We start from the raw sequence: 405,675 nt of genomic DNA, 5'->3' as shown, positions 1-405,675 counted from the left end.
TTGAGTACATCGAAGTGTTCTATAACCGAGTACGTAGGCACTCCGCTATTGGGCATCTCAGCCCAGCGGAATTTGAGCGCAAATGCGCGTAGTTAGGGTGTCTACTTATCGTGGGTAAGACCACCTAAAGAATAGGAGGTTGGACCCGGTCTTTGCAAGGCTTCAGGAGCTACATCATGCATAACAATGTCGGGCAATATGCTGGGAACCTAACCCGCCTTTGCACGCAGCTTCACCTAGTGGAAGCTGCGTATACTCTGTAATTCATCCCACTTTATACAGTGGATCCAGCGCCCTTCGAGGTGTATTACGGGGTAACTGTTTTCTCTTCCTTCTTTTGATACCTGTACTGGGCCACTGACGACGAGAATGTTTCCTCCAGTAATCTCAGGGCGATAACGATTTTGTATCTGTTCCCATAGGACCACGTTGATGACTCCGGTTTCGTCTTCAAGGGTGAGAAACATAACGCCGGAGTTACTGCCGGGGCGTTGGCGACATGTTGTCAGGCCTAGTACTTTTACGATCTGACCGTTCTGGCAGTGGCTTAGGTCTGCGGCTTTTAGCAGGTCACGGAATTTTGGTTGTTTACGTATCAGGGCTATTGGATGCTCCCTCAGACTCAGGCCAGTGCTTAGGTAGTCGCTATAGGTCTGATCTTCTTGGCTGACTTCGGGTTGGTGGGTAGCCAGTGACAGGGTTTCCAGTTGGAGGCTGAGTGCCTGCCAGGTCGTTTTATAGCGGCTTTCAGTGAGCGAGTGAAAGCTATCAGCCTGTGCCAGGGATGCCCGTTCTTCTGGCGAGATGGAAACCCGTTGGTGGAAGTCTTGCAGGTCGATGAATGGTTTTTGTTCCTGTTGTGTACCGATTGCTTCGGCGGTTTCTTCTTTTAGCCCTTTGATGAGCCGCATCCCTAATCTCAACGCAGGCGAATTTGGCTGTGAGAGATCCAGGCGGTGCTGCCAGTGGCTGTGCTGCACGTTAATAGGGAGTATGTTCACATTATGACGCTGAGCGTCATAGACAAGCTGCGCTGGTGCGTAAAAGCCCATGGGTTGGCTGTTGAGCAGGCCACAATAGAAGGCGGCGGGGTGGTGGTGTTTGATCCATGCGGAGAAATATGCAAGTAGGGCAAAGCTGGCGGAGTGGGACTCAGGGAATCCGTAGGAGCCGAAGCCTTTCATCTGCTCGAACAGGCGCTCGGCAAGGTTATATTCATAGCCATTGGCGAGCATGCCTTGAATAAGTTTTTCCCGAAACTGAATCAGGTCGCCATTTTTCCCCCAGCTGGCCATGGCGCGACGCAGGCTGTCGGCTTCGCCACCACTGAATCCTGCGGCGACCATCGAGAGTTTGATGACCTGTTCCTGAAAAATCGGTACTCCCAGGGTGCGCTCGAGTACCGGGCGCAGGTTTTCATGCGGATAGGTGACCGCTTCCAGTTTCTGTTTGCGGCGAAGGTAGGGGTGCACCATGCCACCTTGGATGGGGCCGGGACGGACGATGGCGATTTCGATCACCAGCTCGTAAAACTTCCGTGGTTGTAGTCTCGGCAGCATACTCATCTGTGCGCGGGACTCGATCTGGAAGACTCCGACGGTGTCCGCACGGCACATCATCTCGTATACCGCTTGGTCATCGGCGGGTATGTCCTGCAGGCGCATGCGGGGTCCATAGAGCCCCATGTAGGTCAGGGACTTGCGCAGGGCGGTGAGCATTCCCAGTGCGAGTATGTCGACCTTCATCAGCTTCAGGTCTTCAATGTCCTCCTTGTCCCACTGTACGATAGTGCGATCGTCCATCGCGGCGTTTTCAATCGGTACAAGCTGACTGAGCGGCTGCTCGGTAATGACAAAGCCACCTACGTGCTGCGACAGGTGACGTGGAAAACCGTAAATCTGTGTCAGTAACAGGGGCAGCATTTTGCCGGTAGTGCTATCTGGAGCTATACCAGCTTTTTGCATTTGACGGGGGAAGTCTTCCAGTTTATCCCACCAGGTGCGTTCGGCCTGCAAGCGCTCGATGGTCGCGGCGCCCAGCCCCAGGGCTTTGCCGATATCCCGCAGCGCGCTTTTGAAGCGGTAGGTAATCTTGGTGGCGGCGAGGCCCGCGCGCTCACGGCCGTACTTCCGGTAGATGTACTGGATGACTTCTTCCCGCCGTTCATGCTCGAAGTCCACATCGATATCCGGTGGCTCGTTGCGCTCACGAGAGATAAAGCGTTCGAACAGCAGCCCGATTTGATGTGGGTCAATCTCGGTAATGAACAGGCAATAGCACACCACCGAATTGGCAGCAGAGCCGCGCCCCTGGTAAAGAATATGCTGGCTGCGAGCGAACTGAACAATATCGTGAATGGTGAGGAAGTAGTGCTCGTATCGCAGTTCAGCAATCAGTGTCAGTTCCACTTCAATCTGCTGCTGAATATGCGCTTCAGGGCCATTTTCCCAGCGTTTCTTGATGCCCTCTTCGACCAGTTCCCGCAGGTGAGCGCTTGCGTTTTTTCCTGCAGGTAGAACCTCCGAAGGATACTGGTAGCGCAGTTCTGCGAGACTGAACTGGCATTGATTGGCAACTTTTACACTGTTTTCAATGGCCTGTTGGGGAAATAGGGATTTGACTTCCCGCAGCGAGCGCAGATAGCGCTCGGCATTCTGCTCCAGCCGATAACCCAGCTGATCCAGAGTGCAGTTGTGATAATTGGCATTGAGTACATCCTGAAGGGGCTTGCGGGTGCGGCTGTGCATGAGTGCGGCATTGGTCGCAAGCAGTGGTATCTGTTCCGCGTGCGCGAGTTCTTTTATCTGTTGCAGGTACAGGTTTTGTTCTGGCTGTAGACGGTTGTTGAGTGCTATGTACAGTCTGTCCCGGAAGTGCTCTTTCAATATGGGGGGGAATGTCAGTGGTACAGCTCCGGGTAGCCACAGGCAGATGCTATGTTGGCAATGGTCAAAAATGTCCTGGAGGTAGGTTTGATATTGCCCTTTTTCCGTTCGCAGGCGGGAAGTGGAAATGATCTGGCAGATCTCACTGTAAGCGAGTTTATTGGGGGCCAGTAATACCAGCTGTTGGGCGTCTTCCTGCAGGCGGAAGAAGCTGCCGCAGATCAGCTTCAGTCGACTGCCTTCAGCTTTGAGTTTTTCCAGCGCAGCGTATGCGCGCACCACGCCGGCCATGGAGCACTCGTCGGTAATGGCGAGGGCGCAGTAACCAAGTTGGTGGGCGCTGGTGATCAGTTCCTGCGGATGTGAAGCGCCCTGCAGAAAGGAAAAATTGCTTTGGCAAAAGAGTTCGGCGTACTGCATGCAATGGATATGGGTACTTCTGAGGTGCAGAGGGGGTGTCAGGAATAGACCCCGTGGAGAAACCAGTCTTCGGATGTCAGGTCCTGAAACACCCAGTAGAGGCTCCCCAACTCGCTGCGGGCGATGTAGTAATCGCGGGCATGGCGATGGTGCTGCCACCAGTAACCGTCGATACGCTCCGGCCCCTGAAGCAATTGCAGCTCGCCATCGTAAAAGAGTTTGTGATCGCGCTGCTGGATTCTGTCTGGTCGTGGCAGCAGCCAGCTTGGACGGGGGGCGTTGACCGGATGCAGGTTGTGGCCGCGGGGGCGGCTGTGGAGACTGAGGCTGTCGGCACTCTGCCAGGCCTGCTCAGGGAGATAACTCTCCTTGAGGGTGACACCGGACAGCGCCTGATGGCCCAGGCGAGCCTTGAGTTTGTCGATCAGCTGATAGCTCTCGTGAACCTTGCTGCCTTCATCAAAGAAATCTTCACGTAGCGTCTGGCTCTCCAGTGGCCGCAGCTGCTGACATTTGAGGGACAGGGCCTGTACCGGCTCTTGCAGTGTCACGCGCTCCAGCTGCAGCTTGGTAAGTGCGATCAGGCGCTGGGGATCAAATAGCGGTCGGGAAATCTCGACATTGACCTGCTGGCTGCCGCGGCTACCGTAGTCCAGTATCCAGCACAATTGCTGGCTGTAGAGTTGGCGCCGCTGCAGTTGCCGGCAGAGTTCACGCACCAGGCGTCCGGCGGGAAACAGAAGTTGTTCGCTGTTATCCAGCGGGCTGGGGAAAAAGAGTTCGCTGTGAAACTCTGCGGGTGGCTCGTAGCTGGGTACCGGGTCCGGGCGGGTGCCGTTCAGGCGTGCCTGGTAGTCGATAAAACTGCGCCCGAAGCGATTGCCCACTTCCGACAGGGGGATGGCCAGGAGCTGGCTGACCCGTTTGATACCGCAGGCGTAGAGCTTGGCGATGGCTTTGTTGTTACAGTCCAGCAGTTTGCTGGGGGCGAAGCTGATCCACTGGCGCCACTGCTGTGGGCTGGGGGGGCTCTGGGTTTCTTCGAGCCACAGGCGGTGCTCAGGTAACTGGCTCAGCAGGTGTGCGGCGCTGGGGCTGTGGCCCAGGCCCATGACATGGCTAATACGCATCTTGCGCAGCTCTTTGCGCAGTTGTTGTAACAGCGGGGCCAGGCCGCCATTGGCCTTGAGGCTGCCACTCAGCTCCAGAAACAGGCAGGCGGGGCCGTCATCCCCCTGGTCTTTCTTTTTGCCTTTTTTCTCGCCGGGGTGCGCACTGCCGCGCGGGGATACCACCGGGGTAAAGCTGTAGCCCCATTGGGCAAGCTGTTGCAGCAGCTGGGACTCCCGCTCCGGGTCGCGTTCCAGCAGTTCCAGTTCGGGGCAATAGGCGCAGGCGGTGGCAATCGTCAGTCCCGAGGCTACGTTGCGTGCATGCCCTGTGGCGTTGGCCTCCAGGATCAGGTTGCCATCGGTAACGGCCAGAGGGGTGCTCTCACTATCTTTGCGCCCGGCGCGGGTGAGGGCTTCCAATGGCAGTCGGGGAAACTGAATACAGAGCCAGAGCATGTGCTGTCCTCCCGTTGCGCCTGAAATTAGTGCAGCGGCTGGTCGCGGCGAACCAGCCTCGGATTGCGGGCCAGGTGTATGCGCTGGCCGGATTTACCGTTCAATTGCTTGAGCAGATGCAGCGCCAGCTGCTCGCCATCACTCTTCAGTTGCAGGCGCAGGGTGGCGGGGGAGGGACTCAAGGCGCTGGAACCGGGGCGGAAGTGGAAGTGCAGGCAGTCGCCCTCACGTGCGGCAATTTGCAGGCGACGCAGGTCCTTGTCTGCCGGAGTCTCGCTGTTCTGCCAGTTCACCAGGGCACCACAGGCCCCGGATTGCAGGGACTGCTCTGCGGCCCACAACTGGTCCCGCTGGCCACGGGGGTGCAGTATCAGCAGCTTTTCCAGTTGTACCCCGGCCTGTACCAATGCCGGTGCGTAGGGGATATGAGGAGGGTTGACCAGTATCACCATACGTCCCTGGCGAGTCATTTCTGCCAGGGTGGGCAGGATGAGGGACATTTCACCAATTCCTGCTTTATCGACCAGAAACTCGGTGGTGGCGCCGCGGGGCCAGCCATGATTGGCGAGCAGTGCATCGAGACCGCGATAGCCGCTGCTGATTCCGGTGCGGCGCTGTTGCTGGCGGTTGGCCAGTTGCCAGATATCCGGCCGGGTCAGTAGCCGCTGCAGGGACTGATTTTCGGTCTGATTACTTAACTGTTTGTTTTGCATGAAGTTTTCGGCGCTGTTCACGATCTGTTGGCTCCACACTGGCGGTCTGCAAGGGGTTGACTGGTTGCATATACAGTATCTACTGGCAATTTATACAGTAGTCATCCAGTGTCGGCAAGCCCGTACCAGGTAGACTGGCACTTTTTTGCACAGGGTAAACCGGCTATGATTCGGCCTCTTTAACGACCGCCAGAATTGAACAAGCGAGGGGACAGGGTGAGCATCAAATCCGATAAGTGGATTCGTCGTATGGCCGAGAATGAGGGGATGATCGAGCCCTTCGAGCCGGGCCAGGTACGCCATGGTGAATCAGGCGACCGCTTGATCTCCTACGGCACCTCCAGTTACGGCTACGATGTACGCTGTGCCAGTGAGTTCAAGATCTTCACCAACGTGCACTCGGCGACTGTGGACCCCAAAGCCTTTGATGAAGACAGCTTTGTGGACGTTACTGGCGATTACTGCGTCATTCCGCCCAATTCCTTCGCGCTTGCCCGCACCGTAGAGTACTTCCGTATTCCGCGCTCGGTACTGACTATCTGTCTGGGCAAGTCCACCTATGCCCGCTGCGGCATCATTGTGAATGTGACGCCACTGGAGCCGGAGTGGGAAGGGCACGTGACCCTGGAATTCTCCAACACCACCAATCTGCCCGCGAAGATCTACGCTAATGAAGGTGTGGCGCAGATGCTGTTCTTCGAATCCGACGAAATCTGTGATGTGTCCTACAAGGATCGCGGTGGCAAATATCAGGGCCAGCGTGGCGTCACTCTGCCGAAGACCTGATTGTTATCTGACGACCTTTTGCCATGACAGATTTTCCTGCCCAGGCCGATGTGTTGATCATCGGCGCCGGTGCCGCCGGCCTGATGTGCGCGGCGGTGGCGGGCAAGCGCGGGCGCAGTGTGCTGGTGCTGGACCACGCCAACAAAGTCGGCAAAAAAATCCTGATGTCCGGCGGCGGCCGCTGCAACTTCACCAACCTGTACACGGCGCCGGATAATTTCTACAGCGAAAATCCCCACTTCTGTAAATCCGCCCTGGCCCGCTATACCCAGTGGGACTTTATTGCGCTGGTGGAAAAGCACGGGATTCCCTACCACGAGAAAACCCTCGGCCAGCTGTTCTGCGATAACAAGTCCCGGGATATTGTCGATCTCCTGTTAACCGAATGTCGGGAAGCCAAAGCCCAGATCCGGACCCGCTGCGATATTCAGCGCATCGAGCCGCTGGGAGGCGGGTTAAAAGGTTTTGAAGTGCACACCTCGCTGGGCAAGGTGGTGTGCGAATCCCTGGTAATCGCCACCGGCGGGCTGTCGATTCCCACCATGGGAGCGACGGGGTTTGGCTATGAAATTGCCAAACAATTTGGCCACAACATAATCCCCACTCGTGCAGCGTTGGTACCCTTTACCCTGAACAAGCGTGCACTGGCGCGACAGCAGGAGTTACCGGGAACGTCGCTGCCGGTGAACGCCAGTTGCGAGCAGGGCAGTTTTCACGAGCAGATGCTGTTTACCCACAAAGGACTGAGCGGCCCGGCGATATTGCAGATATCCAGTCACTGGCGCGAGGGTAAGAAGGTAGCGCTGGATCTGGCTCCGGGGCTGAATCTTCCCGAGTGGTTGAGCGAACAGCGGGGGAGTAAGACCGAGAGCTACCTTCACACAGTATTGGCGGAACTCTGGAGCAAAAAACTGGTGCAGTTCTTCCTGCAGAGGAACGGCCTGGAGAGTAAACCCCTGAAGCAGTACAGCGAACATGCACTGCGAGAAGCGGGAGAAAAGCTGCAGACCTGGGAGCTGGTGCCCGAGGGAACCGAGGGCTACCGCACCGCAGAAGTGACTCTGGGCGGAGTAGACACCAATGAGGTTTCATCTCGCAGCATGGAGAGCCAGAAGCAGCCGGGATTATATTTCGTTGGCGAAGTGCTGGACGTGACCGGTTGGCTGGGTGGCTACAATTTTCAGTGGGCTTGGGCGTCGGCCCATGCGGCTGGCGCTGAAGTCTGAGAGAGAAAATTATGGGTGACGTTCTACCATTCAAGAGAAAGACTGCCTGGGAAAAACACAAGGGTAGCAGCCTGTGTCGCGATGGCTTTCACAAATGGATTGTGGTGACCGAGCGCAAATTTGATGTGAAACAAGGGAAGCTGGTAACCGAATACCGCTGTCAGCGGTGCGGGAAAACCAAGACCAAATTACTGTAAATAAAAAAGCCGGCATATGCCGGCTTTTTTATTTCTTGCTTTTGCTATCAGTCTTTAGGTGCGGCAACACCCATTTCTTCCAGCAGGTTGTCGGCGTGGTCGATCTTCTCCATGACCCACAGCATGTATTCCACATCCACGTGAATCGCACGGGTATTGTCGTTGAAGTCCCAGTCCGCATTGATGCTGTCGTAGGTACCGTCGAATACCAGGCCGATAAACTCGCCCTTGCCATTCATGGTAGCGGAACCTGAGTTACCGCCGGTAATGTCTACGGTGGTCAGGAAGTTCACCGGAACCGAGTCCAGTTGCTCATCATAGAAACGACCGTAGTCCTTGTTCTTGATCGCATCCAGCTGTGCCTGGGGCGCGTCAAAAGGATCTTCACCGGTGTATTTGGCTTCGATACCGCGCAGGGTGGTGAAGGGTACAAAGCCGTCTTTACCATCGTTGCCATCGGCTGCGCCTTTGATGGTGCCGGCGGGCGGGGTGTAGCCTTTTACCAGACCGTAGGTCAGGCGCAGGGAGCTGTTGGCATCCGGGTAAACGGGTTTACCCTGCTCGTTGTAGTAGGCAATCAGCAGGTCCATGTACTGCGGGCGAAGCTCGGCGAAACGACCGGCCATGGCCTTGTCGCGCTGCTCGATAGCGAAGCGATCGTCGTAGGTGGCAACGGCCAGCTGGATGAAAGGATCGTCGCTGTTGCGGAAGTCTTCCGGCGATTTTTCCATCCACGCGAGGCGGGCTTCGGTGTCAGTGAGGCCGGTTTTTTCATACATGGCAGCGAGTTTCTGCTGCAGGGCATCGCCACTCAGCTCGCCGGCAAAGAAGCCGTCGAAGCTTTTCAGGTGCTGGTCCTGGGGCAGGGCGTTGTAGCGCTCGAGGAAGTAGGTCCAGATGGCCTGGTCCACGGTCGGCTCGAAGTTGCGCTCGATGCGCTTCATGCTCTCGCTAAAGCGGGTCATATCGCGCTCCTGGTAGCCGGGCTCGCGCTCCATATTCGGCTTCTGCTTCTCCAGGCTGAGGCGGTAGAGGCGCTGTGCACTGCTCAGCATGGCAGAGCGGTTCATGTAGCCCAGCAGCAGGTCGCGTTCCTGGGTGGACTGCTCTTCTGCAATCAGCTGCTGCAGGTCAGAAATTACCGAGGAGTATTTCTTCTTGGACTCCGGGTTGGCTTCGATCCAGGCTTGCAGGTCTTTTTCCAGCTGCTGTTTGCGCTGGAGCAGGTCGCTGCGGTTGTAGCCTTCCATCATGCCGGTGAAGTTTTTCGAGTAGTTGTTGAGGCCGGCAACCAGGCTTGCGTACTTGAGTGCGGCGTCCTTGTTGTTCTCGGTGGCATTGCCGATCACTTCAGACCATTCCGCCAGTACTTTCTGCATGGTGGGGTAGTACCAGCTGAAGTTGTTGCTGACTTCTTCCGCGGTGCGGTAGCGGTTGGTGCGGCCTGGGTAGCCGGCAACCATCACGTAATCGCCTTCCTTCGGACCTTCGGTGGCGACTTTCAGGTGGTGCTTGGGCTTGTAGGGTACATTGTCTTTGGCGAAGTCGGCGGGCTTGCCGTCCGGGCCCACATAGGCGCGCAGGAAGGAGTAGTCGCCGGTATGGCGCGGCCACATCCAGTTGTCGATGTCGCCACCGAATTTACCGATAGACGCGGCCGGTGCGTGCACCAGGCGTACATCGCGAATGGCCAGCTGTTTGATCAGGTAGTAGCTGGCACCGCCGTAATAGCTGTAAACCTCACAGCGGTGACCGGGATCGGCTTCACAATCGGCCACCAGGGCTTTCTCGGCGTCTTCGATGGCCTTGAAGCGGGTGGCTCCATCCATGTCATCGCTGAGCTTGCTCTTCACTTTGTCGGTGACTTCCTGCATATCCACGGTAACGTAGATACGGGAGCCGGGAGCTGCGGGCAGTTCTTCTTCCAGGGTTTTGGCGAGGAAGCCGTTGGCCAGGAGGTCGTTGTCTTCGGTGGAGTTGTAGGAAATGGAGCCATAGGCGCAGTGGTGATTGGTGGCAACCAGGCCCTGCGGAGAGACGAAGGATGCGGAGCAGCCGCCAAGACTCACTACGGCATTCATCGGGAATTTGGTCAGATCCGTCATGGTTTTCGGATCCAGCTCCAGGCCGAGTTCTTTCAGTTTGTCACCCAGTTCCGGCAGCTGGCGCGGCATCCACATGCCTTCGGTGGAAACGGTGGCCGTATCGGTCGCAGGAGCTTCCGCTGTGGTATCGGTTTTCGCTGTGACTTGGGTGTTTTCTGCCGGTTTACCACAGGCGGTCAGCAGGGCAATGCTGAGAGAAAGACCGAACACCTTTCCGAGAGATGGCGGTAGATATTTGTCGTTATGTTTCACTGTGAATCCTTCAACGTTACGCGGAAGTTACCGCGCCATGTTCAAAAAATGTACGGGTTTCGAGGCTGGACATCAATCGTCCTGAAACCCAGTGGTTTAGATACTCTCATAAGTATTGCGATAGAGAAAATGCCTGGGGTACAGGGCGGCGTAGAGAGGAGCTATGGGCCGTCCGGTGTAGAATGGCTGCCAATGAAATTTGTTACAGGGTATTGGATTGGAAAAGCAGGATTTGGTGGATATTGCTCGTATGCCCATGCCATTTGGCAAATACGCGGGACGCCCGTTGATTGATTTGCCAGAAGAGTATTTGCTGTGGTTTGCGAAGAAGGGTTTTCCCAATGGCAGGCTGGGGCACCTGATGGCGATAACCCTGGAGATAAAAATCGAAGGGCTGGAGGGACTGGTCAAACCCCTGAAAAAACAATGAGCCTCGAAAGGAGGCTCATGTAGTTGTGTTTATCGGGCATGCTTAGCGATAGACACGGCGACCGTAACGGTCATAGCGGTAGTGTCTTTTCTTGCTGCGATCGTAGAGCCAGCCACTGGCGCCGCCGATAGCGGCGCCAACCGCGGCACCACCTACATCACCGGTAACCAAAGCGCCGGTTACCGCACCAATACCGATACCGGTACCAACACGGCGATCGCTGTCACTCATATTGGCACAGCCAACCGTTGCCAGGGTGAAAGCCAGTGTTGAAATCAGACCTGTTCGTTTAATTGTTCGGAACTGCATAAAAACTCCGCTTGCATTGCTCGGACATTGCTCGTGGAGTGTATGGTGCGCCCGAGGGGCTCCCAACAGGTGTGTAACCTCAATGCCCCAGGTGATTAAAAAATGAGAAGAAAGTGTGGTAGTAGAGGGACCCACACTACACTGGTAACTGTCCCGGGAAGACTCCCCCATCGCGAGACGAGGTGGAGTGCCAACAAGAAGCGGTCCGTAACCGAGACTGAACATGACCGTAAATAGGCCCACAGCGGGTAGCCACTGGTCTGAAAAATGATTTCAGCGAGGCGAACAGCGGGAAGTTTCAGTCAGCTTGATTGGGTAAATGGGGCAGAGGCGGCCGATGTGATGTCGGCCGCTTTCGTTTTTGGTTAGCTTTCGTACTCTTTTCGGTGCTCTCTTTTCGGTGATTGGGGCCTGGAACAGCGGTACGGCTTAGTGCAATAAGATATTTTTCCCGCCATAAACTGATTTCTTCATGTGACTCACCTCTCAAGACTGCCTCAGGGGGCTGGTCAAAAACCTTGCTATCGGAGTATCGTGAAAAAGTAATGACACCGCTGTCAATTTATTATTAAAAATGACAGCGGTGTCATTGGCCCGGGCCACAAGCGGGCGATCCAGAGGTACCTGTTCAAGAGGTTGTTGAACACTGAAGTAACAGATGTACCGGCATAAGCAGTTGAATGCCGTTCAATCGGGGGCAGCGAAGCCCGTCGAGGTATGGCGGAACACAAAACGCTGCTCTCATTGATAGACCCTTACCCATAAAAGATAACGACAAGGTGAACATCAATGAAAGGGCTCACTCCAAGCCACTGGCGCCGCGCACTCCTGGCGCTCGGCCTCGCCAGTTCCTCAGCTATTGCAGCGCCCGGCGCACCCACCATCGACTGGATGGAAACCAGCTTCGGTATTATCGAGGTGGACGATGCGGCCACTGCTTACGAGCAGCTGCTGACCGTCAATGACTATGCGGAAGTTCCCGTTTCCTGGTCTAAGTGGTCCGGTGATCCGGCGACCAGTGCCCAGTACCTGCTGAATGGTCAGGTAGTACTCGAGCAGAGCCTCAGTGGCGGCGAAACCCAGACTGGCACCGCGACGCTGCAGGTCAGCCAGGGTGGTCAGTACGAACTCCAGGTTGCCCTGTGTAATGACGATGGCTGCGCAACTTCTGCAGCAACCAACATCGTGGTTGCAGATACCGACGGCAGTCATTTGGACCCGATTACTCTGACCGCTGGTGAGAACAACCAGCCTTATACCAACAGCAGCAACTCGGTTGTTGGTACTTACTTTGTGGAGTGGGGCGTTTACGGGCGCAAGTTCTCCGTAGACATGATTCCTGCCTATAACCTGACCCACATCATTTACGGTTTCGTACCCATCTGTGGTGGCGACGGCATTAACGACAGCCTGAAAGAAATTGAAGGCAGCTTTGCCGCGCTGCAGCGCTCCTGCTCCGGCCGTGAAGACTTCAAGGTCTCCCTGCACGACCCGTTTGCCGCAGTGCAAAAATCCCAGGCAGGCCAGACTTATTCCGACCCCTACAAAGGGAACTTCGGTCAGCTGATGGCCCTGAAACAGGCCTATCCAGACCTGAAAATCCTGCCGTCCATCGGCGGCTGGACCTTGTCCGACCCCTTCTATTTCTTCAGCGATGCCGCCAAGCGTAAAACCTTCGTGGACTCCGTCGAAGAATTTGTTCGCACCTGGAAATTCTTCGACGGTGTGGATATCGACTGGGAATACCCGGGTGGCCAGGGAGCCAACCCCAACCTGGGTGATGCGGCTATCGATGGCGAAACTTACCGCCTGCTGATGCGCGACCTGCGTGCAATGCTGGATAACCTTGAGCAGGAAACCGGCCGCGAATACGAGCTGACTTCTGCGATTGGTGCCGGTTCCGACAAAATCGAAGACGTGGATTACGCGAATGTACAGCAGTACATGGATTACTTCTTCGTAATGACTTACGACTTCTACGGCGGTTGGAGCAACGATGTTCTGGGCCACCAGACTGCGCTCTATGCACCGGCCTGGAGACCGGATACCGATTACACCTCGGACAATGGCATCCAGAACCTGCTGGGCCTGGGGGTGGATCCGGGTAAATTGGTTGTCGGTGCCGCCATGTACGGCCGCGGCTGGACCGGTGTTTCCGGCTGGAGCGGTAACGACCACATGACCGGTACTGCCACCGGCAAAGTGGCAGGTACCTGGGAAGCCGGTGTTGTGGACTACCGCGACATCGTTGGCCGCCTTGCGACCGGTGAGTGGGAAGAGTACTACGACGCAACTGCCGAAGCGCCTTACATGTTCAAGCCGAGTACCGGTGATCTGATCACTTACGATAACCATCGTTCGGTACTGGCCAAGGGCGCCTATGTGCAGTCCAAAAGCCTGGCTGGTCTTTTCTCTTGGGAAATCGACGCGGACAACGGCGATATCCTGAATGCCATGCACGAGAGCCTCGGCCACGGTGACGGTCAGAACAACCGCACCCCGACCGCGCGCGCCGGTGGTGATCAGACCGTGGATGGTGGCGTCACTGTAACGCTCGACGGCAGCACGTCCAGCGACCTGGATAATGATCCCCTGACCTACAGCTGGGTTCAGGTTTCCGGTAGCAGCGTAACCCTGCAGAACCCGAGCAGTGTTAGCGCCAGCTTCACCGCGCCGAGCGTTACCACTGATGAAGAGCTGGTATTCGAGCTGACGGTTACTGACGACAGCAATGCCAGCAGCAGCGACCAGGTTTCCGTCACCGTACTGGCGGATCAGCCCAACCGTGCGCCCAGCGCTCATGCGGGTGACGATCAAATGGTTGTGACCCCGGCCACCGTAACCCTGAACGGCACTGGTTCCAGTGACCCGGACGGCGATGCGCTGACGTACAGCTGGACTCAGGTACAGGGCACTACCGTCACTTTGAGCGACAGCACTTCTGCCAGCCCGAGCTTCTCCGCTGCTGCGGTGAGTGCTGAGGAAGTCCTGGTGTTCGCACTGACCGTCAGCGACGGCAGCCTGAGTGACGATACCCCGGATCAGGTCAGCATCTTCCTGCTGCCTGAAGACGCCAATACGCCCCCGGAAGTATCTGTAGCGCCGAGCGTCACCATTGCGGAAGGTGCCAGCAGCACCATCACTGCAACTGGTACTGATGCCGACGGCGATACACTCACCTACACCTGGAGCGGTATGGAAACAGGCTCCGGTGAAAGTATTACCGTAACCGCGCCGCAGGTTGACCAGGATACGACCTTTACTCTGACCGTTACCGTCAGCGACGGTCTCGATTCTGTCAGCGCCGATGTTTCTGTACTGGTGACCAACAGCACCGGCGGTGGTTGTGAGCTTATCGATCCGAGCGCGGGTACTTACCCGGCGTGGCAGTCCGGCGTTTACCTGAGCGGTGACCAGGTGAGCTACGACCAGCTGGTATGGGAAGCCAAGTACTGGACCCAGCAAGAGCCTGGTTTCAGCTCGGCGGACTGGAAACTCATCAGCGACGTAGAAGTGCCCTGGAATGCCAGCACTGCCTACAGTGGCGGTGATGAAGTGAACCACAACGGCAAGCGCTACCGTGCCAAGTGGTGGACCCAAAGCGAGCCGGGCGTCTCTTCCGATTGGGAAGAGATCGGCGACGCGACTTGTAACTAAGTACTAAAGCAGTAAACAGAGGGCGCCAAGGCGCCCTCTGTTCTTTTCGACGTTGTTTCCGACCATTCCCTAAAAAAATAACTTAGGAAAACCCTATGAAAAGGCAATTACTGAGCCTGTTTGCTATCGGGCTATTTTCGTTCGAGGCGGCGGCAGTCGACTGTAGTGCGCGCCCGGATTGGGAAGCTAGCGCCATTTATGTGGGCGGTAATCCGGTCCAACATCTGGGCAACGCTTACACCGCGAATTACTGGACGCAAAACAATGATCCGGTAACACACTCCGGAACCTGGGCACACTGGAAATACGATGGCGCTTGCGATGGCAGTTCTTCGTCGAGCTCTTCCTCCAGTTCCTCCTCCAGTTCTTCTTCGAGCTCCTCCAGCTCTTCGTCCAGTTCGTCATCCAGCTCCTCAAGCTCGAGTGGCGGTTCCGGCGGCGGCTCCTGTATTTCCGTGCAATATGTTGCTGGCACCAGCTACGCTGCTGGGCAGCTGGTACAAAACGTTGGCCAGGAATTCCAGTGCAATATCGCCGGCTGGTGCTCGTCCAATGCCGCCTGGGCTTATGCGCCGGGTGAGGGGGCTCACTGGGAAGACGCCTGGAGTCAGGCTGGTGACTGTGGCAGCTCTTCGTCCAGTAGCTCCTCCAGTGGTGGCTCCAGCTCGTCCTCGAGTGGCTCCGGCTCTTCCAGCTCTTCGGGTGGTAGTTCTTCCGGTGGCAATAGTGGATTACTGCCGAAACATGCGCTGGTAGGTTACTGGCACAACTTCGACAATGGTTCCGGCCTGTATCGCATCAGCGAAGTTTCCGATGTGTGGGACGTGATCGTAGTGGCTTTTGTGGACGACGCGGGCAACGGCAATATTGCATTCAACCTGGATCCGGGGCTCGACAAGCAGCAGTTTATCGCTGATATCGCGGCCAAGCGCGCGGCGGGTAAAATCGTGATTGCCTCTTACGGAGGTGAGAAGGGTACCGTGACTCTGAACACGGCAGAGAATGTGGCTAATTTTGTTGCCAGTACTGCGGCGATGATCGACGAGTATGGTTTCGACGGTATTGATATTGACCTGGAATCCGGCGCGGGCGTTATGCACGGTGCACCGGTCATCCAGAACATGGTGGATGCGGTCAAGCAGCTGAAGCAGCAATACCCGAACATGTACCTGTCCATGGCACCGGAGCATCCCTATGTGCAGGGTGGCTATGTGTCCTATACCGGTATCTGGGGGGCCTATCTGCCGATGATTGACCAGTTGCGCAACGAGCTGGATCTGCTGCATGTGCAGCTGTACAACAATGGCGGTCTGGCTACGCCTTATCAAGGATCAGCCTACGCGGCGGGCTCGGTGGATATGATGGTGTCTTCGGCACTGATGCTGATCGAAGGCTTCCCACTCGGTTACGGCAATGCCGGCTTCTTTGAAGGTTTGCGCCCGGATCAGGTCGGTCTGGCACTGCCCTCAGGTCCGCGCGCTGCGGGGAGTGGCTTTGCCACGACGGCGGATATCAACCGTGCTCTGGACTGTCTGACGCAACAACTGAACTGTGGCACTCTGACGCCCAGTCAGGCATACCCGAGCTTTAATGGCGTGATGACCTGGTCCATCAACTGGGATATGAACGACGGTGGTATCTTCTCGGGTCCTGTGGGCAGCCATGTCCACAATCTGCCCTGAGAATTACACTGCGGAAAAACAAAAAAGGGGACGCTGAAAAGCGTCCCCTTTTTTTTAAGGTCAGTCCGCCTTATTCACGGTTGACCAGCTCTTCGTTTCTGTCGCGTCACTTACATCGGGAAACGAATCACCACGCCACCCATGGTCTGACCCAGCTCGAAGTCTTTACGCGGGCTGTCGACGTGATCGTTGTGGCAGCTAACACAGGCGGGAGAGACCGCGACATCCGGATAAATCGCCGTGAAGTACTCGGTGTCGCCCAGGGTTTCGGTGCCGTAAAAATTCTGCCCCGGATTATCGACAATAAACGACAGGCCCTGGCGCTCGAGGTCTGTACGAGGCTTGTTCTGCTTGTTGATGGCCCACTGGGAGAGCAGGGCATAATTGAATCCGGCCTCTTGTTCCGCGACCCGTTCTGCACCCATGCGCATCATTTGGGCGGGGAGGGGGAGTGCCTGATTGTCTTTCCAGTGCTCATCCGCTTTGATTACCTTCTCTTCGTTCTGCAGACGGTTGACGACAAAATTGGTGTAACTGGCACGGTCTGCTTCGATTACTGCAAAAATGGCGTCAGCCATTCGCTGAGGTTCGATACCGGTTTTTTCTCCACAGCCTGAAAGCGCTGCGGCGGTAGCTAAAACAAAGGCACGAGTACGCATGATTTCCCCTCCTGATGGGATTACTTGCTGGATTTTATTTCGGCAATTCGCTCACGTATCAGCTTGAATGTTTCATGTCCTTTTGATGGCGGCACGCTGAAATTACTTTCTATTTGTTGCCTATCCGCCAGTGCTGCAATTGCAAATTCAGCGCCGTGGCAGTTCAGGCAAACAGGCAGCATTTTTTCATTGGGACGAAGATTGTGATTCTGGTTATGGTTTACCAGTAACTCCCCATTGTGTAACTCCCGCGGCAGGTGACAACTGGCGCAGCTTACCCCGCCAGAGGCGTCTTTCTGCCAGGTATCGAAGTGTGCCGATGCGCGGTAGGCCAGGCTGTGTTCGTCATTGTGGCACCCAAGGCATGCCTCAACAGCGGCGTAGCGTGTATTTATCTCATGTGCTTGATGACAGCTGGTGCAGTTGAGTTCGGCATTTGCGGATTCTTTCATCGCAACATGGGCTTCTACCGGTGTCATGGCTCCGGTGTTCTCCCTGAATGACGCTGGTAGCTTGGCAGACAGACGAAGTCCGTGTTTGCCCTGGGTGAACTTTTCACGTTGCGCTTCATGGCAGTTACCGCACACATTCACAATTTCTGCACTGGTGAATTGCAAACGCCCATCGACATGGCATTGACGACAGTTGGTTTCAGTTTGTGCATGAATACTGGAAGACCAGTCGCGGTGAATATTCGCCAGTGTTTCCGGTGTGATTTCCAGGGAAAATTCCTGTGGATTGAGGTCGGCGTCGTCAATGTTGAGGGGTACGCTCTGGGGGTGCGCACTTTGCCAGTGGGCAAGAGCGGACCGCTCCGGAAGCTTGCCTCCGGGCAGCAAGTCCTGCGAGCCCATCTGTGCAACCAGAAAGTCCTCATAGAGGTAGCGGTTGTCGTGATAGTTGTGGCAACCGGCACTGGCGCAGGTCTCAAAGCCGAAGCCGGCATGATTGGGTCGATTCTCTGCAATATCGCTATGGCAGTGAACACAAAAGTCTCCGGCCAGGGTTACGCCCATGTCATGGGTGATTTCTGGTTTGTGCTCTGTATGGCAACTAACACAAAGCCGGGCATCCAGGTGGTTAAGTAACCCCGCATTGCGTGGGTCGAGGAACTTTTTTCTGGGGTGGCTATCATCCGCTTCCAGCAGTTCCTCTTGATGACAATTGAGGCAGGCTTGCTGGATAAAGTCCTGGCCTGCGAAGCCGTCTCCATGACAGCTGCTACAGGCCATTTCGACCTGGTGGTGACCGTGGCTTGTTTCGCCACTCAGAAAATAGGACTTGTCCGAGGCCTCAAGGTTGTATGTGATGAGCGCAACCGCCAGCAGGGTCAGCAAAAGGCCGTAATGCCAGAACTTGAATTTATAGTTTTTCATCTAAAAGTAATACACGGCGAGAATATGGTAGAAGAGCAGAACCGGTAGCGCCCACAGGAGTGCGTAATGTACCCGCGACCACCATTTTCGATGTTCGCGGAGCTTGAGATCTGTCCAGTGATGGTTGCGTGCCATGAATACGCCTACCAGGGAGCCGGTACAGGTAGCCGCGAGAAAAACCAGCATCAATACAAAGTTGAGATTTTCCCCCAGCCGAAAGCCGGTGTGGACGATAAGTGCTACGAGCGCGACACAGCCGATAATGCTGTGGAAGTAGCGCCAGTGATCGAGGTGGCCAAGATTGTGCTTTATCCAGCGCTTTCGCAGGCTGAGGCTTGCCGTGAGCAGGCAAAGTGCCAGCAGGGTGTAGCCGCTTACCTGTTTCCAGAAGTTGTCGTACCAGAGATTTTTCAGATACCAGTTTACCTGCACGCTGTCACTGACATTCGGGGCTGGCACCAGTGCGGCCAGAGCAATCAATACCAGTGACAAGAGTGAAATCAGCAGGATGCCATTTGCATGGCGCATAACCAGATTGGGTGCCGGCGTATCGAGTAACTCCGCCATAATCGGGCGACAACTGCCGCAGACCGAGCCCGCTCTGGTTTCTATCTCGAGGTCCTGTATTGTGCGCTTGCCGTTGGCGATGGCTGTGCACAGTTCGCCTTTACTGACACCATTACACTGGCATACCAGATAGCTGTCCGGTTGTTGTTTGATACTCTGGTTGACCTGTGACTGCCAGAGATAGCCTTCCTGCTCAAACTTGTTCAGTGCTTTGGTGGAGAGTTGTTCGCCACCAGTGATGGCCTCACTGACTCGCAGTCTCTCATCCCAGGGGCCAATAATAATGGCGCCCACAAGTGCCCCGTTATTTAGATACAGCTCCCGGCAAAGCCCCCGAAACCGGTTTTCAAACCGGTATACGGTAATCTGATCATAGGCGTCAGGTGCGGTCTGTCCGAGCAGGGTGCAGGGGATATGCGCAACCTTGAGTTCAATGTCGGCACGGCTGCCCTCGTAGGGGCCGGGGGAGGCGCTGCAAATGTGCTGGCTGCAGATTTCCGCCTGCTCGAAGCCGGGGCGCACCAACTGATAGATGCGGCTGTCATATTCCGCGCACTCGCCGATGGCATAAATATCCGGATCGTTGGTTTCCATATAGGGGGAAACCTGGATGCCGCGACCGGTTTTTAGCCCGCAGTTCTGTGCCAGTGTCACTTCTGGCGTGATACCCGTACACAATACGACTGCATCGGTGCTCAGGCTTTCTCCATTGGAAAGCAGAACGCGCTCTACCGCGCTATCTCCTTCAAAAGCGCGGATCTGCACTTCCGTCATCAGTTCGATTTGGAGCGTAGTCAGTGCGGATTTCAGGTAGTTTTCTGAAGTATTACTGAGTTGCCCCCCCAGCAGACCCGCGCGCGCCAGCAATACCACTTTGTTCTTGGGTGTTTTGAGTGCGGCAGCGGCTTCCAGCCCGAGGGCGCCGGCACCGACCACGATAATTGTCTGGCTGCGGTCGCGGAGTGCAGCCAAGTCTCGAGCGTCGCGTAAGTTGCGGAAGGGGATGATGCTATTTAGGTGCGCCCCGGGAATCTCTGGAACCAGAGGCCGTGAACCGGTGGCCAGTATCAGCTTGGTGTAGGGCTGGGCGTTGCCGTCTTCGTCAATGACCAGTCGAGCACTCCGGTCAATACGAGCCGCCGGGCGATTGTGATATTCGGTCAGGCGCCCACTGGACTCCCGTTGGACGGGGTTGCCGATTTCTTCCAGCGAGAGTTCACAGGATAAATATTGAGAAAGACGAACCCGATTATATGGCGCTTCATTTTCAGCACCGAACAGTACTACCTGGGCGTCACTGCTGTATTCCAGTAATCGCTGCGCGCAGCGGACACCGACCGGGCCAGCACCGACGATGACATATACCGGGTATTCCGGCTGCTGTTCCGTATGGGACTTTAGTGACGCTTGCCGTGTTAAATCAGCGGTTTCAGCCACAAATACCCCCCGAGTACATCCATACACCCGAAATCCGGGTCTTCCCTCGAGTCATCATCAAGCCTGCTTTTGTTATTTTTCTTGGTATCAATCCGAATCCCACGGGTATCACTGAGGGGAGTCGGGGGCCGCTAAGCGGTCAACAGTTGGATATTGCTGGATCAGGACGCGTGGTAAAGCGTGTAGAGCTCCCGCTCCTCCAGTGAAACCCTGCGGGTCAGCGCTTCCCCGATTTTTTCGTAATCCCGCTTGAAGTCCATCAGCATATCGCCGGTAAAAACGTCTCTCGAATAGCGCTTACAGAACTGCACTACGGCATTCGCGATGTCATTCATATCGCTGCGAAAATCCTTAACAATTTGCAGCGTGTGCGAATCGTTGTCGAGCGATTGCTCCAGGTACACATAGAAGCTGACATTCTCTTTGATCAGGTGCGCCTGAAATGTGGATTTAAAGGCTTTGAGCAGTTCGGCAACTTTGCGAAAGTCCTGTCTTTCATACCCCTCTGACCAGATCCGTTGGAAAATCCCGATAAGCTCATGGTGATCACTTTTCAGTGCGTTAATTAGGGATGGGTCATAGCTGATGGTACGCCCTTGTCCGCTGCCTGAGGCGTTGCGGGCAGTAGCAGGCGTGTTGCTACGGGATTTGCCGGAAAAAATGCGGAACATAGTCGAGAGCCTTTTATCGGGTTTATCTGAATGTTGTTGTGGCTTTATCACAGATAAAGGGGAGTAGGAATTTTGCCGCGCCCGGGCGTGATTTAAACTGTTTTTTTGGGAATAATTTCCTATTTATTAGTTGTTGTGAGAATTTTGTCACAATTTTCTTTGGGCGAGAATAGCGCCAGTAAAGAAAGCGGAAAGGTTTTTCCACAATAGTGGGCTAATTGATAACAACCGTTCTAACTAGAGACTGGAAAGAAGGGCATATCGAGGCGTGTAAAGGTGACTAGGCGCAAAGGCAGATTGAGTAGATAGAAAGGAACAAAGACAGAGGCAGGGCAAATATAAAGGGAGGGGGCGTCTATTGGTACGAAGGTACCTTTCGAGGTGGTGTGAGCTTTTATTTAGCTTTCAAACAAGCCTTTCTATTCGCGCATAAAAAAACCCGGCGGTAGCCGGGCTTTTTTACTCTGGAGTAATCGCTTAGCGATTGTCCAGGGATACGTAATCGCGCGGGGTGTAGCCGGTGTACAGCTGACGCGGGCGACCGATTTTGTACGGGTTGGAGATCATTTCGTTCCAGTGCGCAATCCAGCCCGCGGTGCGGCCGGTCGCGAAGATCACGGTGAACATATCGGTGGGAATACCGATGGCTTTCATAATGATGCCGGAGTAGAAGTCCACGTTCGGGTAGAGTTTCTTCTCGACGAAGTATTCGTCTTCCAGTGCGATCTTTTCGAGGCGCTTGGCGATTTTCAGCAGCGGATCGTTTTCTGCACCCATGGCACCCAAGACTTCGTCACAGATACCTTGCATGACGCGGGAGCGCGGGTCGAAGTTTTTGTAGACGCGGTGACCGAAGCCCATCAGGCGGAACGGATCGTTTTTGTCTTTGGCCTTGGCTACGTACTCGTCGATACGGCTCTCGTCGCCGATCTCCTGCAGCATGTTCAGAACCGCTTCGTTGGCGCCGCCGTGTGCCGGGCCCCACAGGGTGGCAATACCGGAAGAGATACAAGCGAAGGGGTTGGCGCCGGAGGAGCCGGCCAGACGCACGGTAGAAGTAGAGGCATTCTGCTCGTGGTCCGCGTGTAACAGGAAGATCACGTCCATGGCCTTGGCCACAACCGGGTCGATCTTGCTCGGCTCACAGGGGTTGCCGAACATCATGTGCAGGAAGTTCTCAGAGTAGCTGAGGCTGTTGTCCGGATACATGAACGGCTGGCCTTTGCTGTGCTTGTAGCACATGGCAGCCAGGGTCGGCATTTTGGCAATCAGGCGATCCGCGGAGATCTTGCGGTGTTCGGGATCGGTGATATCCAGGGAGTCGTGGTAGAAGGAGGCGAGGGCGCCAACTACGCCACACATCATGGCCATCGGGTGGGCGTCGTAGCGGAAGCCCTTGAAGAAGTTGACCAGAGATTCGTGCACCATGGTGTGGTTCATGATGCTGTTGACGTATTCCTTCTTTTGCTGGGCATTTGGCAGCTCGCCGTTCATCAGCAGGTAGCAGGTTTCCAGGTAGTCAGATTTTTCCGCCAGTTGCTCGATGGGGTAGCCGCGGTGCAGCAGTACGCCTTTGGCGCCATCAATATAGGTGATCTTGGATTCGCAGGAGGCGGTGGACATAAAGCCCGGGTCGTAGGTGAACAGGCCCTGGCTGGCCAGGCTGCTGACATCGACAACGTCAGGACCGGCAGTGCCGGAGTAGACCGGCAGGTCGAATGGGGCGTCGATACCGTCGACCGTTAGTTGAGCTTTCTTGTCGGACATTGTGGACTCCTAAAAACTATTCTTTTGCCAGCTTTCTTATTTCCACACAAATCACTGAATGTTTTCTGTGATCCTACGGCCCGAGAAGGGCGCGTTCCGCGCTCACCTGTGATCACCTTTTTATGGGAAGGGCTATCACAGGTGTTAATTCAGCAGGTGCAAAACCCGGAAAGGGCCGGATTCTGCGGGCTCGGAGGGCCTTCGTTGGCTGCATCCGGACGCGGATATGGGGCTAGCGGGCTTTTGAGCGCGGCCAAACTTAAGTGCCACGCCCCAAATTGTCAAACCAAATTGAACTGGCTGACCGGTTCTGTTGCCGCAGGATCTTCCGCAACTGGAGAGGGTGGCAGGGATATTGCCTGTCTCGGAGGGCGAATCCGCCATGGAAATTCGGGGGGCGGGAAATGCCCGACTCATACTATGGTCTATGGCGTGGCGTCGTTTGCTTCTGGTACAAAGCCGTCGCCGAGGTCCAGGGTTCGTTGTGTTTTGAAATTTGAATGCCTATAATCCGCGCGGCTTGCGCCGTGGTAAGGCCACTTTGTTCAAGACCTCTACAGGTTGCGCATAAAGTGATCGGCAAGCTCGCCCAGACCATAGAAAATTAACGGGCGCCCCGTCTTTCAGGGCAACAAGGTGTTTTTCCTGTGAACAAAAACAGACCTGTCAATTTAGACATATCTACTATTAAGCTCCCCGCGCCAGCGTTGGTCTCCATTCTTCACCGTATTTCCGGTGTGGTGCTCTTCGCTGTGGTTGCACTGCTATTGTGCATGTTGGATTCCAGTCTGGAGTCCGAGCAGGGTTTCAATAAAGTAGCTGAGTTTTTTACCAGCGTTCCAGCCAAGCTCATTTTGTGGGCTTCCCTCGCTGCGCTCATCTACCACCTGATCGCGGGTGTGCGTCACCTGATTATGGATCTGGGTGTTGGTGAGAGCCTGGAAGGTGGTCGCCGCGGCGCCGTCATCGTGCTGGTGCTTTCCGTTGTACTTATTCTGCTGGCGGGGGTCCTGATATGGTAAAGGCAGTTACAGGTTTTGGTCGTAGCGGACTTTACGACTGGTTCATTCAGCGCGTCAGTGCCGTAGTGCTGGTGGCTTACACCCTCTTTATAGTGGGTTTTATTTTCCTGTCCAAAGATTTCGGTTACGCAAGTTGGTCTGCACTGTTTGAGCAGCGCTGGGTGCGCGTGTTCAGTCTGGTTGCCCTGATCTCCACAATTGCCCACGCCTGGATCGGTCTCTGGTCCGTGATTACTGACTACCTCACCAACCGTATGATGGGCGGCAAAGCGACCGTTCTGCGCATTCTGGTTGAAGTACTGCTAGGCGCGGTTGCCGTGTTCTACGCCGTGTGGGGCATTGAAATTCTGTGGGGTGTGTAAGTCATGTCGAATATGCGAACAATAACCTTTGACGGTATCGTAATTGGCGGCGGCGGCGCGGGTATGCGCGCGGCCCTGCAGATGGCCCAGTCTGGTTTCAAGACTGCGGTAATCACCAAAGTATTCCCGACCCGTTCGCACACGGTATCCGCCCAGGGCGGTATTACCTGTGCGATCGCCAGCGATGACCCCAACGACGATTGGCGCTGGCACATGTACGACACCGTCAAGGGTTCCGACTATATCGGTGACCAGGACGCGATCGAGTACATGTGTTCCGTAGGCCCGGAAGCCGTGTTCGAGCTGGAGCACATGGGCCTGCCGTTCTCCCGTACTAAAGAAGGACGCATCTATCAGCGTCCGTTCGGCGGCCAGTCCAAGGACTATGGTCGCGGCGGCCAGGCGGCACGTACCTGTGCGGCAGCTGACCGTACTGGCCACGCACTGCTGCACACCCTGTATCAGAACAACGTCAAGCACAACACCGTATTCCTGAACGAATGGTTCGCGGTGGATCTGGTGAAGAACCAGGACGGTGCCGTTGTTGGTGTGATCGCCATCTGCATCGAAGATGGTGAAGTGGTGTTCATCAAGTCCAAAGCCACCGTATTTGCTACTGGCGGTGCTGGCCGTATCTTCGCTTCTACTACCAACGCACACATCAACACCGGTGACGGTGTGGGTATGGCCCTGCGTGCCGGTATGCCGGTGCAGGACATTGAAATGTGGCAGTTCCACCCCACCGGTATCGCCGGCGCTGGTGTACTGGTCACCGAAGGTTGTCGCGGTGAGGGTGGCTACCTGATCAATAAGGACGGCGAGCGTTTCATGGAGCGCTACGCGCCCAACGCCAAAGACCTGGCTTCCCGCGACGTTGTTGCCCGCTCCATGGTTCTCGAGATCCTGGACGGCCGCGGCGCTGGCGCCAACGGCGACCACGTTTTCCTGAAGCTGGATCACCTGGGTGAAGAGCTGCTGCACAGCCGCCTGCCGGGCATCTGTGAGCTGGCCAAGACCTTTGCCCACGTGGATCCGGTGAAAGAGCCGATCCCGGTAGTTCCGACCTGTCACTACATGATGGGTGGTATTCCCACCAACGTACACGGCCAGGCCCTGACCCAGGACGCTTCCGGCAATGACCAGATCATCGATGGCTTCTACGCCTGTGGTGAGGTTGCCTGTGTGTCTGTTCACGGTGCCAACCGTCTGGGCGGAAACTCCCTGCTGGACCTGGTGGTCTTCGGTCGCGCTTCCGGCCTGTTCATCGAGAAGGCCCTGCGCGAAGGTATCGAAAACCGCGAAGCGTCCGAGTCCGATATCGAAGCGGCCATGGCGCGCCTGAATCGTTTGGAAACCACCAACGACGGTGAGAAGGCGGCTGACCTGCGCACCGAGCTGCAGGGTGTGATGCAGAACCACTTCGGTGTATTCCGTCGCGGCGATTACATGGCCGAAGGCGTGAAGAAACTGGAAGGCCTGCGTGAGCGTATCGCCAACGTGCGTCTCGAAGACAAGTCCCGCGCCTTCAACACTGCCCGTATCGAAGCGCTGGAACTGCAAAACCTGCTGGAAGTGGCCGAAGCGACGGCGATCGCCGCCGAAGTCCGCACCGAAAGCCGCGGCGCCCACGCCCGCGAAGACTTCCAGGAGCGCGACGACGAGAACTGGCTGTGCCACTCCATGTACTTCCCGGCTGAAAAGCGTGTCGGCAAGCGTGCGGTTAACTTCGCACCGAAAACCGTCGATACGTTCGAGCCGAAAGCACGTACTTACTAATTCGGGAGCGGAAGCAATATGTTGAAAGTAAGCATCTACCGTTACAACCCGGAAACCGATTCTGCCCCTTACATGCAGGATTACGAGCTGGACACCCAGGGCAAGGACCTGATGGTTCTGGACGTGCTGGAACTGCTGAAAGCGGAAGACCCGAGTCTCTCTTTCCGTCGTTCCTGCCGTGAAGGCGTGTGCGGTTCCGACGGTATGAACATCTCTGGCAAGAACGGATTGGCATGCATTATGCCGATCTCCGAAGCAGCGCCTAAGGGCAAGCTGATTCTGCGCCCGTTGCCGGGCCTGCCGGTTATCCGCGACCTGGTTGTGGATATGGAGCAGTTCTACACCCAGTACAAGAAGATCGAGCCGTTCCTGCAGAACAGCACACCGGCGCCCGCGATCGAGCGTCTGCAGTCCCCGGAAGAGCGCGAAAAGCTGGACGGCCTTTACGAGTGTATTCTCTGTGCCTGCTGTTCCACGGCGTGTCCGTCTTTCTGGTGGAACCCCGACAAGTTCATTGGCCCGGCCGGCCTGCTGCAGGCTTACCGCTTCCTGGCGGACAGCCGCGATACCGCCACCGATGAGCGCCTCGGCAAACTGGATGACCCCTTCAGCGTATTCCGCTGTCACGGCATTCAGAACTGTGTGAACGTATGCCCCAAGGGACTGAATCCCACCCGGGCCATCGGCCATATCCGCAATATGCTGATAACCCGCGCTGTATAGACAGTTTGAGGGCCTGATAAAATCGGGCCTGGGGTTACCCACCAAAATAATCACAATTAAGCCGACAGCAGCGCAGGTGTCAGGCTTATACGAAAAAGGGGAGGTGTCTTTTCAGCACCTCCCCTTTTGTGAGTGAAAAGACAGGAAAGAGCGGCGCAGTATTTCAAGGGTGCGCGCCGACAATTGAGGTAGGCATTAATGCACGAAAGCACTATGGAGGAGCTCTGGCGCACTTCGCATATCTCCGGTGGCAACGCCGGCTATGTGGAGGAGCTGTACGAGACCTATCTGCACGACCCGAATGGTGTACCGGAAGAATGGCGCAGTTATTTTGACAGTCTGCCGCGGGTTAATGGCGGTGACGTCTCACATGCCGCCATTCGTCAGCATTTTGAATTGCTGGCGAAAAACCGTACCCGCCCACTGTCCGCTCCCGGCGCCGGTTCAGCCAATGTCGAACACGAGCGCAAGCAGATTAAAGTTCTGCAACTGATCAACTCCTACCGTCACCGTGGCCACAAAAAGGCCAAGCTGGATCCGCTGGGTATCATGGCCCGCGAGCAGGTGCCGGATCTGCAGCTGAATTACCACGGCCTGACCGAAGGCGACTTCGACACCACTTTCCAGACCGGCGACCTGTTTTTCTGCAACGGTGAAGCCACCCTGCGCGAAATTGTTCAGGGCCTGGAAAATACCTACTGCGGTAACCTGGGTGCGGAAATCATGCACCTGTCCAACCTGGACGAGCAGCAGTGGTTCCAGCAGCGCCTTGAGCGCAGCCAATCAAAACCCAATTTCGGCAATGAGATCCGCACCGAGATTCTGCAGCGCCTATCTGCCGCGGAAGGTCTTGAGCGCCACCTGGATTCCAAGTACCCGGGTACCAAGCGTTTCGGTGTAGAGGGTGGTGAGAGCCTGATCCCGCTGATGGACGCGCTGATTCGCCGTTCTGGCACCTACGCGGTAAAAGAAATCGTGATCGGCATGGCCCACCGCGGTCGCCTGAACACACTGGTCAATATTCTGGGTAAAAACCCGTCGGACCTGTTTGAAGAGTTCGAAGGTAAGAAAACCCTCGATACTTCCGGCGACGTGAAATACCACCAGGGTTTCTCTTCCAACGTGATGACGCCCGGTGGCGAAGTGCACCTGGCGCTGGCCTTTAACCCCTCGCACCTGGAAATCTGTGCGCCGGTGGTTGTCGGTTCCGTACGTGCCCGTCAGGACCGCCGCGGTGACAGCACCGGTGAGAAGGTGATGCCGATCAATATCCACGGCGATGCGGCCTTTGCCGGTCAGGGCGTGGTGCAAGAAACCCTGCAGATGTCCCAGACCCGTGGTTACTACACCGGCGGCTCTATTCACCTGGTACTGAACAACCAGGTGGGCTTCACCACCAGCAAGCGCGAAGACGCGCGCTCCACTGAGTACTGTACCGACGTTGCGAAAATGATCGACGCTCCGGTACTGCACGTGAACGGCGACGACCCCGAAGCGGTGGTGCTGGCCGGCCTGCTGGCGGTGGATTACCGCTACGAGTTCAAAAAAGACATCGTCATCGACCTGGTGTGCTACCGCCGTCGCGGCCACAACGAGACCGATGACCCCTCCGGCACTCAGCCGCTGATGTACCAGACCATCCGTAAGCACAAGACTACCCGTACTCTGTACGCGGAAAAGCTGGTTGCTGAAGGTGTGCTGGACAAAGCTGCCGCGGACAAGCTGGCGAACGACTATCGCGACAAGTTGGATCGCGGCGAAGACGTGGCTACCGGCCTGGTAAAAGAGCCGGACGAGTCCATGTTTGTCGACTGGCGTCCGTACCTGAACCACGAGTGGACGGTTGAAGGTGACACCAGCTTCCCGATGAAGAAGCTGAAAGATGTGGCCAACCGCATGACCACGGTGCCCGATGGCATTGTTATGCAGCGCCAGGTTGCCAAAATTTACGAAGACCGTCGCAAAATGGCCGGTGGCGCGCTGCCCCTGAACTGGGGTATGGCAGAAACCCTGGCCTATGGCACCTTGCTGGAAGAGGGCTATATGGTCCGCTTCACCGGTGAGGACGTCGGTCGCGGTACCTTCTCTCACCGCCACGCCGTAGTACACAGCCAGAAAGATGGGCAGAGCTACGTGCCGCTGCAGCATATGTACGAAGGCCAGCCGGCGTTCGATATCTATGACTCCCTGCTGTCAGAAGAAGCCGTGCTGGCGTTTGAATACGGCTACGCCACTACCACCCCGAAATCCCTGGTGGTTTGGGAAGCGCAGTTCGGTGACTTCGCCAACGGTGCCCAGGTCGTGATCGACCAGTTCATCACTTCCGGTGAGCACAAGTGGGGCCGTATGTGTGGCCTGGTGATGCTGCTGCCGCATGGCTACGAAGGTCAGGGTCCGGAGCACTCCTCCGCGCGCCTGGAGCGCTTCATGCAGCTGTGTGCCGAGCACAACATTCAGGTATGTAACGCGACCACTCCGGCTCAGATCTTCCATCTGCTGCGTCGTCAGGCGGTGCGCCCGATGCGTCGCCCGCTGGTGATCATGAGCCCGAAGTGGATCCTGCGTCACAAGCTGGCTACCTCCAGCCTGGACGAGCTGGCCAAGGGCCAGTTCCACAATGTGATCCAGGACGAGGGTGTAGATCCTGCCAAGGTCAAGCGTCTGATCATCTGCTCCGGCAAGGTCTACTACCATCTGCTGGAAGCGCGCATGGAGCGCGAACAGGAAGATGTGGCATTTGTGCGTCTGGAGCAGCTTTACCCCTTCCCGGACGACGAGTTCCTGGCTGCGGTTTCCGCATTCAAGAACATCGAAAGCGTCGCCTGGTGTCAGGAAGAGCCGATGAACCAGGGTGCCTGGTACTCCAGCCAGCACCACCTGCGTCGTCTGCTGAATGAAGCACATCCAAAGCTGGAGCTGGAATATGTCGGCCGCGCAGCCTCCGCTGCACCGGCGGCGGGCTATATGTCCACGCACCTGGAAGAACAGAATACGTTCATCAATGAGGCGCTGACTGTCAAATAAGGCAGCAGTACAACGAAGAGCAATCTCAGGAAACAGGAACAATGACCATCGAGATTAAAGCGCCAACTTTCCCGGAATCCGTTCAGGACGGCACTGTAGCCACCTGGCACAAACAACCGGGTGAAGCCGTGTCCCGCGATGAACTGATCGTGGATATTGAAACCGACAAAGTGGTGCTGGAAGTTGTCGCACCGGCAGACGGCGCCATCAGCGAAATTATCAAGGGCGAGGGTGAAACCATCCTGTCCAATGAAGTAATTGCTTTGTTTGAAGAGGGTGCAGGCGGCAGCGCTGGCGCTTCCTCCGAAGCGGCCCCGGCGGCAGCAGCGCAAGCGGAAGCACCGGCTGCCAGCGGCGAGAAAATCGCTATGCCCTCTGCCAAGAAAATGGCGGCAGAAAAGGGCGTGGATCTGGGCGCTGTTGAAGGCACCGGTAAAGGCGGTCGCGTACTGAAAGAAGACGTGATGAAAGCGGGCTCTGCGCCGGCTGCCGCGGCGGCTCCGGCTGAAGCAGCGGCTCAGGTTGCGGTTGCACCGGGTGAGCGCGTAGAGAAGCGCGTGCCCATGACCCGTATGCGCAAGCGCATCGCAGAGCGTCTGCTGGACGCGTCCCAGTCCACCGCCATGCTCACTACGTTCAACGAAGTGAACATGAAGCCGATCATGGACCTGCGCGCCAACTACAAAGACCTGTTCGAGAAGACCCACAACGGTACTCGCCTGGGCTTCATGGGCTTCTTTGTGAAGGCCGCGGTAGAAGCGCTGAAGCGTTACTCCGCCGTGAACGCGTCCATCGATGGCAACGACATCGTTTATCACGGTTACCAGGACATCGGTGTTGCGGTTTCCTCCCCGAAAGGTCTTGTAGTACCGATCCTGCGTGGTGCCGAGAACATGGGCCTGGCGGACATCGAAAACAACATCCGCGATATGGGTCTGCGCGCCCGTGACGGCAAGCTGTCCATCGAAGAGATGACCGGCGGCACCTTCACCATCACCAACGGTGGTGTATTCGGATCCCTGCTGTCCACCCCGATCCTGAATCCGCCGCAAACGGCAATTCTGGGTATGCACAAAATTCAGGAGCGTCCGATGGCGGTCAACGGCAAGGTAGAAATCCTGCCGATGATGTACCTGGCGCTGTCTTACGATCACCGCCTGATCGACGGCAAGGAAGCGGTTGGCTTCCTGGTTGCAATCAAGGAAATGATCGAAGACCCTGCACGCATCCTGCTGGAAGTGTAAGCAGTTCGAGTATTGGAGATAGGGCGGCTGGACTTTCCTGTACTGCGCAGTCGCCCGGAAAAATGAGCCAGCGTTTACGCTGGCATCAACGGCAGCAAGACCGTCTCAGGGAAAGCCGGGCAGACCCCCGGTTATGCGGCAATGAACGTCGCATACGTTGAATCCACACAAATTTGGAACGGACCATGTCAGAAAAATTTGACGTAATCGTAATCGGCTCTGGCCCCGGTGGTTATGTAGCCGCAATCCGCGCAGCTCAGCTGGGCCTGAAAACTGCCTGCGTCGAGAAATGGACCAACAAAGACGGCAAGGTCGTTAACGGCGGAACCTGTCTGAACGTAGGTTGTATTCCTTCCAAGGCGCTGCTGGACAGCTCCTGGAAATACCACGAAGCCAAAGACTCCCTCGACGTACACGGCATCGACACCGGCAAGGTGAAGATCGACGTCAAGAAAATGATCGAGCGCAAAGAAGGCGTTGTGAAGCAGATGTCTGGCGGCATCTCCGGCCTGTTCATGGCCAACAAGGTGACCTCCATTGAAGGCACCGGCAAACTGCTTTCCGGCAAAAAAGTGGAAGTCACCGACCACGATGGCAAAACCACTACGTACGAAGCAGAAAACGTGATCCTGGCTTCCGGTTCCGTGCCGGTAAACATTCCGCCGGCACCGGTAGACAACAAGATCATTGTTGACTCCACTGGCGCACTGGAATTCACCGAAGTACCCAAGCGTCTGGGTGTGATTGGTGCGGGTGTGATCGGTCTGGAACTTGGCTCCGTGTGGAACCGTCTGGGTTCCGACGTTGTGGTACTGGAAGCCCTGGACAGCTTCCTGGCCATCATGGACCAGCAAATCGCCAAAGAATCCCAGAAGATCTTCAAAAAGCAGGGCCTGGATATCCGCCTGTCTTGCCGTGTAACCGGCAGTGAAGTGAAAGGTAAGGAAGTTGTCGTTACCTATCAGGACAAAGACGGTAAAGACCACCAGGAAACCTTCGACAAGCTGATCGTGTGTGTGGGCCGTCGCCCCTACACCGAAGGTCTGCTGTCTGAAGACGCTGGCGTTAAGCTGGACGAGCGTGGCTTCATCTACGTCAACGACCTGTGCATGACTTCTGCACCGGGCGTATGGGCGATCGGTGACGTGGTGCGCGGCCCGATGCTGGCGCACAAGGCGTCTGAAGAAGGCGTGGTGGTTGCCGAGCGCATCGCTGGCCAGAAGCCGATGATGAACTACGACGTGATCCCGAACGTCATCTATACCCACCCGGAAATCGCTGCGGTTGGCCGCACCGAAGAACAGGTGAAAGCCGACGGCGAACCCTACAACGTAGGTGTATTCCCGTTCCTGGCGGTAGGTCGTGCAGTAGCGGCGAACGAATCTGGCGGTATGGTGAAAATTATCGCTCACGCAGAAACCGATCGTGTACTGGGTGCCCACATTGTGGGTCCAAGCGCATCCGATCTGGTTCAGCAGGTGGCGATTGCCATGGAATTCGGTTCCAGCGCGGAAGATATCGGTATGACCGTATTCGGCCACCCGACTTTCTCCGAAGCAGTCAAGGAAGCAGCGCTTGCTGTTAACGGTCACGCCATCCACATGGCCAACCGCAAGAAGCGCAAGTAAGCGAGCTGTTTTACCGGGGCGGAAATCAGTTTCCGCCCCGGATTCATTTCAGGGTTCTGGTTTTGTAACGAAGCAGCCTCAGAACCTTGTCTAAAGGTGCAGAGCAATCTGCAATTGGTAAACACATTTCAAATGTGAATTGGTATTGACTATGAACTTGCATGAGTATCAGGGCAAACAACTGTTTGCAGCATACGGATTGCCGGTTTCCAAAGGCATCGCAGCGGAAACCCCGGCAGCAGCAGCAGCGGCAGCAGACGAAATCGGCGGAGACAAGTGGGTTGTTAAAGCCCAGGTACACGCTGGTGGCCGCGGTAAAGCGGGCGGCGTTAAGCTGGTAGACTCCAAAGCGGAAATTGAAGAATTCGCCAAGAAGTGGCTGGGTAACAACCTGGTAACTTATCAAACAGACGAAAATGGTCAGCCGGTTTCCCGTATCCTGGTTGAAAGCTGCACTGACATCGATCAGGAACTGTACCTGGGTGCAGTACTTGACCGCGCTACCCGTCGCATCGTTTTCATGGCCTCCACCGAAGGCGGTGTTGAGATCGAGAAAGTTGCGGAAGAGACCCCGGAAAAAATCCTGAAAGCCATCATCGATCCGCTGGTAGGCGCTCAGCCTTACCAGGGGCGTGAGCTGGCGTTCAAACTGGGCCTCGAAGGCGACCAGATCAAGCAGTTCACCAAGATCTTCCTGGGCCTGGCCCAGATGTTCAAAGAGAAAGATCTGGCCCTGCTGGAAATCAACCCGCTGGTAATCACTCCAGAGAAAAACCTGCACTGCCTCGATGCGAAAATCGTTATCGACAGCAACGCACTGTACCGCCACCCGGACCTGCGTGAAATGCACGACCCGTCTCAGGAAGACGAGCGCGAAGCACACGCAGCCAAGTGGGACCTGAACTATGTAGCACTGGATGGCAACATTGGCTGCATGGTAAACGGTGCTGGCCTGGCCATGGGTACCATGGACATCGTCAACCTGCACGGCGGCAAGCCGGCCAACTTCCTGGACGTTGGTGGCGGCGCGACCAAAGAGCGCGTAATCGAAGCGTTCAAAATCATCCTGTCTGACGAGAACGTTAAAGCCGTTCTGATCAACATCTTCGGCGGCATCGTTCGCTGCGACATGATCGCAGAAGGCGTAATCGGCGCTGTGAAAGAAGTTGGTGTAAAAGTACCGGTTGTTGTACGTCTGGAAGGTAACAACGCAGACCTGGGCGCTAAAGTTCTGAGCGAAAGCGGCCTGAACATTATCGCGGCCACCAGCCTGACCGACGCGGCAGAGCAAGTGGTTAAAGCTGCGGAGGGTAAATAATCATGTCAGTACTGATTAACAAAGACACTAAAGTAATCTGCCAGGGCTTCACGGGCTCCCAGGGTACTTTCCACTCCGAGCAAGCGATTGCTTACGGCACCAAAATGGTTGGTGGTGTAACTCCGGGTAAAGGCGGCCAGACTCACCTGGGCCTGCCGGTATTCGACACCGTAAAAGAAGCGGTAGAAGCGACCGGTGCAGAAGCGTCCGTAATCTACGTACCGGCGCCTTTCTGTAAGGATTCCATCCTGGAAGCAGCCAACGGCGGCATCAAGCTGATCGTGTGCATCACCGAAGGCATTCCTACCATGGACATGCTGGACGCCAAGGTTAAGTGCGACGAGCTGGGCGTACGCCTGATCGGCCCGAACTGCCCGGGCGTGATCACTCCGGGTGAGTGCAAAATCGGCATCATGCCGGGCCACATCCACAAGCCAGGTAAAGTGGGCATCGTTTCCCGCTCTGGTACTCTGACTTACGAAGCCGTAAAGCAGACTACCGACCACGGCTTCGGCCAGTCCACTTGTGTGGGTATCGGTGGTGACCCCATCCCGGGCTCCAACTTCATCGACATTCTGGAAATGTTCCAGAACGACCCGCAGACCGAAGCCATCGTTATGATCGGTGAGATCGGCGGTTCCGCTGAAGAAGAAGCGGCTGCTTACATCAAAGCAAACGTCACCAAGCCGGTTGTTTCCTACATTGCTGGTGTAACCGCTCCTCCCGGCAAGCGTATGGGCCACGCCGGTGCGATCATCTCCGGTGGTAAAGGCACTGCCGACGAGAAATTTGCTGCTCTGGAAGACGCCGGTGTTAAAACCGTTCGCTCCCTGGCGCAAATCGGCGACGCACTGAAGGAAATCACTGGCTGGTAATCACCAGTTATTGCTTTCGAAGAAGCCGCCCTTTGGGCGGCTTTTTTTATGTCTATTGATTTTCCGTTTTCCGTTTTCCGTTTTCTGAGGTTTTTTGCGCCATTGCCCGCGAGCTTGATAAATAAACGCCCGGGGTGCATGATCAGATCCGTTATATTTCATGTTAACCTTAAGGAATGAGGATAAAAATACTATGAAAAAATCTTCGATAGTGGTTACGGTGGTGCTTCTCGGGCTAATCCCCACCATTTACGCTCCCATACTTTCGCGCATAAATAGCAGCAGTTTTCTTTTCGGTCTTAGCTCGGATTTTTGGGCCGGCTTTTCCATGAGTGCAACACTGGGAATAATGCTTTTGCTTATAGGTATGCTTTTTACTAAACCGAGAAAGTCCCCATAGTGTCCTGAAATATGGCGAGAGCCGGCAGTTTTTGTTGGCCTCCCACTGGGCGCTCAAAGCTTCGCACTGGTCACCCCGATGTGATACAGACATCATTAGCCAATGATTTCCAAATTAATTCCTGCGGCTTTGCTCTAAGTCTCTCTTTTGGTTCGCGTTAAAAGTGCTTGGTTGACCTGAGTTTGGGTTGCCATAACGCGAATTTTACAGGCCGTTTCTTTTGACTCTCATTGCTGATGTTTCTTGATAATTAGCATTTTGCGTATCAGCTGGAGTCATATCAAACTCGATAGGGAAATCAAAATTATGAAAGGAAGCTGCTCATGCGGTCAGGTTCAGTACCAGGTGAAGTGTCTGGATAGTGCAATTCAGCATTGTTCTTGTAAAACGTGCAGAAAATCGCATGCGGCCGCATTCAATTCGGCGGCAGCGGTTTTAAAGGAAAATTTTAAGTGGGAAAAGGGTGAAGATAATCTGTCGGGTTATGAGTCATCGCCGGGGAAAATACGTTACTTCTGCTCCACTTGTGGGTCCCATCTGATTGCTGAAAAAGAAGGTCGTCCACATTACATTCTTCGGGTCGCAACATTAGATGAGGACCCTGGCGTCAAACCAGATTCTGTAATCTGGAGGTCTCATGAGGTTTCATGGCTGGAGTACGGTGATCATATTGCCGCGCACCAGGAGTGGCAGCCGGGCCGATAGCTTGCATTTTTGGCTGGATGGTGAAAATTATACTGAGGGCTTTTATGACTGGGCCAGCAAGAAATGGTGCGCTCGTCTATTCAGACAATTTTCAAGAACTGTCTATGTTCTACAGGGAGTTTTTTGGAATGAAAGTGCTCAGAGAGGCGGAGGAGTTCGTAAGTCTGGATAACGATGGATTTAATGTCGTCGTTCATGCGGCACCATTCAAACTACCGGAAGATGGGTTTAATGCGGTTAAGTTATTTTTGACGGTGAATAGTCTTGACGTCGCCAAAAGAAAAGCTGCCGAACTTGGTGGGCAGGTATTCGAAGGGGAGTGGGAAAACTCGATGTTTAAAGTATGTAACATTGCGGATCCAGATGGAAATCAAATTCAGATCCGTGAGTTCTTATGAGTTCTTTGTCTTTTGCCAGTTTATTTTCGGGATGAGGCGGGAGTTGCAAAATGGCAAGAGTTTTTGGGATATTTAAGATTATCGCACTGTCTACATTAATGATTGCCGGCATTTGTATTTTGGGTGTGGAAGCTGGTCGCTTAATTGATGCGCCGACCTCGGCCTTCCCAAATATTCTATTGCTAGTTGGTATTTTCTGTAGCGTTTTTGGTTCGACTGTGTGGCTAGTGATGGAAGTTCGGCAGATTAAAAGACATTGTTGACGCGTTAAGGGAGTTTTAGCCGTGAGAAAGTTAAAAATTACATTGGCGAGTATTCTGGTTGCAACAGCGGTCTCTGCATTTGCTGATGGGGCCTTCCGGCTTCCCAATGGAAAGCTTATCCAGGAGGGAAAGAGTAAACAGGAGGTCATCTATATGGCTGGTCCTCCCATGTATCAGGAGGTGGAGACTATCGCGGTAGATGAGGGGATGGGTGGAAATCCAGTGAAGAGGGAGGTCTTAACCTATCGGCTACCCAGCTCTGTGGGTGGGATGTCACTGGTGACCGTAACTATAGAGAACAACAAGGTTGTTTCTGTGGCGTCTAAGCAGGAAAGCAGGATGTAGGCTTTTTGCGGGCAGGGCGGCTATTGGCTGGAATGGCCCCGTCACGCATCGATATGTCGTTTATTTTTTGAGGGTGCGAAATAAAAAAGCCCCGAGATCTTTCAATCTCGGGGCTTTCTGTATGGCGCACTCGGGAGGATTCGAACCTCCGACCGCTCGGTTCGTAGCCGAGTACTCTATCCAGCTGAGCTACGAGTGCGTCGTTGTGGTTGCGAACTATAGTGACTTGCCTCGGCTTCGTCAACTCTTTTTTAACGAGTTTTCTGAAAAACTCTTTAAAAATCCGCAAGTTACCGAGCTTCAGTGGCAACCTGAGGTGGTTGCTTCAGCTCGATAGGGCGCGCATTCTGCCGTGGAGGAGAGGGCTTTGCAAGACCTTTTTTCAGTTTTTTATCCGCTCGATGCCTTTGGGCTCGGCGCCTCTCAAGCGGCTTCTATTCCGACGCTAGAGGGGGGCGCGCCGGTGGAGTTTTCGGTTGGGATCATTTGCTCTGCAAAGGCCATTTCCAGTAGTTCGGGGTCTCGGTGGCGCTTGATCTGTTCGAAGAAGCGCTTTGCCTGCGGGTAGCTCAGTTTCAGGTAAGCCAGCCACTGTTTGATCCGGTTGCCCAGGTATTTTGCCGGGTAGATGTCTTTGGTGGTGGTGTAGTAGTCGTAGAGCAGGGCGGCGACCTGGTGCCAGGCTAACGGTGTGTAGTCCCGGTTCTCGCACAGGGCGCGTATTTGCAGGCCGATATCCGGACGGGCGAGCAAACTGCGGCCGAACATGAAGGCATCGCAGCCGGTGACGGCTCGGCACCGCTGGAAGTCCTCCAGCGTCCAAAGGTCGCCGTTGGCGATGACGCGGATGCCCACCTGCTCGCGAATTTCACCGATGTATTCCCAGTAAGCGGGAGGGCGATAGCCATCGACCTTGGAGCGGGCGTGGACCGCAAGTTCTGAGGCACCGCCGGCTTCTGCGGCGCGGGCATTGTCCAGGTAGCTGCTGCGGTCTTCGAAACCCAGGCGAATTTTTGCCGAGACAGGGATTTCCGCGGGCACTGCGTTGCGTACCGCAGCGACTATACCTTCAACGCGGGAGGGTGACTGCAGCAGGCAGGCGCCGCCATCGCTGTTATTCACGGTTTTGGCCGGGCAGCCGAAGTTGAGGTCGATGGCTTTTGCGCCGGCCTCGACGGCTTTGGCTGCATTGTAGGCCATGGCCTGCGGGTTGCCCCCCAGTAATTGCAGTTTGACCGGGATGCCATTTGGCGTCTCGGCGCCCTGATCCAGCTCTGGGCAGAGGCGGGTAAATACCCTGCGGGGCAGGCGGGTATGGGTCACCCGGACAAACTCGGTCACGCAGACATCCAGACCGCCGATACTGGAGAGCAGCGCGCGTACGTGGTGGTCGATGACCCCCTCCATGGGGGCCTGATAGATTCTGGGTGCTAACGATGTGTCGCGACATCCATCCTTCTGTTGTGGGCGCGTCGGTGCCGATACTTCTGGCTGTTGATTTGGCATAGATAGAATTGCGTGAGAGGTTGTGCTCGGGTTGCGAAAATCGCAGACAGTTATTGTACGGAATTCTATATTGCCTCCTAGCGATTTGTGCAATTAACCGGCAGGTTGATTTCAAACAGGACAAGTGAGCGAATCTGGTAACGAAAATGGTCGAAAAAGGCGGTTTCGTCGGGGTTCTTGGTTGCTTCTGTAACTAATAAGTGTTTGATTTTGAAGGGATCTTGTATTGATAATGTTGCCCGCTCAATCGGATCAGATGAATAAATTGCAAATAATGAGGGGAATAAAGTGCAAGAGTCACTGATGCAGCAAGGCCTGGACATCACCGTCTTCGGCATGGGAATCGTATTTACATTTCTGCTGGTACTGGTGATCTGCACCTCCATCATGTCCCGCCTGATAACACGTTTTTTTCCTGAGCCTGAACCGGCTGCAGCGCCGTCCTCTGCCGGGGGAGCCCAGGCTCCATCCGGTAATGAGCGCCTGAAAAAAGTGATCAAAGCGGCAATCGAGCAACATCGCAACCGGCGCAAATAGATAACAAGCGCGGCGGACTTTTTGCACTCCCATGATGAGGTTGAACGCAGCACCCAAACGCTGCAATGACCTTGAGAGTGCTTCGAGCCAGCGATTCATTTTTCCAAATTTCCAAGACCCAACTTTCGAGAGAGACGACCCATGACTGAGGTTAAAAAGCCACTGGGGATTACCGATGTAGTCCTGCGCGACGCCCACCAGTCGCTATTCGCTACCCGCCTGCGGCTGGACGACATGCTGCCCATCGCGGAGAAACTGGATAAAGTGGGCTTCTGGTCTCTGGAGTCTTGGGGCGGCGCTACCTTTGATGCGTGCATCCGCTACCTGGGTGAAGACCCCTGGGAACGTATTCGCGAACTGAAAAAAGCGATGCCGAATACCCCGCAGCAAATGTTGTTCCGCGGCCAGAATATTCTCGGTTATCGGCACTACGCCGATGATGTGGTCGAAAAATTTGTCGAGCGCGCCGCGACCAATGGGGTCGATGTCTTCCGCGTGTTCGATGCAATGAACGATATGCGCAATCTGCAAACCGCACTGGCGGCGGTTAAGAAGCAGGGCAAGCACGCACAGGGCACTATCTCTTATACCGTGAGCCCGGTGCACAATATGGACATGTGGGTCGACCTGGGGCGCCAGATCGAAGACATGGGGGCAGACTCCATTGCCATCAAGGACATGGCTGGCCTGTTGCGCCCTTACGAAGGCTTTGAGCTGGTTTCCAAACTCAAGGCGGCGGTGGATATCCCCATCCACATGCAGTGTCACGCGACCACTGGACTGTCCACTGCTACCGCACTGAAGTGTGTGGAGGCGGGCATCGACAATATCGATACTGCGATTTCTTCCATGTCCATGACCTACGGTCACAGTCCTACCGAGGCGGTTGTTGCCATTCTTGAGGGCACCGACCGGGATACCGGCCTGGATATTAATCTGCTGGAAGAAATTGCAGCCTATTTCCGTGAGGTTCGCAAAAAGTACGCGAAATTCGAAGGCTCCTTGCGCGGTGTTGACTCCCGTATTCTGGTAGCCCAGGTACCGGGCGGCATGCTGACCAATATGGAAAACCAGTTGCGCGAGCAGGGCGCCGGTGATCGCCTGGATGAAGTGTTGGAAGAAATTCCCCGTGTGCGCAAGGATCTGGGCTTTATCCCACTGGTTACACCGACTTCGCAGATCGTTGGTACCCAGTCGGTACTGAACGTATTGACCGGTGAGCGCTACAAATCGATCTCCAAAGAAACCGCTGCGGTCCTGAAAGGCGAATACGGTGCGACACCGGCGGAGGTTAATAAAGAACTACAGGATAGGATCCTGGACGGAGCCGAGCCGGTGACCTGCCGCCCGGCAGATCTGCTAACGCCTGAGCTGGGTGTACTGGCTGATGAGCTAAAGCAGAAAGCGGCGGAAGACGATGTTGCACTGACCACCGGTGGCGGTGAGATTGACGATGTGCTGACCTATGCGCTGTTCCCGCAGATTGGCCTCAAATTCCTGAAAAACCGCGGTAACCCGGAGGCGTTCGAGCCAGTGCCTACTGGCAACGAGTCTTCCGAGGTGAAAAATGCGGAGGGTGACAGTGTTTACACGGTCACCGTAGAGGGGCAGAAGTACACAGTGACTGTCGCCGACGGCGGTGATGTAACCGGGATGGTACCGGTGGGGCAGGGTGCTTCCTCTCCTGCTGCAGGCGCAGCTGCGCCAGTCACTTCCGGCGGTGAGCCGGTGAAGGCGCCACTGGCCGGTAACATTTTCAAAGTATTGGTGAAGCCCGGTGACCAGGTGGCTGAGGGCCAGAATATCGTGATTCTCGAAGCCATGAAGATGGAAACTGCGGTGAGTGCGCCGCGTGCCGGTACCGTGACGGGAATCAGTACCAAAGAAGGTGATTCCGTGGCGGTGGGCGATGCCCTGCTGACCATCGCATAACGGGGGCCACAGTGGAAAATATAACGAACCTCTGGCTCTCGTCGGGCGCCAACCAGATGACCATCGGCCAGTTCTCCATGATTCTGGTGTGCCTCGGTCTCCTGTTTCTGGCGATTCGCAAAAACTTTGAACCTCTGTTGCTGGTGCCAATCGGCTTCGGTGGTGTGCTTGCCAATATTCCGGGCGCCAACCTTGCGTTGCCGGCGGTGGAGGCGGCCATCTATTCCGGCGATACCGGTGTGCTGACACAGCTGGCGCAAGCGCTGGGGCTGGGTGCATTTGAATCCATTGACGGCCTGAAGGCGGCGCTGGAAAGTGCGCCGGCCGCGGCGGCGGAGCGGGCGGCCCAGGTCGCTGCGGATGCGGGCTTCAACAATGGCATGCTGTATAACTTTTACTCCGTTGCCATTGCCTCCGGGATTGCCCCGCTGGTGATCTTTATGGGCGTGGGTGCGATGACGGATTTCGGTCCGCTGCTGGCTAACCCCCGCACCCTGTTCCTCGGCGCTGCGGCGCAGTTCGGTATTTTTGCCACGGTGCTGGGCGCGGTGGGTATGTCTGCGGCCGGGATTATGGATTTTTCCATCGCCGACGCTGCGGCCATCGGTATCATCGGCGGTGCCGACGGTCCCACGGCAATTTACGTTTCCAGCCTGCTGGCGCCGGATCTGCTGGGTGCCATTGCGGTGGCGGCTTATTCCTATATGGCACTGGTGCCACTGATTCAGCCGCCGATCATGCGCGCCCTGACGACCGAGCAAGAGCGCCGTATCGAGATGGTGCAGCTGCGGCCGGTGAGCAAGCGTGAAAAGATTGTGTTTCCGCTGGTGTTGCTGATTCTGGTTGCACTTTTCCTGCCGGATGCGGCGCCGCTGCTGGGTATGTTCTGTTTCGGTAACCTGATGCGCGAGTGCGGTGTGGTTTCCCGCCTGTCGGATACGGCGCAGAATGCCCTGATCAATATCACCACCATCTTCCTGGGTCTTTCCGTTGGCTCCAAATTGGCGGCGGATAAATTCCTCGACCCCAAAACCCTGGGTATCCTGGCGTTGGGTATTGTGGCCTTTGCGATCGGAACCGCGGCCGGTGTATTGATGGCGAAGTTGCTGAACGTTTTCAGCAAGAACAAAATCAATCCGCTGATCGGTTCCGCGGGTGTTTCTGCGGTTCCCATGGCTGCGCGGGTGTCCAACAAGCTGGGGCTGGAATCCAACCCGCACAACTTCCTGCTGATGCATGCGATGGGGCCCAATGTGGCCGGTGTGATTGGCTCTGCGGTCGCCGCAGGTGTCATGATCACGATGGTCAGGGCCATGACCGGCTGATCACCCGTTTACACTTCGCTCTCTTGAAACCCCGCACTTGCGGGGTTTTTTGTTGTTGATCGCATGTCCTGACTTGTTGGTCGTATGTTTGCGGCGGCGAGGGGGCCGGGAGCGGCTGGGCATGCTAAGATGGCGGCCATTTTTTCAGCTAAATGGCACCGTTTATCGGTGTCTGTAGGAGTGGTTATGTCCTGGTTGGGAGCCGGTATCGGTGCCGGCATCGGTATGATGTTCGGTGGTCCTATTGGCGCTGCCCTTGGCGCCTGGGTGGGCAGTTCCTTTGGGTCCGGTCTTAAACGGCTTAGCGAAGCCGGGGTGACCCTGAACCGGGATGGGGTGCAGACGGTGTTTATTGTCGCGCTGTTCTCCATGCTGGCCAAAATGGCCAAGGCGGATGGGCAGGTTTCCAAGGCAGAAATCCAGCTGATCGAAGATTTCATCAACAACAATCTACGCCTCAAAGGTGAGGATCGCCAGCAGGCGATCAAAATCTTCCAGAACGCCAAAAACGACGATTTCAGCATTTACGATTACGCCAATCAGTATCGCCAGCTGATTCGCAATCAGGCGATGCGGGAAATGGTCTACCGCCTGCTGTTTGCAGTGGCGTTTGCCGACGGTGAACTGCACCCGGCAGAAGAGGAGATTCTGCGCAAGATCCCGGCATCCCTGGGACTGCACGAATCTATCTTTAGCGCCATGTTCAATGAATTCACCCATCGCAGCCCGGGCAGTGGCAATAACTTGCAGGCACACTACGACATCCTGGAATGCAGCCCGGATGTGAGTGACAAAGAACTCAAGCTGGCCTATCGCCGCAAAGCGGCGGAGTTCCACCCGGATAAAATGGCCTCCAAGGGGTTACCGGAAGAGTTTATGCGCCACGCGGAAGACCAGATGAAAAGTGTTACCGTGGCCTATGACACGATTGTCGCGGCACGTAAGCGCGAGGCCGCGGTTAGTCAGGCCTGACGCCCCCCGGTGTGTCCGGATGTCACTAATTTTCGAGCCGACTATTTCTGAATTAACTATTTCTGGATTAGCTATTTTTTGGATCAACTATGTCACTTGCCGATCAGATTCAACAGAAGTTGCAGGATGCCTTTGCACCTAGCCATCTCGAAGTGGATTGCGAAAGTCACCTGCACAATGTGCCCGCAGGATCGGAAATGCATTTCCGTGTGGTACTGGTGAGTGAAGCGTTTGCGGCTGTGCGCAAAGTACAGCGTCACCAGAAGGTGTACGGCGTCTTGGCCGATGAAATGGCGGGGCCGATTCATGCTTTGGCATTACACCTGTATACCGCCGAAGAGTGGGCGGGGCAGGCACCGGCAAGCCCGCAGTGCCTCGGAGGTAGCAAGAGTTGAGTTCCTGGGCCCGTTTCTCCTGCGGGCCTCTCTAGATTTCCCTCTTCACATTTTTCTTTCCAGATTTTTCTCACCAGATTTTTCTCCCCAGATTTCTCTTTCAAAAATAAAGAAGCCTGAAGTGGGGCGCCGGTGCTGGCGACACTACTCCTAATAGTTCATTCCTGATTTCTGCTGCTGTTGCCCTCGCAAAGAAATTTACGCGCCAATTTTTTTATCCCAACACTTCTTTACGCTTTGTAATTTCCGCGCTCTTGGGACCTGAATGTCGCCTGAATAGCTGACGGAAATTTTCCTATTTTTGGTGGTGGCACCTTGTTGTGGAATCTTTTCTGGCGGATAGATCTTTTTTAACTCTGGTGGTTGTCATCGTATTCATCAATTTTGGCGTAAAAAAAACCCTCTTTGCGAGATTCAACTGGACCGTCGTTTTTTGCGACTGACGTTTAGTTTTCCCTAAATAAAAAATGTGGCGACAGAACCGTACAAAAGTTCCACAGATGAAGATTTTTTTTGGTTGTTTTTTCTACAACCGCTCTGGGGCGTGTCTAGACTGACAAGTGATTGGGTTAATTGCTGTTTAATTTGCCGAATACGATGGAGTTCTCAATGAAAATGACACGCGTTCTGACACCGCTTGCTATCGCTGTTGCTGCAATGGTTAGTGCCCAGCAGGCAGCTGCTGATATGTGGAGTGATGGAGATTTTGTTGTCCGTGTTGGTGCCAGTTGGGTAGATCCGGACGATGGTAATGATCAGTTCCGTCTGAGTGATGACCTGCTCGGTCTTAACTTCGATGTCGATTCCGATACCACCTGGAATATTTCTGGTGCCTGGTTGCCGGTCGAGCATTGGGGTGTAGAGCTGATGTATATCGGTGCTACGGATCACGACCTGGACATTACCGGAATTCGTGATGGCAATGTCACTTACTCGACCGATCGTTACCGCGTGGGTGGCTTCGAAGCCAGCTATAGCAACGCTTACCTTAACTGGTATCCGCTGAGCCGCGACTGCATGGGTCAGCCCTATGTAGGTATCGGTGTGAACTATACCGACTTCAGTGATGAAAGCCTGCGCGGTGAACTGCGCGATTTCATTAACGACCCTGACGTCGGCCTGGATGTTCGTGATGTGGACTACGGTCTGGGGCACTCCTGGGGCTTCACCGGACAAATCGGTGTCGACTTCCGCTTTGGTCGCGACAGTGCTTTCCTGGTGAACGCTGCGGTACTGTACATTGATGCGGATACTGACCTGACCACCTACTACACCAATGTGGCGCTTGAAGGACGTCCGCGCCTCAGTGTTACCGATGATGTGGACTACAGCCCATGGGTATTTAACCTGGGCGTTGGCTACTCTTTCTGATCTCCTTATGTGAGTGACGAGTAGCGTTCATGGAAGAACCGAAAAAGGCACCTGTGGGTGCCTTTTTTGTTGGCTCAGTAACTTAAGGACCCGGTGATTCATTCATGGAGTACCGCGACTATTACCAGATATTGGGTGTCGAGCGTTCGGCCGCTCAGGCTGACATCAAACGGGCCTACCGCAAGCTGGCGCGAAAGTATCACCCTGACGTGAGTAACGAGGGGGATGCAGAAGAGCGCTTTAAAGAAGTCAGCGAAGCCTATGAAGTGCTGAAAGATCCAGAAAAACGCGCAGCTTTCGACCAGTTGGGCACCAACTGGAATAGTGGGCAGGACTTCCAGCCGCCGCCGAACTGGGACCAGGGCTTTGAGTTTCATGGAGGTGGTTATACCGAGGCAGACCCGGAAGCTTTCAGTGATTTTTTTGAAAGCCTGTTTGGCCGTGGTGGCTTTCAGCCAGGGGCAGGGCATCACCGAGGCTTTCATCAGGGCGGGCGCCAGTTTCACGCGCGGGGAGAGAATACCCATGCACGCATTGCCATCGATATTGAAGATAGTTACCGCGGCAGCAAGCGCCAGATCACCCTCAAGCATTCCGAGCTGGGGGCGGATGGGCGGCCGGTGATTCGTGAGCGCAAGCTGAATGTGACCATTCCCAAAGGCGTAACCGAGGGCCAGCAGATTCGCTTGGCGGGCCAGGGACAGCCGGGAATTGGTGAAGGCAAAGCGGGAGATCTGTTTCTGGAAATCGCATTCAACCCGCATGCGCGATATAGCGTGGAAGGTAAAACCGTATACCTGGATCTGCCGGTAGCGCCCTGGGAGGCAGCACTGGGGGGCAAGGTACCGGTGGAAACACCCAGTGGTTCTGTCAACCTGACCTTGCCGGCGAATAGTAAAAACGGCGGTAAATTACGCTTGAAAGGACGCGGGCTGCCGGCCAAGGAGCCCGGCGACTTGTATGTGGTACTCGACATCGTGACGCCGCCGGCGAACACGGAAGCAGAGCAGGCGGCCTATCGTCAATTTCGCGATGCATTTCAATTTGAACCGCGGGGTGGCGACGCTGGGGGCAACAGAGGGAGTGTCTAAATAGAGTGTCTAAAGGGAGTATATAAAGGGAGTATATAAAGGGAGTATCTGATGATGGAAGCGAAAAGCGAGCCGGCGGACAGTTTGTCGGAACTACTCGATGAGCAGAGCCGAATTACCCTCAGGGAGTTGTGCGCAGCGTGTGAGCTGTCTGCAGAGCAGGTTATTTCACTGGTGGATGAAGGGGTGATCGAAGCCTATCCCAAGGGAAATACGCTGCACTTCAGTGGCATCTGTGTGCGAAGGGTCCGCCGGGTTTACCGGTTGGAACGGGATCTTGGCGTGAATCACGCAGGAGCGGCGCTGGCCCTGGAACTGCTCGAGGAAATCGATCAGCTCCGGGCGAAGATCCGACGCCTGGAGCGCCGGTAAAGGGCAGTTGTCTGAGCGTGCGTTAAACAGCGGCCTTGCTGGTGATTTCGTACACGAGATAAGACGTATAGGCCACATAGGCCAGCAACAGCGCTGCGCCTTCGAATCGGTTGATGCGCCCCTGATGCCCGCGGAAACCAAAGCCAAATATAAACAGGGCAATGGTCAGGCCCATGACCATCGGCCAGTCACGGTAGATCAGTTCTGCGGGCACTTCTGGCATGGGAGCGATGGCGCCGGCGATTCCCACCACGGCCAGCAGATTAAACATGTTCGAGCCGACCACGTTACCAATGGCGATATCGTGCTGTCCTTTTCTTGCCGCGACCACGGTAGCCGCAAGTTCTGGCAGGGAGGTACCCAGCGCGACAATGGTGAGGCCGATAATCAGGTCGCTGACACCCAGCTGATGGGCAATGGTCACTGCGCCCCACACCAGTAGCCGCGAGCTCACAATCAATAGCACCAGACCGGCAACTACCCAGAACAGCGCTTTACCCAGGGGCATAGCGTGCTCTTCCAGGCTGTCTTCCAGTTCACCTTCGAATTCATCACCCTGGCCTTTGCTTTTAATAGCAGAGTAAATCGACCAGCCAATTACGCCGAAGAATCCCGCCAGCAGTATCAGTGACTCGGTTCTGCTCAACCCTCCATTCCAGAAAAACGCGGCAGTGACACAGGTGATTACCAGCAGCAGCGGTAATTCCTTGTGGATGATTTTACTGTGCACTGTGAGGGGGATCATGATCGCGGTGGCACCCAGGATCAGGCCGGTGTTAGCGATATTGGAGCCGTAGGCGTTACCCAGGGCCAATCCCGGGCTGCCGTCCAGCGCTGCCATGGCGGAAACCACCATTTCTGGTGCAGAGGTACCAAACCCGACGATGACCATTCCGATCAGTAGCGGCGGCATGCCGGCATGTTTGGCAGTAGCGGCGGCACCATCGACAAATCGATCGGCACTCCACATCAGCAGGATAAATCCAGCGACGATGGCGAGCAGGGCAAGAATCATGGGGTTCCTTAGGTTATCTGGGCGTCAAAGTATTGGAACGTCGGTTCACCGCAAGCGCAGGTGATGACTGGAAGCCAAAGTGGGGGCGATTGTACCGACAACGGCGGCGACTTGCAGTGCTCATCCTCGGTCCTGCTCCTCACCTTCTCCTCACCTTCTCCTCTACATGGGTAATCAACAGGATAGCGTCCCGCTGGTGGCTGAATTTGGGGGACCTTACAGTTTGGGCTGATTTGTGCCAGGCCCGAACCTGTAGCAATGAGCCTGTGGAATGAGAATTGTGGCGAGAGGCGTTTGTTTAGAAGTTCGAGAATTAAGAGGTCGGTGAATTATGAACAAGAAGTTGCTTCTGGGTGCTCTGATCGGTGCCGGTATGTCGATGCTGAACAAAAAAATCCGTCAGCAATCCGCGCCGTCAGCGGGGGTGCCACCGAAAGATTTCAACAGGCCCGACTTCAGCAAGGTGCCGCCGCCCCAGCAGCCGGGTGGCCCGAATCTGGACGATATCCTCGCCCGTGCCGGGCAGCCTGGTGGCCTCAACCCCGGAGGTACACCGGGTGGCCAGGGGGGTGGGCAAGCAGGAGGCGCTCCCGGCGGCGATATCTTTGGGGGTGCCATTCCCGCGGGTGCCGGCGCAGGGGGCGCCGCGGTCTTGATGGAACTGGCACGGCGGATCTTTGCTCAGATGCAGCAGTCTGGGGGCGCGATTCCGGGTGGTGCGATTCCAGGCGGGACAGTGCCCGGAGGATCGGGACAGTCACCCGGTGGTGGCATGGGTAGTGGCATGGGCGGTGCAGGGGGAGGTGGATTGGGAGAAATCCTGGGGCAGATCTTTGGGCGCGCCAACGGCAAATTTGGGCAGCAGGGGCCGGAAGGACCCAAGAAAAATCCGGGAAGCTGGCAGGGCTCTTCGTCCTCGTCGCAGGGGCCGGGAGGCTTGTTCGGCTTTGTGAATACCGCCGAGGGCAGCGGAGCGAAGGATTTGAACGGCGGCGAGGGACAGGCGGATGCCATGCTCAAAGCCATGGTTGCCGCTGCCCAGGCCGATGGGCGTATTGACGAGACTGAACAGCGCAACATTCTGCAGGCGCTGGACGGTCAGCTGGAGGCTTCGGCGCTGGATGAGTTCCGCCAGTTTCTCACTCAGCCAATCAGTATCGATGACGTGGTTTCTGAAGCCCGGGATCCGGCAACCGCATTCAACCTCTACCTGGTGTCAGCGATGACGATCAATCCGGACAACGCGCAGGAGCGCCAGTATATGGAAGCGCTGGCGGAGAAACTGGGGATCTCCGAGCAGGCGGCGCAGGTCATCGAACAGCAAATACCCCGATAACGCCGGTTCATTGCCCGACATTGCGGCGGCTTCTACAGCCCTGCAGACTGCGTCGCTGAATTTTTGCCTGGTATCAGCCGGGCAAAATTTTCTCCAGTAGGGTAATCGCCGGCGCTCCAGCCCAGGCGGACGACCACCGTAGCGGTGGAGGGTGAAATCATGACCGCCTGCTTGCGATTGCCCAGCATGAAGTAGCTGTCCTGCGGTAGTTCCGGGAAGCGCAGCTCGCCGGCCTCACCGTCGTCGTTGGGGCTGGTTCCGCTGTTCAACCAGAACTGGTAACCGTAGGCGGATTCATTTTGGCTCTGGTTGGGGCTGCTGGCCGCGGCCACCCAGGACTCCGCTATCAGTTGTTCTTCCCTCCAACGACCTTGATTCAGCATCAGCAAGCCGAGCCGTGCCCAGTCTCTGGCGGATGCGTATATGTAGGAGCTGCCCACGTAGACGCCGCTGGGGTCCACTTCAAAGGTGGTGTGGCGCATGCCAAGTGGAGTGAGCAGCTGCTGCTGCAGAAAATCCGCACTCGCCTGCGGCGAAGCGCCCAGCTGTTCGAACACCCAGCGGGCAAGCAGGTTGGTGGTGCCGGACGAATAGGAGAAATGATCGCCTGGCTGGTGTGCCAGTGGGCTTGTCATGGCCACGTCCGAGGCACTGTGTGCACTGAACAGCATTTGAGTGGCGTCACTGCCGGGTGCGTAAGTTTCGTCAAAATCCAGGCCGGAAGACATCTGCAGCAGGTTTTCCAGCGTTACCGCTGAGCGCTCTCCGGTCCATTGCGGAAACAATGGCTGTACCGGCTCAAGGTCGTGGATCGCCTGCAATCTTCCCACCATCATCGCGGTCAGGCTTTTGCCCATAGACCAGCCCAGCAGTGGCGTTTGCGCGTTGATGCCATCGGCATAGGACTCTGCAACCAGTTTCCCGTCCTGGACGACCAGCAGGGCGCGGGTCTGCAAGCCTGCACTATTGTCCTGCTGCAGAATTTCATCGAGTTGCTGTTGCAGCGAGGAATCGATATTTCCGGTGCTGTTGCCTTCTGGCCACTCAGCGCTCGATTCCGCCAATGGTTGAATGACTACCTGATCCAGCGCCTTGGTATTGCCGATGTCCAGGGTGCAGCCGAGTCCGGGGCGGAAAGTGGCCCTGGTTTTACCCATGCCAAGCAGGGTGGCGGTGACCTGCTTGCGCGTTTCATCGTACTGCAGATCCAGCAGCCGATTGGCGGGTGAGTAAGAGGCCAGGTCTTCCAGGTTTGTGGCTGCGTCGAAGCCGGAAACAAAATGTCCGGAGCACGCCAGCTTGGCACCCATACCGGTGGCGACGCGCACGGCATTTCCCAGTTGGGTGATCGAGAAACCCAGTATGGTCGGGGCAAGAAGGGCCAGAATCAGCAGCAGGCCGGCGAGGCCTGCGGACAGCGTCAGTATTATTTTTTTCATCGGTGGCGCATCGGAAGCGATTGGTGTGTCGATTCTAGCAATGGCCTCTCCGGTCCCGGGAGGTTATCGGCGGCCATTCTTTTGGCGAGAGACAAGAGATCGAGGCTGGGGGCAGAAACAGGTGGTATGGCCAGCGCGCAGCAGGGTCGGCTCAGTCGAGTTCACTGTACTCTGCTGCTGCAGCTGAAGCGTCCTCGCTGGCGGAAAACTCCTGAAGTAATGCCAGGAAGGGCTCGCCGAAGCGCGCCAGCTTGCTGTCGCCAATACCGGAGATGGCCAGCATCTCTTCCGGGTTGCGCGGGCGGGCACTGAGCATTTCCCGCAGAGTGGCGTCGTGAAAGACCACATAGGGTGGTACTCCGCGCTCTTCCGCGAGAGTCTTTCGCAGGCCGCGCAGGGCTTCCCACAGGGGCTGATCTTCTGGGGTTATCTCGTGGTTGGCGCGCGTGCTGCGTTCGTTCGAACCTGAGGAGCGGGTCGGTGTTTTTGGCAGGGTGCGCAGCTGTACCCCGTCTTCCCCGCGCAACACCGGTCGGCAGAGTTCTGTCAGTTGCAGGGCGTTAAAGGCTTCAGCATTTACCCGCAGGTAACCACGCACGACCAGCTGTCGGGTAACAGCGCGCCATTCATTGGCACTGAAATCGCTACCGATACCGTAGGTGGAAACCTGCTGGTGGTTGAACTGGCGCACTTTTTCCGTATCGGCACCCCGCAACACATCGATTACATGGGCCGCACCGAAGCGCTGGCCAGTGCGATAGATACAGGACATCAGCTTGCGGGCTGCTTCGCTGGCATCCCAGGTCACGGGAGGCTCCAGGCAGGTGTCGCAATTGCCACAGTCGGCGGTCAGTTCTTCATTGAAGTAGCGCAGCAGTGCACGGCGTCGGCAGCTGGTTATTTCGCACAGACCCAGCATGGCGTCGAGCCGTTGCCGCTCCTGCCGTTTGTGCTCTTCGCTGCCTTCCGAGGTGGCCGCCATTTGGCTGAGTTTGACCACGTCTTCCAGCCCGTACAGCAACAGCGCAGTCGCCGCTTCGCCATCGCGGCCAGCGCGTCCGGTCTCCTGGTAATAGGCCTCGACGCTTTTGGGCAGGTCCAGGTGCGCAACAAAGCGCACATCGGGTTTGTCGATACCCATGCCGAAGGCAATGGTAGCGACCATGACGACGCCGTCTTCCCGCAGGAATCGGCGCTGGTGATCGGCGCGCACGGTTGCGGAAAGGCCTGCATGGTAAGGGAGGGCGTTAAAACCTTGTTGCTGCAGCCAGGTGGCAGTGGACTCTACCTTGCTGCGGGACAGGCAGTAGATGACGCCCGCATTACCCGTCTGTTCCGTATTCAGAAACTGCAACAGCTGGCGCTTGGGGTTGTTCTTGGGCGCTATGCGGTACTGGATATTGGGGCGATCGAAGCTGCTGACAAAGTGGCGTGCACTCTCCAGATCCAGGCGTTGGGCAATTTCCTGGCGGGTGCGCTGATCCGCAGTCGCAGTGAGGGCCACCCGTGGCACCCGGGGGAAGCGCTGGTGCAGGCAGGAGAGCTGCAGGTAGTCTGCGCGAAAATCGTGCCCCCACTGGCTGACACAGTGGGCTTCGTCGATGGCAAACAGGGCGATATCCGCCTGGGCCAGCAAATCCAGGGTGCGCGGCTGTAACAGTCGTTCCGGCGCCAGATACAGCAGCTCCAGATCCCCCTGCAACAGGCGCCGTTCTATATCCTGGGCCTCGGCGTAGTCCAGAGAGGAATTCAGGAAGGCCGCGGATACGCCAGCGGCCCTCAGGGCTTCCACCTGGTCCTGCATCAGGGCAATCAGTGGCGAGATGACAATGCCGCATCCCGGTCGGGCCAGCGCCGGGATCTGGTAACACAGGGACTTGCCGCCGCCCGTGGGCATCAGCACCAGCGCATCTTGGCCACTGACCAGTGTCTCAATAATGTCTTGCTGGTCACCGCGAAATTCGGTGTAGCCAAAGGTGTGTTCGAGAATGTAGTGGGGGCTGCCGGCAGCGGCCGGACTGGAGGTTGGCTGTGTCATGGGCGGCAGTATACCCCCGGGGTGGGGGTTGCGGCGAACTGGTACCAGCGGTCGCGTGGCGTAAAAGGGCAGTAATTGTTGGCGGTTATAATCACTCGATTGGCGCCGGTTGCCTCGCTATGTCGTGAGGTTGTTCTATAATCCCTCCACCGCAGACATAGACAGGGATAAAGCTATGCGCGCAATGACAACGAAGTCACCTCAGGCCGCCGCTACTCGGGTATCTGGCGTCCTGCTTATCGCTATGAGTCTGGTCCTGGGGATGCTCTCGGGTTGTTCGACCCAGGCTCCCAGTGCCGTGAATCCTCGAAATCTCGCCCAGTCCGCGGTTGCGGATACTCATCTGGGCTGGAAGCCCGCGCCGGCCAATCAGCTCAATTATTCCCTCGCTACCTCTACCGGCATTGCCCGTATGGAAGTGCGGGAGTTACCGCTGGATCTGGAGGCGGTGACCATTGAGTTGCCGGGGATGCGGAATGTCGAGGGTGTGCAGTGGCGCGCCGCCAGCGGCGAACACGCGATGCTGTTTGATGGTGCCGAGGGGATGGACGGTGTGACCGTCGAGCGCCAGCAGCGGGGCTACCGGCTGCAGGTACAGGGTCCCGCCCTGGAGTCCATGCGCAGCGGCGGCCTGCTGACGGTGATTGACTATTACCGAAATTAGCTATCGAAATTAGATACCGAAATTAGCGATCGAAATTAGCGATCGAAATTAGCGGTTGTCACTCCCGGCCTGCCTTGAAACTGACCCCTGATCAGAACCCCAGCCCCGCAGGGCGGATCAGGTAAAGGTTGGGCCAGTACTTACCCGTTACCCAGAGCCCGTTGCGGGCCTGATCCCAGGCGATGCCGTTGGCCACGGCATCCACATTCCACTGCTGTTCTTTCAGGCTGTCCCGCTGCAGCTCCTGCAGATTCAATACGCCTTTCACCACCCCCGTTTGCGGGTCGATGGCGATCACGCGCGGATCCTGCCAGATATTGGCCCAGACCAGTCCGTGTACATATTCCAGTTCATTCAACCTCGACCAGCGCTCCCCGCCACCGGTGACCGCCAGGGTGCGGGTTACGGCAAATGTTTCCGGGTCCCGAAATGTCAGCTGGTCGCTGCCATTGCTCATGATCAGTTGTTCGCCATCGCTGGTCAGTCCCCAGCCTTCGCCGCGGTAGCCCAGGACTTTTTCCTGGCTCAGGCTCTTGCGGTCGTACACCTGCACCTCTCCTGCACGGTAGGTAAGCAGATACAGCTTATCCCCGAAAACTGCGAGCCCCTCCGCAAAGCGGTTGCCCGCCAGCCACTTGCGTCTTACGGGATTGGCACTGGGGTCGGTATACTCCGCCAGCCAGGAGCGGCCGTAGAGCCCGCTGCTTTCCAGCCAGCGCTTGCCGTCGTAGTAGAGCCCCTGGGTAAAGTGATCTGCCGGCCGGGGTTTGCGCTCCAGCAGCTCGTACTTCAGCGTTTCTGTGGCCAGGGCACTCTGGGAGATGGCGATCAGAATCAAATGGTTCAGTAAAACGGTGATGGCAGATTTCATTGTCTGTCCAGGTTTGCCCAATTCAGTTTTTCAGTTCAGTACCGATAGTTTATGACCAGAATAAAAACATTTGTCACCCTGACCCTGCTCGGTGGACTGGCGGTGGTGTTGCCCATTGCCATTTTCATCATGCTGTTCCAGTGGCTGTTTGGCCAGATCAGCGAACTGGTGGCACCTGCCACCGAGTGGATGCAGACACATACGGAGTTCAAGGATAACTTTGCGCGCCAGATCGTCATAGCGCTGATCCTGGGGCTCTGCTTCCTGATCGGTCTGCTGGTCAAAACCAGTGTGGGGCGCTGGGCGCACCGGCACCTGGATTTCTGGCTGGGCAAGCTGGCGCCGGGCTATAACACCATCAAGGATCTGGTGCTGCAATTTATTGGCGGTGGCGGCGGAGAAGGGGTGCTGTCGGGGCCGGTTGCGCGGGCGCGTATCCACGGTGCGGATAACCCCCTGGCGGTCACCGCGATTGTCACCTCACAGCATGCCAATGGCGATTACACGGTGTATGTGCCTACGGCACCGGTACCGACTTCCGGGTTTGTCTATCACCTGCCGCCGGAGTGCGTGGAAATTTTGCCCCACGTCACTGTGGAGGCGGCAATGAAATCGATTGTTGCCTGCGGTTCCGGTAGCGGTACTCTGCTCAATCCGCCCGAGCCGGCGCTGGACAAATAACCTGGAGCCGGCACTGCGACGTTTCGCGGTGCTGGCCTAGATGTCCCGGTTTTTTCCCAGTGCCCGGATTGCAAAGCGCGTCGGGTGCAGGGCTTTCACCAGATCTTCCGACACTGGCATCACTTCGCCGCCGATCCAGGCGGCCACCAGTTCCGCCGCCAGCGGCGCATAGGTAAATCCTCTTGATCCCAGTCCCGCCAGTACAAACAGCCCGTTCTGGTAGGGGGTACGGCGGTCGATCAGCTGCTTGCGGTTTTTGCGCAGGGCACCGTAGGAATTTTCCAGCTGTGCCCAGTCTGCGACCGGACCGGCCATGGGCAGGTAGTCGGGGGTGGCGGCCCGCAGGGCGGCGCGGCCGGCAAGCTCCTGCTCGGCAAACGATCGGGCCACTTCAGGCAGCAGTGTGGCCAGGGTGTCGAGGTTTTCCTGGTGCTCTTCTCGACGAATTTCGGTACTGGTCTGCTTCAATTTGAAGCTGGCACCGAAACTGTGTTGTGTGTTTTCGGCAGTCGATGTAGAGCGGGCGGGTGCAATATAACCTTCGCCACACAGGGCAATCTTCAGCGGTGAAGATTCCTCTGTGGCATGTGCAAAAGACACCTGGCCGCGGATTGGCTGCAGGGGCAGGGGTTTTGTTTGCGTAAATTCGCGGTTGAAGTTGGCCGTGCAGAGAACCAGGGCATCAAAAGTCTGGCGCTGTGTCGCACCGCCTGCATCCAGGGTATCCAGCTGCCAGCCTCCTGCCGTTTCTGTCGGGTTGGCTACACGGGTCGCAAAGTGCAGCTGAATGTTCCGATGGGCTAGCAGGCTGCTGCAAACCTGTTTTGGCTCCAGCCACCCGGCTTGGGGGAAATAGAGTCCCGGACTGGTAAGAGAGACGCCCGCCAGCTCCGATGCCTGCTGGCAACTGACTGGCCGGGCTAGCTCAGCGTCGGAGCCCAACCTGAGCTGGTCTACGATCTGCTGCTGCAGTTGCTGCTCTTTTTCCGTCTGCGCGAGCTGTAATAGTCCATCGAAATGTACTGCCTGCGGGCAGAACATGGGGTAAAAGCGCTGGGCAAACTGCAGTGCCAGCAGGTTGAAATCGCCATTGGGGCCGGGCTTGGGGGAGAGCTTCGCGTAGAGAATCCCCTGGTCATTGCCAGAGGCACCGCTGCCGGGTTCCGCTCCCTGTTCAAATACGGTGACCTTGAAGTTGCGTTCCGCCAGTACTCGCGCCACGCAGGCACCGGCGATACCGGCACCCACCACGGCGATGGTTTCCGGTTTTGTGTGGCCGCTTTCCGGCAAGTGCCAGGGGGTTGCCGAATACACCGACTTTCTTTCTGTGGCCTGCTGCTCCTGTAACTCTGGTCGCTCTGGTAAATCCGGTAGCTCTGATAACTCCGCTAACTCTGGTAAGTCCGTTAAATAGTCCCCCCGCAACATTTCCCGCTTGCGACCAAAGCCGGGTACTTTTTGCAGGGCAAAGCCTACACGCTTGAGTCCACGTTTGACGATGCCCGCGCAAGTGAAGGTTGCGAAAGTGGCTCCGGGTGCGCTAAGGAGCGCGATGGAGCGGAACAGGTCGTCACTCCACATCTCCGGATTTTTCGAGGGCGCGAAGCCATCCAGAAACCAGGCGTTGACCAGGCCATCTCTTTGCGGGTCGTCCAGTAACAGGCTTTGGAAGCCTGCGCTGGCCTCATCGATGACCAGGGTCAGATGCACCCGGCCATTGAACGTCAGCCGGTGAACCCCCTTCGCCAGGTAGTGCGGGTATTGCTCGATCAGCTGCTCGCTGAGTGCTGCGAGCTCTGGCCAGAGAGCCAGGGCCCGAACGAGGTCCGATCGGCGCAATGGGTACTTTTCCACCGTGACAAAATGCAGTTGCGCAGAAGGGGGAGCCACGGCCGCCCAGAGCTGCCAGGCGGCGAGAAAATTCAGCCCGGTACCGAAGCCGGTTTCACCGATGGTAAATGTCGCATTGCGGTCGAGCCCCGACCAGCGCTCACGCAATTGGTTCTGGGCCAGGAATACGTGGCGTGTTTCCTCGAGGCCGGAAGCGGTGGAAAAGTAGATGTCATCGAAGGCGGTGGAGACCGGTTGCCCGTCTTCCCGCCATTCGATGCTGGCGTGCTGGTTTATTGGGTTGCCGGGTTGATCGGCGTTGCCGCTTTTTTCAGACATGGCTCAACGCTGCCGGCGGTTACTGAAAGCCGAACTCGCGCATGATCTGGGTGCACCATTGATCAATGCGTTCGTCACTGCGGTCAAATTCATTCTCTTCGTCCAGCGCGAGGCCGACGAATTGAGTATTGTCCGGGGTCAGCCCCTTGGACTCCTCGAACTGGTAGCCTTCGACTGGCCAGTAGCCCACGGCCCTGGCGCCGATGGCGACGACCTGGGCGTGCAGGTACCCAAGGGCATCCTGGTACCACTGGGGGTAGCCTTCCTGATCGCCCAGACCATACAGGGCGACGGTCTTTCCGCTCAGGTCCAGGGTAGCGAGCTGGTCCCAGCAGTTTTCCCAATCTTCCTGCAGCTCGCCATAGTCCCAGGTGGGAATACCGAGAATCAGAAAATCGTATTCCTGCATCAGGGCAACGTCATCGTCCGCTACGTTGTGCAGGTCAATCCACTCCTCACCGATGCGATCGCGGATTTTTTCCGCTGCCATTTCGGTGTAACAGGTGCTGGAGCCGTAAAAAAGTCCGATGGGTGCGCGCATAAATTCTTGAGAGTCGGTTCAGTGTTGAGCTGGAAAGCAGAATTTGAAAATTGAGCCTGGAATCTGCCCCAAGCCGTCAATTCGAGCCCAGAGCATTGACGTAGCCGAGCTGGCGCCAGGCCTCGTAAATAACAATGGCCGCCGCGTTAGAGAGATTGATGCTGCGGCTGTTGGCGCACATGGGGATGCGCAGTGTGTTTTCCGGGCCGGTTGCTGCCAGGAAGTCTGCCGGAAGGCCGCGGGTCTCGGGGCCGAAGACGATGGCGTCGCCCGATTGGAATTCGATATCGGAGTGGGCGCGCCTGCCTTTGGTGGACAGGGCCAGCACCCGCTCGGGTTGCTCTGCCTCGACAAATGCATCCCAATCCCGGTGGCGCACCACGCGGCTGTACTCGGCGTAGTCGAGTCCCGCTCGGCGCAACCGCTTATCCTCCATGGTAAACCCCAGGGGTTCGATCAGATGCAGCTCAGCGCCGGTATTGGCACACAGGCGAATGATATTGCCGGTATTGGGGGCAATTTCCGGTTGGTAGAGCACAATCTTGAACATGATCAGGTTTGTTTGCGTGTCGAATGAGTGATCCGGGTTTATCGCCCGGGAGTGGGCTGGGCCGGAAAGGCGGCCCGGATCAGAAATTGACCAGCTGGGCCGCAAATGGCGGGGGATTATAGCGCGGAGGAGGTTTCTTCGCAGTCGATCTCGACCCCCAGTTCGTCGGCGATTTCATCCAGCTCATCGTAGAGGCCGTCGATGCTGACATCTTCCGCCACACTGATGGTGCACTCGGCGGTAAACAGCGGTTCGCCGCTCCAGGGGGTGCTGCCGTAGCGGGTATCCAGGGACTCCATGTTGATCCGGCGCGCGGCGAGGGCGCGGGAGATTTCCTTGACGATACCCGGGCGATCATTCCCCACCAGTTTCAGCTGCAGGGTCTGGCGACTGTCGGAGGCCACGGCGAGGGCGTCTTCGATTTGCAGTTTGAAGTCATCGCCCGCGAGATTCTTCAGTGCGCCCTTGAGTCGCTCACAGTCGTCTGCGGATACGCTGACCCGCAGTATGCCGGCAAACTTGCCCGCGAAGTGGGCCATGCGGCTGTCTTCCCAGTTGCCGCCGTTTTCTGCCACGGCGGCGGAGAGCATTTCCACCACGCCGGGTTTGTCGTCGCTGATGATGGAGATGACGAGGTGTTGCTGCATGAGGGCTTCCTTGTTGGCTCTGCTGGTTCAATCTGCTGAATTGTAGCCAGTGAGGCCCCGGGTGAGCAAAATTCTGCGGTCGGCTGATAGAAGGTCAAGGGCCTGCGGGCGCTGTGGCCTGATGGCGATATGACACAAGGTTCAAATTCCGGGATGAGTGACCTTTACAGGGTGATTTTGGCAGTGTTGAATCGGTGGTCGAAGGAAAATAAATCCAACAGGAGAAAGCTTCATGAAATTTGTTCACTGGCTGGCCGGTATGGCCTGTGCGGTATCGCTGGCGGGAGCGGCGCATGCCGATTCGCTCAAGGACGCTATCAAAGGGGATCATCGCACTCCCGCATACGCGGCGCGGGATCAGTACCGCCACCCGGAGGAGACCCTGAACTTTTTCCAGGTGAAACCGACGATGACGGTTGTGGAAATCTGGCCGGGTGGTGGCTGGTACAGTGAAATTCTGGCGCCGATGTTGAAAGGCAAGGGCACTTTGTATGCTGCCCACTTCCCTGCGGCAACAGAGGTGGGCTACTTCAAGCGCTCGCGCGAGTCTTTTGAGAAGCTGCTGGCGGAAGAGAAAGACGTTTACGGGGCAGTGAAACTGACCGAATTTGCACCGGGTGGCGACAGTGAGATTGCGCCTGCCGGTTCTGCGGATGCGGTGCTGACGTTCCGCAATGTGCACAATTGGATGGGCGGCAATAACGAGCAGGCTGCATTCAATACGTTTTTCAAGGCGTTGAAGCCGGGTGGTGTTTTGGGTGTGGTGGAGCACCGCGCGAAACCAGGAACCAGCCGCGAGGAGATGGGTAAGAGCGGTTATGTTACTCAGGATTATGTGATCGAGCTGGCGAAGAATGCGGGCTTTGTGCTGGAGGAGTCCAGTGAGATCAATGCGAACCCGAAGGATACTGCCAAGCACCCGAAAGGGGTGTGGACGTTGCCGCCTTCGCTGCGCCTGGGAGATGAAGACAAGGAAAAGTATCAGGCCATTGGTGAGAGCGACCGTATGACCTTGCGGTTCCGTAAGCCCAAGTCCTGATATCCCTGGTCTTGTGAAGAAAGGAAATGCCCCGGAAGCCCCGGGGCATTTTTATTTTGGGGCTCAGGTTACAATGCGCTGGCAAAGTTCAGGGGCGACCGGGCACCGGGTATCCGTTTTCGAAACCGCTGTGAATACGTCCATGTACGCTGCGTCGGCGACATCCCTGTCGCCGACGCTTTCGAAAACGGATCCCCGCCACCCGATCTTCGATTTTCCACCTGTACTTCGTTAGCCTTACTAATTCTGCTGTTTAAGTGAGATAGCCAGTGATCATTCCCCATAGCCAGTTAGCGCCGGAAACCCTGCAAAGTCTTCTCGAAGAATATGCCACCCGCGACGGCACCGATTACGGTGAACGGGAAGTGAGCCTTACGGACAAGGTGGCCAGTCTGCGGCGCCAGCTGGAGAACAAGACCGTTGTTATTTGGTTTGAGCCGGGGGAGGAGTCGGTGAACCTGGTATTGGCCGAGGATATTTCCAAAGATCTTTCCGGCGAGGGAGGGGACTGATGTCCATTCCGGACGGTTGGTTGCTGGATAAACCGGATCTGGAGCCAAGTAGCTGGTTTCTGTTCGCCCATGGTGCCGGGGCGCCTATGGATAGTGATTTTATGCAGTCACTTACAGGGATGCTGGTGGCGCAGGGGGTGGGGGTGCTGCGGTTTGAGTTTCCGTATATGGCGGAGCGGCGCTTGACTGGTGGGCGCAGGCCGCCGAACAAGATGGATGTCTTGTTGGCGTCCTTTCAGGGGCAGATTGATCTGGCCTGTGATGTGTTGCAGCCGCGCGCGCTGTTTATTGGCGGCAAGTCCATGGGTGGGCGTGTGGCGAGTATGCTGGCACAGGCGAATTTTGAATCCGGGAAGGTGGCGGGGGCCGTTTGTTTGGGGTATCCGTTCCACCCTCCGGGCAAACCGGAAAAGCTGCGTACCGAGCACTTGGCCGGACTTAGCTGTCCGACCCTGGTCGTACAGGGTACCCGAGACAAGCTGGGGGATCGCGAGGAGGTTGCCGGATATGCGCTTTCTCCGGCAATTGACTGCCATTGGCTGCAAGATGGCGACCACGATTTCAAGCCGCGCAAGGCCAGCGGTTTCTCTCAGCAGCAACATTGGCAATCGGCGGCTGACCGGACAGTTGCATTTATGCTTGCTCGAGAATCGTGATGCGCTCCTCGTGAGCGAGCATAGGGGCCAGTTGGGTCATCTGCTCCCTGCGTTCTTCGCTGTCGTACCACTGCTGCCAGTGCAGGACGGATTTCCATTTGGAGAGGGTGAAGCGGCGCAGGGGGTTGTCCAGTTCGGTGTAGGTATGGCCGTCGACAAAACCGGTGGTGTGGTAGGCATTGGTTAGCAGCTTGCGGGCTGCTTCTTCGTAGGTGGATTCCAGGTCTTCGGCGATTTCCCGCTCAATCAATACGTAAATCATTACAGCATGCGCACTCTATGGCTGGTGGTTTCAATGTTTGCAGTTTAGCCTTTTCCGGTAGCGGCCGGTTGCCCCGCTGGCATTTAACCGGGCTGGGCATAGGTCGGGCTAAGATCGGGGCTGATCGCCGCGGCGGGCCTGGTCAGCCTTTTCTGGTGACGTATCCGGTTAAATCCCCGACAATAGTGCCATGAATTCACAACATACCCTTGATGCCCGCGGCCTGCTGTGCCCGGAACCCGTTATGATGCTTCACGCTGCGGTGCGCAAAGTCGCCGCGGGGGAAGTGTTGCAGATGTTTGCCACTGACCCGTCCACTCAGCGGGATGTGCCCAAATTCTGCCAGTTTCTCGGTTACGAGCTGGTGAAGCATGCGGAAGAGAATGACGAGTTTATTTACTGGATCAGGAAAGCCGATTCCTGAGGTCAGGAACGTTGACCATCAAATCAACTTTCACTAGAGACCGCTTTGATTCAATACAGCTTTGATTCAATACAACAAGGGCGACCACTGGTCGCCCTTGTTCTGTTTGGAGTGAAGGAGTAGGTCAGGGCGAAGTGACAAGCGCCGCGATCGCTGCGAGGGCCTCGGGATCCTCGGATTTGATCTTGTTGGCGATGTGGTGTTGGAAGAAATAACGGAAACACTCGGATTCCTGCGCCGGGTAAAGACAGTCATCCCCGGGAAGCACCGGCGTGGTCTCCACACTGTCGTGATCAATCAGCATGCCGTGGATCTCTCCGCTGGCAAATAGACGCCAGCTCACGACTTCGGTAAGAGTCAGGTTCTCCTTGTCCGCGTCCATAAATACCGCGTGGGTACCGATGGTGTCGGGGATCTCCTGGACAACCTCATCCGCCTGATTGCTTTCAAACTCGAAGTATTCTGCCGCAGTCTCCAGCTCGACGATTTTATGGATGGGAGGCTCGTGGAAAATTTCCTCGATGCCCGGGTCGTAGTAGCCTTCAAACCTTCCGTCCAGGGGGTCCTGGATGTCTGGGCAGGCCGTGATGGAGTTTAACCAGGGAACCAGTCCGACAATCTCACCGTTGGCGCGAAGCCCCCAGCAAAGGATTTTCAGGCTGTAGAGATCTGTTCCGCTGGAATTGTTGGAGTAGAGCATTTCCAAGCCATCTAGCTCCGGAGACAGGCGGATAAACCGCAGGTTCTCAGAAGTTTCGATCGGCTTGCCGGTGAAGAGGTCAACCACGTTGTTGGTTCTGTGGTCGGTCATAGCGCACCTCCTTGCAGGGCCGGTAGTAGGGCGGGAAGGTCTTGTACTACTTATGAGATGCAACCGGCGTAGAGATACCGTGCGAAGGCCGGGCGGCCAATCGCCGAAATCCAGACTCCGGGAGCAACTTTTTTGCCCCCCTGGGAAGCCGGTACCGCAACCGAAAACAACCACTCAAAGCTCTCGGGATGATGGCGCTGAGCGGCAGCAGGTTTCCGGTATCCCTATGATCAAAGGTATATTCTGATTCACGGAAATACAACCAGTGAACGGGTGTTCTTTGCCTTGATTTTCCTCCTTTTTTAGTCTGAATGAGGGGACACCGGGTGCGGTGGGGTGAAAACGGAGTAAATGGTGCGACCCCGGCTGCCCTTGATCGAGCTGGCCCCGCTGTTATAGTCCGCGCCAACCGAATCCCGGCAAGATCCCGGTGCTCAGCAACCGCGGTTCTCGCGCATGCCAAACCGCCCCTGGAGCCACTATTGTCGAACATCGCCTCGGCTGGCGCTTGTAAAGAAGCGCAGCAAGATTCATACCAGTTGTCGGGTGGCGCTGTGCTTAATGTTGCGCCTAACAGCCCTGCTGCGCGCCTGATTCACGCACATTCTGTGACTGAACGAATAGTCACCGTGTTTGACCAGTGCTTTGCGGCACCGGATGGTCTGAACACGCGCCTCAGGGGCGGGTTCGAGGAGCCCTATTACCGACCCGCGGACCAGGGCCTGGGGTTTCACCAGATTGAATTCACCCGCGATTATCCCGCCAGCGCCCTGCACGAGGCCGCCCACTGGTGCGTGGCAGGGGCCGAGCGGCGCCTGCTTGCTGACTACGGCTACTGGTACGCCCCGGACGGCCGCAGTGTCGCCCAGCAACAGGAGTTTGAGCGGGTGGAGGTTAAGCCCCAGGCGCTGGAGTGGATCTTCGCCCGGGCCTGCGGGATGCGCTTCCGGGTCAGTGCAGATAATCTCGATGCGGGCTTGGGTCCCAGTGAACGCTTCAAAGGCGCCATTTGGCAGCAGGTGCAACAATACTGCACCCAGGGGATAAACCCGCGCGCAACACTGTTTGCCCGCTCGCTGGCCGTTGTCTTCGAATGTGCCGATCCGTTGCAGCCCTCGGCTTATCGGCTGGAGGATTTGGTATGAGCGGGGGGATTGCGGATACTCGCGTCGGTATGGGCCAGGCCTATCTGGTGGATGCCTCGGTCTACATCTTTCGCTATTACTTTGCGTTGCCCCCCAACTGGGTGAGCCGATCGGGGTATACCACCGAGGCGGTGTACGGCTTCAGCAACTTCCTGCTCGATCTTCTGAGCCGCAAGCCGGCGCTTATCGCCTGCGCTTTCGACGAGTCCCTCGGCAACTGTTTCCGCAACGACATCTACCCCGATTACAAATGCAGCCGCGCATTGCCGGATGAAACACTGGCCTATCAGCTGGCCGCCTGCCGGGAAATGGCCGAGGCATTCGGTATTGCGAGCTTTTCCAGTGAGCGCTTTGAAGCGGACGATATCCTTGCGACCCTGACGGAAACCTGCGCGGACAGCGGCTTAACCCCAACCGTGATTACGCGGGACAAAGACCTGGGGCAACTCCTGGCGCGGGGCGCGGAAAGCCTGTGGGATTTTGCAGCGGATCAGCATCTGGACCAGGCCGCAATCCAGGAAAAGTTTGGTGTGCAGCCGGGGCAGATTGCCGACTATCTCGCTTTGGTTGGCGACAGCATTGACGATATCCCCGGAGTGCCCGGTGTTGGTGCCAAGACGGCCGCACGCCTGCTGGCCGAATTCGAGTCAGTGGAGGAGCTGATTGCCAATGTTGAGCAGATTGCCACCCTGAAAATTCGCGGTGCCACGGGCATTGCCGCGAAAATTGCCAGTCATGCGGATCAGATTCGCATGGCCCTGCGATTGGCCCAACTGGAATACCGGGTGCCACTCAATGCCGGTGTCCAAGATCTCGCCTGGCAGCCGCCGGAAGCGGCATTTGCACAGGCGTTGGCAGAAGAATTTGGCATTGGCGGGCTCTCACAAAAAATTCAGCGCACTTTGGCCGGTATTGGCCAGCCAAGCGCCGGAACCCGGACAAAAACGGAAATCGCATGATGGATACCTCTCCGCAGAAAGCGTCGCTGAATATTGTGGCGGATGAAAACATTCCGGGCCTTGAGGCGTGGTTTGCTGATCTGGGCGTCATCACCCGGGCGCCAGGGCGAACGCTGACCAAATCCCAGTTGGCAGAGGCCGATGTGCTGCTGGTGCGGTCGGTCACCCAGGTGGACGCTGCGCTGCTGGAAGGAACGCCTGTCCGCTTCGTCGGCAGTTGCACCATTGGCACCGATCACCTTGATACCGGGTGGTTGGAATCCCGGGGGATTCACTGGAGTGCGGCGCCGGGCTGCAATGCCAACTCCGTAGTGGAATATGTGTTCTGCGCACTGGCCGCCTTGGATGTTGATTGGCGGGAGCGCAGTTTCGGCATCGTCGGTTGTGGCAATGTGGGGGGGCTGTTACAGCAACGCCTCAAGGCACTGGGAATTCCCTGCAAGATCTACGACCCATGGCTGCCGGATAATCCCGATGCGGCCGAATTGGACGCGGTGCTGCAGCAGGATGTGATCTGCCTGCACGCGCCCCTGGTAAAAGACGGTCCGCACCCGAGCCTGCATATGATTGATGCAGACGCCTTGCGACGGATCAAACCGGGTGCAGTGCTGATCAGCGCGGGACGGGGCGCTGTAATCGAGAATCAGGCGCTGTTTGATCGGTTTTCTGAGGCCCAGAGCGGCGCGCATCTCGTGGATGAGAGGCCATTCACCGCCGTGCTGGACGTGTGGGAAAACGAGCCGGATATCCGCCTGGACCTGCTGCAAAAAGTAAACCTGGGCAGCCCGCACATTGCAGGCTACAGCCACGACGGCAAGCTGGCGGGCACTTCGATGATTCGTCAGGCCCTTAACAAGGCTCTGGAGCTTCCTCCGCTGTCAGAGGTGAAAGCCGAAGATCTCGCTCGGCAGCCGCTCGCAACCGGTGAGTCCGGGTTTGCCGCAATACGCGCGTTGCTGCTACAGATGTACGACCCGCGAGAAGATGACCGCCGATTGCGCGAGGCTGGCAGCGCTGCGCTCGCGGGTGGAACGCCCATGGCAGAGGCTTTCGATCGGCTGCGTAAGCAGTACCCGAAGCGCCTGGAGTTTTCCCACTATCGGCTTGAGGCGCCAAACCTGGACGCGGAAACACGGCAACAACTGGAAATACTGGGGCTCACGTGAAGCTGAAGAAACTCGGACTGATCATCAACCCCTGGGCCGGTGTTGGTGGCCCTGCAGGCCTCAAAGGCAGCGATGGTGCCGACACCGTCGATCGCGCGCTGGCCGCGGGTATACAGCCGCAATCGCACAAGCGTGCGGCCATCGCGCTCTCACAAATAGTGCCTTTTGCTGCAGAACTGGAAATTGTTGCCTTCGCGGGCGATATGGGTGAAGACCTGGCGCGGAAACTGGGCTTCCAGTGCACCCTGGTGGGTGGGGCCGCGGGTGAGCGCTCAACGCCAGAGGACAGTGAAGCAGCCGCGCTGGCTATTCGCGCGTCAGGGGCAGACCTGATTGTTTTTGTGGGCGGCGATGGTACCGCGCGAAATATGGTCAATGCGCTCGGAGATGGCTTCCCGGTGCTGGGCATTCCCGCGGGAGTAAAAATGCACTCTGCCTGCTTCGCCATTTCTCCCAAGGCCGGCGGTGAAGTGCTGCGGCGCCTGATGGCCGGGGAGCTGGTGGACCTGCACCAGCGGGAAGTGCGGGACATCGATGAAAACTCTTTCCGCGAAGGCCGGGTGAGTACACGCTATTACGGTGAGCTGCTGGTCCCGGAAGAGGGGCATTTTCTGCAGGCGGTCAAAAATGCAGGCCGCGAAGTCGAGGAGCTGGCAGTGGCCGACATTGCCGCCGGCATTGTCGAGGAAATCGCGGAGCTGGATCCGGATACGCTGTATGTCTTCGGCCCCGGTTCCACCACCCTGGCCGTGCTCGCGGAGCTGGGCGCGGAGGGAACCCTGCTGGGGGTGGATTTATGGCGAGACGGCAAATTGCTGGCGGCGGATGTGAATGCGCTACAGATACTGGCCGCAATTGAAGAGCATCGCCGGGCCTTCCAGGCGCCGGTGAAGATCATTCTCACCGCAATCGGCGGTCAGGGGCATCTGATCGGCCGCGGCAACCAGCAGCTGAGCCCATCGGTATTGAAAGCGGTCGGGCGTGAAAACCTGATGGTGGTGGCGACCAAAACCAAAATCACCGAACTGGGCGGGCGCCCGCTGCTGATTGATAGCGGGGAGCCGGAGCTGGATGAGGCCTGGAGTGGTTTTATCTGCGTGGTTACCGGCTATCGCGATGAGATTCTCTACCCGCTTTCCAGTGATGGCAGTGGGGAGTACCGCCCCGGGTCCGCCGGGTCTGAATCGCTCTGAGTCACTGTAAACAGAATTTAATGAGTGCACATGGCACCGAATACAGGCGAATAATTTTGGATTGGGAACCTCTGCTGCACCTGGTGCGCAGCAAACTGGAGCAGGACTCTGCGGAGTCCCGTACAGACAGCCACCGGCTGTTTCACGGTCGCGGCCACTGTTACCCGGGTTTCGACCGCGTCTGCGTGGACAGCTATCAACCGGCGCTACTGGTCACGCTGTTCGATCGATACGAGGATGAGGGCGGGCTGGTTACGCAGCTGTGGACACTCGCAGAGCCCTTCGGCTATCGGGGGCTGGCGGTGCAGCGGCGCTATGAGCAGCGTGCCCCGATCGTGTGGGAGGCGGGCGCGCCTGTTGAAGAGCTGTTTGCTCGTCGTGGCAACCTGCGTTTTCCGCTGACGTTTGATCGCCAGAACGTGGGCTTTTTCCTGGATATCGAACCCGGTCGCCGCTGGCTGGAGCAGCAGGTGCAGGCGAAAGCAGGGCAGGTGGAAAATCTGAAATTGCTGAACCTGTTTGCGTTCACCTGTGCGTTTTCCGTGGTGGCGCGAGCGGCCGGTGAGCTGGAAGTGTTGAATATTGACCTCAATAAAGGCGTGTTGAAGCGCGGGCAAATCAATCACCAGCTCAATCAGCTATCGACCAAGGGGATACGGTATCTGGCGAGGGATGCGCTTCGGGAGTTCAAGCGGTATGACCGCAGTGGGCCTTTTCAGCTGGCAGTGGTAGATCCGCCGACGCGGCAAAAAGGCGCGTTTGATGTGGAAACGAATTACGCCAAGCTGTTGGAAAAACTGCCGGCCTGTCTCGCCAACGAGGCCGATTTGCTGCTGGTACTAAATTCCCCGGCGCACACGGAGGCAGATTTCCGGGAAATGATCGCTGCCGCGAACTCGGGATATAAGGTGATTGAGCGGTTGCCACAGAATCCGGACTTCCCGGACAGTGATCCGAATGCGGCATTGAAGATGCTGCATGTGAGGTTCGAGCGCGCTTAATAGGGCTACGAAATAGGGCTACGAAGAGCTGGGCGTGAAGTGAAGGGCGAGTGCTGGGTATCGGTTTTCAAAAGCGTCAGCGACAGGGACGTCGCTGACGCAGCGTACAGGGATGTATTCACAGCGGTTTTGAAAACCGATACCCAGTGCTCGCCCGCCCCCGGGCCAGCTTTCGAAGTGTGCCAGAGTGCTTGGCTCAAGCATTGAGCTGCGCCATCAAATGAACCATCAATTCCTCAAGTTGCGGCGAAGACCCTCCTCGCACGACACGGTCCAACTTTTCTGCATTACTGACACCGTCCGCCCCCCGGCTCACCAGCAGCATAAAGCTGCGGTGGGAGAGGGTGGCTTCCTCCACCGCTTCCTGCCGCACCAGCTGGGAAAAATTGATATAGCCGCACTCCTTTAGCCAGGTCATGGCGCCCAGGCAGGCGAGGTGGCGGGGGGAGTGTAGGCCGAACTCATCGGGCGTATCCGGGCCGGCAATGTCTTCTACATAGATGGTCGCGGGGGCGGGAAATTGCTGGAAAAGTGCCAGCAGTATCCGCCCCGCGTCGCGGTAGAAATCGTGGATGTGCAAGTCGTCGAGCATTGAATTCCTGATCGTTAGCGAGTGTAGCGCTCGAGGAAGTTGCCCAGGCGCTCGATTGCGTGGGAAAGGTCGTCGGCTCTGGGCAGGAAGACAATGCGCAGGTGGTCTGGCGCATCCCAGTGGAAGGCGCTGCCCTGTACCAGCAGGATTTTTTCCTGGCGCAAAAACTCCAGAACAAATTTCTCGTCACTATCGATCTTGTGACGATCGAGATCAATGCGCGGGAACAGGTAAATGGCGCCTTCGGGCTTGGTGCAGCTGACACCGGGAATGTCGTTCAGCATCCGGTAGGCCAGGTCGCGCTGCTGACGCAGGCGGCCGCCGGGTAGCACCAGATCCTTGATGCTCTGGTAACCGCCGAGAGCCGTCTGTACCGCGAACATCGCCGGCACATTGCCGCACAGGCGCATGGACGAGAGGATATCCATTCCCTCGATAAAGCCCCGTGCCCGATGCTTGGCACCGCTTACGATCATCCAGCCGGAGCGGAAGCCCGCCAGGCGGTAGGACTTGGAGAGGCCGTTGAAGCTCAGGCACAGCACGTCTTCGGCCAGGGTGGCCATAGGGGTGAAGACGGCATCGTCGTAGAGGATTTTGCTGTAGATCTCGTCGGCAAAAATGACCAGGTTGTGCTGGCGCGCAACTTCGACGATCTGCTCCAGCAGTGCTTTCGGGTAAACCGCCCCGGTGGGATTGTTTGGGTTGATGACAACAATGCCGCGGGTGCGTGGGGTGATCTTGGATTTGATGTCGTCGATATCCGGCAACCAGCCCGCCTGTTCATCGCAGCGGTAGAGCACTGGCTTGGCGCCGGTGAGATTGGTGGCTGCCATCCACAGCGGGTAGTTGGGCATCGGCAACAGCATTTCGTCGCCGTTGTTCAGCAGTGCCTGGGTGGACATGGAAATCAGCTCGGAGACGCCGTTACCCAGGTAGATATCGTCGATATCCACGCCCGGCACGCCGAGGTTCTGGCACTCGTGCACAATCGCTTTGCGGGCGGCAAACAGGCCCTTGGATTCCACATAGCCCTGCGCTTGGGACAGGTTGTAAATCACGTCCTGCAGGATTTCATCTGGTGCGTCAAAGCCGAAGGGGGCCGGATTGCCGATATTCAGCTTCATGATCCGGTGGCCTTCTTCCTCCATTCGGGTTGCCTGCTCCATTACCGGGCCGCGGATTTCGTAGCAGACACCGTGGAGTTTCTCTGACTTGTGAATATCCTTCATCGTTGCGTACTTCTACTGGCGTCTTCAGGGGGTAAAGGTGGCGTCATGCTTTGGACGCCTTGCTGAAGACAAACTTATGGGCAAATTCTTCTAACTGGCGCATTGCAATGAGTAAGCTTTGCTATCAGTTGTGGAATCGGGTTAGCTTCCGGGCTCGCGGTTGCCTGAACCGGGCGCGGTCGTTTCTGGCACCGGGGATACTCAAAGGTGCTGCCGCTAAGTGTTGGGCCGGGCAGGGTAATGCCGCTGGATACTGACTTAATCTGGCGAAAAAGGAGTCACAGTATGTCAAAAGAAAAAGACGATAACTACTGGCGCGAGCGCCTGACGGAAGAAGAATTTCATGTCTGCCGGGAGGGCGGAACCGAGCGCCCCTTCACCGGTGAATACTGGGCCACTTTCGAGGATGGCAAATACCTCTGCCGCTGCTGCGGTGAAGTGTTGTTCGCGTCGGAGTCCAAGTTTGAGTCCAGCTGTGGCTGGCCGAGTTTTGATGCCGCTGCCGGGGCGGGCGCCGTGGAAGAGCGCCCGGATCACAGTCTTGGCATGGTGCGAACAGAAATCCTGTGTGCCAGCTGTGGCAGTCACCTGGGGCACGTATTCCCCGATGGCCCAACGGATACGGGGCTGCGCTATTGTGTTAATTCACTGTCGGTAAAACACGACCCGGACTGACTGTTCGGTTTAACAGGCCGAAGACTGCCTGGATGACTGCTCGAACGACTGCCCGTGCCACTGGAGGAAGCAAATGATTCGATCAGGCCGCAAGCGCCATTCGAGCCGCTGGCTCTATCGCATTCAGTGGCTGCTGCTCGCGGTCATTGCCCTGGCGGTTGCCGCCGTCAGGCTCGGGTTGCTGCACTATTTGACGGCCTTTGAGGTGTTCAAGTACGCCGGGCTGGCGGCGGTAGCGGTGGCACTGGGGTCCATCCTGGTGTTTATCTGGGGCCTGGTAACGCGGCACCCGGAGGCCCGCCGTGCGGCGCTCTGGGCGACGATCCTGGGGGCTATACCCGTGGCCATCCCGCTCTTGCTGGTGGGAGAGCACAATTTTCGTGCGCCTGCCATTCACGATATCTCCACGGATATGAAGGAACCTCCGGCATTTGAGGCCATCCTGTCCCTGCGTGGACCGGGCGACAACAGTGCGGAGTACGCCGGCGAAGCGGTCGCCAGCCAGCAGCGCAATTCGCCGCTTTACGAGGATATCCAGCCGTTGCAGCTTAATTTGAGCGTGCCTGAGGCAACCGAGCTGGCGGCGGAGGTAGCGCAGAAGCTCGGCTGGCGGGTGGTGGCAAAAAGCCCCAACAAAGGGCGCCTGGAAGCGGTGGCGCGCACGCCGGTACTCGGGTTTACCGAAGATGTGGTCGTCAGGGTCCAGAAAGAGGGGCAGGGGGTTAAGGTGGACGTCCGTTCAGCTTCTCGTGCCCGGGCCGCGGATCTCGGCAGCAATGGCCAGCGAATCCGTGTTTTTCTGAAGAAGATGAAGAAGCGCGCGGAGCGCCAGTGATCACCCGGTTATATACTGGCACGCCGATCTTCATCCGGCACCTGCCTGTGGATTGACCAGTTTGTCGCGCTCTGTTGCGGGGTTTCGGTAAGTGTCTGTATGCAAAGGAAAAATTCTTAAATTTTTTTACATCGAAGTGTTGACAGCCCCCGGGGGTCTCCATAGAATGCGCCCCACTTCGACGCACTACGCACTTGCCGAAACGCAGTGAGGAACGCCAAGAAGGATTCTGGGTCCCCATCGTCTAGAGGCCTAGGACACCGCCCTTTCACGGCGGTAACAGGGGTTCGACTCCCCTTGGGGATGCCACGCGGGAATAGCTCAGTTGGTAGAGCGCAACCTTGCCAAGGTTGAGGTCGCCGGTTCGAACCCGGTTTCCCGCTCCAATTTCTTGTTCGCCGGCAATAGCGGGTGAGCAGGCAAGGCGGAAATATCGCAAGATTGACTCCGGATTGCCAAACCCAATCTCACAGAGGTTGGGAATGTTCTATGTCCCCATCGTCTAGAGGCCTAGGACACCGCCCTTTCACGGCGGTAACAGGGGTTCGACTCCCCTTGGGGATGCCATTTCGCTGGGGTCGCGACTGCGACCCCGGGACAGAAAAGGCGGGAATAGCTCAGTTGGTAGAGCGCAACCTTGCCAAGGTTGAGGTCGCCGGTTCGAACCCGGTTTCCCGCTCCAATTTTTAAAGCCGCTCAATGAGCGGCTTTTTTTTGCCTGTTTTTTGGCGCAGATGATTCCCTCCGTCCCGCATTGGCGGAAAGTCGCCGGATTGCCGGTTGAATTGTCGGGCTCCGGGGCGTTGAATAACGCTCCCGCAATGACTTTACCCGGAGTGATGACTCCCGGAATGACACAGTTGGTAAATATGACGACTGCCGCACTCTCCATACGTGACCTCCAGAAAACCTACGACAACGGCTTTGAGGCGCTCAAGGGCATCAGCTTTGATGTGCAGCCTGGTGACTTCTTTGCACTGCTCGGGCCTAACGGCGCGGGCAAATCCACTACCATCGGTATTCTGTGTTCGCTGGTCCGCAAAACCGGCGGCAGCGTGTCGATTTTCGGCATTGATATCGATCAGAACTTCCCCGCGGCCAAACAGATGTTGGGTGTAGTGCCTCAGGAGTTCAATTTCAGCCAGTTTGAGAAGGTGTTCGATATCGTCTGCACCCAGGGCGGCTTTTACGGTATGCCGCGCAAACTGGCAGAAGAGCGCACCGAGAAATACCTGCGCAAACTGGGGCTCTGGGACAAGCGCACTACCCAGGCGCGTATGCTGTCTGGCGGTATGAAACGCCGCCTGATGATTGCCCGGGCGTTACTGCACGAGCCCAAACTGTTGATTCTCGATGAGCCCACCGCCGGGGTGGATATCGAGCTGCGCCGCTCTATGTGGGAGTTTTTGCAGGAGATCAACGCGCAGGGCACCACCATTATTCTCACCACCCATTACCTGGAAGAGGCGGAAAGCCTGTGCCGCAATATCGCCATTATCGATAAGGGCGATATTGTCGAAAACACCTCCATCAAGTCCCTGCTCAAAACCCTGAGCCGAGAGGTGTTTATTCTGGATACCCGTGACGTTTTGGCCTCAGCCCCCGATTTCGGTGACTTTGACGGGCGCCTGCTGGACGAGCACAGCCTGGAGGTAACCATTGAAAAGGGGCAGTCCTTGAGTGACCTGTTTACGCAGCTGAGTGCGCAGAATATTGCCGTGACCAGTATGCGCAACCGCGCCAATCGCCTGGAAGAATTGTTTGTATCACTGTTGGCTGACAACAAGCCGCAAGCCGAGGACGGGGAGGCCAAGCCATGAGCCCGCAATTAATCTGGACAGCCTTCTCGACCATTTTCCGGCGCGAGGTGCGGCGCTTCACCCGGATCTGGCCGCAGACCCTGGTGCCGCCGGTGATCACCATGTCTCTCTACTTTGTGATTTTCGGTTCGCTGATTGGCAAGCGTATCGGCGAGATGGGCGGCTATTCCTATATGGAGTTTGTGGTGCCCGGCCTGATCATGATGGCAGTCATCACCAACTCCTACGGCAACGTGGTCTCCTCATTTTACAGTGCCAAGTTTCAGCGCAGTGTTGAGGAGTTACTGGTATCACCCACACCTAACTGGGTGATCATGGCCGGCTATGTGCTGGGCGGTGTGGCACGGGGGCTGATTGTGGGGTTGATTGTCACCCTGATCGCAATGGTATTTACCTCGCTGCAGGTTCAGCATATTGGTATCACCATCCTGATCGTGTTCCTGACGTCGGTACTGTTTGCCCTGGCCGGTTTTATCAACGCGATTTTTGCCAACAGTTTTGATGATATTTCGATTATCCCGACCTTTGTGCTAACGCCGCTGACGTATCTCGGTGGGGTCTTTTATTCCATTGAGCTGCTGTCACCTTTCTGGCAGGCGTTGTCAAAGCTGAACCCTATTCTTTATATGGTGAATGCCTTCCGTTATGGCGTGCTCGGCGTGTCTGATATCAGTGTGGGCTGGGCCTTTGCCGGTGTACTGGTGTTTATTGCACTGCTGTCCGGGTGGGCACTGCACTTGATGCGCCACGGCAAACGGCTGCGTCATTGATCGATCGAATTGGATGCTTATCTACGCTGGATGAAGGTATGAACAGAGAAGACTGGCAGAACCTGCCGCTGGGGCAGGAGACCCGCTACGAGTCCAAATACAATCCTGCATTGCTGCACCCCATCCCGCGCGCTGTTTCCCGCGCGCAACTTGGGTTGGATGGGGAGGCCTTGCCGTTTAGTGGCGCCGATGAGTGGTGGGGGTTTGAGCTTTCCTGGTTAAACCTGAAAGGGGTTCCCCAGGTTGCTGTGGCCCGTTTCCGCTTTGCGGCATCCAGCCCCTTCATGATCGAATCCAAGTCTTTCAAGCTGTACCTGAATTCCCTCAACCAGAGCGAGTTTGAATCCCGGGAGGCGGTGTGCCGATTATTGGAGCAGGATCTGAGTACCGCAGCGGGCAGTGATGTGGCGGTAACTCTATTTGATGTGGAGAGCCCGGAGCTTGCGGTGCACGCGCCGGCGGGCACCTGTGTTGACCACCAGGATATTGAGGCCCGGCAATATCAGCCGGATGCCGGTCTCTTGAAGCTGGTGAATGACGGTGAAACCGTTGCAGAAACCCTCTATAGCCACCTGCTGAGAAGCAATTGCCCGGTTACAGGGCAGCCGGATTGGGCGACAGTAAGCATCGAGTATGCGGGGCCGGCCCTGGATCAGCAGGCGCTGCTTGCCTATATCATTTCATTCCGGGAGCATCAGGACTTTCACGAGCACTGCGTGGAGCGCATCTACTGCGATCTGCAGCAGCTGGCGGATTTTGAATACCTGACCGTTTGTGCCCGCTATACCCGTCGGGGAGGGTTGGATATCAACCCGTTGCGGACCTCTACCGGCGAGATTGTTTTCCCCGGGCGCTTTGCTCGCCAGTAATCGGCTGATTATTTTTTTGGCGCCGTCACATTCTTGGCGGCATATTGTTAGCGGCACATTCCTACCTCTCACCAGAGGGGGCGCGTTTCAGCAGCCGCTCAACCTTCCCACTTGTACCCCATTGCATAGATAGAATGTATTAAATCCAGTTCAGGCATAACGTTGGCGATTTTTTTGCGTATCGACTTTATGTGCGTGTCGATCGAGCGCTCGGTCACGTCCCGGTCATCACTGTAGGCAAGGTCCAGCAGTTGCGCGCGGGTGTAGATACGGCCTTTATTTTTGTAGAGCGGGCGCAGAATCCGGTACTCGGTTGCCGTCAGCTCCACTGGCTGTCCACGTAACAACAGGCGATTGTCATTTTCAGGGAGTTCCGCTTCCAGTGCCTGTTCTTCTTTGTCGGATTCGAACTGGATACGTCGCAATAGCGCCGACACCCGGGCCGCTACATTCTTCATGTTGAACGGCTTGCAGATATAGTCGTCTGCACCCAGCTCCAGCCCCAGCAGCTGATCCACTTCCTCGACGCGCGCGGTGAGCATGATGATCGGGACGGTGGAGTATTCGCGTATCGCGCGGCATACCGCCATTCCGTCCAGGCCGGGCAACATCACGTCCAGCAAAATCACATCGGCGCGATTGCTTTTCAGCCAGTCCATCACCAGGTCACCACGTTCCACCACAGAGCATTTGTGTCCCTGTGCCTGCAGAAAATTTTTCAGCAGGCGAGCCACTTTTGTTTCGTCTTCGACGATCAGTAAATTTGCCGATTCAGTCATGGTCCGTGGATCCCCGATTACTTTCCCTGTTGTTCATATGTTTTCTCTCTGCCTTTCTTGCTCTGTGTGCGAATACCTTCAGGTCGCCAGAGGCAGTCGGCAGGTGATCGCCAGGCCTCCAAGTTCACTGTGGTCCGCTTCGATAGTGCCGTCTTGCGCTTCGACAATATTTTTGCAGATGGATAAGCCGAGACCGGACCCTCCGGTTGCGCGGTTTCTGGATTCTTCTACTCGATAGAGGCGATCGAACAGTTTCGGCAGGCTCTCGGGGGGTACGCCGGGTGCGCTGTCTTGCCAGCGCACGACTAGCTGTCGCTCATTCTGCTGAAGGGATAGCGTTACTTTGCCACCAGGGTCGGTATAGCGTTGGCTATTTTGCAGGAGGTTATCCAGCAGCTGCCTCAGGCGACCTCTGTCGGCGAAGAGGTTGAGCTTGTGGTCAATCTCGAAGCTTGTGTCCAGTTGGAGAGCGTGGGGTTGCAGCTTGCCTGCGGCTTTTTGCGCATAGTCGCCAAAGAACTGCTTTGCGGATATCTGGGTGCGCTGGAAAGAGAGGCCGCCCATATCGGACTGGGCCAGGGTGCGCAGATCATTGATGAGGGTGTTGAGCTGATCAATCTCCTCGCCCATGGATTCGAGCATATCTTCCGATGAGCCCTGGATGCCGTATTGGGCCGACTCTACCTCGGCGCTCAGTACAGTAAGAGGTGTGCGCAGCTCGTGGGCCATATCGTTGATCCAGCACTGGCGTGCCTGCTGGTTCTTTTCCAGGGCATTGGCCAGAAAGTTGACATCTTCGGCGAGAACCGCGAGCTCATCATCACCGTAAATGCGGGCGCGCTGGCTGAAGTCACCACCGGCGAGCTTGTGCACCTTGTCGGACACTTCAGTTACCGGCCGCAATAGCCGTCGAGCGAGCAACAAAGCAACGCTCATGGCTACCAGTGCTGCCATGACGGCGCCAGCGAGCATGGTCCACAGGGCCGCCTTGGTAAATCCGGTGGTGACGGCTTTTCGCAGCTCTCTGCCAGCGGGGAAGCCCAGGTAGCCAACCAGTTCCCCCCGCGAGTAAATGGGAACCATGGGAAAGGATACGTCGGCAGGAAATGGTCCGCCTTCGTTGAGTACACGCCCGTTGGCGTCCAGTAGTCGGATATTTGGGAAGGGAGGAGGGCGGCGCGGCCCAGCTCTCATACCTGCTGGGCGGCCCGGTGACTCTTCTCTATTACCCTGAAAGCGAGTCGGAGGCCGGCTGGGCCCCTCACCCTGTACGGGAAACAGGCTGCGCAACCAGAGGTCGTTTGCCAGCAGTGTATGCCAACCGCCTCGTTGTTCATGGAGCCTGCCGACCCGGCTGGCGATACCCTGGAGGTGATTGTTATGCAGTTGTTCGCTGATGCCACCGAGGCCTGAGCGCACCGCGAAGTATCCGCTGGTGTAGATAACGGTTGCAGTAACAAGCCCCACAAGCAGAAAGGTAGCCACAAGTTTGTGGGAGATTTTTTTAAACATGGTCGTCCCTGCCATGGTCCCTGTCAAAGTAGTGCGCTATTTCACCCGTTCCCTGCCGGCAGCTCAAGTTTGATTGTTTCAGTTGCCTGAAAAACGCTTCAAAAACCAAAGAATCGTTTAAAAAATGCTCTTTCTCTGGCGGTTTCAGGTGTTGCTCACCGAAAACATTTGGTTCTGGTTTGGTGTGAGTCTGTGATTCCTCAATTTTTTCTCACATTTGTTCGTTAGTTTTTGAGGGGATTGAACCTCAACTTACGTATGTATCTATTGTGCCCGGAGAGTAATGAGCAATATCAGGCTCTCCTGTTTATCTGCTACGCGTAAAAACTAGATAGAAGCAACACCAAAACAATGAGCTATTGGCCAATGTCGTTGAAACATGTGATTACCGGAAAGTTTGTTCTCAAGGGAATGCTCGCGGCTGCTTTTTTACTGTCGCTGGGGCAGGCCCAGGCTGAAAGTGGCCGCTCGGACTATGACCTGGATAACGATGGTCTGATCGAGATCAACGACCTGGCGGATCTCTACGAAATCCGCGATCACCTCGATGGAACTAAGCTCTACAACAGTAGTAGTGGCTGTCCCGCTTCTGGCTGTAATGGCTTTGAGTTGACGACGGATCTGGATTTCGACACCAGTGGTGATGGCAGCATTACCAATAAAGACAGTTACTGGAACAGCGGCAGCGGCTGGGAGCCGATCGGCAGTCAGGCCAGCCCCTTCACCGCAACCTTTGATGGCAACGGTTACACCATAAAAAACCTTTTTATCAACCGCGGCAGCACCAATGCTGTGGGCCTGTTTGCGTCGATCAATGGCGCTACTCTGCGCAATATCCATGTTACCGGCAGTGTGACCGGTAACTATTTTACCGGTGCTCTCTTTGGATTTTCCCAGGTTGATTCGACACTGAGCGACTGTAGTTTCAGTGGCAGTGTCAGCGGTAGTAGCCTTGTCGGTGGTTTGGCCGGGGTGGCCTGGTTAAGCAGTGCAGACAGTTGCTCGGTGGATGCGACCGTAACCTCCTCTGGTAGTGCCGGTGGCCTCTTCGGCCAGTGGAACTATGCGGGAGGTACGCTGGATAGCGGTGTATTTACCGGTAGTGTTTCCGGCGGCAGCAGCAATCTCGGCGGCCTTGTGGGCTGGTCGACCTCAGTTACATTGAGCGATAGCTATGTCGATGCCACGATTACCACAACTGGTGATAACGCCGGGGCACTGATCGGCTATTTGGCATCCTCCTCCGGTAGCCAGATCGATCGAACTTTTGCGCGCGGCAGTGTGTCCGGTGGCAATCACTCGGGCGGTCTGATCGGCTACGTTGCCGACGCCCTGACACTGCGGGACAGCTATGCCGGTAACAGTGTGTCCGGGGGCCAGTATGTAGGTGGCCTGATGGGCGGTCTCTACGCCGATGCCACCATGCAGCGTCTTTACGCCCGCGGCAGCGTATCCGGTAGCAGTGATTCGGGCGGTTTGGTGGGCTACACCGATTCCTTAATCAGCGTGACCCGAATCTACTGGGACACGGAAACAACGGGGCAAAGTAGCAGCGCTGGTGATTACGGTTCTGGCCTCACGTCGTCGGAACTGAAGTGCCCGACGTCACCGGGGGATGGCACCTGTGGGACATCGGTCTACTCCGGCTGGTCCACCGGCCGCTGGGATTTCGGCAGCAGCAGCCAGTATCCGGTATCGATCATTGGCGGCCTGACCTTTCGCGACACCGATGGTGATGGCGAATACGATCCATACGATAGCGACATCGATGGCGATGATGTGGAAAACGACAGTGATGCGTTTCCCTATGACGATACCGAGTCCGCAGACAACGATGGTGACGGCATCGGTGACAACGCCGATACCGATGATGACAACGACGGTGTAGAGGATGCGTCTGATGCTTTCCCGTTCGATGAGACGGAATCTAGCGACCATGATGGCGATGGCACCGGTGACAATGCCGATACCGATGACGACAACGACGGCGTTGAAGATGCGCTGGATGCTTTCCCGTTTGATGAGACAGAAAGCGCCGACAATGACGGCGATGGTACCGGTGACAACGCGGATACCGACGACGACAACGATGGCGTAGAAGATGCGCTGGATGCCTTTCCCTTCGACGAAACAGAAAACGCCGACAATGACAGCGACGGTACCGGCGACAATGCGGATACCGACGATGACAACGACGGTGTCGATGACACGTCCGACGCTTTCCCCTTTGATGAAACCGAATCGGCGGATGCCGATGGCGATGGCACTGGTGATAATGCGGATACCGACGACGATAACGACGGCGTAGAAGATGCGCTGGATGCCTTCCCGTACAACCCCACTGAATCTGTCGACAGTGATGGCGATGGCATTGGCGACAACGCCGATAGCGATGATGATAACGATGGAGTCGAGGATACCTCCGACGCCTTCCCCTATGACGATTCCGAAACGTCAGATAACGACGGTGATGGCATAGGTGACAATGCCGACACCGACGACGACAACGACGGCGTTGAAGATGCGCTGGATGCCTTTCCCTTCGATGAAACCGAAAGCGCCGATAACGACAGCGACGGTACCGGTGACAACGCCGATACCGATGACGATAACGACGGCGTAGAAGATACCAGTGATGTCTTCCCCTACGACGCGACGGAATCTAGCGACCATGATGGCGATGGCACCGGTGACAATGCCGACACCGACGACGACAACGACGGCGTTGAAGATGCGCTGGATGCTTTCCCTTTCGATGAAACTGAAAGCGCCGACAATGACAGCGACGGTACCGGTGACAATGCCGATACCGATGACGATAACGACGGCGTGGAAGATGCCAGTGATGCCTTCCCCTACGATGCATCCGAGACTGCCGACAATGATGGCGATGGCACCGGTGACAATGCCGATAGCGATGACGATAACGACGGGGTAGAGGACGCGTCCGATGCGTTCCCCTACGACGAAACCGAAACCAGCGACAGCGATAGCGATGGTACCGGCGATAACACGGATGTGGACGTCGACGGTGATGGCCTGATCGAAATCGGCTCGCTCGAAGAGCTGGACAATATCCGTAACAACCTCACCGGTAGCGCCTACAACGACGGTAGCAGCGATAACCTCCTCGGCTGTGGCGATGGTGACACCGTCACTGCCTGTCGAGGCTATGAGCTGACCAGCAGCCTGGACTTCGATACCAACACCGATGGCGTCATCGATGCTGGTGATAGCTACTGGAATGATGGTGCAGGATGGGAGCCTATCGGTACCGCCGACGACCGCTATTCCGCAGACTTCGACGGAAACGGCCACACCATTGCCAATCTCTACATTGATCGTGCGGAAACGAATGGTGTCGGTCTGTTTGGTGCGGCGGAAAACGCCGACATCCGCAATATCGGTTTGACCGGCGAACGGATGTCGATCACCGGAGGACAGGGTGTCGGTGGGTTGATTGGATCCGGTAGTCAGGTAGCGGTCACCGCCAGCTATGCCACAGGCTCCGTCAGTGGTGAACAGTATGTGGGCGGTATCTTCGGCTCCAGTGAATCTGGCGGTATTACCGCGAGCTTCTTTACCGGCGATGTATTTTCCACAGACAGTGCCGGCGGCCTGGCCGGTCGTGCCTACGACTACGCAACCATTACGGGCAGCTTCGTCACTGGTTCCGTGACCTCCGATGGTAATGCCGGTGGTCTTGTTGGTGACAGTGCAAATCTGACCATCACCGCCAACTATGTCATCGCTCTTGTTTCTGGCGGTACCAGCGGCGCTTTGGTGGCCGACGACAACAGCGGTTCGGCTAACTCGTACATCGCTAATTACTGGGCAGACGTTACCGATACCGAGAGTGGATTCAGCCGCGCGATTTTGAAGTGCCCGGTTCTGGCTGACGACACTGCCTGTTCCGAGGATGCCAGTACCCTCTACAGTGGCTGGGCCGACCTTGAAGACGGCAGTGGTAACGATTACTGGGATTTCGGTGGTGACACACAGCTTCCGGGTTTGCTGCTGAATGGCGTCGTGTACCGGGATACCGATGGCGACGGATCACTGGATGGCGACGATGCCTACCCGGCGGATTTTGACAACGACGGTGTCGACGATTCGGTCGATGCCTTTCCGGAAGATGCATCGGAAACCGCCGATGCGGACGAAGATGGTGTGGGCGATAACACGGATGAATTCCCCAACGATCCTGAAGAAACCACAGATTCCGATAACGATGGTGTTGGTGACAACAGTGACGCCTTCCCGCAAGACCCCAATGAGTCTGTGGATACGGACAATGACGGTACCGGAGACAACAGCGATACCACACCTAGTGGTGACGATGCGGATAGTGACAACGATGGCATGAGCGACAGCTTTGAAGTGGAGTACGGCCTGGATATCAATGACCCGAGTGATGCCGAGGGTGACCTGGACGGAGATGGTGTCAGCAATCTCGATGAATATCTGGCAGACACTCGCGTCGACCAGGACGATGTCCCGCCGGTATTGAGCGTGCCTGGCGATATTGAAGTGGTGTCTAGCGGCGCAACGACATCAGTCGATATCGGTAGTGCGACGGCAGAAGATGCCAAAGACGGCAGTCTGGTCGCGACAGCGGATGACTACGGTCCCTTTGTTCCTGGCCGTCACACCATTACCTGGCGTGCGAGCGACGCCGCCGGTAACAGCGTAACGGCCGAGCAGATTGTCGACGTGATTCCGTTGGTAAGTATTGCCGCTGCGCAAACGTTGGAGGAGGGATCCACTGGAGTCATCGAGTTCAGCTTGAACGGCGCACCCGTTGAGTATCCGGTAACGGTAGCTTTTGTCATCAGTGGCAGTGCGGATAGCAGTGATCATGATCTGGTGTCCGGCGCCCTGGAAATTGACGCTGGCCTGACGGGTACTATGGCGTTCAGTACGGTGGCCGACACCAGCTTTGAGGGTGAAGAAAATATTGTTGTAACACTCGGTCACGCATCCAATGCGGCACTGGGTAGCAGCATTGAGCAAACGATTACCCTGACAGAAGATAATGTGGCACCTGCGGTTTCCATTGAGCTGGTGCAGGGCAATTATTCCGTGGCAACCGTTTTTGCCGATGGCGGAATGGCAACGGTTATTGCGGGTGTTGAGGATCCCAATCCGTCTGATAGCCACCGCTATACCTGGAGCAGCGATAACCTGGCGCCGACCAACGGTTACAACAGTGAAAGCTTCACTTTCGATCCCTCTGGGCTTTCTGGCCTGTTTACGGTGGCGCTTTCCGTGACGGATACCGCCGGTGCATCAGCCAGCACAACCCTGCTGTTCAGCATTCAGGAGGCGATGCCGCAATTGAGTGACAGCGCGGATTCTGACGGGGATGGTCTGAGCGATGCCGAAGAAGGATTTGGGGATGGTGACGGTGACCGGGTGCCGGACTATCTCGATGCAAATTCCACGGCAAATCTTCTACCCACAGATGGCCTCGGTTCCCTGATGGAGGGTGACAGCGGTACAACCCTGGTACTGGGTAATAGCGCCTATGTGGCTGGCTATGGCATCGCGCTGATCAGTCTGGATGACATTGACGGGCTGTATGCGGAAGGCCTGGCTGACACCAGTAATTATCAGTTCCTGCATGGTATTTTCGACTTCGAAATACGCGGGGTTGCAGCGGGAGCTAGTACCCGAGTAGTGCTGCCGCAAACCTCGGCGCTACTCGCCGATGCGCAGTACCTGAAGTACCAGCAGGGCATTGGGTGGGTAGCCTTTACTGAAGATACCGAAAACGCCATCGCCTCCGCACCGGGAGCGCTGGGTGTCTGCCCGGCACCGGGAAGCGAGGAATACGAGCCGGGGCTCAGTGAAGGTCACTATTGCGTACAGCTCACTATTGAAGATGGTGGCCCCAATGATGCCGATGGTACGGCCAATGGCATCGTTGTCGATCCGGGTGCGGTGGGTACCTTGAATACAGTTGCCCCTACGGTGACTGTCAGCGCGCTTCCCTTAAGCACTGCCAGCTTTACAGCGGGTGATGGGGAAAAAGTGGTACTCGCCTTTACGCTGGAGAGTGATTCCTCCGATGCCGAGGTGTCTGTGCTTTCATTCCAGACCAGTGGCGACCTGGAGGAGGGCGCTGATGTCAGCTCGGTGAAACTGTATCTGGACAGCAATAGCAATGGTCAAGCGGAAGCGGATGAGCTGCTGGTCAGCGGAAGTTATACCCGGGACGACGAGGCTTTGACATTCAACTTGCCGGAAGCCATCCAACTGCAGAGTGGTGAACGTCGATTCCTGTTGACCTATCAATTTTAGTGGGATTTCCAACCCCTTTGGGAAGTCAGTCCCCCAACTGGCTTCCTCTTTTTATTCAGCCAATGGTGTGGGCCCGGATAGGCCAGAATGGATCCACATTCCCGAATTCATAAGAGGCAAGAAATGCGTTCAAGCTACAAGCGCACAGCAGTCGCACTGTTTACCTTTTTCGCTCTGGCAGTACTTGCCGGTTGCGGTGGCGGTGGTGGTAACAATTCCGTCGATGACGGCACCGGAGATAATGGCACCGAGGAGCCGACGCCAACACCAGAGCCGGTAGTCAAGACTTTTACAGTAGGGCTAAGTAGTGTCCAGGTTGTGCAAATAAGTACGGGTGATGAACTAACGATAGACACCGAATCGATAAACGGTGGTGATCTGGAATACACCGTACCTTAGTGCAGCACATGGCGATACCACAGCTCGTCCGGACGAGCTGTGGAAATTCAGTTTGAGGCGATGAATCGCCGGTAGTTCAGATTCTAGAAATCCTCAAATTTCTTCCACATTCCTTAATTAAATTACTCGAGTAGTGAAATACACAGTCGAGGGGGTTTCTATGTCCTGAATAAAGGTGATTGGGTTGTGCGCTGTTGGAAGCAGGTCACCTTTTTATCAGTATTTCAATATTTCACACGAACAGTCACGACATCATTCATCGAAAGTAGCTGAGTGGTGTGAATAAAATAATTTTTTAGAAGTCGTTTGCATAAGGAGAAAAAACTATGCATGAAAAATGGAAGGCGATTGGCTTTGCCGTCCTGGTGTTCGCCCATGTCGGGTTGGTCGCACAGGAGGATCTGGAATCCTCGGCATCGGTTGTGCAAAAAACACAGGTGACGCTTGACGGTAGCGTGATTTATATCAATTCCGCCGGCGACGTGTTTGAAATCCATGGGCCGGGAGGGTTTTCCTACACATCGGACAATCCGTACTTTGATTTTGAAGGTGATATTCCAGATGGAGTCTACAGCTTCCAAGTCTACAGTAAGGCCGGTGTACAAAGTGTCGTGGTGCCAGAGGCGCGGAATACAGAGAACGGCCGCCAGCCAGACTCAGTGCCTGGCCAGGTATTACAAAAAGTGGTTAGTGGCACTTTTCAAGTCACTGACAACCATATTTCTACTGTTAATCAATAATCAAAAAAATTTTATTCAATAGCTAACTATCATCAGCTAACTATCAAGAGTACTGTAATGAAAATTAAAACGAATGTAAGTCGTCTCTGCCTGGCGATTGCACTGGCTTCAACCGCTTCTGCTGCAAATGCGACCAAGGTTTTTTCTGAAGATGTACATGTTCAGGGAAGTGAATGTGTGGGTGGGGATTGTGCTGCTGCCGACGCTTTTGGCTTCGATACTTTTCGCCTGAAAGAAAATAACCTTCGTATTCATTTCGATGATACCAGCGGATCCGCTAATTTCCCCAAAAATGACTGGCGCATCGTTGTCAATGACACCAATACCGGCGGTGACAGTCATTTTACGATTGAAGACTCGACGGCAGGCAAGACACCGTTCAGGATCGAGGCCGGGGCGAAATCTAATACGCTCGTGGTCGACAGTGCCGGCATGGTGGGTTTCGGTACCGACTCTCCAGAAGTGAGCATGCACGCGGTGTCTGGTGATAGCCCTTCGATTCGCCTGGAGCAGGATGGGTCCTCTGGATGGTCTGCCCAGCGCTGGGATATTGTCGGCAATGAGGCCAACTTCTTTCTCCGCGATGCAACTACCGGTAGCAAGCTGCCATTCCGGGTAAAGCCGTACTCGCCTACCGATTCCCTCTACATCCAGCCGAACTATGTCTATTTCGGCAACAAGGTGTATATCAAGGAAAACACCGATCAGTACGAGCCGCGCATGGAAGTTGAAAATACCAATGCGGTAAATTACACCGCAATGCGTCTTACCACACCGCTGGACAGTATTGACCTTGCCAGTAGCGCCAATGAATTTCAGGTGAATTTTGCCAATACCGGTATCAGTGATGTGTCGGAAATGTCGCTGGACAAAACCGGAACACTAACGATTCAGGGAAACCTGGTAGCGAATGGTATAACCTACACCTCCAGCCGTGCGGCGAAAGCGAATTTTGCCAATGTGAATGCCGATGAAATCCTCGCGAAAGTGGACCAGTTGGATGTACTGTCCTGGAACTACAACCGCGATCCTGAATCCATCCGTCACATCGGCCCCATGGCGGAAGACTTCCACAAGCAGTTTGGCCTGAACGGCGACAAGGATGGGGTGATTTCTGCCTCTGATGTCAACGGTGTTGCACTGGCCGCGATCAAGGCGCTGAAGAGCCGCAGTGATTCACTGGAGCAGGAGCTGGACCAGAAAGACCAGGAAATTGAAGGGCTGCGTCGTGCGGTAGATGAGCTACGCGCTGCGATCGCTCGTTGATATTCTCTGCTGATGAATGTTGAAGCGACCGACCCGCTGGGTCGGATCGCTTTCCGGTTTATTGAATCTAACCGGGCAGGGCAGGCAGTCTTAAATGATGACTTTACTCTTCAAGCGCGCTTCCGCCTTGCGCAGCGCCTGCAGTACCTTGTCTTTGTCGTAATTACGGATCTTGTCCAAATCCAGGTGCATGGCAAAGCCCGGGGCATGCTCTTCCAGGTAACTCTGCTGGCCGCCGAGGTTTTTGCGCAGGTCAGTGACCGAGTAAACCTTCACCGGTGTACTGAAACCTTTCACGCTGACGTGGCCTTTGTCTCGGCACATGACTGTCTGTTTGATCATGGCCCAGGTTTCATGGCTGATCAGAACCTCGCCCGGTTCTGCGGCACTTTCCAGGCGCGCGGCCAGGTTTACATGGGTGCCCATCACGGTGTAGGTCTGGTGATCCGCAGTGCCGAAAACCCCGACGGTGCAGTATCCGGTATTGATGCCCATGCGGATCTGCAGCGGGTGAGAGATCCCCTGGTCGTACCATTCCTGCATCATTTCCCGCACCCGTTTGCGCATGGCCAGGGCCATGGCCACACAGCGCAGGGCATCGGATTTGGGGCCTTTGCTCACATCATCCCCGAACACCACCATCACCGCATCACCAATAAATTTGTCAATGGTGCCGCCGTAGTGGGCAACGATACGTGACATTTCGGTGAGGTAGTTGTTCAGCAGGCGGGTAAGGGTTTCCGCCTCCATCTCTTCGGTCAGCTGACTGAAGTCTTTGATATCGGAAAAGAACACCGTGAGCAGTTTGCGCTCGGTAACGATCTCTTTTTCCCGGCCGGTAGTGACCGCGCGCCACAGGCGCTTGGGCAGGTAACGTGAGAGCTTGTAACTGGCCAGGTTGGCAATGCGCTGTTCCTGCTGCAACTGTGCGTTGTCGGACTTGAGTTTTGCCAGCTGGTTGTGGGTGTAAACCGCGTAGGCACAGAAGTAGGTGAAAACGCCGATCAGGCTGGCAGCGCTGATATTGAGGTCGGCATTTACCACCAGTGCCGGGCGGTGGAGCAGGTAGCCGATGCCAACCCCTAGCAGCATCGCGGTGTTGTGTTCGAACCAGCAGCGACCGCCCCCCTGGGTGAGGGCATTGAACTGCACCATGGTCAGGAACAGCAGGCTGGGCAAAATACTGAAGTTGGCCATGGCCATGGACATGCCGATCAGCAGGGCGTCGGTAAACGAAAGCCAGCGGCGTATCTGCCCGGCATTGTCTGAGTCACCGCGGCGGGAGATCTGGTAGGCAATCGGGATGTAGGCCAGTAGCAGAATCGCCATGCCCAACTGGAGCAGGGTGTCCTGAGTAAACAGGGCGGACCACTGAATACTGTTCAGCAGCGTGCCAGAGGCTGCAAAACAGATCAGGGCGCGAAAATAGAGCGGATAGCGAGAGTCTGTCTGGCGGCCGCTGGATTCTTCAGGCTGATTCTGCATGAACGCTGGATCTTATCGGTATCGGTTCGTGTATGCCCACTAACTAGGGGCACATTGGTCAGCTTGGGCGCTTGTTGTTTAATTCTTGCCCCAATCTGTGCCGATTGACCCAAGCCTGCGAACTGTTTCTGCATAAACGAGGCTTGTGTCACGGACAGGCGCAAAGTTTACCCTCAAGAACTGTTTAAAGCGACGACTAAAGAGGACGAAGTTCTAAAATTGAACAATCGTCCATCTGAGGATCTCGCGATTTAGAGGTGTTGATTAGGGTAGAATCGCCGGCTTCCTTCCCACCGGTCGAGAATCATCGGCTCAGTGGTGGCGAATAACAGAATCAGGAGTCAAAAATGGACGCGCTGGACGCATTGCATAACCGGGTATCAACAGGTGTTCTGACCGAGCCGGCCCCCAACTCCCTGCAGCGCCAGAATATTTTCCGCGCCGCCCTGCGCGCCGCCGACCACGGCAATCTGCGTCCCTGGCGTTTTCTAGTGATAGAAGGGGAAGCGCGGAACCGTCTGGGGGAAATCTATCTCAAGGCCAGCGAGGCCGAGGCCCCTCTGGCGGATGCTCAGCGCGAGCGAACCCTGGCCATGCCACTGCGCGCACCGCTGTTACTGGTTGCCATCACCCGGCTGCAAGAGCACCCCAAAGTCCCGTTTGAAGAGCAGCGGATGTCCACCGCTGGTGCCGTCCAGGCCATGCTGACCGCCGCCTTTGCCCAGGGCGTTGGTGCCTACTGGCGCACCGGGGTTCTGGCGGAAAACCGCACGGTCGCCCAGTCACTGGGCCTGGCAGACAACGAAGAAATCAGCGGTTTCATCTATATGGGTACTCCGCAAAAGGCGCCGCGACCGGCACCTGACCTGAAGGTGGAAGATTTTTTCGCGAACTGGCGCGGCGAATAAAACACCAGCACAGGCCTGTGGCGGGAAAATTTTCGAAATAGACTTGCACCCGCCGCCGGCATTCTGTAAAGTTCGCGCTCGCTGATCGGGGCGCTATGTTACTGATTAGCAAGACAATTTGGTGAGGTGTCCGAGTGGCCGAAGGAGCACGCCTGGAAAGTGTGTATGTCGAAAGGCATCGAGGGTTCGAATCCCTCCCTCACCGCCATCTTCTCTGAAGCCCTTTATCTATAAGGGTTTCGACTCTGGCGGGTAACCCGCAACAATCAAATTGCTTCACATTGAGCCTGAAAATTGCTTCACATACGAGGCAATGGCCGTGTCGCGCTATATTATTCTCAGCATGTTTCAGAAGAGCAACGGTTACTGGTATATCCGTGAGCGTGTTCCTGTCGATGTACAAGACGTCATCGGCAAGAAGTACTTCGAGCGATCTCTAAAGACTAAGAATAAGGCTGAGGCTGCGGCTCGTGCGGCTGCTGTTCGTGCCGAGTTAGATAAATTGGTCACTGAGGCCAAGCTGAAACTCGCGCCCAAGCGCAACGACTCTCTCAAGCTCAAGCCTGTCGATCACTTCACGTTGGCCGAGATGTGTATTCGGTATCAGGTGGAGCTGATGGAAGAGGCTGACAACATTGTCGACTACATCAATTACCTTCATCGACTAACACCAGACTTCAAGGCTAGTAAGAAGGCGGCTGATGGCCTGTTGTTGGACTTCTTCCACGCTCGAAGCATTGCGATATCCCCTAAGAGCAAAGCATTCGACGGCGTCAGCAAGGCGTTGTTAAATAAATGGGGCATGCTCACAGATGCGCTGATCTTTCGTGGTGGCGACCAATGGGGCCGTGCCGTTGGCACAACGCTAACTGAGTCAAACCTGACAGAAGCTGGCCGCGCTCTCGTCGATAACTCCATATCGATCAGCGCACTGTACCAAGAGTACAAGGCCACAGAGCTTGTCCAGGCGACTCCTAGTCAGAAGCCAGCGCTGTTGAAGCGATTTAGAGACATCGATCAGGTAATTCGCTGGTTCGTCGGTCATGTCGGCGGTGACATACCTGTTCAGCAGGTCACTAAGCAGCAAGCCTCTACATTTGTTAACAGGCTCATTCTCCGGCCCGTTACCAAGCGCAGAGACATTAAGGCGCTCTCCCTCGAAGATCAGATTGCATGGGCGGAAAAGAACGACGAAAAGCGAGTGGCATCGAACACGGTCAAGAAGGATGTTCGGTTGTTCCAGTCATTGTTCTCCGTGGCCGTCGACCATCACTACATCGAAGAGAACCCATTCACGGGTTCATTGAAGCGGGTAGCTCGTAAGGCTGCGAAGTCGTCACCCAAGAAGACTGGCTACTCTGATGCTGACCTTAAGAGAGTCTTTAGTTCTAATCTTTTCCTGTATAGGTTCGAGCCAGTACGCAAGATCGACACCGATTATGGGTTATCGCTGTTCTGGGTTCCTCTTATCTGCTACTACACCGGGGCACGGCTGAATGAAGTCGCGCAGCTTCACTTGTCCGATGTAAAGCAGGAGGAAGGTATTTGGTGTATCGACATTAACCCGAATGCTGACGACAAGCGCACTAAGAACGGTGAGCCTCGCCTTGTGCCTATCCATCAGCACCTGATTGACCTCGGCTTCCTTGACTATGTGGAAGAGGGGAGGCGGCAGCACAAGAAGCGCAAGACTGACACCAACCATCGAGTATTCCCGATGCTGCGGCCAAATACTGACGGCACCTTGTCAGCAGGTCTCAGCAGAATGCTTGGCGCTCAGTTCAAGGCGCTTGGGATAGCTGAAGGCATTCAACCCGTTCATGCATTCCGTCATACCTTCAAGACAGCGTGTCGCCGCCTCAATGTGGCTGAAGATATTCATGATTCGATCACAGGCCATCAGGGGTCCTCTGTTGGGCGTGGTTATGGTGGAATCGGTATCGACACGGCCAATAATGTCATTCAGCAGATTGACCGCGTACAAATTCCTGTAAGCCACTACAGCGAGCTGAAAATCAAACAGTGAGCTGGGTGCTCTACTTGTAAATACACGACAAACTATCTGAGGGGCGTTGAGTTTTCCCAGATTGGAGCGTGTTCTATGATCAGCTTCGCGAGTGTGACACTACGGTTCGCAGCTTTTACAGCCATCAACAGCGGCGTTTGGGTACCTTGATTACAGAGCTGACAAAGAGTTGCCCAGAGGGACTATCAAGGGTGAGCGTTTCGCATCGACCAAGATATGCAGCGACAGTTGCCGGATTGCTAATGGCGCTCTAAAAGATAGTCTGTTCCGTGATCAGGAAGTGGTAGACCGGGAATGCCGATTGGAGGGCTTCTGCCTAGATTAGTAACCTGAAGTAGTGTGGGGTGTCTGGAGCGATGACAAGGGGCGGAAGGTCATTCACGGCTTCAGGAAGTTCCTAGCCACGGCATTGTAAGAGAGGGGCGTTCCCATCTCCACGGCCAAGCAGATAGTTGGATGTGAAGACGGATTGCTGACTTGCGGGTCTGTATTCGGATGGCCTGAAGATCGAACAGTTAGCCGCTGAGATGTAGGGGATTGAGGAAACGCCGACAATGACCGGGTTACTGCTGTAGTTCAGTTCGTAGGCTAGTGCTTAGATTCGCCATTGTTTCAGAGTATTCCGTGGTTAGGTTCGTCGGTATTTCTGAGCCGCTCTGAACCAGGTTGAAAATCTTTGAGTAAACCTTGGCGAAGGCCGAGGCTCTTTCTTTCGTAGTCGGGTTCCCGATGAGTGTAATAATGGCAATGCCGTGTCCCACTTTATCAAAGGCTGCGAAGTCTATCGTGCCCTGATGCATTGCCATGCTCGACTTTATCGCTGAGTGCATGAAGTCCGAATATTTCTCCAGACGATGCACATGAAAGCGTGTTGTGTCTTCTCTATTTCGTTTTTGCCTCTGAATGAGATAAGTAGTCACTGAGCCAATAATGAGAGTGAATACCGGCAGTAAGTTCTTAAGAATCTCCGCCCAATCTAAAGTGACGATGTACATAGTTTTTTCTAGTTATTGCGTAGAGCCGACATGGTAATACTCGAAGCTCGCACCGAGAACCCCAAGTCAACAACTTGCACAAGTGACTTAGTCTCGCTGGTGAATTTTTAATCACATTAAACTTCGTGTAGATTTGCGCGCCACTCGACGCAGAGTGACCTACAACACTACAAGGGGTTTAACTATGACTATTTCCATTCCTTCCCAGTTCCTGTCCGACACTGACTTGATGCTTCTCCATGAAGCGCTGTCTCTGCCTGAAGACCTACATTCAGAAGACCACAGAAGGGCCATACAGAAGGACGCAAACGAACCCGATGCCCTCGGGCTGCTGGCGGCGGCGAAGAGCCTCAGTGAAGGGCTTGCTGTCCCTGAGTGGCTGAGTATAAGCACTGAGCGACTGCTTGAAGATTACCACTCGATCACATCCGCCAACTAAACCCATAGACCAACACTGCCTGACCAGTGGCCGCCTTTGTGTGGCTGCGATGTTTGCCTGTATCCGCAATTTGATTGAGAACTACCAATGACCAACGAAGCTAGCCTAACAAACACCTGCACCGCTTACGACGCTGAAGCTGAAGCTGAGTGGTACAAGGAACACTGTCCGCTGACTAAGTTCTGTGATCTACGTGACTCCCTGAAAGCCACAGTTGTGTACCGAGATGCCCTAAAGAAAGGCGCTGAGGCTGCGCTAGACAACTATTGTGAGTGCTGGGATACGCCAGAGCGGCCAGAAACGTTTCTGCCATTTGTTAAAAGCCTCCCTTGTGAAGCATTGAATGTTGTCACTGAGTTCGCTGAGTCTCTTGGCGAGAGTCTTGATGACTTCCTGACGGACTACGCCCGTGGCGCACATGAATCGTGGATGGAGTACCTTGCCTCTGAAGAGGCCGCATAGAGCAGCTAACTTTTTTCCAGCCCTGCGCCGCTATCACAACTAACCGCACATCAAAGTCGAAGAGTTCGACCGTGCATTGTTTGTGTTGAGTTGTTCCGCTTAACCGGCGGCGCGGGGTTTGAGCTTGGAGCTTTTTCTGTTGCAGTCCTTGCCATACGACGAGTAGGCATAGAGACCGGCGCAAGGAGGCGCTGTTGAGAGTCAGTAACTTCCCAACGAGTAATCACCATGAAGCAATGCACTAAATGCAGAGAGCGCAAACCGCTGACTGAATTTCACAGTAATGGCGGTGGTCGTTATAGATGCACATGTAAAGCCTGTGAAAAAGCCCGAGGCAAGGCAAGACGCAAGCCACGCCTAAAGTACAAGGAGCTACCGGAAGAGCCGTGGCGGCTGCCTAAACAGTGCCGCAATGCTCGGAATGACGCCACCAAACATTCACTGTACTTGACCTGGAGATCAATAATAAGTCGATGTACGAATGCGGGAGATGCCAGTTACCACAACTACGGTGGTCGCGGTATTACAGTCTGTAAAGAATGGCATCATGACTTTTGGGTGTTTCGCCGTGACATGGGCGATAAGCCAAGCCCTGAGTATTCCATAGATCGGGTCGACAACGATAAGGGCTATAGTCCCGACAACTGCCGGTGGGCTACTGCTAAAGAACAAGCCAACAACACGAGAGCCAATCGCCTGCTATCACTGTTCGATGAAACCAAGACCGCTACTCAATGGGCTGATTCTGCTGGACTTTCGTTGTCAGTGCTCTCCTCACGGCTAGAGCGTATGCCACTGGATTGCGCTCTTTGTCTGCCTTTAGGTGCTCATTACAGCGAACCGCTAAATGGAACACATGAGGTCGATGGTATTTTGTATGACTCGGAGACCGGCGAGACCTTATCTTATGATGGAGAATGGCTGGTATGTACCGTATGCGGCGTAGAGAAAACTTGCTTTGAGTTCAGGAGCAGCAAATTCTGGGAGGGCGGGAAGTTGCCTTGGTGTAAGTCTTGCTCCCGGAAAGAGGTAGCGTAACCCGGCTCAAAATCGTTACGTATTTCTGTGGCCAAATTGACCGACTAACTTTTACCCATTTCCCCCGTACCCCCATCGACTGACCGTGGCAACTACCTGACCGTTTGGAGACTTTGGGTTGTGGCGATGCTGTAGGGGGCGTACAGGTGATCGTTGGGTGAGTTCTTTTTCTGTCTATTCATTGTCCAGCCAACAGTTGCAACGCCCACTACCAACGTAGTCTATTGTTGCGGTCGTTGATTTGTTGTGATTTGATGCCTCCATTGACCACGACAGAGCAGGGTAGCAACAGTGATTAAGTACGTCGTTTATCTCCGAGTCTCTACCAGCCGCCAGGGCGCCTCTGGTCTCGGCCTAGAAGCTCAACAGCGAGATATTCAAATCTTCCTAGACCAGTACAGCGGTCAGCCTTATGAAGTCCTAGAAACCTTCACTGAGGTAATCACTGGTAAAGACTCCGGCGCTGTGAAGGTGGAGAGAGAGAAGGCGATAGCATTGGCGAAGAAGCATAAGGCTGTCTTGTTGGTCGCTAAGCTAGACAGGCTAAGCCGGGACGTTGAAGACATTGCTGGCATCATTAAACGCTGCAATCTCAAAGTGGCCTGTATGCCTCACGCGGATAACTTCCAGCTCCATCTATATGCGGCACTAGCTGAGCAAGAGCGTCAGTTCATTAGTCAACGTACCAAGCAAGCGCTAGCCGCTGCCAAGGCCCGAGGCGTTAAGCTAGGTGGGATTAGACCAAACACGATTAAGAACAATGACGCAGCTAAAGAGCAGGCTGACAGCCGCGCTGAGAAGCTACGAGGGATCGTTAAGCCGCTAGTAGCTGCCGGTATGACTACCCGAGAGATTGCCGGTGAGCTGAATAAGTGTGGTCTCACTACTACCCGTGGTGGTGAGTTCCAGTCGATGACGGTTAGCAGGTTGATTAAACGATTGGGGCTGTGACTAGATGCTCTACTCGCTAACACCTATGCCTCTACTGGCTGAGGAACTGAACTGTAATTCATAGATGATTATCACAGATAACAATACTCAATTGATGGCTAGGAAGCTCCCAGCTGCTGGCTCAGGGAGTCTCAGAGTTGTCTGTATGTTCATATAGTGCCCGTATAGGATGTCAAGCTTTATTTACCTATGATTTACCTCCCCTTCATGCCACCGAGAATCGACCCTAACCAGAGTTGGGCAAAGGAGCTGCGCCGTGAGTTCGGTCGGTCACTCGGCCCTAACGCTGAGCCAAACTTATTCACGTTCCGACCGAGAACGGATGTAGGGCTATCAAGTGAGATTGTCGAATACCTTTACTCGGAGCTTTACGCGGAGATAGGCAACAAAGGGAAGACGCCGCGCAGGAAAGCGATTCAATGTGCCGTGTTCGCGATGGTCTGTTGCGGCCCGTATGAAAACGTCGGGTTTCTTCAGGCAACATCGGGAGCAACCAAAGCAAAGTACAGGCACCACTGGACAGGAGAGTTCCAAGCCCGTGTATTTGGTGAGGTGCTGAAAAATATTGCTGAGTGTGGCTTTCTAAGGCAGTACAGGGGCACTATTAAAAATGGCCTTACAACTCTATGGATGCTCACAGAAAGCGGTAGAGAGTGGATACAACAAGCTCAGAGCGGTGCTATCGGTGTGCCGTTCTCAGAGGGGAAAAACTTGTTGCTCCTGAAGTCTGACAGAAAGAAACCAATCGAGTTTGAAGATGACGACAACACAGCAATGCTGAAAGCCCAAGTACAGCGAACCAACGAATCAAGAGCCGGTCACTCATGGGTTTATTTACCCGTTGATTTGGAGCAGAGCGGCAAAGAAGGCAACGCTGAGTGGGTCTATGCCGATGTGCAGGTTACATTGCCGTCAGTTGACCTGGAGTGTCATAGAGACTTCAGGGAGAACTTCAATGCTGGCGGTAGGTATTTCTGCAAGACTCAGCAGCTCAGGAAAGTCGAGCGAAGCACTATCACCGTCGATGGTGTCCCCACCGTTGAGCTGGACTACAGCAGCCATCAAACACGTATCCTCTACCACCTTTGCGGGCTTGACGCGCCCAATGACTGCTACGACATACCGGGGCACCCCCGCTCGACGTGGAAGAAAGTCGCCGTGATTGCACTGTACTGCAAGAGCCAGAGGCAGGCGCTGACGACGTTAGTGCATCATTTGGAGGTCGAGAGAACAGAAGCGAAACAGTTAATCAGCGAGTACAGCGGTCACCATAGCGCCATTGCTGACAAGTTCTTCAAAGCCCGGTGGGGTGAGCTGTTCTACGCAGAGAGCCAGTTGACCATGGACATACTGGACGCAGCTTACGAGGCTGATATTCCCCTGCTGCCGGTTCACGACAGCTTTATCACCACGACAAAGCACGCTCACACACTGCGAGAAATCATGGAGAGCTGCTATATGAAGCGCTTTGGCTTCTCGGCAGCCATCGGTGAGAACAACCGCGATGACATAGGTGACTTCTTCGCAGAACTAGAGGGTCAGTAATGGAACCGATAAAGCGCTGTGAGGCCCCAGGCTGTCAGAAGGCACGACTATCAGACTCTAAAGGTGTCCAGCGAAGCCGCTACTGTGAGCGTCACAATACCCACAACAAACGACACGGGCACCCGACAAGGAAGCAGCCCAGCCTGAAGAGCAACGCGAATATCCGTGTGTCTTTCCTTGCTGGCCAACGCTGGGCCAAGCGTAATGATATCTCAAAGCTCGTCGAGTGGTTTACCCATGAGATGCACGGAGCTGGTAGGTACAAGTTCAGCGAGCACCGCCACAAGCGCGATTACAAACCACAGGAGCTCTGGGCTTTCCACCTACAGCATCTCGTCAAATGCTCTGAAACTGCTGCGGGCCTCGCTATCAGACTGGTTGGCTTGAGCTGGGCGTATACCTCCAATCCTAGGAGCTTCTACGGTGAGGACTTCACACGCATCTTCTTTGTGAAGCGATTGCTGGGGCTGAAACCCCTTCCCAGACACAACAAGGACGCGTACAGCGGCGAGACACAGTCGTATGGTCAACTATCACTGTCGTTTGTGCGGTGGCTTGGCCCGCGCCTGGAAGCGGTTGGAGCGCAGGCTATCAGTGGGCACTTCGAGGAGCTTGGCGCTACGGAGCGGCAGAGCTTAAAACAGTCGGTTAGCAACAAGGTGGCCCAGCGATTACTGGCGGTTGATGCAAGTACACGTGCTCGAGCAAGGCATGCGAAAACGGAAGAATCAACGCGAAGGCTGATGTGGGATATGAATACGGGTCAGTATTTCTGGGTATACGACAACGGCAAAGTGGTGCCGAAATAATCAAGCTGAGGATGAAATGATACGCAAGTTTAGGATGGCAGGGAGTGTTACGAGTTGCTTCATGATCAAGTATCCATGGGTAGCAATTCTCTTTTCATTTGTTTGACAGTGGCCGCAGTTGATGAACATGAATGCCGTTTGGAGTGTATAGCGTACCCCCTCGGGGTGAGTCGGAATAAGTAGAGTAGAGGATTGGTCTCAGGGTTTTCTTAGAAAAAATCCCGACGGGGGTGATTTAGCAGGCTCTTTTGCCTCGGATAAAAATTTACTTTTGGGTTAACCAATCACGTATTTTGCATTGCGGGGAAAATTGGATATGATCGGTCACGCTAATGGTGTGATCCAGTTCTCATTGAGGGTGGTTTCAAGTGGGTTGGTTCGCTGAACAGTCAATAATAAAAGGCATTTGTGAAAATGGCGCTGAAAAAATGTACTGAATGTGGCGGCAGTGTAAGCACGAAAGCTAAGATTTGCCCAAACTGTGGAGCTAAGGCCCCAAAGAAGACTTCACTATTTACTTGGTTTGCTCTTTTGGTTGTGGTGGGGTTTGTGTATTCGTCTTTTGATGGGTATACCGATTACAGCGCGGCAAGTGCGGCGAGCTCAGGGAAGCCGAACGTTAATGGGATGGCAGTACCGTCATCTGGTGGCACTAAGGTTGCTGAGCCAAAAAAAGACAAAGTGAGAATATCCCCGCCACTGCCATCTTGGGCCTCCAGCACTTCAAAAGATGAAATGACTGGTGAGCTACAGGCTTATGCGAGTTCTCCAACTATTGGCCCCAAAAAGCAGATGACCTTTCCCTATCAAGGGGTGAATGCATGGCTTGGTGTCGGTTGCGACATTGATAGTGAGTGGGCTTATATTGGATTTAGCGGTGCTCCGAATCTATCCGACACACAAACTGAAGACGGTTATAACTTGATTCGCACTAGGTTGAAGTGGGATGACGAGGTCGAGGAAGCTGTGTTTACGCAGAAGTGGGGGGCGAAATTTCTGCATTTTCGAAATGATACCGATGTGTTGAAAAAAATGGCTGCTGCAAATAAAGCACTCCTAGAGTTGCAGTGGCATGGGCAGCAGCCCGTATATTTTGAATTTACACTGCGTGGGGCGGGTAAAGCTATTGGCGAAATACGTAGCCAGTGTAAAGTATCGGTTTAGTAGCAAATTGTAGGAATTGTGAGCTGGAAGAGGGATGAAGGACGAAAAAATTTTTGAATTATATGAAAAATTATATTTTCATGAAGTTGAGGCTAGGGAAAAGATAGCAGCTAGATTGCAAATACCTTTGGCAATTATTCTTTCAATTACAAGTGTCTATGCTTTTCTTGCTAAGGGTATTTCTTTCGATAATGATAGTTTGTGGAACTATTTTTTCGGTGGGGTGTTAATTGTCAGTGTGATTCTTTTCTTTAAAAGTGTGTCCTATTTCTCAAGGGCATTTTACGGTCATACTTATGAGTTTATCCCGTCTGCGGTGACGACAGAGGATTATCGGAAAAAGCTGTATGAGACCTATGGTTCCCGTGAGGATTGTGATCAGTTGGTTGAAAAGTATTTCAATAAATATTTATTTGACTACTACTGTGAATGCTCATCTGCTAATACGTCGGTGAATGATCAAAGGTCGTATTTTCTGCACAAGTGCAACACATATTTAATAGTTAATGCTATTCCACTTTCGGTAGCGTTTTTAGTTTTTACCTTGTCAGGTATTGATAAGAATACTGTGGACAAAGAGTATAAGGTAAAAGTTACTGCTCCTATAAACTTCAAGAATGGAAGTGAGCCGCTAAAAATTGATGGTAGGCTTGAAAGTAGGACTTTAGAAATTGATTTTTCAGATGATTTGAAAGGGATTATTAATGAGCGAAAAGCCAAAAGCACCTACACCAACACCTCCGCCCCGGCCTCCGAAGAGGCTCATTAGAGAGGACGTTAAACCGAGTAAACCAAGGCCACCGAAAGGGTAAGGAGGGCAAAGTGTCTACAGGAAAACCTAGTTCACCACCACCACCGCCACCGCCCCCTCCAGTTAGGTGGGTTAAAGATAGTGCAGGCGGCAAGGGCAAAGACAAAGACAAAGACAAGGGGTAGCGACGAAAAGTATGTGGCGTATGAGACTGGGCGTCATTAGCTCAAGTTGGCGAGCTGGATTGCTTCACATTTTGGCGCTAAAATGCTTCACGTTCACCAATTACAGCAATTTTTCATCACTGTAAGTTGTTGATTTTTAAGGGGTTGATGGGTGTGGCGTAAAAATCATTTCCATCGAGGGTTCGAATCCCTCCCTCACCGCCATATAACGAAAAAGCCCGGCTTCCAGCCGGGCTTTTTCGTTATACGACGCCGAGATCGGGTGAGAACTCTCCGGTTCGATCAACTCGCGGCAGCGAATTGAGACCGAGGCGCAGCCGAGCCCGCAGGGTCAAAGCACGCCTTAGCGTGTTTTGAGTCCATCCCTCCCTCTGAGTTGCAGCTCATTTCGGATCACAACGATCCAAGGTATTGCCTAGCCATCTCAAACCCAAAACAAACTCACTCACTCGACACCAATCCTTCCCCACCCTCGACAAAATACCCACTCAACTTCTGCGGAAAATACTTCTCCAGCAGCGCCAGTAAAATCGCCCGCGTCTGATTGTCCACCTCACCATCCGCTTTCCACGGCCGGAAATGGTATTGGAAGGCCCGCGTATAAAGACTGATTTCCTCGTCGCTGGCCGTTTCCGGGTCTATCCCGTAACCGTAATCCGCAAGCCATAGCGCAAAGCGCCGGCGGATACTTTCCGGATCGCTGCTGGTATTCCCGTTCAGAAGTGCCAGGTGGCGCTGCACTGCTTCTTCTTCATACCAGGCGCCAACGCCGGCCTCGGCCAATTTCTGCCAGGGAAATTTCGGGCCGGGGTCAATTTTGAAGTGGGGAATGATATCGCCGTGCCCGACGATGCGCGTTGGCGTGATATCGGGGTAGCGGGTGAGGATGTCCCTTGCCAGCGCAATCACAAGATCGATCTGCTTTGGGTCGAATTCCGGGAAAAAACAAATTGCGTCTGGCTCGGCACCGGGGGAGGACTCCGGTGGCGGCTGGCAATTGCTCTTGTTCACTATCTCAATGCCGATGGAGTGGTCGTTCAATTGACTGCGGTCTTCCCACTGGCTTCTGCCGGCGTGCCATGCCCGACGATGTTCATCGACTAATTGAAATACGCGCAACTCGTCGTAGGGGTAGCTGGAGTCGTTCGTTTCCGGCACCAGATAGTGGGCGCTGACCGGGGAGCTGCTGGGTTGGGTCAGCACCTGTAGGGAGGTTTCGAAATCGATAGCCGTGAAGTGCAGCACCAGGAAGCGCACGCGTTCGCTCGCATTTTGCGATGGCACGACTTCGAGCTGGTAGGGCCGTTCTTTGTAATTTTTGTGGTAATTGGCGCCATCGTTCATGGCGCAGCCGGTAATGCCAGCTAGCGCTAGCGCCAGGATTGTGGTGCAGGTTGCCAGGCGGAGAGGGTGTGACATTGCCGGCCTCATGGTCGATGGGTTCCAGGGTGTGACGGTTACCTCCCGAATTTTACAAATAATTTATTCCAGATCTATAGGTGTGCTTGAATTTTTTGGTGGGGCGAAAAGAGTGGTGAAGGGAGGCTAGCGGTACCAACGCACCTGTCATTAATCCCTTTAATGTCTATTGAATTTATTTTCCCTGAATTTTTTATTGATTACGTATCGCATAGATCGAATTTTTCTTGCAGAATCGAGTTGGAATATCTTATTCGTTGTCGGGTGTTGATTGGGTATATTTTATTGGTCTGCCCGGCAGGCCGAGTATCTTGCAGAAAAATAACAGTACCAAGTAGCGCTGATAGAGGAACGGCAGTTTTATCTGAAGTTACCCATCCGGAGAAAACTAAAAATAATTGCCTTGGAGGCCTTAAATGTTCGAGAAGACAAAGCTGAGTGAGTTGATTGAAGGAAGCGTCAAGAAGTCTTTGGCAAAATCTTCGGTATTTTTGGCCGGAACCCTGTTTGCCGCGTCGGTAATGGCGCAGCAATCGGGGAGCATTGAAGGTAGGGTTTACCTGGACGAGAAGGTCGCGGCGGCAGGTGTCACCATTACCGCCAGCAGTCCGGTAATGCCGAAAAGCCGCACGATCGAAACGGATTCAGAAGGTGAATTTCGACTGCCGGCATTGATCCCGGGTACCTATACCCTGACGCTGACAACGGAAGACGGCCTAACCCGCACGGTGAATACCCGGGTACTGCTCGATCAGCGCTCCAATATTTCTATCGTAATGGTGCCGGAGTCGGATGCGGGCGCGATGGAAGAGGTGGCCGTAGTTGGTGAGCGCGTTGAGCTGGTCGGCGGTGGTGCATCACTTTCCAATGCGCTGGGGGCGGATGTAATCAATGCATTGCCCGTTGGGCAAGACTATCGGGAATTGCTGAAACTATTGCCCGGTGTGCAGGTAACGGCAGATTCCGTTCGCGGCCCCAATGCCGGCGGTAGTGGTCAGGACAATACCTATGCCTTTGACGGTGTGAATATTACCTTACCCATGTTCGGTACTCTTGCGGCGGAACCTTCCAGCCACGATATCGAGCAGGTGTCGATTGAGCGTGGTGGTGCCAGGGCGGTCGGGTTTAACCGTGCGGGCGGTGTCAGCGTCGATACCAAGTCCAAGTCCGGTACCAATGAACTCAAAGGCAGTCTGGAATACCGCTTTCAGGATCCCAACCTCCGCGCAAAAGATGCCGACGGTATTAAGTCAGATGTGGAAGAGACCTGGCTTACCGCGAGTGTGAGTGGCCCACTGATTGAGGATACCCTGTTCTTTTATGGCTCTTACTACGGGCCAACGGTTACCGGGGAAAACAAAGAAACCGCTTACGGGTCTACCAAGGATTATCACAGTGAGCGCGATGAGTACTTTGGCAAGCTGACCTACGCCGTTACCGAAAATATCCTGTTGAATGCCAGTTACCGGACCTCTGACCGGGTAGGGGAGGGGCTTTCCATTGGTGAGGAAGAGGAAAATAGTGTTTCCAGTGGTGAGAGTGCGAGCCAGGATATCATCACATTTGATGGGTCCTGGATCATCAGCGACAACACGACCTTTACCTTCCAGTACGGAAGCTACGCGCTGGAATCGGGAACTGTTCCAGACAATAACCTGAATGTACTGCCACAATATGAGGCAGCCCTAGATGTTTCTAGCTTGAACCAGCTGGGATATTTCACTGTTCCCAATCTCGATCCCGATAATGCTGATTTTGACAACGTGTTGGCACAGGAGCTGATCGATCAATACGGATACGTCAGTAACGGGCAGCGCTTTGGTGGCGGCGGTGTTGGTGGTTATTTCCAGGAAAGCCAGGAAAACTACTATCGCGACAGCTTCGAGATGGCGTTAGAGCACAACTTCGAGGTGGGTGATACCAGCCACGAGCTGCATATTGGCTATCAGTGGTCCGAGGGCAAGGAAGACTTTGCGCGACGTTCCAACGGCTGGGGATCCATTCTCTATATCGGCGGTGAGGAATCCACGGAAGATGGCGATCCCGTTTACTTCCGCTCGCGCACCGAGCAGATGAGTTTTGTGGATGAAGATGGTAACTCCGTGCCGTCGATCGTGTCCTATACCGTTGCGCATAACTTTGAAATCAACGACTCCATCGAGTGGAATGATTTCACCTTCAATGTCGGCTTCCTGATCAGTGAGGACACCTATTACGGTCAGGGGCTCAAGGAAAACAGTGCGAATTACTCTGGCTTTGAAGTGGCGCCGGGGAACAAGTACGAAATGTACAAGATCGACTGGAAGGATATGATCCAGCCGCGCCTGGGTGTGACCTGGGCCTACAACGGTCAGGACACCGTATTTGCCAACTTCGCCCAGTACAATCCCCAGGCCAGCTCGCTCGCGCGCGCGGCCTCCTGGGACCGAAACTCGGCGCGCACCCTGGAAGTGAACTGGGGTGCCGATGGCAGCTACCTGGGGTACGAGCCTGCCAGTGGTTCGTCCGGTAAGATGTTCCAAGACGGGATGAGTCCCCGCCGCCTGGATGAATTAACCATCGGTACCACCAAGGGTTGGGGTGAGCGTATCAGCACCCGTGCACACCTGCGCTACCGCGAGGGTTCGCACTTCTGGGAAGATGCCTGGAACTGGGCGCGCTCTGATGAGGGTTGCTATGGTGACTTTGACGGCGACGGCATCAATGAGCATTGTGTGCCTGCGGATATCGAAGCCCTCGGTCCCTATATTCCAGACCTGGATCAGTACCGCTATGGTGTGAACGAAGATGGTGTTGGCGGTATCGGTGGTTCCTCCTATGTGATTGCCGAGATGGATGACGCCTACACCCGCTATTGGGAGTTCGCCCTGGAAGGGGAGTGGTACGGTGATCGTACTTACCTGAACGCTTCTTACGTCTACAGCGAGTACACTGGTAACTTTGACCAGGACAACACGTCCCTGACCAACGATGCCAGCCTGTTTATCGGTTCGTCGAGCTATGCGGATGATTACGGGCAGTACACCTGGGACTTGAAAGACGGCACGCTACGCGGAGATAAACCGCACCAGCTGAAAGTATTTGGCTATTACACCCTCGACTGGAAAGCCAATCTTGGGGCCTTCTTTACCTATCAGTCCGGCCAGCCCTGGGAGGCGTGGGATGGCTCCATCTATGGACGCAGTTCCGATACCATGCGGTATGCAGAGCCAGCGGGTAGCCGTCGCAGTGGTTCTCATTGGCAGATGGACCTGAACTACACCCAGAACTTCGATGTGTTCAGTGACTATACCTTGAAGTTCCGCGCTGACATTTTCAACCTGTTCGACCGCCAGACGGGCTACAACATCGAGCCGCGGGTGGACGACGAAGATTTCGGAAAGGCGCGAAGCTTCTTCAATCCCCGTCGCGTGCAGTTGTCTTTTGGTGTTGATTTCTGAGTTCAGACTCAGAATTTAGAGATCCTTGCGTGATCTTCCTCTGTGGAATGACAGCTTGCCCCGGCTAGGCCGGGGCTTTTTTGTCATCGTGGAGCTGGATTGAGTTTAGGTGACGTAAGCCGATCTTCGTTTAGGTTCTTTAGGTACTTTCCAGGTAGAGAAATGGTTTTGAACAATTTATTCTTTTTTGATCGTGCGCCGTGTTGAAATGTTTCATGCAGCGGGTAATTTCCCGAGAAATGCGCTGGTGAGGTAGACCCTGATGAAATTGCACCAACCTTTTGTTCGTCTGATTGGATCCGCAGCGGTTTTGGTTCTGGTTGCTTGTGGTGATTCAGGCAAGCCCAATGTTGCCCCGGACGATATCTCTGCCTCCACGCCGGGAGCCCCGGAGTTTGTCAGTGATGTTCCGCAGGTTACGGAAGCGATGTTGCAGCCAGATTTCTGGGAGCAGCGATTAAGTGACGATCGTGTGCGAATGTCTGCTCAGGAAATTCACGCGTTCAATGCGGTAAATCTTGCCGGCGATCCTTACCTGCACCGGCTGGATGAATTTCCTCAGGTAATGCCCAAAGCCGCTGTTCTTGCGCTGATCGATACCGTCAGTATGCCGGCTTCCTCACCGCGGGTATTTGTCGATGGCTCTGCAGTGGAAGAAGCGGATTACTCGCAGCTGGAAGCGACCGTGCAGCGTGTTGAGATACCCGAAGAGGTGACAGTGCGCTGGGGGCTGGTGGTCGAGCGGGCGAGTATGCGCAGCTATCCTACCCGTACCCGGGTGCTCAAGAATACTGGTGATTCCGATCTGGATCGCTTCCAGGAGACCGGCGTATTTCCCGGGCAGCAACTGGCAATTTTGCATGAAAGCGCCGATGGTGAATGGTGGTTTGCGGTGAATTATCACTACGCGGCCTGGGTGCCCAAAAGTGCTGTTGCTCTCGGTGATAGAGCGGCCATTCATGATTGGGCTCAGCAGTCGCTGCGGCTGACGGTTTCCGGTGCACAGGTACGCACCAACTTTAACCCCGAAGATGCGCGTACCTCGGAAGTGGTGCTGGATATGGGCGTTTCACTGCCGCTGCTGAGCGCGGCGCAAGTGGGGCATAATGTGCACGGACAAAATCCTTTCGCCAGCTATATCGTGTCACTGCCAGTACGGGATGCGAATGGCAAGCTCGCCTTTGAGCCCACACTGATTGGTCGCGGTAAGGACGTTCGTGTTGGACATCTGCCTTATAAGCCTTCGGTGGTCTTGCGCCAGGCCTTCAAATTCCTGGGGGAACGCTATGGTTGGGGGCACGACTACAACGGTCGGGACTGCACCGGGTTTGTCGGTGAGGTTTACAAGTCGTTTGGTATCCTGATGCCGCGCAATTCCGGTCAGCAGGGTAAGAGCGCGTTTGCGCCGACACAGACATTTGCGCCCGATGACCACGAGGCGCGAGTCAAGGCGTTGAGCTCCCTCTCTGTAGGTGATCTTATCTATATCCCGGGGCATGTCATGATGTATATCGGTGAGGTAGATGGCGAGCCGTTTGTTATCCACGATGTGACCGGGCTCAGCTACTACACGCAGGACGAAAGTTACTACCGCGGCACTCTGTCTGGTGTTTCGGTTACACCGTTGATGCCGTTGCAGCTCAATGGTGAAAAGCGCTATATCGATGGTATCTATGCCATCAAATCCATTATCTGACGGGTACAGCCATGAAAATTGTTGACGTAAAGCTGGGCATGTTACAGGTGCCCCTGGTTACTCCGTTCAAGACTGCACTGCGTACCGTAGAGTGTGTGGAGGATGTCGTCGTGATGCTGGAGACAGATACCGGGCATATCGGCTATGGCAATGCGCCGGCAACGGCGGTGATTACCGGGGATACCCACGGCTCGGTGATCGAGGCGGTTCGCAAAATTTATACCCCGCTGTTGTTGGGGCGGGATGTGGCCGAACTCAATTGTCTGACACGCCAGATCGAGAGCGCGATGATCAATAACACCAGCGCCAAGGCAGCCGTGGAAATCGCGCTTTACGACCTGTTCGCCCAGAGTTACAAAACGCCACTGTATAAAATCCTGGGTGGTGGCGAGAGCAGCTTGACCACGGATATCACCATCAGTGTCGATTACATCGACAAAATGGTCGCGGATGCCGAAAGGGCAGTAGAGCGCGGTTTCGAAATCCTGAAGCTGAAGGTCGGCAAGGATATCGGCCTGGATATCGAGCGCATCAAAGCGGTCTATGCCGCGGTCAAGGGCCGCGCATTACTGCGGCTGGACGCCAATCAGGGCTGGAGCCCCAAGCAGGCAGTCGCGGCAATCCGCGGTCTGGAGGAGGCGGGTGTGCTGCTGGAGCTGGTAGAGCAGCCGGTCAAGGCGGGCAATCTTGAGGGAATGCGGTATATCTCCGAGCGAGTGAACACGCCGATTATGGCAGACGAGAGTATTTTCGGCCCCCACGAAGTGCTTGATGTGATCCAGCGCCAGGCGGCGGAAATCATCAATATCAAGCTGATGAAAACCGGCGGTATTTCCAATGCGCTGAAGATCGCTGACCTGGCCGGGCTTTACGATATCGAATGTATGGTTGGCTGTATGTTGGAAACCAGCATCGGCGTATCCGCTGCGGCGCATGTCGCAGCTGCCAAAGCACCGATTGTTTCCAAACTGGACCTGGATGTGCCATCCCTGTGCCAATACGACCCGGTTGTTGGTGGCGCGACCTATAAAGATGCGGATATCATTCTCAATGAAACGCCTGGACTGGGTATTGAACGAATCGAGGGACTGCAGCCGCTGGCATGATGCCGGCGAAAACGCAGAGGGAGACGGCAGCCAGTGACCTGTCTATTGAAAATGCGCGCTATGCGCGACCAGTTGTCGGTGAACGAGCGCAAGCTCGCCGACTTCATTTTGGAAAATACCCAGCTACTCCGGGATTACTCTTCTTCGCAGTTGGCGGATGCTGTGGGTGTCAGCCAGTCCAGTGTGGTGAAGTTTTCACAGAAGCTGGGTTATCGGGGTTACCCCAGCCTTAAACTGGCCGTTTATGAATCCTATGCGGGCGAAGTGCAGGGAAGGGGGGATGAGCCCCAGAGGCCTTTCGCACGAGCCGACAGCCCGTTGAGTGTACTCGGGCAGAAAAAACTCGAAGTGCTGGAAAATACCGTCAGTATTAATGAGGCCGAGCAATTTTCGGCAGCAGTGGATGCCATTCGCACGGCGCGCTGTATCCAGGTGTCGGCCTGTCCAGGCTCAGTTGCAGTGGCGCGCTACCTGACGCACCAGCTATTGGAGTTGGGCTGTTGGGCGGTGTATGACGAGGGCGGCGCCCTGCAGGAACGTATTTCCGGGTCGCTGCAGGAAGACGATCTGTTGTGCATCCTGTGCGATTTTGGTGGTGAAGAGTCTCTGGTCAATATTGCCAATCGCGCGCGGGAGTACGGGGTGAAGGTATTGAGCCTAACCCGCTATAACTACAATGCCGCAAGCATCCACTCTGATATTCGTTTGTATGTTGTGCCATCGGAAGACGATGAGGCGTGGCAGCGCCTGTTGTTCCGCTCTGCGCAGATGCATGTCATCGAGGGCCTGATCAGCGGTCTCTTGACCAAGGGTTGATCGCTCAGGCTTGGTTCTCAAACAGCGCCGGGGCCTGATAGTGTCCCGGCGCAATTTCCTCAGGAGCGGGGACTTTGCGGCGTATCGTTTGACTCCACAAGCTTCCAGCGCATTTTGTAATCCCACTGGTCGAAATAGAGGTTGCCACCGCGCCACTCCACTTCCCCACGCTGGGAGTCCACGGTCTCCGAGCGGAAGTGTTGTTTGCCGGGGCTGAATTCGCGACTGTAATCGCTGTTGAAGATCAAGCGGTAGCTGTCGATGCCTCCCAGATAGAACCAGCGCTCCTGCTCGGTTTTCCCATCCAGCAGACCGTGGGTCACGTCCATTGGCATCCAGCCGTAGGGCGCCAGGTAAAATTCGCCCCAGTCGTGCATGGTGTCGAAGTCTCCCGCAGAAAACTCCCAACCAGATTGCCAGCGTGCGGGGATGTCATTCATGCGCATCAGAGTCATCAGCAGCAGTGTTTGTTGTCCGCAATCCGCATGGCCGGCTTCGGCCGCGTACTGGCTGATATTGCGGATGGTGGAATATTCGCGGGCACCGGCCCAGGGAATTTCATCCACGTAGGCAAAGAGCTTCTGCGCGATGCGGTAGGGGTTGGTTTCATCGCCCACAATACGCTCCGAGAGCTTGCGCATTTGGTGGGTAAACTGGATGTGCGGGGGGCGTTCAGCCAGGTAAGGCTCAACTGCGCTGGTATTTAGTGTGCTTACCTTATTGGCGTCAATGGCGGTGTAACTACTCAGGCTGTCGAAGCGGTAGCGAACGCTGAACTCGGTGGCCTTGCCTTTTTCGGCGGTTTTTTCCAGATAAATGGTGCGTTGCGGGTGAGTGGCTGGTGCTAGTTCGTAGCGGTGTGGCTCACTGTAGGTCAGCAGGATATTTTCCTGGCGTGCCGGTACTTCCTTGGGGAAGGGCAGCCAGGCGCGGATGGTCTCTCCTGCGGGCACTGCGTCGGCATCGACCGTCAGGGTGTAATCAATGGCGATGGCCTGGCGCAGGGGTGAAGCACTTGCGATGACGGCCTGGTGATGCGGGTGCAGCTGGTACAGCGGCGCCTTATCCGTAAACCGACGGTAGTCGTTGCTGCGCGCCGCCGCGGCTTCCGAAATATGCACCAGGTTGTAGGCTGCCTTGCGAAAGTAACGTCGTTCATCATTGATGATTTTGTATTCCAGCAGGCCCGCATTGTCCCACTGTGCAATATCGCTCTCTGTCGCATCGGGGATATAGCGCTGAACGGAGGCCAGCAGGTCTTGTGGCTTGAGGTTGAACTCCATTTCGATGCGGCGCATGCGTTCGACCTCGAAAGCCAGTGCAGACGCCAGGCTTTGCTGTTCAGGGGTGTCTTGCATCGGCACAGGCTCCCTATTGGATACTTTTTTATTCCCAAGCAGCGCGCGAATCCGCGCCTCGGCAGCAAGATATTCGCCGCGATCGACCTGTGCCTGGATATTTTGGAGGGCTTCGGCCTGTTTCGCGGTGGTGTCTGTATTCGATGTCAGGGGCACGGCCGACGAAAGGGGCACGGCGGCTGCGGTATGTGAGGCGACGACCAGGGTCAGGGCGGCAATTGCCATAGGAAGAGCGGATCGTTGAAGGTACGCGCTTTGCATAGAAGCTCCATCTAGATAGATGCGATGACCTTAATCGGGTACCGAAAGGCGATCGGAATATTTTATTATTTACATAAAAAACCGCGGTTGATAAATTATTCTGATGTGCCGACCCCGTCAACCCCGCTAAAGGTCCGGTTGAGAATTTTAATAACGATTGCGGAGTCCCTATTTATGCGTGCAATGATCGCCGCTCTCTGTTCCATGGCTGCTCTGGCCCTGGCCGGTTGTGATTCCCCGGTACCGGGTGCCGAGTCTGCCAATGCCCAGTCTGCGGAAGCCTATATCGAACGTGTGCTGAAAGAGGAACAGGTGCCCGGTGCTGCAGTGGGCATCTGGCACCGCGGGCAGCTGGTTCTGCTGCGTGGCTTCGGTGTTACCAATGTGGAGCGGCCTCGGCCGGTCGACCAGGACACGCTGTTCAAGCTTGCATCCACCTCCAAGGCATTCACCACCGCTGCACTGGGGTTGCTGGTGGAAGAGGGCAAGCTGGAGTGGGATGGGCAGGTGGTCGATTATTTACCGCAGTTCCGGCTGGCAGATCCCTGGGTTACCCGGGAATTTCGCGTGGTGGATTTGCTCACCCATCGCTCTGGGTTGGGGCCCGGCGCGGGAGACCTGATGTTGTGGCCGCAACCCAACCAATATACCCGCGCGGATGTCATTGCCGGGTTGGCGCACCTTCCGGTTACCGGTAGTTTTCGTGCCGATTACGCCTACGACAATCTGCTTTATATCGTTGCTGGCGAGCTGATTGCTGCGGTATCCGGCCAGACTTACGAAGATTTTGTACAGGCTCGGCTGCTCGAACATATGGGGTTGCAGCACTGCTACGCCGGGCCGGTACCGGAGCCTGCGCGCGAAAACCTTGCGGACCCGCATCGACTTGAGGATGCAGGTCTGGTGGTGGATACCCCAAATCTGGCGGGGCCGGATCCTATTGTGCTCGCCGCTGCCGGTGGTATGCACTGCAGCGCCGGCGATATGTTGACCTGGCTGCGCACGCTGATGGGGGGCGGAAAAACACCAGAAGGTGTGTCGCTACTGAGCGAAGAAACCCGGGACCGATTGTGGAAGCCGGAAACCCTGATGCCCTTTTCGCCCCAGCGCGCGGAACGGGACGCAGGGCATTTTTATGCCTATGCCCTGGGTTGGCGTGTTCAGGATATGCATGGCAAACGGGTAATCCATCACACCGGCTCCCTGTCTGGAATGTATGCCTGGGCGGCGGTAGTGCCGGAAGATGACCTGGCGTTGGTGGTGCTGATGAATCGCAGCGCCGGCGCTGCGCGGCAAGCATTGATCTATGGATTATTGAAACCCTACCTTGGCGCCCCCGAGCGGGATTGGCTGGCTTACTTCCAGGCACTTTACGGCACGCCGGAAGAGGCGGTCGAGGCCGAGCAGTTGGAACCGCCAACAGGTTTTGCCGCGGTAGCGCAGGCTGAGCTTGTGGGGCGCTACCGGGACCCCTGGTTTGGCGATATCCAGATTCATGGCGACGAACAGAACTTGCGCTGGCACGCGCTCAAGTCACCACGGCTTGCAGGTACGCTGATGCCTGCGGGGGAGGGCGTCTGGGCCCTGCACTGGGATGATCGCAGTTTGAATGCAGATGCCTGGATGACCGCTGATCGCGATGCGTCCGGCAATATTCTTCTCAGCATGCAGCCCAAATCTCGTGGTACCGACTTCAGTTACGACTTCCAGGACCTGCGATTTATAAAACTGGGTGAAAACAATCTGGTGGCTGGCGACAACTTAGCGGCTGGCGGAACAAAAACCTCTATTACGGATCAGGAGTAAACTATGCACCGGCGCAAGTTAATCAAATCCATGCTGGCGGCTCCGCTGCTGGGTGCCGCGAGTGCTTCGGCGCAGGTCGGTTCCGGCCTTACTCCTTCTGCTGAGGGGTACAGTGCGATTGGCGAGCAAGCACCATTGCTTCCGAGGCGTTTAAAGCGGGGAATGACCGTAGGCCTGATAACCCCCGCGAGCAATGCCTGGGAAGATGAAGATATCCGGTTTGCGATTGACGTGGTGAAGTCTCTCGGTTTCCGCGTAAAAGAAGGAAAGCACCTGTACCAGCGGACCCAGTACCTTGCCGGGCCGGATGATGCGCGCGCGCAGGATCTCAATGCGATGTTCGCCGATCCTGAAGTGGATGCGGTGTTTTGTCTGCGCGGTGGCTACGGGACGCCGCGGATATTGCCGCTACTGGATTACGAAAATATCCGTCGCAACCCCAAGGTTTTACTGGGGTACAGTGATATCACGGCGCTGTTGAATGCCATTTACCACCGCAGTGGCCTTGTAACCTTCCATGGTCCCATTGCCGCGCAGAACTTCACCGATTACACCTACGGGGAATATTCCAAAGTGTTGATGCACGGTGAGTCCCCGGTGCCACTGGGGGCGCCGCCCGCGTTCGAAGGCGCTCCCGGGCGTGTGGAGCGGGAAAACCGGATTACCCGTTTTGCCGGTGGACGTGCGCAGGGGAGGTTGATTGGTGGCAACCTGACATTGATGTCGAGTTTGATCGGCACTCCCTACGAACCGGACTACCGGGAAAAAATCCTGTTTCTTGAAGACGTCGGCGAGGCGCCTTACCGGGTGGATCGTATGCTTACCCAGATGTGGCTGGCCGGAAAGCTCCAGCAAGTGGCAGGCATCGCCTTTGGCAAGTTCACCGAAGCGGACATTAATGAGAATACCTTTTCGATGGAACATGTCCTGCGTGAGCGGTGTGCCGGGTTGGGCGTGCCGGTGGTGCGCGGATTGATGATCGGGCATGTGGAAGATCAGTCCGTTGTCCCGGTGGGTGCCATGGCCGAACTGGATGGCGATGCGGGCACACTGGTTTTGAGGGATCCTGTGGTAGCCTGATGGTTATCCGAGGTTGGATAAGAAAACCGAATAACAAATTAAAAATAACAATAACCAACTGCCGGCAATACCGGCGGGAATCAAGAGTCTCGTAGTATGACAGAACTCTCCTGGCTGACCCTGCTGCCACCTTTTATCGCCATCGGCTTGGCGCTTCTCACCCGGCAGGTGTACCTCGCCCTTTTTGCCGGCATCTGGCTGGGTTTTTTCCTGCTTAACGGCTCGGGATTTTTCCCCTCACTGGCCGAGGCGCTGGATGGTGTACTGGCGGTACTTGCCAATCCTGGCGATGCGCGGGTGGTCATGTTCACGCTGGTGATCGGTGCCTTCATCATTACGCTCGAGCGCTGCGGAGCGGTCAGTGGCTTTGTGCGTTTTCTGGAGCGCAGCCGCTGGGTGACGAACGGAAAGCGTGCCCAGTGGATGGCGTGGTTGGTGGGGATCGTTATCTTTATCGAGTCGAATATCACGGTACTGGTTGCCGGTACCGTGTCGCGGCCGCTGTTTGACCGCTTCCGGGTCGCGCGGGAAAAGCTGGCCTACATCATCGACTCCACATCGGCCCCCGTGTGTATGTTGATTCCACTCAATGCCTGGGGTGCGTTCAATCTTGGGCTGCTGGATGGACTCGGGGTCAACGACCCGCTTGAGGTGTTGCTGGCGACCATTCCACTCAACCTGTATGCGATTTGCGCCGTTGCGCTCACCGCCTTCACTATCGCCCGGGATTACAACCCGGGACCAATGGCGCAGGCTCAGGCGCGCACCGGCGGCGGAGAACTGGATGGGATCGACATCAGCGAAAGCATCAGCGAAAGTACCGGGGAAAAAAGCCATATCAAGCCGCGTGTCATCAATATGCTGCTGCCGATCCTGGTGCTGGTGCTGGCAATGCCCATCAGCCTCTGGATTACCGGTGACGGCAAAATTTTTGAGGGCTCCGGTTCAACCTCGGTGCTCTGGGCATCTCTCGCGGCCTTGGCGACGGTTTCCATTCTGGTATTGCTGCAACGCAGTATGTCGCTGGACGAACTCAGCCACACCTGGATGGAAGGGGCTGGGCGCATGTTGCCGCTGGCCATCATTCTGGTTCTGGCGCTGGCCTTGGGAACTGTCTCCAAGACCTTGGGGACCGGGCAGTATGTGGCTGGTCTGGTGGGTGATTCGATTCCGCTGGGATTATTACCGGTGGTGATTTTTCTGGTTTCCGGGGTGATCGCCTTCTCTGTTGGGTCCAGCTGGGGAACATTCTCCATCATGCTGCCCATTGCGATTCCGGTGGCAAGCGCGCTGGGTGCCGACCCGACCTTGTTTGTTGCGGCGGTGCTGTCCGGTGGCATTTTCGGGGACCATAGCTCGCCGATCTCCGACACGACTATTGTGTCGTCACTGGCAGCGGGGACCGAGCATATCGAGCACGTGCGCACGCAGTTACCCTACGCAATGCGAGCCGGTGTGATCAGTGCCTTTGGGTTTATCGCCTTGGGTTATCTGATGCTTTGACGGAATAGGTTCACGTATAAAGCTTGACCTTCCCCTTGCTGGAACCCTGACTCTCCTCCATGCTGTAACCACCATGGAGGAGATTTTATGAACATCTCTCAAGCGGCCCGTCAGTCCGGACTCAGTGCCAAGGCTCTGCGCTACTACGAATCCATACACCTGCTGATGCCCTCCCGTAGCCCCAATGGTTACCGGGAGTACTCCCGTGCCGATGTGGAAACGCTGCAATTTATCCAGAGGGCGAGAAGCTGTGGCTTCTCCGTGGATGAGGTGCGTGCGTTGCTAGAGCTGCACAATAACCCGGCACGGCACAGTCACGATGCCAAGGTGCTGGTGGAGGAGAAGCTGCAGCAAGTCGAGCGACAGCTTGAAGTTTTGAAAAGCATGCGCAAGACATTGCGCGGACTTGCGGACAGTTGTGCTGGGGATGATTCGCCCGAGTGCGCGATCCTGAATCAGCTCGCCAGCGGCGATTAAACCGCTGGCAGCTATCTAAGCGATTAAAACTCCGGGTTCCATCCGGCCAGTATGCGCTCTGCGGTATAAGCCTTGGCCTCCTCATCGCTCAGGTGGCGCCGCTTGGGATTCGTCACGGCGCCCGGGCCATGGCTCTTGTACTCAAAAAAGCGGGAATCTTCTGGCCTGAACACACTGCTCTTGGTGCCATCGCGACTGGTACCGCGCATAGAGTCCCAGCCTTCCGTCGTAATATGGTCGTCCATGTAACTGTTGATGAACACACTGGCGCCGATGGCGTTGGGGTCGGCATAACGACCGTCCGCGAAAGTGGTGGTCGGGTGCCAGGGGCGGCCCAGGGGCGTGGAGTTGGCGGGTACCCCGGGCGCTTTCAGCAGGCGGCAGTTCAGAAAGACCAGTCCGAAGTCGTTGCTGATATCGGTGCTTGGTGCGGTGAGGTAGCCGACCGTATCCCGCGGGGTTCCGCGGGGGCGGGTCACGATATCGCTGTTTTCAAACAGTGCCTGACCGGCACCAAAAATAAAGTCCACGTTGCCTTCGATCACACTGTCCCGAAAGTAACTGCGTCCGCCCTGCACGAACAGGGTGTCCTGATATCCGAGCAGGCGTACGTTGCGGAAGGCCGAGCGGTCACTGTTGAGCCCGGTTTCCAACGCCACTGCCTGGGTGCCATTGACCTTGTCGGTATGATTCTTTGGCAGGGCATCGGTAGCGAGGAAATCAAAGCTGTTCTCGATGGTCAGGTTTTCCGCGCGGAAGTCCTCGGCCTCAATGGTCAGCGTTGCGGTGGCAAAAGTACCCATTTTTTCACCGGAGTCTGCGGCAGCGCCGGGGGCTGGCATCCCGGCATAGTCTCCCCAACTGATAACCGTCCGGTCTCTCCCCGCGCCGATCAGGCGTACATTGGGCTTATCGACCAGTAGCTTTTCCCGGTACTTGCCCTCGGGCAGGTAGATCACATAGGGCGTCTCACCCGCTGCGGGAGCGGCTGCCAGGGCCGCGGCAATTGTGGGGTAAGCCTGCTCTGCGGAGACGCTTGAAGCGTCTGAATCTGCGCTGACTTCCGCACTGACGATCGCGTCATAGCGGTTTACTGCTGCGCAGGCTGGGAGGGATATTGTTGCCAGTAGTGGCAGGATAAGGGAGCAAGATGCTAAGGAGCGGAAGAGTGCTGGGATCGCCATGGCTGTAAATCCGTATTGCTGATTGGCCTGATCTTTGGTTTTTATTGGTCAGGCCATTCTAGCGCCGGCCCCCGCATTTGCTCAAGCCACCGGGATGCGGTTACCCCTTAATTCCGCCGACTGACTGAGGTAGAATGCGCGGCCGCTTTAACTGACAGAAGCCCACAGCATCTTATGGAAATCAATCCGCTGCTCAATCAACTCAAAGACCTCGCAGAGCGCACTGACGTTCTCAGGGGGTATCTTTGACTACGCTACCAAGAAAGAACGCCTGACCGAGGTCGAGCTGGAGCTGGCTGAACCCAGCGTCTGGGACGACCCCGACCGCGCCCAGGAACTGGGCCGCGAACGCGCCGCCCTGGAAGCCGTAGTAAAAACCATCGAAGACCTCGACAGCGGCGTCAGCGACAGCCGCGAACTGCTGGATATGGCAGTGGAAGAGGACGATGAAGACTCCGTAGCCGAAGTGGCCAGCGAACTCGAAAACCTCCAGCAACAACTGGAAACCCTCGAATTCCGCCGCATGTTCTCCGGCGAAACCGACCCCAACAACGCATACCTGGACATCCAGGCCGGCTCCGGCGGCACCGAAGCCCAGGACTGGGCCGAAATGCTGCTGCGCATGTACCTGCGCTGGGGCGAAGCCCACGGTTTCAAAACCACCCTGGAAGAAGCCTCCGCCGGTGAAGTCGCGGGCATCAAAAGTGCCACCATCCACTTCCAGGGCGAATACGCTTTCGGTTGGCTGCGCACCGAAACCGGTGTACACCGCCTGGTGCGCAAAAGCCCGTTCGACTCCGGCAACCGCCGTCACACCTCGTTCACCTCCGTCTTCGTCTCCCCGGAGATTGACGACAACATCGAGATCGAAGTGGACAAGTCGCAAGTGCGTGAAGACACCTACCGTGCCTCCGGTGCCGGTGGTCAGCACGTCAACAAAACAGACTCCGCGGTGCGCTTGACCCACATTGCGTCCGGCATCGTGGTTGCCTGCCAGAGCGAACGCTCCCAGCACCAGAACCGCGACAAAGCCTGGAAAATGCTGCGCGCCAAGCTCTACGAGCAGGAAATGCAGAAGCGCAATGCCGAAAAACAGGCGATGGAAGAAAGCAAATCCGACATCGGCTGGGGCAGCCAGATCCGCTCCTACGTACTCGATGACCAGCGCATCAAAGACCTGCGCACCAGCGTCCAGACCAGTAACTGCCAGGCAGTGCTCGACGGCGACCTGGACCAGTTTATTGAGGCGAGCTTAAAAGCAGGGTTGTAAACCTAAGTTTCTAAGCACTTTTTGCTTACGAAGTTAAATACTTCGAATCGAAGGTGGAGTGCTGGGGATTCGGTTTCGAAAGCGTCGGCAACAGGGATGTTGCCGACGCAGCGTACAGGGATGTATTCACAGCGGTTTCGAAACCGAATACCCAGTGCTCCACCGCCACGGACTTCAATAAAAAGCTCTACATAGGTAGAAGCGAAGCCCGCAACACACCCCAAAAGACATGTGATAGATCATGAGCAACACACCAACTCCGCAAGACGAAAACAAACTGATCGCCGAACGCCGTGCCAAACTCAGCGCCATGCGCGAAAAGGGTAACGCCTTCCCGAACAGCTTCCGCCGCGAACAGCTCGCCGCCGACCTGCAAAAAGAGTTTGGTGAAAAGACCAAGGAAGAACTGGAAGCCGAAGGCAACAGCGCCTGCGTCGCTGGCCGAATCCTCGCCAAGCGTGGCCCCTTCCTCGTCATCCAGGACGTCTCCGGCCGTATCCAGCTGTACGCCGACAAAGTTGCGCAAAAAGATATCAAAGAGCGCTGGGGCACCTGGGATATAGGCGACATCGTCGGCGTCAAAGGTGCACTGCACAAGTCCGGCAAAGGCGACCTCTACGTAAACTGCGAAGAGTACAGCCTGCTCACCAAAGCCCTGCGTCCGCTGCCGGAAAAATTCCACGGCATCGCCGACCAGGAAATGCGCTACCGTCAACGCTACGTCGACCTGATTGCCACCCCGGAATCCCGCGACGTATTCCGCATCCGTTCCGAAGTGATCAGCTACATTCGCAGCTTCCTGAATAGCAACCACTTCATGGAAGTGGAAACCCCCATGCTGCAGGTGATTCCCGGTGGCGCCACTGCACGCCCGTTCGTGACCCATCACAACGCGCTGGATATCGACATGTACCTGCGCATCGCGCCGGAACTCTACCTCAAGCGTTTGGTCGTTGGCGGCTTCGAGCGCGTCTACGAAATCAACCGCAACTTCCGCAACGAAGGTCTGTCTACCCGCCACAACCCCGAGTTCACCATGCTCGAGTTCTACCAGGCGTACGCGGACTACAACGACCTGATGGACCTGACAGAAAACATGATCCGTGGCATCTGCACCGACGTACTGGGCAGCACCACCGTTCAGTACCAGGACAGCAGCTACGACTTCGCCCAGCCGTTCGATCGTATCAGTGTTTTCGACTCCATCCTGAAGTACAACCCGGAACTGAATGCCTCCGATATCGACAATATCGAAAGCGCGAAGAAGGTTGCGGAAGGCCTGGAAATTCCGCTCAAGGATATCTGGGGCCTGGGCAAAATCCAGATCGAAATCTTCGAGAAAACCGTCGAGCACCGTCTGGACCAGCCGACCTTTATCACCGAGTACCCGACCGAAGTATCACCGCTGGCGCGTCGCAATGACGACAACCCGTTTGTGACCGACCGCTTTGAATTCTTTGTGGGTGGCCGCGAAATTGCCAATGGCTTCTCCGAGCTGAACGATGCCGAAGACCAGGCCGAGCGCTTCCAGGCGCAGGTGGCTGAGAAGGATGCGGGCGATGACGAAGCCATGCACTACGACGCCGACTATATTCGTGCCCTGGAATACGGCCTGCCGCCTACCGCGGGTGAGGGCATCGGTATCGACCGACTGGTAATGCTGTTGACCAACTCGCCGTCGATTCGCGACGTACTGTTGTTCCCGCATATGCGCCCGGAAGTTTCCCCGGAATAAGCATTGCTTGGGGAAAGACCCGAAAATAAAAAGGGCGATGGCTTTGCGGCCATCGCCCTTTTTGTTTGCGACATTTTTCCAATGAAAATGCACTAACCGCGAATGCCCAGTGGGCCAGCGGGTAAATAGATGGTTTCCGATGCGGAACTGCCCCGGCGCTGTATCTCTACCGAGACCGATGAGCCTGGTGCGACCTGGTAAACCTGAGTGCGAAGGTCACCCATATGAAACACCCGCTGATTGTTGTAGCGGATGATTTTATCGCCCGGGCGCAGGCCGGCCTCATAGGCTGGCGCTGCTTCCAGCAGGTCGCCGATTTCCAGTTCCGTACGGCCACCAAAGGCTTTCAGATATTGATCGAATTCCGACCTGCTCAGTTCTTCCTCGAAGACCCGGCGCGGATTGCTGTAGGTGTGAATTTTTTCCTGTAGCTGTTTCGCCTCGGCCGAGCGCTTGTTTTGCAAATGGTGGTATTCGTAGGTGAATTGCATCTGCTCGTACTGGATGCGCTCCTGCTTATCGACAATAAACTGCGCGCGCTCCGGGCCAAAGCCCGCCTCCATCAACTGCCGGATCTGATTCTCGCGCATGCGTTCAAATCGATCCTGATGACTGGTGTCGTGCTCCTGGTGGCTATTGTGAAACTCTGCCTCGCTCTGGGCGCGGGTCATATCCAGCGACGCATTGCGGGTCTCACCGGAGTTTTTGTCAGGATCCAGTCGGGCGCTCAGTTCATTGACCAGTTCCAGTAACTGTCCCTGTATTTTCAGGGTTTGGTCGAGGGTGCGCTCCAGGTGTTGTACGCGAGTGGCTATATCAGATGCGTTGGGCGTGTCGTCGGGAAACAGACCTGAAGAGGAGCTGGTGCTGCTTGGTGAGGCCCAGTAGGCGATAGCGATGCTGACGACAAGGAAGGATGCGGCAGCGACATAGACTGTGCGCTTTTGAAATTGCATGGTTTCACCCATTGCCTGCAGTTTGCCCGTGGTAGCAAAAATTATAGAAGTACCAGGTGATTAGGCAGCTCGTTCTTGATCACCGTGGCAGGTGCGGCTTCCTGCAGTAGTTCGCCACATTTTTCTACGCAGTGAACAAACGCTTCGCTTGTTTTTCCCTTTTTTACTTCGTGGATGAAATTTTCAACTATTTCCTGCCAGGCCTCATTGGTAATGTGCTCCGCGAGACCACGGTCTGCGAGAATTTCAACGTAGTGTTCAGCCTGGGATACAAAAATCAGCAGCCCAAGCCGGTCTTTGGTGCTGTGCAGTTCCTGCTCCAGAAATTGCCGGCGTGCGAGATTGGATGCGCGCCAGTACTTCACCTTTTTGGGAATCAGCCGCATGGTGAGTGGGCGCCAGCGAAACAGCACCGCGAGGACGATGAAGAGTATCCATTGCAGCGTAAATGCCTGCTGGTACTCCAGCCACCAGGGCAGGAATTGCATCAGTGGCGCGAGCAGTAATGCCAGAAATGCCGCCCACAGGGTGGATATATACAGGTAGTGGTCAGACTGACCGGCGAGCACCGTGACTACTTCGGCGTCGGTGCGCGATTCCACTTCCTTGATGGTGTCGGCCAGTGTGCGCCGCTCCTGCGCATTCAGCATGTGGTTTTTTTCCATCGTTCGTTGCCGAGCCCCCGTATTCCTTTTCTGGCTGCCCCGTTTGGTTACCAGCCCCCGGAGGCGCCACCGCCCCCGAAGCCGCCACCGCCACCGCCGAAGCCACCACCAAAGCCTCCGCCACCACCAAAACCGCCACCGAAGCCTCCGCCACCGTAATAGCCGCCGTAGCGGCCGCGGCGGTAGTTGCCGCTGCCCGCGGGTGACCCCAGTACCGAGGAACCGAAGATTTGCAGCATGATAAAAAGCAGGAAGATGCCGACGAGCAGCGCCAGTTGGCGGTTGTCATCAGACTCTGTGGGTTCGGGCACGTATTCGTTTTTGATGGCTGCAATAATGGAATCAACGCCGGCGGTGACGCCACCGTCAAAGTTTCCGGCCTGGAATTGCGGGAGAATCTTGGTGTGAATGATGTTGGCGGAGAGTGCGTCAGTCAGTGCGCCTTCCAATCCATAGCCCACTTCAATACGCACTTTGCGCTCGCTGGGGGCCACGATCAATAGCACCCCGTTGTCTTTGCCTTTCTGGCCGATTTTCCAGTTTCTGCCCAGCTGGTAACCGTATTCTTCTATCGTCAGTCCCTGAAGATCTGGCAGGGTAACCACCACAATCTGGTTGCTGCTTTCCTTTTCCTGGCGCTGCAGGGTTTCCGTCAGTTGGTAGCGGGTGGTCTGGCTGAGCAAATTGGCATTGTCCACCACGCGTCCGGACAGGGTAGGGAAGGTGACATCCGCGGCTGCCTGGCCAGCCCAAAGAAGGACTGGCCACAGAAACAGTGTAAGGGCGACCCTGAGGATCGTCATGAACTGGCCCCGCTGACAGAGTGGCTGGAGTGGGTGACGGCGGATCAATGGTTATTGAAAGTCGACTTCAGGTGCCTTTTCCGCGTCTTCCGATGTGGCCTTGAAGGTATCCCGAAGGGGCATATCACTGTAGAGGACACTGTGCCAGATGCGACCGGGAAAGGTGCGAATCTCGCGGTTGTAGCGCTCCACCGCAGCGATATAATCCCGCCGGGCCACGCTGATGCGGTTTTCAGTGCCCTCCAGCTGGGATTGCAAGGCCAGGAAATTCTGGTTGGCCTTGAGGTCCGGGTAGCGTTCGACGACAACCATCAGGCGGGAGAGGGCACTGCTGAGCTGCGATTGGGCGGCCTCAAACTGTTTCAGCTTGGCGGGGTCATTGATGATCCCGGAATCCACCTGCATGGAGTTGACCTTGGCGCGGGCCTCGGTAACCGCCTCGAGGGTTTCCCGCTCGTGTGAGGCGTAGGCCTTGACGGTTTTGACCAGATTGGGAATCAGGTCTGCACGGCGCTGGTACTGGTTCTGCACCTGGGCCCAGGTGGCTTTGACATTCTCATCAAAGGTGGGAATGTTGTTGATGCCACAGCCGCTGAGGCCAAAGGCCGCCAGTGACAGGAGCAGGGTTTGCCAGAATCGGCGCTGGGTGAAAATTGGTTTGCCTGTGAGTGCAACGTTCATTCCATTCATCCATGTTGGTTCAGAACAAGACAATAATAGTCTCCAATCCGCCGTCTTTCGGGTAAGTCTGCCCGAACCCTTATTTCAGAGAGCAGTAATGGCATTAAAAGCGACGATATTCAAAGCCCGGTTACAGGTGGCCGATATGGACCGGGATTACTACGGGGAGCACCTGCTGACGCTGGCGCGTCACCCCTCAGAAACCGACGAGCGGATGATGATTCGCCTGCTGGCATTCGCGCTCAACGCCAGTGAGCAGCTGGAATTTACCCGCGGGCTGTCGACGGACGATGAGCCTGATCTCTGGGAGCACAGCCTGAGCGGTGAAGTGGAAACCTGGATCGAAGTGGGTGTACCGGCAGAGGATCGGGTGCGCAAGGCCTGCGGTCGTGCAGATCGTGTGCTGATTTACGCCTATGGCCAGCGCACCGCATCGGTGTGGTGGAAGAAGATGGAGGCCGCCACCACACGTTTTGACAACCTGCAGGTATTCTTTCTACCGGCGGAAAGCTGCGTTCAGCTGGCGACCATGGCAGAGCGCAATATGGACTTCAGCGTCACTATTCAGGATGGGCAGCTCTGGTTCTCCAGTGCTGAACAGAGCCTGGAAGTGACGCCCGAGCGCTGGAAGTAGCGCACGAAACAACGAAACCTATTCTGAAAATCTCAACAAACAATCAGTACTGAAAACTTAACGGAGCCAAATAATGCCGTCGTTCGATATCGTATCTGAAGTGGACAAGCACCAGCTGACCAATGCGGTGGATCAGGTGAATCGTACCATCACCAACCGTTTCGACTTCAAGGGCGTGGATGCGGAAGTGGAAATGTCTGGATTTGCCCTGACTCTGCGCGCCGAATCCGACATGCAGGTTACCCAAATGGAAGACATGCTGCGCGCTGCGCTGATCAAATGCAGTATTGACCCCTTGGCGATGGAAGTTGGTGAGCCAGAGCAATCGGGCAAGCAGGTAAAAGTGGATGTGACTCTGAAAAATGGTCTCGACAAAGATCTGTCAAAAAAGATCGTTAAAATCATCAAAGAGGAAAAGCTCAAGGTGCAGGCGGCCATTCAGGGGGACTCTGTGCGGGTTACCGGCAAGAAGCGCGATGATTTACAGCAGGTCATTGCCATGTTGCGGGGAAAGGAGCTGGAGCAGCCGCTGCAGTTCGATAATTTCCGTGATTAAGTCATTTATTCGGGGGAAAATTGCTTGTTCAGATTTGATGTGGCTCGCCACCTGGCTAAGGTCCTGGCCGTATTCTGGGTTCCGGCTTGTTTCGCGGTAACGCCGGTCACTGAGGCCCGGTTGCTCAATGCCTGGTGGATAGATGGCAGTGAGGGGCTGGATATCTCCGGATTGAGCTTTTGTGATGGCGAGCTACTGGCTGTTGCCGATAAATCTTCTGAACAATTTTTTGCGCTCTCCCCTGAAGGCGGCGCCGACACGGTCAAATTGCGGGTAAAAGCCGGGTTTTCACGACCGCCGCTACCGGATGATCAGCCGGTATCGGTAAAGGTTCGGGCACTGCATTACGCCAGTACGCCGCTCAGTATGGATTTTGAAGGCATCACCTGTGATGAACAGGGGATCTACCTGCTCAGTGAGCGCCACAACCGGATTGCCTGGCTGGGCGCATCCGCGTCCACGGCGAAATGGTTGCCGCAGCGCTGGTCGGAAACTGCGCGAAAGCAGGGCTACCTGCAGTTGTTTAACGCAGAGAGCGAAGGCCTGGTCAAGGCCGGCTCCGATTTCTGGGTGGCGCTGGAGCGCAACCCTAGAGGCCTGCTACGGATCAAACCGGACGACAGGGACGGTGGTGATTACTTCCAGGTGCCCGCGGTAGCGGGGCTCGATTTTCGCGGCCGCTCAGAGGATTTGACTGCCCTGGCGTATCACAATGGCGCGCTGTTTACGCTCGAGCGCAATGCGTTTGCGGTGTGTGAACGCGACATTGGCACCCTTGAGGCGCACTGGTGTATCCACTACCGAGAAGTCGAGGAGGGGGCCCAGTATGTCTATCAAGAAACCCGCTTCGGAAAGGGCGAGGGACTGGCGGTGAATGATGAGGGTATTTTTGTGGTGCTGGATAACAACGGTGTGGGGCGCGCCGCTGCGCCGGACGACCGTCGTGGCTTACTGCTGCAACTGGCCTTTCCCGCGCACACGGGCAGCAACAGGTAAGCGTTTTGGCCGCGGTTGAACTGGCGCTGTTGTTGAAAGATGTGCGCGCTTGCCGTTTGTGTGAGCCGCATTTGCCGCTTGGCCCGCACCCGGTATTGAGTGCAGGTCGCTCCGCGAAGCTGTTAATTATCGGCCAGGCACCGGGTACCCGGGTGCATGCAACGGGTATTCCCTGGAACGACCCTTCGGGCGACCGCCTGCGAGCATGGCTGCAGCTGGATCGGGAGCAGTTCTACGACGAATCCCTGATCGCAATTATGCCCATGGGGTTTTGCTACCCCGGGCGGGGCAAGGGTGGCGATTTACCGCCGCGACCGGAGTGCGCCCCGACCTGGCATCAGAAGCTGTTGGATCAGCTGCCCGATATTCAGTTGACCCTGCTGATCGGTCAGTACGCCCAGCGCTACTATCTTCCGCAGGCGCATTTTCCAAAACGCGACAGCATCACCGAAAATGTGCGCCGTTACGCCGATGCACTGCCACATGGCTTCTTCCCGCTACCACACCCAAGCCCCAGAAATACCCTGTGGCTGAATCGCCGTCCCTGGTTTGAAGAGGAAGTGGTGCCGGCTTTGCGCAGGCAGCTGAAGCGCATTATTTCCTGAGAAAATTTTTATTGAAAATCTTATGCCGACGTCTACTCCCATAAAAATTGATCCCTCCTGGCACCAGGTGCTGGAAGCCGAGTTCCGTAAACCCTATATGGAAGAGCTGCGTGTTTTCCTGCAACAGGAAAGGCAGGCGGGGAAAAATATTTTTCCCCCGGGAGGGCAAGTTTTTAATGCGTTCAACTCCACGCCCTTCGATCAAGTCAAGGTTGTCATTCTGGGGCAGGATCCATATCACGGCGCGGGTCAGGCCCACGGTCTCTGTTTTTCCGTGATGCCCGGGGTGCGGATTCCGCCTTCGCTGCAGAATATCTACAAGGAATTGCAATCAGATCTGGGGATTACCCCTCCGGGGCACGGTTGTTTGCAGCCGTGGGCAGAGCAGGGGGTGTTGCTGTTGAATGCGACCCTCACGGTGGAAGAAAGCAAGGCGGGATCTCACCAGAAGCGCGGATGGGAACGGTTTACCGATGCCGCGATACACGCGCTGGCGGAACAGCGCGAAGGGCTGGTCTTCGTGCTGTGGGGCAGTTATGCGCAGAAGAAGGGTGGTTTTATCGATAGCCGCAAGCACCTGGTGCTGAGCGGACCACACCCATCGCCCCTGTCTGCGCACCGCGGGTTTTTCGGTACCCGGCCATTTTCCCAGGCGAATGCCTATTTGCAGGGCAGCGGACAGGAGCCCATTGACTGGCGTTTGCCTGCGTTGGACGCGCTGCGCCGGGTGGCGGTGGAAATATGACCGCCATACCGGCTTAGCCGCTGTTCAATCAATCAATCGATCAATCACCGCGTCAATCGCTCGCCAGAGGATCGGCATCCGCGTCATAGGGCAGCTCCAACAGCTCCAGAACGCGTCCATCGGAAAGCTGTAGGCTTTCACCATCGGCTACCTTGCTTTTGGTCAGCACGGCCAGCAGTTCTATTTCGTCTCCGGTGGTGCAGGCCTCTACCAGATTGCCCACGCTGGAGCCGCCGGCGGGAGTGAATATTTCTTCACCCGCTTGCGGTATGTCGCCCTTATCGATTTTTGCCCGGTACATGCGGCGCTTGGCAGCACCCAGGTATTGCATGCGGGCCACCACTTCCTGACCGGTGTAACAGCCCTTTTTGAAGTTGACGCCGCCCAGCAGGTGCAGGTTCAGCATCTGCGGGATAAACATTTCGCTACTGCTCTGATGTACTTGCGGTATACCCGCTTCGATCAGCTGCTGTTGCCAGTGGCTGTAGTCTCCGGGCCGGGCGTTGTTGCCCTCCAGTTTTTGCCACAGATCTGCGGCCTGTACATTGGGTACCTGGATTGCCACGCAGCGCTCGTTGAGCATGGCCGCCAGGGCAGGGTGCCCGTTGTGGTCGAAGCTGCGCAGTTGACCCGGAATCAGGTCGGTGTCGCTGCTGTTCGACAGGCACAGCAGGTGTGAGGCGGCAGTGCCGATATCGCGGCCATTGAGGCCGAACCAGCGCTGTGTCTCGCTCACATCGGTGAGTTCTGTTTTGAAGAATACGGCGTATTTTTTCAGAGCGGCCAGGGCTGAGGCGACCAGGTCGCGGGGCATCAGCATTACGAACTGACTCTGGTCAATTTTCAGTGCGTGGAAAGCACTGATCATACGCCCCTTGGGGTTGCAGTGGCTGCCGAGGGTGAGGTGTTCATCGGGTAGCTTAACCAGGTCGCAGGTAAGCTGGCCCTGGAGGAACTTCTGGCTGTCAGGCCCGGTAACGGCGATGGCGCCGAGGGGACTCAGGTCGATGAGCTGTATATCGGTGCCGGAAGTGCTGTCGCTGTCTTGACTAAAGTGGGCTGCACCGTCGACCCAGTGGGCCCCACGACTGCTGAGAAAATCCTGCCACTGCTGTTGATCCATGCTCTGCTCGCTACCTGGGTCCGATGGGTGTTTTTAAGAGGGTATTGTAAGTTCTGTTATCTGGGGTTTTGCGGCGGGATTTCAACTACCGCTATACTGCGCGCAATTCGCAACTTGGTTTTGAGAAAGAAGTATGGATCGCAACCGCCTGTTTTGGGCCAGCCGCCGCGGTATGTTGGAGCTGGACCTGGTTTTGCTGCCGTTTCTGGATAATGTCTACGAAACGCTGAGCCCGGAAGATCAACAACGCTATATCCGATTGCTGGATGAGCAGGATCAGGATCTGTTTGCCTGGTTCCTGCGCCGCGAAGACCCGGAAGATCCGGAACTGAAACACATCGTGCAGATCATCCGTGACAACACCGGTCTCCAGGACTGAAATCGCGTCTTCGGGGCCGTCTTGCCCCGATCAATCTGGCTCTGACCCGCTTGGCGCGGAGCTGGAACCCATTCCCCGTGGGGGGATCCGCCCCCAGTCCCGTTCGCGCGTCGGTCCCGGTGCCCGCCCAGAGCGCAACGCCAGGCTGGTGTGCGACATTGCGCCCTCCCGCAGCCTGAAGATCGTCCTTTCATTGATTGCGGTGCAGTCGTTGCTGTTGCTGCTGCTCTCCCGTTTGCCCTGGGCTGCGGTATTGTTGATGGCGCTGGTCATCATCGGTTACAGCCTGTTTGAATGGCGCCGCCTGTCGGGTTCGGTGGGGCGTTTGTCCACCTCGGATAGACGCTGGTACTGGCAGGTGAAAGGGGGTGCCAGGCGAGAGTTCAATTTTTGCGGAGAGCTGACGCTCTGGCGGTGGCTGATTGTGATCAACGGCCGCGATCTGGAAGGGCGCAGGCTGCGCCTGGTGTTGGCGAGAGATGCCGCCAGCGTCGACGACTGGCGTCGGCTGCTGGTGGCACTGCGCTTTTCGCGTTCGGCCTTTTCCCGTTCGGTTTAGGTCCGCTGCTCGCCTGCATCGGCCTCGGTGGTGCTGACGCTGGTGCTGACAAAGTGTCGCTGATCGGCAAAATTCTCCGGTACCAGGATCGTATCCATGGCCAGCTCCCGCAAGCCCGGGTAATCCAGGGAGTAGTGCAGGCCGCGGCTTTCCCGCCGGTCCAGGGCCGAGCGGATGATCAGCTCGGAAACGACCGCCAGATTGCGCAGCTCGATCAAATCGCTGGTGATCTTGTAATTGGCGTAAAACTCCAGAATTTCCTGCTGTAACAGTCGCACCCGGTGCTCGGCACGCAGCAGGCGCTTGCGCGTGCGCACGATACCTACAAAGTCCCACATAAAACGTCGCAGTTCATCCCAGTTGTGGGAGATCACCACATCTTCGTCGGAATCGGTTACCCGCGAGGCGTCCCAGGCCAGGGCTGGCCGCGGCGGGGCAATGGTGTCGAGGGTGCTGTCGATATGCAGTGCCGCAGAGCGCGCGTAAACCACGCATTCCAGCAGCGAGTTACTGGCCAGGCGATTGGCGCCGTGCAGGCCGGTAAAGGTGGTCTCGCCAATGGCGTAAAGCTGATCCAGGTCGCTGCGGCCGTGCTGGTCCACCATCACGCCGCCACAGGTGTAGTGGGCCGCAGGGACCACAGGAATGGCCTCTTTGGTGATGTCGATACCGTATTCCAGGCACTTTTTGTACACCGTGGGGAAGTGCTCACGCACGAACGCCGGGTCTTTGTGCGAAATGTCGAGGTAGACGCAATCGGCGCCCAGGCGTTTCATTTCGTGGTCGATGGCGCGCGCGACGATGTCCCGGGGCGCCAGCTCTCCACGTTTATCGAACCGCTCCATAAACCGTTCGCCACTGGGCAACTTGAGGGTTGCGCCTTCGCCCCGTAGCGCCTCGGTGATCAGCATGGATTTGGCTTTGGGGTGGTACAGGCAGGTGGGGTGGAACTGGTTGAATTCCATATTCGCCACCCGGCAACCGGCGCGCCAGGCCATGGCAATACCGTCACCACTGGCCCCGTCCGGGTTGCTGGTATAGAGGTAGGCCTTGGCCGCACCGCCAGTCGCCAGCACCACCGCGCGGCCCTGGAAGACTTCGACTTCTTCCGTGTCTTTGTTGTAGACGTAGCAGCCGGCGCAGCGGAAGCGGCCGGTTTTTGCGTCGGGCTGGCGGATCAGGTCCAGGGCGATATGGTGCTCGAAGCAGTCGATGTTGGGGGTGTTGCGCACCCGCTCGATCAGGGTGCTGTGCACCGCGCGACCGGTGGCGTCCGCACTGTGGATGATGCGGCGGTGGCTGTGGCCCCCTTCTTTGGTGAGATGGTATTCGCCATCGTCCTCGCGAGTGAACTCCACGCCCTGGTGGATCAGCCATTGAATGGCGTCGCGGCTGTTCTCCACGGTAAATCGCACCGCGTCCGGGTGGCAGAGACCGGCCCCTGCATCTAATGTATCCGCTATATGGGCGTCTACCGAGTCAGTTTCATCCAGTACGCCGGCGATGCCACCCTGGGCGAACCAGGTGGAGCCGTCCTGCAGGCGCTGTTTCGACAGCAGGGCTACACGGTGGCGGGCTGCGAGGTGCAGTGCCAGTGTCAGGCCTGCGGCGCCACTGCCAATAACGAGGACGTCGTAGTTATTCATAGGCTTATTCATGGAGTTGCTCAAGGCTGCCAGTTGTGCCTTCGCCTCTTTGCTCATAGAGTTTTATTACTGTTGAGGGGCGCGTAGTATACGCCATCTTCAAAAATTACCGATTTGTCAGGAACTTATGACCAAATTTGGGTGTCTTGGACACAACAGAATAATCCTGAATTCCGGGCGCCATTGCCGCGGAATCGCGGTTGGGAGTAGGGGATGACAGGGCAACAGGCGTCACCAAGTGATCGCCAGCTGGTAGAGCGGGTTCAAAAAGGGGACAAGCGCGCGTTTGATCTTCTGGTGCTGAAGTACCAGCACAAGATCATGGCCGTGGTCAGCCGCTATATCAACGACCATGCAGAAGTGCACGATGTGGTGCAGGAGGCCTTTATCAAGGCCTACCGGGCGCTGGGCAATTTCCGTGGGGAGAGCGCCTTTTATACCTGGATGTACCGCATCGCCATCAATACCGCCAAGAATTATCTGGTGTCGCGCAGCCGGCGTCCGCCGTCGTCGGATGTGGACCTCGAGGATGCCGAGTACTACTCCGGCGCCGATTTACTGCGGGACAACGAAACTCCTGAAAACCAACTGTTCCGGGATCAGCTGGAGGCCACGGTGCACCGGGCTATCCGCGAGCTGCCGGAAGACTTGCGCTCGGCGGTGACCCTGCGGGAAATGGAAGGGCTCAGCTACGAAGAAATTGCGGAAGTGATGGGTTGCCCCGTGGGCACGGTACGCTCGCGCATCTTCCGCGCCCGGGAGTCGATTGACCGTGCGGTGCAGGCTGTGATGGCCGGTGAGCCAGAGCCTGTGGATGGGCGCGGCTGAGGCTCTGTCGGCCTAAGGGCAAAATTGTCTAATCTTTAGTCGGTTTTGTTTTAACGAAAGGACAGATAGAGGGTTGCTGGTCTAGCGCAGCCCCGTGACCGGGACGACAGGCGAAATATTCGATGAATTCACACAAAATTTGCCTGCTCGGTAAAACTTTTCCGGCGAACGCCGGTCATAACTAGCAACAAACAGGGGCCTCTTGGGCTCCAATCGATTGCACTGAAAGAGGGTTGACCCGTATGTCACACGGGAATCATCAGCAGCGTTTGAATGAGTCGCTATCTGCGTTGATGGATGGCGAGGCTCCCGAGCTCGAAATTCAGCGCCTGCTCAAAGAAAGTGATGCCTCTGGTGGCGCATCCGCGGGTGAATTGAGCCAGCGTTGGTCGCGTTATCAGCTGGCCGCCAGCGTGATGCGTGGTGAACAGGTGGCGCCGGTGGATCTGGGGCTGGCGGCGAGCATCTCCGCGGCTATCGCGGATGAACCGCCGTTGACGCAAACCGCTGATCCCGAAGCAGCCAATGACGGTCAATCCCGCAGTCGCTGGTGGAAACCCTTGTCCCGCGGAGCAGTGGCTGCGACCGTGGCTTTTGCGGCGGTACTGGGCGTACAGCAGATGCAGGCGCCGCAGCCGGGTGATGAACTAGTAGCCGAAGTGGAGCGCCCGGCACAGCAGCCAGTGCAGTCGGTGCCTCAGCCTAGCGGTTTTGCCGTGCCGACACTCAATACACGCGCGGTAAGTACCGCACCACAGTTTGTGCCTGAGCCCCGTGCCGGTGTTGGCCCTTCACCCCAAGTGCAGATGGTGCCGTCTCCGGAGTTGATGCGTCATCTCAATCGGGTCATGATCGAGCATTCCGAGCAGGCTGCCCGGGTGGGTAGCCAGGGTATGGTACCTTTCGCTCGTGCCACCTACGGTGATCGCCCGGAGGACTAACTTCGGCAAGTGAGCCGGGGTGAAGCCCGGCTCTGGCGCCAGCCCCCCAAATTTCCCGTGGTCGGGTGGATGGTACCGGTTACGGACCCTGGGACCACCTGAGTAACTAGAAACCAAGCCTAATAAAGAATGATCATGGCGAAATATTTTTGTTTTTCCGCCCCCAAAGCCAACAGCTCGCTGTTGGCTTTTTTGCTGTTGGCGGCACCGCTCGCTCCCCAGGTTTACGCGCAGGGAGAAGCAGCGGACAGTGCGAAAAGTACGCAAGGTGTTGATGAGGGTGGTGCAGGGTCGGCCCAGTCGGTGCCGGACACTGCCGCTGGCACTGGTAGCCTGCAACCCATACCCTCACCACGGCTGCAGGCCGATGTGCCGACCAGCGATGAGGCGCACGCCTGGCTGGCGAAGCTGGCCGATGCCGTGACCAACCGAGAGTACCGGGGCCTGGTTACCTTTGAGCACGTCGGAGTGATGGAGACTCTGGAGGTGGTGCACGCGATCCGCAATGGCGAACAGGTAGAGCGGGTGCGTTATTTGACCGGTGCGCCAAGAGAGTTGATCAGCCGCGGGCAAGATGCCCAGTGTCGCCGGGATGGTAGCCCGCTCTCTCGGGCCGGTTTGTGGAGTGCCATGGGGCAGCAGAATGTCCAGAATATTTACCATTTCCTGATGCGCGGCGAAGAGCGAGTGGCTGATCGCGACGCGGTGGTAATGGAAGTGCGCCCGCGGGATGTGCACCGGTTCGGCATGGTGATCAGTGTCGATAAAGAATCCGGATTGCCGTTGAAATCCATGCTGGTCACCCCCGGTGGCCGGGTATTGGAGCGTTTCCAGTTTGTCGAGCTGGATCTTGCTCCCATTCAGGACAGTGACCTGCAGCCCCAGTCCGCCGATGCTCGGGAGTCCGAGGGTGGCGGCCATTGTGGCACCTTGGTAAGTCGCTGGCGCCTTGAGTGGGTGCCAACGGGATTCAAAGCCGTTGCGACTCAGGAACTGGCCGACGGGGAAATGCTGGTGTTCAGTGATGGGCTCAGCGCGTTTACCGTATTTGTGCAGGCGTTGGGTCCAAATATGAATTACCGGGGGCGCGCGGTGCGCGGTGCGACCGTGGCCTATATGGACCATATTGAAGTGAACAATGAGCGCTATACCATTACTGTGGTAGGGGAAATTCCCGACAAGACTGCCCAGATGGTGGCCAATTCGGTTACCACGAAGAACTGATCGGGCCCCGTTTCTGGTGTAGGCAAGGCGACAAATGATTGAAGAGCGCGGCAGAATTGTAGCCCTCGAGGGTGAGGCCATCTGGGTTGAAACGGTTCAGCGCAGCGGTTGCCATGGCTGTGCCGCCAAGTCTGGCTGCGGCACGGGTCTGCTGGGCGACTTCTGGGCAAAAGCTTCGCAGGTACGCGTTGCCGTGGCTCCTGAACCCCTCAAGACGTTGGCGTTGCACGATACTGTAGTGATTGGCATTGCTGAAAATACCCTGGCAACAACTGCCCTGGTGGTTTACCTGTTGCCTTTGATTACTCTGGTGACTGGCGCGCTCGGTGGCCAGTGGCTGGGCAGTGAGTTGTGGGCGATTGCCGGTGCCCTCGGTGGGCTCGCCGCTGGTGCCCTGGCTATCCGTATATACAGTCACCTCAACCGCCGCAACCCCGCAATGGCGCCGCAATTTTTGCGCTGTGAGAGTGCGGCTCCCTGTGCCGTTGTCGTAACGCCAGCGTCCTAGCTTTTCCCCAACGCACTTTTTCATTTCCCTAGGCAGCGGCACCCGTCAATTGCCTGGCGTATCTTTTTTGTCCGGAACCTGTTCGCCCCGATCCTGAGTCGCTTTCTTTGCAGCGAATTTCCGGCGTATTGCCGCGATAAGTTTCTACACTAATTTTCTAGACAGGGTTTGCCTTGAAAGACGGGCGGGCTGTTCCCTGTGTCAAAGAATTTCAATAAGGAGAGCAGGGATGTTTGAAGGGCGCTGCTATACCGAGAGCTGGCCGCTCCGGACGGCTTTTGTGATCTCCCGGGGGACGAGAACAGAAGCGCAGGTGGTGGTAGTGGAAGTCGCCGCAGACGGGGTAACCGGTATCGGTGAATGCACCCCGTATCCCCGTTATGGTGAGAGTGTGGAATCGGTTCTTGCGGAGATCGGCACCGTGCTGCCTTCCCTGCGCCAGGGGATGACCCGGGAGCAATTGCAGGAGGTAATGCCGGCTGGCGCCGCGCGCAATGCGGTTGACTGTGCCCTGGCAAGCTGGGAGGAAAAAAAGCGGGGTGCCCAGGGCGGTGAGCCGGTATGGTTGCCGACGGTGCAGACTCTGGTGGTGGCCGAGCCGCGGGCGATGGCGGAGGCGGCGCGAAAGGCAGCGGAGTCTGGTGTCACCGTGCTCAAGTTGAAGCTGGATCAACATCGGGTGCTGGAGCGAGTGGCTGCGGTACGTGCGGCTGCGCCAGATTGCCAGCTGGTGATTGATGCCAATGAAGCCTGGTCGGCAGAGGGGCTGCCGGAATTGTGTCAGTCACTGGCGGATTCCGGGGTGGCGATGCTGGAACAGCCATTACCGGTGGGAGAGGACGCCTCGCTGGCAAATTTTTCCCACCCTTTACCCATCTGCGCCGACGAAAGCTGCCATACACGGGCGGATCTGCCGCGGCTGCAGGGCCTTTATGACATGGTGAATATCAAGCTGGATAAAACCGGCGGGATTCGCGAGGCCATGGCATTGGCTGAGGCGGCCAGAGAGCAGGGGTTTCAGCTGATGTTGGGGTGTATGTTGTGCACGTCCCGTGCTGTGCGGGCGGCCTGGCCACTGGGTAGCCAGGTGCGGTTTGTGGATCTCGATGGACCTACCTGGCTCGCGAAAGATGTAGACCCGCTGCGTTTTGCTGAGGGGCGTGTCTACTGGACTTGAGCGCATCAGCAGTTTCAAAGGGGTATATCAGGGGGTGTAGCAGAGTAATTCCGTCATCACCGCCAGATACTCCTCGGAGGCCACGTCAGCAGAGATGGGTGGGTATTCCAGGGTTATGCAGGGGTATTGCTGCTCTGCACACCAGGTGCCGAAAGAACCGGGGGTTTGATAACCCAGGTCTGTTACCAGAGGCAGCTCCATGCGCTCCGCCAGCCAGTGGCCAAGCGGGCTCTGTAATGGGTCTTCCACACAGGCCAGCGGCTCGTGGATAGAGACCATCCACTGGGGTTCCAGCTCTTTAATCAGGCGGCACAGGGCCTGAGTTTCCGGTTCTGACCCGGGGCGCTCACCGCTCGAGAGATAAACGTCGCGGCTTTCGGCGGCGCTGTTCCAGCGGTATTCGGTCCCGCCTGATTTCCAGTTGATGGTGGCAAAGTTGCGATTGAGGTCCACGCCGTGGGCATTGGAGCGAACCCCAAGTTGGCAGCCGTCCGGGTTGACCGCCAGTATCACATGGTGGCGCAGCTGGCCGGCCTCCAGGGAGCGCAGGGCGCAAGAGAGGGTGACCACTGCGGCTACTTCATCACCGTGGGTACCGGCCATGACAATGCCGGTATGCGCATCACGGACCTCAGCGGGAAAATAAAACAGCGGAGCGCCCAGTACGGACTGGCCGTACTGTAATCGCGGCGTGTGGAACAGGCCGCGTTGTGTGCGGGGTCGCAAAAGCGTTCCGCTACCATTTCTGGCGTCTGCTTGAGCTGACTGTTCGGGCCGGCGACTGGATTCTGTCATAGAGTCCTTAACACTGTTTTACACTGGGTTGTGAGAACTTTCTCGCGAAATCTTCAACTAACAATGTGTTACTGGTCGGCTGGACCTGCCCAGCCACTAGGCCAGATAAATAGGCCTGCTTGGATAACACTGAGTGATAACCGCACAGGCCGCATTTCAGAACGCACTTTTTGGCATATTAGTAGAAGACCTTATCAGGGGTAATGAATATGGTTGTACGCAGTACGCAGTTTTTCCTTGCGCTTTGCCTGCTGGTCTCAATGGCGGCCAGCGCCCGCGGTGGCTTGCCGGAACTGACCGATCTGATCGAACAGAACTCCCCCGCGGTGGTGAAAATCAACACGGTGGAGCGCAGCCGGGCTGCCAGTAGCGGGGTTCCGCCCCAGTATCAGCAGGAGATTCCGGATATCTTTCGTCACCTGCTGGAGCCGCGCCAGCGCCAGCAGCGCCCGGTAGCCAGTATGGGTTCCGGCTTTATCATTTCTACTGATGGCTATGTAGTCACCAACAACCATGTGGTGGATGGGGCCGATGAAGTGCGGGTTACCCTGACCGACCGCCGGGAGTACGAGGCCAAAGTGATCGGCACCGACCCCCGCTCAGATTTGGCACTGCTCAAAGTGGATGCCGATGATCTGCCTACGGTGCGTTGGGGGGATTCGGAGAGAATCAAAGTGGGTGAATGGGTGGTGGCTATCGGCTCCCCGTTCGGGCTCGATTACTCCGCCAGCGCCGGTATTGTCAGTGCCATGGGGCGCAGTATTCCCAATGAAAGCCGTGAAAATTATGTGCCGTTTATCCAGACGGATGTGGCGATCAACCCGGGTAACTCCGGCGGTCCACTGTTCAACCTGGATGGTGAGGTGGTGGGTATCAACTCCCAGATCTACACCCGAAGTGGCGGTTCCATTGGCCTGTCGTTCGCGATTCCCGCCAGCCTGGCGCAGGATGTGGTTGCCCAGCTGAAAGAAAAAGGCCGCGTGGACCGCGGTTGGTTGGGCGTCGGTATTCAGGATGTAGATCGCAAGCTCGCCACTGCAATGGGGCTGGGCAAGCCGGCGGGCGCTCTGGTAGGTCAGTTGGAAGGGGGCTCTCCGGCATCCCAGGCTGGTATCCAAGTGGGTGACATCATCATGCGCTTTGATGGGCAGAAGATTACGACTTCCGGCGACCTGCCGCACGTAGTTGGCCAGACCCGTCCGGGAACCGAAGTGCCGGTTCAGCTGATGCGTGAGGGCAAGGAGCGCAAACTGAAAGTGCGCGTAGGTGCACTGCCCGGGGATGATGTCGGCCAGCAGCAGGCCAGTGCGCCCGCATCCACGGATGTAGGTGGCCGCCTGGGACTAGTGGTGGATGATATCCCCGATGGCCTGAAGCAGCGCCTCGGCGTCGACAGCGGTGTGCTGGTCAAGCAGGTGGTGCCGGGTCAGGCCGGTGCCAATGCGGGCCTGCGCAGTGGCGATATCATTGCCCAGCTGGGTTTTGATGGGGTCGAGTCCGTCAGCGATTACGAGAAAATCGTCAAAAAACTGCCCAAGGGTGAACTGTTGCCGATTCGCTTCTTCCGCGGCGGCCAGCCCACCTTCCGCACGATTCAGATCGACGAGGATTAAACCCGTTGATGGGAGCGGGTCGGGCCCTTGAGGCCCGGCCCGCAACCGGCCGCAGCCCTTGATTGATCGGGGCTTGGCGCTGACTGGATGCACTTTTCCTGCAACCTGTTAGACTTGCGCCCACAGCGCGGCCCGGTCCGCCCATTAACTCACTGATTTTTAAAAGGTTTTACCCTCGCAGTGGCCACTGATCTCTCCCATATCCGCAACTTTTCCATCATCGCCCATATTGACCACGGGAAATCGACCCTCGCGGATCGCTTTATCCAGGTTTGTGGCGGCCTCTCCGACCGTGAAATGGCTGCCCAGGTGCTCGACAGTATGGACATCGAGCGCGAGCGGGGTATCACCATCAAAGCCCAGAGCGTGACGCTGGACTACACTGCCCGCGATGGCAAAACCTACCAGCTGAACTTTATTGACACGCCCGGGCACGTGGACTTTTCCTACGAGGTTTCCCGCTCACTGGCCGCCTGTGAGGGCGCGCTGCTGGTGGTGGACGCCGCCCAGGGTGTGGAAGCGCAGTCGGTTGCCAACTGTTACACCGCTATCGAGCAGGGGCTGGAAGTAATCCCGGTACTGAACAAAATGGACCTGCCCCAGGCAGAGCCTGAGAAGGTGGCGGAAGAGATCGAAGATATTATCGGCATCGACGCCACCGAAGCGACCCGCTGCAGTGCCAAATCCGGCCTCGGCGTGGAAGACGTGCTGGAAGACCTGGTGCGCCTGGTGCCGCCGCCCACCGGCGATGTCGAAGCGCCACTACAGGCCCTGATCATTGACTCCTGGTTCGACAGCTATCTGGGGGTGGTGTCGCTGGTGCGCGTGGTGCAGGGCACCCTGCGTAGCAAAGACAAGATCGTCACCAAGTCCATCGGTCGCGCCCATGTGGTGGACAGCGTGGGTGTGTTTACCCCCAAGCGCAAGGAAACCGGTGTACTCAAGGCTGGTGAAGTGGGCTTTGTGGTAGCCGGTATCAAAGACATTCACGGAGCACCGGTCGGTGATACCTTGACCCACGCCAAGGGTGCGGAAGAGGTGACGATGCTGCCGGGCTTCCAGAAAGTGAAGCCGCAGGTCTACGCCGGTCTTTTCCCGGTGAGTTCGGACGACTACGAAGCGTTTCGCGATGCGCTGGACAAGCTCTCGTTGAACGATGCCTCCCTGTTCTATGAGCCGGAAACCTCTGACGCCCTCGGCTTCGGTTTCCGCTGTGGTTTCCTCGGCATGCTGCATATGGAAATCATCCAGGAGCGCCTGGAACGGGAATACGATCTGGACCTGATTACCACGGCACCGACGGTGGTGTACGAGGTTCAGCTCAGCAACGGCGATGTCATGAATATGGACAACCCGTCGCGGATGCCCGACCTGGGCATGATCGAGGAAATGCGCGAGCCGATTGTTGAGGCCAATATCCTGGTACCCCAGGATTACCTGGGTAACGTCATCACCCTGTGTGTGGAAAAGCGCGGTATCCAGAAAGATATGCAGTATGTGGGTGGCCAGGTGTCCCTGCGCTACGAACTGCCCATGAGTGAAGTGGTGATGGACTTCTTCGACCGCCTCAAGTCCGTCAGTCGTGGCTTTGCCTCCCTGGATTACAACTTTGTGCGCTTCGACCCGGCAAAACTGGTGCGCCTTGATATTCTCATCAACGGCGAGCGGGTCGATGCCTTGGCGGTGATTCTGCATAGGGACAATGCCCAGCAGCGCGGTCGCGCGCTGGCAGAGAAAATGAAAGAGCTGATTCCACGGCAGATGTTTGATGTTGCCATTCAGGCGGCTATCGGCGGTCAGGTCGTTGCCCGTACCACCGTGAAAGCATTGCGCAAGAACGTAACCGCCAAATGTTATGGTGGTGACGTGACCCGGAAGAAAAAGCTGCTTGAAAAGCAGAAGGCCGGTAAGCGCCGTATGAAACAGCTCGGTCGGGTGGAAGTGCCTCAGGATGCTTTCCTGGCGGTGCTCAAGGTAGACAGCTGAGGCTGAATGGTTAGCCATTGCCCGGTCCTGCCGGCCGGGCATTTAGCAAGCGCCGATTAACAAGCGCAGATAAAAAGTCGGAAAAAGAGATTTTTGAATGGATATCAACTTCCCCCTAATTCTGCTGTTGCTGGTTGTGGCAACAGGGGTTATCTGGCTGTTTGATGTGCTGTTTCTGTCCCGCGGCCGCAAGGCCCAGGCGGCCAGCAGTGGGCAGCGCCCGCCGGAGCCGGTACTGGTTGAATACGCCAAGTCATTTTTTCCGGTTCTGGCGATCGTTTTCGTACTGCGCTCTTTCCTGGTGGAGCCCTTCCAGATTCCATCGGCCTCGATGGACCCAACCCTGCAAGTCGGCGACTTCATTCTGGTGAATAAATTTGCCTACGGCCTGCGCTTGCCGGTATCCCGCACCAAGGTTATGGATATCAGCGAGCCGAAGCGGGGGGATGTGATGGTGTTCTTCCCGCCGCATATGAATGAGACCTACTATATCAAGCGGGTCATCGGCCTGCCGGGGGATGAGATCCGCGTGGTCAATAACACCCTGTATATCAATGGTGAAATGGCGCCCCAGGAACTGATTCAGGCGCTGCCGCCGGGTAATCCGCAAAAAGAGTTTCTGTGGGAAGAGATTGATGACAAGCGCCATCTGATGGCCAAGCAGGTAGTGCCCAGCCGATACGGTAATATCCGCACGCTGACAGTACCGGAAGGTCACTACTTTATGATGGGCGACAACCGGGACAACAGCCTGGACAGCCGCGAGTGGGGCTTTGTGCCGGAGAAAGACATTGTGGGCAAAGCCTTTGCAATCTGGATGCATTGGGACAAACTACTGAGTCTGCCCAGTTTCGACCGGGTGGGTGGTATTGAATAAGCGCTCCTCACCGGGCGCAATTGAATCAGGTGCACCGATCAGGATGTGGTGCGCCGCTTTCGCAGCATAAATACATGGATGGCCGTCCTATTCTTACTTGAAAACAAGAACGATAAATCGGTACAACATCATGGCTTTAAAACAGGGTTTACAGGGGCAGTCACTAGCGGCTCAGCGCGGCATGAGTTACTGGGGTTGGCTGTTTGTGATTGCCGTCTTCGGCTTCGGTTTGACCATTGTTTCCAAACTGGGCCCGGCGTATATCGACGCACACTTTGTTGAAGAGGGGCTGCAGTCACTCTCTGAGAACGACGGTATCCGCGAGATGAGCAATACCGAAATCAAGCGCGAGCTCGATCGCTTCTTTACGATCAACAATGTGCGTGGGGAGCCGGCTCAGGCCGTAAAAATCATCCGCGGTGCAGACAGCACCCTGGTCAGTATCAACTACGAACTCCGCCAGCCACTGTTTCAGAATGTGGACGTGGTGATGAAGTTCGACAAACAGCTCAATACCGCCAAGCCAGAACTCTGCTGCGAACCGCTGGTAGACCTGGAGCAATTCCGCCGCGAAGATTGAGCGAACGCGACTGGATAGGCCAAAACCTAGCAGCCCAAAATCTAGCAGACCAAGACGACGCAGAACCGGTGACAGACCTTTTACTTCAGCGACTCAGTAACCGCCTGGGACACCAATTTACCCAGGCAGATCTACTCATCCTGGCGCTTACCCACCGCTCCCACGGCAGCCGCAATAACGAGCGGCTGGAATTCCTCGGCGACTCCATTCTCGGTTTTACCATCAGCGCCGCTCTGTTTGAAAAATTCCCCGATGGCCGCGAGGGACAGATGAGTCGTCTGCGTGCGCAACTGGTCAGTGGGGAAACCCTGGCAAAAGTGGCACGGGAGCTGGAGTTGGGAGAGTGCCTGCGCCTGGGTGAAGGGGAAATGAAAAGCGGCGGTCACCGCCGCGATTCCATCCTCGCCGATGCCGTGGAAGCCATTATCGGTGCTATCTACCTGGATGCGGGCCTGGAGGCTGCACGTGAGCGCGTATTGAGTTGGTTTGCACCGCGCCTGCAGAACCTGTCCCTGGAAACGGCCAAAGACCCGAAAACCCGCTTACAGGAGTGGTTGCAGGCGCGCCAGAAGCCCCTGCCAGAGTATACGGTGGTGGAAATTGGCGGCGAGGAGCACTCACAGCAGTTCGTCGTAGAGTGCCGCGTTGCGGGCCTCAAAGTGCCGGTACAGGGCACTGCCAGCAACCGGCGCGCGGCGGAAAAGGCCGCGGCCACCGAAGCCTACGCTCGACTGACCGGACAGGCCTGACCCTATAACAGGCCTGACCGTATAGCAGCCCTGACCCTATAACAGGCCTGCCCCGAATAGCAGGCTTGACCCTATAATCCGCATCAATATCAATTGCCCAAAGGGTGGCAATCCCCGCAGCTGCCTGATTCTGGCGCGCGGTGGAAGCCGCCTGACTCGGAGATCCCCTTGAGCGAAACATCCAACGTGCCGGCTGGTCCGTCATCCAACTCCGGTTCTGCCGGCTCCCGCTGTGGTTATGTGGCCATTGTCGGACGTCCCAACGTGGGCAAGTCCACACTGCTGAACCATATTCTGGGGCAGAAGATCTGCATCACGTCCCGCAAGCCACAAACCACCCGGCACAATATGCTCGGCATCAAAACCGAGGGCGAAAACCAGATTATTTTCGTGGACACCCCGGGACTGCACGCAGGTGAAGAAAAAGCGATCAATCGCTATATGAACCGGGCTGCCATCAGCTCCACCCGGGATGTGGATGTGGTGGTGTTTGTGGTCGAGCGCGCGCGCTGGACCGAGGGCGATGAGCTGGTAGCGCAAAAATTGCGCGGCCTTAAATGCCCGCTGATTGTCGCGGTCAACAAGGTGGACCAGCTGGAAAACAAAAGTGATCTTTTCCCGCAATTACAGGCCTTGTCCGAGCGTTTTCCCGATGCGGAAATTGTGCCGCTGTCCGCCCTGCGGGAAGCAAATCTGGATTCCCTGGAAAAGGTGATCGTCGAGCGTTTGCCGGAAGGTGAACACTTTTTTGCCGAAGACCAGATTACCGACCGCAGTTCGCGTTTTCTCGCCGCAGAAATCGTGCGTGAAAAAGTCATGCGCCAGCTGGGGGCGGAGTTGCCTTACTCGGTAACCGTCGAAGTCGAAGAGTTCAAACAGGAGGGCGCAGTACTGCACATCAGTGCCGCCATCCTGGTAGAGCGCAACGGTCAGAAACGTATCCTTATCGGCACCAAAGGTGAGCGCATCAAGCAGATTGGCCAGCAGGCGCGCGTCGATATGGAACGCCTGTTCGACAGCAAAGTCATGCTCAACCTCTGGGTGAAAGTGAAGTCTGGCTGGTCCGATGACGAGCGTGCGCTGCGCAGTCTCGGCTACGTCGACAAACAGTAAACACTCCATTTCACCGTGCAGCAGCTGCCCCCGCAACCGGCATATATTCTGCACTCGCGCCCGTTCCGGGATTCCAGCCTGATCCTGGAACTGCTGACACCGGATTACGGGCGTATCGCGTGTATCGCCAAGGGTGCCCGCCGCGACAAGCAGCGGCGCCAGCGCGCTCTGCAGCCTTTTGCCCCACTTCTGGTCACGCTGATGGGGCGCCATGACCTGAAAACACTGGGGCCGCTGGAGAATGCGGGGCAACCACTGTGGCTGAAAGGCCGCGCTGTTTACGCTGGGCTCTACGCCAATGAGCTGTTGGTACGGCTGTTGCCGGAGGGGGAGAGCCTGGTGTCGGTATTTGCGGCATACCAGCGCCTGCTGGTGGAGCTGGGCGAGTTGTCTGGTGAACACAGTAGTGCTCTGGAGTTACCCCTGCGCCGCTTCGAGCTGAACCTTTTACAGGCGCTAGGCAACTGTCCCGAGCTGGACTTTTGTTCGCTGGAAAATGCGACTATACAGCCCGGGCGCTGTTACCGTCTGACACCGGAAGATGGGTTTGTACCGGTATTTGCCAGCGCTGGGCATACGCTGCGTGTGGCGGAGTTTTACGGCGAAGACCTGTTGCAGCTGGCGAGACTGGTCACTGCGGAAGATTCCGCAGAAGCGCGGGCGCCCGCGGTGCTTTCTGTGGCCAAGCGCCTCAACCGCCAGTTGCTTGCGCCGCTACTGGGGAGTCGACCGCTGAAGAGCCGGGAGCTGTTTCGCCAGGTATACGCCCCGGAATAGTCTGCCGGAGCGTACATAGGTAATGCGTGTATTGGCAATGGATATGCCGAGTTTAAAAATCGGTATCCAGAGCGCTTTCTTTCGCTTCTCCATCCAGGTTTTCCTGGCCGAACAATGCGTCCAGATCCTGTTCGGTGGCCCAGTCCCGCAGGATGCGAATCTCTTTTTTAACGCGTTCAAAGGCGTTTTCATCGATATCGACCTCGGCTTGATCTTGCAGCGGGCGCAGCAACTCCTGCATGTGCTCCGTAGCGGATCGCAGACGTGGTACGCCGCAATAGCAACAGCCTCCATGTAATCGGTGAATGCGCTCAAACAGGCCTTTGTGGTCATTCTCACGGTAAAGCCGTGACAGTTCCTGTTCGTCTTCGTAGAGCCCCTGAAGCAGCATACGCAGCAGGTCCCGGGCGAGCCCCGGGTCCTGATTGGCCAGGTTCAGGCTCTCGCTAATGTCGACCAGCCGCGGCTCTATCACAGTGCTGAGTTGCTCCGGCTCGGCGCCAGCCTGCACTTCCATCCAGCGTTTTACCGTGTGTGCCAGCTGATCTTCACTGACCGGTTTGCTGAGGTAGTCATCGAGGCCTGCACTGAGCAAACGGGATTTTTCTTCGGTACCCACATGGGCGGTAAGGGCAATAATCGGGGTGCGTTTGCCACTTTCTTCTTCACGGATCTTTCCGGTTGTGGTGATGCCGTCCATTTCCGGCATCTGGATATCCATGAAAATCATGTCGAAGTGTTGTTCTCGCCACAGGCGCAGCGCTTCTTCACCGCTGCTGGCGACAACTGCCTCGATATTCTGTGTGCGCAGTAGCTCGCGCATGAGCAAGCGGTTGGGTTCGTAGTCGTCCACCGCCAGCACCCGCGGTTTTGCCGGCCAGGGGAGAGGGGGGAAAGAGCCGGTTTGTGGGCGCGACTGGGCCTGGTGCGGAACTGCCCGCTTGAGGGCGCGCAGCAAACCCTCGCGGCTGACGGGCTTGCCGAGGAACGCCAGCACGCGGGTGCGCAAGGCATCGTAGCAACGGCGCAGGTCAACCGGGGAACCCTGAATGATGATTCTGGACTGGTAGGTGTCCACCAATTGCTGAACAGTGGCAATGAAGGTATCAAAATTACCCTCGGCAATTGCGGTGTCGATGATGATGGCATCGGGCACCGCATCGTGACGCCACATCTGTTCGATCGCCGGCACCAGTGTCTTGCCGTCGCTGTGTTCAAGTGGTTCCGCCTGCCAGTGGGTGAGTTGCTGGTAAATCTGCTGGCGGGTCATGGGATTGGGGTCGACCAGCAGTAACCGGCAACCCGGGAACTGCTCCCGGGTAACGGCGATTCGATTGCGGTCAATGGTCAGCGGCAGCTGTACCCAGTAGCTGCTGCCGCCCTGCGGGTTATCTTCAACCCCCAATTCGCCGCCCATGGACTGCACCAGGCTGCGGGCGATGCTCAGGCCCATGCCGATACCGTTACTGCCCATCTGGTGTTGCTGTGCGCTGCCGCTGAGATATTGCCGGAGTTCCCGACGTCCCTGTTCATCACAGCGCGCGCCGTTGTCGACAATGCTGATGCGCACCATCAGCTCGGATTCCTTGCCGCTCTGCACCGTTATCCGCACCGGAATACTGCCGTTTTCCGAGCAGCGGATCGCGGTGCTCACCAGGTTGGTCAGAATCTGTTTGATGCGCAGCGGGTCACCGATCTGGGAGGGCGGCAGCTGTGGATCCACAAAAGGCACCAGCTCCAGGTCATTTTCATAGCCGTAGGGGGCGAGAATCTGCAGGGTTTCTTCGACCACCTGGCCCAGGTTCATGGGGCTGTGATCCAGTACCAGGTTGCCGGACTCGATACGGGAGAAATCCAGGATATCGTTAATCGTGGTCAGCAGGCTCTCGGAGGAGCGCAGGATGGTTTGCAGGTAATCCTGCTGCAACTGGTCGGTTTCGGTCTTCAGCAACAGGTTGGTAAAGCCGATGATACCGTTCAGGGGTGTGCGGATTTCGTGACTGGTATTGGCGAGGAAAGTGGATTTTACCCGGCTGTTTTCCAGCGCTTTTTTACGCGCAAGCTCCAGTTCGATGTTCTGTTCTTCCATGGCGTCCAAGGATTGGCGCAGGTCTTCCATGGATTGGTGCAGGCTCTCCTGGTAGTCCCGATGGTATTCGTTCAGGTTGCCCGCCATCAGGTTGATCTCTTCCGCCAGTTGCGACAGTTCGAGATTGCGGGAGCTGGCGGTGCGCGTGGAAAACTTGCCCTGGCCAATGGCGCGCAGCGATTCCTTGAAACGATCGATACTGCGCGACGCGCGTTCAGCCAGTATCGCCGCCCACACCAGGGCAATCAGGGTGCAGACGATCAGACCAAGCAGGCCTATGAGCGCTACCTGATAAGTGCCGACCAGGAAGTAGGGCCGGTGCAGCTCAATGGTCAGCCAGCAATTGGTGCCCTCGCCCCGCAGGGGGTGTAACACCTGCAGGCTGTTCAGGTCTTCGTAGATATGGGCTCGCTTGCCACGCAATTCGGCGGCGGCAAATTGCGTGCGCGGGCGCGGCCCCACACTGGAAATCAGCTTGAACTCTTCCTCTCCGGCATCATTGCGGTCGGCGCGGTACAACTGCACCGAGCGGATCATGTCGCGTTCCAGCATCAACGCCATCAGGCTCTTATCGAGCCACTGGATTCGGTCCTCAAAAGAGTAGTCGTCACTGAGGTGGATCAGCTCGACCAGTTGCTCGGCACTGGCGTGACCATGGCTGAGTAAAAGGTCACGCCGATCGCTCATCTGTTGCAGGGTAAACAGCAAAGACAGCAGTAGTGCGAGGACCAGGGCGGGCGCCATGGTATAGCGAAACAAAATTGCCCGTAACGAATAGCGTCGCGACGATGGGTGGCGTGCGCCAATGCGGTAATCCGCCCGCTGACGCCGTTGATTGTCGGCTGGCGATGCTTCGGTCGCCGCTGAGTCCGAGTCTGAATACGGGAATTGAGCCATGGCAGCAAAGTGGTTGTGTTATTTTTGTCCAATTCTACCCCTGCCAGCCACAGAAGCCACCCCAAATTAGCGGGGATTCATGGTATTTATGCTGGTGACCGCCAAGGCGAATTCGCAGCCGCGGCGGCAGGGGGGTAGAATGTGCGCCCGCATATCCGCATGGATCAGAAGTTGACTATGGAATACCCAACGATTGCCGATTGCGTTGGCAATACGCCGCTGGTGCGGTTGCAGCGTCTCCAGGGGGATAGCTCCAACACCATCCTGCTCAAGCTGGAAGGGAATAACCCTGCCGGTTCGGTGAAGGACCGTCCGGCACTTTCAATGATCAGCCGCGCCGAATCCCGCGGGGAGATAAAGCCGGGCGATACCCTGATCGAGGCAACCAGTGGCAATACCGGTATTGCCCTCGCCATGGCGGCGGCCATCAAGGGGTACCGACTGATTTTGATTATGCCGGCCAGCGCCACTGAAGAGCGCAAGGCGGCGATGGCGGCCTACGGCGCTGAGCTGATACTGGTCACCCCGGAGCAGGGCATGGAAGGGGCGCGGGATCTGGCACTACAAATGCAGGCGGATGGTGAGGGGCTGGTGCTGGATCAGTTTTCCAATCTCGACAATCCCAGTGCACATATTGAAACCACCGGCCCGGAAATATGGCGGCAGACCGGAGGTCAGATCACTCATTTCGTGTCTTCCATGGGGACGACCGGCACCATCATGGGGTGTGGCCGTTACCTGAAGCAGCAGAACCCGAATATTGAAATTATTGGCCTGCAGCCCACCGAGGGCTCGGCCATTCCTGGAATCCGTCGCTGGCCCCAGGCCTATCTGCCGAAAATATTTGTTCCGGAAGAAGTGGACCGGGTGATGGACATCAGTCAGCAAGAAGCGGAGTCAATGACCCGCCGGCTGGCACGGGAGGAAGGGATTTTCTGTGGCGTTTCCTCTGGCGGCGCTGTGGCAGGTGCGTTGAAAATTTCCGCGGAAGTGGAGAATGCCACCATTGTGGCGATTATCTGTGACCGGGGTGACCGTTACCTGTCATCCGGTCTGTTTGATGCAGAAGCAAAATAAACAGGTTGTTAAAAAGGTGTTCATCTGCGTTGGCGACACCCCTTTTCAATGATTCTGGTCGCGAGTTAAAACCGAGTTAAAGCATTGGTACAAGTCAGAAAAAATTATCCGCGATTGGCAGACGGCACCCTGGATAGGGAGGCCTGGCTGCGCCACATTCAGGCGATGGCCAAGCTGGACGGTGGCACCCTGGTAACGCTGCGCAAAGCCGTTGAAATGAGCGAAGAGGCGGAGCAGAAAGCCATTGAGGCGGAAAACATCTGGGCCGAAGGCACCAGTAGTTTCCTGACCGGCCTCGAAATGGTGGAAATTCTCGCGGACCTGCAGATTGATGGTGAGGCGCTGTGCGCGGCCATGCTGTATCGCGCCGTGCGTGAGAAGCGCCTGTCGTTGAGCGGTGTCGAATCGGAAATGGGCGAAACCATCGCCAAACTGATTCGCGGCGTGCTGCAGATGGCGGTAATTCGCAACCGCAGCGCAGATACCGGTGAGGAAAATCAAAGCGGCGCGGTCGAAGAGCACTCGGAGAATATTCGCCGTATGCTGGTCGCGCTGGTCGACGACGTACGCGTAGCGCTGATCAAGCTCGCCGAGCGCACCTGTGCCATCCGCGCGGCCAAGAAAGCGGATGATGCCAAGCGTCGCCGGGTAGCGCGCGAAGTGGCCGACGTATACGCACCCCTGGCGCATCGCTTGGGTATCGGGCACATCAAGTGGGAGCTCGAGGATCTGGCATTCCGCTATCTCGAGCCCGATGACTATATGCAGATCGCGCGCCTGCTGGACGAAAAGCGCCTGGCGCGGCAGGAGTATATTGATGATGTACTCAGCTTGCTGCGCAACGAGCTCGACAAGGCCGAAATCGAAGGGGAAGTGTTCGGTCGCGCTAAGCATATCTACAGTATCTGGCGGAAGATGCGCCGGAAGAATATTGGTTTCTCCCAGGTTTATGACATCCGTGCGGTGCGTATCCTGGTTCCCACGGTGCGCGATTGCTATGCGGTGCTCGGGATAGTCCACAACCTGTGGCGCAACATCCCCAACGAGTTTGACGATTACATCGCCTCGCCAAAAGACAATGGTTACCGTTCACTGCACACCGCGGTGATTGGCCCGGACCGGAAAGTACTGGAAGTCCAGATTCGTACCTTCACCATGCACGAAGAGGCCGAATACGGTGTCTGTGCCCACTGGCGTTATAAAGGTACGGATAAGAAATCCGGGCAGTTGGAAGGCCAGGACGGTTACGAGCAGAAAATTTCCTGGCTGCGCCAGGTACTCGACTGGCACGAAGAGGTGGGTGGTAACCCGCTGCAGGAAGACCTGCAGGCCAGCGACGTGGACACGCGAATTTATGTGTTTACCCCGGACGGGCACGTGGTTGACCTGCCGCGGGGAGCCACCCCACTGGATTTTGCCTACCGAATCCACACTGAAATCGGCCATCGTTGTCGCGGTGCCAAAGTGGACGGGCGCATAGTGCCCCTGAACCACGAACTCCAAACTGCAAATCAGGTGGAAATTCTTACCGGTAAGCGGGAGGCGCCCAGCCGTGACTGGATTTCCCGCAGTATGGGGTATATCACCACCTCCCGGGCCCGAGCCAAGGTCATTCACTGGTTCAAACAGCAGGCGCGGGACCAGAATGTGGCCGAAGGGCGCACCATTCTCGACGGTGAATTCAAACAGCTGGCGCTGGCGGACTTCGATTTCGAGAAGCTCGCGAGAAAGCTCAATATGCACTCCCTGGACGACCTGTATGCGGCAGTTGGCGCTGGCGATATTGGGGTCGGCCAGGTGTTGAACGCCGCCCAGCGCATGGTGAAAGTCGAGCAGGGAGAGCCGGTGCTTTCCCTGACTGCGCCGGTGGCCCGCGAGGGGCAGGCGGATGTGTATATCGATGGTGTCGGCAACCTGCTGACCCATATTGCGCGCTGCTGTAACCCGGTGCCCGGTGATGAAATCATGGGGTATATCACTCTCGGACGGGGAGTTTCCATCCACCGTAAAGACTGCGCCAATATGCTGCGAATGCAGTCGGATGAGCCGGAGCGAATTCTGCAGGTGGAGTGGGCGGAAAAGCCCAGCGAAGTCTACGCGGTGGAAATCATGGTCGAGGCGTACGACCGCCACGGGCTGTTGCGGGATATCACCGCCATGCTGGACAGTCAGCGGATCAACATCACGGCAATGGAAACGCGCTCCAACAAGCATAAGCACACGGTAGATATGGTGATTACCGCAGAAATCCACAACTTTGAAGAGCTCAGCCACGTGCTGCACCGCATAAACCAATTGCCCAATGTGGCCACGGCCAAACGGCGGATTCTGCATTGATCCCGAATCTACTGAGTTTTTTACCATCCGCATCGTTTGTGCACCGATGCTGGCAACGCGACTGAAACCGGAATTGAGCAGGGGCTATGAAACAGCGCTATACCGTTGAAGACCTGGAATACTTGATGTCGCGGCTGCGTGACCCTGAGAGCGGTTGTCCGTGGGATCTGAAGCAGAGTTTTGCCAGTATCGTGCCTTCCACGATTGAGGAGGCCTACGAGGTGGCGGAAGCCATCGAGCGGGAAGATTTTGAGCACCTGAATGAAGAGCTGGGTGACCTCCTGTTTCAGGTAATTTTTTACGCCCGCCTGGGCAGTGAAAACGGCTATTTCGATTTCGCCCGCATAGTTGACACCCTGGTGCGCAAGCTGGTGCGTCGCCATCCCCATGTCTTCCCTTCGGGCGACCTGCATGGCGATAACCAGACTGCGGATATCGATGAGCAGCAGATCAAGGAAAACTGGGAGGCCATCAAGGCCGCCGAGCGTGAGGCGAAAGGTGAAGACGGCACCCTGGGTGGCGTTGCGGTGGGCTTGCCCGGTTTGACACGAGCGCTAAAGCTGCAAAAACGCGCAGCGGGGGTGGGGTTTGACTGGCCGGATATTGGCGGTGTGCTCGACAAAATCTCAGAAGAGGTGGAGGAGTTGCGAGCGGCAATTCAGGCGGGCGATACGGAACACGCAAAAGAAGAGCTGGGCGATCTATTGTTCGCCTGTGTAAACGCGGCTCGACATCTGAAAGCCGATCCGGAATCGGCACTGCGGCAGTGTAATCGAAAATTTGAGCGCCGGTTTACGTTTGTGGAAACCCGGCTCAAGGCCTGTGATCGCCTGCCCACAGATGCCTCTCTGCAGGAGCTGGATCAGTTGTGGGAAGCCGCCAAGGTGGAGGAGAAAAGCTGAACCCCGGAGATGCTGGAGTCAGCTTATTCGGATGCGATTGTCACAATCCCCCCGGTTTTCGAATTGAGTCACGTTTTCCAGCGTCAATTTCGCGATGTTCGAAACGGCCTCCGATGTAAAAAAGCCCTGGTGTGCGGTAACCACTACGTTTTTGAAGGTCAGCAGTCGCGCGAACTGATCATCCAGCAGCATACGGTCGGAGTGATCGTCAAAGAACAGGGGCGCTTCGTCCTCGTAAACATCCAGGCCCAGCAAGCCTATTTTTCCTGATTTCAGTCCGGCAATGGCGGCCGCCGTATCGATGACCGGTCCGCGCGCGGTATTGATGAGTCCGGTACCGGGTCTCATTTTATCGATGGCATGCGCATCAATCAGGTGATGGGTTGCAGGCAGCAGCGGGCAGTGCAGGGAGATGATATCGGCCGTGGCGAGCAGCTCTTCCAGTGGGACATAGACCAGACCAAGGGCCTCGCACTGGGGGTTTTCTGCCGGATCCGAGCCCAGAAGTTTGCAGCCAAACCCGTGCATGATGCGCGCAAAGCAAAGCCCGATTTTCCCGGTGCCGACAATACCGATGGTTTTGCCGTGCAAATCAAACCCCATAAGTCCACTGAGCGCATAATTGCCTTCGCGGATCCGGTTCTGCGCAGAGTACAGGTGCCTGACCAAACTGAGTAGCAGTGCGGTAGCGTGTTCGGCGACCGCGAACGGAGAATAGTCGGGTACATTGGCGACCAGGATGCCAGCATGATGCGCCGCTTCAAGGTCAACGTGATTGAACCCCGCAGATCGCAGGGCCAGCATTTGGACACCCTGTTGCGACATCTGCTGTATTAGTTTGTCGTCTACCGGGTCATTTACGAATAGGCTCACCACCGGCGCGCCCCGGGCCTGGGGCAGGGAGTAACTGTCCAGGTGAGCGTCAATAAATACCAGTTGGTGACGGCATTGCTGGTTGTGCTGGGCCAGATATTGTTTGTCATAGGGTTTGGCGTTGAACACAGCGATTTTCATGGGGCACACCTGCGAAATAGTGTGAATGCAAAGTAGCCATGACCGGATGGTTTTACCAGTTTGGTATACCAGTTTTGCTGCAGGGTGTTAGGCGATGCCACAGGTGTCGCCGCTCGTGGCTTTGGAAAGTGGCCCTGGTAACTAGCACTGGTAACTAGTTCCGGTACAAAAGATGGATTGCGGGAGTGGCTGGTTTGCACTATGGGCCCGGCTGATTTGCACTAAAGGAAGCTTAATGCTGCAGGCCCCAGACTTGTCCTGCTAGTGGGCAAAGTGTAAGGTAGCGCTCTTTTTATCACGGGGGGCAGAGTCGCCTCTCGGCATGATCTGGAGATTATCTGTTTATGCGAATCATACTTCTGGGCGCACCCGGCGCCGGAAAGGGCACTCAGGCCCAGTTCATCACCGAGAAGTTTGGAATTCCTCAGATTTCTACTGGAGACATGCTTCGTGCAGCCGTGAAAGCGGGCACGCCTCTTGGCCTGCAGGCCAAAGACATTATGGCAGCGGGAAAACTGGTTTCTGACGACCTGATCATTGCCCTGGTGAAAGAGCGTATCGCGCAGGCGGATTGTGCCAATGGATTCCTGTTCGACGGTTTCCCCCGCACCATTCCCCAGGCCCAGGCATTGCTGGATGCAGACGTGGCCATTGACCATGTTCTGGAAATTGCGGTTGATGACGAAGAGATCGTCAAACGCCTCTCCGGTCGCCGTGTGCACGAAGATTCCGGCCGCGTTTACCATCTGGTTTACAACCCGCCGAAAGTCGAAGGCGTGGATGATGTTACCGGGGAAGCGCTGGTGCAGCGTGCCGACGATACGGAAGAGACCGTGCGCAATCGCCTGAATATTTACCACGAGCAGACCGAGCCACTGGTCGGCTTCTACCGTGAGCTGGAGCAGCGCGCTCCGGAGACGGCGCCCAAATACAGCAAAGTAGAGGGTGTTGGTTCAATGGACGATATCCGCGGGAAAGTGTTGTCAGCCTTGAGCTGATCCTGGCGCTTTCCATCCAAAGGCTCCTTCGGGAGCCTTTTTGCTATCTGGCATTTGTATCTGCGAAAAAGCCGCCGGGACCCCGCCTTGATTGTTTGCGTCAATGTGGCCGTATAGAAACTCTTGGGGATTCTGCTAAATACTTTTGCGCCGCTATCTGAAATACTCTCGCCCGTAGCAAACTGAGAAAAGCCCCCCTGAAATGTGAAACTGGAGTACGGACGAATATGGCTCACGCGATCATTCTGATGAACCTGGGAACGCCAGCCGAACCAACCCCGGGTGCGGTTCGACAGTTTCTCAAAGCGTTTCTGTCTGATCCCCGGGTGGTTGAAATTCCTAGGCCGCTTTGGCAACTGATTCTCAACCTTTTTGTCTTGCCCCATAGGCCGAAGCGAATTGCGCCGGCCTATGGGGAAATCTGGAATCACGGGCTGGATGGCGAGGCGGTGACCGGCTCACCCATTACCTATTACACCCAGCGGCAGGTTGCTCTGCTCCAGCAGCGGTTAAACGCAGTAACCGGATCGCCATCAGGAGAGCAGGGTGCTGATCGCCCATTGGTCGTTGCCCACGCAATGACTTACGGAGCCCCGGGCCTTGCCGATACCGTTTCCCGCCTGCAGGCGGAAGGGGTGACGGCTTTTACGGTTTTGCCCCTCTACCCACAGTATTCCGCCACTACTACCGGCGCCATTTACGATCAGGTGGCGGCGATCATCCGCCAATCGCGCAACGTGCCGGATATTTCGGTGGTGCATGACTACTGGGAGCACCCGCTCTACATTGAGGCATTGGCCAACTCGGTGCGGGAGCACTGGAAGCAGCATGGCGCGGCGGAAAAGTTGCTGATGTCTTTCCACGGTATTCCCAAAGCAAACACCCGCAAGGGAGATCCCTACTACCAGCAGTGCTGTGGCACGGCCGAGCGGCTTGCCTCGGCACTGGCGTTGCCAAGGGAGAAATGGGAAATAACCTTCCAGTCCCGCTTTGGCAAGGCGGAATGGTTGCAGCCCTATACCGATAAAACCCTGGTGGAGTGGGGGCAGAATGGGGTTTCCAGTGTGGACGTGATCTGCCCGGCATTTTCCGCAGATTGCCTGGAAACGCTGGAAGAAATTGCGGTAGAGAATCGCGCTAACTTTATCGATGCCGGTGGTGCTGAGTACCGTTACATTCCTGCGCTGAACGCACGGGCGGACCATATCGAGGCTATTGCAGCGATTGCTTTGGCTCGCGTACCGGCTGCCGCGGTCGAGTAATATTTCTCTTGCGATTTCCTTTGGCCCATCAGAATTTTCCTCGAATTCCGTAAAAAATCCGGTGGGCCTGTTAAAAAACCAAAATTTTTAAAAAATATTGGTTGTTTTTGTCTGTTTTTTCTTGCAAACCCTCTTTTTTTTATTAACTTTGATACAGCCGTGTCATTTTTAATGACTGGCAACTCTCGATTCCCCTGTTCCAGGTATGACTTGCTCTGATTTTGGTTGTTCGTTTTGGGCCGAAGGCTTCTTTATCAGGAGCGATTTTCTGGCACCGAATTGACCCGACAATGGGAAGCACTGGTTCTGGAAATTTCCGGCACATTGGAAAAAGGGTGATTTGAGAGATATCGCAATTCCCGGCCGCAGTTAAAGACCGGATCAATCGGGGTTGCTGGTCGGCACACACTTCTGTGTTCAGAGTGACTTCTTTTACTGAGAAAGAGGAGACAAGGGATGGCTCGAGTCGCAAAGAAAAAGGCCAAGGCAAAGCGCGTAGCAAAGTCTAAACCGGCAGCCAAAGCCGCTACCACTGCATCACCAGTGGTCACCAAAGCGCAGAAAGCGGTTGATTCTGCTGCAAAGGCGTTAGACGCACAGCTGGATCGCGTTGGTAAAGCCCGGGCAAGGGCGCAGAAAACCGGATCAGCGGCAGCGAAACAGTCACTGACCTCGGCCAATGCAAAATTGAGAGAGCAGCGGGCAAAGCTAGCGGAAGCCAAATTAGGGCTGGCCAAGGCCAGTGCCATGGATGCGGTGCGTCAGGCCGAGGCCGCAGCCAAGAAAAAAGTCGAGGATATGGCAGCCAAACTGTCTGCCAAGGCGGATAAAGAGCTTGCGAAGGCGCTGAAGGCATTTGAAAGCCGCTGGAAAAAGACCCGTGCCAAGGCCGATGCCAAGAAAGTTAAGTCGGCAGAGAAGAAAGCAACGGCAAAAGTGAAAGCTGCGGCGAAGAAAGCAGCCACCAAAGCCAAGGCCATGGAGAAAAAGGCCGTAGCCAAGGCCAAAGCCGCGGCGAAAAAGGCTGCCAAGCAAGCCAGTAAGAAAAAGGCGGTGAGGAAGTCCGCGGCCAAGAAGGCAGTCGCCAAGAAAACGGCTGCCAAGAAAACCGTCGCCAAGAAAGCCGTTGCTAAGAAGGCCGTTGCTAAGAAAGCCGTTGCTAAGAAGAGCACCGTGAAAAAGTCTCCGGGCCGCCCTAAAAAGGCAGCCACTAAAACCGCGGCAGCCAAAAAGACGCCGGGACGCCGCGGCCGACCGCCGAAGAAGGCGTGACGCGCTCCCCAGGTCGCCAGGCCTGATATGGCACCTGGGGCAGGGTGCGCACCTGTCCTGTCAGCCTGGTTCCAGAGTCTGCCAAGCCCCGGCTTTTCGCCGGGGCTTTTCTTTTGGTCGGCAGGGCCGGGTTGCCGGTTGCGTTTACCGCTGGGCGTGACACAATTCGCCACCAGTTCCTCGATCCGGGGTACCACGCCTTCTTCTGATCTCACCAATACGGGTCTTATTCGTTGAAATTTCTGGCTGTTGATACCACCTCCGGTGCCTGCTCAGTTGCTTTCTATAGTGACGGCCAGGTCTGGGAGCAGTTCGTGAAAGCGGAGCGGGATCATACTCGCCGTCTGCTGCCCATGGTTGAGGCGGTGCTGGCAGAGGGGCAGAGCAGCCTGTCGCAGCTGGATGCCTTTGCCGTAAGCCGGGGGCCCGGCTCATTTACCGGATTGCGTATAGCAATCAGTTGCGTGCAGGGCCTGGCATTTGCCGCTGACAAGCCTGTAGTCCCGGTATCCAGCCTTGCGGCCATGGCAGCGGGTGCGGTCCGTGTCCACCCGGATTGGCAAGATGCACCAGTACTCGTTGCGCTGGATGCGCGGATGCAGGAGGTTTACTGGGGGCTTTACGACACCGGCGAGCCGGGCAGCGCACTGCTTGAAGACGCGGTGTCCAGCCCTGAACAGGTGGTCTCTGCGTTACGGGCGGCGGGATATACTCTGCCGGCGGGCGCCGAGGCCTCCGAAGGCCAGTTCTATGCCGCCGGCCCCGGTTGGCAGTATCCGCAACTGGCGGCATTGAATGTTAAAGCGTTGGCTCTGGATTCGGATGTTCACGCGCAGGATATTGCGGTCCTGGCCGCCGATCTCTGGCAGCGGGGCGAGCAGGTTGCCGCCCAGGATCTGGAGCCAGCCTATTTACGCAATGAAGTCACCTGGAAAAAGCGCGAGCGGATTCGCCAGCGTTAAGCCCAAATAGCTGTTGCATTGAAAATAGCCAGCTGAATCGAAAATAATCAGGCCTGATACGGGCTTATACCGGCAGTAGTAACCCGAATGGAAACTCTTCATATCATCATCCTTTCCCTGATCCAGGGAATCACTGAATTTTTGCCTATTTCCAGCTCAGCACACCTGATTCTTCCGAACCAGGTGCTCGGGTGGCCGGACCAGGGGCTGGCGTTTGATGTGGCGGTGCATTTTGGTTCTCTGATCGCGGTGCTGGTGTATTTTCGTAAAGATGTCTGGCACTTGATCCGCGATGGGCTGGGCGGTTTCAAAGGTGGCCAGTTTACGGATGAGGGGCGTTTGGCATGGCTGATTGTGCTGGCAACGATTCCTGCGGGCCTGGTGGGGCTGGCATTCAAAGACTTTATCGAGACCCACTTGCGATCCTCCGCGGTAATAGCCGCGACGACCATTCTTTTTGGCCTGCTACTGTGGTGGGCAGATGTGCGCGGCGCGCGTCGGGATGATATTGGCAAGCTGAACTGGAAAAAGGCGCTGATGATTGGTGCCGCCCAAGCCCTGGCACTGATTCCAGGTACTTCGCGCTCGGGTATTACCATGACGGCGGGCCTGATGCTGGGGATGAAACGGGAGGCGGCGGCACGTTTCTCATTTCTGATGTCGATACCGGTCATTGCTCTCAGCGCTCTGTTGCTGACCATGGAATTGCTCGATACCCAGTTTGTGCCCTGGGGGAGTATTTTCCTCGGCGTGATCCTGTCCGGTATCAGCGCTTACCTTTGTATTCATTTTTTCCTGCAATTTATCAGCCGCATTGGTATGGCTCCCTTCGCCATTTACCGGTTGTTGCTGGGTGCGGCACTGATTTGGCTGATTCTTGCCAATTGACCCCGCACTTGTCCCAGACCGGCGGCATAACCAAACAATTTGACCAGAGGTAATGATGGCAAGCTCAGCGAATACTACGGTTGCATTTATTGGCCTCGGCGTCATGGGCTTCCCCATGGCTGGCTACCTTGCCAGGGCTGGTTATCAGGTTCGGGTATATAACCGCACCGCCAGTCGCGCCGGCGAGTGGCTGGAAACCCATGCCGGTGAGGCATTCGCAACTCCGGCAGAGGCTGCGCAGGGTGCCGAATTCGTGTTCGCCTGTGTAGGTAACGATGACGACCTGCGGCAGGTAACCGAGGGACCGGATGGTGCCTTTCAGGGCATGGGGCCGGGCAGTGTGTTTGTGGACCACACCACGGCGTCCGCCGATGTGGCGCGAGCGCTGGCTGCGGAAGCTGAACAGCGCGGAATTGGATTTCTGGATGCACCGGTATCCGGTGGCCAGGCGGGAGCGGAGAATGGCGCGCTGACGATTATGGTGGGCGGTGACCCGGTACTCTTCGAACGTGCTAAACCATTTCTGGACTGTTACGCCCGCGCAATGAATTTGCTCGGGCCGGTAGGCAGTGGGCAGTTGTGCAAAATGGTCAACCAGATCTGTATTGCCGGTCTGGTGCAGGGCCTGTCGGAAGGTCTGCATTTTGCCCGCGCTGCGGGGCTGGACCCCGAGCAGGTGGTTGAGGTGATATCCAAGGGTGCCGCGCAAAGCTGGCAAATGGAAAACCGCTACAAAACCATGCTGGCGGGAGAGTATGAGCACGGCTTTGCCGTGGACTGGATGCGCAAAGATCTCGGGATAGTGCTGGATGAGGCCCAGCGCAATGGCGCATTGCTGCCGGTGACTGCGCTGGTGGATCAGTTCTACAGCGAGGTGCAGGCGCTCGGAGGCGGCCGCTGGGATACTTCCAGTTTGTTTGCGCGCCTGACCAATGTACGGGATTTCAGCTGAGTATTTGAGTCAACCTTTCAGGTACATTTTGTGAAAGTGCTTTTGCTTTCCGCCTATGATGCCGACAGCCACAAGCGCTGGCGGCGTGGCCTGGTGGCCGCAATTCCCCAGTGGCAGTGGACGGTTCTCACACTGCCACCACGCTACTTTAATTGGAGAGTACGAGGTAACAGCCTCAGCTGGGGGCGTGGAGAAGCCGCGACCGTCCTCAAGCAACCCTGGGACCTGGTCGTTGCCACGTCGATGACGGACCTGTCTGCGCTCAGGGGACTGGTGCCGGAACTGGCCCGCATACCAACAGCGGTCTACTTCCATGAAAACCAGTTTGATTACCCGCGCAGCGAAGATGCGATCGACTCTGTGGAACCGCAACTACTGAACATCTATACCGCGCTCTGCGGCGATCTGCTGCTGTTCAATTCCGAGTACAACCGCACCACCCTGCTGGAGGGGGCGCAGGAACTCCTGCATAAATTGCCGGACCATGTGCCCAAGGGGATCTGCCGGGAAATTGCGGAAAAATCCCGGGTATTACCCGTTCCACTGGAAAATGCCGCCTTTCAGGTGCCCCAGGAAAGGTCGCAACACCCGACGTTCATCTGGAATCACCGTTGGGAGTACGACAAAGGTCCGGATATTCTGCTCGCCGCACTGCGTCGCTTCGGACGTGAAGCGATCCCCTATACCCTGCATGTGGTTGGGCAGCAATTTCGTCGCCAGCCGGCAGAGTTTGCCCATATCAAGAAGCTGCTGGTAAAGCAGGGCGCCCTGGGTGCCTGGGGGTACCGGGAGAGCGTGGCCGAGTACCGCCAGTTGCTGGGGAGCAGTCACGGGGTGATTTCCACCGCGCGCCACGACTTCCAGGGGCTCGCGGTGCTCGAGGCCGTAGCTGCCGGGTGCCAGCCGCTGGTGCCGGACAACCTTGCCTACCCGGAATGGTTCGGACGGGGCGGTTGGCGTTACTCCGATGATGTGGAGTCCTGTGCGGCGAACCTGTGTGCAGCAATGGTGCGCTGTGCGGAGCGGGCGCAATCCGCGGCAAAAGCGCGGTTGCCGGATGTTTCGGGGATGAACTGGGAGCAAATGGCAGCAGAGTACCGCGACGTACTGGCGGAATGTCAGGCTGTGCGAGGTCCGGCCTGATCCGCGATGGGATAGGACCCAAGCCGTACAACCACTGGCAGGAAACGGGTATCATTCGCCCTCCTGATTCATCGTAGCGATAAATAGCAGATAGAAAAGCAAGGATTTATGAGCAAGCAGCGCGTTCTTACCGGCATTACTACCACCGGCACACCACACCTGGGTAACTACGTGGGCGCCATTCGCCCGGCCATTGCCGCCAGCCAGGAAGAGAGTAACCAGTCTTTCTACTTTCTGGCGGACTACCACGCGCTAATCAAGTGCCAGGATCCGGAGCAGGTACACCAGTCCACGCTGGAGATTGCCGCAACCTGGCTGGCGCTGGGCCTCAATACTGACAATGTGGTTTTCTATCGCCAGTCGGACATTGTGGAAATTCCCGAGTTGACCTGGCTGTTGACCTGTCAGGCGGCCAAGGGACTGATGAACCGCGCGCATGCGTACAAGGCGGCGGTAGATGCAAACCGGGAAGACGGCCAGGATTCCGATTTCGGTATCACCATGGGGCTTTACAGCTATCCCATCCTGATGGCCGCTGACATCCTGATGTTCAATGCCAACAAAGTGCCGGTGGGTAAAGACCAGATCCAGCACATCGAAATGGCACGGGATATCGGTCAGCGATTCAATCACCACTATGGTGAACATTTTGCACTGCCGGAAGCGGTGGTCGATGAGCATGTGGCCGTGCTGCAGGGGCTGGATGGCCGCAAAATGAGCAAGAGCTACGGCAATACCATTCCGCTGTTTTTGCCAGAAAAGCAGTTGAAAAAACATATCAACAAAATTAAAACCAACCTGCTTGAGCCAGGTGAGCCAAAAGACCCGGATACTTCCACCGTATTCCAGATCTGGCAGGCCTTCGCTACCCCGGAGCAGACCGCGGAGATGCGTAAGGCATTCGAAGAGGGGATTGCCTGGGGCGAGGCCAAGAAGCAGTTGTTTGAGCTGATCAACGGTCAGGTTGCCGAGGCGCGTGAGCGTTACAACGATTTGCTTGCGAACCCGGCGCAAATCGAAGTGGAACTGGAGAAGGGGGCAGAAAAAGCCCGTGCTTATTCCCGCCCTTTCCTGGCCAAGCTGCGCGAAGCCGTAGGTATCCGCAAAATCGGCTGATTGCCTGTATCGGCTGATTGCCTATGGCAGGCCGGGCTCGCCTTCTGCGAGCCTGGCCGATCAATGTAAGCTCACTCCCTATCCTTGCGGCCCACTGGCCACCCCTCCCGTTGACTGCCTCGTTCGCCATCGCTTTCATCCGTTTGATCGTGAAACAGGTGAACCTGGGTCTCGAAAGGCATATCAATACCGGCATCGTCCAGCGCAATTTTTATCGCGTGTATCACCCTTGCTCTCACGTGGGTCACGTCGGATTGCTTTGCATGGGTCCACCAGCGTGCGCGGATACTGACCCAGCTGGCTGCCAGTTCCCATGGAAGGGCTTCCGGGGCCGGCTCTGAAAGCACGCCTTCCACTTGGTTTAATGCTTTGCAAATAACGGTACAGGCTTCCTCGATATCGTCGCTGTAACCGATGCCAATGTCGTAATCTGTGCGTCGTGTGGCATGCGCCGTTTTTACCAGAATGGCGTTGGTGTAAATGTCGCTGTTGGGGATGACTACCCGTTGCCCGTCGTAGGTATCAATCATGGTGGCGCGGGTCTCAATTCGGCAGACGGTGCCTTCATAGTCCGCGACTTTAATCTGGTCACCGACTTCAAAGGGTTGTCTGATCAGGATCAGAAGTCCCGCCAGCCAATTTTGCAGAATGTCCTTGAAGGCAAAACCAATTGCAACCGAGCCGACGCCGAGGCCGGCGATAAGGTCCCCGGGTTTAAGGCTGGGCATGACAATCGTGGCAGCCAGTAAAAACCCCAGCAGTATCAGGCTCCATTTCACCAGCCCTCCCAGCATGTCGCCGAGGTTACTGCGCTGCCGTCGATTCAGCTGGCGCCGAATCAGGAAACGGGCAAGGCTGCCGAGAATAAAGAAGACTAACAGCACAACCAGTGCAACGGTGAAGTTGGGTATCAGCGTGATGGCGCCATCCACCCAGCGGTCTACCTGGTCGATGGCGGTACTGTAGTCGGCATTGATTGTCGCATTGGCGATTTTACTGTCGCTGTCGCTTTGCTGTTGAGCGTCTTGCATGATGGCGAAAATCGACAATCTGGAGAGAGCCTACCCGGGATCGCGCAGGCGGATTTTCAGCAGGAAATTGGCGCTTTCCCCTTTTTCCGCAGCGGACTCCATCAGGTAAACCAGAACCTTGTAGGTGCCGTCCCGGGGCAGGGTGACGGAGTAGCGCGCGTGTAGCCCGTGGCCTTTATGCAGTGCGCGGGGTGCCGCAGGCGCGGTGATATGGTAGCTCGCCTGCACATTGTTACTGCGCAGGTCCAGCTCCAGAGATTGCCCGGTGCGGGCGTCAATCAGGTATTCAATGGCGTGATGACCCTGGATAGTGTCTGAGATGCGGGCGCTGCGGGGGTTGCCTGCGCTGTTCGGGAGCCCGGAGGAAATGGAGCCGGTGGCGGTGCCGGAGCCTTCTGCAGTGGATCGGGGTTCTGCGAGTTCGACCTTCTCCTGGCGAATACTACTGTTAGCAATTGCCGGGGCAGCGCCAGCGGCGAGCGCAATTTGCCCCAAAAGTGGCCAGATATTGGCGAGTGCCAATAATAGCCAGAGTGTCAGCCGGACTGGTTTCTGCACTGAATTTCCCGATAAATCTGCTTATTACATTGCCTGGTGTCTGCCTCAAGCCACTGATACGCCAGCCACTGATACACCGTCGAAAAGAGATAGCGAGTCATTGTTGCCGGGCAGACACTGGCCGGTAAGGCGTCCAGTGTAGTTTGCAGACCGGGTGATTGGTCGTCGCGGCCTTAATGGCTGCTCCTGGTACTGCCGTTGTCACCATCAATATCCACCCGCAGTTTGTAGTCCGCGGTTTCATTGCGGCGGGCGGCACTGCGCATCATGTAAACCTGAATGGTGTAGGTGCCGTTGGCTGGTAACTCGGTAGCGAAGTGGTTTCCTGTGGTCGAGCCGATAAAAATGGCGGCATCCCCGGGGCCGGTGCCCGGGGCGAAGACATTGAAATAGGTGGCGGAGTGGCTCGTCTGCAATTTCACTTCCATCCACTGACCGGCCCTGGCGGTGACCTTGTAGTTCACGGTCTGGTAACCGGTAATGCCGCTGGTAACGGAGGTTCCGGTGGCACCCTTGGCGAACTGCAGGGTTTCGGTGCGGCTATCATCGGCGAGACAGCCGAAACTGCCTGTGAGCAGGTAAATAAACCCCATGATCGGTGCGTACTTCATACTCGCGTCCCCTGTACCTGGAAATTAGGCAGTGAAATGGCAGCTTGAACTTCAGTGTAGATCAGCGCCAGGTATCGGGGGGGAGCGGAAGGTCGCTACTGATGCTGGTGTTCGGTAAACGGTTTGAGTACTTCCACAAAACGTTGCGGATTATCCGGAGTCACCAGCAGAGTTGAAGCGGGCCGACGAATGACCACCGAGTGCGCGGCGCTGGTGGCAAAGGCCCGGTAACGCCCCAGTTTCTGGTTGCGAAACAGGCCGATATAGCCGAAGTAACCCCCGTTGCCGAACAGTCGAATGGAGCCTTTCATGGCGTCCGGCTCATGGGTCACCGATTCGATTTCACCCAGTGATATACGCGTACTCCAGCCGAGTCGCCGGATAATCAGGTCGTTACCTTGCAGTCGGTATCCGCGCACGGTAAATACCGCGCAGAGCAGGAGCAGAGCGAGCGGCAGCCAGATACCCAATTGATAGGTGCTGGGGGCATGGGCCGGTGTGTTTATTTGCAGGATCACGCTGGTTCCCACAAGAAACAGGCTGGTCAGGGCCGTTATCCAGCGCAGCTGGCGACTCCAGGGGGCTGAGAACTCGATGCGGGGAGATATCTTGGGCGGCGTTGGCATGCTGAATTCCGAAGCGCTTGAGTCGCTTATTAGTATTAACGGGTTAGTGATATTCCTCGGGAGTGTAGCGAGGTTACCGTGGCGGTGGAATGGCAAGTCATTGCCGGTAGATTCGACTGCCGAGTGGCTGCCGGTATTGCTATACTCCGCCCGCTTTGAGCCGTACCACTTTTCTGGAGACCTTCATGTCAGATTCCATGTCAGATTCACTTTGCGATATCGGTTTTATTGGCGCGGGCGTCATGGGGAAAAACCTGATCCTCAACCTCGTGGACAACGGATACCGCGTGTGTGCTTTTGACCTGGATCACGGCCGCCTGGAAGCGCTGCTGGAGCAGGATGCCAAAGAGCGGGGCGACCAGCCGGCACGGGTGGAGGTGTGCAATTCCTACACCGAACTGCTGTCACGGGTGAAAGCGCCGCATCTGGTGATTCTCTCTGTGCCGGCGGGCGCGCCCGTGGATGACGTTTGCAACAAGTTGCTGGACGCCGGCCTGCAGGCGGACGATATCGTGATCGATACCGGCAACAGCCTCTGGACCGACTCTGTAACGCGCTGCAAGCGCTACGAAGGCAAACTGATCTTCTTCACCACGGCGGTATCCGGTGGCGAAGTCGGCGCGCGCTTCGGGCCTTCCCTGATGCCCAGTGGCGACCGCTATGCCTGGGCGCGCATCGAGCCGGTGTGGCATGCAATTGCCGCCAAGGTAGATCCGGCCACGGGCCAGCCCATCGAGCGGTTTGAGCCGGGCAACCCCGTCAAAGAAGGTGAGCCCTGCGCGGCGTACATCGGGCCCATCGGTTCCGGCCATTTTGTGAAAATGGTGCACAACGGCATCGAATACGCGGATATGCAGATGATCTGCGAAGTCTATGACGTGATGCGTAGTGCCCTGGAGATGACACCAAAGGAAATTGCCGCAGTCTTTCGCGACTGGAACAAAGGCGTGCTCAACAGCTACCTGATCGATATCAGTGCTGAAGTATTGGATACCCTGGACTCGGAAACCGGCAAGCCGCTGGTGGACGTGATTCTCGATCGCGCCGGTCAGAAGGGCACTGGCTTGTGGACCGCGGTGGGTGCCTTGCAGGTCGGTTGCCCGGCGCCGAGTATTGCGGAAGCGGTGTTTGCGCGCTCGCTTTCCACCCGCAAGGTGCTGCGCGGCCGTGCGGCAAAAAAACTGGTTGGACCGTCAGTGGCCGCGGTGCCGCAGGACAAGCGGGATGAGGTAATCGCGCAGCTGCACGATGCTTTGTACTGCGCAAAAATCTGCGTTTATGCGCAGGGCTTCGATCTGATGAAGCTCGCGGCCCGCGAGCAGGGCTGGGAACTGAACTTTGCAGAAATCGCCCGCATTTGGCGCGCCGGCTGTATTATCCGTGCGGTCTTCCTGCAGTCCATCAGCGATGCCTATGAGCGGGATACCAAGTTGTCCAATTTGTTGCTGGATGATTTCTTCATCGAGCAGATCGCCAGCCACCAGGGCAACTGGCGTCGGGCCGTGGCCGATGCCACCATTGGCGGGATTCCGGTACCGGCGTTGTCTTCAGCGCTCAGTTACTACGATGCTTTCCGGCGCGAATCACTGCCGGCGAACCTGCTGCAGGCCCAGCGCGATTTCTTTGGCGCGCACACCTTTTCGCGGGTCGATAAACCTGAGCAGCAGAAATACCACGTGTTGTGGAGTGAGCCGGGGCGGCCGATCAAGAAAATTCATTGAGTGATACACAAAAAAGGCCGCTTTATAGCGGCCTTTTTTTAGAAGTGTGTAGATGCCCAATGGAGCTCTTTTATTCAGTTTTTTTAAACCACTTCTTCCACTTCCGCAGCCAGTTGCTGTTCGCTATCGGCGCGGGTAGCGCGGGCGACTATCTCGTCGACGCTGGCTGTATCGGTGTTGAGCCCGCCGAAAGCCACCAGCAGGTCCTTTAACAGTGCCGAGATTTCCAGGGTCATTACCGAGAATTCGATATCGAAGCGCTGGGCGGCATTGTCGGCATCGGCGTTATCGGCCTTCTCGGTCACTTCGTCGCTGAACTTGAGGCGCTTGATGGCCAGCTGATCATCTACCATCAGTTCCACACCTTCGCGCCAGACCAGCCCCAGTTTGTGCACCTGCATACCGGCGACCAGGTGATTGTGGATTTCCTCCGCACACAGGTCCTGGTTTTTGCAGCGAATGACACTGCCCGATTCCTGCGGGTCGCGCAGCTCGCACTCGTGGCCGAACTCGAAATTGGCGGGGGCCTCCGGGGCGGTCAGCCAGTGGGTCATGGATTGCTGCGGAATGTTTTTGGCGATTACTGGTACTACCGACAGGCTGCTGATGGCCTCCCGAAGGTTCTCCAGTAGTTCCTCCGCGGCCTTGGCCGAAGAGGCGTTCACCACAATCCAACCATCTTTGGGGTCGATATAGGCAAATTGCAGGCGGGAGCGCGCGAAGGCTTTCGGGCGCATTTCCAACAGTACCTCGTCTTTGAGGTTCTGCCGCTCCTTGCGACCGACACTGCGGGCTTCTTTTTCGGAAATGGCCAGGGCCATTTCTTCTACCTTCTCATTCACCACCGCCGCGGGGATCACTTTCTCCTGCTTCTTCGCGCACACCATCAGGTAGCCGTTGGCGGCGTGGACCAGCTCGCTGCCGTGGCGCCCCAGGGGCGGTACCCAGCCGTAGCGGGCCATATCCTGGCTGCCGCAAGGCGTGAAAATGTCCGGCTCGAGCATTTCGTTCAATTGCTCGGCGGATAGGGAGAATTCGCGGGTGAGGCGGTAGACGCGCAGGTTTTTAAACCACATACAGCAGGCCAGTCGTCGATTTGAAAATTTGGCCGCGCATTATGCGATGTATGCAACGCGGGAACCAGTCTAAGTCGGGACCAGTGGTTCCCGGTTGCGGTGCGCGCGGCCGGTGAATAGCTGGGCGAAATTTCTACAGGTTAATGCTGCCGTCCTGGCTCTGCACATAGACGGTGTAGGGCAGCATGACGGTGTCGGTGGTGGCCGACAAAAGGCTGTCAACTAGGTAGGCACCGACCATTGGGAGAAAGTAAATGGAGCTTCCATTGGAGTTGAGTTTGCACATATTGTAGGCAACGCCACTGTACACCCGGGGCACACTGACACAGCCTGTATTCTGTCGTTTCAGATTTCGTGCTATTTCCGAGTCGGAATTGGTCAGCGTGGTCACCGTGCCGCAACCCGACAGCAATACAAGGGATGTTAAAAGAGCAAGATACTTCACAGGGCTTCCTTTCTTTATTGGTATCGACGTTTCGACACCGTCAGTCAAATTATGTTCACGGTTTTCGCAGGGTCTTCTGTTTAATCGGCGGCCAGTGGTGCAAATTTGCCCCGGGTCAGCTGCAACAGATCTTTTGGAGCCAGTTCAATCTCCAGGCCCCGCCGGCCGGCACTGACAAAGATGGTGGCTTCCGATTCGGCAGAGCAGTGCAGGAAGGTGGGCAACTGCTTTTTCTGTCCCAGTGGGCTCACGCCACCGAGTACATAACCCGAGGAGCGCATCACGGCGTCTTTATCTGCCATTGCGGCTTTTTTTACACCGGCGGCCTTGGCGATCAGCTTCATGCTGAGTTGGCTTTGCACTGGAACTATCGCAACGGCGAGGGACTTCCCATCCAGGCTCACCACCAGTGTCTTGAATACGCGCGCGGGCGCGAGCGACAGTTTTTCTGCGGCTTCGAGACCATAAGATGGGGCTGACACATCGTGCTGGTACTCGTGCACCTGGTAACAGATCCTGGCCTTTTTAGCCGTATTGATCGCTGGAGTCATAAAGCGGCGCTACCTGTTGTTTGCCACCATTCTCCTTGGAATATTTCACAAATACAAAAAAGCCCGGCGGGTTTGGCCGGGCTTTTGTCAATTTTGTGACTTCAACGCTTGGGAATGGCCGCCACGACTTTCAAAAAGTAGTCCCAGAAGTTCCCCACGCTCTCGATATGTACCCGCTCTTCCGGCGAATGGGCGCGACGGATGGTAGGGCCAAAAGAGACCATGTCCCAGTTGGGGTAAGGCTTGGCCAGCAGGCCGCACTCGAGGCCGGCGTGAATGACTTTGACTTCTGGTTCCTTGCCTTCCATCTCCTTGTAGACGTCTTTCATTAGTGCCAGCAGGGGCGACTGCATATTGGGCGTCCAGCCGGGATAGGCGTTGTCCAGTGAGGTGTGCGCACCGGCGAGCTGGAATGCCGCGGCGACATTCAGGCCGTGCTGGTCGCGGGCGCTGTCGGACAGGCTGCGTACCAGGCACTGGATACGTATTTGAGACTGCCCGTTTACCTCTTCGGTGACCACTCTCGCAAGGTTGTTGGAGGTGTCGGCAATGCCTTCCAGCGCAGTGCTCATGCGCTCGACGCCGTTGGGGCAGCAACGGATGACACGGATCAGTTTGAGCTGGCTTTCAGTATCCATTACCGCTGCCGGAGTGTCGGTTTCTTCCAGAGTGATTTCCAGCCTGGCTTCATTGTCCAGTTCGGCCTTGATGGCGGCGGCTTCACGCTGAAAAACTTTTTGTAAATCTGCGCCCCTGTCGGCCGGTGCAGTGATAGTGGTGAACGACTCGCGGGGAATGGCATTGCGCAGGCTGCCACCGTCCAGGCTGGCAATACGCAGCTCGGGAATTTCCACTAGCGCGGCATCGATGATGCGGTTGGCGATTTTGTTGGCGTTGCCACGGCCTTTGTCGATATCCAGCCCGGAGTGGCCACCGCGCAGTCCTCGAACACTCAATTTGAAAGCCTGATGATCCGCGGGCGTGGGTTCTGAGGAATAGGGCAGGGAGACATTGACATCCACACCGCCGGCACAACCCACGTAAAGCTCGCCTTCGTCTTCGGTATCCAGATTCAGCAGCAGGTCGGCTTCGAAGTGCCCTGGCTGCAGGTTTTTGGCGCCGGTCATTCCCGCTTCCTCGTCAATGGTGAGGAGGGCTTCCAGCGCGGGGTGGGGGATATCGGTGGACTCCAGCAGGGCAAGGATGGCGGCAACGCCAATGCCATTGTCCGCGCCCAGGGTGGTCCCCTCTGCGGTAACCCACTCGCCATCGATATAGGGCTTGATGGAATCCGTCAGGAAATCGTGGTCGGTATCCGCATTTTTCTGCGGCACCATGTCCACGTGGCTCTGCATTGCCAGGGTTTTGCGATCTTCCATCCCCGGTGTTGCAGGCTTCTTGATGATGATATTGCCGACCTGATCCAGTTTGACATCGAGGCCGCGGTTGTTGGCGAAATCAACGATATAGGCCACCACCTTGTCTTCATGCTTGGACGGGCGGGGGATTTCGCAAAGCTTGGCGAAATGTTTCCACAGGGGAGCGGGGTTCAGTTCGGCAATGGTCGACATGGTTGTTCCTTGTGACTTTCTTGAGTCTATCCTGGCGAGGATCCAGATAACGGGGCCGGGATGCCGGGATAGTGGCCAGTGTTGGCCGCAGGGCTTTTGGCCCCGCGGCTGGAAGTTTAGTCCGATGGTGTTACGGAAGACGGTTTGTGGAATAGGGTGTTACAGATGTTGGCATTGTGGCCGCAATCAGTTGCCGGCCTCCGGCGCCGAGTCCTCGGCAGATTCTGCGACCAGCTCCAGCGCAATACGGCGCTTGTCGACATCGACTGCGCTGACCTTGACCTGCACCTGTTGATCCAGCTGGAAACGTTCTTCGCCGCGGGTAATGCGCAGGCGCTTGCCGTCAAACTCGAAGGGGTTCTTTTTGCCGTTGAATCGCACAAAGCCGTTGATGCCGTTGTCTTCCAGGCGCACACCGATACCGGCGCCATTGACCAAGGTAATGGTGCCGCTGAAGACTTCACCCACTTTGGGTTCCATGTACTGGCAGTAGAGCCATTGCTGTAGCGCGCGGTCGGCCTGGCGACCGGTGGCAACAACTTGTTGCAGGGCTTCGCCGTTGCGTTCTTCCAGCTTGGGCTGCTCGGTCCCCAGCAGTGCTGCGCGCAACACGCGGTGGTTGTGCAGGTCGTTGAATTTGCGGATCGGCGATGTGACCGTGGCGTAGTGGGCGAGTCCGAGTCCCAGGTGCGCGGCGGGCTTGCCGCTCAGTTCACCGGGGCGCAGCATGCGCTTCAGTACCGCCAGTACATTGTGCATTTCGGTATCGCTGTGGGCTTCCAGTTCCTTCACCAGCTTGAGGTAGGTATCCAGCTGGTGCAGATCCTGCTCGGCGTATTCCGGCAGTACGTCTTTCAGCAGTGCGCGAATTTCTGCCATGCGCTCGTCGCGGAAACCGAGGTGAATGGAGAAGCAGCCTCCGCCGAGCTCGGCCAGTTTGTTGCCGGCGCAGATGTTGGCGGCCAGCATGGCTTCTTCCACCATGCGCTGTGCCGCGGAGCGCTGTTGCTTTTCGATGCGCTCGATTTTGCGCTGTTCGTTTAACACCAAGTCGTAATCCGGGCGGTCTTCCATCACCAGCGAGTGGCCCGCTCGGTACTCGGTGCGGGCTTTGCTCAGCTCGTCCAGCTGGCGCAGGCTCTCCTGTTGTTCTGCGGGTACTGCCGTTTCATCCCCTTCAATAAACTGCGCAACCTGGGCGTAGCTCAGTTTGTGCTGTGAGCGGATGGCGGCAAATTCGTAGTCGAAACTATTCAGGGCGCCGTCTTTCGCCACCTTTATGTGCATCACCAGGGCCGGGCGCAGTTCACCGGGCAGCAGTGAAAAGCTGTTTTCACACAGGTTGCCTGGCAGCATCGGCAGGGTTTCGCCGGCGAGGTAAACGCTGCTCGCCCGCTGCTGCGCTTCCTTGTCCAGGGCGCTGCCTGGTTCGATCAGGCTTGAGGGGTCGGCAACGGCAATGTGCAGGGTCCAGCCGTTGTCGGATGCGCTGACGGCCAGGGCATCGTCCATGTCTTTGGTGGACTCGGCGTCGATGGTGGCAAAACCCAGTTCGGAGAGATCTTTGCGCTCTGCACAAAGGTCTTGCAGCTGTGCTGGCACTTGATCGGCCTGTTCCTGTGCCGCCGGGCTGAACTGGTTCGGCAGGCGATACTGGGCCACCACGAACGCGTGCTCGATACCCGCCATATCCGGCTGGCCGATTACATTTTCCACCTTGGCCTGGGACTTGCCGTCCTTGAACGGGTGACGGGTCACACTGCAGGCAATGAATTCGCCCGGCTGGGCTTTGCCCCGCGCTTTGGGCGGCAGGAAGATCCAGCGGGACAGGCCGTGCTCACTGGGCTGGATGAAGTGGCCCTGGCCGCGCTGAATGTACTGGCCGACCAGGTACTTGAGCTCGGATTCGATCAGGCTGTCCAGCTCTGCCGACAGTTTGCCTTTTTCATTGCCTTTCTCTTCTTCGGTCAGGCTGACACGCACTCGGTCCCCGGGAAACACCCGGTCCATTTCCGCCGGTGGCAGAAACGCCTCGCGGCCGTCATCCAGCACCACAAAGCCGAACTTGCCATTGCTGCCGCGCACGCGGCCTTCGGCGAATTCTTTGGTGGAGCGAATATCGGTTTTCAGCTGCGTAAGCTGCTTGAGGGCGTCGGCATTGAGCATGAAGACTTCTCTGTAAATCGGGTGGTGCCTGAATCAAGGCCTGAATAGGGGGTGTATCGGGCGCGGATTCTACCAGACGACAGGTTACAGGCCAGTTTGCTGATGCTTTCTACTGTGACTGGGCTTTGCGCCTGGGTCTTATGACTGGTTCTTGTAACTGGGCCTTGTGGCTGGGTCTGACTGGGATTGCCACCTGCGGGCGCAGAGCTTCGCGAGGGAGTGGGGGTAGCGAAGGATTTGGTGGATATTTGGCCCAATGTCGGCTGCCAAATACATGACTAATTCAAAGTAACGATTTTTGCAGGTTTGATCATCCTAAAATATCTATAATTTTGGGATGTAAATGATACTGTTTGGTCTATTGGCGCAAAGATCGCAATGCGCGTATTCCGGCACTGGCTATATTCTTAGGGACCTAGAATAAAGCACGGCAGTAGACGGAGCCGACAAAATTGGCCGAGTCTGACGCCGCCGTAAAACCGGCCTCCGGAGAGGATTGTAATGAGTATTTTTTCCCATCCCGCGTACGACAACCATGAAGAAGTTGCCTTTTACCACGACGCTAAAAGCGGCCTGAAGGCGATTATTGCGGTTCACAATACCAACCTGGGTCCTTCCCTGGGTGGTTGCCGCATGTGGCCTTACGCCGACGATGCCGAAGCTCTGAACGACGTCCTGCGTCTGTCTCGCGGTATGACCTACAAATCTGCCATGGCTGGCCTGAAACTCGGCGGCGGCAAGTCCGTCATCATCGGCGATCCGCGCAAGCAGAAAACGCCGGAACTGCTGCGGGCCATGGGGGACTTCCTGAACACCCTCGGTGGCCGCTACATCACCGCAGAAGATTCCGGCACCAGCGTTGCCGATATGAAAATCATCGGTGAGCGCACCAAATTCGTATCCGGTGTGATCGCCGGCCAGGAACATGGCGGTGACCCGTCTCCTTCCACTGCCTACGGCGTCTTTGTTGGTTTGAAAGCGGCGGTCGCGCATCGCTGGGGCCGTACCGACCTGAGCGGCCTGAAAGTGTCTATTCAGGGCGTGGGCAATGTTGGCTTCCGCCTCGCTAAATTGCTTAAAGAAGCCGGCGCTGAACTCTTTGTTACCGACATTTTCCAGGACAACGTAGATCGCGCGGTCAATGAGCTGGGCGCAACCGCGGTTGGCGCAGAAGAAATTTTCGACCTGGATGTAGACCTGTTCGCGCCTTGCGCCCTGGGTGCCATCCTGAACGACAACACCATCGATCGCCTGAAAGTGGGTGCCATTGCCGGTGCCGCCAACAACCAGCTGGCCGAAGCCCGCCACGCGCAAGTGCTCAAAGAAAAAGGCATTCTGTACGCGCCGGATTACGTGATCAATGCGGGCGGTATCATCGACGTTTACTACCAGCAGCTCGGCCAGGAGCAGGGTGAGTACAACGCCGATCAGGTGAAAGCGCACATCGAAACCATTGGCACCACCATGCAGGAAGTTTTCCAGCGCGCCGATGAAACCGGTGAAACCACGGCACACGTTGCCGATCGCATTGCGGAAGAGCGCTTCGGACATGAGGACGCCCTGAACAAGGCGGATTCAGCGGCGGCGTGATCGCATTAGGGGAGCCCGGCAGGCGCTCCCTGTTTCGTATTCGATTGATATTTGAACGGTTTTCCTCTGACGACATCATCGTCTCTCTGTGAGGTATTCTTCGGGCGCTACGGCGCCCGTTTTTTTGCCTACACTAATACCCGCGTGACCACATTGCCTTGTGGCTCTTTTGCAAATTGACGTTTAATCGGCTTTCCAACCAGCAAAGCGCCGGATTTTTTGTGGTGAATGATGAGCAGCTGTCATGCTCCCCGCCGCTGAAAAATACAAAATCAGGATAAGTGACTCAGGATAAGTGACAATGGATATGCGAACCGCCTCTGGCCGTCTGGCCCTGCGACTTACTCTTTGCGCTGGCCTAATGGGGTTGTTGTCGGTGTCTGGTTGTGACCGGCATCCGTCATCTAGCGGGGACGATGAGAAGGTTCACAAGGCGCTGACTGCGGATAAAGAAGCCGCCGCCAGTAGCAAAGCGGCAGCTAGTGGTAACGAGGCTTTTGTTCAGCCGCCAAAAATCGAGCTGCCATTTCACAAAGAGGTGCTCAAGAACGGCCTCACGGTCATTGTGCACGAAGATCCCAAGGCGCCAGTGGTGGCGATCAATATCTGGTACAAAGTGGGCTCCAAAGATGAGACCCGTGGCAAGACCGGTTTTGCCCACCTGTTTGAACACCTGATGTTCAACGGCTCGGAAAATTTCCCCGGCGAATATTTCGAACCCTTCCAGCGCTCTGGTGCCACGGATATGAATGGCACCACCAACAACGACCGAACCAATTATTTCGAGACGGTGCCCAAGGGCGCGCTGGATATGGCGCTGTGGATGGAGTCGGATCGTATGGGGCACTTCAAGGGTGCCATCAGTCAGGAAAAACTCGACGAGCAGCGTGGCGTTGTAAAAAACGAAAAACGCCAGGGGGAAAATGCGCCCTACGGTAAGGCATTCGATGAGATTGCCACCAATACCTTTCCCTCCGATCACCCTTATTCATGGACCACCATCGGCTCCATGGAAGACCTGGATCAGGCCAGCCTGGAAGACGTCAAACAGTGGTTTACCGATTACTACCAGCCAGCCAATGCCATTCTGGTGATTGCCGGGGATATCACCGTTGCCGAGGCCATGGAAAAGGCGCGTAAGTACTTCGGGAGTATCCCCAGTACCTCGGTGCCGCCGGAACTGAAGAACTGGGAGTTGCCCTCACAAGTGAACAAGCGCCTGGAGATGACCGACCAGGTGCCGCAGACGCGGATTTACTATGTGTGGAATGTGCCGGCCATTGGCAGCAAGGAAGAAAATGCGCTGGATTTGATGACGTCGCTGCTGGCCAATCGCAAAAATTCCCTGCTTTATCGCCGCCTGGTGCGCGATGAGCAGGTGGCGACCAGTGTCAGTGCTTTTTACTATGGCCGGCAGCTGGCGGGACAGTTGTTTATCATGGTGGATTTGAAGCCCGGTCAGTCTGTCGAAAAAGTGGAAAAGCTCCTGGATGAGGAATTGCGCGAGTTCGCCCAGTCTGGCGTGAGTGCGGATGAGCTGCGCCGTATCAAGCAGAGCGAATTTGCCAGCCTGGTGAAGGGGCTGGAAAAAATCGGTGGCTTTGGTGGTAAAACCGACATCCTTGCCCGCTCCGAGTTTTATTACGACGACCCCGGTGCCTTGGTCAATGGCTTGGGGAAATACGCACAGGTATCGGCGTTTGACGTACAGAATGTCGCACAGAAATGGCTCAAACCGCAGCATTTCACCCTGGTAATCAGTCCCAAAGACGAATACGCGGTACGCGAAGAAGATGTTGATCGCAGTCAATTGCCTGCGGTGGACCCGACTGTGGAACTGGAGTTGCCGGAGCAGCAGGCCTTTACCCTGAAGAATGGCCTGAAGGTAGTGCTCGCCGAGCGACATGACACCCCGGTGGTGTTTATGAACCTGCAGTACCGCAGCGGTGCTTCAGCGGATGGGGACAAGCCGGGATTGGCTTCGGTTGTGGCGCGCATGCTGAGCGAAGGGGCAGGAGATTACGATAGTCTCGCTTTCAGCGCCCGTCAGGAAGAGCTGGGGGCGGGGATAGGTGCCAGTAGTGGACTTGATTACAACTCAATTAGCTTCAGTGCCCTGAAAACCGAGCTGGAACCGTCACTGGAACTGTTCCGGGACGTGATAACCAGCCCGCTGTTCCCAGAGAAGGATCTGGTGCGGGTGAAATCCAACTGGCTGGACTCCATTCGCCAGGAAGAGGCTCAACCCCAGGGGTTGGCGATGCGTAAATTGCCACCGCTGTTGTTTGGTGAAGATCACCCCTACGGTGCGCCCCTGACCGGATCGGGCACTCCGGAGGCTGTTGAATCCATTACCCGGGAAGACCTGATCACCTTCCAAAATACCTGGTTGCGCCCGGACAACGCCCAGCTCACCGTTGTCGGCGATGTCACCAAAGCGGAAATTGAGAAGCTGCTCAATGAAACCCTGGGTGGATGGCGCACACCCAAAGAACCGCTGGCCACGCTGGAAATTCCTTCAGTGGAGCGACCTGCGAAGGCCCGTATTTTCCTGCTGGACCGCCCGGGCGCACAGCAGAGTTATATTATGGCGGGGCTGGTAATGCCTCCTTGGCGCGCGGAAGATGCCGAGGCGTTTAGTGCGATGGCCTCAGCGATCGCCGGAAAATTCACTTCGCGACTCAATATGAACCTGCGGGAAGACAAGCACTGGTCCTACGGTGCCCGTGCGGTATCACTGGATACGGAAGCCCAGCGCCCGTACATCGTGTTTGCCCCGGTGCAAACCGATCAGACCGCACCTGCCATGCGTGAGCTGTTGAAGGAGTTCCGGGAATACCTGGGCAAACGCCCCATCGAAGAAAAGGAGCTGAAGGACTACCAGGACGATGAAGTGCTCAAGCAGAGTGCGCGCTTCCAGACCAAGGGACAACTGCTTTCCAGTATCGCCTGGCAGCTGGAAAAAGGGTTGCCACCGGAGTATATCGCTGAATATCCGCAACGGGTCAGTGCCCTGTCGAAAGCACAGGTTGAGGCTGCAGCCAAAGAATATCTGGCACCGGACCAGTTCACCTGGGTGGTTGTGGGTGACCTGGACAAAATCCAGAAAGACATCGAAGCGCTCGGGATCGGGCCTGTGGAAGTCTTGCCGGCTTCGGAATAATTCCTTCGACCCGCAAAAGCCCGGTGCGCAAGCAACCGGGCTTTTTTTATGGGTGACGCATGCGGTACATTGGCGCAGCCGCTTCCCGCGGGAATTGAATAATAATGGGCTGACACCCTGGTGAGCCCCATAACAGCTGGATCCGATATGTTTGCATTATTTAGCAATAAAACGTCAGTAACGCACTCTCACAGGGGGCGCTGCGAAGGGGTGAAAGCGTCGGTGCCATTGGTTTCCTTGTTGATTTTTTTATTGATGTCCTTGCTTTTCGTTGGCGGCGTCGCGGCACAGGAAGGCGGTGCGCAGCAGAAAGGGACGGGGCAGGGCAATATTGCGGTACATGCAGGTTGGCTGTTCGACAGTGAAAAAGGCCGGCTACTGGAAAAACGCACGGTGCATATTGTCGATGGTCGCGTGGAGTCTGTGGAGCGGGGCTTCACCCGGCGCAGTGGCGAGCGCCTGATCGACCTGAGTGCCTTCTCGGTGCTGCCCGGGTTGATGGATATGCACACGCATCTGGCCTATGAATACGGGCCGAGCACCTACACCGAAACGTTTACCTGGAACCCTGCGGATTACACGCTGCGTGCGGTCAATACTGCGGAGCGCACCCTGCAAGCGGGTTTTACTACCGTGCGCGACCTGGGGGACAGCGACAACGTGACCGTCAGTCTGCGCAATGCCATCAATCGCGGGGATATTATCGGTCCGCGGGTGTTTACCGCCGGTACCGCGATTGCCACGACCGGAGGTCACGCCGATCCCACCAATGGTTACCGACACGATTTGATGGGGAGCCCCGGGCCCGCAGAGGGCGTGATCAACGGTGAAGCCAGTGCCCGCGAGGCGGTGCGCCAGCGTTATAAAGACGGTGCAGACCTGATCAAGATAACTGCCACCGGGGGCGTGCTGAGTGTGGCCAAGAGCGGTCAGAATCCGCAGTTTATGCAGGATGAAGTGGAAGCGATTGTGGCGACGGCCAGGGATTACGGTTTTACGGTTGCCGTGCACGCGCACGGCAAGGAAGGGATGGAGCGCGCCATTCGTGCCGGTGTGGATTCGATTGAACACGGCACTTACATGGACGATGAGACCATGGCATTGATGATGCAACACAACACCTGGTATGTGCCGACCCTGATGGCCGGGGATTGGGTCACCCAGAAGTCCAAAGTGGAGGGCTTTTTCCCGGAGATGGTGCGCACCAAGGCTGCCGCCATCGGTCCGCTGTTACAGGATACCTTTCAGCGCGCCCATCGTAAGGGCGTAAACATTGCGTTCGGTACCGATACCGGGGTCAGTCGCCATGGTGACAATGCCCAGGAATTTGCATTGATGGTGCAGGCGGGCATGAGCCCGGCAGATGCCATTCGATCTGCCACTTGGAATGCAGCACAGTTGCTAAATGCACAGGATGAGCTGGGTAGTATTGCGCCGGGGAAATGGGCGGATATGGTGGCCGTGATCGGCAATCCGCTGGAGGATATCACGGCGCTGGAGCGTATCCGGTTTGTGATGAAGGGTGGGGTGGTTTACAAAACCCCCCAGTAAAAACAAAAATCCCGGCAATTGCCGGGATTTTTGTAGGGTGCTATCCGTTTTCCATATTCCATAATTCATGGTGCTATGGAAAGCAGGCATTATTTTTCGAGTTCAAACACCAGCTCCAGGTTGACTGAAACCGAGGATTCTCCCGGTGCAATCGGGGTGCTGGCGCTGTCCTTGGCCGATGCCATCTCGGCGCGCATCATGGGGCGGGGCATGCCGCCACCGTGGCTGCCTTCGGAGATGCTTACAATTCTGCGCACCTTGGTGCCGAGGGATTTTGCGTAGGACTCGGCGCGCGCTTTGGCCTGTTCAAGGGCCTTCTCCCGGGCTTCTGCCAGCAGGGGCTCCTGCTCATCAATGGAAAAGCTGGGGCCGTGAATCTGGTTGGCACCTTCCGCTGCCAGCGCGTCGATCACCTTGCTCAGATCATCCAGTTTACGCACGGTAATGCTTACGGTGTTTCGCGCTTGGTAACCGACAATCTGGCGTTCCCGGTTTGGTTGATAGTCGTAGCGCGGCATGAGATTGATACCGCTGGTCTGCACATCTTTTTTGTCGATGCCCGCCTGTTTAATGGCTTTCATCAGTTTTTCCATCTGCTCCGCATTGGCCTGCATGGCCGCATTGCTCTCGTCTGCCTCGGTGACCACACCGGCCGAGATATCGGCGATATCTGGTACCTGGCTGGCTTCTCCCTGGGCGGAGATGGAAATCAGGGTGCCGGAGGGGCGTTTCTCGGTGTCGTTGCCACAGCCTGCCGTCAGGGCCACAAGGCCTGCGAGCAGACCGGCGGAGAACAGTTTCAGAGTGTTTTGCATGGCGAATCCTTACTATTGCCAGTGATACTTCTTTGTCAACGGCGCCCATTGTTGCGCCGCGAAGATGAACATCCGGTGAATGCGGTGGAATTAACTAGGTAAACAAACGCGCGAAGGTTTCATCTTGCGGATGATAGAGCGCAAAGCCCAGGCGCAATAACTGCTGGCGGCGGTCACACAGAACGTTTTTTGTGCGCAGTTCGGCCTGCAGTTTCTCCGCATTTTCGGCGCTGCCGCAGCGGAAGGTAAAAAAGTGTCCGTGGCCATTTTCCAGATCGTGTGCGATCAGGTTGTCGCGATTCAGCAGCGGGTGCTGTGCTGCGTCCATGGCCGTAAGAAAACGCTGCTGATTTTGTTGTACGTAGTTATGGATGCTATCCACGGTAACACCATCCCCGGCGTAAAGGTCGAGCACTGCGAGCGCCTTGTACAGGGGCGAGTAATCCATGGTGGCACCGGCAAAACGCAGCCAGTTATCGCCAAAGCCTACGCCATCCGCACGGTTTTCCAGTTCTGCCATTTCTGCAAACCAGCCGGTATTCAGTGGGCGCAGCTGGCAGCCGCGGGGAATCGACATAAAACACATGCCTTCGCCGGCACCCAGGTACTTGTATGAACCCGCGGTGTAAAACACCTTGTCGGCGATGGCGCTGAGGTCGGTGGGGCGGGCGAAGAAGGCGTGGTAGCCGTCAATCACCATTTCGGTGCCTTCGGGTTTGCGCTCGGCCAGTGCCAGCAGTTCCGGGAAGGCGACGCCGGAATCGAAAAAGACCTGGCTGGCATAGGCCAGCTGGTAGTTGCCGCTTTGCAGTTCCCGCTCAAAGCGTTGCGCAAGAGTGTCAAACGGCTGGGTGGGGATACGTACCACTTCCACGTTCGGCAGTTCTTCCAGTCGCAACAGCTGCCGGGCAAAGCTGTAGAATTCGCCATCCGTCGTCAGAATGCGCAGCGGTGCCTTGAGGTCGAACGCGCTGAGCAGACGGTACACCAGCTCGTGGGTGTTGGGCGCCAGCGCAATCTGACCGGGGTCCGGCAGTTTCAGGGCATTTGCGATACCCCGCTGGAAGGCTGGTATCTTATCCCCAAAGACTTTGTCCCACTTGCTATCGGCCATTTGCGCGGCGTCCTGCCAGTAGTCGTTGACGGCGCTCAGGGTGACATCGGGCCAGAAGTGATGGGAGTGGCACGCCATGTGCAGAACCGGCAGGTCACAACCCGGGGCGGCGGCTTTTTGGGCCGCTTGTAAAAATTGTCGATAGTATTTTTGGTACATTTCGCTCTGGTAACTTTTTCAGGGGTGACTAAAGTGGTCACCAATTTGATGTATCGGGATTGTAATCCCGCAAAGGAGGCGTTGCAGTGGAATATTTGCACACTATGGTGCGAGTCACCGACTTGGATGAATCTCTGGCGTTTTATTGCGACAAGCTCGGCCTGTATGAGGTCAGCCGCAATGAATATGAGAAAGGCCGCTTTACCCTGGTGTTTCTGGCTGCGCCTGGCGATGCGGACATGGCCAATGGCGACAAGCGCCCGTGCCTTGAGCTGACGTACAACTGGGATCCGGAGAGCTACACCGGTGGCCGCAATTTCGGTCACCTCGCGTATCGTGTCGACAATATCTACGAGACCTGCCAGCGGCTGATGGACATGGGGGTGACCATCAATCGCCCGCCGCGCGATGGCCATATGGCATTTGTGCGTTCACCGGACAATATCTCCATTGAGTTGTTGCAGAAAGGTGAGGCGCTGGCGCCGCAGGAGCCCTGGGCTTCCATGGCCAATACTGGCGAATGGTAACGGGTAGAAGGACACTGCTGAGCGGAAACGGCAGCACGCGGTAATAGCAGCGAGAGTTGACGAGCGAAAAATGGCGAAAGTGAAGAAGTTTGGAAACTGTGTTGTGCTGGCCGGGGCCAATGCCGCGCGCCAGATTCAGCAGCAGGGGCTGCAACAGAGCATGGTCTCCACGCTGGTGGGAGCATCTGGCGGCCCCAAGTGGCTGTCGATTAGCCAGCTGGATCGGGTGCTGATTGGTGAATTTTTCCGCGAGCGCACCACGCCCATCGCTACTCTGGGGTCGTCCATCGGCAGCTTTCGCAATATGTGTTACGCGACAGCGAATCCTATGGCTGCCCTGGAAACCCTGGAATACGGCTATGTAAACCAGAGTTACGCCAGCGACCGCCCGAGTCCTTCGGAGATCACTGCGGCTGGCGAGAAAATTCTGCTCGAGGTGCTGGGCGGAGAGGGCGCTGCGCAGGTGGCATCCAACCCGGTATGGCGCAGTCACTTTGTCACCGTGCGCGGTCGTGGTCCGCTGGCCAGTGAGAAAAAAGCGCTGCTGGCACCTGCGCTGCTGGCCTCGGCGCTGGCCAATGCCATCTCCCGGCGCAGCCTAAGCGCCTTTTGGGACAGGGTGGTATTCCACTCCGGCAGCGCGCCTTCGGTGGCGTTTCGCAACCTCTCTACCGTCAACACCCCCCTGAGCGCAGACAATGTGTGCCCTGCGGTATTGGCCAGCGGCTCCATTCCGCTGGTCATGGCGGGTGTACCGACGCCTGCCGGTGCGCCGGCGGGTAACTACCGGGACGGGGGCATCACCGACTACCATTTCGACCTGGGCTTCGAGCACCCGCCGGGGCTGGTTCTCTATCCCCATTTTTTCCCCTACATGGTGCCGGGTTGGTTCGACAAGAGCCTGCGCTGGCGCTGGGTGCGGGGTGGCGCCATGGATAATGTGGTACTGGTAGCGCCGTCCCCAGCCTGGGTTGCCCAATTGCCGTTCGGCAAAATCCCGGATCGGGACGATTTTGTGAAGCTCTCCACCGAAGAGCGGCTGAAATACTGGAATGCGGTAACCGAAGCCGGTAAACAGGTAGCAGAGGATTTCTTCGAAATGTGGCAAACTGGCGCCATTGCCGACGAACTGATCGAAGTCGGTGGCAATCAGGCGCCGCACAAGTTGGCGTTGGCAATGTCTGCCTGAGCGCTCTCAGTAACAGCGCCGGCTGGCAGACAGCATCGATTCGTCTGAATCCAGTAATACGGGGCTGCAAGTGAGAGACGCCGAGTTTACCGAACCGCAGGAAGAGTTCCGCACCACCCAGGAAAGGGTCTATTACCAGGTGCGCGATGCCATTTTGCGCGGGCAGTTTTTACCGGGTAAAGCCATCACCATTCGCGGACTGGCGGCAGAGCTGGATTGCAGCCCAATGCCGGTGCGCGAAGCGCTCCGACGGCTGACATCTGAGCGCGCGCTGGAGCTGTCGGATACCCGGCGGGTCACCGTGCCTAGCATGACCCGGGAAAAACTGGACGAGATCTGCGCGGCGCGTGTTGCTCTGGAGTGTCAGGCGGCGGCGCAGGCGCTGCCGTTTGTTGATGAGGATGCGCTGAAGCGGTTAACCGCACTGGACGATCGCGTGACCGCTTCACTCGCCAAAAAGGATATCCAGGAATACGTGGCCGCTAACCTGGAGTTTCACTTTACCCTGTACCGCCTCGGTCACCCGCATATCATCCTCTCCCTGATCGAAAGCCTCTGGTTGCAGACCGCGCCTTTGCAGCACCTGGTATTTCAGCGCTTTGGAGTGCAGGAGTTGCCTGATCGACACCAGGACCTGATTGCTGCCATTGCCAAGAAAGACGAGCAGCTGGTGCGCACCGCCATTCGCCAGGATATCGAAGAGGGCCTGGGATCCATTTCTGCTGAAGAGTTGTTGCCGAGCTGATGTTCAGTTACTTGCATATTGTTTTACATTTTCTCCTCCCGCTGGCCATTGCCTGGTTTTTTTTCCGTAGTGATTGGAAAAAGGCCGCACTGTTTATGCTGGCGGCAAACCTCGTGGACCTGGATCACCTGCTGGCGAGCCCTGTATATGACCCGGGTCGTTGCAGTATCAATTACCACCCGCTACACACCATGTTTCCCATTTCCTTTTACGGCGCCATGATGTTTCTACCATGGAAGCCGGTACGTTGGTTGGGCATTGGTCTGGTGATACATATGCTGCTGGATGCTATTGACTGCGGAATCTGAGTCGCGCTTGCCTGGAGGGTCTGCAGAAACGGCGTAAAGTATTCACGCTTCTTTTGCGTTTCTTTTTACGCTTCTTTTTGCCGTTCTTTTCGCGGTTCGTTGCATACCCATGCACGCCTTTCTTCAAAAATGTTCAGTTTGCGCCGCAAACTTGCCTGTTTTTTCCCTCCTGACCGCAGGCGACTGTTTGACTGCGGTAGCCGGGGTACTCTTTATCGGCAAAACAATAATGAGCCGAAAAGGAGAACTCCATGCGATTTAAATATTTACTGACCCTGTTGCTCTTGCTGATGAACCAGGTTGCACTTGCCTGCATATCGACGGAAAGTGAATCCAATGACGCTGAATCTGATGCAGACGGCCCCCTGTGTTCCGGGCAAAGCGTGGTCGCCGGTATCGGCAGTCGGCGCGACCAAGACTGGTATTATTTTAACGTCACGACGCCGGCGGACCTGAGCATTTCACTGGCCCACAGTAGCGCTGACGATTTTGATTGGCACCTGTATGACAGTGCCTCTCGACTGTACAGCGCGGAAACGGGCAATAGTCCGGAAAGCGCGACTGTCTCGGTCACCGGTGCTGGCCTCTACACCTTGAAAGTTACTCGTTACGCTGGACGTGGTGACTACACCCTGGACGTGCATGGTATCCCCGACGGCAGCAGCAGTGGCGGTAGCAGTGGGGGTGGCAGCAGCGGCGGAAATGGTGGCGACCTTTGCGATGTCGGTTTACGTCCGGCCAAACCCGGAGGGCTTACCCGCTATATTTCCGGGAATGAGGCCGATATTTGTGTGACGCAAAGCACCGGAGGCCTTCTGGTGATGGGCGGCGGGTCCGATGTGGACAATGCATTTACCCGCCGAGTCAAACCACTGATCAGCGGTGGGGATGTCGTCGTTCTGCGCACCAGCGGCAGTGACGGCTACAACGATTATCTGAAAAATTTGTTGAATGCAGATTCGGTAGAAACGCTGATTGTCGATCGCCAGCAGTACGCCAATGATGAATATGTCATCTGGGCTGTGCGCTCTGCAGAGTTTGTCTGGATTGCCGGAGGGGACCAGTCCGATTACCTCAATCAGTGGCAGGGAACCGCGTTACAGGTTGCCCTTGGAGAGGTGTTGGCGAGGGGTGGTGTACTTGGTGGTACCTCGGCAGGCGCTGCGGTTCAGTCAGAATATATCTATGACCCCGATGGCGTCCTGGGCGCTTACTCTTCGGAAGCGGTCAGTGACTTGTGCCATGAAAATATCAATATTTCCAGCGGCTTCCTTGCCAGTCCGGTGATGCAATCGGTGATCGTTGATACCCATTTTGCCGAGCGTGACCGCATGGGGCGTCTTATGGCGTTTATGGCAGGTCTTCCAGCCGGAACACTGGGGATTGGCGTCGATGAGGCGACCTCGATTTTCATTGGCGCGGATGGCAGTGGGGTCGTCGATGGTAGTGGCGATGTCTATGTACTTGCGGAGGATGCCCAGACATCGCGTACCCAGGCGCAATGTGGTGCCCCGGTGATCTATGAAGGTGTGTTGCGATACAAGCTTTCCGAGTTTGATGCGTTCAATTTTCTGAATGGCTCTACCAATGTGACGCCCAAGCGTATCGGTGTGGATGGTCGCTCGGGCAATTTTTATATCAACCAGCCGTACCAGTAACTCCAACCCTTAATGTAGGCTTGAACTGCATTCAGAGATGTTCTGATTGATGTTTGTTTTAAGACGAAAGTCTTAGATGCGCTTCGAGTCTTCAGGCCGGGGAAGGTAATCCTTTCCCGGCTATTTTTTTGCACCAGGGTTTCACGTTTAACGCACCGTGGATATCTCTGTTCCCATCGGTGCGTGCGCAGATAATTCGGTTGTGGTATCGGATCTGCAGAAAATTACTTTCTGTCGAATTTATGCTTTACAGTATTTTTTCGACGTGATAAAAAATGTGTGAAGTTTGCTAGATAAACCCTTACATCAGCCAACTCTGAATCATTTTAAAGCGCCATGAATAAAAGCAATGTGACTACTGCTGTTATTGAGCGCTGCTCTTCCGACTACCATCTCAGCGAGTGGTTTGACGAGTAGCTTGCCCACCTCGGTCTGACCGGGGGCTCGACGCATAGTGTGTGCCGTCGAGCACAGGGAAGCTATAAGTTGGATATTACTCCATCCCCTTATTGCTCACCGTTCATCTGATTGACGTTCAGTCTCAACAGCTTTGGGTTCTTTTACCTGTGGCTTGAGGTTGTCTGTTTTTCCCGGATTCAGGCCGGCGAATTTCCATGGCTCTGCAATGGGCCATCGCCGCACGCAACACATAAGAATCACAGAGAATCTAAAGCGGGAGCTTCGCTCCCAGAGGGAATAAAAATGGATAACAGAACCCAGTTATATAAGGCTATTCGCCTTGCCATCGGTTGTTCGCTATTCGGTACCAGTGCGATTGCGTTTGCGCAGGAGGTGCCTAAACCGGTGGACGAAACGGTTGAAGAAGTTGTTGTTACCGGAACCCATATCAAGGGCCTGGATACGGAAGGGACGGTGCAGGTAGTGCAGATTAACCGCGACGATATCGAAGCGTCCGGTGCGACGTCCGCAATTGAGGTGCTGCAACGCCTGACGCAAACCGGCGGTGGTAGCGGGACTTTCTCTACGGCCACCGCAGGTGTGATTGCTGGTGATACGCCAGTGGGCGCCTCCGGGGTTTCTCTGCGCGGACTGGGTGCCAGTTCGACTCTGGTTCTGGTGAATGGTCGCCGTGTTTCTGTCAGTTCGTTTGCGAAAGGGCAGGAGTCTTTCGTTGACGTCAACTCCATTCCTTTGTCCGCAATTGAGCGTGTCGAAGTGCTGCCCAGCGGTGCTGCGGCCACCTACGGTGCCGATGCGGTAGCCGGGGTAGTGAACTTCGTACTGCGGGACGATTTCGAGGGGAGCGAAATAAGCCTGACGCATGGCAACTCGACTGCTGCCAGTGATGAAGGCAAGTACAACCTCAACTGGGTATGGGGGCGGCAGGGGGAGCGCAGCCACACCATGATTGTTGCAGACCTGTATTCCCGAAATGCACTTTATGATCGCGACCGTGAGATTACCGCAAACTCCATTCGCCCCAGTCAGCAGGGGGTTTACCCGAGCTTCAATGATTTGTGGCTGATGTATTACGATCAGACACAGGGCCCGGCGGACGGAGGGTGTCCCGAGGCGCAATTCAAGTCGGGCTCTTTTGGTGAATACTGTGAGTTCAACACCAATGCGGTGGAAGCGACGCAGGATGAATATGAAAGTGCCAGCGTGGTGGCTACGTTCAATTATGACATCAGCGAGCGCCTTGAGTGGTTCAATACCTTGATGCTGCAGGCCAGTGAATCATTGGGGACTTCGTCGCCCGCCAACTTTTCTCGTGCCCCTTTTGATCCGGAAAGCCCGCTCTGGCCGGATGCATTGAAAGCCGAACTGGTAGAGGAAGGATCTTTCCATCCGGACTACCCTAGCAGCGATTTCAGTGATTTTTACGGTTTTCCCATTTACGCCTGGGGTAAATTTACCGATCCGCGCTCAGTCAAAGTTGAAACGCAATCCGCACGCCTGGTCAGCGGATTGCGTGGGGAAGTTTCTAGCTGGAACTGGGAGGTCGCCGCGAATCTGGGGCGCAGTGAGTCGGAGCAGCGTGGTATTTCCGGACTGTACAACTCGGAAGCATTCTTTAATGCCAGCCTGGGGAATCTCTGCAGCGACGGTACCGTGGTTAACCGCTGGGATCTGGATCTTGTGCGGCCGGGTGCCAGTTACGGGGCGGGAGAAACCTGTGAGGACATCGGTAAAACGACCGCCTGGTACAACCCCTTTAATGGCCAGACGGATCAGCCCGACGCGATTGATCAGTTTGTCAGAACTGATGCGCGCCGAGGCGGTGTGTCAAATCTGTATGCGATCGACGGCAACATTTCGGGCAGCTGGCTGGAGTTGCCGGCTGGCGCAATCCAGGTAGCCTTCGGTGGTGAGTTCCGTCGCGAGACCGTTCAGGACACTCCCTCTGGAGAGGCGGTTTCCACCACGCTGAATCCCGAACCAATTCTCGGCTTCAGCTCCACCTCTGCGGATGCCGCTCGCAATCAGTGGGCCATTTACACCGAGCAGATGATTCCACTGGCAGCCAATACCGAGCTGCAGCTGGCACTGCGCTACGACTATTACGATAGTTTTGGTGGCGATACCAACCCCAAAGTCGCTTTGCGTCATGCGTTTTCCGATGCTGTTATTTTCCGCTCCAACTGGTCGACGTCCTTCCGTGCACCGTCACTGGCGCAGGTTGGTGCCGGTACGCTGCTGTCCAGCTACCGGGTGGATTGCTCGGAAACCGCCGAGGCCTGTGATGGGGATATGACCGAGAGTGGTGAGTTTCTTTTCTCTGAAGAAGTGAGCAATGACGCGCTCAAGCCGGAAACCGCCACCACCTGGGGCGCGGGCTTCCTGCTGAAGCCTTCGGAAGACACTGAGATCACCATCGATTACTGGAATATCGAGCACGAAAATCTGATCGGTGTGGAAGAGGATGATTTCATCCGTCGGGCATTTGCGGGCGAGTTCCCGATTGTCGGTGAAGGCGAATTGCCGACCGGACAGGCCGGCCTCGAAGTCAGTAATGGCTTTGTGGTGGATGGTCACTTCCTGTTAACCAACCTCGGTTGGCAGAAGACCAGTGGTGTGGATATGGCGGTAACCCAGTATCTGGACACGGACAACTGGGGAAGTTTCCGCCTGACCCTGGACGCTACCTACATGGCGGAGTTTGACAAGTTGCCTTCGGCAACCAGTGGTGTGATCAGTGAGGCTGGCGAATACACCTATCCTCGCTGGCTCGCCAATACATCCCTGCGCTGGCGTTACCAGGAGTGGTCCTCCACTTTGTCTGCGCGCTACACCCACAGCTATGCCGATGATCCCGACCCAAGGGTTCGTGAGGCAGCAAATCTTCCTGAGTTTGTGGAAGTCGACAGCTGGACTGTTTTCGATTTGAGCGTCAGTCGGGATTTCGATAGCGGTAGCTGGTTGAGTCTGCGGGTTAACAACCTGTTGGATGAAGAGCCTCCGCTGGCGTATGGCACCAGTGCCAACGTGGATTTCTTCAACCACAACTCCATGGGGCGTTTTTACACCTTGAGTTACGGTTACACCTTCTGATCGGCGTCTCACAGGAGCTGATCTCGGCGGGCTCGCGGAGCGGGCCTGCCGAACCTTTTCTCATATTTGCGGTATCTTCCAATGCATACAAGTGAAGTAAAAGTCAGACACACGGTAGGGCAGCCTTCAGCGAGCGCCTGGGCTATGCCCGATACCTATCTGATATTGCTGGTTGTGGCACTGCTGGCGTTTGCGCTGAACTTTCTGATACCGGCCGGTACTTTCGACACGGTGACCCGGGTAGTGAATGGCGTGGAACGTACGGTGATTGACCCCGCCAGCTACCAGAGCGCGGGTGATGGACCGGCGGGGATGGCTTTTTTTGCCGAGGGCGGCGAAATCGGGTTACTCAATTTTGCGTTTGAGGGAATGGTGTCTGGCACCAAGTGGGGTGCTTCGATCGGCGTATTTGCGTTCATCCTGCTGACGGGGGGCGCCTTTGGACTGGTATTTGCCAGTGGCTCTGTCGAGCGCGGCCTGTTTCAGGTCATTGCGCGCAATCGCAAGGCCGGCCATTTTTACCTCGCGATCCTCTGCTTCCTGTTTTCCCTCGGAGGGGCCGTGTTCGGTATGGGAGAGGAGGTCATACCCTTTACTTTGATCCTGGTACCGCTACTTGTTTCCATGGGGTACGACAGTATTACCGCGCTGTTGGTGACCTATGTGGCAACACAGGTGGGTTTTGCCACCTCGTGGATGAATCCATTTGGCGTAAGCATCGCGCAAGGTATCGCCGGAGTGCCTTTGATGTCCGGCAGTGGCCCGCGGATGTTGCTGTGGTTACTGGCCACTCTGGGCCTTTCTGTTTACACCATGCTGTACGCGCGCCGGGTACAGGTGCGCCCGGGAGTATCGCTGGCGTTTGATTCGGACAAGGTCTTTCGGGATCAGTCTGCTGCTGCCGGCAGGCTGCAGAGCATGGTGCGTGGTGATGGCTGGGTACTGTTGCTCTTTCTGGCGGGTATTGCGTGGATGATCTGGGGAGTGGTGGAGCGTAGCTATTTTCTGCCGGAAATCGCGTCTCAGTTTTTCACCATGGGCATCGTGATTGCGGCGGTGGCCATTGCATTTGGACTCAACGGCCTTACACCCAACAAGGCGGCGAGCGCATTCAAAGAGGGTGCACAACAGCTGCTGCCTGCGGCTATGGTTGTCGCGTTTGCCAAGGGTATCGTTCTCTTGCTGGGCGGCGATGACCCCCAGGGGGCCAGCATTCTGAATACGGTTCTGCATGCGGCAGGGAATGGCCTGGCCAACTTGTCTGGCGCAGTTTCCGCCTGGTTTATGTTGGCATTTCAAACCGTATTTAATTTTTTCATTACTTCGGGTTCCGGGCAGGCGGCATTGACCATGCCCATCATGGCTCCGCTGGGAGACCTGGTCGGTGTCACCCGACAGACCGCGGTGCTCGCCTTTCAGTTGGGTGATGGACTCAGCAATATCATTGTGCCTACTTCGGCATCGCTGATGGGTTGTCTGGGGGCGGCGCGCCTGGACTGGGGAATCTGGGCACGTTTTGCGCTGCCGCTGCTGGCCGGGTTGTTTCTGCTGGCGTCTGTTGCCGTGCTACTTGCTGCTGCCGTGGGCTTTTAAACGAATTCAAGTTGTCAAATATGTCTCAAATCATACTAGTTAAAAATGCACAGGTATTCGCACCCCACAAACTGGGGATTTGCGACGTGCTGGTGGCCGGCGGACGGATCGCGAAGATCGACCAGAATATCGATTTGCCACAAAGCATTGGTGATGTCGTGGATGCGGACGGAGCCTGGCTGATGCCGGGACTCGTGGATACCCTGGTCCACATCAGCGGCGGCGGCGGTGAGGGCGGTTTCGCATCCCGCACACCCGAATTGAACGCGCGCGATGCCCTGCGTAATGGCGTAACGACGGTGATCGGTGCTTTGGGCACAGACGCAGTGACTCGTACCCTGAATGAAATGTATGGCAAGGCCCGGTCGCTGGAGGCGCAGGGACTCACTTGTTACATGCAAACGGGTTCCTATCAGGTCCCGGTAAATACCCTGACCGGCAGCATTCGCAGCGACATTATGCTGGTCGACAATATTATTGGGGTGGGTGAGCTCGCCATTTCAGATCATCGATCCTCGCACCCAACACGGGACGAGCTGGTACGTATCGCGGCCGATGCGCGGGTGGCCGGTTTGCTCAGCGGCAAAGGTGGTGTGGTCAGTGTGCATGTGGGTGATGGTGCCGGCCAGCTGGCGCCATTATTTGACGCGGTGGAAAACTCTGAAATTCCGATTACCCAGTTTTACCCCACACATATGAATCGCAATGCATCCCTGCTTGCGGATGGTGTGGCATTTGCCCGTGCCGGTGGCTTTATTGATTTCACCACTTCGACCACCGATGAAATCCTGGCCAGCGGTGAAATGCGGGCGAGCAGAGCCCTGAGGATTGCGCTGGAGCAGGGGGCCCCGGTTGATCAGCTGACATTCTCCTCTGACGCTCAGGGCTCGCTAACCAATTTCTGCGACCAGGGGGAGCTGCAGGACCTGGAAGTCGGTTCCATTGGCAGTCTGTTTGATGAGTTTCGCCGTGCCGTTCGCGAGGAAGGTATTGAACTGGCGCAAGCGCTGAAAGTGGTTACCCGCAATCCCGCCCGTGCCCTGGGTCTGAAGCGCAAAGGACAGATTTGCACCGGGCGCGATGCGGACCTGCTGTTGGTCGACCCGGATCGTTTTGAATTGACCCATGTGATGGCGCTCGGTCGCTGGCAACTGCTTGATCGGCAGGGGCGTGCCGAACGGGGCGCGACCGAGGAGCGGTAGCAATCGTGACGGACGACCACTACTTGATGAGAGAGGCCCTGGCGTTGATGGAGAGCAATCTCTCCGAGCCGTTACTGACGGGGGAACTCGCTGCTTACCTGGGTGTTTCATCGAAAAAGCTGGAGCGGGTATTCCGGCGTTGTGGCTTCCAGCTGCCGGCTCGGTTCTATCTGGACTTGCGGCTTGAGCGGGCTCGCCAACTGTTACGCGGTAGCAGCTTACGTATCGATGAAGTGGGGCGAAATTGCGGATTTTCATCCGCATCCCATTTCAGTCGTTGTTACCGCGAATTCTCCGGGCATTCGCCGCGGGAGGAGCGTAAAACGCACGCAATGCAGGCCCCGTGCCGGTTACATTTTCATTGCGCGGATTACACATGGTTGTTCTCTGCAGGACATCCGGGATAAGCGAGAGAAAAAATATGAGTGGGTTTGGAAAAATTCATCGGTTTTTATTGCTGTGTATCTTGTTGGGCCTTGGGCTGTGCGCGAGCGCGGCTACGGAGTCTAAACAGGATGCAGGCAAGTTGTTGATCGTCGGCGGAGCGCTGCGCAGTGACAACGCGGCGGTTTATCGCGCGTTTATCGCGGCAATCCCCGCGGAATATCCCGAAGTGGCGATAGTCCCCGCCGCATCGGGTCGCCCGGCATATTATGCTTCCCTGTTTATTGAAGACCTGCGCAAACATGGCTTTGACGGGAAGGTTCGGGTACTGCCGATTGCCCTGGTGGACGACCCGGCAACGGACAAGGTAAATGAAGGCGATTGGAACAAAGGTGGCCGCGACCAGGAGCTGGCGGCGAGCCTGAAGCGTGTGGGCGGTATCTGGTTCGTGGGCGGAGACCAGACACGCATTACACAAACGTTGACGCAGACGGGAAAAGATCAAGGCGAGAATAGGTCGGCAAATACGAGCAGTGATCTGCCCGTTCTGTCGGCTATCCGTGCGCAGTTGGCAAAGGGAGCCATTGTTGGCGGCACCAGCGCCGGCGCCGCCATCATGAGCGCCAGCATGATTGCCGCGGGCGATTCCCTGAGTGCGCTTACTCTGCCGGTTGCTGACGAGTACGCCGGTATGGAAAGCCAGGAGGCGGGCCAGCTGATGTTGTCCGAGGGGCTCGGATTCCTTCCTGTTGGTGTTGTAGACCAGCATTTTGATCGCAAGGCGCGCTTGGGGCGTCTGGTCCGGGCGCTGGGTACCATTCCGGCGGCTGCGGATCGACTCGGGTTTGGCGTGGACGAAGATACCGCGATTCTGGTCGATCTAGCAGAGGGAGATATGGCGGTACTGGGTGCCGGCAATCTGGTACTGGTCGATGGTCGCTCTGCGCGCTTTTCCAGTGACACGGCGGCGTTTGCCTCCTCCGGAATTGCACTTTCGGTAATGAGCGCCGGTGACCGCTATCACTGGCGAACAGGACGCTTCTCTATAGAGGGTGGTGACACGGTGAACAAAGAGGCTTTTGCTTACACGCCGCATCAGGGCGCCGGGATTACGCTACCAAACGGGCGCCTGGATCAACTACTGGGTTTTTCGTTGCTGGACAACCGGGACAGTGGTGAGTTGCGCCGTTACAGCTTCGATGAGAAGACAGGGAAGGGTGTGTTGTTCCGCTTTCGCCAACTGGAGACCAGCCGGGGGTATTGGCGCTACGGTTCTGGTACCAAGGATCAATACTCGGTGGTCAATGTCGCCCTGGATATTGAGCCGGTGGCGGTGACGCTCTCACGTCGCTGACCACAGATTTGTGCGCGGTTTACACGCGCCTGTTCATACCAACTACCAAACACAGCAACTACCAAACACAGCAATTACCGATCACACCAGCTATCGACCGGTCAGTCCCTGCAGGGGCTGACCGGCTGCTCATCTCTCGCGGGTTGTCAGGTGCGCGACCTTCCGGTTCTACTTCTGTTTCTGCTTCCGGCTCCTGCTCTCTCGTCTTTTATCTCTCATATCGGGCTCTTTGGATTGCTTTAATGGGCCATTTTCCTCCCGACTGTACAGGCGCAACTGTGAGCCGGAATCTGGGGCACTACTCTTTGGGTCTGGTCTTTGGGTCTGGTCTTTGGGTCTGGTCTTTGTGTTCAGATCTGGTCTTTCGTTTAGACCTAGTTTCGTTGGGATATTGTCGTTCGCTCAGATTTTGTGCGCAGGGCTTGTGCGGTGGTTGCTCAGGTAAGTGGTTCAGGGAGTTGGCTGAGATTCCGGTTGCACCTTTCATATTCCTGCCGCTAAAATGTGATCACATTTTGCTGGTCGCGCTTCAGGCTGCTCTGCAGGCCCATTGAAGGCGGTAATTGAATCAGGAGTGAGTTCATGAACAAAAGCCAATTACAACAACATGACCGCGAGCATCTGCTGCACCCGTTTACCGATTTTCACGATCTCGGTAGGCAGGGCACCCGGGTGATTACCAGTGCAGAAGGCGCTTACATTACCGATATCGACGGTCACCAGATGCTCGACGGCATGTCCGGGTTGTGGTGCTGTAACCTGGGCTACAGCCGCCGTGAAATCAGCGAGGCCATCTACGAGCAGCTGAACAAGCTGCCGTTCTATAACAGCTTTTTCCAGTGCACCACGGTGCCCTCCATTGAGCTGGCAGATATGCTGGCGGAAGTGACCCCGGCGGGCATGAACAATGTGTTCTTCACCGGCTCTGGTAGTGAAGCCAATGACACCAATCTGCGCATCATTCGTCGCTACTGGGATTTGAAAGACCAGCCGGAAAAGCGCATCGTCATCTCCCGTAAAAACGGTTACCACGGTTCTACCATCGGCGGCGCCAGCCTCGGTGGTATGAGTGGCATGCACAAACAGTTCCAGGCGCTGGATTACATCACGCATATTGACCAGCCGTACTGGTTTGGCGAGGGCGGCGACCTGTCACCGGAGGAGTTCGGTATTCAGGCAGCCCGTCGTCTGGACGAGAAAATCCAGGAGCTGGGTCCGGAAAAGGTTGCGGCCTTTATTGCCGAGCCGATTCAGGGCGCGGGCGGTGTGATCATCCCACCGGAAACCTACTGGCCGGAAGTGAAGAAAATCCTCGATCAGTACGACATCCTGCTGGTGATGGATGAAGTGATTTTTGGCTTTGGCCGTACCGGTGAGTGGTTTGGTGCCGACTACTATGGCATGAAGCCGGACCTGATGACCTTCGCCAAGGCGGTAACCAATGGCTACTTCCCGCTGGGCGGCACCATGGTCAGCGACCGTGTGGCAGACGTCATCAAGGCCAAGGGGGGAGAGTTCACCCACGGATATACCTACTCGGCGCACCCGGCCGCCTGTATGGCTGGTCTCGCGACCTTGAATATCCTGCGGAACGAAAAAATCATCGAAAACGTACGCGACAATACCGGCCCCTACCTGGCCAAGCGCTGGGCGGAACTGGCGGACCACCCGATTGTCGGTGAGGCGCGCAGCCTTGGTCTGGTGGGCGCGCTGGAGCTGGTGAACGATAAAGGCGCACGTAGCCGGTTTGATGACAAATGCACCGCCGGTGCCGTATGTCGGGATATGAGTATCAAAAATGGCCTGGTGATGCGTGCCACCGGTGACACCATGATCATCGCACCGCCGCTGATCCTCACCACCACCCAGATCGATGAACTGGTGGAAAAAGCCCATCGCGCACTGGATGATACTGCCAAAGCCATGGCGTAAACTCGGCTAAATGGCCCTCGCTTTCCCTATCTATTGGGTGAGGGCCAACCCTACCCACAAGCGTGAATCGTTTTTATGGCATCAGAACAACAATATCAGCCGTCCGCAGAACTGCTCCGGCAGTCGGAAGAATTCCTCGAGGCGCACCCACATCTCACCTGGGTTGAGGGCTTTGCCTTCGATATCAATGGTGTGCCGCGGGGAAAATGGCTACCTGCCGACTCTGTAAACAAGCTGCTGGGCGGCGCACTACAGATGCCCCGCAGTGCCGTTAGCCTGGATATCTGGGGCCGGGATATTGAAAACAGCCCCCTGGTGTTTGCCAGTGGTGACAGCGACGGGGTCTGCCAGCCGGTTTCTCCGGTGTGCCTGGCCCCCTGGCACCGTGAGCCTACAGCCCAGCTGCATATGCAGTTGTTTGAGGCGGACGGCTCTGTACTGTACGCGGACCCCCGTGCACAACTGCAGAAGGTGGTGACACGGCTCGGCAAACTCGGTTACAAGGCCGTTTGCGCCACCGAACTGGAATTTTATTTGCTGCGGGAAGAGGCGGATGACCTGGGTCGACCGCGGCCAGTGAGTGACAACGACTCCGATCTGGTGCCCTCCACCGATGTGTACGATCTCTCTGAGCTGGATTCCCAGCGGCATTTCTTTGCGGACGTGCGTGCCGCCTGTGAAGAGCAGGGGATTCCCGCAGACTCTATTCTGTCCGAGTGTGCGCCCGGACAGTTTGAAATAAATTTGCTGCACTGTGATGACCCGTTAAAGGTTGCCGACCAGACGCTGCTGTTCAAGCGACTGCTGAAGGGCGTGGCCCGCAGTCACGGTTTGCGTGTCAGTGCCATGGCAAAACCCTTTGGCGAACTTGCCGGCAACGGGATGCATGTCCACCTGAGTCTGGTGGATGCGGATGGCAATAACGTCTTCAACGATGGCAGTGATGAAGGTTCGGATTTGCTGCGCAACGCGGTAGCCGGGATGATGGCGACGGCGAATGACGCCATGGCAATCTTTGCACCCCACGCCAATTCCTACCGCCGTTTCCAGGAAAGCAGCCACGCGCCTCTGAACCTTTGCTGGGGTTACGACAACCGCACGGTGACCTTCCGTATTCCCGCCAGTGATGCCGCAGCGCGGCGCATTGAGCATCGCATTGCCGGCGCCGACGTCAATGCCTACCTGGTGTTGGCAGCTATTTTGGCCGGTGTATGCCACGGGCTGGAGCACAAACTGGAGCCACCGGCTCCGGTAGAGGGGGATGCCTACCAGGTAGAAAGTGAGCAGCTGATTAATGCCTGGGGAGCCGCAGTGGACCGCTTTGAAAAAAGTGCATTGTGGCAGGAGTACCTCGATCCGGAATTTGTCGAATTGTTTGTGTTACTCAAGCGCCAGGAGCAGGCGGAAATCGCATCGCGGGTAACCGATGTGGAGTACCAGAGCTACCTGCAAAGGGTCTGATCCGACGCCAGTTGTTTTTAGGCGTCGATTGCGACTACGAATCAGAGGGTTTGATGACAAGGTAGTTGGTAGCCGTTGCAGCTCTGCTATACCTAAACACAGACAGCTGTGCACTTGCGTACACAGTGCGTCGCAAACTCTCCTCCTGAAAGTGTGTTCGAGAAAACTGGCCCGCCTTATGGCGGGCATTTTTTTTGGCAAGTGAAATCTTGCAGAAATTTCTTCCCATTTGTCGGTTAATGCTTAGGCATTACTTGCTGTTTTCCAGAAAACTCCACCTATACTGAAACTAACCGCACGCACGGGTCACGTTTATTTTGTGGCAGCTGGCGGCAATGGAGCATTTCAGAGTTAAAAGGAGTTACCCATGCGAACCAAGTCCTTAATCCCGCTTGCGATAGCCGCAGCACTTACTACCACACCTGCGCTTGCTCAGTACACCAGCGGCAGTGTCATGGTCCGCGTTGGTGCTTCGTACGTCGATCCGAGCGAAGACATTTTTACACTTACCGAGTCCTTTTTTGTCGACGACCCAAGCACTGGTACTTCTGATGATCCAGTCGATGAGGCCGTCCCGACGGACGTAGTTGTGGATTTGGATCTCGACACGGATACGACCTGGTATGTCAGCTTTGCCTGGATGGCCGCAGATCACTGGGGGGTAGAGCTCTATCACTCAAACTCTGCCGACCTGGATGCGAATTTTGCCGTGGACGTGTTTGCGGACGACGTGCTCACAAACGGTGGCTTTGGCAGCATCGGTGATTTCGAAATGAACACCACCAGCCTGTTTGCCAACTGGTATCCGCTGGACGCAACCTGCATGATCCAGCCCTACGTGGGTGTGGGTGCAGCCTATGTTGATATCGAGCAGGATTTTCTGCGTCCGGTATTCGTTGATGACGGCAGCGCCGAAGGCCTGCTGAATTTCGGCAGCGACTTTAGCTGGACCGCACAAGTGGGTGTGGATTTCAATTTTGGTCGCGACAGTGCCTGGCAGGTGAATGTGTCAGCCATGTATGTGGACGCAAGCCCCGAGCTGGAGCTGGGATATGACCAGCGGGTAGATGCCCCCGGGTTTGTACAGCCAGACTTTGTTCCGGTGCGGGTCCGTCAAGATATGGATATCGACCCCTGGATCTTCAACCTGGGTGTGGGCTACAAATTCAGCTTCTGATCTGACGAATGCTCCAGACGTCAATGCCCCGGTGAATGTATCTCCGCATACACCGGGGCTTTGTCGTGAGCGCCTGGGCAGTTTTGCATCAGTGGCCGGTTAAGATGCCGGATACCTGAAATGGCTTGAGTGAAGTGGACTGAGTAGTCTGGTCTTAATCGTGGACGGATTCTGTCTGGCAGTCATTTCTTCGCCAGTGTATTCTTCGCGTTTTCGGCGCCCGGCTCTCGTTGCGATCGCCAGAACAATAATGACGGGGAATCTATGACCGCCTTGGGAAATCATATAGACGGTCCATCGGCCGAAACCCGGCCTCTGAATATCTGTTTATTGGGGTATCGCAGCCATCCCCACTGCGGGGGGCAGGGTGTTTACCTGCATTATCTCAGCAAGGCGTTGGTGGAAGCCGGCCACAAGGTCGACGTGATTTCCGGCCAACCCTATCCTGAACTGGATCCCCGCGTGCGTTTGATCAAGATGCCGGGGCTCAATCTCTACGAAAACGAACGTCCCGCGCGCGCGCTGAAACTCAAACATCTGCTCAGTTGGGCGGATTTTTTCGAGTGGTTCAGCAAGTTAACCGGCGGCTTTGCTGAGCCATACAGTTTTGGGCGGCGGGTTGCCCACTACCTGCGTCGTCACGGACAGCATTACGACGTCGTGCACGACAACCAATCCCTGTGTTACGGGTTGCTGGAAATTGAGCGACAGGGGTTGCCGGTGGTGGCCACCATCCATCACCCGATTACCCGAGACCGACAGCTAGCACTGGATGCAGCGCCGGACTGGCGTTATCGCCTATTGGTGCGCCGCTGGCACAACTTTCTCGGAATGCAGATCAAGGTTTCCCGCCGGCTGAAAAATCTGGTAACGGTTTCGACGCAGTCCCTGAACGATATTGTCACGCAATTTGGTGTGTCGCCGGCGCAACTCAAATTGATTTATAACGGCATCGATACCGCAGTTTTTGCGCCGCAGCCGCAGATTCAGCCTGATCCCTTTCAAATAATGACCACGGCTTCCGCCGATCAGCCGCTCAAGGGGCTGCGGTTTTTGTTGCAGGCGATGGCGTTGTTACGCCCCCGCTACCCGCAACTGAAGTTACTGGTCATTGGCAAGCTACAGCCTGGTGGCGCTACTGAAACCTTGTTGGAGGAGCTGGGTTTACACTCCACGGTCCGTTTTGTCTCGGGTATTTCCAACCGCGCCATGGTGGAGCACTACGCGTCTTCCGGGATGGTGGTTTGTCCCTCGTTGTATGAGGGCTTTGGCTTACCCGCCGGCGAGGCCATGGCCTGTCAGGTGCCGGTGATTTCCAGCGATGGTGGTGCCCTGCCAGAGGTTGTTGGTGACGCCGGCATCGTAGTGCCGGCGGGGGACAGCGGCGCGCTGGTGCGCGCGATCGAACAGTTATTATCGAATCCGGAGTTGCGGCAGTCGTTGGGTGTGGCGGGCCGTCGTCGCATTGAAGAGCAGTTTTCCTGGCAGGTTGCGGCGGCTCATCTGGTGTCTTATTACCGGGAGATTATCGGTGGTGTGCCGGTTGCAGCAGAAGTGGCGACAGCAACACCGGGCGAAATGCCGAAGCACTCGGCAAGTGGTGCTCGTGCGGCAAAGCCGGTATCGGAATCCGCGATGCCGAGGTCAAACGCTGATGCATCTGACAATCAAGGAGAGGCGGCCTGATGATTACCGTTGATCCGAAGCTGCTTCACCTGAAACCGGGACAACGCGTCCTCGACCTTGGTTGCGGGGAAGGGCGCCATGCCATTCACCTGATGCTGACGGATGCCGTGGATGTATTCGGCATCGACCTGAGTATTGAGGACGTGAAAACGGCGAGTGCGCGTGCGGCGCCCTTTGCCGAGGCTGGAGAAGGGTGTGGTCGGCTGCAATTGGGTGTCGGGGATGCGCTACAGCTGCCGTTTGCCAATGATTTTTTTGATGTCGTTATCTGTTCGGAAGTGCTGGAGCATATTCCGGACTATCAGGGGGTGTTGGCAGAAATTAACCGGGTGCTGAAGCCCGGTGGCATATTTGCTGCCACAGTCCCAGCGTATTTCCCGGAGTGGATTTGCTGGAAACTTTCGTCTGCCTATCACCAGGTTGAGGGCGGGCACATCCGTATTTTTCGTGAAAAACAGCTGCGCGAGAATATCGAGCAATTGGGTCATCAATATTTCGCACGGCACAAAGCGCACGCTTTACACGCACCTTACTGGTGGCTCAAGTGCCTGTTCTGGGGACAGGATGACAAGCCGATTATCTCTGCCTATCACCGCTTTCTGGTGTGGGACCTGATGGAAAAGCCGCGTTTGACGCGCTGGCTCGAAAAGCTGCTAAACCCACTGCTGGGTAAAAGTATCGCGCTTTATTTTGTAAAACCTGCTCAGGTGAAACCTGCCGGGGAGGATGAAGCACTTACCGCTGTTGAGAGCAATCGTCGGGAGGTGGCTGCGTGAGTCAGGTTTCCAGCGCGCGCCGGATTTTGGGTGAAGCGGCGCAGTCACCGTTGTCGACAGAGGTGCCGACCACCATTTTTCCGTCGAACTTTATACGTACCAGCGCCGACTATATCTTGTCGCAACAGCTGGCTGATGGCTGTATTCCCTGGTTTGAGGGGCATTACGCGGACCCCTGGGATCATGTGGAAGCGGCCATGGGTTTGAGTATTACCGGTGAATTTGCCGCGGCAAAGCGCGCCTATGAATGGTTGGCCAGCGTCCAGCTCGCGGATGGCAGCTGGTGGGCCGCCTATAAAAATGGCGGCGTGGACAATCGCGAACGCCGGGAAAGCAATTTCGTGGCCTATATCGCTACCGGAATCTGGCACCACTACCTGATCGCGGGCGAGCGCGAATTCCTGCTGCAATTCTGGCCGGTTGTGGAAAAGGCGCTGGATTTCGTGCTCGCGCTGCAATCGGAACACGGTGAAATTCAGTGGGCAGTGGATGGCCAGGGCGCGCCATTGCAAGACGCGCTCATCACGGGTTGTGCTTCCATCTACAAAAGCCTGGAGTGCGGGATCAATATCGCGGTTACCCTGGGAAGGCCCCGGGCGGACTGGGTTGTGGCCCGGGAACGTCTGGGAGTGGCGTTGCGAGACAAGCCCGAACGTTTTGACCGCACCTGGGAGAGCAAAGACCGTTTTTCCATGGACTGGTTTTACCCGGTGCTTACCGGCGTTTTTGGCGCTGCTGCAGCCAGGGCGCGCCTGCAGAAAAAGTGGCCCGAGTTTGTTGTAGAGGATCTGGGTTGCCGCTGTGTCAACGATGAGCCGTGGGTGACGGTAGCGGAATCCTGCGAGCTGACCATCGCCCTGTTGGCTGCTGGCGAGCGCTCAAAAGCCGAGATCATTTATCGTGGCCTGCACCGCTGGCAGGATAAAGACGGCGGTTACTGGACCGGCTATGTCTATCGGGACCAGGCCGTGTGGCCAGAGGAAAAGACCTCCTGGACGGTGGGTGCCATGTTGCTGGCTGCCGATGCGCTGGCAGGGTTGACGCCCGCCAGCGGGCTATTCACGCAGGTGAATTTATTGAATGCGCCGCAGAATGCCGAGGGTCTTGACCATCTGCACCAGCTCGAACTGAGCGGAAGCCAGCGCTAATTTGTAGATTTCGTAGGGTGCCTGGCCACCATCTTCCGGGTTGGGGAAGATGTCGTGAATGGCCAGGTAACCGCCGGGCACAATGTGCCGCGACCAGCTGCGGTAGTCTGTCAGTGCCGCTTCCAGTGAGTGCCCGCCGTCGATAAAGACCATGCCCAGCGGTGTATTCCAGTGACGGGCGGCTACGGCAGAAGGGGCTACGACCGGCACCACAACGTCTTCCAGGTCAGCTGCACGCATGGTGCTGCGGAATTGATGGAAACTGTCCATCAAATTACTTCGACTATCGAACAGGTCGCTATCGTGGTACTCCTCACCGGGCTGGTGCTCTTCGGATCCGTGGTGATGGTCTACCGCAAACAGCGAGTTGTGCATCAGTTTGCAGGCGCTACCCAGATACACCGTCGATTTGCCACAGTAGCTTCCCACTTCCAGGCAGGGGCCCAGGTCGCTGGCATCGGCCGCTAGGCGGTAGAGGGCGCGGCCTTCCAGAGGGTCCAGAAAGCCTTTTACGGATTCGATATCCAGGGGCAGTTCGAGCGGTTGGTCGAGTGAAAAGTCGAGTGGCGAATCGAGGGGTGAGTCGAGAGAATGCGTGGTTTCCATTTTTTTTCTTCAATTGGTTTGACTGCGCAAGACAGTACCCGCGGTACCGGGTGTTTGCAATGTGCTAAGCGTGCAGTCCCGATGACCATCTTGATGGTAATGATGCGCTGAGGTGCGCAGGAAAGAGCAGTCTGGCGCGGCAAAAAATCACAACAAGAATAGAAGGCGGTTTCTGCAGATAATGCGAAAAGATCATAGACCATATTGGCTGAAACGCCTGCAATTGCGGTTTCGTAACTGGCGCAGTCGTCACTTTTTATTGCCACAGTTTGATGCCATTGGGCGCGAGCCGGAAATTATGCACCCGCCGTCGGTAAAGGTGTTCGGCAGTAATATTTGCCTGGGAAATTTCCCCCACCTGATCTCTACGCCAGACAATTGCATCCGCTTTACCGCCATGGGGCACCGCGGCGGCGATGCCCACATCCGTATTGGCGATTACGTACTCATTTCTCCCGGTGTGCGAATCTCTGCGGGGCAGTCCATTACCCTGGGCGACGCCTGCATGCTGGCGGCGAATGTCTACATCTCAGACTCTGACTGGCACGGCCTTTACAATCGCACCCGCCCATTTCGCTGTACCGCGCCGGTGACGATTGGCAACAATGTCTGGATCGGTGACAGCGCCATCGTTTGCAAGGGTGTTTCCATCGGCGATAACGCGGTTGTTGGGGCCGGCAGCATAGTGACCCGCGATGTGCCCGCCAACGCAGTTGTGGCGGGTAATCCGGCGCGGGAGGTGAAACAGATCAATCCCCGCCGCCGTATGATTACCCGCGAGGCACTTTTCGCTGACAGCTTTCGTCAGGCGCACAATCTCGACGAATTGGATAAAATGCTGCTCACAGGCAATAGCCTGCTGGGGTGGCTGCGGTCGGTGGTATGGCCGCGGCGAGGGGATTAACGCAGTAGCAAGTAAATGTGGAAGTCTAATAACAATGCATAAACAGGGCAGTGTAGTACTGATTGGAATGCCGGGCGCCGGCAAGAGTACCCTTGGGGTGTTACTGGCTAAAGAGCTGGCAAAGGATTTTGTGGATACGGATGTGTTGATCCAGCTGCGGGAAGACAAGACCCTGCAGGAGATCATGAACGAGAGCGATTACCTGAACCTGCGCCGGATTGAAGGGGAAGTGATCGCCGAGGCACAACTGCCCAATCATGTCATCGCGACCGGTGGCAGTGCCGTTTACAGCGAAGAGGGAATGCGCAACCTGCTGAGTTTTGGTCCCGCGGTATTTCTGAATTGCTCTGCCGAGGAGCTGCGTCGCCGCATTCACAATTACGAGAGTCGCGGCATTGCCAAGGCGCCGGGCCAGAGCTTTGAACAGCTCTTTGAGGAGCGCCAGGCGCTGTATCGCCGCTATGCGGATATCGTGGTGGACTGCGATGGGCGGGACCTTGAGCAGGTACTGGGCCAGGTTGTCACCCAGCTGGCAGCCCGCTGAGGATTGCAGGCAGCGTGAAAAAGGCCCCGAATGGGGCCTGATCGTTTTAGCGCTGCACGAATCAGAGCTGCACGTATTAAAAAGGAACTCTTTAAAGGGGTAACTGCGTCGTGTACTTAACCTGCTTCAACGCAAAGGTCGAGTTCACCGAAGCCACATTGGGCAGGTGCACCAGAGAGCGCTTCAGCAGTTGCTCGTAGTGTTCTACGCTGTCTACTACCACACGCAGTACGTAATCTTTGTCGCCACTGGTGGAGTAGCACTCCACAACTTCCTGTACATCCTGTACGGCAGACTCGAAATTGTTCAGTGAGTCTTCGTCGTGGTTGTGAATGGTCACATAGCAGTATACTGTGACCCCAAGGTCAAGTTTGCGCGGATCCAGGAGGGTAACGCGACCACGGATGATGCCTTCGGCCTCCAGGCGCTTGATGCGTCGCCAGCAGGGGGTATGGGAAAGACCCACTTTGTCTCCCAGCTCTGCCATGGAATAATCGGCGTTCTCCTGCAGCGCCCGCAGAATCTTGCGGTCGAAATCATCCAGATCGGTTGAGCGCTTCATATAAACTCCTGTCCTACATTTTCTACATTGGCCGAGATGGCTGTCATAATTCTAAGTGCAAAACTGTAAATAAAGCAATGTTTCATTGTGTCTTAAGCACTAGTATGACTTGACCACGCCGTCGCTATTTTGGGCCGTCTCAGTACAAGTCGTTTAAAACGGCGCCCGATCCGGCGACGCGAGCCTCAAATCACACACAATAATCAGCGGAAGACCGCACAACTGCGGGCCTTCACGTACAAGCGGAAAGAAGTAGGCGTATGAGCGAGCAGAAAGTGAATCCCGGCTCTCAGGCAGCAGTGACCAAACCGGTCTCCCTGGACGACAGATACACCACCCTCAAGGGGCGAGTGCTTCTCTCCGGTATCCAGGCCTTGGTGCGCCTGCCCATCGATCAGATGCGCATTGACCGCGCCCGCGGGCTCAATACCGCTACGTTTATTTCCGGATACCGCGGTTCTCCCCTCGGCGGCTACGACCAGCAGCTCGCCCGGGCGCAGAAGCTCCTGGATGAATACAAGGTGCGCTTCGTTCCCGGTGTTAACGAGGAACTGGCTGCCACCTCGGTGTGGGGTTCTCAGCAGGTAGGCCTGTTCCAGGGCGCCGAAGTGGATGGCGTCTGTGGTATCTGGTACGGCAAAACCCCGGGGGTAGACCGCTCCTGTGATGCCTTCCGCCACGCCAACGCCGCCGGCTCATCGCCCAAAGGGGGCGCACTGATCATCGCCGGTGACGACCACGGCTGTAAGTCCTCTTCTTACCCGGGGCAGTCTGAATTCGCCTTTGTCGATATGCACATTCCGGTACTGAACCCGTCAACGGTGCAGGAAGTGCTGGACTACGGCCTCTATGGCCTGGAGCTTTCCCGCTTCAGCGGCTGCTGGGTGGCGATGATCACACTGGCAGAGAACATGGATAGCGCCTCCACCGTGGAAGTGGATCCGGCCAGTGTTTCTTTTGAATACCCGGAAGTTGAGCGCCCACCGGGCGGGCTCAATATTCGCAAACAGGACAACCCTCTTGAGCAGGAAGAGCGCCTGTGGCGTTACAAGCGCCCGGCAGCATTGGCCTTTGCGCGCGCCAACCAGCTGAACAAGCTGGTACTGGACAATCCCAAGGCGACCCTCGGTATCGTGACCGCCGGTAAGGCCCATCTGGACCTGATGCAGGCCTTTGAAGATATGGGGATCGACGAAGCCCGCGCCCGCGAGCTGGGAATCCGTATTCTCAAGGTGGGTATGACTTATCCGCTGGATGTACCGGGCATTCAGGAGTTTGCCCGCGGCCTGGACAGCCTGCTGGTACTGGAAGAAAAGCGCAGCCTGATGGAAGTACAGCTGAAGGAAGAGTTGTACAACGTGCACCTGCGCGACCCCAATTTCCCCCGTATTCTGGGCAAAGTCGACGAGCACGATAACCCGCTGCTGCCCATGTACGGCGAGTTGTCGCCCGCGGTGGTGGCCCAGGTACTGGGCTACCTGCTGGGTGAAGACAAATTGCACGATCGCGCCAAACACCGTCTGATGCGCCTGGATGCACTGGCTGAGCGTATTTCTGCGCAGGCCGGTTCGAGTGTTGCGCGCCTGCCCATGTTCTGTGCCGGCTGCCCGCATAACCGCTCCACTAGAGTGCCGGAAGGCAGCCGCGCCCTGGCCGGTATCGGCTGTCACTACATGGCCCAGTGGCTGGATCGGGAGACCTATACCTTTACCCAGATGGGTGCTGAGGGGGTCAACTGGATCGGCCAGGCGGCCTTCACCAGCGAGCCCCATGTGTTCGTCAATCTCGGCGACGGCACCTACTTCCACTCCGGCATCCTCGCCATTCGCGCGTCGGTGGCGGCCAAGGTAAACATTACCTACAAGATCCTGTTTAACGACGCGGTGGCCATGACCGGCGGCCAGCCCCACGACGGTGAACTGCACCCGGATATGATCTGTCGGCAGGTGCTGGCGGAAGGGGTGAAGAAAGTCGTGCTGGTGATGGATAACCCGAAAAAGTACGACGGGGTGTTGAGCTTCCCGAGTGAAGTGGAAATTCGCCACCGGGATCATATGCCGGCAGTCATGAAAGAACTGCGGGAAGAGCCAGGTTGTACAGCCATCATCTACGACCAGACCTGTGCCACCGAGCTGCGCAGAAAGCGCAAGCGCGGACTGCTGCCAAAAGCAGAAGGGCGCCCGTTCATCAACGAGCTGGTCTGTGAAGGCTGTGGTGACTGTGTGACCCAGTCCAGCTGTATCGCCGTGGAAAAAGTCACTACCGAACTGGGCGACAAGCGCCGCATTAACCAGACCTCCTGTAACCAGGACATGTCTTGTGTGAACGGTTTTTGCCCGTCGTTTGTCACCGTCAAAGGCGGCAAGCTGAACAAGCGCGCGGGTGTTGGCGATGCCCTCTGCCTGGCTGCAGACAAACTACCTGCGCCGCAAATGCCGGACCTGAAAGAGCCGTTCAACCTGCTAGTAACCGGCGTCGGCGGTACCGGAGTGGTGACCATTGGCGCGCTGCTGGCAATGGCCGCGCACATTGAAGATAAAGCCTGCAGTACCCTGGATCAGACCGGGCTCGCGCAAAAAGGCGGTGCGGTGTACTCCCACGTGCGCTTTGCCGATCGCCCGGAAGCGCTGCAGGCCGTGCGAATTTCTGACGGTCGCGCCGATGCATTGCTCGCCTGTGACCTGATTGCCGCGGGTAACCTGTCCGCCAGTCTCGCCAAGCTGGATGAAACCCACAGCCGCGCAGTGGTTAATACCCATCTCAGTCCCACTGCTGCATCGGTGCTGGGCCGCGAAGATATCCATTCCCCCCAGGCGGTGCTGGACACCATTAAAGAGGCTGTGCAGCAGTTGGACGTGGTCGAGGGGCACAAGCTCACCAAGGCGGCCCTCGGTGACACCCTGGCGGCGAATATCTTCATGCTCGGCTACGCCTGGCAGAAGGGTCTGATTCCCTTGGGCCTATCCGCCATTCAGCAGGCCATTGAACTCAATGGCGTGGCGGTGGAGGGTAACCTGCAGGGCCTGGCGGCCGGGCGTCTGGCCGCGGAAGATCGTTCCGCTCTGAGCGCGTTGCTGTCCCAGGGGGAAGAAAAGCAGCTGCCGCAGGGACTTGAGGAAGTTGTTGCCCATCGGGTGGCGCACCTCACCGGTTACCAGAATGCGGCACTGGCCAAGCGTTACCGCGCGCTGGTGGACAAGGTCAAGGGGGCTGAAATCCTGCGGGTGCCGGGTAGTGAGGCGCTGGCAGAGGTCGTTGCCCACAACTATGCCAAGCTACTGGCTTACAAGGACGAGTATGAGGTGGCGCGCCTGTACAGCGATGGCCGCTTTGTCGAAGCGCTGAAAGAGAATTTCGCCGGTGACTTTGAACTGGAATTCAACATGGCCCCGCCACTGTTGAGCCCGTTCGACAAAAACATCGGACGCCCGCGCAAACTCAAGTTTGGCGGCTGGATGCATAAAGCCTTTGGGGTGCTGGCCAAGTTCAAGTTCCTGCGCGGCACCGCACTGGATATCTTTGGCTATACCACCGAGCGCAAAATGGAGCGGGGTTTAATTGACGACTACGTCAAGCTGGTGGACGAAGTGATCGGCAAGCTCAGTGCTGAGAATCACGCAGCCGCTATCGAGCTGCTGAATTACCCGGACCAGATTCGCGGCTATGGCCTGATCAAGGATGAGAACGTGAAGCTCGCCGAAGAGGTCCGCGGGATGGCCCTGCAACGCTTCTACAATCCGAAAGTGGGGGCTCAGGACGTACCCGTACAGGTAGAGGTGTTTGATCCGGCCAAAGCGCAGCAGGTGGGTTAATACCGGCAGTCGTTTGAAGTCCCAAGTTGGAAATCCGCAGTTTGCAATGAAAAATGGCGAGCCTCAGGCTCGCCATTTTTATGTCTGCGATACGGGGTTGGATTACCAGCCAATCTGCGCCCGAATACCAAACTGATCGGTGTTATCGCCAGTGAAGTCATCGTCACCCATGATGTAATTGAACATAAAGCGCACGTTGCGGTTGGCGTAGAAATTGAGGCCGACGGTCGTGCTGCTCGCCTCCAGGAAATCGTAGTCGCGGTTTTCCATGGTGTCGTAGCGGAAGGTCAGCTCCCAGGCGCCACCCCACAGGCCGTCACCACTGGGTTTGGCGGAGCTGAACGCACCGCGTTTCTTGCTGTAGGCCTTGTGTTCACCGGTCAGCATCCAGCTGCCTTGCACGTACCAAGTGTGGACTGTCTGGTTGTCGATGTAACAGCCGAATTCGGGATCACAGGGGAAGGGCGCGGGGGCGCCGAAATCATCTGCGTAATCCTCTTCCGAAATAAAGAAGTCGCCCTCGAAGCCACCGATTACGTATTCGGCCTGCAGGTACAGCGGTCCGTAGCTACCTGCCAGTTCGAGGCCGGCGGTGGTTGCGTCGCCACCCAGGTTGCCTGGAGTGAGTGCCATCAACTGGGACGGGCCGCGGCGGCCAGCGTAATCTGCTTCGGCAATCAGGTCGGGGGAGTTCCGGTTGGCGTTCTCAAAGCTGACATAGGTGCCAAAGTGCAGCGTTTTTTCGTCCGTGTTGATGGGGGCCCAGGCGAGGCGTCCGGCAGCGCCGACACCTTCATTGCGAGGGGTGCCCGCATCCCGCAGGTTGAAGGCCATCATGCCCAGGGTGAAGCAGTCCATTACCCCGGTCCAGCCGATGCCCTGCTGGAACTGATTGCCGTCGTAGAGCCCGGTAGCGCTGGAAAAAGGGCGCTCCAGCATGGTCAGCTCGTTGGAGCTGGTCATTTCCGCCATGGAGCGGAAGGGCTTGAACTGGCCGATGCGGACTTCACCGTTCAGGAACTTGTGGGAAATAAACACATCGCGGTAACCGCTCAGGGTGTCGCCGCCGGTGAAGTCCTGTTCCAGCACGTAGCCCCAGTCGTAGATGTTGCCCTTCAGGGTAATCCGTGCGCGACGGAAGTCGGTGGTGCTGATGGGATCTTCGATATCAGTGTCAAACAGGTAAGTGTCGAAGTGAATGCGCCCGCCGAGGGAGGCAGAAAAGTTGCCGTCGTCTGAGGTTATCTTTAGACCGCCTTTGGTTTCCGCTTCGTCGGCCGTTGCGGTACCGGAGAGCAGGCTGGTCAGGGCTATGGCCATCAGGCTCTTGTTAAAGCAGTGCATGCGTCAGTTCCTGTGTCGTCTGGTTTATTTGAACGCCGCGGAGTCTAGCAGGCAGCTTTCGCTGTAAGAAATTAGAAACATTTTTGAAACATCTCTTATTCATAAAAACAGATGCACTCAAATGTAATATTTCTGTAACAAGCGAGTGGTAGGAGCCTGGGCCTGGTGCTTGTCAGTTGCCGGGAGGGGCAGCGTGTGTCAACGGGTGGCCGGTGTCGCTAGCAGAAATCGTCACGGGGCGCGGTCACCGCTAAACGTCCGCTTCAGCATAAACCGCGTATTGGGGGCGGGTAATGAATGGGCCAGAGAATGGCGCTGGGAGCTTCGAGTAGGGCTGTTTTCCCTGTTGGCCTGGGGGAGAGGACTCTACACCCATCGCTAGTGTGTCGCCAGTACGTCGCCAGTGATACCGCCAGGGAAGGGATTGCCGCTCCTGGCGATGGGGCAAGTCTAGATTTGCTTGATTGTGAATCCGGATTGCTTCAGGAGTGTGGTGATCGAGGCATCACCCACAAGGTGGCCGGCACCAACGACAACAAACAGTGATTTGTGCTGTTGGCTGAGCGCCTCGATCTTCTTGGCCATCTCCCGGTTGCGTTGGTAAAACAGCAGTTCATACAACTTGGTAAATTCCGGGTGTTCCTTCTGCCCTTCAACAATCACCAGGTTGTACAGCGCATCCTGATCGCCCGATTTCCAGGCTTTGGTGATGCGCGGGACGAAGGTGTCCATCTCGGACAGTTGCTCCAGGGTCTGTTGCAGGTAGAGTTCCGGCTGATCCAGGCTGTTCAGCATGTGCAATTGCTGCAGGACGCTCTCCAGTTCCAGAATGGGTTTTTTGCCCCGGTGTGCCTGAGTGAGAAAGTGGCGGTCGATTCCTGCCGTGGGATCCAGTCCCCGCGCCTGCATTTCCATCAGGCTGAGGGTAATCATGGCGATAGCCGGGCGCAGGCGATTGAAATTCTCTTCCGGCAAATTCCGTTCGCGCAGCCACGCCTGGAGTTGTGCGTAAACCTTCGGTGAAATGTGGTTTTTCAGCTGGTCGCCCGGTGGGTACAGGGATTCGAGCATGACCTGCTGTTGCAGTTTGGGGTCAGACTCCATGGCGATGATGTCTGCCTCCACCACCAGGGCATCACTTTTTTTATAGGCCTCTTCAATGGTTGTGCGCAACGGGTAAAAGCTTTGGTCTGCGAGGTGGATAGACCCCAGTAAATACAGGGTTTGCTCGCCTTTCTTGGCTTCCAGCAATAACCCCCGGTCATTGGCCGCATTGGCGCCATTGCCGATGGTCAAAAATAGTGAGGCGGTTACATACAGTAGCCAGCTGAGGAATTTCGCTTGATTGAAACTGGCTAGTTGCATCCGTGTGGTTTTGATATTCATATCCTGTTATTCATCCTGTTCGTCTCCCGGTCTGGTTGCCCGGTTTAAATACCCAGTACATCGCCCAGTTTATCGGCAAGTCAATCGCGGGATCCTTGCCTGGCGGGCATTGTCATCTGCTGGATCACGGGCAAGTCGCGAATGGCTTCTCATATATGGAGTCGCCAATTGGCCCGGCTGTGACAAAATTCTACTGCATACCACCCGCCTTGTGACCTGGGTCGCCAATGCAAATATTGTGCGCCGTGGCGCAGAAATCAGCTGTACAATTGTTCGTTTCCCGTAGGCGCAAAATAGTGCGGGCGGGTTAAAGTGGGTTTTTGAAAGAATAGGGACGATTGTGGGGGCGGGTATGCGAATAGTACAACTGGTGCCGTCATTGGAGGAGGGCGAACAGGCGTTAGAGGCGCTGGCCTTCGCGCAGGAATTGGTGCGACAGGGGCATGAATCCATTGTGGTCTCCGCAGGCGGCGCGCTGGTTTCCCGGTTGACACTACACGGCTGTCAACACGTTAGTCTACCGGTTGACCGCAAACGCGTTTGGAACTTTCGCCTGCACCGTAAACTGCGCGAGCAATTGGCGGCGTCGCAGGCCGATATTTTATTTTGTCGCGGTCCCCTTTGCTCCTGGCATGGCTGGAAAGTTTGGCGTGGTTTGAACGCGGCGGCTCGCCCCCGCCTGATCACCTCGATCCAGTCCTGGTCGCCGCCAGGTCTTTTCCGCGGCCGACGGGTGAATGCTGCGCTCGCGCGCGGGGAACTGGTGCTGGCGTCATCACGGTTGTTGGGGGCGCAATTGCAGCAGCGCTTTGGCGCCAGGCTGCCCGTTCCCGCACCGGGAGAGGTGGATGCCCCCTCGGAGTCAGTGCTCCGCATCCATTACCGGGGTGTAAACACCCGAGAACTGGATCGCAAGGCGCCGGTTTCCGGGCACTGGCACCAGCGATTACTGAACGATTTCCCGCAGCTGGAGGGGCGCAACTGGTTGTTGCTGCCCGGCACCATTGCACCGGGGCGGGGGCAGGAACGATTCCTGGAATTGCTCGCGGCAATGAAGGGGGAGCGGGCGGATATTTTTGGTTTGATCGTCGGCGATGTCGAGGTCGGGCAGGAAAAATATGCCAGGGCGCTGGAAAAGCGTGCGGAGTCCATGGGGCTTGGGGAGCACGTTTTGTTTCTCGGGGCGCGGCGGGATATGCGTGAGTTGTATGCCAGCGCGCGTATTACCCTCGATCTTGCAGAAAAGCCGCCATCCAATGGTCGTATCGTCAGTGAGTCGCTGGCTATGGGGTGCCCGGCTGTGACATCGGCCGGGCCCGGTAGCGAAATTCTTCAACAATGTTTCCCACAGGGTTTGCTGGAAAATACCGGAGTGGAACATCTGCTTGCTGTTTGTGTCGATATCCTGAATCGCCCCCAGCACATTGATTTTCGCGGCTTCAGTCTCGCCGAGACGACGGCAGAGGTGGTGGGCTGGTTTCACGCATTGCCGGACACAGCACCGCAAAGTGCGGGCCTGATAAACGCAGACTGACTGGCTGGCTAGCGCGACTAGCCGACCAGTTGGGTGTACACCTGCCAGGTGGCTTTTGCCATCGAGTCCAGGGTGAACTCTTCTCCTGCCCGGGAAAAAATCGGCGAGAAATCCTGCTCCCGGGTGGTACTGCTGAGTGCGTGGAGGATTTTTTCTGCCAGATGCGACGGCTCCTGATTGTCGAACAGGTAGGCGTCGGGCAGGTAATCAATCGCATTCCCGGCCCGGCTGGCAAGCACGGGTTTGCGGTGTAGGAGGGCTTCCAGTAGCGTGTAGGGCGTACCTTCAATAGCGGCGGGAATGATGACGAGATCGGCCGCCTGTATAAAGTTGGCAACGCTATTATTGCCGCTGCTTCCGGAAAAAAAGGCCACGCGTTCTTCGATATCCAGCTGTTGAACCTGTTGTTGCAGGTTGTCTTTCTCCGGGCCATCGCCCAGTACCAGCAGGCGCACACCCGACAGCAATGGCATGGCGGCAATCAGTTGATCGACGCCACGGGCTTTTATCAGCCGGCTGGCAATCAAAAGCGTTGGCTTGTCTTCTACTGATAGCGGCAGTATTGGCATGTTTGTTGCGGGAGCGGACAGTTCTACACCATTGGGAATAATCTGCCAGTCCAACTTGGAATTGGCCACGGTATTGTGGCTGATGGCGATGCGCGCATCAAAAGCGCTGGCGAGCTTGTCCCGGGGGTGTCTTACATTGTGCCGGGTGATGACCTGTCGACAATCGGTATAGGGTTGCACTGCAGCGAGTAATTGCGCGGATTTTGATCCGTGGCCGTGGGTAATCTGATATCCCCCTTTGCGGATCAGGTTGGCCAGTCGCCAGACCAGGTTGGGGTGGTGCCGACTGCGGTCAGTATTGAGCGGGATAAACTGGATTTTCTCGTCCAGAGTTGGCAGGTATCTGGGGTGTGCAATGACGGCCACCTGGGTATCGGTGTTTTGTGCCTGCCAGCGCGACAGGTCGGCGACATGCTTTTCCAGGCTGCCGTGTTCACGGCTGGCAATCAAATGACAGATGGCTTGAATCATACGGCTAAACGTCCGATGTCGCTGCTGCGCCGTCATTGGGTTGATCGATAGGAATTATCGGGTTTGGGCTGGATATTCAGTGGCTGCAATATCGTTACGGCGCCAGATTGGCCGATTGCCAATGGTGGCCAATTCGGCGATGTCCATATTCTGATGGTTTTGTGTGACAGTTTTATATCGACACGGGACAGTTTTGTGTTGGGTGTTTAGGGAGGGCGGTTCTGCCGTTTGATAAACAGTATTATCGAGCAGGTGCTGTTGATCAGAATTTGGTGTGCCAGTTCAGCGAGGCAAAGTCGAATCCCGGGTTGGGAGTGTTGGTGTAACCATTGGAAAAATGGCTGTAGCGCAGCGACACGGTATTGCCGCTTTGCAGGGTGTAGCCGGCAGCAAAATGCAGCGAAAAATTCAGATTGGTGGACAGGTCAATCGCACCAAAGCTGCGCTCGGTCAGGTAGGCGGCACCGATGCCCACTTCGCCAAAGATGCCCTGTGCTTCTATGCGGGGGTACCAGCGCACTACCGGTTTCAGTTCCCAAATCTGTTGTTTCTGATCCTGTCCTTCATGCTCTTCCCACATGTAGCTGTAGCTGACTTGCGCCCACCACTGCAGGTGGTGGTTGCTGGGGTAATCGTAAAACTGATATGACCAGTTGGCGCCCACCATCTCGGCGCTGGCAATGGATTTCTGCTGAATCAGCGCATTATTCAGTCCTTTGCCGCCACTCAGGATAAGCTCCTGATCCCCTTTTTCTGCACGCGACTCAGGCGCCAGTGCGAGTCCGAATATCAATACCAGGGTAGAAATGTGATGGGGAGTGGAGGGAAAAGGCATGAAGCAATCGCCAGTTATCGCTGTTAGAGGCTTGTCAGTGCAAGATTAGCCGGATTTGCGCTAATCGCAAGAGAAGCAGCCCGGCGTTGCCGGGCTGCGGATTGGTTATCTTACCGGAAGGGGCAGGGCGTGCACTATCGCCACTGGCGTTTCAGTTGCCTGAGTGCATCGGAATGCAGTTGTCGTGCCCGCTCCTGGCTGAGCCCCAGTTGTTCCCCGATAACGCGAAAGGAGCAATCGCGGTCGGAGATCAGACCGTAGCGCAAGCTCAGTACCGTTCGTTGCCTGGGAGGCAACTTGGCCACCGCTTCCCGCAACCGCTGGGCGAGCTCTTGATTGGAGACCAGCTCATCGGTATTGAACAGCTCATTGGCCGGGGCATAGTCCAGCCGAGTGCTGCTCTGGTCGTCCGCAATCGGGTCATCCAGAGAGCCGGTGGGGCCGGGTAATTTCAGCAGGCTTTGCACCCGCTCCAGATCCAGGCCTGTCTGCTTGGCAATGTTGTCATCGGAAGCAGGCAGGCCTTCCGAGCGCACCTGGTTGATGGCGCGATAGATGCTGCGCAGGTCGTCCTGGACATTGGCGGGTTGCCGCACCAGGTCGTCATTGCGCCGCAAGGTGAGCTGGATTTCCTGCTGAATCCACCAGTAGGCATAGGTGGAAAAGCGGTAACCCATCTGGGGTTTGAAGCGTTCGATGGCTTTCATCAGGCCCACATTGCCTTCCTGAATCAGGTCGATAAACGGCACTGAGGGGTTGCGAAAGCGTTTGGCAATGGCGATGACCAATCGCAGGTTGCACTGAATCAGCTTCTTCCGCTGTGCCTTGAAGCGCTTCATCAGGTTTTGCAGCGAGCTGCGGTCCCGTTGGGAGATATTGCCACTGGCCAGTAACTCGTCGGTTTTGGCGATAATCAGGCCGTGGTCATAAGCTCCGGTGCTGCCTCGCTGTTCGACGCCCTCACTGCGGAGGTCGACCAGTGTCACTCCGCGTTTCTGCAACAGGGCAATGATCTTGTCCTCCAGCTCCCGGAGCAGGCAGGTGGTGGTGTGCTCATCCTCAGGGGTCAGCAGGTCGAGCCGATACAGGTGCTTGAGGTAGTTCTGCATCGGCGTGCCGACATTTTCGCCGAGGGATTCGCCAGACGATGGTTCGTCCTCTGATAGATCCGGGCGGGCCCGGGTGGATTGGGCCGAGTCCTCTTGTGAGAAGTCATCCCCGGCCAGATTGTTGCTATTTTCCTTCAGCCATTCGTCATCCCTGGAGTCGGTATTTACTCGGGACAAAGTCTGAACCTTATGCTGTGGCCAAACGGTGCAGTCTTCTCCACCGTTTGAGCTGCCGTAAAACAACCGGCGTCATCCTTTCGCAGGACTGTGACATGGCGCGGTAATTGCCATGTGGACAAATTGACTATAGATGAAGGTTGAAAGGTGCGCCGGAAAAAGCGGGATTAAACTGGACTGAAGAGTTCTAAACCGGGACGCGGAGGACAAATGGAAAAGGCAACAGGAGAGGACGTCTTAGCGGGGCGTGGGAAATAGCTTCAGGTTATAACCACATCAGAGCTGTGGCTATAACCGTGCCAACTATGTTGAAAGCGCTGTCGAGAGCAATTTAGTGGCTACTGAATGCGTTTGACCCGCAGTGAGCGGCCGCCGGTTTCTTTGCGCATTAAATAAGAACCTAAAGCGCCGCGCTGAATGGTGACCTGCTCGCCGCCTTTCCAGAAATTCCGGGTACTGCTGCCTACCTGACGCCATACCTGGCCGTTATCCAGGGTGAAGGTGAACTTTCCGTGTACGCCTTCTTCGGCACTGACAATCTTTGCGGTGATGGCCTCTGGTGCTTCTTCAATTACCTGTTGCTGCTCCTGCCCAAACTGCTGCTCGGCATGTTGGCGGAGGCTGCCACTGATTTTGTCGTAGCAGGCGAGCCGCTTGTCGTTATCGCTGAACTGGCTGCACTGCTGCAGTTGCTCTTTGAGGGATTCGGCGATGGCCTGGTGTCCGGGGGTCAGCAGGGCGGTCAGGAATAAGGGCAAGGTGATCGAATGGGCGGGGGATATTTTTCTCATAATGTCAGTTCCGATCGTTGAGTTCCGCTGATTCTGTCCTAGTGCGGGTTATTGGACAAATCAAATTGAGTTGCCTGTCACATTCCCCCTGGCTGTGCCGTGGAACAATGGTGTCGCTTAAGCTGTTAAAAAATAACCATAAAGCAACACTGTCAGGGGTTAACAATGAATAAATTAGTCGTTCCCGCTATCGCTATTGCCGCCATCGGCGCTTATTTTTACTACACCAATCTGGATGCGCCTGCGGCTGAGCCACAGCCGGTCGCGGTGGAAGAGCGCATTGTAGAGGACCTGGATGCCGCCGTCGCGGAGGCTAAGGCCGCCGGTGCCAAGGTGAGCCAGTCTGCTGAGGAAATGATGGCTTCTGCTGAGGGCGATGTTTTTGCGGATGTCCCCGAGGCTATGGGGCATGCTTTGGACGAAACATCTGAGTCCGTTGCCGGGGCTGTCGATGACGCTGCAGAAGCAGCATCCGACGCAGCGGAAGAAGTGATGGACGAAGTGGTGGAAGCCGCGGAAGAGGTGGATCATTCGCAGGAGTGATGTGCGCCAAACGCGTACTGGCCGCCAGGCAAAAAAATACCCGGAATTTCCGGGTATTTTTTTGCCTGCAGATTCTTCCGGAGCTAGTTCGTGTCCTCGCCACGGCCGTCCAGTTTTTGCAGGGCAAGGCGCAAGAAACCATCGGCAGCCTTGAGAGCTGTTTCCGCAGGCGCGCGGTCGAGGCCGCTCAAAATCATCATGATGGCCAGCTTGGCGTTGTGGTCACACAACTCCAGTACCCGATCGGCCTCTTCATAGCTGGCACCCGTGGCTTCCACCACAATGCGGCGGGTGCGATCCACCAGTTTCTGGTTGGTTGCCTTCACATCCACCATCAGGTTGTAAAAACTTTTGCCGATGCGGATCATGCTGGCGGTGGTGATCATGTTCAGCACCAGCTTTTGCGCGGTACCCGCTTTCATTCGGGTGGAGCCGGTAAGAATCTCGGGGCCCACTTCGGGCAAGATGGCAATATCGGCTTCTTTGGCGATGGCTGCGGACTTGTTGCAAGCGAGGGCGACGGTGGTACAGCCAAGGCTGCGGGCGTAGCGCAACCCGCCGGTGACATAGGGCGTGCGCCCGCTGGCGGCGATACCGACCACGACATCCTTCCCCTGTAGTTCGATACGCTTCAGGTCGGCCTCACCCAACGCGGGGTCGTCTTCCGCCCCTTCCTGTGCGCGGTGCACGGCGGCTTCTCCCCCGGCAATCAGCGGGATAACCATACCTTCCGGTACACCATAGGTGGGAGGGCATTCCACGGCGTCCAGCAGGCCGATACGGCCACTGGTGCCGGCCCCCATATAAATCAGGCGGCCACCGCTTTTGAACGCGGTGACGGCGGCGTCCACGGCCTGGGCGATTTCCGGCAGTAATTGCCGCACCACACCGGGAACGCTGCTGTCGGCATCATTGATTTTTTCCAGTATGCCCAACGTTGGCAGCAGGTCGATGTCCTGGGTGTCCGGGTTGCGGGCTTCACTGGCCAGGGATCCGAGTTCGTTTGAGAGCAATGTATTCATATCCCCCTCGCCGATCCGGCGCGAACTTGTTGTTTCGGTATTCCAGGGTACCGGTAGAAAGAGCGAATCGCGTTTACCGATACATGTCCTGACAAAGTCCCGGCAAACACAAGCCGGTGAAATAGTGTAATCCCCCGTATTGAGGGGCACCACTGGAACGGCTGTCGCTAATCATATATTTCAGGGAGTTATTAACCACATCCGGCTAATAAGATCCGGTAAGTCACCGATACATCTATTAACTCGGGGGGAACTGGGGAGAAGGGGGGGAATGAAATGAAGTGAAAGGAGCAACCCGCCGTAGCGGGTTGCAATTGCCGGACCTGGTGATCAGCCCTGGGCGTTGAACTGTTTACCATTCACGCCAACGCTGTCTTCACCCATCAGATAGAGATAGGTGGGCATGAGGTCTTCCGGAGTGGTCACTGTTTTTGGGTCTTCCGCCGGGTAGGCCGTAGCGCGCATTTTGGTGCGGGTGGCGCCGGGGTTGATGCTGTTGACGCGAATGTTGGACACGCCGTCCACTTCGTCTGCCAGTACCTGCATCAGTCCTTCGGTAGCAAATTTCGATACTGAATAAGCGCCCCAGTAAGCGCGTCCTTTCAGGCCAACGCCAGAGCCGGTAAAAATCACCGAGCTGGCCGGAGAGGCTTCCAGCAGCGGCATCATTGCCTTGGTGAGGCCGAAGGCGGCGTTCACGTTGACTTGCATGACCTGTTGCCAGGTGGCGTAGTGATAGTTGGCAATGGGCGTGCGTTGTCCCAGCAGACTGGCATTGTGCAGCAGGCCGTCGAGTCGGCCGAATTCCTGGTCCACGCCCTGCGCGAGATACTCCAGTTCTTCCCAGCGAACGCCGGAAAGGTCCACCGGCAGAATCGCCGGTTTGGCGCCGCCGGCGGCTTCAATCTCGTCGTACACCGCTTCCAGTTTTGCGGTGGTGCGGCCAAGCAAAATGACGGTTGCACCGTGGGCTGCGTAGGTTTTGGCCGCGACGCGACCAATACCGTCACCGGCACCGGTGACGAGGATGATTTTGTCGTTCAGCAGATCGGCACGGGGGGTGTAATTGGTAATGGTTTCAGACATTGATGAGTCCGTTTCTCGAGTCCGTTTATTTCAGGTAATGCTTCTGTAGCAGCGGCCAGATTTCTTCGGCGTGGTGAATCAAATGATCCGCGTTCCAGTTTTCCGGGTCGTCGCCGTTGTCGATATAGCCGTAGCTACAGGCAATCGTCGGCATGCCCGCCGCGCGGCCGGCCATGATGTCGCGCTCGTGGTCGCCCACGTAAATTGCTTCACTGGGTTTGCAACCGATGCGCTCGCAGGCGAGCAGAATCGGCTCAGGGTCTGGCTTGCGGTTGGCAACGTCGTCGGGGCAGACAATGGCGCCGGGTGTTGGCAGATGGGCAAACGCCTGCATCAGCGGAATGGTGTAGGCGGAAGGCTTATTGGTGACGACGCCCCAGGCAATACCATTTTCGAAGAGCTGCGTGAGCAGTAGTTCAATGCCGGGGAAAGGCACTGTGTGTTTAGCCAGATGCATCAGGTAAAGATCGAGCAGGCGCTGGCGCAGATCGTCGAAGCCGGCCTGTCCTTCGTCGAGGCCGAATCCGAGGTGCACCATGGCGCGGGCGCCGTTGGAGACGACTTCACGGATGGTGGCGTCGGCCAGTGGCGGTAGTTGTTCCTGTTGGCGCAGCTGGTTGAGCACCACCACAAAGTCGGGGGCGGTGTCGAACAGGGTGCCGTCGAGGTCGAAGAGTACAGCTTTCATATCCAGGTACTTCTGAAATTATTCTGCCGGGCGGGTGGTGTGCATCAGGTAGTTGACGTCTACGTCCCTCGGATTGAGTTTGTACTGCTTGGTGAGGGGATTGTAGGTCATGCCGGTGATGTCGCGGGCTTGCAGTTCGGCTTCTCGGACCCAGCGGCCGAGTTCTGACGGGCGAATGAATTTGCCGTATTCGTGGGTGCCTTTGGGGAGCATACGCAGTACGTATTCGGCGCCCACTACCGCGAACAGCCAGCCTTTGGGGGTGCGGTTGATGGTGGAGAAGAATACGTGACCGCCGGGCTTGACCAGTTTGGCGCAGGCGCGGATGACGGAGGCGGGGTCGGGTACGTGTTCGAGCATTTCCAGGCAGGTGACGATGTCGTAGCTGCCGGAGTGTTTTTCGGCGAGTTCTTCGACGGGGATGCGCTGGTAGTCGATGGTAACGCCACTTTCGAGGGCGTGCAGTTTGGCGACGTTGAGTGGGGCTTCGCCCAGGTCGATGCCGGTGACGTCGGCACCACGCTGCGCCATGGCTTCGGTGAGGATGCCGCCGCCACAGCCGACGTCGAGGAGTTTCTTGCCGGCGACGGGGGCGCGCTGGTCGATGTAGTTGGCGCGCAGGGGGTTGATTTCATGCAGGGGTTTGAATTCACCCTGTTGGTCCCACCAGCGGCTGGCCAGTTGTTCAAATTTGGCGATTTCCGCCGGATCTACGTTGATCATTCTTTATTTTCTGTTCCTGTGGCATTGGTAGCGCCACTAGCGGGTTGTGTGGCGGCGGCGCTCCCGGTGACTGTTTCCGGGACACGCCGTTAACCCATCCATGGGGGCTCGGCTGCGGCCGTCCTGGCCGCAGACGGTCCCGGAAACAGTCACCGGGATCGCCACCTTCAATTCTTATTCCGCGTGCTAACAGGGGTCAGCTTGAGCGACCCGCGATTCTATCACGCCATAGGCCGGCCCGTTGTCGCAGTTCCTCCTCGTTCAAGGTCATTAGTCTGCGGTCTTTCAATAATAGTTTCCCCGCCACCCAGACATTGCGCACATTGTGTCCGTTGGCGGTGTAAATCAGCTGCGACAGTGGGTCATGCAGCGGTTGCTGCTCCAGTTCACTGAGGTCAATGGCGCAGAGGTCGGCCGCTTTGCCTACCTCTAGGCTGCCGGTGACCTCGTCGATGCCCAGGGCGCGGGCGCCGTTGATGGTGGCCATGGCGAGGGCCTGATGGGCGGGGAGGGCGTCGGCATTGCCGGAGACGGCTTTGGCGAGGAGGGCGGCGGTGTTGGTTTCCTGCAGCATGTCGAGGCCGTTGTTGCTGGCGGCGCCGTCGGTGCCGATGGAGACATTGATGCCGGCATCCAGCAGTTTGGCGACCGGGCTGAAGCCGGAGGCGAGTTTGAGGTTGGAGCGGGGGCAGTGACTGATGTGGGCGCCGGTTTTCTGGATGAGCGCTATGTCGGCGTCGTTGAGAGCTGTCATGTGCACACCGAGAAACTGGGGCGAGAGCAAGCCGAGGTTGTGCAGTCTTTCGGTGGGACGCAGGCCGGTTTCGGCCAGGGCTTTTTCGACTTCGCCCGCTGTTTCGTGCAGGTGCATTTGTACAGCCATGCCCAGTTCATCGGCATAGATGGCGATTTTTTTCAGGGTTTCGTCGCCCACGGTGTAGGGGGCGTGGGGGGCGAAGGCGAGACCGATACGGCTGTGGGATCGGTAGTCGTCCCGCAGGGCGAGGCCTTTTTCGAGGGCGTCGTCACCGTTTCTGGACCAGGCGTTGGGGAAGTCGATGATCGGGAAGGCGATCTGGGCGCGCATGCCGGCTTCGCGCGCGGCGCTGGCGGTGGCTTCGGGGAAGAAGTACTGGTCGGAGAAGGTGGTGGTGCCACTTCGCAGCATTTCGGCCATGGCCAGGCGGGTGCCGTCGGTGACAAATTCCTGGCCGACCCACTGTTGCTCAGCGGGCCAGATATGCTTTTCGAGCCAGGTCATCAGTGGGTGGTCGTCGGCAAAGCCCCGCAGCAGGCTCATGGCGGCGTGGTTGTGGGTGTTGATGAGCCCGGGAATCAGCAGCTGATCCCCGAGCTGGTGTTCTTCTTTTGCGTCGAAGCGGTTGCGGGCTTCGGTGCTGGGCAGGATGGCGGTGATGATGCCGTCCTTGATGGCCAGTGAGCAATTTTCGTACACACGCTTTTCCGGCACTACCGGAATGATCCAGCGGGCGTGAATCAGAGTATCGATAGGCTGTTTTTTGTTCGTTTTTTCGGTTTGGGGGCGGGCGTTTGCGCTGTTCATTGCTCGATTTTTGTTCCGGTGGAAAGCCGCAGACTTTAGCGGTGGTCGCGAGCGTGAACAAGTCTGCACAAGTCGTCCTTCTGCGCGTCAATTGTGGTAGAATCGCCCGCTTGATCGGGGTCCGTGACCAGCTGGCCCCACCTGATTCCCAGCCTGTTGCCGTGTGTGCTCCTTTTGCGAGGCACGGTGTCGGGTGCCGAGGGGGCCAGCCCTGCTGGCGGCGTTAACGATAAGGAATGCCTGAAAATATGGGCGAATTAGCCAAAGAAATTTCTCCGATCAATATCGAAGAAGAGCTGAAGCAGTCCTACCTCGACTATGCGATGAGCGTGATTGTGGGCCGTGCGTTGCCGGATGTGCGCGACGGCCTCAAGCCGGTACACCGGCGTGTTCTCTTCGCTATGAACGAACTCAAGAACGACTGGAACAAGCCGTATAAAAAGTCCGCCCGTGTGGTGGGTGACGTAATCGGTAAATACCATCCGCACGGCGATAGTGCGGTGTACGACACCATCGTGCGTATGGCGCAGCCGTTCTCCCTGCGTTACATGCTGGTTGATGGTCAGGGTAACTTCGGTTCTATCGATGGCGACAGTGCGGCGGCCATGCGTTACACCGAGATCCGTATGGACAAGCTCGCTCACGAGCTGCTGTCGGATCTGGATAAAGAAACCGTCAACTTCATCGACAACTACGACGGCTCCGAGCAAATGCCGGAAGTGTTGCCATCGCGGGTGCCCAACCTGCTGGTGAACGGTTCTTCCGGTATTGCCGTAGGTATGGCCACCAATATCCCGCCGCACAATATGAGTGAGGTGGTGAAAGGTTGCCTGGCGCTGATCGATAACAGCGAACTGACCATCGATGAACTGATGGACTATATCCCGGGTCCGGATTTCCCCACGGGCGCCATCATCAATGGTCGCGCCGGGATTCTGATGGCTTACCGCACCGGTCGTGGGCGTATCTATATTCGTGCCAAGGCAGAAGTGGTGCGCGATGACAAGACCAATCGCGAAACCATCATCATTCACGAGATTCCCTACCAGCTGAACAAGGCTCGCTTGATCGAGCGTATTGCTGAGCTGGTAAAAGAGAAGAAGATCGAAGGTATTTCCGAGCTGCGCGATGAGTCCGACAAAGACGGCCTGCGCGTGGTGATCGAGCTGAAGCGCGGTGAGCTGGGCGATGTGGTTCTGAACAACCTCTATTCCCAGACCCAGCTGGAAAGCGTGTTCGGTATCAACATGGTGGCGCTGGTGGACGGCCAGCCCAAGCTGCTGAACCTCAAGCAGCTGCTGGAATACTTCATTCGCCATCGCCAGGAAGTGGTGACCCGCCGTACCGTTTACCTGCTGCGCAAGGCGCGCGAGCGTGGTCATATTCTGGAAGGTCTGGCGATTGCCATCTCCAATATCGACCCGGTCATCGAGCTGATCAAAGCTTCCGCCACCCCGGCAGAGGCCCGCGAAGCACTGCTGGCCAAAGGTTGGCCGGTGGGTGAGGTCGAGCAGTTCCTGGAGCGCGCCGGTGCCGACGCCTGCCGCCCGGACGACCTGCCGAAAGAATTTGGTATGCGCGACGGCGCCTACTACCTGTCTCCGGCCCAGGCTCAGGCTATTCTCGAGCTGCGCCTGCACCGCCTGACCGGTATGGAGCACGACAAGCTGCTGGCGGAATACAGTGAGCGCCTGGAACAGATTGCCGAATACCTGGAAATTCTCGGCAGCCCGGAGCGCCTGATGGCGGTGATCCGCGAAGAGCTGGAACTGCTGGAAAAAGAGTACGGCGATGAGCGCCGCACCGAAATCGTTGCTTCCCGTCAGGACCTGTCCGTCGAAGACCTGATCACCCCGGAAGACAAGGTGGTGACCATTTCCCATGGTGGCTATGCCAAGAGCCAGCCGCTGGCGGACTACCAGGCCCAGCGCCGCGGCGGTATGGGTAAGTCCGCGACCCAGGTAAAAGACGAAGACTTCGTCGAGCACCTGCTGATTGCCAATTCCCACGACACCATTCTGTGTTTCTCTAACCACGGTAAGGTGTACTGGCTGAAAGTGTATGAAGTGCCCACCGCCGGCCGCGCATCCCGCGGTCGCCCGATGGTGAATATGCTGCCGCTGGAAGAGGGTGAGCGCATCAGTAGCCTGATGCCGGTCTCTGAATACGATGAAGACCACTTTATTTTCTTCGCCACCGCCAACGGTACCGTGAAGAAAACCCCGCTGACGGCATTCTCCCGTCCGCGCAGCGTTGGTCTGCGGGCTATTGAGCTGGAAGAAACCGACCGTCTTGTTGCCACCGCAATTACCGATGGCAAGCAGGACGTGCTGCTGCTGACCAGTGCCGGTAAGGCAGCCCGTTTTGCGGAAGAAAATGTGCGTTCCATGGGCCGTGTTTCCCGCGGTGTGCGCGGTATCCGCATGGCCGAGGGCGTTCACGTCATCGCCATGGTGATCCCGGAAGAGGGTGGCTCGGTGATGATGGTTACCGAAAATGGTTACGGTAAGCGCACCGCAACGGCCGACTTCCCGACCAAAGGCCGAGGCACTCAGGGTGTAATTGCGATCGCTGAGAGTGAGCGCAACGGTGCCCTGATTGGCTCCTGCCAGGTGCACCCGGGCGAGGAAATCATGTTGATTTCCGACCAGGGTACTCTGGTGCGTACCCGGGTGGATGAAGTCTCTGTGCTCGGCCGTAACACCCAGGGTGTGCGGGTGATCCGCCTGAAAGACGGTGAAAGCCTTGTGGGTCTGGCGCGTATTCAGGAAACCGAAGATCCCAATGCGGAAGCGCTGGGGGAAGGTGAGGCTGAAAGTGACGGCGGTGCCGGAGCTGAGGAGTAGTTCCTGACCTGTTGTAACTCGAAAAAGGCTGCGATAACTCGCGGCCTTTTTTGACTTTGCTGGCCGGGGCTGTTGGTCGCCGAAAGGCCTGTAATAGCCCGAAGGGTATTTGTGGTGGCTGGCTTTCGGTTTTACCGAATTCCCGAAAATTTAATTCAAGTCTGTTTTCTTCTGTGGAAGTGAATCAATGAGGAAGTTTAATTTCTGTGCGGGTCCTGCGGCGTTGCCGGAGCCGGTATTGCAGCAGGCGCAGGAAGAGTTGCTGGACTGGCAGGGGCTGGGTTGCTCTGTGATGGAGGTCAGTCACCGATCGCCGGAATACACGGCTGTGGCCGAGGCTGCGGAGCAGGATCTGCGCGACCTGCTAAGTATCCCGGACAACTACAAGGTGTTGTTCCTGCAGGGTGGTGCTACTGCGCAGTTCAGTGCAGTGCCCTGGAACCTGTTCGGTGCCGGTAGCAAAAAAGCAGACTATATCCACACCGGTCAGTGGGCCGATAAGGCGATTAAAGAGGCGCGTCGCTATGGTGAGGTAAACATCGTTGCTTCCTCGGAAGATCGCAATTTTTCCTATGCGCCAGCAGCGGATAGCTGGGAAGAGAGTCGCGATGCGGCGTATTTCCACTACACACCCAATGAGACCATCGGTGGTGTGGAATTCCCGTACATCCCGGAAGTGGAGAGCCCGCTGATTGCGGATATGTCGTCCACCATTCTGTCGCAGCCAATCCCGGTGGAAAAATTCGGTTTTATCTATGCTGGCGCGCAGAAAAATATTGGCCCTTCCGGTATCGCGGTGGGCATTCTGCGTGATGACCTGCTGGATCGTGCTCTGCCGGAAATTCCCCGCAGCCTGAACTGGAAAATCGCGGCGGATGGCGGCTCCATGGATAACACGCCGCCAACCTTTGCCTGGTATCTGTCTGGTCTGGTATTCAAATGGCTGAAGGCGCAAGGCGGTGTTGCCGCCATGGCGGAGTTGAGCCTGAAAAAATCCCAGCTGCTGTACGATTTTCTTGATGGCAGCAGCTTTTTCTCCAGCCCGGTTGCGAAAGAAAGCCGCTCACGCATGAATGTGCCATTTGTGCTCGCCGATGAGGGGTTGGACAAGAAGTTCCTCAAAGAGTCGGAAGAGGCCGGGTTACTGAACCTGAAAGGGCATCGTTCCGTGGGTGGCATGCGTGCCTCGCTGTACAACGCGGTACCAGTTGAGGCGGTGGAAGCACTGGTTGCGTTTATGGCGGATTTCGAACAGCGCAACGGTTGAGTCACAAGTTCATTGATTGATTAAAAATTTAGGCGAGAGTTATGTCTGAAGATACGCCGAAGCAGGACGGGCGCCTGCTCGAACTGCGCGATCGCATCGACAGTATCGACAGCGATATTGCAAAGCTGATTTCCGAGCGTGCCAATTGCGCGTTGGAAGTGGCAGAAGTGAAAAAGAGTAACGGCGAGAATGCGCTCTACTACCGTCCCGAGCGGGAGGCGCAGGTGCTGCGTCGGGCCATGGAGCGCAATCCGGGCCCGCTGACCGATGAAGAAATGGCGCGCCTGTTTCGCGAGATTATGTCCGCGTGCCTGGCATTGGAAGAACCGATCAAGGTGGCTTATCTCGGCCCCGAAGGTACCTTTACCCAGCAGGCAGCACTGAAACACTTTGGCCACTCCGCGGTTTCCAAGCCGCTGGCAGCCATTGACGAAGTATTTCGGGAAGTGGAAGCGGGTGCGGTCAATTACGGCGTGGTGCCGGTGGAGAATTCCACCGAGGGCGTGGTCAACCACACCCTGGATAATTTTATGACGTCCAACCTGCAGATCTGTGGGGAGGTGGAGCTGCGGATCCACCAGCATCTGATGATTTCCGATATCACTCGCAAGGACTCCATTACCCGTATCTACTCCCACGCGCAAAGCCTGGCGCAGTGTCGCAAATGGCTGGACTCCTATTATCCGAACGTTGAGCGCGTGGCGGTGGCGAGCAATGCGGAAGCGGCCAAGCGGGTCAAAGGTGAGTGGAATGCGGCGGCCATTGCCGGTGATATGGCGGCCGATCTCTACGGTCTCAAAATCCTGAATGAAAAGATTGAGGATCGTCCGGACAACTCTACCCGCTTCCTGATTATCGGCTCCCAGGCGGTGCCAGCCAGTGGTGATGACAAAACCTCGCTGATGGTTTCCATGCGCAACGAGCCGGGTGCGCTGCACGATCTGTTGGTGCCTTTCCAGCGTCACAGCATTGATCTCACGCGGGTGGAAACCCGCCCCGCGCAGTCCGGTAACTGGACTTACGTGTTCTTTATCGATTTCGTCGGTCACCGTGACAGTGACAATGTGGCGGCGGCGCTGAAAGAGGTGGGTGCCGGAGCATCCGATATGAAGGTGCTGGGTTCCTACCCGCGCGGAGTGCTGTAAATGTCGAGTGTCGGGCAGGAAGCCGAAAAGCCCGTCCTTGGGCGTCTGGTGGTCGTCGGTATAGGCCTGATTGGTGGCAGCCTGGCGCTGGGGCTGAAGGCTGCCAGTGGCTGCCGCGAAGTGGTCGGTGTGGCGCGTCGGGCCCAGACCTGTGAAGAGGCGGTGGCCCTGGGTGTGGTCGACAGGGCAGTGACGGACATTGCTGAGGTGTTGCCGGAGCTGGAAGCGGGGGATGTTATTTTCGTCTCGGTGCCGACACTTACGGTGGAGGCGGTGTTCGCGCAGTTGAAAGACCGGATTCCTGCGGGCGTTACCGTGACCGATGGCGCCAGTGTGAAGGGCAGTGTGGTGGCCGCTGCGGAAAGGGTCTGGGGGCAGGTGCCGGACTTCCTGGTGCCCGGACATCCTATTGCCGGCTCCGAACAGAGTGGTGTGACCGCTGCGCGGGATGACCTGTATATCGCCCATCGCATAATTCTGACACCGCTGGAAAACACTGCGCCTGAGCACGCCGAGCGGATACAGGCCATGTGGCGGGCGGTGGGCGCGGAAGTGCTGTCCATGCCGGTGGGGGAACACGACGAAGTGCTTGCTGCCACCAGTCATCTTCCCCACGTCATTGCATTCGGGCTGGTGGATACCCTGGCCCACGATGCGGAAAACGAGAATATTTTTCGCTATGCCGCTGGCGGTTTTCGGGATTTTACCCGTATCGCTTCCAGTGACCCGGTTATGTGGCGGGACATCATGCTCGCCAATCGCGATGCGATCCTCAAATCCATCGATCTCTATACCTCCAATCTGGACTCTCTGCGCAGTGCCATTGCCAGCGGCGACAGCGAACATCTGATGGGGGTTTTTACCCGGGCCAAGGCGGCGCGGGATCATTTCACCAAAATGCTGGCCAAAAAAGCGTATACGGAAACTATGGAAGCGAAGGAAGTGATTTTTATTGCCCAGCCGGGCGGTGCAGTAAATGGCGATCTGCGAGTGCCGGGGGACAAATCCATGTCGCACCGCTCGATCATGCTCGGCTCTCTGGCCGAAGGTATTACCGAGGTGGAAGGGTTCCTAGAAGGGGAAGACGCCCTGGCAACCCTGCAGTCTTTTCGTGATATGGGGGTTGTCATCGAGGGTCCGGTGAATGGTCGCGTTACCATTCATGGCGTGGGCATGCACGGCCTGCAGGCACCTCCTGGGCCCCTGTATGTGGGCAATTCCGGTACTTCCATGCGCCTGTTGGCGGGCCTGCTGGCTGGGCAGAAATTTGACACCGTGTTAACCGGTGACGAGTCCCTGTCGAAGCGCCCGATGAATCGGGTGGCGAACCCGTTGCGCGACATGGGTGCCCAGGTGGAAGCCGGTGAGGATGGCCGGCCGCCGCTCAAGATCAAGGGTGGCCAGCAACTGAAAGCCATCGATTACACCTTGCCCATGGCCAGTGCGCAGGTGAAATCCTGTGTGTTGTTGGCAGGCCTCTACGCGGAAGGTGAGACCAGTACCACCGAGCCGGCGCCCACCCGTGATCACACCGAGCGGATGCTGGCGGGCTTTGGTTATGACGTGCAGCGCGACGGCCCTCGCGCCAGCCTCACTGGTGGTGGCAAGTTGTCTGCCTGTCATATCGATGTGCCTGCGGATATTTCATCGGCGACTTTCTTTATGGTGGCAGCCTCCATTGCCCCCGGATCCGATGTGCTGTTGCAGCACGTGGGTATCAACCCCACCCGCGACGGCGCCATCAATATCCTGCGTGCCATGGGAGCGGATATTACCCTGGAGAATCAGCGCGAAGTGGGTGGCGAGCCAGTGGCGGATATCCGCGTGCGCTACGCACCATTAAAAGGAATCAAGATTCCGGAAGACCAGGTGCCGCTGGCTATCGACGAATTTCCGGCCATCTTTGTGGCGGCGGCCTGTGCCGAAGGCGAGACGGTGCTCACTGGCGCCGAAGAGCTGAGGGTCAAGGAGAGTGATCGTATCCAGGCTATGGCCGACGGTCTCAAAATTCTCGGAGTCAACGCCGAACCGACGCCGGACGGCATCGTCATTCAGGGCAAGGGTGCCAGTGAGGGCGCGGTATTCGGTGGCGGTGAAGTCGATAGCCTCGGTGACCACCGCATTGCCATGTCGTTTTCCGTGGCGGCGCTGCGCGCGGGTGCGGATATCCGTATCCTGCACTGCGCCAATGTGGCGACGTCTTTCCCGAACTTTGCCGAGCTGGCCAATCGTGCCGGTATGCAGCTGGAAGTGCGCTGAGCGCGCTTCCTGTCTCTGTTCACCCTACAACTAACGTAAGCAGTATCACCGATTAGTTATGACTGAAGCAGCTAACCTGAACTCGCAACAGGCTCCCGTAATCACCATCGACGGCCCCAGTGGCTCCGGCAAGGGCACTATTGCCAAGTTGCTGGCAGATTCCCTCGGGTATGAATTGCTGGATTCCGGCGCTCTTTACCGGTTGACCGCTCTGGCGGCGCTCAACGGCGAGGTGGATCTCTCTGATGAGACGCGCCTGGCAGAGATTGCCGGAAGCCTGGATATTCGTTTTGCGGTGGCAAATGGTGAGGTGGCTGCCGTTCTGCAGGGTGTGGATGTGAGCCGGGATATCCGTATGGAGCGCGTGAGCATGGCGGCCTCCAGGGTGGCAGCGGTTCCTGCGGTGCGCGAGGCACTGCTACAGCGCCAGCGGGACTTTCGTCAGGCCCCGGGCCTGGTGGCTGACGGCCGCGATATGGGCACCACGGTATTTCCTGACGCACCGGTCAAGGTATTTCTCACTGCCAGTGCGGAAGAGCGCGCCCGCCGCCGCTATGATCAGTTGCAGGGCCGGGGGGTTTCTGTTAGCCTCCGCGACCTGCTGGAGGACATCCGCGCCCGGGACGAACGGGATATGAACCGCGCAGCCTCCCCACTGGCACCTGCAGAAGATGCTGTGGTGCTGGACAGTACGGATATCGGCATAGACGATGTTCTGCAAAAAGTGCTCGACCTGGTACATGAACGTATTCGTTGAGCCAGACTGAGAATCAGGTTCCAGAAAGTGGTTCCTGGGATTCAGTCCCTACAATTTGTTTTCTAACGACAGCGGCCGGGATCAGCCAGAATTGCCCGGCCGCTGTCGTAATCTAACCCGCGTACTGGCAGCGCGGCGGGGTCTGAGCTGAAGATTGACTAACTTATACAGTCATCCGCGGCCGGGCCTACCCATATAGGTATGAGTAATGACCGAGAACTTTGCTGAGTTATTTGAAGAGAGCTTGAAGAGTGTTGAGATGGCGCCAGGCGCTATCGTGACCGGCCTGGTAATCGACATCGATAAAGACTGGGTAACCGTACACGCGGGCCTGAAGTCTGAAGGTGTTATTCCGGCAGAGCAGTTCAAAAACGAAAAAGGCGAAGTCGATCTGCAGATCGGCGACGAAGTACAGGTTGCCCTGGAAGCTGTAGAAGATGGCTTCGGTGAAACCCGTCTGTCCCGCGAAAAAGCCAAGCGCGCTGAAGCTTGGAAAATCCTCGACGCTGCACACGCTGCAGACGAAGTGGTTAAGGGTGTTATCAGTGGCAAGGTTAAGGGTGGTTTCACCGTTGACGTGGCCAACATCCGCGCGTTCCTGCCTGGCTCTCTGGTAGATGTACGTCCGGTTCGCGACACCGCGCACCTGGAAGGCAAAGAGCTCGACTTTAAAGTGATCAAGCTGGACGCCAAGCGCAACAACGTTGTTGTTTCCCGTCGCGCCGTGATGGAAGCAGCCAACAGCGAAGAGCGTGAAGCACTGCTGGCCAGCCTGCAAGAAGGCATGGCGATCAAAGGTATCGTGAAGAACCTGACCGACTACGGTGCTTTCGTAGATCTGGGCGGTATCGACGGCCTGCTGCACATCACCGACATGGCTTGGAAGCGCATCAAGCACCCGAGCGAGATCGTGAATGTTGGCGACGAGATCGACGTAAAAGTCCTGAAGTTCGACCGCGAGCGCAGCCGTGTATCCCTGGGCCTGAAGCAACTGGGCGAAGATCCTTGGGTATCCATCAAGCAGCGTTACCCGGAAAACAGCCGCGTGAAAGCGGTTGTAACCAACCTGACCGACTACGGCTGCTTCGCCGAGCTGGAAGAAGGTGTGGAAGGTCTGGTACACGTTTCCGAAATGGATTGGACCAACAAGAACATTCACCCGTCCAAAGTTGTCAATGTTGGCGACGAGGTCGAGGTAATGATTCTGGATATCGACGAAGAGCGTCGTCGTATCTCCCTGGGTATCAAGCAGTGCCAGGAAAACCCGTGGGATGCCTTCGCGCGTAAATTCGCTAAAGGCGACAAGATCTCCGGTAAGATCAAGTCCATCACCGACTTCGGTATCTTCATCGGTCTGGACGGCAGCATCGACGGTCTGGTTCACCTGTCCGACATCTCCTGGAACGAAGCTGGCGAAGACGCCGTGCGTAAGTTCAAGAAAGGTGACGAGCTGGAAACCGTTATCCTGGGTATCGACTCCGACCGCGAGCGTATCTCCCTGGGTATCAAGCAGCTGGAATCCGATCCGTTCTCTGATTACGTAGCCACCAACGATCGCGGCAGCATCGTAATGGGTACCATCAAAGAAGTTGACGCCAAGCAGGCGATCATCACCCTGGCGGACGAAGTCGAAGGCGTACTGCGCGCTTCCGAAATCAGCCGCGACAAGGTTGAAGATGCTCGCAACGCCCTGAAAGAAGGCGAAGAAGTAGAGACCAAGATCACCAGCGTGGATCGCAAGAACCGCGTGATCAGCCTCTCCATCAAAGCCAAAGATCAGGACGATGAGAAGCAAGCCATCAAGGATCACAGCAAGAAGCAAGCTGAACAGGTTCAGCCGGCGACTATCGGTGACCTGATCAAGGCGCAAATGAATAACAAAGATTAATAATCTTCTGTTATCAAAAGCCTCGGATCGATGATCTGAGGCTATTCGAAAGCCGGACTGGGGTTGCTCAGTCCGGCTTTCTAGTAGATGATTGCCGCTATTCTAGAATAATCAATGACTTAGATAGGATTGCGGGGGCGCATGACCAAGTCTGAACTGATCGAGAAGATTGCTCTGAGGTTGGATCAGCTGCCGGTAAAGGATGTAGAGCTGGCGGTCAAAGTCATGCTGGACACCATGTCTGGTGTACTGGCTGAGGGCGAGCGAATAGAAATTCGCGGTTTTGGCAGTTTTTCTCTGCACTACCGCGCGCCGAGAACGGGGCGCAACCCCAAAACCGGTGACTCCGTGGAGCTGGCCGGCAAATACGTGCCGCACTTCAAGCCGGGAAAAGAGCTCAGGGATAGGGTAAATCAGCAGTTGAAACGGGATGCGCTGGAGAGTGCGTGATTGCCGAGCTGATTGCCGTGGGCTAACACTGTAACGGACTTATTGATTTTCACCCCTTCCGGGACCGGAGGTTTACTTGTCTTTTCTGCGCTGGATATCGCGACTGCTGTTCGGGGTGCTGGCCCTGGTGTGCTTGGCACTGGGTGTTTATTTCGCCGTGGATAACCCTGAAAGTATTACCCCGAGATTTGCCGGGTATGCACTGTTTCCGGGTAGTGTGGGCTTTTGGCTGATCGGCTTTTTACTGATTGGCGCGCTACTGGGGTTCCTTGCCAGTCTGCTGCCATATTACACCGAGCGCCACAGGGTCAAAGGGCTGGAGCGACAGTTGCTGCGTACCGAACGCGAGCTGCAGACTGTGCGCCGTCAGGTGGCCGGAGACTGAGTTGAGCGACCTGACGTTTTTTTTCTTCATTTTTGCGGCTATTGCCATAGGTTGGTACCTGGGGCGCAAGAGCGGCAAAAAGAAAGGTGCCAAAAACAATCAGCACCAGGCGCTGGCGCAGTCCTATGCGCAGGGCCTTAATTATCTCCTCAGTGAGCGTCACAATGACGCCATCGAAAAATTTATTGATGCGCTGGAAGTCAGCAGCGCGACCTTTGACACGCACCTGGCGCTCGGCAACCTGCTGCGCAAGCGGGGAGAGCACGACCAGGCCATTCGCGTCCATCAGAACCTTCTGGCGCGCCCAAGTCTTAACCGGATCAGTCAGCAGAAAGCGCAACTGGAGCTGGCGCGGGATTATATTGCCGCCGGTTGGTTGGACCGGGCAGAGCGCCTGCTGCAGGAGCTGGTGGAAACGTCTTCCGAGCTGCGCAGTACCAGCCTGGAGTACCTGGTTGAGGTATACCGGGATGAGCGCGAGTGGGCCAAGGCCATTCATGCGGTCAACCTGCTACACGGGCGCCGTTTCAAACGTCTGCCAGGGGAGTGGGCGCCAGTGCAGGCACACTTCTGCTGCGAGCTGGCGGAAGAAGCCATTAACGGCAAGGATTACCTGAGTGCGCGCAAGCATATTGATGCTGCGCTCAATTACGATCGTCACTCGGTGCGTGCCAACCTGTTGCTTGGGCGGCTCGAATACCTGCTGGGGCGACCCCAGGAGGGCATCAAGGTGCTCGAGCGGGTACCCAAGCAAAATCCGGATTACATCCCGGAAATCCTGGAGCTGCTGATCACCTGCTATGACGCCGTTGGTGACGAGCGTGGACTGGAACGCTACCTGGAAAACCTGCTCAAGGAGCATCCATCCAATAGTGTATTGATCGCACTGACCGAGCGTATTCACCAGCAGCAGAGTGAAGCCGAAGCGGCGGCATTTTTAGGCAAGCAGCTTGCGTTGCGACCGTCGCTGCGGGGGCTTGGGCATTTCCTAAACTTGCATATCGACACGACTCAGGGGCGCGCCAGGGAAAACCTGTTTCTGCTGAAAAACCTGATCGATCAACTGATTGCCAGCCGTCCCCATTACCGCTGCAACAATTGCGGTTTTTCCGGCAATCAACTCCATTGGCTGTGCCCCAGCTGCAAGCGTTGGGACAGTGTGCGCTCGGTAAAAGGTATTGAGGGCGAGTAAGCCCCGGTCCTGCCGCAAGCCCGTTTCATCCATTCTGATACTTGAGGTGTTCCTTGACTGACTCCGTTCTCTCTCCGGTAATTGTGGCGCTGGACTACGATAGTGCCGAAGCTGCACTCGCGATGGCAGCCCAGCTGGACCCGGCGGTTTGCCGGGTAAAAGTAGGTAAGGAGCTGTTTACGATCGCGGGGCCGGACCTGGTTCGCCGGTTGGTTGCGGACGGATTTGAGGTGTTTCTGGATCTGAAGTTTCACGATATCCCGAATACCGTGGCGGCGGCGGTAAAGGCTGCGGCAAGCCTGGGTGTCTGGATGGTGAATGTGCATGCCAGTGGAGGAGAGCGGATGATGCGGGCGGCGGCAGATGTGCTGGCCCCGCTCGGGGATAAGCGTCCGCTGCTGATTGGGGTGACGGTTCTGACCAGTACTGCAGAGGATGAGCTGGCACCGGTTGGGGTGAATCGCCCGCTGAAAGAGCAGGTAATAGCGCTAGCGCAGCTGGCAAAAAATAGTGGCCTGGACGGTGTTGTCTGTTCGGCGCAGGAGGCGGAAACGCTCAAGCAGGCATGCGGCAGTGAGTTTGCGCTGGTAACTCCGGGAATTCGCCCGGTTGGTGCGGCAGCGGGTGATCAGCGGAGAATCGTGACCCCGGTAGATGCCCTGAAAAATGGCTCCGACTATCTGGTAATTGGCCGCCCGATTACCGGAGCAGAGAAGCCCGCTGAGGCGCTCAAGGCCATTGTCGATGACATCCTGAATCACGCTAGTTGAGACGCTGGTGTAGAACCTGCGCACCATATAGCCTGGTGGCGTCAGTGCTGTAATAGTGTGTAATGGCCAAAGGCTTAAAAATTTCGGAAGAACTGGTAAAGTCGATGGCGCTTGGGGAGGTTTGTGGTCCCATGGAGTGAAGACCAAAACAAACAAAAAGGATTTTGCAATGAAACATATTCGAACTCTTCTTGCCGCTGTATTCGCAATTTCGCTGCTGTTGACCAATGTGCAACTGGCGGCCGCGGAAGATCAGGTCGCAGAGGCGCAGCTGCAGCTGGTCAACCTGAATACCGCTTCGGCTGAGGAGCTATCGGAAGCGCTGGAAGGCGTAGGGCCAGCCAGGGCCGAGCTGATCGTGCAGTACCGGGAGCAGAATGGAAATTTCTCCAGTATTGAACAGCTGCTGGAGATCAAGGGGATAGGGGTTGCAACACTGGAGAAGAACAAAGATCGGATCCAGTTGTAACCAGAATATCGAAACAGCGCCTTAGGGCGCTGTTTTTTTAGTGGTTCGGATAGTAGCCCTGAGAGCAGTTCTGTTAGTAGCTCCGGGGCGAGCGTTCAATGTCGACCGGGTCAAAGTTTAGAGGAATATTGTTCGCGGTATGCGGTGGGTGATTATAGGTAGTTCCGGGTATATCGGTTCTGCGTTGTGCCGGTATCTGGTGCAGCGAGGTGAATCCGTGCTTTCCATTTCTCGCCGACTGGCAGGGCCCGAAGGCTGCCAGCACCTGCAGATCGGGCAATTTCAAGGGCCCGCTTTTACGCAAGCTTTCCAGGCTGGAGACCGGGTTGTCTATGCGGCAGGTATCTCTTCAATTCGCGCGTGCAGAAAAAATCCTGCGCAGGCTGAGGCCCTGAATTGTGACTTGCCAGTGGCACTTCTTCCGATTGCTGCCGCGGCTGGAGCTGAAAGCTTTCTGTATCTCTCCAGTGTCAAAGCGCTGAGTCCCCCGAGCGGGCTTGTTGCGGGGGAAAATGATGGTATCCCCGCACTGGATTCCTATGGGCAAAGCAAGTGGCGTGCTGAGCAGCGGTTGCTATCGGCTGAATACCCCTGTCGGGTGAATATTTTAAGGCCAGCGGCAGTTTACGGTGATTACCTGCCGGAAGGCGGTGCGGTTGAAGGCAAAGTTGGCAAAGGTTCTCCGGGGGAGGATACTCAGGATGCCTCTCCGGCGCCGAGCGGCAAGCGGGCATTTTTATGGAAGCGCCGACTGACACGCTGGGGGCGGTTGCTGCCGTGGCTGCCGGCAACGGGCTACCGCAGTTTCGTGGCGCTCGAAGATCTGCTGTCAGCCATTATTTTGATTGAAGGTGGGCACCGCGATGGAGAAACGTTTATTGCTGCGGAACCCGGCTACTACAACCTGAGCCTGATCGGTAGTGCGGCCAGCGGGGTCTGTATAAAAAACAGTCGCCTACTTGGTAAAATATTGCTGTTTCCTTTTAAGTTGTTGTCACTGGTGGGAATAAAGGCAGGCGTGCTTGAGGTGGAGAGGAGCGAGCTTTATAGTGCTGGGCGGCTGAAGTCATTGCTCAATTGGCAGCCGAAGAGACGCTATGGTCAATTCCTGCGGGGGCTTTGATGGGGGGTATCATGCATTGGTGGTTACCGGTGGCAACAGGTATTGCAGTTACGCTGATTGTGCTGCGGTTGCTACTGTTTCGGCTGTGCCAGTTGGCTCTGGACGTCCCTAACCATCGCTCTCTGCACGATACTCCCGTTCCCAGAACCGGTGGTTGGGCCGTGCTGGTAGGCGTATTTTCCGGCGTGATAGTGAGCCAGGTGCCGCTATCCATTGGCACTCTAATTGCTTTTCTTATGTTGCTGGCGGTTTCCCTGGTGGATGACCTGCGCTCAGTGAGTGCTAGACTTCGCTTTTCTGTTCAGATTTTGTCCGTTTCGTTGCTGCTTTATTCAATGGCTCCGGAGTTTTCGCACTGGTTGTTGTGGCCGGTATTGATTGTTGCCGGTGTCTGGGTGGTAAACCTCTACAACTTTATGGATGGTATGGACGGCTTTGCCGGCAGCATGACCGGAATCGGGTTTGCCACCCTGGGAGCCATCTGTGTGCTGCAGGGGGCTGCTGCACTGGCCGGAATCTGTTTTCTGGTTGCCGCCAGTACACTTGTATTCCTGTACTACAATTGGCCTCAGGCGCGTATTTTCCTGGGGGATGCTGGCTCAACGGTTATCGGGCTTGGTGTTTTTGCCGTTGGTATCACTGGCTGGCAGCAGGGGATTTTCAGTCCGCTGGTTCCGCTGTTGATATTTTCGCCATTTTGGCTGGATGCCACTGCGACCCTCGTGGGGCGGGTGCTGAAAGGGGAGCGCTGGTGGGAGGCGCATCGACAGCATTTGTATCAGCGAATGGCGCTGAAGTACGGGGTTAAAAAATCACTTTTTATTGAGCTGATCGCGATGCTTTGCACATCAGCGGCGGCGTTGTTACTGGTAGTATCCGGATTGATGTAATGGGATCCATTGGAAGGTTTTGGTAAATCTGGGTTTGGAGTGGGTCAGTAAGATCCAGCAACGGATTACTTTGGGGGTTTGGTGAAGCGCTTTTATAAAGTCGCACAGAAGAACTACAAGCCGGTGTTGATGCTGGGCTATGATCTGCTAATGCTCACGGCAGCATTCCTTTTGGCAATGACCATCCGCTTTAATGGGGCCGGCCTGGTTACCGAGAAGGCGATGGCCCTGTGCCTGGGAATGACCCTGATATCCAGCAGTTTCATCTTCCTTCGCCTGGGCCTGTACCGCACGGTGATCCGCTATATGGGGCAGCAGGCGATCATCGCTGTTCTCCAGGGGGTAACTGCCTCGGCGGTGGTACTCGCTGTGGCGTCCTACCTTACCTATGCCGGTGTTCCGCGCTCGGTGCCTGTCATTTACTGGTGTTTTGCGCTGATTACGGTCGGTGGCTCCCGCTGGCTGGTGCGCGTCTATTACCAGATGGCCCTGGAAATCCACAAAACCCGAGTGGCGATTTACGGTGCGGGTACCGCTGGACTCCAGCTGTACAAGGGCCTGATTCATGGCGAAATGTACAAAACGGTGGCCTTCTTTGACGACAACGCCTCCAAGCAGAACACGCTGATCGATGGCGTGCTGGTGTATAGCCCGGCCAATATCCTCGAAGTGATTGCGGAGCGGGATATCTCCGAGATCCTGCTGGCCATGCCCGGGGTGCCGAAGCGCCGCCGGCGTGAGATCACCCGAAGTCTGCGGGAGCGGGGTGTCGTGGTGAAGGTCATTCCGGGTATGGAAGAGCTGGTGGACAGTGCTGGCCGGGTCTCCGATATTTCCCAGATCTACGAAAACATTCTCGGTCGCGCTCCCGTTGAGCCCCAGAAGCAGCTGATCTCCGCCTCTATCGCCGGCAAGGTGGTGCTCATCACTGGTGCGGGAGGCTCCATTGGTTCTGAGCTCTGTCGTCAGATCATCCAGTGGGAGCCAGCCCAGCTGATCATGCTCGAGGCTTCCGAATTCTCCCTGTACCAGATTGAGCGTGAGCTCCGGCAGCAGCAGCTGGATGAAAATCTTCAGGTGGAAGTGACAGCGCTGTTAGGTGATGTGCGCAATCGCACCCGCGTGGCGGAAATCATTGGTTCATTTAATGTCCATACCATCTATCACGCGGCGGCTTACAAGCATGTGCCGCTGGTAGAGCAGAACGTGGTGGTCGGGGCGGAAAATAACGTACTGGGTACCCTGTCTGTGCTTGAAGCGGCAGAGGCTTTCGGCGTCGAGCAGTTTGTGTTGGTGTCCACCGACAAGGCGGTTCGTCCTACCAATGTTATGGGTGCCACCAAGCGTCTGGCGGAGCTGGTCTGCCAGGACTTTGGGCGACGCTTCGGTCGCACCCGCGTATGTATGGTGCGATTTGGTAACGTGCTGGGCTCGTCCGGCTCGGTGATCCCGCTGTTTACCGATCAGATCAACGCGGGCGGCCCGGTAACTGTGACACACCCCAAGGTGACCCGCTTCTTTATGACCATTCCGGAGGCGGCGCAATTGGTGCTGCAGGCCGGTAGCATGGGGCGCAAGGGTGAGGTGTTTGTCCTGGATATGGGGGAGCCGGTCCGGATCCTGGATATCGCACGCCGCCTGATTCAGATAATGGGTCACACCGTGCGGGATGATGCCAACCCTGACGGCGACATTGAAATCCAGATCAGCGGCCTGCGTCCCGGCGAAAAGCTTTATGAAGAGCTGTTGCTCGGGGATAAAGTGGCCGGCACCGATCACCCCATGATTATGCGCGCGGAAGAAGAGCGTCTGCCCAGTGATCAGCTGCAGCTGTTTATTGGTGAGTTGCGAGAGGCCTGCTCGCGTCAGGATGCCGAGGGCGTTCATCGCTTGCTGGTTGAGGCGGTTAAGGATTACACCCCGAAGCAGTGTCTGATGGATACCGTATGGGTTCAGTCGTCGGAAGTGGCGGCAGATGAGGCGCCGCTCGCGGCGCGGGGCGCGGAAGTCAAGCGACTGCCGACGCCACCCCAGAGTCGGGTGCGGCGCATGACAGGTGAGATGCCAGAGGTTTAGGTTTAGCGCTGCTTTGTGGGATTCTTGAGTTGAATCCCTATCGCCTGAATACAAAAGCCCTGCGTACCCCGCGGGGCTTTTAGTTTGCAATTTACAGTTTTGTCTTATGGCTTGTTTTTTGGGGGGCGGTGCAGATTCTTCTGGCGGATTGCTTGCGTCGACGACTGGTGCAGAAAAAGAAAAACCCCGGACCTTTTCAGGTGCGGGGTTTTCTTTATTTGGCTCCGCCTGCTGGGCTCGAACCAGCGACCCAATGATTAACAGTCATTTGCTCTACCAACTGAGCTAAGGCGGAATTTTGGTTGGGCGCTTTTGGTGGGCGTCCGGAAGAGCATAGCTCTAAATAAAAACCCCGTAGCTATCGAAAGCTTCGGGGTTTTTGAATTTGGCTCCGCCTGCTGGGCTCGAACCAGCGACCCAATGATTAACAGTCATTTGCTCTACCAACTGAGCTAAGGCGGAACTGTGTATCTGATCAGTATTGCAAGGCCGTCCCGGTCAGATGGCGCGTATCTTATAGAGCACCCCATAGCAGGTCAACCCCTTTGTCTAAAATTAACCCTTTGATTTTGCAGTGTTTATTTTCTCGCCGATGTGTTCTCGGTGCGACGGTATTTGTTCCCTGGTGGCGTGTGCGCCTACAATTTCCCAAACCTTCCCGTGAGATGGTGCAACGATAATTGAGTGGTGAGATGTCTATGGAGACTCGTCCGTTTCAGGTCGCGAGCAAATACGAGCCCGCGGGTGACCAGCCGGCCGCAATCGAGTCCCTGGTGGAGGGGGTAGAGGACGGCCTCGCGCATCAGACCCTGCTGGGTGTGACCGGGTCAGGCAAGACCTTCACCATGGCCAATGTGATTGCGCGACTGCAGCGACCTGCGATTGTCATGGCGCACAACAAGACCCTGGCGGCGCAGTTGTACGGTGAACTGAAAGAGTTCTTCCCGAAAAACGCGGTGGAGTACTTCGTCTCCTACTACGACTACTACCAGCCGGAAGCCTATGTGCCGTCGTCCGACACCTTTATCGAGAAGGATGCCTCGGTCAACGAGCATATCGAGCAGATGCGCCTGTCGGCCACCAAGGCCTTGATCGAACGCAAGGATGTGATTGTGGTGGCTACGGTCTCGGCCATTTACGGCCTGGGCGATCCAGACAAGTACCTGAAAATGGTGTTGCATCTGGATCGTGGCGATATCGTCGACCAGCGCACCATACTGCGCCGCCTGGCCGAGTTGCAGTACACCCGCAATGATGCGGATTTCCGTCGCGCGACCTATCGCGTGCGCGGTGACATTATTGATATCTATCCGGCGGACTCTGATCTGGAAGCCGTGCGGCTGTCGCTGTTCGATGAGGAGATCGAAGAGATCACCTTATTTGATCCGCTGACCGGCGAGGTGCTGCAAAAAGTGCCCCGGATTACGATCTTCCCCAAGTCCCACTATGTGACCCCGCGGGAGACCATTGTCGCGGCCATCGACCAGATAAAAGACGAGCTCAAGGATCGCCTGGAGCAGTTGCGTGACAACAGTAAATTGCTGGAAGCCCAGCGCCTTGAGCAGCGCACCCGCTACGACCTGGAAATGATGCAGGAGCTCGGTTATTGCAACGGGGTGGAGAACTATTCACGTTACCTCTCCGGGCGCGATCCGGGGCAGCCGCCGCCCACGCTTTTCGATTACCTGCCGCACGATGCGCTGCTATTTATAGATGAGAGTCATGTCACGGTGCCCCAGATCGGCGGTATGTACCGCGGAGACCGATCCCGTAAAGAGACGCTGGTGGAATACGGCTTTCGCTTGCCGTCTGCACTGGATAACCGCCCGCTGAAATTTGAGGAGTGGGAAGGGCTGTCACCGCAGACAATTTTCGTTTCGGCGACCCCGGGCAAATACGAAGCGGAGCACGCCGGTGCGGTGGTGGAGCAGGTGGTCCGGCCCACGGGTCTTGTTGATCCAGAAGTGGAGGTGCGGCCAGCGGCCACCCAGGTTGACGATACCCTGTCGGAAATTCACCGCTGCGTAGACGCGAATCAACGGGTTCTGATCACGGTGCTGACCAAGCGCATGGCCGAGGATCTGACGGAATATCTGAGCGACAACGGGGTGCGTGTACGCTATTTGCATTCGGATATCGATACGGTCGAGCGGGTGGAGATTATTCGCGACCTGCGTATCGGGGAGTTTGACGTGCTGGTGGGGATCAATCTGCTGCGGGAGGGGTTGGATATGCCAGAGGTGTCCCTGGTGGCGATTTTCGATGCGGACAAGGAGGGTTTCCTGCGTTCGGATCGCTCGCTGATTCAGACCATTGGTCGTGCGGCGCGGAACCTTGAGGGCAGGGCGATACTGTATGCCGACAAAATTACCGATTCCATGCGACGGGCACTGGATGAGACCCAGCGTCGCCGGGAAAAGCAAATGGCGCATAACGCCGAGCATGGCATCACGCCGAAAGGGATCTTCAAAAGCGTTGCCGACATTATGGAGGGTGCAATCGCACCGGGGGTGCCGGCGCGTGGACGCCGTAAAGTAGCGGAAAAAGAGGGTGCCTACGGGGCTGAGCAGAAGCCGCTTACCGATCAGCAGCGCTGGGCCAGAATCGAGGAGCTGGAAGAACAGATGTACCAGCACGCCAAAAACCTGGAGTTCGAAGCGGCGGCAAAGTTGCGCGATGAGATTTCCAGGTTGAAAGAGGTTGCGCCATAGGTCGCAACCTCATTTCCCGATCGCTGTCGTAATCGCTGCCTTAGCTGCTGGGTGCCGCGCTTTTTGCCGGTGCAGCAGATTTGTTGGAGCCCTTCAGTAATACCAGGCTGCCAATAATGATCGCCATGCCCAGCAAATGGATGGCAGAGAAGGGCTCTCCTAAAACCAGCGCCGCAGCAACCAGTGTGACCACGGGGCCGGAGGTTCCAATGGCCCCGGTGGAGGCCGAGCCGATCTGCTGGATGGCCGCACTCATCATCAATGACGGAATCACCGTACACACAAACGCCACTACCAGTGCATAGCTATAAACCTGCCAGGGCTGCTGCAGGCGCGACCAGTCCCCTTGGATAGTGAAGTGCAGGGCGATAGCGGCGCTGGCGGCCATCATGGCCAGGGCAGTGAACTGGCGGCTGCCCAAGGTCTTGATGACCTGCTCGCTGAAGGCGACATACAGGGAAAAACTGAGGGCGCTGCCGAAAGTCAGGAGCGCCCCCCAGCTGATAGCGTCCAGTGACACCCATTGGGGTGGTAGCACGCCGGTAGTAAAATTCTGATCCTGCCAGTAGATCACCAGGATACCCACGTAGGCGCCAAGAATGCAGAGCACTTGTCGCATCGAGACCCCCTTGCCAAGAAAAAGCCAGCCGAGGATCAGCACCAGGGTGGGGTAGAGGTAAATAATCAGGCGTTCAAAGTTGGCGCTGATGTAGCGCAAGCCCTGAAGATCGAGAAAGCTCGCCAAGTAGTAGCTGCAAAGCCCGAGCGCTATCGTGAGTATCAGGTTGCGACGGCTGACCGGGCGCCACTGCCCCTGTTTGTGGAGCAGCGCCAGGATGGCCAGGTAAAACGGCAGCGCCAGCGCCATGCGCAGAAAGATAAAGGTTTCCACGTCGACGCCGTGACGATAGGCCAGCTTGACGAAAATGGCTTTGATGGAGAAAAGGGCGGCTGCGCCCAGGGCCAGCAGAAATCCACTGCTGCTATTGAGGGTAATGCTCATAAAATCCTTCTGATACCGCGGGGTGAGGCTGGGTCGTCTTGGTTGTGGCCTCGGAGCTGCGTCCTGCAGTCGGGCCAAGATACCCCAAGTGCTTGATTGGCGGAAATATTTTTCTGGTTGGAGCAGTTGAAAAGCCAAAAAGCCGGTGCTAAAGTTCGCCTCCTTCGCAGCGGGGCCTGTCTCATGGCGTATCCCCAGTCTGCAACTCTATAGACCCATAGCTCAGTTGGTTAGAGCGCTGCCTTGACATGGCAGAGGTCAGCAGTTCGAGTCTGCTTGGGTCTACCATTTTCTTGCGAGTCTTTTCTTCTATCCTGATCTGGTTCGCTCCGGGCTCTAGCCCAAGCTTCACACTCTGTGAATCACGCGGTCTTTCGTAGGGATCGCCACTGAAACAAAAAGGAAGAACAATGCCTGTTGTTACCCTCCCTGACGGTTCCCGTCGCGAATTTTCCAATCCTGTATCCGTATTCGACGTTGCCAATGATATTGGCGCGGGCCTGGCCAAAGCCGCTTTGGCTGGTGTGGTCGACGGTAAAGAAGTGGATACCAGTTTTGTCATCGATCACGACGCCGAGCTGGCGATTGTGACCGACCGCCAGCCGGAAGGGCTGGAAATTATCCGTCACTCCACCGCGCACCTGCTGGCCCAGGCGGTCAAGCAGTTGTATCCGGGTGCCCAGGTCACCATCGGCCCGGTCATCGATGACGGCTTCTACTACGATTTCGCCTACGAGCGTCAGTTCACGCCGGAAGATCTCGAGAAGATCGAAAAGCGCATGGAAGAACTGGCCAAGGAAGATATTCCGGTCAGTCGCCGCCTGTTACCGCGCGACGACGCGGTCAAATACTTCCGTGAGCTGGGTGAAGAGTACAAGGCGGAAATCATCGCCAGTATTCCCACCAACGAAGATATTTCCCTGTATCGCCAGGGCGACTTTGAAGACCTGTGCCGCGGCCCCCACGTGCCGTCTACCGGCAAGCTGAAGGCCTTCAAATTGACCAAGGTGGCCGGTGCCTACTGGCGCGGCGATGCCAAAAACGAAATGCTGACCCGTGTATACGGTACCGCCTGGGCCAACAAGAAAGAGCTCAAGGCCTACCTGCACCGTATTGCCGAAGCGGAAAAGCGCGATCACCGCAAACTGGCGAAGAAGTTCGACCTGTTCCATATTCAGGAAGAAGCGCCGGGTATGGTGTTCTGGCACCCGAATGGCTGGACCGTGTACAGCACTGTTGAGCAGTACATGCGCGAGCGTCAGCGCGAGCGCGGCTACAAAGAGATCAAGACCCCGCAGCTGGTGGACTTTTCCCTGTGGCAGAAATCCGGTCACGCCGACAAGTTCGGCGACGACATGTTTACCCTGACCAGTGAAGAGCGCCAGTTCGCCATCAAGCCCATGAACTGCCCCTGTCACGTACAGGTGTTTAACCAGGGTCTGCGCAGCTACCGCGATCTGCCCCTGCGCCTGGCGGAGTTCGGCTCCTGTCACCGCAGTGAGCCGTCCGGCTCCCTGCACGGCCTGATGCGTGTGCGCGGCTTTGTGCAGGACGATGGCCACATCTTCTGTACCGAAGACCAGATTCAGTCTGAAGTATCCGAGTTCATGGACCTGCTGCACGCGGTCTATAAAGATTTCGGCTTCGAAGAGGTGATTTACCGCCTGTCCACCCGCCCTGAGCAGCGCGTGGGTTCCGACGAAAGCTGGGACAAGGCCGAGAAGGCACTGGCAGACGCGCTGAACGCGGCGGAGCTGCCGTGGCAAGAGCTGCCGGGCGAGGGCGCCTTCTACGGGCCCAAGATCGAGTTCTCCCTGAAGGATTGCCTGGGCCGTGTATGGCAGTGCGGCACCATTCAGGTGGACTTCTCCATGCCGGGCCGCCTGGATGCCCAGTATGTAGCGGAAGATGGCTCGCGCCAGACCCCGGTAATGCTGCACCGCGCGACTCTCGGGTCCTTCGAGCGCTTCATCGGTATTCTGATCGAGAACTACGAAGGGGCCTTCCCGACCTGGCTGGCTCCCCAGCAGGTTGCAGTGCTGAATATCACTGACCGCCAGTCCGAATACTGTCGTGACCTGGAGGGCAAGTTGGGTGCTGAAGGCTTCCGTGCAGCGGCTGACTTGAGAAACGAGAAGATCGGCTTTAAAATCCGCGAGCACACGCTACAGCGTGTCCCTTATCTGCTGGTAATCGGCGATAAGGAAGTGGAAAGCCAGACGGTCGCCGTGCGAACACGCAGCGGTGAGGACCTCGGAACCATGACCTATGAGTCATTCCTTGAGCTCCTCCTCCAGGATGTGGATCGCCGCGGCCGTTCGTCTATTGCGGGCGCAGCTGAATAAGCGCCCCGATAGCTTTTATTAGTAACCGGAGACGAGTGTTATTAAACGAGATATGAAAGGAAAGTCCAAGAAGGCCCGTATCAACGATCAGATCGAGGCGTCTGAGCTGCGATTGATTGGTGCGGATGGTGAGCAGGTAGGTATTGTTACTCTGGAAGATGCGCTGGAAGCGGCACAAAAGGCCAGCCTGGATCTCGTTGAAATTGCCTCGGACTCCGATCCCATCGTCTGTAAGATCATGGACTATGGTAAGCACATTTTTGAGGCCAAGAAGGCCAAAAATGCGGCTAAAAAGAAACAAAAGCAGCAGCAGATCAAGGAAATGAAGTTCCGTCCCGGTACTGATATCGGCGACTACCAGATCAAACTGCGCAACCTGACCCGCTTCCTGGAAGCCGGGGACAAGGCAAAAGTATCCCTGCGCTTCCGCGGCCGCGAAATGGCCCACCAGGAGCTGGGAATGGAAATGATGCAGCGCATCGAGAAAGATCTCGAGGAGCTGGGTGTTGTGGAGCAGCGGCCGAAAATGGAAGGTCGTCAAATGATCATGGTCATTGCTCCCAGCAAAAAGAAAAAGTAAGGCGTAGGGTTAACCCTGCACCTTCTTTTCGGGATGTGGTCGGGCGACGGCTGCCTTCTCACTCCCGCATAGTCGCAGGCCTCGGCCTGTGGCCAATTAACTAAGCCCATTCGTGGGTCATTATTTACTTTGGAGTACAAAATGCCGAAAGCAAAAGTACACAGTGGCGCTGCCAAGCGCTTCAAGAAGACGGCTTCGGGCTACAAGCACAAGCACGCGAACAAGAGCCACATCCTCACCAAGATGACCACCAAGCGTAAGCGTCAGCTGCGCGGCACTCAGCTTATGAATAAGTCTGATGCCACCCTGGTCGATCGTATGCTGCGCGCCAAGTAATTGGCTGCACACGTAAAGTTTTAAGAGGATATTGATATGGCCCGTGTAAAACGTGGTGTAGTGGCGCGTCGCAGTCACAAGAAAATTCTGAAGCAGGCTAAAGGTTACTACGGTGCGCGTTCGCGTGTATTCCGCGTAGCCAAGCAGGCAGTCATCAAAGCTGGTCAGTACGCTTACCGCGACCGTCGCGTTAAGAAGCGTAACTTCCGCGCTCTGTGGATCACGCGTATCAACGCCCAGTCCCGCGCTGAAGGCCTGAGCTACAGCCGACTGATTGCTGGCCTGAAGAAGGCAGATATCGCTCTGGATCGCCGTGTTCTGGCTGATCTGGCGGTATACGATAAAGCCGCTTTTGCTGCCGTAGTTGAAAAAGCCAAGGCAGCCCTGGCAGCTTAATCAGCGCCTGCAGTACAAGTCGACCCGTAAGGGCTGGCTTATGCATTAAAAATAGGGAAGGGCTGTTTGGCTCTTCCCTATTTTTTTATCTGCTTTGCAAGAATTCTGAATACATCCGTCGGCTACGATTTCTCAGCTTCCGTCGGGTGCGTATAAAAACATTATTAGTTGTCACTCATCGATCAGAACGAGAAGGTTTCAATGCAAGAATTGCAATCCCTCACCGAACAGGCACTGGCGCTGGTAGAAGAGGCCAGTGACCTGGCGGCACTGGATCAGGTGCGGGTAGATTACCTGGGTAAGAAAGGCCCGCTCACCGCACTGCTGAAAGGCCTCGGCAAACTGTCTGCCGAAGAGCGCCCGGCCGCGGGAGCCAAAATCAATGAAGCCAAGCAGCAGGTTCAGGCCGCCATCAACGTCCGTCGCGAAGCGATGGAAAAGGCTGCCATTGAAGAAAAGCTCGCCAAGGAAACCATCGACGTTACCTTGCCGGGCCGCGGTGAAGAGCAGGGCAGTATGCACCCCATCACCCGCACCCTGCGCCGTATTGAAGAAATCTTCCAGCGTCTCGGCTTCTCCGTAGAGCAGGGCCCGGAAGTCGAAGGTGACTACTACAACTTCGAAGCGTTGAATATTCCCGCGCACCATCCCGCGCGTGCGATGCACGATACTTTCTATATCGATCCGACCACGGTACTGCGTACCCACACCTCCTCAGTGCAGATCCGCACCATGGAGAAAAAGAATCCGCCCCTGCGCATCATCTGCCCGGGTCGCGTTTACCGCTGTGATTCCGACGTGACGCACTCGCCCATGTTCCATCAGGTGGAAGGTCTGGTAATCGATGAGGGTGTGAGCTTCGCGCACCTGAAAGGCTGTATCGACCAGTTCCTCAAGGCCTTCTTTGAAGCGGACGTGCCGGTACGCTTCCGTCCGTCTTACTTCCCGTTCACCGAGCCCTCTGCAGAGGCCGACATCCAGTGCACCAACTGTGGCGGCGAAGGCTGTCGTGTTTGTTCCGGCACCGGCTGGCTGGAAATTCTCGGTTGCGGCATGGTGCACCCGAATGTATTCGCGTCCTGTGATATCGACAGCGAAAAATACTCCGGCTTTGCCTTCGGCCTGGGTGTCGAACGCATGGCCATGCTGCGCTACGGCGTGAACGACCTGCGCCTGTTCTTCGATAACGACCTGCGTTTCCTCAAGCAGTTCTAATCGGGCCCTCTCGATAGGGCAGCCTGCGCGCGGGCGAACAGAAATACGCAAATCAGAATTCAGCATTAGAGAACGAATATGAAATTCAGCAACGCATGGTTGCGGGAGTGGGTAAACCCGGACCTGACAGCACAGCAGCTGGCCGATCAGATCACCATGGCCGGCCTGGAAGTGGATTCCGTCGAGCCAGTGGCTGGCGAATTTTCCGGTGTGGTCGTGGGCGAGATCGTCGCTTGTGAACAGCACCCAGACGCGGACAAACTGCGCGTGTGCCAGGTGAAGGGTCACCCGGAAGGCGACATGCAGGTCGTCTGCGGCGCACCCAATGCCCGCGTCGGTATCAAAATTCCATTTGCCTTGGTGGGTGCCAAGCTGCCGGGTGATTTCAAAATCAAGAAAGCCAAGCTGCGCGGTGTCGAGAGCTTTGGCATGCTGTGTGCCCAGACCGAGCTGGAGCTGGGTGACGACAGCGACGGCATCTGGGAGCTGCCCGCAGGCGCGCCCACCGGCGCCGACCTGCGTGAATTCCTGAACCTGAACGACAGCATCATCGAAGTCGACCTGACTCCGAACCGCTCCGATTGCCTGGGCGTGGCGGGTATTGCTCGCGAAGTAGGTGTACTGAACCGCTGTGCGGTACAGGCGCCGGCCATCGAACCCGTTGTGCCGGTCATCGACGACAGCCTGCAGGTTTCCCTGCTGGCCGAGGAAGCCTGTCCGCGCTACGTGGGCCGCGTGATCCGCAATATCGACATCACTGCCACAACTCCGCTGTGGATGCAGGAGCGCCTGCGCCGCAGTGGTGTGCGCACCATCGATCCGGTCGTCGACGTTACCAACTACGTTCTGTTGGAGCTGGGTCAGCCGATGCACGCGTTCGACCTCGCCAAGCTGAGCGGCGGCATCAAGGTACGTATGGCGGAGCAGGGCGAGAAACTGACGCTGCTGGACGAGCAGGAAGTCGAGCTGAAAGCCGATACCCTGGTCATTGCCGACGAAAAATCAGCGCTGGCCATCGCCGGCGTAATGGGCGGCCTGGATTCGTCCGTTACTGAAAATACCAAAGACATTTTCCTGGAAAGTGCCTTCTTCAGCCCGCTGGCGATCGCCGGCAAAGCGCGCTCTTACGGTCTGCACACGGATTCCTCCCACCGCTTTGAGCGCGGCGTGGACTACCGTCTGCAGGAAAAAGCCATCGAGCGTGCGACCCAGCTGCTGCTGGACATCGTCGGCGGTGAGCCGGGTCCGGTACACCTGCGTGAAGTGACCGAAGCCATGCCGGCGGAGCGTCGCATCACACTGCGTCGCAACCGCGTGAAAACCGGCCTCGGCATCGATATGGCCGACGACGAAATTGTTGAAATCATCACCCGTCTCGGTCTGGAAAAGCTCAGCGAAACCGACGAGGGCTGGACCTTCCTGGCGCCCAGCTTCCGCTTCGATATCGCTATCGAGTCCGACCTGCTGGAAGAACTGGCGCGCGTTTACGGCTACAACCGTATCCCAAGCATCAGCTTTAATGCCGCGCTGGATATCGTGCCGCGCGCCGAAGCCGAAGTGGCCCAGAACCGCCTGGAGCAGACCCTGCTGTCCCGCGGCTACCAGGAAGCCATCACCTTCAGCTTTATCGATCGCGATACCTCCGCCAAATTCAGCCCGGATGTCGAGCCTGTGGCTCTGCAGAACCCCATCAGTGCAGAGCTCTCGGTAATGCGTACTACCTTGATGGCGGGCCTGGTAAAAACCCTGCAGTACAACCTGAACCGTCAACAGGATCGCCTGCGCCTGTTCGAAACCGGCCTGCGCTTTGTGCCGGGTAAAGAAGGTGAAGAGCTGAAGCAGGAGCGCATGATTGCCGGCCTGATCTACGGTACCCGCCAGCCGGAAGGCTGGACCGGTAGCAAGGATCTGGTGGACTTTTACGATATCAAGGCCGACGTAGAGGCGCTGCTGGAGCACTATGACGCGCAGGGCGAGTTCACCTTCGCCCCGGCAAAGCACCCGGCGTTGCACCCGGGACAGTGCGCCACAGTGCTGCGCAAGGGCACCCAGGTGGGTGTAATCGGCGCCCTGCACCCGGAACTGCAGAAAGCCTTCGACCTGCCGAAGTCTGCCTTCCTGTTCGAGCTCAGCCTGGACGGTCTGGGTGAGGCGGTTATTCCAGCCTTCGCACCGCTGTCCAAGTTCCCGGAAGTGCGCCGCGACCTCGCCATTCTGGCGGATGCGGAAACCCCGGTGGGCGATCTCGCAGAAACCGCCGTTGAAGCGGCCGGCGAATATTTGACGGACTTCAACATTTTTGACGTCTATCAGGGCAAAGGCATTGATTTTAATAGAAAAAGTGTCGCGATGGGCTTGACCTTTCAGCATCCCTCGCGCACCCTTAACGACGAAGAAATCAATGCCGCAGTCGAAGCGGTGGTTTCTCAATTAGAACAAAAATACAACGCCAGCCTGCGCTAAACCGGTCTATGCTCCGGGGTACGCCAAGCTGACGAGCGTATCCCGAGAGCGTCTGCCTCCGGGTTACAAGCCGCCGCGGTACCAGGCTTAAAAACCGGGAGTCGACGCCTCTGAATCTATTGGGTAGAAACCAATGACAGAGGCACTGACCAAGGCCGGGCTCGCCGAAAAGTTGTACGAAGAGCTCGGTTTTAATAAGCGCGAAGCCAAGGAGATCGTCGAATTCTTTTTCGAGGAAATCCGCAACGCCCTGGAAAATAACGAGCAGGTCAAACTTTCGGGTTTTGGCAATTTTGACCTGCGTGATAAAAGCCAGCGTCCGGGAAGGAATCCCAAAACTGGCGAAGAAATCCCGATTTCGGCAAGAAGGGTGGTTACCTTCAAGCCTGGGCAAAAACTCAAGGCACGAGTAGAAGAAGATGCTGGAAGCGAGTCATAACAGCGAACTCCCTGTTATTCCGGGAAAACGCTATTTCACCATCGGTGAGGTCAGCGAGCTGTGTGCAGTCAAACCTCATGTACTGCGCTACTGGGAACAGGAATTCCCGCAGCTCAGCCCGGTAAAACGCCGTGGCAACCGCCGATACTATCAACACCAGGATGTCATCCTCATCCGTCAGATCCGCGCACTTCTTTATGAAGAAGGCTACACCATCGGCGGCGCCCGCCTGCAGATGGAAAGCGGCAGTTCCGACAAAGTGCAGGTGGTCCACATGCAGCAGGTGATCCCACAGATGATCGCCGAGCTGGAAGGTGTACTGGAATTGCTCGAGGTTTAGGCAACTGCCAAGACCGTGAGAAAAAGGCGCAAATCAGGCTTGCAATCCAAACGGACTTAGGTATGATTTGCGCCTCATCGCCAAGCGATGCCCCTTATAAATCAAGCACTTAGGTGATTTCTACACCGCTTGATCTGCTCTTATCGGAGTGTAGCGCAGCCTGGTAGCGCACCACACTGGGGGTGTGGTGGTCGTCGGTTCAAATCCGGCCACTCCGACCATAAAACCGTTGTAAATCAACGACTTAGAAGCCCGCCATTTGAGTGGGCTTTTTTGTGCCCAAAATTTAAGTCCACATTAAGTCCAGAGCTCAGATCCGTAATTGCCCTCCTTTGCCCGTTTGAAATGGGCTAGTCCTTATTCGCAAGTCGTCTAAGATTCGCCTCCCGCTTCATTGTCGTCGAAAACATTGCAAGTACCCTCGAAGTTAGGATATTTTCCTAATGGAGAACTTGTTCGCTTGAGTTTTGAGATCTCGATCAAGAAAGATAAGAAGAAAGGAATCGCAAGTGTTTTTGTCTGAATCAAGTTTGGATGATTTGCTCCAAACGGTATTTACAAAACTTTTATCAAAGGGTCGCTCTATTAGCTCAACACGCGGAAAGTCTACAGAGCTAATTGGTGTACTTCTCGAGCTTAAAAGCCCCCTTTCCAGATTAAGTCGATCGGAAACTAAGGGGAAGCTCTTTAGCGCTTTAGGGGAGTTGCTGTGGTACCTCTCGGGCTCAAACGATGTGGACTCTATTGCGTACTATCTTCCACGTTACGGTGAAAATTCCGATGATGGCAAGACAATTTACGGCGGTTATGGCCCCCGGATTTTTCGGCATCGAGGACATCACGATCAACTAAGAAATGTGATTGAGCTTCTCAAAAGGAAGAGTTCAACTAGAAGGGCTGTGATACAGCTTTTCGATGGCGAAGACCTTTCCGAACACCACACAGATATTCCCTGCACCTGTACGTTACAGTTTTTTGTGCGTCAAGAGATGCTGCATCTGCATGTAAATATGCGGTCGAACGATGCATTTAGAGGGTTGCCGCACGATATTTTTGCATTCACATTTTTACAGGAAATAGTCGCAAGAACACTAAAAGTAAAGGTGGGGACTTACAAGCACTCAGTCGGAAGTTTGCATTTGTACGATGAAGATGAACAAAAGGCAGTTAGTTTTATTGATGAAGGCTTCCAGTCAAACATTCCAATGCCGCCTATGCCTACTGGCGATCCTTGGTCAAGTATAAAGGTGCTACTTGATGTGGAGGGGAGAATCCGGAGCGGGGAGAAAATTGATATAGAAAAAATTGATGTCGGAAGTTATTGGAAAGATTTGATTATACTTCTGCTTATATTTAGGGAGTTCAAAGCAGGCGGCGGAGCTCAAGTAATTTCTTACTTAAAGAATAAACTTTCATCGAAAATATATGTTCCGTATATAGTAATGCGGGAGAGGATTCTGAGAGACACGATGAAACAACGAGAGCTTTTCGAGCAAGAGGGAACCTAATTTGAAGGAGATTATCAAAAGTACAATCCTTGATTTAGTTAAAAAAATGGATAGCTTGGAGCGCTCAAGTGTTCAAGTAATACCTTGGAGTACGCCAGTTCCTTCATTTGGTGATCCTGTAAAGTCCTATGTGGCGACGTTGGGGCTGAATCCGAGTAATAAAGAGTTCGTTGATGATGCCGGATTGGAGTTGAATGGCAAGGACCGGAGATTCGAGACTTTAAAATCTTTGGGGGTAAAAAAGTGGTCTGATGTTAACGGGGGGCACTTATCTCGAATTGAAATTTCTTGCAGAAAATATTTCGAGAGAAACCCTTATGATAGATGGTTTGGTGCATTGGATGAATTAATTTCAGGTACTGGACTCTCTTATTACGATGAAATGTCTCCCGCATGCCATTTGGATTTAGTGCCATTCGCGACTGACTGCAAATGGTCAAGCTTAAATTCTGCAGAGAAAAAAATATTGCTTGATAGCTCTATAGATTCTCTTGCTAACTTGCTAAAGATATCGAAGATAGAACTGATTGTTTTGAATGGTTCAACCGTGGTTAATCAATTCAACAGGGTCACCCAAGCTAACTTTTCGATAAGGGAGAGGGCTTCTTGGAGCCTACCTAGGAGTAATGGGGCGCATGTTAAGGGTATTTCTTACGTTGGCAGTATCGATCATGTCAACGGAGTTGAATTAGGAAGGAATATAAAGGTTATCGGGTTTAACCATAACATCCAGAGCAGTTTTGGAGTGACGAGAAAAGTTAAAAGCTCCATTAAGAAATGGATTTCTAGTTTTTCGTGAGGTTGTGTTTGTGCAAATTATGAGTCGTGAAGAGTATCGGGCGCTGCTAAGTAGTCAGCTGGAGCAGCTCGATGGGGTCGTTCCGCTTCAGGGGTTACGTAACGAAAATATGCGCAGCTGCTTGGTTGAGCAGTTTATTGATAGCATTAGAAGAATTGATTACGTCCGTGTTCTTAGTGAGAGAGGGGTTTCTGAGCAAGTTGCTGATCCTACCAATGACATGTTCGATCCTATAAAGGCGGCAGTTCTCTATCAAGAGCAAGGAAACATTGATGAGGCGTGTTGGCTAGTTTTCTTGGCTATTCATGTAGGAAAAAATGCCAGATCCGGCTGGACGAGAGTTCGAGATTTATACGGAGCTTTAGGTGCCGATATATGGTCCTGGGAGAGGGTGTGCGGTAATCTGGATGATTTTGGTGTATGGCTTGAACGCAACTATATGAATATAGGTGGGGCGTTCGGAAACCATCGCAAATATGAATCAATAAGGCCGAATGTACAGGGAAGCCCGATAAATGTGGTGCGGAGCTACATTGAATGGATTGGCGGGAGCCATCAAACGTTTTTCTCCTTTACGCAACAGGAAGTCGACTGTTGTCCGAATGCTCATTTTGATTACTTGTATAACTCAATGTTTTTTGTGCGACGTTTTTCTAGGTTGTCAATATTTGATTATTTGACGATGTTGGCCAAAGTCGGTGTTGTTGATATATCCCCTCCTCGTGCGTACTTGGATATGGCCACCGGCCCCAAAAAAGGTGCAAAGCTACTTTTCACTGGTAGTCGAGATTCAAATGAAAGCACTGAGAATTTAGAAGGCTTTCTAGTCCTGCTAAATGAGAACATGTCACTTGGATATTTGAGTATGCAAGTGTTAGAGGATGCGTTATGTAATTGGCAAAAGAGTCCAGAGCGGCACGTCAGATTCAGAGGTTAATTAATGCTGAGGTATGGATTTCCAATTGTACCTGTTCTTTAGCTTGTTCAGATAGTCATGCCTCAACAATCCTGCGTGCTGGAGTTGTCCTACGACGATACCCGGAGAAATTTGTAATTTTTTTGCGAAGCGAATGATTTCTCTCCATCTTCGTGAATTTAACTTTGAGAATTCGCTCTCGTATTCTTCTGGAATGAGAATATTTCTTGCAAACTGGTTGGCCTCAGTCTCTGCCACAGCTTCCGAAATATGCTTTTCTTCTATGAATAACTGGCGATCACTGTGGAGAATCAGGTGACCTATTTCATGGAACAGAGTGAACCAAAAATGATCATCGGAAAGGTATCTAAAGCTAAGCATTACCACTGCTTTACCATTTGGAGTTGAAAAAGTCGCTCCGCTTGCTCTACAGCCTGAGGGGGTTGGGGCAATAACAAGTACAACTCCACAGCTCGCTAGTATTTTCTTAAGTGGTGGGAGGAATGTTGCAGGATTTTTTTCTCGACTCAGTGTTTTTATTTTTCCTGTGGCGCTTAACAGTTTACGCTTGCACAGTGGTGCGCAGTTTGAATTTTCACTTACGATAGACCCTTGCCGAAGCCAAGATATAGTTGCTTCTACAACAGGTTCAAAGGTTTCAGTTGTTCTGAATGCAGTGTCTAAAATTAGACCTTTGTACTTATTTTCCCACTCTTGCGTGGATGAAACTTTAAAAAAATCCAGTAGATTTTTGAGTTTTTCTCTTTTTGATCTTGTCTTCGGAATCCATCCAAAACTTGCCATATCTCTAGTTGGAAACTTGGACAACCAGGTCTCTTGCTCATTTTCGCTATTAGCTATATGAAGTAGATCATTTCTATACTGCTTCTCACGGTTGATCCAGAACTCCATCGATCCGCCGACGATTTTTTCCAAATCAAGTGCCAATTCTTCATCTATAGGCAAATTACCTTTTAGTAATTTAGTGGCGTCTCTGACAGACTTTTCTATTGTTCGAGCAAACTCGCTAACTTCGATATTTTGCTCATGCAAAATGTCTTTTATTGTGTCGCCAGGCGGACTTGCCCAATTTGGCTGAAAAGCTATGGAGTTGTTCATTTTATTTCTCGATCCCTAAAATTTTAATTCGGTAAATTTTTGACCAATCAATTTGATCATTGACTAGTCTAGGGTTTGAAACATGATTAGCTGAAAACTTGATTAAGTATTGATCAGCTAAGTCCAGAACAAATAATTCATTTCCATTTTCCAGTATTGGCCTAGGCTTTCCCACCAACAAGTCCGATACCGTGGTTGCTGAACGAATATCGGCCAGCCTTTTTTTCAAGACTTCAGTTACATTAATCCCAAAACAGTCTTGGGCAACGCATTCATTCTCGCATTGATCACGAAGCGCTTTAGTCAAAAATGCGATTTCCAAGTTGTTATCAAGCTAGGTATCCATAGGTTGTACGATCTTATCATTAATGGTGTGATGACTCTCAAATTATGGCAACTTTGGGTTGAAAATTACGCTGTCAGCGGCTTGCGAGCGTATAGTTATTGACAGAACTCCAAGGGAGGGGCGTTCGCCCCTCTTATTGCTCTCGCTTCCGCTCCACTACATTCGAAGTCAGCAACTGGTCTAACTGTCCATTCGTTAAAGCGAGTGATACCCCAATATTTCGCCTGGAATAGCGGGCTGTTCAATTTTTGAGCTTTTGTCCGTGCTTGTTCAGTCCCGCTTTGGCGACATGCAACACCCGCAGCGCAGGCTGGCTCGTTTTGGAGTGTGGCCACCGGATAGCTCGGTGAAGGTCTCCCAATCCCCTCAACCTGCCGCCTCAATGAGTCCTTATAAAAGCTCGTTATCTATTGAGCCCAAAGCGGCTTATGCATGTTCACTATGAGCAAGCCTGCGGGACTCTCGCGACGCGGAAACGCTGGGGCCACCTATCTGCTGGAACTGGCGGATCTTCCAGGTAGACGCCCAGGCTCGGATACGGATGGCACTCTCAATCGCGTCATGTCCATATAGGTCTTCGCCGACGTGCTCTCCGTCGATGTTCTTAACTATGTATTTAGCGATGTAGCCAGCGGCAGTACCTTTGTTCGGGTCTATGTATTTGACGGTGAAGCGCCGCTTCTGGGCGCCGGATTCATTGCCGTCTATCTCCTGCGCATAGTGGCGGAAGATACTGAGTGCCTCCTTGACCTGCTCGGGTGCAATGAACAAGAGCATGTGCCAGCGCGGGCAACTGTCATGATGCGGTTCAACCACGCGGAAACCATATGGCTGGATCTGGCTTCGCTTCAGTTTCGCCCGGATCTTGGCCCACTGTTGGGTGAAGTACGCCTGGACTTCGGCAGGAGTAGAGCCGTTGTACCGTGGATTGGGCTTACAGTTGGCCGGCAGATGACTGTGGTACTTAGAAGGGGCGGTAAGAGTAAGGAATACGCCGTGTTCACCACGCTTACGGGAGATCGCTTCAAACCCGGCCATGCGCGTCATGAGTTCGCTTCGCCGGTTGGCCAAGTTCGCTACACTTCGCTTCCATTGAGTGAGTTTTCGGTTCACCCCGTGGTTGCTGGCATAGATACCTGATCGCTTATTAACCAAATCAAGCTTGATATGGACCTGTTCCAGATACAAATCTTGAAGGGTGCGAATTCCACGCCGCCACCAATCTGGACAGAAGACGCGGGGGAGCGCCGGCATTATCTCTTCTTGGCTTGCCTGGAGTGGATCGGGGTGGGGAAAGGTCAGCTGGCAGTTCTCGACGCTCTTAATCGCCTTGCGCAGCCCATTCCTGTATCGCCCGGCTTTGTTCTCCCTAAAGAACATGGCTTTAAGCATCTTGGCCTTATGCTCGGCGAAACGTCGGACATTCTCATCAGGGGATGTCATCAACAATCCTTCAAATGACTTCCCAAGCTTTAAGGCCTCGTGGATCTTTCGTAGGGTCTGATTAGCCTTTACGTGCCCTTCCGCGAGGGCGATGTGTTTGTAGTGCTGGGCAAGTGCAAGGCAGATGAACTCGTGTGACTTGAATATGTGAGTCCTGAAAGCGCGACGCTCGTGAGTCCCGAAGCCTTCAGTGATAGCAAGCGCCTCATCGACGTCGGAGATGGCCATGGCGAGACCTTAGGCTTGTCCCAGGTGTTCCAGCTTTGAAAAGCTGTTGAGCCAGGTATCCAGGTCTTCGCGCAAGTATCGGACAGCACGTCCAATCTTGATAAAGGGTGGGGCAGGGGTGCGGTTATCCCGCCGCCCGTCCATACGGGCTTGGGCGAGGTAAGAGCGGCTCATGCCAATGTATTTGGCAGCCTCAATCTCGGTAAATGCTCGATTGCTGTTTTGTGTCTCCATGGGCATTGCTATCCATCTGTGTTTGTCACGATGGACACACCCTATAGAGCGGTTCGCTTCACTGTGAAGAGGCTGTTTGGTCGCCGTTCGCTTAGTTCGGTTAAAATATTTTTAGGTTAAAAAATGCTCAGTACGTCGAACTTCGCCGAATTCGGTTGCCGTTTTCGCTTCATCTTCGGCGATTAGACCGAAACTTTGATTTGGCGATTTTCTAAGAAAAAATTTTAAATTTTTTTCAAAAAGTGCTGACCGGTGATGCGGAGTTGGCTTGTGATTGAGCTTTTATCCGAGATTTGGCTGTGACAGCTCTGAATGGGGACTCGGTCGTTTTATCCTTTTCGGCCCCAAATGACCGATCAAAGATGTTGAGGTGGGGAGTGATTTGGTTATGCCATTTCAGCTATGGGGAGACAGTCTCGGTAGGACTCACTGAGCCGAGTCGTATACCCGGCCATTGTGTTATCAGCGCTGATAATCGTAAGTAAGTTCGCGGTAAGGCAAGACATGCCGTTGGAATGCTTGACTATGGTCCTGAGTAGGTCTGGAGGGAAGTCATACGCGTGAGTTTGTAAGGCAAGGACACCCCCGTGAACCATGGAGCAGAGGGGCTTCCAGGAGGAGTCCCGGAACTCCTCCAGCTGGCGCATTCTATGAGTTGGGAGCACCTTGGTGAGCTCCTTGAGCATTTCACCCATAGAGGCTTGCTGATTATTTAGCCGCGGGAAGTTCGATTCATTAATAAGTTCGCAGAGCGCGCTGACTTTTGTTTCTGATGCCGCATGAAGTACCCATTTGCCCCTGATGAGCGCTTCAAACTGCAGGCGGAACAGACTGATTGCGGAGGTCTTGTTCCCGGCCTGAATCAACAGTTTCGCCGACGACGCGTGTTCTAGAGCAATACTGCTCATTACTTTTGATGCCCATGCACGTTGTGAACCCGCCGGCAATGGAAGATCAAACAGGCGCGCTACCTCTGACTCAAGCTGAAACGATCTTCTTAATAGTTGTTCCATATTTTCCCCGCTGGTATGGCGATTTCACTATTTATTGTTTCTTAGCCAATTAGGGCTACTGTAGTGGTCAACTCTTTTTGGCCTCTCAATTATGAACACTTTAAATCCCGTTTTCTGGCCGGAGAGATACAGACTGCGAATACTCAGTAGATACTGTCGACACTTCCTAAGCGAACCAGTAGTGAGCGCCTCTGCAGTTTCACCGCATATATTCAGAGCGTTTAGCCCTTAAATTTCACACTTCCGGTTGTGATTTTGACACCTTATGCTGGATTTGTGGCGCTTGCTGGGGTTCTCAGCCCCGTGCGTCAAAGGAGGCACTATGAACCTGCAGATCCTCTCTCTCGAGGGACAGTTTTACCTCGTTAATACCGTGGATGAAAACGGGTCCCAAGTTCTTACTGATCGTCGGGATCATCCGCACAGGTTTCACTGCCTTGAAGAGATCCGGGATCATTTCCATGGGTATAAGATCGACGAAGTGTGGCTGGAGCAGATGACGCCCTACGAGGAAATGTGCGGTCTGACGGATGACACCGCGCCTTTGCGTATCAGGCTGAACTGGTAGCCCTGTCGACTTGCTGCTCGGGGAAAATTTGGTTCACTGCGCGCGAGAAGCTTCTGGCGGGCCCTCCGCCAGAAAATCATTGAGCGCTGCGATATAGCGGTCAAAATCCTCAAACTGGGGCACATGCCCAATTCCCTCCAGCTCAACCAGCTTTGCCTCCGGAATGGCGTCTGCAGCCAATTTTCCGAGGCGGTCGTAGCGGCCGAGGTCTCCGCGCAGGGATTCCGGGGCGCGGTTGCGGCCAATGGCGGTACGATCGCGGGTGCCGATGACCAGTAGGGTAGGCGCTTTCAGGTCCCCGAACTCATAAAGTACAGGCTGGGTGAAGACCATATCGGACGAGCGGGCATCGATTTCGGCGATCAGGTCGGCATCCGGGCCAATAGTCCAGCCAGCCTGAATGGTCAGCAGCGGATCGTATGCGGCTTTCCATTTACCATCGAAGTAGGCGGCGGTCATATAGCGTTTTACGATCTCGGGTGTCTGCTGTTTCTCCTGGGCTATGGCCTGGTCGATGGGCAGGTAGGGGGTGGTACGTTTCCAGTCCTCAAGGCCAATGGGGTTGACCAGTACCAGCTTTTCGACCGCGTTCGGATACATCAGTGCAAACCGGGTGGCGAGCATGCCGCCCATGGAGTGTCCAGTAACGGAGACTTCTGCGATATCGAGTTTGTCCAAGAGCGCTTTGGTGTGATTCGCCAGCGCTTGAAAAGTGAACTGAAACCCCGCTGGTTTGCTCGATTTGCCAAAACCGATCTGATCCGGTGCGATAACCCGATAACCTTGTTTCGTCAGGTTTTCGATAGTGCTTTGCCAATAGGCTCCGGAGAAATTCTTGCCGTGCAGTAGCAGTACGGTTTTGCCATTGGGCTCTGTGGTCGGTGCCACATCCATATAGGCCATTTGCAGTGGTTGTTGCTGGGCCGTGAGCTCGAGGGTTTTTACCGGGTAGGGGTATTTCATCGTGCTCAGGAGAGCGTCTTGCGGCGCTATTGAGATCTCATCAGCAATGCCGTGGGAAAATGGCACAAAGGCTAGAGAGAGTGTGAACAGAGCATTGATTGCAAGGTTGCTAGCCCCTCGCTTTCTCAGTTTTTTGTACGGCATAAACACTGCTTTCTCCTTGTCTTTATTTGTCGCGCGAATTCGTTAAATGTCGACGCGCTTCTATTTGGGCGAAATGCGTAACATCTCGATATGTGGGATCCCATCTTCATCATAGGTTTCCGAAGCCTGCGCAAAGCCAAATTCTTCATAAAAGCGCTTTAAATACAGTTGCGCGGAAATACGAATGGGCGCCTGTGGAAATTCACGCAGGGTGTACTCAATGCCCAGTCGCATCAGTTCTCTGCCAGTTCCAGTACCGCGTACGCTTTTGCGCGTCAACACGCGACCGATGGAGGGCTCGGCATATTTCTTTCCCGGCACTATAAGGCGCAGGTAGGCGAGCAGGGCGGGGCTATCTGACTCGCTGTTCCAGCAGGCCAGGTGCCAGGCGTGCTGGTCTTTGCCGTCCACGTCTTGGTAAATACTTTCTTGTTCCACGGCGAAGACTTCCTGGCGCGCGCGCAGAATTTCGTAGAGTTCACTGGGTGTCAGTTGATCGAATGATGACCAGCGGTAGTGGTGTTCGGGAGTGGGCTTTGTCATGGCGGTTATTGTAGGGGGTAAATGCCGACCCTTGTCTAGGTTTTTTAAAAATAGGTTGACAAAAGGATTTCAGGGAATATCCTCTCCCGCTGTTAATCCACACACAAAACAGGAGCCATGAAATGTCATTGCGGAGTTATAAACCCAGTTCTAACTGAACGGCCTTTCATGTGCTTGCGCTTGAAAGGTGATACCGCCTTTCAAGCCAGATCTCCAAGAAGCCCTGGCTATTTTTGCCGGGGCTTTTTTGTTTTTAGTTCCCGGCTTTTTGAAAGGCATTTGAAGATTTACGTGGAGAAATCCAGGGACGAGTTATGCCTGTAAAAATGGTACTCAATGGCAATGCGCCGGCCGGCACGGTGCCGGTGAAGATTTACACGGAAGACGTGGAAAACGCCGCATTGCAACAACTGAAAAATATTGCCCAGCTGCCCATTATTCACTCCCATGTGGCGGCGATGCCGGATGTGCATATGGGTATTGGCGCTACGGTCGGGTCTGTTATTCCAACCGTCGGGGCGATTATTCCCGCGGCAGTGGGGGTGGATATTGGTTGCGGGATGAATGCGGTACGCACTTCCCTGAACGCCAATCAACTGCCCGATAACCTGAAACCGTTGCGGGATGCGATCGAGCGGTGTGTACCGGTGGGTTTTGCCCGCCACAAGCGGATCAGTGCGCGTGAGGCCGCGGCCCAGAAGCTGGCTTTCGGTGCGGATCTGTTGTTTGCCAAACACCCACAATTACTGAAAAAGCTGCGCAATCCACAGGAAACCTGGGTAACCCAGCTGGGAACCCTGGGTGGCGGCAATCACTTTATCGAGATCTGTCTCGATGAAAACAACCGGGTCTGGGTGATGCTGCACTCCGGGAGCCGGGGTATTGGAAATGCCATTGGCCAGCACTTTATCCAGCTCGCCAAGCGCGATATGGAAGGGCATATGCACAACCTGCGGGATCGCGACCTGGCCTACTTCAGTGAAGGCAATGCGCACTTTGATGACTATATCGAGGCGGTGCACTGGGCCCAGGAATACGCGCGGGTGAACCGGCAGGAAATGATGAAGCTGGTTGTAGGTGTACTGCAGCAGCAGCTGCCGCCGTTTACGCTGGAGTCCGAGGCGATCAACTGCCACCACAATTACGTGGTGCGGGAGCAGCACTTCGGGCGCGATGTGTTTGTTACGCGCAAGGGGGCAATCAGTGCGCAGAGGGACCAGCTGGGAATTATCCCCGGTTCCATGGGCGCGCGCTCCTATATTGTCCGGGGGCTGGGTAATGCGGACTCTTTCTGTTCCTGTGCCCATGGGGCAGGGCGGCGCATGAGCCGTACTGCGGCGCGCAAACGCTTTACCCGGGAAGATCTGGAGGCCCAGACACGCGGAGTACAGTGCCGCAAGGACAAAGGAGTCATCGATGAAATTCCCGCGGCGTACAAGGATATCGACCAGGTAATGGAGAATCAGCGAGATCTGGTGGATGTGGTGCATACCCTGAAGCAGGTGATCTGTATCAAGGGGTAAATAATCTTATAAGGAGACGTTATTGAAGAAGAAAGCGGATCGGAAAATATCCATTCATATTTCCGCAAAAGAACGGCGCAACCCGGGCAATCCGGTTGCGCAAAACCCGCTGTTACGCAAAGGTGGTGCCCATGTGCGGGCAAAGTCTGCCGATCGTTTTGACAGCAAACAACAAACCAGAAAAGCAGCGCGGGAGTGGGATAACTCCCGCGGCTGCCATTCCTTAGCCGGTTAATTGCTGGTTAGCCTCAGGGGCTGGCTTGGGCCTCCAGGGTGACACCCGAGTAGGCGCGATATCCCCGAATGCTGATATACCAGGTGCCCGCTTGTGGGTTGCTGATATCGCAGTTCTCATTATTACTGGAGATATACGGCCTGCAGTCGTAGCTGCTGGTGGTCGGTTGCGCGCCATAGCGCACGTACAGGTCGGCGTCGCCGCTGCCACCAGACATCTGCACATTCAGTGCCGACATACCCGCGGGAACATCTAGCGTGAAATGCTGCCAGGCATTGCGGCTGCCAGAAAGGTCGGTTTCTACCCAGCCATCGCCATTACCGCCACCGCCGCTGTCTTCGTCAAAGCTGCCAACAAGGTTGACGCCCGAGAAGCTGCTGTAGGCTCTGACCATGACGTAGTAAGTACCGGACTGCACATTGGCGATATTACAGGTCTCACTATTGCCACCGATGTACGGGCGACAGTCGTAGCTGGACGTGGTGGGGGCTGAGCCGTAACGCACGTAAAGGTCCGCATCACCGCTGCCGCCAGAGATCTGGAAGCTGAGGTTGCTGGCGCCGGCGGGTACGTCCAGGGTGTAGTGGATTTCTTCACCGGTGCTGCCGGACAAGTTGCTGGCGGTCACGCCGTTTTCCAATTCACCACCACCAGGGTTGCCACCACCGCCACCACAACTGGCGGTAGATACGCCGACGGTATCAAAAGCGGCAGAGACCGCCGCGGCATCGTAAGCCAGGTCTGCTGTCGCAGACATGACGCCGCAGGCAGCGTCTACGTAGTTGGAGGTGGAGTTCCAGTACATCTGGTTCGCCAGAACGAAGATGTCGAACGCCTTGCGGGTATCCCAGCCGCTGGTGTTGGCAATCAGGTAAAAGGCGCGGTTGAAAACCCCGGAGCTGTGGTGCACATCCATTCCGGAATAGTAATTGGAGGCGTGGCCGATGGAGCTTCCGTCCAGAGTGGGATCTTCCATATAGCGCAGTGCGCCGCTGGCTTTGTAAATATCCGCACCTACCAGCCAGTCGTTGCTGCCGCGCATATAGAATTCAGCCGCTTCACCGGCCATGTCGGAGAAGGCCTCGTTAATGCCGCCAGACTGGGCTGAGTACTGTAGGCCGGAGTTCTGCTCGGTAAAACCGTGGCTGACTTCGTGCGCGGATACGTCCAGGCTGACCAGGGGGTGGAAGGTATTGCCGCCATCCCCGAAGGTCATCTGGCTTCCGTCCCAAAAGGCATTCTCATAGTTGTTGCTGTAGTGCACGCGCATGCGCAGTTTTTGCGTCAGTGGTGCGGTGTTGTACCAGTCGTTGTACAGGCCGAACACCACGCCGCCAAAAAAGTGTGCGTCATTCAGTGGCGAGTAGGCCCCGTTAATGGTTTTGTAGTCGTTGTACGGACAGGTAAACGAGAAAACGCTGCCACCGCTGGTGCGGTGATTCATGTCGACGGTTTCCACGTTGGTGGTATCCATACGACAGCTGCTATCTACCTGCATTGCCGGGTAGTCGGTGCCGTATTCGTAACGCCCGGTCTTCTGGTTGCCGCCGGGGCCAGTCGCGTCCTGGTGGGCGATGCCGTCCCAGTGCTCGATGACTTCCCCGGTCAGGGCATCGATAAAATAGAAGGGGCGTGAGGGCTCATCGCCGTACTCCACCCAGCTCACCAGGTAGGCGAGCCGCGCGTTGTTCTGGCCATCCACATGGATATACAACTGCTCCTTCTGGTTTTTGGCCGCGAGCTTCAGTGCCGGTACCGAAAGGGCGCCGTTGATTTTGCCCAGCTGTGCGCGCTGATTGATTTTATGGCTCATGGCCCGCTGCAGTGCATTGGAAGCCTGGATAGAGGCTTTGGTGGAGGGTACATCCAGAGTCAGGCCCATCAGCACATCACCCTGTACCTGCGCGGAAACCCCCTGGCCAGAACTGGTGACGGTTTGCCCCCAAACCGGAATGCCTTGGTGTGTCTGTCGGTAGCGGGTGATGACTTTGCCGTTCGGCAGTGTCCGCGAACGGATTTCTTCCAGTGCGATGTCGGTGCCGCTGGTCGCTGCCAGCGATTGCGGGGAAAGCATGTCCGGGGTCGCCGGAATGCGATCCGCCGCATGGGCACTGACCGCTAACGCAAGTGTGCAGCTGATTCCTAAAAAACGCGTCATTGCAAATTGTTCCTTATTTTTTGGATTGCTTTTCGAGCATCGAATTCCTGAGGGATCGCCTCTGCGATGCACGCAATACCAATGCGTGAAGCATGTGCGTGCACTGCCACTCGATATCGAAAACATGGGAGGTAAGACTGCAGAAGACGAACTGGAGTGCAGGGGCTCGCAAGCGAGGGAGCAAATAGGCGGGAGGACCTGCCGTTATTCAGATGCACTCTACTTTCTCATACCGGAGGTGCCCGGGGTTTCCGGACCTTCTGGATACTACGCCGCGTACTCCTATTTACAATAAAGTGAGGATGAGAAGACTCGCGAACTGGAAATTATCGAATGAGATTGAGTAGCTGATCTCAGAAATAGGGCGACTATCCCGCCTCGATTAGTCATTTTGCACGCTCGTGCCAGCGTGAAATGGCGCGAACCACTTCCTTTAGCTAGTACGTCCGTGTTAACCGAGTGTGGAAAGCACAGAGAAAGATGTATAGGGAGACGCATAGAAAATGCGTATAGAAAGGGGCAAAGAAAGACGCTTAAAATAGGCGCGCACAATAACGACTCATTCATTCCGGTTGTACTGATGTCAGAACCTCTGCACGCTTTGATCGAGTATTTCCGCCGTTGTTACCGGGCGGACAGTTATGATCTCTCCCTTTCCAATATCGCGAAATTACCCGCGAACCGCAGAATGTATATTCACGGTGAAGATGCTCTCGGCTCGGGCGATTTGCATCGAATCCCCATGGTTGGCGATGCGGCCGAGAAACTTGCCGAGTTGACCGATAGCTACCGCCGCGAGCGCCGGCTGATATACGGGGCTTTTCTCATCTCCGGCAGCCTGTCGAATGCGACGGGAATTTCCCGCTTGCGCAAAATATGCGCGCCGCTGATTTACGTACCCGTGTCCTTTGTCAAAGACGATGACCTCTTCATCGAGGCGGATGCCAGTGATGTGCGGGTGAACCTGCCGCTTTTGCGAAATCTGCTGAAGCCGGATGTGGACGCATCCGTGGTTGATCAATTTCCTCCGCTTCGTTGGCCTATGGGCACCAGCCAGATTACCGCCATCGGGCGCTGGCTGGAGCGTTACAGCGTGGTCGATGACCTGCAGGAGCTGGGACGTTGGCCCCGGCTATTGGGTAGCCTGGAACTCAAACAGCGTTTTGCCGGTTCTGCGCTCCGGGTGAGTGCCGCTTGCTGTGTGGTGCTTGCGGATCGCTCCCGGGGCGTGCGGGGTGTTTTGCATGAACTCGGGGCACTGGTCGAGGCACCAACGCATTCCGCACCGGTTATGCAGCTATTGGGGCAGAGCACGCCAGTGTCGAAACCTTCTGTCAGCGCGCCCGAGTCGATTCCGGCCCTGTTGTCTGATTCGCAGATTCGGGGGATGGATAGTGCCGCGCACAACACCCTCAGCCTGGTGTCAGGCCCGCCGGGCACCGGTAAGAGTTACACCATTGCGGCCATTGCGATCGACCGTATTTTACAGGGCGAGTCGGTGCTGATTGTCTCCAAGACGCGGCACGCGGTGGATGTGGTGGGCCAGAAACTGGCCGACACTTTCGGCTTGCAGGCCGGCGTGGTGAGTGCGGGTAGCGAGGGACTCTCCCGGGGGCTGAAGGCCCATCTGGATTCCCTGTTGAAGGAGGGGCTGCCGGCAGATCTCGGCTCTCTCTCAGAGGCCAAAAGCCATGTGGCGTCCTGCCGCAAACGTTTGATGGCTACCGAGCGACGATTCGTCAAATCCCTGAAGTTGTCGACGGTCTCCGGCGGTGGGGGGCTGTCTGGATGGTGGGGCAGATTCGTCGGTGCACTTTCTAGTGCAACACGAAATATTGCAGAGCTGTGGATGTTGCGGGAAAGCATCGGCAAGGATCGGGAGAATTTCGAGGCGGCTGCCAAGGCCTACCTGAACTGCGCGCGAAATCACTGCCTGGCCCGCCTGCTGGAAAAGCAGCGCGGGACCCTGTCTCTCTTTAACCAGGCGCTTCGCTCGCGTACATCCAAATGGCAGGCAGAGCGGTTTGCGCAGCTGAATTTTGACGCGGTGCTGCAGGCCTACCCGATCTGGCTGGTCGCGCTGGATGAGGTAAGCGATACCTTGCCCAATCTCCGGGAAATGTTTGACCTGGTGATTTTTGATGAAGCGACGCAGTGCGATATCGCAAGCGCCTTGCCGGCACTGCAGCGCGCAATGCGCGCAGTCATCGTAGGCGATGGCAAGCAGTTGCGGCATGTATCATTTCTTTCGCGCGGTATGCAGGCAGGTATCTGGTGCGATGTGATGAACGAAAAGGGCGGCCCGCCCTCACGCTACAGCTATCGGGAACATTCCTTGCTGGATCTGACATCGGATGTCATCGAGCGGCAATCGGCGATTACCATGCTCGACGAACATTACCGCAGCAAGCCCGACCTGATCAGCTTCAGTAACGTGCAATTTTACGGTGGGCGCCTGAAAATCATGCAGTCCCGCCCGGGTACGGCCAGTGATACGGGGCTGGCGTTTCGCAAGGTCGATGGCAAGCGCAAGGCCAACGGCAGAAATGCGGAGGAGTGCGAGGAAGTACTGGCCGAGTTGCATGGTCACCTGGCGCAATATGCACATCTACCCTCGGTGCCTTCGGTGGGAGTCCTTTCGCCATACCGGGATCAGGCGGAATTCCTGGACACTGAAATACGCAAAAGACTGAACGTCCAGGACCTGGAGCGGATGTCGTTGCGGGTGGCCACCCCCTATGGTTTCCAGGGCGAGGAGCGCGATGTGATGCTGCTATCCATGGGTATCGACGCAGCAAGCGCCCGTGCCGGTAGTTACCTGAATCGGCCGGATATGTTCAATGTGGCGATCACCCGAGCGCGAAAACGTCAGCTGGTGATTCACTCCATTGACGGCGGTGATCTGAGTGACAGCAACCTGTTTGCGCGCTACCTGAGCCACGATCACTACAGCCTGGATACCCACGAAAAAGAGAGTGCCTGCGCATTGGCCGAGGAAGTCCGCAGGGCGCTAGCAGAGAAGGGGATCCATTGCTGGGTAGGTTATACGGTCGCGGGGCATGAGATTGACCTGTTGTGCGAGCGAGACGGCCGGTTAATAGGCATTGACCTGATCGGTTACCCGGGGGAATTCCGTGATTTTCTTCGCTTGCCGGTTTATCAGGCATTGCATCGAGCGGGTATTCCGCTTCTTCCATTACCTTACTGTCAGTGGCGGGAAAACCAGGCGGGCGTCGTCAGTCTTTTGACTGGTTTGTGGCTTGCCCGGGAAAGCTGTCCGTCAAAAAGTACCGGGCTGCCCGAGGCGCAGTGAACAGGGTACCCTAGTAGTCGACTGTGATATTTGCAGGCTAGGCACATCACACCGTCTGCCTGGGGCCGGCATACTCGGTAGAGGTCGCCCGCGTTAATGGCTGAACGGTAAGCGGATAGCCTGCGACCTCTTTGTCGGGATGGAGGTATGGCTCAAACACCGCCGTATTTTCATCTGAGCCCAACCATCGCTCAATAAAGTCCGTTTCATCTGGTGCAATCATCGGGAAGCTTTTCTCGTGATACTGCTTGGTATCCGGGTGGGCGTCCAGGGTGATAGTGCTGCAGCTTACTGTTTCCCCCCAGGTCTTATACAGTCCACAGAAAAAGAAAGGGGCATGGTCTCCGAAGCAGAATTCCACCGGATTTTTACCATTCTGGCTCTCTACCCAGGCCGTTGCGGGAATCAGGCAGCGAGATTTACGGTACTCGGGCCGCTGCCCCAGTTTTTTCCAGTTACTGTTGATGGACCAGTACTTCTTGTGTGGCTTCCAGCCATCGCCATCGCGCTGCAAGTACAGGTGCCAGATGGCATTTTCTACGGTGGGTACGCCATGTCGGGCAGTGACGATACTCACCTGCGACGTGGGCCGCCGCCGGCGGCCGAAGATCAATTGTTGGGGGTGATGAATACCGTGTTCTTCGACAAATCGCTCCAGACCCGCGTGATCATCGGCATCAAATAGGCTGCACATAAGAATATTACTTTCCATTCACGATTATGGCCCCGATCTTGTCGGGGCCATAATCGCATTTGGCGGTGGTGAAAATATGTGTTTCAGAAACTGTTCTAGCTAGTCCTGGCTGATTCGATAGCAGGGAATATAAGCCTTCCCCGGCAGTTTCATCCGTTGCTGCTTGATGAAAGACTCCAGTAAGGTGTCCATACTCCGCATCAGTTCCGGGTCACCGCACAGTTCGTAGGGCCCATTCTTTTCCACGTTGCGAATACCTTCGTCCTTAACATTGCCGGAAACAATGCCGGAAAAGGCACGACGCAGGTTGGCCGCGAGCAGGTAGGGCTCTTGACTGGTGTGCAGTGCCAGCTCGCGCATATTTTCGTGGGTAGGCGCGAAGGGACGTTGGAATTCGGTCGAGACCTTTAGCTGCCAGTTAAAGTAGTAGGCATCACCGGTTTCCTTGCGGTGCTGTCGTACCTTTTCGATACCAGCGGCCATTTCCCGGGCCACTTCCGCGGGGTCATCAATGATGATTTTGTAGCGGGATCTGGCCGATTCACCGAGGGTAGAGGCGATAAACTGGTCGATGCGGATAAAGTAATCCGCGGCACTTGCCGGGCCAGTAAATATGACCGGGAAGGGTTGTTGCTTGTTGTCTTCGTGCAGCAGTATGCCCAGCAGGTAGAGGATTTCCTCTGCGGTACCGGCGCCACCCGGAAATACGATAACGCCGTGGCCGGTACGCACAAAGGCTTCCAGGCGCTTCTCGATGTCCGGCATGATCACCAGCTGGTTGACGATGGGGTTAGGGGCTTCCGCGGCAATAATCCCCGGTTCGGTAATGCCCAGGTATTGGCCGTGCTTGTCCCGCTGCTTGGCGTGCCCGATGGTGGCACCTTTCATCGGGCCCTTCATGGCACCAGGGCCACAGCCGGTGCAGATGTCGAGCGATCTCAGGGCCAGTTCATAGCCCACCTTCTTGGTGTAGTCGTATTCCTCCGCAGAAATCGAGTGCCCACCCCAGCAGACCACCAGCCGTGGTACCCGGTTGCGGTTGAAAGTGCCGGCATTGCGCAGGATATGGAACACGGCGTCGGTCACGCCCTGGGCCGAGACCAGGTCATAGCGCGGATCGCCGGTGATCTCACTGTTAACGTAAATGATATCGCGCAGTACGGCGAACAGATGTTCGGCGATACCGCGAATCATCTTGCCATCGACAAACGCACTCTCTGGAGCGTTATGTACCTCGAGTTTTACGCTGCGTTCGGTGGGAATGACAGAGATGTCGAAGTCGGCATAGGTTTCCAGTAGCTCCTTACCGTCATCCATATAACCGCCGCTGTTCAGTACGGCGAGGGCGCAATTGCGAAATATCTGGTATTGCGGGCCGCGACTTTCGTCACGTAGCTTGTGGATCTCGTACTTGGACAGGATGTCGAACTGGCCGGTTGGAGACACCTGCGCATCAATAAGTTCTGTGGACATGCAACCCCCAAAAAGCGTGATCGCTTGTAATTATCGAATTTGCCGCACAGCGGCACTATCCAGTGTAGTCCATGGCGGAACCAAGTAATAAGGGTGTTTAACAAAAACGTTATCAAAATTTAGCCAAATCTTCTTCTTCGTCGCGCAGTCTGTGGGCTACTCCCCCAACCAAGGATGGCTCGATGAAACAACTGTTACTGGCAACGCTACTTTGCAGCGGCCTGGCCCAGGCTGCGCCCTACGAATGGAACTATCCGGCTCCTCGCAAGCTCCCCGGCGCAAACGACAACGGCAAGTTGGTGTTGTTTGACGTTTCCCACGGTGGTACCGAAGGGAATGCGGATTGGGTGATCGACGGGGCCTTTTCCGACTTCGCCGATGACCTGGTTTCGGCCGGTTACACGGTAGAGGAGTACCGGGGACTGGATAAAAATGGCGATGGGATCATTCAATTCGTCGATGATTACACCACGCCAAACTCTGCGAATAGTAATGCCAACGAAGCGGTGATTAGTTACGCCGGCATCAGCCATGCGGATGTGCTGGTACTGGCGGAGAGCAACCGCCCCTTTACCCATGCGGAGCTCCAGGCCCTGGAGGACTTTGTTGCCGATGGCAAAGGCATTTTCTTTATTGCCGATCACTACAACGCCGACCGCAATCTCAATAGCTGGGATAGCACCGAGGTGTTTAATGGTTACAACCGCTCAACCTTGCTCCAGTTCAACATCGGTGGCAGTTATGGCGATCTGCGTAACCCTGGCTCCGCCAGTGCAGGTTGGTTGGCGCAACAGTTCGGCATCCGCTTTCGCTTTAATGCTATCGATTGGCACACCGGTGCCAGTGGTATTGAGCCGTCGGCCCAGGTAGAGGGACTTACCGATGGGGTGGGACCGGTTCTGATGGCCGGTGGCGCCACCCTGGCTGTGACCGACCCAAGCCGGGCAAAAGGCCTGGTGTATTTCTCTGGTAGTGATAATCCCAGTGCCTGGGGGCACGCCGTGGACTCCGGCCTTTACTTTGGTGGCACCGCGGAAGGGCCTTATGTGGCCATTGCCAAGTCCGGTGCGGGCAAGGCGGCATTCATTGGTGACTCCAGCCCCATCGAGGACAGCTCCCCCAAGTACAAGCGCGAGGATAACGGCAATACCAAAAGTACTTATCCGGGCTGGACCGATGCCGGTAATGCGGCACAACTCGCCCTGAATCTGGTGGATTGGCTGGCAACCCCGGAGAGTTACACCCACTTCAACAGTAGTGCCCACCCGGCAGGCACCGCCACACCAAACCCCATGGCCACGGAAGAGCTGGACGACCCGGACAACGGCCAGCCTTGGAGTACCCCCTCTGGTGGCTACAACCCCTGGGACGCATCGACCTTCGATTACGGTGCCTATGGGGCGGCTACCGGTCCTGTAAGTGGGGGCGGTGGCAATACCAGTGCGCTTTCTGTCAGCGAAGCGCTGGCGCTCCCTACCGGTACCCCGGTGACTGTGGAAGGCGTGATTACTCAGGCGATCAATGGCGTATACGCATTGGAAATCGAGGATACCGCTGGCGCGAGCAGCCTGTATGTCAAGCTCGAGAGCCAGTACCGCGATGCATTCAGCCCCGTCAATAACCCGGCAGTTGTGGGGGAAACGCTATACGTGAGCGGCACCCGCGACAATTACATGTCGGAGCCCAGCATTGAATACGTAACCGATATGCAGCTTGTCGGCGCGGGCAGTGGAGACAGCGACAACGAGGGTGGCGAGAACAGCACCTGTGTATCGCCGGAAGCCGTATCGGTTTCCACTGCTTATGCCGGCAGCCAGGGAACGGCGTTAACCGTGGTGGGGCAGGTGATCGGCGGCGTTAATGACCCCTATGCCCTGGAGCTGGGTGACCTGAATAACAGCACTACGGTTTACGTAAAGCTCGAATCTGCGCAGCGCGCTCAATTCAGCCCGGCCAACAACCCCGCGATCGTCGGTAAAACACTGGAAGTAGCGGGTGTGCGCGACCTCTATATGAGCTACCCCAGTCTGGAATCTGTGAGTGCCCTGACAGAAGTGGGCGATTGCCCCTGACAGTACGCCAAATAACTCCAAGTTAACCAGCAACTGGATCGCAACCAGAGCGGCGGGCTAACCGCCGCGCCTTTTTAAAGACCAAGGGAAAAAAATAATGCCGTTTTATTTTCGAACACTTCTGGCCCTTTCCGTTGTGGGAGGAGCACTTCTAACGGGTTGCAGTGACAGCAGCCGCAATAATCTGGCGTTACCCATCGATACTGGCGAAGATGTTGGCGGCATGGTGCAGGCCGATCTGCGCCTGATGGAAACCACCGACATTCACGCGAATGTGATGGATTACAACTATTACGGGGATGCCACAGACCCTAAAGTGGGGCTGGTGCGCACCGCCATGCTGATCAAAAACGCGCGCACAGAGCTCGACAATCCGCAGAACAGCGTACTGGTTGACAACGGAGACTTGATTCAGGGCAGCCCCATGGGCGACTGGCGTCAGTCCGAGGGGTTGGCAGAAGGTGAAGTTCATCCGGTTTTCAAGGTGATGAACGAGCTGCAATACGATGTGGCCAATTACGGCAATCACGAGTTCAACTACGGCCTGGCGTTCCTGGCGGAAAGCGTTGACGACGCCAACTTCCCGTACATCAGCGCCAATATTTTTGTCGATGATGGCGATAGCGATGAAAGCAATGATCAGCTGTACTTCGAGCCCTACAAACTGGTGGAAAAAACGCTGTTGGATCGCAACGGCGATGCCCGCGACATCACCATCGGATTTATTGGCTTTGTGCCACCACAGATTATGCAGTGGGACAAAAACAATCTGGAAGGCAAGGTGAAAACCCGTGATATACGGGCCATGGCAGAGCGTTTTGTGCCGGAGATGCGGGAGCAGGGCGCAGACATCGTTGTTGCCATACCGCATTCTGGTATCAGCACCGGGGAATACAGGGTGGCGGAAAATGCCGAAAACAGCAGCTGGCACCTGGCGGACGTTGAGGGTATTGATGCCATCATGTTCGGCCATAGCTACTTGTTGTTCCCTTCCAATAATTATGAAAATACCGAAGGTGTAGACATTGAACGTGGCACCATCAAAGGCGTGCCCGCGGTTATGCCGGGTTACTGGGGCAGCCACCTCGGGGTGATCGACCTGGTGCTCGATTATGATATCGATGCCGACACCTGGGTGATTGTTGAAAGCGCAGTGTCCACGCCGGCGATCTTTGCCGACAACGCAGCTGCGGTCGAGGCCGATGCGAACCTGGTAGCGATGCTGGCGGCTGACCACCAGGCGACCATTGATTACATGAACCAACCCATCGGCGAGTCCACCGACGATATTTTCAGCTTCCTGGCGCTGGTGAAGGATGATCCATCGGTGCAGATCGTCAGCGATGCCCAGAAGACGTATGTTGAAAAGCTGATTGAAGGAGATGTGAACCTGCAGCATCTGCCGGTACTCTCGGCGGCTGCGCCTTTTAAAGCCTGTACCCGAGATGGCATCTGCGCAGATGAGAGCAGTTTCACCCTGGTTTCCAAGGGGGAGCTGAAAGTGAAGAACGCTGCCGACCTCTATCTGTACCCCAATACCCTGATGGCGGTAAAGGTAACCGGTGCTGAGCTGGTTCAATGGCTCGAGTGCTCGGCTTCCCAGTTTAACCAGATTGATACCAATTCCAGCGCGCGCCAGGAACTGGTGAACTTCAGCGGTTTTCCCACCTACAACTTTGATGTCATGGATGGCGTGACCTACCAGATTGATGTCACCCAGCCCGCGCGCTACGACCGCGACTGCGTGAAGATCAGTGATGGCAACCGTATTGTTCAGCTCCAGTATCAGGGCGAGCTAGTGGCGGAAGGCGACGAATTCTTGGTTGCGACGAATAATTACCGCGCGGGTGGGGGCAAATTTGCCGGCACAGGTGGCGAGCACATCGTTATCGAATCCCCGGATGAGAACCGCACGGTATTGTCCAATTACATCAAAGAAAATAGCCCGGTAACGCCTACTGCCGACGGCAATTGGTCTTTTGCACCGATTGAGACTGCGGTTGATCTTCAGGTTGTATTTCGGGTACCGAATACCGATCGGGCTGGGAACTTTGTTGCCACCCAGGCGCCCGAGGCTACGTTCCTTGAGGCGAATGAAAACAATGAGGCGGTCTACGAGCTGAACCTTCAGTGAATGGTCGGAGAAAGATGGGTAAGGTCCGTTCCTGCTGGTTCGGACCTTTTATTCTTTAGGGCGAGGGCAGCTGGGCAGTAGGGCAGTCGGGGAGGATGGACTCAAAAAACACTAAGGTGTTTTTTGACCCTGCGGGCTCGCTCTGCTCGGTCTTAACTCGCTTTGCGAGTTAATCGAACCCGGGAGTTTCTCACCCGACCAAGAGCGCCATACAAAAAAGGCCCGATCCTTGCGGATCGGGCCTTTTTTGTATGGCGCGCTCGGGAGGATTCGAACCTCCGACCGCTCGGTTCGTAGCCGAGTACTCTATCCAGCTGAGCTACGAGCGCGTTGGGAGGCGAACAATACGGATCGTAGTGGATCAGGTCAAGTAAATTTTCAGAAAATTCTTAAAAATCAGCCGGTTATCCCGGGGCAGGGGCCGCGGCAGGATTTCATCATTGTTTTTGCAATTCTCGCGTCTGCTTGAGAATATCGGTCAGCGCACCACCCTCGACCCCGAGCACATCGAGAATCGCGATAAACAGGTCGGCAGAAAACATGCATTTGCTGACTTTGCTGCGAAGATTTTCCGGGGTAACGGTGATTCCCCGTTCTGCAAGGGCATCCGCGAGGTCGTTGTAGCGCACGTTTTTCAGCGCCATAGAGGCGCGTATGTAACGGGCAGTGGCCTGCTTGTAGGGGGTCAGGGCGCGGTGGTTATCGAGGCTTTGCTTGTGATCCATAGTGTCCTCTCCGATTTGTTGCTCATAATAACTGTATGTGTCTTATTTGCAACAAAAGTGCTTGATAGGCATTGACCGCCAAATTTTTACTGTTATATTTGTGACTCATATTCCACATCAACAAGGGAGTTGAAATGACCTGGAACAATGAAAACCTGCGCCAGCTGGCCGAGCAGCATCCTGACTGGGTGGTCGAGGCGGAGGGCGATTGCCTGAGTGTTTCCAATGATGAAGGCGTCGATGCCTTTGTTTATGTGGGCGAGCGGCAGATCGTAGTCGAAAGCATCCTGTTTCCTGTCAGCCAGGTAGAAGATGCGGCGGCACTGAACAAGTTGATCTTGCAGACGCACCAGCTGGTGCCGCTGACCACCGTGGCGATCAAGAATATCGGTGGTGAAGAATACTACGTTGCCTTCGGTGCGCTATCCGTCTCCAGTAAAGACGAAGTCGTGATTGAAGAAATTGAAACCCTGTTCGGCAACGTGGGCGATTTCCTGGATTTGTACTCAGCACATTTTGAACTGGAGGGCGTAGCATGAGCCTGAAAAAACTTTGGACCGCTCTGCGCGGTGCGGTAAATGAAGGTACCGAAGCCATTGCCGACAGCCAGTCTCTGCGCATCCTGGATCAGGAACTGCGCGATGCAAAAACCGAGCTGAAAGCCTGTGATGAAAACCTGACCAAAATCATGGCCAAGCGCAAGCTGGCTGAGAACAAGGCGAGTGCACTGCAGGCGGATATCGACAACTACACCAACCATGCCATCGCGGCCAGCGAGAAGGGCGACGAGGCCTTGGCGATTGAGTGTGCTGAGCGTGTTGCGGACCTGGAGTCCCAGCTGGAGATGGAGCAGAGCATTCTGCAGGGTTTCAAATCTTCCGAGACGACCCTGAAGAGCAATATCTCCAAGGCCAAGGCCAATGTGCGCCGTATGGAGCAGCAGATCGACCAGATTAAAGCGACCGAGTCTGTGCAGAAGGCTCAGGTAGCGGTGTCTTCCCGTCATATGGGTGCCAACAGCAAGGTGAAAACCGCGCTGGATAGCATGGAACGTATCAAGGCCAAGCAGCAGCAGCGCGCGGCTGAATTGGAAGCGGCGGAAGAGCTGGCCACGGAAGAGAGTGGCTCTAGTCTGGACGCCAAACTGAAGCAAGCCGGCATTACGCCCGGTGGCCAGGTAAATGGTAGCGACAAGCTGGCGCAGCTGCTGGCCAAACGTACCCAGGCTTAAGGCATGGTTTTGTATAAAGTGCGACGCCTTTTGGCGTCGCTTTTTATTAGGGCCTCAGGAACGACGGTCATTCTCGCCTCGGCAATTTATGTGCTGGGCAGCTACCTGCTGCTTTCACTTGCCGGAGAGGCGGACATCACCGCGCCGGAGAATTTCTTCTACTGGCTGGTGGTGACTGCCTCTACTGTGGGCTACGGCGATTTTTCGCCGGGCACACCAATGGGTAAGTTGGCCGTCAGTCTCTGGGTTATCCCCCTTGGCTTGAGCCTGTTTGCGATGATTGTTACGCGCGTGGGCTTCGGTATTTCGGAATTTGTACAGCGGGGCAAGAAAGGTTTACGCAAAATGAGCCATCAAAACCATACCGTGATCATCGGCTGGAACGGCACCCGGACTGTGCGCCTGATCGAGCTGCTACTGTCCAAGACCAATGGTAACTCGGCTGAGATAGTGCTGTGTGTTGAGGCGGATATTGAAAATCCCATGCCCAAACAAATCGATTTTGTACGGGTGGAGTCATTTTCTCACGCGGAAAGTATGCAGCGTGCCAGTCTGGACAAGGCGGCGCGGATCATCATCGATAACCCTCTGGATGATGTCACCCTGACTACCGCACTTTTCTGTGAAAAGTTGAGCCCGGACAGCCATAAAACCGCGTACTTCCAGGATGAAAATGTCGGCGAGCTGTTGCGCAGCCACTGCCCGAACATCGAGTGTATTCCCTCGGTTGCGGTAGAGCTGCTGGCGAAATCCTCTCTGGATCCGGGTTCTGCCCGCTTGCACCGGCAATTGCTGGACAGTACCTATGGTATGACGCAGTACAGCGTGGAATATCGTGGAGAGCAGCCTCTCCCAGTGGGCGCACTGTTTGATCATTTCAAGCATGACCTGTCTGCAACCCTGCTTGGCGTGCGCCGGTCGGGGGAACAGAAGATTGCGATTAATCCGGCTCTGAACGAGAATGTCGCCCCCGGCGATACCGTCTATTACATCGCTGCAGAGCGTTTACCGGAAAAACGCTGTTTTGACATAAAGATTACCGACAGGGAAGCGCTCGGCGAATGTTTGACAAACTGATCAATAAATTCAAAAAGCCAGAAGTAAAACCGCAAACTCCAGAAATCATGGGGTTGCGGATGGGGGCAAGCTTTGAAGTCGACCCCCTGGCAATCCGCCTGATACTGGATGAGCTGGCGATTGAGACCTTTGAACCTACCCAGATCATCAAGGCGGCCGGTGTAGTCGAGCTGGATGGCACCTGGGTTTACCGCTTTTATACCGATGACGATGCCTGGTTACAGGTGGTCGCAGAAGGCGGTCAGCGGGACGAAAACGTGGTGGATGTAAAGCTCTTCCACTTTTATGACACCCGCGATGTCGCCACGGACAGTGCCTGGAACAATCTTTTGAATCGCGAAATTGGGGCTGCCAGTTATACGCTGGATGGTCGCAATTACGAGCGTGTTTGGACCGCCACCGGGGATTACCACAACCCGGTACATATGGTGGAAACCACCTACGACGAAGACGGCGATCATTCCAGCACGGATCAGTTCACCATGCTGTTTGAGCGTCCGCTGTTGGATCAGCGCACCGAATCCTTATTTCTTTCTGCGGAAGAAAAGCTGGAGGCCGGGGGTTACCTCAGCCGCTGCTTGGTACTCAGTACCGGTATTTCTCTCACACCCTCACAAATAACCATTCACGGATAACAAGGAGTAGTACCCATGGAACAGTCTTACGAATTATTGACTGGTATCCTGCATTTTGCCGCTTATTTCGGCCTGTCACTGGTGTTGTTGATCGCCTTCAAGTACCTGTATGCGCTGGTCACGCCCCACGATGAATGGAAATTGATCCGTGAAGACAAAAACGTCGCGGCGGCCATTGGTTTCGGCGGCGCGGTGCTGGGTTTTGCTATTGCCCTTGGGGGTGCCGCAAGCAACTCCGTATCCCTGCTGGACTTTGCTACCTGGGCGGTAATCGCGTTGGTTGCCCAGCTGCTGGCCTTCGCGATTACTCGCTTCCTGTTTATCCCGCGTATCGTTTCCCGTATTGAAGAGGGTGAAATCAGTGCCGGTGTCATGCTGGCCGCTACCACCATCGCGGTCGGCGTACTGAACGCTGCTTGCATGTCCTACTGAGTGGAGGCCGTGCAATGAAATCTTTGAAACGTACCGCGACGATCGATCTTGACCGGATGCGCAAAACCACTGCGCGTAATTTTGTTCTGCGTCCGATCGCGCTCGGCATCGTGGCTGCCCTGATGGGGTGTAGCTCCAAAGAAGAGGTGAAAGTTGTTGCTTCTGTAGAGGACTGTGTCAATCAGACAGAGCTGGATCAGAAGCAGTGCGAGGCCGCTTACCAGCAGGCGCTGCGTGAAGCGGAGCGCACTGGCCCGAAATACGACTCGCGCCATCTGTGTGAAGTAGAGTTTGGTAATTGCCGGCAGACCGGCAGCTTCTGGCTGCCATTGATGACCGGTTTTATGGTCGGACAGATGCTCGACAGTCGTGACCGCAATTACTACTACAACCCCGTTTACCGCTATAGCAATCCGTATTCCGGGAATTACGACCGTTTGATGACCTCCGATGGTAGCGTGCTTGGTCGTTCCGGCAAGGTGAACTACACGGTGCCAAGCTCGGCAACCAAGCCCAAACCTACAGTGACCAAAACCGTGTCCCGTGGCGGTTTCGGTTCCGTTGCGTCCGCCAAGTCCAGCTGGGGTGGCGGTCGTTCCGGGGGCTGGGGAGGCTAAGCTTTGCTGCGCATGCCCATTAACCCGCGCCCGGACTGGAAGGAAAGGGCGCGGGAGTTCGGCTTCGGCTTTCACACCATGTATGGCGAGCCCTACTGGGATGAAAGTGCCTACTACCAGTTCACCCTCGAGCAGATAGAGCGGGACCTGGAAGACCCCACCGAAGAAATTCACCAGATGTGTTTGGAAGTCGTTGCCCGAGTCTTGGCGGACGATGAGCTGATGCATCGCTTCTGTATACCCGAACGCCACTGGGATTTCGTGCGTAACTCCTGGGAGAATGGCGATCCCAGTCTCTACTCCCGCCTGGACTTTGCCTACACCGGTCAGGGTCCGGCAAAACTCTACGAGAACAACGCCGATACCCCCACCAGTCTGTTTGAAACCGGATTCTGGCAATGGCTGTGGCTACAGGACAATGTCGACCGCGGGGCATTGCCGCGTCAGGCCGACCAGTTCAACAGTCTGCAGGAAAAGCTCGTTAATCGCTTCCGCGACCTGCAATTCCTGACGCCGGGCCGTGCGCTTCACTTTGCCTGCTGTAAAGATACCGAAGAAGACCGCGGTACCGTGCAGTACCTGCAGGACTGTGCGCGGGAGGCGGGGATCGAGGAGCACTTTGTGTTCGTGGAAGATATTGGCCGCGATGCAGAGGGGCGCTTCACCGATTTGCAGGATCGGGTGATCAACTGGATGTTCAAACTCTATCCTTGGGAGTTTATGTTCCGCGAGGAGTTCGGCGAGTATTTGGGAGGCAATAACATCCGCTGGTTGGAACCGCCGTGGAAGGCCATTCTTTCCAACAAAGCTCTGCTGCCGATGTTGTGGCGAATGTTTCCCGGGCATCCGAACCTATTGCCGGCATTCTTTGAGGATGAGCTGGATCGGGCTGGCGAGTTTGGTGAATTGGTGAAAAAACCGATTTTTTCCCGCGAGGGGGCCAACATCTCAATTGTAAAATCGGCAGCCTCTGCAGAGTCTTCCTCTAAAACGGAAGCCTTGTCTGATGGGCCCTATGGGGAAGAGGGCTATGTTTACCAAGCCCTGTACCCACTGCCGAAATTTGGCAATAACTACACCCTGATTGGCAGCTGGCTGATTGACGATGAGGCTGCCGGCATTTCCATTCGTGAAGACAGTGGCCTGATCACCCTGGATTCCAGTCGCTACTTGCCTCATATCATTCTCTGATTTTTTCTGATTCTCTCCGCTCGTCGCTGTGACGCGGGTTAGGGCATTTCCCAAGCCAGGGATTCAACCAGCGTACGGAAACACCCTTGTAGCGGTGCTTCTAGTTTCAGGCGCGCGCCATTCACCGGGTGATCCAGTTCCAGACGGTGAGCGTGGAGTAGTAATCGCCCGCAGCCAAAATGTTCCGCAAAGAAACGGTTATGCACGGATTTGCCGTATTTGGGGCAGCCGATCAGCGGGTGCTGGATATGCTTGAAGTGACGGCGTATCTGGTGGCGGCGGCCGGTCTTCAATTGTATTTCCACGAATGAGTAGCGGCTGCTGGGGTAACGGTCTACCGCGATGGGCAATTCAGCGGTATCCAGCCTGCGGAACAGGGTAACCGCCTCCTGGCGTGGCAGCTCGCTCTTGGGGCGTTTGCGCTGGTGTTTGAAGTCGCTTACTGGTGGCAGTGGATAGTCGATGGTGCCGCTTTCCGGGCAGTAACCGCGGCAGACGGCAAGGTACTGTTTGACGGTTGTGTCACTCTCCATCTGAGCCTGAACCTGGGCTGCTACTTCGCTGCTCTTGCCAAACACAATGACGCCGGATGTGGGTTTGTCCAGCCGATGAATGGGGAACAGGTGGCAGCCAGCCATATCCCGCAGGGTTTGCAGCAGGAACCGGGTCTCGTGGCGGTCGATGGAAGAGCGGTGCACCAGCCAGCCTTCAGGCTTGTAGGCGGCGAGTAGCTGATCGTCCTGGTACAGGATTTCCGGAGAGGTTAGCGGGCTTGCTTCCTGATTCATTCGGGCCACTGATCCAGGGGGCCGAGATATACCCAGCGTTTTTTGTGCAACTTGAACAGGGATATCTCGTGCAATGCGTATTCCTGACCGTTGTCCAGGTACCATGCCTTGAACTCGACGATCGATTTTTTCAGGCCCTGCTTGCTTTTTATGACCTCTAGCCTTGACCAGTCGGTGGTCAACTCTTCGGCGTTCAGTTCCGGGCAGGTGTCCGGATGCCAGCTCTTCTGCAGGTAGGGAATATTCTTGGTGACATAAGCTGTGAACCGGCTGCGCATCAGGGCTTCTGCAGTATTGGGGTACGCTTTACCACTAAGGTAGAGGTTGCAACACTGTGGAGCTGGCTTTGCGGAGCCGCAGGGGCATGGCTGGGACATGGTTCGCGGTACTTCTTCCTGGATTCTGGCGTATGGCGGCATGATAGCAGTGGCGGAGGGGGACTGGCAGGTCAGTCTTTGCAGGGAAAACGGCGCCACAGCTGCTAACCTCAATAAAGTAGTGAGCACTATTCGCAGGTAAGGTTATGAATCGCTGGAGTCTGGCCATCGCCCTCGGGCTGTGTTTCTCCCTGTTGTCGATTTCAGTCAATGCGCAAACGGAAGATCCTGGTCAGCCTCAGCTCGGAGGCGGTCAGAGCCCGAACCTGAGCTTTTGTCAGGAGCGATTCTACGAGGAAGATGATGGCCTGCTTCGCTGTAATTGGGCGGTGAATTTCAACTTCGCCTGCTTCGTTTCTTATCCTTCCAATAAGGTGATTCAGGCTGGGTCAAAAATCTCGGAGCCGGAAATTGTCGGTGAGTGTGACAATGGGGAAAAAATCATAAAGATACTGCACTACTAACGCTTGATGAGCACCATTATTCCCGCTTGGCGCTATTTTCGCGGACTCTAGTCTGGCTCCAGTGTCAGGCTGCGGGTTCCGGCGCAAGGTGCCCATCTGCGAGCATGGTTGAAATTTTCTGTTGCAACTGATCGTAGGTGAAGGGCTTTTTGATGCAGTCGAGAATCCCATCCGCCAGAATTTCCTGCACTTTGCTTTCCACGCTATAGCCCGTCGACAGCATGGCTTTGATACCGGGATTGATTCTTTTCAGTTCTGAGAACAATTGCTGCCCATCCATTTGCGGCATGATCATATCCAGCAGCACCAGATCGATTTCCGCGAATTGCTCCCGGTAGAATGCGATGGCTTCTTCTGCCGTCGCGAAGGTTTCTACCTGGTGGCCGTGCATCTCAAACAGGGCTTTGGAGTAGCTGCGAACAATGGCTTCGTCATCGACCACCATCATACGAATGGTGCGTTCCGGACTTTCCGCTTTCGGATTATTTTTCAGGTGCTTGCTGCAATCTTTGATGATGGGTAAGTAGAGGTCGAAACAACTGCCCTTGCCGGTTTGTGAGCGGCACTGAATCGCGCCTTTATGGAGGTGTGTGGTTCCGTAGACTGCGGCCAGTCCAAGCCCGGCGCCGCGCCCGCTGGCCTTGGTGGTAAAGAAAGGCTCAAAAATTCGCTGACGCACTTCTTCCGTCATCCCCATGCCATTGTCACTGACATTGATACGCAGGTATTGGCCGGGCTCAATCTGAAAGTCTGATATAGCAATTGTTTCCTTCACCGTGACATTGCGGGTGCTAAACACCAGCAGGCCACCCGCAGGCATGGCGTCTTTGGCGTTGATGCCCAAATTGAGAAGCGCGCTCTTGAGCTGTGCCGAGTCGCCCTTGACGTGGGGCCGCTCGGCATCCAATTGTTGCTGGATGGTGATCCTGCGGTCGATGGTGCGCTCCAGCATCGCGCACACATCGCGCACTATGTCGTGGGTGTTGCAATCATGTAGTTGGTAAGAACCCTTGCGGGCAAAGGTCAGCAGCTGTTTGGTCAGCTCGGCGGCATGGTGGGCGGTGGTCAGGATCTGGCTGGCGTATTCGGCGATTTTGGCGTCGTAGGTCATCTGGTGAATGACTTCGGCAAAACCGGCAATCCCATGGACCATATTATTGAAATCATGGGCGATGCCCCCGGCCAGCTCGCCAATTGCCTGCATTTTCTGCGCCTGGCGAAGTTCTTCTTCCAGTAGCCGTTGCTTGGTGATGTCACTGCCGATGCTGAGTACACCGATGGTCTCGCCATGGTCATCGATCAGGATTTTATTAGTCCACGCGACCCAGACCCGGGTGCCGTCTTTGGTGATGTTTTCGTTGACGTTGTAGCGGTGTTCTTCGGGGTAGTTGCAGATATGTTGCATCAGAGGGCGGAGGTCGCGGCCGGTGCTTTCGTTTTCCGGTACGATGGTCCCTATTACGTGTTTGCCGATAATCTCCGTTTCACTGAATCCGAAGAAATTCTGTGCATATTCGTTGAAGAAGGTGATTTCGCCGTTTTTATCCCAGCGCAAGATGATGGAATTGGCATGTTCAACCAGTTCCCGGTAGCGCTCTTCGCTTTTGCGAAGTGCCTCATAGACCTCCTGCGAATCCTGCCGGGGTTTAGGCGGGGCCTCTGTGTCTGTCGGCCCACTTGGGTCTGCTACTGAGGTTTTTTCCATCCGTCCATCCTGGAGCCAGGGAAAGAAACAAGATTGCAACACGGCTTCTGGCAATTGTCTAGCGATAGGGCTGCTCTAGCAATGGCCGATTTATTGCAGTGATTCGCCTTGCAGAATAGGCCTGATACGTCTTCATTATTTTGGCGTCGTGCGCCGGAGGCTGACGTTCCGGGTGGCTGGCGGAATTTTGAATTACTGCTAGCATGGGGCCAATTTCCTGATAACAGCAAAACAAGTAGGAGGGGGGATGCAGACAGATCCACGTTACATAAAAAGTACCGATACCGAAACCCAAACCCAAACCCATGTCGGTTTGTTTAAAACGGGCGTTACCAGTCGGCGGCTACGCTCCCTCATTGCCAGTGCAGTGCTCGGGGTTTCGGTTGTTGGCTGTGGCGGTGACGATCAGCAGAGCGACGGGAAGGGAGCCGACTATGCCCGCCAGGGTGCATTTCCCTCTAGCTACAAAATCAGCGAATCAGCACCGGTACTGATCCGGGGCGCAACGCTACTGACCGGAACCGGAGAGCAGCTGGCCAATACCGACCTGTTACTCAAAGACGGCAAAATTGCCGCGATTGGGGAGGGGCTAAAAGCACCTCGTGAGGGGCGGGTGGTGGAGGCCGCGGGCAAGTGGGTAACGCCTGGCATCATTGATGTGCACTCCCACCTCGGGGACTATCCCGCACCCTCAATCGAGTCATCCCAGGATGGCAACGAGATGACCTCCCCGAATACCGCTCAGGTATGGGCTGAGCATTCGGTATGGACTCAAGACCCCCAGTTTGCGCTGGCGCTGGCTGGCGGCGTGACCAGCCTGCAAATTCTGCCCGGCTCGGCGAACCTGTTCGGCGGTCGCGGCGTCACCCTGAAAAATGTACCGGGCCGCAGTGTCCAGGATATGAAATTCCCCGGTGCCCCCTATGGATTGAAGATGGCCTGCGGTGAAAACCCCAAGCGGGTGTACGGGGGTAAAGGTACTTTGCCGTCGACCCGAATGGGCAATGTGGCGGGTTACCGCCAGGCCTGGATCTCTGCGGCGGCATACCGGGACAAGTGGGATGACTATCACAAGAATGGCGGCGATGAGCCCGATCGGGATTTGCAGATGGAAACCCTCGCCGGCGTATTGAACGGCGATATTCTGGTACACAACCACTGCTATCGCGGCGAAGAAATGGCCATCATGATGGATGTGGCGAAAGAGTTCGGTTTTCAGATTTCCACCTTCCACCACGCGGTAGAGGCCTACAAGGTGGCCGACCTGCTGGCAGAGAACAAGGTGTGTGCCGCCATGTGGGCGGACTGGTGGGGCTTCAAGCACGAAGCGTTTGATATGACCGAAGCCAATATTGCCATCGTCGATCAGGCCAAGGCCTGCGCCATGATTCACTCGGATTCTGCCATCGGGATTCAGCACCTGAACGAGGAAACGGCGAAAGCGATGATGGCGGGGCAGCGCGCCGGGTTCCATATCGAACCGCGCCATGCGGTTGCCTGGATGACACTTAACCCCGCCCGGGCGCTGGGGATTGACGAGGTCACCGGTAGCCTGGAAAAAGGCAAAATGGCGGATGTCGTGGTCTGGTCCGGCAACCCTTTCAGTGTTTACTCGAAAGCAGATCAGGTCTTTATTGACGGGGTACTGATGTACGACCGCAAGGATCCTAAGCGCCAGCCCCATAGTGATTTTGAACTGGGCATTCTCGATGCCGAGGGCGAGCGTTTACCCGAAGGGGGGAATTAATCATGAGAGCAATGCAATCTCTGAAAATCATGGCCTTGGTGTGTGCCGGTGCGTTTGCGGGGAGCTCGAGCTCCGCGCAGGCCCAATCACAGACTGAACCCGGTACCTTTCTGATCAAGGGGGCCAAGATCATTACCCTGAATAATCAGGGTACTCTGGAATCTGCTGACCTGCTGATTCGCGACGGCAAAATCGCACAGGTGTCGGAAGACCTGGGTACGTTGACAGCGGATGTTGTTATTGATGGCCGGGGTAAAGTGGTTACTCCGGGGATCATTGCACCCAGCAGTGAGCTGGGCCTGACAGAAATCGGTGCGGCAGCATCCACCAATGACAATGCGATTGTGGATACGTCCATCGGTGCGGGATTCGATCCTGCAGTGGCTTTTAATCCGCACTCCACACTGATCCCATTCAACCGCGCTGGTGGTTTGACGCGCGCGGTGGTGCTACCGTCCAGCGAGGAAAAAATCTTTGCCGGTCAGGGCTTCGCGATCAAGCTGACCGGGGGTTACGACAGTGTGACCGACACAGGTCTGGTGCAGAAAGTGTATTTTGGTGAGTACGGTGCGCAGCTCGCGGGTGGCAGTCGCGCACTGGCCTATGCACAGGTAGAGAAGGCCCTGAGTCAGGCACAGGAATATGCAGACAATCGCGCTGCGGTGCGCCAGGGGGAATGGCGGGAACTGGATTACTCGCTGGAGGATCTCGAGGCTTTGCAGCCGGTGTTGAATGGCAAGCAGCGTATTCTGATCACCGCCGACCGCGCCAGTGATCTGTTGCAGCTGCTGGCTCTGGCGCAAAAATTTAACCTGAAGCTGATCATTCAGGGGGCTACAGAGGGCTGGATGGTCGCCGATGAGCTGGCTCAAGCCGGTGTGCCGGTGATTATCGACGCGCTGGGTAATACGCCAGATGCCTTCGAGAAACTGGGGGCGCGAATGGACAATGCGGCGTTGATGCAGAACGCGGGCGTGACCCTTGCCATCAGCGGCCCGGGCTATGCCGGGTCTCACAACAGCTATCTCTCCCGGCAGGCGGCAGGTAATGCGGTGGCTTACGGCCTGCCGTACGAGCAGGGAATCCGCGCAATTACCGCAAATGTGGCGGAGATCTTTGGTCTCGAGGGTGGTTCACTAGCGGTAGGTAGCCCCGCAGAACTGGTGCTCTGGAGTGGTGACCCCCTGGAGGTGACCAGCTATGCGGAAATGCTGTTGATTGACGGTAAACCCCTGTCGCTGGTCAATCGGTCGACTCGACTGCGTGATCGCTATCTGCACCCGAAAGCCGGTACCGAGCACGGATATAAACAGTAGTTATGTATTTAATAATTGAAGTAAGGAACAGCGAAGATGAGTGTTGAGATTACTGCTCTCTATGGGAGCTTGTGCGCGTTACTGGTGATTGCCCTGGCATTCAAGGTGGTGACCTTCCGGCGCGGGAAAAAAGTGGGGATCGGGACCGCTGGCGATAAAGAAGGGGAAGTTGCGGTCCGCGCCCATGCGAATGCCATTGAGTATATTCCGCTGGCATTGATTCTGCTGTTGGTGGCGGAAATCAACGGCCTTTCCCATGTCTGGCTGCATGTCCTGGGTGCATCTCTGGTCCTTGGACGACTTCTGCACGCGGTGGGTTTCACCGTTGGCAAGGGTGGGTATCACCCGGGGCGTTTTGTCGGCACTCTGCTGACCTGGATCGTGATCCTTGCCCTGGCGGTAATCAACCTGCTGTGGCTGTTTTAATCCAGCTTGGTTTCAAGTAAAAACACCCGAAAAAGCCCCCAAAAAAAGCCCGGCAAGCCGGGCAGAGTACAGGGATGGAATCAGTGTGTCGCCAGGATGGCGACCGCTTATTGATTGGCCGCCAGCGGGGTGACGTTTTCTTCCGCTACCGGTGATGGCTCATTGGCTTCGTCTTCGGCCAGCAGCTCTTCCGGTTTTCCTTTACAGGCTTTGGCCAGAACTTCGCGACGCTTGGCAAGCATCAAGCCAATTTCTTCGCTGGCTTCTTCAGAAACACCTTCAACATGGCGCTCGATCAGCGCGGTGATGTTGGCGGCCAGTTCCAGCATTTTGTCGTGTTCTTCGGCATCTTTTTTGTTGTCGAACATGGCTCCGTCTCTATCGCATTTCCAAACCGCTACTACCGCCATAGTGGCCTCCTGTAACCGTGTGTTGTTGTTAATGTGTATGTTTGTACAGTATCTGTATAAATGTTCAGTGTCAACCGAGCGTCCATACAAGCCGCGCGGCAAGGCCAATCAGCAAAATACCGAATAACTGCTGTAACCGATGGCTCCAGCTGCCGCCACGTATGCCGCGCTTGCGACCAATGTACACCAGAGTGGCGATCAGTAGATACCAGGCCCCATCAATACCGCCGGCGAGGGTCGCCATGGCAATTTTGGTGCTGGTGCCCTGGCCATCGCTGAGGAACTGGCTGAATAGGGCAGTAAAGAAGAGGGCTACCTTGGGATTGAAAAACGCGATTGCGAACCCTTGCATGACCGCATGCATAGCGGCGCGAACCGGTGAAGCGGGCTGCGCTTGTTGCGGCTGGTCCGTGGTATCACTAATGGGGGGTGCCGCTTCACTGGAATTCGGGCTTGGCGCCGAGAGGGCCTTCCAGCCCAGGTAGAGCAAAAACAGCGCGCCGATCCATTGCAGGCCGGTAAACAGTACTGGTGACTGGGTCAGGAGCAGTGTCAGCCCGAGTGCAGACAGCAGCGCATAAAGGCCGATTGCCAGGCCGTGGGCAAGGGCGCAGGCAGCGCCATTGACGAGACTTGCGCTGGCATGACGCAGCACAATGAGTAAGCTCGGGCCAGGAGACATGGCGCCAAGGGCGCAAACCCCGGCCAGCGACAGCCATTCCAGAATACTCATCAGAAGCCCCCTCCATTGTTCAGCCAGGCCTGCTCTGCGACCGAGGTGTCTCGGCCCAGTGCTTTATTGCGGTGCGGGTAACGTCCGAATTCATCGATAACCGCCTTGTGGGCCACGGCGAACCGGTAGTAGCCTTCCGCCGCCTGAATCTCGCTGTCGTTTACACCGGGGCCGCTGAACGCCTGTCGCAGTTGGTCGAAGTAGGCCACAGACTGGGCCTGGATCTCGCCGGATTCCGAATGTTCCAGCGGCATGCCCACAAAGGCTCTCTGGTGCAGGCCGAATTCACCCTGGCGATTCTCGCGGACGATGGTCTGGCCGATATCCAGTGCCAGCGGGTCGCCGGCAAAGGCTGTGGGCCGTCCGCGGAAAATATTACGGCTGAACTGGTCGCATAACAGGATCAGGGCCAGCTCACCGCGGGAGGATTCCCGCCAGTGATCCAGCTCACCGGCTTGGGCGGCCTCCACGGTAGCGCCAAAGTGTTTGCGGATCTGCTGGTCGAACTCGTCACTCTTCTGAAACCAGCGGTTGCGGCTGGCGATATCGGGCATTGCCTGCAGTTCGTCACTACCGAACCAGAAATTGAGGACCTCTGAGGCGGTAACGGTACCCCGGAGGGCAGAGGCTTGGCTGGAATCTGGGGTCATGTGTTCCTCTTGGTGAATTTTTTACTGGGGTTGCATCCAAATCAGGCTTGGCCCGCGTCCATTCAGAAGAAAGGAAAAGCCCACCCAGGGTCGATAATGCGGCAAAGCGGTGAACTGCGCTGCTTAAAAAAGGTACTATTTGGCGCTGAACGCCGTTTTTCGTCGGGGCTTTGGCGAAAAAGTGGTCAGAATGGCCTTTGTTGGCTTGTGTTAGCTTCCTGGGTATGTGTTTGTAGATGGTGTTGTGGCTGATTTTGCCCCCTGTAGCAAGAGCGAGATAAAACGAATGAGAGCGAGAAATTCAAAAGTACGCAACGGCCTGCCGGCCTGGGGTATTGCGATTGCGGTTGCCCTGGGTCTGGGTGTGTCCGGCAGTGTGCTGGCGCAGAGCGACGAGGTCGTGAAGCCAGTACCGCCGGCCCCTCCGGCGCCGGTGATTGTGGTAACTGAGCCTCCGGAAGGTAAGGTGACCAAGCAGGTGCGAATCCTGCGCCAGGAAGATGGCAGTTTGCGTATCCATACGCGGGACGAAAATGGCGAAAACGCCGACGTGGAAATCAACCTCGGTGAGGCCTTCGGCGGCGCGGTGACCCAGCGCATTTATGAGAAGCTGGAGGAGAAGGGCATTCTCGATGAGAAGGGGCTGGTTATTGAGGAGGCGCTGGAATCAGTGCCGCGCAATATCCAGATTGGCATCCAGGCTGACCTGGAGCGGGCCCAGCGGGCAGAGGAACGTGCTGAGCGCGCCAGAGAGCGTGCAGAAAGAGCACGTGAGGACAGTCACCATGACCATCACTACGAGAATTACCGGCCGCAGGATCTGGAGTGGCTGATTGCGGTCATCGCGATTCTGGCGGTGTTCGGCACGCCGATCATGATCGTCTGGCTGGCGACCCGTAACAGCTATCGCAAGAAGCAGCTGGTGATGGAGAACATCAACCGCATGGTCTCGGAAGGCCGTGATATTCCGCCAGAGTTGCTGGATGCACTGGAGGGCGAAAGCACCAGCAAAGCCAAAGATCGGGGCTTTACCCTGATTGCGGTCGGCGCTGCGATCTTTATCTGGCTGACCGCGGCCGGTGGTCTGGGAGCGGGTAGTCTTGGCCTGATTCCGCTGTTTATCGGTGTGGCGCGCTACATCAACTGGAAGCTCGATCAGCAGCAATTCGGTTAAGGACAACCATCCATGAACCTCGATGATGAGGATCTGATCAGGCGCGTCGTCGACGACGGGGACCAGCGGGCTTACGCCCAGCTGGTTCGTCGCTATCAGTCACAGCTGCGATTCTCGCTCCGTCAGCTGTGCGATGGCGACCAGGGGTTGGCGGACGATATGGCGCAGGAGGCTTTTATCAAAGCCTACAAGGCGCTGCCTGCATTTCGGGGTGATGCGCGATTCAGCACCTGGCTGTATCGCATCGCCTACAATCTGGTCATGAGCCACAAGCGCAAGAATGCGCCGGATGTGGATCAGGACGCGGTCGATCGCGCCCAGGCCCAGGAAAGCGTCGAAGAAGCGCAGCAACTGGGGATGGCCAGGGACCTGAATTCAGCGATGGGGGAGTTGAGTGACGCCCAGAGGCAGGCGGTGCATCTGTGTATGCAGCGCGGCTTTTCACACGAAGAGGCGGCAACCATTATGAAGTTGCCGCTGGGCACGGTAAAATCCCACGTTAACCGCGCCAAGGCCAAATTGCAGACACTGCTACAGGCCTGGCGAGAGGAGGTAGTCAGTGGCTGACTTCAAAACAGAGGGTAGTTCCACAGGTATGGTCATCAGAAACGGTGTTGTGCAGCCCGCAGGGCCCGCTAGCGAAGTGGGTGAGCCGGATTTCGACACCTGGCTTTCCCAGCAGTTACAGTTCAGCGAGCCCCATCTGGATGATGACGGCTTCTGTGATCGGGTAATGGCGGATCTGCCGCCGGTACCGGCAAAGCGGATTGAGCGCCGGGCGACCCGTTATCAATACGCTGCTGTGGTCGCGGCATCGGCGATTGTCTGCTGGCAGTTTCCGCTGGAGCAGATGCTGACCCAGATGGCAGAGCAAAGTATCAGCTTATATAGCCTGGTGGGGGTGGGTATTCTCAGCTCTATCGTGGCGATGACGGGTGGTATCTGGGCTGCGCGTCGCTAATCTAACCTTTGTGAGAGGGCCGACAAAAAGTCGGCCCCATCTGCTTTTCTCGTTTCCCGTCTAATTCCCTATCTATATCTCCTGCCGACTCCTTGTCACCGCTGACTCCTTGTCACCGCTGATATTGCCCCAGCTGTATATCGCCGCGCCGGGTTACTTTGATCGAAGGCAGAATTGACTGCCGCAAACCCAGCTTGGCTTCCAGTTCGTAAGGCACCGTGTTGCCCTGGAGTCTGAGAAGCTCCGCCGCTGCCATAAAGGAGCCCATCAGGTTGGCCGAGGCATCTACCACTATGGCCTCCTGCCCGTAAGCGGGAATGGTCGGAAGTTCGCTGGAGGTACCGGTAATTACCTTGTGCCCCGCAAGTTTCAGGGTGTAATAGAGCCCGGATAGTGCCAGTTCACTACGGTTGGGATTAAAAACCCGCAAATGGATACGAAAGCGCAGGTCACCGCTGTGATTGTTTGGCAGGGGTTCCAGCGCGGTCACCTGGACCTCGGGCTTTTCGAAATCTGGCGACAGCACGGCGCAGCCCTGGAGCAGGGCTGCGGGAATAAGCATTGCGCAGAGCAGGGCGATACCTCGAATACGGCTCCAGCCGGATGCCCATTTGCTCTGGTGCTTCTTTGCGCAGTGTTGGTCAATACGATGTTTCACAGTTATCCCCTTGTAAATCTGGATGTGTTTCATGGAAACCGGGTTGGCCAAAAGTGATTACCCGGAAAACCTTGTTCTGTTTATTCGTCCCCCTGTAGACAGTAGCTGCCTGAGAGGGTTCGGAGAGACCGGTTGGGTCCTTGGTTTACGGTGCGTTTGCGCTTATATGGCAGTTCACGGGGGCTGCCACTGAAGGCTATACTCAGGGCGCACCAGGGCCTCAATGGATCGAGGCTCAGGATCGAGGCTCAATCGCTAAAGCCAAAAGCTAGCGTCAGCAAGCAAGGATGTGACCTGTGGAGTTTGCCAAGCTTCAGCCGGATTTACAGCAGTGGATTCGCGATGCTGTCACCAACGGCCAGCAACTGTCGGTGATGATGGATGCCTTGTTAAAGGCAGGATACCAGCCCGCCATTTCCCAGGCGGTAGAGCAATGTATTGCCGATTACGGCATTTCGCCGCAGCGGCCTGTTTCCCCATTGACGCCATCCAGTGACTCTCGTACCAGTAACTCTCGTACCAGTGCTTCTAGCCCCGGTGAAAGTCGCACCAGTGGCACGAATCCACAGGGGGATGCCGGCAGTCGCTTCCGATTTTTCAACCCGGTCAAAAACGGTATTGATCTCGGTGATCGTCAGGTGGAGATTTTACTGGCGCTCAAGCACCCAAACGTTGTGTTAATTGGCAATCTTCTTTCGGACGCGGAATGTGATGGGTTGATTGCCATGTCGCGCTCGCAGTTAACGCCGTCCCGGGTGGTTAACTCCGAACGCGGTACCTATGACCTGGGGCAGGCGCGCACCAGTGCCGGCACTTACTTCAAACGGGCGGAAAATCCGCTGATTGCGGGCATCGAGTCCCGTATTTCCCGCTTGCTGGGGGTGCCGGAGAGTCGTGGCGAGCCGCTGCAGATACTGCACTACCAAGCCGGAGCCGAGTACCGCCCGCACTACGACTTTTTCAATCCTGAAAGACCCGGAAACAAAGGTGTGCTCTCAATGGGCGGACAGCGGGTTGGCACTTTGATCATGTACCTGAATAGCGTAGAGGCTGGCGGTTCCACAGTCTTCCCCAGGGTTGGGTTGGATGTGCTGCCGAAAAAGGGCTGTGGCCTGTTTTTCTCCTATGCCAATGAGCAGGGTGATCTCGACCACCAGACCTTGCATGGTGGCAGCCCGGTGATCAGTGGTGAAAAGTGGATTGCGACCAAATGGCTGCGGGTGCATGACTACGTCAGCTCGTCCACCTGATCGGGATAACCTCTAATCGAAACTTCTATTCGAAACTCCTAATCAAAGCTTCTGATCGAGATAAATTCGGCGCATTTGCTAGGCTGGATACAGTCCGTTCGCTATAGCTACGAGCCATGTTTTCGATTTCTCTGTCGCCGATATTTCCTGCTCCAGGCGTTGTCAGTGGTCTGCCCGGCCTTGATCGGGTGCAGACGCTACCGACCGCCCCTGAGAAGGCAAAAGAGCTTGCCGACGCCTTGGAACTTGCCAAGGTGCCGCCATCTTCCTTTTCAAATGTGGTGGAAACAGTCTCTGCCTCGCTGGTGAATATCTGGGATGGCTTCCTCGGGCATATTCCGTTCTTCATCGCCAGCGTGCTGATGCTGTTGCTCACCTGGGTGATCGCCACCATTGCCGGGAAGTTCACCCGTCGCTTTGCAAAAAAAACCACCCAGCGTCCGTCACTCCAGGACCTGTTGGTTCGACTGACCAAAATTTTTATCTGGCTACTCGGCCTGCTATTTACCGCGATGGTGTTGTTTCCCGGGCTGACACCTGCGAAGGCCCTGGGGGGGCTGGGGTTGCTTTCGGTTGCCGTCGGCTTGGCATTCAAGGACATGTTTGAAAACTTCTTTGCCGGTATTTTGATTTTATGGCGTTTCCCGTTTGAAGCCGGCGACGTGATCAAATGCGAAAATGTGCACGGTAGGGTGGAAGCGGTAGAGGTGCGCAACACGACGATCCGGCGAACGACCGGGGAGCTGGTGATCGTCCCCAATCTGTTTCTGTTCAAAAACCCCTGTGAAATCCTCACGGATCGTAACAAGCGGCGTATCACCATCATTGCTGGTGTCGCCTACGGGGAAGACCTCAGCGCGGCGGTGGACATCATCGAGCAGGCCGTGAGCGGGTGTAAAACAGTGCGGGATGACGAGCCGATCCAGATATTTCCCCAGGGGTTTGGTGATAGCAGTATCGATATTGAAGTGACCTGGTGGGCCGGGTCCACCCCCCTTGAAGAGAGGCGCTCCAGAGGGGAGGTGGTCACTGCAGTGAAGAAGGCGTTAGATGACGCGGGTATTGAGATTCCATTCCCTTATCGCACCCTGACCTTCAAAGAGCCACTGCCCATCGTGGGTGATCCGGGGTGTGAGTAACGCTACCGCCGCAGTGGAGTCGTCGTAATTACAGTGTGCTGTCGGGCTGATTTTCCGGACGCGCCTTTTCAAAGGCGGGCAGGGCGGCACAGGCTTCGGCGATACGGGCGATGTGCGGGTAGTTGCTGATGTCCATGCCAAAGCGTTCGGCATTGTAGATTTGGGGGATCAGGCAGCACTCGAACAGGCCCGGATTATCGCCTCCTGCAAAGGCGCTGCCGAGGGCGGAGAGCTGGGCTTCCAGCGCCTGAAAACCGCCGTCGATCCAGTGCTGGATCCACGCGACTTTTTGTTCGTCACTGACGCCCAATTCAGATTGCAGGTATTTGAGCACCCGAAGATTTTGTATTGGTTGAATGTCACAGGCCAGGTTGTAAGCCAGAGCGCGCACTCGTGCCCGGGCCAGGGCATCTTTGGGCAGCAGGGCGGGTTCGGGGTGCTGCTCATCCAACCATTCCAGAATGGCGAGAGACTGGGTGAAAATGTGTCCGGCACCGATCAGCGCCGGTACCAGCCCCTGGGGGTTGAGTTTGCGGTACTGCGCTTCCCGCTGTTCTCCTTTTAGTAGGTTCACCGGGTGATATTCGTACGCCAGCCCCTTTAAATTGAGAGCGATTCTTACCCGGTAACTGGCAGAAGAGCGAAAATAGCCGTGCAGCTCCATATCCATTGATTCCTGTCTGTTTGATCTCGATCCGTTGTTGCGGTGCCACAGCTGGTGGGCATGCTCGGGAAGTTAATCGGCTAGGAGGGAATCGGCGCAAATTATTTGCGTGAAAACCTACGCAAGCTGACAAAAATGGCGCCAAACCTCGTATAATCTTCGGCCGATTTCGTCTGAGCACACTCCGGCCTGATCCCGGCCGCTCCCACCCTGATGTATACCTGATATATAACGGTCGGTGGCTGCCGAGCCCGAAACTGCCAAAAAATTCCTGCGGCAGTGGTTACATTTGAAACCAATTTTAGTTACATTTGAAACCTGGTACAACCCCGTTCCTCAGCAGGTGAATGAACCGCAATGACAACAACAGACAAGACACCACGAGATGCTGCGCCCACAGAAGGGGATTTCGCCAATCCTATGGATGCGGTGCGCCCGGACGATTTGCGGTTGGAAAAATTCCTGCCGTATCGGTTGTCGGTGCTTTCCAACCGAGTGAGCAATGCCATTGCCCACGCCTATGGTGCGCGGTTCGACCTCACCATTCCCGCCTGGCGCGTGATGGCGATCCTGGGGCGCTTTCCCAACCTGTCCGCGGCAGACCTGGTGGAGCAGACGGCAATGGACAAAGTTGCCATCAGCCGCGCGGTTTCGATCCTGATCAGGAATGATTACATCACCCGCAGTGAAGACCTGGCTGACCGTCGCCGCCAGGTGTTGAACCTGTCGGATCTGGGCCGCGACGTCTACGAGCGCATCGTGCCGCTGGCGCAGCAGTACGAGAATGATTTGATGGGTTCTCTCTCGGCGGAAGAGCGTGGTCAGCTGGACAATATTATTGAAAAGCTGATGGCGCGCGCCCAGGACTGGGTGAATCGCGGCCTGATCGATTAATCTGCCTGATTGATCTGTATGTGACGGCGAATCGCCAAACACTGCGCTACCCACGACGAATAATCCCGATGACCAACAATTTACCAGGCGGTGTATCGGCCCCCTTCAAGGGCCGATAGGGGCCCTCACTGGCCAGCAAAGACAGTGACACCGCCGATTAATTATCAGGAGTTTCCATGTTTGACCACCTGAACAGCCTTCCAGCGGACCCGATCCTCGGCCTTCTGGCTACTTACCGCAGTGACGAGAACCCCAGCAAAATTGACCTGGGTGTTGGCGTCTACAAAGATGAGGCGGGCCATACCCCGGTATTGCAGGCAGTAAAAGAAGCGGAAACCCGCCTGCTGCAAAGCGAAGAGACCAAGGCGTACATCGGTCCGGCGGGCACGCCAGGATTCAATACTGCCATGCAGGAACTGGTACTTGGCGCTGGCCATACCGCATTGCTGGCGAATCGCGTGCGCTCGGCGCAAACCCCCGGTGGTTGCGGCGCTCTCAGAGTGTTGGCGGAGTTCACCAATCGCGCCAAAGAGGGCGCAACCATTTGGGTGAGCGACCCTACCTGGGCGAACCATGTGCCCTTGCTGGGTAATGCCGGTCTGCAGATCAAGAGTTATCCCTACTACGATCGCGCGACCAGCAGCCTGAAGTTTGATGCCATGGTCGAAACCCTGAAGCAGGTAGGTGAGGGCGACCTGGTGTTGTTCCATGCCTGCTGTCACAACCCCTGTGGTGCGGATCTCAGCCGTGAACAGTGGAAGGTGCTGGCAGAGATGGCCCAGAAACAGGGCTTCACCCCTTTCATTGATATGGCCTACCAGGGCTTTGGTGAAAGCCTGGACGCAGACGCCTACGGTCTGCGCCTGATGGCCGAGTCGGTGCCGGAAATGCTGGTTGCCGCCTCCTGCTCCAAGAACTTTGGTTTGTACCGTGAGCGCGTTGGCCTGGCGATGGTTGTCTACAGCGATGCCGCGGCGGCGGATCGTGGTCAGAGCCAGCTGTTGAATGTGGTGCGTGGAAACTACTCCATGCCGCCCAACCACGGCGGCGCTATTGTTGAGTCCATTTTGACCGACGCCAGTCTGCGGGCAAACTGGGAAGCCGAGCTGACGGAAATGCGTGAGCGTATCAATAGCCTGCGCTCCGGTTTGGTAGAGAGTCTGCAAAGTGCCGGTGCGGCCGGTGATTTCAGCTTCATCCAACAGCAGAAGGGTATGTTTTCTTTCCTGGGAATTAACCCGGAGCAGGTGCAGAAGCTGCAGCAGAAGTATTCCATTTATATGGTAGATTCGAGCCGTATCAGTATTGCCGGCCTGAGCCAGAACAACATGGCTTACTTCTGTCAGTCGGTAGCGGAAGTACTGGAAAGCTGATCGATTTCCCCGGTGAAGGCCGGGGCTTGTTTGGAAACGCCCGCAGCGCTAACAAAAGTGCGCTGGGGGTGCTGTGTTTGAATTGTGTTGTCGAGCCGAAAATGGAAATTGAGGTAGAAGTCCCCGTGCCTGAATCTGTAGTAAACCCCTGGGATCCCGCCAGCTGGCGCAAGCTGCCGGCGCACCAGCAGCCCAAATACCAATCTGCCAGCGAAGTCGAGTCTGTGGAGCGGCAGCTGGCAGGTTATCCACCTCTGGTATTTGCACAGGAAGCGCGCGAATTGCGTCGCCAGCTGGCAGAAGTTGCCCAGGGCAAAGCGTTTTTACTACAGGGCGGGGACTGTGCCGAATCCTTTGCAGACTTCAATGCAAACAGTATTCGCGACACCTTTAAAGTGCTGTTGCAGATGGCGGTGGTGCTGACGTTTGCCGGCAATTTACCGGTGGTCAAGGTTGCGCGTATGGCTGGCCAGTATGCCAAGCCTCGCTCGGCCGATATGGAATCCGTGGGCGGCATAGAATTGCCGAGCTACCGTGGGGACATCATCAACGGTATCGACTTTACCTCTGAAGCCCGAGTGCCGGATCCGCAGCGGATGCTGACTGCCTACAATCAGTCTGCGGCCACCCTCAACCTGCTACGTGCCTTTGCCCAAGGCGGGCTTGCGGACCTCCACCAGGTTCACGCCTGGAACCTCAGTTTCCTGGAGAATAACCCGCAGCGCGATCGCTACTCGCAACTGGCGGAGCGTCTGCAGGATGCACTGGAATTTATGGCCGTTTGCGGCGTCAATTCCAGCAACACCCCGGCGATTCGTGAAACGACGCTGTATACCTCCCACGAGGCCCTGCTGCTGAACTACGAGCAGGCGTTGACCCGCACCGATAGCCTCACCGGAAAGTGGTATGACTGTTCCGCGCATATGCTCTGGATCGGCGAGCGCACTCGCCAGCTCGATGCGGCCCACGTGGAGTTTCTGGCGGGCGTTTGGAACCCGATTGGGGTCAAGGTCGGGCCTAGTATGGCCACCGATGAGCTGCTTCGTCTGATTGATCGACTGAACCCGAACAACGAGCCCGGGCGATTGACGCTGATTACCCGCATGGGTGCAGATACCCTGGGTGAGAAACTGCCGGCACTGGTACGTGCGGTAGAGAGGGAAGGGCGCTCAGTGGTGTGGAGCACCGACCCGATGCACGGCAATACCGAGAAGGCTTCCAGTGGTTATAAAACTCGGAACTTCGATAATATCCTGCGGGAAATTCGCGACTTTTTTGCGGTGCACCGCGCGGAAGGCAGCCACCCGGGAGGGATTCACCTGGAGATGACCGGGCAACATGTTACCGAGTGTACCGGCGGGGCCTGGAAAATTTCCGACGCCGATCTGGCCAGTTGCTATCGCACCCAGTGTGACCCGCGCTTGAATGCAGATCAGGTGCTGGAGCTCGCCTTCTGTATTTCTGAAATGCTGCGGGATGGCCGCAACGGAACCGCCCGGAATTAAATTAAGAGCAGTCAAAAGGAGATTGGGATGTATCAGCTTTTTATCGGCAATAAAAATTATTCGTCCTGGTCTCTGCGCCCCTGGCTGTTGGCCACCCAGCTGCAAATTCCGTTTGAGGAGCAGCTGGTGCCGTTTGATGAAGGCGGCAGTTGGCAGAAATTCCGAAAATTCTCGCCCACCGGGCTGGTGCCTTGTCTGGTCGATGGGGAAGTGACGGTGTGGGACTCCCTCGCCATTGCTGAATACCTCTACGAAACCTATCCGGCGGTCTGGCCGCAAGATAAAACTGCCAGAGCCTGGGCGCGCAGCGCCGCCGCAGAAATGCATGCGGGCTTCTTTGCACTGCGCAATCAATGCAGTATGAACTGCGGTGTCACCATATCGCTGCACCAAGTGGACAGTGCACTGCAGAAAGATCTGGATCGCCTTAATGAGCTCTGGCGGCAAGGGTTAGACCGGTTCGGCGGTCCCTATTTGGCAGGGGAGGCATTCACTGCGGTCGATGCTTTTTTTGCGCCGGTGGCGATTCGTTTGCAGGGGTATCAGTTGGCCCTCAGCGAAACAGCGATGGAGTACTGTCAAAGGCTGCTGGACCTTCCGGCCATGCAATCCTGGATCCGTGCGGCACTTGTGGAACCTTGGCGCGAAACTGAGCACGAGTTGGAGCTGCAGGCCTTTGGTGCCATTGTGGAAGATCGACGGGCGCGCTGACTCAGTGCGCCGCCAATTACTTGCCGGCATCTATTTTCATTTCACTCCAGTGCTTTTTGCGCGCTCGCACTAATCATTGCCCACCGTAGTCATCGTCCGCAGTCGTCAATTTCCCTGCTGGTAACGGCGTTCGGTATGGCGCTGTGTATGTGCTGGAGGTTAAAACTAACCACTTAATAAGCCGTTATCAAATGTTGGTTGTCAGTCATCCGCACAACTTCCTCCTGCCTGGTAGACAGGAGAGGGGGAATCTCCTGCGAAGTTTTTACTTTGCCGGACAAAATCGCGGCTTTGCCGGCACCTCGTGGCGGTAGCTGCCACCCCGGGGTACACTCCGGACGGTCAAAATTTTAACAATTATGCAAATAAAGAGGATCGAGCCGATGCGTCAAACTCTGATCGCTATGTCCATCGCTGCCGCCCTGGCAACCATGGCCGGTTGCAGCAAAGAGCCCGAGCAAGTACAGGCTGCAAAGCCCGCCAGTGAACAGTCTGCGGCTGCCGCTGCGATGCCAGGCGGGGATGTTGCCAAAAGCAATCCACTGCTGGCGAAATGGGCTGGTCCTTATGGCGGTGTTCCCGCATTCGACAAAATGAGCGTGAAGGATCTGAAGTCAGCGCTCGAATTTGGCATGGCCCAGAACCTCTCGGAAATTGACGCTATTGCCAACAACCCGGAAGCGCCCACTTTTGCTAATACCATTGAAGAAATGGAGCGCAGCGGCAAGGCTCTCGGGCAGGTGTTCACCTATTGGGGTATCTGGAGCGGCAATATGTCTTCTCCGGAATTCCGTGCGGTACAGGGTGAAATGGCACCCAAGCTGGCAGATTTCAGCTCCAAGATCATCCAGAACGACAAATTGTTCCAGCGTGTGAAAGCGGTATACGACGCACGCAATGATTCCGGGCTGGATGCGGAACAGAAGCGGGTGGTAGAGCTGACCTACGACGAGTTTGCTACTAATGGCGCAACCCTCTCCGGTGATGCCAAGGTGCGTTACGCGGCCATCAACAAGCGCCTCGCAGAGTTGCACACCAAGTTTGCCAACAACGTACTGGCGGATGAGGAAGGCTATGACATGTTCCTGCGTAGCGATCAGCTGGCAGGCCTGCCGGAGTCTTTCGTCAAGGCGGCTGCAGCCCTGGCGGAAGAGAAAGGTCAAAAAGGTAATTACGCGATTACCAATACGCGCTCTTCCATGGATCCTTTCCTGACCTATTCAGAAAATCGCGCACTGCGTGAGAAGGTTTGGACCAATTACTATAGCCGTGGTGACAATGGCGACGAGCACGATAACAACGCGATCATCGCCGAGATTCTGCAGTTGCGGGATGAGCGTGTAGGCCTGTTGGGCTTTGAAAATTACGCCCAGTGGCGCCTGCAGAACCGCATGGCGAAAAACCCTCAGCGCGCGATTGAATTGATGGAAGCCGTTTGGCCGGCTGCCGTTGCCCGTGTTCACGAAGAAGTGGCGGACATGCAGGCAGTGGCTGATGCGGAGAAAGCGGGGATCAAAATCGAGCCGTGGGATTATCGCTTCTACGCCGAGAAAGTGCGCAAGGCCAAATACGACCTGAACTCTGACGAGGTAAAGCAGTACCTGCAGCTCGACAATCTGCGTGAAGGTATGTTTTACGTTGCGGGTGAACTGTTCAATTTCAAATTTACTCCGGTAAAAGAAGGTTCGGTGCCCGTCTTCCACGAAGACGTCAAGGTTTGGGAAGTAACGGACAAAACCAGCGGTGAGCATATCGGTCTCTGGTACCTGGATCCGTTCGCTCGCGCTGGCAAACGTTCCGGTGCCTGGGCCAGCATGTATCGGGATCACACCACCTTTGATGGTAAAGAAACCGTACTGGCTTCGAACAACTCCAACTTCATCAAGGGTGCTCCCGGTGAGCCGGTTCTGGTGAGCTGGGACGATGCGGAAACTTTCTTCCATGAATTTGGCCACGCGCTGCACTTCCTGGCTTCCAGTGTCACCTATCCGACACTGAATGGCGGGGTGCGTGACTACACCGAGTTCCAGTCTCAGTTGCTGGAGCGCTGGTTGAGCACCGACCCAATCATCGATAACTATCTGGTGCACTACAAAACCGGTGAGCCGATTCCTGCTGATCTGGTGGCCAAGATCAAAAAGGCCGCCAATTTCAATCAGGGATTTGCGACTACCGAGTACCTGGCATCGGCGTTGGTGGATATGAAGCTGCATACCACCGATCCCAAAGGCATTGACCCGGACAAGTTCGAGCGTGAAACCCTGACCAAGCTGGGGATGCCCTCTGAGCTGGTAATGCGTCACCGCACTCCGCACTTCGGGCATATCTTTTCTGGAGAAGGTTATTCTGCTGGCTACTACGGCTACATGTGGGCGGACGTCTTGACCTCAGACGCCTCTGAAGCCTTTGCGGAAGCTGAAGGCGGTTTCTACGATAAGGAAGTGGCCGGGAAACTGGTTAAATACCTGTTTGCGCCTCGCAATGCCATTGACCCTGCAGACGCCTATCGCCTGTTCCGTGGCCGCGATGCGGGCATTGAGCCGCTGATGCGTGATCGTGGTTTCCCTGTCCCCGGTGAAGCCAAAGAGGCCACGGCCGCTGCTGGAAACTAAGCTGGTAGTGGATCAATCGCGGGTATCAGTACCCAAAGAAAAGGCCGCACTGTTATGCAGTGCGGCCTTTTTTATTTGTGCGCTTACCGCGAGAATTTCACTAAGCTTCTGGATGACTTTGAAGTATCGCGATTGCACAAGTTTGCAACCCGAAATGGAGGGTCATGATTGCAGGGCGCGAGAGGGAGAAAACGATGGCGAAATGGTTGGTGGTAGCAGGCTGTGCACTGGTGGTCATCGGTGTGCTGCTGCACTTTTTTCCGAACTTGTTCAGTTGGTTTGGGCGGCTGCCCGGGGACATTCGTATTGAGTCTGAACGTTCCCGGGTGTATTTCCCCATCACATCGATGATTATTCTTAGTGTGGTTCTGAGCCTGATCCTCAGTTTCCTAAGGCGTTAGGCCGACTTACTTTTCCAGCAGTTGATCCAGTGGCAGTTCGGTGCGGTAGCGCACCTGCTTGAGGGAAAAGCTGCTCTTGATGTGGTCGATCCCCGGAAGTTCGGTCAGCTTCTTGTCCAGAAACTCTTGGTAGGCGTGCAGGTTTGGCACCACTACCCGCAAAAGATAATCAAAATCCCCGGTCATCAAATAGCATTCCATTACCTCTGGCCATTGGCCAATCGTGGATTCGAAATGCTGCAATTCTTTCTTTACCTGGTGGTTCAGCGTGACCTGGATAAACACGCTTACCGGTAAGCCAACTTTATCCGGTTCCAGCAGGGTCACCGCGCGCTTGATAAAGCCCTGTTCATGCAGGTTCTTTACGCGCCGGGAGCAGGGGGAGGGGGACAGGCAGACCTTTTCGGCCAGCTCAATATTGGGAATGGTCGCGTCCTGCTGAAGGATTTCCAGAATGTGCTTGTCGATGGCGTCCAGCAAATAGGCCATAGTGTTACCCGGTGTTCCTGATTGTCTTTTTCAGAATGCCAAATATGCACCCCTGTCTCTTTACGGCTGCCTGCAAGTGGCAGTATCTGGCTCTTTTCCAGCGCTGCACTAGGGTACCGCAAGTGACTCAATTTGGTCATTGGTTCACTTGCGCTCAGAGGGGGGTGTCCTCCACAGAGACCTTGCGGCAGGAATTGATAAAGATTCTCAACCTTCCGGCTCTAGCGCTTAATTATTGCAGAAAAGGAATCCCAAGTGGTGAATTCTTTCTGCCTTGCGTCTCTTCAGTAGTGAATTTGGTATGACCTGCTCGTCGGTCCGGTGATAGTTTACGGAAAACAAAAAAACATCACCGAATCCGCCAAGTTGCCACCTGAATATCCGTGGTCCTGCCGGATTCCGGCACAGCGAGAAGGGCCCACCATGGCGATGGTTGAATCGGATCAGGAACTGGGTTTTGACCGGGAGTACTCCCTCAAGGCCGCATTTACCCGGGACTCGGGTCGTGTTTTTCTCACAGGTATCGATGCCCTGGTGCGCCTGCCGTTGATGCAGAAGCGTCTGGATGAACAGGCTGGCCTGAACACCGCCGGCTTCATCTCCGGTTACCGGGGGTCCCCGCTGGGCGGTTACGACCAGACACTCTGGCGCCATAAGCAGCTGCTTGCCGAGCGCGATATCCACTTTGAGCCGGGCATCAACGAAGATTTGGGAGCCACCAATATCTGGGGCACCCAGCTGCTGGACCATTACCGCCAGCAGGCCACCCGGGATGGCGTTTTCTCCATCTGGTACGGCAAGGGCCACGGGGTGGATCGCAGTGCCGATGTTTTTCGTCAGGCCAATATTCAGGGTACCTCCAAACTGGGTGGTGTCTTGGCATTGTGTGGCGACGACCACACGGCCGAATCCTCCATGTTCTCGCACAATACCGACCAGATTTTCGAGTCGGTCATGATGCCATTGCTGTTCCCGGCCACCATTGATGAATACCTGACCCTCGGCCTTGCAGGTATCGCACTGTCGCGTTTCTCTGGCCTCTGGGTGGGCTTTAAAACCATTACTGAAACGGTGGAATCCGGTGCGTCCATACTGGTGCCGGAATTGCCGCAGTTCGTATTGCCGGAATCTTTCCCGATCCCGGCCCACGGCCTCAATTACGACCCGCACCTGAACTGGCCCTCCGAGCGAATGGAATACGAGCGCCGCATGCTGGAAGAGCGCCTGCCTGCCGCCAAGGCATTCGCTTATGCCAACGGCCTGGACAAAACCCTTGTGGCGGCACCGCAAAAACGCTTTGGCATTGTTACGGTAGGTAAGGCGCACGGCGATCTGCTGGAAGCATTGAAACTACTGGACCTGAGTGAGCAGGACTTGCTGGATGCCGGCATCTCCATCCATAAAGTTGCTATGAGCTGGCCGCTGGAGCCCCGGGGCATGACCGAATTCGCCCAGGGGATGGAGCGCATTCTGGTGGTGGAAGAAAAGCGCCCGCTGGTAGAAGACCAGATGAAGAACCTGTTCTACGGCTGGGCGGCCAGTGCGCGCCCGAAAGTGGTGGGCAAGAAAGATCTCGACGGCAACGATTTGCTGCCGGCGATCTGGGGATTTGGCCCGGATCAGGTAGCCAAAGCCATCACCCGCTGGTTGGCGGACACCGAACTGGCCGCAAGGCTGATTCCGCTGGCGGAACAACTGGGCAGCAACACCCCGGAAAAGGCCACAGGCCTGCTCGCCCGCGAGCCCATCTTCTGTGCCGGCTGTCCCCACAACAGCTCCACCAAATTACCAGAAGGCAGTACCGGCAGTGCCGGGATCGGCTGTCACATCATGGCCCTGGGCAAAGGGCTGCGCACCGATACTTACTCGCATATGGGCGGTGAGGGCGCGCACTGGGTGGGTTTGCATCGCTTCTCCAGTGACAAGCACATTTTCCAGAATATGGGCGATGGCACTTACAACCATTCTGGCCTGCTGGCGATCCGCCAGGCCGTCGCCAGCAAAATCAATATTACTTACAAGATACTGCTGAACGATGCTGTCGCCATGACCGGTGGCCAGCCCGCTGATGGTGAGGTCACGGTGCCATCGCTGTCTCGTCAGCTGCTGGCCGAAGGGGTAGGGCAGGTTTGCCTGGTTAGTGAGAACCCGGATCACTGGCGCAATCACCGCGACCAGTTGCCCGCCGCGCTGCAGATTTTCCATCGGGATGAACTGGATGCGGTACAGCGCACATTGCGCGATACCGACGGGGTCACGGCGATTATTTACGAGCAGGTGTGCGCGGCAGAGAAGCGCCGCCGACGCAAAAAAGGGCAGATGGTCGACCCGGCCAAGCGCCTGCTGATCAACCACCGGGTATGTGAGGGTTGTGGCGATTGCAGCGTGCAGTCCAGCTGTATTGCCGTTGAGCCACTGGAAACCGAATTTGGCCGCAAGCGCCAGGTAAACCAGTCCAGTTGCAACAAAGACATGCGCTGTGCCGATGGCTTCTGCCCGAGCTTTGTGGCGATTGAAGGCGGTGAATTGAAAAAGCCGGAGTTGCAGACCCTGGCCGAAGCTATCGATCAGGCGAGCCGGAATTTACCGGCCGCGCCCAAGCCCCGGCTGGAGCAGCCCCTGAATATTCTGGTGGCGGGTATCGGCGGTAGCGGGGTACTGACCGTGGCTGCGCTCCTTGGCATGGCAGCCCACCTGGAAGAAAAAGGCAGCACCACCCTGTATTTCACCGGCCTTTCGCAGAAGAACGGTGCCGTAGTTGCCCATGTAAAAGTGGGCAGCCGCCCTCAGGATATTACCACTGCACGTATCCGCGATGGTTCCGCAGACCTGCTGCTGGGCTGCGACATGGTTACTGCTGCGGGGCAGCGCAATAAGTTTTCCAGCGGGAAAATGCAGGCGCTGGTGAATACCGCAGAAGTGCCGGTCGCCGCTTTTGTGCGTAACAACGAACTGGCATTTCCCGCGGATGCGACTGCAGAAAGCATCCAGTCGATCGCCGGGAATTACTTCGCATTTGATGCCAACCGCTACGCAGAATCACTTTTCGGCGATACCGTGGCGGCCAACCTGATGATGTTGGGCTATGCCTGTCAGCAGGGCCTGCTACCGGTTTCTCAGAGTGCACTGGAGCGCGCGGTGGAGTTGAATGGTGTGGCGGTGGAGAACAACCTGCGCGCCTTCCGTGCCGGCCGCCTGCTGGCAGAAAACCCCGCAGCGATCGAACAGCTCACAACACCGGTACAGGTAGTGAATTTCGTTACGCCAACCGAGAACACCGAGCAGCTGATTACCCGGTTGGCCAAGGAGCTGACGGAGTACCAGAGCGCGAGTTACGCTCGTCAGTTCACCACGGCAATTGCCGGTTTGCAGCAGGCAGAAAGCCGTCTGCCGGCGAATGATGGGAGTCTGGCCCGGACAGCGGCCACCAGCTTGTTCAAGGCGATGGCTTATAAAGACGAATACGAGGTGGCGCGCCTGTACAGCGGCGAGGCCTTCAAGCGTCAGTTACGGGATACCTTTAGCGGTGATTACAAAATCAAATTCCTGATGGCACCGCCGCTGATCGCACGTCCGGATGCCAGCGGTAAAATCCGCAAGATTGCGCTGGGTCCCTGGATGGAGAAGCTGCTGCCGGTACTGGCGAAAGGTAAAGCGCTGCGCGGCACCGTGTTGGATGTGTTTGGCTACACCGCAGAGCGCCGTGAAGAGCGGCGCTGGGCCCGTGAAGTGAAGGCGACTATTGGTGCGGTGGCACAATCACTGAATAGTACCAATGTCGAGATGGCCGCAGAACTCCTTGCGTTACCACAGCAGGTGCGTGGGTACGGCCACGTGCGCGCGGAGAAAATGGCTGCGGTCAAGCCACGCTGGGAGTTGCTCCGTCAGCATTTCGCGGGGGGCGGTGATCGTTTTTCCGGTGGTTTGCTTCCGGCGCGAGGCTAGTCCGCTAGAAGAACGCGCTGGCCGGTTGACTGATCAACCGGCCAGCGCATTAACGATAAGTTGAAACGCGGTGCCGGGGCTACTGCGGTTTGATCGACAGGAAAGGGTTGACCAGTTTCCCGAGAACTCCAGTCAGCGCAACCGGTGCTTCTACTACTGACAGGCAAAGACATTCCTGGTCTTGGGTAGCGGTAGGGCGGTGTACTTCCCCGGGCTCGCGGACCAGAAAATCCCCTCGTGAATAAACACCATCCGCATCGGAAAAACTGCCGTAGAGCACCATGGTGATCTCTTTTCCTCGGTGGCCATGTTCTGCCACCTTGTTTCCGGGGGATATGCGGTGGAAGGATACCTGGTGCTGGGACTGACCCGTTTTCAGGTAGGCCTCCTTGAGCCCTTTGGAAAGGCGGCGCCATTTCAGTGCCGGATTCCGCTTCACGAGTTTTGCCACAACTTTGGGCAGGTCACTGAAAAGTGGGTCACTGGAGCCAACGTGAGTTGGCTTGTACGCAGACGGAGCGGTGCTGCCATCCCGATTCGCGGTGCTTTCCCCATCCTGTTCCTCAGAGTCGCACTCATCTGTGTGCTCATCAATTCGATGCATCAAGCGTGAAAATTCTTGATCGCTGGCGGCGGGCGGTGTCTTTACCGGCACGCTGGTTGCCAGCAGGGAACCGCCAATACCATTCAGCAACTTCATCTGTGCCGAACACTTGGGGCAGAGTTGCAGGTGTGCGGAAACTACCAGGCTGTGTGCCCAGTTCAGGCTGCCGCTGGCGTATTCCAGCAGCAAATTGTTGTCGGGGTGGTGATGAATCATGGTGACCTACCTGACAAGTGTGCTTTGTAATTTCTTCAGGGCCAGCCGCACCCGGGACTTGACTGTGCCCAGGGGGAGACCGAGCTCGGCAGAGATTTCACTGTGGGATTTTCCCTCCAGATACGCCTTTTCGATAACGTGACTCTGCTCTGCAGGAAGACTGCTTAATCCCTCGGTTACCGATGTCCTGTTGCGAGATTGTTGCAGGTAAACGAGGGGTTGGTTGTCCGAACTCTCATCCCAGATGTCCTCTACCTCGAGACTGTCGTCGGTATCCGGCTGGCGGCTTGCCCGGCGCAGGGCGTCAATCCGGCAATTTCGCATAATGGTGAAGACCCAGGTACTGGCTGCGGCCTTTTCAGGATCAAAGCTGGGCGCTTTGCGCCAAACGCGAAACATCACTTCCTGAACCAGTTCATCGGCGGCCTCGGGAGCCGAACTCTGCCCGCCGCGGCTGAACTGGAAGCCTTTGATCAGCGGGGCGAAGTGCGCAAACAAGCGCTCAAAAGCCTGGCGGTCGCGATCGCGCCCCACTTTCAGCAGTAGGTTGCTCCACTCGTCGTCTCGTGTTTGCTGAGAGGGCTGCACCTTGTAAGTCCTATATGGCCTGCGTTTTCCGTTCGGTATATCTACCATATTCCACGCTAGATTAAACGGATTGTTCCTTGGTTGCTGGGTTCTACGCGACTCAATGATGTTTGGATCACCGGGTGGGCGGCTTCCATTGAATAGTGTGCGACTTATTAGTCATTTTTATAGAAATGACTTTTAATCCATTTTTCACGCACCAGCGTAAGGGGAGCTATACAGTGGCAATTGCAACCTGAGGGACGCTGCTTATGGCTCAACTGATTGAGCGCCTGGAACATCTCTACTCGGACTTTATGTTGGCGGAACCCCAAGCTATCACCAGCGTTTATGCGCCACAAGTCCGCTTCAAGGATCCTGTGCATGAGGTACATGGTCTGGCTGCGATGCAGGCCTATTTTGCGCAGGTCTCGCAGAACCTTGAGGAGTGTCGATTTCACTTCGATACGGTGCTGACCGAGGATAACAAGGCCTGCCTTTGGTGGCATATGGTGTTCCGTCACCCGCGGTTGCGTGGTGGCAAGCAGCTTACTTTGCGGGGTAGTTCGCTTTTGCACATGGATTTGAAGACGGATCGCATCATCTTCCATGAAGACTGTTATGACCTGGGTGCCATGATCTACGAACAGGTACCACTACTCGGTTCGGTGATCCGCCATATCAAACGCGGGCTGGCGAATACCGACATTGACGGTGTCGAAAATGGCGTGCCGCACGGGAGTGGGTCATGAGTCGTCTACAGCGCAGCGGTGACAAGAAAATTGTCTGGGTTACCGGTGCCAGTTCAGGAATCGGAAGAGCCCTGGTCAAACGATTGGCCGCAGACGGCCACTATGTGATTGTCAGTAGCCGCAACCGAGAGGCCCTGCTCGATCTACAGTTGGGGCATGCCAAGTTGATCCGGGTACTGGACTGCGATGTAGGGTCTGATACTTCCATGGTTGAGGCGCAACGGCGATTGCAGGAAATCACCGATGAACTCGATCTGGTGATTGCTTGCGCCGGGATTTGTGAGTATGACGACAACCTGTCACTGGACCTGGCCAGTTATAGAAGGGTGTTTGACGCCAATTTCTTCGGCGTGGTCAATACACTGCGGGTTGCTAAACCGTTGCTCGCCAATAGCCGCCAGCCGGTGTTTGCCGCCGTTGGCAGCCTGTCTTCGGTGGTCGGCTTCCCCCGCGCGGAAGCCTACGGGGCTTCAAAGGCTGCGCTGGAGTACTTTATCCAATCGGTGCGCGCCGATACCTCGAAAGTGTCTTTGCGGCCCGTGTTAATCCGTCCTGGATTTATCGAGACCCCGCTGACGACCCAGAACGATTTCAAAATGCCGTTTCTCATGTCGGCAGATGCCGCGGCCGAGCGCATTCTGGTCGGGTTAGAGCGCAAGCAGTCAGTGATCGATTTTCCCCGCAGGCTGAGTTGGCCGCTACGGCTTCTCAATTTGCTCAGTCCCCTGTGGTATCGCCTCTGCGCGCCCCGCATAACAAGAATCAGAAAGTTGAGGAAAGCCTGATGCGTTTCGCGATTATCGGTAGTGGTATTTCCGGTTTGACTGCCGCTTATTTACTGCACAAAAAATACGACATTACACTGTTTGAGGCTGACAGCCGGCTGGGCGGGCATACCGCAACCGTTGATCTCATGGATGCCGGGCAACCGCTTGCGGTCGATACCGGATTTATCGTATTCAACGACTGGACCTACCCCAATTTCATCAAGTTGATGGACCAACTGGGCGTAAAGTCCCAGCCCACCGATATGGGGTTCAGTGTTTCCAGCGGCGATGGCGGCTTTGAGTACGCCGGAAACAACTTGAACTCCCTGTTTGCGCAGCGAAGGAATCTTCTCGATGGCGGCCACTGGCGAATGTTGCGCGACATAGTGCGTTTTAACCGGGATGCAGTGGAGGATTGGAAACGCGGTGATCTCGGCGAGTCCATGAGCCTTGGGGGTTATCTGGAAAGCAACGGTTACTCGGCGGAATTTGCCAATCGCTACCTAGTGCCTATGGGTTCGGCAATCTGGTCGGCGAGTATGTCGCAGATGTTGGATTTTTCGGTCGATTTTTTTATTCGTTTTTTCTACAACCACGGATTGCTGAATATTTTCAATCGTCCCCAGTGGCGTGTCATCAAGGGCGGTTCTCGCAGTTATATAGAGCCCCTCGTGGAATCCTTCCGGGATCGAATTCGTTTGTCGACTCCGGTAAAACAGGTCTATCGCCGGGAGCAGCAGGTAATCATTGCGTATCAGGATACGACCGGGCGAATACAGGAAGAGGCGTTTGATCAGGTGATTTTTGGCTGTCACTCGGATCAGGCACTGGCTCTGCTCGGCGACCCGGCGTCTTCTGAGCGGGAAGTGCTCGGTGCCATTCCTTATGAGCAGAATTCTGTTGTGCTGCATACGGATACCCGGTTGCTTCCGCAGCGCCAGGCTGCCTGGGCCAGCTGGAACTACCGCCTTCAGGGGGCGCAGGACCAGCTGCCGGTGTTGACTTATAACATGAACATTTTGCAGCGACTGAAAACCCGAAATACCTATTGCGTTACGCTCAATGCCGACGACGCCATCGATCCGGATAAAGTGATCGGTAAATTCGAATACGCCCATCCGCAGTTTTCAGCGCAGGGGAATAGGGCGCAGGCGCGTTGGTCGGAAATCAACGGGCATAACCGCACCTGGTATTGTGGTGCTTATTGGGCCAATGGATTCCATGAAGATGGTGTTGTCAGCGCTATTCGGGTCGCCAAAGGTCTGGGGGTTGAATTCTAGTGCGCAGCGGCCTCTACACTGGCTGGATTCAGCACAGACGTTACCAACCGCGGGAACACAGCTTTCGTTACCGCGGATTTATGGTGTACGCCTATCTCGATGAGCTGCCCGAAATACTGGCAAGCTCCCGCCTGTGGTCTGATCACCGGTTTGCTCCGGCGCGTTACCGCAGACAGGACTTTTTTGGTGATCCGGCGATTCCGCTGGACGAAGCCGTTCGTAACCGGGTTGAGGAGGCAACAGGTATTCGCCCCACCGGGCCAATCGCCTTTCTCGCGAACTGGCGCTATTTTGGCTACAACATGAACCCCATCAGTATCTATTACTGTTTTGATGACTCTGGCGAGCGAGTCCAGGCACTGCTGGTGGATGTTCACAATACGCCGTGGAATGAACGCCATGGTTATGTACTGCCGGTGACTGCTCACGGACGCGTACAAAAGGCGCGGTTTAAAAAAGAACTGCATGTTTCGCCGTTTATGCCCTTGGACCAGTTCTACCAGTGGCGCAGCACTACCCCGGGAGACCGGCTTACGGTGAGTATCCGCTCCATGGAGGCGGGGGACTGTGTATTTGATGCCTGCATGAGCCTGAAACGGGAAGAAATCACTTCGCAGGTGATGAGAAATAAACTGATCCAGTTTCCACTGTTTACCGTAAAAATCATCAGCGCAATTTATTGGCAGGCGATGAAACTTTTCTTTAAACGAGTACCTGTGGTTACTCATCCAGGCAAAGTTTCTTGATACATTGACGGTGCGCTAGCGAAATACCAGTTACTCGCGAATGCGCACAAAGATCGCAAAAACAGTACAACTTAAAGCACTACTTTGAGCACTACAGGAAGCGGAGATCGGCACCTATGAAATCGGGTTATAAATTGGCGGAAAACCTGTCCCCGTGGCACAAGTCGGGTATCCCTTCGGAAGGTCCGAACAATCACTCGGCCGGTGCTCAGGGTGGTGCTGCAAGCATCGAACAGGCAGATTACCCGGTCATCAGCGGTGGTGCCGCAGCGGCGCCCGTACTATCGATGCACTGGCTGGACCGTGTGGCCAGAAAGCTCGTGCTGGCGCGCCTTGAAGCGATTGAGATTGGCACCCTCTATGTGCATGAACTTTTTGCTGGTGGTGACGGTGCCCGCGAGGGGCTTCCGGCCAATGATCCACCCGTGCTGCGCTTTGGAAAGCCTGAAGCTGCATCGACTGCGTCCTCTGGCAGAGGGGCGGGTGATTCCGAGATAGTGGCGCACATCCACGTACTGCACCCGAATACCTACACCCAGGTATTGACCAGTGGAACCATTGGGTCTGGCGAGGCCTATATGGACGGCTTCTGGACTTCCCCGGATCTGGTGCAGGTGATTCGGCTGATGGTCGCCAACATGTCTTTGCTGGACAGTCTGGATTCCCGCTGGAGCCTGGCGCACAAGCTGGCGCTCAAGGTGCTGCATCGTTTCAATGCCAATTCCCTAAAGGGATCCCGTCGCAATATTTCTGCCCACTACGACCTGGGGAATGATTTTTTCAGCCTTTTCCTCGATCCGACCATGCTCTATTCGTCGGCGGTATTTCCCAATGGTGATGCCTGCCTTGCCGAAGCCTCCGAGTTCAAGTTGGCCAAGATCTGCCGCAAGCTGCGGTTAAAATCGTCCGATCACCTGTTGGAGATAGGTACCGGCTGGGGCGGTATGGCAGTGTACGCGGCCAAGCATTTCGGCTGCCGGGTGACCACGACCACGATCTCCCGGGAGCAATACGAATACGCCAAAGCCTGGGTCGAGAGGGAAGGGCTTTCGGATCGGGTAACCCTGTTGCTAAAGGATTACCGCGAGCTTGAGGGGCATTACGACAAGCTGGTTTCCATTGAAATGGTCGAAGCCGTCGGGCACCAGTATTACCACACCTTTTTCTCGCGCTGCAGCCAGTTACTCAAGCCCGACGGATTGATGGTCATGCAGGCGATAACCATTCAGGACCAACGATTCGAAAGCTACAAAAACAGTGTCGATTTTATCCAGCGCTATATTTTCCCCGGTGGCTGTCTGCCATCCAATCAGGTGGTTGCCACGCATATCGCGAAGGATACGGACATGCAGATTGTCGGGATGGACGATATCACTTTCGATTACGCCAGAACCCTGCGTGCCTGGCGCGAGGCGTTTTTTGAACGCGTCGAGGAGGTTCGCTCGCAGGGGTTTGATCAGCGCTTTATCAACATGTGGGACTTTTATCTGTGCTACTGCGAGGGCGGATTTCTTGAGCGCGTGATCAGCACTGCCCAGTTTACCTTTGCCAAACCGCGCTGTCGGACACTTCCACGCTAGCAATTCAGCAATTTTGCGATATGTGAGTGGTGAATCGTGGCAACTCAGGCGATGAGCAGTTCAGGGAACCCGCCACTTTGGCGGATGCTAATCAGTGGGTGCCTGTTCGAGGGAATCTGGCTCCTGTGTGTGATGGCGCCATCCAGTACGCTTATCGTGCTGTTCACGGCGGCCAACCTTCTGTGTCATCTCTGGTTATTTTGTCGCTCCAGTGCTGGGGGCGGGGTGTCGCATAGTGTGTTGCGTACACTGCTATGGCTGATCCTGGTCTCAACCTTGGGTGTCGCTATGGACAGCCTCCTGTTTCAGTACGGACTCTTTCAGACCACCGACGCATTCAGCATCATCCCGCTCTGGCTTGCCATGCTCTGGGTAAACTTTGCGCTCGCACTGCGTTTCGCATTTGTCTTTCTCCAGAAAAACCTGTGGCTTGCGGCCTTGTTCGGGTTAACCGGTGGTCCTCTCAGTTATTTCATCGGTGCTGAAATAGGCGGAAGGGTGACCCTTGCCGAACCGCTTTGGTTATCACTCGGATTACTCGGGTTTTTATGGGCCGCCTTCCTGGTGTTAATGGCCTACTGGGCCCGGAGTCGCTTTTTCAGGATTCAGCACTTTGTGAACAGGGATCTAGGGAATTGAAGAGGGCAAGTCAGTGATGAGTGTGATCGCAGCTGCAGCATTGGTCATTAGTGGGTGTAGTGCGCCCGCTGAGATTACTGCGTCTGCGATAGTCGCGGGAAGGGCGGTGACTCCCGGAGAGTCGGAGACCGTCTATTGCGAATATTTTTTGCCTCAAGACCTGGGAACAATGCGTGTTCTTTACTTTGCTCCCGACGGCGAGAAGATTGCAGAGAAACGACTTGCGGCCATTGCACCCGGCAGCGCGATTCAGGAACAACGGTTGCCACAGGTGTTTCAGCAGGACTTCCGCTCCGGTGAGCTGCGCGAAACCGTGTGGGAATCTGGTGCCTGGCGACTTCGGTACCGGGAGGCGGAAAGCAAGGCGCTTCGCGAAGTGGTGATTGACGACTCCGAAATCGACGTCATTGATGCCGGGTTTGATGCCTATGTGCGGAAAAACTGGCAGGCGTTAACCGATGGCTCAGAGCTCAGATTCCAGTTTGCCTCTCCGCCCCATGGTAGAAGTATTCGCCTGCGGGCTACTTCATTGGTGTGTGAGCCACCGGGCTCGGCGCTGTGTGTACGCGTGGATCTCGCCCAACCGCTACTGCGCTGGATCGCCGGCGGTGACATCCTGTTGCGGTACAGTACCGTTGATACTGACGGCGTGACGAGTGATAAAAACACGCTCGTCCCAATGCCTCGCCTGCAGCGGTTTACCGGGGTGAGTAACCTGCTGGATGACTCCGGAGAGCCCCAGCGATTGCAGATCGATTATTTTTACCGCTGATTTTTCCTCGGGCCTCGAGGGCCTCTTTCAACAGCTTTTAACCCACGCCCTATAGACTCTATTCCAGAAAAGTCCATCTCTGGTATCAATCACTCCGTTCTTAGCAGCACCCTGTAAATGAGCAATTGGGGTGGCGCGCTTCTCTACGCTGGTCTAAACCTAAGTAGACACAGGCGACAAATGTGGTGAGGAGCGCCAATGAAACTGCCAATCAAACTGAAGGTCATGGCCGCTGTGGGCCTGAGCGCAGCAACCCTGTTCGGGTGTGCCTACCAACAGGAGCAGGTGCCAGGCGCGCGTGGAATCGTGATTGATACCTACGGCGTGAACATGCGCCAGTACCAGCTGGATCTGGCGGATTGTAATGGCCTGGCCACAGCCGCACGGCGCGATGAGGGCCGCCGAGGGCTGACCCGTGCCGCTGGCGGTGCGCTCCTCGGTGGCGCGCTGGGTGCAATCATCGGCGACACCAGTAGTGCGGCGGCTGCGGCGGCCGGAGCCGGGGCGGTAATCGGCGGTGTCAGTGGTGTTGGCAGCGCCCATGCGGAAGCCAATTACATTACGCGCAACTGCCTGCGTGGTCGCGGATACCGCGTACTCAATTAGGTAGCGGCCAAATGAGGCCAGTGCTGACTGGCCGCTGAGCAAATTCATCCCAAGTGCTATTCGGCAACTCACAGGACTTGGCTTGAGCCGGAGGATTATTCCTCCGGTTTTTTTATGGGTAAATAAAAAAGGCCCGCACGTTGCCGTGCGGGCCTCACCGTTATGCATGCTGGTTAGGGCATGACTGGAGGCAGTGGATAGGGAGTCTCATATTTGGACTTACCATTGTCGTCGGAAATGTACATATCACAGTTTGTTTTCAGGTCGTGCGCAAAGCCGGAGGCATTTTGCAGCAGTTCCTGGAAGGTAATGATGCGATTTGTACTACCGTCTTCACCGACCGCAGCGATATTCGCCAGCTTGGTGCGACCCTTCTGGTCATGGCCATTGGGAACACAAATTTGAGGGTGGTCAAATTTGCCTTCCTGATAGGCCGCGCCCCAGTCGGTCAAGCCGGTTTCCATCATCTCGATCATCGCGGCTTCACGATCGGCGCCCACATCAAAGATGCGCAGGCCGGCATCCAGATTGGCTTTGTTCAGCTTGGAGAAGCCGAAGCGCTTGTCGTCGTCCGCATCGAAGTCCACGATGGTTTTGTAGAACTCCAGCACCTGACGCAGGTTCATCTTGGCGCCGTTGTGCATAAACGGTCCGGTGAACTTGGTCATGCGAATAGTCGGAGTCTTGAAGAAACCATTGCGCAGTGCCAGGTCTTCGGCGGGTACGGTTGGATCACAGAATGCCGGGGGCGGATCCATTTCCGGGTCGCAGACCAGGTTCATAGCGAACGGCTTGGCGGAAAGGTCGCTCGGTGACTTGGGCACCTGAATGCCACCTACACCCACACCGGCCTGGAGTCGATCCTTGATTTTTTGCAGAACCTCTCTGGATGCGGTGGTGTTGTAGGGGGAGGGCAGAGGTCCGGGCAGCATGCCCATCAGCTGTGCCAGACGCGCTTTGGAGAGCGGAATCATGCCGCCGTTGCTGGTCTCAATGTCTCCGCCAACACTGACGTCTTCCGCGGTTGGACGCACCGCAATGTTGTAGAAACCTGCGTCGTACACACCCTGGTTCTCGAAGGTGTTCATCCGCTCGAGGATGGCCGGAGGTGGTTCACCGGGAATTGGGTCTCCACCGAAGCCGACAGTGGCACTGATGGTGGCACCGGTGAACTCAGCCGAGGCGTGGCAGGCCGCACAGTCGGTAGCACCAGCCTGGAAGCGTCCCATACCCTCATCGATGTTGGCGATGGTGGCCGCCGCTGCCTCACAGACTCGGGAGTCGTAAGGCGGAGTACATCCTCCGATCGGTTCGCCTGCCATCAGCAGACCACTTTCCGGCTGGTTCGGCGCTTTTGGCGCTTCGGAGCCAGTTTCCGCTTTGGGATGGATAAACTCGGCGAACTTGTAGGCGCAGGAGTCATAGGCAGCGCCTGCTTCGACGGCACTGGTGTCCGGTGGCAGCATCGCGGTACAGTCTGTGAAGGCAACGCCATCGCCTGCCGGCTGCATACCGGTCCAGTCAATCACCATCATGAAGCGTCCGTTAACGCGCTCAAACTTGCGATCCGGTGTCCCAGCAGGTGGGCGACCCATACCTACATCGAGTTTCACCAAGACTCTGCCATCGGCACTGATGTGTTCGATCAGGGTTTTGGGGCCGTTGTTGCCTTGCGGGTCCGAATCGATCATGCCGCCCGCCATCAGGTCAACAATGGTGTTGCCGGTGGTGAGGGTCGCCTCGTAGGCCTGGACTGCAAGTCCCCAGAACAAGTTGAAGTTGACCTCCATCAGGGTTCTGTTTTCCGAGTCGTAGCCGCAGTAGCTCATATCGACTTTTTTCTTAAAGCCGGAATCTTTGGTCAGGCACACGTTGTAGCCACTGCCATCACCCCAGAATTTTTCAAGGAAGATGTCCTTGATAAAATCGGAGTAGAGCTTGTGGTCAATGCCGCGCACCTGATACTCGCCCGGGCCGCAGTAAGTCAGGTCGCCCAACAGGGAGTCGCTGCAGCTTACCCATTGCCCATAGAGCGGCGACAGGTGCAGCATTTTGCGGCCCAGGTTGTACGAGGCTCCGCCACCGCCACCGCGGTGCACGAATTCCATTTCAAAATCACTGCCAGTGGGGCCGACGGCCTGGGAGGCAAGTGACGAGAATGGAATGAGTACCGCGTGCTCCTGCGCATAGTCTCCGCTGTAGTAAACACGCAGTTTGGCATCCGGGTCGCGGAAGCCCAGGGTATTTACACCGTTGAAGAACATATCTGCGCGGCCATCCCAGAAGCTGCTCTGGTTGAAGATGGCGTTGTAGGTGGTGGGCGTGTTGCGCGGTTCCACCCGGCGCACGGTTTGTGGGAATGCCAGGTTATTGCCGAAAACCACTGGGAAGAGGGCGTCATCGTCGTCAAATCCAAGGTCTTTGACGTGAATCTCGCCCGCGTCCTGCCCCGAACCCGCAACCAGGCCGGTGAAGGTGGTGGCGCGCACCCCCTGGGAGGAAACAACGTCGTTGACGTCGTAGCCCGCGATGCTGTTCAGGATGGAGGGGGCCACCAAGTATCCCGGTGTGCCATCCGACTGATCCGGCGTGGCGCCATTGGCCATGAGGGTGCTTTCGCTCACCGGCAATCCGCGTGGAGAGTTGGCACCGCCGTATTGGGAAACCGTGAGCTTGTTGTTCGCGCCTAACAGCTGGTGCGAATGGTCCCCACCGCGCAGGCCCGGACTCATGCTGTTGACCTTACGGATATCTGCACCGGAGTTGAAGTGACAGCTGGCGCAGGCCTGTACACCGTCACTGCCCACCTGCATATCGAAGAAGAACAGTTTGCCCAGCTGCTGAAGTTTGGTGCGCTTTCCGGGCTTGGTAATCTGTTCCCATTCTGATGGGCTGACGCCTTGGCCCTGGCCATCGAGCAGGCCCAGCATATTGACGTCGGGGACCGTGATTTTTTTAAGCGGCGGCACGTCGGCCAGCGCAGGTCCTGCCATCAGGGACAACGACAATCCCCAGGCGCCGCCCCTTTGCAAAAAGGTGCGGGCAATGGACTTCCTTAGTCTGGGGGTTCGTTTCTTCTTTGGGTCTGGAGGTGCGATTGACCGGTTATCCGAATGCGGATGGCAATCGCCGTTACGGAACGGCATGGCTAGATCCCTCTCGCTGGTTACGCTAATCGATACGCCTTGTTACCTTTCAGCTCCCCTCGGCAGGTATCACCCCGAACAGTGACCAGGGTGATTAATGAACGAGTTGAACATTTTTTAGGCAACATTTAAAAAATAGAATTTCGTTTTGCATATGACAAATCGGTTTGGGGGGTACTGGTTATAACGGATGAGAAAGAAGTACCTGTCGCCCTGTGCAGCGGCAGAGAAAACCGCTCAAAAACTATTGAAGGCTTGTGCGCCAAAAAGAATTATTTGGCGACGAAGAATTTTTGAAATGTGAAATAAATCAAGTATTAAGAGCGCAGATCGTCAGGCGGTCGTTCGATGGGGGATTCCGGTTAATTAAGTTTTATTCGCATCTTTGCTACGGGATAAATTGAGAAATTATTACGGGCATAATTTATTGCCGGTAACGAGTGCACCAAAATAGGTTATTTCTCGGTGTCTTTTTGTGTGCTTTTAAATCGAAAAGTTATGCGTGTTAGCTAGAAAGGGCCATTCATTAATTTACCGGTTATCTTTGTCGCATTTTTATGCTGGTGCTTGGGGTTATTTAATTTTCTGTTTTTACATCCATTTGATTGGAGCGAGGTTTTTTAAAACACAGGGAATTATTTGACTCGAGGCCATGTGCTTGAGCGCTGGGTAAAGGGCGAAGCTGTGTTCCTGGAATGGTGGGGCATAAGGCTTTGACGTGTGATTTTTTATATAATCGTTGGGCACTGCGCCATTTTTACTCTTCAGTAACTTTTTTCCTAAGTAAATAGAACTTCTCTCCTATGGCGAGGCTAGCGTCCGCGTTCAAGACTGAATATCGATTGTTCATTATTCGATCTCGTTGTACGAAATAAGATCAGTCTGCGCAGGGTAAGACGACTAATTCATCCAGTGATGTAGTTTTCGCTGTCACACACGGGTTGGTTTTAATTAGCACGGACCTTGTCTAACCAAGCAGTTTTCACCGGACAACTGAGTTTGCTGTATCGACTCGCGTGCATTCGGGTAAAGCCGGGGTGATTTGGGAAGTAGAAATCGCCTTCTTTAACCGGTTTGTTTCTGAGCGGTGCTGCCGGCTCGACGGGTAATCTGTGAATCACCAAAACTGGGTGCGGGAGTGCACCCTTAGTCGGTTTGTGATGCAGGCATTGTCGCAATCCGACTTGTTGATGTTTAAGGAGATACTCATGAAGGCGTATACCCCGATAGCCGCGGCAATTGTATTTGCTGTCAGCTCAGCTGCCATGGCTGGAGAAAATACGGCGATTCAAGTTCAGGCAGGTGGTTTGAACCATGCGGATGCGGTGCAAGATAGCCCGCTTGCTTTTTATAACTTTGTTATGCAAACGCAACTTGGTTTTAAAAACAAGGCGGAAGCGATTCAGGATGGCACCGAGACCGGCAGTAAGATTTTTCAAACCCAGATCGGAAAGTTAAATAAAGCATCCTCCGTGCAGGAAGATGGCTATGGCAACCTAACCGACGTTTTGCAGCTGGGTATTAAAAACAAGGCGTTCACTGCTCAGGTGCTGACCGTGGGCGATCATGCCCTGGTCAAGCAGTTCGGTAACTACAACCGCGCTGAAATTAATCAGATGTGGGGTTATGACAACCTGGCCACCATTACCCAGGACGGTCAAGGAAACAAGGCGTGGATTGATCAATGGGGCAGTGAATACTCCCTGGGCCTGATCAAGCAGCACGGCCAGAATAACCGTGCGCGCACCGAACAGTTCGGTACCATCGCTTCTCATTCTTACACCTACCAGTACGGTGAAGGTAACCGCGCGAATGTGTTCCAAGGTGGCTTCTACAATGAATCCCTGATTCTTCAACACGGCGAATATAACCGCGCGAAAGTCGATCAGTTTGGTGAGGACCTGAGTCAGGTTACCTTCCAGCATGGTCACGGCAACCGCGCAGTAACCATTCAGGAAGAGTACGGCCATAACTCCCTGACTACACAGCTGGGTTCGTATAACGTGCACAAGACCATGCAGACCGGGTCTTACGAAACCGCTGTCGCCTTCCAGCTCGGTGATGCTAACAAGGGTGTGATTAACCAGTAATCCCACAGTAGTTTGATTGAATGAAAAACGGGCGCAGCTCTTTCGAGTGCGCCCGTTTTTTATTGCCCGGCTGTTTTGTCTACGCGAGGTGTTACTGCCCCAGGGTAAACAGCTGGGTATTGCCGCCGGTGGCCACGGTATTGACCGTTTTGGTCTTCTCGTTGGCAAAGCGGAACAGGTAGTGCGGGCCGCCTGCTTTGGGGCCGGTACCGGACAAGCCCATGCCGCCGAAGGGGTTGACGCCCACAACGGCACCGACCATATCGCGGTTGACGTAGCAGTTGCCGGCATCAATGCGTTTGAAGATGGCGCCGGCACGGCCTTCGATGCGGGAGTGCAGACCGAAGGTCAAACCGTAACCGGTGGCGTTGATACGGCGGATCACGTCTTCCAGTTCTTCTGCCTTGAAGCGCACTACGTGCAGGAAGGGGCCAAAGACTTCGCGCTTGAGCAGATTGAAGTCGGTAATTTCCACGACCTGCGGGCCGAAGAAGGTTCCCTGCTGCGGACGCTTGCTCTCATCAAATGCGAACAGTGGCTTGGCTTCTGTGGCCATGCGCTCGCGGTGTTTCTCCAGCAGTCCCAGGGCTTTTTCATCGATGACCGGGCCAATGTCGGTTTCCAGTTTCGCCGGGTCGCCCAGAGTCAGTTCTTCGCAGGCACCTTTCAGCATGTTCAGCAGGTTGTCTGCAATCACATCCTGCACGCACAGGATACGCAGAGCAGAACAGCGCTGACCGGCACTGAGGAAAGCGGACTGAATGACATCGTCCACGACCTGCTCTGGCAGGGCAGTGGAGTCCACGATCATCACGTTCTGGCCACCGGTTTCGGCGATCAGCGGCACTATGGGGCCGTCTTTCGCCGCCAGCTGCATATTGATGTGCTTGGCGGTTTCGGTGGAGCCGGTAAAGGCAACGCCGGCAACGCGCGGGTCGTCCAGCAGCGGTTTGCCGATGGCGGCGCCGGTGCCGGTAATCAGGTGCAGCACTTTTTGCGGGATTCCCGCTTCGTGCATCAGTTGCACGGCACGTGCGGCAATCAGTGGTGTCTGTTCTGCGGGCTTCGCCATTACCGCATTACCGGCTGCCAGCGCGGCAACCACCTGACCGGTGAAAATCGCCAGCGGGAAGTTCCAGGGGCTGATGCAGACAAATACACCGCGGCCGCAGAGACTCAGCTCGTTGCTCTCACCGGTGGGGCCGGGGAGGATGGTCGGCTCGCTAAAATGTTTACGCGCGCCGTTGGCGTAGTAGCGACAGAAATCCACGGCTTCGCGCACTTCGCTGATGCCGTCATTCAATGTACGACCGGCTTCGCGACAGATGATCGCCACCAGCTCATTCAGGTGCTGTTCGTACAGGTCGGCAACCTTGTCCAGAATCTTCGCACGGGCATTGCCGCCGAGACGGTTCCAGGCGCGCTGGTTTTCGGCGGCAGAGGCAAAGGCTTTGTCAATTTGCGCGGCGTCGGTATTGGCGGTATGGCCTACCAGTTCGCCGCTGGCCGGATTCACCACCGGTATATCGGCTTTACCGGCAATGCCGTCGATGATCGGGCCGCCGCTCCAGGACTGATCGGCAGAGGCGTTAACCGCGTTCATCAGGGGCGCCAGCGCGATCGGGTCGGTGAGCTCGATACCGTGGGAGTTTTTGCGCGGCAGCGACTCGTGGCCAATATAAATGTCTGCCGGCACCGGGATTTCGGGGTGGCGGTAGGGGTTACAGTCTTCGCTCTGCTTGAGGGTGTCCTGTACCAGCTCGCTCACCGGGGTTTTCTCGTCCATGAAACGGTTGACGAAGGAGCTGTTGGCCCCGTTTTCCAGCAGTCGGCGCACCAGGTAGGGCAGCAGGTCTTTGTGGGCACCGACGGGCGCATAGACGCGCACCGGCGCGCGCTGGCCGTGTACCGCTTCGATCTGATCGTAGAGCAGGTGGCCCATGCCATGCAGGCGCTGGAACTCATAGCCTTCGCCCGCTTTGCCGGCCATTTCCAGGATCAGGCCCACGGTGTAGGCGTTGTGGGTGGCGAACTGCGGGTAGATCGCATCCCGCGCATCCAGCAGCTTTTTGGCACACACCTGGTATGAGAGGTCGGTGTGGCACTTACGGGTGTACACCGGGTAGTCGGTCAGGCCCATCTGCTGGGCGTGTTTGATTTCGCTGTCCCAGTAGGCGCCTTTTACCAGGCGTACCATCAGCTTGCGGCCGGTATCGCGACCGAGGGCGATCAGCCAGTCCGCCACGTGGGGGGCACGCTTCTGGTAGGCCTGGAGTACAAAGCCGAGGCCCTGCCAGTCTTTCAGTTCCGGGTCGCGCGCCAGGGCTTCAAAGATATCCAGGGAGATATCCAGGCGGTCCGCTTCTTCCGCATCGATATTGAGGCCCATGTCGTACTTGGCTGCGGCCAGGCAGAGGGTTTTTACCTGCGGCAGCAGTTCGTTGAGCACGCGTTCGCGCTGCAGTTCACTGTAGCGGGGGTGCAGGGCAGAGAGCTTGATGGAGATACCGTTGGCTTCCACCACATCGCGTTTGTTGTTGTCGGCGCCGATGGCTTCGATGGCCATCATATAGGCGTCGAAGTAGCGCTGGGCATCCGCCATGGTGCGGGCGCCTTCGCCGAGCATATCGAAGGAGAAGCGGGTACCGGGTTTGTTCTCTGCGGGGCCGCGCTTCAGGGCTTCCTTGATGGTGCGGCCGAGCACGTACTGGCCGCCCATGATTTTCATGGCCTGCATCATGGAGGTGCGCACCATCGGCTCGCCCATACGGCTGACCAGTCGCTTCATCCAGGTGGAGGGCTTTTCGGTGATGTCCGGATCCAGTTCGACAATATTGCCGGTGAGCATCAGGCCCCAGGTGGAGGCGTTGACGAACAGGGAGTCAGACTGGCCGCGGTGGCTGGACCAGTTGCCGGAGTGGACCTTTTCCGCGATCAGCTTGTCTGCAGTATCGGCGTCGGGAACCCGCAGCAGGGATTCCGCCAGACACATCAGGGCAACACCTTCCTTATTGGAAAGGCCAAATTGCTGCAGGAAGGCGTCGAGTGTGCCGCGCTTGCTGCGTTGCTCGCGGGATTTGACCACCAGCTGGCTGGCAGTGGCGAGAATCTTCTCGCGCAGGGCCTCGCCCGGACGGGGGGCGGCCAGCAGCTCACTGACGCACTGGTTTTCGTCGGCGTGCAGGTACTCACGGGCCTTCTGGCGCGCGTTTTTCAACTCTTCGGTCAATTGGCCGGCGAACTGTGTAGGCATACGTAATTTCCTCAAAACTCCCTGGTGGAAATGGGTGCAGGATAAAAAACCGGATTATGTGGGAAATGTCCCAGAATTAATCGCCATATTGGCGAAGAGTGTGGTTAAATATAGGGCTTATCCGGTTAATCACCAGTAGGGTATTTTGCAATGTCTCGGAAATTGGAAGATCTGGATCGTATCGACCGCCAGATTCTGCGAATTCTTCAGCAAGCTGGCCGCCTTCCCAATGTGGAGCTGGCCCGCCGTGTCAATCTCAGCCCGACCCCGTGTCTTGAGCGAGTCAAGAGACTGGAGCGTGAAGGCTTTATTAAGGACTATGTCGCGCTGCTGGACCCCCTCAAGGTACATGCAGGGCTGGTGGTCTACATTCAGGTGTCTCTGACGGATACCGCGACAGAGGCGCTGGAGGCATTCAATAAGCATGTTTCCGGGCTCGAAGAGGTTCAGGAGTGCCACATGGTGGCCGGCGGTTTCGACTACCTGGTGAAAATTCGCATCAAGGATATGCTCGGATACCGGCAATTCCTCGGCGAAAAGCTCGCCTCGGTACCCGGTGTGCGGGAAACCCACACCTATGTGGTGATTCAGGAAGTGAAAACCGATACTTCCGTCGCGGTTCCGGATCCGGAACCCAAGAGCGGCAAGCGCTGATTAGCCGCTTGTTGACCTGATGTAAACGAAGGCCCTGTGTCCGGGGCTTCGTTCGTGGATGTGTAGTCAAAATGTCCCTGGTACCGCTGTGAGTTCAGATATCCGTTCAGCAGATTCTTCGGGCGCCGCCTCGGGGCAGGTCGGCCATGGAAACGGTAATCGCCGGGCCACGATATTTGCGCTGCTGGCGGTTCTCTGCTGGTCCACCGTGGCCAGCGCCTTCAAACTGTCTCTGCAATACCTGTCGCCCCTGCAACTGGTCACCATCGCCTCGGTGGTGTCGACCCTGCTGATGGCGGGGGTGGTGCTTTGGCAGGGGCGCTGGAATGAAATCGGGTCGCGCTGGCGGGCGTCGCGCGGCTGGTTTCTGGCGTTGGGCTTCTGCAATCCCTTCCTTTATTACCTGGTGTTGTTCCACGCCTACGAACTGCTGCCGGCCCAGCAGGCTCAGCCGCTGAACTACACCTGGGGTGTGGTACTGGCGCTGCTATCCGTCCCGTTATTGAAGCAAAAATTGCGCCGTCAGGATTTACTGGCGGGACTGGTCTGTTACTCCGGGGTCCTGGTGATTGCCACCCAGGGCAATTTGCTGGAACTGAAGTTTGAGCAGCCATTCGGGGTTGCCCTGGCGCTGTTCAGTACTTTCATCTGGTCCTGCTACTGGCTGCTGAATACCCGCATTGGTGGCAACGCGGCGGTCAATCTATTACTGACATTCTGCTGTGGCCTGCCGTGGCTGGCCGCCGCGGTCTGGTGGCAGGGTGACTGGCAATGGCCGCCGCTGGAGGGCTGGGCCGGCGCAGTGTACGTTGGGCTGTTTGAAATGGGCATCGCGTTTTTGCTGTGGCAGGCGGCCATGCTCAGCTGCGACAACACCGCGCGTATCAGTAATTTTATTTATCTCTCGCCACCGCTTTCGCTACTGCTGATCGCGCTGCTGGTGGGGGAAAAAATCCATGTGGCCACCATCGCCGGGCTGGCATTGATTCTGCTGGGCGTGGCCATACAACAGGGCTTGCTGCGGCGGCTACTGTTAAAAACACAACAATAATGGAATCGCGCGGATGACAGCGCGTATACAAAGCGAGAGTCTGAGATGAATTTTGAACTGACCGAAGAGCAACAGATGATCCAGGAGGCCGCGCGCCAGTTCGCCGAGAGCGAGCTGAAGCCCATCGCCGCGGACCTGGATAAAACCGGCAATCGTCCGCTGTTTCTGCAGAAACTCAAGGAGCTGGCAGAGCTGGGCTTTATGGGGATCAATGTGGATCCGGATTTTGGTGGCACCGGGGCCGGCACCATTGCCTTTAGTCTCGCGATTACCGAAATCGCCCGCGGCTGTGCTTCTACCGCAACCACCACCTCGGTGACCAATATGGTGGCGGAAGTGATTCAGGCCATGGGTACTGACGCACAGAAAAACTATTTCCTGCCCAAAATCTGCAGTGGCGAATACGCCGCTGGTTCCTTCTGCCTGACCGAACCCAGCTCTGGCTCCGACGCCGCCGCCATGCGTACCCGCGCGGTGAGAGACGGCGACGACTATGTGCTGAATGGCAGCAAGCTGTTTATCAGCAGCGCCGAGTTTGCCGGTGTGTTTGTGGTGTGGGCGGTGACCGATTCGGCCGCACCGAAAGGCAAGGGCATCTCCTGCTTCCTGGTCGAGGCCGGTACCCCCGGGCTGGTGATCGGCAAGGCAGAAGAGAAAATGGGGCAGAAAGCTTCCGTCACCAATGAGGTCGCGTTTGAGGATTGCCGTATTCCCGCGGCGAATATGCTTGGCGAAGAAAACCGCGGATTCCGCATTGCCGCCGGCGAGCTGGCGGGCGGGCGTATTGGTATCGGTTCTCTTGCACTCGGCATTGGTCTGGAAGCACTGGACTGCGCGCGCACTTATCTGCAGGAACGGGAGCAGTTCGGCAAACCGCTGGCGCAATTCCAGGGGCTGCAGTGGCAGCTCGCGGACAAATACACCGAAATGGAAGCCGCGCGTTTGTTGTTGTTACAGGCCGCCTGGCAGAAAGATGCCGGCCAGCCCTTTGGCCCGGCGGCGTCCATGGCCAAACTCTATGCGTCTGAGAAGGCCAATGAGGCCTGCTACGTGGCGCTGCAGATGCACGGTGGCGTGGGCTATACACGGGAATTCCCGCTGGAGCGAATGGCGAGGGATGTGCGTATTACGACGATTTACGAAGGTACCAGCGAAATTCAGCGCTTGATTATCGCGCGGCATCTTTTGGATGGCGTGCACTGATTCCAATAAAAAAGGTGGCCATGGCCACCTTTTTTATTGCGCCATCCCGCTAAACGGCGTCGTTTTCCGGATACTCGATTTCGAGGATGTAGTAGGTCACCCACTCTTCGTTTTGTTGAACTTCGATTTCATCGTCGAGGCTCTTTCCCAGCAGGGCGCGGGCAACCGGGGAGTCCATGGAAATAAGCCCTTCCTTCACGTTGAATTCATCCGGCCCGACGATACGGTATTTAACGGTCTTGCCGTCGTCAACTTCCAGTGTCACCCAGGCCCCGAAAAACACTTTGTCGCGGTCATCGGGAATACGGTCGACCACGGTGATTTCTTCCAGGCGCTTGGTCAGAAAGCGCACCCGGCTGTCGATTTCCCGCAGTCTTTTCTTGCCGTAGATGTAATCCGCATTTTCGCTGCGATCCCCAAGCTTGGCGGCGTCGCTCACTGCCTGGGTGACGCGGGGGCGCTCCACTTCCCACAGGTGTTTGACTTCGGCGCGCATGCGCGACGCACCCTCAGGGGTGATGTAGCGTGAGCCGCGAGGGCGGGGTGGTCTCCAGCGGCCCATTAGTAATAATCCATATTGAGCATTTGGTGTATTGAGTCCGGTTTTATCAGGGGGTTGATTTTAGTCACTCATTGCTTGCCGGTCGACGGAGTTTGGCCGAGAATTTTAACCATACCCGTTAATGGACTGGAGAAAGCGCGTGCGGATCCTGGTGGTGGAAGACAATGTCGATATTCTTACCAATGTGCTCGACTACCTTGAGCTTCAGGGGTACAGCGTTGACTGTGCACAGGATGGCCTGGGTGGACTGCACCTGGCGGCCTCCAATCACTATGACCTCATTGTCCTGGATGTGATGCTTCCGGGCGTGGATGGCTACCAATTTTGTCAGCGACTACGCGAAGACGCACGCCGTGACACGCCCATTTTGATGCTTACCGCCCGTGACGCGCTGGAAGATCGTCTTCGCGGTCTGCGTTCTGGAGCCGATGATTATCTGGTAAAACCTTTCTCTCTCGCAGAACTGGTGGCGCGTATCGAGGCAATCACCCGGCGCAATCGCGGTGGCGGTGTTGCCGAGCTGCGGGTAGCCGATCTGGTTTTTGATCCGGCGACACACCAGGCCAGTCGCAACGGACAGCCACTCAAACTGAATCCCATGGGCATCAAGCTCCTTGTATTACTCATGCGAAAAAGTCCGGCCGTCGTGACGCGGGAAGTCATGGAAATGGCCATGTGGGGCGAAGATGCGCCGGACAAAGATAGCCTGCGCAGCCATATTCACCAGCTGCGCCAGGTGGTCGACAAGCCTTTTGACCGGGCGCTGATCCATACGGTGCACGGGATTGGCTATCGTCTGGCGGAGTTGGAGGAATGAACGTCAAGCAGCCGCTCAAGCAGCGCATCATTGTCGCTTTCGTACTGATGACGCTCTTTGTCAGTGGCGCTTTCTCCATTGGTATTGTGCAAATCGTACATCTGGTGGAAGAGCACCTGGTCTCCGAGGACATGCACTCGGAACTGGAAGCGGCAATGGATGCCCTTGGCACTGGGCAGGCATTGTCGCTGGACAAAGGGAAGCAGCTATACACCGAGGCGGCCCCTCAATTTCTTCCACCACCGGAGTTTTCCGCGGTAACCCCGGGATTCTCCGAAGTGGTACTGGGGGATCAGGCCTACTACGTGTACCGGCAGGATCGCGACGGTTCGGCCTATCTAATGGTGCAGGATCAGCGAGAATTTGAAGCGCGCGAGCAATTGCTGTTCGACGTGGTATTGGCCTGTTTTCTGGGCAGTCTGCTGATCGCCTGGGGGCTGGGGTCACTGCTGGCTAATCGGGTAATGCAGCCGGTAGCACTACTGGCCGACGAAGTGCGCTCCGGTGCCCGGGTTCAGGGGGCGGAGCAATTGGCCAAAAATTACGCTGATGACGAAGTGGGACGTCTGGCGGAAGCCTTTGATAGCACTTTCGAGCAACTGCGACGCTCGCTGGAGCGGGAAAAGCTGTTCACCGGCGATGTCAGCCACGAGCTGCGTACGCCATTGATGGTTATCGGTACTTCCTGCGAGCTGTTGGCCCAGTCTCCCGGGTTAGAGACGAAGCAGCAAGAGCAATTGGGACGTATCCAGCGGGCGGCTGCAGAAATGCTCGAGCTGGTGGAGACTTTGCTCATGCTAGCGCGCGAGCGTGGCACCATGGTCGAGCCCGGGTGTGGTATCACTCTGGCCCAAGTAGCGAGGGAGCAGTCTGAAATCTGGGGAGGACAGTTTGCGTCTCATCACATTGAGTATCGGTCGACCGTTGAGGCCGAGGACGACAGGTATTACCAGCCAACGTTTCTGCGGACGGTGATGTCGAATCTTCTGCGCAACTCCCTGCACTACACAGAAGAGGGCAGGGTAGATCTGGTTTTGTTTGATGGCGGCTTTCGGGTCGAAGATACGGGCCCGGGTATTGCGCCGGAGCAACAATCCCGTTTGTTCGAGCCTTTCCAGCGGGGATCCAATGCCCGGGGAGAGGGGCTTGGCCTGGGTTTGTCTCTGGTTAAGCGGATCTGTGATCACCAGGGGTGGTTAGTAAGCATCGAGCCTGCCGAGCCTCGTGGCTGCGTATTTAAAGTTGACCTCAACCCGGGTTGAACCAGGCACTTTAACGTGTGCTCATGGAAAAACGGCAGCGTTTTCCCCACTTTTCACACTTTTTTGACATTCTGTTGACCTAATCTTGACGCCTCTCTCTCTAGTCTGAGCATCTGGAAACCCAGACTAGGCGGTGGCAGATGGCATGGTTTACCCGAAGACGATTTTCACCCGGAACCCTGATTGTTGCGGTCGCGATCTGGATGGTGCTTTTTTGCAACTATTCCTTTTTCAAGAATGTGCTTGGCGTCTACTCAGAATCCCTCAGAGAGCTGGGATTTGTGGCGTCTCTGGGCATATTAATTACTGCATTGACGGTATTGCTGCTTTCTCCCTTTTTAGTGGGGAGGGCATTAAAACCTCTACTCATCGGCATACTCTTGATTGCGTCGATGACCGCGTATTTTATGGATACCTACAATGTCATCGTCAGTAGTGAACTGCTCGAAAGTGGCCTGCAAACCGATCTTGCCGAATCCATCGGCCTTTTGAGCTGGAAGCTGATTCTTTATCTGGGGCTTTTGGGTATCTTGCCCGCACTGCTGGTGTACCGTACCCCCATCCGGGTTGAACCAATGCGCACCGCGGTGCTCTCGCGTGTGAAACTGTTCGGTGGTTCGCTGGCTGTCGTATTGCTTATGTTCGGGCTATTCAATGGTGCTTATGCCTCTTTTTTTCGTGAGCATAAGTCGCTGCGCTTCTATACCAATCCCACCACGCCGATTTATACGGCAATCCGCTATGCCTCAGACAAAATCGGTGGTGGCAACGCCATTCCGTATCGCCAGATAGGTTTGGACGCTACGCAGGAGCCTGCGGTTGGCAAACGGCGATTACTGGTCGTTGTGGTGGGGGAAACGGCGCGCGCAGATCACTTCTCCCTGAATGGTTATGACCGCAATACCAATCCAATGTTGGCCGAACATCATGTTGCCAGCTTCGATAATGTCTGGTCGTGCGGGACTGCCACGGCTGTTTCTGTGCCATGTATGTTTTCGGTGCTGGATCGGGAGCATTACAGCGAGCGACAGGCGAAAGCGACGGATAATGTGCTCGATATTCTCCAGCGGGCAGGGGTCAATGTTGCCTGGCTGGACAATAACTCCGACTCCAAGGGCGTTGCGCTGCGCATACCCTATGTCAATTATCGTGACCGGGACGTAAATCTGGTGTGTGATACCGAGTGTCGCGATGTGGGGATGCTGGCGGGAGTAAAAGAGTTTGTCGCGATGCATCCCCGTGGAGACATTGTGATAGTGCTACATCAAATGGGCAGTCATGGCCCGGAATATGCCAAACGTTATCCTGAATCACAGGCGTTCTTTGCGCCCAGTTGCCACAGCAACCTCCTTGAGAGTTGTAGTGAGGAGGAAATTAACAACGCCTACGATAATTCGATTCGCTATACCGATTACTTCCTTGGTCAGGTTATTGATTACTTGAAAAGCGAGGCGAAAAGCTTTTCACCAGCCATGCTCTATCTCAGTGACCATGGAGAGTCTCTGGGTGAACGGGGCTTGTTCTTGCACGGTTTTCCCTATGCGCTGGCACCGGATGCGCAAAAGCGCGTCCCGATGATATTCTGGTCAAGTGGAGGTTATCCGCGTGTCGAGAAAAAGCTATCAGGGAAAACTTCTGTGCATCAAAAAATGTCTCAGGACTACCTGTTTCATACACTGCTCGGTTTGATGCGTATTCAGACAGATGTCTATCGGCCGGAGCTTGATGCCTTCGCCAATGGATAAGCAATTTCTGGCAAGGCAAGCGCTGCTTACGGCGATTGCTCTTGTTTGCATCATCGCCCTGTTTGAGCTGACCGATATTGATATGTGGTTTCAGAGTAAGCTGTATCAGTTCGGTCCAGACCACTGGATGCTGGATAAGCACAATGAAACCTTGAGGCTCATATTTTATGACGGCCCCAAGAACTTATTGGCAGTGCTCGTGGGGCTGTCGTTACTGGCGATCATTGTTTTATATCGCACTATTCGATTTCAGCCTTATCGCCGTGGCCTGCTTATTGTCTTGATCTCAATGGCTATTACGGCGTCTTTGGTGGGGCTTTTCAAAACCTGGACGGATGTTCCCTGTCCAAAGGACTTGAGCGCGTTTGGTGGCCGCTATCCGCATATTACCTTTCTGCACCGCATACCGATATCCGCGGATTTGGGGCGCGTTCGCTGCTTCCCCGCCGGTCATGCGAGTGGAGGCTTCGCATTGTTATCACTCTTCTTTCTATTTCGGCAGCGACGCAACCGGTGGCTTGGCTTTGGTGCCGGCATGCTGTTGGGGTGGACTCTTGGCGGTTACAAAATGCTTATTGGTGATCACTTCCTGAGCCATACCCTGGTGACTATGTGTATTGCATGGCTGGTTTCCCTGGGCGTTGCGGCCTGTGTTTTTCGATGGAGTCGTGAAACGGCCGGCTCAATTCCGGGTTATGAGGCAGGGTACAGGGAGATAGAACCCGCGGATCGGCCAATACACTGAATATCGTCATGTGGGAAATTGGCGCTTCGTTCCCAGCTCCTGCTCCGACTCCTGCTCTGACTCCGGCTCTTGGAAGCTAGTTCGCGGGGGCGGTTGCATTCAGTCAATTTACATTTTTTTTACAGGCAGCTTGCTAGGGTTTGACCCCTGATGTTGTCTTGTAGCTGGAATGTACCCTGACAATGAAACGATTGACGCCCTTTAAGACTGTACTTGTATTTGCTGCGATAACGCTGGTCATTTTGTCCGTTTCGCGACTTTACCTTTCTATTCTCTACTTTGAACGTATCGGATCCTTCCCTGAGCTATTGGGGATTCTATTCCAGGGGGTGCGGGTAGACCTGATTATTGCCAGTTACCTTTATCTGATTCCGATGCTTGTCGGCATCTGGCTCAGCGGGAAGTTGGGGGCTCGTCTTACATCCGCGCTCATCAAGCCCTGGCTCTGTCTGGCGCTTGTCCTGAGCGTGTTTATGGAGCTGGTTACCCCTGAATTTATTCTTGAATACGATATTCGCCCGAATCGTCTCTTTATCGATTACCTGGGCTATCCCAGAGAAGTATTCGGCATGTTGTGGGAAGGGTATAAGCCCGCGATTTTTCTCGCCGTATTCGGTGTTTTGGTCATTGTTATCTCCGCCAGGAAGTTGCTCTCCCGTGTTTCAACAGAGATTGGCTCCTTTTCGACAATGCAAAAGGTTTGCCTGACGTTCATTATTTTTGTTGTTGGTGTCGCCGCCGCGCGATCCAGCTTGCAACATCGTCCATTCAATCCGGCGATGGTTTATTACAGCAACGATAATCTGGTCAATTCACTGATGCTGAATTCGACATATTCCGTATTGTATGCGGCATACAATACGGGTTCAGAAGAGCAGGCGGCGGATCTCTATGGCCGGATGCGGCCGCAGGAGATTATCGAAGCGGTTCAGGAGTCTGCCGCGATAGACAATCAGCCGTTTCTTTCAAAGGATATTCCGACGTTACGTTTTCACCCTGCCAGTTATCAAGGAGCACCGAAAAACATCGTCATATTGCTCCAGGAGAGCCTCGGGGCTCGCTATGTCGGAAGCCTGGGCGGCGAGGACTTGACCCCCAATCTTGATGCGCTGATGCCCCAAGGCTGGGCGTTCAATCACGCCTACGCCACGGGTACCCGCTCTGTGAGGGGGATTGAGGCAGTGTTTACCGGCTTCTCTCCGGGGCCATCCCGCTCTGTAGTGAAGTTGAGTAAAAGCCAGTCCGGGTTCTTCAGTCTGGCATCTCTACTAAAACGCCATGATTACCACACGCAGTTTATTTACGGGGGCGAAAGCCATTTCGATAATATGAAAAGCTTTTTCCTTGGTAACGGTGTGGATGACATCCGCGACCTGAGCACTTTTGATGAGCCCCGGTTTGTAGGGTCTTGGGGCGCCTCGGATCAAGATCTCTACGCCGAGGCGCACAAGCAGTTTGTCAAACTCGACAAAGCGTCAAGGCCGTTCTTCAGTCTGGTATTTACCACGTCGAACCATACTCCCTGGGAATACCCGGATGATTGTCCGGCGGCGTACTCCGGGAACAGGCAGTCGCGAGAGAATGCCATTCGATACGCGGATTGTGCCCTGGGTGAATTTATACGAAAGGCGAAAGCGTCAGACTACTGGAAAGACACCCTGTTTTTAATCATTGCGGATCACGATTCCAGAGTTCAGGGATCGGATATGGTTCCGATCGACCATTTCCGTATACCCGCATTGATTCTCGGTGCCGGTGTCGCGCCGAAGGTGGATGCCCGGCTGGTATCTCAGATTGATTTTCCGACGACGTTACTATCGCTTGCCGGTATTAGTGATGCACATCCGATGCTGGGATTTGACTTGACCAGAGCGGTACCGCGTTCGAAGCAGCGCGCACCAATACAGTATGGTGAAAACTACTCCTGGCTGAGTGCTGATCATGCGGTTGTGTTACGACCTAAACTGCCCGCACGCGTCTATGCACACGACGGCAACAAGCTGCTGGAACAGTTGGACAACCAGCAATATGAGGGCGAGATCAATCGCACAAAAGCAAATGTTTTGTGGAGTAACCTCGCATACTCAAAAGGCTTTTATCGAAATGCGCGCTAGTCTCAATTAATCGCCGAGGTTGTCGATGCGAATACCGGGTCCCGGCTTGGCAAGGGGGAAATGGAATATGCGGCTGTAAAACTCCAGCTCTCCCTCTAGCGCCATCTGGATGCTACTGGCGGCGCGAAAGCCGTGCCCCTCTTCACTGAAGGTGATGTAAGCCACGGGCAGACCGCGCTGCTTCAGCGCGGCAACCATTGCCTCGGCCTGATTCGGCGGTACCACTTTGTCTTCCATGCCCTGGAAAAATATGACCGGGCAATTGAGCTGCTCTATGTGATTGATGGGGGATCTGTCCCGGTAGATGGACTCCGCCTCAGGCCATGGGCCCACCAGTTTGTCGAGGTAGCGCGACTCGAATTTGTGGGTGTCGCGGGCGAGGGTGGTCAGGTCGCCAATGCCGTAGTGGCTGGCTCCGGCGGAAAAGGTGTTGTGAAAGGTCAACGCTGCCAACACGGTGTAGCCGCCAGCGCTGCCACCTTTGATCAGCAGGCGCTGTGGGTCAGCCAATCCCTGGGCGACCAGGAACTCTGCACCGGCACAGACATCTTCGACATCGGTAACCCCCCAGGTGTCTTTGAGGCGATCCCGGTACGCCCGGCCATACCCGGTGCTGCCGGAGTAATTGACGTCCAGAATGGCAAAGCCGCGGCTGGTCCAGTACTGGATTTTCAGGTTCAGGCCCGCTGAGGTGGCACCTGTTGGACCGCCATGACTGAATACGATGGTTGGGGGCTTCTCACCCTCTGGCGCTACATAGTTGGGGTTGCAAGGCGGGTAGTAGAAGGCGTGCACCTGGCGGTTGTCCACGGAAAATTCCATGGCCTGCGCGTGCGACAGGAATGTTTCCGGTAGTTCTTTGCTGCTGCTCAGGGAAATGGTTTGGATTTCTTCCCGGGCGCCGTCAAAGCGGACCACAGCGGGAAATTGCCCCGGGCCACTGCCGATAAACAACGCCTGATCGTTGCTGCAGCGAATGCCCTCGATATCACAAAACGGCTGCTCAATGGTTTTGTGACTGCCGTCTTCCATATTGATTTTGCCGAGATGCCAGCGGCCATCCTGGGTGAAGGTGCAGAGAATTTCCTGGGCATTCAGGAAACCGTAGGTGGACATGCCGAACACCCACTGGGGCGTTGCAAACTCTGCGGCTTTTTCCCACAGCGGTTTGTTCTTCCCCAGTTCATAAATGTTCCACCAGTTGCTGCGGTCGGACACATAGTAGAGTTTTCCGTCCGGGGACCACTGGGGCTGGAACAGCGATTCGTTGCCACCGCCGGCGACCTGCTCGATATTACTCAGGCTCCCGCTAGGGGTGACATCTGCCGTGCAGAGCTCGGTGGCATCCCAGGGCATATTGGGGTGATGCCAGCGCAGGAAGGCCAGTCGGCTACCGTCGGGGGCAAGGGCGGGGTTGGAATAGAAGTCAGCGCCTTCGACCAGAGTTTCAACGGAATAGTTTTTATCCTTGAGACTGATCGCGACGATTCTCGCCACCGGTTCGCCGCTGCCGGAGCAATCTTCCTGCACACAGATCAGTCGTTCGCGTTTTGCATCGAAAGTGAGGTCCGCGTAATGGTAGGGCCCCTCGGCGGTGATGGGTTCCGGCACCGCACTGTCCAGCGGCAGGTGATAAATACGCTGGTCTGCAGCCAGTACGAAATAAACACTCTTGTCGGCAACCAGATAGCTGGCGCCGCCGTATTCGTGTGCTTTCGAGCGTGTGCTCAAGGGGGCGGGGAGAATATCCCGTTTGTTCCCGTCTGCATCCCGTTGAACGATTACGGAGCGGCCTTTTTCCGCGGGGCGGGATTCCAGCCAGTAGGCACAATCGCCGGCCAGTCGGGGTTCACTGAGGCGCACGTTGCCTGCGGTCAACAGATCGCTGGTGATGATGGAATCCCAGCTGCCGTAGGGGGCGATGGTGATGTTTGGACGCTCTGAAGAGTGTGACATTTATTTCTTTCCGCTTTTTTCGCGCATTTTGACAACCGGCGCCTGGCCACACAAGCCTGCGCCAAGAGCCGGGATTGATTTCGGCGGACTTGGCGGCGGTGCGCGTGGTCAGCATTGCGCACTTTTTGCTGCGTGGAGGCTCTCGCTACTGTAGCTGATTGGGCGGCATTGACTTGGCTACATGATGTTGGCTGCATGGTGTTGAGTGCACTGTGATGAACAGGTCTCGCGGGTGTTTTGACCTGCCGGTCCGAGAGTGGCCACTTTCTCTCCGCTGGGAAATTCATCATCGTCTAGGCTGAATGTATTGGAACAATTTTGCGCCAGCGTATCCGCTGGTGCTGTGTCTGCACTTGAGGCTCGTCATGCAAGCTCTTCTGGATAGCCTGGCATCGATTGTCGGATGGGGTAATAGCCTGACCTGGGGCGGCATAGGCGGATACTGGTGGCTGGGGATTCTGATCGCTGCCCTGGTTCCGGCGGGCATTTACTTCACGGTACGTACGCGTTTTATCCAGATTCGTTCGTTCGGCCACATGATCCGGGTCATGGCCCGCAGCTTCCACAAAGAGCATGAGGACTCGGTTTCTTCTTTCCAGGCATTTGCAACCAGCGCCGCGGCCAGGGTAGGGACGGGCAATATTGCCGGCGTGGCGGTCGCGATTACTGCGGGGGGACCCGGTGCGGTTTTCTGGATGTGGATGGTGGCGCTGGTGGGTATGGCAACCAGCCTGATCGAAAACATTCTTGCGCAGACCTTCAAGGAGAAAGGGGAGGAGCACGGGACATTTCGCGGTGGACCTGCTTACTACATCGATAAGGGATTGGGTAAGCGGTGGAAATGGCTCTCCATTGTTTTTTCTGTGTTTCTGGTGATCTGCTTCGGGTTCTTTTTCAACGCGGTGCAGGCAAATGCCATGGCCGAAGCCATTCATGCGGCCTGGGGTATTCACCCGCTGATCGTTGGGGTACTTGTAGCGGTGCTTGCCGCTGTGATCGTCTTCGGCGGGATCAAGACCATTGGCCAGTTCGCGGGCATTGTGGTGCCTATTATGGCGCTCTGCTACATTATCATTGCCCTGGTCGTTATCGCCATGAACCTGCCGCGGATACCGGAAGTCCTATCCCTGATCTTCAGTAACGCATTCGGTATGCAGGAGGCCGGCGCTGGGGCTTTTGGTGCGGTGGTGGCCAACGGTATCAAGCGCGGCCTGTTTTCCAACGAGGCCGGTATGGGCTCTTCACCGAATGTGGGGGCGGCGGCCGATGTGAAGCACCCCGCGGTCCAGGGCTACGTGCAGATGGCATCGGTGTTTCTCGATACCATGATGATCTGCACGGCCACTGCGGCCATCATTCTGCTGAGCCATGTACCGCTGTCCGGGAATATGGAAGGCGTGACCCTGACCCAGGCGGCGCTGGCCAGTGAGGTAGGTGCCTGGGGAAACGGTTTTGTTGCCATCGCACTGATCTTTTTCGCGTTTACGTCGATCATCGCCAATTACTATTACGCCGAGACCAATATCTTCTACCTGTGGCATACCCGCACTTCCATTTTCTGCTATCGGGCGCTGTATATCGGTTTCATCCTGTTTGGTGCCTGGGTGGCCTACAGCAGTAGCTCGGATAACTTTGCGCTTTTGTGGAATATGGCGGATATGTCCATGGGCTTTATGGCTTCAGCCAACCTGCTGGCCATTCTGTTGTTGTCCGGGGTGGCGTTTAAAGTGCTCGGTGACTACGAGGCACAGCGGGCGCGGGGTATTGAAGAGCCGGTTTTTGATGCCCGCCAGTATCAGATTCCCGGGGTCGAGCACGACGTATGGGATGGCACCGATACACACAGCAAAGGTGTCGAGAAGTAGTTCTCTTAACGATTGTGATCAACTCATTCAATTCCGGTGCTGCCGTCTCAAATACAATTCGGTTGAGAACCAGCACACAATCCTGTCCGTCTGATTCTTTTACGCTCTGGCCTTTGGTGGCTGGATCAAGGCCGGCCGTGCGAATTCCCCGAGGCAAATCATGTCTGGCCAGCAAATGTTTCAAATTATTTCTGCCGGTAAAACCCTGCGCGCAAAACCGCCGGCAGAAGTTTTGCAGCAGATCAGTTCTGCGTTTTCCATTGATACCCAACAGGCCAGAAAGCTGTTTCTGAAAGGTTGGGTGATCAAAGATCAGCTTTCACCCGGCCAGGTGGTGCAATACCGCACCCAGTTGCAGCAAATTGGCCTGAAGATTGAAGTGCACCCGGCGGGTAAATTTGATAACCGGGCGATTCTCGCCCGCCTGCAATTCGCCCAAAAGCGCAAGGCAAACAGTGCCAAAGCGGCGAGTGCCAATGGGACGGTTGCCCAGGGGACGGTTACCAAGGAAGCGAGCCTCAGGGTTGAGCTTCAGCGCAACAATTCGACGGCGAGCGAGTCAAAAGTCGCCCCTGAATCTAAGCAGAAGCCGGCGCCCCAGCCCTCTGCCACCGCTACTGTTGATGCCTCCGCACCGTCTGTTCCCGAACCGCCAAAGAACACCGGGCGAGAATCCGCCCACCGCGCCCAGCTGGAAGCGCTGTTCAGCAAGAATGCAAAGGCGACATTCGCGGGGCCCGCTCAGCGTCTGGCGCTTATTCCTGCAATGCTGCGGGCTTCACTGGTGCCGCTGGTGTTCTTGGGGCTTCTGTGTCTGTGTGCTTATCAGGTGGGTACCATCCTGTGGGGATTACCGGCCGCCGCACTGGCGGGTACCTTCAGCGCCATGACACTGGTCTCGGCGATAGCGAAGCTGCTGCTGATTTCACTGGTCGGGGTGCTGCTGATTCGCCCTTTCTTCTTGCGGGTGACCGCGAATACGGATGCACAAAGCGGTGAGTCCGGGCTGCGCCTGCGCAAGCAGGAGGCGCCGGGGCTTTTCCTGTTGCTGGATGTCCTTCAGGAAAAATCCGGCCTCGGTATTGCCGGTAAGATTCAGGGGCCGAAAAACCTCTCTGCGGCCAGTGCTTCCGTGGGCACTATGGTCGAGGTGGCTCCGGGGGCCGATGTGCAGGTACAGCGAGCCCCAGGAGGCGGTCTGAAATTGACCCTGGGACTGGGCGCGGTTGCCAGTGTCAATGGCGGCGACTTGCTGGCATTGACCGCCAAGGCGCTGGCGTATCATCAGGGGCGCTGGGTAGGCCTGGCCAGAGGCTTGTCTCTGACTTCTGCACAGCGACTACAGGGGATGCAGGAGGCTCTGGAGAACCGGGAGACGCTTGCTGGTGGTACTGCCATATTGCAGCCTCTGCACCGGTTGCTTGGCGTTTGCGGATTGGCTTTACTGCCGGTTGTCGAGCGCTTGCAGGCGCTGCACCGCAGTAGCAGTAGTGCGCTGGCGCGCAAACTCGAAGTGATGGCGGATACCGCTGCGGCGCAGATTATCGGCAGCGATGCCTTTGCCACCTTTGCTGAGCGCTGGAACCAGCTGGTACATGCGGATCTGGTTTGCGGTGAAATCAATCGCGAGGCGCAGCTGATGGGGCGGCGCCTGGCCAATATTCCCCTCGCGGTGCGCTGGATGTACAGCAATCTGGATGACGCCACCCGCTCCACGATCGAGCTGGCGATGGCTGAGTCCACCGATTACTGGAGCCTGGTCGAGCCCGCAGGGCACGAACGTATTGCCGTAATAGAAGAGCTTACGATTGAGCCGCTGTTGCAACGGGTCGACTTTTCCGTGCAAAAACTGTTTGTGGATTTTGAGGATCTCAGTACCCGTGTGAGCCGGCTGGGCATTGAGGAAAGCTGTCGCGCAGTCGAAAACCGCCTGCTATTGACCGCCAGCAAAGAAACGGAAGAAACCCAGAAAGTGCTGTCGGAATACTTCAATCGCGCTATTCCGCGGGATTTTCTGCCCCTGAACTTGCCGAAAAATGTCGAACTCCAGGAGTTGGATCTGCAGGCAACCATCGATTGGCTGCGTTCCCGTTTGGTGGATCTGCAGGATCTGGAGCAGAAGTTGGGTCAGCTGCAGTTGCGCGGTGCTCGTATTCAACTGGGTGCGGCGCTGGTGCGGGCGAATGTGCGAATCGATTCGCGGAGTTTTGATTTAAGCGGGTCAACCCCGGCAGCGGCGGATGAGTCCCGCCGTGACAACCGGATACGGATTCAGGAGTGCCAGCAGCAGCGGCAGCAGTTGCATGCCATGTTCTTCCAGCGAATCCAGTGCACTATCGCCGGTATGGATTCTGCCGATAGTGCCACTGCGGAAAGCGCCGTGGCCCAGTTGCAGGCTTTTGAGGCGATGCGAGAGCCGCTGAGAGCGTTGGAGCAGTATGGCGATTTGATGGGTGAACTGATCGAGCGGCTGCCAACCAGTGAGATTCCTGCCACTGTGGTGCAGAAATATCCGCAACTGGTATCGCAGCAAATCAGCCAGCTACACCAGCTCGCCAGTCAGCAATCGGGATTGCTTCCGGCGCCGCTAATGGAAAAGCTGGCGGCCTGCGCGCAATCGGATCAGGTTGGGGCCATCGCTGCAAACAAGAAACCTGCGGAATGGGTGAGCAACCTGCAGGCCGTCGAGCTGCGGTGCAAGCATGCGAGTGCTGTCGTGTATGAGGGCTACCAGGCCGTATTGGCCAGCCTGTTAAGCCTTTGCCTGGCAGAGGAGGGGCGCCGCAAGGTGAAACCGCTGCGTCTCGCCGGGGTACTGTAACTTTGATCGCTAGTTGCTGAGGTTCTGGGCTTGTTGGGAGCCGGGCTTGCTTGCCTTCCGGGGGAGGGCTTCCAGTGGAGGGCTTCCAGTGGAGAGCTTCAGCCCCCCGCCAGTTTCACCTTGAAACTTTTGGCTTCCAATACCGCTTTGATTTCTTCCCGCTTATCGCCCTGAATCTCGATGACACCATCTTTCAGGGCGCCACCACATCCACAGCGCTTTTTCAGCTCTGCTAACAGCAGCTTGAGTTCGCTGTCTGTGCCCTCGACACCCCGCACACAGGTTACCCCTTTGCCTTTGCGGCCCTTGGTTTCCCGTTGAATACGCACAATGCCATCGCCCTGGTGACGCTTTTCTGCCGTCGGCGCTTCTTTGATTCGGCCGCGGTCAGTGGAGTAAACAAGACGGTTATTATCACGCTCTTTATTGCTCATGGCAGTCTGGCTAGCACTCTTGTTGGGGTGGGGGTTATGGTCGTGGTTAGGGTGGGGCATCGATTTCTGCGGCGCAAGGATAGCCGATGGGGAGAGCGGTGTTAACGGGCGGCTTAATTGTTGCCGCCGCCTTCGGCTAGAATGTCACCGATTGCCGCACCCCGAACAAGGAAATAACTGGATGGCCCTGACTGGTACCCGCAAATGGCTGAACGAAGTGATCTTCGGTACGGATACGCCGGCGGGGAAGAATTTTGACGTATTTTTGATCTGGACCATTCTGCTGAGTGTGGGGCTGGTATTGCTGGCATCGGTGGAGAGCTGGTGGGTTCGCTTTGGCGATCTCTTTTATGCCCTGGAGTGGTTTTTCACCGGCCTCTTCACCATTGAGTACCTGCTGCGCATTTATTGCGCCCGGGATCGCCGCGCTTACGTCTTCAGTTTTTATGGCATCGTTGACCTGATGGCTATTTTGCCCAGTTACCTGGCGCTGATCTTTACCGGTGCCACTTACCTGATGGTGATCCGGCTGCTGCGGGTACTGCGGATATTCCGGGTGCTGAAACTGGTACGTTACCTCAGTGATGCCAACCTGCTGATGCGATCCCTGTGGCAGGCGCGGCGGCGGATCCTGGTGTTCTACGCCAGCGTACTGGTGATCTGCATCATCTTTGGCAGCCTCATGTTCATCGTCGAGGGGCCAAAGCACGGTTTCACCAGTATCCCCAAAAGTATTTACTGGACCATCGTCACTATCACCACCGTAGGTTTCGGGGATATCACCCCGCAAACCTCGCTGGGGCAGGCGATTGCCTCCATGACGATGTTGATTGGTTACTCCATCATTGCCGTACCCACCGGGATTGTGACGGCGGAGCTGGCCCATGAACTGGGGCGGGAGAAGCAATTGGCACGCTGCCACAACTGCGGTCGTGCCGGCCACGATGCGGACTCCGAATACTGCAAGCATTGCGGGTACAAGCTGGAAGATTTCGAAACACCGACCGATCACGGTTGAGCCATAGCCGGGACAGTACGCGAGAGGTCGGTGGCCCGCCGCGCCGAGGGGCCTTGTCTGGCTTAACAGCGCCACGGGTATCCGCTATCCTTGCGCCCCGTTTGTCCCGCCGCTGATGGCGGGACCCCACCTTTTACTGTTTCCCCAACACTGACACTGGTAGCTGCCCCCAATGGATATTCAGGGATACTGCGCACCGGGTTTTGAAGCCCTGTACGATGCTTTTGCAACCAATTTTCGCGACCACGGCGATGTGGGAGCCTCATTCTGCGCTGTGCAGCAGGGCGAGATTATCGCCTCGCTGTGGGCGGGAACTACGGATCGCGCGGGGGAACGGGCCTTTGAGGAAGATACGCTCGCCAACGTATTTTCCTCCTCGAAAGGTATTCTGGCACTGATCGCATTGCAGCAGGTGGCGGCGGGTAAGCTGGACCTGGATTTACCTGTGGCGCACTACTGGCCGGAATTTGCCGCTGCCGGTAAAGGGGCGATCACCGGGCGCCAATTGCTGTGCCACCGCTCCGGGGTGATTGCCTTCCGGAGCAAGGTCCCCGACGACCTGATCTACGACTGGGCCGCGGCTCTGGAGCAGGTGGCGATTACGGAGCCCTGGTGGGAGCCGGGCACCCAGCAGGGGTATTCCCCGTTTCTGTATGGTTGGACCCTCGGCGGCTTGATTGAGAAAGCCAGCGGCGAGTCCTTGATGTCCCTGTACCGGTCGGGGGTGGCGGAGCCACTGGATCTGGATGGTGGCTTTGGTGCCCTGGGGCATCGCTCTTCTTCCATCGCCGATGTCGGCCCACTCAAGAAACCGCTGCCGGAGTTGCGCGACAATGCCATTGGTCGCTCCATCAAAGAGGACCGGCAGGGGCCGGTGGCAACCGCGTTTACCAATCCGGTGACCCTGATGATGGGCACCAATGGCGAGCAGTGGCGGGGTGCGTTGATTCCTGCGGCCAATGGCCATTTCAGTGCCCGCGACCTTGCCTCCGTGTATGGCGATCTGGCGGGGGATGCCCCCAACTTGTTGCCTCCGGATGTGCTGCGAGAGGCAACCCGCGAACAGAGTCGCGGACAAGACGCCATACTGCAGACAGATGTCGCCTTCGGCTGTGGCTTTCTCAAGTCATCCTCGGCCAGAGATCTGTATTTTGGAAGTGATGCCGGTTTTGGTCATCCCGGGGCCGGCGGCAGTATCGGCTTTGCGGATCCGGAAGCGGAGCTGGGTTTTGGCTATGTGACTTCGCGCATGGGGCAAAGCCTGTTTATGGACCAGCGCGCCGTCGGGTTGCTGGAGTGCCTTTACCGCTTGATGTAAGTGAAGATTGTTTTTTTGAGGGGAGTAGGGCCATGAGTGATGATATGCAGCAGCTCAGCGCACGGGTGGATGAACTGGAAAGCCGCCTGGCGTTCCAGGAGGATACGCTGAGCCAATTGAATGACCTGATTGCTACCCAGGATGCACAAATACGGGCACTTGTTGGTCGCTTGAAAGAAGTGTCGGAAAAGTATCAGGACCTTTCTTACGAGGTACAGAAGGGCGGCCAGCCGGCGGACGAAAAGCCGCCACATTATTGATAACAGCGATTAATAACAGCGCCAGAATGGATGGTGGCTGTCTGCCACGCTGTCACAATTTGGCTTTACACTTTCAGCGCTGCGCTTTTTTCTACGTCAATTACTGGAAAAACAGGGGATTTCGTTTTTTCTCCCCGCGTCAAGCCTTGACAAGTTTTTTTCCACATGCCGTCTGAGTTATTCCTGCTTTTTCTTTTATGACGCCCCAGTTGGTACGGAAAGTTGAAAAATTCTCTTAACGTATTGATTTATAAAGAAAAAATTTTGCAGGATAAAAAGTGCACAAATTGCTGGGAGCCAGTAGATGCGCCGCTTTAGCTGCGCTTTTTCAACTTCATTCACAAAGTTATCCACAGATCTTGTGGAAGAACCAATTACACCGAATTACAGCTATTTGAGTGGGTGATGCTCCATTGGTATGACCATCATGGAGATTGCTGCCGGCGCAGCGCGAGAGCTGGACCGGGGGAACGTAATTTGCGCCGATGGGCGCAGATGTCGAAAGCGTCAAATTTGGGAAGTGGGCCCTAGACCTATCGGGACTTTCCGCATAGTCTTCCCGCCCATGGCGAATGCGGTTCAGCTTCCAGTCAGTTTATGACAGGGATACTGCATTCAACAGAGAGCGAAATTCTCACCCGTCATCAGTAAAAGCGTTAGGAGAGGCTTAATGAAAAAGTGGGTAGCTATTCTTGCCCTGGGCTCACTGGTTGGTTGTACCACCCTGGACCCTTACACCCAGGAAAGTAAAACCAGCAATGCAGCGAAAGGCGCCGGCGCCGGTGCCGTAGCCGGTGCCATCATTGGCGCGGCAACTGCCAGCAAGAGCGACCGCAAGAAGGGCGCCATCACCGGTGCAATTGGTGGTGCAGCCATTGGCGGCGGTGTGGGTTACTACATGGATCGTCAGGAGATGGCTCTGCGCCAGCGCCTGGAAGGCAGTGGCGTACGCGTTCAGCGTGAAGGTGACAACATTCGCCTGATCATGCCGGGCAACATCACTTTCGCAACTGGCCGTTACGAAATCCGTTCCGATTTCTACGACACCCTGGATTCCGTGGTACTGGTACTGAACGAATTCGACAAAACTGCGATTCGTGTAAGCGGCCACACCGACAGCACCGGTTCTGATGTTACCAACCAGAACCTGAGTGAGCGTCGCGCCCAATCCGTCGCCAACTTCTTCACCACCCGCAGCGTTGCCGCAGGTCGTGTGCAGGCAGTGGGTTACGGTGAGCGTTACCCCATCGCTAGCAATGATTCCGACGCCGGTCGTCAGGCCAACCGTCGCGTAGAGCTGGAATTACTTCCGCTCCAGTAGCAAGATAAGAGGGCGCTTCGGCGCCCTTTTTTATTGCCGCAAGAATAAGACGGGAGAAGTTATGGCTGTTACCCATTGGGTGTATCGCAGGATGCGGGCAATGCTCATCCTGCCAGCGCTTCTGGCTGCTCCGGTATTGCATGCGCAGGAGGGCCGGGCCGACGCGGCAGTGTCACCGTTGGAGGATGGAGCCGCCGAACAGAAGCTGTCAGATGCGGCGCGAGAAGTTGGCTATACCCAAAGCCGCGAGCAGGGCGCTGAAGAAGATGCGTTTTCCCAGAAACTGGGGGTTGCGCAACTGGTTGCCAGGGTCAAGATTACCGGCGTCCATCGGATGATTGACCAGGCCCTGTCCGAGCCCGGGATGGTCGCGATTCTTGGTTATGTGTATTCCGGCGTGGCCGAGAAGGTCTGGAAGGGCGAGCCCGCCAAGCTGATTGCTTTCCGCCTGACGCTGGACCACTGCGATCGCAAGCTCAAGCGTGGCGAGCACTATGTGATCTTTGCCGAGACCGACCGCGATGGTCGCCTGCAGCTGTCCAGTTGTGAAGCGGCGGTGACCGAAGCCGATGCCCCCAACCTGCTGGTGAAATTGAACCAGTACTATCAGGGTTAGCCACACCGAATCCTCATAGTTCCCCCATCGATCAGCTACCTGTCAGTTACCTAGCAACTACCTGTCGGCTACCGATCTGCTCCGGCTCCATTCTGGACCCTCTCTAGTGCCACACAAGACTCGCTATAGATCTCCTCCAAATATGCCGGAGTCTTCATAGAACCATTAAGCCTTGAATATGGGAATATTGTTCCTTGAAGAGTGCCGATTGAAGATTATTCTTATCAGTATTGGCGCCGACTTCTTCCGCGGTTCTCTATTCTGCGAAGTTTGTTATGGCGCCAACCGGTAACGACAGGGCAAATTGGTGTCGCGCTACTGCAGTCACTACTGACCGGGCGCACAAGACAGAGGTTTGTCACCTTCGTTCTGAAACCTTCACAACTGACCAGGGGTCATTGGGTATATGAAGAAACTATTACTGCCGCTCATCATTCTGCTGCTCATCATCGGTTATTTCATGTCGCAGAAATCCAAAGACTCTGTCGACGATGCCTACGACAAAATGGAAAAACCCGGAACAGAAATGCAGCCGACAGACCCGGGTACATCACCGGATCAGTCAACGCCGCCGGATATGGATTCTGACCCGACCATGCCGCAGGAAAGCGACGATGTTGCACCAACCACGGAGGATCCCCAGTCCGGCAGCCTGATGGACGCCACCAAAGATGCGGCCAGGGACACGGGTGACGCCATCAAGGATGCCGCCGATGACGCTGGTGACGTGCTGAAAGATGCCGCTGACGATGCCGGGGATGCCCTCAAAGACGCTGGCGAAGCAACCAAAGATGCGGCCGAAGATGCGATGGACAAGCTCCGTGAGGAGAAAGACAAAATCGAGGACAAGCCTGAGTAGTAGTTACCAAAAGGCTCGAGACCGTCAAAGGCTGCGACTGGTTCGCGGCCTTTTTCTTATCTACGCTTGAATAAGTCGTTACGAGTCTATTGCGAACCTTTTGCGAATCTGTGACAAGCCATGATCGAGCACTGCTGGCATCACGACCACGATATTCTGGAGATTCGGCCCGTCGCCGAACTGAAGCCGGCGGAGTTTCGGGCATTGGCCGCGCAGGTTGACCCGGTCATCTGTCAGCACGGCTACTTGCAGGGCATGCTGATTGATGCACGGCATTTTCGCGGCTGGCAAAACTTCGCGGCTTTGGTCTCCCACTGTGTCTTTACTCGTAACCAGCATCGTCACCTGCACCGTATCGCCGTGCTCTCTGATAACCCCCTCCTGAGTTTTATGCCACAACTGCTGAACCATTTTGTCGCTGCCGAAGTGCGTCCCTTTCCCGTGGCCGATGGGGAGACCGCACTGGAATGGTTGGCGCATCCCGGGTAAATTGCCCGCTTTTACTGACGGATGCCCAATACCATGCAGTTGGCTGTTACTGCTGCGGATGAATCTTTCTCTGTGCCGGCCGAGGCCCTGGCGGAGCAATTGCAGCTCCCGTTTCTCGGCCCGGTAGCGGAAAAATTTATTGATGACGTGCCTTTCGTATTGCGCCTCGGGTCGCAGCTGCAACTGTGCGCGACCGGACGTAAGGCGCCGGGGCCGGTGGTTGTCGATTTTGTCAGTGGTGCTGCGGCGCATCGACGCAAGTTTGGTGGTGGTAAAGGTCAGCAGATTGCCAAAGCGGTCGGGGTGCGTAGCGGTTTCTATCCAGAAGTTGTGGATGCCACCGCAGGACTTGGGCGCGATGCGTTCGTGCTGGCCTCGATTGGCTGCAATGTGCGACTGCTGGAGCGCAACCCGGTGGTTTACGCGCTGCTAGAAAACGGTCTTGCCCGATTGAGAGAGGCGGCGGTAGCGGACCCCGAACTGGCTGCTGTGGCCGCGCGAATGCAACTGGAACCGCGGGTGGAAAGTGCGGCAGCCTGGCTGGCTGCGCAACCACCGGAGTCTATACCGGTGGTATACCTGGACCCCATGTTCCCGAGCAGGGAGAAGAGCGCCAAGGTCAAAAAAGAGATGGCGGCATTTCACGATCTGGTGGGGTGCGATGAAGATGCAGACTCTTTGCTGCAGCCGGCATTCGCCGCCAGTTACTACCGCACGGTGGTCAAGCGCCCTCGTATTGCGCCGGACCTTGCGGGGGAGAAGCCGAGCCTGCGCTTTGAGGGCAAGTCCGGCCGCTTCGATGTGTACACGCGCCACGGCGTTCCCGGGTAACCCGCACCCGGAGAGTGAAATCAGCAGTTAACCGCGTTGACTGCCAAGCCTCCCAGGGAGGTTTCCTTGTATTTGCTCTGCATATCGATACCGGTCTGGCGCATGGTTTCGATCACGCTGTCCAGGGGCACGATATGAGCGCCGGTTCCGCGCAGTGCCAGGCGAGCGGCATTGATCGCTTTAACCGCGCCCATGGTATTGCGCTCGATACAGGGCACCTGAACCAGGCCGCCGATAGGGTCGCAGGTCAGCCCCAGGTTGTGCTCCATGCCGATCTCCGCGGCATTCTCGATTTGCTGATTACTGCCGCCCTGGACCGCGGCAAGACCGGCAGATGCCATGGAGCAGGCCACGCCGATCTCTCCCTGGCAGCCTACCTCCGCCGCTGAAATTGACGCGTTCTTCTTGAACAGCATGCCGATGGCTCCCGCGGTGAGCAGGAATTCGACCACCTGATCCTTCAGGTCTCCATGTTGTTCCGGGTCGTGTACAAACTGCACGTAATAGGCGATGGTCGCCGGAATCACACCGGCGGCGCCGTTGGTGGGCGCAGTGACGATACGGCCTCGTGCGGCATTTTCCTCGTTGACCGCGAGGGCAAACAAACTGACCCAATCGAGAATCGCCAGCCCCTGGCGGCGCTCCTCATCGGTCTGCTTGCTGAGCTCCCGATAGTGTTCTTCCGCGCGCCGGCGCACACCCAGTCCTCCCGGCAGTACGCCACTCTGGTGGCAGCCGCGTTGAATAGAGGCATCCATCACTTCCCAAATTTGCCACAGGGCGTCTTTTACTTCCTGTTCGCTGCGGAAGGCTTTCTCATTTTCCATCGCCAGTTCGGCGATGGTCCAGCCGTGGCGCTCGCACAATGCCATCAGCTCTTCCGCCGAGGCAAAGTCATAGGGGAGCAGGGTGGCTATCTGTTCTTTTTGCTGGAAGTCCTCTTCCGACAACACAAAGCCGCCGCCAATGGAAAAATAGCTGCGCTCAAATAGCAGCTCGCCGTCGGCAAAGGCCTTGCAGGTCATGCCATTAGAGTGTTGCGGCAAAAACTCTTCTTTGTGAAACAGAAGGTCCCGCGGCTCTTCAAAATGAATGGCGCGGGTGCCGTTCAGGATCAGTTGCTGGTGTTGTTGAATGGCACTGAGGCGCCCCTCAATCGCATCGACGTCAATGGTGTCGGGTGCCTCTCCTTCGAGTCCCATCAGTACCGCCATATCGGTGCCGTGGCCAACGCCGGTCAGCGCCAGTGAACCGTAGAGATGGACTTCCACCCGGTCGGTTTTTATCAGGTCGCCGCGATCCTCCAGGTCGGTGACAAACTGGCGTGCCGCGACCATGGGGCCAACCGTGTGGGAACTGGAGGGGCCCACACCAATTTTGAAAAGCTCGAAAACACTGATGCTCATAGGGCGTTGAAGCTCTCTCGTCGATACCGCCGGGCAGGAGCGCCGGTCGCAATAAATAAGTGTAGTTTTTATAGGCTTGCCGACAGCAAATGGCGGGGCCATTACCGTGGGGGAGACACGTTCGCCGAAGGCGTCTTGCGACGCAATATGCGAGCCGGAAAACAAGATTAAATGTGGTCTCGCGGGCTGCCGGTGCAACAAATTACTAATTTGTCGCCGGCAACCGCAGGGAATTTTGCGAATGGTGGGCGGGGTTTGGTCGCAGTCGTACGGCCAATAACCGCGGCCGATTCGGTCGCTTCCGAGATCAGGCCGCGGTGGCTACCAGGGTGGCGCGCAATGGTGCCGGGTGACCCTCGATGGTCTTGCTGTGGTCCTGCGGGTCGAGAAAATCCACCAGGGATTCAAAGCGCATCCAGTCGGTGCTGCGCTGCTCTTCCAGGCGGGTGCGGTCCAGGTCTACGGTGCGCACGTCCGTGAAGCCGCTGGTACGCAACCAGCTCTCCAGGGTGGCGATGGTGGGAAAGAACCATACATTGCGCATTTTGGCGTAGCGCCCTTCGGGCACCAGGCACTCACCGGCGCCACCCTCAATGACCAGTGTCTCCAGCAATAGCTGGCCTCCGGGGCGCAGGGTTTCGCGCAATTCCCGCAGGTGGTCCAGTGGCGAGCGGCGATGGTAGAGCACCCCCATGGAAAGGGTGGTGTCAAAGGCCTGCAGGTTGGCCGGCAGCGCCTCGATACCCAGGGGCAAGACGTCGACGGGCTTTTCCAGTCCGAGGTATTTTTTCAGGGCGTAAAACTGCGCGACGAACTTGGCGGAGGGATCGATGCCGATCACCCGGCGTGCGCCGGCGCCATATTGCCGCCAGCAGTGGTAGCCGCTACCGCAGCCTACATCTAGTACCAGGCGATTGCTCAGGTCGTGCAGATGCGGCGCGACCCGGTCCCACTTCCAGTCAGAGCGCCACTCGGTATCGATGAAGATATCGAACAGGGTCCAGGGACCTTTGCGCCAGGGGTGCAACTTGCGCAGTTGCGTTTCCAGTTCTGCTAACTGCGCCGGTGTGGCATCGTCGGCACCGCCAATGCGGACTTCGCTGCCAATTTCCATGGAAGAGGGTGTGATGTCCGGCAGGGCTGCCAGCACGGCCTGCCAGTCTGCCAGGTCTCCCCAGCGCGCGGGATCCAGTCCTTCGGCGATTTGTTGCGGCAGGGTGGTGAGCCAGGGGCGCAAGGCGGGCGTGTGCTGTATGCCGGCGTAGAGCTGGGTGTAGTCGATCATCGGGCGGAAACTTTTCAGAGGGCTGCTTGCGGGTCAGCTGTCGCGCTGTTTGATGGCAATCAGCGAGGCAAAATTAAAACACTGGAACCAGACATCCACGCTGTTGAAGCCGACGTTTTTGAGGCGTGTGCGGTGGTCAAACAGGGTTTCCGGAATCAGCACGTTTTCCAGCGCGCTGCGCTTCTGGGCGATCTCCAGTGCGCTGTAGCCGTTGGCGGCCTTGAACGAGTGGTGCAGGTCGATCATCAATTCCTGGTGATCACTGTCGGAGAAGGCGACTTTCTCCGACAAAATCAGCACGCCGCCGGGACGCAGGCCATCGTAGATTTTTTGCAGTATCTGTTCGCGCTCGCTGGTAGCAATGAATTGCAGGGTGAAGTTCAGCACGACCACCGAGGCGTTTTCGATCGCGATGTTTTGCAGATCGTCACACACCAGCTGTACCGGAACCTGGCCACTGTCTGCGGCCAGTACCGTGCGTGCTCGCTCAATCATGGCCGGGGAATTGTCCACGGCAATGATTTCACAATCGGCAGCCGGAATCCGGTGGCGCATGGCGAGGGTGGCAGCGCCAAGGGAGCTGCCAAGGTCGTAACAACGGCTGCCGGCCTGAGCGAAACGCTCTGCCAGGGTACCAATCATCGCCACGATGGTGGTGTAGCCCGGGACTGATCGTTGGATCATATCCGGGAATACTTCCACCACCGACTGGTCAAAACTGAAGCCGGCGACCTGTCCCAGGGGCTTGGCAAAAATATCGTCTTTTTTGCTCATGGCTGTCTCTTCACACCGATTCCCTTAGAGCTTCTCTTCGTGCAGGTCCAGCGCCAGGCCTGCTTCGCGTCCCTGACTGCCGGTGACTATGGCAGTACTGGCTTTTTCTGGCTGCAGATAGGTTTTGCCCACTCGCTGCAGGTCTTCCAGGGTGACCTGGGTGACCTTTTTGCGAAACGCCTGGCGCACGGCGTGAGTGCGACCGTAGAGGTTGGAGTGGAAGGCTTTTTTCGCCTCGCCGGCGGGGGAGCCGGGCTTGTCCATACCGCCAACGACGCCGAGGATGGATTCTTCCACCTGCGACTCCTCGTGGGTTTCGTTCAGCAGCCAGTCGATGGACGCATCGAAGTCCTTGAGGGTTTCACCCATGCGCGGGTCGCGGTAGGAATAGAAGCGGAAAGCGCCAATGTTGACATCGTGGCTGGCGCCGCCACCGTAGGCGCCGCCCTGTTCGCGAATGGTGCGATGCAGGTAACCGTTGCGCAGGAATCCGCCCAGTACCGCCAGCGCAGGCGCATCCTCGTGGGACATGGACACCGTGGGGTAGGCCTTGGCACAGAAGTTGACCTGGCTGTTGGCAATCCACACTTCCTGGACTTTGCGCGGGGTAAAGGGTTCGTCCTGTGCCGGTGCATTGGCCGCGGCCTCATTGGCCAGCGGTGCCAGAGCACCGGTGAATTCTGCCAGCTTGTCTTCTTCACCCACCACCAGGAACTGGCGTTTGGCACCGAGGATTTTCTGGTGAATGCTATTGAAGGTGCCCGCCAGGGATTCCAGGCCGGCGTTGTTGTCGAGGCTCTTCACCAGGGCGCGCAACTGTCGTAATCCCAGCAGGCCGCCAAACTCGTGGCCATCGGCGGCGGCACGGTTGAAGCCGGCGCTGGCGGCGGCCATGGCCAGGGCGTGTCCGCTGCCGACCACAGACTGCTCGCGACGGGCGAGGGTTTGCAGCAGCAGTTCTTTAATGCGCGGTAATTCGTCGAAGCGCACCTGTTCCATGGTGGCCTGCATCAGTTCGGTCAGTGCCGCCTGGTTGGCCGACAGGGCTTTACCAGACAGGATGAAGTGGCCGGACTGGCTGTGCAGGTCGTCGAGGGCGGTGCGGTGGCTGGTAAAGCCATGCAAAGAGCCGGCGACGGCCGCCTGCCACTGCTGCACCTCAAGATAGTTTTTGTCGCCAAGGCCCAGCTCGCTCAGGGTCTGGCAGTAGTAGGGCAGCAGTATGCGCTCTTCGTCATTGAAGTCCGGCAGGGTCGTAACCAGCTGCTGGTATACCAGCCCGTTGGTGCCGGCGCTGTAGCGGGTGACTTTGCTGTGATTCAGCTGGACTTCTTCGCCTTCCACTTTTGGCAGCTCGGCGGGAATGTCCTCCACACCGACCTTGGGCAGGATGGATTCGTCGTCCTTGCGCTGCTGGCGCTCTGCCAGCGCTTTGGCGGTCTGGACGATCTGCTGTTTCTCGCCGTCGCTCAGCTTGGATTTGATCTCTGCCAGGCGGGCTTTTTCTGCTTTTTCGGCGCGGCTGGACATTTCCGCATCCGGCGACAGTACCAGGCGCACCCGGTGCTGGTTTTCCAGCAGCAGCTGACGCGCGGCATTGGCAATGAATTTCGGATCCTTGATCTGTTCGCGCAGTTTTTCCAGCGCGGCGTCGATATTGAGCAGGCCGATGGCGTCGCCGCGGTGGGTGGCGCCGGTCAGTGCGGTGAGAATCAGCTGCAGGCCGTAAGGGTAACCGTCGCCGCCAATTTCCCGCTGCTGTAATTCCAGCTGGTGCAGGGCCGCGGAAACCTGTTCGTAGGGCACGCCGTTTTCGGCCACTTCTTCGAGCACCTTGAGTACCTGTTGCTCCAGTGCGTCAGCGCGCTCCCTTTCACTGCCTTCGATACCGCACACGAACACCAGTTCGCGCTGGGAATCGTCGAGGCCGCACAGGGGGGAGGGGGATTGGCCCAGTTCGGTGGTTTCCAGCAGGTGCATCAGCGGCGATGCGCTGTTGTCCAGCAATACACCGGAGAGCAGGTGCGCGGTCAGCGCCTGTTCCAGATCGGTCACGTCGCCCAGCAACCAGCCCAGGACGATGTGGGTTTTCTCTTCCAGGCTTTCTTCGCCGGAGAGGGGGTATTTTTCTTCGACGCGCACCGGCGCCACATAGAGCTTTTCACGGCCGACTTCGATGGTTTTGTGCAGCGGGTCGAACTTGTGCAGGGCTTTTTCTTCAAATATCGCCTGGTGCTCAGCCGCCTCAATATTGCCGAAGGTCATGAAAATGGCATTGCTGGGGTGGTAGTGCGTGCGGTAGAAATCCACCAGCTCCTCGTAGCTGAGGTCCGGGATGTCGGCAGGCTCACCACCGGAATTGAAGTGGTAAGTCGTGGTGGGGAACAGGTATTTGCTCAGGCCCTGCCACAGCTGGGAGGTCACCGAGCTCATGGCACCTTTCATTTCATTGAACACCACACCCTTGAAGACCAGCTCGCTCTCGGGGTTTTCGGTTTCTGCAAATTCCAGGCGATGACCTTCCTGGGCAAAATCCAGCGGGTCCAGGCGGGCGAAAAATACCGCGTCCAGGTAAACATCCAGCAGGTTATCGAAGTCTTTGCGGTTCTGGCTGGCAAAGGGGTAGGCGGTCCAGTCGGAACTGGTAAAGGCGTTCATAAAGGTATTCAGCGAGCGCCGAATCATCATAAAGAAGGGATCGCGCACCGGGTACTTGTCACTGCCGCACAGGGCGGTGTGCTCAAGGATATGGGCGACACCGGTGGAGTCTTCCGGTACCGTGCGCAGGGCAACCAGAAAGACGTTTTCCGGGTTGTCTGCGGCGATATGCAGGTGCTGGGCGCCGGTGCGGCGGTGGCGGTACTCTTCCACGCGAACGCCGAGGGATTCGATCTCGGCACTGGTAATCGGTTCGAATGCGGGGTGTACGTTGCTCAAAAGACAGCTCCAATCGGTAAGTTGCGGTTGCCTCGGTGCTCGACCGGGGTGGCCGGATCCAGCAGCGTGCAAAATCGGCGGCCATTTTAGCGCTCCGAGACACCGAAATGACAGGGTTGACAGGAGAGTGTTGACACCCTCGTCATCGGTGCGAAACTTCACGAAGTGTTGGCTGGCGAATTGCGGCGCTTGGCCTTATTCAAATTGTTCATTGACGCCATAAATGTAGTCGAAAGGGGGTTGTGCGTTGAACTGGTTGGATTTCGCGAGCTTGGGGGGCTTTTGCCTGACCTGGGCCGGTTATACGGTATTTGCCCGTCGCAAGGCGAAGACCGCCTGGTGCCTGGCCTCGTCCATGCAATGGTACCGGGTTGAGTGGATGCTGCGGATGCTGGAGCGGGATATGCGCATGCCGGATGCGGCCATCCTCAGTAACCTGGAGCGGGTCATCGGCTTTTTTGCCTCCACCAGCATCCTGATTCTCGCCGGTCTGGTGACCGCACTGTCTGCCAATAATGCCGCTGTCGAAGTATTGAGCAGCTTACCTTTTGCACAAACCACCACGGTTGAGCAGTTTGAGCTCAAGGTAATGGTGCTGATCCTGATCTACATCTTTGCGTTCTTTAACTTCACCTGGTCGCTGCGCCAGTACTCTTTCGCCAATGTGCTGTTGGGGGCCGCGCCGGCAATCGACGAGGAAGACGTTACCCGCGAAGAGCGCCGCCGCTACGCCATCAGCGCCGCCAAGGTGATCGACCAGGCGGGGCACAGCTACAACTACGGGCTGCGCTGCTTTTATTTCTCCATGGCGGTCATGGGGTGGTTCGTGCATCCGTTGCTGTTTGTTTTCGGGTTTCTGACCGTTGTCTGGGTGCTGTACATGCGAGAATTCCGCTCCCGTACATTACAGGTGATTCTGGCGGCAGAGGGCCGCTCGCTGGATCAGGTCAGAGATAAATAGCGGGTGCTTGTGGTGAATCTGGGATTTTGGCTTTGTGAGCGATTGCAAAATGGGTGATCGCAATTTTGATGATCTCGCGGAGCGATTTAAAAAACGTATTTACGGCGGACTGAAGGGCGAAATACGCCTGGCCGTGTTAAACCGGGACCTGGCTCCGCAATTGGACTCTCCGGCGGCAGAATTGACCGTGGTGGATGCCGGTGGCGGCCAAGGTCAGTTTGCGCTGGATCTGGCGGCAAGCGGCCACAAGGTATGGATCACCGACATCTCCCGGAATATGTTGGATCTCGCTGCTGTGCAAGTGGCGGAGCGGGGGCTGGAACAGCGGGTACAACTCGCCCAGTTGCCGCTTCAGGGACTGCGAACGGATCCTGGCATTCCTGCGGCGGACCTGCTGCTGTGCCATGCGGTGCTCGAATGGCTGGAGCAGCCACAGCAGGCCCTGGTGCACCTGGCTGACGGTTTGAAGCCCGGGGGCTATCTTTCCCTGACGTTTTACAATCGCCGGGCCCTGGAGTTCAGGTTGTTACAGCGGGGGAGCCTGCGGCAACTGGATCGCAATCGGGAGAGTGGCGATTGGGGTGGGCATCCCGGGAGCCTGACACCAAAGAACCCTTTACTGCCTGAAGAGGTGATGGACTGGGTGGCGCAGGCGGGACTGTCGCTCATCGCCCACAGCGGTATCCGCTGCTTCCACGATTTCATGACCCCGGAAATGCGCGACAAGTTGCCGCCGGCAGCCATAGTGGAAAAGGAGTTGGACTATTCTCGGGTGGATCCCTACCGACAACTGGCGCGCTATGTGCACTTGCTTTGCCGGAGGCCTTAAGGGAGTGTCGAAGACCTTAAGGGAATGCCGAAGACCTTAGCGGTACCCAAGGCCTCAAGATCCCTCAGTCCAGCTGTTTCAGTAACAGCGCCTTGGCGGCATTGATGCGCGCAGCCAGGTAATCATTGCCGCCGCGATCCGGGTGAAACTTCTGGATCAGCTTGCGGTGGGCGCCGATGATTTCATCACGGCCGGCAGTGGCGGATACATTCAGAATCTTGCGCGCTTCCTCGATGGTGAGTTGTGGCCCGTGGGCAGCATTATCGGCATGCCCATCTGTCTGATTGTGTGCTGACTGCTGTTTTTTTGTTTTTTCCCTTTCCTTGTCGGCCTTGGCCTGCGCGTGTTTGGCGATCAGCGGGGCAATCCAGGGCAGGTGGCGGCCGAAGGTGCGCCACAGGCGATTGAGAATTGGCAGCACCACCGCGATGGCGGCGCCCACCCAATGCAAACGGCCAGTGATGGCCAGCAACACGGCAGCTAGGGCCAGTGCGATCAATACCCACTGAATGATGAGTTTGCGCCGGCGTTCCGGCGGGCTGAATTTGAATTGCTGGATTGCCAGCCAGGCAAAGATGCCGACGGCAATCAGTAAGATCATGCGACCCAAGGTGTGCAGCTCCCCGGTGGAAAAAATACTCAGGCAGCAAGACTAACAGAACCCGACCAGATGTCGATTAGATGTCAATACGAATGCCCACTGCCACGAAATCATCGACAAATTCCGGAGCGACTTCGTTGCTGCCATCGAACGCATTTTCCATATAGATGCGCACCCGTTCGTTCCAGCGATACTGAAACCCCAGGAAATGCAGGGCCAGTTTGAATCTGTCTCCCTCTACAAGTGCCGCCTCAAATCCCGGATCATCGGAAACCAGATAGTTGTGGCCGGCGTATACGGAATAGCAGTTGTCGGTACCCCAGGTGTAGCTGAAAAAGGACTCGGACCCTTTGGCGTCAAAAAAATTGGTGATTCCTTCCACCGAGCCTGGAGGTGCCAGCTCGTTATTTTGTGAGCGCTGGAATACCACTGCACCGTAAAAGCCCTTGGCGAACGCCTCTTTGCCGTAGTAAGCGCCGATTGCGCTGGTCCAGTCGTTACTGCTGGCATTGAAGGCAAACTGGTTGTCGATCAATACGGGTTCGTTGCCGCTGGTATCGAAGATGAGACCATCTTCGCTCTGAATATCCAATTTGACCCGATTGTAGGCGGCCCCTAAAAACAAGCCATCGCCAATATCAGCCCGGTAGACCGCAGAAATTCCGTGGCTGATACCGTATTCGCAATCCCCGGGAGGGCATATCAACACGGTATCCGGTCCTGCGATATCCGTGACTTCGATTTCCAGATCGGCGACATGGGACGCATACTGCAGGGCGATCTGAAATTCACCGGCGTCGAATTTCCATTTCTTGCGCCAAGAAAGCGCGCTATCGGCCCGGCCACTTCCGGTTACCCCACCGTCGGTGCCCAGTGCATAGGTGCCACTGGCAAGGCCACCCGAAACGTTGTACCAGTCGGTGATATAGGTGACTTCGTAGTAAACCCCCCATTGCTTGCCGGCTGCGAAATCCCCCCATTTGGGGTGTTTGGCAAAGAGGTGGCCCTGGCGCAGATAGATAGAGTCGCCCCTGTCGCCGGGGGCTGCCTGTTGATCCCCCTGAATGACCAGGTTTTGCGCGGAGGAGATGGCATTTACCCCCCACTCGACGTTGAACCCGGTGTCCCAGGCATCGTATGCCGGTACATTCAATCCGAAGCGGTAACGTGAGGCGCCGTTCTGCATTTGGGTGTCGCCCATGGTGTTCACCATGTGCGCGGTAAAGTAGCCCTCCATATAGAGGGTTACCTGGTTCGACTGGTAAATAGGTACTGCACCTGCGCCGGACGCCATTGCAACAAGGGATGCCGCCAACGAAGATTGCCAGGCATTTATTCTCATGCTCAGATCTCTCGTCTGTCCTCTTCAATGGCCCTGTACAGCACCAGAGCCATTGAGCCGTTTTTGGCTCTTTTGCAAAAGTAGTCCAGTTGGCTGAAGAGACCCTCGGGAATCGGTACACTGGGAATAATTGGCAGTGGCTACATTTTTTTCGTCGAAAATTACGCAGCAGGTGTGATGGAGTCTATTTTGACTTCTGTTGGAAAATTTTTGTGGCCACCCTGTAAGCGGTTGGATAGATAGAAATCGATTTGCAACATCGGACCTCGAAAACCAGATCACAGAAGGGGAGCAACACCTTGGCAGAAAGCAACTCTCTCAGTCGTCGTATGTTTGGATTAACCGTTCGTAAAAATGCGCACCCGGATATGCGCAAATTACGTCGCGAGGCGGGAGATGCAAGCTTGCACGGGAACAAGTTCTGGAAGAGTTCCTGCCTGACCATGGACTACCTGCAAAAGCATCCCCTGAAGAAAGGGGCCAGAGTGCTGGACCTGGGGTGCGGCTGGGGACTCGGCGGGATTTTCTGTGCCAAAGAGTTTGATGCCCGGGTAACGTCCCTCGACGCGGATCCCAGTGTGTTTCCGTTTGCCGAGTACCATGCCGCGCTCAATGATGTCGCCATCACCACCTGGCGTTGTCGCTATGAGAAGGTCACAGAAACCGCATTGCGTGAGTTTGATGCCATCATCGGGACCGATATCTGCTTCTGGGACAAGCTTGAGGGGCCACTCTACAATCTCACCCGGCGCGCGCTGAAGGCCGGGGTAGGGCGGGTATTGCTGGTGGATCCGGGCCGCCCGCCTTTTCGTCGCCTGGCGGAACGGGCGGCAGAAAAGCTCGACGCGGAATACGGTGAGTGGCAGACTCAGCGCCCGATGAAGGCGACAGGCTGCATCATGTTGGCTGGCAGCTAGGTCGTTAGCCGGACCGGTGCTAATGGCTGGCAGGTACTCAGCAGGTACTTAAGAGGTATATTTCATGCATTACGACAAAACCCAGATTCCCTCCGCTGACCAGGCATTACCGGGACGCGCCGAGCCCATGCCCATCAGCGGCAAGCATTTTGTTTCCGGTCATGCCATGGTGGGGCCATTTCCTGAAGGCCTGGAGCAGGCAATCTTCGGGATGGGCTGTTTCTGGGGGGCGGAGCGCCTCTTCTGGGAAATCGATGGTGTCTATGTCACCGCGGTAGGCTACGCCGGCGGGCACACTCCGAACCCTAATTACCGTGAAGTTTGCAGTGGTGGTACCGGCCATGCGGAAGTGGTGCTGGTGGTTTTTGACCCGCAAGTGGTGAGCTATCACGAGCTGCTGCGCCGCTTCTGGGAAGAGCATGACCCCACCCAGGGGATGCGCCAGGGTAACGACCTGGGCACCCAGTACCGCTCTTGTATTTATACCTGCACTGAGGCGCAACTGGCCGAGGCTCGCGAATCCGAGCAGGCGTTCCAGCAGGCGCTAGGTGAGAAGGGGTTTGGTGCCATTACCACTGAGGTCTGCCCGGCACCGAAATTCTATTATGCGGAGGAAGATCACCAGCAGTACCTGGCGAAAAACCCTGCGGGCTATTGCGGCCTCGCGGGCACAGGCGCCTGTCTGCTGCGCTAATTCTTCTTGGCAGGCCTGCGCGATTAGGCGCTGGCCTGCATTTCACGCGGGTGCAGAATGTGGGCGCACCAGTCGCTCCAGCTGCCCGGGTAGAGTCGGGCTTCGCGACTGATCAGATACAGGGAAAAGAGATTGACGCAGGCGGTGACGCCGGAACCGCAATAACACACGATATCGTCATCCGCCGGAATGCTTTGCCAGTGTTCAAGCAGTGCAGGGCGCGGTTTGGCAAACCCGTCTTCATCGGTAACGGCCTGCCAGGGCTTGTTGATGGCCCCGGGAATGTGTCCGGCAATGGGGTCGATGGGCTCTTCGTTGCCGAGGAACCGTTTGCTGTCCCGGGCATCGACTAGCTGCCAGGGTGGGTTATCCAGGTGCGGATAGATGTCGGCATAGTGCAGCAGCTGATCCGCTGCTGGCGCGGGAGAAAAGTTCCCGCCAGCGCTTGCGCAGGCAGCCCCTTCTTCGACTTCCCGTTCCGCATTTTTCCAGGCCTTGAAGCCACCATTCAAAATCGCGACTTTGCTGTGCCCGAAATGACGCAGCAGCCACCAGGCGCGGGCCGCGAATGCAAAGCGCTGGTCGTCATAGACCACTACCTGGGTGTCGTCACTGATACCAGCAGAGCGGGCAAATTCAGCAAATTGGGAGGCGGTAGGAAAGGGATGGCGGCCACCGTAGCGCTCGCAGGGCGCAGAGAGGTCCCGGTGCAAACTGGCATATTGGGCGCCGGGGATATGCCCGGCGAAAAAAGCCGCTTCGCCTGCTTCGGTGTCCGCAAGATCGTAGCGGCAGTCGAGAATCACCAGGTGTCTAGCTGCACCCTGTGATTGTCCTTGTTTCTGCTCCTGAGCCTGGCCGGATTCTTGCTCAAGCAGTTCGGCCAGCTCGGAGGCTTCAATCAAACCCTGATAATTCATAGCTACCGCTTTTATAGTCGTTATAGGGCCAAATTAAGCCCCTGCGAGGGTTTTGTCCAGCGTCAGAACGATTATCTCCGGGGAGAAAAAACCGGATCGAATATGGCGCTGAAACCCCGTGCGATCCGGTTAAATTGTGCACGCAAAACGGATGGTAGCCTGGTTTATTTCGGTCATTTCACGATTCAGCGAGATTCGGAATAACGGCTGCCAGCCGGTGCTTCCCGGTGCCTTTGCTCTTTCGTTGGCTCCTCCGTTGCAGGCTCTACCGCTTCCGCACTGGAGGCACTTGTTTGCTCCGCACTATTGGCTGCGGGCACGTCGTTACTGTCTTTACCTTCTGCGGCCTTGCCACTGCCGTCGCGCGCCTGTTCCGCTTCCATTTCCGCAATCTTGCGCTCCAGTTCCGCCTGCCGGGCCAGCTCGTCTTTGCGGCAGCTTGCTGCCGTCTCCACAACCGGCGCGTCAGGCTGGTCGAGGAATTGGGCAGCGGCCTCCTCGGCGCAGTCGCTGGCGGAAATGACATCGTGGGCAAGGTCCGGGAACAGCAGCCACTGGTGGTTGGGGAGCTTTTTGCGTGCCTGGTCGGCGTCGCTGGCCGCGAGTACTGGGTCCAGGCCGCCGTGCATTACCAGGGTTGGCACCGGAGTTTTGATTGCGCGGGATTCCAGTAGTGGGGCGGAGGGAATGGCCCAGATACGGCATTGCATCTGCATCATGTCGATATCGGAGCGTACCGAGCCGCCAAGAATACCGCTGGTGGCGGCGGACTGGCGCGCGAGGTCGAAATCGACAAACGGTGCTTCTTCGTAACAGAAATGGCTGATGCCCGCGGCATCGCCAAAATTGGGGTCCAGCACCAGCCCCATAAAACTGACAATGGCGGGTTTCAGCAGTTGGGCCTGCTCCGATTCCAGCTCCTCGATGATTGCGGGGAATTCCTTGTAAAAACTTTCGTTGTAAAGGGCCTGGAAGAGTACCCGCAGCAGCCGTTGGCCGGTCAGCACAAACGGGTATTGTTCGCCCGGGTGAATGTTTCCGGTTTTCACCGTCAATGGGCTTTCATCCAGCTTTTCGACCAGGCTTTCCAGTCGTCGTTGCAGATCCGGGTACTGCTTGTTGCACTTGCTGTCCTGGCTGCAGTAATTGATGCCGCGCTGGTAGGCGGCAATCACGTCCTGGGGTAATTGCTGCGCGTAGATGATATTGGGGAAGACCGCGCTGTTGAGCACCATAGCGCGCACTGAGTCCGGGAACTCCCGGGCAATGGTCAGGGCGTAGCGGCTGGCATAGGACACGCCGTAGAGGTTCAACTTGGGGACGCCGAGGGCCTGGCGCAGCGCCTCAATATCCCGTGCCACCGCAGTGCTGTTGTACTGAGCGAGATCGGCCGTTTCTGTCAGGCGGCTATAGCAGCGTTCAATGCTAAAGGTGAACACCCGCGCCTCTTCATCGGCGCTCAGACTGCGCGAAAAAGCCAGCTCGGCATCTTTGATAAATTCACTACAAGCCAGTTTGGGCTGCGCCATGCCGGTACCGCGGGGATCGATCACTATGAGATCGCGGCCAACCTCTACTGACATGCCGGCGTAGTTGAACCACAGCCAGTCGCTGGCATTTTCTGGTTCCAGTCCCATGCTGGCGCCGGGGCCGCCAGCACCCAGGTGGAGCAGGGGCTCTTTATCCGGGTCGGAGATCTGTGCGAAGAAGCGCACCACCGGGAACTGGATTTTGCGGCCCGCCGGCTCGGCGTGATTCTCTGGCACCTCCATCATGTAGCACTGGGTGGTAGGCCAGCTGGCCTCCGCTTCAAACCAGCAGGGCTTGGGAATCAGGCGGTTGGGGTTGGCTACCGAGGTTTCCTCTTTGGGCGCGCAGCCCGCACTTAATGCCAGGGCTGAAAGGCCAGACAAGAGGCACAGTAAACGGAAAAGGGCAGTAAAACGTGGGGGCATACAGATAGGTGCCTGAATTGAAAATCAGTTGGGGCGCATTCGGGCGATCGGTGCCGACAGGTTCCAGCGCAGGGCCGCCAGGCGGATGCCCAGGGTAACCAGAACCGCGATGGCAACCACGGCCTCGCCGGGGAGTGCCGGGATGTCTTCCAGTATCACCAGTGCGGCGGCGCCACTCAAGGCGGCAGTCGCATAAATTTCCCGCCGCAGTAGCAGGGGAATATCGCCACAGAGAATGTCGCGGATCAGGCCGCCGAAGGTGCCGGTCATTACGCCCATGACAATGGCGATGGCCGGAGAGTGCCCGAGGTCGAGGACTTTCTGGGTGCCGATGACCACAAACACGGCGAGCCCCGCGGCGTCGGCAATCATCAACAGGCGCATGGGCACCTGCAGGTAGCGGATCAGGTAAAAGCTGATAACCCCGGTAGCGACGGCAATCCACAGGTAGTAGCTGTCAGAGAGCCAGAATACGGGGACGTTGAGGATCATATCCCGGGTAGTGCCACCGCCGGTGGCGGTCACACAGGCCAGAACCACCGCGCCAAACAGGTCCATCTGTTTATGGCCGGCAGCCAGCACGCCGGTAAAGGCGAAGACGACGATGCCGATGAGGTCGCACCAGTACAGCAGTTGTTCCATGACGCCCGGCTCTATATGGCTGATCTGAGAATGCTGGTTCCCGTGCAGGAACCAGATGTGAAGGAGCCGATGTCGGGTGCAGACTTGTGAGACCTTCCGCGAGAGGGACCTCGCGGAAGAGCCCCCATGGATGGGTTGAGGGGGGGCGCCTAGCCCGTGTCTCACAAGGCTGTACCCGGCAGCGGTTCCGCCACCGGGCAATCTGGAAAGAGTGCCCCGGTCAGTGGGGGATTATGGAGATTCTCTGAGGTTCGGTACAGTTTCTCAGAAAAACGCCTGCAGCCCGGTCTGTGCCCGCCCCAGAATCAGCGCGTGTACATCGTGGGTGCCTTCGTAGGTATTGACCGCCTCCAGGTTCATCGCATGGCGAATTACGTGGAATTCGTCGGCGATACCGTTACCGCCGTGCATATCTCGGGCGGTACGGGCGATGTCTAGCGCCTTGCCGCAATTGTTACGTTTCACCAGCGAGATCATGGTGGGATCGAAGCTGTTTTTCTGCTCGTCCATCAGGCGACCGACACGCAGAGACGCCTGCAGGCCAAGAGTGATTTCGGTTTGCATATCCGCCAGCTTTTTCTGGAACAGCTGAGTCTGGGCCAGGGGTTTGTTGAACTGTTTGCGATCGAGGCCGTACTGGCGCGCCGCATGCCAGCAGAATTCTGCCGCTCCCATGGCGCCCCATGAGATACCGTAGCGGGCGCGGTTGAGGCAGCCAAAGGGTCCGCTCAGACCTTTGATATGCGGGAAGCGGTTTTCGTCGGGAACGAATACATTGTCCATCACGATTTCGCCGGTGATGGACGCGCGCAGGGAGAATTTCCCCTCGATTTTCGGCGCGCTCAGGCCTTCCATGCCTTTCTCCAGCACGAAACCGCGGATATCGCCCTCATCATCTTTGCCCCAGACCACAAATACATCCGCGATCGGACTGTTGGTGATCCACATTTTGGAGCCGCTCAGGCGGTAGCCACCGTCCACTTTCTTGGCCCGGGTTTTCATGCCGCCGGGGTCGGAGCCCGCGTCCGGCTCGGTCAGGCCAAAGCAGCCGACCCACTCGCCGCTGGCGAGCTTGGGCAGGTACTTCTGCTTCTGCTCTTCACTGCCGTAGGCGTAGATTGGGTGCATCACCAGGCTGGATTGCACACTCATGGCGGAGCGGTAACCGGAATCGACACGTTCCACTTCCCGTGCAACCAGACCATAAGAGACATAGTTGAGGCCGGCGCAGTCGTAGCCTTCAATGGTGGAGCCCAACAGGCCCAGTGCGCCCATCTCGCTCATGATGTCGCGGTCAAAAATTTCGTGGCGGTTTGCCTCAAGTACCCGCGGCATCAACTTGGACTGGCAATATTCCCGCGCCGTATCGCGGATCATGCGCTCTTCGTCGCTCAGCTGGCGGTCCAGCAGGAGAATATCGTCCCAATGTGCCAAAGGTTGGTTTTTGCTCATGGTTTGGGTCCGTGCAGAGATATGTGGTTCTGGTCAGTTGGGCCGCTGGTGCCATCTTTCTGTTTGCTGTTTGTTCAGCGATTCTGGTAATGCCCGGTCATTGTTATACCGAGTGACCCTGCCTGAGCGTTTCGGGCTTCCATCGCAGGCGCGTGGCAGGGAAGAACAGCGGCCGGTGCTTTGATCCTTCTTTTATAGCGTCGAAGGCAGTAAATGGAGTGCATCACCGCCCACTTGTTAGGATCTCCGGTCATGATAGCGAACATCAAAGCGGGCTTCACGTTTTGTGATCACTTTTTTGGGGGCGATTCCAGTGGAATATTCCGTTTGCGCGGAGGTTAAGCCGGATCCTGCCGGCGGAAGGCGCTAGTTGGGTGACAACCGCTGCTTGGTGGGTACTTTCGTCCCACTTCACGGGTAAACAAACGTAAATCGCCTTGGCGGGTGAATTAGAAGTTTCGATAATGAAAATAAATGCTGTTAGATCAAAATAGTTTTATGGCTTTTTCGCCGAAAATCATCGCCGTATCCGGCCTGCTGTGCGCCCTGGCCTTGGCCGGGTGCAGTGGCAATCCATCGCTGCCGCAGGGGCTTCCGGCCGATGCGCTTGGCCTGCCCGACCACTTTCGCGCCTCTGGCTCTCTGTCCCTGGATCAGCGCTGGTGGCAATCCTTCAATGATCGCGAGCTCGACCAGCTGGTGGAGCAGGCACTCTCCGGCAATCCGGATTTGCAGGCCACTTACTGGCGCCTGCAGCAGGCGGATGCAGCCGCTGCCCAGGCGCGCAGCGGCTTCTGGCCGCGCCTGACCGGTTCACTGGAAAATACCGAGCAGCGCCGGCACTCCAGTGAAGGCTTTGACTTTTCCGGTGCGCAAAACGAAGGCAACAGCTGGAGTGGCAGCCTGGCGGCGGGCTATGAAATCGACCTGTGGGGGCGGGTGCGCAGCGGTGCCCGGGCCGCAGAAGCGGGCCGGCTGGCGCAGCAGGATAACTTCCAGGTGGCTGCGCTCACGCTGGTTGCAGAAGTCACCGGGGTCTGGTTGCAATTGCAGGAACAGTGGGGCCAGCTGGAACTGTTACAGCAGCAGCTGGACACCAACCGCAAAACCCTGAAGGCGCTCGAGTTGCGTTTTGGTGCCGGTGTCAGTGCGGCGGCCGATGTATTGCAGCAGCGCCAGCTGGTACAGCAGTCGCTGCAGGAGCTGGATCAGGCTCGCGCCAACATCGAGATTTTGCAAGTACAGCTGGCGGCACTATTGGGGCGCGATCGCGCGCAATTGCCCGCGTTTGTCGACCGCGGCGAATCGCTGCCGTCGCTGCCCGCGCTGCCGGTTACCGGTGTGCCCGCGGATCTGTTGCTGCGCCGACCGGATGTGCAGCGTGCGCAACGGGAGCTGTTGCAGGGGCACTATCTCGTCGACCAGGCCTGGGCCGAGCGTTTGCCGAGCCTGTCTCTCAGTCTTTTCTTCAGTGGTGGCGGCACCTCCCTGGCAGATATTGCCGAAGACTGGCTGCTAAACCTCAGTGCAGCGGTGGAAGGTGTCATTTTTGATGGCGGCAATCTCGCAGCGGCAGAGCGCCAGCAACAGGCGGTGGAACAGGAACGCTGGATGAGCTTGCGCAATACGGTGATGCAAGCGCTCTCGGAAGTGGAACAGGCACTGATCAATGAGCAGGCCGTACAGGAGCGCCTGCAACATTTACGGGTGCGGGCGGATCTGGCCGAGCAGATAACCCTGCGCCAGCGACGCGCCTACGGCCAGGGTACGCTGGATTTCCTCAATGTGCTGTCGGCAACCGACAACCAGCAGTCACTCGAGCGGCAGCTGTTGACCGCTCGCCGCGAATTACTGGAGAACCGGGTAACCCTTTACCGCGCGATTTCCGGAGGCCTGATGGCCGATGACCTGCCACAACCTCCGGCGGTGGACCTGGAAATTTACCGCTCGCCAGACGCATCAGAAGAATTAGAGAAGTGAGAATTCAAATGCTGAATAAAATCAACTGGAGCATCGCCATTCCGATCGCGCTGATCGTGCTGGCTTCGCTTTTGTCCAGTTGGCTGTTGCGGGAAAAGCCAACCATGCAGCGAGCTGAGCGCAAAGCGCCGCCGCTTACCGTAGAAGTCGCGCGAGCGGAATACGGCCAGTTTCCCCTGGTAGTAAAAGCACTTGGTAAAGTGAGCGCGCGGGAGCTGGTGGACCTGCAGCCACAGGTGGATGGCCGGGTAGAGTGGCTGGACTACGACCTGGGACCGGGGTCGACCCTGGGCGAGGGCCAGCCGCTGGTCCGCATTGAGCGCGAGCCCTACGAACTTGCGCTGCAATCGGTACGCAGCACCCTGGCAGAGCGGCGTGCGGAATTGCAGCAGGAGCAGGGCCAGCGCCAGGTTGCCCAGGAAGAATTTGAATTGCTCGGTACATCGCTGCCGGGTGCCGATCAGTCCCTGGTATTGCGCGAGCCGCAGCTCGCGGCGGCCCGCGCGCGGGTGGATGCGGCAGAGGCGCAGGTAAAACTGGCGCAGCGGGATCTGCGCCTGACCCGCATTGCTTCACCATTTAACGCCTTGCTGGTATCCCGCAGCGTAGATGTGGGCGACCGGGTTGCCCCGGGCACAATCCTTTACAGTTTGGCGGGTGCCGACAAATTCCAAATCGAAGTGGAAGTACCAGCGCGCCAGCTGCCACAGTTGAATACCGCCAGTGCGGAAGTGCGTATCCGCGGCAGCCAATGGCCGCAAGGGGTTTATCGCCAGGGTCGTTTTGTGCGTGTGATCCCGGTACTGGAAGAGCAGGGCAGGCTCGCCCGTGTACTGGTGGAACTGGATGATCCCCTGGGTATTGCCGATCCTGCACGCCCGCAACTGCTGCTGAATGATCTGGCGCGCGTGGAGATTACCGGCCGCGCGGATGGCCAGCAGGTGCGCATTCCCCTGACGGCGTTGCAGGACGGGGATATGGTGTGGGTGGTGGTCGACGGAAAAATTCATATCCAGCCGGTCAAAGTCGCGCACTTTAACGAGGAGTTTGCGGTGCTGGAGCGGGGGGAAACAGGCGGCTTACGCGGTGGTGAAACCCTGGTAACCACCCGCCTCACCAGCGTGACCGAAAACATGCCGGTACGTGCGGCAGGGCAAGTTCCGGGTGCCAAATCCGGACGCCCGCAGCGCAGCCCGGCAGCAGGCCAGGAAAAGTCCGAGCCGCCAGAATTGCCCGATCCACCCCGCAAGGCCGGTACCGATGGTGAACGCGGATGAGTACTAGCGAGAGCAATAGCAACCTTCCGGGGCGCGGCAAACGGGCGCGGATCGATACCAGTCACGGCGCCATCGCCTGGATGACCCACAACCACGTTACCGCCAACTTGCTGATGCTGGTGTTCTTGATCGGCGGCCTGATCTTTTCATTTTCCATCAAGAAAGAAGTGTTTCCCGAGTTCAGCCTGGACATGGTCTCGGTAAACATTTCTTACCCCGGGGCCAGTCCGGAGGAAGTGGAGCGCGGCGTGTTGGTGCCTGCGGAGCAGGCGGTGACGGGCCTTGAAGGTATCAAGGAGCTGCGCGGCAGTGCGGGCGAGGGTAGTGCCAACCTGACACTGGAACTAGATGAAGACGCCAATGCCAATAAAGTATTCCAGGATGTACAGGCCGCCATTGATCGGGTCAGTACTTTCCCGTCCGATATCGAACGGCCCCAGGTCAGCCTCGCCGAGCGCAAGCGCGATGTGCTGGATCTGGTAATACACGGCAATGTGGATGACCGCACCCTGCGGGAATTTGTGATGCAGGTGTACGACAAGCTGGAAGCCCACCCGGATATCACCCAGCTGGAAGCCTACGGTGTCCGCGATTACGAAGTGGCGATCGAGGTGGATCGGGATGACCTGCGTCGCTATAACCTGTCGCTGCCGGATATCGCGCAGCTGGTGCGCAACGCCGCGGTGGATGTGCCCGCCGGTGGGGTCAAGTCCCAGGCCGGAGAGATACTGGTGCGGGTGACCGAGCGCCGGGATTGGGCGCGACAGTTCGGGGATATTGCCATTGCCCAGAGCGAAGGCGGCGGTACCGTACGCCTTCGGGATATTGCCCGCATTCGTGATGCGCTAGTGGATGAACCGCGCAATATGGTGTTTAACGGCGAACCCGCCGCGGGTATCGATGTTTTCCGGATCGGCGACCAGACACCGATGAGCGTCAGTGATGCCACCCACGAAGTGCTGGCGGAAATCCGTGAGACACTGCCGCCGGGAATCCATGTCAGTGTGCGCGACGACGACTCTGAAATCTTCAAGGAGCGTCTGTCGCTACTGCTTAAAAATGGTTTTATCGGCCTGCTGCTGGTGTTTGTGGTATTGGGGGCCTTTCTGGAATTGCGCCTGGCCTTCTGGGTAACCCTCGGCATTCCCATCAGCTTCCTGGGCGCCTTGCTGTTCCTGCCGGCGATGGATATCTCCATCAATATGGTGAGTATGTTCGCGTTTATTATCGCCCTCGGGATAGTGGTGGACGATGCGATCATTGCCGGTGAAAACATTCACGAATGGCGGCAACAGGGTTACAGCAATTTTGAAGCCGCGGTGGCAGGGGCTCGCCAGGTTGCGGTGCCGCTGACGTTTGCCATTCTCACCAACATTGTGGCGTTTATCCCGCTCACCGAATTGCCCGGCTTTATGGGCAAAATCTTCGGTGTCATTCCCTTTGTGGTGGGTACGGTGTTTGCGATTTCCTGGGTGGAAGCGTTATTTATCCTGCCCGCTCACCTGGCGTATTCCAAACGTGGGCATAAAAGCCGGGCGGCGCGCCGCTTTGCCGCGCGGCAGAAAATGATCGCGCGCAGCCTCGATCGCTTTGTAGAGAAGCGGTTCAAGCCCTTTCTGAATCTCTGCGTTTGCCACCGTTACATCACCATTGCCATTTCCGTGGCCATCCTGATTGTCATGATTGGCTATGCGGGCAGCGGGCGCATGGGCTTTACCCTGATGCCGAAAGTGGAACGGGATTCTGGCCGGGTTCAGGTCACCTTTCCCCCCGGCACCGCCGAGGCGCAACTGGATCGTGCGCGCAAGCAGATTATGGGCGCCGCCGACCGGATACTGGAAGAGACCGGCCGTGAAGGCTTTTTTATTGGCATGCGCGGCCTGATACGCGATGACCAGGTGCAGGTGGATGTTTACCTGACACCCGGTGACCAGCGCACCGTGGGCACCGGCGAGTTTGTACGTCGCTGGCGCCAGGCGGTGGGTCCGGTTCCCGGTGCGCTCAGCTCGACGTTTGCCAGTGATCGCGGCGGCCCCGGCGCAGGCCCCGCACTGACCGTGGAGCTGCGCCATACCGATACCGATCTTCTGGAACAAGCGGCGATGCAGTTGGCGGAGGCACTGAAAGGTTTCCCCGCGGTGGGCGATATCGATGCCGGTGTTTCCCAGGGCAAGCGCCAGCTGGATCTGACGCTGACCGACACCGCCAAAAGCCTTGGCCTGACCGCCGAGGATATTGGCCGGCAATTGCGCGCGTCGCTATACGGCGCCGAGGCCATGCGCCAGCAGCGGGGGCGCGATCAGGTCAAGGTGATGGTGCGCCTGCCGGAAGAAGAGCGGGTAACACTGGATGATGTACACAGCATCATGATCCGCGCTGGCAACGGCCTTTGGCTACCGTTGCCCGATCTGGTGGAAATCGATCAGGGGCGCGCTTACGCGACCATCAATCGCCGCGAGGGCCGCCGGGTAATGACGGTGACGGCCAACGTGGAGCCGGCGGACCAGGCAGCCCTGGTGATCAACGAACTGGACCAGACGGTAATGCCGCAGCTGCGCGGGCAGTATCCGGGGCTTTCGATTTCCTACGAGGGGCGTCAGGCCGATGAGCGCGAGGGGCTATCCTCGCTCGGGCTGACCTTTACCCTGACCCTGGCGGTACTTTATTTTCTGCTGGCGATTCCACTGAAAAGTTATATTCAGCCGCTGACGGTGATGGTGGCGATTCCATTCGGAGTAATCGGTGCGCTACTCGGGCACCTGGTGATGGGCTATGGCCTGAGCATGGTGAGCCTGCTGGGGATGGTGGCGCTCGCGGGAGTGGTGATCAACGACACCCTGGTGATGATTGAATACGGCAACCGCTTGCGGGAGCAGGGGACGCCAATTACCGACGCCATCAAGGCCGCCGCCGCCCGCCGTTTCCGGCCGATCATTCTCACGACGGTAACCACCTTTTGTGGTTTGATGCCGATGATTTTTGAAACATCGGTACAGGCGAAATTCATGATCCCGATGGCGATTTCGCTGGGCTACGGGATTCTTGCGGCCACTACGATTTCATTGTTGCTGGTGCCTTGCCTGTACTTGATGTTCTCCAAGGATATTCCAGCTGCCTTTGGTTTTTTGCTTTCCAAGACTCGCAAAAGCACTGTAACACCGTAAGGGTCTATATATTTGTGCCGATAGCGAAGTGCACTGCTTCGATGCGAAGGCGAAGTGCCGGGGATGGGTTTTCAAAAGCGTCGGCGACAGGGATGTCGCCGACGCAGCGTACAGGGATGTATTTACAGCGGTTTTGAAAACCCATCCCCGGTGCTTGGCCGCCACTGTGCCGGCTTGAAAACCATTCAGCCAACTCAATCCCGCCGCAGGTGATCCTTGATGGCAATGGGGTTGGGGAAGTTCAGCACCACGATGTAAGACGATACCAGGAAGGTAAGAATCGCCGTCGCCTGAATCAGGTGGGAAGCGGCACTGCCAATCAGCTGCTGACTCATCGCCAGATACGCGATCAACAGTGAAAACTCGCTGATCTGCCCCAGCCGGAATCCAATATCCCACGCCAGAATCGTCCGTTCGCTCTGTTGCCCCAGCAGGTAGCGGAACACCACCGGTTTGATCGCAAGTACTGCAACCGCAGCGACCACCGCGGGGAAGGCGATTTCCGGCACCATATCCAGGTGGAATTGGGCGCCCAGACTGAAGAAGAACAGGATCAGGAAGAAATCCCTCAGGGGTTTCAGGCTGATGGCGATGTACTGGGAGATGGGGCTGGTGGCAAGGGTGATGCCGGCGATGAAGGCGCCGATTTCCCGCGACAGGCCCATGACTTCCGCCAGTTCCGCCAACCCCATGCACCAGCCCAGTGCCAACAGAAACACGTATTCGTGGAAGCGGTCGAACCTGGCCAGTAGCGGCTGGAGTATGTAGCGCACGGCGCCCCAGGCGAAGGCGATCAGCAGCGGCAGTGCGGCAAATGAGATACCCAGGCGGGTGAAGTCGACGGAGCCGGTGCTGCCACTCAGCAGGATCATCAGGCAGGTGATGGCGACGAAGTCCTGGAACAGGAGCAGGCCAACCATCATTTCCCCCAGGTGTTTGTGGTGCAGTACGGTGGTGGGGAGGAGTTTGATGCCGATGATGGTGCTGGAGAACATCATCGCCATGCCGATGACCCAGGATTCGGTGTCGGTGAAGCCGAAGACTCTGCCGATGGCATAGCCAAGCCCGAGAAATAGGGCGCAGCTGATAAGGCCGACGAAGGTGGCTTTGCGCAGCACCGAGATGAGTGCTTTGGGCTGCATGTCGAGCCCGAGCAGGAATAACAGGAAGATGATGCCGATGTTGGACATTTCGGCCATCAGGTTGACGTTGTCGATGATGGCGAAGCCGGAGGGGCCGAGAAGTACGCCGAGGGCGATGTAGGCAACCAGGAGCGGTTGGCGGCCCCACAGGGCGAGCGATGCGACAATGGCGGCGCCACTGAAGATCAGGAAGAACGACTGGAACAGGGAGGTCTCAGGCACTGCGCATCCTTGTAGCAGACTTGAAAAAAAATCGTAACCGGTGTCTGCATTATCGGCGCGGACACCGGTTATTTTCAACGTTCTATACGTTATAACTTAAACCAGCGCAGGTTTTCGCCTTCACTTGAGAGCATCGGCTGTCCGCATTTTGTACCCACAGGGTTTTCAAGCAAAGGCCGTGCCTGTTGTATGAACTCCTGCAGCGGAGTCTCAACTTTTGCCGGTGGCTGTTCATCGGCATCAAAACTCAAACTCAATGGCTCATCCGCCACTTCGCCCTGATAACGCCAGACGCCATGGCGGGTGTCGTACTGGTAGTAAGGCAGGATGCGATCGCCGAATTTCGCGATCAGTTCGATGGCGTCAATCAAGTAGTCCACGGTCTCTTCATCGAGGAAGTAGTTGAAGTTCAATCGAACCCAGCCGGGCTTCAGGATGCTTTCGCCTTCACTCACCAGCTTTTCAATGGCAGTGCTCTGTTCATCGGTTAGGTGCAGCAGGTGGTGGCCGTAGGGGCCGGCGCAGGAGCAGCCGCCGCGTACCTGGATACCGAAGAGGTCGTTGAGCAGAGCTACGACGAAGCCGTGATGCAGGGGTTTGCCTTCGTGCAGTATGTGCAGGGAAACGATGCTGACGCGTTCGGCTTCGGTGCCACCGAGTATCTGGATGTTTTCATTGTTGCCCCAGCGGCTGAAGGCGCGCTGGATCCAGGTGGCTTCGCGCTCTTCGATGACCGCGGCGCTGACCTGGTCTTTCAGCGCAAATGCCATGCCCGCGCGTACGGATTCGACGATGGCGGGGGTGCCGGCTTCTTCGCGGCGTTCGCCGGCGGGCAGGTAGGTGTGTCGGCCGGGGCTGACCCAGGAGACGGTGCCGCCGCCGGTGACGGCTGGTTGGTTTTGTGGCAGCAGTGAGCGGCGCACGATCAGGATGCCCGGGGTGCCGGGGCCACCGACAAATTTGTGCGGGGAGATAAACAGGGCGTCTTTGCTGGCCAGTGCATCTTCGCCCTGAACGTCGATACCCACGTAGGGCGCGGCGGCGGCGTAGTCCCAGAAGGAAAGGGCGTTGTTTTTGTGCAGCAGGCGAGTGACGGCATCGACGTCGGTGCGGATACCGGTGACATTGGAGGCGGCGGAAAAGCTGCCGATTTTCAGTGGGCGATCGGCGAATTTATCCAGCGCCTGCTGCAGTGCGTCGAGATCGACACCGCCTTTGGCATCCTGGGGGATGGTGATCACTTCAGCGATGGATTCCCGCCACGGCAGGTCATTGGAGTGGTGTTCGTAAGGGCCGATAAACACCACAGGGCGTTTTGCCGCCGGGATTTCGCCGTTGCGGCCGCCGAAGCGCTCGTAGCAATCGGTGCGCAGGCCAAGAGAATCAACTAAACGATTGACGGCGGCGGTAGCGCCGGCGCCGCAGAAAATAATCGCGTGCTCCTCACCCGCATTGACGGATTTGCGCACGGCAGCGCGGGCCTGCTCGCGAAAGGCGGTGGTCTGGCGGCCGGTGGCTGACGTTTCCGTGTGGGTGTTGGCGTACCAGGGCAGAACCCGGTTGCGAATGCTGTCTTCGATAAAGGTGAGGGCGCGTCCGGATGCGGTGTAGTCCGCGTAAATCAGGGGGCGCTGGCCGAAGGGCGTTTGCATGGGCATGCGTTCACCGATCACGCTGTCGCGGATACGTGCGAGTAGCTGCTCGGTTTCCGAATCGGCGGTGATGGCTGCGGTTTTAATGGAATTATTAGCGGACATGACAACCTCAATTGACTGCGCCCGCAGGGATCACCCACGGGCGTTGCGTAAAACAGTAATTGAGCTGGTGTCATTCACCGGTTGGTATGGGCAGCTGCGTGGTGCTCTTGATCTGCTCCATGGCGAAATAGGAGGCCACGTCGGAGATTCCCGAGTGGGCAATCAGTCTTTTATAGAAGCGGTCATAGGCTGCCACATCACTGACCACGACTCGCAGTATGTAGTCGTAGTCGCCTGCCATGCGGTAGCAGTCTACAACTTCGGGCAAGTCGGCCATGGCGTGGGAGAAGGATTCCGCCCATTCCGCGCTGTGCTGGTTGGTTTTTACCTGGGCAAAAACCGAGACCGGCAGACCGAGTACCTCCGCATCCAGCAGAGCGACTTTGCGGCGGATGATGCCGCTTTTCTCCAATTTCTGTATCCGGCGCCAGCAGGGGGTCTTGGTAAGGCCCACGCGCTCGGCCAGCTCTTCGATGGAGAGACTAACATCAGATTGAAGGATGGCAAGAAGTTGTCGATCAATCGCGTCGAGTGAGGACATAGTGCTACATATCTCCCGAAAACGCAGGGATCGGTTCCATAACTAACGCTTGGTTCGCTATCCGTTGCAACAAAATACCCCAGTGATTTTGAGCGATGCAGCCAGATCCGACGTGGGATCAGTTCCGAAGAACCCTTTGGCTGCACCCCTTGTGATGCCTGTAACGATAATCTCAGTAATGGGGTGTCAGTAGTGGAATTTTCTCTCGCGCTTTTCGACATCAAAAAAGCCGGGCAATGCCCGGCCAAGCAACAGGGGATTGTTGGAAAAATGTCCTGAGGCGGTCAGGCCGCTTCTTTGGGGGGGAACAGCGGCTCGAAGAGAGCGGCGGCCATGGCTTCGCGTACCCGAGCCATCAGGTCGATCTCGGTGAGCTGTTGCAGGTCTTCCAGGTCGTTCAGTACGTAGTAGATGGGCTGGACGATATCGATCCGGTAAGGCGTACGCAGGGTGTCGATCACCTCGAAGGGCGCGCGAGTGGGTGCATCACTCAGAGCGTAGAGGGTTTCCTTGGGCGAAGACAGAATGCCGCCGCCATAGATGCGCAGGCCGTTATCGGTTTTCAGCAGGCCGAATTCCACGGTGAACCAGTAAAGGCGTGCGAGGTAGGCGCGCTCTTTGGGGGAAGCCTTGAGGCCCAACTCGCCGTATTTCTGGGTGAAGTTGGCGAAGGCCGGGTTGGTGAGCATGGCGCAGTGGCCAAATATCTCGTGGAAAATATCCGGTTCCTGCAGATAGTCGAATTCTTCCGGGGTGCGGATAAACGTTGCCACCGGGAATTTGCGCTCGGAAAGCAGGCGGAAAAAGGTTTCAAACCCGATCAGTGCCGGCACCCGGGCCACTTCCCAGCCGGTTTCCCGGCGCAGTACGCTGCTGATTTCGTCGAGCTGGGGAATGCGGTCGCGGGGCAGGTCGAGCAATTCCAGGCCGTGCAGGTATTCGTCACAGGCCCGGCCCGGCACGATTTCCAGCTGGCGCTCAATCAGTTGTTGCCAGGTCTGGTGCTCCAGTTCGGAGTATTCGATAAAGCCGTTGGCCTCGGGCTCGCGGGCCACATATTTGCTGGGCTTTTTAGTGCCGGAATTGTTCATGGCTACCTCCATCGTTCAGCACCGGCGAGTCTGGTCTTCAGCGTCGCCGCAATGCTGTGTCTGTTGTTTTTATTAGTGCAGATATCTCTTTTCTATTCTTAGACACCCGGCGATGACAATGGCAGGTCCGCAGTGGCAGATCTTGTGGTTGCGGCAGGCGAAGCGCTAGACTTTCTGTAAAGAAATATTTACAGGCGAGCCATGCGTATCGAAATAACCTGCAGTAATCGTGTAGGTATCCTGCAGGAAATCATGGGGATTTTTTCCGAATATCGGGTGAATGTTGCGTCGGGTGAGCTGGGCGGTGACAGTGGTGACAAGGTCTACCTGTCCGCCCCTGGCCTTCTGGTCACCCAATTTCAGGCCATCGAAAAGTCCCTGCAGCGGGTGCCGGGGGTGCGTTCGGTGCGCCGTATTGCCCTGATCCCGTCGGAGCGGCGTCATTTCGAACTGGATACACTGCTGCGGCACGTGGCGGAACCGGTGCTGTCGGTGGATCGGGATGGGCGCATCATCGCGGCCAATCTGGCGGCTGCGCGGGCGCTGGGGGTCAGTCTCGGTCAGGCACCGGGTATGCAGTTGCAACGTTTCCTGCCCCGCTTGCAGCTGAAAGAGCTGCTGCGGGGTTTTACGGTGCCGCGCTATGGCTTGCCGGTTTCCGTGCGAGGCCGGGCCTATACCCTCGACTGGTCCCCCATCGCGCTGGCCGATGACCCCGGCGCTGTGGCCTCGCTGGCGGGGGCTGTGATTACCTTGCAGCGACTGTCGGCGGAAGAGGGCGAACCGCAAGAGCGTCCCGAGCCCCGGGTGCTGTGGGATCTCGACAAGCGGCGTGAGGCCTGTCTGAAGTTGCAGCAACTGGCGCCACTCGAAGAGCCGTTGCTGATTAGCGGTGAGGCCGGCAGTGGCAAAACCACCTTTCTGCAGGCGGCCTATTACCTGTGTCCGCTGGCGGAAACTGGCCAGATCCGGTACTTGTCTGGTCGCCAGCTGGATCAAAAGGCGTTGCGTGATATGGCGGCGCTGGGCGGCGATGCGGTGGTGCTGATCGATGATCTGGAGCAGGCGCCAGAAGAATTACAGCGCTTGTTGGCTGAGCAACTGCTGTGCGGCGCCATGCCGCCCCGGTTGATGGTTTCTGCCGCTTCCTCCACTTCCCTGATCCCGGCCTTGCGCCAATTACTGCTCAACCAGATCGCTTTGCCGCCGCTACGCAGTATGCGCCCGGCTATTGCCGGCTTTGCACAGTTGATACTGGCAGAGACCGCCGGCGCTGCAGTTGAGCTGGATGATGCGGTCCGTCAGGTTTTGATGTCGCTGGACTGGCCGACCAACTTACGCGGGCTAAGCGCCCATTTGCAGGGCGCTTTGGCGCATGCAGAAGGCGGCGCAAATCAGAGTGCCCGGCGAAACGTCATCAGCTTGGTGGACTTGCCCGCGGAGGCCATGGCCGAGCAGTTGCCTTGGCAGGACTGGGGGCGCGGGCTGACCCTGCGCCAGCGGATGGACAAGGTCGAGCGGGCCATTCTGGAAGAAATGCTACAGGCGCTGCCCGCAGGCCAGCACTCGACAAGAACGCTGGCCCGGCAGCTGGGCATTTCCCACACTGCCGTTGCCAATAAGCTGCGTAAATACGGACTGGGCTAGGCTGGATCGGTTAAAGAATGCTGGTTAGTTAGGCGTATTTTCGGGACCTAACGCTTGATATTGCCCAGCAGTATGTCCTTGAACATCACAAAGTCACCCCACAGGGAGTAGAAGGGATTTTTGAAGGTGGCCGGGCGATTGTGTTCGAAAAAGAAATGCCCCACCCAGGCAAAACCGTAGCCGGCAACAGGCAATACGGCGAGCAATAGCCATTGTTGCGTAATGACCGCGGTGATGAGCAGGCCAATCACCAGTCCGGTGCCCACAAAGTGCAGGCGTCGACAGGTCAGGTTGCTGTGTTCCTGCAGGTAGTAGGGATAAAACGCCTTGAAAGAGTCAAACCGCGGCGCGTCTTTTGGGGCTTCAGGTTCGGTCATTGCGCTGTCCGTCATCTCGCTATCCTGTTATCTGGTGTTATGGATTATTTTCGAGCTCTCCAAAGTGTACGTCGGTCAGTGGTTTAGACCAATCAGTTCGCAATCTGTTATTGTTCGCCCGACGCATTTTGTGATCACAATATCGTGCGTCAAAAGTACCCCAAAAACCCTCTCCAGTCGTAAAGTAAAGGCGGAAATATGGCCGGTCCATTAGCCCATCTCAAAGTTCTCGATCTCAGCCGGATTCTGGCAGGCCCCTGGGCAGGGCAGGTACTGGCGGATTTCGGGGCGGAGGTGATTAAAGTTGAGCGGCCCGGAACGGGGGATGATACCCGCCACTGGGGGCCTCCCTACCTCAAGGACTTGTCTGGGCAGGACACCGCGGAGGCGGCTTATTACCTGAGTGCCAACCGTGGCAAGAAGTCCATCACCGTGGATATCACTCGGCCTGAGGGGCAACAGCTGATTCTGGAGCTGGCAAAACACTGTGATGTGGTGCTGGAGAACTACAAGGTGGGCGGGCTCAAGAAGTACGGGCTTGATTATGCCTCGGTCAAGGCGGTAAACCCGGGAATCATCTATTGCTCCATCACCGGCTTTGGCCAGACGGGTCCCTATGCGAATCGCGCTGGCTACGATGCCATGATCCAGGGCATGGGAGGTCTGATGAGCCTGACTGGGGTGCCCGAGGGCGAACCCGGAGCCGGACCGCAAAAAGTGGGTGTGGCCGTTGCCGACTTGATGACAGGCATGTACGCGGTTTCTGGCATTTTGGCCGCGGTTATTCATCGCGACCGAACCGGCGAAGGGCAGCAACTGGATCTCGCGCTGCTGGATACCCAGGTGGCCTGGCTTGCCAATCAGGCGCAGAACTACCTGACGTCGGGGGTAAGCCCCCAACGGCAGGGAACGGCACATCCGAATATTGTCCCTTATCAGGCCGTGCCGGCGAGTGACGGCTATTTTATGCTGGCAGTTGGCAACGATGCGCAATTCCAGAAGTTCTGCGCCGTCGCCGGACTGGATACGGTGGCGGCGGATCCGGCTTATGCCAGCAACAACGCCCGGGTAATGGCCCGGCAAAAACTGGTGCCTGTTATTGAAGCGGCCACCCGCAAAAAGCCGGCGGCCTGGTGGTTGGAGCAGCTAAGCGCTGTCCACGTGCCCTGCGGGCCCATCAACGATCTGGAGCAGGTGTTTGCCGATCCGCAGGTGCAGGCGCGGGGCATGGTGGTTGAACAGCAGCACCCAACGGCGGGCAGGGTAAAGACGGTGCGTAATCCCCTGGAGTTTTCTGCTTCGCCGCTGGCTTACGACCAGCCACCGCCTATATTGGGCGAACACACCGGTGAAGTACTGCGCTCGACCCTGAGGTTGAGTGAAGACGAGGTAAAAGCGCTAAACGAACAGGGCGTGATTTAATCAATGGCCGAGGTAAGTAATAGGAGTGCAATATGTATTGGGCGCGCAAGGGAAAATTTCTGGCTCTATTCATGACGCTCTGCGCGGCGATTTCGGCTTGCGGCAATGGCGAGCTTGCTTCTGCAGAGCCGGAGAAGGTCAAACCCACCTATGACTGCAGTGTAAAACTCAATAGCTCCATTGAAGAGCTGATCTGCAAAGATAGTGCGCTGGCCGCGCTGGATCAGAAAATGGCGGAGGTATTTAAGGCGGCAAGCCAGACGGAAAAGGCCGCACAAGACAAGTACTTCAAAGCGCGGCAGCGGGGCTGGATCAAAGGCCGCAATGAGTGCTGGAAAGAGCAGGACAAGCCGCTGTGTGTTGCCGAAAGCTACCAGAGACGCATGTTGGAATTGCAGATGCACTACGGCCTGGCATCAGTAACAGTGGAAGCAACCTATCTGTGCGATGGGGCAGAGGTGACCGTCGCTTACTTTGATACTGACCCGCCCGCTGCCCTGGCCCGGTATAAAGATCAGGAATCGATCCTTACCATTTCCCGCACCGCCAGCGGCAGCAAATATGTCGGCCCCGGTATGAGTATCTGGGAGCACCAGGGTGAGGCCAAGGTGGTGTGGGGCTATGGCACTACGGAAATGCACTGCAAGGTGCGCAGCTAATTTGATTTTCGCGCCAAAACAATGATTCAGGCGCAGTTTTCGGTGATGTTTCACGCGACTGGGCTAGTATCTCTGGGGCTGGGCGCGTTTCCTGTAGTGCAGTATTCGTTGATGGACGGGCCCGGCTGGTTCGCTTAGATAGTCCGCAAAGCGAACCCGGTGAACAGCCTGCAACGAATAATGCATAACAGGGATGCTTTGCATGAGCGCGATATTACTGATGCTGCTGGGCCTCGGCGGCATGGCTGCCGGCTACTATTTTTACTCTCGTTATATCGCCGACCGTATCTACCGTTTTGATCCCGACTTCGTCACTCCGGCACACGAATTTGAAGATGGGGTGGATTATGTCCCCACCAACAAATTTGTGCTCTGGGGGCATCATTTCACATCCGTAGCCGGCGCTGCTCCCATTGTGGGGCCGGCGATCGCGGTTATCTGGGGCTGGCTGCCCGCATTTCTCTGGGTCGTATCCGGAACCGTTTTCTTTGCCGGGGTGCACGACAGCGGCGCCGTATGGGCCAGTGTACGCAATCGCGCGCTCTCGGTGGGATCCCTTACCGGTCACGTGGTGGGCAAGCGCGCTCGCAGTATTTTCATGATCGTCATCTTTCTGGTGCTGTTGATGGTGAATGCCGTCTTCGGTGTGGTGATTGCGGGCCTGCTGATCAAAAATCCCGGCTCCGTCGTGCCAATCTGGGGTGCCATTGCCGTGGCATTGGTAATCGGGCAACTGATTTACCGCTTTAAGTTCAATCTGGGGCTGGTCTCCCTGTTCGGGGTGATCGCGCTCTACGCGCTGATCTATGTCGGGCCGTCGGTGCCGGTGACCTTGCCGGAAACGGTCGCAGGCATCTCTGCCAGTGCCACCTGGATACTGATCCTGTTTGCCTACGCTGCCGTGGCCTCACTGCTGCCGGTATGGGTATTACTGCAACCGAGGGACTACATCAACGGCCTGCAACTGTTTGTGGGGTTGATGCTGCTGTATTCCGCGGTGCTGATCGCCAGCCCGGAAGTGGTTGCGCCCATGATCAATCACCAGGTGCCCGAAGGGGCGCCGCCGCTGTTACCGCTGTTATTTGTCACCATTGCCTGTGGGGCTATTTCTGGATTCCATGGTCTTGTCGCTTCTGGCACCACGTCGAAACAATTGAACCGGGAACCTGACGCCCGCTTTGTGGGGTATTTCGGTGCCGTAGGGGAGGGCGCGCTGGCACTGGCGGCGATCATTGCGGCCACCGCGGGCTTCGCGTCACTGGGGGATTGGCAGGCGGTGTATTCCGGGTTTGGCCAAGGCGGTGTGCAGGCGTTTGTGGATGGTGGTGCGGCGATTCTGAATGCGGGTGTGGGAATAGACACTGCAATTTCGGGCACCATGCTCACGGTGATGGCCGCTTTGTTTGCCGGTACCACCATGGATACTGGCCTGCGCCTGCAGCGCTACATCTTTCAGGAATTTGGTGAGATCTACAATCTGCGCTGGCTGGGCAAACCGCTGCCGGCCACGCTGATGGCGGTAAGCTCCTGCCTGTTATTGGCGTTTGGGGCCGGTGGTGCGGATGGATCTGGCGGGTTGTTGATCTGGCCGTTATTTGGCACTACTAACCAACTGCTGGCTGGTCTCACCCTGCTGGTAATCACACTGATGCTGGTGCGTCTGAAGCGCCCTTACTGGGTCACCCTTATCCCGCTGGTTTTTCTGTTGCTGATGACCCTGGCAGCGTTGCTGATTCAGCTGAACGAGTTTTACCAGAAGAGCGACTGGTTTTTGTTGAGTCTTGATCTGGTGGTTCTGGTGGCCGCCATGCTGGTGGCACTGGAATGTGCGTCGGCGTTTCGAAGGCCGGCGACGCAAACGGTAAGAGAAGATGGGTAACTAAAACACAAGCGCACGCAGGGAATGCAGGAGGCGGATGATGGATACATCGGAAAAGCCCGGATTACCCCGAAATCTCAAACTGGTGTTCCGCCGCATCGGCGAGCAGCTGGAAGCGTATTACAAGGCGCCGTACCGCGGCGCCATCGCTCGCGCCGAACGGGATGAAGAGGACCTGTTCATGCTGCTGGTGTACTGCGAGTCTCTGGGTATTCCCAATCCGGTCAGCTTTTACACCCTGGAGCTGCAGCCTTTGATGCTGGAGCGTTTTCACCAGTGGCATCAGCGTATGGGCATGGAGCGCTCACCGCTGGATGAGCTGCGCTGCTGTTAGGAGTGATTCCATGGCCGCTAACCTCAATCTAAGCCAGTTGTTGCAGCGCCGCCTGATATTGGTGGGTGGCAAAGGTGGCGTCGGCAAAACGACCCTGGCTGCAACCCTGGCCTTGCTTGCCGCCCGCCGCGGGCTAAACACTTTGCTGGTTTCCACCGACCCTGCGCACAACCTTGGCGATCTGTTCGAATGTCATTTTCGTGCGGGGATAGCGGATATCTCTGGTGAAGGGCTACCGCTGCGCGCCCTAGAGTTGAACCCGGAAGTGGCCGTCGCGTCTTATCTCGAATCCATTCGCAAACAAATGCTGCCCCATGTGGCCCTGAGCCAGCGCCCGCAACTGGAGCGGCAACTGCATCTTACCCGTCACTCTCCCGGGGCCGAAGAAGCCGCACTGCTCGATGAAATGACCCGGCTGATTCAGCAGCGGGAGCAGTACGATCTGATTATTTTCGATACGGCGCCCACTGGGCACACCTTGCGCCTGCTCGCTTTGCCTCGACTGATGGCGGCCTGGACGGCCGGCCTGCTGGCTCAGAAAAAGCGCAGCGGGCGTTTCAAAGATCTCCTCAGTCATCTCCAATCCGGTGAAGATATCAATAATCCCTTTGCGGAAAGCCGTGGACAAAAGGCGTTACCCGAGGCGTTCTCTGAGGCGCTCCCTGAGGTGTTAGCGCCGCTGCAGGAGCGAAAAAATCGCTTTCGCGAGGCCGGCGAGGCACTTAGGGACGCCCGCACAACCGGTTTTCTGTTTGTAATGACCCCGGAAATCTTACCTCTGCAGGAGACCCGGCGGGCGGTCGCGACTTTGCAGGCAGAGCGTATTCCGGTGGCCGGCTTGATTTTGAACCGGCTGCTGCCGGCTGCGGCCGAGCAGGTGGAGTTCCTGCAAAGTATGTTTGAACAGCAGCAGGCTGTACTGGACCGAGTCGAAAAGGATCTGGGTAACTTGCCACGCTGGCAGCTGTCAATGACGGGCGCGCCCCTGAAGGGGAGGGAAGGGTTGTCGCGTTTTGCGGATGATCTATTGGGGCAACTGGGCCAGCAAAAACTATCCAGTGACCAAGGCGCTAAACAAAAACTGCCCGACAGCATCGCTGGCGGGCAGTAATTGGTATTGATCGATTAGCTCTGCTAATTCAGCGTAAATCAGCCCAGTGCACGACGGCGGAAGATTGGCTGTGTCTGGTCTACCGCTGCCTGGTAGCTATCGGTAAAGTCCTGCATAGAGTCCAGCAGTCCTTCCAGCGGTTGGTCGCCCTGGTAAGCAAAGGCGTTAAAGCCACAGCGCTTGAGGTAGGTCAGCTGGTCGCGGATAAAATTACCCACCGCACGCAATTCACCTTCAAATCCATAGCGCTGGCGCAGCAGACGGCCGGCGGTAAAAGCGCGACCATCGGTAAAGGCGGGGAAGTGCGCCGCGATCAGTGGCAGCTCGGAAGCCTGGTCGCCGATCAGCTCCGCCGTTTCATCGCTGTCCAGCCAAACGCCAATTTCATTTTTGCGCTCGGTCAAATGTTCGCGCAACTCCAGCCAAACGCTCAGCGGCAGAATCACTTTGCCGGGGGCCAGGTTCTCTGCGGTAATTTCGGTGTCACCGTCCAGTGGCAACAGGTTCCACCCATTGGCCACAACTTCGCCATCAATAATCAGGCGCTCGGGATTCTCCGGCAGCGCACCTACGGGCTTTTTCACGGAGGGATTAGCTGGCTTTGGCATATACACGCTCCTTGAATGGCTGCAGCCCGATACGGTTGTAGGTGTCGATAAACAATTCTTCCGGCTGGCGGTTTTCTACGAATACATCGAGCAGTTTGCCAATGGTTTCCGGCATTTCCTCGCGGGAGAAGCTCGGGCCCAGTACCTTGCCGAGGCTCGCTTTCTCACTTGCGCTACCGCCCAGCTGTACCTGGTAAAATTCTTCGCCTTTCTTGTCGACGCCAAGAATACCGATGTGGCCGATATGGTGGTGGCCACAGGCGTTCATGCATCCGGAAATGTTCAGATCCAGATCGCCCAGATCGTAAAGGTAATCCAGGTCGTCAAACTTGCGCTGGATCGCTTCTGCCACCGGAATGGACTTGGCATTTGCCAGAGAGCAATAGTCGCCACCCGGACAGCAGATCATGTCGGTGAGGGTGCCGATATTCGGTGTCGCAAAGCCGTTTTTGCGCGCTGCCTGCCACAGCTCGAACAGTCGTTCCTGCTCGACGTCGGCCAGCACCACGTTCTGTTCGTGGGTTACCCGCACTTCGCCGAAACTGAATTCATCGGCCAGGTCGGCAATGGCTTCCAGCTGGCGGTCGGTTACGTCACCGGGTGGAATGCCGGTGGGCTTGGTGCTCAAGGTCACGGCCTGATAACCGGGAACCCGGTGCGGGAAAGTGTTGCGTTCCAGCCAGCGGGCAAAGGCCTTTTCCTGGCCCGCCTGATCGCGCAGCACCGCTTCCGCGTGACCACCGTTAACGGTTTTGTACGCGTGCTCCGGGAAGAACCGCTTGGACCACTGGATGGCTTCCGGGGTCAGCTGGTCAGCCCCGTCTTTGATCTGTTCCCACTCCGCTTCCACGCGGCGGGCAAACTCTTCCGGGCCCAGTGCCTTCACCAGGATTTTGATGCGCGCTTTGAACTTGTTGTCGCGGCGGCCCAACTGGTTGTAAACACGCACAATGGCTTCCAGGTAGGAGAGCAGGTGCACTTCCGGCAGGAAATCGCGGATGGCGACGCCGATGATCGGGGTGCGGCCCAGGCCGCCGCCCACAAAGATCTGGAATCCGGTTTCGCCCTGATCGTTCTTGACGATCTGCACGCCGATATCGTGCGCGCGGATGGCTGCGCGGTCCTGTTCAGTGCCGCAGACGGCGATTTTGAATTTGCGCGGCAGGAAGGCGAATTCGGGGTGGAAGGTGGACCACTGGCGAATCAGTTCGCAGTAGGGGCGCGGGTCCACCAGCTCGTCCCGGGCAACGCCGGCAAACTGGTCGGTGGTGGTATTGCGGATGCAGTTACCGCTGGTCTGTACCGCGTGCATTTCCACTTCGGCCAGCTCGGCGAGGATATCCGGCACATCTTCCAGGTTTGGCCAGTTCAGCTGTACGTTCTGGCGGGTAGTGAAGTGGGCGTAACCCTTGTCGTATTTGCGGGTGATATGGGCAAGACGGCGCACCTGAGTGCTGTTCAGCAGGCCGTAGGGCACGGCAATTCGCAGCATGGGAGCAAGACGCTGAACATAAAGGCCGTTTTGCAGGCGCAGGGGCAGAAATTCTTCTTCGCTCAGCTCACCGGCGAGATAGCGTTCGGTCTGTCCGCGAAACTGGGCCACCCGTTCCCGGATCAGCTTGTGGTCCTGTTCATCGTATTGATACATAAGAGCTTGATTCCATTGCTTTTTTACGCCGACTCTCAGGGCACAACCGGCGCCCGACAGGCGCTCTTGAGGCTATCAGCCACCGTGAGATGGCGCATAACATACCAGTCGCCTTATACGAAAAATAACAATATTTTTCGCTAACTTAGTAACCTTCGGTTATAAGCCTTGGGTAATACCCTGCGCGGATCAAAAACCGCGCTATTGCAGGCCCGACGGGGATTTGATCTACTTGGAAAGTCGCATTGTTGCGGCACTGCTACCTTTAAAAACAATAATGAGTTCTTAACTGACGGAGTATTCCGATGAGTGATGAAGCAGTAAGAGAAGTAGTAGTTGTATCCGACGATAGCGATAACCTGGTAGATGCCCTTGCGGCAGTGGCACTGGTGGCCATTTTCGTCGCTACCTGTATATTCTGGGTCGCTTCACAAGGCTGAGGCCTCGATTGCGGGCCCGCTGACAGCTAGCCCGTCGCTTGAGATAGGTCGCTATCCCGGAACCTTGTGGTTCCGGGCGGTTTTTGCCTTTGCCATTCCCTGGGACTTTTAGTGTTCCATTATTGGGCCACTATTGCTCGATTATTGCCCCATGTTGCCGAGTACCGTCTTCACGACCAGCACCAGCGTGATCACAAAGAGTGCGGTGAAGATAAGCCCGGCGGCGATATAGGTCTTGATGCTCCCGCCCTTGAAATCCCTTTCCCGATTTTTGTTGGTCTGAACGCCGATCGCGGCGGCCAGGGTGCTGAGCACTACCTGGCCGAAAGAGGGTTTCTGATCCTTGTTGTCTTCACTCATACCATCTTCCTGCGGTTTTACCTTTAGCTCGCCGCTGGCGCGGCTTTAGGGCACAGCGGTCAGTCTTCGAGGTTCGGTCGCAACCAGCGCTCCAGTTGCTGTTCGGTCATGCCTTTGCGTTCGGCCAGGCTTGCCAGCTGGTCACGCCCGATCTTGCCCACATTGAAATACTTGGATTCCGGGTGGGCAAAGTACCAGCCGCTAACGGCGGCCGCTGGCATCATCGCAAAGCTGGAGGTCAGCTCCATACCCGCATTTTGTTCCGCATTCAGCAGCTTGAACAGGGTGGCCTTCTCCGTATGATCCGGGCAGGCGGGGTAGCCGGGGGCCGGGCGGATGCCAGAGTAGGCTTCCTTGATCAGGTCTTCGTTGCTGAGGGTTTCGTCGGCCTGGTAGCCCCAGTACTGCCTGCGCACTTCCCGGTGCAGGTATTCCGCAAAGGATTCCGCCAGTCGGTCGGCGAGGGCCTTCACCATGATTGCACTGTAGTCATCGTGCTTGGCTTCATACTCTGCGGCCAGTTCGTCGGCACCGATGCCCGTGGTTACGGCAAAGCCGCCCACATAGTCCGCTACACCGGATCCGACCGGAGCTACAAAGTCCGCAAGGGAGCGGCAGTAGCCGTCGCCACCGCGCTTCTGAATTTGCTGGCGCATCTGGTGCAGGCGGGCGACTTCCTCGCTGCGGCTTTCGTCGCTGTAAACGATGATGTCGTCACCGTCCGAGTTGGCCGGCCACAGGCCGAACACGGCGCGGGCCTTGAGGCGCTTGTTGTCGATCAGGTCCGCCAGCATGGTCTGGGCATTTTTGAACAGGTCGGTAGCCGCTTCACCCACGACTTCGTCGTTGAGAATGGCTGGATATTTGCCCGCCAGGTCCCAGGAGATGAAGAAGGGTGTCCAGTCGATGGTGTCGACCAGTTTCTCCAGCGGGAAATCGTCCAGCACGGTGAGGCCTGGGTTGTTCGGCACCTTTGGCGTGAAGTTGGCCCAATCGAATTGCGGGCCGGCCTTCAGTGCTTCTTCATAGGTCAGGCGCGGGTCGTTGCGCTTGCGGTTCTTGGTGCGCTCGCGCACTTTTTCGTATTCGTCCTGGATGCTCTGGACAAATTCCGGGCGCAGCTCGTCAGACAGCAATTTACTGGCGACACCGACCGCTCGGGAGGCATCTGCGACATACACCGTCTGGTTGCGATTGAATTGCGGATCGATTTTCACCGCAGTATGCGCCTTGGAGGTGGTAGCGCCGCCAATCAGCAGGGGGATATCAAAGCCCTGGCGTTCCATTTCCGCAGCCACATGGACCATTTCATCCAGGGATGGGGTAATCAGGCCGGAAAGGCCGATGATGTCGCACTTCTCGTCTTTTGCGGTTTGCAGGATGGTTTCCGCGGGCACCATCACGCCGAGATCGATTACCTCAAAGTTGTTACAGGCCAGCACCACGCCCACGATGTTTTTACCGATATCGTGTACATCACCTTTTACGGTCGCCATCAGGATACGGCCGTTGGGCTTGCTCTCTTCGGTCTTCTCTGCCTCGATATAAGGCTGCAGGTAGGCCACCGCCTGTTTCATTACGCGCGCGGATTTCACCACCTGGGGCAGGAACATTTTGCCCTCGCCGAACAGATCGCCGACGATATTCATGCCGTCCATCAGTGGGCCTTCGATCACGTCCAGTGGGCGCGCAGCAGCCTGGCGGGCGAGCTCGGTATCTTCCTCAATAAAGTTGTTGACCCCTTTTACCAGCGAGTGCGCCAGGCGCTCGTTGATTGGCAGTTGGCGCCAGGCGAGGTCTTCCTTGCGCTCGGTGGCGGCGCCATCACCACGGTATTTTTCCGCAATATCCAGCAGTGCCTCGGTGGCGTCGTCGTTGCGGTTGAGGATGACATCTTCCACTTTTTCCCGCAGTTCATCCGGCAGGTCGTCGTACACCGCCAGTTGGCCGGCGTTGACGATGCCCATGTTCAGGCCCGCCTTGATGGCGTAGTACAGGAATACGGAGTGAATGGCCTCGCGCACCGGGTTGTTGCCGCGGAAGGAGAAGGACACATTGGATACACCACCGGACACGCTGGCGCCCGGCAGGTTTTCGCGGATCCACTGGGTGGCCTGGATAAAGTCCACCGCGTAGTTATTGTGCTCTTCAATACCGGTAGCGACCGCGAAGATGTTCGGGTCGAAAATGATATCGCAGGGATTGAAGCCGACTTTGTCCACCAGCACATCGTAACTGCGTTTACAGATTTCGATCTTGCGCTCGAAGGTGTCGGCCTGGCCGTCTTCATCGAATGCCATCACCACCACCGCGGCGCCGTAGCGCAGGCAGGATTTGGCCTTGGCGATAAAGTCTTCTTCACCTTCTTTCAGGCTGATGGAGTTGACGATGGGTTTGCCCTGGATGCACTGCAGGCCCGCTTCGATCACCTCCCACTTGGAGGAATCCACCATAAACGGCACTTTGGAAATGTCCGGTTCGGTAGCGCACAGATTCAGGAAGCGGCGCATGGCGGCAACGGAATCCAGCATCGCCTCGTCCATGTTGAAGTCGATTACCTGGGCACCGTCTTCCACCTGGGCGGCGGCGACCTGTAGCGCGGTGTCGTAATCCTCTTCCATGATCAGGCGCTTGAAGCGCGCAGAGCCGGTAACGTTACAGCGCTCGCCGACGTTTACGAACAGCGCATTTTCATCCACCACGTAGGGCTCGAGGCCGGACAGGCGCAGGGCGGGTTTCAGCTTGGGCAGTTTGCGCGGGGCTACATCCGCGACCGCATCGGCAATCGCGCGGATGTGTTCCGGGGTAGTACCGCAGCAGCCACCGAGAATGTTGATAAAGCCACTGCGGGCAAACTCGGCGACGATGGCTGCAGTCTCTTCCGGCGTTTCGTCGTACTCGCCGAATTCGTTGGGCAGGCCGGCGTTGGGGTGGGCAGAGACGTGCTCGGCGCAGACGCCAGATAGGGCTTCAACATAAGGGCGCAACTCGGTGGCGCCGAGGGCGCAGTTCAGGCCCACGGACAGCGGCTTGGCGTGACCCACGGAATAGTAAAAGGCTTCGGTAGTCTGGCCGGACAGGGTGCGGCCGGAGGCATCGGTAATGGTGCCGGAAATCATGATTGGCAGCTCAAAACCGCGCTGATCAAACACTTCTTTGAGTGCGTAAATGGCCGCCTTGGCATTTAGGGTATCGAAGATGGTTTCGATCAGGATGATGTCCGAGCCGCCGTCGATCAGCGCATTGGTGGACTCGATATAGTTTTCCACCAGGGCGTCAAAGGTGACGTTGCGCGCACCCGGGTCGTTCACATCGGGCGAGATACTGGCGGTGCGGGAGGTCGGGCCCAGTACTCCGGCAACAAAGCGCGGCTTGTCCGGGGTGGAAAGGGCATCCGCAGCGCGGCGGGCCACTTCGGCAGCCACACGGTTCAACTCCGGCACCAGGTCTTCCATGTCGTAATCGGACTGAGACAGGCGGGTGGCGTTGAAGGTGTTGGTCTCGATGATATCGGCACCGGCCTCGAGATAGTCCCGGTGGATACGCTCGATCAGATCCGGCTGGGTCAGGACCAGCAGGTCGTTGTTGCCCTTGATATCGGACGGGTAGTCGGCAAAGCGTTCACCGCGGTAGTCCGCTTCCTCAAGCTTCTCGCGCTGGATCATGGTGCCCATGGCGCCATCCAGGATCAGGATGCGCTCCGCGAGGGCGTTGTGAAGCTGCTTGATACGTTGGTCACGGGACTGCTGAGACCGGGCGTCCGACATGGTCATTTCCTTAAACCGGGGATCGAAAAAGGCGGCAATCTTAGCATAAAGCGACGCCGTATCCGGTTCTCCGCGGACTTATACAGACTGTCTGCGCATAACGATGTAACCAAATGTTCTACGGCGGTTGCCGGGGAAGGAGCGGGGTGGGAGCGGGGAGAGCGAGGGAAGAGCGGGATACCGTAATTTCCGGGTAACCAATGCGCCCGTCACAGCCTAAAGTTGTGGGATATCGGTATGGCTTGCGAGGAGGCCCTGTGAAAATTCTGATGGTGTTGACGTCCCACGACCAGCTCGGGGATACCGGCAAGAAAACCGGTTTCTGGCTGGAGGAATTTGCCGCGCCTTACTACGTGTTCGTGGATGCCGGTGCAGAGTTGACCCTCGCGTCGCCCAAAGGCGGCCAGCCCCCGCTGGACCCGAAAAGTGACGCCGATGATGCCCAGACGCCCGCCACCCGGCGCTTCCGGACTGATCCGATAGCCCAGGAGGCCCTTGCAAACACCAAGAACCTGGACGATGTGGATACCGATTGGTTCGACGCCGTCTTTTATCCGGGCGGACACGGTCCTTTGTGGGATTTGGCGGAAGACCAGCGTTCCATCGCCATCATTCAGGGGTTCTACAGGGCCAACAAACCGGTTGGCGCCGTCTGTCACGCGCCGGCGGTATTCCGGCACACTGTCGATGAGCGTGGAGAGCCGCTGGTCAGTGGCAAGCGGGTAACGGGGTTCAGCAATAGCGAAGAGGATGGGGTGGGACTGACCGACGTGGTGCCATTTCTGGTCGAAGACATGCTCAAAGAGCGCGGCGCGGAATACTCCAAGGGCGACGACTGGCAAAGCCACATCTGTACCGATGGACTACTGATTACCGGCCAGAATCCGGCTTCTTCAGAGGCGACCGCCAGGGCGCTGCTAGGTGCAGTCGGCTGACCCGCTGTACTGCTTGATTTCGGGCACGGTTTATCTTGGCTGCAGTTGCGCGTAAAATACCCGACCGCTGAGCTTGGTTATTGAGCTTGGCGTCACCTGTAGGTCGAAGCTAGAAGCTCGGTTATTTGAGAAGGTTTATGTCAGAACAGCTGTCCGAATTGAACGTCACCATTACCGAATCCGCCCAGGAATACCTGCGTGACCTGCTGGCGAAGCAGGACTGCGAAGGCATTGCCATTCGCATGTTCGTGTCCAACCCCGGTACGCCCAATGCAGAGACCTGCATTGCCTACAGTCGCCCGGGTGAAGAGAAAGAGGGCGATCTGGAAATGCAGCTGAATGGCTTCAAAGCGTATTTTGAAGGCCGCAGCGTGCCATACCTGGACGAAGCGCGGGTTGACTACTCCTCAGACAAAATGGGTGGCCAGCTTACTATCCGGGCGCCCAACTCCCGTATGCCCAAGGTCACCGACGATAGCCCTATCGAAGATCGTATCAACTACGTCCTGTACAGCGATGTAAATCCGGGGCTCGCCTCCCACGGTGGTCAGGTGAGCCTGGAAAAGGTGACTGAAGATATGTACGCCGTACTGAAATTCGGTGGTGGCTGCCAGGGCTGTGGCATGGTGGATATGACCCTGAAAGAGGGCGTAGAGAAAACCCTGCTGGAAAAAATCCCGGAGCTGGCCGGCGTGAAAGACATTACCGACCACTCGGATAAATCTCAGGCGTACTACTGAGTTCCAGACTAATCGGACTTAATTTTTTCAAAAAACCGCGGCTTGACCGCGGTTTTTTTTGCACTGAATTTATGACTTCAAGTTCGAATCAACGCAAATCGCCGGTAATTCGCAAGCTAGCGGTCACTGATAAACCCGCACGTAATCCACATACATACGTTGCGGGAATACACTGCTACCGTCCGGGCTGCCGGGCCAGCTTCCGCCCACTGCGACATTCAGCAAAATGAAGAATGGGTGATCGAAAGCCCAGGGGCCATACTGTTCAACTTGGGCGCGGGAGGCATTGTAGAAGTTGTTTCCGTCGACGAACCAGCTGATGCCGTTACTGTTCCATTCAACCGCGTAAACGTGATAACCGGCATCGACGTTCTGTCCTACATTGTAGGTACCCATGATTGGCGTATTGCCCGAGTATCCCGGCCCGTGCAGTGCACCGTGGGTGAGGGTGGGCTCGTAGCCGACGTGTTCCATGATGTCGATCTCGCCCGAATTCGGCCAAGGTGTTCCAGTGCGAATATTGCCACCTAGCATCCAGAACGCCGGCCAGATGCCCTGGGTTTGCGGAAGCTTGATGCGCGCTTCGATACGACCGTACTGGAACTCTTTCTTCCCAGCAGAAATCATCCGGCTTGAAGTGTACTGGCAGGCGCCGTACCAGCAGTTGTACCCGCCTTCTCTGCGTGCTTCGATCACCAGTACATTACTGCCCGCTTGCGCGTCGTACTGAACGGATGCGTTCTGGCCGGCGGTGTAGTACTGCAATTCGCTATTACCCCAGCCACCGCCACCGGTTTCGAAGGTCCAGTTTGCAGAGTTGATCGAGTCAAACTCATCTCCCCATACCAGGCCGTTATTGGCCGCAGGGCTCACCACAACGGAAGTGACATTGTCATTGAAGCCCTCGTTGTTGAGGCAGCCATCGTCTGCGCTGACGGTTACCGAATTACCGGTGAAATTGTCGTGCTCATAGAGCGTGGCCTGATAGCCGGAGGCAACACGGATGGAGGAGGCATCGTCGTTGATGAAACCGATGGCCTGCAGGCTGGCGAGAGTGTAGCTGCCGACGCCCAACTCTGTTGACCAACCACCAAAGTTGCAGTGTTGGTACACGGTGGCTACGCCATTGCCGGGGTTGTCAGCGACGACTTCGATCCAGTTTAGGTTCCAGTCACCAGTGGCCGCATAGACTCCCAGGCTGTAGGTGCCCGCGTCGATGTGCACCCGATGGGAAATCGTTTGCCAGTTTTGCCAGCCACCGGTATTTGGAACCGTCAGGTTGCCGAGAACAATCGAGCCGCCGTTCAAATCATTGGAAAGGGTGCCTCCGGTCGCGCTGGCGACGCGAAAGCGAATGATGTAGTCACCGCTCGCTGGAATATTGAGGTTGTTGTAGGCGAGCCATTCGCCGGCGGCTACCCAACCGACATTGTGGCCACCGCCGGAATCCGTAGTGACTTCAATATCCACGTCATCGGCGCGGTAAGCGCCCCCGGTGTTGCCGGGTGTCGTGTCGTAAAAGGCACTGTAATCCTCAGCCTGAAAGATGGTTGCCTGGGCCTGGCCATACAGGAGGGCTGCCGATATGCCCGTGGCCAGCACGCAGATTTTTTTCAAGTGCGCAAGGTGTTTCGAGATTCTCATGTTCGCCTTCTCATTGTTGTTTTGAGTGTGTTCTGTGCAAATTGCTGAATTGCGCAGGCCCCGAAAATATCCGGGGAAAATGGCGTGAAGGCGTCCCAGATCTTTCTGATTTTGAAAGTGGCACGGGGAATTGCAGAAGATTGGCGCGGGCTTTTCCTTAATAATGACATCGCTGTCTTTGCGGCAATTTTGCGATCTTTTAATGGGCGTCGGACAGCAGTGGCTTGTAACTTGGTACAGGCGTGACAGTTGGTCTGGGAGACCTCACAGTTGGGACTTTTGTCCCGGCTGTGAGGAGAGGGGAAAGCAGCAGAGCAGGAGAGCAGGACAGGGAGTTAGCGTGCGTCCATACGTTTTTTCGTTTTGCTCGTTGCCTGCGCGGTAGTAGGGTCATCCGGCCAGAAATGTTTCTGGTATTTGATACGCAGCTCTTTCTTTACTTCCTGATATGTATTCTTCCAGAAACTCGCCAGGTCACGGGTAACCTGAACCGGCCGTTGCGCGGGGGACAGGAGGTGGATCATGAGCGGAAAGCGGCCATTCATTATCGCGGGAGTCTCGGGTAGCCCGAACATTTCCTGCAGGCGCACCGCGAGAACCGGTGGGGTTTCTGCATATTGAATGGCTATTCGCGAACCGCTGGGAACCTGAATATGTGAGGGTGCGAGCTGATCCAGGCGTTGCTGAGCCGTCCAGTCCAATTGCGTTAGCAGAATATTTTTCAGGTCGAGCTGCTTGAGCTGATCCAGTTTGTTCAAGCCATTCAGGTGTGGGAGTAGCCAATGTTCCAGGGAAGCGAGTAACTTGTCTTCGCTCCAATCGGGGACCTCGATGTCCTGCAGCAAGTCTGGAAACGGTTCTTTCTGTGACTGCAGAAAACGCACACGCGCTAGCAAGCTTTCCGACTCTTTATCCCAGGGCAGGGCGCGCAAGCCCTGCTGGCGGATGGCGTCCAGCAGGGCCCGGCTGAGCAGCTCGGGGGAAATGTCCGTTGCCGGCTTTTCTTCCAGCACCAGCTTGCCGAGTGTTGACTGTACGCTGGCAACCGCACGCCCGGCGGATTCGTCCCAGCGCACTGACGCTTCGGTGCGGATATCGTCTTCAAAATATTCGTACAGCGCGTCTTTGCCGATGCGTGCGGCCAGCTGGATACGGGCATCGCGCCCCTGTCCATCGAGATCGGCAATCACCAGGTAATCTGACAGCGCCAGTTCATCATCGTGTGAAAAGTGGGCGCCGCGGCCATTGGCAAGAAGGAAGCGGCGTTCGCGGTCGTGCCGATTTTTGGCAATGCGATCCGGATAGGCGAATCCGAGCAGAATTCCGGTGACCTCCGTTTGATCTGGCCGGATTTGACGGGGGCTTTCTTGTTGTGCGCGGACATTGGCATTATCCAGTTGTGTTTGCCAGGCTTTCGCCTGTTGGCGAATGCGCTGAATCGCCCCGCGATCTGCATTGTGGTTTTTCACGGTGCCGCTCAGTACTTCCATGCGCTTGTGGATGTCTCTATCCCAGCGTTGTTCACCGCGAAAAATATCGCGCTCAGAAAGCAGGGCAGCGAGCAGGCAACTCCAGTCCTCAAGGCCGAGGTCGACACTGCGCAGCATCATATGCGCCAGGCGCGGGTGGGTGCCCAGTGCGAGCATGGCCTGGCCGTGGTTGGTAATACGAAGCTGTTCGTCCAATGCGCCCAACTCCTGAAGCAACTCCTGGGCTTGGGCGGTCGGCCCGGGTGGAGGCAGGTCGAGCCAATTCAGTTCACCGACCTCGCTTACACCCCACTGGGCCAGCTCCAGCATCACCGGTGCCAGATCACTGAGCAGAATTTCAGGGGTATTCTTTGCCGGCAACTGTCGCTGGCGGGACTCGCTCCAGAGCCGCAGACACACGCCTTCACTCAGGCGGCCGGCGCGGCCGGTACGTTGGGTGGCGGAAGCCTGGGAAATACTGGTTGTCACCAGCCGATTCATCCCGGTATTTGGATCAAAGCGGGATTCCCGCATCAGACCGGAGTCGACGACCATACGAATGCCTTCGATGGTCAGGCTGGTTTCTGCCACATTGGTCGCAAGTACTATCTTGCGCTGTCCGCCCGGTGACGGCGCTATGGCGGCGTCCTGCTGCTGTTTGCTCAAATCACCGTAGAGCGGAGCGATCAACGTATCCGAACGATTCCCCAGCGCTTCCAGCAACAGGCTTTCGACCTTGCGAATTTCACCCACACCGGGCAGGAAGGCCAGCAGGCTGCCATCTTCCCGTTCCATCAGCTCAGCGATTTTGCGACTCATCAATTGCGGGATCTGACGTGGGTCGTCCGGTACCTGCTGGTGCGGCAGGTAGTCAATTTCAACAGGGAAAGCGCGGCCCTCGCTGGTAACAACCGGTGCGTCGCCGAGAAGCCCGGCGACCGCGTGGGTGTCGAGTGTGGCGGACATCACCAGCAGCTTGAGGTCTTCGCGAAAGAGTTCCTGGGACTGGAGGCAGAGCGCCAGGGAAAGGTCACCCTGCAGGCTGCGCTCGTGGAACTCATCAAAGATGACCAGAGCAGTGGTGGACAACTCCGGGTCTGCCTGCAGCAGACGCGTCAGTATCCCCTCGGTGACGACGATAATGCGGGTCTGCTTGCCAACTTTGCGGTCACCCCGAATCTGGTAGCCGACAGTGGCGCCCAGGGGTTCGCCCAGTAATTCGGCCATACGCGCCGCCGCCGAGCGCGCGGCAAGACGGCGGGGTTCCAGCATGATGATGTTGCGCTCCCCAAGCCAGTTGCTATGGAGCAGGGCGATGGGGACGGCGGTGGTCTTGCCAGCGCCGGGCGGGGCCTGAAGCACCACATTGGGATTGGCATCGAGCGTGTGGCGTAACTGGGGAAGAATCCCGAAAATTGGTAGTTCTGACATGGGGCGGGAGTATACGGGATCGTATAGTTTGCACCACAGCGGTCAATTGCAGTCTCTCGCTGCCAACTATCGTCCTTTAAGGCGGCGGTGCCTTTTGTCGATATTCGGCAATGATCTCATCGACGGTCTTAAATTGTGGCGGCTTGGCGCAGGCGCGGCCATAGCTGCCGCTGCCACTGGTTGGCAGTGCGGTGGTGTCACCGTTAGCGAATACGGTCACTACAAACCCCTGCCAATCAACACTGGTCTGGCAGTGCTCCTCACCATTCTGAGTGTTGCGATCCTGTATCTCTGTGCGGATTGAAGGACCGTCGATCAAGTTCAGAGTCATGTGGCACAGGGTGGTGGATTCTTTTTGTTCGGGTATTTCGAGGGTGACCGGGTCCACGAGCCGCCAGTTTTTTCGATTGCTACAAAATACATGCAGGTCTGTATCCAGTGCGCCCAGTTGGTCCGGGTCTTGTTGGGGGGACACCTTCAGCGCGGCTGCGACTGCCCGCTTGAATATCTGTTCTTGATCGACGGCATATAGGGATTGCTCCGCCTCCACGGTCGCCGATGTAGTGATTAGAGTCGCGAGCAAGGCCAGGGTTGACGTGCGGCGCCTTGGATTCAAAGAGCATGTCATGGTGATGCCTCGTGTAGTTGGCCTGTGGACCCGAATTCCTGCTCCAGCGCCAGTTCGTGCTCGGCGATCAGTTCGCTCAGGTCGGTAAACAAGCTCTTATCGCTGCACAGTGCAGTCTCGCTCTCTTGCAGAGTAATGTCGTGGCGATCGGTATCGATGTGTCCATCTTCGAAGAACCGGATTTTCACGGCTTTGTATTCGGCGGTTCTTTCACAGAGGCCGCCTTCACGGGCAATCACACTTTCCGTTGCTGTTTTTTTCAGAATCAAGCGAACATCTGCCTGGCAGGGGGAAGCGGCAAATGGTTCTTTCAGACACTGGGTGGCGGCTTCCTCGGCGCGATAGCGCTTGCCGTCGGCGTTGCAGGAAAAGCGCACCGCGTCGTGTTCCACCACAAAGTCGTCTTTGGTGAGATCCGGGTACTTCTCCAGTGTTTCCTGCAGCGCCGCACGGAGAAGGGCGGGCGTGTCGATAAAAAATACCGGTGAGGCCTTCAACCCTGGTGCAAAGGCAATTAAGCAGACAAGCGGCAACCCGAGGGCTAGTTGTCTGGTGGCAGTCTTCGATATGAGCACAGCAGCTCCTTCTTCCATGGTCCTCTGGATCCCCGACAAGCGCCGGACAGGAGAAAGATAGCAATGTTTCCTGGCATTGGCGGCGGTGTAGGGCTCCATTTGCTGTGTTTGGCGCGAAGCCCAGCAGGTCGCCCAGTGGTAGCTGGTGGTATGTGGCCAATGGTTCACAGGTTTAGTTGATACTGTCATCTATTCGGCGTATGGTTGACGCTGTCAACTAAGTTGAATGTGTTTTCACCATGCCAAACAGAAACTCCAGTGATTCCCTGCTAAGCGACACTTTGCATCGCCTGGTACATGTCTATAAGTCCAGGTTGCGCGCGGAAGTGACTCAGCGGGCCCTAGGTCTGCCGATTACCCATATGCGGGCGCTAAAGGGCATCTGCCGGAATCCGCATTCCACGGCCCAATCCATTGCCCTGCGTATGCATCGGGACAAGGCGCAGATTACCCGGGTTCTCAAGGAGCTGCTGATGGAAGGCTTGATCGAAAAGCGACCGAATCCGGAAGATGGGCGCAGTCAGCTGTTGTTCCCTACGGAAAAGGGGAGTGAGGTGATGCGCCAGTTGTTAGAGGCGGAACGTGAAACCGCGGCGGCCATGACCAGAAGCCTCAGTGATGCGGAACTGAAACAGTTTGCAGAATTGAGCGCGCGCATGGTGGAAAACCTGAGCTGTGAACCTGATGGAGGTAATTGATATGTCGAGACCGGGGCCTAAACCCAATCCCAAGCCCAAGCTCAAGCCCAAGCCCAAGTCGAGGGAACTCGAAGTCATCACCAGCCGGCGCATTTCCCCGCACATGCTACGGGTCACCCTGGGTGGTCCAGAGTTGCAGGACTTTCCAAAAGATCAGGAAAGCGCTTATGTAAAACTCCTGTTTGAGCAGGGGGAAGGCAAGAAGCCGCTGATGCGTACATACACCATTCGCCATCAGCGAAAAAATGAAATTGATATCGACTTTGTGATTCACGAACACCCAGGCCCGGCGGGCGCCTGGGCGCAGCAAGCGGAGCCTGGCCAACGTATCCATGTGGCCGGTCCCGGCGCGAGGAAGCTGATCAACCCGGATGGGGACTGGCTCCTGTTTCTGGGTGATATGACGGCGTTGCCCGCGATTAGCGTGAATCTCTCCTTGTTTCCGGAGGATGCGCGTGGCCACGCGGTAATCGAAATCGCGTCCGAGTCCGACCGCCAGGAATTACAGGCACCGTCGAATCTACAGATCCACTGGGTGGTTAATCGCGATGCGCGGGCGCCGGGCGTGGCATTACAGCAGCAGCTGCGGCAGATTTCCTGGCAAGAGGGTAACCCTGCCATCTGGTGCGCCACCGAGTTTTCCACCATGCGCGAGATGCGGCAGTATTTCCGCAGCGAGCGCCCGGTCGCAGCGAGTCACCGGTATATCTCCAGCTACTGGAAATCCGGTCTCAGTGAAGAGCAACACAAAGTGCTGAAGCGTGAAGATGAGGTAATATCAGGCGCATTTATGGCAAGTTGATTAGTGGGTGGAAGCCCGAAAAGGATGTTCAATGGAAATAGTGAAATGGATCGGCATGGGTTTTGGGGGCGTTGTAGCCGCCGTGTTCTGTTTGTTTGTCTACGCTTTTGTCCGTATGGCTTTTGTAAAGCAATTTACCGAAATGGCGTTATTAAAAGACAAAACGTTTCGGGTTTTATCGCCCGGCGTCCGGGTTTCAGAGTCCGCCCATCAATTGGCCCCTTTGGAGTATGAGTATGCACCGGGAGCGGGCGCTGTAGCGGCTGCGGAGTCGCTGCTGCTTCGCCCGGATGGCCTGTTGGAAGCGGATGAATCCCGCTTCGATGGAGACCCTCGCAAAGGCGTGCTGGCCCTTGCGGACCCCAAGAAGGACGCTGCGTGGATTTTGTCGGAAAGTCGCATCTATTTACGGGAAGGCGACCGTATCGGTAGGGAACTGGTTAATTTCGGGGGCACGCCATTTACCGGATTTGGCTATGTGGCCGGTTTAAGTGAAGACTGGTTTCTGGTCGCTGGGGATTCCGGTGCGCACAAGTACCCGGAAACCATGCTTTGGCAGGTTTCTCGCGAAAATTTTGAAACTCGGTTGCTGGAAAAAAATCCTTATTTTACGTTCTCTAGGCCTCCAAAAACCTTCACGCCAAGCGGATTTGAAGGTGTGCTACTGGCGATTTATCGCGGTGTGGTCAGCTACGGTTTCGGCGGGGATTGCAGCAGGCCGCGATATTCCATTTTGAGGGCTTACACCCCCGCATACCCCGATGGTATCGACCTGGCTCGTTTTTCATTCAAGGCGGGTACCATCGTTGATGTGCAATATCAGGACGGCACATTGCAGGTGATCGGTGATCCCAGTCGACCTGGGGCAGCCGGTAAAGACAGGCGGCCCCCGCGAGTTTGGAATCTGGAAATGCCAGCTGAACTACTCGGCTCGGCGGGTCAGCGGAACGCGATTGAAGCAGTCGTGGCAGACTAATTGAATCAGAGCAGTGGAATACGATTGTGGAAAAATCATTCTGGTTGGATAAGTGGCAGAGAAATGAAATTGGTTTTCACAACAGTGAAGCCCACCCCCTGCTGATCGAGCACTACGATCAACTCGGCTTGGCACCGGGAGATCGTCTGTTTTTACCGCTTTGTGGCAAGACACTGGATATCGCCTGGTTACTGGACAAAGGCTTTTCTGTCGCCGGCGCCGAACTGAGTGAAATGGCCGTGATCCAGTTGTTCGAGCAACTCGGTATCGTGCCCAGGGTTGAGGTTTCCGGTGTACTGAAATTGTACAGCGCCAAGGGCATAGACATTTTTGTCGGTGATGTTTTCGAACTCACGGCGGAAGTTCTGGGGCCTGTGAATGCGATTTATGATCGCGCAGCACTGGTGGCTTTGCCTGAAACCACCCGCCAGCAATATGCCAGGCACCTTGTCGCGCTCACCGGTAGTGCCAGCCAGCTGCTGATTACCTTTGAATACGATCAGCAACGCATGCCGGGGCCGCCTTTCTGCGTCAGCGATCAGGAGGTCGCCCAGCATTATGCGAGCGACTATGCGCTGCGTTTATTGCAAACCGTGGATGTGCCCGGCGGCCTGAAAGGAAAATGCCCGGCGCAGGAAAAGGTTTGGCTATTAGACCGAGGTTAATCAGATAGACCACTCGGCTATTTGCTTGGGAAAGGCGGTCCGGTGTTAAATTGATTTTGTGGTCGCCAGGTCGAGTAAGTAAAGGAATGGGACTATCACGCTAAGAGAGAATCAACGCCTGTCATTTTCGGATCTAAGGCTGTGAGGTATGGAGCAAGCAGATGTCACTCAAAAGAATAGTGCTGCTATTGAGTATCGGCATTTCACTTTTTTCTGGTCTCTATTTTTTGCTCAATCAACCAGGCCAAGAGCGACCTTTTCTTGGTGTATTGGAGAAAGCTGCTTCGGGCTTGGCAGTGTCTAAATCTGAAGTACCTGCTACTCGATCAGATATCGCGGACATGGAAATTCATGAGCGCGATTTGGCCGGCGAGGGAGAGAGTGAAGCTTCAGTCGTGCTGCGTGGGCCTCCTGATGTCGCTTATCGCCAATTTATTGAGCAAGCTGAGCGAGGGGAGTCCCGCGCACAACTAGTGTTATCGGTGATTCTTGATCGGTGTAGCCACTCTTCAGTGCGATCTCGGGAGCAGTTGGATGAACTGCAGGCACGAGGTGATTTATCGGCAGAAATGCTGGCCGAGTACTCAGTCATACTGGACAAATGCAGTGCCCTATATGAATTGTTAGGTGAACATGACATTAATGCGTTGCAGGCTTTCTGGCTAAATGAAGCAGCGGGTGAACTAACAGTTGCCAGAGTCGCCTATACCCTGTCGGAAACGAATACTCAATACAGTCCCGACTTATATCAATTGCTGCAGACGGGATTATCTGACGCGAAAGGCGATTGGTTACAAGAGCGCAGTATTCGCCAATCCGCATCGACCTTTTTCACATTGTTTATCGAGCCATCAAGCGTTGATTTGACAATGGGTGATCCGGGCTACTACCGCCGAGCCGAAGATAGCCTTGCCTGGCAGTATCTGGGCTGTGAGGCTTCTGTACATTGTGATCTGCAGGTATTTGAAGCCCAGGTTTCGGATCATTTTTACGAGTATGAAGTCAGCACCATGTTGAAACGGGCCGAAGAATTGGATCGAGCGATTACAGAGGGAGACTGGAGTCAATTGGGTCTGCAGCTATAGCCGTATAGGGTTCTAGGATAGGTCGGCTGCGGGTTTGAATAAAAAGGGGTTGCCCCTCAGACTGTTCAGCACAGCAGCATTCAGAGAACAAAGAATAGTGAAAAACAGACGCTGGAATCAATTTTTCCCTCTTGTGGCGATACCGGTTGGCTTTGCGCTGTCTTTTGGCAGCACCGCTACTTCAGCAGCGCCACAGAGCGAAGCGAAGCCTTCTGATGAGTCCCTACGCCAGGCTGTTCGTCAGCCCATTTCCATCGACGGTTTCTACGATGCGATCAAACACTGGAATGACCGCACCGGTGAAAGCAACGTACAGTATTACGCCTTGCATGAAATCGAACAGATTGCCGACAACCTTCTGCTGTATCAGCGCGATAGCGGTGGCTGGCCCACCAACAAGCACCCGTTGCGGGTGGTCGCACCGGAAGAGCGGGCAAAGGCACTGGCTGACAAGCACCTGCCTGATGCCAGCTTCGATAACCGAAATATCTACCCTCAGATTGAATACCTCTCAGAAGTCTACAAGCAGACCGGCAATCCGCGTTATCGCGACGCCGCTCTGAAAGGCCTGCGCTATACCCTGGATCGCCAGTACCCCAATGGCGGCTGGGCGCACTCGCCCGATCGAAGCGAGCGCGCCTATTACCGGCATATCACCATGGCAGACGAAGTCATGCCCGGCGTGTTGACCTTTTTGCGCAAGGTTGCGCAGGGGCGGGCGCCCTTTGACTACATCGATACCAATATGCAACAAAGGGCGGCCACTGCCGTCGCCAAAGGCGATGCGTTGTTGCTGCAATTACAGGTGAAAATTGATGGTGTGCCCACCGGCTGGGCCGGGCAGTACCACGAAGACAGTCTGCAGCCTGCACAGGGGCGGGCGTACGAACTTCCCGGCATTCTCGCCTGGGAGACGGTACCAGTTCTGGAATACCTGATGGCGATTGAAAATCCTTCTGCGGAGGTTATTGCCGCGGTCCACGGCGGTGCCCGCTGGCTGGAATCGGTGAAACTGGAGGGCTTTCGTATCGAGCGGGTCGAAGCAAGGGATCAGCGTTTCGATTATCACGCCGCAGACTACGATCTGGTGATCGTAAAAGACGAGCGCGCGAAACCCATTTGGGCCAGATTTTACGATCTTGAGAGCAGCAAGCCATTTCTGGCCAATCGCGACGGCCGGCGTGTGTCGCAATTGTCGGAAGTGGACCTGGAGCGACGCACCGGCTATAGCTGGTACGGCTATTGGCCGGAGAATTTCCTGAGCGCGGAGTATCCGGCCTGGAAGCAGCGCATTAGTAAGTAGTCAGTCGTTGTGGGCCGTGGCCGGGTCTCCCAGATAAATCATTGCGAAAAGCAGGGCAGGGATGAACCAGAGCATTACGGGGATCGATTGGGCGATTATCGCCGTTTATTGCGTGGGTCTGCTGGTCATGGCGTACTGGCTTGCGCGCCGCCAGGAGAGCCGCGAAGACTACTATGTGGCGGGGCGCAATGTAGGCCCCTGGCCAGTTGGTCTTTCGATCATGGCTACCCAGTGTTCCACCAACAGTATTCTGGGTGCCCCGGCATTTGTCGCCTTCGCGTCTGGCGGAGGCATGCTGTGGCTGCAGTACGAACTGGCGGTGCCACTGGCAATGATCGTATTGATTCTCTGCGTGATGCCACTGTTCAGGCACCTGCAGCTGGTCTCGGTCTACGCCTACCTCGAACAGCGGTTTGATCTCACCACACGGCTCACCCTGAGCGGCTTGTTTCTCTTTGTGCGGGCATTTGCCACCGCGGTCACCGTTTATAGCATCGCACTGGTGATTGATCTGATCACCGGGCTCGGTTTTGCGGCCTCAGTGTTATTGCTAGGGGCGTTTACCGTGGTCTACGACGTGATGGGCGGTATTCGCGGTGTTATTTATTCCGATGTGATTCAGCTGTTGATACTGGCGGTGATGCTACTGGTGGTATTGTTGATGCTGGTGGATGCCAGCGGGGGATTTGCACCGATGTGGCAGTCGTTTTCTGACGCACGCAAAACCACCCTGGACTTTGCCCATCACGGGTTTGGTGATGGCCAGACCTTTGCGTTCTGGCCGATGCTGTTCGGTGGCTTGTTTCTTTACGTGTCTTACTACGGCTGTGATCAGAGCCAGGTTCAGCGCCAGCTGAGCACCCGGGATATCGATGCGACCAACAATGCGCTGTTGATTAACGGACTGCTGCGCTTTCCGCTGGTCCTGCTTTATTGCCTGGTCGGTGTTGGAATTGCCGTTTACGCAGTACAGCATCCGCAATTTGTCGCCGCGCTTCCGGATTCGGGTGAGGGCCCGCAGTTCAACCTCGCTGTCCCGCTGTACATGATTCATGCGTTGCCCGTGGGATTGGTCGGTTTGAGTCTGGTCGCCCTGTTTGCCGCGGCCATGTCGTCATTGGATTCCGTGCTCAATTCTCTGAGCGCCACCACCATGGAAGACTTCGTCCGGCGTTTTCACCGCGGCCACTGGACGGCGCACAAAGAACTGATTCTGTCGCGGGGGATTACCGCTCTCTGGGGTGGTGTCACCCTGGTGATGGCATTTTTTGTCGGCGATATTGCGCCGACAGTACTCGAGGCCATCAACAAGATCGGCTCACTGGCCAACGGTCCGATTCTCGCGGTATTCGCGCTCGGGTTCTTGACGCAGCGGGTGCGCGGTGACCACGTTATTGCGGGGCTGCTCGTCGGTATTGCAGGCAATGGTATCTGCTGGTTGTTTCTGCCGGAGATCTCGTGGCTGTGGTGGAATGTGATGGGCTTTGGACTGGCAGTGCTGGTTGCACTTCTCGCTTCGTTGATCTGGGCGCGAAACGGAGCGGGGCAACGCATGGCGAGGGACGGTGATCTCTACGCCGCGGCCATTCGGCATCACCTGCGGGAAGAGGCGCACTACAACTGGTATCGGCGCTGTTTGTGGTTGCTGGCCTGGTTTGCAGTGCTGTTCATTTTGCTGTGGTACCTGGCTTAGAGGACGGTGCACTCTTGATAGGCCATCTTACTTAGCCGCTTACTCCTCAATTTTAGGCGCACTGAACGCTTTGCTGTAGAAGCCGGAGGTGTCAAAGCAGCAGACTCTCTTTTTGCCCTCAGCCAGCATATTGCAGGCATCGAGGATACGCTTGTCGCGAGTCTTTGCCTGCTTTGCGGATGTTACCCAGTGGATCCAGTCGATTCGGGCAATCGTCGTTGTAGCCTCCCAATTGGCCTGGGAGTCGGGAGAGGCCGCTAGCGCCTTTTTCAGGTCCGCAGGCACTTCGGGTTCTGGCTCCTGTTCAACCGGCTGGATTTCAAATTGGGCGATATCGCCGTAAGTGGCGCCCGAGGCATCCAGCAAGGTTTTATCAATTTTCAGCCAATGGCTCTTCTGACCGTCCGGCTCCAGTAGCGCCTGAAAGTGTTCACCGTTGATACTGCCATTGATCGAGGTTCGGCCGCGCCGGGGAAGTATTGCACTGGCCTCTTTGGGCAGTACCACGAATGCCCAGTTGTTATCATCGCCGGACTTTTGGGGGCGGAGCAGTTTGTCTTTGAATTGATATTTCTTGCTTTCTTGTGTCATTTTTTTAATCAGCTTAGTGGTCCAGAGGCCTGTTTCACTGGAAGCCCCAGGTGTGAAACGCCAAAGCGCGGTTTCCGGACGTGACGCTACACCCTCGGCCACCCCTCCTGTCAAGCGTATCGGTTGGACTGGTTGCGAAGTTTTAGCGGACCGTCTCGCGCTTTGGCATCAGATACCACAGTACGATCGCGACCAGGAAGAGTGCCGGTACATCACCGAGCAAATTCGCCCGCTCAGTCTCATCAACCAGTGCCTGCACCAGCATAATGGCGCCGTGCACAATACTCGACCAGATGGTGAACCAGATCAGGCTCCGGTTTGCCTGCGGGTCTTTCGCCGCCAGGATCAAGAAAACCCCTAGGGTGGCGTAGAGCCCCATAATCATCTGCTCGTATTCTGGCTGCCTCGGTGTCCAGCCCCAGCCTGAGGGCCACACCCACATCATCATCGCGTAGATCCCGAAAATAAAGATAACGCCGAATACAACGAGCGCGACTTTCAAATACTTGAGTTTCTGATCATCTTCCATGGTCGGCTCCAATCCCGATGTCCCATTGACCGGGTTTTCATTGGTATAGCATTTACTGCAGTTTTGGTTGTTAAATATAGTGAATTAGCAATAACAGAATCCGGAGAGAAGAGAATATGGCGATTAACGCGAGACCCTGGATGGCGCTGTGGGTATTGATTTTACTGGTCGTGATGCAGGCCTATCCGGTATGGGGCGACACAGCAGAAACCGGTAATCAGGATACGTTGGCCGTTTCTTCCCAGCTGGATGCCTTTCACAAGGCTGCGGCGAACGCAGACGCGGCTACTTACTTCGGCCTTTTTAGCAAAGACGGCGTCTTTATTGGCACCGATGCGTCAGAGCACTGGACCGTGGAAGAATTCAAACAGTATGCAAAGCCCTATTTCGATCAGGGGAAGGGCTGGACTTATGTACCGAGAGATAGAACCCTAGTGATCCATGGTGATGTGGCCTGGTTTGATGAGCTGTTGGACAACGCCGCCTATGGCGAATGTCGCGGGAGTGGGGTGTTGATCAAGGAAGATGGGCAGTGGAAGATCGCCCAGTACAATCTGCATTTCCCGATCCCCAACGACCTTGCCAAATCAATTACCAAAATGATCAAGGAGCACCAGGCGAACTAAAAGGCTCCACAACTCTGTTAGGTAGAACACGGTCGCTCCCGGGCAGGTACAGTTAATCCTGTGCCATACTTTTTTGAACGGATTTATCGACAGTGAACTGCGTAGTAAAGGAGTGAGGTTCATGGTTGTCGCTAGGGATTGGTGTCACGCCAGGTGCAGCAGCAAGGCCGCTATAAAGGGCCCTATAAAGGTCGCTGTCACAGTTTTAGCCCTCATGCTGATCATCCTTTCGGGTGTAGCCGTAAAAGCATGGGGGCAGGGCACCGACGCAGGCTATCACGACCACAAGCCACCTCCGCAAACCTCTCACAATGCAGGCAGCTACTGGGAAGATCACAAGCTTCCGGGGCCAATCGGTCAGTGGCTGCCGGAAAGGAAAATACTTCGTGGCATCGTAAAAGGCAATGGCGCGCCACTGCGGGGTTACAAGGTATCTCTGTATGCCAGCTATGTCGCCGGCTTGCCGTTTGATCGTGTCATTGCAACCACTTTTACCGATGCGGCGGGGGAGTTTGAAATACACTATCGGCCGCCCGGCTTTTTGCCATACAACAAGGGGCCGGTACTGTTTGTAATCGCAGAGCGGGGGCCGGTCATGCTCGCCACAGCGGTAGACAGCGGGAAGCGATGGCCGGGCAACGTCGTTGTCAACGAGCGCACCACAGTGGCGGCGGGCACGGCCTTCGCCCAGTTTGTGCAGGGGCGCAAGATACGCGGCAATACCTACGGCATGCGCAATGCCATTCGCATGGCCGAGAATATGGCCAATCCGAAAACGGGCGAGGTCGGGGAAGTGTTGCGTCGCTCGCCGAATGGCACTGATACCTCGACCTTTGCGACCTTCAATTCACTGACCAATATGGTCGCAGGATGTGTGGCGGATTCGATAAATTGCCATGCGCTGTTTGCTGCGACCAGCCATCCAGGAGAACCCGCTACTACGACTGTGCTGGAGGCGATTGCCAATATCGTTAAATTTCCCGCTTACCCCAATTACCCCTCGGCGGCAGATGACCCGCTGTACCTCCTGTCTCTGGCCTCTCCTGTCTACCAGCCGGCGCTGACCGAAAGGCCCACCAATTGGCTGTTGTTCATCAAGTTTACCGGTGGCTTCTACACGGATCAGGACAGCGACAATTTGATGAACGGTCCCGGCAATGTCGCCATCGATGAGCAGGGCTACGCCTGGGTCATCAACAATTACACGCCTCGCCCCCCCGATGAATTTGCCTGTACCGGGCAGCGTCTGTTGAAGTTCTTCCCCTGGGGGGAAACCTTCCCCGGGTCGCCATTTACCGGTGGCGGCCTCAGTGGTGCGGGCTTTGGCGTTACCCTGGATCCGAAAGGCCTGTTGTGGGTGGGAAACTATGGGTTTGAAGCGCCCAGCTGCGCAAACGGCAATATTCCTCCAGATCCCGCGAACAAGATACCCGCGACACACAACAGCGTTTCCCTGTTTCTTCCCAATGGCAGGCCCCTGTCTTCGGACAGCGGCTTCACCAATGGCAATATCTGGTGGCCCCAGGGAACGGTGTCGGATCGGGACGGAAATATCTGGATTGCCAACTGTGGAAATGACACCGTCACCCTGATCCCGAACGGCAATCCACTACTGGCGAAGAATTTTCCGCTGCCCGGTGCGGGAACCCCGGAAGCGCCGAACCTGAAACCATTTGCGATTGCCATAGATCCCAAAGGCCGCGCCTGGGTAACCGGTAACAATTCCGGTGAGGTATATATGTTGAATGTGGAGGGTGAGATTGAAGTGAAAGATACTTCGATGGTCGATATTTCCTACCCCATCGGCATTTCCGGCGACAGCAAGGGCAACATGTGGGTGAACAGTACCAGCGGGGTGAGAATTCCCTGTGTCGATCCCTACGAGCCCCAGAACGGCCCCAGCCCTTCGATTGTGTTCTTCCCGGCCGATGGCGGAGCGCCCACGCAAATTACCAATCAGGGCGGCCTTGGCTTGCCATGGGGTAATGCCGTAGACGGCGCCGACTCACTCTGGGTGTTCAATTTTGGTAAGTCACCGGTGGAAGATGTCACCGAAGATACGCAGTTTGGCGATACCGCGATTTCCCACTTCTGCGGCTCCGGCAAATGCCCGCAGGGGCGTACGCTGGGCGATCCTATATCACCGCCCACCGGCTACACCAGCGATGCACTGGATCGCCTCACCGGCGGCGGCATAGATCCGTCCGGGAACATCTGGCTGATGAACAACTGGAAAAAGGCCGGACCGGCGCTCTACGACATCAATCCCGGGGAAAACTCCATTGTGATTGTCCCGGGCGCCGCAACACCGGTAAAAACGCCTTTGATCGGGCCACCACGCACGTTTCCCAATGCCGCGCGATCACGCCATGGCGATGGCTACTGATATCGCATAGCGGGATTTCGGAGCCGGGGATTTGGGGAAAGCGGCAGTGCATTGGGCCAATCAGAAATGTAAACCGGTCTGTAAGGCTAATCCGTATTCATCATTGCGGTCTGACGCGGTAACGGCGAAGTCGGCAAAAAAGGTCTCGCCCCCAAATGCCATACCCAGGGAGGGCGTACCTGTCTCATCAACGAGGTTGTAGCGGTACCCCAAACGCAGATGGTTACCGGCGAATATACGCCAATCTACGCCAGTGGCGATGTACTGCTTGTCCGGATCAAACCCCAAGGGCTCGTTGCGCGTCAGGTCGTAGTCCAGGGTCCAGGTGATGTCTTTGCGCTGATAGGCGACTGCAGCACGGGCAATGGTGTTTATCACTATGCCTTTACCGTAGGGGGCCTCGACCTCGAAGGGGATAAGGTTTTTAACCACAATACCCATATTCCAATAGGGGTTGATGTCGTAGTCCAAGCCAATATCGATATTCGCCCGGCTGTGGCTCCTGCGATTGGAATCGTCGAGAAAAGCATCGAAATCAATATTCTGGATGGATTGGGAGAATCCTATAGCCTCGATCCATTGCTGCTTGAGTGTGACACCGAGCGACCAGTCTGGCGCAAATGCCAGGTCAGTTGCGGCGCTGAGTGCGAATTCCTCCACCTCCGCGCCAGAGAACTCGACGGCAGAGTGAAATTCCTCGGGAATCTGGTAACGCAGGTAATCGCGTATCTCAATACCATCCAGGCCGAGTTCTTCCAGTGAGCGGCCCTGGTTTTGCGCAACCGCTGCATTCAACAAGCCTTCGAGATCGATGTATTCATCCAGTGATTCCACGTCGAATCGCAGCTCTTCAATAGCTTTAATGACTGCGCTCACGCTGGGAATGTCTTGATAATTTCGTAACTCGTCACTGATCTCGCCCGCGTCAACATCGCGCTCGATCAGGCTGATGACGTCGTCAAAGTCGGTCTCGCGCAACAGGCGATCAAGAGACTGGGAGCCCTCAAGCACATTGGCGACGGCGTCGACGGTATCAAACATTTGATTTAGCCGCTGTACATCAAGCGGCGAAATCTTGACCTGCGCGCCCACTACCAGGTAGCGCCGATAGCCGCTGGCAAAACTCCAGCGATCGGTTTGCTTACCAAAGGAAAAGCCGGCGGAAGCGGCGGTCCGCAAGGGGGCGTCCGACAGGGACTCCAGTTCATTGAGCAGGTCGCGCGACTGTCCTGTTACCTTGCGAATATCGTCCGGCTGCAAGTTGCCGTCTGCAAACAGATCGTGCATGGAACCGAGGTTGCTATCAAACTCCAGTTCACCGCTTTCACTGAGCGCTTCCACGCGATCGATAAAGTTGTTGCGATCCAGCAGTCTCACCCCGGCATTCGCGTGTAAAAAATAGCCGGGGTTGCGATCGAATTTAGCACTCGCAAGTAGAGCCGGGTTAAAGATCCCCGCCTCATTGGGGCGTGCTGATGCGGTTCCGGCACCGCCCAAAGCCATTGTCCGGCTATCAAAAGAAAC

At 56.4% G+C, this 405,675-nt stretch carries 346 protein-coding genes and 11 tRNA genes; 236 read left to right on the top strand and 121 right to left on the bottom strand.

Annotated features, from left to right (window positions below; all coding sequences use genetic code 11):
- Nucleotides 1-92: IS3 family transposase (locus tag M0G74_RS08405; RefSeq protein WP_248216187.1), on the top strand; the 92-nt coding region annotated here is incomplete at its 5' end.
- A 144-nt stretch (nt 93-236) separates the two neighbouring features.
- On the opposite strand, the gene M0G74_RS08400 is transcribed toward M0G74_RS08405, so the two are convergent.
- The 3 genes from M0G74_RS08400 to imuA are packed head-to-tail and all read right to left on the bottom strand — an operon-like array spanning nt 237 to nt 5,586.
- Nucleotides 237-3,305, bottom strand: coding sequence for an error-prone DNA polymerase (locus tag M0G74_RS08400; protein WP_248216162.1), 3,069 nt, complete (start codon nt 3,303-3,305; stop codon nt 237-239).
- Between the two features lie 38 nt (nt 3,306-3,343).
- Nucleotides 3,344-4,873, bottom strand: coding sequence for a DNA polymerase Y family protein (locus tag M0G74_RS08395; RefSeq protein WP_248216161.1), 1,530 nt, complete (start codon nt 4,871-4,873; stop codon nt 3,344-3,346).
- Nucleotides 4,874-4,899: 26 nt separating this feature from the next.
- The gene (imuA, locus tag M0G74_RS08390; protein ID WP_248216160.1) at nt 4,900-5,586 is read right to left on the bottom strand and encodes a translesion DNA synthesis-associated protein ImuA; all 687 of its coding nucleotides are present in this window, start codon (nt 5,584-5,586) and stop codon (nt 4,900-4,902) included.
- A 216-nt stretch (nt 5,587-5,802) separates the two neighbouring features.
- On the opposite strand from imuA, the gene dcd reads away from it, so the two are divergent.
- From dcd to M0G74_RS08375, 3 genes are read left to right on the top strand one after another with little or no spacing between them, the layout of a single operon-like run.
- Entirely contained in the window at nt 5,803-6,372 is a 570-nt protein-coding gene (gene dcd / locus M0G74_RS08385) for a dCTP deaminase (protein ID WP_160153124.1), read from the top strand.
- A 23-nt stretch (nt 6,373-6,395) separates the two neighbouring features.
- Nucleotides 6,396-7,598 (top strand): NAD(P)/FAD-dependent oxidoreductase, encoded by a 1,203-nt coding sequence (locus M0G74_RS08380; RefSeq protein WP_248216159.1) that lies wholly within the window; start codon nt 6,396-6,398, stop codon nt 7,596-7,598.
- An 11-nt stretch (nt 7,599-7,609) separates the two neighbouring features.
- Nucleotides 7,610-7,795, top strand: a complete 186-nt coding sequence (locus M0G74_RS08375) for a hypothetical protein (RefSeq protein ID WP_248216158.1) — start codon at nt 7,610-7,612, stop codon at nt 7,793-7,795.
- Nucleotides 7,796-7,842: 47 nt separating this feature from the next.
- On the opposite strand, the gene M0G74_RS08370 is transcribed toward M0G74_RS08375, so the two are convergent.
- Nucleotides 7,843-10,152, bottom strand: coding sequence for a S46 family peptidase (locus M0G74_RS08370; protein WP_348983696.1), 2,310 nt, complete (start codon nt 10,150-10,152; stop codon nt 7,843-7,845).
- A 217-nt stretch (nt 10,153-10,369) separates the two neighbouring features.
- On the opposite strand from M0G74_RS08370, the gene M0G74_RS08365 reads away from it, so the two are divergent.
- Nucleotides 10,370-10,582, top strand: a complete 213-nt coding sequence (locus tag M0G74_RS08365) for a DUF3820 family protein (protein ID WP_282450071.1) — start codon at nt 10,370-10,372, stop codon at nt 10,580-10,582.
- A gap of 42 nt (nt 10,583-10,624) precedes the next feature.
- Here M0G74_RS08365 and M0G74_RS08360 read toward each other — a convergent pair whose 3' ends face one another.
- Entirely contained in the window at nt 10,625-10,891 is a 267-nt protein-coding gene (locus tag M0G74_RS08360; RefSeq protein WP_160153129.1) for a hypothetical protein, read from the bottom strand.
- A gap of 789 nt (nt 10,892-11,680) precedes the next feature.
- Here M0G74_RS08360 and M0G74_RS08355 point away from each other — a divergent pair.
- Nucleotides 11,681-14,548, top strand: a complete 2,868-nt coding sequence (locus tag M0G74_RS08355) for a glycosyl hydrolase family 18 protein (RefSeq protein WP_248216157.1) — start codon at nt 11,681-11,683, stop codon at nt 14,546-14,548.
- A gap of 95 nt (nt 14,549-14,643) precedes the next feature.
- Nucleotides 14,644-16,230 carry a glycosyl hydrolase family 18 protein gene (locus M0G74_RS08350; protein WP_248216156.1) on the top strand — a complete coding sequence of 529 codons (1,587 nt, stop codon included), beginning with the start codon at nt 14,644-14,646 and terminating at the stop codon, nt 16,228-16,230.
- 110 nt (nt 16,231-16,340) lie between these two features.
- Here M0G74_RS08350 and M0G74_RS08345 read toward each other — a convergent pair whose 3' ends face one another.
- The 5 genes from M0G74_RS08345 to gltA all read right to left on the bottom strand — a co-directional run bounded on the left by M0G74_RS08345 (nt 16,341) and on the right by gltA (nt 22,707).
- Nucleotides 16,341-16,808 (bottom strand): DUF3365 domain-containing protein, encoded by a 468-nt coding sequence (locus M0G74_RS08345; protein ID WP_248216146.1) that lies wholly within the window; start codon nt 16,806-16,808, stop codon nt 16,341-16,343.
- Between the two features lie 101 nt (nt 16,809-16,909).
- Nucleotides 16,910-18,265: a cytochrome c3 family protein gene (locus tag M0G74_RS08340; RefSeq protein ID WP_248216144.1), complete on the bottom strand. Its 1,356-nt coding sequence runs from the start codon at nt 18,263-18,265 to the stop codon at nt 16,910-16,912.
- Nucleotides 18,266-20,269: an FAD-dependent oxidoreductase gene (locus tag M0G74_RS18350; RefSeq protein ID WP_248216140.1), complete on the bottom strand. Its 2,004-nt coding sequence runs from the start codon at nt 20,267-20,269 to the stop codon at nt 18,266-18,268.
- Nucleotides 20,270-20,430: 161 nt separating this feature from the next.
- Nucleotides 20,431-20,940, bottom strand: coding sequence for a hemerythrin domain-containing protein (locus M0G74_RS08330; RefSeq protein ID WP_248216130.1), 510 nt, complete (start codon nt 20,938-20,940; stop codon nt 20,431-20,433).
- Between the two features lie 477 nt (nt 20,941-21,417).
- A complete protein-coding gene (gene gltA, locus M0G74_RS08325) occupies nt 21,418-22,707 on the bottom strand; it encodes a citrate synthase (protein ID WP_160153136.1) in 1,290 nt (429 codons plus the stop codon).
- A 647-nt stretch (nt 22,708-23,354) separates the two neighbouring features.
- Here gltA and sdhC point away from each other — a divergent pair.
- The 12 genes from sdhC (at nt 23,355) to M0G74_RS08265 (ending at nt 36,790) form a co-directional block, all read left to right on the top strand.
- Nucleotides 23,355-23,729 carry a succinate dehydrogenase, cytochrome b556 subunit gene (sdhC, locus tag M0G74_RS08320; RefSeq protein ID WP_160153137.1) on the top strand — a complete coding sequence of 125 codons (375 nt, stop codon included), beginning with the start codon at nt 23,355-23,357 and terminating at the stop codon, nt 23,727-23,729.
- Complete coding sequence (sdhD, locus tag M0G74_RS08315; protein ID WP_160153138.1) at nt 23,723-24,091, top strand: succinate dehydrogenase, hydrophobic membrane anchor protein; 369 nt, start codon at nt 23,723-23,725, stop codon at nt 24,089-24,091. The genes sdhC and sdhD overlap by 7 nt, the downstream gene beginning before the upstream one ends.
- 3 nt (nt 24,092-24,094) lie before the next feature.
- A complete protein-coding gene (sdhA, locus tag M0G74_RS08310) occupies nt 24,095-25,867 on the top strand; it encodes a succinate dehydrogenase flavoprotein subunit (protein WP_248216128.1) in 1,773 nt (590 codons plus the stop codon).
- 18 nt (nt 25,868-25,885) lie between these two features.
- Nucleotides 25,886-26,590, top strand: a complete 705-nt coding sequence (locus tag M0G74_RS08305; RefSeq protein WP_160153140.1) for a succinate dehydrogenase iron-sulfur subunit — start codon at nt 25,886-25,888, stop codon at nt 26,588-26,590.
- Nucleotides 26,591-26,788: 198 nt separating this feature from the next.
- Entirely contained in the window at nt 26,789-29,614 is a 2,826-nt protein-coding gene (locus tag M0G74_RS08300; RefSeq protein WP_248216127.1) for a 2-oxoglutarate dehydrogenase E1 component, read from the top strand.
- A 41-nt stretch (nt 29,615-29,655) separates the two neighbouring features.
- Nucleotides 29,656-30,858, top strand: coding sequence for a 2-oxoglutarate dehydrogenase complex dihydrolipoyllysine-residue succinyltransferase (gene odhB, locus M0G74_RS08295; RefSeq protein WP_248216125.1), 1,203 nt, complete (start codon nt 29,656-29,658; stop codon nt 30,856-30,858).
- Nucleotides 30,859-31,043: 185 nt separating this feature from the next.
- Entirely contained in the window at nt 31,044-32,486 is a 1,443-nt protein-coding gene (gene lpdA, locus M0G74_RS08290; RefSeq protein WP_160153143.1) for a dihydrolipoyl dehydrogenase, read from the top strand.
- A gap of 151 nt (nt 32,487-32,637) precedes the next feature.
- A complete protein-coding gene (gene sucC / locus M0G74_RS08285; RefSeq protein ID WP_248216123.1) occupies nt 32,638-33,804 on the top strand; it encodes an ADP-forming succinate--CoA ligase subunit beta in 1,167 nt (388 codons plus the stop codon).
- 2 nt (nt 33,805-33,806) lie between these two features.
- The gene (sucD, locus tag M0G74_RS08280) at nt 33,807-34,679 is read left to right on the top strand and encodes a succinate--CoA ligase subunit alpha (RefSeq protein WP_160153145.1); all 873 of its coding nucleotides are present in this window, start codon (nt 33,807-33,809) and stop codon (nt 34,677-34,679) included.
- A 1,149-nt stretch (nt 34,680-35,828) separates the two neighbouring features.
- Nucleotides 35,829-36,182, top strand: coding sequence for a VOC family protein (locus M0G74_RS08275; RefSeq protein ID WP_248216121.1), 354 nt, complete (start codon nt 35,829-35,831; stop codon nt 36,180-36,182).
- Nucleotides 36,183-36,232: 50 nt separating this feature from the next.
- Nucleotides 36,233-36,445 carry a hypothetical protein gene (locus tag M0G74_RS08270; RefSeq protein WP_248216119.1) on the top strand — a complete coding sequence of 71 codons (213 nt, stop codon included), beginning with the start codon at nt 36,233-36,235 and terminating at the stop codon, nt 36,443-36,445.
- Between the two features lie 21 nt (nt 36,446-36,466).
- Complete coding sequence (locus M0G74_RS08265) at nt 36,467-36,790, top strand: DUF2845 domain-containing protein (RefSeq protein ID WP_248216117.1); 324 nt, start codon at nt 36,467-36,469, stop codon at nt 36,788-36,790.
- 122 nt (nt 36,791-36,912) lie between these two features.
- Here M0G74_RS08265 and M0G74_RS08260 read toward each other — a convergent pair.
- A tRNA-Arg gene (locus tag M0G74_RS08260) sits at nt 36,913-36,989 on the bottom strand.
- A gap of 224 nt (nt 36,990-37,213) precedes the next feature.
- On the bottom strand, nt 37,214-38,197 hold the full coding sequence (locus M0G74_RS08255) for a tRNA-dihydrouridine synthase (RefSeq protein ID WP_248216184.1): 984 nt from the start codon (nt 38,195-38,197) through the stop codon (nt 37,214-37,216).
- 387 nt (nt 38,198-38,584) lie between these two features.
- Between M0G74_RS08255 and M0G74_RS08250 the strand changes: the two genes are divergently transcribed.
- The 8 genes from M0G74_RS08250 to M0G74_RS08215 all read left to right on the top strand — a co-directional run bounded on the left by M0G74_RS08250 (nt 38,585) and on the right by M0G74_RS08215 (nt 46,291).
- Nucleotides 38,585-38,833 (top strand): OadG family protein, encoded by a 249-nt coding sequence (locus M0G74_RS08250; RefSeq protein WP_236250304.1) that lies wholly within the window; start codon nt 38,585-38,587, stop codon nt 38,831-38,833.
- A gap of 141 nt (nt 38,834-38,974) precedes the next feature.
- Nucleotides 38,975-40,765, top strand: a complete 1,791-nt coding sequence (gene oadA, locus M0G74_RS08245; protein WP_248216114.1) for a sodium-extruding oxaloacetate decarboxylase subunit alpha — start codon at nt 38,975-38,977, stop codon at nt 40,763-40,765.
- A gap of 11 nt (nt 40,766-40,776) precedes the next feature.
- Nucleotides 40,777-42,090 (top strand): sodium ion-translocating decarboxylase subunit beta, encoded by a 1,314-nt coding sequence (locus M0G74_RS08240; RefSeq protein ID WP_248216112.1) that lies wholly within the window; start codon nt 40,777-40,779, stop codon nt 42,088-42,090.
- Nucleotides 42,091-42,276: 186 nt separating this feature from the next.
- Nucleotides 42,277-43,062, top strand: coding sequence for a co-chaperone DjlA (gene djlA / locus M0G74_RS08235; RefSeq protein WP_248216108.1), 786 nt, complete (start codon nt 42,277-42,279; stop codon nt 43,060-43,062).
- Between the two features lie 89 nt (nt 43,063-43,151).
- Nucleotides 43,152-43,457, top strand: coding sequence for a BolA/IbaG family iron-sulfur metabolism protein (locus M0G74_RS08230; RefSeq protein WP_248216106.1), 306 nt, complete (start codon nt 43,152-43,154; stop codon nt 43,455-43,457).
- Nucleotides 43,458-44,066: 609 nt separating this feature from the next.
- Complete coding sequence (locus tag M0G74_RS08225) at nt 44,067-44,828, top strand: OmpW family outer membrane protein (protein ID WP_248216104.1); 762 nt, start codon at nt 44,067-44,069, stop codon at nt 44,826-44,828.
- Nucleotides 44,829-44,932: 104 nt separating this feature from the next.
- Nucleotides 44,933-45,919 (top strand): DnaJ C-terminal domain-containing protein, encoded by a 987-nt coding sequence (locus tag M0G74_RS08220; protein ID WP_248216102.1) that lies wholly within the window; start codon nt 44,933-44,935, stop codon nt 45,917-45,919.
- A gap of 51 nt (nt 45,920-45,970) precedes the next feature.
- Complete coding sequence (locus M0G74_RS08215; protein ID WP_236250305.1) at nt 45,971-46,291, top strand: chaperone modulator CbpM; 321 nt, start codon at nt 45,971-45,973, stop codon at nt 46,289-46,291.
- Between the two features lie 22 nt (nt 46,292-46,313).
- Here M0G74_RS08215 and M0G74_RS08210 read toward each other — a convergent pair whose 3' ends face one another.
- Nucleotides 46,314-47,306 (bottom strand): calcium/sodium antiporter, encoded by a 993-nt coding sequence (locus tag M0G74_RS08210; protein WP_248216097.1) that lies wholly within the window; start codon nt 47,304-47,306, stop codon nt 46,314-46,316.
- Nucleotides 47,307-47,637: 331 nt separating this feature from the next.
- Here M0G74_RS08210 and M0G74_RS08205 point away from each other — a divergent pair, with 331 nt between their 5' ends.
- Nucleotides 47,638-48,642: a DUF533 domain-containing protein gene (locus M0G74_RS08205; protein WP_248216094.1), complete on the top strand. Its 1,005-nt coding sequence runs from the start codon at nt 47,638-47,640 to the stop codon at nt 48,640-48,642.
- A gap of 32 nt (nt 48,643-48,674) precedes the next feature.
- Here the strand turns inward: M0G74_RS08205 and M0G74_RS08200 are convergent, their stop codons facing one another.
- Both M0G74_RS08200 and recQ read right to left on the bottom strand, forming a co-directional pair.
- Nucleotides 48,675-50,081 carry a serine hydrolase gene (locus M0G74_RS08200; RefSeq protein WP_248216091.1) on the bottom strand — a complete coding sequence of 469 codons (1,407 nt, stop codon included), beginning with the start codon at nt 50,079-50,081 and terminating at the stop codon, nt 48,675-48,677.
- A gap of 151 nt (nt 50,082-50,232) precedes the next feature.
- A complete protein-coding gene (gene recQ / locus M0G74_RS08195) occupies nt 50,233-52,119 on the bottom strand; it encodes a DNA helicase RecQ (protein WP_248216087.1) in 1,887 nt (628 codons plus the stop codon).
- Between the two features lie 298 nt (nt 52,120-52,417).
- Between recQ and M0G74_RS08190 the strand changes: the two genes are divergently transcribed.
- Entirely contained in the window at nt 52,418-52,783 is a 366-nt protein-coding gene (locus tag M0G74_RS08190) for a hypothetical protein (protein WP_160153160.1), read from the top strand.
- A gap of 91 nt (nt 52,784-52,874) precedes the next feature.
- Here M0G74_RS08190 and M0G74_RS08185 read toward each other — a convergent pair whose 3' ends face one another.
- Complete coding sequence (locus M0G74_RS08185) at nt 52,875-53,654, bottom strand: glutaminyl-peptide cyclotransferase (RefSeq protein ID WP_248216083.1); 780 nt, start codon at nt 53,652-53,654, stop codon at nt 52,875-52,877.
- Nucleotides 53,655-53,705: 51 nt separating this feature from the next.
- On the opposite strand from M0G74_RS08185, the gene M0G74_RS08180 reads away from it, so the two are divergent.
- Nucleotides 53,706-54,335 carry a DUF502 domain-containing protein gene (locus M0G74_RS08180; RefSeq protein ID WP_248216081.1) on the top strand — a complete coding sequence of 210 codons (630 nt, stop codon included), beginning with the start codon at nt 53,706-53,708 and terminating at the stop codon, nt 54,333-54,335.
- A gap of 36 nt (nt 54,336-54,371) precedes the next feature.
- Here the strand turns inward: M0G74_RS08180 and mnmC are convergent, their stop codons facing one another.
- The 4 genes from mnmC to M0G74_RS08160 form a co-directional block, all read right to left on the bottom strand.
- Entirely contained in the window at nt 54,372-56,504 is a 2,133-nt protein-coding gene (mnmC, locus tag M0G74_RS08175; RefSeq protein ID WP_248216077.1) for a bifunctional tRNA (5-methylaminomethyl-2-thiouridine)(34)-methyltransferase MnmD/FAD-dependent 5-carboxymethylaminomethyl-2-thiouridine(34) oxidoreductase MnmC, read from the bottom strand.
- Nucleotides 56,505-56,523: 19 nt separating this feature from the next.
- Nucleotides 56,524-57,045: a flavodoxin FldB gene (gene fldB / locus M0G74_RS08170; RefSeq protein ID WP_248216074.1), complete on the bottom strand. Its 522-nt coding sequence runs from the start codon at nt 57,043-57,045 to the stop codon at nt 56,524-56,526.
- A 76-nt stretch (nt 57,046-57,121) separates the two neighbouring features.
- Nucleotides 57,122-57,595, bottom strand: a complete 474-nt coding sequence (gene trmL / locus M0G74_RS08165; RefSeq protein WP_248216071.1) for a tRNA (uridine(34)/cytosine(34)/5-carboxymethylaminomethyluridine(34)-2'-O)-methyltransferase TrmL — start codon at nt 57,593-57,595, stop codon at nt 57,122-57,124.
- A 116-nt stretch (nt 57,596-57,711) separates the two neighbouring features.
- Nucleotides 57,712-58,242: an ACT domain-containing protein gene (locus tag M0G74_RS08160; RefSeq protein ID WP_248216069.1), complete on the bottom strand. Its 531-nt coding sequence runs from the start codon at nt 58,240-58,242 to the stop codon at nt 57,712-57,714.
- Nucleotides 58,243-58,474: 232 nt separating this feature from the next.
- Here M0G74_RS08160 and M0G74_RS08155 point away from each other — a divergent pair, with 232 nt between their 5' ends.
- From M0G74_RS08155 to M0G74_RS08145, 3 genes are all read left to right on the top strand, one after another.
- On the top strand, nt 58,475-59,281 hold the full coding sequence (locus M0G74_RS08155) for a methyltransferase (RefSeq protein WP_248216066.1): 807 nt from the start codon (nt 58,475-58,477) through the stop codon (nt 59,279-59,281).
- 269 nt (nt 59,282-59,550) lie between these two features.
- Nucleotides 59,551-59,793, top strand: a complete 243-nt coding sequence (locus M0G74_RS08150) for a YheU family protein (RefSeq protein ID WP_248216064.1) — start codon at nt 59,551-59,553, stop codon at nt 59,791-59,793.
- Nucleotides 59,793-60,449, top strand: a complete 657-nt coding sequence (locus M0G74_RS08145; protein WP_248216063.1) for an alpha/beta family hydrolase — start codon at nt 59,793-59,795, stop codon at nt 60,447-60,449. Before M0G74_RS08150 ends, M0G74_RS08145 begins: the two co-directional genes overlap by 1 nt.
- Here the strand turns inward: M0G74_RS08145 and M0G74_RS08140 are convergent.
- Entirely contained in the window at nt 60,427-60,711 is a 285-nt protein-coding gene (locus M0G74_RS08140) for an antibiotic biosynthesis monooxygenase (RefSeq protein WP_248216060.1), read from the bottom strand. The genes M0G74_RS08145 and M0G74_RS08140 overlap by 23 nt on opposite strands.
- Before the next feature lie 190 nt (nt 60,712-60,901).
- Here M0G74_RS08140 and tusA point away from each other — a divergent pair, with 190 nt between their 5' ends.
- A complete protein-coding gene (gene tusA / locus M0G74_RS08135; protein ID WP_160153171.1) occupies nt 60,902-61,135 on the top strand; it encodes a sulfurtransferase TusA in 234 nt (77 codons plus the stop codon).
- Nucleotides 61,136-61,259: 124 nt separating this feature from the next.
- On the opposite strand, the gene M0G74_RS08130 is transcribed toward tusA, so the two are convergent.
- The gene (locus M0G74_RS08130) at nt 61,260-61,946 is read right to left on the bottom strand and encodes a hypothetical protein (RefSeq protein ID WP_160153172.1); all 687 of its coding nucleotides are present in this window, start codon (nt 61,944-61,946) and stop codon (nt 61,260-61,262) included.
- Between the two features lie 608 nt (nt 61,947-62,554).
- On the opposite strand from M0G74_RS08130, the gene M0G74_RS18345 reads away from it, so the two are divergent.
- Genes M0G74_RS18345 through M0G74_RS08105 form a run of 5 tightly spaced genes read left to right on the top strand, consistent with a single transcriptional unit; the run spans nt 62,555 to nt 67,410 of the window.
- Nucleotides 62,555-63,091 carry an elongation factor P hydroxylase gene (locus M0G74_RS18345; protein WP_248216057.1) on the top strand — a complete coding sequence of 179 codons (537 nt, stop codon included), beginning with the start codon at nt 62,555-62,557 and terminating at the stop codon, nt 63,089-63,091.
- Nucleotides 63,088-64,050 (top strand): 5'-3' exonuclease H3TH domain-containing protein, encoded by a 963-nt coding sequence (locus tag M0G74_RS08120; RefSeq protein ID WP_248216054.1) that lies wholly within the window; start codon nt 63,088-63,090, stop codon nt 64,048-64,050. The genes M0G74_RS18345 and M0G74_RS08120 overlap by 4 nt, the downstream gene beginning before the upstream one ends.
- Nucleotides 64,047-65,216 carry a 4-phosphoerythronate dehydrogenase gene (locus M0G74_RS08115; protein ID WP_248216053.1) on the top strand — a complete coding sequence of 390 codons (1,170 nt, stop codon included), beginning with the start codon at nt 64,047-64,049 and terminating at the stop codon, nt 65,214-65,216. Before M0G74_RS08120 ends, M0G74_RS08115 begins: the two co-directional genes overlap by 4 nt.
- A complete protein-coding gene (locus tag M0G74_RS08110; protein ID WP_248216052.1) occupies nt 65,213-66,409 on the top strand; it encodes an ATP-NAD kinase family protein in 1,197 nt (398 codons plus the stop codon). Before M0G74_RS08115 ends, M0G74_RS08110 begins: the two co-directional genes overlap by 4 nt.
- 56 nt (nt 66,410-66,465) lie before the next feature.
- On the top strand, nt 66,466-67,410 hold the full coding sequence (locus M0G74_RS08105) for a class I SAM-dependent methyltransferase (protein WP_248216050.1): 945 nt from the start codon (nt 66,466-66,468) through the stop codon (nt 67,408-67,410).
- A gap of 196 nt (nt 67,411-67,606) precedes the next feature.
- Here the strand turns inward: M0G74_RS08105 and M0G74_RS08100 are convergent, their stop codons facing one another.
- On the bottom strand, nt 67,607-68,002 hold the full coding sequence (locus tag M0G74_RS08100; protein ID WP_248216048.1) for a hypothetical protein: 396 nt from the start codon (nt 68,000-68,002) through the stop codon (nt 67,607-67,609).
- A gap of 14 nt (nt 68,003-68,016) precedes the next feature.
- Nucleotides 68,017-69,231, bottom strand: coding sequence for a pyridoxal phosphate-dependent aminotransferase (locus tag M0G74_RS08095; protein ID WP_248216047.1), 1,215 nt, complete (start codon nt 69,229-69,231; stop codon nt 68,017-68,019).
- Between the two features lie 285 nt (nt 69,232-69,516).
- Between M0G74_RS08095 and msrB the strand changes: the two genes are divergently transcribed.
- The 9 genes from msrB (at nt 69,517) to queF (ending at nt 74,200) form a co-directional block, all read left to right on the top strand.
- Entirely contained in the window at nt 69,517-69,906 is a 390-nt protein-coding gene (msrB, locus tag M0G74_RS08090) for a peptide-methionine (R)-S-oxide reductase MsrB (protein WP_248216045.1), read from the top strand.
- A 73-nt stretch (nt 69,907-69,979) separates the two neighbouring features.
- Entirely contained in the window at nt 69,980-70,741 is a 762-nt protein-coding gene (locus M0G74_RS08085; protein WP_248216042.1) for a DUF1499 domain-containing protein, read from the top strand.
- Between the two features lie 233 nt (nt 70,742-70,974).
- Nucleotides 70,975-71,050 (top strand) — tRNA-Glu (locus M0G74_RS08080).
- 1 nt (nt 71,051) lies between these two features.
- Nucleotides 71,052-71,127, top strand: a tRNA-Gly gene (locus M0G74_RS08075).
- A 105-nt stretch (nt 71,128-71,232) separates the two neighbouring features.
- Nucleotides 71,233-71,308 (top strand) — tRNA-Glu (locus M0G74_RS08070).
- Nucleotides 71,309-71,347: 39 nt separating this feature from the next.
- Nucleotides 71,348-71,423: transfer RNA gene (locus tag M0G74_RS08065), tRNA-Gly, on the top strand.
- Between the two features lie 169 nt (nt 71,424-71,592).
- Nucleotides 71,593-72,561 carry an ABC transporter ATP-binding protein gene (locus tag M0G74_RS08060; RefSeq protein ID WP_248216040.1) on the top strand — a complete coding sequence of 323 codons (969 nt, stop codon included), beginning with the start codon at nt 71,593-71,595 and terminating at the stop codon, nt 72,559-72,561.
- Complete coding sequence (locus M0G74_RS08055) at nt 72,558-73,331, top strand: ABC transporter permease (protein WP_248216037.1); 774 nt, start codon at nt 72,558-72,560, stop codon at nt 73,329-73,331. The genes M0G74_RS08060 and M0G74_RS08055 overlap by 4 nt, the downstream gene beginning before the upstream one ends.
- 38 nt (nt 73,332-73,369) lie before the next feature.
- Nucleotides 73,370-74,200 (top strand): NADPH-dependent 7-cyano-7-deazaguanine reductase QueF, encoded by an 831-nt coding sequence (queF, locus tag M0G74_RS08050; protein WP_248216034.1) that lies wholly within the window; start codon nt 73,370-73,372, stop codon nt 74,198-74,200.
- Between the two features lie 98 nt (nt 74,201-74,298).
- Here the strand turns inward: queF and M0G74_RS08045 are convergent, their stop codons facing one another.
- Both M0G74_RS08045 and M0G74_RS08040 read right to left on the bottom strand, forming a co-directional pair.
- A complete protein-coding gene (locus tag M0G74_RS08045; RefSeq protein WP_248216031.1) occupies nt 74,299-74,979 on the bottom strand; it encodes a response regulator in 681 nt (226 codons plus the stop codon).
- Nucleotides 74,980-75,057: 78 nt separating this feature from the next.
- Entirely contained in the window at nt 75,058-76,491 is a 1,434-nt protein-coding gene (locus tag M0G74_RS08040; protein ID WP_248216029.1) for an ATP-binding protein, read from the bottom strand.
- A 366-nt stretch (nt 76,492-76,857) separates the two neighbouring features.
- Between M0G74_RS08040 and M0G74_RS08035 the strand changes: the two genes are divergently transcribed.
- From M0G74_RS08035 to M0G74_RS08020, 4 genes are all read left to right on the top strand, one after another.
- Nucleotides 76,858-82,794 (top strand): thrombospondin type 3 repeat-containing protein, encoded by a 5,937-nt coding sequence (locus M0G74_RS08035; protein WP_248216027.1) that lies wholly within the window; start codon nt 76,858-76,860, stop codon nt 82,792-82,794.
- A 123-nt stretch (nt 82,795-82,917) separates the two neighbouring features.
- The gene (locus tag M0G74_RS08030) at nt 82,918-83,193 is read left to right on the top strand and encodes a hypothetical protein (protein ID WP_248216025.1); all 276 of its coding nucleotides are present in this window, start codon (nt 82,918-82,920) and stop codon (nt 83,191-83,193) included.
- 326 nt (nt 83,194-83,519) lie between these two features.
- Nucleotides 83,520-83,933 carry a hypothetical protein gene (locus tag M0G74_RS08025; RefSeq protein ID WP_248216022.1) on the top strand — a complete coding sequence of 138 codons (414 nt, stop codon included), beginning with the start codon at nt 83,520-83,522 and terminating at the stop codon, nt 83,931-83,933.
- A gap of 57 nt (nt 83,934-83,990) precedes the next feature.
- Entirely contained in the window at nt 83,991-85,199 is a 1,209-nt protein-coding gene (locus tag M0G74_RS08020; protein WP_248216020.1) for a tail fiber domain-containing protein, read from the top strand.
- A 90-nt stretch (nt 85,200-85,289) separates the two neighbouring features.
- On the opposite strand, the gene M0G74_RS08015 is transcribed toward M0G74_RS08020, so the two are convergent.
- Nucleotides 85,290-86,684: an adenylate/guanylate cyclase domain-containing protein gene (locus M0G74_RS08015; protein ID WP_248216018.1), complete on the bottom strand. Its 1,395-nt coding sequence runs from the start codon at nt 86,682-86,684 to the stop codon at nt 85,290-85,292.
- Between the two features lie 347 nt (nt 86,685-87,031).
- Here M0G74_RS08015 and M0G74_RS08010 point away from each other — a divergent pair, with 347 nt between their 5' ends.
- The 3 genes from M0G74_RS08010 (at nt 87,032) to M0G74_RS08000 (ending at nt 89,618) form a co-directional block, all read left to right on the top strand.
- On the top strand, nt 87,032-87,592 hold the full coding sequence (locus M0G74_RS08010; protein ID WP_248216016.1) for a nitroreductase family protein: 561 nt from the start codon (nt 87,032-87,034) through the stop codon (nt 87,590-87,592).
- 120 nt (nt 87,593-87,712) lie between these two features.
- Nucleotides 87,713-87,800: transfer RNA gene (locus M0G74_RS08005), tRNA-Ser, on the top strand.
- Between the two features lie 111 nt (nt 87,801-87,911).
- Nucleotides 87,912-89,618 carry a site-specific integrase gene (locus M0G74_RS08000; RefSeq protein ID WP_248216014.1) on the top strand — a complete coding sequence of 569 codons (1,707 nt, stop codon included), beginning with the start codon at nt 87,912-87,914 and terminating at the stop codon, nt 89,616-89,618.
- Nucleotides 89,619-90,181: 563 nt separating this feature from the next.
- Here M0G74_RS08000 and M0G74_RS07995 read toward each other — a convergent pair.
- A complete protein-coding gene (locus M0G74_RS07995) occupies nt 90,182-90,613 on the bottom strand; it encodes a hypothetical protein (protein ID WP_248216013.1) in 432 nt (143 codons plus the stop codon).
- A 184-nt stretch (nt 90,614-90,797) separates the two neighbouring features.
- Between M0G74_RS07995 and M0G74_RS07990 the strand changes: the two genes are divergently transcribed.
- From M0G74_RS07990 to M0G74_RS07960, 7 genes are all read left to right on the top strand, one after another.
- Nucleotides 90,798-91,052 carry a hypothetical protein gene (locus tag M0G74_RS07990; protein ID WP_248216012.1) on the top strand — a complete coding sequence of 85 codons (255 nt, stop codon included), beginning with the start codon at nt 90,798-90,800 and terminating at the stop codon, nt 91,050-91,052.
- A gap of 87 nt (nt 91,053-91,139) precedes the next feature.
- Nucleotides 91,140-91,514 carry a hypothetical protein gene (locus tag M0G74_RS07985; protein ID WP_248216006.1) on the top strand — a complete coding sequence of 125 codons (375 nt, stop codon included), beginning with the start codon at nt 91,140-91,142 and terminating at the stop codon, nt 91,512-91,514.
- Nucleotides 91,515-92,843: 1,329 nt separating this feature from the next.
- Nucleotides 92,844-93,503, top strand: a complete 660-nt coding sequence (locus M0G74_RS07980) for a recombinase family protein (RefSeq protein WP_248216004.1) — start codon at nt 92,844-92,846, stop codon at nt 93,501-93,503.
- 189 nt (nt 93,504-93,692) lie between these two features.
- Nucleotides 93,693-95,048, top strand: a complete 1,356-nt coding sequence (locus tag M0G74_RS07975; RefSeq protein ID WP_248216003.1) for a hypothetical protein — start codon at nt 93,693-93,695, stop codon at nt 95,046-95,048.
- A 167-nt stretch (nt 95,049-95,215) separates the two neighbouring features.
- Nucleotides 95,216-95,857, top strand: a complete 642-nt coding sequence (locus tag M0G74_RS07970) for a hypothetical protein (protein ID WP_248216002.1) — start codon at nt 95,216-95,218, stop codon at nt 95,855-95,857.
- 408 nt (nt 95,858-96,265) lie between these two features.
- Nucleotides 96,266-97,021, top strand: coding sequence for a hypothetical protein (locus tag M0G74_RS07965; RefSeq protein ID WP_248215999.1), 756 nt, complete (start codon nt 96,266-96,268; stop codon nt 97,019-97,021).
- A gap of 34 nt (nt 97,022-97,055) precedes the next feature.
- Nucleotides 97,056-97,790, top strand: a complete 735-nt coding sequence (locus tag M0G74_RS07960; protein ID WP_248215998.1) for a hypothetical protein — start codon at nt 97,056-97,058, stop codon at nt 97,788-97,790.
- A gap of 608 nt (nt 97,791-98,398) precedes the next feature.
- On the opposite strand, the gene M0G74_RS07955 is transcribed toward M0G74_RS07960, so the two are convergent.
- Entirely contained in the window at nt 98,399-99,376 is a 978-nt protein-coding gene (locus M0G74_RS07955; RefSeq protein WP_248215996.1) for an N-acetylmuramoyl-L-alanine amidase, read from the bottom strand.
- A 416-nt stretch (nt 99,377-99,792) separates the two neighbouring features.
- Here M0G74_RS07955 and M0G74_RS07950 point away from each other — a divergent pair, with 416 nt between their 5' ends.
- The 4 genes from M0G74_RS07950 to M0G74_RS07935 all read left to right on the top strand — a co-directional run bounded on the left by M0G74_RS07950 (nt 99,793) and on the right by M0G74_RS07935 (nt 106,434).
- Complete coding sequence (locus M0G74_RS07950; RefSeq protein WP_248215995.1) at nt 99,793-102,816, top strand: TonB-dependent receptor; 3,024 nt, start codon at nt 99,793-99,795, stop codon at nt 102,814-102,816.
- Between the two features lie 262 nt (nt 102,817-103,078).
- Complete coding sequence (locus M0G74_RS07945) at nt 103,079-104,512, top strand: NlpC/P60 family protein (protein ID WP_248215994.1); 1,434 nt, start codon at nt 103,079-103,081, stop codon at nt 104,510-104,512.
- 11 nt (nt 104,513-104,523) lie between these two features.
- The gene (locus tag M0G74_RS07940) at nt 104,524-105,618 is read left to right on the top strand and encodes a dipeptide epimerase (RefSeq protein ID WP_160153191.1); all 1,095 of its coding nucleotides are present in this window, start codon (nt 104,524-104,526) and stop codon (nt 105,616-105,618) included.
- A 33-nt stretch (nt 105,619-105,651) separates the two neighbouring features.
- Complete coding sequence (locus tag M0G74_RS07935; RefSeq protein WP_248215992.1) at nt 105,652-106,434, top strand: MurR/RpiR family transcriptional regulator; 783 nt, start codon at nt 105,652-105,654, stop codon at nt 106,432-106,434.
- Nucleotides 106,435-106,493: 59 nt separating this feature from the next.
- Here the strand turns inward: M0G74_RS07935 and M0G74_RS07930 are convergent, their stop codons facing one another.
- The gene (locus M0G74_RS07930; RefSeq protein ID WP_248215990.1) at nt 106,494-108,017 is read right to left on the bottom strand and encodes a transglutaminase domain-containing protein; all 1,524 of its coding nucleotides are present in this window, start codon (nt 108,015-108,017) and stop codon (nt 106,494-106,496) included.
- 210 nt (nt 108,018-108,227) lie between these two features.
- On the opposite strand from M0G74_RS07930, the gene M0G74_RS07925 reads away from it, so the two are divergent.
- The 4 genes from M0G74_RS07925 (at nt 108,228) to cueR (ending at nt 112,919) form a co-directional block, all read left to right on the top strand.
- The gene (locus M0G74_RS07925; protein ID WP_248215988.1) at nt 108,228-109,859 is read left to right on the top strand and encodes a serine hydrolase; all 1,632 of its coding nucleotides are present in this window, start codon (nt 108,228-108,230) and stop codon (nt 109,857-109,859) included.
- Nucleotides 109,860-109,862: 3 nt separating this feature from the next.
- On the top strand, nt 109,863-110,939 hold the full coding sequence (locus M0G74_RS07920) for an LD-carboxypeptidase (protein ID WP_248215987.1): 1,077 nt from the start codon (nt 109,863-109,865) through the stop codon (nt 110,937-110,939).
- Nucleotides 110,940-111,035: 96 nt separating this feature from the next.
- Nucleotides 111,036-112,442, top strand: a complete 1,407-nt coding sequence (locus M0G74_RS07915; RefSeq protein WP_248215986.1) for a Na+/H+ antiporter NhaC family protein — start codon at nt 111,036-111,038, stop codon at nt 112,440-112,442.
- 87 nt (nt 112,443-112,529) lie between these two features.
- A complete protein-coding gene (cueR, locus tag M0G74_RS07910) occupies nt 112,530-112,919 on the top strand; it encodes a Cu(I)-responsive transcriptional regulator (RefSeq protein WP_248215985.1) in 390 nt (129 codons plus the stop codon).
- Nucleotides 112,920-112,942: 23 nt separating this feature from the next.
- Here cueR and M0G74_RS07905 read toward each other — a convergent pair whose 3' ends face one another.
- The gene (locus tag M0G74_RS07905) at nt 112,943-114,103 is read right to left on the bottom strand and encodes a pectinesterase family protein (RefSeq protein ID WP_248215984.1); all 1,161 of its coding nucleotides are present in this window, start codon (nt 114,101-114,103) and stop codon (nt 112,943-112,945) included.
- Between the two features lie 174 nt (nt 114,104-114,277).
- Between M0G74_RS07905 and prfB the strand changes: the two genes are divergently transcribed.
- Both prfB and lysS read left to right on the top strand, forming a co-directional pair.
- Nucleotides 114,278-115,373, top strand: a protein-coding gene (gene prfB / locus M0G74_RS07900) for a peptide chain release factor 2 (protein ID WP_160153206.1) whose coding sequence is annotated in 2 segments (ribosomal slippage) — nt 114,278-114,349 and nt 114,351-115,373 — 1,095 coding nt in all. Because the reading frame shifts where the segments join, the coding sequence is not laid out codon by codon here.
- Nucleotides 115,374-115,614: 241 nt separating this feature from the next.
- Nucleotides 115,615-117,108, top strand: a complete 1,494-nt coding sequence (gene lysS / locus M0G74_RS07895; protein ID WP_248215983.1) for a lysine--tRNA ligase — start codon at nt 115,615-115,617, stop codon at nt 117,106-117,108.
- Nucleotides 117,109-117,200: 92 nt separating this feature from the next.
- Here lysS and M0G74_RS07890 read toward each other — a convergent pair whose 3' ends face one another.
- Genes M0G74_RS07890 through M0G74_RS07875 form a run of 4 tightly spaced genes read right to left on the bottom strand, consistent with a single transcriptional unit; the run spans nt 117,201 to nt 120,213 of the window.
- Nucleotides 117,201-118,064, bottom strand: coding sequence for a PDZ domain-containing protein (locus M0G74_RS07890; RefSeq protein ID WP_248215981.1), 864 nt, complete (start codon nt 118,062-118,064; stop codon nt 117,201-117,203).
- A 41-nt stretch (nt 118,065-118,105) separates the two neighbouring features.
- Nucleotides 118,106-118,729 (bottom strand): TPM domain-containing protein, encoded by a 624-nt coding sequence (locus M0G74_RS07885; RefSeq protein ID WP_248215980.1) that lies wholly within the window; start codon nt 118,727-118,729, stop codon nt 118,106-118,108.
- A gap of 47 nt (nt 118,730-118,776) precedes the next feature.
- A complete protein-coding gene (locus M0G74_RS07880; protein ID WP_248215979.1) occupies nt 118,777-119,532 on the bottom strand; it encodes a TPM domain-containing protein in 756 nt (251 codons plus the stop codon).
- Between the two features lie 51 nt (nt 119,533-119,583).
- The gene (locus M0G74_RS07875) at nt 119,584-120,213 is read right to left on the bottom strand and encodes a LemA family protein (protein ID WP_248215978.1); all 630 of its coding nucleotides are present in this window, start codon (nt 120,211-120,213) and stop codon (nt 119,584-119,586) included.
- A 97-nt stretch (nt 120,214-120,310) separates the two neighbouring features.
- Here M0G74_RS07875 and M0G74_RS07870 point away from each other — a divergent pair, with 97 nt between their 5' ends.
- The 5 genes from M0G74_RS07870 to ung all read left to right on the top strand — a co-directional run bounded on the left by M0G74_RS07870 (nt 120,311) and on the right by ung (nt 123,749).
- Nucleotides 120,311-120,847 (top strand): YaeQ family protein, encoded by a 537-nt coding sequence (locus M0G74_RS07870; protein WP_248215977.1) that lies wholly within the window; start codon nt 120,311-120,313, stop codon nt 120,845-120,847.
- Nucleotides 120,848-120,920: 73 nt separating this feature from the next.
- Nucleotides 120,921-121,403, top strand: coding sequence for a YajQ family cyclic di-GMP-binding protein (locus M0G74_RS07865; RefSeq protein WP_248215976.1), 483 nt, complete (start codon nt 120,921-120,923; stop codon nt 121,401-121,403).
- A gap of 24 nt (nt 121,404-121,427) precedes the next feature.
- Nucleotides 121,428-122,399: a hypothetical protein gene (locus M0G74_RS07860; RefSeq protein WP_248215975.1), complete on the top strand. Its 972-nt coding sequence runs from the start codon at nt 121,428-121,430 to the stop codon at nt 122,397-122,399.
- 5 nt (nt 122,400-122,404) lie between these two features.
- The gene (locus M0G74_RS07855) at nt 122,405-123,004 is read left to right on the top strand and encodes a uracil-DNA glycosylase family protein (RefSeq protein WP_248215974.1); all 600 of its coding nucleotides are present in this window, start codon (nt 122,405-122,407) and stop codon (nt 123,002-123,004) included.
- A gap of 22 nt (nt 123,005-123,026) precedes the next feature.
- Nucleotides 123,027-123,749, top strand: a complete 723-nt coding sequence (ung, locus tag M0G74_RS07850; RefSeq protein WP_248215973.1) for a uracil-DNA glycosylase — start codon at nt 123,027-123,029, stop codon at nt 123,747-123,749.
- Between the two features lie 52 nt (nt 123,750-123,801).
- On the opposite strand, the gene M0G74_RS07845 is transcribed toward ung, so the two are convergent.
- Entirely contained in the window at nt 123,802-124,872 is a 1,071-nt protein-coding gene (locus tag M0G74_RS07845) for a folate-binding protein (RefSeq protein WP_248215972.1), read from the bottom strand.
- A 133-nt stretch (nt 124,873-125,005) separates the two neighbouring features.
- Between M0G74_RS07845 and M0G74_RS07840 the strand changes: the two genes are divergently transcribed.
- On the top strand, nt 125,006-125,251 hold the full coding sequence (locus tag M0G74_RS07840) for a succinate dehydrogenase assembly factor 2 (RefSeq protein WP_160153215.1): 246 nt from the start codon (nt 125,006-125,008) through the stop codon (nt 125,249-125,251).
- The gene (locus M0G74_RS07835; protein ID WP_248215971.1) at nt 125,226-125,810 is read left to right on the top strand and encodes a protein YgfX; all 585 of its coding nucleotides are present in this window, start codon (nt 125,226-125,228) and stop codon (nt 125,808-125,810) included. The genes M0G74_RS07840 and M0G74_RS07835 overlap by 26 nt, the downstream gene beginning before the upstream one ends.
- Here the strand turns inward: M0G74_RS07835 and nadB are convergent.
- Nucleotides 125,807-127,468: an L-aspartate oxidase gene (nadB, locus tag M0G74_RS07830; protein ID WP_248216183.1), complete on the bottom strand. Its 1,662-nt coding sequence runs from the start codon at nt 127,466-127,468 to the stop codon at nt 125,807-125,809. The genes M0G74_RS07835 and nadB overlap by 4 nt on opposite strands.
- A gap of 201 nt (nt 127,469-127,669) precedes the next feature.
- Between nadB and rpoE the strand changes: the two genes are divergently transcribed.
- From rpoE to ycjG, 5 genes are all read left to right on the top strand, one after another.
- The gene (rpoE, locus tag M0G74_RS07825; RefSeq protein ID WP_160153217.1) at nt 127,670-128,284 is read left to right on the top strand and encodes an RNA polymerase sigma factor RpoE; all 615 of its coding nucleotides are present in this window, start codon (nt 127,670-127,672) and stop codon (nt 128,282-128,284) included.
- Nucleotides 128,285-128,526: 242 nt separating this feature from the next.
- Entirely contained in the window at nt 128,527-129,225 is a 699-nt protein-coding gene (locus tag M0G74_RS07820; RefSeq protein WP_248215969.1) for a sigma-E factor negative regulatory protein, read from the top strand.
- Nucleotides 129,226-129,360: 135 nt separating this feature from the next.
- On the top strand, nt 129,361-130,449 hold the full coding sequence (locus tag M0G74_RS07815) for a MucB/RseB C-terminal domain-containing protein (protein ID WP_248215968.1): 1,089 nt from the start codon (nt 129,361-129,363) through the stop codon (nt 130,447-130,449).
- 34 nt (nt 130,450-130,483) lie between these two features.
- Nucleotides 130,484-130,957, top strand: coding sequence for a SoxR reducing system RseC family protein (locus M0G74_RS07810; protein ID WP_248215966.1), 474 nt, complete (start codon nt 130,484-130,486; stop codon nt 130,955-130,957).
- A 229-nt stretch (nt 130,958-131,186) separates the two neighbouring features.
- The gene (gene ycjG / locus M0G74_RS07805) at nt 131,187-132,134 is read left to right on the top strand and encodes an L-Ala-D/L-Glu epimerase (RefSeq protein WP_248215964.1); all 948 of its coding nucleotides are present in this window, start codon (nt 131,187-131,189) and stop codon (nt 132,132-132,134) included.
- Between the two features lie 27 nt (nt 132,135-132,161).
- Here ycjG and mpaA read toward each other — a convergent pair whose 3' ends face one another.
- The gene (gene mpaA / locus M0G74_RS07800; RefSeq protein WP_248215962.1) at nt 132,162-132,860 is read right to left on the bottom strand and encodes a murein tripeptide amidase MpaA; all 699 of its coding nucleotides are present in this window, start codon (nt 132,858-132,860) and stop codon (nt 132,162-132,164) included.
- Between the two features lie 278 nt (nt 132,861-133,138).
- On the opposite strand from mpaA, the gene M0G74_RS07795 reads away from it, so the two are divergent.
- From M0G74_RS07795 to recO, 7 genes are all read left to right on the top strand, one after another.
- Complete coding sequence (locus M0G74_RS07795; protein ID WP_248216182.1) at nt 133,139-134,542, top strand: DegQ family serine endoprotease; 1,404 nt, start codon at nt 133,139-133,141, stop codon at nt 134,540-134,542.
- A gap of 180 nt (nt 134,543-134,722) precedes the next feature.
- Entirely contained in the window at nt 134,723-136,528 is a 1,806-nt protein-coding gene (gene lepA, locus M0G74_RS07790; protein ID WP_248215959.1) for a translation elongation factor 4, read from the top strand.
- A gap of 97 nt (nt 136,529-136,625) precedes the next feature.
- Complete coding sequence (gene lepB / locus M0G74_RS07785; protein ID WP_160153224.1) at nt 136,626-137,405, top strand: signal peptidase I; 780 nt, start codon at nt 136,626-136,628, stop codon at nt 137,403-137,405.
- Nucleotides 137,406-137,535: 130 nt separating this feature from the next.
- Entirely contained in the window at nt 137,536-137,985 is a 450-nt protein-coding gene (locus M0G74_RS07780; protein WP_248215957.1) for a DUF4845 domain-containing protein, read from the top strand.
- 68 nt (nt 137,986-138,053) lie between these two features.
- Nucleotides 138,054-138,734 carry a ribonuclease III gene (gene rnc / locus M0G74_RS07775; RefSeq protein ID WP_248215955.1) on the top strand — a complete coding sequence of 227 codons (681 nt, stop codon included), beginning with the start codon at nt 138,054-138,056 and terminating at the stop codon, nt 138,732-138,734.
- 168 nt (nt 138,735-138,902) lie between these two features.
- On the top strand, nt 138,903-139,847 hold the full coding sequence (era, locus tag M0G74_RS07770) for a GTPase Era (protein WP_248215950.1): 945 nt from the start codon (nt 138,903-138,905) through the stop codon (nt 139,845-139,847).
- Between the two features lie 15 nt (nt 139,848-139,862).
- Nucleotides 139,863-140,624, top strand: a complete 762-nt coding sequence (recO, locus tag M0G74_RS07765; RefSeq protein WP_248215949.1) for a DNA repair protein RecO — start codon at nt 139,863-139,865, stop codon at nt 140,622-140,624.
- A gap of 52 nt (nt 140,625-140,676) precedes the next feature.
- Here the strand turns inward: recO and M0G74_RS07760 are convergent, their stop codons facing one another.
- Nucleotides 140,677-143,472: a response regulator gene (locus tag M0G74_RS07760; RefSeq protein WP_248215948.1), complete on the bottom strand. Its 2,796-nt coding sequence runs from the start codon at nt 143,470-143,472 to the stop codon at nt 140,677-140,679.
- Nucleotides 143,473-143,781: 309 nt separating this feature from the next.
- Here M0G74_RS07760 and cysM point away from each other — a divergent pair, with 309 nt between their 5' ends.
- The 3 genes from cysM to mazG all read left to right on the top strand — a co-directional run bounded on the left by cysM (nt 143,782) and on the right by mazG (nt 147,926).
- Nucleotides 143,782-144,687 (top strand): cysteine synthase CysM, encoded by a 906-nt coding sequence (gene cysM, locus M0G74_RS07755; RefSeq protein WP_348983703.1) that lies wholly within the window; start codon nt 143,782-143,784, stop codon nt 144,685-144,687.
- 84 nt (nt 144,688-144,771) lie between these two features.
- Entirely contained in the window at nt 144,772-147,024 is a 2,253-nt protein-coding gene (gene relA, locus M0G74_RS07750) for a GTP diphosphokinase (RefSeq protein ID WP_248215943.1), read from the top strand.
- A gap of 86 nt (nt 147,025-147,110) precedes the next feature.
- Entirely contained in the window at nt 147,111-147,926 is an 816-nt protein-coding gene (gene mazG / locus M0G74_RS07745; RefSeq protein ID WP_248215942.1) for a nucleoside triphosphate pyrophosphohydrolase, read from the top strand.
- An 18-nt stretch (nt 147,927-147,944) separates the two neighbouring features.
- On the opposite strand, the gene M0G74_RS07740 is transcribed toward mazG, so the two are convergent.
- Nucleotides 147,945-148,940 carry a 2-hydroxyacid dehydrogenase gene (locus M0G74_RS07740; protein WP_248215941.1) on the bottom strand — a complete coding sequence of 332 codons (996 nt, stop codon included), beginning with the start codon at nt 148,938-148,940 and terminating at the stop codon, nt 147,945-147,947.
- A 344-nt stretch (nt 148,941-149,284) separates the two neighbouring features.
- Here M0G74_RS07740 and adk point away from each other — a divergent pair, with 344 nt between their 5' ends.
- The 8 genes from adk (at nt 149,285) to M0G74_RS07700 (ending at nt 157,533) form a co-directional block, all read left to right on the top strand.
- Nucleotides 149,285-149,938 (top strand): adenylate kinase, encoded by a 654-nt coding sequence (gene adk, locus M0G74_RS07735; RefSeq protein WP_160153230.1) that lies wholly within the window; start codon nt 149,285-149,287, stop codon nt 149,936-149,938.
- A 227-nt stretch (nt 149,939-150,165) separates the two neighbouring features.
- A complete protein-coding gene (gene hemH, locus M0G74_RS07730; RefSeq protein ID WP_248215939.1) occupies nt 150,166-151,200 on the top strand; it encodes a ferrochelatase in 1,035 nt (344 codons plus the stop codon).
- A gap of 456 nt (nt 151,201-151,656) precedes the next feature.
- The gene (locus M0G74_RS07725; protein ID WP_248215933.1) at nt 151,657-152,472 is read left to right on the top strand and encodes a hypothetical protein; all 816 of its coding nucleotides are present in this window, start codon (nt 151,657-151,659) and stop codon (nt 152,470-152,472) included.
- A gap of 233 nt (nt 152,473-152,705) precedes the next feature.
- Nucleotides 152,706-153,434, top strand: a complete 729-nt coding sequence (tsaB, locus tag M0G74_RS07720; RefSeq protein ID WP_248215932.1) for a tRNA (adenosine(37)-N6)-threonylcarbamoyltransferase complex dimerization subunit type 1 TsaB — start codon at nt 152,706-152,708, stop codon at nt 153,432-153,434.
- An 87-nt stretch (nt 153,435-153,521) separates the two neighbouring features.
- Nucleotides 153,522-154,322 carry an undecaprenyl-diphosphate phosphatase gene (locus M0G74_RS07715; protein WP_248215927.1) on the top strand — a complete coding sequence of 267 codons (801 nt, stop codon included), beginning with the start codon at nt 153,522-153,524 and terminating at the stop codon, nt 154,320-154,322.
- A gap of 55 nt (nt 154,323-154,377) precedes the next feature.
- Nucleotides 154,378-155,274, top strand: coding sequence for an NAD(P)-dependent oxidoreductase (locus M0G74_RS07710; RefSeq protein ID WP_248215926.1), 897 nt, complete (start codon nt 154,378-154,380; stop codon nt 155,272-155,274).
- Between the two features lie 30 nt (nt 155,275-155,304).
- Complete coding sequence (locus M0G74_RS07705) at nt 155,305-156,417, top strand: DUF3524 domain-containing protein (RefSeq protein WP_248215925.1); 1,113 nt, start codon at nt 155,305-155,307, stop codon at nt 156,415-156,417.
- A 108-nt stretch (nt 156,418-156,525) separates the two neighbouring features.
- Nucleotides 156,526-157,533, top strand: a complete 1,008-nt coding sequence (locus tag M0G74_RS07700; protein WP_248215924.1) for a tryptophan--tRNA ligase — start codon at nt 156,526-156,528, stop codon at nt 157,531-157,533.
- A 71-nt stretch (nt 157,534-157,604) separates the two neighbouring features.
- On the opposite strand, the gene M0G74_RS07695 is transcribed toward M0G74_RS07700, so the two are convergent.
- From M0G74_RS07695 to M0G74_RS07680, 4 genes are all read right to left on the bottom strand, one after another.
- Complete coding sequence (locus tag M0G74_RS07695; RefSeq protein WP_248215922.1) at nt 157,605-158,564, bottom strand: mechanosensitive ion channel family protein; 960 nt, start codon at nt 158,562-158,564, stop codon at nt 157,605-157,607.
- A 30-nt stretch (nt 158,565-158,594) separates the two neighbouring features.
- Entirely contained in the window at nt 158,595-159,122 is a 528-nt protein-coding gene (locus tag M0G74_RS07690) for a hypothetical protein (protein ID WP_248215919.1), read from the bottom strand.
- Nucleotides 159,123-159,295: 173 nt separating this feature from the next.
- On the bottom strand, nt 159,296-159,733 hold the full coding sequence (locus tag M0G74_RS07685; protein ID WP_248215917.1) for a hypothetical protein: 438 nt from the start codon (nt 159,731-159,733) through the stop codon (nt 159,296-159,298).
- Nucleotides 159,734-159,828: 95 nt separating this feature from the next.
- Nucleotides 159,829-160,359 carry a PH domain-containing protein gene (locus M0G74_RS07680; protein WP_248215915.1) on the bottom strand — a complete coding sequence of 177 codons (531 nt, stop codon included), beginning with the start codon at nt 160,357-160,359 and terminating at the stop codon, nt 159,829-159,831.
- Nucleotides 160,360-160,544: 185 nt separating this feature from the next.
- Here M0G74_RS07680 and gndA point away from each other — a divergent pair, with 185 nt between their 5' ends.
- Nucleotides 160,545-162,080: an NADP-dependent phosphogluconate dehydrogenase gene (gene gndA / locus M0G74_RS07675; RefSeq protein ID WP_236250320.1), complete on the top strand. Its 1,536-nt coding sequence runs from the start codon at nt 160,545-160,547 to the stop codon at nt 162,078-162,080.
- Between the two features lie 83 nt (nt 162,081-162,163).
- Here gndA and rdgC read toward each other — a convergent pair whose 3' ends face one another.
- From rdgC to M0G74_RS07650, 5 genes are all read right to left on the bottom strand, one after another.
- Nucleotides 162,164-163,156, bottom strand: a complete 993-nt coding sequence (gene rdgC, locus M0G74_RS07670; RefSeq protein ID WP_248215914.1) for a recombination-associated protein RdgC — start codon at nt 163,154-163,156, stop codon at nt 162,164-162,166.
- Between the two features lie 133 nt (nt 163,157-163,289).
- Nucleotides 163,290-163,601, bottom strand: a complete 312-nt coding sequence (locus M0G74_RS07665; RefSeq protein ID WP_248215912.1) for a YceK/YidQ family lipoprotein — start codon at nt 163,599-163,601, stop codon at nt 163,290-163,292.
- An 80-nt stretch (nt 163,602-163,681) separates the two neighbouring features.
- Complete coding sequence (gene ybaK / locus M0G74_RS07660; RefSeq protein WP_248215910.1) at nt 163,682-164,152, bottom strand: Cys-tRNA(Pro) deacylase; 471 nt, start codon at nt 164,150-164,152, stop codon at nt 163,682-163,684.
- A 101-nt stretch (nt 164,153-164,253) separates the two neighbouring features.
- Nucleotides 164,254-165,723, bottom strand: a complete 1,470-nt coding sequence (locus M0G74_RS07655) for an aminoacyl-histidine dipeptidase (RefSeq protein WP_248215908.1) — start codon at nt 165,721-165,723, stop codon at nt 164,254-164,256.
- Between the two features lie 186 nt (nt 165,724-165,909).
- Complete coding sequence (locus M0G74_RS07650; RefSeq protein ID WP_248215907.1) at nt 165,910-167,889, bottom strand: VacB/RNase II family 3'-5' exoribonuclease; 1,980 nt, start codon at nt 167,887-167,889, stop codon at nt 165,910-165,912.
- A gap of 501 nt (nt 167,890-168,390) precedes the next feature.
- Here M0G74_RS07650 and M0G74_RS07645 point away from each other — a divergent pair.
- From M0G74_RS07645 to M0G74_RS07635, 3 genes are all read left to right on the top strand, one after another.
- Entirely contained in the window at nt 168,391-169,479 is a 1,089-nt protein-coding gene (locus M0G74_RS07645) for a Glu/Leu/Phe/Val dehydrogenase dimerization domain-containing protein (protein WP_248215906.1), read from the top strand.
- Nucleotides 169,480-169,780: 301 nt separating this feature from the next.
- Complete coding sequence (locus tag M0G74_RS07640; protein WP_248215905.1) at nt 169,781-172,642, top strand: pitrilysin family protein; 2,862 nt, start codon at nt 169,781-169,783, stop codon at nt 172,640-172,642.
- A gap of 255 nt (nt 172,643-172,897) precedes the next feature.
- On the top strand, nt 172,898-174,193 hold the full coding sequence (locus M0G74_RS07635; protein WP_248215904.1) for an amidohydrolase family protein: 1,296 nt from the start codon (nt 172,898-172,900) through the stop codon (nt 174,191-174,193).
- Between the two features lie 89 nt (nt 174,194-174,282).
- Here M0G74_RS07635 and M0G74_RS07630 read toward each other — a convergent pair whose 3' ends face one another.
- Nucleotides 174,283-175,008, bottom strand: a complete 726-nt coding sequence (locus tag M0G74_RS07630; protein ID WP_248215903.1) for an SIMPL domain-containing protein — start codon at nt 175,006-175,008, stop codon at nt 174,283-174,285.
- A gap of 94 nt (nt 175,009-175,102) precedes the next feature.
- Complete coding sequence (locus M0G74_RS07625) at nt 175,103-176,281, bottom strand: hypothetical protein (RefSeq protein WP_248215901.1); 1,179 nt, start codon at nt 176,279-176,281, stop codon at nt 175,103-175,105.
- A gap of 86 nt (nt 176,282-176,367) precedes the next feature.
- Here M0G74_RS07625 and M0G74_RS07620 point away from each other — a divergent pair, with 86 nt between their 5' ends.
- The 16 genes from M0G74_RS07620 (at nt 176,368) to M0G74_RS07545 (ending at nt 196,934) form a co-directional block, all read left to right on the top strand.
- Nucleotides 176,368-176,808, top strand: a complete 441-nt coding sequence (locus M0G74_RS07620; RefSeq protein WP_248215899.1) for a VOC family protein — start codon at nt 176,368-176,370, stop codon at nt 176,806-176,808.
- Between the two features lie 70 nt (nt 176,809-176,878).
- Nucleotides 176,879-177,997, top strand: a complete 1,119-nt coding sequence (locus tag M0G74_RS07615) for a hypothetical protein (RefSeq protein WP_248215897.1) — start codon at nt 176,879-176,881, stop codon at nt 177,995-177,997.
- Nucleotides 177,998-178,067: 70 nt separating this feature from the next.
- Nucleotides 178,068-178,742: a GntR family transcriptional regulator gene (locus tag M0G74_RS07610; protein WP_248215895.1), complete on the top strand. Its 675-nt coding sequence runs from the start codon at nt 178,068-178,070 to the stop codon at nt 178,740-178,742.
- A complete protein-coding gene (locus M0G74_RS07605) occupies nt 178,742-179,050 on the top strand; it encodes a DUF6122 family protein (RefSeq protein WP_248215894.1) in 309 nt (102 codons plus the stop codon). Before M0G74_RS07610 ends, M0G74_RS07605 begins: the two co-directional genes overlap by 1 nt.
- A gap of 251 nt (nt 179,051-179,301) precedes the next feature.
- Nucleotides 179,302-180,708 carry a Type 1 glutamine amidotransferase-like domain-containing protein gene (locus M0G74_RS07600; RefSeq protein WP_248215893.1) on the top strand — a complete coding sequence of 469 codons (1,407 nt, stop codon included), beginning with the start codon at nt 179,302-179,304 and terminating at the stop codon, nt 180,706-180,708.
- A gap of 702 nt (nt 180,709-181,410) precedes the next feature.
- Nucleotides 181,411-184,221, top strand: coding sequence for a TonB-dependent receptor (locus M0G74_RS07595; RefSeq protein WP_248215892.1), 2,811 nt, complete (start codon nt 181,411-181,413; stop codon nt 184,219-184,221).
- Nucleotides 184,222-184,365: 144 nt separating this feature from the next.
- Nucleotides 184,366-185,814 (top strand): putative basic amino acid antiporter YfcC, encoded by a 1,449-nt coding sequence (gene yfcC / locus M0G74_RS07590; RefSeq protein WP_248215891.1) that lies wholly within the window; start codon nt 184,366-184,368, stop codon nt 185,812-185,814.
- Between the two features lie 20 nt (nt 185,815-185,834).
- Nucleotides 185,835-187,016, top strand: a complete 1,182-nt coding sequence (gene iadA / locus M0G74_RS07585) for a beta-aspartyl-peptidase (RefSeq protein WP_160153258.1) — start codon at nt 185,835-185,837, stop codon at nt 187,014-187,016.
- Nucleotides 187,017-187,021: 5 nt separating this feature from the next.
- Nucleotides 187,022-187,423 (top strand): helix-turn-helix domain-containing protein, encoded by a 402-nt coding sequence (locus M0G74_RS07580; protein WP_248215890.1) that lies wholly within the window; start codon nt 187,022-187,024, stop codon nt 187,421-187,423.
- A gap of 119 nt (nt 187,424-187,542) precedes the next feature.
- Nucleotides 187,543-188,754 carry a cyanophycinase gene (locus tag M0G74_RS07575; RefSeq protein ID WP_248215886.1) on the top strand — a complete coding sequence of 404 codons (1,212 nt, stop codon included), beginning with the start codon at nt 187,543-187,545 and terminating at the stop codon, nt 188,752-188,754.
- 582 nt (nt 188,755-189,336) lie between these two features.
- Nucleotides 189,337-190,686 carry an aspartate aminotransferase family protein gene (locus tag M0G74_RS07570; protein ID WP_160153261.1) on the top strand — a complete coding sequence of 450 codons (1,350 nt, stop codon included), beginning with the start codon at nt 189,337-189,339 and terminating at the stop codon, nt 190,684-190,686.
- Nucleotides 190,687-190,761: 75 nt separating this feature from the next.
- Entirely contained in the window at nt 190,762-192,147 is a 1,386-nt protein-coding gene (locus M0G74_RS07565) for a glutamine synthetase family protein (protein ID WP_248215883.1), read from the top strand.
- 367 nt (nt 192,148-192,514) lie between these two features.
- Nucleotides 192,515-193,324 carry an OmpW family outer membrane protein gene (locus M0G74_RS07560; RefSeq protein WP_248215881.1) on the top strand — a complete coding sequence of 270 codons (810 nt, stop codon included), beginning with the start codon at nt 192,515-192,517 and terminating at the stop codon, nt 193,322-193,324.
- A gap of 264 nt (nt 193,325-193,588) precedes the next feature.
- A complete protein-coding gene (locus tag M0G74_RS07555; protein WP_248215880.1) occupies nt 193,589-195,010 on the top strand; it encodes a glycosyltransferase family 4 protein in 1,422 nt (473 codons plus the stop codon).
- Complete coding sequence (locus M0G74_RS07550; RefSeq protein WP_248215877.1) at nt 195,010-195,786, top strand: class I SAM-dependent methyltransferase; 777 nt, start codon at nt 195,010-195,012, stop codon at nt 195,784-195,786. The genes M0G74_RS07555 and M0G74_RS07550 overlap by 1 nt, the downstream gene beginning before the upstream one ends.
- Nucleotides 195,787-195,860: 74 nt before the next feature.
- Nucleotides 195,861-196,934 carry a prenyltransferase/squalene oxidase repeat-containing protein gene (locus M0G74_RS07545; RefSeq protein ID WP_248216181.1) on the top strand — a complete coding sequence of 358 codons (1,074 nt, stop codon included), beginning with the start codon at nt 195,861-195,863 and terminating at the stop codon, nt 196,932-196,934.
- Here M0G74_RS07545 and M0G74_RS07540 read toward each other — a convergent pair.
- Complete coding sequence (locus M0G74_RS07540; protein WP_248215874.1) at nt 196,860-197,540, bottom strand: class I SAM-dependent methyltransferase; 681 nt, start codon at nt 197,538-197,540, stop codon at nt 196,860-196,862. The two genes, M0G74_RS07545 and M0G74_RS07540, sit on opposite strands and share 75 nt — an antisense overlap.
- A gap of 223 nt (nt 197,541-197,763) precedes the next feature.
- Between M0G74_RS07540 and M0G74_RS07535 the strand changes: the two genes are divergently transcribed.
- On the top strand, nt 197,764-198,444 hold the full coding sequence (locus M0G74_RS07535; protein WP_348983695.1) for an acyltransferase: 681 nt from the start codon (nt 197,764-197,766) through the stop codon (nt 198,442-198,444).
- Between the two features lie 34 nt (nt 198,445-198,478).
- Nucleotides 198,479-198,988, top strand: coding sequence for a shikimate kinase (locus M0G74_RS07530; protein WP_160153267.1), 510 nt, complete (start codon nt 198,479-198,481; stop codon nt 198,986-198,988).
- Nucleotides 198,989-199,079: 91 nt separating this feature from the next.
- Here the strand turns inward: M0G74_RS07530 and M0G74_RS07525 are convergent, their stop codons facing one another.
- Complete coding sequence (locus tag M0G74_RS07525; RefSeq protein ID WP_010131435.1) at nt 199,080-199,550, bottom strand: Lrp/AsnC family transcriptional regulator; 471 nt, start codon at nt 199,548-199,550, stop codon at nt 199,080-199,082.
- A gap of 260 nt (nt 199,551-199,810) precedes the next feature.
- Here M0G74_RS07525 and M0G74_RS07520 point away from each other — a divergent pair, with 260 nt between their 5' ends.
- Nucleotides 199,811-203,362, top strand: a complete 3,552-nt coding sequence (locus M0G74_RS07520; RefSeq protein WP_248215870.1) for an indolepyruvate ferredoxin oxidoreductase family protein — start codon at nt 199,811-199,813, stop codon at nt 203,360-203,362.
- 102 nt (nt 203,363-203,464) lie between these two features.
- On the opposite strand, the gene M0G74_RS07515 is transcribed toward M0G74_RS07520, so the two are convergent.
- Both M0G74_RS07515 and M0G74_RS07510 read right to left on the bottom strand, forming a co-directional pair.
- On the bottom strand, nt 203,465-204,706 hold the full coding sequence (locus tag M0G74_RS07515; RefSeq protein WP_248215866.1) for a porin: 1,242 nt from the start codon (nt 204,704-204,706) through the stop codon (nt 203,465-203,467).
- Between the two features lie 450 nt (nt 204,707-205,156).
- Nucleotides 205,157-206,092 (bottom strand): TraB/GumN family protein, encoded by a 936-nt coding sequence (locus M0G74_RS07510; protein WP_248215863.1) that lies wholly within the window; start codon nt 206,090-206,092, stop codon nt 205,157-205,159.
- Between the two features lie 352 nt (nt 206,093-206,444).
- Between M0G74_RS07510 and M0G74_RS07505 the strand changes: the two genes are divergently transcribed.
- The gene (locus M0G74_RS07505) at nt 206,445-207,626 is read left to right on the top strand and encodes a glycosyltransferase (RefSeq protein WP_248215861.1); all 1,182 of its coding nucleotides are present in this window, start codon (nt 206,445-206,447) and stop codon (nt 207,624-207,626) included.
- A gap of 17 nt (nt 207,627-207,643) precedes the next feature.
- Here the strand turns inward: M0G74_RS07505 and M0G74_RS07500 are convergent, their stop codons facing one another.
- The 4 genes from M0G74_RS07500 to M0G74_RS07485 form a co-directional block, all read right to left on the bottom strand.
- Nucleotides 207,644-208,666: a glycosyltransferase family 4 protein gene (locus M0G74_RS07500; RefSeq protein WP_248215860.1), complete on the bottom strand. Its 1,023-nt coding sequence runs from the start codon at nt 208,664-208,666 to the stop codon at nt 207,644-207,646.
- 262 nt (nt 208,667-208,928) lie between these two features.
- On the bottom strand, nt 208,929-209,501 hold the full coding sequence (locus M0G74_RS07495) for an acyloxyacyl hydrolase (RefSeq protein ID WP_248215857.1): 573 nt from the start codon (nt 209,499-209,501) through the stop codon (nt 208,929-208,931).
- Nucleotides 209,502-209,635: 134 nt separating this feature from the next.
- Nucleotides 209,636-210,787 (bottom strand): sigma-70 family RNA polymerase sigma factor, encoded by a 1,152-nt coding sequence (locus M0G74_RS07490; protein ID WP_160153274.1) that lies wholly within the window; start codon nt 210,785-210,787, stop codon nt 209,636-209,638.
- A 338-nt stretch (nt 210,788-211,125) separates the two neighbouring features.
- The gene (locus M0G74_RS07485; protein WP_248215856.1) at nt 211,126-211,578 is read right to left on the bottom strand and encodes a hypothetical protein; all 453 of its coding nucleotides are present in this window, start codon (nt 211,576-211,578) and stop codon (nt 211,126-211,128) included.
- A 165-nt stretch (nt 211,579-211,743) separates the two neighbouring features.
- Here M0G74_RS07485 and M0G74_RS07480 point away from each other — a divergent pair, with 165 nt between their 5' ends.
- On the top strand, nt 211,744-212,121 hold the full coding sequence (locus M0G74_RS07480; RefSeq protein WP_160153276.1) for a hypothetical protein: 378 nt from the start codon (nt 211,744-211,746) through the stop codon (nt 212,119-212,121).
- Nucleotides 212,122-212,204: 83 nt separating this feature from the next.
- Here M0G74_RS07480 and murQ read toward each other — a convergent pair whose 3' ends face one another.
- The 5 genes from murQ to M0G74_RS07455 all read right to left on the bottom strand — a co-directional run bounded on the left by murQ (nt 212,205) and on the right by M0G74_RS07455 (nt 217,204).
- Complete coding sequence (murQ, locus tag M0G74_RS07475; RefSeq protein ID WP_248215854.1) at nt 212,205-213,143, bottom strand: N-acetylmuramic acid 6-phosphate etherase; 939 nt, start codon at nt 213,141-213,143, stop codon at nt 212,205-212,207.
- A 330-nt stretch (nt 213,144-213,473) separates the two neighbouring features.
- Entirely contained in the window at nt 213,474-214,217 is a 744-nt protein-coding gene (locus M0G74_RS07470; protein ID WP_348983702.1) for a YciK family oxidoreductase, read from the bottom strand.
- Nucleotides 214,218-214,254: 37 nt separating this feature from the next.
- Nucleotides 214,255-214,917: an HAD-IA family hydrolase gene (locus M0G74_RS07465; RefSeq protein WP_160153279.1), complete on the bottom strand. Its 663-nt coding sequence runs from the start codon at nt 214,915-214,917 to the stop codon at nt 214,255-214,257.
- A gap of 18 nt (nt 214,918-214,935) precedes the next feature.
- A complete protein-coding gene (ubiG, locus tag M0G74_RS07460) occupies nt 214,936-215,640 on the bottom strand; it encodes a bifunctional 2-polyprenyl-6-hydroxyphenol methylase/3-demethylubiquinol 3-O-methyltransferase UbiG (protein ID WP_248215851.1) in 705 nt (234 codons plus the stop codon).
- A gap of 196 nt (nt 215,641-215,836) precedes the next feature.
- Nucleotides 215,837-217,204, bottom strand: a complete 1,368-nt coding sequence (locus M0G74_RS07455) for a TRZ/ATZ family hydrolase (protein ID WP_248215849.1) — start codon at nt 217,202-217,204, stop codon at nt 215,837-215,839.
- Nucleotides 217,205-217,452: 248 nt separating this feature from the next.
- Here M0G74_RS07455 and gyrA point away from each other — a divergent pair, with 248 nt between their 5' ends.
- The 14 genes from gyrA (at nt 217,453) to M0G74_RS07385 (ending at nt 234,721) form a co-directional block, all read left to right on the top strand.
- A complete protein-coding gene (gene gyrA / locus M0G74_RS07450) occupies nt 217,453-220,050 on the top strand; it encodes a DNA gyrase subunit A (protein WP_160153282.1) in 2,598 nt (865 codons plus the stop codon).
- Between the two features lie 187 nt (nt 220,051-220,237).
- On the top strand, nt 220,238-221,317 hold the full coding sequence (serC, locus tag M0G74_RS07445) for a 3-phosphoserine/phosphohydroxythreonine transaminase (protein ID WP_248215848.1): 1,080 nt from the start codon (nt 220,238-220,240) through the stop codon (nt 221,315-221,317).
- 41 nt (nt 221,318-221,358) lie between these two features.
- On the top strand, nt 221,359-222,462 hold the full coding sequence (gene pheA / locus M0G74_RS07440) for a prephenate dehydratase (RefSeq protein ID WP_248215847.1): 1,104 nt from the start codon (nt 221,359-221,361) through the stop codon (nt 222,460-222,462).
- Nucleotides 222,463-224,721 carry a bifunctional prephenate dehydrogenase/3-phosphoshikimate 1-carboxyvinyltransferase gene (locus M0G74_RS07435; RefSeq protein WP_248215846.1) on the top strand — a complete coding sequence of 753 codons (2,259 nt, stop codon included), beginning with the start codon at nt 222,463-222,465 and terminating at the stop codon, nt 224,719-224,721.
- 58 nt (nt 224,722-224,779) lie between these two features.
- Nucleotides 224,780-225,478 carry a (d)CMP kinase gene (gene cmk / locus M0G74_RS07430; protein ID WP_248215845.1) on the top strand — a complete coding sequence of 233 codons (699 nt, stop codon included), beginning with the start codon at nt 224,780-224,782 and terminating at the stop codon, nt 225,476-225,478.
- Nucleotides 225,479-225,686: 208 nt separating this feature from the next.
- Nucleotides 225,687-227,366: a 30S ribosomal protein S1 gene (gene rpsA, locus M0G74_RS07425; RefSeq protein WP_160153287.1), complete on the top strand. Its 1,680-nt coding sequence runs from the start codon at nt 225,687-225,689 to the stop codon at nt 227,364-227,366.
- A gap of 141 nt (nt 227,367-227,507) precedes the next feature.
- Complete coding sequence (ihfB, locus tag M0G74_RS07420; RefSeq protein WP_160153288.1) at nt 227,508-227,816, top strand: integration host factor subunit beta; 309 nt, start codon at nt 227,508-227,510, stop codon at nt 227,814-227,816.
- 76 nt (nt 227,817-227,892) lie between these two features.
- Nucleotides 227,893-228,201, top strand: coding sequence for a LapA family protein (locus M0G74_RS07415; RefSeq protein ID WP_236250323.1), 309 nt, complete (start codon nt 227,893-227,895; stop codon nt 228,199-228,201).
- 1 nt (nt 228,202) lies between these two features.
- On the top strand, nt 228,203-229,393 hold the full coding sequence (lapB, locus tag M0G74_RS07410) for a lipopolysaccharide assembly protein LapB (protein ID WP_160153289.1): 1,191 nt from the start codon (nt 228,203-228,205) through the stop codon (nt 229,391-229,393).
- Nucleotides 229,394-229,446: 53 nt separating this feature from the next.
- Entirely contained in the window at nt 229,447-230,163 is a 717-nt protein-coding gene (pyrF, locus tag M0G74_RS07405) for an orotidine-5'-phosphate decarboxylase (protein WP_248215844.1), read from the top strand.
- A 169-nt stretch (nt 230,164-230,332) separates the two neighbouring features.
- Nucleotides 230,333-230,632, top strand: a complete 300-nt coding sequence (locus tag M0G74_RS07400; RefSeq protein WP_248215843.1) for a ComEA family DNA-binding protein — start codon at nt 230,333-230,335, stop codon at nt 230,630-230,632.
- A 139-nt stretch (nt 230,633-230,771) separates the two neighbouring features.
- The gene (locus M0G74_RS07395; protein ID WP_248215842.1) at nt 230,772-231,755 is read left to right on the top strand and encodes an NAD-dependent epimerase/dehydratase family protein; all 984 of its coding nucleotides are present in this window, start codon (nt 230,772-230,774) and stop codon (nt 231,753-231,755) included.
- Nucleotides 231,710-232,645: a glycosyltransferase family 4 protein gene (locus tag M0G74_RS07390; protein ID WP_248215841.1), complete on the top strand. Its 936-nt coding sequence runs from the start codon at nt 231,710-231,712 to the stop codon at nt 232,643-232,645. The genes M0G74_RS07395 and M0G74_RS07390 overlap by 46 nt, the downstream gene beginning before the upstream one ends.
- 81 nt (nt 232,646-232,726) lie before the next feature.
- Nucleotides 232,727-234,721, top strand: coding sequence for a nucleoside-diphosphate sugar epimerase/dehydratase (locus M0G74_RS07385; protein ID WP_248215840.1), 1,995 nt, complete (start codon nt 232,727-232,729; stop codon nt 234,719-234,721).
- Between the two features lie 219 nt (nt 234,722-234,940).
- On the opposite strand, the gene M0G74_RS07380 is transcribed toward M0G74_RS07385, so the two are convergent.
- Both M0G74_RS07380 and M0G74_RS07375 read right to left on the bottom strand, forming a co-directional pair.
- Nucleotides 234,941-235,016 (bottom strand) — tRNA-Asn (locus M0G74_RS07380).
- Nucleotides 235,017-235,107: 91 nt separating this feature from the next.
- Nucleotides 235,108-235,183: transfer RNA gene (locus M0G74_RS07375), tRNA-Asn, on the bottom strand.
- Between the two features lie 230 nt (nt 235,184-235,413).
- On the opposite strand from M0G74_RS07375, the gene uvrB reads away from it, so the two are divergent.
- A complete protein-coding gene (uvrB, locus tag M0G74_RS07370; RefSeq protein ID WP_282450062.1) occupies nt 235,414-237,432 on the top strand; it encodes an excinuclease ABC subunit UvrB in 2,019 nt (672 codons plus the stop codon).
- A 40-nt stretch (nt 237,433-237,472) separates the two neighbouring features.
- On the opposite strand, the gene M0G74_RS07365 is transcribed toward uvrB, so the two are convergent.
- Nucleotides 237,473-238,435 carry a DMT family transporter gene (locus M0G74_RS07365; RefSeq protein ID WP_248215839.1) on the bottom strand — a complete coding sequence of 321 codons (963 nt, stop codon included), beginning with the start codon at nt 238,433-238,435 and terminating at the stop codon, nt 237,473-237,475.
- A gap of 211 nt (nt 238,436-238,646) precedes the next feature.
- On the opposite strand from M0G74_RS07365, the gene M0G74_RS07360 reads away from it, so the two are divergent.
- The 13 genes from M0G74_RS07360 (at nt 238,647) to M0G74_RS07300 (ending at nt 249,793) form a co-directional block, all read left to right on the top strand.
- Nucleotides 238,647-238,723 (top strand) — tRNA-Val (locus M0G74_RS07360).
- Nucleotides 238,724-238,845: 122 nt separating this feature from the next.
- The gene (gene thrS / locus M0G74_RS07355; RefSeq protein WP_248215838.1) at nt 238,846-240,780 is read left to right on the top strand and encodes a threonine--tRNA ligase; all 1,935 of its coding nucleotides are present in this window, start codon (nt 238,846-238,848) and stop codon (nt 240,778-240,780) included.
- A 52-nt stretch (nt 240,781-240,832) separates the two neighbouring features.
- Complete coding sequence (gene infC / locus M0G74_RS07350; protein WP_160153301.1) at nt 240,833-241,360, top strand: translation initiation factor IF-3; 528 nt, start codon at nt 240,833-240,835, stop codon at nt 241,358-241,360.
- 141 nt (nt 241,361-241,501) lie between these two features.
- Nucleotides 241,502-241,696: a 50S ribosomal protein L35 gene (rpmI, locus tag M0G74_RS07345; protein ID WP_248215837.1), complete on the top strand. Its 195-nt coding sequence runs from the start codon at nt 241,502-241,504 to the stop codon at nt 241,694-241,696.
- A 36-nt stretch (nt 241,697-241,732) separates the two neighbouring features.
- Nucleotides 241,733-242,092: a 50S ribosomal protein L20 gene (gene rplT, locus M0G74_RS07340; RefSeq protein ID WP_010131381.1), complete on the top strand. Its 360-nt coding sequence runs from the start codon at nt 241,733-241,735 to the stop codon at nt 242,090-242,092.
- 201 nt (nt 242,093-242,293) lie between these two features.
- Nucleotides 242,294-243,307 (top strand): phenylalanine--tRNA ligase subunit alpha, encoded by a 1,014-nt coding sequence (pheS, locus tag M0G74_RS07335; protein WP_248215836.1) that lies wholly within the window; start codon nt 242,294-242,296, stop codon nt 243,305-243,307.
- Nucleotides 243,308-243,385: 78 nt separating this feature from the next.
- Nucleotides 243,386-245,770 carry a phenylalanine--tRNA ligase subunit beta gene (pheT, locus tag M0G74_RS07330; RefSeq protein ID WP_248215835.1) on the top strand — a complete coding sequence of 795 codons (2,385 nt, stop codon included), beginning with the start codon at nt 243,386-243,388 and terminating at the stop codon, nt 245,768-245,770.
- Nucleotides 245,771-245,903: 133 nt separating this feature from the next.
- Nucleotides 245,904-246,209, top strand: coding sequence for an integration host factor subunit alpha (gene ihfA / locus M0G74_RS07325; protein ID WP_010131375.1), 306 nt, complete (start codon nt 245,904-245,906; stop codon nt 246,207-246,209).
- Nucleotides 246,190-246,549, top strand: a complete 360-nt coding sequence (locus M0G74_RS07320; protein ID WP_160153305.1) for a MerR family transcriptional regulator — start codon at nt 246,190-246,192, stop codon at nt 246,547-246,549. The genes ihfA and M0G74_RS07320 overlap by 20 nt, the downstream gene beginning before the upstream one ends.
- Nucleotides 246,550-246,693: 144 nt before the next feature.
- Nucleotides 246,694-246,770: transfer RNA gene (locus M0G74_RS07315), tRNA-Pro, on the top strand.
- A 288-nt stretch (nt 246,771-247,058) separates the two neighbouring features.
- The gene (locus M0G74_RS07310; RefSeq protein ID WP_248215834.1) at nt 247,059-248,057 is read left to right on the top strand and encodes a thymidylate synthase; all 999 of its coding nucleotides are present in this window, start codon (nt 247,059-247,061) and stop codon (nt 248,055-248,057) included.
- Nucleotide 248,058: 1 nt separating this feature from the next.
- A complete protein-coding gene (locus M0G74_RS07305; RefSeq protein WP_248215833.1) occupies nt 248,059-248,856 on the top strand; it encodes a hypothetical protein in 798 nt (265 codons plus the stop codon).
- Between the two features lie 19 nt (nt 248,857-248,875).
- Nucleotides 248,876-249,793, top strand: coding sequence for a hypothetical protein (locus M0G74_RS07300; protein WP_248216179.1), 918 nt, complete (start codon nt 248,876-248,878; stop codon nt 249,791-249,793).
- Here M0G74_RS07300 and M0G74_RS07295 read toward each other — a convergent pair whose 3' ends face one another.
- The 5 genes from M0G74_RS07295 to M0G74_RS07275 form a co-directional block, all read right to left on the bottom strand.
- Nucleotides 249,794-250,891: an ImmA/IrrE family metallo-endopeptidase gene (locus M0G74_RS07295; protein ID WP_248215832.1), complete on the bottom strand. Its 1,098-nt coding sequence runs from the start codon at nt 250,889-250,891 to the stop codon at nt 249,794-249,796.
- 1 nt (nt 250,892) lies between these two features.
- Nucleotides 250,893-251,198: a hypothetical protein gene (locus M0G74_RS07290; protein ID WP_248215831.1), complete on the bottom strand. Its 306-nt coding sequence runs from the start codon at nt 251,196-251,198 to the stop codon at nt 250,893-250,895.
- Between the two features lie 465 nt (nt 251,199-251,663).
- Nucleotides 251,664-252,908, bottom strand: a complete 1,245-nt coding sequence (locus M0G74_RS07285; RefSeq protein ID WP_248215830.1) for a replication endonuclease — start codon at nt 252,906-252,908, stop codon at nt 251,664-251,666.
- A 9-nt stretch (nt 252,909-252,917) separates the two neighbouring features.
- A complete protein-coding gene (locus tag M0G74_RS07280; RefSeq protein ID WP_078083025.1) occupies nt 252,918-253,142 on the bottom strand; it encodes a helix-turn-helix domain-containing protein in 225 nt (74 codons plus the stop codon).
- Nucleotides 253,143-253,528: 386 nt separating this feature from the next.
- Complete coding sequence (locus M0G74_RS07275) at nt 253,529-254,155, bottom strand: hypothetical protein (RefSeq protein ID WP_248215829.1); 627 nt, start codon at nt 254,153-254,155, stop codon at nt 253,529-253,531.
- 322 nt (nt 254,156-254,477) lie between these two features.
- On the opposite strand from M0G74_RS07275, the gene M0G74_RS07270 reads away from it, so the two are divergent.
- Complete coding sequence (locus tag M0G74_RS07270) at nt 254,478-254,723, top strand: DUF6482 family protein (protein WP_248215828.1); 246 nt, start codon at nt 254,478-254,480, stop codon at nt 254,721-254,723.
- Nucleotides 254,724-254,756: 33 nt separating this feature from the next.
- On the opposite strand, the gene M0G74_RS07265 is transcribed toward M0G74_RS07270, so the two are convergent.
- Both M0G74_RS07265 and M0G74_RS07260 read right to left on the bottom strand, forming a co-directional pair.
- Complete coding sequence (locus M0G74_RS07265; RefSeq protein WP_248215827.1) at nt 254,757-255,686, bottom strand: alpha/beta hydrolase; 930 nt, start codon at nt 255,684-255,686, stop codon at nt 254,757-254,759.
- A 204-nt stretch (nt 255,687-255,890) separates the two neighbouring features.
- Complete coding sequence (locus tag M0G74_RS07260) at nt 255,891-256,373, bottom strand: GNAT family N-acetyltransferase (RefSeq protein WP_248215826.1); 483 nt, start codon at nt 256,371-256,373, stop codon at nt 255,891-255,893.
- A 314-nt stretch (nt 256,374-256,687) separates the two neighbouring features.
- On the opposite strand from M0G74_RS07260, the gene M0G74_RS07255 reads away from it, so the two are divergent.
- Both M0G74_RS07255 and M0G74_RS07250 read left to right on the top strand, forming a co-directional pair.
- On the top strand, nt 256,688-257,896 hold the full coding sequence (locus M0G74_RS07255) for an RtcB family protein (protein WP_248215825.1): 1,209 nt from the start codon (nt 256,688-256,690) through the stop codon (nt 257,894-257,896).
- Nucleotides 257,897-257,918: 22 nt separating this feature from the next.
- Nucleotides 257,919-258,131, top strand: coding sequence for a hypothetical protein (locus tag M0G74_RS07250; RefSeq protein WP_160153452.1), 213 nt, complete (start codon nt 257,919-257,921; stop codon nt 258,129-258,131).
- Nucleotides 258,132-258,144: 13 nt separating this feature from the next.
- Here M0G74_RS07250 and M0G74_RS07245 read toward each other — a convergent pair whose 3' ends face one another.
- Nucleotides 258,145-260,289 carry a pre-peptidase C-terminal domain-containing protein gene (locus M0G74_RS07245; protein WP_248215824.1) on the bottom strand — a complete coding sequence of 715 codons (2,145 nt, stop codon included), beginning with the start codon at nt 260,287-260,289 and terminating at the stop codon, nt 258,145-258,147.
- A gap of 580 nt (nt 260,290-260,869) precedes the next feature.
- On the opposite strand from M0G74_RS07245, the gene M0G74_RS07240 reads away from it, so the two are divergent.
- Nucleotides 260,870-263,602, top strand: a complete 2,733-nt coding sequence (locus tag M0G74_RS07240) for an ATP-binding protein (RefSeq protein WP_248215823.1) — start codon at nt 260,870-260,872, stop codon at nt 263,600-263,602.
- Nucleotides 263,603-263,648: 46 nt separating this feature from the next.
- On the opposite strand, the gene M0G74_RS07235 is transcribed toward M0G74_RS07240, so the two are convergent.
- Both M0G74_RS07235 and ppnN read right to left on the bottom strand, forming a co-directional pair.
- Nucleotides 263,649-264,296, bottom strand: a complete 648-nt coding sequence (locus tag M0G74_RS07235) for an SOS response-associated peptidase family protein (protein ID WP_248215822.1) — start codon at nt 264,294-264,296, stop codon at nt 263,649-263,651.
- 99 nt (nt 264,297-264,395) lie between these two features.
- Nucleotides 264,396-265,769, bottom strand: coding sequence for a nucleotide 5'-monophosphate nucleosidase PpnN (gene ppnN, locus M0G74_RS07230; protein WP_282450060.1), 1,374 nt, complete (start codon nt 265,767-265,769; stop codon nt 264,396-264,398).
- Nucleotides 265,770-265,951: 182 nt separating this feature from the next.
- Here ppnN and M0G74_RS07225 point away from each other — a divergent pair, with 182 nt between their 5' ends.
- On the top strand, nt 265,952-267,841 hold the full coding sequence (locus M0G74_RS07225; RefSeq protein ID WP_248215821.1) for a hypothetical protein: 1,890 nt from the start codon (nt 265,952-265,954) through the stop codon (nt 267,839-267,841).
- A 97-nt stretch (nt 267,842-267,938) separates the two neighbouring features.
- Nucleotides 267,939-269,975, top strand: a complete 2,037-nt coding sequence (locus tag M0G74_RS07220) for a bifunctional 2',3'-cyclic-nucleotide 2'-phosphodiesterase/3'-nucleotidase (RefSeq protein WP_248215820.1) — start codon at nt 267,939-267,941, stop codon at nt 269,973-269,975.
- 252 nt (nt 269,976-270,227) lie between these two features.
- Here the strand turns inward: M0G74_RS07220 and M0G74_RS07215 are convergent.
- Nucleotides 270,228-270,304 (bottom strand) — tRNA-Arg (locus tag M0G74_RS07215).
- A 108-nt stretch (nt 270,305-270,412) separates the two neighbouring features.
- Nucleotides 270,413-270,700, bottom strand: a complete 288-nt coding sequence (locus M0G74_RS07210; protein WP_248215819.1) for a DUF6471 domain-containing protein — start codon at nt 270,698-270,700, stop codon at nt 270,413-270,415.
- A 134-nt stretch (nt 270,701-270,834) separates the two neighbouring features.
- Between M0G74_RS07210 and M0G74_RS07205 the strand changes: the two genes are divergently transcribed.
- The 7 genes from M0G74_RS07205 (at nt 270,835) to M0G74_RS07175 (ending at nt 275,883) form a co-directional block, all read left to right on the top strand.
- Nucleotides 270,835-271,239 carry a DUF2170 family protein gene (locus tag M0G74_RS07205; protein WP_160153461.1) on the top strand — a complete coding sequence of 135 codons (405 nt, stop codon included), beginning with the start codon at nt 270,835-270,837 and terminating at the stop codon, nt 271,237-271,239.
- Complete coding sequence (locus M0G74_RS07200) at nt 271,236-271,931, top strand: PspA/IM30 family protein (RefSeq protein ID WP_160153462.1); 696 nt, start codon at nt 271,236-271,238, stop codon at nt 271,929-271,931. The genes M0G74_RS07205 and M0G74_RS07200 overlap by 4 nt, the downstream gene beginning before the upstream one ends.
- A 90-nt stretch (nt 271,932-272,021) precedes the next feature.
- Nucleotides 272,022-273,008 (top strand): ion channel, encoded by a 987-nt coding sequence (locus tag M0G74_RS07195; protein ID WP_248215818.1) that lies wholly within the window; start codon nt 272,022-272,024, stop codon nt 273,006-273,008.
- Entirely contained in the window at nt 272,993-273,643 is a 651-nt protein-coding gene (locus M0G74_RS07190; protein WP_248215817.1) for a YjfK family protein, read from the top strand. Before M0G74_RS07195 ends, M0G74_RS07190 begins: the two co-directional genes overlap by 16 nt.
- Before the next feature lie 15 nt (nt 273,644-273,658).
- Nucleotides 273,659-274,075, top strand: coding sequence for a DUF350 domain-containing protein (locus M0G74_RS07185; protein ID WP_248215816.1), 417 nt, complete (start codon nt 273,659-273,661; stop codon nt 274,073-274,075).
- Between the two features lie 14 nt (nt 274,076-274,089).
- Nucleotides 274,090-274,692, top strand: a complete 603-nt coding sequence (locus M0G74_RS07180) for a DUF1190 domain-containing protein (RefSeq protein ID WP_248215815.1) — start codon at nt 274,090-274,092, stop codon at nt 274,690-274,692.
- 12 nt (nt 274,693-274,704) lie between these two features.
- Nucleotides 274,705-275,883 carry a glutathionylspermidine synthase family protein gene (locus tag M0G74_RS07175; protein WP_248216177.1) on the top strand — a complete coding sequence of 393 codons (1,179 nt, stop codon included), beginning with the start codon at nt 274,705-274,707 and terminating at the stop codon, nt 275,881-275,883.
- Between the two features lie 38 nt (nt 275,884-275,921).
- Here M0G74_RS07175 and M0G74_RS07170 read toward each other — a convergent pair whose 3' ends face one another.
- Together M0G74_RS07170 and M0G74_RS07165 are read right to left on the bottom strand one after the other, a co-directional pair.
- Nucleotides 275,922-276,671: a pseudouridine synthase gene (locus M0G74_RS07170; RefSeq protein ID WP_248215814.1), complete on the bottom strand. Its 750-nt coding sequence runs from the start codon at nt 276,669-276,671 to the stop codon at nt 275,922-275,924.
- Nucleotides 276,668-277,048 (bottom strand): YchJ family metal-binding protein, encoded by a 381-nt coding sequence (locus M0G74_RS07165; RefSeq protein WP_282450058.1) that lies wholly within the window; start codon nt 277,046-277,048, stop codon nt 276,668-276,670. The genes M0G74_RS07170 and M0G74_RS07165 overlap by 4 nt, the downstream gene beginning before the upstream one ends.
- Before the next feature lie 146 nt (nt 277,049-277,194).
- Between M0G74_RS07165 and M0G74_RS07160 the strand changes: the two genes are divergently transcribed.
- Nucleotides 277,195-277,512, top strand: coding sequence for a hypothetical protein (locus M0G74_RS07160; protein ID WP_160153468.1), 318 nt, complete (start codon nt 277,195-277,197; stop codon nt 277,510-277,512).
- A gap of 64 nt (nt 277,513-277,576) precedes the next feature.
- On the opposite strand, the gene M0G74_RS07155 is transcribed toward M0G74_RS07160, so the two are convergent.
- Nucleotides 277,577-279,217, bottom strand: a complete 1,641-nt coding sequence (locus M0G74_RS07155) for a PAS domain S-box protein (RefSeq protein ID WP_248215812.1) — start codon at nt 279,215-279,217, stop codon at nt 277,577-277,579.
- A gap of 247 nt (nt 279,218-279,464) precedes the next feature.
- Between M0G74_RS07155 and M0G74_RS07150 the strand changes: the two genes are divergently transcribed.
- From M0G74_RS07150 to M0G74_RS07140, 3 genes are read left to right on the top strand one after another with little or no spacing between them, the layout of a single operon-like run.
- Nucleotides 279,465-280,964, top strand: coding sequence for an amidohydrolase (locus M0G74_RS07150; RefSeq protein ID WP_248215811.1), 1,500 nt, complete (start codon nt 279,465-279,467; stop codon nt 280,962-280,964).
- 2 nt (nt 280,965-280,966) lie between these two features.
- Nucleotides 280,967-282,280, top strand: a complete 1,314-nt coding sequence (locus M0G74_RS07145) for an amidohydrolase family protein (RefSeq protein ID WP_248215810.1) — start codon at nt 280,967-280,969, stop codon at nt 282,278-282,280.
- A gap of 36 nt (nt 282,281-282,316) precedes the next feature.
- Nucleotides 282,317-282,706 (top strand): MAPEG family protein, encoded by a 390-nt coding sequence (locus M0G74_RS07140; RefSeq protein ID WP_160153471.1) that lies wholly within the window; start codon nt 282,317-282,319, stop codon nt 282,704-282,706.
- A gap of 107 nt (nt 282,707-282,813) precedes the next feature.
- Here M0G74_RS07140 and M0G74_RS07135 read toward each other — a convergent pair whose 3' ends face one another.
- From M0G74_RS07135 to M0G74_RS07125, 3 genes are all read right to left on the bottom strand, one after another.
- Nucleotides 282,814-283,116 carry a YebG family protein gene (locus tag M0G74_RS07135; RefSeq protein ID WP_160153472.1) on the bottom strand — a complete coding sequence of 101 codons (303 nt, stop codon included), beginning with the start codon at nt 283,114-283,116 and terminating at the stop codon, nt 282,814-282,816.
- A 70-nt stretch (nt 283,117-283,186) separates the two neighbouring features.
- Complete coding sequence (locus M0G74_RS07130; RefSeq protein ID WP_248215809.1) at nt 283,187-283,849, bottom strand: LysE family translocator; 663 nt, start codon at nt 283,847-283,849, stop codon at nt 283,187-283,189.
- Nucleotides 283,849-284,499, bottom strand: a complete 651-nt coding sequence (locus tag M0G74_RS07125) for a DUF924 family protein (RefSeq protein WP_248215808.1) — start codon at nt 284,497-284,499, stop codon at nt 283,849-283,851. Before M0G74_RS07125 ends, M0G74_RS07130 begins: the two co-directional genes overlap by 1 nt.
- A gap of 286 nt (nt 284,500-284,785) precedes the next feature.
- Here M0G74_RS07125 and M0G74_RS07120 point away from each other — a divergent pair, with 286 nt between their 5' ends.
- From M0G74_RS07120 to M0G74_RS07110, 3 genes are read left to right on the top strand one after another with little or no spacing between them, the layout of a single operon-like run.
- On the top strand, nt 284,786-285,673 hold the full coding sequence (locus tag M0G74_RS07120) for a DUF6249 domain-containing protein (RefSeq protein ID WP_248215807.1): 888 nt from the start codon (nt 284,786-284,788) through the stop codon (nt 285,671-285,673).
- A 12-nt stretch (nt 285,674-285,685) separates the two neighbouring features.
- A complete protein-coding gene (locus tag M0G74_RS07115; RefSeq protein ID WP_160153475.1) occupies nt 285,686-286,240 on the top strand; it encodes a sigma-70 family RNA polymerase sigma factor in 555 nt (184 codons plus the stop codon).
- Complete coding sequence (locus M0G74_RS07110) at nt 286,233-286,634, top strand: hypothetical protein (RefSeq protein ID WP_248215806.1); 402 nt, start codon at nt 286,233-286,235, stop codon at nt 286,632-286,634. Before M0G74_RS07115 ends, M0G74_RS07110 begins: the two co-directional genes overlap by 8 nt.
- A 112-nt stretch (nt 286,635-286,746) precedes the next feature.
- On the opposite strand, the gene M0G74_RS07105 is transcribed toward M0G74_RS07110, so the two are convergent.
- Entirely contained in the window at nt 286,747-287,292 is a 546-nt protein-coding gene (locus M0G74_RS07105; protein ID WP_248215805.1) for an LEA type 2 family protein, read from the bottom strand.
- A gap of 296 nt (nt 287,293-287,588) precedes the next feature.
- On the opposite strand from M0G74_RS07105, the gene M0G74_RS18340 reads away from it, so the two are divergent.
- Nucleotides 287,589-288,542, top strand: coding sequence for a 2OG-Fe(II) oxygenase (locus M0G74_RS18340; RefSeq protein WP_248215804.1), 954 nt, complete (start codon nt 287,589-287,591; stop codon nt 288,540-288,542).
- A gap of 116 nt (nt 288,543-288,658) precedes the next feature.
- The gene (locus M0G74_RS07095) at nt 288,659-289,681 is read left to right on the top strand and encodes a mechanosensitive ion channel family protein (RefSeq protein WP_248215803.1); all 1,023 of its coding nucleotides are present in this window, start codon (nt 288,659-288,661) and stop codon (nt 289,679-289,681) included.
- A 28-nt stretch (nt 289,682-289,709) separates the two neighbouring features.
- On the opposite strand, the gene maiA is transcribed toward M0G74_RS07095, so the two are convergent.
- A complete protein-coding gene (gene maiA / locus M0G74_RS07090; RefSeq protein ID WP_248215802.1) occupies nt 289,710-290,351 on the bottom strand; it encodes a maleylacetoacetate isomerase in 642 nt (213 codons plus the stop codon).
- Nucleotides 290,352-290,702: 351 nt separating this feature from the next.
- Here maiA and M0G74_RS07085 point away from each other — a divergent pair, with 351 nt between their 5' ends.
- The 6 genes from M0G74_RS07085 (at nt 290,703) to M0G74_RS07060 (ending at nt 297,841) form a co-directional block, all read left to right on the top strand.
- The gene (locus M0G74_RS07085; RefSeq protein ID WP_248215801.1) at nt 290,703-291,239 is read left to right on the top strand and encodes a MarR family transcriptional regulator; all 537 of its coding nucleotides are present in this window, start codon (nt 290,703-290,705) and stop codon (nt 291,237-291,239) included.
- Between the two features lie 176 nt (nt 291,240-291,415).
- Entirely contained in the window at nt 291,416-292,612 is a 1,197-nt protein-coding gene (locus M0G74_RS07080) for an amino acid aminotransferase (RefSeq protein WP_248215800.1), read from the top strand.
- Between the two features lie 101 nt (nt 292,613-292,713).
- Nucleotides 292,714-294,117, top strand: a complete 1,404-nt coding sequence (locus M0G74_RS07075; protein WP_248215799.1) for a 3-deoxy-7-phosphoheptulonate synthase class II — start codon at nt 292,714-292,716, stop codon at nt 294,115-294,117.
- 27 nt (nt 294,118-294,144) lie between these two features.
- On the top strand, nt 294,145-294,828 hold the full coding sequence (locus tag M0G74_RS07070; protein WP_248215798.1) for a glutathione S-transferase family protein: 684 nt from the start codon (nt 294,145-294,147) through the stop codon (nt 294,826-294,828).
- Between the two features lie 383 nt (nt 294,829-295,211).
- Nucleotides 295,212-297,440 carry a M3 family metallopeptidase gene (locus M0G74_RS07065; RefSeq protein ID WP_248215797.1) on the top strand — a complete coding sequence of 743 codons (2,229 nt, stop codon included), beginning with the start codon at nt 295,212-295,214 and terminating at the stop codon, nt 297,438-297,440.
- A 194-nt stretch (nt 297,441-297,634) separates the two neighbouring features.
- The gene (locus M0G74_RS07060; RefSeq protein ID WP_248215796.1) at nt 297,635-297,841 is read left to right on the top strand and encodes a DUF2905 domain-containing protein; all 207 of its coding nucleotides are present in this window, start codon (nt 297,635-297,637) and stop codon (nt 297,839-297,841) included.
- A 6-nt stretch (nt 297,842-297,847) separates the two neighbouring features.
- Here M0G74_RS07060 and M0G74_RS07055 read toward each other — a convergent pair whose 3' ends face one another.
- Entirely contained in the window at nt 297,848-298,330 is a 483-nt protein-coding gene (locus M0G74_RS07055; protein ID WP_160153485.1) for an Lrp/AsnC family transcriptional regulator, read from the bottom strand.
- A gap of 423 nt (nt 298,331-298,753) precedes the next feature.
- Between M0G74_RS07055 and M0G74_RS07050 the strand changes: the two genes are divergently transcribed.
- Nucleotides 298,754-302,275 carry an indolepyruvate ferredoxin oxidoreductase family protein gene (locus M0G74_RS07050; protein WP_248215795.1) on the top strand — a complete coding sequence of 1,174 codons (3,522 nt, stop codon included), beginning with the start codon at nt 298,754-298,756 and terminating at the stop codon, nt 302,273-302,275.
- A 79-nt stretch (nt 302,276-302,354) separates the two neighbouring features.
- On the opposite strand, the gene M0G74_RS07045 is transcribed toward M0G74_RS07050, so the two are convergent.
- Nucleotides 302,355-303,095 carry a ChrR family anti-sigma-E factor gene (locus M0G74_RS07045; protein ID WP_248215794.1) on the bottom strand — a complete coding sequence of 247 codons (741 nt, stop codon included), beginning with the start codon at nt 303,093-303,095 and terminating at the stop codon, nt 302,355-302,357.
- A gap of 6 nt (nt 303,096-303,101) precedes the next feature.
- Nucleotides 303,102-303,683, bottom strand: a complete 582-nt coding sequence (locus M0G74_RS07040) for a sigma-70 family RNA polymerase sigma factor (protein ID WP_248215793.1) — start codon at nt 303,681-303,683, stop codon at nt 303,102-303,104.
- 251 nt (nt 303,684-303,934) lie between these two features.
- On the opposite strand from M0G74_RS07040, the gene M0G74_RS07035 reads away from it, so the two are divergent.
- The 8 genes from M0G74_RS07035 to M0G74_RS07000 all read left to right on the top strand — a co-directional run bounded on the left by M0G74_RS07035 (nt 303,935) and on the right by M0G74_RS07000 (nt 310,804).
- Nucleotides 303,935-304,414, top strand: coding sequence for a nuclear transport factor 2 family protein (locus M0G74_RS07035; RefSeq protein WP_248215792.1), 480 nt, complete (start codon nt 303,935-303,937; stop codon nt 304,412-304,414).
- The gene (locus tag M0G74_RS07030) at nt 304,411-305,199 is read left to right on the top strand and encodes an SDR family NAD(P)-dependent oxidoreductase (RefSeq protein WP_248215791.1); all 789 of its coding nucleotides are present in this window, start codon (nt 304,411-304,413) and stop codon (nt 305,197-305,199) included. Before M0G74_RS07035 ends, M0G74_RS07030 begins: the two co-directional genes overlap by 4 nt.
- Nucleotides 305,199-306,461 carry an FAD-dependent oxidoreductase gene (locus M0G74_RS07025; protein WP_248215790.1) on the top strand — a complete coding sequence of 421 codons (1,263 nt, stop codon included), beginning with the start codon at nt 305,199-305,201 and terminating at the stop codon, nt 306,459-306,461. The genes M0G74_RS07030 and M0G74_RS07025 overlap by 1 nt, the downstream gene beginning before the upstream one ends.
- The gene (locus tag M0G74_RS07020; protein ID WP_248215789.1) at nt 306,461-307,207 is read left to right on the top strand and encodes a DUF1365 domain-containing protein; all 747 of its coding nucleotides are present in this window, start codon (nt 306,461-306,463) and stop codon (nt 307,205-307,207) included. Before M0G74_RS07025 ends, M0G74_RS07020 begins: the two co-directional genes overlap by 1 nt.
- A 116-nt stretch (nt 307,208-307,323) precedes the next feature.
- Nucleotides 307,324-308,787, top strand: coding sequence for a cyclopropane-fatty-acyl-phospholipid synthase family protein (locus M0G74_RS07015; protein ID WP_248215788.1), 1,464 nt, complete (start codon nt 307,324-307,326; stop codon nt 308,785-308,787).
- Nucleotides 308,788-308,838: 51 nt separating this feature from the next.
- Nucleotides 308,839-309,426, top strand: coding sequence for a DUF2878 domain-containing protein (locus M0G74_RS07010; protein WP_348983701.1), 588 nt, complete (start codon nt 308,839-308,841; stop codon nt 309,424-309,426).
- Nucleotides 309,427-309,595: 169 nt separating this feature from the next.
- Nucleotides 309,596-310,198, top strand: a complete 603-nt coding sequence (locus tag M0G74_RS07005) for a hypothetical protein (RefSeq protein ID WP_248215787.1) — start codon at nt 309,596-309,598, stop codon at nt 310,196-310,198.
- Nucleotides 310,199-310,396: 198 nt separating this feature from the next.
- A complete protein-coding gene (locus M0G74_RS07000) occupies nt 310,397-310,804 on the top strand; it encodes a glycine zipper family protein (protein WP_248215786.1) in 408 nt (135 codons plus the stop codon).
- Between the two features lie 173 nt (nt 310,805-310,977).
- On the opposite strand, the gene M0G74_RS06995 is transcribed toward M0G74_RS07000, so the two are convergent.
- A complete protein-coding gene (locus tag M0G74_RS06995; protein ID WP_248216175.1) occupies nt 310,978-313,797 on the bottom strand; it encodes a cytochrome c peroxidase in 2,820 nt (939 codons plus the stop codon).
- A 1,361-nt stretch (nt 313,798-315,158) separates the two neighbouring features.
- Here M0G74_RS06995 and M0G74_RS06990 point away from each other — a divergent pair.
- Nucleotides 315,159-316,040 (top strand): hypothetical protein, encoded by an 882-nt coding sequence (locus M0G74_RS06990; RefSeq protein ID WP_248215785.1) that lies wholly within the window; start codon nt 315,159-315,161, stop codon nt 316,038-316,040.
- A 91-nt stretch (nt 316,041-316,131) separates the two neighbouring features.
- Here M0G74_RS06990 and putA read toward each other — a convergent pair whose 3' ends face one another.
- Complete coding sequence (putA, locus tag M0G74_RS06985; protein ID WP_248215784.1) at nt 316,132-319,293, bottom strand: bifunctional proline dehydrogenase/L-glutamate gamma-semialdehyde dehydrogenase PutA; 3,162 nt, start codon at nt 319,291-319,293, stop codon at nt 316,132-316,134.
- Between the two features lie 150 nt (nt 319,294-319,443).
- On the opposite strand from putA, the gene M0G74_RS06980 reads away from it, so the two are divergent.
- The 3 genes from M0G74_RS06980 to M0G74_RS06970 all read left to right on the top strand — a co-directional run bounded on the left by M0G74_RS06980 (nt 319,444) and on the right by M0G74_RS06970 (nt 322,201).
- Nucleotides 319,444-319,947, top strand: a complete 504-nt coding sequence (locus tag M0G74_RS06980; protein ID WP_160153499.1) for an Lrp/AsnC ligand binding domain-containing protein — start codon at nt 319,444-319,446, stop codon at nt 319,945-319,947.
- An 88-nt stretch (nt 319,948-320,035) separates the two neighbouring features.
- Complete coding sequence (locus tag M0G74_RS06975; RefSeq protein ID WP_248215783.1) at nt 320,036-320,998, top strand: DMT family transporter; 963 nt, start codon at nt 320,036-320,038, stop codon at nt 320,996-320,998.
- Nucleotides 320,999-321,043: 45 nt separating this feature from the next.
- Nucleotides 321,044-322,201 carry an acyl-CoA dehydrogenase family protein gene (locus M0G74_RS06970; protein WP_248215782.1) on the top strand — a complete coding sequence of 386 codons (1,158 nt, stop codon included), beginning with the start codon at nt 321,044-321,046 and terminating at the stop codon, nt 322,199-322,201.
- A gap of 49 nt (nt 322,202-322,250) precedes the next feature.
- Here the strand turns inward: M0G74_RS06970 and greB are convergent, their stop codons facing one another.
- Nucleotides 322,251-322,763 carry a transcription elongation factor GreB gene (gene greB / locus M0G74_RS06965; RefSeq protein ID WP_248215781.1) on the bottom strand — a complete coding sequence of 171 codons (513 nt, stop codon included), beginning with the start codon at nt 322,761-322,763 and terminating at the stop codon, nt 322,251-322,253.
- A gap of 139 nt (nt 322,764-322,902) precedes the next feature.
- Here greB and M0G74_RS06960 point away from each other — a divergent pair, with 139 nt between their 5' ends.
- The 5 genes from M0G74_RS06960 to M0G74_RS06940 all read left to right on the top strand — a co-directional run bounded on the left by M0G74_RS06960 (nt 322,903) and on the right by M0G74_RS06940 (nt 329,446).
- A complete protein-coding gene (locus M0G74_RS06960; protein ID WP_248216174.1) occupies nt 322,903-323,580 on the top strand; it encodes a response regulator transcription factor in 678 nt (225 codons plus the stop codon).
- Entirely contained in the window at nt 323,577-324,842 is a 1,266-nt protein-coding gene (locus M0G74_RS06955; RefSeq protein WP_248215780.1) for a HAMP domain-containing sensor histidine kinase, read from the top strand. The genes M0G74_RS06960 and M0G74_RS06955 overlap by 4 nt, the downstream gene beginning before the upstream one ends.
- A gap of 140 nt (nt 324,843-324,982) precedes the next feature.
- A complete protein-coding gene (locus M0G74_RS06950; protein ID WP_248215779.1) occupies nt 324,983-326,587 on the top strand; it encodes a phosphoethanolamine--lipid A transferase in 1,605 nt (534 codons plus the stop codon).
- The gene (locus M0G74_RS06945) at nt 326,580-327,332 is read left to right on the top strand and encodes a phosphatase PAP2 family protein (protein WP_248215778.1); all 753 of its coding nucleotides are present in this window, start codon (nt 326,580-326,582) and stop codon (nt 327,330-327,332) included. Before M0G74_RS06950 ends, M0G74_RS06945 begins: the two co-directional genes overlap by 8 nt.
- A 182-nt stretch (nt 327,333-327,514) precedes the next feature.
- On the top strand, nt 327,515-329,446 hold the full coding sequence (locus M0G74_RS06940) for an LTA synthase family protein (RefSeq protein ID WP_248215777.1): 1,932 nt from the start codon (nt 327,515-327,517) through the stop codon (nt 329,444-329,446).
- Nucleotides 329,447-329,452: 6 nt separating this feature from the next.
- Here M0G74_RS06940 and M0G74_RS06935 read toward each other — a convergent pair whose 3' ends face one another.
- Nucleotides 329,453-331,402, bottom strand: coding sequence for a S9 family peptidase (locus M0G74_RS06935; RefSeq protein WP_248215776.1), 1,950 nt, complete (start codon nt 331,400-331,402; stop codon nt 329,453-329,455).
- A 365-nt stretch (nt 331,403-331,767) separates the two neighbouring features.
- Between M0G74_RS06935 and M0G74_RS06930 the strand changes: the two genes are divergently transcribed.
- A complete protein-coding gene (locus M0G74_RS06930; protein ID WP_248215775.1) occupies nt 331,768-333,267 on the top strand; it encodes an alanine/glycine:cation symporter family protein in 1,500 nt (499 codons plus the stop codon).
- A gap of 175 nt (nt 333,268-333,442) precedes the next feature.
- Nucleotides 333,443-336,088: a hypothetical protein gene (locus tag M0G74_RS06925; RefSeq protein WP_248215774.1), complete on the top strand. Its 2,646-nt coding sequence runs from the start codon at nt 333,443-333,445 to the stop codon at nt 336,086-336,088.
- A gap of 98 nt (nt 336,089-336,186) precedes the next feature.
- Here M0G74_RS06925 and yciH read toward each other — a convergent pair whose 3' ends face one another.
- Entirely contained in the window at nt 336,187-336,522 is a 336-nt protein-coding gene (gene yciH / locus M0G74_RS06920; protein ID WP_248216173.1) for a stress response translation initiation inhibitor YciH, read from the bottom strand.
- 181 nt (nt 336,523-336,703) lie between these two features.
- Between yciH and M0G74_RS06915 the strand changes: the two genes are divergently transcribed.
- The 8 genes from M0G74_RS06915 (at nt 336,704) to M0G74_RS06880 (ending at nt 343,234) form a co-directional block, all read left to right on the top strand.
- On the top strand, nt 336,704-337,540 hold the full coding sequence (locus M0G74_RS06915; protein ID WP_160153511.1) for an ion transporter: 837 nt from the start codon (nt 336,704-336,706) through the stop codon (nt 337,538-337,540).
- A gap of 172 nt (nt 337,541-337,712) precedes the next feature.
- Nucleotides 337,713-338,858 carry a serine hydrolase domain-containing protein gene (locus tag M0G74_RS06910; protein WP_248215773.1) on the top strand — a complete coding sequence of 382 codons (1,146 nt, stop codon included), beginning with the start codon at nt 337,713-337,715 and terminating at the stop codon, nt 338,856-338,858.
- Between the two features lie 32 nt (nt 338,859-338,890).
- Nucleotides 338,891-339,118 (top strand): SlyX family protein, encoded by a 228-nt coding sequence (locus tag M0G74_RS06905; protein ID WP_248215772.1) that lies wholly within the window; start codon nt 338,891-338,893, stop codon nt 339,116-339,118.
- 670 nt (nt 339,119-339,788) lie between these two features.
- Nucleotides 339,789-340,439 (top strand): OmpA family protein, encoded by a 651-nt coding sequence (locus tag M0G74_RS06900; protein ID WP_160153514.1) that lies wholly within the window; start codon nt 339,789-339,791, stop codon nt 340,437-340,439.
- A gap of 61 nt (nt 340,440-340,500) precedes the next feature.
- A complete protein-coding gene (locus M0G74_RS06895) occupies nt 340,501-341,055 on the top strand; it encodes a hypothetical protein (RefSeq protein WP_248215771.1) in 555 nt (184 codons plus the stop codon).
- A gap of 406 nt (nt 341,056-341,461) precedes the next feature.
- Complete coding sequence (locus tag M0G74_RS06890) at nt 341,462-341,914, top strand: hypothetical protein (protein ID WP_248215770.1); 453 nt, start codon at nt 341,462-341,464, stop codon at nt 341,912-341,914.
- Nucleotides 341,915-342,034: 120 nt separating this feature from the next.
- Nucleotides 342,035-342,403, top strand: a complete 369-nt coding sequence (locus M0G74_RS06885) for an STAS/SEC14 domain-containing protein (RefSeq protein WP_160153517.1) — start codon at nt 342,035-342,037, stop codon at nt 342,401-342,403.
- Nucleotides 342,404-342,436: 33 nt separating this feature from the next.
- On the top strand, nt 342,437-343,234 hold the full coding sequence (locus tag M0G74_RS06880) for a class I SAM-dependent methyltransferase (protein WP_248215769.1): 798 nt from the start codon (nt 342,437-342,439) through the stop codon (nt 343,232-343,234).
- Between the two features lie 20 nt (nt 343,235-343,254).
- On the opposite strand, the gene M0G74_RS06875 is transcribed toward M0G74_RS06880, so the two are convergent.
- From M0G74_RS06875 to M0G74_RS06860, 4 genes are all read right to left on the bottom strand, one after another.
- Entirely contained in the window at nt 343,255-344,640 is a 1,386-nt protein-coding gene (locus M0G74_RS06875; protein WP_248215768.1) for an L-serine ammonia-lyase, read from the bottom strand.
- A 307-nt stretch (nt 344,641-344,947) separates the two neighbouring features.
- Nucleotides 344,948-345,925, bottom strand: coding sequence for a tRNA 5-methoxyuridine(34)/uridine 5-oxyacetic acid(34) synthase CmoB (gene cmoB, locus M0G74_RS06870; RefSeq protein WP_248215767.1), 978 nt, complete (start codon nt 345,923-345,925; stop codon nt 344,948-344,950).
- Between the two features lie 33 nt (nt 345,926-345,958).
- Nucleotides 345,959-346,699, bottom strand: coding sequence for a carboxy-S-adenosyl-L-methionine synthase CmoA (gene cmoA, locus M0G74_RS06865; protein WP_160153521.1), 741 nt, complete (start codon nt 346,697-346,699; stop codon nt 345,959-345,961).
- 24 nt (nt 346,700-346,723) lie between these two features.
- Nucleotides 346,724-349,636 (bottom strand): insulinase family protein, encoded by a 2,913-nt coding sequence (locus M0G74_RS06860; RefSeq protein ID WP_248215766.1) that lies wholly within the window; start codon nt 349,634-349,636, stop codon nt 346,724-346,726.
- A gap of 247 nt (nt 349,637-349,883) precedes the next feature.
- Between M0G74_RS06860 and M0G74_RS06855 the strand changes: the two genes are divergently transcribed.
- Nucleotides 349,884-350,597: a DUF599 domain-containing protein gene (locus M0G74_RS06855; RefSeq protein ID WP_236250337.1), complete on the top strand. Its 714-nt coding sequence runs from the start codon at nt 349,884-349,886 to the stop codon at nt 350,595-350,597.
- 34 nt (nt 350,598-350,631) lie between these two features.
- Entirely contained in the window at nt 350,632-351,426 is a 795-nt protein-coding gene (locus M0G74_RS06850) for a methyltransferase (RefSeq protein ID WP_248215765.1), read from the top strand.
- A gap of 64 nt (nt 351,427-351,490) precedes the next feature.
- Here M0G74_RS06850 and M0G74_RS06845 read toward each other — a convergent pair whose 3' ends face one another.
- The gene (locus tag M0G74_RS06845; RefSeq protein ID WP_248216172.1) at nt 351,491-352,027 is read right to left on the bottom strand and encodes a molecular chaperone DnaJ; all 537 of its coding nucleotides are present in this window, start codon (nt 352,025-352,027) and stop codon (nt 351,491-351,493) included.
- Between the two features lie 76 nt (nt 352,028-352,103).
- Nucleotides 352,104-353,369: a hypothetical protein gene (locus M0G74_RS06840; RefSeq protein ID WP_248215764.1), complete on the bottom strand. Its 1,266-nt coding sequence runs from the start codon at nt 353,367-353,369 to the stop codon at nt 352,104-352,106.
- A 299-nt stretch (nt 353,370-353,668) separates the two neighbouring features.
- On the opposite strand from M0G74_RS06840, the gene M0G74_RS06835 reads away from it, so the two are divergent.
- Nucleotides 353,669-354,286 (top strand): methyltransferase domain-containing protein, encoded by a 618-nt coding sequence (locus M0G74_RS06835; RefSeq protein ID WP_248215763.1) that lies wholly within the window; start codon nt 353,669-353,671, stop codon nt 354,284-354,286.
- Nucleotides 354,287-354,350: 64 nt separating this feature from the next.
- The gene (msrA, locus tag M0G74_RS06830; protein ID WP_248215762.1) at nt 354,351-354,980 is read left to right on the top strand and encodes a peptide-methionine (S)-S-oxide reductase MsrA; all 630 of its coding nucleotides are present in this window, start codon (nt 354,351-354,353) and stop codon (nt 354,978-354,980) included.
- A gap of 23 nt (nt 354,981-355,003) precedes the next feature.
- On the opposite strand, the gene M0G74_RS06825 is transcribed toward msrA, so the two are convergent.
- The 4 genes from M0G74_RS06825 to M0G74_RS06810 all read right to left on the bottom strand — a co-directional run bounded on the left by M0G74_RS06825 (nt 355,004) and on the right by M0G74_RS06810 (nt 359,949).
- On the bottom strand, nt 355,004-355,900 hold the full coding sequence (locus tag M0G74_RS06825; protein WP_248215761.1) for a sulfurtransferase: 897 nt from the start codon (nt 355,898-355,900) through the stop codon (nt 355,004-355,006).
- 185 nt (nt 355,901-356,085) lie between these two features.
- Nucleotides 356,086-357,813, bottom strand: coding sequence for an alpha/beta hydrolase (locus tag M0G74_RS06820; RefSeq protein WP_248215760.1), 1,728 nt, complete (start codon nt 357,811-357,813; stop codon nt 356,086-356,088).
- A 66-nt stretch (nt 357,814-357,879) separates the two neighbouring features.
- Entirely contained in the window at nt 357,880-358,497 is a 618-nt protein-coding gene (locus tag M0G74_RS06815; RefSeq protein ID WP_248215759.1) for a trimeric intracellular cation channel family protein, read from the bottom strand.
- 264 nt (nt 358,498-358,761) lie between these two features.
- Complete coding sequence (locus tag M0G74_RS06810; protein WP_248215758.1) at nt 358,762-359,949, bottom strand: acyl-CoA dehydrogenase; 1,188 nt, start codon at nt 359,947-359,949, stop codon at nt 358,762-358,764.
- 474 nt (nt 359,950-360,423) lie between these two features.
- Here M0G74_RS06810 and M0G74_RS06805 point away from each other — a divergent pair, with 474 nt between their 5' ends.
- Genes M0G74_RS06805 through M0G74_RS06795 form a run of 3 tightly spaced genes read left to right on the top strand, consistent with a single transcriptional unit; the run spans nt 360,424 to nt 366,370 of the window.
- Complete coding sequence (locus M0G74_RS06805) at nt 360,424-361,929, top strand: efflux transporter outer membrane subunit (protein WP_248215757.1); 1,506 nt, start codon at nt 360,424-360,426, stop codon at nt 361,927-361,929.
- An 8-nt stretch (nt 361,930-361,937) separates the two neighbouring features.
- A complete protein-coding gene (locus M0G74_RS06800; RefSeq protein ID WP_248215756.1) occupies nt 361,938-363,206 on the top strand; it encodes an efflux RND transporter periplasmic adaptor subunit in 1,269 nt (422 codons plus the stop codon).
- Nucleotides 363,203-366,370 (top strand): efflux RND transporter permease subunit, encoded by a 3,168-nt coding sequence (locus tag M0G74_RS06795; RefSeq protein WP_248215755.1) that lies wholly within the window; start codon nt 363,203-363,205, stop codon nt 366,368-366,370. The genes M0G74_RS06800 and M0G74_RS06795 overlap by 4 nt, the downstream gene beginning before the upstream one ends.
- Before the next feature lie 194 nt (nt 366,371-366,564).
- On the opposite strand, the gene M0G74_RS06790 is transcribed toward M0G74_RS06795, so the two are convergent.
- The 4 genes from M0G74_RS06790 to phhA all read right to left on the bottom strand — a co-directional run bounded on the left by M0G74_RS06790 (nt 366,565) and on the right by phhA (nt 371,123).
- Nucleotides 366,565-367,734 (bottom strand): cation:proton antiporter, encoded by a 1,170-nt coding sequence (locus M0G74_RS06790; protein ID WP_160153531.1) that lies wholly within the window; start codon nt 367,732-367,734, stop codon nt 366,565-366,567.
- An 89-nt stretch (nt 367,735-367,823) separates the two neighbouring features.
- Nucleotides 367,824-369,491, bottom strand: coding sequence for an aminotransferase class V-fold PLP-dependent enzyme (locus tag M0G74_RS06785; RefSeq protein WP_248215754.1), 1,668 nt, complete (start codon nt 369,489-369,491; stop codon nt 367,824-367,826).
- A gap of 70 nt (nt 369,492-369,561) precedes the next feature.
- Complete coding sequence (locus M0G74_RS06780; RefSeq protein ID WP_160153533.1) at nt 369,562-370,032, bottom strand: Lrp/AsnC family transcriptional regulator; 471 nt, start codon at nt 370,030-370,032, stop codon at nt 369,562-369,564.
- A 284-nt stretch (nt 370,033-370,316) separates the two neighbouring features.
- Nucleotides 370,317-371,123 carry a phenylalanine 4-monooxygenase gene (gene phhA, locus M0G74_RS06775; RefSeq protein ID WP_248215753.1) on the bottom strand — a complete coding sequence of 269 codons (807 nt, stop codon included), beginning with the start codon at nt 371,121-371,123 and terminating at the stop codon, nt 370,317-370,319.
- 201 nt (nt 371,124-371,324) lie between these two features.
- Between phhA and M0G74_RS06770 the strand changes: the two genes are divergently transcribed.
- Nucleotides 371,325-372,770, top strand: a complete 1,446-nt coding sequence (locus tag M0G74_RS06770; RefSeq protein WP_248215752.1) for a TyrR/PhhR family helix-turn-helix DNA-binding protein — start codon at nt 371,325-371,327, stop codon at nt 372,768-372,770.
- Between the two features lie 47 nt (nt 372,771-372,817).
- Here M0G74_RS06770 and M0G74_RS06765 read toward each other — a convergent pair whose 3' ends face one another.
- Nucleotides 372,818-373,162, bottom strand: a complete 345-nt coding sequence (locus M0G74_RS06765) for a DUF962 domain-containing protein (protein WP_248215751.1) — start codon at nt 373,160-373,162, stop codon at nt 372,818-372,820.
- 183 nt (nt 373,163-373,345) lie between these two features.
- Here M0G74_RS06765 and M0G74_RS06760 point away from each other — a divergent pair, with 183 nt between their 5' ends.
- From M0G74_RS06760 to M0G74_RS06740, 5 genes are all read left to right on the top strand, one after another.
- Entirely contained in the window at nt 373,346-374,569 is a 1,224-nt protein-coding gene (locus M0G74_RS06760; RefSeq protein WP_248215750.1) for a CaiB/BaiF CoA-transferase family protein, read from the top strand.
- 32 nt (nt 374,570-374,601) lie between these two features.
- Nucleotides 374,602-375,228, top strand: coding sequence for an MliC family protein (locus M0G74_RS06755; protein ID WP_248215749.1), 627 nt, complete (start codon nt 374,602-374,604; stop codon nt 375,226-375,228).
- Nucleotides 375,229-375,430: 202 nt separating this feature from the next.
- On the top strand, nt 375,431-377,107 hold the full coding sequence (locus tag M0G74_RS06750) for a carbon starvation protein A (RefSeq protein ID WP_248215748.1): 1,677 nt from the start codon (nt 375,431-375,433) through the stop codon (nt 377,105-377,107).
- A gap of 37 nt (nt 377,108-377,144) precedes the next feature.
- Nucleotides 377,145-377,441 carry a cory-CC-star protein gene (locus M0G74_RS06745; protein WP_236250342.1) on the top strand — a complete coding sequence of 99 codons (297 nt, stop codon included), beginning with the start codon at nt 377,145-377,147 and terminating at the stop codon, nt 377,439-377,441.
- 10 nt (nt 377,442-377,451) lie between these two features.
- Nucleotides 377,452-378,552, top strand: coding sequence for an ArsA family ATPase (locus tag M0G74_RS06740; protein WP_248215747.1), 1,101 nt, complete (start codon nt 377,452-377,454; stop codon nt 378,550-378,552).
- Between the two features lie 38 nt (nt 378,553-378,590).
- Here the strand turns inward: M0G74_RS06740 and M0G74_RS06735 are convergent, their stop codons facing one another.
- On the bottom strand, nt 378,591-379,160 hold the full coding sequence (locus M0G74_RS06735; RefSeq protein WP_248215746.1) for a DUF934 domain-containing protein: 570 nt from the start codon (nt 379,158-379,160) through the stop codon (nt 378,591-378,593).
- A complete protein-coding gene (locus M0G74_RS06730; RefSeq protein WP_160153542.1) occupies nt 379,144-380,808 on the bottom strand; it encodes a nitrite/sulfite reductase in 1,665 nt (554 codons plus the stop codon). The genes M0G74_RS06735 and M0G74_RS06730 overlap by 17 nt, the downstream gene beginning before the upstream one ends.
- A 305-nt stretch (nt 380,809-381,113) precedes the next feature.
- On the opposite strand from M0G74_RS06730, the gene M0G74_RS18235 reads away from it, so the two are divergent.
- On the top strand, nt 381,114-381,248 hold the full coding sequence (locus M0G74_RS18235; RefSeq protein ID WP_255461803.1) for a hypothetical protein: 135 nt from the start codon (nt 381,114-381,116) through the stop codon (nt 381,246-381,248).
- Nucleotides 381,249-381,389: 141 nt separating this feature from the next.
- Here M0G74_RS18235 and M0G74_RS06725 read toward each other — a convergent pair whose 3' ends face one another.
- Both M0G74_RS06725 and metH read right to left on the bottom strand, forming a co-directional pair.
- Nucleotides 381,390-381,608 (bottom strand): DUF2970 domain-containing protein, encoded by a 219-nt coding sequence (locus M0G74_RS06725; protein ID WP_160153543.1) that lies wholly within the window; start codon nt 381,606-381,608, stop codon nt 381,390-381,392.
- Nucleotides 381,609-381,667: 59 nt separating this feature from the next.
- A complete protein-coding gene (metH, locus tag M0G74_RS06720; protein WP_248215745.1) occupies nt 381,668-385,375 on the bottom strand; it encodes a methionine synthase in 3,708 nt (1,235 codons plus the stop codon).
- Between the two features lie 257 nt (nt 385,376-385,632).
- On the opposite strand from metH, the gene M0G74_RS06715 reads away from it, so the two are divergent.
- Entirely contained in the window at nt 385,633-386,310 is a 678-nt protein-coding gene (locus M0G74_RS06715; RefSeq protein ID WP_248215744.1) for a type 1 glutamine amidotransferase domain-containing protein, read from the top strand.
- Nucleotides 386,311-386,447: 137 nt separating this feature from the next.
- Nucleotides 386,448-387,050: a Fe-S biogenesis protein NfuA gene (nfuA, locus tag M0G74_RS06710; protein ID WP_248215743.1), complete on the top strand. Its 603-nt coding sequence runs from the start codon at nt 386,448-386,450 to the stop codon at nt 387,048-387,050.
- Nucleotides 387,051-387,173: 123 nt separating this feature from the next.
- Here nfuA and M0G74_RS06705 read toward each other — a convergent pair whose 3' ends face one another.
- The 4 genes from M0G74_RS06705 to M0G74_RS06690 form a co-directional block, all read right to left on the bottom strand.
- Complete coding sequence (locus tag M0G74_RS06705; RefSeq protein WP_248215742.1) at nt 387,174-388,694, bottom strand: family 16 glycosylhydrolase; 1,521 nt, start codon at nt 388,692-388,694, stop codon at nt 387,174-387,176.
- Between the two features lie 335 nt (nt 388,695-389,029).
- Complete coding sequence (hrpB, locus tag M0G74_RS06700) at nt 389,030-391,594, bottom strand: ATP-dependent helicase HrpB (protein WP_248215741.1); 2,565 nt, start codon at nt 391,592-391,594, stop codon at nt 389,030-389,032.
- Nucleotides 391,595-391,670: 76 nt separating this feature from the next.
- The gene (locus M0G74_RS06695) at nt 391,671-392,222 is read right to left on the bottom strand and encodes a hypothetical protein (protein WP_248215740.1); all 552 of its coding nucleotides are present in this window, start codon (nt 392,220-392,222) and stop codon (nt 391,671-391,673) included.
- Nucleotides 392,219-392,896, bottom strand: a complete 678-nt coding sequence (locus tag M0G74_RS06690) for a hypothetical protein (RefSeq protein ID WP_248215739.1) — start codon at nt 392,894-392,896, stop codon at nt 392,219-392,221. Before M0G74_RS06690 ends, M0G74_RS06695 begins: the two co-directional genes overlap by 4 nt.
- Nucleotides 392,897-393,036: 140 nt before the next feature.
- Between M0G74_RS06690 and M0G74_RS06685 the strand changes: the two genes are divergently transcribed.
- The 7 genes from M0G74_RS06685 to M0G74_RS06655 all read left to right on the top strand — a co-directional run bounded on the left by M0G74_RS06685 (nt 393,037) and on the right by M0G74_RS06655 (nt 400,019).
- On the top strand, nt 393,037-393,495 hold the full coding sequence (locus M0G74_RS06685) for a MarR family transcriptional regulator (RefSeq protein WP_248215738.1): 459 nt from the start codon (nt 393,037-393,039) through the stop codon (nt 393,493-393,495).
- 1 nt (nt 393,496) lies between these two features.
- The gene (locus M0G74_RS06680) at nt 393,497-394,297 is read left to right on the top strand and encodes a siderophore-interacting protein (protein WP_248215737.1); all 801 of its coding nucleotides are present in this window, start codon (nt 393,497-393,499) and stop codon (nt 394,295-394,297) included.
- Between the two features lie 31 nt (nt 394,298-394,328).
- Nucleotides 394,329-395,273, top strand: coding sequence for a hypothetical protein (locus tag M0G74_RS06675; RefSeq protein ID WP_248215736.1), 945 nt, complete (start codon nt 394,329-394,331; stop codon nt 395,271-395,273).
- 26 nt (nt 395,274-395,299) lie between these two features.
- Nucleotides 395,300-395,938, top strand: coding sequence for a thiopurine S-methyltransferase (gene tmpT / locus M0G74_RS06670; protein ID WP_248215735.1), 639 nt, complete (start codon nt 395,300-395,302; stop codon nt 395,936-395,938).
- Between the two features lie 161 nt (nt 395,939-396,099).
- Nucleotides 396,100-397,023: a hypothetical protein gene (locus tag M0G74_RS06665; protein WP_248215734.1), complete on the top strand. Its 924-nt coding sequence runs from the start codon at nt 396,100-396,102 to the stop codon at nt 397,021-397,023.
- A 97-nt stretch (nt 397,024-397,120) separates the two neighbouring features.
- Nucleotides 397,121-398,326: a pectate lyase gene (pelA, locus tag M0G74_RS06660; protein ID WP_248215733.1), complete on the top strand. Its 1,206-nt coding sequence runs from the start codon at nt 397,121-397,123 to the stop codon at nt 398,324-398,326.
- A gap of 61 nt (nt 398,327-398,387) precedes the next feature.
- On the top strand, nt 398,388-400,019 hold the full coding sequence (locus M0G74_RS06655; protein WP_248215732.1) for a sodium:solute symporter: 1,632 nt from the start codon (nt 398,388-398,390) through the stop codon (nt 400,017-400,019).
- A gap of 39 nt (nt 400,020-400,058) precedes the next feature.
- Here M0G74_RS06655 and M0G74_RS06650 read toward each other — a convergent pair whose 3' ends face one another.
- Both M0G74_RS06650 and M0G74_RS06645 read right to left on the bottom strand, forming a co-directional pair.
- The gene (locus tag M0G74_RS06650; protein WP_248215731.1) at nt 400,059-400,610 is read right to left on the bottom strand and encodes a YdeI/OmpD-associated family protein; all 552 of its coding nucleotides are present in this window, start codon (nt 400,608-400,610) and stop codon (nt 400,059-400,061) included.
- A gap of 142 nt (nt 400,611-400,752) precedes the next feature.
- Nucleotides 400,753-401,139 carry a DUF6632 domain-containing protein gene (locus tag M0G74_RS06645; protein WP_248215730.1) on the bottom strand — a complete coding sequence of 129 codons (387 nt, stop codon included), beginning with the start codon at nt 401,137-401,139 and terminating at the stop codon, nt 400,753-400,755.
- A 116-nt stretch (nt 401,140-401,255) separates the two neighbouring features.
- Between M0G74_RS06645 and M0G74_RS06640 the strand changes: the two genes are divergently transcribed.
- Together M0G74_RS06640 and M0G74_RS06635 are read left to right on the top strand one after the other, a co-directional pair.
- Nucleotides 401,256-401,765, top strand: coding sequence for a nuclear transport factor 2 family protein (locus M0G74_RS06640; RefSeq protein WP_248215729.1), 510 nt, complete (start codon nt 401,256-401,258; stop codon nt 401,763-401,765).
- A 214-nt stretch (nt 401,766-401,979) separates the two neighbouring features.
- Complete coding sequence (locus tag M0G74_RS06635; RefSeq protein WP_248215728.1) at nt 401,980-404,151, top strand: hypothetical protein; 2,172 nt, start codon at nt 401,980-401,982, stop codon at nt 404,149-404,151.
- A gap of 60 nt (nt 404,152-404,211) precedes the next feature.
- Here the strand turns inward: M0G74_RS06635 and traF are convergent, their stop codons facing one another.
- Nucleotides 404,212-405,654, bottom strand: a complete 1,443-nt coding sequence (traF, locus tag M0G74_RS06630) for a conjugal transfer protein TraF (protein ID WP_248216171.1) — start codon at nt 405,652-405,654, stop codon at nt 404,212-404,214.
- Nucleotides 405,655-405,675: the final 21 nt, after the last annotated feature.

Origin of the sequence: Microbulbifer sp. CAU 1566 (assembly GCF_023156515.1) — a bacterium.
Taxonomy (GTDB): domain Bacteria; phylum Pseudomonadota; class Gammaproteobacteria; order Pseudomonadales; family Cellvibrionaceae; genus Microbulbifer.
This window is presented reverse-complemented; position numbering and strand designations above follow the sequence as displayed.

What these genes read in the sequence shown, in the direction of transcription:
- M0G74_RS08400 (WP_248216162.1), bottom strand. Translation starts at nt 3,305, where the DNA reads ATGCAGTACGCCGAACTCTTTTGCCAAAGCAATTTTTCCTTTCTGCAG.
- M0G74_RS08395 (WP_248216161.1), bottom strand. Translation starts at nt 4,873, where the DNA reads ATGCTCTGGCTCTGTATTCAGTTTCCCCGACTGCCATTGGAAGCCCTC.
- imuA (WP_248216160.1), bottom strand. Translation starts at nt 5,586, where the DNA reads ATGCAAAACAAACAGTTAAGTAATCAGACCGAAAATCAGTCCCTGCAG.
- M0G74_RS08380 (WP_248216159.1), top strand. Translation starts at nt 6,396, where the DNA reads ATGACAGATTTTCCTGCCCAGGCCGATGTGTTGATCATCGGCGCCGGT.
- M0G74_RS08375 (WP_248216158.1), top strand. Translation starts at nt 7,610, where the DNA reads ATGGGTGACGTTCTACCATTCAAGAGAAAGACTGCCTGGGAAAAACAC.
- M0G74_RS08360 (WP_160153129.1), bottom strand. Translation starts at nt 10,891, where the DNA reads ATGCAGTTCCGAACAATTAAACGAACAGGTCTGATTTCAACACTGGCT.
- M0G74_RS08355 (WP_248216157.1), top strand. Translation starts at nt 11,681, where the DNA reads ATGAAAGGGCTCACTCCAAGCCACTGGCGCCGCGCACTCCTGGCGCTC.
- M0G74_RS08350 (WP_248216156.1), top strand. Translation starts at nt 14,644, where the DNA reads ATGAAAAGGCAATTACTGAGCCTGTTTGCTATCGGGCTATTTTCGTTC.
- M0G74_RS08345 (WP_248216146.1), bottom strand. Translation starts at nt 16,808, where the DNA reads ATGGCTGACGCCATTTTTGCAGTAATCGAAGCAGACCGTGCCAGTTAC.
- M0G74_RS08340 (WP_248216144.1), bottom strand. Translation starts at nt 18,265, where the DNA reads ATGAAAAACTATAAATTCAAGTTCTGGCATTACGGCCTTTTGCTGACC.
- M0G74_RS08330 (WP_248216130.1), bottom strand. Translation starts at nt 20,940, where the DNA reads ATGTTCCGCATTTTTTCCGGCAAATCCCGTAGCAACACGCCTGCTACT.
- gltA (WP_160153136.1), bottom strand. Translation starts at nt 22,707, where the DNA reads ATGTCCGACAAGAAAGCTCAACTAACGGTCGACGGTATCGACGCCCCA.
- sdhD (WP_160153138.1), top strand. Translation starts at nt 23,723, where the DNA reads ATGGTAAAGGCAGTTACAGGTTTTGGTCGTAGCGGACTTTACGACTGG.
- sdhA (WP_248216128.1), top strand. Translation starts at nt 24,095, where the DNA reads ATGTCGAATATGCGAACAATAACCTTTGACGGTATCGTAATTGGCGGC.
- M0G74_RS08305 (WP_160153140.1), top strand. Translation starts at nt 25,886, where the DNA reads ATGTTGAAAGTAAGCATCTACCGTTACAACCCGGAAACCGATTCTGCC.
- M0G74_RS08300 (WP_248216127.1), top strand. Translation starts at nt 26,789, where the DNA reads ATGCACGAAAGCACTATGGAGGAGCTCTGGCGCACTTCGCATATCTCC.
- odhB (WP_248216125.1), top strand. Translation starts at nt 29,656, where the DNA reads ATGACCATCGAGATTAAAGCGCCAACTTTCCCGGAATCCGTTCAGGAC.
- lpdA (WP_160153143.1), top strand. Translation starts at nt 31,044, where the DNA reads ATGTCAGAAAAATTTGACGTAATCGTAATCGGCTCTGGCCCCGGTGGT.
- sucC (WP_248216123.1), top strand. Translation starts at nt 32,638, where the DNA reads ATGAACTTGCATGAGTATCAGGGCAAACAACTGTTTGCAGCATACGGA.
- sucD (WP_160153145.1), top strand. Translation starts at nt 33,807, where the DNA reads ATGTCAGTACTGATTAACAAAGACACTAAAGTAATCTGCCAGGGCTTC.
- M0G74_RS08275 (WP_248216121.1), top strand. Translation starts at nt 35,829, where the DNA reads ATGACTGGGCCAGCAAGAAATGGTGCGCTCGTCTATTCAGACAATTTT.
- M0G74_RS08270 (WP_248216119.1), top strand. Translation starts at nt 36,233, where the DNA reads ATGGCAAGAGTTTTTGGGATATTTAAGATTATCGCACTGTCTACATTA.
- M0G74_RS08255 (WP_248216184.1), bottom strand. Translation starts at nt 38,197, where the DNA reads ATGGAGGGGGTCATCGACCACCACGTACGCGCGCTGCTCTCCAGTATC.
- oadA (WP_248216114.1), top strand. Translation starts at nt 38,975, where the DNA reads ATGACTGAGGTTAAAAAGCCACTGGGGATTACCGATGTAGTCCTGCGC.
- djlA (WP_248216108.1), top strand. Translation starts at nt 42,277, where the DNA reads ATGTCCTGGTTGGGAGCCGGTATCGGTGCCGGCATCGGTATGATGTTC.
- M0G74_RS08230 (WP_248216106.1), top strand. Translation starts at nt 43,152, where the DNA reads ATGTCACTTGCCGATCAGATTCAACAGAAGTTGCAGGATGCCTTTGCA.
- M0G74_RS08225 (WP_248216104.1), top strand. Translation starts at nt 44,067, where the DNA reads ATGAAAATGACACGCGTTCTGACACCGCTTGCTATCGCTGTTGCTGCA.
- M0G74_RS08220 (WP_248216102.1), top strand. Translation starts at nt 44,933, where the DNA reads ATGGAGTACCGCGACTATTACCAGATATTGGGTGTCGAGCGTTCGGCC.
- M0G74_RS08215 (WP_236250305.1), top strand. Translation starts at nt 45,971, where the DNA reads ATGATGGAAGCGAAAAGCGAGCCGGCGGACAGTTTGTCGGAACTACTC.
- M0G74_RS08210 (WP_248216097.1), bottom strand. Translation starts at nt 47,306, where the DNA reads ATGATTCTTGCCCTGCTCGCCATCGTCGCTGGATTTATCCTGCTGATG.
- M0G74_RS08205 (WP_248216094.1), top strand. Translation starts at nt 47,638, where the DNA reads ATGAACAAGAAGTTGCTTCTGGGTGCTCTGATCGGTGCCGGTATGTCG.
- M0G74_RS08200 (WP_248216091.1), bottom strand. Translation starts at nt 50,081, where the DNA reads ATGAAAAAAATAATACTGACGCTGTCCGCAGGCCTCGCCGGCCTGCTG.
- recQ (WP_248216087.1), bottom strand. Translation starts at nt 52,119, where the DNA reads ATGACACAGCCAACCTCCAGTCCGGCCGCTGCCGGCAGCCCCCACTAC.
- M0G74_RS08185 (WP_248216083.1), bottom strand. Translation starts at nt 53,654, where the DNA reads ATGAAATCTGCCATCACCGTTTTACTGAACCATTTGATTCTGATCGCC.
- M0G74_RS08180 (WP_248216081.1), top strand. Translation starts at nt 53,706, where the DNA reads ATGACCAGAATAAAAACATTTGTCACCCTGACCCTGCTCGGTGGACTG.
- mnmC (WP_248216077.1), bottom strand. Translation starts at nt 56,504, where the DNA reads ATGTCTGAAAAAAGCGGCAACGCCGATCAACCCGGCAACCCAATAAAC.
- fldB (WP_248216074.1), bottom strand. Translation starts at nt 57,045, where the DNA reads ATGCGCGCACCCATCGGACTTTTTTACGGCTCCAGCACCTGTTACACC.
- trmL (WP_248216071.1), bottom strand. Translation starts at nt 57,595, where the DNA reads ATGTTCAAGATTGTGCTCTACCAACCGGAAATTGCCCCCAATACCGGC.
- M0G74_RS08160 (WP_248216069.1), bottom strand. Translation starts at nt 58,242, where the DNA reads ATGCAGCAACACCTCGTCATCTCCATCATCAGCGACGACAAACCCGGC.
- M0G74_RS08155 (WP_248216066.1), top strand. Translation starts at nt 58,475, where the DNA reads ATGAAATTTGTTCACTGGCTGGCCGGTATGGCCTGTGCGGTATCGCTG.
- M0G74_RS08145 (WP_248216063.1), top strand. Translation starts at nt 59,793, where the DNA reads ATGTCCATTCCGGACGGTTGGTTGCTGGATAAACCGGATCTGGAGCCA.
- M0G74_RS08140 (WP_248216060.1), bottom strand. Translation starts at nt 60,711, where the DNA reads ATGATTTACGTATTGATTGAGCGGGAAATCGCCGAAGACCTGGAATCC.
- tusA (WP_160153171.1), top strand. Translation starts at nt 60,902, where the DNA reads ATGAATTCACAACATACCCTTGATGCCCGCGGCCTGCTGTGCCCGGAA.
- M0G74_RS08130 (WP_160153172.1), bottom strand. Translation starts at nt 61,946, where the DNA reads ATGACCGACCACAGAACCAACAACGTGGTTGACCTCTTCACCGGCAAG.
- M0G74_RS08120 (WP_248216054.1), top strand. Translation starts at nt 63,088, where the DNA reads ATGAGCGGGGGGATTGCGGATACTCGCGTCGGTATGGGCCAGGCCTAT.
- M0G74_RS08115 (WP_248216053.1), top strand. Translation starts at nt 64,047, where the DNA reads ATGATGGATACCTCTCCGCAGAAAGCGTCGCTGAATATTGTGGCGGAT.
- M0G74_RS08100 (WP_248216048.1), bottom strand. Translation starts at nt 68,002, where the DNA reads ATGCTCGACGACTTGCACATCCACGATTTCTACCGCGACGCGGGGCGG.
- M0G74_RS08095 (WP_248216047.1), bottom strand. Translation starts at nt 69,231, where the DNA reads ATGAAGGATATTCACAAGTCAGAGAAACTCCACGGTGTCTGCTACGAA.
- msrB (WP_248216045.1), top strand. Translation starts at nt 69,517, where the DNA reads ATGTCAAAAGAAAAAGACGATAACTACTGGCGCGAGCGCCTGACGGAA.
- M0G74_RS08085 (WP_248216042.1), top strand. Translation starts at nt 69,980, where the DNA reads ATGATTCGATCAGGCCGCAAGCGCCATTCGAGCCGCTGGCTCTATCGC.
- M0G74_RS08060 (WP_248216040.1), top strand. Translation starts at nt 71,593, where the DNA reads ATGACACAGTTGGTAAATATGACGACTGCCGCACTCTCCATACGTGAC.
- M0G74_RS08055 (WP_248216037.1), top strand. Translation starts at nt 72,558, where the DNA reads ATGAGCCCGCAATTAATCTGGACAGCCTTCTCGACCATTTTCCGGCGC.
- queF (WP_248216034.1), top strand. Translation starts at nt 73,370, where the DNA reads ATGAACAGAGAAGACTGGCAGAACCTGCCGCTGGGGCAGGAGACCCGC.
- M0G74_RS08045 (WP_248216031.1), bottom strand. Translation starts at nt 74,979, where the DNA reads ATGACTGAATCGGCAAATTTACTGATCGTCGAAGACGAAACAAAAGTG.
- M0G74_RS08040 (WP_248216029.1), bottom strand. Translation starts at nt 76,491, where the DNA reads ATGTTTAAAAAAATCTCCCACAAACTTGTGGCTACCTTTCTGCTTGTG.
- M0G74_RS08035 (WP_248216027.1), top strand. Translation starts at nt 76,858, where the DNA reads ATGTCGTTGAAACATGTGATTACCGGAAAGTTTGTTCTCAAGGGAATG.
- M0G74_RS08030 (WP_248216025.1), top strand. Translation starts at nt 82,918, where the DNA reads ATGCGTTCAAGCTACAAGCGCACAGCAGTCGCACTGTTTACCTTTTTC.
- M0G74_RS08025 (WP_248216022.1), top strand. Translation starts at nt 83,520, where the DNA reads ATGCATGAAAAATGGAAGGCGATTGGCTTTGCCGTCCTGGTGTTCGCC.
- M0G74_RS08020 (WP_248216020.1), top strand. Translation starts at nt 83,991, where the DNA reads ATGAAAATTAAAACGAATGTAAGTCGTCTCTGCCTGGCGATTGCACTG.
- M0G74_RS08015 (WP_248216018.1), bottom strand. Translation starts at nt 86,684, where the DNA reads ATGCAGAATCAGCCTGAAGAATCCAGCGGCCGCCAGACAGACTCTCGC.
- M0G74_RS08010 (WP_248216016.1), top strand. Translation starts at nt 87,032, where the DNA reads ATGGACGCGCTGGACGCATTGCATAACCGGGTATCAACAGGTGTTCTG.
- M0G74_RS07995 (WP_248216013.1), bottom strand. Translation starts at nt 90,613, where the DNA reads ATGTACATCGTCACTTTAGATTGGGCGGAGATTCTTAAGAACTTACTG.
- M0G74_RS07990 (WP_248216012.1), top strand. Translation starts at nt 90,798, where the DNA reads ATGACTATTTCCATTCCTTCCCAGTTCCTGTCCGACACTGACTTGATG.
- M0G74_RS07985 (WP_248216006.1), top strand. Translation starts at nt 91,140, where the DNA reads ATGACCAACGAAGCTAGCCTAACAAACACCTGCACCGCTTACGACGCT.
- M0G74_RS07975 (WP_248216003.1), top strand. Translation starts at nt 93,693, where the DNA reads ATGATTTACCTCCCCTTCATGCCACCGAGAATCGACCCTAACCAGAGT.
- M0G74_RS07960 (WP_248215998.1), top strand. Translation starts at nt 97,056, where the DNA reads ATGAAGGACGAAAAAATTTTTGAATTATATGAAAAATTATATTTTCAT.
- M0G74_RS07955 (WP_248215996.1), bottom strand. Translation starts at nt 99,376, where the DNA reads ATGTCACACCCTCTCCGCCTGGCAACCTGCACCACAATCCTGGCGCTA.
- M0G74_RS07950 (WP_248215995.1), top strand. Translation starts at nt 99,793, where the DNA reads ATGTTCGAGAAGACAAAGCTGAGTGAGTTGATTGAAGGAAGCGTCAAG.
- M0G74_RS07945 (WP_248215994.1), top strand. Translation starts at nt 103,079, where the DNA reads ATGAAATTGCACCAACCTTTTGTTCGTCTGATTGGATCCGCAGCGGTT.
- M0G74_RS07940 (WP_160153191.1), top strand. Translation starts at nt 104,524, where the DNA reads ATGAAAATTGTTGACGTAAAGCTGGGCATGTTACAGGTGCCCCTGGTT.
- M0G74_RS07930 (WP_248215990.1), bottom strand. Translation starts at nt 108,017, where the DNA reads ATGGCAATTGCCGCCCTGACCCTGGTCGTCGCCTCACATACCGCAGCC.
- M0G74_RS07925 (WP_248215988.1), top strand. Translation starts at nt 108,228, where the DNA reads ATGCGTGCAATGATCGCCGCTCTCTGTTCCATGGCTGCTCTGGCCCTG.
- M0G74_RS07920 (WP_248215987.1), top strand. Translation starts at nt 109,863, where the DNA reads ATGCACCGGCGCAAGTTAATCAAATCCATGCTGGCGGCTCCGCTGCTG.
- M0G74_RS07915 (WP_248215986.1), top strand. Translation starts at nt 111,036, where the DNA reads ATGACAGAACTCTCCTGGCTGACCCTGCTGCCACCTTTTATCGCCATC.
- cueR (WP_248215985.1), top strand. Translation starts at nt 112,530, where the DNA reads ATGAACATCTCTCAAGCGGCCCGTCAGTCCGGACTCAGTGCCAAGGCT.
- M0G74_RS07905 (WP_248215984.1), bottom strand. Translation starts at nt 114,103, where the DNA reads ATGGCGATCCCAGCACTCTTCCGCTCCTTAGCATCTTGCTCCCTTATC.
- lysS (WP_248215983.1), top strand. Translation starts at nt 115,615, where the DNA reads ATGAGCAACACACCAACTCCGCAAGACGAAAACAAACTGATCGCCGAA.
- M0G74_RS07890 (WP_248215981.1), bottom strand. Translation starts at nt 118,064, where the DNA reads ATGCAATTTCAAAAGCGCACAGTCTATGTCGCTGCCGCATCCTTCCTT.
- M0G74_RS07885 (WP_248215980.1), bottom strand. Translation starts at nt 118,729, where the DNA reads ATGGAAAAAAACCACATGCTGAATGCGCAGGAGCGGCGCACACTGGCC.
- M0G74_RS07880 (WP_248215979.1), bottom strand. Translation starts at nt 119,532, where the DNA reads ATGACGATCCTCAGGGTCGCCCTTACACTGTTTCTGTGGCCAGTCCTT.
- M0G74_RS07875 (WP_248215978.1), bottom strand. Translation starts at nt 120,213, where the DNA reads ATGAACGTTGCACTCACAGGCAAACCAATTTTCACCCAGCGCCGATTC.
- M0G74_RS07870 (WP_248215977.1), top strand. Translation starts at nt 120,311, where the DNA reads ATGGCATTAAAAGCGACGATATTCAAAGCCCGGTTACAGGTGGCCGAT.
- M0G74_RS07865 (WP_248215976.1), top strand. Translation starts at nt 120,921, where the DNA reads ATGCCGTCGTTCGATATCGTATCTGAAGTGGACAAGCACCAGCTGACC.
- ung (WP_248215973.1), top strand. Translation starts at nt 123,027, where the DNA reads ATGCCGACGTCTACTCCCATAAAAATTGATCCCTCCTGGCACCAGGTG.
- M0G74_RS07845 (WP_248215972.1), bottom strand. Translation starts at nt 124,872, where the DNA reads ATGGATCAACAGCAGTGGCAGGATTTTCTCAGCAGTCGTGGGGCCCAC.
- M0G74_RS07840 (WP_160153215.1), top strand. Translation starts at nt 125,006, where the DNA reads ATGGATCGCAACCGCCTGTTTTGGGCCAGCCGCCGCGGTATGTTGGAG.
- nadB (WP_248216183.1), bottom strand. Translation starts at nt 127,468, where the DNA reads ATGAATAAGCCTATGAATAACTACGACGTCCTCGTTATTGGCAGTGGC.
- rpoE (WP_160153217.1), top strand. Translation starts at nt 127,670, where the DNA reads ATGACAGGGCAACAGGCGTCACCAAGTGATCGCCAGCTGGTAGAGCGG.
- M0G74_RS07820 (WP_248215969.1), top strand. Translation starts at nt 128,527, where the DNA reads ATGTCACACGGGAATCATCAGCAGCGTTTGAATGAGTCGCTATCTGCG.
- M0G74_RS07815 (WP_248215968.1), top strand. Translation starts at nt 129,361, where the DNA reads ATGGCGAAATATTTTTGTTTTTCCGCCCCCAAAGCCAACAGCTCGCTG.
- M0G74_RS07810 (WP_248215966.1), top strand. Translation starts at nt 130,484, where the DNA reads ATGATTGAAGAGCGCGGCAGAATTGTAGCCCTCGAGGGTGAGGCCATC.
- ycjG (WP_248215964.1), top strand. Translation starts at nt 131,187, where the DNA reads ATGTTTGAAGGGCGCTGCTATACCGAGAGCTGGCCGCTCCGGACGGCT.
- M0G74_RS07795 (WP_248216182.1), top strand. Translation starts at nt 133,139, where the DNA reads ATGGTTGTACGCAGTACGCAGTTTTTCCTTGCGCTTTGCCTGCTGGTC.
- lepB (WP_160153224.1), top strand. Translation starts at nt 136,626, where the DNA reads ATGGATATCAACTTCCCCCTAATTCTGCTGTTGCTGGTTGTGGCAACA.
- M0G74_RS07780 (WP_248215957.1), top strand. Translation starts at nt 137,536, where the DNA reads ATGGCTTTAAAACAGGGTTTACAGGGGCAGTCACTAGCGGCTCAGCGC.
- mazG (WP_248215942.1), top strand. Translation starts at nt 147,111, where the DNA reads ATGAAACAGCGCTATACCGTTGAAGACCTGGAATACTTGATGTCGCGG.
- M0G74_RS07740 (WP_248215941.1), bottom strand. Translation starts at nt 148,940, where the DNA reads ATGAAAATCGCTGTGTTCAACGCCAAACCCTATGACAAACAATATCTG.
- adk (WP_160153230.1), top strand. Translation starts at nt 149,285, where the DNA reads ATGCGAATCATACTTCTGGGCGCACCCGGCGCCGGAAAGGGCACTCAG.
- hemH (WP_248215939.1), top strand. Translation starts at nt 150,166, where the DNA reads ATGGCTCACGCGATCATTCTGATGAACCTGGGAACGCCAGCCGAACCA.
- M0G74_RS07725 (WP_248215933.1), top strand. Translation starts at nt 151,657, where the DNA reads ATGGCTCGAGTCGCAAAGAAAAAGGCCAAGGCAAAGCGCGTAGCAAAG.
- M0G74_RS07715 (WP_248215927.1), top strand. Translation starts at nt 153,522, where the DNA reads ATGGAAACTCTTCATATCATCATCCTTTCCCTGATCCAGGGAATCACT.
- M0G74_RS07710 (WP_248215926.1), top strand. Translation starts at nt 154,378, where the DNA reads ATGGCAAGCTCAGCGAATACTACGGTTGCATTTATTGGCCTCGGCGTC.
- M0G74_RS07700 (WP_248215924.1), top strand. Translation starts at nt 156,526, where the DNA reads ATGAGCAAGCAGCGCGTTCTTACCGGCATTACTACCACCGGCACACCA.
- M0G74_RS07695 (WP_248215922.1), bottom strand. Translation starts at nt 158,564, where the DNA reads ATGCAAGACGCTCAACAGCAAAGCGACAGCGACAGTAAAATCGCCAAT.
- M0G74_RS07685 (WP_248215917.1), bottom strand. Translation starts at nt 159,733, where the DNA reads ATGAAGTACGCACCGATCATGGGGTTTATTTACCTGCTCACAGGCAGT.
- M0G74_RS07680 (WP_248215915.1), bottom strand. Translation starts at nt 160,359, where the DNA reads ATGCCAACGCCGCCCAAGATATCTCCCCGCATCGAGTTCTCAGCCCCC.
- gndA (WP_236250320.1), top strand. Translation starts at nt 160,545, where the DNA reads ATGTCAGATTCCATGTCAGATTCACTTTGCGATATCGGTTTTATTGGC.
- rdgC (WP_248215914.1), bottom strand. Translation starts at nt 163,156, where the DNA reads ATGTGGTTTAAAAACCTGCGCGTCTACCGCCTCACCCGCGAATTCTCC.
- ybaK (WP_248215910.1), bottom strand. Translation starts at nt 164,152, where the DNA reads ATGACTCCAGCGATCAATACGGCTAAAAAGGCCAGGATCTGTTACCAG.
- M0G74_RS07655 (WP_248215908.1), bottom strand. Translation starts at nt 165,723, where the DNA reads ATGTCGACCATTGCCGAACTGAACCCCGCTCCCCTGTGGAAACATTTC.
- M0G74_RS07650 (WP_248215907.1), bottom strand. Translation starts at nt 167,889, where the DNA reads ATGCTCAATGCCGACGCCCTCAAGCAGCTTACGCAGCTGAAAACCGAT.
- M0G74_RS07645 (WP_248215906.1), top strand. Translation starts at nt 168,391, where the DNA reads ATGAGTATTTTTTCCCATCCCGCGTACGACAACCATGAAGAAGTTGCC.
- M0G74_RS07640 (WP_248215905.1), top strand. Translation starts at nt 169,781, where the DNA reads ATGGATATGCGAACCGCCTCTGGCCGTCTGGCCCTGCGACTTACTCTT.
- M0G74_RS07635 (WP_248215904.1), top strand. Translation starts at nt 172,898, where the DNA reads ATGTCCTTGCTTTTCGTTGGCGGCGTCGCGGCACAGGAAGGCGGTGCG.
- M0G74_RS07630 (WP_248215903.1), bottom strand. Translation starts at nt 175,008, where the DNA reads ATGCAAAACACTCTGAAACTGTTCTCCGCCGGTCTGCTCGCAGGCCTT.
- M0G74_RS07625 (WP_248215901.1), bottom strand. Translation starts at nt 176,281, where the DNA reads ATGTACCAAAAATACTATCGACAATTTTTACAAGCGGCCCAAAAAGCC.
- M0G74_RS07615 (WP_248215897.1), top strand. Translation starts at nt 176,879, where the DNA reads ATGGCGAAAGTGAAGAAGTTTGGAAACTGTGTTGTGCTGGCCGGGGCC.
- M0G74_RS07605 (WP_248215894.1), top strand. Translation starts at nt 178,742, where the DNA reads ATGTTCAGTTACTTGCATATTGTTTTACATTTTCTCCTCCCGCTGGCC.
- M0G74_RS07600 (WP_248215893.1), top strand. Translation starts at nt 179,302, where the DNA reads ATGCGATTTAAATATTTACTGACCCTGTTGCTCTTGCTGATGAACCAG.
- M0G74_RS07595 (WP_248215892.1), top strand. Translation starts at nt 181,411, where the DNA reads ATGGATAACAGAACCCAGTTATATAAGGCTATTCGCCTTGCCATCGGT.
- yfcC (WP_248215891.1), top strand. Translation starts at nt 184,366, where the DNA reads ATGCCCGATACCTATCTGATATTGCTGGTTGTGGCACTGCTGGCGTTT.
- iadA (WP_160153258.1), top strand. Translation starts at nt 185,835, where the DNA reads ATGTCTCAAATCATACTAGTTAAAAATGCACAGGTATTCGCACCCCAC.
- M0G74_RS07570 (WP_160153261.1), top strand. Translation starts at nt 189,337, where the DNA reads ATGAACAAAAGCCAATTACAACAACATGACCGCGAGCATCTGCTGCAC.
- M0G74_RS07565 (WP_248215883.1), top strand. Translation starts at nt 190,762, where the DNA reads ATGGCATCAGAACAACAATATCAGCCGTCCGCAGAACTGCTCCGGCAG.
- M0G74_RS07560 (WP_248215881.1), top strand. Translation starts at nt 192,515, where the DNA reads ATGCGAACCAAGTCCTTAATCCCGCTTGCGATAGCCGCAGCACTTACT.
- M0G74_RS07555 (WP_248215880.1), top strand. Translation starts at nt 193,589, where the DNA reads ATGACCGCCTTGGGAAATCATATAGACGGTCCATCGGCCGAAACCCGG.
- M0G74_RS07550 (WP_248215877.1), top strand. Translation starts at nt 195,010, where the DNA reads ATGATTACCGTTGATCCGAAGCTGCTTCACCTGAAACCGGGACAACGC.
- M0G74_RS07540 (WP_248215874.1), bottom strand. Translation starts at nt 197,540, where the DNA reads ATGGAAACCACGCATTCTCTCGACTCACCCCTCGATTCGCCACTCGAC.
- M0G74_RS07530 (WP_160153267.1), top strand. Translation starts at nt 198,479, where the DNA reads ATGCATAAACAGGGCAGTGTAGTACTGATTGGAATGCCGGGCGCCGGC.
- M0G74_RS07525 (WP_010131435.1), bottom strand. Translation starts at nt 199,550, where the DNA reads ATGAAGCGCTCAACCGATCTGGATGATTTCGACCGCAAGATTCTGCGG.
- M0G74_RS07520 (WP_248215870.1), top strand. Translation starts at nt 199,811, where the DNA reads ATGAGCGAGCAGAAAGTGAATCCCGGCTCTCAGGCAGCAGTGACCAAA.
- M0G74_RS07515 (WP_248215866.1), bottom strand. Translation starts at nt 204,706, where the DNA reads ATGCACTGCTTTAACAAGAGCCTGATGGCCATAGCCCTGACCAGCCTG.
- M0G74_RS07510 (WP_248215863.1), bottom strand. Translation starts at nt 206,092, where the DNA reads ATGAATATCAAAACCACACGGATGCAACTAGCCAGTTTCAATCAAGCG.
- M0G74_RS07505 (WP_248215861.1), top strand. Translation starts at nt 206,445, where the DNA reads ATGCGAATAGTACAACTGGTGCCGTCATTGGAGGAGGGCGAACAGGCG.
- M0G74_RS07500 (WP_248215860.1), bottom strand. Translation starts at nt 208,666, where the DNA reads ATGATTCAAGCCATCTGTCATTTGATTGCCAGCCGTGAACACGGCAGC.
- M0G74_RS07495 (WP_248215857.1), bottom strand. Translation starts at nt 209,501, where the DNA reads ATGCCTTTTCCCTCCACTCCCCATCACATTTCTACCCTGGTATTGATA.
- M0G74_RS07485 (WP_248215856.1), bottom strand. Translation starts at nt 211,578, where the DNA reads ATGAGAAAAATATCCCCCGCCCATTCGATCACCTTGCCCTTATTCCTG.
- M0G74_RS07480 (WP_160153276.1), top strand. Translation starts at nt 211,744, where the DNA reads ATGAATAAATTAGTCGTTCCCGCTATCGCTATTGCCGCCATCGGCGCT.
- murQ (WP_248215854.1), bottom strand. Translation starts at nt 213,143, where the DNA reads ATGAATACATTGCTCTCAAACGAACTCGGATCCCTGGCCAGTGAAGCC.
- M0G74_RS07465 (WP_160153279.1), bottom strand. Translation starts at nt 214,917, where the DNA reads ATGAAAGCTGTACTCTTCGACCTCGACGGCACCCTGTTCGACACCGCC.
- ubiG (WP_248215851.1), bottom strand. Translation starts at nt 215,640, where the DNA reads ATGATCAACGTAGATCCGGCGGAAATCGCCAAATTTGAACAACTGGCC.
- M0G74_RS07455 (WP_248215849.1), bottom strand. Translation starts at nt 217,204, where the DNA reads ATGAACAGCGCAAACGCCCGCCCCCAAACCGAAAAAACGAACAAAAAA.
- gyrA (WP_160153282.1), top strand. Translation starts at nt 217,453, where the DNA reads ATGGGCGAATTAGCCAAAGAAATTTCTCCGATCAATATCGAAGAAGAG.
- serC (WP_248215848.1), top strand. Translation starts at nt 220,238, where the DNA reads ATGAGGAAGTTTAATTTCTGTGCGGGTCCTGCGGCGTTGCCGGAGCCG.
- pheA (WP_248215847.1), top strand. Translation starts at nt 221,359, where the DNA reads ATGTCTGAAGATACGCCGAAGCAGGACGGGCGCCTGCTCGAACTGCGC.
- M0G74_RS07435 (WP_248215846.1), top strand. Translation starts at nt 222,463, where the DNA reads ATGTCGAGTGTCGGGCAGGAAGCCGAAAAGCCCGTCCTTGGGCGTCTG.
- cmk (WP_248215845.1), top strand. Translation starts at nt 224,780, where the DNA reads ATGACTGAAGCAGCTAACCTGAACTCGCAACAGGCTCCCGTAATCACC.
- rpsA (WP_160153287.1), top strand. Translation starts at nt 225,687, where the DNA reads ATGACCGAGAACTTTGCTGAGTTATTTGAAGAGAGCTTGAAGAGTGTT.
- ihfB (WP_160153288.1), top strand. Translation starts at nt 227,508, where the DNA reads ATGACCAAGTCTGAACTGATCGAGAAGATTGCTCTGAGGTTGGATCAG.
- M0G74_RS07400 (WP_248215843.1), top strand. Translation starts at nt 230,333, where the DNA reads ATGAAACATATTCGAACTCTTCTTGCCGCTGTATTCGCAATTTCGCTG.
- M0G74_RS07395 (WP_248215842.1), top strand. Translation starts at nt 230,772, where the DNA reads ATGCGGTGGGTGATTATAGGTAGTTCCGGGTATATCGGTTCTGCGTTG.
- uvrB (WP_282450062.1), top strand. Translation starts at nt 235,414, where the DNA reads ATGTCTATGGAGACTCGTCCGTTTCAGGTCGCGAGCAAATACGAGCCC.
- M0G74_RS07365 (WP_248215839.1), bottom strand. Translation starts at nt 238,435, where the DNA reads ATGAGCATTACCCTCAATAGCAGCAGTGGATTTCTGCTGGCCCTGGGC.
- thrS (WP_248215838.1), top strand. Translation starts at nt 238,846, where the DNA reads ATGCCTGTTGTTACCCTCCCTGACGGTTCCCGTCGCGAATTTTCCAAT.
- infC (WP_160153301.1), top strand. Translation starts at nt 240,833, where the DNA reads ATGAAAGGAAAGTCCAAGAAGGCCCGTATCAACGATCAGATCGAGGCG.
- rpmI (WP_248215837.1), top strand. Translation starts at nt 241,502, where the DNA reads ATGCCGAAAGCAAAAGTACACAGTGGCGCTGCCAAGCGCTTCAAGAAG.
- rplT (WP_010131381.1), top strand. Translation starts at nt 241,733, where the DNA reads ATGGCCCGTGTAAAACGTGGTGTAGTGGCGCGTCGCAGTCACAAGAAA.
- pheS (WP_248215836.1), top strand. Translation starts at nt 242,294, where the DNA reads ATGCAAGAATTGCAATCCCTCACCGAACAGGCACTGGCGCTGGTAGAA.
- pheT (WP_248215835.1), top strand. Translation starts at nt 243,386, where the DNA reads ATGAAATTCAGCAACGCATGGTTGCGGGAGTGGGTAAACCCGGACCTG.
- ihfA (WP_010131375.1), top strand. Translation starts at nt 245,904, where the DNA reads ATGACAGAGGCACTGACCAAGGCCGGGCTCGCCGAAAAGTTGTACGAA.
- M0G74_RS07320 (WP_160153305.1), top strand. Translation starts at nt 246,190, where the DNA reads ATGCTGGAAGCGAGTCATAACAGCGAACTCCCTGTTATTCCGGGAAAA.
- M0G74_RS07300 (WP_248216179.1), top strand. Translation starts at nt 248,876, where the DNA reads ATGAGTCGTGAAGAGTATCGGGCGCTGCTAAGTAGTCAGCTGGAGCAG.
- M0G74_RS07295 (WP_248215832.1), bottom strand. Translation starts at nt 250,891, where the DNA reads ATGAACAACTCCATAGCTTTTCAGCCAAATTGGGCAAGTCCGCCTGGC.
- M0G74_RS07285 (WP_248215830.1), bottom strand. Translation starts at nt 252,908, where the DNA reads ATGGCCATCTCCGACGTCGATGAGGCGCTTGCTATCACTGAAGGCTTC.
- M0G74_RS07280 (WP_078083025.1), bottom strand. Translation starts at nt 253,142, where the DNA reads ATGGAGACACAAAACAGCAATCGAGCATTTACCGAGATTGAGGCTGCC.
- M0G74_RS07275 (WP_248215829.1), bottom strand. Translation starts at nt 254,155, where the DNA reads ATGGAACAACTATTAAGAAGATCGTTTCAGCTTGAGTCAGAGGTAGCG.
- M0G74_RS07270 (WP_248215828.1), top strand. Translation starts at nt 254,478, where the DNA reads ATGAACCTGCAGATCCTCTCTCTCGAGGGACAGTTTTACCTCGTTAAT.
- M0G74_RS07265 (WP_248215827.1), bottom strand. Translation starts at nt 255,686, where the DNA reads ATGAAATACCCCTACCCGGTAAAAACCCTCGAGCTCACGGCCCAGCAA.
- M0G74_RS07260 (WP_248215826.1), bottom strand. Translation starts at nt 256,373, where the DNA reads ATGACAAAGCCCACTCCCGAACACCACTACCGCTGGTCATCATTCGAT.
- M0G74_RS07255 (WP_248215825.1), top strand. Translation starts at nt 256,688, where the DNA reads ATGCCTGTAAAAATGGTACTCAATGGCAATGCGCCGGCCGGCACGGTG.
- M0G74_RS07245 (WP_248215824.1), bottom strand. Translation starts at nt 260,289, where the DNA reads ATGACGCGTTTTTTAGGAATCAGCTGCACACTTGCGTTAGCGGTCAGT.
- M0G74_RS07240 (WP_248215823.1), top strand. Translation starts at nt 260,870, where the DNA reads ATGTCAGAACCTCTGCACGCTTTGATCGAGTATTTCCGCCGTTGTTAC.
- M0G74_RS07235 (WP_248215822.1), bottom strand. Translation starts at nt 264,296, where the DNA reads ATGTGCAGCCTATTTGATGCCGATGATCACGCGGGTCTGGAGCGATTT.
- ppnN (WP_282450060.1), bottom strand. Translation starts at nt 265,769, where the DNA reads ATGTCCACAGAACTTATTGATGCGCAGGTGTCTCCAACCGGCCAGTTC.
- M0G74_RS07225 (WP_248215821.1), top strand. Translation starts at nt 265,952, where the DNA reads ATGAAACAACTGTTACTGGCAACGCTACTTTGCAGCGGCCTGGCCCAG.
- M0G74_RS07220 (WP_248215820.1), top strand. Translation starts at nt 267,939, where the DNA reads ATGCCGTTTTATTTTCGAACACTTCTGGCCCTTTCCGTTGTGGGAGGA.
- M0G74_RS07210 (WP_248215819.1), bottom strand. Translation starts at nt 270,700, where the DNA reads ATGGATCACAAGCAAAGCCTCGATAACCACCGCGCCCTGACCCCCTAC.
- M0G74_RS07205 (WP_160153461.1), top strand. Translation starts at nt 270,835, where the DNA reads ATGACCTGGAACAATGAAAACCTGCGCCAGCTGGCCGAGCAGCATCCT.
- M0G74_RS07200 (WP_160153462.1), top strand. Translation starts at nt 271,236, where the DNA reads ATGAGCCTGAAAAAACTTTGGACCGCTCTGCGCGGTGCGGTAAATGAA.
- M0G74_RS07190 (WP_248215817.1), top strand. Translation starts at nt 272,993, where the DNA reads ATGTTTGACAAACTGATCAATAAATTCAAAAAGCCAGAAGTAAAACCG.
- M0G74_RS07185 (WP_248215816.1), top strand. Translation starts at nt 273,659, where the DNA reads ATGGAACAGTCTTACGAATTATTGACTGGTATCCTGCATTTTGCCGCT.
- M0G74_RS07180 (WP_248215815.1), top strand. Translation starts at nt 274,090, where the DNA reads ATGAAATCTTTGAAACGTACCGCGACGATCGATCTTGACCGGATGCGC.
- M0G74_RS07175 (WP_248216177.1), top strand. Translation starts at nt 274,705, where the DNA reads ATGCCCATTAACCCGCGCCCGGACTGGAAGGAAAGGGCGCGGGAGTTC.
- M0G74_RS07170 (WP_248215814.1), bottom strand. Translation starts at nt 276,671, where the DNA reads ATGAATCAGGAAGCAAGCCCGCTAACCTCTCCGGAAATCCTGTACCAG.
- M0G74_RS07165 (WP_282450058.1), bottom strand. Translation starts at nt 277,048, where the DNA reads ATGTCCCAGCCATGCCCCTGCGGCTCCGCAAAGCCAGCTCCACAGTGT.
- M0G74_RS07160 (WP_160153468.1), top strand. Translation starts at nt 277,195, where the DNA reads ATGAATCGCTGGAGTCTGGCCATCGCCCTCGGGCTGTGTTTCTCCCTG.
- M0G74_RS07155 (WP_248215812.1), bottom strand. Translation starts at nt 279,217, where the DNA reads ATGGAAAAAACCTCAGTAGCAGACCCAAGTGGGCCGACAGACACAGAG.
- M0G74_RS07150 (WP_248215811.1), top strand. Translation starts at nt 279,465, where the DNA reads ATGCAGACAGATCCACGTTACATAAAAAGTACCGATACCGAAACCCAA.
- M0G74_RS07145 (WP_248215810.1), top strand. Translation starts at nt 280,967, where the DNA reads ATGAGAGCAATGCAATCTCTGAAAATCATGGCCTTGGTGTGTGCCGGT.
- M0G74_RS07140 (WP_160153471.1), top strand. Translation starts at nt 282,317, where the DNA reads ATGAGTGTTGAGATTACTGCTCTCTATGGGAGCTTGTGCGCGTTACTG.
- M0G74_RS07135 (WP_160153472.1), bottom strand. Translation starts at nt 283,116, where the DNA reads ATGGCGGTAGTAGCGGTTTGGAAATGCGATAGAGACGGAGCCATGTTC.
- M0G74_RS07130 (WP_248215809.1), bottom strand. Translation starts at nt 283,849, where the DNA reads ATGAGTATTCTGGAATGGCTGTCGCTGGCCGGGGTTTGCGCCCTTGGC.
- M0G74_RS07125 (WP_248215808.1), bottom strand. Translation starts at nt 284,499, where the DNA reads ATGACCCCAGATTCCAGCCAAGCCTCTGCCCTCCGGGGTACCGTTACC.
- M0G74_RS07120 (WP_248215807.1), top strand. Translation starts at nt 284,786, where the DNA reads ATGAGAGCGAGAAATTCAAAAGTACGCAACGGCCTGCCGGCCTGGGGT.
- M0G74_RS07115 (WP_160153475.1), top strand. Translation starts at nt 285,686, where the DNA reads ATGAACCTCGATGATGAGGATCTGATCAGGCGCGTCGTCGACGACGGG.
- M0G74_RS07095 (WP_248215803.1), top strand. Translation starts at nt 288,659, where the DNA reads ATGTTTTCGATTTCTCTGTCGCCGATATTTCCTGCTCCAGGCGTTGTC.
- maiA (WP_248215802.1), bottom strand. Translation starts at nt 290,351, where the DNA reads ATGGATATGGAGCTGCACGGCTATTTTCGCTCTTCTGCCAGTTACCGG.
- M0G74_RS07085 (WP_248215801.1), top strand. Translation starts at nt 290,703, where the DNA reads ATGACAACAACAGACAAGACACCACGAGATGCTGCGCCCACAGAAGGG.
- M0G74_RS07080 (WP_248215800.1), top strand. Translation starts at nt 291,416, where the DNA reads ATGTTTGACCACCTGAACAGCCTTCCAGCGGACCCGATCCTCGGCCTT.
- M0G74_RS07075 (WP_248215799.1), top strand. Translation starts at nt 292,714, where the DNA reads ATGGAAATTGAGGTAGAAGTCCCCGTGCCTGAATCTGTAGTAAACCCC.
- M0G74_RS07070 (WP_248215798.1), top strand. Translation starts at nt 294,145, where the DNA reads ATGTATCAGCTTTTTATCGGCAATAAAAATTATTCGTCCTGGTCTCTG.
- M0G74_RS07065 (WP_248215797.1), top strand. Translation starts at nt 295,212, where the DNA reads ATGCGTCAAACTCTGATCGCTATGTCCATCGCTGCCGCCCTGGCAACC.
- M0G74_RS07060 (WP_248215796.1), top strand. Translation starts at nt 297,635, where the DNA reads ATGGCGAAATGGTTGGTGGTAGCAGGCTGTGCACTGGTGGTCATCGGT.
- M0G74_RS07055 (WP_160153485.1), bottom strand. Translation starts at nt 298,330, where the DNA reads ATGGCCTATTTGCTGGACGCCATCGACAAGCACATTCTGGAAATCCTT.
- M0G74_RS07050 (WP_248215795.1), top strand. Translation starts at nt 298,754, where the DNA reads ATGGCGATGGTTGAATCGGATCAGGAACTGGGTTTTGACCGGGAGTAC.
- M0G74_RS07045 (WP_248215794.1), bottom strand. Translation starts at nt 303,095, where the DNA reads ATGATTCATCACCACCCCGACAACAATTTGCTGCTGGAATACGCCAGC.
- M0G74_RS07035 (WP_248215792.1), top strand. Translation starts at nt 303,935, where the DNA reads ATGGCTCAACTGATTGAGCGCCTGGAACATCTCTACTCGGACTTTATG.
- M0G74_RS07030 (WP_248215791.1), top strand. Translation starts at nt 304,411, where the DNA reads ATGAGTCGTCTACAGCGCAGCGGTGACAAGAAAATTGTCTGGGTTACC.
- M0G74_RS07025 (WP_248215790.1), top strand. Translation starts at nt 305,199, where the DNA reads ATGCGTTTCGCGATTATCGGTAGTGGTATTTCCGGTTTGACTGCCGCT.
- M0G74_RS07015 (WP_248215788.1), top strand. Translation starts at nt 307,324, where the DNA reads ATGAAATCGGGTTATAAATTGGCGGAAAACCTGTCCCCGTGGCACAAG.
- M0G74_RS07010 (WP_348983701.1), top strand. Translation starts at nt 308,839, where the DNA reads ATGAGCAGTTCAGGGAACCCGCCACTTTGGCGGATGCTAATCAGTGGG.
- M0G74_RS07005 (WP_248215787.1), top strand. Translation starts at nt 309,596, where the DNA reads ATGCGTGTTCTTTACTTTGCTCCCGACGGCGAGAAGATTGCAGAGAAA.
- M0G74_RS07000 (WP_248215786.1), top strand. Translation starts at nt 310,397, where the DNA reads ATGAAACTGCCAATCAAACTGAAGGTCATGGCCGCTGTGGGCCTGAGC.
- M0G74_RS06995 (WP_248216175.1), bottom strand. Translation starts at nt 313,797, where the DNA reads ATGGCAGGACCTGCGCTGGCCGACGTGCCGCCGCTTAAAAAAATCACG.
- M0G74_RS06990 (WP_248215785.1), top strand. Translation starts at nt 315,159, where the DNA reads ATGAAGGCGTATACCCCGATAGCCGCGGCAATTGTATTTGCTGTCAGC.
- putA (WP_248215784.1), bottom strand. Translation starts at nt 319,293, where the DNA reads ATGCCTACACAGTTCGCCGGCCAATTGACCGAAGAGTTGAAAAACGCG.
- M0G74_RS06980 (WP_160153499.1), top strand. Translation starts at nt 319,444, where the DNA reads ATGTCTCGGAAATTGGAAGATCTGGATCGTATCGACCGCCAGATTCTG.
- M0G74_RS06970 (WP_248215782.1), top strand. Translation starts at nt 321,044, where the DNA reads ATGAATTTTGAACTGACCGAAGAGCAACAGATGATCCAGGAGGCCGCG.
- greB (WP_248215781.1), bottom strand. Translation starts at nt 322,763, where the DNA reads ATGGGCCGCTGGAGACCACCCCGCCCTCGCGGCTCACGCTACATCACC.
- M0G74_RS06955 (WP_248215780.1), top strand. Translation starts at nt 323,577, where the DNA reads ATGAACGTCAAGCAGCCGCTCAAGCAGCGCATCATTGTCGCTTTCGTA.
- M0G74_RS06950 (WP_248215779.1), top strand. Translation starts at nt 324,983, where the DNA reads ATGGCATGGTTTACCCGAAGACGATTTTCACCCGGAACCCTGATTGTT.
- M0G74_RS06945 (WP_248215778.1), top strand. Translation starts at nt 326,580, where the DNA reads ATGGATAAGCAATTTCTGGCAAGGCAAGCGCTGCTTACGGCGATTGCT.
- M0G74_RS06940 (WP_248215777.1), top strand. Translation starts at nt 327,515, where the DNA reads ATGAAACGATTGACGCCCTTTAAGACTGTACTTGTATTTGCTGCGATA.
- M0G74_RS06935 (WP_248215776.1), bottom strand. Translation starts at nt 331,402, where the DNA reads ATGTCACACTCTTCAGAGCGTCCAAACATCACCATCGCCCCCTACGGC.
- M0G74_RS06930 (WP_248215775.1), top strand. Translation starts at nt 331,768, where the DNA reads ATGCAAGCTCTTCTGGATAGCCTGGCATCGATTGTCGGATGGGGTAAT.
- M0G74_RS06925 (WP_248215774.1), top strand. Translation starts at nt 333,443, where the DNA reads ATGTTTCAAATTATTTCTGCCGGTAAAACCCTGCGCGCAAAACCGCCG.
- yciH (WP_248216173.1), bottom strand. Translation starts at nt 336,522, where the DNA reads ATGAGCAATAAAGAGCGTGATAATAACCGTCTTGTTTACTCCACTGAC.
- M0G74_RS06915 (WP_160153511.1), top strand. Translation starts at nt 336,704, where the DNA reads ATGGCCCTGACTGGTACCCGCAAATGGCTGAACGAAGTGATCTTCGGT.
- M0G74_RS06910 (WP_248215773.1), top strand. Translation starts at nt 337,713, where the DNA reads ATGGATATTCAGGGATACTGCGCACCGGGTTTTGAAGCCCTGTACGAT.
- M0G74_RS06905 (WP_248215772.1), top strand. Translation starts at nt 338,891, where the DNA reads ATGAGTGATGATATGCAGCAGCTCAGCGCACGGGTGGATGAACTGGAA.
- M0G74_RS06900 (WP_160153514.1), top strand. Translation starts at nt 339,789, where the DNA reads ATGAAAAAGTGGGTAGCTATTCTTGCCCTGGGCTCACTGGTTGGTTGT.
- M0G74_RS06895 (WP_248215771.1), top strand. Translation starts at nt 340,501, where the DNA reads ATGGCTGTTACCCATTGGGTGTATCGCAGGATGCGGGCAATGCTCATC.
- M0G74_RS06890 (WP_248215770.1), top strand. Translation starts at nt 341,462, where the DNA reads ATGAAGAAACTATTACTGCCGCTCATCATTCTGCTGCTCATCATCGGT.
- M0G74_RS06885 (WP_160153517.1), top strand. Translation starts at nt 342,035, where the DNA reads ATGATCGAGCACTGCTGGCATCACGACCACGATATTCTGGAGATTCGG.
- M0G74_RS06880 (WP_248215769.1), top strand. Translation starts at nt 342,437, where the DNA reads ATGCAGTTGGCTGTTACTGCTGCGGATGAATCTTTCTCTGTGCCGGCC.
- M0G74_RS06875 (WP_248215768.1), bottom strand. Translation starts at nt 344,640, where the DNA reads ATGAGCATCAGTGTTTTCGAGCTTTTCAAAATTGGTGTGGGCCCCTCC.
- cmoB (WP_248215767.1), bottom strand. Translation starts at nt 345,925, where the DNA reads ATGATCGACTACACCCAGCTCTACGCCGGCATACAGCACACGCCCGCC.
- cmoA (WP_160153521.1), bottom strand. Translation starts at nt 346,699, where the DNA reads ATGAGCAAAAAAGACGATATTTTTGCCAAGCCCCTGGGACAGGTCGCC.
- M0G74_RS06845 (WP_248216172.1), bottom strand. Translation starts at nt 352,027, where the DNA reads ATGATCTTACTGATTGCCGTCGGCATCTTTGCCTGGCTGGCAATCCAG.
- M0G74_RS06840 (WP_248215764.1), bottom strand. Translation starts at nt 353,369, where the DNA reads ATGAGAATAAATGCCTGGCAATCTTCGTTGGCGGCATCCCTTGTTGCA.
- msrA (WP_248215762.1), top strand. Translation starts at nt 354,351, where the DNA reads ATGCATTACGACAAAACCCAGATTCCCTCCGCTGACCAGGCATTACCG.
- M0G74_RS06825 (WP_248215761.1), bottom strand. Translation starts at nt 355,900, where the DNA reads ATGAATTATCAGGGTTTGATTGAAGCCTCCGAGCTGGCCGAACTGCTT.
- M0G74_RS06815 (WP_248215759.1), bottom strand. Translation starts at nt 358,497, where the DNA reads ATGGAACAACTGCTGTACTGGTGCGACCTCATCGGCATCGTCGTCTTC.
- M0G74_RS06810 (WP_248215758.1), bottom strand. Translation starts at nt 359,949, where the DNA reads ATGAGCAAAAACCAACCTTTGGCACATTGGGACGATATTCTCCTGCTG.
- M0G74_RS06805 (WP_248215757.1), top strand. Translation starts at nt 360,424, where the DNA reads ATGCTGTTAGATCAAAATAGTTTTATGGCTTTTTCGCCGAAAATCATC.
- M0G74_RS06800 (WP_248215756.1), top strand. Translation starts at nt 361,938, where the DNA reads ATGCTGAATAAAATCAACTGGAGCATCGCCATTCCGATCGCGCTGATC.
- M0G74_RS06795 (WP_248215755.1), top strand. Translation starts at nt 363,203, where the DNA reads ATGAGTACTAGCGAGAGCAATAGCAACCTTCCGGGGCGCGGCAAACGG.
- M0G74_RS06785 (WP_248215754.1), bottom strand. Translation starts at nt 369,491, where the DNA reads ATGTCCGCTAATAATTCCATTAAAACCGCAGCCATCACCGCCGATTCG.
- M0G74_RS06780 (WP_160153533.1), bottom strand. Translation starts at nt 370,032, where the DNA reads ATGTCCTCACTCGACGCGATTGATCGACAACTTCTTGCCATCCTTCAA.
- phhA (WP_248215753.1), bottom strand. Translation starts at nt 371,123, where the DNA reads ATGAACAATTCCGGCACTAAAAAGCCCAGCAAATATGTGGCCCGCGAG.
- M0G74_RS06770 (WP_248215752.1), top strand. Translation starts at nt 371,325, where the DNA reads ATGCGTATCGAAATAACCTGCAGTAATCGTGTAGGTATCCTGCAGGAA.
- M0G74_RS06765 (WP_248215751.1), bottom strand. Translation starts at nt 373,162, where the DNA reads ATGACGGACAGCGCAATGACCGAACCTGAAGCCCCAAAAGACGCGCCG.
- M0G74_RS06760 (WP_248215750.1), top strand. Translation starts at nt 373,346, where the DNA reads ATGGCCGGTCCATTAGCCCATCTCAAAGTTCTCGATCTCAGCCGGATT.
- M0G74_RS06755 (WP_248215749.1), top strand. Translation starts at nt 374,602, where the DNA reads ATGTATTGGGCGCGCAAGGGAAAATTTCTGGCTCTATTCATGACGCTC.
- M0G74_RS06750 (WP_248215748.1), top strand. Translation starts at nt 375,431, where the DNA reads ATGAGCGCGATATTACTGATGCTGCTGGGCCTCGGCGGCATGGCTGCC.
- M0G74_RS06745 (WP_236250342.1), top strand. Translation starts at nt 377,145, where the DNA reads ATGATGGATACATCGGAAAAGCCCGGATTACCCCGAAATCTCAAACTG.
- M0G74_RS06740 (WP_248215747.1), top strand. Translation starts at nt 377,452, where the DNA reads ATGGCCGCTAACCTCAATCTAAGCCAGTTGTTGCAGCGCCGCCTGATA.
- M0G74_RS06735 (WP_248215746.1), bottom strand. Translation starts at nt 379,160, where the DNA reads ATGCCAAAGCCAGCTAATCCCTCCGTGAAAAAGCCCGTAGGTGCGCTG.
- M0G74_RS06730 (WP_160153542.1), bottom strand. Translation starts at nt 380,808, where the DNA reads ATGTATCAATACGATGAACAGGACCACAAGCTGATCCGGGAACGGGTG.
- M0G74_RS18235 (WP_255461803.1), top strand. Translation starts at nt 381,114, where the DNA reads ATGAGTGATGAAGCAGTAAGAGAAGTAGTAGTTGTATCCGACGATAGC.
- M0G74_RS06725 (WP_160153543.1), bottom strand. Translation starts at nt 381,608, where the DNA reads ATGAGTGAAGACAACAAGGATCAGAAACCCTCTTTCGGCCAGGTAGTG.
- metH (WP_248215745.1), bottom strand. Translation starts at nt 385,375, where the DNA reads ATGTCGGACGCCCGGTCTCAGCAGTCCCGTGACCAACGTATCAAGCAG.
- nfuA (WP_248215743.1), top strand. Translation starts at nt 386,448, where the DNA reads ATGTCAGAACAGCTGTCCGAATTGAACGTCACCATTACCGAATCCGCC.
- M0G74_RS06705 (WP_248215742.1), bottom strand. Translation starts at nt 388,694, where the DNA reads ATGAGAATCTCGAAACACCTTGCGCACTTGAAAAAAATCTGCGTGCTG.
- hrpB (WP_248215741.1), bottom strand. Translation starts at nt 391,594, where the DNA reads ATGTCAGAACTACCAATTTTCGGGATTCTTCCCCAGTTACGCCACACG.
- M0G74_RS06695 (WP_248215740.1), bottom strand. Translation starts at nt 392,222, where the DNA reads ATGACATGCTCTTTGAATCCAAGGCGCCGCACGTCAACCCTGGCCTTG.
- M0G74_RS06690 (WP_248215739.1), bottom strand. Translation starts at nt 392,896, where the DNA reads ATGGAGCCCTACACCGCCGCCAATGCCAGGAAACATTGCTATCTTTCT.
- M0G74_RS06685 (WP_248215738.1), top strand. Translation starts at nt 393,037, where the DNA reads ATGCCAAACAGAAACTCCAGTGATTCCCTGCTAAGCGACACTTTGCAT.
- M0G74_RS06680 (WP_248215737.1), top strand. Translation starts at nt 393,497, where the DNA reads ATGTCGAGACCGGGGCCTAAACCCAATCCCAAGCCCAAGCTCAAGCCC.
- M0G74_RS06675 (WP_248215736.1), top strand. Translation starts at nt 394,329, where the DNA reads ATGGAAATAGTGAAATGGATCGGCATGGGTTTTGGGGGCGTTGTAGCC.
- M0G74_RS06665 (WP_248215734.1), top strand. Translation starts at nt 396,100, where the DNA reads ATGTCACTCAAAAGAATAGTGCTGCTATTGAGTATCGGCATTTCACTT.
- M0G74_RS06655 (WP_248215732.1), top strand. Translation starts at nt 398,388, where the DNA reads ATGAACCAGAGCATTACGGGGATCGATTGGGCGATTATCGCCGTTTAT.
- M0G74_RS06650 (WP_248215731.1), bottom strand. Translation starts at nt 400,610, where the DNA reads ATGACACAAGAAAGCAAGAAATATCAATTCAAAGACAAACTGCTCCGC.
- M0G74_RS06645 (WP_248215730.1), bottom strand. Translation starts at nt 401,139, where the DNA reads ATGGAAGATGATCAGAAACTCAAGTATTTGAAAGTCGCGCTCGTTGTA.
- M0G74_RS06640 (WP_248215729.1), top strand. Translation starts at nt 401,256, where the DNA reads ATGGCGATTAACGCGAGACCCTGGATGGCGCTGTGGGTATTGATTTTA.
- M0G74_RS06635 (WP_248215728.1), top strand. Translation starts at nt 401,980, where the DNA reads ATGCTGATCATCCTTTCGGGTGTAGCCGTAAAAGCATGGGGGCAGGGC.
- traF (WP_248216171.1), bottom strand. Translation starts at nt 405,654, where the DNA reads ATGGCTTTGGGCGGTGCCGGAACCGCATCAGCACGCCCCAATGAGGCG.